The organism is Leucothrix mucor DSM 2157 (genome assembly GCF_000419525.1).
Lineage (GTDB): Bacteria > Pseudomonadota > Gammaproteobacteria > Thiotrichales > Thiotrichaceae > Leucothrix > Leucothrix mucor.
Genome location: NZ_ATTE01000001.1, coordinates 4130858 through 4592230 on the forward strand (window position 1 = coordinate 4130858; position 461373 = coordinate 4592230).

Genomic DNA, 461373 nt, shown 5'->3' on the forward strand with positions numbered 1-461373 from the left:
CAGCGATCAAGACAGCGCCGACGGACATCCGTTGCAGTAGAGGGTTTCTCAATGCTTATTCTGATTCTTCGATATTGAGTTTAATCGGACGTGAAGGAACGATTGTAGAGATGGCGTGTTTGTAAACCAATTGGCTTACCGCATTGCCTAGAAGAACAACAAATTGATCAAATGATTCAACGTGTCCTTGTAGTTTAATTCCATTTACCAAGTATATGGCAACTGGTATTCTTTCCTTTCGCAGCGCATTTAGGAAGGGCTCTTGTAGCATGTGTCCTTTAGACGACATGTTATTCTCCTTAATTCTTTTAGGTTGTGGTTATTGCTATATTTTATTTACGTTGCTTGCAACATTATGCCCAATCATCATAAAAGTCCTGATGTACTCATCAAGCGTCCTATTTACTACTATCAAGCATTTGCGCGTCCTCGCACACAAACGGATAATACCAGTATATGCATCTGAACTGAAAGTACATTTCGCCATAAGGCCGCTCTAGTCCGACAAAAAATCATCAATTTTAGCTTTAATCAATGATATGTCGTACTTGAGAGTATCAAACGATGAGATTCCTTTCTCAGACCGCAACCAAGTCAGCTGCCGCTTTGCCAGCTGTCTCGTCGCCACGATAGCACGATTCTGCATTTCGTTAAAGTCAGTATTCCCAGCCAAGTAATCCCACGCCTGACGGTATCCAACAGAGCGAATTGACGGTAGTTTTTCATGTAAGTCGCCCCGTTCATACAAGGCTTTCACTTCATCGAGGAAGCCGGCTTTTAACATCAGTTCAAAGCGCAATGCGGCGCGTTGTCTGAGCCATTCCCTATCTGATGGAATCAATGCCAGCTTAAGTACTCGATACTCCAGTGCATCGGCTTTGGCTTTATTATGATGCTCAGTTAACGTCAGGCCGGTTAATTGATGAACTTCTAAAGCGCGTTGTAGGCGCTGTGGATCATTTGGGTGGATACGGGCTGCAGCAACCGGATCAATAAGTGTCAGTCGATCATGTAGGGCTTGCCAGCCATGTGTTTCGGCTTCTTGGGTGAGTGCTGCGCGTATGTCAGGGTCGGCATCAGGCATGTCAGCTAAGCCATTTTCCAAAGCACGAAAATAGAGCATGGTGCCGCCAACCAAGACCGGAATCTTGCCCGCTTCGGTAATGGCTTTCATTTCAGCCAAAGCATCTCTTCTAAACTCGGCAACAGAGTAACTTTCTGAAGGGTCTAAAAAGCTAATCAAGCGATGAGGCGCTCGTTCCAGTGTGGCATCATCAGGCTTAGCGGTGCCGATATCCATGTCTTTGTAGATTTGGGCCGAGTCGACACCAATTAACTCAAAGGGGTAGTTGTCACAAAGGTCGATTGCTAAATCGGTTTTGCCCGATGCGGTAGGGCCCATAATAAAAATAGCCGGTGGCAAGGCTGACTTGTCTGATGGCATCTTATTGTCCCCGCATAAACAGTTTGTCCAGCTGGTCGAGACTGAGCTGGGTCCAGGTTGGGCGGCCATGGTTACACTGCCCGCTGCGCTCTGTGCGCTCCATATCCCGTAATAACGAATTCATTTCAGGAACAGTCAGGCGATGGTTGGCGCGAACTGAGCCGTGGCAGGCCATGGTCGATAAAATTTCGTTCATGGCTTGTTGAATGCGCTCACTGCTGCCGTGGGTGAGGAGGTCGGATAATACATCACGAACTAGGCTTTCCACGTCCGAGCTTTTCAGTAGGCTAGGCACTGCTCGAATGGTCAATTTTTCAGGCGATAAGCGATCCAGCGTAAAGCCTAGCTTCTGGAAAGTGCCGTTATGTATATCGGCGCAATCGGCTTCTTTTTTGCTGACTGAAATAGCCATTGGTACCAGCAAGGGCTGAGAGCGAATGCTATCTGCCGCCATGCTGCGTTTCAGGTATTCGTAAGTGATGCGCTCGTGTGCGGCGTGCATATCGACAATAATCAGTCCGTGAGCATTTTGCGACAGGATAAAAATACCGTGTAACTGCGCCACTGCAAAACCAAGAGGTGGTACTTCGCCCGTTTCAGCAGGATTGGTTTGTACCGGCATGGAGAAACGGTTATCAGGAGCTGCTCCGCTGCCAGGCAAAGTTGTTGCGGAATTTATATTGTAGCTCGCACTTTGAGGCTGCTGTGACTGCGCAGAATCGTTACTGACTTGCTCAGGGTTGCCATGCAAGCGTCGGTATAGATCAACTTGCTCGCGCACTGGAATATGCAGCGGCTGTTGCTCTGAGAGTGAGGAGTACTGAGTGGTCGCAGTCGCTAAGCTCTCAATGCTATTGGCTGGCGCCGGTTGGTCAGCAAGTTGGTCTTTAGGGCGTAGGTCGGCCAAGGTTTTATGTAGGCTTCGATATAAAAAGCCATGGACCAGGCTGGACTCTCTAAACCGAACTTCATGTTTAGTAGGGTGCGCATTTACATCCACTTTGGTCGGGTCAATTTCCAGAAATAGCACATAAGCGGGATGGCGGCCGTGATACAGCACATCCTGATACGCTTGGCGTACCGCATGAGTCACTACGCGATCTCGCACAATACGTTGGTTTACGTAAAAGTATTGTAGGTCTGCCTGAGAGCGCGAAAAAGTCGGCAAACCAATCCAGCCACTTAATCGCAAGCCAGCGCCTTCATGTTCCACGCGAATGGATTGCTCAGTAAAAGCAGGCCCACAAATTTCAGCAATGCGCCGTTCTGCCATTTCCAGAGTAGTTGCCGGACGCAAATTCAACACAGCTTTTTGATTGTGGCGTAGCGTAAAGCCCGTTTCAAAGCGGCTTAGTGCCATCTTCTTTACGACGTCTTCTAAGTGGCGAAACTCGGTGTTTTCCGTTTTTAGGAATTTACGGCGGGCAGGGACATTGAAGAACAAATCCCGGACATCAATGGTGGTACCCACTGTTTGTGCAGAAGGCTCCGGCTCATCAAAGATTTCCTGTCCGCTACCTTGGAGTTGCCATGCTTGGTCTGCGCTTTCATGTCTGGAGCTAACGGTCAGGCGGGAGATTGATGCGATACTCGGTAACGCTTCACCACGAAAACCGAAGGATAGAACGCTTTCGAGGTCATCGAGTGATGCAATTTTACTGGTGGCATGGCGGCTCAGCGCCAAAGCGAGATCATCTTTCTCAATTCCGCGACCATTATCCCGAACCCGAATACGTTTGACGCCACCTTGTTCGATATCAATATCAATCTGCGTTGCGCCAGCATCCAGCGCATTTTCTAATAACTCTTTAATGGCAGACGCGGGGCGCTCTACCACCTCACCGGCGGCGATTTGATTAATCAGGTGAGGCGGGAGCTGCTTGATAATCATAATTCGGAGATCAGGTTTCCTGTGTCAGTTGACGACTCAAATGTTGGCTTACGGCAATCCATGCGCCTAATAGGCCGAGTAGGCTACTACTAATCAGAATCACTAACGTAACCGATGCACCAAGCCCGGTAACAGAGTAAGCCCCACCATACAGTGCGGCCAAATTACCAACTGGCCGGATCAAAAACAGGAGCGCAGAATGCACAATTACTAAGCTTAGCACACCTCCAAATAAGCCATACCAAACACCCCCATACAAGAAGGGGCGTCGAATGTAGGCGGAGGTTGCACCAACCAGTTGTGAGACTTCAATCTCTTCCCGGCGATTCTCGATATTCAGGCGAATGGTATTACCGACGACCAAGAGCACCGTCATGCCAAGTAGCACGGCAACAACCAATACCACTCGCTCGGCAATATGCAAAATAGCCCGTAAGCGTTGCACCCACTCAATATCCATTTGCACAAAATCGACTTCCGGATAATTCTCCAGTCGACGTGCTAAATCCTCAAGATCTACGCCCGGATCACCAAATAAGTTCATGCGCGGCGTAACGACTAATACGTGTGGAAGTGGATTCTCTCCAACCGTATCAATCATTTCCTGAACACCAGAAATTTGCTGCATGCGCTTGAGGCCATCATCCTTGTTGATGAGTTTGACGTTCTCAATATCTTTAATCTCGGAAATCAGCTCGGCGCGATCCTGTGCTTGCTGTGCGGTGATATTCTGATTAATAAACACCGAGATGGTTGGCACTTCGCGCTTGTCATCCGTCAGTGTTTTCAGGTTATCCAGCAAAATATACAAGCCGGCAGGCAGGGATAATGCAATCGCAATCGCGGCCAGTGTAATCCAGGTCGAGAGGGTGTTTTGCCAGAGGTGTGCAAGGCTATAACGAAACGCCTGCTGATGCTGACTAAAGCGGCTGCGAAGCGGTGAGGTTGCCTGATTCGTGGAGTTGCTCATTGCGTGCTCACCTGCTTTTTATTTTCTGTAGGGAGATAATACGTTTGCCCATGCTTTCAATCAGCGGTTGATCGTGGCTGGCAATTAGTATCGTTGCGCCCAAATCATTAAACTGACGGAATGTTTGCATAATGTCGCTGGCAAGTCCCGGATCAAGGTTACCGGTTGGCTCATCGGCAAGAATTATGCTGGGCTTATTAACCACCGCACGCGCAATACCAACCCGCTGCTTTTCCCCGGCAGACAGCATCATCGGATAATCTAGCTCCTTAGCCATCAGATTCACTTTATCTAATGCAGCATGCACGCGGCGCGTAATATCCGCCTGACGCATACCCGAAATCATCAGCGGTAAGGCCACATTGTCAAAAATATTGCGATCAGAAAGCAGGTGGTGATCCTGAAAAATCACACCGATGCTACGCCGGTAGTTGGCAATCTGATTACGCTTAAGCTGTCCGATGTCGAAATTATCGACCAGTACTTTGCCGCGCGTTGGCCGATCCAGTAGCGCAATGAGTTTTAATAGTGTGCTCTTTCCCGCGCCGGAGTGTCCGGTCAGGAAGGCCATTTCACCCTTGTGTAATTTCAAATTGACGTTGTAGAGTGCAATCTGTCCTGTTGGGTATTTTTTACTTACATCCTGCAGTTCGATCATGCAACCTTGCCCATGGGTTCCCCGAATAATATTAATGAGTAGTGGGGTGTCAAAAAAAGTATTGCCGATTTTACGCGTTTTAAGTGATAAAACACAATCAGGTCGAGGGTTCAGCGTAGATAAATTAATGGACCAATGGTGATTTTATTGTGCACCACACACAAAAACGCCACTTTCCGGGGGAAAAGTGGCGCTTATGAAGTGAGAAAGAGCAGATATATTATTATTAGTATCCTGATATTATTTTTATTATTGATTTAATTTTGTTAGTTATTAGCCATCAGGTTCTTTTCTGTCTCGGGTCTAGCATCTATCCATGTTGTTATTATTATTGTGTTCCTAATTAGTAGGCTGCAATCGTCGTGCCAACTTTGTGATTTTCCTAAGTGCTTGTTTTATATGAGTGTTAGAATTATGCAGAGGCTGAAATGAAAAACGGCACTGTCAGATAGTGACAGTGCCGTGTGAATATGACACAAAAAATGACAATTTGGAGTGGTCAGTGTTTAAATCGCATCGAAAGATCAATGGCGTCAATGTTCTTGGTGATCTCACCAACTGAGATCAAATCAACGCCAGTCTCAGCAATCGCACGAACCGTATCTAGGTTAACGCCGCCAGAAGCTTCCAGTGGGATTTTCTTGGGGTTGTTCTCAACCGCTTGGCGCATCGTATCCAGATCAAACTCATCCAACATAATGATATCCGCGTCTGCCGCACAGGCTTCTTCAAACTCAGCCAGTGTTTCGGTTTCCACTTCAATTTTCACATTAGGGTGCAGTTTGCGGGCAGTTTCGATGGCTTTGGTAATCGAACCAGCCGCCATGATGTGATTCTCTTTAATCAGAATCATGTCATAAAGACCAACGCGATGATTCTTACCACCACCACAAGTCACCGCATATTTCTGTGCTAAACGAAAAGCAGGAAGTGTTTTGCGGGTATCCAGAATGCGCGCTTTGGTGTCAGCCAATAACTGAACGTAACGATTGGTCTGAGTTGCCGTGGCAGATAAAGTCTGCACGAAGTTAAGCGCAGCACGCTCGCCCGTTAATAAAGAGCGGGCAGGGCCGTGTAAGGAGCAAATAATGGCATCAGGAGGAACGTGATCGCCATCTTCAAAGTGCCATTCGACAATGACTTTTAAATCAACTTGCCTGAACACCTCATTAAACCAAGCACGTCCGGAAAGCACGGCCGCTTCCCGACAAATAACGGTGGCTTCTGCCATGGTATCTGCTGCAATGAGATCAGCAGTGAGATCACCGTCACCCACGTCTTCACGCAGTGCCAGTTGTACCATAAACGTTATATTGTCGGTCAGCGTCATGTCTAAACTCCTTGGGTTAGCCTGTATTACTGAGCAGCGCTGATCATATAGTCAACAGCGGCTTTAATGGTGTCTTCATCTAATGACGGGTTGCCGCCTTTAGCAGGCATTGCATTTAAACCGTTAATTGAAGAAGCATAAAGCGCTTCCTGACCTTTGGCGATACGTGGTGCCCAAGCGGCTTTATCACCTAGCTTTGGAGATCCCGCTGCACCAGTATCATGACAAACGAAGCAATTAGCCGCGTAGGTCTCAATACCTGCTGCGATATTAACGACCGGTGCTGCTTCTACTGCGCTGGTTACTTCAGGGGCTGCGGCTGCTGGTTCTGGAGCTGCTGCAGGCTCTAAGCCAAGGCCAGTGCCTTCAACCATATACAGAATGGCTGCACGAATCTCTTCATCCGTAATTGCAGGGTTGCCGCCACGAGCTGGCATTGCGCCTTTGCCATTGATCGCTGAGGTCACAAGTGCATCCAGACCAACTGCTGCACGTGGCTCCCAGTCAGCTTTGTCGTGAAGTTTTGGAGAGCCTAGTAGTCCCGTCGTGTGACAAGCAACGCATGCTTTGCCATAAACCTCTTCACCTGAAGGGCCTGCCACTGCTGCTACGACGGCAGGAGCTGCTTCCTGAGCCGCTACCGCCGCAACTTCAGTGCTAGCCGCAGGTGCTTCTGTCGCTGCTGCTGGAGCCGCTTCCGCGCTAGTTGCACCAGCGGGTGCGTCCATATCCAAGCCAGTGTCCTTAGTCATGTGTAGGATTGCAGAGCGAATTTCTGCATCGGTAACACTAGGATCACCACCACGGGCTGGCATTGAGCCTTTTCCGTTAATTGCTGAAGTGACCAACGCTGATAATCCAGCGGCTGCACGTGGTGCCCAAGCTACTTTGTCACCAAGAGTTGGTGAGCCCAGTAACCCAGTTGCGTGACAAGCTGCGCAAACTGCTGCATAAACTTGCTCACCAGAGCGCTCAACAGGAGCAAGCGTCTTATCGACAGCCGTTACACTGCCAACTGGCTCTAATACTTTAAGCATGGCTTGTTGGAAATAGGCATCTTTAGCCTGAGTGTCAACACTGTTACTTGAAATTGTATTGCCGAGGTTGTTCACCAGAGCAAAAACAGTTAGTGCCAAGATAACGGCACCAAAAATCAACAGGTACAGTGTTATAGGTTCTTTCTTCTGGGGCTGGTGGTCCATGGTTACTCCTGATGAATTTGCACCCGGTCACAGGAAGTGACAAGGCAACAAAAGCGGATCTGCCGAATAAATAGCGTGATTATAGGTTAAACCCCGACGCGTCTCCATACTAGAAGGGGGAATAAATAGCATAACGTCTATAAAGATTTACAGGGGATGAAAAAATTACATCAATCGCAACAAATTCTCGGTTAACATTGCACTATCAGGCAGACTTGGTAAAGTTGCGCCGGAATCGAGAATAGACTAAAGAGAGAAGTACGCCGTTATGGATTTTGTAGCAGGTCAGCGTTGGGTCAGTCATACCGAAGCGCAGTTAGGATTAGGTATTGTCTCATCGGTTGCCGACCGACTCATTACCGTGAGCTTTCCGGCAGTAGAAGAAGAGCGCTCTTATGCCGCTAAAAGTGCGCCACTTAGCCGGGTAATCTATAAAGTCGGTGATGAAATTGCCACGCAAGACGGCAAACAGCTGATTATAGAAGAAATATTAGAAAATAACGGCCTGCTAATCTACTTCGCCTCTGATACCGCTGGCGAGTCGCACATCGTTCCGGAATTGCAGTTGGATTGCTTTGTTCAGTTCACCTCTCCATTACAGCGTTTGTTTAGCAGCCAGCTAGATAGCGGTGATGTGTTCCAGCTACGCGTTAAAACACTCCATCAAAAACACCGATTGCAGCAATCTGGCGTCACCGGTTTACTCGGTTCGCGCACCAGTTTGCTGGCTCATCAAGTCTATATCGCCAATGAAGTGGCTCAGCGTTATGCGCCACGCGTACTGCTGGCCGACGAGGTTGGACTGGGAAAAACCATCGAAGCTGGTATGGTTATTCACCAACAATTGCAAACCGGACGCGCCAGTCGAGTCATTTTGGTGCTGCCGCCATCTTTAGTCCATCAGTGGTTGGTTGAAATGCGCCGCCGCTTTAATCTGAATTTCTCTATCTTTAATGAAGCGCGCTTAGTTGAAGATGATGAGGATGATCTGTTTGGTGGTGATCCTTTAGATATCGTCGTTCCAGATGTTAATCCGTTTGAGTCTGAGCAGTTAATCCTGTGCAGTCTGGACTTTTTGGCGCAGTCAGAACTTCGCCAACAACAAGTTCGGGATGCCGGTTTTGATCTGTTAGTTGTGGATGAAGCGCATCACCTAGAGTGGTCACCTGAGCAAGCCAGCGATGAATACCAATGTATTCAGGAGCTAGCTTCAGTAATCCCGGGCGTGTTATTGCTGACTGCAACGCCAGAGCAGTTGGGTATTGAAAGTCACTTTGCACGCCTGCGTTTGCTAGATCCATCTCGCTTCCATGACCTTGAAGCCTTCCGCAAAGAAGAAGCCGGTTATCAGGCTTTGAATGAAGTCGTGCAGCCTTTGCTGGCATTGCCTGCGGATACTGAGCTGAGTGCAGAGCAATTAGCGCCACTCAAATCCTATATTAATATTGATGCGGATCAGCCTGCACCATCAGTGTCTGGTTTGATTCGTCAATTGCTGGATCAGCACGGAACCGGTCGTGTGTTATTTCGTAATACGCGCGCTGCCATTCCTGATTTCCCAGTGCGTGAAGTGCATGGTTATCCGCTGCCAGCGCCATCGATTTATGGTGTTGAAGATTTGCAGGGTGTAGGTGGTCTGACACCAGAAGCTCAGTTCGATGAGTTGATTTGGTTAAGTAGTGACCCACGCGTTAAATGGCTGGAAGAGAAACTTAAAGCATTGCGCCCAGCTAAAGCGCTGGTGATTTGTGCGCATGCCGATACGGCTGTTGCTTTGGAAGGTTATCTGCAATTGCGTGCCGGTATTCGAAGTGCCGCTTTCTACGAAGGGCTGTCAGTGGTCGAGCGTGACCGTGCTGCGGCTTACTTCACTGATGAAGAAAATGGCGCACAAGTGCTAGTGTGTTCTGAAATCGGTAGTGAAGGTCGTAACTTCCAGTTTGCACAGCATTTGATTTTATTCGATCTGCCGCTCAATCCTGATTTGTTGGAGCAGCGTATTGGTCGACTGGATCGTATCGGCCAGAAAAATACCATTCAAATTCATGTGCCCTATTTGGAAGACAGCGCCCAAGCCGTGTTGTTCCAGTGGTATCAGGAAGGTCTGAACCAGTTCACCCAGAGCTGCGCGGTTGGTAAAGCAATTTACGAAGAATTTGAAACAGAGTTGCTGGAGCAGTTAGAGCAAGCTGATGACGCATTGCCCGATTTAATTGCTGATACCGCAAGCCACACCAATAAAATGCGTGAAATGCTGGAGCAGGGTCGCGACCGTTTGCTTGAGATTAATTCCTGTAACAAGACTGTCGCTGCTGAGCTAATTGCCAAAGTTGAAGAAGTGGAAGCACCGGAAATTCTGGACGTTTATTTGGATCAGTTCTTTGATTGCTTCAATATTGATCAGGAGTTCCACTCACAGCATGCGTTGATTTTACGACCTACTGAGCAAATGGTGAGCGAAGTATTCCCTGGCTTGAGTGATGGCGATATGACCGTCACCACTGACCGTGAATTCGCGCTAAGCCGTGAAGATATTGAATTCTTAAGCTGGGAACATCCACTGATCGAGAATGCGATCGACTCGATTATTAGTGGTGACTTGGGTAATGCGACCGTCGGCACTTTGCCGGTTAAAGGTCTACAGCCGGGCTCTTTGTTGCTGGAAGTGATCTACACGACGCGTTGTATTGCGCCGAAATCATTGCAGCTTGAAAGTAGTTTGCCACTGTCGCCAATGCGCTTGTTGCTGACGGCTAAAGGTAATGACTACGCTGACAAGATCTCTCATGAAATCATCAATGAGCGTTACGAGCGCGTAAAAAAGGCAACGGCTCAAGCCGGTATTGCGGCAATTCGTGCGGATATTGAGGCGATTGTTGAAAAAGCGGATGCGCTGGCACAGGCACGTTTACCGGCCCTAATTGAAGCGGCAACCAAAACTAACCGTGATCGTTTGGAGTCTGAAGCATCTCGTTTGCGGGCATTGCAGAAGGTGAACCCTGCGATTCGCGATGAAGAAATTGCCTACTTCACCGACCAAATTACACAAGCAGAGGAGCACCTTTCGCGGGCTACGTTAGAAATTCAGGCCGTGCGAGTGCTAATTACCACATGAATCAACAAACGCAGCAAGTCATCGAGCATCTGAAATCTATTCGTGTGCGCATGTATGAATTGCTGCGTGATTTGCCGGCGCGTCGGGCGTTAATCGAGGAGTATTTCGCGGTTGACTCGAGCACGGCAGCGTTGGAAGGCCGTTTTACAGCGGTTGATGCTGGTGGCGTTCCTGCTGAATGGGTGCTGGCTGAGAATGCCAACCCGGATTATCGGATGATTTATATTCACGGTGGCTCTTGGATTTCAGGTTCGGCAAAAGGCTATCGAGCCCTAGCATCGCGCATTTCTCGTGCAACGGGTTGTGCGGTGATGACGATTGATTACCGATTGGCTCCGGAACATCAGTTTCCGGCTGGCCTGCATGATTGCTGCGATACCTATTTGTGGATGCTGGAGAATGGTCCGAATGGCGCAAAAACTGCGGATAAAGCCATTATCTGTGGTGATTCTGCCGGCGGCAATTTAGCATTAAGTAGTGCGCTTCGCTTGCAGGATTTATCAAAGCGGATGCCGGAGGCGGTGATTGCGCTCTCTCCAGCAACAGATTTTACCGCCAGCAGTGACTCGATTAAAAGCCGTGCGGCAGTTGACCCGATTATTCATCCTGCGATTTTTGAAGCATTACAGGCGCTGTATTTGCCGCAAGGTCAGGATATCGAAGATAAGTATGTCTCGCCGTATTATGGTGACTACACGAATTTCCCGCCGCTATTACTACAGGTTGGTGATGCTGAGGTATTGCTGGATGAGTCAACGCGCTTGGCATGGCTGGCAGAGCAGCATGGCTGTGATGTGAGCTTGCAAATCTGGGATGAGATGCCACATGTATTTCAGGGCTTTGCGCCGTTTTTACCACAAGCCAACCAAGCCATTGATTGCATCGGTGATTTCGTAAAACAGCGCTTAGCCTGAAATAGTATTCGCTTAGCTAAAGCCTAAATAGATTACTTTAGGTTATCCAGTTGCTTGATGACGCTTTTCAAAGAGTCTTTTAACTGGCGACGTGCAGGCTCATCCAATTGGCTCAACACCGAATCTTCATGTTCCTTCGCAATAGTCAGCAAGTCATTCGAAAGCACCTTACCGGTGTCGGTCAGTGATGCTTTTTGCTCACCATCAAAGGCCAGATAACCTTTCTCGGCCATCCACTCCAGTAAATCACGTAGTCGGCCAACCGGCTGCAGCACTACCGGCACAATATCTTCAATGGCCATCGCGCCTTCCTGATCGCTCAGCATGGAAAGCACACGCCATTCCTCAGCGGTGATGCCATGCTCCTGCATGAACTTAGGATACAGCTGTGAGCCATAACGAGTGTGTACTTCGCGCATCAGGTACAACATAAAGTCGCCGGTAAAGCCTTCTGGCTCAACCGCAGGGCCATGCCGCATGGTTGATGGATGCTGACTTGGCACCGCATAAGCACCATGATGGAATACTAACGCCGAGCTGCTGGGGCTGTGCTTATAACTCAGTACTTCACCAACAATAATGGTGTGATCGCCGCCGTCGTAGGTTTTCCAGGTTCGGCATTCCAGTTGCGCTGCGCAACGTTCAAATAACGGGCAGCCAACCGTGCCATTACTGTATTCAATGTCTTTAAATTTATCCGTGCCGCGACTGGCAAAGCGATTCGACAGGTCAATCTGTTGATTACTAAGGATATTCACTGAGAAGTGCTCACTTTCGCGGAAGGCTTTTAAGCCGTGCGCTTCGTGGCCGATGCTCCAGAGAATCAGTGGCGGGTCGATTGATACAGAGTTAAAGCTGCTGGCTGTCATACCGACCGGGTCGCCATTTTCATCAACGGTCGTCATGACGGTGACGCCTGTAGGGAATTGGCCTAGGGCTCGGCGAAAATCTTTTGCATCAAACGCGTTTTGTGGCATTTAGCATAACCTCGTATCTGTGGTGCGGAAAGGGCCTCCGCAAGTCGCTATTCTTTAATTATATGGCATAAAGAAAGACTGTGACCAATACAAACAGACTTATTACGATTAAGGTTTTTTTAAACCAAGGGCGCAGCTCGCCGCCGGTCTCGGTTTGTTCGTGGCCACAGAGCGAGCAAAAGTATTGGATTTGGCGTGAGCGAAATAAGGTGGCGGGTGTTTCATTGAGCACTCGGGGTAGCATTTTCTTATAGCAACCGGTGCAGTTCATATGTTGGTGCATGCGCGCCTCAGAGTAATAGTGTGTTTCCTGATAGTAGCGGATGAGGCGGGTGCTGTAAGTAGTAGAAGGGAATTTTTGTTGGTTTTTATAGCTTATAACGAAAGTGGGGCGGGGCGTAAATGGCAGATAAAATCAAGGCCGGACAATCCGGCCTCAACCTTGGACACAAGCTGCTTGAGCTTCTGCTTTCCTTGTTGCCGTTCACCAGAACGACTTTTTTCATGAATGCCGCCTTTGCGCATAATGGGCGCCATGGCGACGGGATTGCGCGGCTTATGCCGCTTTGCTTTGGCCATAATAAACCTCCTTTAAGGTGTTAATTGGCTGGTTTAACCTTTCACGCAGACTACTTGCTTTAAGGTGTGAACCACCTCAACCAAGTCTGACTGATTAGCCATTACGGCATCGATATCTTTATAAGCGCCGGGGATTTCATCCATGACACCTTTGTCCTTTCGACATTCAACACCATCCGTTTGTTTCATCAAATCATCTGCATTAAACATTTTTTTCGCTTTGCTGCGACTCATTAAGCGGCCTGCACCGTGAGAGCAGGAGCAGAACGAAGTCTCATTACCCAGTCCGCGCACGATAAACGATTTCGCGCCCATGCTTCCCGGAATAATGCCTAACTCACCGTCATACCACCGAGTGTGCCAAGCTGTTTACCCCAAGCATGATGAAAGTGCTTCATCATTTTAGTGAGGCCGGGGTGCTTATCGATAATGGGCTTTAGCCCACTATCCATTTGCTTAAGCGTGGAGGCTTTAACTGCATTGTATTTATGCGAATCAAAACCTACCGGCACATTGCTTTCAATCGCGCTGCGCACTTGTCGTAGGCTATCGGGTAGCTGATGAGCTTTCAGCGATAAACGAATCGCATTCATGCCACAACCAATATCCACACCGACTGCAGCAGGAATGATGGCACCTTTAGTTGGTATCACCGAACCAACCGTGGCGCCAATCCCAACATGCACATCCGGCATGGCCGCAATGTGGCTATGAATAAATGGCAGCTGAGATAAAGCACCCAGCTGGTCGAGTGATCCACTATCGAACTCGTCGGTATAAATTTTTACCGGAACATTGCCCTTATTGAGCGTAAATTTAACAGGCATAACTGACCCTTATTTTCTTTTTATCCGGATACAAAAAAGCCCCGGAGACAGAGTCATCCGAGGCTTAATACATGCAACTACTGTTAGCGCATTGATTGCTGGATGACGGTATTTCGTCTCCCGGCAGTCAAGCGGGAGATCAGTTGATTGGATTGAGTCCTGATTGGTGCATGTATATATCTCCTGAATTGGGTGTGTAATCACGTTGAGCCAGTATCGGCTTCGGTCATTGTAGTGAAGCGTAAGTTAAAATCAAGCCTATCGATATAAGTAAGTTTGAACAGTGTTTAATTACCATTCCATATTGCTTGCAATGCGGCGACATAATCATGCGATAACAAGGTTAAATGATCGCTGCCGTAGTGCTTCGGCGCGACAGAGGAGTCAATAATAATTGGCATCGCGCCCAATGCTTGGATCTTATTGATCAGCGCTTGCATGTTTTGCTTGTAGGTCGCTGCTGATATCGATTGCCAGTAGTCATTGGTGCCGGTAATGATCCAAACGAAGTCTGCTGCATACGCTGTAACTTCACTATCAAAGGCATCCAGTAAGTTGGTGCTGGTTCTTCCGCCAACGCCCAGATTGGTTATTTGCGCATTACTGAGTCGCTCATCCAAGCGATCGCGAATGGTGCCATGGCTAAACCAACTATCACCAAACAACACATGCTTACCGAAGTTGAGGTTGCCATAGCCAATGCGTCGCACTGCGTAATCCGCTATTGCTTGAGAGCCTCGGTAGTTCGCATGCGAAGGGTCGTCATAGAAATTCCATGCTGACTCGCCGGCCCATACATTAGAGGTTAGTTCGGCATTGAGCGTAATTTGGTCATTATTAATCGCCTGAATTTGTGCAGTGTAGTACTGGTTATCACTGCCGCGATAGGTGATCAGCTGATTCTCTAATAAGCCCGTTGTGTTATCCAGAGTGATCGTCTTGCTGCCGGCGTAAGCATTGCTACTGACTTCAAGTGGTAAGTAGCCACCGGTCTCTTCCCAAATATGTGATTGCCCATAAAGTAACCCGTAGTGCATATCCACTTTATGCCAATCAGCTGTTTGCGGCGCTGTCACAACCGGTACGCTTGGCGTTGGCGTTGGCGTTGGCGTTGGCGTTGGCGTTGGCGTTGATGTGCTGGGTGAGGCCTGAGTGGTTGCCGTAACAGATACCGGAGTGCTAGTACCGGACGAGCTTGATGATGACGAACTACCGCAGCCTGATAGCGCCAGTAATGAGATCAAAATAATCGGGAGGGATAACAGTAATTTCATATTGAGGGGGCATTATTATTTAGTTATCGGGTTAGTGTATCAGCCAGCAAGTTTTCGATAAGTTTTGTGTATGGGTTTGCGTTGAGCGGGTTTATTTTCTCGATAAAGGGTGGGTTAATTAAATTTAATGTCAGCCATCAACTAATATATGTTGCGGCGCAGCATCTCCGTTGCTATATTAATTTCACTTGCTGCACTGCAGCACTAACTGATGATCAGTTAGTAAGAATTGTTTAATTTATATAGAGGCACCACGCCATGACACAAGTATTTGATTTTGAAAAAGCATTAGCTCCTTCTAAGGCAATGGCTGCATTAGCAATCGAGAAGACAGAGAGCCTGATGGCTTTGAACATGCAACTGATGAACAAGTACAGCGCGATGACTCTGGCGAATGCAAAAGCGGCTATGGAAATTAAAGACGCTGATGCAGCAAAAGAATATTTCACTAAGCAAGGCGATGTTGCTAAGAACCTGATGGATAGCTTGGTTGAAGACAGCAAAGCGGTTGCTAAGATCGGTAGTGAGTACACTGCTGAAGTTCAAAAGCTGGTTTCTAAAGCCGCTTAATTTTTGTTAGTTGACCGAGGGATATAGAAATGATGCAAGCATTTGATTTTGAAAAAGCAATGGCTCCTTCTAAGGCGCTGACCGCACTGTCAATCCAAAAGACAGAGAGCCTGATCGCTCTGAACACACAGCTGATGCATAAGTACAGCGCAATGAGCATTGCCAATGCAAAAGCGGCGATTGAGCTGAAAGACGCTGACGGCGTTAAAGCTTACTTCGAGAAGCAAGCTGATGTTGTTAAAGAAGTAATGGAAAGCTTGGCTGAAGATGGCAAAGCGATTGCAAAGATTGGCGAAGAGTACGCAACTGAAGTTAAGAAGCTAGTGACTGATGCAAGTCAGGAAGTCGTTGCTGCTACTAAAGAAGCGGTTGCTTCAAGTCAGGAAGCATTAGCTGCTCCGGCTGCAAAGCCAGTTGCTAAAGCGGCTCCAGCGAAGGCTGCACCTGCTGCTAAAGCTGCGACAACTAAGAAAGCTTCTTAAGTTTTAACTTAAGCGCTTATGAAAAAGGCTGCATTTATTGCAGCCCAGACTGCTGATAAACCCCAATACTTTTTTGGGGTTTATTGGTTTTTAAGGGTAATCGGCAACCTTATAGCTTTTCTCTCATCATTTAAAAATCAAGTCCGTCATTGCAACGAGAAGATCTACTGAGGGGCTCAGGCTCATCCCTTGCACTTTATCATCCAATAAATACGTTGAACTGAGCCTATTTTCCCATCAACGCAATCTTTTTCATATTTTTAGCCGCAGCAACCATTAAACATTGCGCCTGTACTTTACTTCGCCCTCTAAATTGAGCATAGCGATAACCATGAAGCTGCTTTGCATCCGCAAAACTACGCTCAACGGTCTCTTTTCTTCTGACATAAATAGCTTTTCCCTCGTTCGTTAAACGATGCTGATTGATGCGTTCTTTACTGTCCTCCCAGACATGGCGAGTGATTGTTTTGACATGATTGGCACTGCGTGTGCACTTTTCCCTGCTGGCACACGTAGCGCAATGACCTGGATCAGATTGGTAATGACGATAGCCTTCCCGACTGGTTGTTGCATACTCTAATACCTGACCCTCCGGACACGTGTAGTGGTTTTCTGATGCGTCATAGCGATACTCGCGCTTGTAAAAATACCCCTTTCTATGGGTTGGCCGACGGTAGCCTATGACAGCATAAATCTGACGAGCCTCTAAGCCTTTACAGATCGCTGCGGTGAAGTAGCCCGCGTCTAAACCAACGGATTCAATAGCAAAACCAAAGCGCTCTTTTTGCCTTTTCAAGCGATCCAGATAAGGAACGGCGTCATGCAATTACCTGCCGTTACATGCACATCGGTAATGATATTACAGCGACTGTCTACGCTACGATGATCCAGGTAAAAGAAGCCTTTTGGTTTGCCATCACGCACCATATAGCCACTATCAGCGTCTGTGGTGCTTTGCTTAATTTCTCGCTCAGCTGCTGACTTTTTGACGGCGGGTAAAGGCTTTTTCCCATGATGAATACGATCCTCCCTGACCGCTTCGTCTAAATCATCCAGGTAAGCTTGTCGTTCTTGTTGCACAAGGACTTTACAGTGCTTATTTTTATTCGCATTGGCTTTTAAATGAGTGGAGTCGGTATAGAGCATCCGGCCACTCACCATCCGCTTCTTCATGGCTTGTTCAACAATATTGTCGAAGATATTCTGGTACACATCAGACTCATTAAATCGGCGTATCCGGTTTTGACTCAATGTCGACGCATTCGGTACTTTGTCGGTCAGGCTTAAGCCTAAGAACCAACGGTAAGCAACATTAACTTGCACTTCACGAATCAGTTGGCGTTCACTGCGGACGCCAAATAAATAGCCGATAAAGAGTAGCTTGAACAGAAGTGTTGGATCTAATGCTGGGCGACCGTTGTCTTGGCAGTAAAGGTGTTTGACGAGAGGATGGATGAAGGTGAAATCGACGCTGGTATCGATCTTACGCAGTAAATGATCGGTGGGGACGAGTTGGTCTATGCAGACAAACTCGAGTTCAGATTGGGTTTGAGGTCGGTTTTTTAACATTCCCCATTATGAAAAAGCGCCAGCCAAATGGCTAGAGCTTTGTCAGCAGTCTGAGGCTGCATTTATTGCAGCCTTTTTTTATTCTTGTATAAATCGTTTGCGGGATATCTAGTAATTGTAACTTCGGTGGTTTTTTAAGTTGGGCGTTAATGGCAGTTGAGTGATGATAGGATAAGCGCGGCGCTTTCTCCAGTACTGCCATAGCTTCTGAAATATTTTTAGAGCTGGAATTAGGTTATCCGAAACCTGCCGCGATTGCCCGCCTCATAAAACGAGCTTTGAATCACGGTGGCCTTTGTATCCATATCTGCATACTTTTCGACATCATCAAGATAGGCTGTGATCAGGCTTTCGTAAATGCTCTTTGGGTATGCCAGATTTTTCGATTCAGCATAGTGCTGAGCCACTTCGAGCATTTTACCAATTTGATAGGACAATCTTCACCAACCCATCAATCTCGCTCATAATGTTTATGAGTCTCGGACTGTTTTTCCCCGCCTAAATAGCGAATAAGCTCATCCCCATTCAATAGAATCTGATATTTCCCTCGGTACCTCTACCCATTTTTCAAATGCTGGAACCGTTCTTTCATACCGGTACATTAACTTATGCGGACAATATGAATATGGCGGACACACACGAGTAAACGATTATGAAAAAAATATTCAAAGCCACGTTGTCCACCGTTGTTATGGCAAGCTCCATCGCCCTAGTACCAGTATCCGCTCAGGCGGCAGAAGTCTGCGCACAGGACATCTCCTATATTTCGGATAGAGGACAAGACAGTCGGGAGCGCTCACTCGCTGTGTTACAAGCTGGATTCAAAGCAGGCGCTGCCAAGGACTTTAAAGGGTTTATGGCTATCGCCTCCGATTCTTACGTCCAACATAGCCCTGATTTAGCGGATGGGTGGGAGCCGGTCTGGGGCTTATTGACTAATAGACCGGAAGGCTTCTCTTCAAAACTAAAACCTGGCTTGGTCCACATGGGTTCCTCGATAACGGCAGTTTTCTGATGATGTTTAGAGAAGTAAACCGTGGCGATGGAACGGGCCCTAGCAAAATTGTAGATTTGATGCGTTTTGATAGTGATGGAAAATATTCCGAGCATTGGGATATCCGCCAAGCACTCTCTGAAAAAACTGTATCGGGTCACTCTGAGACTGAGGCTCACTCTAAATTCACAGACAGCCCAGTTAACTACACGCAAAAAGAAGAAGAGGCGAACAAAAAAACGGTCACTAATTTTCTGAATATGGCTTTCAACGGTGGCGAAATAGATCAGGCACTGGAGAAGTATGTGCACGAAGATTATGTGCAGCATAACCCTTTGATTGCCGATGGAAAAACAGCGGTTTCGGCCGCTTTTGCCAGCGGTAAAATGCCTTCGTTTTGCTATGATATAAAATATGTCGTCGCTCAGAATGATCTTGTTGTGGCGTATTCAAAAGTGACTTCCGATCAAGGTATTTCTGCTGTCGTGGATATTTTACGGGTGCGTGACGGCAAGCTGGTTGAGCATTGGGATGTGGTTGAGTCGGTGCCTGCAGATGAGGATATGCCTCATACCAATGGTATGTTTTAACTAAATCAAACAGCTCCCTCTCTAATTGTGATTACAAAGAGAGGGTGTTTCTACACATTGTATTTACATAGCTTTACAGCCCAACCCATCGAAAACATTTGGCCAAACCGTCATAATTCACCTAACGATTAAATCTTTAGGTATTACGCGTCATGAGCCAATCATTATCAAAACCAACCATTGCCCTTCACTGGCTAACCGGCCTGTTGTTTATCGGTGTGTTAGGTCTGGGTCTTTATATCGAAGACCTCGCACGAAGCCCTGAAAAATTCGAGCTACTAGCCACTCATAAGTCCTTGGGTATTATTGTATTTGCCATTGCCGTTGTCAGATTACTCTGGCGCTTTAAAGAAGGCCCGATTAGTAGTATTGGCGTGATGCCTAAGTGGCAAGCAATCATGGCTAAAGGAATCCACTACCTGTTACTCATCGCCACCTTATCGATGCCGTTGTCTGGAATCATTATGACGATTGGTGGCGGTAGAGCGCTGGAGTTTTTTGGTATCCAATTACTGGCAGCTGGTGAGAAAATTGAGTGGATGTCTGGCCTAGGTCACTTTGTTCACGTGCAATCGGTTAACCTGATTATTCTGGCGCTGTTATTACACGTTGCTGGCGCGCTGAAGCATCAGTTCATCGACAAAGACGGCACACTAAGCCGTATGCTTGGTCGCAAGGTATAACAGCGGCGAGCAAATCGTTTAGGCTGAGATTCAATTCATGGCATGGTGTTTAACAGCATCATGCCATTTTTATTTGCCAGAGCCTTGAAAGATAATGAAAAAAACAATGCACAAGTCGTGCCTATCGCTATTAGCTTTGCTGTTCACAGTTACTGCGTGTAATGCTGATAGCACGAGTGAGCAGACTACCACAGCCCAACAAAACACTCAGGCTCAAACTGCTGACGGCAATTGGTACCGCCCCAGCGCCGGTATTAGCTGGCAATGGCAGTTATCCGACACGGTTAATACGAGCTATGATGTTGATCTCTATGACATTGACCTGTTCGACTCTTCCCCCGAATTAATCAAATCACTTCAGTCGCAAGGCCGCAAAGTCATCTGCTACTTCTCTGCGGGCTCTTATGAGCAATGGCGCGAGGATGCTAAAGACTTTCAAAGCTCAGAGTTGGGCAAGCCACTAGATGGCTGGGATGAGGAGCGCTGGTTGGATATCCGCTCGGCGAATGTCTCTGCCATCATGGCGCGTCGGATGGATTTAGCCGCTGAAAAAGGCTGCGATGGCGTAGAGCCTGATAATGTAGATGGCTACACAAATGAGTCTGGCTTTAAACTGAGCGCTGCCGATCAGCTAAGCTTCAATCGTCAATTAGCCAACGCGGCACATGAGCGAGGCTTATCGGTTGGCCTTAAAAATGATCTGGTCCAAGTGCCAGAGCTTGTGGCGCATTTTGACTTTGCTGTGAATGAGCAGTGCTTTGAATACTCCGAATGCGAGGCACTTAGCCCCTTTATTAAAGCCGGAAAGCCGGTGTTAAATGCAGAATATCAAACGCAATATGTAAACGATGCCGCTGCCAGAAAAGCCATGTGCCAGCAGGCCTCATCGCTAGGCCTTAGCAGTTTGGTATTACCGCCGGATTTGGATGATTCATTTCGTTTGAGCTGTTTATAGGCTAGGGATTTGACTGGCAGCCCCGTAGAAAATCAGCAGGGATGTTACAGTGTTATCACTTAGGTAAGGTATACTGCCCCCATTATCTTACCGCGTCCGGATACTCTTATGACTGATGAACTCGACTACTCGAACAACCCCTTACATGGCGTTGGTTTGAAGAGCATGCTGACCGAATTGGTCGACCATTACGGTTTTGAAATTCTATATGCCTACTTGAATATCAATTGTTTCAAAACCAATCCCAGTATTGCTTCCAGTGCCAAGTTCCTGAAAAAAACGGATTGGGCGCGTGAAAAAGTAGAATTGTTTTATCTCTATCAATTTAAAAATCTGCCTAAGGTTTCCTCTGAGCAATTTGCCTTGCCGCCCAGAGAGCGTATCGTTCCGTCGCATCAAAAGCCGCGCGAGCCTGCGGAGTTAAGTCTGGAAGATGCTGCCATCGTGAATGAAAAGCGTGCCAAGAAAGCCGCCGACCGCGATCAGAATACGGGCGCACGTCGTGGTTCCAGCCGAGCTTACAATGAGCAGCGTAATGCCGGCTTCACCAAGTCGCCTCGCAAGAGTGATCCTTGGTGGGATGACAAAAAATCGTCTTCAGATTCGCGCAAAGCCGCTGATCCTTGGGGAAACTGGAAAGGCGAGAAAGAATCTTCAAGAGATGCAGATGAGCCTGCTACCACCAAAACCAACGTTGATCCTTGGGGTAGCCGGAAAGAGGATAAGGCTTCTTCAAATGATGAAAGCGATGCGGTTGTGGCTAAAGCCAAAGTTGATCCTTGGGGCAGTCAGAAAGCGGATAAGGTTTCTTCCAATGACGAAAGTGACTCCACTGAGACTAAAACTAAAGTCGATCCATGGGGTAACTGGAAGGATAAATAATCCAGCCTTTTAGCCATACAACGCTCATGACTTAAGCGCAGGTCAAACCCGATCAGGAAATAACACATGCTCCAGATTTTAGAAATTGTACTGCCAGTATTTTTAGTGATTGGCAGCGGTTATCTGGCCGCATATTTTAAGCTTTTCAGCGCCGCTCAAGCCTCGGCACTCATGCGTTTTGCCACGCAGTTAGCGATTCCCTGTTTGCTGTTTATGGCAATTGTTCGTTTGGATTTGGGTAAGGAATTCAAGTTTGAGATTTTAGCGCCGTTTTATATTGGCGCGGTATGTAGCTTCGGCTTGGTCTGGCTGGGAGCAGGGCTTATCTTTAAGCATAATCCGGGTGTGCGGGTAGCCATTGGCTTTGCCGGTTTGTTTTCCAATTTGGTGTTAATTGGTCTGGCGATTATCGAGCTAGCCTATGGCGCTGCAGCCTTAAAAGTGGCGTTTGCTATTGTCGCGATGCATGCCCCATTTTGCTACATCCTCGGGATTACCGCGATGGAGTTCTCGCGGGCTGATGGTTTGGGCTTAGCCGAGACCCTGAGGCGAGTTTTCAAACAGGTATTTTCCAACACATTGATGCTTGGCATTATGTTGGGCTTTATTGTAAACCTCACGCATCTCCCTGTTCCCGGACCATTGGAAACCGCCTTAGATTTATTTGCCCGTGCGGCGTTGCCGGTAGCGCTATTTGGGTTGGGTGCAATGCTGATGAGTTACCGCTTGCGCTCAGGTTTAGGCGAGGTGGGAATGATCACAGTGGGCATGCTGATCGTGCATCCGCTGGTAGCATATGTAATCGGTCATTTTGTATTTAACCTGCCGCCAGAGCTGCTGAACCCAATCGTGGTGTTAGCCGCTATGCCACCGGGAATGAATGTGTATATCTTTGCGGAGATGTATAACCGCGCGCAGGGGATTGCAGCTTCCTCGGTGTTGGTATCGACGGTGCTATCCGTTGTCACCATTTCAATTTGGTTGGCGATTTTAGGGTAATTAACGAAAGTATTTAGCAGCCAGTGCAATCACTAAGATCACACTGGCTGCAGTTATGCAGTTATGCAGTTATGCAGTTATGCAGTTATGCAGTTATGCAGTTATGCAGTTATGCAGTTATGCAGTTATGCAGTTATGCACTACGCCAAACCTATACTTCGACCGCCGCTCTAGCATTCGATGAAGCCACCAACGCCTCAATCAACTGATGCACTTTTAACGACTCTCGCCCACTAGCTAATGGCTCGCGCTTTTCAATTAACGACTCTGCAAAATCCTTAATCATGGTGCCATGCCAGCTTGACCCAAATGCCATGGGGTTGGCTCCGCTGCCAGTGGCCGTATCTTCGCCAAACTCTTCACTGCGCCCATCGCGCCAGTTCAACTTGCATAATCCGCGAGTAATCTCCGCAACCGCATGATCAAAGTGCAGGGTGATTGACTCTGAGTTTCCGGGGAAGCTGGCCGTGGTTGCCATCAGCGAGCCAATCGCGCCATTTTTAAAAGTCAGGCCAGCGCTAACAAAATCTTCAGCTTCCATCTCATGAAAGGCGGAGGTGCGACACATGGCCTGCACTTCGCTCACTTCACCTGTCAGGCTAATCATCAAATCCAATACGTGAATGGCTTGTGTCATTAATACGCCGCCACCATCGCGGGCATAGGTGCCACGGCCAGGCTCGTCGTAATAGGCTTGATCACGCCACCAAGGGATGTACACATTCACCATGCCAAGCTTACCTAATTCGCCCGCTTGGATTTTTTGCCTGAGGGTGCTGGAGCTACCGCCAGCGCGATGCTGAAAAACAATACCCAGTGGCGTGTCGCGTGCTTCACACATCGAAACAATCACTTCAGCAGCGGCATAACTGCGCTCAATCGGCTTTTCCATCAGCATGGGTAAACCCGCTTCGGTAAAGGCTTCGACGATGGCTAAGCGGGCATTTGGTGGGGTGAGAATAATCGCAAAATCTAAGTCAGTATCTGCAGCAATCGCGTCAATCGAAGAATAAACCTCACAGCCGTAGCCACAGGTCTCTTCAACTTTATGGGTGTATGCCTGTGCTGCATCCTGATTGCGGGTGTAAACACCTTTGAGGTGGACGATATCTTGCAAATTAGCAATGGCTTGCAGATGAGTATCTGCGACCATGCCGAGTCCAATCAATACGGTGTTTAGTGGTTTGGTAGTGCCCATTCTATTCCTCCGAAGTACTTCGATTGCTGATTACACAGTTAAGTGACCTCGCACACTCTAAGCATTGAGAATAAATAGCGCTACCCTTTGGCTAAATTTCAAACGAAAAAAAAGCCGGCCCAACGCTGCTAAATGATTAGCAAACATCGGGCCGGCTTTTTCAGGAGAGGCTTTAAGCGGCCTTAGTTTCCTTTTCCTTTTCCTCAGCCGGTGCTGAGCTACGGATCATGTAGTCAAATGCGCCCAGTGCTGCAGTCGAACCAGCACCCATCGCGATGATGATCTGCTTAAACGGAACAGTCGTTGCATCACCAGCCGCAAATACGCCCGGTACATTGGTTTCGCCTTTGCTACCAATCACGATTTCACCGTGTTTGCTAAGCTCAACGCTGCCCTTCAGGAACTCTGTGTTAGGTACTAAACCAATCTGTACAAACACACCTCCCAGCTCAACCGTGTGAGACTCGTTGGTGTTGCGGTCGGTATACGTCAATCCGGAAACCTTCTCGCCGTTACCGTTAATTTCAGTCGTCATCGCGCTACTAATGATCGTGATATTCGGTAGAGACTCGGCTTTGCGAATCAGTACCGCATCGGCACGTAGCGTATCAGCAAACTCCAACACCGTGACATGTCCAACAATACCGGCCAAATCAATTGCCGCTTCGATACCGGAGTTACCGCCACCGATAACTGCAACGCGCTTGCCTTTAAACAACGGGCCATCGCAATGCGGGCAGTAAGCAACGCCTTTACCGAGGTATTCTTTTTCACCCGGTACGTTGATTTCTCTCCAACGTGCGCCGGTTGATAAGATCACTGAACGACTTTGTAAGGTTGCACCATTTTCCAGTTCAACAGAAATCAATCCACCGACTTGCTCTGCTGCAATCAACTTGCTGGCAGTTTGGTCGTTCATGATATCCACGTCGTATTCTTTAACATGCTCTTCTAAGTGAGCAACCAGCTTAGGACCTTCGGTTTTCTTCACTGAGATAAAGTTCTCAATGCCGACCGTATCCAATACCTGACCACCAAAACGTGAGGTCACGATACCGGTACGAATGCCTTTACGCGCGGCATAGATTGCAGAGGAAGCACCCGCAGGGCCACCACCGACGACTAATACATCGTATGGCTCTTTTTCATTTAACTTTGCAGCCTGGCGTTTTGCAGCGCCAGTATCAATCTTATTCACAATGCTTGCGAATGTGGTACGCCCTTGAGTGAACATTTCACCATTCAGGAATACCGTTGGTACCGCCATGACTTTGCGTGCTTCTGCTTCTTCAGTGAAGATGCTGCCGTCGATCATGACGTGTGTAATATTGGGGTTAATCACTGCCATTGAGTTCAATGCCTGCACCACGTCCGGGCAGTTTTGGCAGCTCAAGGAAATGAAGGTTTCAAATTTGAATTCGCCTTCCAAGTTGCGCACTTGCTCAATCAGCTCAGGCTCTACCTTCATCGGGTGGCCGCCACTGTGCAAAATGGCCAGAATCAGTGAGGTAAACTCATGACCCATGGGTACGCCAGCAAAACGAATTTGGCTGTCAGTACCAACACCTTGTACTTGTAGGGAAGGTGCGCGTTCTGTGCCGTTTTCGGCGGCAACTTCAAAGCTAATCTTTGGCGATAGTGCCGCCATGTCTCGTCCTAAAGTCTCTAACTCTTTAGACTTTGCGCTATCATCAGCAAAAACACGTAGCGTTACGTCACTCTTAAGGTTAGCAAACGTTTGTTTGAGCTGTTGTTGTATGTTTGTATCTAACATGATTCTTTTCCTAAGAATATCTTTGCTGGATAGTGCCTGCCGCAACAGCTAAGCGCTGCGGCAGGCGACTGACTCATTAACTTGGTTGGCTTAGATCTTGCCAACTAGGTCTAATGATGGAGCTAATGTTTCACCACCTGGCTGCCATGCAGCTGGGCAAACTTCGTCTGGGTGAGCAGCAATGTGCTGAGCAGCCTGTACTTTACGAACCAATTCTTTAGCAGAACGGCCAATGCCCAGATCATGAATTTCAGCGATTTTGATTTCGCCTTCTGGGTTGATTACGAAAGTACCACGCAGTGCCAGACCATCTTCTTCGATCATCACGTCAAAGTTACGAGTGATCTTGCCTGTTGGGTCACCGATCATTGGGTAAGTGATCTTGCCGATTGTCTCAGAAGAATCGTGCCATGCTTTGTGAGTGAAGTGAGTATCAGTCGATACTGAGTAAACTTCTACGCCCATTTCTTGCAGCTGTGGGTAAAAATCTGCAAGGTCGCCCAACTCTGTAGGACATACGAACGTGAAATCAGCAGGGTAGAAAAATACGATAGACCACTTGCCTTTCAGGTCTGCATCGCTAACGTCAACGAACTCGCCGTTGTGGTAAGCAGTTGCTGCGAAAGGAGCGATTTTTTGATTGATAATTGCCATGCTTCTAATTCCTGTAAGAGTTAATGGTAAAAGGTAAATCGTTTCAATGGAGAGCATACTAACGGCTCTTAACCAATAGATGAAATAATTTACAACTATCTTTGCGATTGTTTTCATCTATCGAAATCTTTATCATGGCAAGACCTTAATTTGGACGTGCGCGATGATTAAACTTCGAGATTTAGAATATTTGGATGCGATTGAGAAATTCAAGCATTTCGGCAAGGCGGCGGATGCCTGTCATGTCAGCCAGCCAACCCTCAGTGCGCAACTGCGAAAGCTCGAAGAGCAATTAAACCTGACCTTAGTGGAGCGCCATCCGCGCAATGTGATGCTAACTGCTGCCGGTGCTGCACTGGCAGACAAGGCGCGCAAGGTGCTGAATACCGCCAGAGAGTTTGAAGATACTGCCCGCACGCTGGCTGATCCTCTAGCCGGTGATTTACACATTGGTTTGATTCCTACGCTGGCACCATATCTGTTGCCGCACATCACCATGCCGATCGCCCAAGCCTTGCCTCATGTGCATCTGTACCTTTATGAGAAGCAAACCAAAATGCTGCTGCAAGATCTGGATAATGGCGAAATGGATGTGCTGATTTTGCCGTGGCTGGATGATGAGATGAAGCGCTTTGAGCGCTACAAGCTAATGGACGAGGCTTTGGTATTAGCCACGCCACCAAACCATCCACTTTGCGGCAAACCCAATATGCGCTTGTCTGACCTCAAAGATGAAACCATTTTAACGCTGGAAGACGGGCATTGTTTGCGGGACCAAGCGATGGGCTATTGCTTCACTGCCGGTGCCGATGAAGATAAGCGCTTTAAAGCCACCAGCTTGGAAACCTTACGCTATATGGTGGCCAGCGGCTCAGGGATTACCTTATTACCAAAGCTCTCGGTAATTAATCAGCCGGAGTCGCCAGTGATTCGGTATACCGAGTTTGTCGACCCGCAACCCACCCGCGAAATCGTGATCGTGATTCGCAGTAATTACCCAAGAATGGAAGCGGTACGCACCTTGGTTAGCACTATTCGCAAAGCAGTTGAGAACTTAGGTGCCGCAGAATAAGCATTGGCAAATCCACGCAGCGGCGTTCAATAACTCGGACTATACTCATCTTAAGAACGCATTATTTTGATTGCTTAAGGAGTCTTCCATGAATCGAGGAATTCGTTACGCCTGTTGTATCGCGATGCTGCTCGCCAGTGCCTTGCCTGCTCGTGCGACTGTTTCTGAGTATGCTGAGTTTTATGTGCCATATGCTCGCATCCAGAGTGACTATATTTGTTTAAGCCAGCAGTTGATGGAGGCTGAGTTTGGGATTCCGCTGGCCAGTATTTTGACGGGGGTGTTTTCAGAAACCCAAACCCTGCGGCAAAGCATTGGCGGCAGCAATACCTACCAGAACATCAATTTATTAGTCGATGGCAGCGCCAAAATCGCTCCGGTGCTGAACTTCGATCGTTATCATGATAATGGGATTTTTGATTATTCATTCACGCTTGATATGGCGGCGTTTAATACGCTCAATGGTGAGTCAGTAGAGGGCAGACAGAAAACGATAAATACGGCCAAGCTGGCGGTGATTGCGATTATCAAAACCGCTGAGAAAGTACATAAGCCCGGGAAGTTTCGGGTATGGCTGAGGTTTGAAAACTTGCCATCATCCAGTGACTTAAATGGTGAGCCTATCTTTGTAGGAAAAACCGATTGGCCCGGCTGGCCATTTACCGCAGGCAGCCCACTGTATAAAGCGTATGTTGCAGAGCTAATTGATAAAGACTGCTGAATCTTAAAAGGCTGGAGCGAGCCTGAGTTTAAGCTCGCTCCAGCACTTTCCCATATTGGCGCAATGAATCGCACTTCCGTGGTGCAGCTTATCAGAAAATAATCGAAACGCTGGTTAGCAACTCAAATCCACGTATCCCATATCCTCATGTTTTATAATGATATTCAGTGTTTACTTTCTATTTGGCACTGAATTTGCATTAAATTAACTATAAACATGCTGCCATCAACGGCGATGGACTTTGCATGTTGATCACTGCGCATTGCGGCGCAGACTAAAATTTGGGTAACGAAGCCCTGAACCTCGCGGTTAAACAACCGTGCGGCTCAGGGCTTTTTTGTTTTTTGCATCTATGCATTTATTTTCAAGGAGAAACGCCATGTCGTATTTGGAACCCTCAGAATTCGTCACCAAAATGGTCGACCAAGGTGAAGCCAAGGTCTACATGTCTACCAAAGATACTTTAATCCGAGCCTTTATGGCCGGCGCCATTCTCGCATTGGCAGCAGTTTTCGCGATTACGGTAGCCACTAAAACCGGTTCTGCATTGGCCGGAGCGATGTTATTCCCCGTCGGCTTTATTATGTTGTATCTCATGAAGTTTGATCTGCTAACCGGCGTGTTTACCTTAGTGCCATTGGCGTTGCTGGATAAGCGCCCGGGCGTTACGCCAAATCAGGTGCTGCGCAATTGGGGATTGGTGTTTGCCGGTAACTTTGCGGGCGCACTGACCGTGGCCTTTATGGTGTCTTTCATTCTAACGTATGGCTACAACACCGATGGTGGCGAGCTAGCGGCTAAGGTGAGCTCTATTGGTGAGTCGCGTACTTTAGGTTATGCAGCACATGGTGTGGATGGCTGGCTGACCATTTTCATTCGCGGTATGTTGTGTAACTGGATGGTATCCATGGGTGTGGTTGGCGCCATGGTTTCAACTTCGGCGACCGGCAAAATGGCGGCGATGTGGATGCCAATCATGCTGTTCTTCTACATGGGCTTTGAGCACTCCATTGTGAATATGTTCCTGTTCCCATTCTCTATGATCATGGGCGGCGAGTTCACGTTCATGCAGTACATTATTTGGAATGAGCTACCAACGGCGCTGGGTAACTTAGTCGGCGGTTTGGTGTTTGTTGGTCTGCCGTTGTACTACACACACGTTCGTACTAACCCTGAGCGTAAGCTGAAAAACAACGCAGCGTCAGTGGTTAAGCCATCTGCCACTGTGAATCCTTAACGCCTGATCAGGCGATTGTAATGCGTGCCGGCTTATTGCAAGTCGGTGCGCTGTTTGGGTGCTGTCTATGCGTAGTGAATTAAAAGTAGCCATCGGGCAGTATTCAGATCGCGGTGTAAAGCCGCTTAATCAAGACTTCCATGGCGTAGTTGAACCCACCGGCTCAGTACTGGATGTTAAAGGCATCACCATCGCGCTGGCTGATGGCATTAGCAGCAGCGAGGTCAGCCAAATTGCGAGTGAAACCGCGGTTTCCAGCTTCCTCAGTGATTACTACTCCACCTCAGAATCCTGGTCAGTAAAGAACTCCGTATTGCGGGTGTTACAAGCGACCAATTCCTGGCTATTTTCCCAAAATCGTAGCGGTGCTTATCGTCGTGACCTCGATAAGGGCTATGTCTGCACCTTTAGTGCTTTGGTGCTGAAATCGACTACCGTGCATATTTTTCATGTTGGCGACACGCGTATTTATCGGGTGGCGGGTAGCAGCCTTGAGCCGCTCACCGAAGATCATCGACTGTGGGTATCCAGCGAAAAAAGCCATCTAAGCCGCGCGCTGGGTATTCGCGATTATCTGGATATTGATTACCAATCGCTGCAGTTTGAAATCGGCGATGTCTTTGTATTGGCGACGGATGGCGTCTATGAGTTTGTTGCAGAATCCTTTGTTACGCTAACCATTCACCAATATCAGGATGACCTGAATCAGGCCGCAAAAATCATTGTTGAGGCTGCCATGGAGCAGGGCAGCGATGATAATTTAACAATCCAGATTGTGCGGGTTGATGAGTTGCCATTGCGCAATATGGATGAAGCTCAGAAGCAAGCGCAGCGCTTACCATTCCCGCCGGAGCTGCGCCCACGCATGACGTTTGATGGCTATAACATTCAGCGAATACTTCATGGTAGTAGCCGCAGCAAGGTGTATCTGGCGCAAGACATCGAAACGGACGAGACGGTTGTACTGAAAGTCCCAGCGGTCACCATGCAGGAAGATCCGGGATTTCTGGATAGCTTTGTGCTGGAAGAGTGGGTCGCTCGTAAGTTAGATAGTCCACATTTACTCAAAGCACCGAAACTCACACGCTCGCGTAACTATCTGTACTCTGTGATGGAATATGTGGATGGGCAAACGCTGGCGCAATGGATGATTGATAACCCCAAGCCGGATTTGGAAACGGTGCGCAATCTGGTGGGGCAAATTGCCAAGGGTTTGCAAGTCATGCATCGGCAGGAAATGTTGCATCAGGATTTACGCCCAGCCAATGTGTTGATTGACCAAAACGGAACCGTCAAGCTTATCGACTTTGGTTCGGCTTATGTGGCGGGCATGGTTGAAGCCGGTGCAGGGCCGGAGCACAGCACGTTTCCGGGGACGGTTCAGTACAGCGCGCCGGAGTACTTTGTTGGGGAGCCGGTCTCCTCTGCCTCTGACTTGTTTTCGCTAGGGGTGATTGCTCATCAGTTATTATCCGGAAAACTGCCTTATGGGGTTGGTGTAGCGAAATGCCAAAGCCGTAGCCAGCTGATCAAGCTCAGTTACAGCAGTGTGTTTGAAACGCGTAAAGAGATTCCGGCGTGGGTGGATGAGACGATAAAAAAGGCCGTGCATTTGGATGCCCAAAAGCGCTACTACGAGCTGTCTGAGTTTACTTATGACCTGAGGCACCCCAATAAAGCTTACACCGATAAAATGCAGGCACCGCTGATGGCGCGCGACCCGGTGCGTTTTTGGCAGGGCATCTCGCTGATCTTATTGTTGATATTGATCTATGTATTGGCAAAGCCGTATTTTTAATCATTCCCAAGCAAGAGGCATAGCCCGCTAAAACTCGCACGGCTTTGGTGCGAAAGACTTAGAAAAGGCTGCTTTAATGCATTGGGAGTTATTGTGTTAATTAACTTATCTACCTGTTTTTAAATTAGTTATTATTTTATATTCAAGGTTTGGCACTAACTTTGCATTAATTTATATATAGATTTTGCAGTCATCAACGGCGATGGCTTTGCATATTCCAGATGCGTATCGCTGCGCAACAATATAATTCGGGTAACGAAGCCCTGATCCAATCGGTTAAACAACCGTGCGGCTCAGGGCTTTTTTGTTTTTAGGAGATGAGCGTAATGCTTAAACAAAATTTAGTCCTGATTGGTAACGGCATGGCCGGTGTGCGCACGCTGGAAGAATTACTCAAGCTCGCGCCTGATCAATACAACATTACCGTGTTTGGTGAAGAGCCTTACGGAAACTACAACCGCATTATGCTATCGCCGGTATTGGCTAGCGAAAAGACGGTTGATGAGATTATGCTGAATGATGAGCAGTGGTATATCGATAACAATATCACGCTGCACAAAGGCAAAAAGGTCACTGAAATTCAGCGTGGACGCCAGCAAGTGGTGACCGCCGATGGCATTACCGTGCCATATGATCGTCTGATTATCGCTACGGGCTCGACGCCATTTATGCTGCCACTGCCCGGTGCCGATAAACAGGGCGTGATCGGCTTCCGCGATATCAAAGATGTAAATACCATGATGGAGGCGACTCAGAAATACAAAAAGGCCGTGGTTATTGGTGGTGGTTTGCTAGGACTTGAGGCAGCCAATGGTTTGATGAAGCAGGGCATGGAAGTCTCTGTGGTGCATTTGGGTGCGAACCTGATGGATCGCCAATTGGATGAGCCTGCCAGCGCCATGTTGCGAGCATCATTAGAAGAGCGCGGCATGAAGTTCCTGATGCAACACAGCAGTGCTGAAATCTTGGGTGGCGAGCGTGTTACCGGACTGCGCTTTAATGATGAGTCAGAAGTTGCAGCGGACTTACTAGTCATGGCCGTTGGTATCCGACCAAACTTTGAACTGGCTAAATCAGCGGGTTTGTATTGCGAGCGCGGTATCGTGGTGAATGACACCATGCAATCCTACGATCCAAAAATCTATGCGGTCGGTGAGTGTGTGCAGCATCGCGGGATTGCTTATGGTTTGGTTGCACCATTATGGGATCAGGCGAAGGTGTGTGCTAACCATTTAGCGCGCTTTGGTATTGCCCGCTATGAAGGCACCGTGACCTCGACTAAATTGAAAGTAACGGGTATTGAGTTGTTCTCTGCCGGTGACTTTGTGGGTAACGAGAATACCGAAGAAATCGTGTTTAAAGATGTCTCGGCCGGTATCTACAAAAAGATCGTGCTGGAAGATGAAAAGATCAAAGGCGCTGTGATGTACGGCGATACCGTGGATGGCAGCTGGTATTTCCAGATGATGAAAGATGGCACCGATGTGTCAGCCTTCCGCGATACCTTATTATTTGGACAGGCGCATTTGGGTGACTCTGGCCATAACCCGGATACTCGTGTTGCGGGTTTGCCGGACAATGCTGAGATTTGTGGTTGTAACGGTGTTTGTAAAAGCGACATCGTAAATTCAATCAATGAGCACAAACTGTTCACTTTGGATGAAGTGCGCGCACATACCAAAGCTTCTGCCTCCTGCGGTTCTTGTACTGGTCTGGTGGAGTCGCTGCTGTCACATACCGTAGGTGGTGACTATTCTGCGACGCCAAAGAGCAAGCCATTATGTGGTTGCACCGATGCGACGCATGATCAGATTCGTGAGGGCATTCGTGATGCTCAACTGACAACCATGCAAGCGGTTCGCGAAGAGTTCAAATGGCGCAATGCGGATGGCTGCTCCAGCTGTCGTCCGGCGCTTAACTATTACTTATTGTGTGAATTCCCAGAGACTTATCAGGATGATCCGCAGTCACGCTTTATTAATGAGCGTGCGCACGGAAATATCCAGAAAGATGGCACTTATTCTGTCGTTCCTCGTATGTTTGGCGGCATGTGTACCGCGCAGCAGTTGCGTGATATTGCCGACATTGCGGATAAATACAAAGTCCCTGAAATGAAAGTGACCGGTGGCCAACGTATTGATATGTTTGGTATTAAGAAAGAAGAACTGCCGCTGATGTGGAAAGACTTAAGTGACGCCGGTTTCGTCTCTGGCCATGCTTATGCGAAAGGCTTACGGACCGTTAAGACCTGTATCGGTGAGAAGTGGTGCCGCTTTGGAACACAAGATTCAAGTGGCCTTGGTATCAAGTTGGAAGAGCTGACCTGGGGCTCATGGATGCCGCACAAGTTTAAGATCGCCGTATCGGGTTGCCCACGTAACTGCGCAGAAGCCACGATTAAAGACTTCGGTGTGGTGTGCGTGGATTCTGGTTATGAATTACACGTTGCGGGTAACGGTGGTATCAAGGTTCGCGTCACTGATTTGCTCTGTAAGGTGCAAACGGAAGAGGACGTGCTCGAATACTGTGCGGCGTTCACCCAATTCTACCGCGAAGATGCCCACTACCTTGAGCGTACCGCGCCTTGGATTGAGCGAGTGGGTTTGGCCAAAGTGCAAAAAGTCCTCGAAGATAATGCGCAACGTGAAGCACTCGCAGCACGCTTTGTAATATCCCAGAAACCGGCACAAATTGACCCGTGGAAGCAGCGCGCACAAGGGGTTGAGGCCATTGAGTTCGCACCGATTAAGGTCAGTGCTTTAGGAGAATTAGTATGAGTCAGTGGGTAGAGATTGTCGCAGTCGATGCGATTCCGGTATTGGGTTCACGGGTAGTAAAAGTCGATTCTGGCACAGATATTGCTTTGTTTAGAGCTAAGGACGACACTGTTTTTGCGATACGGAATGCTTGCCCTCACAAGCAAGGCCCGCTATCCGAAGGCATTATGCACGGTACCTCGGTTACCTGTCCTTTACACAATTGGAAGATCGACCTTGCCAGTGGTTCCGCCTTTGCACCAGATGAAGGATGTACCAATGTGTTTCCAGTCAAAGTTGAAGGCGGCAAAGTCCACCTTCAGCTGGCTTCGGTAACAGAGAAGGTTGCGTGACGCCGATCGCGCCATCCGTTGTGTATAAGTAACTGCTGGGATTACCGATGTCTGAGACAAGCTTCGCTCCGATACGCACGACTTGCCCCTATTGTGGGGTCGGTTGTGGCGTAAAAATACAGCCTGAAACTGATGGTGGGTTTACGGTCAAGCCGGATAAATTACATCCGGCAAACTTGGGGCGGCTATGTTCGAAGGGTATGGCGCTGGCAGAAACGCTGGATCATCCGCAGCGCTTATTGCAGCCACAAATTGCTGATCAAGCGGTGAGCTGGGATCAGGCCACGACCGAAGTGGCGAGTCGCTTAAGTGCGATTACGGCAGAGCACGGGCCGGACTCGGTGGCGTTTTATGTCTCCGGGCAGTTACTGACTGAAGACTATTACGTTGCCAATAAGTTGATGAAGGGCTTTATTGGTTCGGCCAATATCGACACCAATTCACGGCTTTGTATGTCATCTGCTGTGGTGGCTCATAAGCGGGCATTTGGTGAAGACCTTGTGCCTTGCACGTATGAAGATCTTGAGCTGTGCGATTTGATCGTATTGGTCGGGAGTAATACAGCATGGTGCCATCCGGTGTTATATCAGCGGATGGTGCTGGCAAAGAAAAACAACCCATCACTCAAGGTGGTGTTAATTGATCCGCGACGTACGCAAACGGCGGATCTGGCAGATTTGCATTTACCCCTGAAGCCGGGCTCCGATGCATTTTTGTTAAATGGTCTGCTGACGTATCTGGCAGACAACGGGCACACAGCGGCTGCTTTTGTCGCGCAACATACCGAAAATTCGGACGGCGCAATTGAACATGCAAAAATAAGCGCGAACAATGTTGTGGCAGTTGCTGAGCAATGCGGCTTATCGGTTGAGGCAGTGAATGCATTTTATGCAATCTTTGCCTCGACCGAGAAAGTCGTATCGGTCTTTTCCCAGGGCATTAATCAATCCTCCAGCGGTGCAGACAAAGGCAATGCATTAATCAATTGCCACTTACTGACGGGCAGAATTGGACGCCCTGGGATGGGACCGTTTTCATTTACCGGACAACCCAATGCCATGGGCGGTCGGGAAGTCGGCGGGCTGGCCAATCAGCTGGCTGCGCACATGGATATTGAAAACCCTGAGCATCGCGAGTTGGTGCAGGAGTTCTGGCAATCCCCTAACATTCCACAGCAGCAGGGCTTAAAAGCCGTCGATTTATTCGAAGCGATTCATCAGGGTAAGGTGAAAGCGGTTTGGATTATGGCGACGAACCCAGCGGTGAGTTTGCCGGATACCAACCGCGTACGTGAAGCATTGGCTAAATGCGAGTGTGTGATCGTGTCGGACTGCGTCGCCAGTACGGATACGATGAAATACGCCGATATTCGTTTGCCTGCGCTAACGTGGGGCGAGCGTAATGGTACGGTGACTAATAGTGATCGGACAATCTCACGGCAGCGCCCCTTTATTCCGGCGGCTGGCGAATCAAAAGCGGACTGGCAAATCGTGACAGAAGTTGCTCATAAGATGGGCTTTGCTGAGTCATTTCCTTATAAAACCTCATTGGATGTGTTTCGTGAGCACGCCAGGTTGAGTGGCTATCGCAATGAAGGGCAGCGTTGCTTTGATATTTCGCCGCTGGCTGATTTATCCAGAGAAGCATTTGATGACTTGCAGCCATTGCAGTGGCCGCTTAAAGCTAAGTTAGCTTCTGGTACTGAGCATAGTGGTGCTGATCAAAAGGGTATGACTGATCTCGATTTAGGGTCTAATTACACTGGCACTAAGCGCTTATTTGAGGATGGATTGTTTTTTACACCGAACCGTAAAGCGCGGTTTATTAGTGTGGATGCCGCTATGCCGCAGTCGCAACCTTCCCAAGAATTCCCGTTGGTTCTCAATACGGGCCGCGTTCGTGATCATTGGCATACGCTAACCCGCACCGGTATTTCTGCACGTTTATCCCTGCATGTTCCCCAACCAGCCGTTGAGCTAAGCCCGCAGGATGCCGTACGACGTGGGATTAAAGACGGTGATTTACTGCGTGTGCATAATGAATATGGCGAGCTACGGCTACCGGCCAAAATTGATCAGGGACAACAGCAGGGCAGTGCCTTTGTACCGATTCACTGGAGTGAGCAATTTGGTGGTGCGGCAACGGTCTGTAATGTTATTCCGCCGCGGGTTGACCCATTCTCTGGTCAACCGGAATCCAAGCATGCTGCGGTAGCGATTGATCCGCTGCCAACGGTTTGGCATGGCTTTCTGATTTCACGGCGTCAGCTCAAGTTGAGCGCCGCAAGCTATTGGCATTGTCAGAAAGTTGAGGGTGCTTGGTATTACGATTTGGCAGGTGATCAGTTGCCGGAAGACTGGGCCAGAATGAGCCGTGGCATTTTGTGTGAAACCAGCGATGCCAACTGGATTGAGTACTTTGACTCTGCGCGCCAAACCTATCGTGCTGCGCGATTTGTCGGTGACCGCTTGGAGAGTTGTGTGTTTGTTGGGCCGCAAGTGGGTTTGTTGCCAGAAACGCAGTGGTTGAAGCAACTATTTACTCAGGATCAGCTAACGCCACAAGATCGCATGAGTTTGTTGTCGGGTAAGCCTTCTACGCCAATGCAAGATACTGGCAAGGTGGTTTGCTCCTGTTTTAATATCGGTGAAAAGACGATTCAGCAAGCAATAAAAGATCAGAACTTAACGAACGTTGAGGCGATTGGAAAATGCCTGAAAGCAGGCACTAATTGCGGTTCTTGTATTCCTGAATTGAAAGCTTATCTGTAATTTTTAAAGCCCGTTTCAGATCACTCTGACGGGCTTTTAGGCTAATCACAATGCTTAAAGTGGTATCTCGATAGATAATTAACGTATTAATTAGATAGTTTTTTGGTTTGCTAAACCAGAAGAATTCTCACTTGATAAACCCCTAAAATAAAAATAAGTCATTAAATAACAGTGTTTTAAATCTAGTCTATGGGGCTTGGTTTTAATGTTGGCACACGCTTTGCTATTCCATCTATGCACGATAATTATTAATAAGACCTAAGATGGAGGTCAGCATGAACAGCGCAGTCGCGAAGCAAACAATTAAAAAATGCTTTCAGACCTTAACCGACGAACAGTTGCAGCAGTACCATTTAACACACGATTATTTCACGGGGCGTCGCTTAAACGCGAACCAGTTACCGCGAATGTCGGAGAGTGATGTGGACGCTGCGATTCAGAAAAAACAACGGAATTTGAGTTGTTTGAATGAAGTGCTGTATCCGACCCCAACCTTAGGCAGTGTGCTAGGGGATGCATTGGCCGCATTGCAACGTAAGCCAGCCGTGGCTGAGTCTGCCGCGAGTCGGGCGTTTGAAAAGCCGTCAGATGATCTGTTAAACCGCGTGACCCGTTGGTTTGATCAGTATCAGGCTGAGGGTCTGGAGTCTTTGTTGTCCGCACAATCCCGCCAACTCACGGAGGCGAATATTGCGGTTATCAAACGTGCATTTTCCCGTAACACGATTCTGATTCAGAACGCCTGCATGTTGTCTGAATTCTGGATTCGTAGCCCTCAGGACTGGAACGCAGCTGGGGATGTAGATCTGTTTGAGCACCTGTTTGTGCAGTATGACGCGCCCGCATTTCTGAAAGTGTGTTGGTCTCAGGTGGTTGATGAAGAAAACATTCAGTGGCTGCTGTGCTTTGTGCTGTATGCACAAGGTGGAAGCCTGAAAGCTCTGGCGCATCACTTTGGCTGGACGCCGGTGAGTAGCAAACTGTGGCACCAATTGCCTGCGTGCCCGGCGAATATAGCACCGCTTCAGGCTGTGCTGTATGCCGAGTTTAAGCGCCTAGGTGGCTGGGATGAGGATTTCGCCTGCTTGATGGCGAATGAATCCTATGTCATTGATTTGCTGAAGCCGACGTCTGAGGCGGGCCGCGAGTTCTGGTATGACACTTGCCGCTGGACGATCAGCAAGCAGTTTGAATTGCTGCCTGAGCAGAATCGCAAGGTACTGTGGTGGGCGCGTCATTGCTTAACTGAAAGTGCGCGAGTCGGTGAGTTGTATTCCTTGCAAGGTCGTAGCTTAAGCAAAGTGCTGGAAAGCATTACAGTCTACGAACAGGCACAACGTCAGATCCAGCTGGCACGTGAGCGAATGGCAGAGCGTGCCCGTCAAGTGTCTATGGCACGAGAGGAAGAACGCGAGCGTTTGGGTGAAGCCTTCCGGATTGAAGAGGAAGCGCGTCAGGCACTGATGGCGCAGCAAAACCGAGGCTATGTTGACGACTATGAGGTGATCGATGCCCGCTGGAATTCTCACGGTTGGAATTGGACCACCATTGCACTACGTGACCAGTGGCGTTTTACTGAGCTGACGACTAGTCAGGCGCTTTATGATGAAGGCGAAGCGATGGGGCATTGTGTTGGTAGTTATTCACTGGATTGCCTGAACGGCGAGTCTGCTATTTTCTCTGTGTTGAAAGAGGGTGAGCGTGAAGTCACTCTTGAAGTCAATCCGCGCAATAAGGAGCTGGTTCAGATTCAGGGGCAATACAATAGTGACCCCTCCGGCGAGGCGGAGGCTGTTGTAAAGTCCTGGATGATGCGCGTGGTGAAGCGTTAGTCCGCCATAAAAAAGGGCCTGTAAAAAGGCCCTTTTCTTGTGCTGCAAATGCTGATGATTGCCGCCAGTACTTATTCAACTACAACCAAGTACTTATTTTTCTTACCCTTTTGTACCAGAATAAACTCGCCATTTAGCAAGTCAGCCTCTGTAATAATGCCATCCACAGTCACTTTCTCTTTATTAATGCTAATGCTGTTTTCGCTAAGGCTACGACGTGCTTCACCTTTAGAGGCCATAATGCCAGTCTCGGTGGACAAGAAGCTGACCAAGTCCAACTCACCCTCATGACCATCACGCTTCAAGGTATAAGTCGGTACACCTTCCAATACTTCCAGAAGCTCTGACTTATTAAGCGCCATTAAGTCTTCTTTGCTGCCTTTAAACAGTGCCTGAGAGGCTTTGACCGCTTGGTCATAAGCTTCTTGGCCATGAATCATTACTGTAATCGCTTCGGCTAGTTTCTGCTGTAAAGCACGCTGATGAGGTGCTTCACGATGTGCCGTAATCAGTGTATCAATCTCATCCAGTGGCAACAGCGTAAAGCGCTTGATAAACACTTCCGCATCGTCATCCGATGCATTCAACCAGAACTGGTAAAACTTGTAAGGGCTGGTTTTTGCGGGATCAAGCCAGATATTGCCGCCTTCACTTTTACCAAACTTGCTGCCATCTGATTTAGTAATCAGCGGGCAGGTAAAGGCAAATGCTTCACCGCCATCCATACGGCGGATTAACTCAGTACCTGCGGTGATGTTACCCCACTGATCGGAGCCACCCATTTGGATTTTAACGCCAGTGTTTTTGTACAGGTGGTAAAAGTCGTAGCCTTGGATCAGCTGGTAGGAGAATTCTGTAAACGACAGGCCACTTTCCAAGCGGCTTTTCACCGAATCTTTGGCCATCATGTAGTTTACGGTCAGGTGCTTGCCGACATTGCGCAGGAAGTCCAGCGCGCCCATGTCTTTAAACCAGTCGTAGTTATTTTCAAGGCGGGCAGGGTTGCCAGCGCATTCAAAGTCCAGCAGGTTTTGCAGTTGCTTGCGAACGCCCGCTTGGTTGTGGCGAAGGGTTTCCTCATCCAGCAAGTTACGCTCGGCGCTTTTGCCAGAAGGGTCGCCAATCATGCCAGTTGCGCCGCCGACTAGGGCAACGGGGGTGTGACCATACTTTTGCAGGAAAACGAGTAGCATCATGGTAGCCAAATTGCCGACGTGCATTGAGTCAGCAGTCGGGTCGACGCCCACATACGCAGCAACACTTTCTTTGGCTAATAATTCTTCAGTACCAGGCATAATGTCCTGGATCATGCCGCGCGCTCTTAACTCTTCGATCACATTCATGGTGTGCATTTACCTTGCGTTTTCATACGGATAACAGCGAACTTTGCCGCGAATCGATCCCGCTTTCAAGGGCGGAATCAAATTCTTGGCATAAATATTTTCCGAAAACGCCTAGGTGGCTGTTTTAACTATAGTTTCAGGCTGGCGCGTGAACTTTTTCTTTCTGTTTAGTTTCAACGTGTTTTGCATCGATCGCATTAGGGTTGATAGGGCCCTTTTTGTAGGACATGCACACACGATCGCGACCATTGTCTTTCGCCTTGTACAGCGCGCGATCAGCTAGATCAATGACTTCTAAGGTACGCAGCTTTTCGCTCACTTCGCACACACCAATACTGATGGTGATATGGCCTGCTTTGCCAAAGAAGTGGTTTTTGATTGCCATGCGAATGGATTCTGCAACTTCCAATGCTCTGCCATTGCCGGCATTTGGCAGCACGATCATGAATTCTTCACCACCCCAGCGTCCGACGATGTCACGAGCGCGGGATTCTTGCTTCAGTATTTCGGCGACTTCTTTAAGTACCGTATCACCGACCAAGTGGCCGTACTGATCATTAACCGTTTTGAAGTGATCGATATCCAGCAGCATGACGGCATAGGTATCGTTGTTTAGGCTGTAACTAGCACGCTGCGCATAAAGTGCTTTATCAAGTTTTGTTCGATTCCACAGGCTAGTTAGTTTGTCGGTCAGTGCTTGTTTACGGAGCTCTTCACGCTCTAGCATGATGCTGACAATCGTGGAGCACATCTTCAACAGGCGCTCATGGAAAGTCGTCGGTTTGCGGTGCTGAAAGGATGCCAGTGCAAAGGTACCAATGGCTTGGCCTTGGCGGTTATAAACCGGCACAGACCAGCATGAACAGACTCCCAAGTCGGCAGCCAAGTCCCTGATATTGCTCCAAGTTGGGTCGGTCGAGGTATCGTAAACATAAGTAGCGGCTTGTCGGTACACCGCTTGCGCACAAGAACCATTGCCTTCGCCTGGCTCAATGGCGACAAACTTGACTTGTGCTTCTACGGGCATACTTGGCGCATTGATCACATTCAGCGTGCCGTCATTCGGACTCTTTAACATAACGCTACCAATCGCGTTATCGACCATGGACTCACAGAGCTGGCAGACTTGATCCAGAATCTCGTTTTCTTTCTTATCTTGAGCGATTGAATTTAAAATCAGTTGTTGCAGGGCTAAAATAGATTCGAATTGATCGGCCGTTGTTGGGACTGTATCGACCATCACAGTATCGGGGCGTACGGGGCTGAATGTTTTATAGTTGTTCATTGGGGCGTACCTTTCTTATGTAGATCCTGACGGGGGATGAGGATCTTTCTTATTAGCGGCCTGAAGCTGATTGTTATAATTATTACCTGTCAGGAACAGCTCGATAATAGCCGGTAATCAGCTTCGTGACACCAGCTATCAGACGAGTGTGAACCTAATCCGCTAAACGGTACAGCTCATACAGCCACATCAAAAGCAACTTTGATTAATCGATGCACAAGCCTGGTTGAGCAACGCCTTTAAGCACTTCAGCCCAGCAGCCGAAGGGTTGGTTAGAGCTCTGACATTGCCCCGTTACTTGTTTACCCGGCTCACCAACACCGGTCAGGCAGCGTCTTTCGCATTCACTGCTATCGGTACAACTTTTTCCGGCATCGCCCGTTGGAATGGTGCAAGCCATAAAACCACCTAAGCCTACTTTGCCCCAAGTGCCACCTTGCTGTTTGCAGCTGGCTTCATCCTTAGGAGTAACGTTGGTCGAGTTATCGACGACCTTGATATCGATCTTTTTATTATCAACAGGGTCTGGTTTGCTGCCATTGCAGGCGACTAGCGCACTGGATAATACGATTAGAGTAACTAGCGCCATCAGTTGTGCTTTCATAATAATTCCTTGGGTTTATCGGCCGGTTTTCAGCTCCATTTAAAGTATAGGAGAGTTATCACCACTTTATTATGGTTTGGTCTCGCTGATGATTTTAGTCGGTTTTTTGACCACTAGATAGACCCCTAATACTGTCAACAGAATCGCGCCAATGGCAATCGGCGGCAGCGCTTCATCAAAGAGCAGCCAAGCTTCTACACACGCCACTAGCGGCACCAGATAGAAATAGCTGGCGACCTTGGAAGCTTCTCCTTCGCGAATCATGTACATGAGCAACAAAATCGCGCTAACCGATAGGCCCAGTACCAACCACGCTAGTGCCATGATGAGCTGTGTGCTCCAGATCACTTCGCGGGTTTCAAATCCCCAAGCCAATAGGCCCATCAGCACGCTGGTACTCACGTATTGCCAAAATGAGCCGGTCAGCAAGTCGACACCGCCGCCGAAGCGTTTCTGGTATAAGGTGCCAATCGAAATGGCAATCAGCGCCATAATGGCAAAGCCGATAGCCAGCGGCGTCATCTCAACATTCGCTTGCTGGCGCGTGCTGAGAATAACGGCAATCACACCGACCAAGCCCAAGGCCAGCCCCGTCCATTGCATAGCTCGCAAGCGCTCTCCCATCAGCTGCCAGCTCAGTAGGGCGGTTAGCACCGGCTGCACACCGACGATAATGGCAGCAATCCCCGCTGGCATGTCCAATTTAATCGCGGCAAAGATGCCACCGAGGTAGACGCCATGGATCAGTGCACCAGCGACCATTTGATGTCCGGCTAAGCGCAACGGCGGCCACTTGGCTTTAAAGATCAGGCATAGCAGCAAAAACACCGCGATGGTAAACACCATTCGAATAAACAATAAATAGAACGGTTCGATATACGGCAGCGCATATTTAGCGCCGATAAATCCGGTGCTCCACAGAAAAACAAATAGGATGGGGATCAAGCGAATTAGCTTGGAGTCGGCTGCTGGCATAAATAGCTCGTAATTTAGTGAGGGGAGGGAGCGGGAACGCGCTATCATACTCCGTTCGGATTATTGTCCCAGCCTGATTTATACCCGATAAGTTTCGTGCAGGAAATTCTTAAATGCCACATTGGATAGATAAACTCGCTACTCATTCGCCAGCTAGCCAAGCGGCGGTACTGGTTACCGTGACGGAGATTCGTGGCTCGACACCTCGTGAAGTCGGTACCACCATGCTGGTATTTGCTAATCAGTTTTTTGGCACGATCGGCGGCGGTAATCTGGAGTATCAAGCTCTGGAGATTGCCAGACAACAACTGGCGCAAAGTGAGCCGGATAAACAACAGCGTTTTCCACTGGCGGCACGCTTGGGTCAATGCTGCGGAGGTTGGGTGAGTTTGTCGTTTTCCACAGTGATGCCGGATGCGCTCTGGCAGTCACAGTTTCGTGAAACGATCTCCTTGGAAGAAGTGGGCTTTCCTGTGCTACTTTTTGGTGCAGGGCATGTCGGTCAGGCACTGGTTGATGTACTGCAAAACTTACCGTGTCGCGTGACTTGGATTGATTCACGGGAAACATTATTCCCAAAGCAAGTTCCTGCCAATGTGCAAATCATCTGCCACGATGCGCCGGAATCGGAGATTGAGACTGCACCAGATAATGCCCACTGCCTAATTATGACGCATAGCCACACACTGGATTTTGAGCTGGTACGGGCTGCATTGCCGCGCAAATTCCCCTATTTGGGCTTAATCGGCTCGCAAACTAAACGGCATAATTTTGAACAGCGACTGCGCCAACGGGGTGTTGATGAGGCGACGCTGGAAGGCCTGACCTGTCCGATTGGTGTTGCGGGTATCTCAGGTAAGCAACCTGAGGTGATCGCCATTTCAATTGCGGCACAATTATTGCAGTTACAATAATGCTGCAACGCAAGGTAAGATAACGGCATACTGTCGATTCACACAAGCATAAGAGGTGCACATGGAAGCTTATTTATGGGATTGGGCCAATTTATTAATGCGCTGGTTACATGTCATTGTGGGCATTGCCTGGATTGGTGCTTCGTTCTATTTTGTGATGTTGGATAACTCAATCCGACCTTCAAAAAAAGAGTCCGATAAAAAGCGGGGTGTGCATGGCGAGCTATGGGCCGTTCATGGCGGTGGCTTTTATCATAGCCAAAAATTTCTAACTGGTCCGAAAGACGAGCCGCTGAGTGAAAATCTGCATTGGTCATACTGGGAAGCTTACAGCACGTGGCTCTCGGGTATGGGGTTGATGCTTATTGTGTATTGGGTCGGTGCAAAAGCTTATCTGATTGATGTCAGCGTAATGGACCTGACGCCTACGCAGGCAATTAGCATTAGTATTGCCTTTATTGCTTTGTCATGGATTATTTATGATCAGCTATGTCGCCGTTTAGAAGGGCGCGATAATCTACTGGCTGCCGCGGTCTTTGTACTGATTCTGGCCTGCGACTATGTCCTATTCCAGATTTTCAGTGCACGAGCTGCTTACCTGCATGTCGGCGCAATTATGGGCACCATGATGGTCGCCAATGTGGCAATGCGTATCATTCCCGGTCAGCGGCGCATGGTAAAACAAATCCGCATGGGCGTTCCTGTCGATGGCCGTCCGGGCCTGATTGGTAAGCAGCGCTCCGTGCATAACACCTACTTCACCTTGCCAGTGCTGTTTATTATGATCAGCACGCATTACCCAATGACCTTTAGCCATGAAAAAGGCTGGTTGGTATTGGCGGTAATTATGATGGCGGGTGTATTTATTCGTCAGTTCTTTGTGCTGAAACATCAGGGTAAAAAGGTTTGGTTGTATCCGGTTTTGGGTGTGGCATTGCTGGGTTCCCTGATCGTGGCCTTATCGCCAAATATGTACAAATCCCCAATGGCTGATCAGCCGGTTGCTGCCGTTAGCGATGCAGATGCGCTCGCCATTGTGCAAACACGTTGCGCGATGTGCCATGCGGAAGTACCTAACTATCCGGGCTTCTATCAAGCACCAAAAGGCATCATCTTAGAAACGCAGGCGCAGCTTGAGCAACACGCCACCTTAATTGCCAGTACAGTAGCCAGCAAATACATGCCACTGGCGAATCTGAGTAAGATTACGGATGAAGAGCGCGCTCAAATTGCCAAATGGTTTGCTGACAGATAGTAAGGAAGGGATATTGATGACACGCTTAAACGCCGTTCGTGGCCCCATTCTGCACTTTATCGCTAATCCTTCGCAGTGTGCGGAGGATGTGGAATCCAGCTATCAGTATTTTAGTGATGGCATGCTGGTATTGGATAAGGGCCGTATCGCCGCTTGTGGTGAGGCGGGTAGCTTGCTGGCCAAGTATCAGCTGGAAGGCATTGAGCTGGAGATAGAAAGCTACCCAGATAAGTTGATTATGCCGGGCTTTATTGATACCCATACGCATTACCCACAGACGGATGTGATCGGTAGTTATGGTGCGCAGCTGCTGGACTGGCTGCAAACCTATACCTTCCCGATGGAGTTGCGCTTTGCCGATGCGGCGCTGGCCAATGAAGTCGCTAACTTCTTCTGCGATGAGCTACTGAGAAACGGCACGACCTCGGCGATGGTGTTTGCCACCGTACACCCGACTTCGGTGGATGCGATCTTCGAAGCCGCCAATGCGCGGAATATGAGGCTTATGGCGGGCAAGGTCATGATGGACCGCCATGCGCCCGCTGAGCTTTGCGATACCGCTGAAACAAGCTATGAACAAAGCCGTGAGCTGATTCTGAAGTGGCATGATAAAGACCGCTTAAGCTATGCCATCACGCCACGCTTTGCACCCACGTCAACTGAGCAGCAACTAGAAGCGGCAGGCAAATTATTTGCTGAGTTTGAGGGCGTTTACCTGCAGTCACATGTCGCTGAAAACCTGGATGAAGTGGCATGGGTGAAGGAATTGTTTCCTTGGAGCCGCAGCTATCTGGGCGTGTATGACCACTACGGTTTGCTGGGTGAGCGAGCAATTTACGCGCATTGCATTTATCTGGATCAGCAGGATCACCAGCGAATGGCTGAGACCGGCACGGCGATGTCATTTTGTCCCACCTCGAACTTGTTTTTAGGTAGCGGCTTATTTGATATGAATGCGGCACAGGCTGCTGGCATTCGAGTGGGAATGGCCACTGATGTTGGTGGCGGTACCAGCTTCAGTATGCTGCAAACCTTAAATGAAGCCTACAAAGTGTTACAGCTTAATGGCCAGAGCTTGTCGCCATTCCAAGCCTTTTACCAAGCCACCTTAGGCAGCGCAGAATCGCTTAGGATGGATGACAAAGTGGGTAACTTTGAAGTCGGCAAAGAGGCTGATTTTATCGTCATCGACTTGGCGGCAACGCCATTAATAAAGCGCCGCATGGAGCACGCTAACAATCTCAAAGAGCAATTATTTGCGCTGATGATGTTAGGTGACGATCGCAATATCGAAGCGGCTTATGTCATGGGTGAGTGCCGTTACCACCGTTAAGCCGGTTCATCAGGACTAATATCTTAGTTTACGACGAGCCGTAACCGCGCTCGTCGGCCCATTAAGATTAGACTCAGATATCTCGGCGTAGGCTTGTAATTAAATATTACTGGTCCCTTCGTCCCCTGTTTATGATTCGATCTTTTCGCCACATTCTACTGCTAATTTGCTGCTTGCTGACGGTAACGTCTGCGTTTGGGCAGGTATTGGAGCTGGATAAGCCGGTGAATACTGATCTCTTGTTTGCCAGTGAATATTACAGCGACACCACGGCTGAGGCTGATTTTGACACAGTCAAACAGTTACCAAACGATGAATGGCAGCAGTTTAGTCGGGAGCAACTTCGCTTGGGGTTTATTGATAACCCGATGTGGGTTCGCTCCAAACTCAGTATACAAGGTACCGAGGCACGTAAAATTGCGTTGAGCTTCCATAATGTGATGGACCATATGCAGTTAGAGGTTAGTGCAACGGGCGAGCCCGTGCAGCACTTCGCCTTTGGCAGAAGTACCCCGCCGCGGGATACTGATGGGAGTGCCCATCAGTATCAAAATCATGTTGAAGCCCTGTTTAAACCGGGCCTTGAGTATGATGTGATTGTGAGAATAGACAGCGATAACCCTGTCATTGGTGCTTACCGCGCAATTGAAATAGATACGCTAGCAGAGCATGCGCAGCGCGAAATGCAGTGGATGTTGCCGTTTTTAATCCTGTTTTTTCTCGTTTCCTTTTACAACGTTGTCATCTATATGACGACACGCCAAAGCGCATTTATCTTTCATATTGGTTATGTGTTATCGATTCTTGCCTACCTGATGAATGACTATGGCTATATTGAGCTGTGGACTGGGACGTATGATTTAGAGTTGATGCAGAAAGCGACCAACTTTAGTCTGTTGCTCGGTTTCTTCTCGATGTTGGCGTTCTTTAAAGCGATGGGCCATTATCAGGATGCCTCCATTTGGATAAGGCGAACTTATAACTTATTGTTTTTAAGTGGGTTATCGACATTAATGTTGATCCCATTTGTACCTTATCTGTACATGATTCGTTTCATTACCGTTCAGACTTTCTTTTCGATTGCTGTATTTATCGTCTTGGGAATTTATGCTTCCCGTAAGGCGAAGCACCGCAGTTTTGCAGATGATGCCCGCTCCATTACGCTGCGCATTCTGATGCTGATTTTTGCGCCGTCGATTACCATGCACATACTTAACCGGATGGGCTTCCTCGATGTTACTTGGTATACCGATTACATTCTGTTTATTTCTATTTTCCTTGAGATGATTCTGATTTCTGGTTTGCTGTTCTTAACTATTCGGATGAGTAATGAGGCATTCCAACGGGAGCGTTTAGTCGATAGCAATACGGGCTTGCCGAATGAGTTAGCGTTGGAGGCTTATTTCTCGAAAGCTAAGGATGTGAAACAACAGACTTTGGTGAAAATCTGGATTTCAGGTTTGGATCGTTTGGAAGTTGCATTCGGCCCAGCAGTGTATCGTGAGTTTATTAATGATGTAGCAACTAACTTGCGCCAAGAGTTGTCGGACAACTCAGACCTAATTCGTATCTCGCGCCGCAAACGTCATTTTCCCTTATTTCATAACGACAAAAATACCTTTACCGTTGTTTGTCAGTACTTGGATAACAAGAGCTTTGATCGCTTGCGCCACCAGCTCAACAGCGCGCTGGCCACCACGCATTACCTGCATAAGAGCAGTCTGGATTGCAATATTGTGGTGGGTGCTTATGAATATGATCGTAAGCAAACCAGCTATGAAATGGCGATGCAAAACAGCACGATGGCCTTGTCGTACAGCATCAAAAACAACCTCCCATTTAAGCTCTATGACCAGCAGATTGGCTTTAATCAGCAGCAGCATGCAACTTTGATGAGTCAATTTCAGCAGTCACTCAAAGATGATGAATTCTTTTTGTTGTGGCAGCCGCAGTACAATACTCAGACGAAAGAAATTCAGGGTGTGGAAGTGCTGGTGCGTTGGATGCACAAAGAATATGGCTTGATCGGGCCGGATTTGTTTATCCCGATGCTGGAAGAATCTAATCGCATTTGCGAGCTATCGCAGTGGGTGATTGGCCAGGTATTTGAGTTTATGCCGATGGTGCAGAATATTTATCCGGGGCTGGATGTCTCGATTAACTTATCAGCACGCGACTTACTGGAAGATGGCTTGATTCGCTTTCTTGATAGGAAAATTCAGAAACATTCTGATTTAGTGCAATTCATTACCTTGGAAATTACCGAAACCTTATTGATCCGGGATTATGACAAGGTGCAAAAGAGCATTGAGGCGTTGCAGAGCCGTGGTTTCCAGATTTCGATTGATGACTTTGGTTCTGGATATACCTCGTTTGCTTACCTGCAAAACTTCTCTGCGAATGAGTTAAAAATCGATAAAACCTACACCGATGGTTATCTCGAAAAAACATCTAATGCTGTGCTGAAAAGCATTATCTATATGGCGCAATTGCTGAATATGCGAATTGTGGTTGAAGGCGTGGAAGAACAGCAGCAGGTTGAGCTGTTTCGGGAGTTAGGCGTAGAGCGCTTGCAGGGTTGGTTGCTGGATAAGCCAATGACGTTAAGTACTTTGCTGAGTAAGTCAGGCTGATTTAGCTCCCGTGTGTGTAAAGCGCTACTACCATGCGCATGGTTGTTTTAAGCCTAATAAAAGAAACCCTTATATTTGGACGTAAGTACTTTGCTATTTAGGCCCAACAAGCTTTCAATCTGGCCGGCAGCCTTCATTATCCGGTATAAATCTAGGTTTTGGGTTGTTGTATCACTAGTCACAAATTGATTTAGGTAGCTTTGTGACTTTGGTTTAATGTCATTGCGCTGGCAAATTAGATAAGCCACTGACTCGGCTTCAATTTCTTGCTGAGCCTCTTTAAATCTTGAACGATCTGCACCGCTGAGTTTGTCCAGCCCTAAGTGACCAAGGTAAATGTGTGCCAGCTCATGACATAGTGTGCAAAACTGGACATTTGTTGGGTGGTTCTTGTTGATATCAATGCGATAGCTACAGACGGGGATTTTTTTACCGGGTTCAGTCTTGCACTCCAGTCGCTGGACAGAGCCTGCGCTATTATCTCCCGAGTCCATGAAGTTTAAAGCAATTTGTTTCTTGTCTAACTTTCTTGAGAACTGTTCAACGCTGTAAACCTCTTCAGTTCCTCCTACACGGAATGCAAATACCTCATCGGGTAAGTCCTCACCTTCTGTGTCTAGTAAATCATAGACCAAAGCGACTGGGCCAAAGGGCCAGAGAATAATGAGCGGACGAGCCTGAGGTTTTATGTCTCTATTAAACCGCTTATGCCAATCCTTAGCTGATGCTGCAAAGCGAAGTCCAGGTTTCTGGATTTGGAGGAGCATGGCATTAAAGGGTGCGAAGTTGCGCTGACGGCTGATGAATTTCAATAGCTCAAGGTAGTCTGTGCTATATCGGTAAAGACGTGACTCATCCAGTAATTGATCCAGTAAAGCGCGCTCGCTTAACTCGGATTGATCGAAAATATTTAGTTGTGGCTCACTGGTAAGAGGCATCATTTGTTGGGTTTATCCTTACTGATTTAGGTTTTTGCTGGCGATGTGCGAACTTCAAGCTGGTTGTGATTGCGTAGTATAAAGATTCGCCAAAAAAATACCATAACGGCAAATGGCATAGCTAAACTGTGCAGTTGAGGAGTAGCTGATCAGTGGTTATTATCTCATTCTTTAGACATTAAATTCCTTTTGTAGCGGTATAACGGCATACTCCTGCGAGATGATAATTTTAAAGCCCCGCAACTCAGCGAACATACAAACTAATGAAAAACAGCACCCAGCCAGAAACAGAAAATGTGGTAGAAGAAGCCCCGACAAATTACGCCATAGAAAAAATAACGCTCCCAGAGCTGAAAACATGGCTTTGGGGCAGTGCCGACATCATGCGAGGCACGGTAGACAGCAGTGACTTCAAAAACTACATCTTCGGTTTGATCTTTATCAAACGACTTTCTGATGTGTTCGATGAGCGAATACTCGCGCTGATGATTGAGGAAGGGTTAGATACTGCTGGCGCGATTGAGTTGATTCAAGCTGACAATCCTGAGCAATTTGTGCCGGAAGATGCCCGCTGGGCAAACTTGGTCAAAAAGACGGAAAACGTTGGCGAAAGTATCGACGAAGCATTTGCTGAAATTGAACGACAAAACCCTTCCCTAGAAAAAGTGCTCACCGCGATTCAGTTTGGCGACAAAGATAAGCTCAGCAATGAATTATTAATGCGCCTCCTGAGACACTTCAATAAGTACAAACTAGGCAATCAAAACCTCTACAAGGCTGACTTGCTCGGTGATGCTTACGAATACCTCATTGGAAAATTTGCCGATGATGCCGGTAAGAAAGGTGGGGAGTTCTATACGCCACATGAAGTTGTAGAGTTGATTGTCAAACTAATTGACCCACAGCCAGAGCAAGAAATCTATGACCCCACCAGTGGTTGTGGCGGTATGTTGGTTGAAGCGGCTCGACACATTCGTGAAAAATACAAGCCCAACGGAATGAAAATGGGTAAGCCAAACTGCAAGCTCTACGGACAAGAGAAAAACTTAGGGACGTGGGCGATTGCCAAGCTCAATATGTTTCTACATAACCTTGATGGCGATATAAAGCGCGGTGACACATTAGTTAACCCACTTCACAAAGATGGTGAAGGATTGCAAACCTTTGACCGTGTTATTGCCAACCCACCGTTCTCTATTAAAGAATGGTGGGAGCCTTTAGAGATTAACAAACAGACCCGCGTTGACAAGAAAACGGGCAAAGAAATAGATGTTGCGCCTAAGTACAACAAAGATCTAAAAGACAGATTTGGCCGCTTTGGTCTGGGTGTTGCGCCTCGCACAAAAGCTGATTTGGCCTTTGTTCAGCACATGGTTGCCTGTACAAAAGAAGACGGTTGTATCGGTGTTGTCGTTCCGCATGGTGTGCTGTTTCGCGAAGGTGATGAAGGGAAGATTCGAAAGGGCTTGCTTGTAGGTGATCAGAGCTTTGGTGGCGATATTGTAGAAGCCATTGTTAGTCTTCCAGTTGGATTGTTTTTTAATACAGGTATTGCTGCTGCAATTCTGATTATCAATAAATCCAAACCTGTCGCCCTCAAAAATAAGATCATCTTTGTTGACGCCTCTGCTGATTACGAAGATGGCAAAAACATGAATCGCCTACGTAATAGTGATATTGAAAGAATCACCGAAACATATACCACAGCCAAGCAAACCATGATTAACGCTGGCGAACAAACTCAAGACTCACTTGCAACGCTATTACAGCAAGTCGAAATTAAAAAGTACCTGCGGGTGGTTGAAATGAGTGAGATTGAGGAGAATGGTTTCAATCTGAATATTAGTCGATATATTGATACATCAGAGCCTGAGGAAATTGTAGACCTTTCACAAGTATTAGAAAAAATTCAGATAACAGATAAGAACCTTAAATCTGTTGATGAAAAGCTTAAGTTACATTTATCAACACTGGGTCTGTGATTCTGATATGAAAACTAACCACTCTTTTGGTAATTTACCTGCACAATTTTACGTTGCTAGTTTTAATGATATTTCAATAAAAATAGCTGATGGTACACATGCTACGCCAACTTATGTGGATGAGGGGGTTCCTTTCTACAGCGTCGAAAGTGTGGTCGCTAACAACTTTACAAACGTCAAATATATTTCTGAAGAACTGCATGAAACCCTTTGTAAACGAGTGAAGCCGCAAAAAGGTGATATTTTACTTACCCGAATTGGTTCTATATCAAAGACTAAGCTAATTGACTGGGATGTTGATGCGAGTATCTACGTAAGTTTATGCCTAATTCGACTTAACGATGATGTTAATAAAGAGTACGTGTATCAATATACAAAAAGTGATTACTTCCGACAGGAAATTGAAAAAAGAGCATTGCTTCACGCCACTCCAATGAAAATTAATCTTGGTGAAATTGGTAAAATACCAGTTCCACTACCTCATGAAAAAGAGGAGCAAGCGAGAATAGCCAAAATTCTGTCAGATGCGGATAAAAAAACTCAGCTAATCGAACGAAAAGTTTCTGAAGTCCAAGAGTTAAAAAAAGGACTAATGCAAAAACTTTTTTCTGAAGGTGTTGGGGAGCTTGATGATAAGGGAGGGTGGTTACCACATACTGAGTTTCAGGATTCAGTATATGGTTCAATTCCAGCGGTTTGGACAATTTTGAAGATAAATGAAGTTTTGTCATATGTGGATTACCGAGGCAAAACACCGCCAAAGGTTGAATCTGGGTTTTTTCTGGTCACTGCAAAAAATGTAAAAAGTGGTTATATCGATTACGAGTCTTCCAAAGAGTACATTCCAGAATCTTTGTATGATGAAGTCATGAGTCGGGGGACTCCTAAACTAGGTGATGTACTATTCACAACGGAAGCCCCTATGGGAAATGTTGCCTTGGTCGATAATCAAGATGTTGCTATCGCTCAACGTATTATCAAGTTTCGACCTAAGTCTTGGCGTCAGTTGAATAATATATATCTCAAATACTTTTTCCTATCTCCTGCGTTTAAAAAAGAGTTGGATTTTAATGGCACAGGAAGCACGGTAAAAGGAATCAAAGGCAAGCGGCTACACGTAATGAAGATTGCTATTCCTCCAATTAAAGAGCAAATAAAAATTGCCAGAATTTTGTTAACAGTTGATAAAAAAATCGACTTATTAAACCAGCAAAAAGCCGAAGCACAACAACTAAAAAAAGGCCTAATGCAAAAACTCCTGACCGGAGAATGGCGTGTTCCGCTGGATGACCAAGCGGCATAAACAGTAGTTCCATTATCAAGGATGTCAATGTGAGTAAGCAGAACGAATCTAAACAGCCAGAACTGAACGGTGTTGAGCGCCCTGCAATCGCGTGGTTGGAGCAATTGGGCTACGCTCATATTTCAGGTAGCCAAGTTGAGCAAGTGCATCGAACTGAGCCAGTGATTCTGGAAACGGTGTTGATTGACCGTTTGCATGCTTTGAATCCTTGGTTAGAGGAAGTGCCGAATGGTGCAGTCAAAGCCATTAAGCAGCTGCGCGATATTTGGTTTGAGCACAGTAATGACTTAATGCTAGCCAATCATGCATTTTGGAAAGATGTGTTGTTTCGTTCTAATCTGCAACAAAAAGACAAGCATGGCCAACCGCGCAGTATTCGCTTTATTGATTCATCGGGCGCGGCTAATAACCGTTTTCATGTGGTTGATCAGTATATCGGTAAGAATAATAACGGTGATGTGTTTAAGCCGGATTTACTGTTGTTTATTAACGGTATGCCGCTGGCTATCATCGAATGCAAAGCTAGTGCGGTCAAGCTAAGCAAAGGTATAGCTCAGCTTGATGGCTACCAAGGCACCTTTGAGCAACACTTCGCGTTTAATATGGTGTGTGTGGCGATTAACCGCAGTCAAGCCAAGTATGGCGCGTTAGCCGCCCCAGAGCAGTTTTACCTTACCTATAAGTTTGATCCGAATCGGCCTGATGAAAAAGTCATTCTGGATAAGCTGGCTGCACTATTAGGGAAGCCACCAACCGATCAGGATAAATTGCTGTGGGCACTGTTTGAACCCTCTCGTTTTGTTCGTTTCGTCTGTTTCTACCCGATGTTTGAGGTGGAAGATGGGCGCATGATTAAAAAGCTGCCGCGTTACCAGCAGTGGCGAGCAGTTGAGAAAACGTTGCTTCGCTTGCAAGGTAGCGGCACCACTTTGCAAGGTAAAAAGCGCGGTGGTGTGGTCTGGCATACTCAAGGTAGCGGTAAGTCACTGACCATGGCGCTACTAGCGCGCTTAATGCGGGTTGAGCTGTCCGGCTTTGATAACCCCAGCATTTTGGTACTCACCGACCGAACCGACCTTGACCGACAAATTCATAGTACCTTTACCAATGTGGGGCTTGAGACGACCAAAGCCGACTCTGTCGCGGGTCTTGAAATCATGCTGGGTAATGATTACGGCACCATCTTTACGTCGACTGTTCAAAAATTTCAGGAAAGCGATGGCAAGCAAATCAAAGCAGCCAATGAGTCGGAAAGTAGTGGCGAGGTTGATGAAACGGCTGTTTCTAAAACCCGTGTACGACGCGTGCTCAAGAAAGATGACAAAAACAATGATGAATGCTGGATCGTTAAACAGCACAATGACAACTTCAACCAACTAGACGCTAGTGGAAACTCTTTAAAGGCGAAGTGGGTTACGGTTAGTGAGGAAAAAGTTGACTTTAGAGTGCTGAGCACCAAACCAAACTTCTTCGTATTGGTCGATGAAGCACACCGCAGCCAGTACGGTTTTTTAGCTGCGTTTATGCGAGCCTCGTTACCCAATGCCAAGTTCATTGCGTTTACGGGTACGCCGCTATTTAAGGAAGACAAAAACACCTTGGGCGAGTTTGGCGGTAGTGAGTACATCGACACTTATCGTTTGGATGAAGCAGTTGCCGATCATGCGACTTTGCCAATCAAATACATGGAAGGCATGGCCGAATGGTCGAGTGATGGCAAGCTCAAAGAGGCCTTTGAAAAAGAGTTTGGTAAGGAGTCTTTAGCCAAGCAGAAAAAATTAAAACAAACCTTGCTGAAAAAACGCCGAGGAGCAAAGAGCCGCATTGAAGAAAATGCAAAGCACTTAGTCGAGCATTTTTTAGCGAGTGTGAGGCCTCGTGGTTTTAAAGCAATGTTGGTGTGTGATGGACGCGATATGGCAGTGCGTTATCAGGAGGTCTTTCGAGAGATCATGGCTGAGCGTAAAGAACAAGGTCTGCCGACCTTTGAAAGCCGTGTTGTGATTTCCTTGGGTAGCATTACGGATAAGCGTACTGGAATCAGCGAGCAGCAAGCGCATTATGATAGAGGCGCTAAAACTAAGCTTGAGACGATTGAAGAGCGTGTAAAGCGTGAGGTCAAAGCGGGTGAAGTACCGATTGCACTACCTACAGATGATATTCCGGGCTTTGTGAATGAGCGCTTCAAACTGCCTTATGGTGATGAGTCTCTAAATGTTTCTGAGGATGAGGCGAAGGTTAATAATGTCGGCTTAATTATCGTATCCGATATGTTGTTGACGGGCTGGGATGCTCCGATTGTTAGCACACTATATCTGGACAAGCCTCTGAAAGAGCACACCTTGTTGCAGGCGATTGCACGGGTCAATCGTACTCGCAAAGGAAAGAAAGCGGGCTATATTGTTGACTACTTTGGTGTCGTGGATTATCTCGATGAGGCGCTGAAAGTTTATGGTGGTGATGTACTTCCTGAGCAAGTTTGGTCTGATGTTGAGTCAGAGCTTCCCAAGCTAAAAGCTGCGCTTTCTAAAGTGCAAGATACGTTGCCTAAGAAGTATGACTTGCTTAAACAGCCAGAGCGTTACAAGGAGCAAGCGGATCTTCATTTAGACCCTGATACACGCTTAGATATTGTTGAGGACTTTCTTGTTGCACTAGCTGAGTTTAATGGGCGTCTGGATGTGGTGTTGCCTGATGAGCGCGGTGCTCCATACAAACCCTATTTCAAAGTTTTTAATGAGATCAAATTGGAGCTTAGGCACAAAATGCCTGATGCTGCTGATGCGGTTCGCATCACCGCCTCAGAGTCTGAGTTGTTGAAAACAATGCTGGATGAACACATTCAGTCGAGTGAAGTCACTAGTATTCTGGATCGTGAAGTGTCTATTTTGGATGCTGCGGATATGGATAAGTTGCGCAAGCAAAAGAGCGCTGGCAGTGCTGCGCTGGTGATGAAGAATAAGCTTAAACACACCATCAAAACAGGTAAGGGAAAAGATCCTGCGTTTTTTGGAGATCTGGAAGCTGAGCTGGAAAAACTCATTAGCGATGAGAGAAACGGTCGTATTGAGCAGGCGATATTTTTGGAACAATTGGAGCAATTCGCGCAGCGTATCCGGGATAAAGACGCCAAACCCTCAGCGATGGGATTGCAAACTGCAGTCGAGCAAGCGGTTTATAATTATTTGGTAAAAGAGGTTGATGAATCTGTTGCGCTGACATGGACGAAAAGTGTGTTTGAACATGCGGAAATAGCAGCAGTTGTTGCGTCTCCAATCTGGAAAAAACAGACAGATATACACAATGAAATTAAGAAAACGATTCGCTCTATCTTGCGTGGACTAAGTGGCTGGAATATGTCAGTTGCTCGTCAGCATTCAAATGAGATTTTCCAGATCATGTTGAATAACTAAAGCTAGGGTCAGAATTTAGCATGCCAGTTTTCCAGTACGGTACCACTTCGATTGAGTGGGTTTTTAAGTTAGATCGTAAGCTTGTTAATCATTACGTGACTGTTGAGCGAGGAGAGAAAGTAGTCCTAAAGGGGCCAGAGGTTCCACTTCAAGAGCAGGAGGAGTTGATTCGCTACCGTGCTCGTTGGATTAAGCAGCGATTAGCTGAGGTAAACCAGCCTTTAAAGGAAGAAATTGTAACGGGTAGTCGTGCGAAATACCGTGGACGATCCTACTACTGTGAAGTCCTTGAAGCTCCAGAGTTGGCGAACCCAGTTATTACTTTTAATCAGAGCCGGTTTAAGGTGCTTTCACCAGAAGGCCACTTTGTTAGCCGAAGCAATTTTATGAGTGCACTGGAGCGTTTTTATCATAGAAAAGCTGAAGAGAAGCTGGGTGCGCGTATAAAGTATTGGCAAAGGGAAACGGGGCTTGAGGCAACAGTGTTCAAAGTGAAGCGGTTCGAGTCGCGCTGGGCTAATTGTACGGAAAACCAGATACTGGAGTTTCATCCTCGCTGTATGGAGTTTGGTAATGCGGTCATGGATTACATTATTGTTCATGAGCTGTGCCACACGGTTGAGAAGAGTCACAACAAAGCTTTCTGGCAGTTGGTAGCGAAGTTTTGTCCTAACTGGAAAGAGCTTCATGCTGAGATTGAATTGTCTGGGATGGCTGTCTAGGCTGACAAGTAACAAGACAGAATCAACTATGATGCTATCAGAGGGTGCTGCTTGAAAGGTGTAAATGCACAAATCGTGGTCTTCGATGGCATCTGCAATTTCTGCAATAGCTCAGTGAACTTCATTATTGCCCGTGATCCTGAAGGCAAATTTTCTTTCGCGCCCATGCAAGGCGAAGCCGCCAAAATGTTGATGAAACAACACGGAATCGATAATCCAGATCTGGATACATTCCTGTTGATTAAAAACGGTAAGTTATACCAAAGAACGGATGCTGGGCTAGAAATTGCAAAAGACTTAACAGGTTACTGGAAATACTGTCGTGTATTTCTGATTCTGCCAGCACCGCTGCGAGATATTTTTTATCGGCTGCTTGCTAAAAACCGCTATCGAATCTTTGGAAAACGAGAGGTGTGTATGGTTCCGACGCCGGATGTTCGTGAGCGTTTCCTAAACTAAGAGGTTATCCTTCATCCAGGGCTCATAGATATAGGCCGAAGAGGGCTATAGTGCGCTCTTCGACTTGTGATCTGTTTTATCGAGACAAGGCCGATTAAACAAAATCCTGACGCATCGGTGTGAATGTGTCGATCAGTACGCCTGCTTTTACGCAACGGCAGCCGTGCATGATGTTGGGCACTTTGTACATGGTGTCACCTGTCTTAACGAGCTTGGTTTCATCACCAATAGTGAATTCAAACTCACCGGATAGCACATAAGTCAGCTGCTCATGCGGATGCTTATGCATCGCGGCAACGGCGCCATCTTCAAAGTGTACTTCCACAGACATCATATTGTCAGAATGCGCTAAAACCTTACGGCTAATACCGTCTCCTAAGTCTTCCAGCACTACATCTTCATTATGTACAAACATGTGATTTCTCCCTGTGATTTAGTCATTAGACATCGATAGACTAAATGATATAAACCTCTGCCCCTCGCGAGTCAATGACTTCATTGAAGCGTGGGGCAGCGTCAGACATTGTTCAAATTACTTCTTAAGCTTTAGGAAGTAATCGAAGATTTCCGGTACATTGCCATCGCCCATACCCGCGCCAAGTGCGGCCTGTAAGTTGGCTGATGTGCCTTCACCAATCTGTGTGCGCGTATCAAGATCCTTTGCCATTTCAAGGAAGTAGCCCAGATCTTTGTTCGCATTAGCGATTGAGAAGCCCAAATCGCTTACGCCATCAACTGCGTAGTTCTTACAGAACTGCATGAACGGAGAGCTTGATGGGCCAGTCGACATGATTTCAAACAACTGCTGGCGATCAACACCGGCTAAATCTGCCACTGCAAATGCCTGTGACATAGCACAAACTGTTGTCATGCCCATGAAGTTGTTGATCAGCTTCGTTGTGTGACCTGCACCCAAAGCGCCCAGATAGAATACGTTTTCACCTTGCTCTTCCAGTACTGGCTTAACCTTGTCGAAGGTTGCCTGATCGCCAGATGCCATGATGTTCAGTAGTCCGTCTTTCGCGTGCGCTGGAGTACGGCCCAAAGGTGCATCGATCATGCCAGCACCTTTTTCTGCCAGTGCTGCACCAATCTTGCGGGTAGAAGCTGGAATCGAGGTTCCGAAGTCGATTAAGACTGCGCCTTCTTTAATTCCCGCTAGAATACCGTCGTCAGCATAGACAATTTTTTCGACGACTTCAGAAGTGGTCAGGCAAAGCATCACGATATCACTTGCCGCTGCCAGTTCAGCAGGAGACTTGGCTTCAGTAGCACCGCCACGAGCAACGACTGCAGCAACGGCATCTTTATTAAGATCCATTACTTGTAGCTCATAGCCTTTGTTTTGCAGGTTGACGACCATGTTGTTGCCCATAAGGCCTAGGCCGATAAAGCCGATAACAGGTTTAGACATTTCTAACTCCTCAAGGTGTTGTGTTCCGATGTGTCGATACATAGTATAACATATTAGACTTAACTTCTAATATATTAGTTAAAGGCCGTCATAACATAGCGTTTGATCAGTGCTCTTAACTCATTATCGTCTGCCCCACTGAAGGAGGGCCATGCATCTTTCAGATAATAGGGCTAATTCGCCAACGCTCTAATGTAACAACATGGTATTGAAAATCTAGATCTGGATAGATTCCTTATTACTAAGGCAGTAAGTTATTTTCAAGTATGTTGTTCACCACTTTGCATTCGAGTTGTCGTATTCTTGTCTGCTACAAAGCACTGCATTCTGGAAAGCCTGAAAACAACTTGGTAAACGATCTCATGTCCACAAAGCTAATCACCCATGCCACCGTCCTAGTCACTATGGACGCCGACCGTCGTGAACTTGCCGATGGTGCGATCTTAATTCGTGACAATGTTATCGAGCTAGTGGATACCACGGTAGCGTTGGAGAAATACTGCACCGAGCAGGGCATCACGCCCGATGAAACTATTGATGCGACTGGCACGGTGATCATACCCGGCTTAATCAATTGCCATCACCACCTCTACCAAACACTCACCCGCACGGTCGGAACTGCGCAAGGCCTGTCACTATTTGATTGGCTAAAAACGCTGTACAAAATTTGGGGGAAAATGGATGGCGAGGCGGTGTATGTCAGTGCCAAAGTTGGCCTATCTGAGTTGCTGTTATCTGGCGCAACCACGGTTGCGGATCATCTCTATTTATTTCCCAATGGCGCGAAATTAGATGATGAGATTCGTGCGGCCAAAGAGCTTGGCGTTCGTTTTCATCCTACCCGTGGCAGTATGAGTTTGGGTGAAAGTCAGGGTGGATTGCCGCCGGATTCTGTTTGTCAGGATGAGGAGTCGATTTTAAAAGACTGCATTCGCGTGATCGATACCTTCCACGATGCTGAAAAGTATTCGATGTTACGCATTGGTTTAGCGCCATGTTCACCGTTCAGCGTAACTGGCGAGCTAATGCAGAAAACCGCTGATCTGGCGCGCCAATATCCTAAAGTAAACTTGCACACGCACCTTGCTGAAACCATTGATGAGGATCGTTTTTGTCTGGAGAAATTTGGCATGCGGCCGTTGGAATATATGGAGAGCGTCGGCTGGTTGGGTGATGATGTGTGGTTTGCGCATATGGTGCATCCGTCCAGTGATGAGATTGAGCAAATGGCTGAGACTCGCACCGGTATTTGCCATTGCCCTAGCAGTAATATGATCTTGGCCTCTGGTATTGCACCGGTGCGTGAAATGGTGGATGCGGGGATGAAGGTAGCTTTGGGTGTTGATGGCTCCGCGAGCAACGATGGCAATCATATGCTCGGTGAAGCGCGGCAAGCGATGTTATTACAGCGGGTTGGTTGGCCAGGGTTTGAGGCGAAAGCGGATCGTTTTTCAGCGCGGGAAGCACTGGAATTAGCAACGCTGGGTGGTGCACGAGTATTACGTCGTGAGGATGATATTGGTAGCTTGGAAGTGGGTAAAGCAGCTGATTTAGTGGCATTTCGGGTTGATGGCTTACATCATGCCGGCGGGCAAAGTGATCCGGTAGCCTCTTTAATGACTTGTGCGCCAGCGCCTGCTTGGTTGTCGATTATTAATGGTGACGTTGTAGTGCGCGATGGTGTGTTGCAGGGTGTTGATTTGCCGCCGTTAATCAAGCGACACAATGAGATTGCAGCCGGTATGTTGCAGGCGGATTAAACGTTTCGGTGGCTATGCTAAATACCTTTTAGGTATTGCTTAATGGCGCTGTAAAACTCGGGTAGTCGGCCATTTTTAATCGCCAATATATCGGTGATAAAACGCTCAGTATCAGCAGCTGAATGGTGGATACTTTCGGCTTCGGCTTCGGCTTCGGCTTCGGTTGGAGCACTGTTATTCAGCGAGCGCCAATCTGCCAGTTGCTGCTTTAGATTAATCAAACAAGACTGGCGACGCTCTACCAAAAAAGCACAATTCAGATTAAGCAGCGCGATAGTATGCGCTGCTTTTTCCTGCTCTTGCTCGGTCAGCTCGGCACTGGGCAATACCTGCCCGCTTTTATCGCAGTAATAAAAGTAACGTTCACAATCAGTTTGCAAGGGACTGATAAAGGCTTCTTCATCATATTGATTAAGCTTGTAATGCCCTCCAAAGCGCTCGGCATCTGGCAAGGTTCCTGCAAACACATCATCCATCGCGCACAGCACAATATTGCTAGGCTCAAAAGTCCGTGCCGGATAGCGACTTCTGGGTGCAATATGCTCCAAATGCGTGCCCATTTCCTTATCATCCAGCGATAACTCGGTATACGCACACAAGCCAAATTGCTGTCTATAACAAACTTTGCGCAGGTCTTTTTTATTAAACCGACGCCATGCTTTTTTCGCCGCGATATCCGTTTCAGGCGGATTGTGTCGTCGTCGCTGCAGGCGTTTACAGGGTGCAATTTGCTGAATATGCCGCATAACGAATGATGAGTCCTGAGCGCGCAAGGCAATAAGAAAGCGCTGAGCATATCGGGAATAAGCTAACTAGTCTAATAGCTATCAATTGTTGCTAAAAATGTACTAATTTTGTACTACCTATCTAAAAACGCACAACTTTATTAAACGATTGCTGTTATAAATAGTCCGACTTTCGATGAGTCATAATTAACAAAAGGAGATTGGAGATATGAATCAAAGGGATAGTTTGTTGAGCAAGTGCGGTGCAATGTTCCTATTTAGCATCAGCTTTGGGGTAGCCCAAGCGGCGCTGCCACCACAGTTTCAGAATGAGAAAGACCTTGGGGTGATGATGGAATACGTCAAAGCGCATCCTGAAGTTATGTCGGGGTTACATGCGATTGATCTGAATTATTTCACGGTGTACTACGGCGAGGGCTGCAGTGTGCTGTTTGAGCGTGAGAAAATCGAGCGTTCAGAAGGTTGGGTCGGCCCCGCAGCACCGCTGGTATTTAAAGCAAAGCAGTGCGAAGAAGAGGCTCAGACGGATTCTGGCTTTACTGAAATTAGCGATGACATGGGTGGTATTACCTCCCGTGATACCGAGGCTTGCGGGCCAGTGATTACTGAAGAAAGCTGCCAGTAGACCGCCTTCGTTTATTCAACACCGACTTCCACCAGACCACGAACAGAGTTACTCAAATAGACTCGATCGGCCTGCTTAAGGTCATCCAGCGTCAGGCTGCGTTGCTGAAGATTTAGCGTAGAATCGGCCAGTAGCGTTGCACGCATCACACCCGGTAACGCGCCATCTGATAACGGTGGCGTGTACCAGTTACCAGCTTGTTGAATAATTAGATTATGGCGGCTGGCTTCGGCGATATAGCCATGCTCATTTAAAAACAGCACATCATAAAACCCCTGTACTGCAGCTTCGTCGAAGGCTTGGTTGTAGAGCTTGCGATTGGTGGTTTTGTGTTGGCGGAATAAATTGCCCGCTTCAATGCGTTTATCGCTTAATGTAATGCGTGGAAGGTTGGCCGTATCATGACCAGCACCAGCACCAGCACCAGCACCAGCACCAGCACCAGCACCAGCACCAGCACCAGCACCAGCACCTATGGCAGTGGTCACACTTTCACTCATTTGTGATTGCGGCAGCACCTCATGACTAATACTCAGCTCACCCTCGGCATTCAGCAATACGCGTAACTTCAGATCATCACCAGCATCAACACTTCGAACATAATCAGTTAATAACTCACCCACCGGCTTACTTGGCAGCGGATAACCAAACTCAGCCGCACTCTGCGTTAAGCGCTCAATATGCTGATCCAGTCGCAATAACTGCTGAGTCGATGCATCATATCGCAGCGATTCAATCAGCTTAAACTGCTGATTGAGCCCAGTCACAAAGCGTGCCTTTAACTGACTCTCATGCCACTCATCTAACGGATTACTTTCATAAATAATGCCGCCACCAATGCCTAAAGTGCCGTGTTGGCTATCTTTCGGAAAGTGCAGCGTGCGAATGGGTACATTAAAGGTGAAATCATTCTCCGGTGTAATAAAGCCAATCGCGCCGGTATAAATATCGCGTGGCGTAGCTTCCAGCTCATGAATGATTTCCATGGTACGAATTTTCGGTGTGCCAGTAATCGAACCGCAGGGGAATAAACCTTTAACCACCTCAGCAAAGGGAATGCTTTGCTCAACCTGTCCCTCAATCGTAGAGATCATTTGATGCAGCGTTTTAAAGGTTTGAATCTCAAATAACTGACTGACTTTAACGCTGCCAGAGCTGGCCAGCCGACCAATATCATTGCGCATCAAATCCACGATCATGACATTTTCAGAGCGCTGCTTTTTATCTTCCGCCATGGCTTTAAGGATCGCTGCATCCTCAGCGTCATCCTTACCGCGCGGAGTCGTGCCTTTCATGGGTTTAGTAGATAAGCGTGTGCCTTGTTTGCGAATAAATAACTCTGGTGACAGTGAGAGTACGGAACGCTGCGGCAAATGCATCAGACAAGAAAACGCCACTTTTTGGCGCTCGCGCAGTGCCTGATACAAGCCATCAATACTGCCCTCTAAATCAAAGCCCACGCGGTAGGTATGATTCACCTGATAGGTATCGCCTGCGCTAATGTAGTCGAGAATACGCTCTAGCTTGGCAATGTACTCCGCTTCAGTTTCGGAGGCTTTCCAATTACGGATATAAGGTTCAGATTCCGGCAGTTGCTGTAGTGTTTCGGTGACTTCAGAAGGGGCTAAGCGTGTCGCCTTATCAAAGGCATAAAACTGCAATAAGGGGTTGTCGATGGTGTGTTGCTGGCGAAATGGTGCCAACTTGGCAGACAGCGCATAGCCTGCTTCATAGCTTAAATAACCTGCCAGATAATGGCCTTTCTCACGCTCCTCATCAATTGCCGCCAAGGCTGCGGGAAGCTCTTCGGCGTTTAAGGCAATAATTTCGCGAGCGGGCTGTGTAAATAACCAAGCCGCTTCATCGGTATTAGAAAGCAAAGTGTTTTCAAACAGAATGAATGGCCGCGCCTGCTGTAACGTGTCGGTCAGTTGAGTCATGAGTTCGTGCTTATGGTGAGGGCTTACAGGGTAAGTGACTACCCCAGCGGAAAGGTTAAATCCTCCCGTTATTGGCTGGGGCAGTCAAGCACGATTATCAGAAATGTTTATTCGAAAGTGATTTGCTTGGCTGGGTCGCTGTAAGGTCTAACAACTACAGTACCAGCCAGCTTATCGTGCCAGCCTTGTTTGCGCTTATCCCAGATTATCCAGAAGCAGCCCAGTCCAAAGATCAGGGTAGAAGGAATGTAAGCAAAGTAGCGGCCAATAAACTGTCCGATAGACGGCTTATTGCCGGTTTTAGCATCCACAATGGTTGCCTGGAATAGCATTTTTCCTGGTGTCGCAGACTTCAGTACCCAGAATGTTATCACTGCAATAATCGGTAATAAGTAGTTTATAAACATCGCAACGACACCACCTGCACCAGGGCCCGCTTCCGGGTCAAACGCGCTTGCGCCCATTAATATGTACAGTAACGGTAGGGTGATCAGTATTAATAAGATGGAGTCGATCAGCGAGGCCGCCACACGAATCCAAAACCCGACATATTGAAGGGGGTGTTGGTTGCCAGCGGTATGCAGGTCGGAGGTGGGAGCCTGATAAGGGTTATTTTCCATTATTATTTCCTGTGATGGGTTAAGTGATTAGTATTTTTCTTGGCCACTATTGTAAAGCGATTAAATGTGATATCAATTGCTATATGATGAACACATCGTCTTTTTAGTGTCTCATATTCATCGGGAGTATGGGTCTTTAATGTTAGGGTTGATTGGTAAGTGAAAATGGGGGTTACAAAATGAGACAACGTTTATTAGTGCTGACCGTTATTTTGGCAATTTCAGCAGACATCATGATGATGGCGTATGCCATGAGCTAAAGCCGGTTCTTGCTGGCTTATCCTACTTAAAAGCCTCGGGAGTCAATCATTCTCGGAGTTCTCTTCGCGCCAAATTCTTTCGAACTGCCTGAACTAAATAATTAATTTTAAAAGGCTATTTCCACACGCCTTATAATATCAGTAAATCATTATATAGTTATTGACTATAAATAAGTATTTGCTAATATACTCCTAATAATGCTGCGCTAAAACAGCAGCAACACACTTAGGAGTTACACACCATGCAAACCATTAGTATCGCCCAATCCCTGCTAGGAGGGAGCCTCATCGGTGTTGCCGCCGTATTAATGATGGCTACGCTGGGCAGGATTACCGGCGTCAGCGGCATTACCTCGGGCTTGCTCTCGTTAAATATTAGCGCCGATACCGTCTGGCGCTTAGCGTTTGTTATCGGCTTATTGGTCGGCCCATTTTTCTACTTGCTGGCTGGTGGCGAGTTGCCAGAGGTGGTGGTGGATAAGCGTTTACCTTACCTAATTGCCGGTGGCTTGCTGGTTGGCTTCGGGACGACTTTGGGCTCGGGCTGCGCGAGCGGCCATGGCGTGTGTGGTGTCTCAAGAATTTCACCACGCTCTTTAATCGCGACCGGTATCTTTATTGTGACCGGCATGATCACTGTATTTATCACTAGCTAAGGGAGCAGACTAATGAAAAAAGCATTATCAGCATTTATTTCAGGTGCCTTGTTCTCTATTGGCCTCACCATTTCTGGCATGACGAATCCTGCCAATGTGCGTGGCTTCTTAGATGTGGCGGGTGACTGGAATCCAAGTTTGTTTTTCGTACTCCTAGCAGCTGTTGTAGTGACGGGTGTTGGCTATCGTTTAGTTTGGAAGCGGCCCAAGCCATTGTTTGAGTCAATCTTTTCAGTACCCACTAGCCGCATTATTGATGCGCGCCTATTAATCGGCGCGGCTATCTTCGGCATCGGCTGGGGCTTGATCGGGCTATGTCCTGGGCCTGCATTGAGTAGTGTCGTTTCGGGTGAAAGTGCGATTTTTGTGTTTATTGCAGCAATGTTGGCTGGCATGCTATTACAACGTTCGGTATTGTCCTTTATTACCGCACGTACGCAGGGAGTGGCTTCAAAGTGAGCCACTTAAGCTAATCCTCTATTGATCGACCGCTATTCTTTAAGGCCACCTCATGAATTTACTGCACTACATTCCCGCCTGGGATTGGATCAAAGACTATAACCGTAAACTGTTCGCCGATGACGCCATGGCGGCAGTGATCGTAACGGTTATGCTCATTCCTCAAAGTCTGGCCTACGCGTTGTTGGCGGGCTTGCCGGCGCAGGTGGGTTTGTATGCGAGTATTTTCCCATTGCTGGGTTACGCCATTTTTGGCTCTAGTCGGGTGCTGGCGGTCGGGCCGGTGGCGGTGGTGTCATTGCTTACGGCCTCCAGTATTGGCGCAATCGCCGAAGCGGGTTCCATTGCTTATTTAGATGCGGCAATCGCTTTGGCCTTTTTATCCGGCATTTTTATGATGTTGCTGGGTGTGCTGCGGGCAGGCTTTGTGGCTAACTTCTTATCGCATTCAGTGATCTCAGGCTTTATTACCGCCTCGGGTATTTTGATTGCGACCAGCCAGCTTAAGCACTTAATGGGTGTGTCGGCCGATGGGCATAGTCTGCCGGGCTTGATCAGCAGCATATTTGCACATATTAGTGACGCCAATCTGTGGACCTTAGCGATTGGTGTCGCCGCCACTGCATTTTTATTCTGGGTACGTAAGCAATTAAAGCCACTTTTATCTAGGATGGGCTTGGGCAGTACGCTGGCGGATATTCTTGCTAAAGCCGGCCCTGTGGCGGCTATTTTAGTATCGATTCTGTTAGTGCGTGGCTTGTCATTAGATACTCAAGGTGTGTCGGTAGTGGGTGATATTCCTCAAGGATTACCGCCACTTGCATGGCCCGTGTTTGATCTGGAGTTATGGAAAGCCCTGCTGCCACCTGCCATTGTTATTAGCATTATCGGCTTTGTGGAGTCGGTTTCGGTGGCTCAAACTCTAGCGGCCAAGCGTCGTCAATCCATTGATCCTAACCGTGAATTACTGGGTTTAGGGGCGGCTAACATCGCCTCTGCAGTCGGTGGTGGTTATCCGGTTACGGGTGGTTTTTCCCGTTCAGTGGTCAACTTCGATGCGGGCGCGCGTACGCCAATGGCGGGTATTTTAACCGCTGGCGGTATCTTGCTAGCGACCTTATTGCTAACCCCATTATTCTTTTATTTGCCTAAAGCGGTACTGGCAGCAACCATCATTGTTGCGGTCGTTTCGCTCATCGATATTGAAACCATAAAACACACCTGGCGCTACAGTAAAACCGACTTTCTAGCGATGATGGCAACCATTTTAGTGGTACTGCTATTGGGGGTAGAAGCCGGTGTAATTGTGGGTGTGTCCGTATCGATTCTGACCTTGCTCTGGCAAACCAGCCGCCCGCACATTGCGGTAGTCGGGCAGGTGGGCAATACCGAACACTTCCGTAATTACTTGCGCCACGACGTGACTCAGCTAGAAAACGCGTTATTGGTGCGAGTGGATGAGCGCCTGTATTTTGCCAATACCCGCAACTTGGAACAGCGCCTGCTGCAAATGGCTAGTGAGCATAAACAGCTGGAAGATATTGTGTTGGTGTGTACCGCCGTAAATGACATTGATAGCAGCGCCGTGGAAACACTGGAGCGCATTAATGAGCTGCTTAATAGCATGAATATTAAATTCCACCTCGCCGAAGTGAAAGGCCCAGTGATGGATAAACTACAGCGTTCACACTTGTTAGATGCGCTAACAGGCCAAGTACATTTGAGTTTGTATCACGCCTATACGCAGCTAAAAAAGCCGGTGGTTGAGGCGTAAAAATTAACAGATTCGGGGTGCAATTCGCAGTAGACAGGGTGTTAAGATGGAGCGCTTTAACGCCCTTGGATGCTGGTCATGGATCATCTCAGTCGCTCCCTGCTAAACACCTATACCGCGCAGCCGCTTGATCGGGTTGCGCACCTTCGCAAAGACCCCGCTAAACTAGCGCAGCAATATGAGCATCCGCAAGCGCTGTTTCTGGTGCTGGATGGCCATAATGTAGTGATGCTGGGCGATCAGCCTTTGCAGCTAAACCAAGCGCAGTGGCAATCCCTAAAGCTAGACCATACACCGAGCCTATTGGGCTTGCGCCTCAGCGATAATATTCCTGTCTTTAAAGTCAATGTTCGCGAACTGCCTGGTGACTTGGCCGCTTTGGATATTGACCCAAGCTTATTAGAAAGTCATTCCTTGCGTGAAGTGACCCTTAAATTGGGCATGGAAACTGCCGCGATCTATTCTTACGCGCTGATTTTAAATCACTGGCATATCACTACCCGCCACTGCACGCGTTGCGGCACTTTATTGCGACAAGGTGAGGGCGGCAGTATTCAAAAGTGTGCTAATGGCAATTGCGAGCACATTGAATTCCCACGCATTAATCCCGCCGTCATTATGCGCGTCACCTGTGGCAATAAAATCTTATTAGCACGTCAAGCCACTTGGCCGGAGCATCGTTATTCAGTGCTGGCCGGTTTTGTGGAAATTGGCGAAACGCTGGAAAGCGCGGTACAACGGGAGGTCTTTGAAGAGGTTGGAATACAAATCGAGAATATTTGCTATCACTCCTCTCAGCCTTGGCCGTTCCCGAACTCGCTGATGCTGGGCTACAGTGCAGAAGCCAAAGACACCACGCTCGATCTGGAAGATGATGATATCGATCAGGCATTGTGGTTAAGTGCAGAGGAGCTGCGGGAGCAAATGATTGCTGGCACGGTGATGCCACCGCCGAACTTATCGATTTCCTACCGTTTAATTGATGATTGGTTTCAGGCCGAAAGCGGCGAAACACTGGAAACCTTTCAATCCAATCTGCCTTGGCACAGTCCGGCAGAAAAATAGAATAGCGTGTCCGCAACCTGATGGAGGTTCTGATGGAACTGCTCGTGTTTGATTTGGATGGAACCTTGCTAAATAGCAGGCAACAAATTACTGACTACACCCGCGATACCTTGAAGCTATTGCAGCAGCGCAATATCGCTTACACGGTGGCCACTGGGCGTACTTTGCATGCGGCGCGTGAATGTATGCGCGATACGCATTTCCCCTTGCTGCATGTGTATAACAATGGCGTGGTGATCTGGAATCCGCAATCGGCGGGTTATATGCACCATAACTTCCTAACGCCCGATGAGATTGAATCGGTGCTGGAAGCGTTTGCAACGCGTAGCCCATCGCCCTTTATTTTTACCGTTGAGCCGGATGGCAGTCATGCGGTGTACCATGCGCCGCCGCAAAATGAGCTGTGCCAGCAATATATCTCGCGCTTTGAAAACAGCGATACCATTACCACCAAGCCATTGGTTGCGCTGCACAGCAATGCACAGATTACTAATATCAATGCCTTGGGTGGTCAGGCGGAAATCGCTGGGATCTATGATCAGCTGACTCAGCAATCGCACTTGGTGGTCTATACCGGCGGCGATATGTATAAGCCGAATTTTCATTGGTTGGATATTCACCATAGCGCATCGAGCAAAGGTGGTGCGATCTCGGTACTGAAAGAATCATTGGGCTATGAGCGCGTGATTTGCTTTGGCGATAGCGATAATGACGAGAGCATGTTCCGCATGGCGGATGAGGCTTATGCACCGGCAAATGCCTTGGATGAGATTAAGGCGCTGTCAACTCAGGTCATTGGGCATCATGATGAGGATGGTATTGCGCGGTTCTTGCGGGAGTATTATAGCCTTTAGCTTGTACCAAGCTTCTTGGGCAACTAATAACTCTGCACTTGCTCAATACATTGTTTCAGATAATAAAAAAGGCCATTAGCAAATTACCGCTAATGGCCTTTTTTAATTAGTCAGACTTCGGTTTTACTCAACCGTCGTCAACCAACCGTGAGTATCTTCAACATCGCCCCACTGAATGGCATTCAGTTGGTTGCGAAGCTTTTCTGTCATTGGGCCAAGCGTGCCGCTGCCGACCGTGTACTCTTTATCGTGATAAATCATGGTGCCAACTGGCGCAAGTACGGCAGCTGTTCCAGAAAGTGCTGCTTCACAGCCTGGCTTCTGAATACGCTCTAATAGCTCAGCCACTGAAATTTCACGCTCACTGACTGTCATGCCATTTTCACGAGCAAGCGTCAGAATCGAGTCACGCGTTACGCCGTGTAGGAAAGACTCATCCAATGCCTTAGTGATGATCTCATTGCCATCAATCAGCAAGAAGTTCGCTGCGCCCGTTTCCTGAACATCGCCACCCGGGCAGAACAGAACTTGGTCCGCTTTGTACTTAGCGCGTGCTTCCATAATTGGGCGGAGGGCGCTGGCGTAGTTTCCGCCGCTTTTGATCATGCCATTGTGTGGTGCACAGCGCATGCCTTCATCATCAACCAATACTCGCAGAGCCGCCGCGCCGCCTGCAAAGTAGTCACCGACTGGTGACAGTAAAACGTACTGGCAAGACTCCAGAGAAGGTGCCGCCGCTTTACCTATAGTGAGTTCAGTACCGATATGCGTCGGGCGGATATACATAGAGCCCGGTGCATCAGGCACCTGATCTTTAAATTTAGCAACCACATCCACAATCATTTTTGCGGTCGTTGCTTCGTCAATCGCAGGCAGTGCCAACAAGCGCGCACTTTGTGCAAAGCGCTTCAGGTTCTGATCCATGCGGAAAATTTTAATTGAGCCGTCTTTTTGGCGGAATGCTTTGAGCCCTTCGAAACACGTGCTGGAATAGTGCAAAACATGGCTTCCAGGGTGCATCGGCAGGGAATCGCTAGAGACCATTTCTGGCTCGCTCCAGCTTGTTCCGTCAAACCAAGTGATTGCCATTTCAGGCATGAATACTGATCCAAATGCTGTTGCCATGCTGATGTCTTCGTTGTTAAGTGTTAGTGGTAGGTAAATATGCCACAGTCAATAGGCTGTCTCTAGCCCTTTTTTAGTGCAAATGGCCAATCTTTTTAGTGCGAATGGCTAATCTAACTAAATGGTCATCTTATTTTAGGAAGCAATAGGCAGCACAAAGCCCCCGCAACACAGCATCTACTGTATTGCAGGGGCCAATCCATCAGGATGGTGTCTAACTGATTAAGCGACTCAGTTGAGTGTCGTGTAATCCGGATGCGTCGCGATAAAGTGCTTAAGCACCAGTTTCAGCTTACCCGCCTGCTCCTGATCACCATCGCGCTCAGCATTGTGCATATTGTCGATAAGGATGCTGCGAATCTTAGGCACGCCATCCTCGGTATGCACCAGATACTCCGCCAACTCAGTAGCAATCGCATCGGGTAAATGTTCGTGTTCCGCAATCGCCTGAATCTCTTCTTCGGTGCAATCACACATGCCGATAATATCTTGAAGACCTAACATGATCTAACCTCCTGACATAAGAATGTCGGTTACCGCAATAAATGACTAGTCATCCTGACCAGTCTTTCCATACCTTGATGGTAGTACTTAAGCGGGCAGATTGGCTTGATGTAGGTCAACTGGAGTGGAATGATCTAAGGTTCTGGTCAGTCACTGAAGAATGGGTCACACTGGATGCGCGAGTCTGATGGCACAATAGCCCAGGAGGATGTATGCCGTACGATGCTTATGAAGTGATGCGTAGAGAGTTGTCAGGTTCAGAGAAACTGGTGTGGGCGGGAATGCCAAGGCAAGGCATCCGGTTTAAACCCAGCGATCGATTTATGATTCCATTTAGTATGGCCTGGGGTGGCTTTGCACTGTTTTGGGAGTATACCGCCGTGACCACATCTGGCTGGCAGGATACCTTTGACTATGTGTTTCCCTTATTTGGTTTGCCGTTTGTATTAATTGGGCTGCACTTAATGATCGGTCGATTCTTTTTCGATTCCAGACGGCGCGGCCGCACATTTTACGCGCTAACCAATCAGCGTGTTATCATCGCTTCCGGTCAACACAGTAAGACGGTAAAAAGTCTTGATTTAGATTCACTCGGTCAGATGGTTTACGTTGAACAATCCGACGGTAGTGGGTCGATCAGTTTCGGAAGTGGTGTGATTGAGCCTCTGTATTATGTGAATGAATCATCAAATACGATGAGGTCACGGCGTCCGCAGTTGCGCCCAACACAATTTGAGCTGATTGAGGATGTTAAGCAGGTCTATAACAAAATCAAACATCAGCAAAAAATGAATCAGCGGATTTCCGCCGGTTTCACCCGAGAGCGCGGGCATAAATCCGCCTAACGACTTTAGTCAGATCTTGTTAACCTATATGACATGGAACTTTTGGTTCTATTTTTTGCTCAATCTTGGAGGAAGGCAATGAAATTATCTACCCCTGTAACAATCGCACGTAAGTCCCTATTAGCCGGTACCGTCGCAATGACATTAGGCTTTGGTAGTGTGACAGCGAATGCTGCTGAATTTATCAATATCTTAACTGGCGGTACCTCGGGTGTTTATTACCCACTGGGTGTTGGCTTGTCAAAAATCTATGCGGACAATATGGAAGACGTCCGTACTCAGGTTCAATCTACCAAAGCATCCGTTGAAAACCTTAATCTGCTGCAAAAAGGCCGTGGTGAGCTAGCATTAGCACTGGGTGACTCAGTGAAAAATGCGTGGGAAGGTAATGAGGAAGTTGGTTTCCCTAAGAAGTTAGACAAGCTGCGCGGAATCGCTGCGGTATACCCTAACTTCATTCAAATCGTTGCTTCAAAAGAGTCTGGCATCAAGACATTTGCTGATCTGAAAGGCAAAAGCTTGTCTGTTGGTGCGGCCAAGTCGGGTACTGAGCTAAATGCTCGCACCATCTTTGGTGCTGCTGGCATGAGCTACGATGATCTTGGAAAGACAGAATACCTGCCATTCTCTGAGTCCGTTGAGCTGATCAAAAACCGTCAGCTGGATGCAACCTTGCAATCAGCCGGTTTAGGCGTTGCTTCTTTAAAAGATCTATCCACTTCTTTGCCAGTGACTTTGGTTGCGGTACCAGAAGATGTGGTTGAGAAGTTGGGCCCTCCATACATCAGTGCAGCGATTCCTGCGGGCACTTATGATGGTCAGGATGAAGATGTAACAACGGTTGCAGTTGTGAACTTCCTGGTAACTCACTCAGAAGTCTCTGACGAGACGGCTTACCAAATGACTAAATTGTTGTTTGAAAACTTGCCAGCTCTGGAAGCTGCTCACAAAGCAGCGGCATCTATTAAGTTAGAAAATGCATTGAAAGGCATGCCTGTACCGCTACACCCAGGTGCAGAGCGTTTCTACAAAGAAAAAGGTTTGCTGTAACACTTAAGCAAATTACGTAAAAAGGGGAGCAGTGCAAAGCTGCTCCCCTGTTTGGTCCGGTGTATATGCTGTTCAACTGAGGAGGCTTCATGCAGTCCAGCCAACCCACACAACCGACTGAAGAATCAGCGGTTTTCGTTCATTCCAATCCGCTAGAAAATGGATTTCCCCAGACGCTTGAAGGCCGCTTTCTATTTTGGTTAGCCGTGGCATTCTCGACGTTTCAGGTGTTAACTGCCGCGCATTTGGTGGATATGTCCAGCCAGATTTTGCGTGCAGTGCATGTCGGCTTTTTGATGATGCTGGTGTTTCCGCTAGTTACTGCAGCGGGTGATCGGTCCAAAGTAGTTAAGATCCTAGCTTGGGGCTTAGGTATCGTTGGTATGCTGGTTGCAGCCTATCAGTGGATTGAATACACGCCACTTTTGTTGCGCTCAGGTGATCCTTTACCGCGTGATATTGTGATTGGTGTGATTGCCTTGGCCAGTATTTTTCTGGCGACCTGGCTCACTATGGGGCCTGCGTTGCCAATTATTGCCGGCTTTTTTCTGGCGTATTGTTTATTTGGTGAATACCTGCCGTCGCCACTCAATCATCGCGGTTACGACTTCGAGCAAGTGATTGATCACATGGCATACGGCACCGAGGGCATTTACGGGATTCCGATTTTTGTTTCCTCGTCCTACATATTCTTATTCATCCTGTTTGGTTCCTTTTTGGAAAAAGCAGGAATGATCAATTTATTTACTGATGTATCCCTTGGCTTAGTGGGTCACAAGCGCGGCGGCCCTGCCAAAGTATCCGTGATTTCATCGGGTCTGATGGGGACTATTTCAGGCTCTGGTGTGGCGAACGTGGTTACCACCGGACAATTTACCATTCCTTTGATGAAGCGTTTTGGCTATCGCTCAGCATTTGCTGGTGGCGTAGAAGCTACCGCTTCCATGGGTGGTCAGTTAATGCCTCCGGTGATGGGTGCGGTTGCATTCATCATGGCGGAAACCTTGGGTGTGGAATATCACGAAGTGGTAAAAGCCGCCTTGGTTCCAGCTGTTTTATACTTTGCCTCAGCGTTCTGGATCGTGCATCTGGAAGCGGGTAAATATGGCCTTGAAGGTTTAAGTAAAGCAGAACTGCCATCTGCTTGGGATGCCTTGAGAAACCGCTGGTTCTTACTACTACCATTGATTGCATTGGTCTACTTACTGTTCTCTGGTTACACGCCATTGTATGCCGGTACTATTGGTTTAACGCTGACGGTATTGTTGATTCTGGGTGGCTCGATTGCGCTGGGTCTGCCAAAAGGGATGCTGCGCTATGTGTTCTGGATCGGGCTGGGTTTAATCGCCGCCTCCTTCTTTAAGCTGGGAATTTGGGTCGTGGTTGCTGCGATTTTGGCGTTAGTACTGTGGAATGCCTTCTCTCAAGGTGGTCGCAAAACACTGATTATTTGCCGCGACTCACTGGCTGAAGGTGCTAAAACGGCACTGCCAGTCGGTATTGCTTGCGCCATCGTGGGCATCGTTATCGGTACTATGACACTCACCGGTGCAGCGAATACCTTTGGCCAGTTTATCGTGGCAGTAGGTGACACCAGTTTATTCCTGTCATTAGTACTGACGATGATCACCTGTATTGTACTGGGTATGGGTATCCCAACCATTCCTAACTACATTATTACCGCTTCAATCGCTGGCCCTGCCTTATTGGCGTTGGGTGTTCCGTTGATTGTTAGTCACATGTTTGTATTCTATTTTGGAATCCTTGCAGACCTCACTCCGCCAGTGGCACTGGCCTGTTTTGCTGCCGCACCGATTGCCCGTGAAAATGGATTACGCATTTCCATGGAAGCGATCAAAGTGGCAGCAGCTGGTTTCGTTATCCCATTCATGGCGGTCTACTCCCCAGCGCTTATGTTGCAAGATGGCGGTCCATTGGCGGAGTCAATTGGCTTCCCGCTCGCTGTGGCTTACATCATTTTGAAAGCGACATTGGCGATTGGTTTGTGGGGCGCAGCGGTGGTTGGCTTCCTTGGTGGCAAGCTAAGCTGGCCTGAGCGCTTCCTTGGTATGGCTGCAGCCTTTACTTTGGTTGCTGCTCTACCGATGACTGATGAAATTGGCTTTGTACTGGTGGCAGCATTTGCCTACATTATCTGGCGCAAAAATAAATCAGGTGATGCAGATAAGCAGTCAGTGACGGCTTCATGAGTGTTTGCATTCTCAGTGCAGGAAAGGTGCTGACCCTTGCGGTGTCAGCCTTTTCTTTATCCTGGACGCATTCGGTTGAGAAAATTGACTGGCAAGAAGATTGGCAGTCAACGCCCGCTGGCTTAGTGATGACCATGGCACGGGTAAAAGGCTCGGGCGCTGGCATGGAGCCGGGTGACGATGCTGTGTTAAAAGATGGCTGGTGGCAGTGGACGCCGAGCTTAGGCCCGCAGCCGGAGTTACGGCTGGCGGCGTCTGGTGCAACCGGTTCTGGTTGGACGCTATGCACAGTGAATGGCTGTCAGGTGTTAGGCGAAGCCGCTTCTGAGCCTTTAGTCATCAAGCGTTGCGAGGCTGGAAGCGCTTCCGAATGAATGATTGGGCCGGTAGTTAGTAGTAACTACTGGCCCAATAACTTAAGCTATCTGGATCTAAGTAAAAACCGTTTTACGTTTTATTGTAGTTAAATAGTTACGTATCGGTAATGGAGGTCGATAGTTGTTTGCACTATTAGAGACATTAATACAGTCTAGACACCAATGGGTTGCCTCAGGGCCGCCTATACCTCGCTTTAGTAGGTTCGTCATACCTGCGCACTACGCTTCGCTTCACTCCCTTCGTTACCTCGATTCTTTAATCAATCCTTTCAAATTCTTTAACGGTCGTCGTTTTGCCAGCGACCTAACATCTACCTCTACTACTCAACTCAAGCCTGCGGCATTTTTTGCTCATCAAGGTTTATCAGGAGGACTCCACTAGCGCCAAACCAATCTTTTAAATCAATCTATTCTGTTCTATTGCTTATACTAAACAATAAAACTATATTAAAAATAGATAGTCTGCCCAACGCATGTTGCCAACTTTACTAATAATGGAATTCATATGAAACATACAAACAAACTGACCACTCTAGCCGCTTCTGCTGTAATCGCCAGTGCCATCGCCAGCCCCGTTATGGCTGCCGATGAAGTTAACGTTGGTTTTTTCCTTGAATGGGCGACTCCAAATCAGATAGCAAAAGTTGAGAAGGCATACGACGAGGCATTAGGTGTTACCGTGAACTGGACTAACTTTGATGCGGGAACGCAGATGACTGAAGCGATGTTGGCCGGTGATATCGATATTTCTTACAGCCAAGGTTTAGCGCCTTTTATTAATGCCGTTAATGCCAGTGCGCCGATTAAACTGGCAGCGATTGCGGTGCAATATCCAGCGAATGATTGTGTGGTTAGAAACGATGCGGGTATCGATATCAGCAATGCCAATGAGTTGGAAGGTAAGTCAGTGGCGGTGCCACTCGCCACCATGGCGGACTACAGCTTCCGCATGATGATGGCTGCACTGGACGTTGATATCAGCGAGATCAAAGTGGTTGATCAGGTGCCTGCCGATGCGGCAGTTTCGTTGGCAGATGGCAACGTCGTCATGGCTTGTGGTTACGGTGGTGACTCAATGTCCAAGATGAAGGAAGTCGGTAAGGTGTTGATGACCAATGAGCAGAAGGATGAAGCGGGCATTGTGAGCTTCGATGTTGTGTCTGTTACTGAAAAGTTTGCTCAGGAAAACCCTGACATGGTTCGTACCTTCTTGAAAGTAACTGATGAGGCCAATGCAGCATTTGCTAAGGATCAGTCCAAGATCGACGTGATTGCAAAAGACTCCGGTATGAGTGTTGAAGGTACCCAGAAGCAAATGGAAGACTTCATCTTCCCAAGTAATGCTGAGCAGCTTGAGAAGTACTTCAACAAAGGTGGTCTGGCTGATAAGGCAATTTCTGTCGTAGGTAACGCCTTTGCCACAGAAGAAAGACCAGCCTTGGAAGACTACAGTGTGGCCATTGATACTTCTTTCCTGAAGTAATCTAACACGCTATCTGAAGAACTGTTGGCCAGCGCGATGCTGGTCAACTTGATGGCTGACCACCAGCTATTTCGGGTATTAATCGCGATACCCAACAAGTGATTATCGTTCATTCTAAAGCCCGTGCATTGAGTGTATTGCAGGGATAACCACAGGTAAATTTCATGAGTGACCTCGTTGCCGATAATGTCAATATGGTGTTCACCACCAAAACCGGAGGCAGTGTACACGCACTAAAAGACGTCAGTTTTACGCTCAAGCAGGGTGAGCTGTTGTCGGTGTTAGGGCCATCGGGTTGTGGCAAAACGACCCTGCTAAATATTATTGCGGGCTTCAACCATCCTACGGGTGGCAGCTTTTCCTTAGGCGGTGTTGAGATTGACGGGCCGGGTGAAAATCGCGGCATGGTATTCCAACAGGGCGCATTGTTTGAATGGCTCACGGTTGCCGAAAACGTCAATTTTGGCCTGCGCATGAAAGGGGCCAATAAGAAAGAGACCGCTAAGAAAGTCGAGGAGTGGTTGGATATTGTTGGGCTGCAAGGCTTTGGCGACACACCAACCTATCAACTCTCCGGCGGTATGCAGCAGCGTGTTGCTTTAGCGCGTTGCCTGATTAATGACCCTGATCTGATTTTAATGGATGAGCCTCTGGGCGCACTGGATGCTTTGACGCGCGAGAAAATGCAGACGCTGGTGTTAAAGATTTGGAAAGAAACCGGCAAGACCATCATGATCATTACGCACTCGGTTGAAGAAGCCTTGTTGCTGGGTGAGCGCTTATTTGTGATGGCACCAAGGCCTGGCCGCTTACACAAAGAATATCGCCTACCGTTCGCCGAACAGGGACTGGAGCAAGACCCCAGAGAGATTAAGAACAGCCCTGAATTCACGAAAACCCGTGAAGAAATTCTGACCATGATTTGGGATATGGAAGAAGAAATCATGGGTAAAACTGACGCGGCTTAACTGCACTAATACGAGAGAATCAACATGCTTGTAGGGTTTCTTTTTATCGTTTTGATTGGCCTGTTAATCGGCTCAATCCTATACGGACGCCGACTCATCCGCACTGAGCGTAACGATGCGGTATTCGGTAATCCAAGTCGCGCACTGGGCGGCTGGCACTGGATTATCGCCGGGGTGTCCACTATTTTAATTGTTTGGCTGTATTTCTCATGGGATGCCGGGCGGGCTTTCTTTCCGCAAGCGGCGAATGAGTTATGTCAGGTAGCTAAACTCAACCGCACGGCTAACCCAATCCGCTCTGTGTTTCCGCTAGATGATCGCCTGTTAAAAAGCACCGAGCTGCTGGAGCGAGACTACGGTCAGATTGACCAGCTGGAAGTGCGTTTGGCTAACACTGAGTTCAATGATACCGATCGGGCTGAGCTAAAATCCATTGTTGACGAACTGCGCTCAACCTTGGCAGCACAAGCTGACCCATCGCTGGTGGATGGCAGTGTAGCCGGTAAGATTGATGGTATTGCTGAGCGTATTGATGCGCTGGCGGACGACTTGAAGTCTGAGGATTATCCGGGCCCTGCAGATCCTGCAGCAATGGCGAAAGCGCTGGCACAGCCAAAATGGGGTGAGACAAGCGTTGAAATTCCACCCTTAGCCATGACCGACCTTGGTCGTAAGTTTGATGCGGCCAGTAAAGAGATGGAGAAGATTTCATCCGACTTCATCAAGATCCGCAATGATGGTGAAGGCATTACTGGCAAACTTGAAGCACTGAAAGCCCGTTATTCCAGCTTTGAAGTAGACGAAACTGGCAGTGCGCAAGTGGTTGATGACCGGAAGGATTTTGTGAAGCAGATTGATAAAATCTACAAGCGAATTGATGACGGTAAAATCTTCCCCGCTGCCGTGACTCAAAAGGTTGAAAATGCACTGGTTAATCTGGATAACACGCAGTATGCGGTGCAAGGTTCATTGCGCTATGTGAATGCGTTGATGCTGCCGGGTGGCGATATTCTGGCGGGTAATCGGGCCTGTTCTGAGCAGGGATCTGGTCGCTGGCTGCCAAAGCCTTCGGACACGCTGGCGCGCTTTGTTCACATGTCGAATCCTGATGTGGGCTACAAAGGCATTCCGCTGTTATGGTATGAAATGAAACCGGTTGGCGAGGTGTTGGAATTCCTGATTCCAGACTGGATTGCGAACTTGGTTCCGGGTGAATATCCACGCCATGATGACAAGGGAAATGTGCTGAGTAACTTCAAAACTCAAGTCTATAACTTTGCCACGGGTAACTATCCTTCCATGTTGATTCCGGTGCCGATCGGGCATATCTGGGACTCCATGATGCGGGTGTTGGCGGGTCTGTTCTTCGGTATTTTACTGGGTGTGCCGCTGGGCTTGTATATGGGCTTGTCACGCTTTGCCAAAGGTTTCTTTGATCCTTTGATTGAGCTGTACCGACCGATTCCACCGCTGGCTTGGGCACCGCTGATTCTGACCATTTTCGGTATTCAGGATGACGGTAAAATCTTCCTGCTGTTTATGGTGGCGTTTGCGATCATGGTGATCTCGGCACGAACCGGTGCCTCCGGAACGCAGCTATCGAAAATCCATGCGGCGCACTCCTTAGGCGCGAGTAAAGGGCAGATCGTACGACGGGTTATTTTACCGAACTCACTGCCGGAGATTTTGACCGGTATTCGCATCGCGATTGGTGTGTGTTGGGGAACCTTGGTGGCCGCTGAAATGCTGGCGGGAACCACCGGTATTGGTTTCGTTGAGAACGTGGCGCGTAAGCAATCTGACTACGAGATTATCTGGATGACGATCTTGTTACTGGGTCTGTTAGGTCTGATGTTTGACCTGATTATGCGAGCCATTATTAACAAGACAATTCCATGGCGCGGTAAAGGCTAAGTTAGCCACTTGCTTGACCAAAGCCAGCTACAGAGGGATTTGTAGCTGGCTTTTTTATTAGAGGCTTAGTGATGATCTTCATAGCCTTTGATGTGTGGTTCAGCTTGCTTGGGCACCGTTTCACGTTCAATCATTCGCCTTACTTTGGGCGGCTCGGACCCGCGATGTAATTTATGCAAGGCATCGGATATTCCTGAGTCAGACATGGTGCGGCGTTGGTTATGACGCACATACTCAACCCACGTCGCCACATAGTATTTCTCTGTCCAGATATTAGGATGCTCCAAGTCGCGAAGCAGTGACCAGCGACGTGCGCCGTCACGAATCCGCATACGTCTTCTGGCTGACATGGCTTCAAGAAAAGCGGGGATATCTGACTCGCCGATATCGAAATCCACCGTGACCATAATTGGGCCTGTTCGCTGAGTGAGTTGCACGGCGAGGGTGGGTTCGATAAAGCGGTTAAGCGGCGTCAGATCAAGCCGCTCAAACTCGGGTAAGGGCAGCTTAAGCCCAATTAAAACACCAACTAGCAACGTCACCGCTGAGGCGAGCAAGGCGAACTGCAGGCCATACATCTCTGCAACCAAGCCCCAAACCCAACTACCTAACGCCATGCCACCAGCATTGCTCATCATGTAAAAAGACAGCGAACGACCAACCACCCAGCGGGGTGTGGAAAGTTGCAGCGATACATTAAGCAGTGCATTGGTAGTGACCCAGCAAGCGCCACACAACAGCAGGGCGAGCGCGGAGAAAAACATACCATAGCCAAACGATAATAGAATGATGCCGAGTGCCATTCCCGTAAAGGTGGAGCGCACGATGATTTCATTGCTAAATTTGGCACGTATTCTGGCATTGCTTAATGCACCACCGACAGCACCTAAGCCAAAAAATCCTAATAAAAAACCGTAAGTTGAGGCGCTACCGGCTAATAAGTCTTTGGCGATTAACGGCAGCAAGGCCAATACCGAAATACCCATAATGCCAAACAAGAAACCACGCAAAATAATGCGCAATAAATTGGGCGACAGGCTGACATAACGAAAGCCAGCAGTAGTTGCTTGCCTGAAGGGTTCGCGTGGTAACGCGGAAACAGCAGCGGGTCTCCGCCAGAATGTGAGCACTAAAATCAAGGCAATATAACTGACTGCATTAATGGCAAAAGCGGCCGCAGCACCAATGGTGACGATGATTACACCACCAAGGGCCGGACCAATACTGCGCATTAAGTTGAATGACATACCGTTAGCCATTACCGCTGCGGGCACTTGCTCGCGAGGAACAATATCGCCGACCGTGGCTTGCCAGGATGGGTTATGCAAGGCACCACCGCAGCCAATAAAAAAGGTGAAAATCAGCAATAACGAAGGCGTTAGAAAGTCAAAATAGGTGGCTAAGGTTAGACCCACAGAGACCACTAACATCAACGATTGCGCCGCCAGCATAATGCGTCGTCGGTCATAATTATCAGCAAGCACGCCGGATAATAGCGACAAAGTCATGATCGGCAGCATGGTCGAGGCGGTGACTAAGGCGACCATTTCTTTGGAGTCTGTCAGCGTGGTCATCACCCATCCGGCGGCGACGGCTTGGATCAAACCGCCGAGGTTGGAGAGCAATGTTGCCGACCAAAGTGCGCGAAATATGGGGTGACTAAATGGGGCGAGAGCACCAGTGGCAACGGCTGCGGTGGTGCTGGTTTTTGTTTGTGAAGTGTCAGTCTCGTTAGACATAAGTTCAGTTGACCGAGTTAAAGTGTGGCGATATCAGAAGCCAAAGTCTGATCATTTATACGCGATAATCCGCTCGTCACAATCATTAAATATTTCTAACATTGCGTATTGACTTCAATTGTCGCGAGTTATAAGTTAATAGCAGAGCTTTCGGTTTTTTACGAACGGCTTATTTTTTGCACGTGCCATGTAATCGATTACATTTATACATTACATAGCGTGTTAAAAATAAGCAAAAACTGTTGGCTTCACCATTTGGAGGAGAGAATAGTTTATGAGAACACTCAAAGGGCCTGCGTTATTTTTAGCACAGTTTGCCGGCGATGAAGCGCCGTTTAATTCACTTGAGAACATTGCAAAATGGGCGGGTGATTTAGGATTTAAAGGGGTGCAGATTCCCACTTGGGATGCGCGCTTGTTTGATCTGGATAAAGCCGCTACAGATCAATCCTACTGCGATGAAGTGGTCGCCACACTAGCCAAGCATGGCTTAGAAATCACCGAGCTCTCCACTCACTTACAAGGCCAACTGGTCGCGGTACATCCCGCCTATGACAAGATGTTTGATGGCTTTGCCCCTGAGCATGTGCACAATGATCCGGATGCGCGCCAAGCGTGGGCTGTTGATCAACTCATGAAATCTGCGCAAGCTTCAGCCAACTTCGGCCTGACTAATCACGTCACTTTTTCCGGCGCATTGCTTTGGCCTTATTTGTACCCGTGGCCTCAGCGCCCAGCGGGCTTGGTCGAGATGGGCTTTAAAGAATTAGCCGAACGCTGGCTGCCCATTTTGAATGAGTTTGATCGCTGCGGGGTGAATGTCTGTTACGAAATTCACCCCGGTGAAGACCTGCATGATGGCATCACCTTTGAGATGTTTTTAGAAGCCTGTGACAACCATCCTCGCGCTAATATTCTTTACGATCCTTCCCACTTTGTCTTGCAGCAATTGGACTACTTAGAGTTCATCGATCTGTATCACGACCGTATTAAAATGTTCCACGTTAAAGATGCTGAGTTTAATCCATCCGGTCGTCAAGGGGTTTACGGCGGTTACCAGAGCTGGGTTGATCGCGCAGGGCGGTTCCGTTCCTTGGGTGATGGGCAGGTTAATTTCAAAGCCATTTTCTCCAAACTCAGCCAGTACGATTTTGATGGTTGGGCGGTTATTGAGTGGGAGTGCTGCCTGAAGCATCCGGAAGCGGGCGCGCGTGAAGGCGTGAAGTTTGTGAATGAGCACATTATCGAAGTAACGGATAAGGCCTTCGATGATTTTGCCGATGCAGGCACAGATGATGTGGCCAATCGACAAATACTTGGACTGAAGTAAGGGAGCGCAGACATGGCAGATAAAATTCGTTTAGGGATGGTTGGTGGTGGCGAAGGTGCCTTTATTGGTGCAGTGCATCGCATTGCGGCGCGTATGGATGACCGCTATGAATTGGTCGCGGGTGCCTTATCGTCTGACCCAGAGCGCGCAGCCCGTTCGGCAGCGGATTTAGGGATTAGCAGTGAGCGCTCCTATGCCTCATTTAGTGAGATGGCGGTTGCTGAAAAGCAGAGAGACAATGGCATTGATGCGGTGTCCATTGTTACACCAAACCACATGCACTTTCCGGTCGCTAAAGCGTTTCTGGAGCAGGGGATTGCGGTTATTTCAGATAAGCCATTAACGGTGTCGTTGGATGAGGCCTTAGAGCTGGAAGCCTTGGTAAAACAAAGCGGCTGCTTTTTTGCCGTCACCCATAACTACACCGGTTACCCACTGGTTCGCCAAGCGCGGCACATGGTGAAAACCGGCGAGTTGGGTAATATCCGTTTGGTACACGTTGAGTACCTACAGGACTGGCTGACTAACAAAGAAGAAGAGGGGGGTAATAAGCAAGCCGAGTGGCGCACCGACCCTGCGCGCTCTGGCCCAGCTGGAAGCTTGGGTGATATTGGTACTCATGCTTTTAATCTGGCGCGCTTTATTTCCGGCTTAAAAGTTGAAGAAGTCTCTGCGGATTTAACCAGCTTTGTACCGGGCAGACAGGTCGACGATAACGTCAATGTTATGATGCGATTTGAAGGGCAGGCTAAAGGCATGCTGTGGTCTACTCAGGTCGCACCGGGTAATGAGAACAATCTGAAAATCCGCATTTATGGCGATAAGGGTGGTCTGGAATGGAATCAGGAAAACCCGAACCAGCTAATGTATTCGCCCTTTGGTGAGCCAACCCGAACCCTAACGCGTGGTGGTCATGGTTTGTGTGATGAAGCGCTCAGAGTAACGCGCGTTCCAGCCGGTCACCCTGAAGGTTATTTGGAAGGCTTTGCCAATGTGTATTCCGATATTGCGGATGCCTTATTGCATTGTAAAGCCGGCGCATCTCCCGAGTCGGTCATGCAGTTAATTCCGGATATTGGCGCGGGTGTCTCAGGTATGAAATTCATCAGTTCAGTGATTGCCTCCTCGCAAGAGAATGGCAAGTGGACCAAACTCAATGCATAACTGGCAAGCCGAGGTCTTTCGCTTATGATGTCTCCGATTATGCAGTTAAATAACATCATTAAAGAGTTTTCCGGTGTGCGCGTATTGCACCGGATTACGCTGGATGTGTTCCCCGGTGAAGTGCTGGGGGTATTGGGTGAAAATGGTGCGGGTAAGTCGACGCTGCTGAAAATTATGAGCGGCATTTACACTAAAACCAGCGGCGGTTTTATGCTGAACGGCAAGCCGGTGGAAATCCGCAATCCAGCGGATGCAAAAGCCCTCGGAATCGCCATGATTCCTCAAGAATTTAATCTGATTAGCTCACTGAATGTGTTTGAGAATATCTTTCTTGGTAGCGAAATGAAGTCAGGCTTTTTTCTTAATAAAAACTCGATGCGAGAGAAAACGCGTGAGTTGCTAAAAGAGCTAAAGACTGACCTCGATCCCAATGCCTTGATTGAAGATTTAACCGTCGCTCAAAAGCAAATGGTTGAGATCGCTAAAGCGCTGGTCAGCAATGCCAAAATTCTGATTATGGATGAGCCGACCACGGTACTCACCGAACATGAAGTACGCATTCTGTTTGAGCTGGTTGAGCGGTTAAAAGCGCGTGGTGTGACGATTTTATTTATCTCGCACAAGCTTAAAGAAGTGAAGCAGCTGTGTGATCGTTTGGCGATTTTGCGGGATGGTCATTTGATCAGCCTTGATGAAGTGGCTGAGTTGGATGAAGAGGATATGGCGCGCAAAATGGTTGGGCGCGAATTGAATCAGATTTATCCAAAGAAATCCGTGCCGCTTGAGCCGACTGTACTCAAAGTCAGCAACCTCTCAATTGATGGTTTGCTAAAAGATGTGAGCTTTGAGTTAAAGAAAGGTGAGGTATTAGGCTTTGCAGGTTTGGTGGGTGCAGGCCGTACCGAAACTGCCGAAGCGATTATGGGCTTACGCGAAAAAACTACCGGCACCATCGAAATGAATGGCAAGCCAGTGGTGATTGATAGTCCGGTTGAAGCGGTAAAAATGAAGCTGGCCTATCTTTCGGAAGACCGTCAGGGAAAGGGTTTAATTCTTAACTTTGATATCCCTAAAAACATCACACTCATCTCGCTGAAGTCGTACGTTAAAGGCCTGATTCGAAAATCCTTGGAGCGCAAACGGGTCGAGGAATTTGTGTCGCTATTCGATATCAAAGCGGCTTCGCTGGATACTCAATTGATTAATCTCAGTGGTGGTAATCAGCAAAAAGTCTATCTTTCAAAATGGATGGATACCCATCCGGAAATTCTGATCTTGGATGAGCCAACTCGCGGTATCGACGTGAATACTAAGAAGGATATCTATCATTTTATTCGCAAGCTGATTGACGATGGTTTATCGGTGATTGTGATTTCTTCAGAGCTGGAAGAGATTATTGGCCTGTCGAACCGTGTGATTGTCATGCGCTCCGGCGCGATTATGGGCGAGCTAACGGGCGATGATATTAACGAAGAAGAAATCATGTATCACGCCGCTGGCTTGAGAAAACAATCTGCTTAATACGATGCGTAAAAATTTACCCAGGATAACTAAATGAGTAATGAGAATGCTATGAGCCCGTCCACAGATTCTGGTGGGAGCGCACCAAAACAACGCCGAATAGATTGGTCGACTTATGCGCCGCTGATTGCCCTGGTCGTACTAGTCGCGATCTCGGCCATGGCCAGTGAACACTTTTTGGCGACCCGTAATATCACCAATGTGCTGAGACAAGTCTCGTACACCGGCATTATCGCATTGGGCATGACCTTTGTAATTATCGCAGGGGGTATCGACTTATCGGTTGGCTCGATGGTGGCGCTGATCGGGGTGCTCTCGGTCATGATATTAAATGCCGCTGGCGAAGGGTGGTTTGCTGTTGCGCTCTCGATCGGTGCCGCTGTAGCACTCGGCGCGTTGATGGGAGTAATTAATGGCGTGATTGTCACCCGAGGTAGGGTCACTGCCTTTATTGCGACGCTGGCGACCATGTCCATTTTCCGCTCGCTGACCTTATATATCAGTGATGCCGGTGAAGTGGTTTCCGAGAATCAGCAGTATCCGGAAGTCGGTGGAGGCTACTTTATGTCGGTTCCCAATCCGGTGTGGGTGTTCTTAATCCTCGCGGTGATTTTCCATGTTTTGCTCAATCACACAGCGTTTGGACGGCACGTTTGCGCAATCGGTTCTAATGCCACGGTGTCGGCGTATTCCGCGATTAAAGTGAAATGGATTTATTTCCTGACCTTTGTAATTACTGGCGCAACCGTGGGTATCTCGGCGGTCATGTTGTCATCCCGTTTGAACTCGGTAAGCCCAGGTGATGCAGGCTTGTTTTATGAGTTGGATGTTATCGCTGCCGTGGTGATTGGTGGCACCTCATTAGCGGGCGGCAAGGGCACCATTTGGGGCACTGTGATCGGCGTCATTATTCTGGGGATTATTAACAATATGCTGAACTTATTAGGGGTTTCGGCGTATCTGCAAGGCACGGTAAAAGGCCTTGTAATCTTGATCGCAGTGTTGGCGCAGTACAAGAAAGCGCGTTAACCAGCACTGCTGTATTCAAACCCGAATCGGTGTTGGCCCACACTGGCACAGCGCTGAGGTTGGGAAACGTGTTTTGTAAAAAACACTTCTATGGAAGTACCGGAGGAGAGTCAAAATGAAACGTAGTTTAAAAGCATTAATGTTCTGCTGTATCTTATTTGCCGTACCGTTATCAGGCATGGCCGCTGATAAATACAAGATTGGTGTTAGCGTACCATCTGCCGATCATGGCTGGACGGCAGGGTTATTGTGGTGGGCTAAAAAAGCCGCCGATGAATTATCGGCTAAAGATGATCAGCTAGAGTTTTTCGTAGTCGCGGCAAGCTCAGGCACTAAGCAAGTCGGCGATGTGGAAGATCTAATGATCAAAGGCATTAATGCCTTAGTGATCTTGCCGCATAACCCTGCAACGCTGCAAAAAGTCATCGAAGAAGCGTATGCCGAAGGTATCTACACGGTTGTGGTTGATCGTGAATTGGCTACCCCTGCGCAGAATGTATTTATCGCCGGTGATAATCCTGGTTTGGGTCGCGTTGGTGGTGAGTGGCTAGCCAAAGAAATGGACGGTAAAGGAAATGTAGTGGTACTGGAAGGGATGCAAATTCCTATTAATAAGCAACGAGTTGATGCCTTTAACGAAGTGATGGCGAAGCATTCTGATATCAAGATTCTGGACTCACAGCCAGCGGATTGGTCAACGCAGAAAGCCTTGGCAGTCATGGAAAACTTCCTGCAAAAGCACCCTAAGATTGATGCAGTTTGGTGTCAGGATGATGACATGCTGAAAGGCGTGCTACAGGCGATTAAAGAGTCTGGCCGTACCGATATCAAAACCGTATTGGGTGGTGCAGGCTCAAAAGATATCATCAAAATGGTGATTGATGAGGACCCTGTGGTACGTGCAACCGTGACGTACAGTCCTTCAATGATTGCCTCGGGTATTGCGCTGGCAGTGGCCGGTGTGAAAGATGAAATGCTGGGTAATCTTTACCATAAACCGACTCGCCTGATCTTGGGTGCTGAGTTGGTCGTGAAAGAAAATGCAAAGGATTTCTACTTTCCGGATGCAGCCTTCTAAGCTACTCTGCTCATGATGCGTAAGGCACTCATCGATTGAGTGCCTTACGGTAGCGACTGAAAACAAATCGAACCGGTTAAATAGCGCTTATTCGAGGCTATCATCACCTATCTGCTCGTTTCCGTCATTTAATTCATATAAAAGCAGAGTCTCCAATGGCTACCGTTAAAGATGTCGCCAGACTTGCAGGCGTATCCACCGCAACTGTATCGCGCGCGCTGGCGGCTCCCGATAAGGTTGCCGAAGCGACTCGTGTCAGAGTTGAGCGGGCTGCTGCCCAGGTTGGCTACTCGCCGAATGCCAATGCGCGTAGCTTGCGCACCAATGAATCTAAAACCATTGTCGTTATTATCCCTGATATCAGTAACTTATTCTTCACTGAAGTGATTAAGGGTGTTGAAGATATTGCACAGAAGTACGGCTACAAAGTATTAGTGGGCGACTTTAATCATGACCTCACCCGTGGCCAACGCTACCTTGAACTCATCAGCAGTCGCCAAGCTGATGGCGTGTTATTGCTCAGTGCTGAGTTACCCATTGAGTTGATTTTGGATGAGGAGGGCGAGTCGCGCTTTCCCATTGTAACGGCCTGTGAGTTTTATAAAGACTCAGGGATTCCTTCTGTGCGGGTTGATAATGAGTACAGTGTGCAGGCGGCAACTAAAAGCTTGCTGGAGATGGGGCATACTAAAATTGCCATGATTACTGGCCCGATGGAAAATCCATTGTGCTCGGACCGTTTGCGGGGCTTTGAGCGAGCGCTGGCTCAAACCAAAATTGTAACCCCCGCGCATTATGTGGTGAGTGGTGACTTCACGCTGGCATCCGGTTATAAGTTGGGTGGGCAGCTGCTGAGCTTAGACGATCGGCCGCAGGCTATTTTTTGCCATAATGATGAGATGGCAATTGGGGTGTTAAAAGTCGCGCGGGAAATGCAGATTAATGTGCCTAAAGCGCTCTCAGTTGTTGGCTTTGATAATACGGCATTTAGTGAGTATTGCAGTCCGGAGCTGACGACGATTCATCAACCGAGGCGATTGATTGGTGAAACGGCGATGAAGTTGCTGTTGGATATATTGGCGCAGCGTAAGCCCAATCCTGAAATGGTATTGCCAACGCAGTATTTAGTGCGTGGCAGTACGGCCTCTCCGCAGATTGAGTCATAAAATGGATTACTTAACCGATCCACGTGTCACCAATTCACAAGGCAATACCACTTCCTGAGCTTCCAAACTGGCATCATTCATATGCCGCAATAAAGCACTCACCGACTCCTGTACCATTTCACCAAATGGCTGCCGCACGGTACTCAGTTGATAGGCCCGAGTGCCCGCCAAGCCCATGTCATCCATGCCAATCACACCCACTTGGCTAGGAATGGCGAGGCCAAGCTCATAGCGCACCGCATCCATCCCACCACAGGCTAAAATATCATCCGCAAAAAACAGCGCATCTGGTGGATCACTACGGCCAAATAAACGGCAGGTTGCATCAAAGCCAGCATCATAGCTGTAGCGCCCGGCATCTATCACTTGCCAATGTTGGTGCCCCAACTCAACAAGCCGCGTAATAAAGCCGCGCTGTCGTTCGATGCTGGTTGAGGAGCCTTCCACGCCGCCGACAAAAGCAAATTTCTTATAACCTGCTTCTGACAAGCTATCTGCCGCCATACGCCCAGCCAGTACATTGTCGCAACACACCACAGTGACGGCATTATTCAGCGAACGTCGCGCAAATAACACCACCGGCGTGCCTTGTGAATGGCAGACATTCACCAGCTCAGCAGGTAGAGAGAATGAGGTCACAATCAAGCCATCCACATGGTATTCCATAACCAGCTCAACAGCTTCGCGAATATCCATATCCTCGCCAACATTGATCAGCAGGCTGTGATAGCCATTGCGCTGCAAGGTGCTGGTGAAGTCATTTAAGATGGATAAGTAAGCCGGATTCTCAAAGTCGGTGACTAAAATCCCGACCAAATTAGAGCGGGATTTTAGTCCACGCGCCAAGCGGTTTGGCTTATAGCCAAGCTCGGTCGCGGCTTTGAGTACCTTCTTGCGCATCGCTGGCGAACAGCTGGCTTCACTGTTAAATGCGCGGGACACGGCCGAAACGGAGACTCCGGCGTGTCCGGCAACGTCAACAATAGTGACATTATGAGAAGAAGGCTTGCTCGATGAATTCACGGCTGTTTTTGGCATTGAGTAATGGGTCGGCATCCAGAGTAGGGTCCATATCTTGTTCTACCGTGACCCAGCCGTCAAACTCAATTGCCTGCAAGGTTTGGCGAACGGCGGCGAAATCGACACAACCTTTACCCAACGGTGTGAAAATTCCTTGGCTGATGGCATTGTAAAAGTCGATGCCTTCAGTCACGGTTTTATGGTGAATGGCTGCATCAATATCTTTGAAATGTAGATATTTAACGCGGTCGGCATAGGTGCGAATCACTTCCGCAGGGTCCATGCCTGCATATTGGCAATGACCGGTGTCGATGCATAAGCTCACTAAGCTTTCATCCAAATCCTGCATGGCTTTATCTAGCTCGTCGCGATACTCGATATAGGTGCCGGTATGCGCGTGCAGGGTAGGCGTAATGCCATGATCCAGGCAAATGCGTGAGGCTTGGCGAATGGTTTCCATCATGCCATTCCAATCATCCTTGCCTAAGCGGGTAGCGGTTTCAATTTGGCCGGCCTGATCTGTTCTGGGCGAGACCACATGGTCAATTACCACCATATATTTAGCCCCCAGCGGCTGCAGAATCTCACAACTCTCGCGGGTAAACGCTAAGATTTCATCGCGTTTGCTAGTGTCGTGTAAGTGGTGAAATAGGGTGCCTGCCAACAGGCTTAAATCGCGCTGTTGTAATTCATCGCGCAGCTGGCTGGTATCTTTAGGCAGGAAGCCGAGTGGGCCAAGCTCGGTGGCGCTATAACCAGCATCCCGAATATCATCTAACACCTTTTGCCACGGTGGATTCGCTGGGCTGCCAGCAAACTCCACACCCCATGAGCAAGGCGCATTTGATAGGTGCAATTTCATTGATGATTCCTCGTGTGTAGTGTTCAGTAAGATCTCCAGTTGAAAACGTTATCAATATATTTTGCTAAAAACAATAAAATTAAGCATAAAAAGCATTTATTGATAATTTTATTGAAAACGTTTGCAAATCATTCTGAGATTATTTTATAGTTGAAGCTCATCTTACAAACAAACTGAATTAGCCATGGAAACAGTACGCCTTACCGTTGCGGAAGCGCTGGTTAAATATCTTGCTGCGCAAAAAATCCAGACTCAGGAATCCGTAGAGCCTTTATTTGGCTGTGCCTTTGCAATCTTCGGGCATGGAAATGTGCCTTGTTTAGGGCAGCAATTATTAAACCATCAAGATGTATTCCCAACGTGGCGTGGCCAAAACGAGCAGTCGATGGCACTAGCCGCGACTGCGTATGCTAAGGCGAATAAGCGCCAGCGCATTGGAATTGCCACCAGCTCGGTCGGGCCTGGCGCAGCCAATATGGTCACGGCAGCGGGCGTGGCGCACAGCAACCGTTTACCGCTGTTACTGTTATCCGGCGATACCTTCAGCACGCGCTTGCCTGATCCAGTATTGCAGCAAACCGAACATTTTCATAACCCATCCATTACCGTGAATGACTCTTTTAAGGCAGTCACGCGCTACTGGGATCGGATTACTTCGCCAGCCCAATTATTGCAAAGCCTACCGCAAGCAATTGCTACGATGTTAGACCCCGCTGATTGTGGCCCAGCCTTTATTGGTTTGCCGCAGGATGTTCAAGGTTATACCTTTGATTTCCCTGAGTGTTTCTTTGAAGAAAAGATTCATCGTATTCGTCGGCCTCAGCCTGAAATGGTTGATCTGGAAGCGGCTGCTGAGATTATTCGCGGGGCGAAGCAGCCCGTCATTATTACTGGTGGCGGCGTGTTTTACAGTCATGCGACCGCTGAGCTACAAGCCTTTGCTGAGCAGCACCAAATTCCTGTGGTTGAAACCATTGCCGGTCGCAGCTGTTTAACGTGGGATCATCCTTTAAATTGCGGCCCAATTGGCCCAACCGGTTCGGATAGCGCTAATGCGTTGGCTGCACAAGCTGATGTGGTGATTGCTATTGGCACCCGCTTGCAGGATTTTGTAACGGGTTCTTGGTCAGCGTTTCGCAATGAGGCGATGCAATTAATCAGCATTAATACCGGCCGCTTTGATGCCTACAAACACCGCGCATTACCTGTCATTGCCGATGCCAAAGCCAGTATTACACCACTGACTCAGCTATTGGGTGACTACCAAACCGATACCAGCTGGCAAGCCACTGCCAGCCAAGAGCGTTCAGCGTGGTTGGGCATTGTGGAGGCGCGTACTGCTGCAACCGATACGTCGCTGCCATCCTATGCGCAAATTATTGGTCAGGTGAATCAATTAGCGGCCGATAACGATCGTATCGTCACTGCGGCGGGTGGTTTGCCTGCTGAGTTAAATATGAACTGGCTGGCGCGCAGCCGAGGCAATTTTGATGTTGAGTTCGGCTTCTCCTGCATGGGTTACGAAGTCGCGGGAGGCTGGGGCGCGAGCATTGCTTGCCCGGATAATGATGTGATCGTATTAGTCGGTGATGGCTCCTATCTGATTATGAATTCCGATATTTACAGCTCGGTGCTGACTGGTCATAAAATGATTGTGATCGTTTGCGACAACGCCGGTTTTGCTGTGATTAATAAGCTGCAGAAAAACACCGGAAACGATGCCTTTAACAACCAACTCCGCGACTGCACAACAGTTCGCAAGCAAACCGAGCTGCCACGCGTAGATTTTGCTAAACATGCAGAAAGCTTAGGTGCACATTCTGAAAAAGTCGGTCACTTAAATGACTTCGCTGCAGCTTTTGAGCGCGCTAAAGCCGCCGACAGAACAGCGGTTATCGTCGTCGATATTGATGAAACCCAATGGTCGAGCGTGGATGCTTGGTGGGAAGTCGGTCTGCCGCAAGCCAGTGAAAAGCCCTCAGTACAAGCGGCCATGGCCTCCTGGGATGAAGGTCGTCAACACCAGCGTAAAGGGGTGTAACGATGAATACTTTTGCGCTTAATCAACAGCGCCCCTTAGATGTGATTTGCTTAGGGCGCGCTGGGGTCGATTTGTACGCCAGAGAGCCAAACCAGAGTTTCAATCAGGTCTCCGGATTTGAGCGCTTTGTCGGTGGTTCGCCTGCCAATATCGCCGCCGCACTAGCCAAGCAAGGCTCCAAAGTGGGCTTTATCAGCTGTGTATCGGATGATGGTTTAGGTGATTACGTTAGCGATTATCTAATTAGTTTAGGCATTGATGTTAGCGGCATTCAGGTCGATAGTAGCGGCACACGCACCAGTTTAGCGGTTACCGAAATGCGCCCAAACTGCCCTGAAGTGGTGATCTATCGCAACAATGCCGCCGACTTAGCTTTGCAGCCACAACACATTAATGAGGCTTATATTGCCTCGGCTAGTGTCTTGCTAGTTTCCGGTACCGCCTTATCTACCAGCCCATCGCGGGAAGCCACGTTGGTGGCAATGGATCATGCGCGTCGCCACGGGACGAAGGTTGTTTTAGATATCGACTATCGCGCCTATTCCTGGGAAAGCCCGGAAGCCTCAGCCATCTACTATAATATTGCAGCGGCACTCGCCGATGTGGTGATTGGCAACCGCGAAGAGTTTGATGTGCTGGAATACCTGTTCGACAAAGGTAATCAAGACGATGACAAAACCGCCGCGCGACTACTATCAGACACCACGCAATTAGTGATCATCAAATACGGCGAAAAGGGCTGTCGGGCATTTCAAAAAGAAGGCTCTGTGCAGCAGGCAATTTTCCCGGTTGAGGCTAAAAAACCATTCGGTGCCGGCGATGCGTTTGCTGGCAATTTAATACACGCATTATTAAATCAGTATTCCTTAAATGATGCTTTGGCAATGGGCGCAGCAGCGGCGGCAATCAATGTCTCCGGAGCCAGTTGCAGCGAAGCCATGCCAAGCACCAGCGAACTATTCGATTTTATGCAGACTTACGGCTATCAGCCGGTCAGAGAGGAACATCATGGGTAAACATATACCACCACACGATAATCAAAATCAGGCGATTATTGGCGAGAACGACGAAACCACGCCGCTGTGTTATTTCAATAATGTGCGCCTGAAAAAAGGCGAAGAATACCGTTACAGCTTGGCGGATTACGAGTCGACTGTAGTGCTGGCTGGCGGGACGTGTGACATCGTCGTTGATGGTGAGCAGTTCACTAACATTGGCCAGCGCGCAACCGTTTGGGATGGTAATCCGGCGGGTGTTTATGTGCCGGTTGGCAGTGAGGCGGTTGTAACTTGTGTCTCTGATCAGGCAGATATTCTGATTGCGGGTGGTCGTTACGATAAAAAGCTCACGCCATTTGAGATTAAACCTGAGGAAAGTGATCAGGTGCAATACGGCAGTGATGACACCAAAACGCACCGCAAAATTAAGCACATTCTTGGTCAGAAAAATGCGGACTTACGAGGCCGTTTACTGGTCAGTGAATTATTTACCGTGGGTGCAGGTGGCTGGTCTGGTTTCCCACCACATAAGCACGATGAAGAGCGCGATGACCCGAATGAGACGCGTTTTGAGGAAGTGTATCAATTCCGTTTTAATCCGGACTTTGGCTTTGGCGCGCAGTTCTTATATGAGCATGAAGATGATTGCGGGCCGGTGTATCACGTTAAAACAGGTAGCGTAATTGCGATTGATAAAGGCTATCACCCAAGCGTGGCTGCGCCGGGTTATGAGATGTACTACTTTACGGTGATTGTGGGTGAAAGTTCGAAGTCGCTGAAGCAGTATTTTGACCCGCATCATGAATATCAGGTGCATACGATTCCGGGCATTAAAGACATGATTGCCAAGTTTAAGTAGGTTTTTCTATGTTAGTGACATTGAATGAATTGTTGCCCGATGCGGCTAACTCAAAGTCGGCAGTAGCCTGTATAAATGTGTTTGGCTTTGAGGATGCACGAGCGATTTTGGATGCTGCAGAGTCGTTAAATCGTCCTGTTATATTGGCGACTAATAAAGACATGGTCGACTTATTAGGGGTGGAGTCGCTGGCTGGCATGTTGGTTCCAATGGCAAAGGCCAGTTCAGCAAAAATCTGCGTGCATCTCGATCATACTTATGATGAGTCAATTGTTTATCAGGCGATGAAATTTGGTTTTAGTTCAGTGATGTTCGATGGCTCGCAGCTGCCATTGGATGAAAATATTCGTCGTACGCAGCAGGTATCTGTTGTTGCTAAAGCCTTCGGAGTTTCGCTGGAAGGTGAGATTGGTTCGGTGCCTTATGAGGAAGGGCGGGATCATATTAAGTCGATTTACACCGAACCAGAGCAGGCGGCGCGTTATGCCAGTGAAAGTGGGATTGATGCGGTGGCCGTGGCGGTGGGTAATGTGCACCGATTAAAAACGCCGACGTGCAGCATTGAATATGATCGCTTGGCACAGATTGAACAGCTGGTTGAAATTCCATTAGTGATCCATGGTACCACCGGCATTCCGGAGGCTGACATTGTGCGCTTAAAGCAAACGCGGATTGCCAAGTTTAATGTCGGAACATCCTTGCGAATGGTCGTGGGTAATAACCTGCGCAAAGCGATGCTGGCAGAGCCGGAGCAGTTTGATCGCTCGTATTTTATGCGCAAGATCATGCCGGATATTCGGGCTGAGGCAACGCGGATTATTCAGTTACTTGCCTAATAAGGCTTGAGTGAAAGGAGGGAGTCATGTCGGTAGTTTCAAAGTTAGGTAGGCGGCTGCGGTTGGGCGTTATTGGTGGTGGAGTTGGATCATTTATCGGCCCGATTCATCGTGGCGCAGCAGTACTGCATGAGCAGTATGATGTAGTAGCTAGCGTGTTGTCATCCAATGCGGAGCGCTCGTTGGCCATGGGGCAGGAGCTTGGTATTCCAAGGTCTTATGGTTCGGCGGAAGCGCTATTCGCTGCTGAAAAAGGTCATCCTGAAAAGATTGATCTGCTGGCCATAATGACGCCGAATAACAGCCATTATGAGCTGTCTTGCAAAGCACTGGAGTGCGGTTTTGATGTGCTGTGTGAAAAACCGCTCACCAATGATTTGGCGCAAGCTGAAGACTTGGCAAAGCGCGTTGCCGAGAGCGATAGAGCATACTGCGTGGCATACGCTTATGCCGCTTACCCCATGGTACGCCAAGCGCGAGCCATGATGGCTAGTGGCGTGCTGGGCGAGTTGCGCATGGTGCAAAGTGAATATATCCAAGGGCATTTGGCTACCTTAAATCCTTCTGAGCAAGATGGTAGTAACTGGCATATGCATCCGGAGATCGCAGGGCCATCGCTCATTATGGGTGATATCGCCACCCACAGCTTCCATTTGGCTTCTTATGTCACAGGTCTTGAGCCGAGCGAGATCAGCGCGGATATCACGAACTTAGTACCGGGCCGCAGTGCGCATGATTATTGCGGGATTTTGTCGCGTTATAAAAACGGTGCGCGCGGCAGTTTTGTGGTGACTCAAGCCGCTGCTGGTGCGGTGCATGGCTTGCGAATTCGGGTGTATGGCAGCCTTGGAAGTCTGGAGTGGTTTCAGGAGCAGCCGGATGAATTATGGCATCGCCCACTGGACCAACCAGCACAGCTATTGATTCGGGGTGGGCCTGGATTATCGGCAGCAGCCAACCGGGCCACGCATGTCGCAATCGGCCATCCCGAAGGCTATATCGAAGCCTTTGCCAACTTATATCAAGATCTGGCGGATGTGATTAGCGCGCGGATATTGGGTGTTGAGCCCGACCCGTTGGCGCAGGATTTCCCAGATATTACAGACGGAGTACGTGGCGTCGCCTTTGTTGAGGCCAGTGTGCGTTCCAATCAAACCAATGCCAGCTGGCAAACACTTTAAAGAGAATACGCATGTTTAATGAAGAGAGACGATTAGCCGCGCCCATTCGTTGGGGCATGGTGGGTGGTGGACGTGGCAGCGAAATCGGCCATGCGCATCGGGCAGGTGCAGCGCGCGATGGCTTGTTTCAGCTAGTCGCCGGAGCCTTTGATTTGGACGTTGAACGTGGGCGTGAATTTGGTGTCAATTTGGGCGTGGATAGCGCGCGTTGTTATGCCAATTATCAAGCCATGTTTGAGGCAGAACCGCAGCGTGAGGATGGTATTCAGGCGGTCTCCATTGCCACGCCAAATGGCACCCATTTCGCCATTAGCAAAGCCGCATTAGAAGCTGGTTTACACGTCATTTGTGAAAAGCCACTGACCTTCACTGTTGCCGAATCAGAGCAGCTTAAGCAGCTAGCGCAGCAGAAAAACCGCGTGTTTGCCGTGATGTATGGCTACTCCGGATTCCCTATGTTGCATCAGGCTCGCGAGATGATTAAGCGCGGTGATTTAGGCGAGGTTCGCATTATCAATATGCAGTTCGCGCATGGCTTCCATAATACCGCAGTAGAGGAGCATAGCCCCGGCGCGAAATGGCGCATGAATCCTGAAATGTCTGGTCCGACTTATGTGCTGGGCGACTTGGGTACGCATACCTTCCACATGGCGCAAATGCTGACTGGATTGGAAGTGGATGAGTTGTGCTGTATGCGCCAGAGCTTTATTGCCAGCCGCTCGCCTTTGGAAGACAACGCCAATGTGATGATGAAGTTTAAAGGTGGTGCGGTGGGTACCTTATGGGCAAGTTCGGTGAATGCGGGCTCCATGCATCAACAAAAAATCCGCGTGATCGGTGAGAAAGCCAGTATTGAATGGTGGGATGAGCAGCCAAACCAACTGCGCTACGAAGTGCAGGGCCAGCCCGCGCAAGTCCTGGAGCGTGGCATGGGTTATTTGTATGGCGATGCCCCTGGTGTGTGTTCGCGCATTGGTGGCGGTCATGCCGAAGGCTTCTTTGAGTCTTGGGCGAACTTGTATCACCGCTATGCCTTGGCGATGGATGCGGCGAACCGGGATGACACTGAAGCACTGGCCGGCATCTGGTATCCAAGTGTGGATGATGGCACTCAGGGTGTGCGCTTGTTGGAGTGTTGCGTCGAATCTGCGGATAGTCACTCGAAGTGGGTGAAGTTCGACTGATTCGTGAAGTTTTGGACGTGAAAAATTTATAATTCGCCCAACTGTTTAAATAATTAATTTCAAAATAGTTGTTGACTTAGTCTGCGATGAGTATATAGTTCACCGCAGCTAGCAAGTTTGTTATATTTTTTGTGTTACCATTTCGTTGTGTCTCGTACCACGTCCTGTTTTTCATAAGTAATAGAATAGTTACACTTCCAAGCAAACGGTCTGTTCGCAGGCTTATCAAATCATTGAAATTATAGGATACATATGTCAAATACAACAACTGGAACCGTTAAGTGGTTCAACGAAGCTAAAGGTTTTGGTTTTATTCAGCAAGAGTCTGGCCCAGACGTTTTCGCTCACTTCCGTTCAATCACTGGTGACGGCTTCAAGACATTGGCTGAAGGCCAAAAAGTTGAATTCACAGTGACACAAGGTCAAAAAGGCCCACAAGCTGAGAACATCGTACCTTTATAAGTCCGATTATAAGTGAGCTGCTTCGGTAGCTACTTGATCTGATATAAAGTACTAAGAAGGCAAAACTTAACGGTTTTGCCTTTTTTATTGCCTGCAATTTGGTGATAAAACTGCTGGAATACCGCAAGCTCTATCAGCATCCAGCATCCAGCATCCAGCATCCAGCATCCAGCATCCAGCATCCAGCATCCAGCATCCAGCATCCAGCATCCAGCATCCAGCATCCAGCATCCAGCATCCAGCATCCAACTTCTAGTACTTGGTCTTATTTGGCAGTCTTAGCCAAAGCGTTGATCAACTCGTGGCTTAGTTAGCATCGGAATATAAGTAATCAAAAACAGCCCAAAGCCTGCAGCCCAGCACAATTGCGCTGTAATAATCAGACCATGATAAGCCGTAGCGGGGAACAATAACGGCAAGATCACCCGACACACTGCGCCAAGCCCGAGTAATACAAAGATGAATTTCAGTGCTTTTGGTGGGTCTTGTACATTGCGTCCGGTATGGCCTAGCGCAATTCGGCACATCATTCCGGCAGTAATTAGACCGATACCACCAGCAGCGAAGGCGTGCACGGCAATCCAGGGAGACAAACTGAGAGTCGTGGTTAGCGCATTGAGCCCAAAGCCCAGCACCATAAAGCCATAGCCAATATACAGTACCCAAAGCAAAGGCTTGCGCCAGATGCCATGATCGTACCAACCCCACAAACGAAAAGCGTGTAGTAGAAAGAGGATAGCCGCGAGTGATTCACTCACAGGGCGGTATTGCGTAAATACTTCAACCACTACAAAGATCAGAAATAAGAACAAGCTGCTCAAGTCTAGCCATTTGTGGTTAGTTAATTTGATCGGGGCATTGGCCACGCCGCGCTCAATAAAGAACGGAATCACCCGCCGGCCCATCATTAAAATTAAAGAAATGATCAGATATAGCCCACTGTATAAACCCCAATGAATCGCATAGGCCGGAAGAAAGCCGAGCATTGCCGCATAAAACAGGATATTGCTGGAGGCGATAAGCGCTAATTTGAACACAATTGGCATCTGCGTCCATTGCTTGGTTTGATAAATGGGGATGGCAATGGCGGTAATCAGCATCAAAATGAACAGTAAGTCGGTAAATGCACTGAGCGCTAAGGCAAAGGGCAAACCGCTAAATGGAAATAGTCGCGCACTGAGCCATAAGCCAGCCAATAGCATCAGGTGCCTGCCTTTGGGCATGGGTAAATTTGTCCAGTTGCCAACCGCTGTTAGCAAAAATCCTGCGATAACTGCGGTGCTGTAGCCAAATACCATTTCATGAGCATGCCAGAAAATAGCAGGCCACTCCGGCGATAGCCAAGGCTGACTGAAGCTGTAAATAGCCATCCACAGCAGCATTGAAAGCGCGCCGAAGCCAGCCGCGAGTAGGAAAAAAGGTCGAAACCCGAGATTAAAGAGAGCAAAAGGTTTAACCGTAACGGGTGTTTCAATCTGTAGCATGGTGGCTCCGCGCAGTATTTATAGGGAATGGCTTTGTTTGTTGATGGTGTTTCGTTAGATGGCAGTGCTAAGCTAGCATCATACACCCATCATGCAAATTAGCGCTGACGTGGGTCAAGCCTGAAGGTGAGCACTGAAAAAGGATACAGTATGCAATTTCTGAAAAATCCGCTGCGTGGCGTTGGTATCAAGCCGACGACTGAAATGAGTGATAAGCAGGTGAGTACGAATGCTGAAAAGGTTTTGTCCATTTTCAAGCACTGCCCGATGTCGCAGTCGACACCGTTGTTAGAGCTTTCTGAGCTGGGTGCCGAGTTGGGCGTGGCCGATTTATTTCTGAAAGATGAGCGCGAGCGCATGGGCTTGGGGAGCTTTAAAGCAACTGGCGCTGCCTATGTAATTGCTTTGGCGGCCAGCGAAAAGATTGAAAGCATGCCAGATCTTTCACTGGCAACGGTAAAGCCGGAACAGCTGAAACAAATTCTGAAAGGCAGTACGTATGTGTGTGCTAGTGCAGGTAACCATGGCTTGTCAGTCGCTGCAGGTGCGCGAATCTTTGGTGCAACTGCGGTCATTTATTTAAGCCAGACCGTGCCGGAGTCGTTCGCCGAGCGCTTACGTAGTTACGATGCGGAGGTGGTGCGCGCGGGTAATAATTACGAAGAAAGCATGGTGGCTGCCGCGAAACGTGCTGAGCAGATGGATTGGATACTGTTATCAGATTCCTCATGGCCGGGTTATACCGAAATTCCCACGCAGGTGATGGAAGGCTATTTGCTAATTGCCGCCGAAGTCGTTTCTCAGTTTGATGATGACCCCGCGCCGAGCCATATTTTTCTGCAAGCCGGAGTTGGTGGCATTGCCGCGGCTGCAACGGCCTATTTTCGCAGTAAGTGGGAGGATGAGTCGGTGATTGTAGTGGTCGAGCCGGAAGCCGCGCCCGCAATTATTGATAGTGTGAAAGCGGGCAAGCCGGTAATTAGCGAAGGGCCGGTTTCAAATATGGGGCGTTTGGATTGTAAAGAACCTTCACACATTGCTTTGGGTTGTCTATCTCGTGAGGCTGATTTTTTTGTCACGCTCAGTGATGAAGAAGCGTTGGAAGCGACGCAATGGTTAACCACTCAAGGTATTCATGCGACGCCATCGGCAACCGCTGGTCTGGCGGCCGTGTATCATAGTAAGTCGGGTGATACCTTTCGTGAGGCGATTGGTTTAACCGAGTCCAGTCGTGTGTTGGCGCTCATTACAGAACAAGCGTAAGCGTTTGTTATGAATGATTATTTGAGTCGATTTGAAGCAATGGTTATAGCGACGCGAGCGGTGTTACTGACTGCGGGCATAATGGAAGAAACAGTATGAGAAAAACCATTATTATTGGCCTGATCAGTGTTGGTATTTTGCTAACGGCAGTGTTCGGTGTGCGGGCGGTTAAGTCCTTTCTGCATATCCGGCATATAGAATCGGAAGTTGGTAGTTCGGTATCCTTGCACGGTTGGATGACAATTCCGTATGTTGCCAAGGCCTATCAAGTGCCGGTAGATTATCTGTTTGCAGCGCTAAAGGTTCCCCGTGATGATAATGAAGACGAGAGCTTGCACCATTTGAAAAATAATTATTTTAATGGCGATGCGGATGCCGTTAGCAACGCCATTCAGGCCGCTGTTAAAGACTATCAGTATCCTGACGACGCCAGCCCAGAGCAACCCTAATCATGGAATTTGAAACAACCGACCTCCTGCTGACAGGAATGCTGAACTATGGTGCACCGATTCTAGGATTGGTGTTGCTGTTAGGTGGCATGGGCATTCCACTACCGGGTACGCTCATGGTGTTGCTGGCTGGTGCATTTGTTCGACAAGGTTTGCTGGATGGTTTTAGCACCATGGGGATTGGTCTGGCCTGCGTAATTATCGGTGACTGCATTAGCTATGGTATGGGGTATTATGCGCGTAACTGGGTGAATCGCCACTTTGGACGGTCAAAATCTTGGCAAAGTGCTCAGGAAGCGTTTCAAAAACGAGGTGGGGTTGCCATTTATTTGACGCGATTTTTGATCACGCCATTAGCCGTTCCAACCAACTTAATTGCAGGCAGTACATACTATCCTTTCCGTCGTTTTCTAATGTATGACCTTGCCGGTGAGTTCACGTGGTTACTGTTATTTGGCAGCTTAGGCTATGCCTTCGGCACCCAATGGGATGCGATTAACAGCTGCATTCGTGACTCCAGCGGTTTAATGGCTGGCTTAGCATTAGTACTGGTGGGTATTTATTTCTTGAGGCGACATCATAATCATGCCAAATTAGTCAAAGCCTAGTAAAACAACAAGGGGGAGTAGTATGCAGGGATTCTCGAAAGATGAGTTTCGTCAGCGCTTGGATAAAGCACAATTTCTAATGCGCGAGCAGGGCATGGACCTAATGCTACTCACCTCGGAACCGGAGGTGCGTTACTTCTCTGGCTTCTTTACGCAGTTTTGGCTCAGTCCAACCCGTCCGTGGTTTTTGCTCATTCCTGATCGTGGCTATCCGGTTGCGGTTATTCCTGAGATTGGCGAAGTGGTTATGCGTAAGACTTGGGTTCGCGATATTCGCACCTGGTCATCCCCGCAGCCTGCAGATGAAGGCATTTCACTGCTTAGCGATACCATCAATGAAATGGTGGGTGGCAAGGCGGTGATTGGTTTAAGCAAAGGGCATGAGTCTGTCATTCGCATGCCATTAAATGATTTGGAATCGTTACGTACTCAATTGCCGGGTATGCGCTGGATGAATTGTACGCCCCTGATTCGCGAACTGCGCATGGAAAAGTCACCTGCCGAAGTCGCTAAAATCCGTCATATTTGCCAGATCGCGTCGGATACTTTTGATCAAGCTGCTAGTTTATTTGAAATTGGCCAGCCGTTGGATTCTGTATTCCGCGCCTTTAAAATTGCCATGTTGCAGCAGGGCGCGGATGATGTGCCGTATCTGGTTGGCGGTGCTGGCCAAGGTGGCTATGGCGATGTGATTTCGCCGCCCTCGCAAGTGCCGATTGAAGCGGGTGATATATTGATGTTAGATACCGGCTCAACTTACGAGGGTTATTATTGCGACTTTGATCGTAACTTTGCCTTTGGCCATGCTTCCGATATTGCCAAGCGCGCTTATCAAACCTTGTATCAAGCGACTGAAGCGGGTTTAGCCATAGCCAAGCCGGGAGCGACCTGTGCGCAAGTGTATCAGGCGATGCAGAGTGTGATTGAGCAAGCCGGTGGCGGTGCGGGTGGTGTTGGTCGCATGGGACATGGTCTGGGAATGCAGCTCACCGAATGGCCATCCAATATGGCAAGCGACCATACGGTCATCACGCCGAATATGGTGCTCACGCTGGAGCCCAGCATGGGCCTTGGCGATGGTAAAATGATGGTGCATGAGGAAAATATTCTGATTACCGAATATGGCCCTGAAATGCTGAGTCGACGCGCTGCGCCAGAGTTGCCCATTATCTGAGATTCGATTTGAATATATGATAAGCTTCTGCACACTTGTCACAACGAGATAACAATGACTATGAAGCGGTTGGCACACATAACAATACTAATGACTTTACTCACGGTGGCGGGCTGCTCCAGTGTGCCGACTCAAGCGCCGGTGGCTCCGGTAAAAGTGACGCCGCCCAAGCCGGTGAAAGCCATTGTGCCAGACAGGCCACCCGTACCTGCGGAATTGGTTGGGCGTTATAGCTTATTTGAAGGCTCCGAGAGTACCTTCGACATTCGACAAGAGGGCGGTAAGTTATTGGTGTATAGCGGGAAAAATGCTTCCGAGCTTACGCCGGTTAGTGCCACACGCTACACTTTGCCCGGTGGTCGACAGATCGACTTTCAGTATTCCAATGAAGGTAAATACGACCGCTTTAGTTTAGTACTTGATGGCCGCCCACAGCGCTTTATTCGTGATGACTCCTTGCTGCGCAGTCGCAAAGGGGTCACGCAACAAGCGGTGTACACTTGGCAGCTGGTGAATGATTTAAAGCTCGGTGACTACACGTATTCTCGTTTTATCAGCCCCTGGCGTGGCGTGGTGGATTACTCGGTTTACCTGCCGCCTAAATGGCAGCGACACACTAAAAACACCTATCCGCTGGTGATTTTCTTGCACGGCCAAACGGGTTGGGAGCACAGCTTCCCGCAAAGTGTGCCGGCGTCCCAGTTGAATGATTGGATCAACCGCGGATTGATTCCGCCCATGGTGATCGTGTCTTTACGTACGGGCCGCATTAACGGTCGCGAGGAAGAGCAGTGGTCATCGCCACGCAATGAAACCTTGCTGACCAGCGATAGTGGTAATGAGCTACGCGCCTTTTTACGTCGCGAGTTCCATGCGGGCATGACGGCACAAACAACGTCAATTCATGGTCACTCCCGTGGCGCACGTGGTGCGATTCATTATGCACTGAAATATCCACAGCAATTTTCCTCTGCAGTGGCTAATGCTTTCGTAAGTGATTACGCCTTGCCAGAAACCATGCAGCTTGCGGCGCAGAACCAAGACATGCTGCGCAAATCCGGCATTCCGCTGCGTATTTCAATTGGTGACCGGGATGAGTTTGAATTGAATTTAGGGCGTCAATCGTCTGCTGTGATTCATAAGCATCTGAACGACTTAGGTATTAAGCACCAATATCAAGTGTTTGCAGGCGTTGATCATGGCTTTGTGAATATCTGGAATGTGCGTCAAGCGAATGGCATGCCAAATGGTTTGGCCGAGTTACAGTTTCACGCCGGTGCCTGGAGCGCCGCCAAATAAAGAGATAACACGATGTTAGAGCCGAGCCTTGATGGCAAGAAACGTTGCTTTGGTGGCAAGCCCGGAAAAGAGGGCTATGCCGAGTACCATGATGTGGAATGGGGTATCCCTAAGCATGACGATCAGTTTCTATTTGAGATGCTTATATTGGAAGGCGCACAGGCTGGTTTAAGCTGGGAAACTATACTTAATAAGCGGGAAGGTTATCGAGCGGCGTTTCATAACTTTGATCCGGTGAAAGTGGCGGCGATGACGGATGAAGCGTTGCAAGAGCGCTTGCTGAATCCAAACATCGTGCGCAATAAGTTAAAGGTGTTCGCGGCACGTAAAAATGCCATTGCCTTTTTGAAGATTCAACAAGAATTTGGCAGCTTCGATGCGTACTTATGGGCGTATGTGGATGGCAAGCAGCAGTTGAATCATTGGGATGAGTTTGCGCAAGTACCAGTCTCTACACCAATTAGTGAAGCGCTATCCAAAGATCTTAAAAAGCGTGGAATGACTTTTGTTGGCCCCACGATTATGTATGCTTATATGCAATCAGTGGGGCTGGTAGATGACCATTTGACTGATTGCTGGCGTTACCATAAAGCCTGAATTGCTGAATTGCTGAATTGCTGAATTGCTGAATTGCTGAATTGCTGAATTGCTGAATTGCTGAATAACAGATAACGCCATATTTCTTTAGTCGGTTCACCCTAATAGGCTAAACCGACTTGATCGCGAGCCTCGGGTTAAACCGTTTCGCCCGCAGCCTCGTAAGTTTCAATCGTCCAGCTTTCTGCTTTTGCCGCATCCAGCCAATCTTGCATCTCTGGTATTGCCTGCATCGCTTCAGCCCACTTGCTAAAGGCTGGGGAAACTTCCAAACTATAGCCAACCACTCGCCACATTACGGGCGCATACATGGCATCCACAATACTGAACTGGCCACATAAGAAATCACCTTCCGGCTTTTCTGCACGCTCGAAGTGTTCCCAAATTTCAGCAAGGCGGTTGAGGTCTCCGGCCAAGGTCGCGGCAGCTTCTTCAGTGAGACGCTTTTGGCTACGGCAATTCATTGGGCAAGTGCCACGCAATGTTGCAAAGCCACTGTGCATTTCTGAGGCAGCACTGCGAGCCAGCGCCCGTAGGGCGGACTCTTCCGGCCACAATCCGCGATCCGGATATTGTTCAGCTAGGTATTCCATAATCGCCAAACTATCCCAGATCACATTATCCTGCACCACCAGCACGGGCACTTGTGCAGGAATCTGATAGCGCTGGCCAAGCTTATCCAAACTGTCGCTGTGATAAAAAGGCAATACGGTCTCTTCGAATGGAATGCCGGCAACTTGCATCATAATCCAAGGTCGCAGCGACCAAGACGAGTAATTTTTATACGCGATGTAAAGATGCATGATGAAACTCCTGATGCAAAAATGGCTGAACAGTCAAACGGAATCAAGCTCGCTTTTGGCTAAATTAATCCATGATTTATAGCGAGCACGGTAATGCTTGTCAGAGAGTTTAGCTGTTTTCATAATCCCTTCAAGTAATTCCTGTGTTTGCTGCGGTTTGCCCAACTCTTTTAACAGCATAGCGTAGCGATAAGTGGCCTCCGGGCCGGGGTAAGTTTCGTTCAGTACCTCCAGCTCTTTGAGTGCCAAGTCGTTGTTACCCAGCTTGACCAGCGTTTTAGCGTAGAGCAAATGCGCATCCACATTTTTGTACTGCGGGTTTTCTTTAATTAGCGTATCCAGCGTTTGCTTAGTCTCGGCATACTGCTCCAGACCGTACTCTGCCTGAGCGCGTGCATACAGCAGATCAGGGTCATTTTCATAAAGGCCGGTTAGGCACTTGTCGTACAGTGCTTTCGCTTCGGCGTACTCACCTTTTTCCAGATACTCCGCGGCTAAGCGTGAAGAGTTTTCCACGGTATCGACAACTTCAAAATTATTGCTGGCTTGTTTGAAGTCCCGATTGGGGTTAACTAGCTTTTCAAGGCCCTTCCTAGCCTGCCAGCCGGTCCGCGTCTGCATTAAGGAAGGTAGTATTTCGACGAAGAAATAGGCGATAGCGCCAATCGCGGGAAGCATAACGATCGCCCAGATCCACATCGTATTGCGGCCGGTTTTCATCACGTGAACAACCAGCGCGATTTGAACGATAATCGTGAGAATAAAAATAGGCATAGCACACCACCTTACAAGGCTTATTGATTATTTGAATTTTACGATAGCATATAGGAGGCTTTATTCTAAATTCTGCTGCTTTAAATATAGTTAATTATGAGCAAAAAAATAGGGGCCATAAGCCCCTGAAAGTTCCCCTATTAGGTACTGGTTACCTACTTGCGCCGACTGATTAACAGCAGTGGCAGTAGCAACCATAATAACCACGAAGTGCTGCCGCTGCCGCCATTCGGGTTATTGAGAATTACTGGATTTCGTACATCACCGGGGCGCGGAGCGTGAGCCGGAGGTGTCGTTCTAATGCGTGTATTGTGGTGGTACGGGTTGTTGTGCTTATTCGGTTTTATGGTTTGCACACTTGAGCCAGATGATTGGTGCTTTGCTTGCACCGTCGCAGTCCCGCACAAGCTGGCGATCAGCAGTATTACATAAAGCGCCTTATTGTGTGAGGTGAACATTCTAACTCCGAAATCGAACAACGTGATGCATGGGGACGTTATAAGGAGTGCGGCGGTGAGCGACCAGCGGTGTCAGGATTGGAGGTATCTTTTGGTGGGACAAAAGTAATCAAAGGAATGAACGGTAGTGGCGAGACAGTTGCATCGCTTACTGTTTGAGTGAATGATGCAATGCTATTGTAAAGAACCGCTTGTGACAGCTGAATAGCTTGTTTTAGGATCATCCTCTGTCTTGCCGGTATCAATCAGGAGCAGCAACATTTATGAGTCAGAATCTTCACAACAAATACCCTGCAATTTCCGATCTGGCGCGTAAAGCCAAGCGCCGCATTCCCCATTTTGCTTGGGAGTACTTAGATAGCGGGACTGGCTTAGAGGATTGCGTGCCTCGTAATCGTGCGGCTTTTTCCAATGTCATCTTAACGCCTCAGTTTATGCAGGGCGTATTTGAGCCTGATATCAGTACCTCCTTATTTGGTGTGGACTACGCTATGCCATTTGGTGTGGCTCCGGTTGGCCTGACAGGCTTAATGTGGCCGGGTGCGGAGAAAATTCTAGCTAAGGCCGCGGCCAAACACCGAATTCCCTACGGCTTAAGTACCGTTGCGACCGAAGCGCCTGAAACCATCGGGCCATTAACTAATGGCATGGGCTGGTTTCAACTCTACCCGCCACGCTTGCCCGAGCTGCGTCAGGATTTATTAAAGCGCGCCAAAGAGTCCGGCTTTACGACCTTAATGGTCACCGCCGATGTACCTACTGGTAGCTGCCGCGAGCGCCAAACACGTGCCGGTGTGACTGTGCCACCTAAAACGGGTTTGCGTACTATTTTCCATGCCGCAATGCGCCCGCATTGGACATTGGAAACTTTACGCTATGGTCAACCTGCGTTTCGTGGATTAGAAAAGTACATCGATGGTAAAGACATGCAAAATATGACCGCCTATATGGGTAAAGCATTAGGTGGTTCCTTGGATTGGGATTACCTAAAAGCCGTTCGGGAAGAGTGGGATGGCCCAATTCTACTAAAAGGCATTCTGGATGTGGAGCAGGCTAAGCAAGCGGCGGCGATGGGCTTGGATGGGGTAATTGTATCGAACCATGGCGGGCGTCAATGTGATGGCGTGCCAGCTTCATTAGATGTGCTGCCTGAAATCAAAGCGGCAGTTGGTGATGAGATCAAGGTGCTGTTTGATAGTGGCGTGCGCACGGGGTTAGATGTGATTCGTGCCATCGCGTTAGGCGCAGACTTTGTATTACTGGGGCGTCCGTTTATGTATGGTGTTGCGGCATTGGGCGAAGCTGGTGGTAATCATGCCATTGAGATTCTGCGCAATGATTTGAAAAACAATATGACGCAACTGGGTTGTCAGCGGCTTGATCAGCTAGCAGGCAGGCTGACTAAGGCGTCGCGCTAATAAAAAAAGGCAGCTCAAAAGAGCTGCCCAAAGCTATCCAGGAGGAGAGATCCTGTTACTACTTAAACGTTATTCCGCGTTGTGCTTACCACCGCGCTTGCCGCCACGGTTCTTACGCTTTTCCTGCATTTCTTTCAGTGTTGCGCGCTGTTCAGCGGTCAATACTGATTCAAACTGCTGACGCGCTTCGTTACGCTGGATAAATGCAGCACGGTCCAAGTTTGCTTTCTTGTCAGCCAGTGCGGCGACTTGGTTCTGGTAGTCTGCGCTGCTAGTATCCAAAGCTTGTGTTTCAGTACGCAGTTCTTTCATTTGTTCACGCAGTGTCTGGTGTTGCGTTCTTTGTGCTTCGCGGAATGACTTGATCTGCGCTTGCTGATCTTCAGTTAGGTTCAGCTTTTTAGCCATGCGCTTCATCATGTGTCCGCCACCGTGACGACCGCCGCGCTTACCGGCATGTTTGCCTTTGCCATCGTGGTGCTTAGAGTAGCCTTTACCGTCGCGAGTATCCGATGCATCGTTTGCATGAACGGCTGCTGCGCCTAAACCCAAAGTGCTTGCTAATAATGTTACTAAGATTGCCTTTTTCATTTTTAATTCCTGTTTGTTTTCTAAGTTGTGACGTGTTGTTCGTCGATGGGAGAATTATGTAACAGGTAAATGTTAGTTTGGGTAAGGGCAGCGTAAAGGTACTGTAAACGTGATTTTGTGTTTTTTATGGCTTCTGTTTATCAATAGAATTCCATGGGATTTGCCCAATAACCGGAGACCTAACTGATGACTAAGACAACCGCTGGGCTTCATTATCAGCCGTACTATTGCGAGGAAAATATCTGGCAGCTGTGTCAGAACCCGCAGTATGCAGACGGGCAAGTGTTATTTATTTCAGGCTATGGTGAGCACTTTGCCATGCTCTGCCAGCAGGGCGGGGAAGGTAAAGGGCACTTGGTTTGCTGGGATTATCATGTGGTGATGCTTCACGCTGGGAATATTCTCGATTTTAATAGCACGCTGCCTTTTTCAACTCCGTTTGAGGAGTACTTTGCCTGGTCATTTATTGATGAGCGTTTGCTGCCTGAAGACTTGATACCAATGTTTCGGGTGATCCCGGCGGGTAAATTTGTTGAGTCGTTTTTGTCAGATCGTAGGCATATGAAAACCGAGCAGGGTTGGAGTGCACCACCACCGCCTTGGCCGCTGATTAGTCGGTCGAGTAGTAATCTGAGTCGGTTTGCGGATATGTGGGATTTAGAATTTGGCGAGGTAATGAATCTGTCTGAGGTACTTGAGCGGTTTGGATGATTGTATAAAAAATGCAGCCCAAAAGAGCTGCCCCGATGGACTTACTTATCCCGCTCTCTGTAGAAGCGAGTGAACAGGGCTTTCCACGATTGAATATTGACGTATTCGTAAGTCTCACTGCTATAGCGACTACTACTTTCTGGCGGGTACATATAATTGGTAGTCATTGTTGAGGACAGCTCGCCTTGCTCGTCATAGCGGTATTCTTTAGATAAATATTCCTCGCCACCGTTAAAGTAGTGTTCGTTGGTGAGTTGGTCATTGTCGTTGTACGTCATTTTTGTTTTGTTCTGTGCGACGCCGCTATTACCTTCAATATAGGCGCTTCCGAGATAGTTACCTCGCTCATCAAATAAGGTCGAACTGGTATAGGTAGCCACACCCTCTGAGTCATATTCAGTAATCGTTTGCCCGCCAAACTCATCATGAAACACCACTGAAATGCTAGAGTCATCAAAGGCTGCGGAGTAAGTTGTCTCATTCCCTTGCTCATCATAAGTATAGGTATACAGGTAGTTTCGAACCTGTTCGGAGTCGCCAACTCGCTGATGAGTGAGCATTCTGCCTTCCGAATCGTAGGTGTAAGTGATGAGGTGGTTTTCTTCCGGCGAGGTCGTGCTTACCTGCTTGTTACTGAGTATTCGCCCTTCAGCGTCGTAGGTGATGCCCCAAGTGGTTTCCTGCTCGTAGCTACCGTCATTATTGTGGTCAAGGCGGCTTCTTATTTTGTTATCGTGGCTGTCGTAGTCTAGCACCGCCACTGAGTCAATAATGCCGTCGGCTTGCTCGGGAACGCCGTCGGCAAAGTTGTCATAGCTGATGGTGACTTGGTTACTAGCCGCATCAGTCATGGTAACCACGACGCTATCTGGCGTGCCATCAGCATTGAAATCGGACTCTGCCAATGTTTGCTTATTATTGTCGTCAAATTCATAACGATGAATGACGTCGATTACACCATCCAGGTTTTTATCTTCTTCAACTTTGGTTACGTTGCCTGCTGAGTCATGGGTATAGCGTTCGCTTTGGCCCTCAAAGATATTTTCCGCAGGTATGTGATATGACTGCTCGTAATAGTTGCCTCTTCCTTCGGTATCGTATTGTTTAATCGTCGTCTCAGACGACTCTAAGACACCGGTAGTATCGGAATAGCGCTCAGTGACTTCTTTGTAATAAGCGAGGCTGCCATCGGGATGATAGTTGATTTCATGAGTGGTGCGATATTCAAAAATACCATCGCCATTTAAGTCAGTTTGATTGAGTGTTTCATGGCCTTTGGCGTCATACGCCCACTCTTGTTGACGGTCCATCGTGCCATCATCACCGAAGTCGATATAGGTGCCGGTGAGCTTGCCATTGGCATCATACGCGTAGCGGGTAAACTCGACGTCCGCTTCAGAGCCGATAATTTGTTTATGTTCGCTTGTTATATTTCCGGCATCGTCAAAGGTGTAATTAAAGGCTAAATCGTCATGACCATCGTAAATGCCATCACTGTTGGTATCGATGAGTCGCTTCGATGTGGTGTAGATCTCTGGGGTCATGCCAATGCTGTCGTAAAATGCATCTAGCGCAACGCCGGGAAGCACAATGGTTGGCTTGCTTGGCCAGAGACCTTCAGAGGCTCCCTCGCTCAAGAGCTTGCTGTCTTCCAGCTGGCTTTTAAAGGCAACAATCTGTTTACCAATGATATCAATGGTTTTACCCTGAGCAATGCTCTCCAGCTGCGCAGGAACGGTGACGCCATTTGAAAAAATACCGTCCTCATCAATTGCCGTTAAAAATACGATGAGGTTGCTCATGCGTTCAAACAGGAAGGTTTTTGGGCTTCGATTAGACTGATAAGCAGTAGCTCTCAGTTTTGTTTGTACACCCTGAGTAATGGTCTCCGGCTCGGCAATTCCCATCATATCAAACAGGCTGATCTCCGCAGCGGCGGCAGATTGCCCCAGTGATATGTCACCAATAAAGAAGCTAACCAGCTCGCCTTCTTTATAGCTGAATGTACTGTCTGCACTTGTTTTGCCGGACTGTGATGGTGTTTGGTAGCTCAAGCCCTCTAGCGTCACACCAGAGATTTTTCCGGTTAATACAGCCGAGTCAGTGGCTGCCTTATCCGATGAACTGCCCGAGCCGCAGGCAACCAGACTGAGACTCAATAAAATTGGAAAAGATAAGCGCTTTGTAAATTTGTAACTTATTTTTTGTCTGCTGGTCATTGAATGGGTTCTTATTGGCTTAATGTTATTCGTTAATACTAAGCTATAAGCCACTCTATGACCAATTGAGTTAAGTGCTATTTGCTGGAAAGCGTGCGCCGACTCTATTCCCGACTCATCCGCATCAATACACAGGTGTTTTTTACCCAAATAAGTATTCGCATTGCCTAAGTGAATGCGATACTCACTCCACTGACCGGTGACATACACCGACTTATCATCAAAGGGCAGCCCAAGAGAGCTGCCCCAGTATTAACTAGTCGTGAGATGTTACTGAGTGTGCGGATTACTCAGCGTTGTGCTTACCACCGCGCTTGCTGATCTTCAGTCAGGTTCAGCTTTTTAGCCATGCGCTTCATCATGTGTCCGCCACCCTTACGACCGCCGCGGTGCTTGCCTGCGTGCTTGCCGCCTTCGTGCTTAGAGTAGCCTTGGCCGCCGCGGGTATCCGATGCATCGTTTGCATGAACTGCTGCTGCGCCTAAACCCAAAGTACTTGCTAATAATGTGACTAAGATTGCCTTTTTCATTGTAAGTAGCTGAATTTAAATATGTATATCCAGAAGTTTTATTTCTGGAATAAACCGAAAGTCCTTGGTGTTATAAGTAAATAAGCTGGCCTGGTTTGTCAAAGCTGATGCAGCAATTAGACTGTCAGGAATATCTAAAGTATGGCTCTTAGCAAACTCTCGCACCAACTTGAGCGCGCAATAAGAAATGCTTTCGTCCAGAGGAAAGTGCTCAAATTTTTCCAAAAAACGACCTAGCATTTTCACTTCCTGCTTGTCACGTGCACCATAAAACAACTCCATCGACGTAATTGTCGAGATAAACAGCGGCTCTTGCAGCTTGGAAAGCGTACTGATCGTCTCTGTATTATTTTTGAGTACTTCAATTAGAACATTGGTATCCAGGATGATCATTTCCAGGCCTTCTTTCTTAAGCTTTCCTGAGAGATGTCACGGTCTTCCCACATGCCCGCAAACTCATTAAAGTCAATAGGTTCTAACTTTGCCTGTTGACGAGATAGCTCTTTTTTTAACGTCTCCCGAATATAGGCGGAAACACTGATGTTTAATCTGGATGCTTGTTGTTTAATCGCTGAGAACAAGGGGTCATCGAAGTAAATCTGTGTCCTGTGCATGGTGTCACCTCAGTTTATAGTTTTATACATCACAATTGTACATCACCTATTAAGCTGCTGTCATTCATACCGTTATAAAATCAGCGAACCAACACACTAATCGGTACAGCAAACAGCCGCTCACCAAATGGCACAATGCTCTCCCCATCATAAAAAAGGCAGCCCGAAAGAGCTGCCCAAAATCTACAAGGAGGAGAGTTAACTAGCTTGGGGATTAACCCGCGTTGCGGTGGCCGCCACGCTTTTCGACACGGTTCTTACGTTTTTCCTGCATGTCTTTCAGCATGGTGCGTTGCTCAGCGGTCAATACCGATTCAAACTGTTGGCGCGCTTCGTTACGCTGGATAAATGAAGCACGATCCAGGTTCGCCTTCTTATCAGCCAGTGCCGCTACTTGGTTCTGGTAATCAGCGCTGCTGGTGTCCAGAGCCTGTGTTTCAGTGCGTAGCTCTTTCATTTGCTCACGCAGTGTTTGGTGTTGCGCTTTTTGCGCTTCGCGGAATGATTTGATCTGCGCTTGCTGATCTTCAGTCAGGTTTAGCTTTTCAGCCATGCGCTTCATCATGTGTCCGCCACCCTTGCGACCGCCGCGATGCTTACCGGCGTGCTTGCCGCCTTCGTGCTTAGAGTAGCCTTGGCCGCCGCGAGTATCCGATGCATCGTTTGCATGAACTGCTGCTGCGCCTAAACCCAAAGTACTTGCTAATAATGTGACTAAGATTGCCTTTTTCATTTTTAATTCTCGTTTGTTTTTAAGTTGTGACGTATTGTTCGTCGATGGGAGAATTATGTAATGGGTAACTGTTAATGTGGGTAAGGGCGGCGTAAAGGTACTGTAAACGGGTGTGGGGAAGTGTAAAGACGGCGGCTAATTGGAAAATCAAAATTAAAGTTTCACTGTTCGGCTTAAGGTATCAACACACTAATAGGTACAGCAAACAACCGCTCACCAAAAGGTACGATACTCTCGCCATCATAAAATACTACGCCCGCAGCAAACTGATCACCGATGGATTCTTTCAGTTTATTTAGCCCTTTAAAGTCGCTATTGGTGACTGTGGCAGCCGCTTTAATTTCGATGCCAGCGATTTTTAGTCCTTGCTCGATAATAATATCCACCTCCACTTTCTCTTTGTTGCGGAAGTGATAAAAGCTTAATTGCTGCTCATGCCAATCGGCGTACTTACGGAGCTCTTGATAAATAAATGTTTCTAGCAGTTGCCCAAGTAGCGCTCTGTCTTGCCAAAGCGTCTCACTGGTGACTCCGAGCAATGCACAAGCTAGCCCGGTATCAGCAATATGTAGTTTGGGTGTTTTAATCAGGCGGCTGAGCCTATTGCTATGCCAGGGCTGTAGCTGCTCGATTAAAAACACTTGCTGTAATAGCGTTAAGTACTCTCGAATCGTTGGCGCACTGAGTGCAAAGGGCGCGCCTAGGTTAGTTGCATTAAATAAACGAGATGTCTGCCCCGCAGCCATGTTCAATAAGCGAGGTAGCATTTCAAGATTTTGAATACGGGTTAAATCTTGTACGTCTCGCTGAACAATCGTCGTAATGTAGTCTCTGTACCAATTTGCACGACGTTTTTCTGTGGGTCTGGATAGTGCGGCTGGGTAGCCGCCTCTCACGATGGTGTCTGCCAGAGTCGACCCTAAACGACGATATTGACCGTTATTCGTTGCACGACCGAAGTCTGCAGCGAACAACTGACTTAAGAAATTAGGCTTTTGATTACTGATCTCAGCGCAAGAGAGCGGACGTAGATGAATGATTTCCATGCGACCTGCTAAAGAGTCAGCTAGCTTTGGTAGTAACAAAATATTGGCTGAGCCTGTCAGGATAAAGCGGCCCGCTTTACGGTTATTATCAACAGACGTCTTGATACTGGTAAATAGCTCGGGTACACGCTGTACCTCATCTAAAATAACGTACTCAGGTAAGCTGAGAATGAAGCCAATAGGATCGGCTAATGCAGCCTGTCGCTGTAAGTCATCATCAAATGAGATGTAGTGATAGCCAAGTGCTTCACCTAGCTGCAACGCTAAGGTTGTCTTGCCGCACTGGCGTGTTCCGTGAATAAGAATGACAGGGCTATCTTCTATCGCATCTTGAAGAATGCCTTTAGAAAAGCGGGGGTAGTACTGTGTTTGCGTTGTCATTTTTGGTCACCAAAGCTATGTAGAACTCTGACTAATTGTAAATTCAAGCCTGACTAATTGAAAGTTTCATTGCGACTAATTGAAAATAAAATTCCGTCTAATTGTAAATTTATAAAGACTTAAATAATTCACGAACAGCATCCAGTCATGACTTATCTTGAGAAAGTTGGGCGAATAGTCACGCTCATACGGCTGTTGTCAGTTCCTGATGATTTTGATCAAATGGGTCAGGATGAAATTGAGCAACTGTTTGGTGGTGGCTTATGAAGTTACAGCTCGATACACACATTTTGCTATGGGCAGCGGGAAGCCCTGAACAACTTTCGGAAGAGGCTTGCATGCTGCTCTCCGATCAGCAGAATTTTCACCACGCTTCATTATTATCCTAGTCCTCATGCCCGATGGACTGGTACTGAATTTTTGCTATGTCATTATTAAGTAAAGCATTTTCAGTAGTTGTAAACCGCGTTAAGCTGATTCTATTTATCATGCGCTAGCTCAGGCACACAGGTAACTGTGTTTATCAATTATTTAATTTCATCCAGCATAGCTTCTCTAAGAATGGCATTAATCCGAGTTTGATAGCCTTTGCCTTTGGACTTTAACCACTCTAAAACATCAGCGTCTAAGCGCACGGTGGTTGGTTTTTTAAGCGGACGATAGAGTGCAGGGTGTTCGGCTGCTTTATGCCAATGTTTAGTTTCATCCATTGGTGGAATGTCGCTGTAATCGATGTCTTTGTCTGACATTTCCGATAACGCTTTCATTTCTTCTTTCTGTTCGACAGTCAAGACTGGTGGGTTCTCAGGATCAAAATTGTGCCTGACGATACGCTCTTTCTTCTTTGGCATTGGCTTTTCTCGCTGAAATTATTCGGAGTGTGTCATCATAACCTCTTACGGTGTAGACAACGTACAGGGTATTAAATTCGGCTACTCCGATGGTAGCCCATCTATCTTCGTCCCATTCAAATCGCATGTACTTACTTTATTGTTAATACAATTATGTAAATACTATAGAGGTTAGATGGTATAACGCGTAACCCTTCACGGGGGGCTTACGCTGATATAGCGTGCTGACCTAAGGGTAGCCGTACGGTAATAGCCTCACCACACAGGCCTTGTTCACAGACTTTTCTCAATAGTCCATAAACGCCTAAGCCCAACCGCTTACAGGTTTCAGTCAGAGTCAGAATCACCGGACGGAACTGATCTCCTCTGGCAGACTGACTGAAGAAACTGGTTTTACGCCAGATCACATAAGGACGTATCGCACGTTCTGCTTCATTGTTGGTCATGGGAATCGCGCGATCCTGCAAAAACGTCCAGAGCATCGATTCATCCGCCAGCAGTCGTTTGCACTGATTGGCTGTTTTGCTGGCTTTTTTTAACGGGTCAGCGGGCGCGGTCTCACACCCCAGGCACAGTAGCGTATGGATCGCCTGTTTGAATCGTCGCATTCGTGTGTGGTAGCCAGCATCAGAATAGCCGCCCGATCGCCAACGATTACGACAGTGTACAATCAAGCGGGATAATCGCCAGAGTTGTTTCCCCAGCACCCCGGCCCGTCCCACACGTTCTGATATTTTCCGAAACTTACGGATAATATGCGCCCAGCAAAGCTGGCGCTTTTCGACCGGATAATCGTTGTAGCCGCCATGTTGGTCAGTGACCAGTATACCCTCAAAATTATCCAGTAAACCCTTCGCGGCACCTTTACCCCGAGAATGATGCGTTAGAAAGTAGACGACTTGCGAGGAACACAGCACCCAAAGCCAACGCTGCTCATTATTGCGGTAATGACTGGTTTCATCCGCATGAGCAACGGATAAATTCCGTACCGCCTGACCCACTTGCTGATACAGCGGCAGCAACCATCCCGTGACCGAGCGGGTGGCCTGGCTCACGGCACCGGTACTGAAGGCGAGTTGCCAGTGATCTTTCAGTAAGCGTTGAATGTTTGACACCGATAAGGCATAAGCGCCATTCATCAGCGTAATCCAGCTGACCAGTCCCGGCCCCATTTGCCCACAGGGAACCGTGTCTGGCAAGCGAGCCACCTGACGCTTGCGGCAACCCGGACAGATTGCCTCATAAAGACAATGTTCAGTGACTTGACTGCGAACCTCAGGCAGGTCAAAGACCTGATGTCGCTGATAAGGCTCCTGAGCGACATCACACACCGCACCACAGGTGCATTGAGTGCCTGGGTAGTAATGAACTTGCTCATCCGTCGCAGACAGCTCTACCCGAACGCGTTGATGACCCTGATGACCCGGCTGGGCTCCTTGCTTGCGAGGACTCTTAGGCTTCTTCTCGCGCTTAGCCCGTTGTTCCGGTGAATCCTGGGACGGTGGTCTGGAGGAGTTTCTGGAAGAACTCCCGCTGCCTGCGATGTCTTCCAGCTCAGCGACACGCTGTTCCAGTTGGGTCACTAAATCCAATAACTGACGATTGAGACGCTGCGACGCCGCCAGATCCGCGGGCAGTTGGTGATTGAAAAGCGCCTCAGTTAGTTTGTTCATTGTTTAATCATAACGAATTGTGGCCTAAATGCAACCCCGTGAAGGGTTACGTATAACGCAAGATAGGCTTAGAGCTCAACGCGGTAAAGGCAAGACTAAGCGAGGTTTGGAATTGCTTTCAAAAGCGATGGGAAATGAAAAATAATATGGTAGGGTGCTTTATTCTATTTGTATTCGGAAGGGCTAACGAAAAGCGATGTTAAATTTCATTAAAGCAAATATGCTATTGATAGTTGTGGGATGTATGTTACTGGCTGCTTATATTTACTCCGCTACCGCATAGGCAAAAAGAGCCTGCTTCTCATAAGAAAAGCAGGCTCTTTTGGTTGTTACTACGCAGTGACTGTAATGAGTGCGGGAAGGGGAAAATATTTTGTAAAGCAAGGTGTTTTGATTTAAAGATTCGACACCTTTATCAAAACGGGTAACTCTCCTCAGATCAAGCTGAAGTGTCAGATGAAGTCGGAACTAATACAACTAATACATTTAAACCTATTAATTTAAATTATGTTGAAATTTCATTCGTACCAGTCCTTAGGAATGAGGGCATAGTCTCCCCGCCACTTATTGTCGATTACTGCCTCTTGAAACCAATCTTCGTTAATATCTGCGTGGTCTGTAATTATGACTTGTAGTTCAGAGTTCAAAGACTTAACTATTTTGAATATCCAAAGGAAGATTGCCCGGACAACTTCTCGCTCATCATCTGCTTCAATCTCTGACAGATCACCAAGTCCTGAACTTGGATTAGGGAAGTAGCCAACTGAAGGTTGATCTAAAAATAAGAAATTCCCCACAGGCCTTGCTTGTTCTATAAACCATTTGGCTAAGGCAAAGTGTGTCACTAGGTTGTAGCCTAACCAGTTCTTTCCTCCACCAACATTGCTGAATGAAAGAGGTCCATCTGCTTTATCTATAACAACAGAAAGCTTTGTTGGATCTAGTCTAACTAATCCATCGCTATGTTCTAGTTTTAGGTCGCGAGCCCACTCAGTCATGTCATCGGCAATACAGTTGAGTTTTGAGTTTAGTCGCTCTTTTAGCGTTGCTGGATCAAGCTCGGTAGATAGCTTTTTTATTTCTTCATCTAAAAGTGCTATCTGATTAGTGTAGCCTCGCTCATCTTTGTTCCAGCTACTATCTTTCATGAATAGTGAGCACTGACCGGCAACCTTCGCACGTGAAATGTCTTCCTTGGCCTTTTTAAGCAATTCGGTATCAGCATCGCGTAATTTTTTTAACGAAGCCCCAACCTTTTTTTGCTCAGAAATAAGCTTTACCCTTTCTGTCTCTAAATCTTTTAGGTAGTTGGTAACATCAGGTTTTGTTCTATTAATGTTGGTTAATTTCGATTCTAATTCACTGAGTGCATTATGAATCGAAACATCAATTTTTGATTCCCCCACATGTTGTGTTTCGCAAATGGGGCAGTTCTCTGTTGTTTGGGTTTTTTCGAGCAGGCGAATAGACCTGAGTCTAAATGACTGAGTTTCGACTGCTCTATAGTAGCCAGATTCTGCATCGCGATAGCTTTTTGCTTCTCTTATTCTTGCTAGGAGGATTGCCTTCTCTTTAGATAAACGGTCATACTCTTTTTCTAGCTTTAGTATAGGATCGTTGTCGTTGTCGTTGTCGTTGTCGTTGTCGTTGTCGTTGTCGTTTGGTGCTTCTACCTCCTCTTGGTTTTCGAAATATGGCCATCGAGATAATTTTTCCAACTCTACAAGTAGTGTTTTTTCATCAGGAATTAAATCTTTGGTTGTAGATAATCCAACACTAACTGCTTCAGCTAAAATACCGTGACCTATTGCTAAAGCCTTATTTTTTGAAGACGTAAGCTCTTTTTTCTGGCGGACTAAGATGGCTTTCGCTCTTTTAACTGAAGCTAGCTTTTGGATATCATCTAGGTAGTTATCGTCGGCAGCGCCAATAAAGTACGGCAACGTATCCTTGATGATTTTCGTTACGTTAGGTCTTGTTTGATGATGAAATAAAATATCATTATTTGCTATTTCAGTCTGGCTTTGAAATAAGTAGTATTTAGACTTATCAAAGCTAGTTTTGACTTCCACCCCCTCAGGTGGTTTCGGCGTTACTAGTTTGTATGTTAAATAATCAACGATGCTATCAATGTTATGAGTATTTGTTAGCTCATGTGTTTCGGGTAGCTTTACCTTGTGTCCGGTTAACATATATGCGGCAGAATTGGATTTTATGCCATCTAGCGGAGCTGCCCTAGCTATAAAAACTTGGCAGTCGGATAGCTGTAGTAATACAGAGTACCAACTAACAGTTTCAGGGATTCGCCCAGCCTTAATCGTACATTCGCTATCACCCAAGCAGTAGCCAATAATGTCTATTAGAGACGTTTTTCCCTTGTTCGATGCCCCAGTGATAATATTGACAGATCCAAGCTTGAAATCAATTTCCCGCCTCTTCCTGTTTTTGCCATATAAACAAATAGTTTGAATTTGCATCATCATGGTCGTATTCCTAGTTGGGCATAAACACTTTCAACAGCAGCGGCTTGAGAGAACCAACGACCAAGTAAACCAGCAGACAGGTAGCTTCTATTAAACCTTATGTCGTTACGGACATAATCTGGCCTCTTTGGGAGAGTTGAGCTGTCAGATAAGTGAAAGTACCCCATATCATCAAGCACTAGCATTTCTCTTTGCAGCAAGAAGGCAATAGATGAGTTCACGATATCAGCGTAAGCAAACACAGATTCAGGAAACCCCGATAGCTCACCTTCATATTGCTTTGCCCATGAAGAAATTGATGGGCTTATATTTTTTGGTAATATCTCTAGGTACCTGACAGATATTGATAATGGGGCTACTAGGTAAATCAGTCCGCAATGCATGCCTGATTGGCTTTTATCCTGATACTCTCGAACGGACTGATATAGTAGAGTTCCAACGTAAGCAGGGTTATTTAGATTAAGCTCTTCTTGTGAAAACTGTTTTCCCATGAAAATCATGCTGCGTCGTCCTCTTCTTGAGCCTTCAAATAATCAAGGTAATTGAAGTGCCAGCCGATTTTTTGATCGTCAGAAAGCATGTGATAACTTCCTTTCGCCACGTATTCCTCTATAAAGTCTCTCCTAATAGGCAATGTGCCTTCAGATCGACACTTTTTATAAAGTTGATACGCTGCTCTGAGTTTTTCTTCTTCAGTATTGTGAGGTTCAAGCATCTCAACTTCTTCTCTAAACTCAGCCCATTTTCTGATCAAGCGGCGGTCATATTTCCCTAGTTCTCCGGGGTTGAGAAGCCCATCCGCTGCCCATTTGTCTCTTTGCTTAAAAGACTGAAAATAATCAATTATTGCACTCTTGATAAATATATTCGGTAGGTTAATAAGTCGTAATTGCTGTACAAATTTTCTGTTGTCTTTATTTATGTTAATTGCTTTTGGAAGGTTGTCAGCAAACTCTGCGGGTAAATTGTCATCTCTATATTCAGGTCTGAAGCTATCAATGAGAGCCTGCACTTCACCCAAGTTGATTACGCCTGTTGGATTCTTTTGCAGGGAGGAAGTGCATAGCTCATTCCACTTTCCATTCAATCTCTCTGCGAAGGGTGTGGCTTTGTTACGAGCTACATATTGACGGCAATAGCGGGATATTTTTTGGTTTATTTCATCAATATCTTCTGACTGTCCAATCATGTAAACAGAATCAATAAAAATATTTAGTTGGGCTGGTGATAGTGATTGAAACGCCTCATAGGCTTCTTTGTTCGTTTTATTGGATGTTTCTGTAGAAATTTCTTGTAGCAGTTTAAGAGCTTCAGCGGGATCTCGGTCTTTAGTATCACTTAGATAGCTTGCGACACTGACCTGTGAGTAAGATTGAGTTGTGATTAATCTAAATACTGTTTTTCCAAGTTTAGCGTCACCATCGTTAATCAATTTGACCCAAACTCTAAACGTGCTCCAAATGTCTGAACTTCGATCAGTTAGATTCTCTACTGCATCTTCCGACTCTATTAAGTCGTGCCCCTTAATTTGGTTAACAAACGACACAGAGCCATTTTGGTCAAATGCGATGTCATCCAACTTTTCTAGAGAAATATTATGCTCATCAGGGTCATCTATCTTGGTGAGCATTTCCAAACACATATACAGTGCATATTGCACTTGATATATGTAGCCAAGCATTGATGCAGATGCGTTGGGGTTATAGTTTTGTTTGCTGCTCATAGTGGGGGATGGGTTAGTAGCTGAGTAAACATAATACATTTTAGCCAAAGAATTTCATAGTGACAGGCGCATTATTGCTATATTCTAGATTTTCATGTCACTGAGCTAGTCTTATAAAGGAGCTCCTTAAAGCACTAAGTTAGTTTACGACTCAGTTCCCTCGTCAATCTCCAATAACACACCCTGCAACCTTTCCTGATACTCCCTAGGACTTTCCCACAACCCCCGCTGCACCGCCTCCAACAACCGCTCAGCCATCTCCTCCAACGCCGCCGGATTATGCTCCTCCAAAAACGCCCGATTCTCTTCATCAAACACCAGCGCATCACTGACCGCCTCATACTGATAATCCGCAATCAAGTTCGTTGTAGCATCATAAGCAAACAGATAGTCCACGCTAGCCGCCATTTCAAACGCACCTTTATACCCATGCTCACGCATGCCTTCGATCCACTTTGGATTCAGCAGTCGCGAACGAATCACCCGATTCAGCTCTTCTTTTAGCGTGCGAATTTTCGGCCGCTCAGGATCAGAATGATCAGAGTGATACACCGCTGGCGCGTGCCCACTCAAGCTAGTCACCGCATTGGTCATGCCGCCTTGAAACTGGTAATAGTCGTCGGAGTCCAGCAAGTCATGTTCGCGGTTATCTTGGTTTTGCACCACGGCTTCGAGCTGTCCGAGACGGTTGGCAAAGGCATCGCGCGCCTCCACGCCATCGCCCGCCGTATTGCCGTAGGCGTAGCCGCCCCAGTTGAGGTAGGCTTCGGCTAAGTCGTCGCGGGTTTCCCAGCAGCGTTCGTCGATCAAGCCTTGCAGTCCCGCGCCATAGGCTCCGGGTTTGCTGCCAAATACACGGTAGCTGGCTTGGCGATTGGCCTCATCGGCGCTCATTCCGTCAGTGATTAGCGTGCTGGTTTGCTGTTCGATGTGGGCGCGAATGGTGTTAATTTCCAGCACTTCGTCGTAGTTGGCGAGTGCCTGAATCGCGGCGTCGTAGAGTTTCATCACATTGGGAAAGGCATCGCGGAAGAAGCCCGATACCCGTAAGGTCACGTCAACGCGCGGTCGTCCCAGTAGCTGGTTGGAGAGGATTTCAAAGTCGATCACGCGGTGTGAGCCTTCTGCCCAAACAGGTTTGATGCCCATGAGTGCAAAGGCTTGCGCGATGTCGTCGCCGCCGGTGCGCATGGTGGCGGTTCCCCACACCGAGAGGCCGAGTTGGCGCGGGTAGTCGCCGTGTTCCTGCAAGTGTCGTTCGATGAGTGCTTGCGCGGAGAGTTGGCCGATGGCCCATGCCGCAGGTGAAGGAATGGAGCGGTTATCGACCGAGAAAAAGTTGCGACCTGTGGGCAGTGTGTCGAGGCGCCCACGGGTCGGTGCGCCGCTTGGCCCTGGTTCGATAAATTGCCCACCGAGTCCGTGGATAATCGCTTGTATTTCCTGCTCTGCACTAGTGTTTAGCGCCTGCATCAGCACCTGACGCGTGTAATCGAATAAGGCCGCCGTTTGTGGAAAGTCGGGAGATAAGCCTGCCAACGTGGGGCGTTCCAGCACGTAGTCCTGCACCCAGTCTTTGGCTAATAACTCCAGCCGTTCGCGGGTATCACCATGAGTACGCCACGGGCGTTCGGTTTGTTGTTTGAGTAGCTCCGGCTGAGCGTCCGTCCACTTCGTTGCGCTGTCTTCCGAAGGGTCGTAAGGTATCCCAAAGTCGGCAGCGATGGCGTGTAAAATACCTTGGCTGTGCGCGGATTTTCCGCGCGGTAGTCGCAACAATGCCACCAGTGTATCGGCTAATTTATCAGTGTCTGGCAGCGCGCCGAGTATGTGTAATCCATGGCGAATCTGTGCTTCTTTAATATCGCAGAGGTAGGTGTCGAGCGCATCTAATACCGCCTCGTCATCGCCATCCACGCCGGGTAATTCTTGCAGCACATTGGTGGTTTCAACTTGTTCTAATATTTTCTCACGTAGCCATGTCTCACGGCGCACGTCCATTCCCATCGCTTGATAATATTCGTCAACAAGGCCTTCCAGTTGGGCGAGTTCGCCATAGGTTTCGGCGCGAGTCATTGGTGGCATTAAGTGGTCGATAATAACGGCTTGGGTGCGACGTTTTGCCTGTGCGCCTTCGCCGGGGTCATTGACGATAAACGGGTAGAAGTGTGGCATTGGACCCAGCGCAACGTCTGGCCAGCATTGTTCTGACATCGCCACGCCTTTGCCGGGGAGCCATTCGAGGTTGCCGTGTTTGCCGACGTGAATAATGGCATCGACTTGGTAGGTGTGACGCAGCCAGAAATAGTAGGCGAGGTAGCTGTGTGGCGGCACCAAATCAGGGTCGTGGTAATTGGCTTGTAAGTCCATATTAAAGCCACGCGCCGGTTGGATGCCGATAAAGGTTTCACCCAAGCGAATGCCCGCCAGCATAATGCGACCTTGGCGATGTTTGGGATCATTTTCCGGTGGCCCCCAACGCTCCCAAACGGCTTTTTGATTGGCCTCAGGCAGTTGCTGGAAGTGCTGCATGTACTCCTCTATCGCTAAACTTTGCCAGCAAGGGAGCGTGTGCAGGGTGTTGGGGTTATTGGTGACAGCGCCGAGTAATTCATTGATGAGCGCGGTGCCATCCTCGGGAATATTGGTGACGGGGTAGCCTGCTTGCTGCATCGCTTGCAATAGGTTGATGGTAGAGGCGGGTGTGTCTAAGCCCACGCCATTACCGATTCGCCCGTCTTTGGTGGGGTAGTTGGCGAGGATCAGCGCGATGCGTTTTTGTGGATTGGGCTTGAGCGTGAGGCGCAGGTAATTGCGAGATAGCTGGGCGATAAAGTCGGCACGTTCACGGTGCAGTTGGTAGCTGATCACAGAGATTTGTGCGCGTTCGCTCCAGCGGCTTTCGGCTTTAAAGCTAATGGCGCGCGTGATGATGCGGCCATCCATTTCGGGTAGCACGACTTGCATGGCGATGTCGCGGCTGCGTAGGCCTTGGGTGTAGCTTTCCCAGTCGTCTTGCGTGCTGCCGGATAGGATGAGTTGCAGTACCGGAATGTTGCGGGCGAAGGGTGACTGGAAATGTGTTGGCTCGGCGCTAAGGTCGGGGCTGGCGACGGTGTTGCTGGCGAAGCCGGTGGTGTTGAGGATCAGCTTGGCATCGGACTGTTCGATGAGTGCGTTGACTAGCGTGATGGATTCCGGGTCTTTGAGTGAAGCGACGGCGATGGGGAGTGGGTGTAGGCCGTGGGCTTCGAGGCGCTCGATGAGTTGGTCGAACATTCGGGTGTTGCCGCTTTGTAGGTGGCTGCGGTAGAAGAGCACGACGCAGACATTGGTGGCGATGAATGAATCAGGCGCGTTAGAATTTGATGCAGTTGATGCAGTTGATGCAGTTGATGCAGTTGATGCAGTTGATGCAGTTGATGCAGTTGATGCAGTTGATGCATTGGAGTTTGTAGGTGCGGTGCTGCCGTTATTTTTCCAGCGGGTTTTCCATTCGCTAAAGCTGGCTTGTGCGTATTTCGAATTAGGCAGATACAGCATGCAGCGGGGTAATGATTGTGGCTCTTGCCAAACCGCATCATGCCCTAAACATTCCGCACCCAAGTATCGAAACAACTGCTGACTATTAGCAAAGCCACCTTCACGTAAATACCGCCAGACGCGATGTACGCCGTCGGAATCTAATGAGCTGAGTGCATCCAATTCTGGATCAACGCTGTCATCACCGGATACGACAATAAGGTGTCTGGGGCGATTTGGGCGTGCAGCTTTGAGCCACTCTTCTAGCATCTCCGCACCGTATTGCCAGTAGCTGCTGCCACCTAGTAATGACACGACGATGACTTGCGCTTTATCCAGCACTTTATCGCGGTATAAATCAAAAGCGGCCGGTTTGAGCAGTTGCATCCAGTTGGCTAAACGCACCTCGGGGAAGTCGGCAGGTAGGGCTTCGACGGCTTGGGCGAGGGCGGCTAGGCTGCTGTCTGCAGCAGATAGCACCACGATGGGGGCTGGTGTTTGTTCTAGGTCGATGATGCCTTCTTCATCGACGAATCCGCCGGGTTGTGCTTTTAGCAGGTGCATGGGTGTTTTTCGTGCCGGAAAATAAGAGCTGAGAGTATAACAATAGGTTGAGTAAATTGCGGTTTCTTGGGTGATTACGTCGGTTAATATTATCGGGATGTCACAATTTCCTGATACCCTATTACACATTGATGATATTCATTGGTTATTCTTAACTAAGGAACAGGCGCATTAAAAGCGCTATAATCATCCGTATAAAAAAGGGGTTAGCGGCGGAGCCAATGCACCATCACCAATGCTAACCATATTGACCATTCCCTCCGAGAGCTGAGAATAGACGATTATGAGTAAATTTCGATCTGGCGTGTTATATGGCCAAGAATTAATGGATTTGTATGCAGATGCTAAAGAAAATGGCTACGCTTTACCCGGTGTAAACGCCGTTGGCACCAGCACGGTTAATGGCATCATGGAGGCCGCTGCTAAAGTGCAGTCGCCGGTTATCGTTCAGCTATCTTTTGGTGGTGGACATTTCTATGCGGGTAAAAGCTTAAGCAACGATAATATGAAAGCGGCCGCAGCTGGTTGTATTTCCGCGGCAATGCACGTGCATCAGGTTGCAGAGTTATATGGCGTGCCAGTTGTACTGCACACGGACCATTGCTCATTGGAAAACATCGTTTGGATTGATCACCTGCTTGATTTCCAAGAAGAATACTACGCGAAAAATGGCAAGCCGCTGTTCAGTTCTCACATGTTGGATCTGTCTGAAGAGACGCTGGAAGAAAACGTTGAGATCTGCGAGCGTTATCTGACCCGCATGAGTAAAATCGAAATCGGTTTGGAAATCGAGCTCGGCATTACCGGTGGTGAAGAAGATGGTGTTGATAACTCCAATGTGGATATCAGCAAGCTCTATACGCACCCGACTGAAGTATATTATGCCTACGAAAAGCTGAGCAAAATCAGCAAAAACGTATCCATCGCAGCAGCATTTGGAAACGTGCATGGCGTGTATCGCCCAGGCAATGTGAAGCTATCCGTTGGTATTTTGGAAAACTCGCAGCATTACGTTGAAGAGCAGATTGGCGCACCGGGCACTAAGCCTGTGAGCTTTGTATTCCACGGTGGCTCCGGCTCCTCTCCAGAAGATATCGCCAAATCGATCGACTACGGCGTGATCAAAATGAACTTGGATACGGATATGCAGTGGGCCTTTAACTGCGGTGTTCGCGATTACTACGCGAAGTATAAGGACTACGTTGCTGAGCAAATTGGTAATCCTGAAGGCGATGATCTTCCAAACAAAAAATACTACGACCCACGCAAAGTATTGCGCGCTGGTGAAGAGTATTTTGTGAAGCGCCTTGAGCGTTCATTTGCTGACCTGAATTGTATCGGTCGCAATAAGTAAGCTGCTTGAGTGTTAAAGCCCGCTGTTTCCTGAGATGGGAATGGCGGGCTTTTTTGTATCTGAAAACCACAGCTTGTTGCTGTCGATAACTACGCTATATACACTTTTGATAAGTGATAAGCACAGTCATCCCTATCTGTTTTATACTGTGTCACATCCAAAATTATGAGAGCAGCCTATGAATTCGTCATCATCCGCCAGCGCTAGAAGTGCCAAATACGCTGAAAACCAGCACAAGCTGCAAGGGCTGGAGCGGCTGGCATGGCTACTTGATAGTTCGATCAGAATTCCCGGCACCAATCGCACCATTGGCCTCGATGGCATTATTGGTTTGTTCCCCGGCATTGGCGATGTTGCAGCAGGTTTGATCTCCGGTTACATCATCATTAAAGCACTGTTAATGGGCCTGCCGATTTTCGTGATCGCGCGCATGGTGTTGAATATGGTCATCGAAGGGGTGATCGGGGTCATTCCGATAGTGGGTGATATTTTTGATTTTATCTTCAAATCTAATCGCAGAAATGTACGCTTGATGCAGGAGTATTTGCAGAATCCAGAGGACACAACCGAGCGCAGCTTTATGTCGGTGATTGTGTTTTTGATGGCGTTGTTTTTTATTATGCTGCTGACGATTTGGGCGATATTTAAAATGCTGGGTTTTGTGATTGGGTTGTTTTGAGTCTCGCTGTCAACGAAGAGGGTTGGGCATTTTTTCCTAACAACGTTTAATAGCGGTCTGTAGTGGTCAAAACGCCCGTACCTCGAATGCTAGGAAGGGCGTATTGATCAAGGTTGTTATTTAACGCCTAATAACTCGACATCAAAGAGCAGCGTCGCATTGGGTGGAATAGAGTCGCCCGCACCGCGCGTACCGTAGCCCATCGATGACGGGATGATCAGTGTACGCTTACCACCCACTTTCATTCCTTCAAAGCCATTGTCCCAGCCCTTAATCACTCGGCCCGCGCCCAGTGGGAATACAAATGGCTTGCCGCGATCGACAGAGCTATCGAATTGCTTACCTTTGTTGTCGGTAGCACCTGCGTCAAATAACCAGCCGGTGTAATGCACGGTGACGGTTTGCCCAGCTTGAGCAGTTGCACCCGTTCCCACAACAGAGTCCAGCCTTTGGAAGCCAGCATTTTCCTGAGACATGCTTGGAGCCGCTGTTTCCGTAGGCTTGCTGTCATGGCTGCTGTTACCGCCACAAGCGGCTAAAAATAGGGATACCGATAGAGTGCTTGTCGCCAAAAGCAGTGTTTTGAATGTCATAAAATTCGCCCTTAAGTAATTTTTATCAATGATAATAGAGTGGGGCGATATTATGCCCTGATTCGTTACGTTAGGATGCAGTAATTGATGCATCAGACGCTGCAGCCATTTTGCCAGTGCCGGTATCTTTTAATTGTATAATGAATCCACCGCCTGTAATACGCGCACCTTTAAATGATTACTTTTTTTCAGATCTGGGTTCAGTAAGAAACGCACTAAAATCAGATACGTGTCGAGATCAAAATCAACAGGCTCATCCTCCGTCGGATCATTTGCCTTCGTCAAATCCGTCGTTTGAGATTCGGCAAAGCGAAAGCCCAATTCATATAACTCGTCTTGGCTGCGCACGGCACGGATATAGCGCCACTCATTCAACAAATGCCATGCGGTGTTATCTTCGCCTTCGCCACGCTCCTCTAGCAAAATAGCACTCGGCCATGGCCACACCCGATAACGCAGCTCCTTCATCGCAATCGCCACCCGCTCGTTATAAACATCCGGGGTTTCCTGCTGGCAGCACGGGCCAAGGCAACGCTTGAGTTGATAGCCAAAACAGGCCGTGCGTTGAGCAGGTTTTTCGCTAGGCTGTAAGCCGCATAGCTTTTGGCAAAGAAAGTAATGTATTGCCAGTTTTTCCAGTCGTTCGATGGCTTTATTGCGAGTTCGGAAGAGTCCAAATTGGCCAGAGAGTTGAGCGTTATCTGCGGTCTCCTTTACCATCACAATGCGCATGCAGTCATAGCCCAATTCATCGCGCGTGAGTTGGAATTGATAGAGCTGTGTGACCTTCTTTAATCGGCGATTGAAGTAGGGATTGAGCGCTTTGATTTCACGACTTTCCAGTAGCTGTGCGCCCAAATCGGTGGGTGTTTTTTTGAAATCAATGTGCGCAATCTTGCCGCTCATTTGCAAGTCTTTCGAGTTACTATGATCGGAGTTGAAATGGCTCATCACGCGGTCGCGGATATTCACAGACTTACCCACATACAGCAGCTGGCCTTGCGTATCATAAAAATAATACACGCCCGGCGTGCGGGGTAGCTTGTCGATTTCCGCAGCATCAAGGTGCATGGGCAGTGCAGGGCGCTTCAATAAACTGGCGCAGACCGCTCCGATTTCTTGGTCGTCATAGAGCTGGCCGGCTTTTAGAAACAGCTTCCAGATGACTTCCGCATCATCCATCGCGCGGTGGCGGTTTTCGACAGCAAACTCAAAGCGCTTAATAATTTCACTCAGCCCATGCCGTTTAAATTGCGGAAACAGCTTGCGGCTGACTTTGACTGAGCACAGCGGTTTTGTGCTGTATTTAATGCCGACGCGATTAAACTCATTTTTTAAAAAGCCATAATCAAACCGTGCATTGTGGGCAACTAGTACACGGCCTTGCAGCTTTTCATACAGCTCTTCAGCGATAGACGCAAATAGGGGCGCGTTGTTCAGCGAGCCGGGACTAATCCCAGTGAGGCTTTGAATAAATGGTGGGATTTGGATTTCAGGATCAACGAGCGTATTCCAGCGTTCAACGATTTTACCGTGCTCTACGATCAACAAACCAACCTCGATAATGCGGTGGAACGTAACTTTACCGCCGGTTGTTTCAAGGTCTAACAGCACCATCTGCTCAGGAAATCCTTCGGAAAGTACTTTGCGCGGTGCTTGCTCGCGTGGTTGAATCCAGTCTAGTTGATCAGTCATGAATAGGCGTTGCCCTTAACCTCAAGTATTGCCTATTGTGTACTGTTTTTTGTTCGATTTATAGAAACCCGCCAAAATGCGGTGGAGCTAAGCGGCTTGATCCTAAACCGCTTGCCGCAAAGCGAGTTTAAAATATACCCAAATAGGAAGCTGCTATGAAACAAAACCTTATCCACGTCGCCCTAGTCGTTAAAGACTACGATGAAGCAATCGACTTCTACGTTAATAAACTAAAGTTTGAATTAATCGAAGACAGCTACCAACCGGAGCAAGATAAGCGCTGGGTTGTCGTTGCACCACCAAATTCCAGCGGTGCCACATTGCTATTAGCCAAAGCCTCAAAACCAGAGCAGCAGGATTTCGTGGGTAATCAAACTGGTGGTCGCGTATTCTTATTTTTGAGTACCGATGATATTCAGCGTGACTATGAGCACATGAAGTCGGTCGGTGTGAAGTTTATCCGCGAACCAACTACTCAAGAGTATGGCTCGGTTGCAGTCTTTGAAGATTTATATGGCAACCGCTGGGATTTATTGCAGCTAAGCCCAAATCACCCAATGGTTGCTAGAACAGCCTGATAATTGCTTAACTCAGCTGGCATCCCAAGGGTTTAATAACGTGGTGCCAGTATCAACAAAGTCTTTCACATTACGCGTCACGATAGTCATATTATGAACCTTGCCGGTTGCCGCAATCATCGCATCCCTTTCGGAGCGTCTGTCAGGCACATGCAAACCAGCACAGCAGCGTGTAACCTTGGTGTCAAAGACAAGGGTGCGATCAGCAAATGCAGGTAGTACGTTACTCTCCAACCAATACCGCAGCATGGCACCTTGAGCAGTGTCTTTTCGCTCAATGGCTAATATGCCCATTTCCAATTCTAGTAGGGTGATGACTGAAATATACAGTTGGCTGGTTGGTATTCCTGAGGCCCAAGCGACCACATTAGGATTGGCCTTACCCGTACTTGCTTTGCGCAATTCTGAAATGACATTCGTATCTAACAAATACATCAGGATAGGTCCGCCACTTCAAACAGCTTGCCCGGGAGCTTTGGCGGTTCGAAATCAATATCGTCGGCATTTGGCATGGCGAGTAAGTCAACAATGCTTTGCAGGTTTCCAGTCATGCGCTGGTACTCCTCAATGCTTAGAAGCACGTGAGCAGGTCTGCCTCTGTCAGTGATAAAAACAGGGCCGTTGATGGCTGCCTTTTTTGCACCGCTGGCATCTTGGTTAAATTCGCGACTTGTTAAATGAGTGATCATTCGTTTAACCTCCTGAGTTAATGTAGATATGTTACTACTTTAATTCAGGAGGTATCAACTATTACCGCTAAACCCTAAGCCGCCAAATAAGAATCCATACCCTTCATGGCTTTCAAAATGCGCGCTTCAAGGTCTGGTACGGCAGATGCTTTCAGCACATCCAGCTCAATGAGTGCCTGAGTCCATGCTTTGACCTTTGGGAAGCCATTAAACAAATCGGGGATATAGTGACGCTTAACAATTTCCAAACGCTGCAGCAATGGCGCGAACGAGAAGTCGATTAAGCTCAGCTCATCACCGGCATAAAACGGCGCTGCGGCAATGCTGCTTTCCAGTGTTGCCATCTGGCTTTTAAGCGCGGAGAGGTGCTTGTTTAAATGCGCTTCGTCTTTCGCTGCCATCGTCATCCACTGGCTGCCAAGCATCGCAGAGCCAAATTCCATCATGGCGCGGTGACGGGCTTTTTCCAGCGGATCAGCGGGATGGCGGTTACTATCCGCAACTTCATTCAGGTATTCCAGAATCACGTGCGACTCGAACAATACGGTGTCATCCACCTGCATGACCGGTACTTTGCCCAGCGGCGATAGCGCTAAAAACCACTCCGGCGGATTGGCCAGATCAATGTACTCGACTTCGTATTCGCGGCCCAGTTGTTCTAGCAACATCACAGAGCGTTGCACATAAGGGCAGATCGGAAAGCTAATTAGTTTGATACTCATGGTATCTCCTGATTCTTAAATGGCAATGCAGCGCGCAGCCCTGATTATAAGGATGCGCGCTGCAATTGTAGATTGCTTAGTGGCGATTACTTCGTCGCTACCAGAATCTTACGTACAATATCCAAAGTCAGATCACCGGTTTCAGACAAGGCAGTCAAACCCATCTTTTCCATATTGCCTACGATCTTATCGATACCGGCGTCATCAATGCCATAATGCGTCAGGTTAGTGACGATGCCCAACGAGTTGAAGAAGGCTTCAGTCTTGTCGATGGCTTGATCGATTTTCTCATCGTCAGTACCGTCAGTGATATCCCAAACGCGCTCTGCAAATTGCAGCAATTTCGCGTGCTTCTGCGCTTTACGCTCACGCATTACGTTAGCCAGAATAATCGCCAGCGTGCGGCCGTGTGCAATGCCGTACTGTGCGGTCATTTCATGACCGATCATGTGTGTTGACCAATCCTGCGGCATACCCGCGCCGATTGTGCCATTCAACGCCATGGTTGCCGACCAGATGAAGTTCTTACGCGCATCCATATCATCGTTGTCAGCCAGTGTCACCGGGCCATCTTCGATCAGTGTCTTCAGTACGCCTTCAGCCAATCTATCTTGTACTTTGGCGTTGACTGGGTAAGTCAGGTATTGCTCGATCACGTGAACGAATGCATCCGCGACACCATTAGCGATTTGCTCTTTTGGCAGCGTCTTCGTCAGGTCTGGATCAAGGACTGAGAACTTTGGAAATGCCAACGGTGACATAAACGGGTATTTCTGGCCGTTATAAGTAATCACGCCACCCATATTCATTTCAGAACCAGTCGCTGGCAGTGTGGCTACGCAGCCTAATGGCAATGCATCGGTTGCAGGAACCGGCGCGAAACCGTGGAACAGCATGTTTTGATATTCGCCAGACTCATCTTTAGCTGCCAGCGCGATAAACTTGGTGCCATCCATGACCGAACCACCACCAACGGCGAGCAGGTAGTCGACGTTTTCTGCTTTAGCGATATTGGCCGCTTTAGCCAATGTCTCGAAGCGTGGGTTTGGCTCAATGCCGCCAAACTCGATTAGAGTACGACCTTCTAGTGCATCGCGTACTTTGCCGATGGTGCCATATTTTTTAGCACTTTCACCGCCATAAGTGATCATCACTTTGGCGTCTTCAGGAACCAGAACATCCAGCTCTGCGAGGCGGTCTTGTCCAAATACGATATGAGTCGGGTTGTAGAAATCAAAATCCAGCATGTTGTCGTCCTTACTATGAAGTCATTATGTATGTGTGCACTATAGTTCTATAATGAAGATATTTGTATACATAAAATGCCTTTTATCATGCACAATCGTTCGGGTTTCGGTTTTTTAGCTGTGTTTAAAGTGCGTCTTGTTGGCGGGCAGGGTAAACTTATTCGATACAGTTATAACGGTGCTTACCATGTCCGAGCCAATCACACAGTTAAACCAGATGATATCCCGCTATGCCACAGAAGATGGCTTCACTTCCTCATTTATCAAGGGCGTGGGCGTGTTTCGTTCGTCACAAACCCATGAAAAAACGCCGGCATTTTACGAGCCATTTATTTGTTTAGTCGGGCAGGGTGCCAAGCGCTGCCATGTGGGTGATTGCTCACTGACTTATGAAGCGGGCGATTTCTTTATTAACTTCTTGCCGATGCCGGTGAGTACTGAGGTGGTCACGGCTGACCCCGAGATGCCATTACTATCAGCGGCGTTGGAAATTAATTTAGTGCGCCTAGCGGACATGGTGCTGCGCATTGAGCGGCTGGAAGGTGCCAAGCCTGAGAGTAAATGTGCCCCATGCTCTTGTTTGATGATTGGTAAAGCGGAAGATCAGCTGGTGGGTTTGTTTATCAAACTGCTGGAGGTGGGTGGCAATAAGTTGGATGCCGAGATTTTAGGTGAGCAGATCGTTGATGAAATTTACTATCGCATGCTGACCAGTGAGCACGGCTATGCGCTGCGTATGTTGCTGAACCAGTATGGCGGCATTCAACCGATCTCGCGGGTGGTGAATTACATCCACGATAATATGGGCAACCCGATTCAAATTCAGGAATTGGCTGAGCTGGCGAATATGAGCAAAACGACTTTCTTTAACTCGTTTAAACAGCTAATGCATGTGCCGCCGATGCAATACATCAAGTCGAGTAAATTGCAGAAAGCGCAAGTGCTGTTAAAGCAGGGTATGACGGCGAATGAGGCCAGTTTTAAAGTGGGCTATAACAGCTTTTCGCAGTTTAGTCGGGAGTATAAGCGCTTCTTTGGCTTCCCTCCGTCGCAAACGCGGTGTGCCGCTTGAGTGGGGTTGTGGTCGCTTGAATGGAATTAAGGCCGCTTATTGATCAATTCTGTAGTCTGGAATAGCAAAAGCGGTGGCGTCCGCGACCAACAAATTAGCAAGCATAGCGCACTGGTTTTAGAGTGTTTTCAGGAAGGCGACTAGGTCCTTAACTTCCTGCTCACCCAGCCCCAATGGCATCAATATCGCCTCACCATCCACGTGTAGGCGATCCATATCAATATTGGAATAATGATCAACCACTGCTTCGAGCGTTGCCAGCGAGCCATTGTGCATATACGGCGCGGTGTTGGTGACATTGCGCAAGCTCGGCACTCGAAATACCCCAAAGTTAGCGTGCAGGTGTGCGACCTTTCTAACCGCCCATGCGCCGCTTTTATCAGGATCATCCGTGTAGTTTCCATCAAGCGTGAAGGGTGATTTCTTGAGGTCGATAATGCCTTGATGGCGTCCGCTATCGACCACGCCTGGGCGAATAAAGTAAGGCACGGCGGCATCGTGAAATTCACCATTAGAAAATAGCGCACCGGAATGACAAAAGTGGCAACGACCGCGACCCACAAATAGGGATAGCCCGCGTTGCGCCGAGGCGGGGTAGTTGGCTGCAGTTTTCCAATCTTGTTTAGCAACCGCATCGCGAAAGTGGTCGAAGGTAGTTTTCTCAGTGACTAAGATTTCTTGAAAAGCAGCCAAGGCTTTGCCGATATTGACCAGAATCAGTTCATCGCTTTGGGTCTTTGCATCGCCAAATAGTCTGTCATAGCTTTCGGCAAACGCTGGGTTTATGGCAACCGAACGAACGTGCTCCAATGGTAAATTCATTTCAATGTCGCGGCCAATTGGGCGAATGGATTGCGCCCATAAATTATCATTACGCCCATCCCAGCCAAACCAGCGATTGAACCTTACATTCAGCAGCGTTTGCGTGTTTCTATCTAATTTGTGCGTACCTGCGCTGATAGTGGGGTCGCTTGCAAAGGCTTGGTCTGGCGCATGGCATGAAGCACAGCTGGTATCTTGATTGCCAGAGAGCATGGGGCTGAAAAACAACTGCTTACCCAACTCAATCGCCAGAGGGTTGCCTGAAACGCGGTTACTGGGATCGGGTTTAAGCTCAGGCGGCCATGGCCCATGTGCAACGACGCTGGCCAATGTTTCAGGCGTTAGTAACAGTCCGGCACTTTGCGGTGACTTATCATCGGTAGCGGTATCATTTGATGAGCCATCAGCCGCCACCGCACTATTAAATAGAGTGCAGCCTAGGAGAAGGGCGATGGCTCTTTTCATCATTTAACGGTCAGGCTCTGCGTATAGTGGGTGGCCTTATCGCCCCAATATCCTGAAATACTGATTTCCCAAATCCCCGGCATATGAAACACAAAATCTTGAATTTCATAATGATCGGAGCCTTTAGTGTGGGCAATGGTTGGGGTGTAATTCATACCATGTTTGTGGGCGGGCATGGTGGCGGTGGCAGTCACCCGATCAGGCGGCAGCTGGCCCGCTTTTGCAAGTTCGCTAGAGCCGATGATTAATTTGAAAGAAAAAGGCTGCCCAAGTTTAATCGTATCCGGTTTCAAATCAATGATGGCGCGGCTGGTATCTGGTTGTGAGGATTTTAAGGTCACCCAGCCTTTAGATAGATCGCAACTGTGATTTACGAAGGCGTAAGCATCCAGCGCAATGCACCAGATCACAAAGATAGCGGACAATAATATTCTATTTCTCATTGTGACTACTCAGCATGGTGACGGCATTTTCATAGCCGATTTTCTTAGCGATAGCCGGCGGCAAATCCTTCAGCCAATTGCGCGTGTAATCAGCATGTGTGCCAATGTAATACCAACGCTCGGGTGCAAAGGTATCGGTGCCAACCATAAAGCGATCTGGAAATTCTTCAAACGCCGCACGCCACTCTGCCGGCACTTTACCATTGCTGGCTTGGTCGTTTCTAAAGGCTAAATCGCTCCACAAGTTTTTGTGCTTTCTTAAGGTGGCGGCAATTTCATCTGGCCGTTCAAAGCCGGAGTGCGCCCAGAGTACGCGCGCTTGTGGGAATGATTTGAAAATCCGGTCAATGGCATCGGCATCTGAATGCGCGTGGAGTAGCAGGTCGTATTGCTTGGCTAAGGCTAACATGCGCTGTAAGACTGGCGTTTCAATATCCGCGCCATAAGCATGAAACTCGCCCAGTGCTTTGTATTGGTATTTAGCCAGCCGTGCTTCAACATAATCGATCACGGTTGGGTCGTGCATCCAAGTGCTAATTTCACCGCGCTTGCGATAGGGGCGCAGAGCAGGAACGACGATATCAGGCGCTTGCTGATAAATTTTCTGAGTACCATCGTCATCTGAGCTGGAGATCAATGCCTTGGTGAGACCAGCTTTACGCAATATTTCAGCTGCCTGAGCCGGAGGCACTTGGATCACCGCATCATGGCTGTAGTGAATGTGAGCATCGAATAGCGGCGTGCTTTCGGCAAAGCTGGCACACGGGAGCAGGCCGAGCAGAAGGAGGATGGTGTATTTCATGTGAGGTGGCCTATAGTTACGATCGTTATACGCCTAGTTTAGCTGATTCTTTGAATGAAATTGTGTAGTTAGCGCGGATTTAACGAATTTTGACGGTTGTCCGATTCAGTGGTGATTATGTCCGTTAGGCCAAGTGCCTGAGTCTATAATGAAACTCGTCAATTCAGACTTAGGTAATGGTTTATGCCGAAATTCACGTCCTCATCCGCAGGCCCCGTCACCGCTTCGGCCTTGTCCTCGGGCGCACCAATTAATATCGCGGTGATTGCTTACGATGGCGCGAATGCGGTTGATGTATTCGGGCCATTGCAGGTATTTTCCAGCGCTAATTATGTATTGAACAAAATGCATCCAGATATGGGTGTTGCCTATCAAACTCAGCTGATTAGTTTGTTCGAGCAGCAGATCAGTCTGGATACCCAAACGCGTGTATTAGCCGATGGCATGATTGGCGAACTTAGCCAGAGTGCTCCGGATACCTTGCTCATTGCGGGTGGCAAACGTGCGCCTGAAGTGGCTTCGCAAGCCGAAATTATTAACGCGCTACAATCACCCATTCAACAGATCAGACGCGTGGCTTCGGTATGCAGCGGGGCATTTATTCTGGCGGCCACCGGTGTGCTGGAAAATCGACAAGCCACCACGCATTGGGATCGTTATGCAGAATTCACTGCGCGCTTCCCCAATGTTCAGCTCAATATCGATGCGTTGTTTACGCAGGATGACAAATTCTATTGCTCAGCAGGCGTGACCTCGGGAATCGATTTGGCGCTGCATTTGGTGCAAGAAGATTATGGCCGTCGTGCCGCCTTAGAAACCTCTCGCGAAATGGTCGCTTTCTACCATCGCCCCGGTGGGCAGAATCAGTTTTCCAGCGTGGATGGCATGATGCCTGCAACCACTGAATCACTGGTTAAAGTGCAGGAGTGGATCAATCAACACTTGAATCAAACACTCGAAGTCTCACAATTGGCAGAGCTGGCGGCGATGAGTGTGCGCAACTTCTCTCGTAAATTCACCCATGAAACGGGCTTGTCACCTTCACGATATATCGCCAAAGTTCGCTTGAATAAAGCACGGCTGATGCTGGAAGAAAGTAGTACTTCAATCAGCCGCATTGCCAGCCTATGTGGCTATCAAAACAGTGAAATATTACGCCGCCTATTTATTCGGGAATTGAATGTTTCGCCCTCCGAATACCGCAAACGCTTTCACGTAAAGCCTTAAACTCATAGGAAATACTATGCCGACTAAAATTATTGCACTAGCCGTTGCGCAAAGCTGTTATTGGTTCGCGGTGCTGATTGGCGTTAGCCTATCGGCCATTATTGGCGTCAAGCTTGCGCCGCATCCATCACTGGCAACGCTGCCATTTGGACTGGTGAGCTTGGGCGCGCTGCTCAGTACTTACCAGCTCTCCATCTTTATGCAACAGCGTGGTCGTCGCTTAGGACTACGATTAGGGGCTTTGGCAGGAACCAGTTCGGCATTGCTGTGTATGGCATCAATCTATTTTGAGAGCTTCTATGTATTCTGCTTAGCCAGTTTACTGATGGGGATTTATCAAGCCTCATCCGTATTCTATCGACTCGCGGCGATGGATGAAGCACCAGAAGATAAGAAAGGCAGTGTAATGGGCTGGGTGCTGTCGGGGAGTTTACTGGCAGCAATATTAGGTCCAAGCCTGGCGAAAGTGGCGAACCAATGGTTTAGTGATCCTGAATACCTTGGCGCGTATTTATTCGTTGGAATCTTTGCATCGATTGCCTTTTTATTGCTCGGCAAGCTCAGTAATCCGGTGGTGAATAAGTCTGCATCGGCAGTCACTACCCGTCATTTTTTAAAGCACTCCGGTTACCGCATGGGCGTGTTAAACACCGCCTTCGGACAATTTATTATGATGCTGATGATGGTCGTCACGCCGCTAGCCATGCACTCGCATCACTACACAACCGACCAAGGGATTTCAGTCATTGGCTGGCATATTATCGGGATGTTTTTGCCTTCATTTGTCAGTGGCAAGCTGATCGACCGCTTTGGTTCTGGAGCGATTGCCATGGCGGGTCTGGCGGTGTTTGCATTCAGTGCGTTAGCGGCTATTTCAGGAATGGTGTTGCTTAACTATTACGTCAGTTTATTCCTGCTGGGGGTTGGGTGGAACCTCCTCTATATGTCCGGCACCGGTCAATATTCTGCGGCAATTGAGGAGGCTGAAAAAGGTAAAGGGCAGGGCATTGCGGAGCTGATTGTTGCATTCTCCAGTATTGTTGCGGTGATTGGCGGCGGAGTGTTGATTAATTGGTTTGACTGGCAACAGCTGAATTATGGCGTGCTGGTGTTGCTGGCTGTTATGGGTGTTTTGAATTGGATGGTGCGAAGAAAGTAACAAAAAGGCCCGACAATTGTCGGGCCAAATACTACACAGGGGGCTGTGCACACAGGGTAAAACTCATTAAATCTCTATTATTTTGCTATTCCAAGGTCTGCCTGTCTCTCAAGATAGGTCGATAAGCCTGCTTCTAACTCCATGGCATTGGCCAAGTCTTTCAGAAAAGCACGACCACTATCATGCTTACCACTAATGGCAAAGTATGCCGCTAAGTACACTTCCGACTTATGCTTATCCAGCGTTACTAGCTGAGTAATTTCCGCCAGCGTAATGTCGCGAGTCATCAGCTCATTAATAAAGTCATTCTCAACCACATTAAAGCCAAGCTGATCAGCCGCTTTCAAGAGTTGAGCTTGCTCAGTGGTATCTATCATGCCGTCTGCTTTAGAGGCCGCAACCATGGTGGTCATCAGCACCGTGGTCATAAAGCTTTCACCGTAGTTTTCACGGTTATCTACAAACTGTGGCAGCGGGCTGGACTGTGTAATGTCATGGCCAGTGATTGGTGTAACCGTTTGTAGCTCGGCGTGGTTTTGCCAGTTTTCATTCGCCTTGTAAGCCAGTGCGCCCATCACCGCCGCGCTGTTGTACTGAACAACCGTTTTCGCTAGTTCTCGCGTGGCTTTGTTGTTCATAAATAAGGTCATTAAACGATCGATATTCGCGTTGTGGCTCGCATCTTCAAAAGAGACTGAGTGTGTACGATCGGCGAGGCTAAGTTTTCCGAACTGATTGTTATTGTCTGAATAACCAGAGCCAGCATGTGAGTTTTGAATGTTCATAATAATTCTACCTCTATCGATGATTTATCGGCTTGGGTCTTACATACAATCACTTGATTGGATGAGCCCATAATAGGGAAGAATTTCTAAAGATAAAATTCGGATGTTTTTTATATTTAGTTCGAAAAAATCTACAATATAGGTGGCGCAGTGCTTGGGGTATTTCATGGATAGCGACGGGCTACATTTGAATAATGACCCGTCAATAAGGCGGTACTGATAACTGTTTTATGGAGTTAGTTGTCTTTGGATAGTAGCGCTTCTGCGGCATGCAGCACGGCATCGGTGGCTGGGTGCTTAAATTTACGCTCCGGTAAAATGCCGTAGTAGCGGTCTGAAACCGCATCAATCCGACCAATCACCGCGACATCAAACTGTTCCAGAATGTCATGCTCGACCGCGGATGACACACAGAAGATGCCACGCCCCGCCTGACCAAAAAACTTCAGCAGTGCGCTGTCATCCACTTCGGCGACCACATTCGGGGTGATTTGCGATTGTGAGAACCAGGAAATCAGGTTTTGATACAAGGCAGAGTTACGGCTTGGCATTAAAAACGGCGCTTTATGTAAGGACTGCGGGAAGTCCGCTTGGTAAGCCTCGCTATCATCTTTGCGGATAAAAAACGTCACGCCAGATTGCCCCAGATAATGATTCACCGCTCGCACGCTCACGCCCACCGGCAATGGCTGATCGGAGATAATCAAGTCCAACTTATTGATCGATAAGTCGGCCAGCAGGCTCGGCAAGCCACCTTCATGGCACTCCAAAACAAAGCGATTCTCCAAATCAAAGCAGCCATTGAGGATTTCATACACCATCACTTTGGGGATGACATCCACAATGCCCACATTGAAGTTGGCGACCTTGCCAACATCCTGGGTGGCTAAGGTGCGCGATAACTCATTGCCGAGATTAAAAATATCATCGGCATAGCGCAGAGTGACTTGCCCAAGGCTATTGGGCTCCAGCCGTTTACCTTCGCGTTTAAAGAGCGGCGCACCGATATAGCTTTCAAAGGTGGAGATCTGACCACTCACAGTTTGAGGCGTCACATTCATAAGCTCTGCGGCGCGGGTCACGCTACCTTCTTTGGCAACCGCGTAAAAATATTGAAGGTGATGAAAGTTCAGTTGCTTCATATCTAGCCTCAAACAGTGGAGTGGTTAATGGCATCATTGTTGATGCGTTGCTATGGCGGGCTGCCGTCCGTTTTTCGCGGTTCGAAGTACATAATACCCCAGAATGCCGGATAAGAATGAGCCCGCCAGAATCGCCAGTTTATCGGCATACAGATAGATTTGCGTGTCATTGTAAGCCAGTGAGTCGATAAATAAGCTCATAGTGAAACCAACGCCGGTGAGTATCGATACGCCATACAGCTGACGCCAGTCACTGCCTTCCGGTAGCTTGGCCATGCCCAGTTTAATCGCCAACCAACTAAAGCCAAACACACCTAACTGCTTACCAACGAAGAGCCCCAGCATGATTCCCAAGGGGACGGGCGTGAACATTTCATCCATCGAAATGCCGCGTAAATCGACGCCCGCATTCACAAAGGCAAACATCGGCAGAATCAAAAACGCTACCCAGTAATGCAAGCCGTACTCCATTTCTTTACTCATGGAGAAGGTGCTGCCATCTTTATTTTTACAGTTAAGCGGAATCATAAACGCCAAGGCAACACCGGCTAAAGTGGCATGCACGCCTGACTTCAATACGCTCACCCACAACACGATACCCAGTAGAATATAAGCCGCCCGACTGGTCACGCCCATGCGATTCATCACAAACAAACCGACTAGTGAAGCCGAGGCAATGGTGATCGATGCGGTGGATAGCTCAACGGTGTAAAACAGCGCAATAATCACAATGGCACCAAGGTCATCGATGATCGCCAAGGCTAATAAAAACACTTTTAAGGAGACCGGTACCCGCTTTCCGAGTAGGGATAATATGCCTAGTGCAAAGGCAATATCGGTTGCAGTGGGAATCGCCCAGCCTTTCATGGCGAAGGAGTTGCCTTGGTTAAAGGCGATAAATACCAATGCTGGCACTAACATCCCACCCACGGCTGCGGCACCGGGGAGTGCCACTTGGCTAAGGGTAGAGAGGTGGCCTTCCATTACCTCGCGCTTAACTTCCAAACCAATTAGGAAAAAGAAGATCGCCATAAGGCCGTCATTGACCCACAGTAACAGTGGCTTAGCGATTTGTAGCTCGCCAAAACGCACTTCTACCGGTGTATGGAGAAAGCTGTCATACCAGGACGATAGCGCGCTGTTTTGTAGGATCAGGGCTAAAATGGTGATAAAAATCAGCAGGATTCCTGCAGATGATTCTCGTTTTAGGAATGATTCAATGGTCGTGATCATGCGCTTAAAGCTCCCGATAAAATCGAAATTTAGTAATAGATTAAATTGATGATATGGGTTTCTATCTGTAATTATATTCGATATTAATTGTTTTATGGTTCGGTTTTTGCGAATTACATTCGCACGCTTTGTCAGATATAAGCTGATCTAAGGCTATATTTATCAGTTTTTACAAAGATAACTAAGTATCAATGAGCCGCCATTGTATAAGCGTGAATCTTTATGGCGTATGTGTATGCCTGCTCTGAGGTATAATGGTCTTTTTTACCTTTTCAGTTCATTGTGGCGCGCGATAAAATCGCCTGAACTGAGTTAACTTAAGTCGTTTAAAAATATGCAGAATGGAACATCTACTGGTACCGAAACCACTTCTCTGACGAATCAAACGTATCAGCGTATTTACGACATGATTATTCAGGGCGACTTGGAGCCGGGTAATAAACTTAAGATTGAGGAGTTGCGCCGCGTACTCGGTACCGGTGCCAGCCCTGTTCGTGAAGCATTAAGCCTGCTGACCTCAGATCACTTGGTCGAACGGATCGATCAGCGTGGCTTTCGGGTGTCGCATATTAGTGTGGATGGCTTTACCGAGTTGTTAAAAACGCGCTGCTGGTTGGAAGAGCGTGCCTTAAGAGAGTCGATGGCGGCTCAGGATATGGAATGGGAAGAGCGTTTGGTGCTGGTGCATCACCGCCTGAAACGTGAGCCTAGAGTACTGCCAGACTCTGACAAGCCTAACCCTGCCTGGGAAAGTCGCCATAAAGAATTCCACATGACGCTGTTATCAGCTTGCGGCTCATCCATTCTAATGAAAATCTGCGATCGCCTGTACGATCAAAATATCCGTTATCGCAATGCGGCGAAAACCATGGCGTATCCTACGCGTGATGTGACCTCTGAACATGATGCGATTCTCCAGCATGTCATGGACCACGAGCCTGATCTGGCGGTGAAGGAATTGATTTCGCATTACACAACCACCGGCGAATTCTTATCGATGAAGCTGCGGCAAACCATGTCTCCCTAAAGTTTTGAATTTGTAAATTCTAGGGAGCAAAAATCGGCCGAAATAAAATATCGATATTTTTATCATTGACAAAAATAAAACGATTATTTAGTCTGTAGCCACAATATTTGTGAAGCTACGGCGAGATAATTATGAGAATAGTGTCATTTTTGCAGGATGGAAAACAGCGAATCGGTTGCCCGAAAGGCGACCAGATTATTAACCTTTCAATAGCTGACCCTGAGCTTCCAACTGATCTCCTCAGTTTGCTGGAAGCTGGCCCAAGCGCCATGGAGCGGGCTAAGCAAGCCGCCGCCAATGCGGGCAGCGATACCTTAGTTGCCAGTGCGGATATCACCTACTTACCCCTGATTACCCGCTCGCCGAAGGTGATTTGTATCGGCCGCAACTACGCCGCTCATGCTAAAGAAGGTGGCGTTGAGCCGCCAACTTATCCAGAAATCTTCTACCGTGGAAACACTTCACTGATTGGCCACAATCAACCGATCCTACGCCCTGAGTGCTCCGATAAATTGGACTACGAAGCAGAGCTGGTCGCGATTATCGGAAAACGTGCCCGCCACGTATCTCTTGAAAATGCGCTGGATTACGTTGCAGGGTATTCCATCTTTAACGATGCCACCTTGCGTGACTATCAGCGTAAAAGCTCGCAATGGACGATCGGTAAAAACTTCGATGATACCGGCGCATTCGGGCCGGAATTCGTGACTGCCGATGAGTTACCCGCTGGCGCGCATGGCTTAAATATCCAAACCCGTTTAAATGGTCAGGTGATGCAGGATGCCAACACCCGTGACTTTATCTTCCCGATTGACGATCTGGTGGTGAAGCTGAGTGAGTGCATGACGCTGGAACCTGGCGACGTCATTGTGACCGGTACACCTGCTGGTGTTGGTTATGCGCGCAACCCACCAGTGTTTATGAAAGCGGGGGATTTGTGTGAAGTTGAGATAGAAGGTATTGGGGTATTGAGTAATCCGGTCCAAGATGAAGCGCGTTAATTAGCGGTACCATTTTACGAACAGGGGTGAGGATTTTGACTATGAAAAATATTGCGATCGCAGTCGCGGCTGGAATTCCGATTCTAAGCATTCTTTGGGCGTTAGATATCCCCCTGTTGCTGAATATGGAAGTGGCACGCATCCAGTTTTTGGCGGTGTTGTTTGGCTTGGCCGTGGCATTGGTGTTTCTATCAGGATTTGATAAAGCCAGCCCACGGGCACGGGTTATCAATCTGGTGGCGGCAGCGGGCTCATTAGTGGTCTTTAGTTGGGTCGGGCTTGAGTATCAGCGCTTCTTAGATGACTTTGCCTACCTGACGACTGAGATGAAAGTCCTCGGTGCCATTACGGTATTGCTAACCTTAGAAGCCATTCGGCGCACCACGGGTTGGATTCTGTTGTGCTTGGTGATGTTCTTTTTAGTTTATGCCTTATTTGGCGACTCGGTGCCTGCGCCATTAACCGGTACCAGCGTCACCAGTCAGGAGTTAGCGGTTTACTTAGCCTTTGACCCGAATGCCTTGCTCGGCACGCCACTCAGCGTGGTGGCCACCATCGTTATTGTGTTTATCTTCTTCGGTAAAATCCTGGTGAAAACCGGTTGCGGTGAGTTCTTTATTGATCTTGCAATGGCGGGCATGGGTAAGAAGCGAGGCGGTGCAGCGAAAATCTCAATTGTTGGCTCGGCGCTGTTTGGTTCCATTTCCGGTAGTGCGGTTTCCAATGTGGTGACTACCGGTGTTATGACCATTCCTCTAATGAAGCGCTCCGGTTATAGCGGCACACAAGCTGGCGCGATTGAAGCGATTGCCTCAACCGGTGGTCAGCTGATGCCGCCGATCATGGGAGCTGCGGCCTTCTTAATGGCGCAGTCGCTGGAAATTCCATACTCCGAAGTCATTATGGCGGCGCTAATTCCAGCCTTGCTGTACTACATCTCAGTATTTATTCAGGTTGATTTGGTTGCAGCTCGCGATGATATCTCTGCCGCTGAAAGTGAGTACCGCCCGGTATCGCAAGTACTGCGCGAAGGCTGGCACTTCATTCTTCCCTTCGCAATTCTGTTGTATGCCATGTTTGCTTTAAATAGCTCAGCAGCGATGGCAGCACTTTACGGCACGGCAGCGATTGTGATTGGTGGCTTTATTCGTAGCTATCGGGGTCACAAACTGAGCCTGAGTAGCCTATTTGAATCACTGCCAGAAACCGGCAAATCAGTGGTTGAGTTGATCATGATTGTGGGTGGCGCAGGTCTGGTGATCGGCTTACTCAATATCTCATCCGGCGGCTTTGCCTTAACGCTGGCTCTGGTACAGCTGGGTAGCAGCAGTCTGGCGATTCTATTAATGGTCTCGGCAGGGGTGTGTATTTTGCTGGGCATGGGGATGCCAACTTCGGGCGTGTATGTGTTGTTGGCGGCATTGGTTGCGCCTTCATTGATTGAGACGGGTATTGATCCAATGGCGGCTCACATGTTCATTCTGTACTTCGGGATGATGTCGATGATCACGCCACCGATCGCGCTGGCAGCCTTTGCTGCCGCGACCATTAGTGAAGAGCCGCCCATGAAAACCGGTTTAGAGGCCATGCGCCTTGGTTGGGTTGCCTATGTGGTGCCCATGTTATTTGTGTTCGCTCCTGCCTTAATTATGCGTGGAACGGCATTGGAAATATTCATTGCCTTTGCGGTAACCGTGGCCGGGGTGTACTTCATCTCAGTCGCCATCGTTGGTTATTTTAAAAGCAAAGTCAGTACGTGGATTCGCTGGTCATTATTGATCGCTGGTGCCTTCGCCATGATGCCGGAGCAGCTGCTACAGCTAGGCTATTTGCCTGCCTTTGCCGCCGTCATTGCAGGTATTGGATTGCTGTTTATGATGAGGCGCCCAGCCGCGCCAATCATGAGCACGTAGTCCATTAATGATCTAATACAGGCTGCGACAGCGCAGCAAATTACAGGAGAAAATCATGAACAAGCTAAGCAGAATATCAGCCGCCATCGCCTTAGGGTTTGGCTTAAGCGCTCAGGCGTTGGCGGAGACTTACACCGTTGGCACCAACCCTCAGGGCTCCTTGTTCTATTCTATGGGAACCGCGCTCTCTAAAGTGATGGTGAATAAAACTGGTAAGCAATATCGGGTCTCACCGTATGCCGGTTCCTCAACCTTTATTCCAATGCTCAATGCGGGCCGCTTAGCGTTTGGCTTTGCCAATGGCGGCGAGGCGACCTTTGCGCATCAGGGGATTGGTAACTTTGCAAAACGTGCCAATGAAAACCTACGCTTAGTGGGCGTTGCGATTGCCACACAAACCTCCTTTGCAGTCCCGACGGAATCCACCGCTCAAACGGTTGAAGATCTGAGAGGGCTACGCTTGCCATCGGGTTATAACTCGGGTCGTACCTTTTTCTATTATTCCAATGCGGCTTTAGCTTCTGGCGGCATGACGAGTGACGATACTAAGAAAGTGCCCATGCCAAACTTCGTTAAAGCTATCAATGCTTTAGGTGAAGATCGTGTGGATGCGGCTTTGGTGCCAATGAATGCCGGTGTGGGTAAAAAGGCCATGGCGACAATGAGTGATGGCTGGCGTTATATTTCAGTGAATGACACACCCGAAGCTAAAAAAGCGGTGGAAAGAAGCTTGCCTTCAGCGCGTATTGTGAGTGTGTCGCCCAGCGAAAGCCGAACCGGTGTCGTGGCTGATCCAACCAAAATGATTGAAGTGGATTTCTACTTATTAAGTGGTGCGCATGTGGCCGATGAGGTGGTCTACGAAATGGTGATGTCGATGGTGGAGCATAAAGACGAATTAGGGAATGCCTTTGCCGCGTACAAGCGTTTTGATCCTAAGAAGATGGTTCAACCTAATGCCGTGCCTTACCACCCTGGTGCGATTAAAGCGTATAAAGAAATGGGGATTTGGCCTGAGTAAGCAGCCTGACCTTTAAAGCCGTAAGTTACCGCTAAAAAAGCCGGACTGTGATTAAGTAGTCCGGCTTTTTGTTATGTGCTGTTTAGTAGTGAGCCGGCGATTAAAGGCCCGCGTCTTTCCAGTTATCGACTGGCTCATCGGGGTAGGGTATTAGCTTGGCGGCTTTAACCGCTTCGATCGCTGCAAACTCATCCTTATCCGAGGCATCGCCACTAATGCCGACTCCGCCAATCACTGTGCCATTGTCATCGCAAATCAATACGCCACCCGGAACCGGTACAAAGCGACCTTGCGAGGTTGCGGCCAATGCCGCTTGAAACGAAGGGCGGTCAGCCAGCCGATTGCGAATCGTGCGGCTGGAGATCCCCATGCCCAATGCGCCCCACGCCTTACCCATTGCAATATCGCCACGCATAATGCCTGAGCCATCTTCGCGTTTAAAGGCCAGCAAGTGGCCGCCGGTATCGAGTACGGCGACGGTCAGCGGCAACAAGCCATGCTCACGCCCGAGTCGTAATGCGTGATCGACAATCGCCGCTGCTGCGTCTAAGGGCAGTGCAACGTTCAGATGTTTAACGTAGTAGTCAGACATTGATAAACCTCTCTCATCAGTTTCATAGGATTCAAGTTGCGCTTGGCGAGAGTATATCGCGATCGCAATAAACGATTATATTAAAAAAATTATAAAATAATCGATATTTAATTGTTATGAATGTTAAATATGTATAATATGGAAAGCATATCGGTAACTAAAGAGCGATTACAGCATGTTCCAGTTTATTGACAGCAGAAAAGGATTCCTCGGCGACCTCCTAACCACAGTGACGGATATCGGGAGAAATCTTGATGCGGTTATTAAGCAGCAAGAAAAACCGCTACTGGAGCAATGTACGGCCTTACTCTCTAAGCAAGGTGAAGCCACCGGACTGGCACAAGCGCAACAGGCATTACGCCATTATGCGCAGCTGAGCAGTGAAGAGAAATGCACTTTCTTTTATCATCTCCTCGAAAACTTTGGTGTCGATAAAGCCGCTTTAGATATTGCGATTGCCGACTGGCAAACCAATAAAACCGAATCCTCCGCGCGTACCTTGCACTTTGCCTGCGAGCCAATGAGTCAAAACTTATTGCGTCGCTTAAACCAAGCACCCAATGGCACCTTAGCTTTGGTGAATATGCGGGCAGACCTGATTGGACTGATTCCTAAAAATCCTGCGCTCAAAGCTTTGGATAATGACTTTTCACATCTGTTTGGTTCTTGGTTTAATCGTGGATTTCTTAAGCTGGAATTGATGGATTGGAGTACGCCAGCGGAAGTGTTGGAGAAGGTCATCGCCTATGAAGCGGTTCATGAAATCACTAGCTGGGAAGATTTGCGCCAACGGGCTGCTGCGCCAGATCGCCGTTTATATGGCTATTTCCATCCCGCGCTAGGTACTGAGCCATTAATCTTTGTGGAAGTGGCGCTGACGGATCATATCCCCGGTGCGATTTCGCCCATCCTTGCTAAGCAGCGTGAACAGCTACCGCCAGAAGAGGCGACTACGGCGGTGTTCTATTCGATTTCAAACTGCCAAAAAGGCTTGAAGGGGATTTCATTTGGTAACTTCCTGATCAAGCAAGTGGTTGAAAGCTTGCGCCATGAATTTCCCAATCTGGAAACCTTTATCACGCTATCGCCAGTACCCGGATTTAGACGTTGGGCCAAGCAGCAGTTGGAAAAGCCGGATGCGGTCACCACTCCCCAGCACATTGAATTAATTAAAGAGCTGGAGAATGCACCAGACCGCGAAGCCTTATGGGAGCTGACCAAAGACAACAAAGCGCTCAAGCACTTGGCGGCCACCTACTTGCTGAGCGCCCGCTCGCCTAGAGGCGGAGCGACTGATCCTGTATCCCGCTTTCATCTTGGAAATGGTGCGCGACTCGAAGATATCCACCTGCACGGCGACACTTCTGAGAACGGAATGAATAATGCCTGGGGCTTTATGGTGAACTACCAATACCAGATTAAGAGTATCGAGAAAAACCACGAAGCCTACATCAATAATGACGAAATCATCGCCTCTCCGAAAGTGATGAGCCTTCTGAAAACACGTTAAAAGGAACCAAGACAATGTACGAAAACAACTTTCTAGCCAATCACTTACGTTCCGCTTCTGTCGGCCGCGAAGACCAGCCTTTCGCCGAAACGATTGAGGGTAGCGTGGTTTCTTATGCGGACTTCTTTAAAGGCGCAGAGCAGTTTGCCAGTGTGTTATTGAGCAAGGGCGTTAAGCCGAATGATCGCGTTGCGGTGCAGGTTGATAAGTCGATTGAAGTACTACAGCTGTATGTGGGAACGGTATTGGCAGGCGGCGTGTTTTTACCATTGAACACAGCCTATACCACCAGCGAGATTGCTTACTTTTTGGGTGATGCCACGCCGACGGTATTTGTCTGTCGAGGTGAAAACCGCGAGGCATTAGCCGCCGTTGCAAAAGAAGCGGGTGTGAGTGCATTAGAAACATTAAACGTCGATGGCTCTGGCAGTTTATCCGATGCCGCAAAACAGCAAACGGATTCATTCACAGCAGTTGCTCGTGACGAAGATGATCTGGCGGCAATTCTGTATACCTCGGGCACCACTGGCCGTTCAAAAGGTGCAATGCTTTCACATAAAAACCTGTGGAGTAATGCCGACACGCTCAGAGAATATTGGCATTTTAACAATGATGATGTGCTGATTCATGCGCTGCCCATTTTCCACACGCACGGTTTGTTTGTGGCAATCAATGTCACGCTGGCGGCAGGCTCATCGCTGATCTTTATGACGGGCTTTGATATCAATGCGATTATGAACTCCATGACCAAAGCAACGGTGCTGATGGGCGTGCCGACCTTTTATGTGCGCTTGCTGGGTCATCCGGATTTATCAGCCGATAGTGTTAAAAACATGCGCTTATTCGTATCCGGCTCTGCGCCATTACTCTCTGAAACGCATATGCAATGGTCAGAAAAAACCGGTACGGCGATTCTTGAGCGCTATGGCATGACCGAAACCAATATGAATACCTCAAACCCATATGAGGGTGATCGTCGCCCCGGCACGGTAGGCTATCCACTGCCGGGTGTTGAAGTGCGCATTACCGATGAAAAAACCGAAGCGCTACTTCCAGCCGGCGAGATTGGGTCAATCGAAGTGCGTGGCCCCAATGTGTTTCAGGGCTATTGGAAAATGCCGGAGAAAACTCGCGAAGAGCTGCGCGAGAATGGCTTTTTCCTGACCGGTGACTTGGGCATGATTGATGCGCAAGGTTATGTCTCGATTATTGGTCGCTCCAAGGATTTGATCATCACCGGCGGATACAATGTGTATCCAAAAGAAATCGAAATCCTGATCGATGATATTGAAGGGGTGGAAGAGTCTGCGGTGATTGGTTTGCCACATCCTGATTTTGGCGAAGCGGTGACTGCGGTGATTGTGCGCCAACCCAATAGCACGATTAGCGAAGATGAGATCAAGCAGTTGTTGAATACCGATCTGGCTAAATACAAGCAACCTAAACAGCTGTTCTTTGTGGATGAGTTGCCCCGAAATGCGATGGGCAAAGTGCAGAAAAAAACACTGCGGGAAACCTATGAGCAGCGCGCCTCTTAATCTGAAAATTTAACAAATCGCGGCTTACATCGCGTAATAAGAAGCACTACCATATCCCGATGGACATTCTTATACGCGAATATGGCCGGATCATCTGGCAAAAGCGCTGGGCTGCGCTCATGGTATTCATCGGGATTACCGGTGGCATTGGCTTAGACATTCTGGCACCACTGATTTACAAGAACATTGCTAACGGATTGGCGCAGCCGTTTTCGCCTGAAATTCGGGCCATGCTGATTGAAAATTTGATGTGGCTGGGGGCGATCTTTGGCTCAGTTTGGGTGAGTTGGCGCTTGGTGGAATTTGGGATGATTCCGTTGGAAGCTGGTGGCCTGAATATTCTCGATAAGCGCTGTTTTGAGGTGTTACTCAAGCAGCGCTATACCTTCTTTGAAAGCAACTTTTCTGGCAGTTTGGTCAAGCAGGCTAACCGCTTTGTACGGGCCTATGAAACGATTGTCGATTGGATGATCTTTCAGCTATTCAGTAACTTACTCTCTATTACGCTAGCCTTTGTGATCTTCTGGTATCAGCAACCGGAGTTTGCCTGGTACTTCCTGATCTGGGCGGTCATCTTTATCACTTGGAGCGTGAGCTTCTCAATCTGGAAGTTGAAATTTGATGAGCGGGTTGCGGTGTGGGACTCCAAACTCGGTGGCGCGTACTCTGACAGCATCAGCAATATCTTCATCGTTAAAAGCTTCGCACTGGAAAATGAAGAGCGAGAACACGTTGGCGAACTGGCGGATGAGATCTTCCGCAAACGCCGCATCGCTTGGATTTTGATGTTTATCTCGTTTGCGGTTCAGGGCATTCTGGCCTTTACCATTGAGCTAATTCTGATCTATTTGATGATTGGAAAATGGGAAGAAGGCAGTTTTGAGATCGGTGTATTTGTCTTGTTTCAGGCAATTCTGATTAAACTGATCCATGGCCTATGGGACTTTGGACGTAACTTCCGGCACTTCTTTACCGCCATTGCCGATGCCAGTGAAATGGCTGAAGTGTTTCGCCAAACTGAGCTGGAAGATGATAAGCCCGGTACGGCGGCCTATCCGGTTAGCGAAGGGCGCATTCAGTTTAATAACCTCAACTTCAATTACGCGGGTGCTGCAGGGCAAGCGACGGGCTTATTTGAGAACTTTAATCTGGACATTAAAGCCGGTGAAAAGATTGCACTGGTGGGGCATTCCGGCTCCGGGAAAACATCGCTGACCAAATTGCTGTTCCGGTTTATTAATCCACAAAGCGGCACCATTAGCATTGATGGGCATGACTTGCAGGGCTTTACGCTGGAGTCATTGCGCTCGCAAGTTTCGCTCATTCCACAACAGCCTGAGCTGTTTCACCGTAGCATTCGCGATAATATTTTACTGGGTAAAAACGTCAGTGAAGAAGCGCTGCGAGCCGTGGTTGAAAAGGCCGGGGCATTGGAGTTTATCGAGGCGATGCCGGATAAATTCGACACGTTAGTCGGTGAGCGCGGGGTGAAATTATCTGGTGGTGAAAAGCAGCGGGTGGCGATTGCCCGAGCCTTTTTAGATGACGCCAAAGTGGTGGTGTTGGATGAGGCGACTAGCGCGCTGGACTCGATTACTGAGCAGGAAATTCAACGGGCGCTGTTTAAATTAATTGAGGATAAAACTGCAATTGTGATTGCTCATCGCTTGGCGACTATTTTGCGTATGGATCGGATTATTGTATTGGATCATGGTGAGATTATTGAGCAAGGTACGCATGATGAGTTGCTGCAAAAGCAAGGCCGTTATTATCAGATGTGGCAACATCAAAGCGGTGATTTTTTTGGAGATTAAGACAATTTTAGGTACGAGCTCTTGCAGGCATTTTATATCCTGCAAGGCTTTAGGGCTTTAGGGCTTTAGGGCTTTAGGGCTTTAGGGCTTTAGGGCTTTAGGGCTTTAGGGCTTTAGGGCTTTAGGGCTTTAGGGCTTTAGGGCTTTAGGGCTTTAGGGCTTTAGGTGACTAGGGCGACTTCGGAATCTCTCCAAACGCCTTAACCACTTGTTCCATGACAAGCTCACTATCCGCACGTAGTCGGTAATCTTCTGACTGGTCAATCCACTGAACCACGCCATGCTCATCGACTAATAACGAGGTGGGAATGGCAATGGAACGGCGCTCCATTGAGGTTGGAAAGGGTAGGCCAAGCATGCTTTTTATCGTACTCGAAACACCCGCTAAGGCCTGAATATGTTCAATGCCATATTGGCGAATGACTTTTAATTCGGGGTCAGAAAGTAGCTTTAGGCTTAAGCCATCACGCTTTCGATGTGCTTTAGCATCGTCTATTTGATCAGAAGAAAGCGCGATAATTTTAATGCCGTACTTGGCTAACTCCGGTTGGATATCTTCTAGCATACCCAGCTCAACAGAGCAGTAGGGGCACCATGAGCCGCGATAGAATTTAATTAATAAGCGCTTACCATCAAGCTTATGACTGTTAAATGGCTTGCCTTCAAAAGTGGTTGTTTCAAAGGGCAGGATTTTGTCGCTGACTTTAACGGTCATCAAACCCATTGGTTTGCACTTCTGCGCGCGCATATACAGCATTTTGAAGCTCAATAGCAGGGTGATGATTGAGATAACGGACACCATCAGAGCATAAAAAATGGGGCCGGAAATTACCAGAAATAGAGAGTACAGGGCCAGCGCGATAGCGACCGCAAGTGAGCCGGTCAGCCCGACGGGAACCACCGGCGTTCTGTCCCGTTTAACTTTGAGCATGTAAACCACAATGCCACTTATGCAAACGACTAAGCCGGATAATGCAAATCCTAGCGCCGTAATAATCATTTTTATTGCCTGAAAATAGCCCAAGTAAAAGATGTTATACCAAATAAACTCAGTGGCGATTGAAGTTTCGGATATTAGATGTAGTGGTTGAGCTTGTGATATTGAGAGTGATGTGTCTAAGCTAGAGTAATTTTCTAAGCGATTAGGAGTGGCAATGTACTTCGACTATTTCGCAGCGTATTGCTAAATAGTCTTGACAATTCCGCAATGCACTGCGAAATTGTCAATTATGAAAAGAATTCAAGAAGCACTAGTAAAGAAAGATTTAGCTCGTAAAATGGTCTTCCTGACGGGCCCAAGGCAAGTTGGGAAAACTAGTCTTGCCAAAGCCATTGCCAAAGATTACAAATCCTCGGTATATCTGAACTACGATAGCTTGGATGATCGAAGAATAATTAATGACTCCGCTTGGCTTCCCTCGACTCAGCTTCTCATTCTTGACGAGTTGCATAAAATGCCAGAGTGGAAAAACTACCTTAAAGGCTTGTATGATACTAAGCCTGAACACCTACAGATATTAGTAACCGGAAGCGCTAGGCTCGAAACTTTTCGTCAGAGTGGCGACTCGCTGGCGGGACGCTTTTTCAGGCACCGATTAAATCCCTTATCCCTTGCTGAAATTCCTGATGCTGATGAGCACTCTCTTGAGCTATTACTTGAGCGGGGAGGCTTCCCAGAGCCGTATTTAGCGGAAAACCTCGAAGACTCAAAGCGTTGGCGTTTACAGTATATCGATGGTCTGATCCGTACCGATATTCTTGATTTTGAGCAGGTTCACGACTTTCGGGCTATTCAACTAACCCTTGAGTTACTGCAAACTCGAGTAGGGTCACCGCTTTCCTATTCGAGCCTAGCGAGGGATGTTGGCGTTTCACCGAATACCATCAAGCGTTACATTGAAATTTTTGAAGCGCTTTACATCATATTCAGAGTAACGCCGTACCACCGTAATATTGCCCGTTCTCTGCAAAAAGACGCGAAGATTTACTTCTTTGATAACGGCATGGTGAAAGGCGATAACGGTATTAAGTTTGAGAACCTCGTTGCGATCAGTTTACTGAAACACCTGAATGCGATCGAAGACTATCAGGGCAAGCGCACCGCTTTAAGAATGTTGCGAACTAAAGAGCAAAAAGAAATCGACTTTGTGCTGGTCGTCGATGATGAGCCGGTGCAGATGCTTGAAATTAAATTGTCCGACCCCTCAGTGAGTCCTTCACTACGCTACTTCCATGAGAAATATAAGATTCCAGCGGTGCAGCTCGTCAAAAATCTACGGCATGAGCGCTTGGATGGTGGTATAGAAGTACGGCGTGCGTTTGATTACTTAGAGCAGTTAGAGCTGTAACGTATCTGCCCTTAACTGCCCAACACACTCCGCAAAAACTCCTGAGTCCGCGCTTTCTTAGGGTTCGAGAAAATCATTTCCGGTGGACCTTCTTCCAGAATTTCACCCTTATCCAAAAAGCACACCTTATCCGCCAATTCCCGCGCAAAGCTCATCTCATGAGTCGCCAGTACCATGGTCATGCCTTCGCGATGCAGCTGCCGTAATACATCCAGCACTTCAGCCACTAACTCAGGATCAAGCGCTGAGGTTATCTCGTCAAACAGCATCATTTTCGGCTTCATGGCGAGCGCCCGAATCACCGCTACGCGTTGCTGCTGACCACCGGATAATTGATCTGGATAGTTATCCATGCGATCACTCAAGCCGAAGCGTTTGAACAGCTCTTCAACTTCCGGCTGCAACTCTGCGCGACTGCGTTTGTGAATGCGGCGGGGTGCCAGCATGACATTCTCAATCGCCGTCATATGTGGGAATAGGTTATAGCTTTGAAACACAATACCAATTTGCTGGCGAATCGGCTGCGGGTCTAAACCCGGTACGGAAATATCATTGCCATCCAGCAAAATTTCGCCATCGTCGATATCTTCCAGCAGATTCATACAGCGCAGCAGGGTCGATTTACCCGAGCCGGATGCGCCGATCAGGCAGACCATTTCGCCATCGTTAATGGTGAGATTAATGCCCGAGCACACTTTGCGCTCGCCGAAGCTTTTGTGAATATTGATCAGTTGTAACTTGCTCATAACGCTTAACTTCGTGCTTGCTGTTGCTTAGCCATTAAACGATCGGCAAAGCGGGTGGCGGGAATGGTGACGATCAGGAAGATGACCGCAGCGGCAACATAGGGCGTGAAATTGGCATACAGCGATTTATACACACCGGCCTGACGCAGAATTTCGACCGGCCCAATAAATGACAGCAGCGCCACGTCCTTTTGCAGGGCGATAAACATATTCATATTGGCCGGCACCACGCGGCGAATCGCTTGCGGCAACACCACAAAGCGCATGGTATCGCTGGGGGATAAACCTAAGGATTCGGCGGCGGCCCGCTGCGAGCTATGCACTGACTCAATACCTGAGCGGAAAATCTCGGCCACGTAGGCCGAATAGGTGAGAATCAGCGCTAGCGAGCCCCAAATATAAGGGCTGTTCCATGGGCGCGGCAAGCCAAGCCCCGGCACACCAAAGCCAATCAGATAAACGATTAGCACTACCGGAATTCCGCGCAACACATCGGTATACACCGCTCCAAATAAACGCAGCGGGTAGAGCGCCGGTGAGCGTGCATCGCGACACAGTGCAATGAGCAACCCGAGAATGGCAATTAGCGGCGCGCACCACAGAAAGATCATCACATCCAACATAAACGCTTCGAGTAATGTCGGGAAGGTTTTAATGAAAATCTCAGCGTTAAAAAAGCTCTTTTTAACCGCTTCCCAGCCTGGCGCTAGTGGGACCAGAAAATAGCACAGCGCCACCACTGCCATCGTACTAATGACGGCAATGATGGTGCTGCGTTGTTGCACACGTTTCGCGTGCGCCTGTCTTAAGGTTAGCATAGGTCTATTTGATTAGAGGAACACTGGTTGTTTGCTGCAGCCACTCAGCTTCGATGCTGGCCAATTTGCCATCGGCGATCATGGCTTCCAGCGCTTCGTTTACACAGTTTTTCAGCGGATTGCCTTCTGCGAATAACATGCCGAACTGGTCTGGATTTTCGCTGCGCTCTGCCGGGAATTGGCCAAGTACCACGCCGTCATCCAATACCGCTGCACCTAAATAAAGTGCGGTCGGTAAGTCGAATAATGCGGCATCGATTTGATTCGCTTTCATTGCTGCAACCACGTCATTATTGTCGTTGTATAACAGTGGTTTGTCGCTAGGCTCGATTAACGTGTTAATCATTGGTAGGCCAGTCGTGGCAGCACTCGCGCCCCACAGTAAACCTTTTAATGATTCCAGTTCTGGCTTAGCGCCTTTTTCTTGGATTGGCTTGCGAGTCAGTACGGCCATTGCGGCAGAGTAGTAAGGGATGGAGAAATCGACGACTTTTTCGCGGTCTTCAGTGATTGAGAACTGCTGTAAGTTGAAGTCAAAATTCTTGTCGCCAGGCTGGATAGAGGCATCGAAAGAGGCCGTGGTCCATTCTACTTTATCTTTATCAAAACCCATGCGTGCAGCTACTTCGTAAGCCACGGCAGACTCAAAGCCTTTTCCTGTCGTTGGGTCGTTATCGATCATCCAAGGGAAGTAGGATGGGTTGCCAGTAGCAATGGTTAATACGCCATCTTTCAGGGTGTTACCTGCGGCGCAACTGTCGGCCGCAAAGGCTGAACCAGTGCTTAGGGCCAGGCCTAGACAAACGGCTGCGGTGCTAATTGATGATTTTAAGAACATGTGAGACTCCGAGGCTGTAGAGAACGGGATATCGTTACCGATATGGTGAAGCTTGTCCAGAAGATTGAGCTGCTCCACAAAGGCCACTTACTCCTTTTAGATAGATTGAGTTCGATGTTTGCGAACCACCCGAAACGTAATATTAATCCGATCCTGCCCGAGTGTCGGATGATAGTCCGCCTTAATTGGCAGCACACCATGAAAGCACAATCGCGATACGCCACCCCAAACCACCACATCACCATGCGCTAGCGGGACTTTGACCGTCTTATCCGAACGCTGCATTCCGCCAAATAAAAACATGGCTGGCACGCCCAGTGAAACCGATACAATCGGCGCACTCAAATCCTGCTCATGCCGATCCTGATGCAATGACATTTTCGAGCCAGGTGCATAGCGGTTAATCATACAGCTATCTGGATGAAATTCAGAATACCCAGCCTCACGCGCAGCCTGCTGCCCAATTTCCCGAAGTACCGCTGGCATCTCTGGCCAGTCTCTGCCGGTTTGCGGATCTTGTCTTGCATAGCGATAACCTTGCGGGCCGCTCACCCAGCCTAAATCCCCACAACACGTAATCGCTGCGGACATTGTATAGCCGCCCGGCGTTTGAATATGCCGGAAGGGCGACTGCTCTGTGACTGTCTCAATCGCTGCAATAATCTCAGGCGCTTGAGCCACCGCATATTGGCGTAGGATTAGCGCATCCTCAGCAATCGTTTCAGTCCAGGTTTCGCCATTATGGCTAAGGTCAAATAAGTCTCCATTCATGGTTCTGTTGTAACGCATTTTATGAATAAGCGCCATTCTACAAGTAAGATGTTGTGGTCATTGTTGGCTGAGCTTGCCTGCTAATGTTGCACTGCACACTGTTTGCTCTCATACTGCTTCGTGATTATTGACCAAGGGATTATGGCTTGAATCATTCTGCAACTTTCGCCATGATTCGAGCTCAAAACCTCCCCTATTTACGACTAAAGCCACGGAGCTTGAAAGATAATGATGATTTCCAAACGTTCGTTTGTTAAACGTGTGTTGTTAAGTGTAATAGCTGGTAGCTTGCTGGGTGCTGCAACGGTACAGGCAGATGAGCCAAGAACTTTATTCTTCTCTGCGATTCCTGATCAGGATGAGTCTCGTTTAATGGAGCGTTTTGGCAAAGTTGCCGATTATCTGACTGAGCGTTTAGGCGTTCCGGTTAAATACGTTCCAGTAAAATCGTATGCAGCCGCAGTGACTAGTTTCCGTAATGATCAGCTGCAACTGGCATGGTTCGGTGGTTTATCTGGCGTGCAAGCGCGCATGGTAACGCCAGGTTCTCAAGCCATTGCACAAGGTGCTGAAGACCCGGTTTTCTACTCTTACCTTATCGCTCATAGCAGCACCGGCCTGAAAGCCTCTGATGATTTCCCAAAAGAAATCGCCGGTAAGACCTTTACCTTTGGGTCTAAAGGATCTACTTCTGGCCGTTTGATGCCTGAGTACTACATCCGTAAAAACTTAGATGAAAGCCCGGATGATGCATTTAAAAGCGTTGGTTTCAGTGGTAACCATTCCCGCACGATCGAGCTAGTTGAAAGCGGTGCGTATGAAGTGGGCGCGGTGAACTATCAAGTGTGGGACACCATGCTGGCTGAAGATAAAATCGATACCGATCAAGTGTCTGTTATCTGGAAAACACCAGCATACCCTGATTACCAGTGGACTATCCGTGGTGATGTAGATGCGAGCTGGGGTGAAGGCTTCTCTGAAAAAGTGAAAACGGCACTGCTTGAAATGGATGCGCCAGAGTTACTGGAAGCGTTCCCACGTAGCAAGTTCATCAGCGCGAGCAATGAAGACTACCTGCCGATTGAAGAAACAGCGAAGGCGATTGGCCTGCTGGACGAGTAATCAACGATGAGTGCTTCGGTATTGCTGGATTTGGTCAACGCCGAAGCGCGTTATCAGGATAAGCTCGCGTTAAGCGGCATCAATTTGCGACTGTATCGGGGCCAGAAAGTGGCCTTGGTCGGTCGCAGTGGTTCCGGTAAATCGACCCTATTGCGGCTGATTTACGAGAAATTACCCGATAATACGGCGCTAGTGCCTCAGGATGAGGGCTTGGTGCAAACGTTGTCGGTGTATCACAATGTGTATATGGGGCGGCTGAGCCAGCACGCTGCTTTATATAATCTCGCCAACTTGGTTAAGCCATTTAAGTCACACGTTGCTGAAGTGCGCGATGTGCTTGAGCGAGTGCAGCTGACAGATAAATGCTTTGAACCGGTTGGTCAGTTATCTGGTGGTCAACGTCAGCGTACTGCGATTGCCCGTAGCTTGTATCAAGGCGGGGAATTGCTACTGGCCGATGAGCCCGTCTCGGCAGTCGATGAGCAACAATCCCGACGCATTCTGGAAGCGCTGTGTGATGACTTTCCTTCGGTCATTATGGCACTGCATGATACGACCTTGGCAGTGGCCTATTGCGACCGAGTGATTGGTCTGCAAGATGGCAAAATCATTCTGGATCAAGCCAGCAATGAGCTGAGTGCGGCCGACCTGTCGCAACTGTATGACGACTAAACCCCTATTTAAACACTCCGCGCGCTGGCACGTCAGTTGGTTATTCGTGTTGGTCGCTTTGGTGTGCGTGGCATTTGCCGATTTGAGTGTGACTACGCTGAACCCTTGGGGCGAGCTTGGGCGCTTTTTTGCGGGTTTATTCCCGCCATCATTTGAGGGTGTGGAAGCGCTGGGTAAAGCCTTACTGCAAACCATCGCCTTTGCCGTCTTAGGTGTTGGGCTGGGGAGCGTGGTTGGCTTTTTAGTCTCACTGATTTTTCATTGGCGTTGGGTTCGGGTGTTGTGCGCCTTGCTGCGTGCAGTGCATGAGCTGTTCTGGGCGCTGATTTTCCTGCAAATATTTGGTCTGCATCCACTAACCGGTTTGCTAGCGATCGGCATTCCGTATATGGCGACCTTCGCCAAGGTGTATGCGGAGATTTTGGAAGAGGGCGACCGCAGTGCTTTCGATGCGCTGAGCCGTCAAACGGGTTGGGTATCAGCCTTTTTCTATGCACGCCTGCCGGACCTGTGGGCGCATTTTAAAACCTATACCTCCTACCGATTAGAATGTGGCTTGCGCTCTAGTGCCGTACTTGGCTTTGTCGGCTTGCCAACCTTAGGCTATGCGCTGAGCACCGCCTTTATGGAAGGGCAATATGCGCAAGTTTGGGCCTTGTTACTGCTGTTCTATGCACTGATTGCCAGTATCCGTTATTGGGTGCGGCTTGCGTTGCTGCCGATTTATGTGTTGATCGCGCCGTTTGTGATTAGCAATGATCACCACATTTCCATGGCTAATGTAACGCGCTTTTTTACTCAAGATATTATCCCGTCGCCCATTTTAAAAGGCGACTCGTTGGGCGATTTATGGAACTGGTTTGCCGACCTGTTTATGACGCAAGCCTTACCCGGCCTGATCAATACCATCGTACTTAGCCAGATTGCACTGGTGGCAACCGGCTTACTGACATTGCTGTTTTTCCCAATGATCTCCGAGCAATTTTTTAACCGCTTCGGGCGCGGAATTGGTCATCTGTTTTTAGTGATGGTGCGCTCAACGCCGGAATACATTCTGGCCTTTATGCTGCTGCTATTGTGGGGCCCATCCATGCTGCCAGCGATTGTGGCATTGGCACTGCACAATGCTGGCATTATCGGGCATTTAGTTGGCCGCTACAGTAATCATTTGAGCGTGCGGCAGGATGTGTCGAGTGGCTTAAACCGCTATAGCTATGAAGTACTGCCGCGCGTGTATGGGCAGTTTCTGGCGTTTCTGTTTTATCGCTGGGAGATTATCTTCCGTGAAACCGCAATTCTTGGAATGCTGGGTGTGGCGACGTTGGGTTTCTATATTGATAGTGCGATTTCAGAGATTCGGCTAGATCGGGCGATGGTGCTGATTCTGATTACAGCCTTGCTGAATGTGGCGGTGGATTCGTTATCGCGGTATATACGGTCGCGGTTGCGGTTGAATAGTTCGGTGGATATTCGATAGCTTGAAAGGTTTAGTGAAAAATCCGCTGCCTCTAGAGGGATTGGTCATGAAGAAGCAACCCACTCCCGCCAATACTCCACCAAATAATGCGGCAAGTTAACCAGTTCATAGCTACTACTCTGAACCAACGACACTGCCTGCCGATCAGGCAATATATTAAAAAAAGCACACTGCAACAGGTCTGACTTCCGTGGTTTTACCGACTTGTCTGGCTCCCCGAATAGTGAGCAGCTTTCGTGAGCCTCGTTGGAACCAATTTTCCATATATTTTATATGCTTGCGACTCTTACGATGTAAAAGTTATAGGGTGTTTTGTGGCGTTTTTTGTAAAATCTATAGGGTGTTTGTGCTGAGTGGTGCTAATAAAGCCCCAAATGAGCCTGCTGTAGATACGGATAACGATGCGTCGACGTCTGACGCAATTTTGAGGCAGGGTATTAATCGTCTGAAGTGTGCCCCATGTGAGTCATCCGGAAAACCAAGCATTTTCCAATATTTATGTGTAAACTCAAATCCTAAATTTTAGGTTTACAGGCATTCCAGATGGCAAGAATAAGAACCCCAAAGCCCTTCGAAGTATTATTAGCAGACTCCGATCTGGCACAGATCACGCCGCTTTTAGGCAAATACGGCGCGACCAATCAAGATGGTCGATACCTGCATTGGGATAAATTCATCTGGCGGGTTGATAAAGGTGTCGATCCGACAACGGCTTGGCTGGCGACCAAAATTGCCAGAAAGGCGATCACCAAATTCATCCCTGAGCTGACCGCTTATAAAGACGCCGAAACCTTCAGTTATTGCATTCCGGATTCCCTGTACGCACAGCTTCACCATATCGATAAAATTACTGGTGGCGGTCATGCCATTGGCGATGCGCCGTTTATTACCTCCGGTGAGAAAGGTCGTTACCTCGTTAAAAGCCTGATGATGGAAGAGGCGATTACTTCATCCCAGCTCGAAGGCGCATCCACCACGCGCAAAGTGGCTAAGGAAATGCTGGAGACCAACCGGCCACCGTCTGATAAGTCGGAGCAGATGATTTACAACAACTATCTGCTGCTGAAAAAAGCCGGTGAGCGGCGCGATGAAGAGTTGTCGATTGAGTTGATTTTAGAGCTGCATGCCATCGCCACTTACAACGCGATTGAGAATGAAGCGGTGCCCGGCGAGTTTCGGGTAGATGACGATATCACGGTTAAAAACCTATACAACGAAGTGGCGCATGAACCGCCCTCGCACGAAACGACTCAGGATCGGCTGGAGTCATTGTGCCGCTTTGCGAATGAAGATAATGACGGCCTGCACAGCAACCAGTTTATGCACCCATTGGTAAAGGCGATTGTGCTGCACTTTATGATTGGCTTTATTCACCCCTTTGGCGATGGTAACGGGCGGACGGCCAGAGCTTTGTTTTACTGGTTTATGCTGCGCTCGGGCTATTGGCTGTTTGAATACGTGTCGATTAGTAAGCTGATTCAGGAAAAGCGCAGCGATTACGATACGGCGTATATTTACAGCGAAACCGATGAGTTTGATCTGACGTATTTTATCTACAATCAGGTGGGCGTTGTCACTAAAGCGGTGGATGCCTTGCATGCGCATATCGACCGTAAAAAGCGTGAGTTTTATGAGTTTATGGAGTGGATTGAAAACAGTCCGGTCTCCAAGGTGTTAAAGCAGGGGCAGCTGGAAGTGCTGAAGGATGCGGTGAAGCATCCCGGTAAGATTTTCACCCCAAAGCAGTTGAGTATCGACTTTGATATTAATGAAAATACCGCGCGCTCTTACCTCAATAAATTGGTGGATGAAGACTTGTTGATGGCGACCAAAAGCAAAAAAGGCAAGGGCATACTGTATGTCGCCCCTGCCGATTTGCGTACGCGCTTAAAGCTTTAAAGCGAACTTAACTCAGCGCATTTGTTTGGCGATTAAGGCGCTGAGTTTATACAGCACTTCGCTCTGTGCTTGCACATAGGCATTGTAATCTTTGCCTTTCACCGGCTGTGTGAGCGTGGTGTTTTCGATGCGAATTTCTTCACGGCCTTTCATTAAGCGCCAGCGAGCTTTCAGCGTGACTATGCCGCCAAGTTCGCCATCTAGTTGGTCAATATCGATGCGCACATGGTAGTTTGGCTTAAAGGCAAATTTCCAAGGGTAGGGCTCGATATTTTCGGTGCCCAGCAAGCCAGAGAAATTATCAGTTAGCGTGCGGCTGAGGTCTTCTTGCAGCAAACCACCCCATTGATGCTGCTCCGCCATGGCAATTTCAGTGTCCGATTTGCGGGTAATAATCTGTGGTCTGCGCAGCAAGCGAGACATGCCAATCGGGCCGACGCCTACGCGTAAATTCGGATTAGCCACCGTACGATTAGTCACTGCACCCAAAGCTACCGGCGTTAGCGAATAAAAGCGTGTGCCGCCCAAACCGCCACCATCAGTTGTGCTACAAGCGCTCAACAATAAGCTCAGTGCCAAGGTCGAACCAATCACGCTCGTACGCTTTAGATTATTGAAATATCCCATGATTACTTCCCTAAAATCAGTGAGTTTGGTTTGCGCTGCAAGGTATCGGCCAGTACTGAGAACGAGTTAGCGGCTTCGCTTAAGTCATTAATCAGCTGCTGGAAGCGGTACTGCATTGCGGAGTCTTCACTCAAAGTTGCGTTAATGCCGCGCTCTACTGTGTTGGTGGCTTTGTTGATACTGCCCAAGGTGTGGCTGGTATCTTTTTGTAAGGCGACGGCCGATTTGCCAATATTCTGCATCATCACGCGGGCATCAATCAGTGCTGTGCTCACGTCTTTTTGTAAGGTGGCCGCATTGCCCGTGAGTGAGGTTGCCGCTTTGCCCGCGCTTTGCATCATGACTCGCGCATCAATCATCGCGCGGCTGGCATCTTTTTCCAATATGCCAGTGGATTTGGTGAGCTGGTTAGCCAGTCTGCGAATATCGACCAAGGCCACGCTAATGTCTTTTTGCAGCGTGCCAGCGGTGCCTGTTAATGCCGTTGCCGCTTTGCCAGCGCTCTGCATCATCACGCGGGCATCAATCATGGTTTTACTGGCATCACCCAGCGTAGTTTGCAGTGTTTTGGCGGTGTTGCTGGCTTCTTTTAGCAGCGTCATCACTTCACCAGAAACCCCACGGCGCGCCAGTTCAGCCGTAATGGTGTCGATGCTTTTGGTGGTTGAAGCCAAGTTACCGAGGATGTTTTTAACATCTTTGGATTCCATCAGTGCGGTAGCGCTACGAATCGCCGTATTCAGTTCTTTGGTGATTTCTGTTGGATCAAATTCGGTGATTGAGCCCGCCGCTTTGGTGGTTGGGAAAATCACTGGGAATCCGCTATCCAATCTCGCGAGCGTGATATGGTCAGCTTCATCTGGCTTCATGATCAGTGCAATAAACTTGGCACCGGTGATCAGGCTTTCCTGACGGATTTGTGCGCGTAGGCCTTTTTCTACCAAACCTTGCAGAAGCTTTTCAGATTCGATGCGGCTGCCGGTCGGCGAGAGCTGGTCGGTATACAAAGAAACGTCGAGCTTAGTGCGAATGCTAAAGTCGTCAGGACTCTGGGATAGCGATATTTTCTCAACTTGCCCCAATTTTATGCCTTGGAATTTAATGGGTGCGCCAATTCTCAATCCTTGCAGTGTGTCGCCAAAGTACAGGCTATAGAGCAGCTTGTTGTCATTAATGGTGTCTTCGCGAGCCAGCTTGAAGTTGTCATATAGCTTGAAAGCGGTTTTGCCATTCACCGGATATCCTGCACGATGAAAGTCCGTGCTGAATGAGATCCCGCCGATAAGTAATGAAGTCAGTGATTCTAATCGAGCTGTTACGCCCACGGTCGAGATATCCAGCTCAAAGCCACTGGAGTTCCAAAAGCGCGAGTTGGTGCGAATTTTTTCGTGATACGGTGCGAAGATAAATACGTTTACGTCAATTTTTTCGCTATCAGGATTGAGCTTGTAGCCCGTGACTTCTCCAACTTTGATCTGTCGATAATGCACCGGAGAGCCGATATCCAACGAGCCTAAGCGCTCGGTCGTGAGCACAAACGACTGCCCATCTTCATTAATGCTGATGTTCGGTGCTTCGGAGAGGCCATCATAGTAATAGAGCGCTTTACCCGGTGGGCCAGGCTCCATGCCGATGTTAACGCCAGAGAGTAAGGTTTGTAGTCCGCTAATGCCGCGCAATGTAACCCGAGGTTTTACAATCCAGAACTGGGTGTCCGGCCCGAGGTTTGCTTCCATGTCATTATAGATTTCGACCGTGGCGCGCACTTCTTTAAGGTCGGGCGATAAGCCCACTTTACGCACAATGCCGACTTCCACATCTTTATAGCGGATGATGGTTTTACGTGGCTCGATACCGGCGGCTTTATCAAAGCTAATGACCACCATGGTGCCGCGTTCGGTATAATATTTATACGCTAGCCAGCCACCAATTAATGCAGCAATTAAGGGAATCAACCAGATTAGCGAGAAGCGAGGTTTAGCCATTACCTGCGCGGTTGGTACAGAATTATTACTCATTTTCTTGCCCCTCAAAGGCATCCCAGATCAAACGGGGATCAAAGCTGTGGGCGGCAAACATGGTTAGAATGACAACGGCGGCAAACGACAATGCACCCAAGCCCGGGGTGACAGTGGCGGCATTACCAAATTGGACTAATGCCACTAAAATACCGATTACAAAAATATCGATCATACTCCAGCGCCCGATAAACTCCGTAATCCGATATAACTGAGTACGTTGGCGAGCCCGCCAACGGATTCGAAGTTGAACACTAATTAACAAACCAAGCAGGGTGAGCAGCTTGGCAATGGGAATAAAAATACTGGCCACAAAGATCAGTAGCGCTAAGGGCCACATACCACCATTCATTAAGCTGATCACGCCCGACATAATATTTTCAGGTGTGCCATCGCCCCAGTAAACCACCGTCATAATCGGCAGCAGGTTCGCGGGGATGTACAGAATAATGGCGGCAATCACCATTGCCCACGTGCGGTTTAGGCTGTCCGGAATACGCGAATGAATTACTGAGCCGCAAACCACACAATGCAGCTCCTGATCATCACTCAGAGTCTCTGGTGGTTTATTTAAACTGTGGCAAAAATGACACGATACCAAACCGGCCTGCCGTGCGGTGGTCATAGGCGCGCCCGAAATTCATCCCAGACATCGTCCGGATTTAGCGTCAGGCTGAGCGTGGTCAGTGTGATAATTAGCAAAATAAAGGCGTACAGCGAGATTCCTGTCACTACTTCAGCGACATCCACCAGTTTGACGGCAGCGACAATTAAGGCCAGCAGAAACACTTCCAGCATCCCCCAAGCATCGGTACTGCGCAAAAAGCGAAATAGCGGTGCGATATTGGGCGTGATGCGTTTAATGCGAATCATGGTGAGTACATAAATCGTCCCGGACAGACTCATCAACGGAAACAAAATAGTAGTGAATAACATCAGCAGTGCCAGAAACGGCATCTCGGCATTCAGCAGCGCCAAAGTCGCGGAAAATAGGGTACCGTGCTGTGAAATCCCCAATGCTTTCAATGAGATCAGCGGGAACATGTTGGCGATGACAAACAGAATCAAACCGGTAATAGCGAAGGCTAAACTGCGGTCTAGCGAGTTGCTATGGCAACGCTTAAGCAAAGCGCCGCAGCGTATGCAGCGGGCCACTTCACCGTGTTTAAGTGTGGGGATGTCTTGCAGCAGGTCGCACTCATGGCAAGCCCGCGCCGTCTGGTAGTCCAGTTCCCCTAATATCTCTCGCGTCATGTTTGTCTGTTGATCATAAGTGTGTGTTTTTTGCAACAGTCTAGCACAACGCGAATCTAAAGCGAGATTACCTGCTAAATGGTGTTTTTATACACTATCCGCGATGGTGGCTGATGCCGAGTTTCTCAAAGCGGGCATCCAAGGCATAGCTTGCGCCTAATAATGCGGGCTGTTTTGCCTGAATAATATAAATAGGAATGGCGCTCAGGTAGTCAGTAAAGCGGCCCTTGTGATTAAAGGAATCACGGAAGCCGGACTTCACAAAATACTCGCCAAGCTTTGGCACAATGCCGCCGCCGATATACACACCGCCAGTACTGCCTAAAGTGATTGCCAGATTACCTGCGACTACGCCCATCCAATGACAGAACAGCTGCATTAATTCCATACACTGCGAGCAGCTTTCATTGATGGCGCGCTCGGTAATCTCTGCGGGTGTGAGGCCAAGGTCTGGCGTGCCATCCAGCAAGCAGATAATTTGATAAGCTTCTTCAATACCCGTACCCGATAACAGACGTTCGGCAGACATGTGGCCATAGCGATTGTTAAATTCATCAAAGATCGCCAGCTCGCGAGCAGTAGTTGCGCCAACGGTCACGTGCCCGCCTTCGCCTTGAAGGGGATACAAACCTGCTGCAGAGCGAATCAAACCAGAAACGCCTAAGCCTGTGCCAGCACCCAGCAGTGCAATTGCGCCATCAGGGTTCGCTTTGCCGCCGCCAAGTTGCTGTAAGTCATCGGCTTGTAACAAAGGAATGGATAAGGCTAGACCGGTAAAGTCATTCACTACTTTTAAATGGTGTAGCTGAAAGTGCTCAGCGACTTCTTCGATGCTAAAGCCCCAGTCACGATTAGTCAGCTGGACACGGTCGCCGGTTACGGGTGTGGCCACCGCAATCGAGAGCTGAGTAAATTGGGCAGCAGGCACCAGCGATAAATAGTGCTCGATACAATCAATCAAGCCAGAAAAATCGCCAACTGACAATGTATGAATGTGTTCGGGAATTGCGCCGGTACTTGCTATCGACGCCAAACGGATATTAGTACCACCAAGGTCTGCCACGATGGCAGTTGTATTCTTTTTCATGTCCAGTCCTGATTTGCCACAACGGGTTCTGTATTGAGCTGATTCTACGGGAAAACGGGCGTAATGGGTAATCCGCTATCGGCGGCTTCTTAGTTTCATTTGTTGCAAGGCGAGGCCGCTTAAAATCAATCCCAGTCCCCATAGTGTAGAACTTAAAATGGGTTCTTGCAGCATTACGCTAATAATCACCAAGGACAGCAGGGGAGAGATGAAAATCAGGTTAGCGATACTGGCCGTACTGTTAGTGAGGCGCATGGCCGTGAGCCAGAAGATGAAGCTTAATCCCATTTCAAACACACCGACATAAACGGCTCCGGCGACACCCTGCCAAGGCACCGCAGTAAGTTGTCCGGTCATCGCGCAGTAAAGCAGAGTGAGTGGCAGTGCAAAGCTGAAGTTTAAAAACAAATTCGAGATCGCATCGCCAGTCTGGCGGGTATTTAAAATCCAGTACAGCGCCCAGATTACTGTGCTAACCAGAGCAAGAATAACGCCTTTTAAATTGCCAAAGTTAAGGCCGAAGACATCGCCACGCGTGGCAATCACCAACACGCCGCTGTAGCACACTAAGGCTGCTACCGCTTCCATCGGCTTTAGCTTATGGCCAAGCATAGGGATCGCCAGCAAGGTCATGGTGAGCGCCCAAGTGTAGTTTAGGATTTGCGCTTCTTGTGCCGGCAGTAAGTCGTAAGCTTGAAATAAAATCAGGTAATACAGCAGGGGATTTAATGCGCCAAACAATAACGATTGTTTATATGTATGGCGAGCGCCTTGCAGGGTGCTTTTTAGGCGCTTCTTCCAGAGCAGGACCAGCAGTAAAAATATCCAAGAGCTCAGGCTGGCATACAGCAGTAATTGCGCAGGGCTTAAGTACTCAAGGCTGAGTTTGAATGCGGTGGCAACGGTGGACCAGCATAATACTGCGGCAAGGCCAAATGCATAGGCACGTCCCTGATTTTTGACTTGAGTGGTCACGAGGATTCCTGATGTTTAAATAGTGGCTTCGGGGTCGCTGAAGTGTATCTGCAGTGTAGAGCCATCAACAAGTAATGCCCAGTGCAGTTTGCTTCAAGTTTCAGCCGCGGGCTGATTATAATGACTTTTGCAAATTGCCCAATGAAATTCTGCCATCAGTTGGTGAAAAGTTTCCAGATAGGCAGTGTTTTAACAGAGTACTTTGTGCATTACTATCCACCAATACACTTCAATTAACACAGGCCGAACCATGAGCACCGATCAAGAAATCCAGCAGATTTTAAAGGATACCAAAACCATTGCCGTGGTCGGCATCTCTCACAAACCTCACCGCGCGAGTTATCAGGTGGCGAAGTTTCTGATTGAAAAGGGCTATACCGTGATTCCGGTCAACCCAAAGTATGAAGAAGTACTCGGCCAGGCCTGTTATGCCAAGCTGGAAGATATTCCGGTAGACGTGGATATGGTGGATTGCTTCCGCCGCTCCGAAGAAATTGTCCCGATTGCCGAGTCAGCGATTCGCATTGGTGCGAAAGTATTGTGGATGCAGTTAGGCGTTGAGAATGATGATGCCGCTGAAATGGCAAAATCTGCGGGCATGCAAGTCGTGGTGAATCGCTGCCCGAAGATTGATTATCGCGGTTAAGCGCTAAGCCGGTCACCAATACGAATTACCGCATCCACCAGTATGTCCATATCGGATTCTTGGGTGCGGTGGTTGGTAATATTGACCCGAATCGCCAGCTCGCCATGGAGTAGGGTCGTGGAAGGCACTGCGACACCGGTTTCCTGTAGCTCAAACACAATTTCTTCATTCAACTCGTTCATATCAGTTGTGTCAGAGCGATAGCGGAAGCAATTAATATTCAAAGGCACAGGGGCGAGAGACTCCAATTTTGGCTCCGCTTCCACACGCTTGGCTAAATAACGTGCCAGCTCAATATTGCGGTCAATCGAAGCGCCCAGCGCATCGGTGCCATGTTCGGCTAGATGCGCCCAGATCTTTAATGCATGAAAACCACGGCTGAGTTCCGGGCCATAATCCACGGCCCAAAAATCGCCGCCAGCCAAGCCACGTGATTTACTGTTGAGGTATTCCGCGCGATCGGAGAATGATTTGCGATGTGCCTGCTCATCTTTAAACAATACGCAGCCTGCGGAGTAATTCACCTGTAGCCATTTGTGGAAATCAAAGGCGAGTGAATCAGCGCGTGCCACGCCGGTTAAGCGGTCTTTCGCATATTTACTTAAGCGAGCGGTTGCGCCAAATGCGCCATCGACGTGAAACCAGAGGTTTTCAGTCTCAGCAATATCGGCAATCCCTTCCAAGTCATCAATCGCGCCCATATTAACAGCACCAGCGGTACCCACTACGCAGAAGGGTTGCAGGCCATCGGTGCGGTCAGTATTAATTTGCTGTTGGAGCGCGGTAAGGTCCATTTCGAAGTCTTGGTTACAGGGCACTACTCGCAGCTGCTCTGAACCAATTCCTAGCATATCAAAGGCACGCTTTACGCAGGAATGTGCTTGTGCCGAGGTGTAGCCAATCAAATGGCTATTCGCAATACCCGTTTTCGAAACGCCTTCCAGTGCTTGGTCACGCGCCACTTTTAGCGCAATGATGGTGGCGAGAGAGGTGCCGGAAACCACTAGGCCAGAGGCTGCCTCGCCAAAGCCCATCATGTCAGCACACCAGCGAATCACCTGACGCTCGACTACGGGCGCAATATGGTCGCGGCCACCGGCATTGACATTCATCGAGGCGGCGATAATTTCCGCTAGTACGCCGCTGGGCGCGCCCGCACCATGTACCCAGCCAAAAAAGCGTGGATGCGTATTGCCAACCCCATAAGGCATGATTTGAGTGAGTAAGGACTCGGTGTCGGAGCCTTCTCTCGGTATCTCCCGATTAAATTCCTCCCGAAGTGTATCGGGTAGTGGATTCCAGACGCGTCCTTCGCTGGCTGTCAGCATTTTATCCAGACTGGCATCCAGCAAACGGTGGGCTTGTGCCCGAAAAGCGTCCCAGTCTTTCGGGTCGAGATCACCTTGGCTCATAGTTTGTCCTTATCTAGGGTTGGCAATTGGTTGGTAATCGCGGGATGGGGTTAAGCCGGTAAGCTTAGCTTAATGGCGGTCGACAACTTTCCAACTAACTCATCAATTTGCGCAGGCTCTATAATGAAAGGCGGTGCCAGTAATACATGGTCGCCGTTTTCACCGTCGATAGTGCCGCTCATAGGGTAGCAAATCAAGCCTTCTGCAAAAGCCGCTGATTTTATCTTTTTAGCCAGCTGATGACGCGTTTCAAACGGTGTTTTGGTGTCACGATCAGCCACTAATTCAATGCCTTGGAATAAGCCACGTCCGCGAATGTCACCAATGTGTGGGTGGTCGCCAAATTCAGCTCGTAGGGCTTTATCTAATAGCGCACCCATCTCATTCACGCGTGCGATTAAATTGCGATCGAGCAAGCTATTGAGTACAGCTAAGCTAGCGGCGCAGGCAGTGGCATGTCCCATATACGTATGGCCGTGCTGGAAGAAGCCTGAGCCATTTTCGATTGCACTGTAAATCGTGTCAGTACACATCATTGCACCAATGGGTTGATAACCTGCACCTAAGCCTTTGGCAACGGTGACGATATCGGGTGAAATGCCATCTTGTTCGCAGGCAAATAAACTACCGGTACGACCCATGCCGCACATGACTTCATCCAGAATCAGCAGGACGCCGTATTGATCGCAAATTTCACGAATGCGTTTGAAGTAGCCTTCAACAGCAGGTACGGCACCGGCGGTTGCGCCAACCACCGGTTCTGCTAAAAAGGCGACGACGGTATCTGGCCCTAAGCGCAGTAATTCTTGCTCTAACTCATTTGCCACACGCTGACCGTATTCAAAACTGGTTTCATCGCTGCGTTGATCGCGGTAAGCATAGCAAGGGGAGATGTGAGTGGTATCAATCATCATCGGTTTGAATGGCTTACGACGCCATTCGTTACCACCGGTTGCCAGCGCCCCGAGTGTATTGCCGTGATAGCTTTGACGCCTGGCAATTAATTTGGTGCGTTGTGGTTGACCAATTTCCAGAAAATACTGACGGGCTAATTTGATGGCTGCTTCAACGGCTTCGGAGCCGCCAGACACAAAGTAAACCCGATCAATGCCGGCCGGTGCGTTTTCAATCAGTAAATCAGCCAGTACTTCCGCAGGTTCTGAGGTGAAAAAGCCCGTGTGAGCAAATGGCATGGCATCGATTTGTGCGTGAATGGCCGCTTTTACCGCAGGGTCACTATGCCCTAAACACGACACCGCCGCTCCGCCTGAACCATCCAGATAGCGCTTACCATTAGCATCAATCAAATAGCATCCGTCACCCGCTACCGCAGTGGGAAGTGCGGATTTAGTGTGACGTGGAAAAACGTGGTTCATGGGGTATCTGCCTGAAAAAAGGAGTTATAAAGTATTCATAATACGTTCATTTCATCTTTTGACAAGCATTGTGACAAGTGTAACAATCGATTAAGATTTATCAAGGAATCTGGACTGAGCACCGTCACACCTCCTGATCTTGCAGGCGTTAATTTTAGGGTATAGTGACTACGCGTGATCCCGCAATTAGGATCATTTATAAAAAAAATAATCAGTTTCACTGGGTTTACACCAGAATCATTTTATCGTTTTTTGAAGGAGAGAAAAGAACCTATGATTAAGTTTAAGCATTTGGTAATGGGCGGTGCATTGGCGTTGACTGTCGGCGCAACAGCTCAAGCAGCTGATCAGCAATTTATTTCAATCGGAACCGGTGGCGTAACCGGCGTTTACTACCCAACAGGTGGTGCAATCTGCCGTTTGGTAAACAAGGGTCGTAAAGAGCACGGTATTCGTTGTTCTGCAGAGTCAACGGGTGGTTCAGTTTATAACATCAACACTATTCGCTCTGGTGAGTTGGAGTTCGGTGTTGCTCAGTCAGATTGGCAGTACCATGCATACAATGGTACTTCAAAGTTTGAAGAAGCGGGTAAGTTCGACAAGCTACGTGCTATGTTCTCTGTTCACCCAGAGCCGTTCACATTGGTTGTTCGTGCAGATAGCGGTATCAAGACATTTCAAGACCTGAAGGGCAAGCGTGTAAACGTGGGTAACCCAGGTTCTGGCCAGCGTGCGACCACTGAAGTTGCAATGGAAGCATTTGGCATGAAGATGGATGACCTGTCTTTGGCTGCTGAGCTGAAAGGTTCAGAAATGTCTCAAGCAATTTGTGATAACAAGATCGATGCAATGATCTATACAATCGGTCATCCTGCAGCAGCAATCACTGAAGCGACTAATACCTGTGATGTGAAGCTGATCAACGTTAGCGGTCCTGAGATCGATAAGCTGGTTGCTGATAACCCGTTCTATCGCGTTGCGACTATCCCAGGTGGCATGTACAAGGGCACAGATGAAGAAATCACTACCTTTGGTGTTGGTGCAACCTTCGTAAGCTCTAGCGATGTACCAGAAGAGATTGGTTACATTGTTGCTAAAGCGGTATTCGATAACATCGATGACTTCAGAAAGTTACACCCTGCGTTTGCTAACCTGAAAGAAAGCGAGATGATCAAAGACGGTCTGTCTGCTCCAATTCATGATGGCGCGATGAAGTACTACAAAGAGCGCAAGTGGGTTGAATGATCCCAGCTCTAGTTTGACATAAGGTACACCAAATACAGCCCGTTACGGGCTGTATTTGTTTCAAAATCAGTATCATGTTTTAACAGGGAGTTGTTTATGTCTACACAAGACGAGCGGTCAGCCGTTGAGGCAATAGACCATAGTCAGCCCGACTTGGCGGCCTTTGAAGCGGCCGACAGTGGTGGGCGCAAAGCGACCGGTGTGGCTGGCACCGTCGTGGTGGTTATGGCCTTTATTTGGTCGTTGTTTCAGTTATATATTTCCTCAAGTGTGCCGTATTGGGTCACTGAAAACTTTGGCTTTAATGCCGTTTTTAATAGTTCTGAAAGTCGGGTTATTCACTTGGCTTTTGCCATGGCGTTGACCATGCTCTCTTATCCGTTATTCAAAAATAGCCCCAAAGACCGCGTGCCGGTGTATGACTGGGTATTGGCGGCGATTGGAGCATCCACCTGTTTTTACCTGATCTTCTTTAAGCTGGATATCGCTACACGTGCAGGTTTGCCAACCACCGCTGATTTGATTATGTCGGCGGTTGGTTTAATTGCGTTGGCGATTGCGGTGTATCGCGCATTGGGTCTGCCAATGCTGATTGTGGCAGGTGTATTCGTATTCTACGTATTCTTTGGTCATCTGAGCTGGATGCCTGAAGCAGTGCAGTGGAAGGGCGCGTCATTCGGTAAAGCGATGTGGCATTACTGGATGCAAGGGGAAGGGGTGTTTGGTGTTGCCCTAAGTGTTTCCGCTTCGATGATCTTCCTGTTTGTATTGTTTGGTGCGTTGCTGGAACGAGCGGGTGCAGGTAACTACTTTATCAAGTTGGCCTTTGGTCTGTTAGGTCACCTACGTGGTGGTCCGGCTAAAGCGGCAGTTATCGCCTCTGCCTTAAGTGGTATCTACTCTGGCTCGTCAATTGCTAACGTAGTCACCACCGGTACGTTCACCATTCCATTGATGAAGCGTACTGGCTTTAGTGCTGAAAAGGCGGGTGCGGTAGAGGTTGCCTCATCCACCAATGGACAGCTGACGCCACCAGTTATGGGTGCAGCCGCCTTCCTGATTTCAGAATTCACCGGTATTAGCTATCCGGAAATCATTAAGCACGCCATGTTACCGGCGTTGATTTCTTATATTGCACTGGTTTATATCGTGCATTTGGAAGCGCTTAAGCTGAACTTGCGAGGTATGGAGCGTCCACCAAGCCACTTGAATGCGATGCAGAAAATGATCGGCTTCCTGTTTGGCTTTATCAGCTTTATGTTGATGGGTGCCATTGTGTACTGGGGCTTGGGCTGGATCAAAGTAGCTTATCCTGGCATGACCATTTGGGGTGCTGCAGGAATCTTCCTAGTCGTATATTTGGTTCTGATTGCGCTGGCTGCAAAACGTCCTGATCTGGAAGTTGATGATCCAAATGCTGAACTGATCACCTTGCCAAAACCGGGTGAGGTGGCCATGACCGGCTTGTACTTTGTACTGCCAATCATTGTATTGCTGTGGTGCATTTTGATCGAGCGTCTATCACCATCGCTGTCGGCTTTCTGGGCCAGTGTGGCAATGATCTTCGTGGTACTGACTCAGCACATGCTGAAGTCATTCTTCCGCGGCAAGATTGCCATTGTTAGCGACCTTTGGTTAGGTCTGTGTGACTTCTGGGAAGGTATGGTCTCCGGCGCACGCAGTATGATGCCAATCGGTGTTGCAACTGCAGTTGCCGGTATCATTATCGGAACAGTCTCGCTAACGGGTGCTCATCAGGTCGTGGGTGAATTCGTTGAATTCCTATCCGGCGGTAATTTGATTCTGATGCTGTTCTTAGTGGCAGTGATGAGTCTGATTCTGGGTATGGGTCTGCCAACAACGGCTAACTACATTGTTGTGTCATCGCTGATGGCGCCAGTAATCGTTACCGTGGGCGCACAATCTGGACTGGTCGTGCCATTAGTGGCCGTTCACATGTTCGTGTTCTACTTCGGTATTTTGGCGGATGATACGCCTCCGGTTGGTTTGGCAGCATTTGCGGCCTCAGCGATTTCGGGTGGAGATCCAATCAAGACTGGTTTGCAGGGCTTTGCCTACGATATCCGGACCGCGCTGTTGCCGTTCCTGTTTATCTTCAATACCGAGCTACTGTTGATCGATGTGACCTGGTACAAAGCGATCTTTGTGTTCATTGTCGGTACGGTGGCGATGCTGTTATTCGCCGCTGCGACTCAGGGTTACTTCATGGCTAAAAGCCGGATTTGGGAGACTGTGGCACTGGTGCTGATTGCCTTTACCTTATTCCGTCCGGGCTACTGGTTGGATCAGGTTGATCCGCCGTACCTTGAAAAAGATGGTACTCAGGTGGTTCAACTTGCCGAAGCCAATGGGGTTGGTAAGCCGCTTCGTATGGAGATCACCGGACCTGATTTTGATGATGTCGATAAAATGACACAAATCACCATCATGGCTAACTTAGGTGCCGAGGGCGATGGCCTTGCTAAGTTGAGTGGTGCGGGCCTCACGGTCATGGAAGAAGATGGCATCGCAAAACTGGATGAGCCGATGGCTGGAACGCCATTCTTTAATACGCTTCAGATGTTTGATTTTTACGCGGATGAGCCGGTTAAGGTTAATCGCGTTGATATCCCTGCTGAGCGTATCGCTAAGGAAGTGTTCTATTTCCCCGCATTGCTATTGCTAGCTCTGGTGGTGTTTTTCCAGCGACGTAGACAGACTCAGCCTGCATTTTGGGGTAAGTAATCCCTTAAGTTAAATGGCTGAATAAGCCCCGATCGTCTGAGTGCTTTAGCGCAGGTGGTCGGGGCTTTTTTGTGCCCTCAAATTTAGCGGCTTATGGCTTAATCCCTTATTTTTAATGTACTTAGATTGATATAGTGACCGATTATATTTCTTCAATGCCTATAAATGTGCTAGTTTTTATGCAAAGATGAACGGGCACTTATAAGTTTTTTTGATGAATTCACAGGGGTGATTTGAAGCATGATTCATCAATTAAATAACCACTTTAATCACCTTAGATAAGTCAGCGCGATGGATAATAATAAATGGCCGCTCGCTAAAATTACCTTTATTGCACTACTGTGTTTGCAGGTTGTAACGGTGGGTCTAATTCTCTTAATTAGTCATCTCTGGAATGAAGAAGCGTTCCTGAAACACGTCCGTGTGCTTATGGATTCTGTTGCTAACCAGTCGAATCAAAGTGTTGAGGGCCTACTAGACCCCGCTGAAAGAGCGCTTGAGCTAGCACAGTTTGTGGTTAAGTCTGGCGTGATTACTCCGGAGAAAGCTGGAAATCTTGAGCCTTATCTACTCAGTGTCCTTAAAAATAACCCTAATCTTTCCAGCCTGAATTTTGGCTGGAATAATGGCGATTTGTTGGCAGTAAGCCGCTTGGGTGGGTGGAATGATCCTCCATTCACGAGTCAGTTTATTACGGCATCTGCAACGCCAGAAGAGGGTAACCGTACCACCACCTCTCGGCAGGACTCATTTGAGACCATTAGCCAAACAACCGATGGAGTTGTTTACGATGTGCGAGATGAGGCGTGGTTCAAAAATGCCAAAGAGGGCAAGTGGGAATGGACGCCCCCTTCATACAACTTGCCAAAACCTAGAGTGACTGTTTCGGCCCCAATTTTTGCTCCCTCGGGTGACAAGCTGGGTGTATTGGCCGTGAGTATTTCGATTGATAACCTTTCCGATAATTTAAACAGAAATGATTTAAGCCCGAATAGCTCAGCCTTAGTTGCGAATGATGAAAACCATTTGATCTCACATTCTGACCGTGAAGTGGGTCTGGCTGATGAGAATGATATGTCGCGCTTTGAGATAGCGGGCTTCGGTGATGATGGCATTGTCTATGCGCTAAAAGCGTTGTATGCCAATGGCGACAAGTTCGTTTCAAAAGAAATTCGGCGGGTGACTTATGACTTTCATGGGGAAACCTATCATGCTGTATTTCACTCCTATACCAAGTCTGGTTTGGATTGGACTGTGGTTATTATGGCGCCGGAAAGTGACTTTATTCACGGTATTCGTAGTGCTCAAAATCGGCAGATTTTAATTGTGGTTTCCTTAAGCTTTTTGATTACCCTAATTGCATTTATGGTTGCGTTGAGGTTTTTAAAGCCAGTGGACGAACTTCAGGAGAGCATCCTAAGAAACCAGCTGACAGGGCTTTATAACCGACGTGCTTTGGATACTTTAGGCAATGGCATGATACTGGAGGCGCGTCGTAAAGAGTTATCGGTATCCGTGGCGATGATTGATATTGATCGCTTTAAGCGCATTAATGATACCTACGGCCATCCGGTGGGCGATGAAGTCTTGGTTACCATTAGCCAGCGCATGCAAAACGTATTGAAGAAGACTGATATTTTAGTGCGCTATGGTGGTGAAGAGTTTGCGTTGATGATGGTTGGCGCTAACTTAAGTGAGGCCCGCCAAATTTGTGAGCGCATTCGGGTGGCGGTTGCGGCTGATCCGGTATTGACCGAAGCCGGCGCGATACAGGTTAGTGTGAGTATTGGTGTGCAGGAAATTCCGGAGTTTGAAGAAGAGTTTGCCTCATCTTTAAGTTTGGCGGATCAGGCTTTGTTTGTGGCAAAACGATCGGGCCGTAACCAAGTGTGTGACCCTTCTGATTTAGATCGTCCGGAGCCTACTAAAGCAAGTGCTTCTAAGCCGGTCAGTGCTTAGTCTTCGATCGGCACCAATTTACGTTTTACCAGCCCTAATCTACCCGTCTTAACCGCATTGCGCCGGATTCCACGATAGGGGGCAATGTAGTACAAATCCCCGTTTTCGCCAACCTGATGGCTCGGTACGCCGACTGAAGCCGCCAACTTGCCATGTGCTCGTAAGTGCGCGGGCTCACCGTGTACCGGAATGGCCATATCCGGCTTAACCCAGCGGTACATATTCTTAAGCTCATCAATCGCAGGATGCCCCGAGGCATGAATTGGTTGCTCAGTGCTCTCTTGTGTGACCACGGTCACCTGCATGGCTTCTAAGCGGTCAATCAGCTCCTGAATAGCTTCTTCATTGCCCGGAATCGCGCGCGAGCTAAAAATAACGGTATCGCCAGGTTCCAGCGCTAAATCAAAGAAATTGTCATGACTTAAGCGGTAGAGCGCCGTGCGTGGTTCGCCCTGACTACCCGTAGCAACCGCCAATACGGTTTGCTTCGGCAAATAGCACAGGTAGTTGGCATCAACCAGATTACTTTGCTGACTCCAGACCTGAGAGGCCTTGGCTGCCGAGGCCATATTAATCATTGAGCGGCCGAGTAAAGCAAAGTGCCGGTCACATTCCCCAGCAATATCATATAGCGTTTTAAGGCGAGCCAAGTTACTACCAAAGCAAGTAACAACCACGCGACCCGGCGCATTTTCAATAATACTTTTAAGGCCATCATGCAGTGAGGCTTCAGAGATTGAATGACCTGCGACATTGGCGGTTGTCGAGTCGCAAATCATGGCATTCATGCCTTCCTCGCCGAGTGCCTGATAGTGCTCGGCTTGGTAACCATTACCAATCACCGGAGCAGGATCTAACTTCCAGTCGGCAGTATGAAAAATCTTGGCAACCGGTGTGCGGATGGCGAGCGCAAAAGCATCTGGAATGGAATGCGTTAGAGGCACCCATTGCACATCAAACTTGCCGATTTGATGGCGTATTTCAGGATCAACCACATGAATCGGAACTTTGCGATGCAGGCCGACCTCCTGCAATTTACGAGTGAGGATCTCAGCCGTAAAGCGCGTGGTATAGATCGGGCATTTCAGTATTTCCCATAGATACGGCACCGCGCCGACATGATCTTCATGAGCGTGGGTAATAATCAGCGCAACTAAGGATTCGCGGCGAGAGGCAATAAATTCAGGGTCAGCCATTTGCACTGGTGGGGCAGAAGCGGGAAGGCCGAGTGCTTTTTCTTCTTCAGTTGGTTTGGCAAAGGTAATGCCACAATCAACCATCAGCCATTGGCCGTCATGGCCATAGAGATTCATATTCATGCCGATTTCGCCCGTTCCACCAAGGGGTAAAAACCAAAAATCGGATGCTTCAGGAATCATATCGGCTCTATTAATCGTTATTTTAAGGGGGCTTATGGTAGCGCAGAATCGGTTGTCTCTGATAATTAAATAGTGAAAAGATAGACAGTTCGTCACCCTGCGTTAAATAATGCTAGGCAAAATAACTGAATATTTACCGTCTTTTATCGGAGAGCTCCATGAAATCATCCTTACTGGTTCTGTGTAGTACCTTAGTACTCGCCAGTTGCTCCACACCTACACCTCATTACAAGTCAATCGCAGAGCTAAAAGCGGCGGGCCATTATGGCAGGGTACACCACTGGAAAGAGCATAATAAAAAACCACACGACATAACTGTAAAAATGCCGGCGAATGCCTCGATTATCGTGTCAGATTTTCACAGTCGCATTGGTGCTAATGGATTACCGCGTGGTGGTGGACATCGGGGCATGGACATCTATCATGACACGGGTACGCCCATTATTGCGGCGGCTGACGGCGTCGTGAAGAAGGCCGAAACGGGCAGCTGCTGGGGGCCAACAGTATTGATTTACCATGGCAAGACTGAGGCAGGTAAACCACTTTATGGTCTATATGCTCATATGCAAAATATCTCGGTAAAAGTCGGACAGAAAGTGAAGCGTGGCGAGCAAATCGCAGAAATGGGACCAGACATTTTCAATAGCTGTGGCGGTGGAATGCACCATCTGCATTTTCAGGCATCGCACGATCCGGACGGCATTCCAATCGGTTGGGGCTGGTCCTACTTTGTGGGTGATGGCTGGAATGCGCCGAACCCTCACAAATTCTGGGCAAATGGCCCCGGGCAGGTAACCTGCTATGAGCCAGGTCGTAAATATAAAGATGGTACATTTACTTTCCCACTGCGCTGCGATGGCGGGAACCAGAAAAAACCGGTGTTGTTAACTAAACTGAGCAAGCCTGCAGCGCAACCAGAAGCGGCTGAAAAGGTTGCTACCAAGTCAAACTAAGCCTGTCCCCTTGTTTTTTTGAATGGCTATTCAATAAAAACCCGATTAGTATATTTGGCACTCTCTAGAAGACACAGTAAAGGAAGTCCCGTGGTTAAAGTACAGCAGTTTTATATCAATGGAGCATGGGTTAACCCAGCTCAGGAAAACACCCCATTTGCCGTGATCAACCCAGCAACTGAGCAGTCAGTGGCTGATTTGGCAATGGGCGGCAGTGCCGATGTCGATGCAGCGGTTGCGGCGGCGAAGGCTGCGTTTCCAGCGTATTCACAAAGCTCGGTCGACGAGCGTGTGACGTTGTTGGAAAACCTGTTGGCCGTTTACCGCCGTCGTTTCAATGAAATGGCAGAGTTGATGACGCTGGAAATGGGCGCACCGGTTGATTACAGCCGTGAAGTGCAGACTGCTGCCGGTGAAGGCCATATTGAGCAAGCGATTAAGGTGCTTAAGTCTTTCGAATTTGAAAAGCGTATGGAAGATGATTGCACGGTCGCCAAAGAAGCCATTGGTGTGTGTAGTTTGATTACGCCTTGGAACTGGCCCATTAATCAGGTTGTGATTAAAGTGGCTCCGGCGCTGGCGGCGGGTTGCACCATGGTCTTAAAGCCGAGCGAACTGTCTCCGTTATCCGCACTGTTGTTTGCTGAAATGATTGATGAAGCAGGCTACCCCGCTGGCGTGTTCAACCTGTTAAATGGTGATGGGCCAAACGTTGGAGCACCACTATCAACGCATCCGGATGTGGACTGCGTATCGTTCACAGGTTCAACGCGTGCCGGTGTGTTGATTGCCGCTGCTGCAGCGCCATCTGTTAAGCGAGTTAGCCAAGAGTTGGGCGGCAAGTCACCCAACGTGATTTTGCCAGGTGCTGATTTGAAAGCGGCGGTTGAGCATGGTGTTGATTTCTGTTTCGGTAATGTTGGCCAGTCCTGTGATGCGCCATCACGCATGTTAGTGCATCGCGATCAGTATGAAGAAGCGGTGAGCATTGCTAAAGCCTTTGCGGAGTCGGTTAAAGTGGGCAACCCACTGGAGCATGGCGATCACATGGGGCCGGTGATCAGCGAAGTGCAATTCGACAAAATCCAAGCGCTGATTCAGGTTGGCATTGACGAAGGTGCGCGTCTGGTTATCGGTGGCGTTGGCAAGCCAGCAGGCTTTGAGACCGGCTACTATGTGAAGCCTACGGTATTTGCGGATGTGAATAATCAAATGGTAATCGCGCGTGATGAAATCTTCGGCCCGGTACTGGCGATGATTCCTTACGACACGGTTGATGAAGCGATTGAGATTGCCAATGACACGGTGTATGGCTTAGCGGCTTGTGTGTCTGGCGGTGATCGCGAGCAGATTGATTATGTGGTTCGCCGCTTACGGGCGGGTAGCGTTAGCGTCAATGGTCATTATCAGGGCTATGCGTCACCATTTGGTGGTTACAAGCAGTCTGGAAATGGTCGCGAGGGTGGTATTTACGGGCTTGAGGAATTCCTCGAAACCAAAACCATCGCTTGGCTGGAAGACTAAAACGGCTTGATCAAATTTAATCAGCCGTGACATAAGGGGAATGCAGCGCCAGTTTTAGCGCGCTGCTTTCTCCGGATATTTATGTGATAAGGAGGTGCTGGCTTTAGATAATTTCTGAGTCAGCGCTTCTTCCTGAGTCATCGCAACCGCAATGGCTAAGATATCTAAAATCACCAACTGCGATATTCGCGACTTAATCGGCGCGTAATAATCGCTATCTTCCTGCACATCCAGTGCTAAAACGATATCCGACATTTCTGCGAGTGGCGAATGACTGGCAGTAATCGCGATAGTGGTTACGCCTGCGGCTTTGGCCAAGGTCACACTCTGCAATAAATCATCCGAAGCACCCGAGCGACTAATTGTCACGACCACCGCGCCTGGTTCTAATAGCGCTGCAGAGACATTGTGAATGTAAGGATCGCTATAGGAAACCACCGGCGTTCCGAGTCGGAAAAACTTCTGCTGCGCATCCGCAGCGACAATGCCTGAGCCACCCTGACCATAGAATTCAATCCGCGTCGCATCCTTTAAAGCAGCCGCTGCGTGCTCTAAGGCAACGGCATCCAACTTGTTACGAGTTTCACTTAAACTAGCCATCGCGCCATCAATAATTTTATGTCCGACCTTTAATGGCGAGTCATTCGGTGTAATATCAACGAGTAAGTGCTTGTGTTCTTTGGGGAGTGTTTGCGCCAGCTTGAGCTTAAAGTCTTTATAACCGTTAAAGCCCATCGAGCGGCAAAAACGAATAACCGTTGGTTCGCTAACGCCAATGTCACTGGATAATTGTGCTATGTGCTGATCAATTGTGAGGTTGGGATTTTGCAGTACGTATTCTGCTACCCGGCGCTCTGCTTTGCTTAGATCAGGTAATGCGAGTTCAATATGGGTCAACATAATGATGGTTGCTCTATCAGTAGCCAGTGATGGTTTTTAAGTAATTAAATTACAAAAATAACGCCTTGAAGGGTGCTAAGCGGTATCAGTGCGCTTGTGTTAGTTAGTTTATGTAGTTAAACTACATAATAAATACATTATGCAGGGGAGTCAAACATCATGACAACGCTAAATCCAGTGGTCAAAAAAGTAACTGACCGAATTCGTAGTCGCAGTGCAGAATCCCGCGGCCGTTATCTTGAACGGATGGAGCAGGCAAGCCATCACACCGGTCGTCATGGCTTGGGTTGTACTAACCTAGCTCATGGGCTGGCCGCCGCGCCAGCGGGCGACAAAATCATACTCCGACAGGAGCGTCCGGCCAACCTTGGTATCGTGACTTCTTATAACGACATGCTGTCGGCCCACGCGCCGTATGGCCGTTATCCCGACTTTATTAAAGAAGCTGCCCGTAAAATTGGCGCGGTTGCACAGGTTGCAGGTGCCACTCCGGCTATGTGCGATGGTGTCACACAGGGTGAGCCTGGCATGGAGCTGTCACTATTCAGTCGCGACCTAATCGCGATGAGTGCCGGAATTGCCTTATCTCACAACGTATTTGATGGCGCGATGTACCTTGGTATCTGCGATAAAATCGTACCGGGCTTATTGATTGGCGCACTGCGCTTTGGTCATCTGCCAGCGATTTTTGTGCCTTCTGGCCCAATGGCTACCGGCATCAGCAATAGCGATAAAGCGAAGGTTCGCCAGCTGTATGCAGAAGGCAAAGCCGGTCGCGAAGAGTTGCTGGAATCTGAGCTAGCTGCGTATCACAGTGAAGGAACTTGTACTTTCTACGGTACCGCCAACAGTAACCAAATGCTGATGGAAATCATGGGATTACACGTTCCGGGTTCGGCCTTTGTACCACCACACGGCAGCTTGCGCGATGACTTAACCAATCGTGCAGTTGAGCAGTTGTTAGCCATGACGAAAAGTCGCGGTAACTACAAGCCATTGAGTGATATTATAGACGAGCGCGCGGTTGTAAACGGCATGATCGGTTTGATGGCAACGGGTGGTTCAACTAACCACACCATCCACTTGGTCGCGATTGCACGCGCTGCGGGTATTTTAATCGACTGGAATGACTTCAGCGAGCTGTCAGCGGTTGTGCCATTGATTGCTAAAGTGTACCCGAATGGTCAGGCTGACATTAACCAATTCCATGCCGCTGGTGGCGTGGGTGCGGTGATTCGTGAATTGCTGCGCGTTGGTTTGTTGCATGAAGATGTAGAGACCGTTAGCGGCCACGGCTTGAGCGCTTATGCTCAGGAGCCTTACCTGAATGAAGGTAAGCTGGAGTGGCGTGATTCGCCAGCGCCGGGTGATGCACTGGAGATTTTATCCACGGTTGAAGCGCCGTTCCGCGCTGAAGGTGGTATCAAATTGCTGGAAGGCAATTTGGGCCGTGCGGTAACTAAGATCTCTGCTGTGAGTGAGGATAAGTGGCTGATTGAAGCACCTTGCCGAATCTTCGATACCCAAGAAGATGCACAGGCTGCGTTTAAAGCCGGTGAGTTGGATAAAGATGTCATTGTTGTGGTGCGCTTCCAAGGGCCAAAAGCCAATGGTATGCCTGAGCTACACAAGTTGATGCCGATGTTGGGTGTACTGCAAGACCGTGGACATCGTGTTGCCTTAGTCACTGATGGACGCTTGTCTGGCGCTTCCGGTAAAGTACCGACGGCGATTCACCTGACACCAGAGTGTAAAGCGGGTGGTGAGTTGTCTAAATTGTTGGATGGTGACGTAGTTCGCTTAGACTGCGAACACGGAACTGTATCAGCCTTAGTTGATGCAGACATCTGGGCCGAGCGTCCTTCACATACTACGCCGTCAGTCGACTCTGGCTATGGCATGGGACGTGAACTGTTCTCTGCCTTCCGCCACAGTGTTGGCGATGCAGAGCAGGGCGCCTGCACTTTTGATGCAGACTAATCGCTGATTTAACATGCTAAGCTAAATCGCAGCCTCCATATTGGGGGCTGTGTTCACACGCTAATTATTGAGGAAACGGATATAATGAAAACTGATGTATTTGCTGCACTGGGTAATAATCCTGTCATACCAGTATTGGTTGTTGAAGATGTTGAGCATGCAGTTCCAATGGCGAAAGCACTGGTCGCTGGTGGTTTAACGGCATTGGAAGTCACTCTGCGTACTAAGTCAGCACTATCCGTCATCGAGCGCATTGCTAACGAAGTGCCAGAGGCAATCATTGGCGTGGGCACGGTGGTTCGCCCTGAGCAGTTTGAGCAAGTGAAAGCAGCGGGTGCTAAGTTTGTGGTTAGCCCAGGCTTAACACCAACGTTGGCCCAAGCGGCACGTGATTCTGAGATGCCTTTCCTGCCAGGCGCTGTAACGGCTTCTGAGATTATTGCGGCGATGGAACTTGGTATTTTTGATCTGAAATTTTTCCCTGCCGGCACTTCAGGCGGAGCGGCTGCGTTAAAAGGTTTCTCAACCGTATTCTCTGACGTACGCTTTTGCCCAACCGGCGGCGTAAAGCCAGATAATATGGCAGACTATTTATCGCTGCCAAACGTTGCGACAGTGGGCGGCACATGGCTGGTTACAGCTGACTTGCTGAACAATGGCAACTGGGATGAAATTACCCGTTTGGCTGCACAAGCTAAAGCACAGGCTGAGGCTATCTTAGCGGCGTAAAGGCTTCAATCAATAGGGAAAGTGTATGATTAAGACGGCGGTTATTGGTCACGGATTTTCGGCAAAAACGTTTCATCTGCCATTTCTGACGATTCTTGCTGATTTTCAAATCAGCGCGATTAGCTCTAGTCAGGGCGATGCGGTGGCGGTTAACTATCCGGATGCAACGGTCTACCCGACTGCTGAAGACTTAATCCTAAATAGTGACGCGGAGCTGGTGATTATTACCTCACCCAATGTCACACACTTCCCCTTGGCAAAACTGGCACTCCAGCAGCAAAAACACGTGCTGCTGGAGAAGCCATTTGTGACTACCGTGGCAGAAGGCGAAGAACTCATTGCGCTGGCCGAGCAGCAAGATCGCTTGCTGACGGTGTATCAAAACCGCCGTTGGGACTCTGACTTTCTGACGCTAAAAATGCTGATCGAATCCGGAAAACTGGGTGAGATTCGTTATTTCTCCTCACACTTTGATCGCTTCCGGCCTAACAAGCGAGACCGCTGGCGAGAACTGCCGGGTGCTGGAACGGGCATCTGGTATGACCTTGGGCCACATTTAGTGGATCAGACTTTGTGTTTATTTGGTATGCCGCAGTCTTTAACCGGCCGCTGCTTAGCCATGCGTGAAGGCTGTGAAGTGGTCGATTATTTTGATGTGACCTTGCACTACCCTGATAAGGAAGTTTCACTGCACTCTGGGCCATTTACGCCTGAACCCAATCCTCGCTTTACCTTGCAAGGCACTGCTGGAAGTTTTTTGAAATACGGGCTTGATCCGCAAGAGCCGCGCTTAATTGATGGTGTGTTACCCGTGAAAGACAGCTGGGCTGCAGAGACTAAAGCGCAATATGGTACGCATTATACGGAAGATGCTAAAACAGTGATTCCTTCGGTATTAGGCGGCTATCAGCACTTTTTTATAGCCTTGGCTAAAGCGATTCGTGGCGAAGGGGCAAACCCCGTACCCGCGACTGAAGCGCTGCAAGGGATAAAAATTATTGAGGCTGCTTTGCAAAGTAGTGAACAAGGGCGGCGCATCGACCTTTGAGGCAGTAAGCTACTCAGTACTCAAGTGATTAGCGGATGCTTATTCAATATTTGCCGGTGAGCGCTGCAATTGCGTTTTTCAGGGTACTTGACCAATTAGCCCGTCACCACGCAGAATCTCGATTCTCTTGTTTAAATGACGCCCGCCATGAGCACTGTAACGCCGATCACCCAATTAAAACCTGCAGATACCCGTGCTGAGTGGAAGCAATCCTTAGCCAATTTATTGCGTGATCCCGATGAGTTATGCGATTTGCTGCACCTGCAGGGTGACGATAGAAAAGCGGTTCATGACGCTTGTGAGAGCTTCGCCTTACGCATACCCCGCCCCTATCTGGCGCGTATTAAGCCCAACGATTTGAATGACCCTTTATTGCTGCAAGCCTTGCCGCAAGCTGCTGAGCTGATTGAAACGCCGGGCTATGTCACTGATCCCTTAGAAGAAGTGGAATTTACCCCCGCACCTGGCTTGCTGCATAAATATCAGGGGCGCGTGTTACTGGTATTGAATGGCAGCTGTGCGATTAATTGCCGCTACTGCTTTCGTCGGCACTTCCCGTATCAAGAGCATCAGATTGGCGCGGAACATTGGCAGCAAATTCGCGACTACATCGCCGCTGATCCCAGTATCAATGAAGTGATTTTAAGTGGTGGTGACCCCATGACGTCAAATGATCGCGTGCTGGCCAAGCGTTGCGCTGATCTGGCGGCGATTGAACATGTACAAACCCTGCGAATTCATACCCGCTTGCCGATTGTTATTCCTTCGCGAATTAACGAAGAATGCCTCAGTTGGATGCGGGAAACACGCCTGAAATTGGTGATGGTAATTCATGCAAACCATGCGCAAGAGTTTGATGAGTCGGTACGTGACGCGCTGGCAAGCCTTGCTAACGCGGGTGTGCTGCTGCTCAATCAAAGCGTATTGCTTCGTGGGGTGAATGATAGCGTTGGGGCACTGGAAGCCTTGAGCCGACGACTATTGGCTTGTGGCGTGTTGCCGTATTACCTGCATTTACCCGATGCCGTGCAGGGCACCGCGCACTTTGATGTGAGCGAGAGCCGCGCGCGTGAATTACGCGATGAACTGCAGGCTAAGGTGGCAGGATATTTAGTGCCGAAGTTTGTGCGGGAACTGCCGCATGGCGAGAGCAAAACGGTATTAAGTGAAGTATCGGGTATTGATTGAGTTAGTGTTGACCAGCGTCGACACTCAGCTCAAGCTTTTGCCTGAGCGCAAACAACTAAAAAGAATTCGGTGAGCCTATGACTAGCTACATTAAAAAATTAAACGATAAAGGCCTGATCAACGACATTCCTGATCATTTGGAATCGGGCGTGCAATACGAAGTCATTATGGGCTCGATGGCTTATGGGGTCAGCAATGACAGCTCCGATATGGATATTTATGGCTTCACCATTCCGCCAAAAGAGTTTGTATTCCCGCAACTTCGCGGTGAAATACCGGGATTTGACGACTTTTCACTGAATTTTGAGCAATACCAGAAACACCATATTATGGATGCCTCGGCGCTTGGCGGCAAAGGTCGGGAGTATGATCTCACCATCTTTTCTATTGTGAAATTCTTCCGACTGCTGATGGATAATAATCCGAATATTGTCGATAGCTTATTTGTACCCGAGCGTTGCGTGCTGCACTCCACGGCGGTTGGTGACATGGTGCGTGCGCAGCGTAGCTTGTTTTTACATAAGGGTTGCTGGGCGAAATTTAAGGGCTATGCCTATGGCCAAATGCATAAAATTCGCACCAAAAATCCGGAAGGTAAACGCAAAGCTTTGGTGGATGAGTTTGGCTATGACGTGAAGTTTGCCTACCATGTGGTGCGGTTGCTGGGTGAGGTTGAGCAGCTGCTGGTGATTCATGATATGGACCTGACGCGCAATGCAGAGCAGCTGAAATCGATACGTCGGGGTGAATGGCCGCTGCAAAAACTGGAGAGTTACTTTGCGCGTAAAGAGGCGGACTTGGAGGGTGTTTATATCACCAGCTCATTGCCGGATAAGCCTAATGTGGCGGCGATCAGGAATTTGCTGATGCAGTGTTTGGAGCAGCATTTTGGCTCGTTGAGTGAAGTGGTTAGCCGGACTAGTCATGCGGATTTGGCGTTGCAGGAGATTCAGGCGGTTATTCGGAAGTATGAGGGGGGATTTTCTACTTAATCATCCAGCGGCGCATCAAAATCGTCACTCATTTCGATTTGGCCTCGGTTTAGCCCTGCGACACGTGCTTTTGCTTGCTTGGGTAGCTTCAATTCAAAAGGAATTGCTTTATGCATTTCCACCTGTTTCAGGAACATGGTGATAGCTTGGGCTGTAGTGATGCCCAAGTCGCTGAAGATAGCGTCAGTTTCTGCTTTTAGGGCAGGGTCAATTCTCATGGTAATAACAGTTGATTTGCTCATGTGTAGATCTCCGTGAGTTGTATTCAGGTCGAATTAGATCGAAAGCAGCAATGTAAATCAGTTTTCTAGAAGTACTAGCCCTTTAAATTAGCCTAAATAAGCCTCTTTAAAATGCCGACGGCACAGCGATACATAGCGATCATTACCACCAATCTCAACCTGCGAACCTTCCTGAATTGCATCGCCATGTTCATCAACGCGCACCACCATCGTGGCCTTAGTGCCGCAGTGACAAATGGTCTTTAGTTCTTCAAGCGTATCGGCCCAAGCCAGCAGCCACTTACTTCCGGGGAATAATTGCCCCTGAAAATCGGTGCGAATGCCATAACACAGCACCGGAATACTCAGCTGGTCACAGACATCAGTTAGTTGCCAAACCTGCTCCTTACTCAAAAACTGAGCTTCATCTACCAGCACGCAATGAATAGGCGTACTAAAATGATGATCCGCCACCATCTCAAACAAGTTATCACCTTCATGAAACAGCGATGCTTCTTGCGACAGCCCGATTCGCGAGGTGACTTTGCCACGCTCAAAACGATCATCAAACGCTGCCGTTAGCAATAAGGTATCCATGCCACGCTCGCGATAGTTAAAGCTGGATTGCAGCAAGGTCGTCGATTTACCTGCGTTCATGGTGGAGTAGTAGAAATAGAGTTTGGCCATGTTGTTTACGTATCGGTAGAATTGTTGAATTATTTATTCTGGCTTAGTCGGCGCAGTTCCAAGAGACTCCAGCCAGCTGAGCCATTCGTGAAAGTTGGGACACGCTTCTCGTATGCGTTGAACGCCAATGCTGTCAGCAATAATTGGCCCGTGTTCAACCTTACAGTATTGTTTACCAAAGATTGCTTCTAAGCGCTTTGAGGGGGCTGTTTCTTTGCTGTTATTTATTGCTTCGGGATTGTCAAATTCATCGCGAATCATCTGGAGTTGCTGATGCTTCTCATCATTCCAGGCATCCTGAACCCATTCAAACTCATTCACATCTGTGAATAACAGCCCTTCAAATTCATACATCTGCACATAAGGTCTGAATTGCTGTGTTATATCTTGATTCTTAAATAGTGCTTGTACTGCTGTAAGTATTTCACTTTCCAGCGCTTCACGACTTGTTGCGTTATTGTTTTTAAATCCGTAGAAGTCTACAAAGGTTGTTATGTATTGGACGCTTTTTATGCTTCCGCGAACGAAGCGGGCAATTCGCTGCGTGGATACATTGCCGCCTAATAGCTCCGCATAAATATAAATACTTGATGTTTGTAGTAGTGGCGCTAAACATTCATCAACGAAGGCTTTTTCTGTTTGCCCTTCGCAAAGGATGCAAACCCGAATCATGGTTGCCCTCCAAGCACATTGCTTAGCCACAATTCCGATACAGAAAAATCATCGTCTAGCCAGTCTTGATATTGTTCTTTATTGAGTTTGCGTAAGCGAGTTGCGCCACCTTCCTGATCAGCGACAACAAGATTATCCAGCTCAAAACAGTTCACCATAAACGGGGACTGGGTGGCGAGAATGATTTGATGCCGTTCAGCGACTCGCTCGATCATCGCAGCAACCAAAGTAATTGCACTGGGGTGTAAGCCTAGTTCTGGCTCATCCAATAAGATTACATCCGGCAGCATATCGCTGGGTAAATTCAGTAGCGTGATTAAGGAGAAAAGTCGCAGGGAACCATCGGATGTCAGGTGTGCCCCCATCACTTTATCACCCTGCTTATGTCGCCAGCGCAGCATGACTTTTCCATGCTGTGGCTCCAGAACAAAGCGATCGAACGTTGGCAGTAAGCGGCTTATTTGTTTTTCAATCAGCTTTAGGCGCTTGGGTTCGTTTTCGGATAGGTTTAACAAAATAGGAGCTAGGTTGCCGCCATCTGAGTTTAGGAGGATATTATTGCTGGTATCTTGCAGCTTTTTTATGGCAGCATGTTTGGAAGTATCATGAAATTGATAAACTCGGCAGCCATCCAGAAAATTTGAGACAAACAGAACCTCATGTTTTTCTGGATAAGGAAGATCATCCTCTGAGTCGCTAGCGCGTTTGCTGTTTTTTAGCCGATACCTTTCGTTTTGTATATAAAGTGTGTCCGGGCTGGCGACATGCATGCCGAAATCGTAGATACAGATTTCGTCACTATCATATGCTGCGATGGTTACAGAGCCACGAATTTCATTGCTGACACGCGCACCCATGAATAGCTGATCATCAGCACCACCTTCGCGAATTACCCATTCGCCAAGGTCACCCCCTCGTTTAACCCAAGTGATTAAGTCAAAGAAACGGATAAAATTGGATTTTCCCGCACCATTTGCACCTATCAGCACTGTGAGAGGAGATAGGTCGACTTTTACATCCTTGAGGTTGCGAAATCCTGAGATTTCAATATGACTGAGGTAACGCTGAACCTCTGCTTCTGACTTCATTGAATGCTACCGTTGTATACACGAACGCTTAGACCCAATTGTAGCAGAATTAATCCTGACAAATACTCCCTCGAGAGCTTTCAATGGAAGCCTGAAAAACCTTCTGGCGACACTCATAGCTTTTAGTCCTGGAAGTTTTTTGTCGAGAAGTTATCTTAACCTTTCCACTAGGCAACACTCCTCATACTGAAAGAGTAGGACGCAACCCTCCTGACCACCAAGCTAAGTATTGAATAACGATAGATTGTTATTATCTATAATTGGCAGTAGGAGGTTTGCCTGACTTGAGCTCCTCGTCTGAACTAGTTACGAACCGGCTTACCCGCATCCAACATGCTATTAATCCGCTCACGCGTTCCGGCAGTTGCCGCCAACCTCAAGAACGAACTACGCTCCGCATCAAACAGATCCTGCTCCGTACACAGCGTACCGGCTGCAACTTCACCACCGGTTACAATCCGCGCCATTTCCGTTCCAACGACCACATCATGCGGCGTAAACATGCCTTTTGCATGATGATCCTTCAGCCACTTCACCATCTCATGGAGTACCGCTTCACCTGGCATCGACAGCGTAGGGCGATCAAAGCCTAGCTGGCCGTCACTGTTCCCCGCAACCGCCTGATCAATGGCTTCAAACGCTTTGCCATACAAACGATCGCGATTCATTTCAAAGCGATCATTCGGGCGTAGCATGGCTAGTTTCTGCGCCAAAATCGGTGAGCTGGCAATCCGGCCATAGCCCAAGCTCATAAACGCTTTCCATGAGGCTTTGGTAATGTCATCGCCGCAACCGAGCTGATCAATCCAGCGATACAGGGTTTCTTTACAGCCACCGCCGCCCGGTACTACACCGACCAACGATTCCACTAAGCCCATTACGGAATTGGAGTGGCAAATCACTTGCTTGGAATGCAGCACCACTTCAAAGCCACCACCCAGCGACATGCCTGAAGGCGCAGTAACAACGGGGAAATCAGCCGTTGCCATGCTATGTACGGTTTGCTGGAAGTGGGCGAGGAAAGCATCCAAGCCATCCATATCTTCCTTGCGGAAAAACTCGCGCACACCATTCAAATTCACACCACAGGAAAAGTGCTGAGCGTCGTTATGAATGATCAGACCACGTAAGCCTTGTGCCGGAACTTGCGCAATGGCATCGGCTAGCAATTCCATGGAGTCAGCATCTAAGGCATTGGCTTTGCTGTGAAATTCGACCAGCGCGACATCATCAATGTTGTACCAACTGGCAACGGCATTTTCGTTAACTGGCTTGAGTGTCTGGCGTTTTTCAGTAAAGCGCACCACGCCTTCAGGTCGGGTGATGGCTTTCCAGACTTTGCCCGCTTGCAGGGCTTGAAGCTCGGCCTGGTCATTAGCGTTAGGGGTGCTAGCAGTTGCATCGTCAGTAGCATTGTCTGGTGAACTTACCCGATAAAAACTAGAACCTGCTGCTTCACGTAAAAATGCCGGTACTTCAATACCATCCGCATCCAAGCGCGCAATGAAGTTATCCACGCCAATGGCATCGATCATTTCAAACGGGCCTTGAATCCAGTTATAACCCAGTTTCATGGCATCATCGACGGGTACCGGATCATCCCCAACTTCAGGAATCAGCGAGGCGGCATAGGTGAGGGTGCGCGATAGCACGCGCCATGCAAACTGTCCGTATAAGCCATCATCTTCCAGTAAAAGGTGCAAACCTTCCGCCTCAGCACGCTCAGCTAATGGCAGCGTTAAGCGTGGCGATTCAATGTATTCACCGCTGGCAAAGTCCAGCACATAACGTGTGTTGGTGGCTTCATCGGTGCGGTAAAACCCTTTGCCTTGCTTATTACCGGTTTGGCCATTAGCGATCATTTCGCTCATTAGTGGCACAACGGCCGCTTCAGCATGGAAAGCATCGCCATCAGGCAGAATATTCACCAAGCTCTGTACCACATCCGACATCAAATCAATGCCGATCAGGTCATACAGGCCAAACACACCGGTCTTTGGAATCCCCATTGGGCGGCCAAATAAGGCATCTGCCTCAGCGGGCTTTAGGCCCAAATCCAATGCCGCATGCAGCGCACATTGAATGGCATACACACCCACGCGATTACCCAAAAAGCCCGGTGTATCGGCACAGTTCACCACGCCTTTACCGAGATTCTGCTCGCAGAAGGCATCCAGCACATCAATCACTGCCGGATCGGTATGTTCGCCGCGTACCAATTCCAGCAGGCGCATAAAGCGCACAGGATTAAAGAAGTGCGTAATGGCAAAACGCTTCTGAAACGCTTCTGGCATATCCTCAACCAGCAATTTGATGGGAATCGTTGAGGTATTGGAGGTGATAATCGCCTGATCGTGGCAAGTGTCATTTAGCCTTTGATAGAGTGCTTTCTTAATATCTAAGCGCTCAACCACAGCCTCGGCGACCCAATCGGAATCGGCCAGCTGGTGAAAATCATCCCGAATATTGCCAAGGTGGATATTGGCTTCAGCCGCTTCACTCATTAGGCCCGGTGAATCGGGATCACGCAGGCGTTGTAAACCGCGCTCTGCCACGGCATTTACACTTAAAGGATTGCCTTCGGCATCGGTGCCGTCATCGGTTGGCAGGTCTAATAGCCAAACCTCAACGCCCGCATTGGCCACTTGTCCGGCAATGCCTGCACCCATGGTGCCAGCGCCAATTACAGCGACTTTTTTGATTTCCATCGTCATATCTTGTTCACTCATAAAATTCGTTGGTGAGTTTTACGCGCGGATAAAATCCCGTAATGCCCGCAGGCACTCTTTTGGCGCTTCAACTGGCAGCATGTGGCCGTATTCCGGTAGCACAGTGACTTTGGCATCTAATATTTTTGCCAATGCCTGACCCGCTTTTAAGGGCGTCATTTTGTCTTTGCCAGCCAAAATCAGACAGCTCGGAATATCCAATGCCGCTGCGGCTTCATCGCCACCGCTGTAGTTGGCGCAGGCTTTTAAGTCGGTGGCTAGTGGATTGCCTGACATAATTTGTCGGCCAATTGCGATAGGCTGCATGCCGGGAACCGCGCTAATGCCGTACTGCGCCGCAGGGCCAAAACCCCATTGCAGCATCATATCGGCTGCTTTAGCCGCGGACTTTTCAGCCGTTTCAACTAACGCAGGGTTGACCGGAATGGCTGCTGCCGTGCCGATACCGCTTAGGCTAGTGACCTTCTCAGGTGTTTGCTTAGCCAGTTCCAACGCGGTTAAAAAGCCTTGTGAATGACCAACGACATGTGCGCTTGAAACGCCGGCTGCATCCATAAAATCAGACAGCCATGCGCCCATCGCTTCAATGCTTTCCAATGGCTCGCCTTCGGATAAGCTATGCCCCGGAAAGTCTGGCGCTAATACGGAGAAGCCGTGGAAGGCAAACCAGCGTGTCTGCAAGGCCCATGCGCGGTGGTCCATGCCGCTGCCGTGTAAAAATAGTACGGTTGGCAGTGTGTTATCAAACGGCTTGCCGCCAGTCGCTGCGTAGGTCTGAATGCCGTTAACTTGTAAGTCCATTAGCCTGCCTCCGCCACACGTTGCGCTGCCCTGAGAGCACCGGCAAAGTCTGCTTTAATGTCTTTAATATCCTCGATACCGACGGATACGCGGATCATGTCTTCGCTAATGCCAGCCGCTTCCATTTGTTCCGTGCTCAAGCGGGAGTGGGTGGTGCTACCGGGGTGTAATACCAAGGTGCGCGAATCGCCGACATTGGCTAAGTTGGAGCCAAGCTGTAGCGCATTGATAAAGGCTGCACCGGCCGGGCGACCGCCTTTTACCCCAAAGCACAGCATGGAGCCAGCACCTTTCGGGAATAGCCGCTTCGCTACGTCATTAGTTGGATTAGTTGCTAAATCCGGATGGTTGACCCAGGACACCGCGTCCTGCTCGACTAGCCAATTCATTAGCTCATGCGCGTTTTCAACATGTTGGCGCATGCGCAGATTCAGGGTTTCGATACCTTGCAGCAGCAAAAAGGCACTGTGCGGGCTCATGGCTGCGCCTAAATCACGCATGGATTCTGCACGCATACGCATGGCTAATGCCGAAGGGCCGAACTCTTCCCAGAATTTAATCCCGTGAAATGGAGCATAAGGCTCTGTCAGTTCAGGGAAGCGACCGCTCTTCTTCCAGTCAAAGTTTCCGCCATCAACCACAACGCCACCTACTGCAACACCGTGTCCACCCATCCATTTAGTGGCTGAATGAACGACTACATTTACGCCATGCTCAATCGGGCGGCATAGGCTAGGGGTTGCGAAGGTTGCATCAATCACGACCGGTAAGCCATGTGCATGGGCTGTGCCACAAATCGCGTCAAGATCAGCGACTTCCAAACCGGGGTTTCCGATGGATTCGCAGAACACCATTTTAGTGTTGTCTTGAATCGCTGCGGCAACTGCATCCTGATCGTTAATGGCAACAAAGGTGCAATCAATGCCGAGGCGTTTCAGGGTATGGCGCAGCAGGGTGGCGGTGGAGCCGTAAATCTGTGCGGAGGAAACGATATGATCACCCGCCGAACACAGGGTGATAAAGGTCATATACAGCGCGCTCATGCCCGATGCGGTACAAATCGCACCGCTGCCGCCTTCTAAAGCGGCAATCCGCTGCTCCAGAACGGCGACGGTTGGGTTGGTGATGCGGCTATAAATATGCCCACCTTGCTCAACATTGAACAGCGATGAGGCTTCATCGACATCATCGAATACATAAGAGGTGGTTTGGTAGATGGGGACAGCCCGCGAGCCATGGTCACTTTCTGGCTGGTAGCCAGTGTGCAGGGCGATAGTGTCGGGTTGTAAATAAGATGAACGGCTCATGCGTTAATTTCCATTTTTTGCTTGTCGGCGGCAAGGATTATTAGACCGCTTGTTTAGCAATGTCAAAAAGAAATTTGGCAAGCGTTTGTAAAATCGCCCGAGGCGCTGTTTTGTTTGCGCTGAGACCTGCTATCTGTAATTCAGAGCCATTAACGGTCGTGCTGCGGGCAATTAAATCAAGCTTGAATAATCCTGTGTTAATCAGCCGTTAAGGCTGCAGATGCGCAATAATCAGGAATAACAGCATGGTTTTATCAGTTCAATACTTGCGAGGTTTGGCGGCGTTTATGGTGCTGCTGGAGCATGTCGGCTTAAAGAGTTCGCAATATTCTGGCAATGTGTTGTCCAGCTGGCATGTCGGTGGCGCGGGTGTGGATTTATTTTTCCTGATTTCCGGCTTTATTATGTGCCACACCACGGCTGAGAAGCATCAAACGGCGGGCGCATCCCGTCAATTTTTCTGGCGTCGAATTACCCGCATTATTCCCCTTTATTGGCTGGTCACTTGTTTGGCCTTAATCGTTTATCTGATTATGCCGGGGCAGGTAAATAGTACCAGCGGTGGCACTGACTTAATCGCCTCCTACTTTCTATTACCTTCAGAGCAGTCTTATCTGGTCGCTAATGGCTGGACGCTGCGTTATGAGTTTCTGTTTTATGCCATCTTTATGTTGGGCCTGTGGTTTAGTCGAGGTCTTGGCAATGTAGTAGTGATCGGCTTGTTAGTCTTCGCTGCGGGGTTTGGTTTCTGGCAGCCACAAAGCGGCGTATGGGCGAAGTTTGTCACTGACCAGCTATTGCTGGAATTTGCCTGCGGTATGCTGCTGTATCACTACGCGCAATATGCAACGCGCTTGCCGATGATGCTATTAATGTCGATGGTGGGCGTTGGTCTTGGCGCGTTACTGGCTGTCAACCAAGGTGTCCAAACGGGAATTCGAGTGGTTGATTTTGGCTTGCCGATGTTACTGATTATGGGTGGTGCGTTAGGTTTGGAACAAGAACTACAGCAACGCCCGATCAACTTCCTGAAAAGTTTGGGTGATTCCTCCTACGCGATGTACCTCATTCATCCGTTTGCTTTAGCGGGCGGCGCGATGGTGTTGGGCAAGTTAGGCTTAAGCCATGTGCTTGGCGGTTGGTTATTTGTATCAGTGTTATTAGTAGGCTCTGTGGTTGCTGGTTATTTACTATATCAGTTTGTGGAAAAGCCAATGACGCGCTTCCTGCATAAGCGCCCGGTGGCAACGGATTTAAAGCAGCAAAACGCCTGACTATATCTGCGAGCTGTACCACTAATTGGCCATAAGTCTAAGAGGCAGCAATAATAATGCTACCGCTGCGCGGGTCAATTTGAATTTGCTTAAGCATTGCTCTAAGGTTGCGGTAATTATAAAAATTACACAACTTCTGAGAACTCACCGTGACCCAATCCGCCCAAGAACTCATACAGCGCGCATCGTCCCAGCTTAATAAAGTTATTCTGGGCAAACCCAATCAAGTTCGCTTGGCATTAACCGCATTATTGGCGGGTGGTCATTTGCTGCTGGAAGACTTGCCCGGGATGGGTAAAACCACGCTGGCACATGGCTTGGCCAATGTCTTTGGTTTGCAATACAAGCGGGTGCAGTTCACTAGTGATTTATTACCGGCGGATGTGATTGGTGCGACGGTATTTGATGCCAAGCAAGGCCAGTTTAATTTCCGACCCGGCCCCATTTTTAGCCAGATATTTTTAGCCGACGAATTAAACCGTGCCACGCCGCGTGCGCAGAGTGCGTTGCTGGAAGCGATGGAAGAGCGTCAGGTCAGTATTGATGGTGAAAGCCATATGCTACCGAAGCCGTTTTTCGTGATTGCCACTCAGAACCCGCAAAGTCAGTCCGGTACCTTCCCATTGCCAGAGTCGCAACTTGATCGCTTTTTGCTTCGGGTCTCATTGGGCTATCCTGATCCGGCGGCAGAGCGTGAATTGCTACAAGGCCGCCATGGCCGTGGCTCACTCGGTGCGATGATTAGTTGCATTAGCCAAGAGCAATTGGAACAAATTCAGGCGCAAGTTCCACGCATTAAAATGACCGATGCTTTGCTGGATTACGTGCAGCGCTTAGTCGCGCAAACCCGCGAACGCGATTTATGTTTATTAGGCTTGTCGCCACGTGGCGCATTGGCCTTAGTGCATAGCGCACAAAGTTGGGCACTGATTCAAGGTCGTGATCATGTTCTGCCTGAAGATGTGCAGGCGGTGTTTGTTGCCGTGGCAGGGCATCGCTTGGTGGGTCGCAAAGAAACCCAAGGTGATCAGTTGGCCAGACACATTCTCAATCAGGTCGACGTGGTCGGGGGAGTGCGTGTTTAACTTCAAGCAATGGGCAGATCGGCGTTTGCCCAAGGCCAAGCAAGTTACCTTGTCGCAGAAGAAAATCTTCATTGTGCCGAGCAAGGTCAGCCTCGCGCTCATTGTTATGATTGTGGTGCTGTTTTTGCTGGGCATCAACTTTCAAAACTCATTGGTGTATGGCGTTTGCTTCTGGCTGATTGCCTTACTGGTGATCAATATCCTGTACACCTACCGTAACCTTGCGGGCTTAACGATTAAAGCCATCGCTGCCGAACCCTGCTTTGCGGGTGAAAAAATGGTATTAGAGCTGGAAGTCTCTCGTCCCTTTAAGCAGCGCAAAAGTGCGATCTACTTTGGCTGGAAAAACGAAGACTTGGTTGAGCTGAATTTGCAGGAGCAACAATCCACCCGCATTAAACTCTCCCACACCACTCAAAAGCGCGGCCGTTTTATGCCACCACGCATTGATGTATTTACCCGTTTTCCAACTGGCTTAAATACTGCGTGGTCCTACGTTACGATGGATATTGAAGCGGTGGTTTACCCCGAACCCATTGAGCAGCCACGCCATAACAAAGCCCAAAATAGCGGCGATGAAACGGAGGATGGCGTAGAAATTTCCGGCGGTACCAGCGACTTTGCAGGCATTCGGGATTATCAGGCAGGGGACTCGCCCAAGCACATTCACTGGGGGCAATATGCCAAAACCGGTGAGTTATACACCAAGTCCTTTGTGGATTATGAAAGCCACGAGTCTTGGTTAGATTGGGATGCCTTGAATATTTCCGGCATTGAGCCGCGCTTATCGCATTTATCCGCGATGGTGCTGGCCTTTGATGCTGATCAAAAACAATTTGGATTAAAAATTCCCGGAACGCTGATTCAGCCCGGAAGCGGTGCCACGCACAAAACCCGCTGTCTCACGGCCTTAGCGCTTTATGGTTTGCCAGAACAGGATGCGACCGATGCTGGATAAAGATTATCAGTTGTCACGACAGGTGACTTATCGGGGAATGATTTGGCTATTGGCGGCGCAATTAGTGGTCATGCTGCCATTCGCATTTTATCTGCCCATTTGGTTGATTCCGGTGATGTTGGCGTCGACGTATTGGCGGATTCGCGTGATTAAAGGGCATTCTGCGCAGCCGGGCTTAACCACGCGTATGCTGGTGGTGGCACTTGGTGGATTAGGCGTGTTAATCAGTGGCATGCCCTTGGTGTCGCTGGATGCCATGGTGTCATTTTTGCTATTGGGATTTGCCTTTAAATCGCTGGAAGTGATTAGCCAGCGCGATGCGTTAGTTGTGATTTTTATTGGCTATTTCTTAGTTGCAATCCAGTTTCTATTTAATCAGTCGATTCTCGCTGGCGCTTATGGCGTGCTATCGATGATTGTGTTGACCGGTGCGCTAATCGCCAATCAACAATCCCCTGCGCAACAGCTTAGCCAAAACGCTACTCGCTCCAGTTTGAAAATGGCCAGCTTTATGCTGATTCAATGCCTGCCGCTGATGATTTTGGTGTTTGTATTTATGCCGCGCTTTTCGCCGTTATGGGCGATTCCAAGTTTTGATACCCAAGCAAAAACCGGCATGACTGATCGCATGTCACCGGGCGATATTGCGGATTTAAGTAAGTCAGATGAGTTGGCATTTCGGGTGAGCTTTAAAGGCCGCAAGCCAACTTCGGATGAAATGTACTGGCGCGGCTTGGTGTTAAACAATTTTGATGGCAAAACTTGGCAGCAGTTTGATGAGCAATATGACAGCCGTGAATTACGACTTAGGCTCTCGTACAGCCAACCTTGGCAGCTATCGCAGGTTGAGATTACCGGCGAGCCAATCGAATATGAAACACTGTATGAGAAAACCGGTCGGCCATGGCTGTTTAGCCTAACCCCAACGGTCGCTGCGGAAGGTGATTTGCGTTTATTCGGCGATTATCGGGCCATGGCTAATAGCGATATTCAAGCGCCATTGCTGGTAAAAGCCGTCGCTTATCCGGATGCGAAGCGTGATCTTGAGTTAACCAAAAATGCCCGCCGCGCTGCTTTGCAATTACCGCCAACTGGCGATCCACGAACGCGTGCATTAGCTCGTGAACTGCGTGATTCGGTCAGTACCGAACAAGAATATGTGGAGTTGGTTTCAAAGCGCTTCACTGATCAAGCCTACTTTTACACGTTACGCCCAACACTTTTAGGCGATACCGACACTATCGATAAGTTCCTATTCGATACTATGCGTGGTTTTTGCTCGCACTATGCCGGCAGCTTTGTCTTTATGATGCGCGCAGTCGGAATTCCGGCACGAGTTGTAGTCGGTTATCTCGGCGGCAAATGGAATCAAAATGGTGACTACCTTTCAGTCCATCAGTTTGATGCCCATGCCTGGACTGAAGTCTGGCTGGAAGGCGAGGGCTGGAGACGGGTTGACCCAACCGCAATGGTGGCACCTAGTCGCGTTGAAGGTGGCTTAGAAGCCGCGTTGGAATACGAAGGCTCGTTTTTAGAAGATAAATTATTCTCCGCTCACAAGATGAAGTGGCTGGATGGCATCCGTCAAAAACTGGACTCCATACAGTACGGCTGGCGACGTTGGGTGCTGGGCTACGATGGCGAATCGCAGGCTAATTTACTGAAATCGATTTTGGATAAAATGTCGTCAGTACCTTTGGCGGTGCTGGTGGGTGGATTATTTGCCGGTATTTTCCTGCTGTGGTTTGTACTGCTAGGCATGATGAATCGGCGCAATTACGAAGCCTATGAGCATCAGCTCTACCGCAAGTTTTGCGCGCGACTAGCCAAGCTCGGCATTTCACGTGAAACGCAGCAAACCCCATCGGAGTTCTCCGCTCTGGCTAGTGAAAAATTACCAGAAAAAGCCGAAGCGATACAAGCGTTTACCGCCTGCTATCAGCAGCTGTGCTATGTGCCGCGTGGCACCGGTAAATCGGATCAAACGGTCCGTGAAATGAAGCGCTTGTTACGAGTTTTGGGTGCCTGATCAGGGTGGCTCATACCTTGTTTTCCGTGATAAATACGTTGAATGACTGATTAGTATTATTTATTTGAATAATATTTAATACGAATGACTTGCCCTCTGGTATTTTGTGGGAATTACCCCGTATACTGAAATGCAGTCAACTGATTGTCAGTCATTCAACTGTAACAATCGCCTGATACTGTCTCCCGTCACTTAACGTTCCAACAGCTATTTCACGGAGATTCCAAATGTTTAGACCCCAGAAGACATTACTATCCCTAACGATTGCAACAGCACTGTTTTCAACAGTTGCATCGGCTGCGGATCTTGCTGAGCTAGAAGCAGCGGCTAAGAAAGAAGGTATGTTAACGACCATTGCGCTGCCACACAGCTGGTGTGGATACGACGGTGTAATCGCCGGATTCAAAGCAAAATATCCAGACATTGAAGTCAACGAACTAAACCCTGATGCAGGCTCTGCTGATGAGTTGGAAGCTATTCGCGCAAACAAAGATAACAAAGGCCCTCAAGCGCCAGACGTGATTGATGTCGGCTTCTCATTTGGTCCTGCGGCTAAAGAAGAAAACTTGCTGATGCCTTACAAGGTATCAACCTGGGATACGATTCCGGATAACGTGAAAGATGCGGACGGCTACTGGTATGGCGACTACTACGGCGTACTGTCGTTTGCGGTAAACAAAGATATTATTGATGAGTCGCCTCAGGATTGGGCGGACTTGTTAAAGCCTGAATTTGCCAATAGCGTTGCCCTGGCGGGTGATCCTCGTGCGTCTAACCAAGCGATTCTGGGCGTGTATGCGGCTGGTTTGTCAGCCGGTGCAGAGGGTGGTACAGCAGTCGGTGAAGCGGGCGTAGACTTCTTCGCAAAAATGAATAAATCCGGCAACTTTGTCCCCGTCATTGGTAAGACAGGCACCATCGCGCAGGGCGCAACGCCGATCGTTGTACAGTGGGATTACAATGCACTGTCGGGCCGCGATACGCTGAAAGGCAATCCTCCGGTTGATGTTGTGGTACCAAAATCCGGCGTTGTTGCGGGTGTGTATGTACAAGCAATCAGCGCTTATGCGCCACATCCAAATGCGGCTAAGTTGTGGATGGAGTACCTGTACTCCGATGAAGGCCAGTTGGCATGGTTGAAAGGTTATTGTCACCCAATCCGTTTCAACAATCTGGCAGCGGATAACAAAATTCCTCAGGAATTAATGGATGCATTGCCACCAGCGGCTGCTTATGAAAAAGCCGTATTCCCATCCCTTGAAGACCAAGCTGCGGCGAAAGACGTGATTGGCGCGAAGTGGGATTCCACCGTTGGAGCGAACGTTCAGTAAATGAGTAATACGATCACGGCATCCCAGCCAATAAAACGCAGACGGATATCGCTGGCTTGGCTGGGTGTCGTGCCGTTTCTGATTTTTGCTTTTATGTTCATGTTGTTACCGACATTGAACATTGTGTTTGGCGCATTTCAGAATCCGGCAGGGGAGTTTACCCTCGACAACCTGCGCAACCTCTTTGAACCCTCAATCATGGCTTCCTACTGGATCAGTATCCGGATTAGTGTCGCCTCAGCCTTTTTGGGCTGCGTGATTGGTTTCTTGATTGCGCTGGCCGTCGTTTTAGGTGGCTTACCCGCTTGGATTCGCTCGCCAATTATGACGTTTTCGGGTGTGGCCTCAAACTTTGCCGGTGTTCCGCTGGCCTTTGCGTTTCTGGCAACACTGGGTCGTTTGGGCTTGGTTACGGTTTTGTTGAAGGACTGGTTCGGCATCAATATCTACGCCATGGGCTTTAATCTCTTAAGCTTTTGGGGATTAACGCTGACCTATCTGTTTTTTCAGATACCGCTCATGATTTTGATTATTACGCCGGCACTGGACAGTTTGAAAAAGGAATGGAAAGAAGCCGCCTCCATTCTCGGTGCCAGCAATGCGCAATACTGGCGGATGGTGGCATTACCCATTCTCTGGCCTTCGCTGCTTGGTACTTTTGCACTGTTATTTGCCAATGCCTTTGGCGCGGTGGCCACCGCTTATGCACTGACTGGCAGCTCAATGTCGATTGTGCCGATTTTACTATTTGCGCAAATCCGTGGTGACGTACTGCAAGACCCACACTTAGGCTACGCATTAGCCTTCGGTATGATCATGATTACCGGCGTCGCTAATCTCATTTACATCTGGATGCGGTCGCGCAGTGAGCGGTGGATGAAGTGATGCGGCAAAAGTTTTGGTCATGGCTGGCGTTAGGCTTAGGCATTCTCTATTTTGGTTTACCGCTGCTGGGCACGCTGGAGTTTTCCCTGCGCATGCGCCGTGGCGAATACAGTCTGGATGCCTACTGGGTCATCCTCAGCGATCCACGTTTTCAGGCGACTTTTAGTTATTCGGTGATGATGGCGCTGGCAACCATTTTGATGGGTGTGCTGCTAGTCGTGCCGACGGCTTACTGGGTGCGTTTGAAGCTGCCGCGCTGGCGTCCGGTGATTGAATTCATTACGCTACTGCCATTGGTTATTCCGCCGATCGTTGTCGTGTTTGGTTATATCCGGCTCTATAACACCTCCTCGATACTGCCGCTAACAGGCAGTGCAATAGGGACCGATTTGTTGATGATGTTCGGCTACACCGTGTTGGCATTGCCGTATATGTATCGCGCGGTAGACACCGGTTTGCGCAGTATTGATGTGGGCACGCTAACCGAAGCCGCCGAGAGTTTAGGCGCTAGCAAGTTCACCATTATGCGCAAAATCATTTTGCCAAATGTATTGGTGGCGGTGCTGTCCGGAGCCTTCCTGACCTTTGCCATCGTGATCGGTGAATTTGTATTGGCAGCGCTGTTAAACCGTCCGGCATTCGGACCATTTATGCAATTAATCGGCGCAAACCGTGCCTATGAACCTGCAGCATTGGCCGTGATTGCCTTTGCCATTACCTGGCTCTGCATGGGGCTGATTCAATTAGTGACACGTTTTCAGAAACACACACAACCAGAGCGCTAGTGAGTATGGGATTTCTTGAAATTAAGGGCCTGCAAAAGGATTTTGGTGATAACCGAGTCGTCGATGACTTCAATTTGGATGTCACGCGTGGTGAGTTCATCTCGTTCTTAGGCCCCAGTGGTTGTGGTAAAACGACCGTACTGCGCATGATTGCCGGATTTGAAACGCCTACGCAGGGCCAAATTCATATCGACGGGCAAGACGTGGTCAACCTGAAACCGAATCAGCGCAATATCGGCATGGTGTTTCAGTCTTACGCACTGTTTCCAAATATGACCGTAGCGCAGAACGTGGCCTTTGGTCTAAAGGTTGCCGGCAAAAGTAAAGCTGAAACCAATGAGACGGTTGCTGAAATGCTGGCAATGATTCGTTTGGAAGAGCTGGGTTCTCGTTATCCTTATCAGTTATCGGGTGGACAGCAGCAGCGGATTGCCTTGGCGCGTGCGCTGGCGGTAAAGCCTAAGCTGTTGTTATTGGATGAGCCGCTCTCCGCTCTGGATGCCAAAATTCGGGTATCGCTGCGTGAAGAGATTCGCTCAATTCAGCAAAAGCTGGGCATCACCACGATTTTCGTCACCCACGATCAGGAAGAGGCATTGTCGATGTCTGACCGGATTGTGGTGGTTAATGCCGGAAAGGCTGATCAAACCGGTACGCCGTTTGAGATTTATAATAAGCCTAGTACTCGCTTTGTGGCCTCTTTTGTGGGAACCATTAATGTGCTGACTGGCACCGTGAGCGATGCGGCCAAAGGCGTGGTTGAGCTTAATGGCGAAGTGTTGTCGCTTGGTCAAAACTTAGCTAACCATAGCAATGGCGATAGCATTTCACTGGCGTTACGGCCGGAAGTGGTGTCTTTAGGCGCTGCGCCCAATAAGCCGATACAGCTGAAAGGGATTGTGCAGCAAGTAGGGTTCTTGGGGTCGGTTATTCGTGTGCAGATCGCGATTGGCGATAATCTGTTATCGCTGGATAGTTTCAATCAGCCATCCGTGCCACCGCCAGTGGTTGGTGAGCAGGCTACGGTTTCGTTTGCGGCTGATGATTTGCTGGCTTTAGAAGGCGAATAGCTTTCTGCTAGGTGTTCTCAGCTATTCAAGACTTGGGCGCAGGTCATCTGGCCCATTGGAGTTTTCAGCATTAAGTGATAGCGACGGTGTATACGTTTAGCTATCAAGAGTAGTGGCGAGTGTTTGTGAAGGTTTACACCAAACACATCAATAAAGTCTCAGCCGGTACCTTAACCGGTTGTTTAATCGCAAAACAGTCCGCCTCAACATACGGCATATCCAGCCCCACCTGAAATGCATATTCCGCGCCGGTTTTCTCCTGAAACCATTGCAAATGCTTACTCAATGCTGCCTTTCCTGAGCTTTTTACCTCAATCAACATCCAGGGTTTATTATTTTTGCTAACTAGGAAGTCGACTTCTTTCTGATCTTTGGTTCTTAAATAGTGAAGCTGATAATCACCCCAGCCACTGTCCGTCCACCAATGAACCGCTTTGAGCAAATGGCTGGCAATCAGATTTTCATTACGCGCGCCAATATCTTGCACCTGAGACCAATCCCAAAGATACACTTTAGGCTCTTTACGCAAAGCAGTAGTGATATTTTCAAACCAAGGACGCACCCGAAAGGCGTAATAAAAGCTTTCCAATAGCGTCATCCAGCGCCTAACCGTATCCACACTAACACTCAATTGCTTTGCTAGGGTACTGTAGCGGATTACCTGTCCTGACTGATCACGGAGTAGGCTGGCCAAGACATCCAGCTGTGCAATGTCCTGCACCTGATTCATGTCCCGAATATCTTCGTAAATAAGCTGTTGCTGGCGTAATTGCTGCCAGCGGTTATAGAAACGCGTATCAGCTTTTACAAACGGCTCGGGAAATCCGCCAAATTTAAGCAGTTGCTCCAAGGCTTGGCTATCTGGTTTTTGTGGCATCTGCAATAAGACATCCCGGTCAAAGTCCGCACTCACCTCGCGCAAGCTTAGTGGGTGCATACGATAGTGAAAATATCGACCCATAAGGCTATCGCCACCTTTGCGAAAGGTATCCATTCTGGCGCTTTCGGTCACCAATATCGCCAGCTCTTTTTCATAAACATCGAAAAAGCCTTTCAGATAGTTTTTCCAGTCCTTAAATTTATGCAGCTCATCAAAAGCGACCAAACTGCGTTCACTACGCAACTCCTGAAGTCCCAGCTGATTGATTAATTCGGAGTCGATCGTATTGCTCACACTCTCTAAAATCCATTGGCGGTGTTGACGGTTATCCCAGTTGAAATAATGCCCTTTGGCGTCTGTAATGGTATGCGCGAGCGTTGTTTTGCCAACTTGTCTGGGGCCAGACACAAATAGCATTTGTCGCTGCTCCAGCAAATCGGTTTTTATGGTGTCGGTATAGAAGCGATGCATAATTTTGACCAGTTGTTTCTAATTATTTTACGACGAATCGTAAAAAAAGAAAGATTATTTTACGATGCGTCGTAAGTTAGTCAAAAAATCCTGTGAGATATAAGCATCCAGTTAATACCTCATGCGAAAGGATTATCTCGATAAAACTCCTGAAACTCGTCAATGATCAGGACAAAGTGCTGCGTTTTAGCCATTTCCATCAAGAGCTTGAATACATCCCGACACAACGGCGATCAGTGATTACCGTCATCTTGCCACTTTGCTTTGACTGCTTGATAATTGACTGAATTTACTTAAATTCTTGCTGGCGACCGTAGAGTTTCATTATAGTAATACAGGTTATCGTAATGGCTATTACTATAATTTGAGGCAGAGCAGACTTCACAAATCATCTTGTCAAAACCGTTATGTTTTGATATGAATAGCGACTATGACTTCACCTATCGATACAGCCCCAACACCCAAGCCCCTTAACTACCACTTAAAGGGCCGTTTCTGGATTGCCAGTCCGGAAGGCACTTTTCTGGGCACTGGTCGCGTACTCCTACTAGAAAAAATCCAAGAGTTCGGCTCGATCAGCGGCGCAGCGCGTTCAATGAAAATGTCTTACCGCCAAGCATGGCAGCTAGTGCAATCAATGAACGAGCACAGCAATGAGCCATTGGTCAGCAGCTCAACCGGCGGCAAAGGTGGGGGTGGTGCTTCGCTAACCAAAACCGGTGAACAAGCCATTCTGCTGTTCCGCGATGTCGAGCGCGATATGTACAATTACATGGAGAAGCGTTCTGCTTCGATCAGCTTATGACATTTATTTATCAAGCGTTATGTTTTCAAATGAATAGCCGATTTCGAGTCGTGGCTCTGGTTGTTTTAAGTATGTGCGGGAGTGTACTACCTGCCTCCCAAGTGCTAGCCGATGAAGTCATGGTTGCAGTCGCTTCTAACTTTATTAAGCCAATGCAAACCATCGCTAAAGATTTTGAGGCGCAAACGGGCCACGCGGTTAAAGTATCCTATGGTTCTTCCGGTAAGCTGTTGGCACAGATTAGCCACGGTGCGCCGTTTGATTTATTTCTCTCTGCCGATACCGATAAGGTCACAAGGTTGATCAAGAGCGACTTAGCGATTTCTGGCACTGAATTTGTCTATGCGCAAGGGCGCTTAGTACTGTGGTCAAATACGGCTGGCTTGATTGATGGCGATAGCCAAATCCTAAAACACGGTGATTTCAAATACATCGCACTGGCCGATCCAAAATTGGCACCGTATGGCGAAGCGGCTCGTGAAACGCTGGAAACATTGGCCTTGTACAAGCAGCTAAAGCCACGCTTTGTGCAGGGCGAGAATATCTCGCAAACCTATCAATTTGTGCAAACCGGCAATGCACAATTGGGCTTTGTAGCGTTATCGCAAGTGACCAATCCCGATGGCAGCGAGCAGGGCTCTGGTTGGTTAGTGCCAACGGCTTTGCATCAGCCAATCAATCAAAGTGCGGTGTTATTAAAGCGCGGACAAGATAACCCAGCCGCCACCGCCTTATTGGCTTTTCTACGGAAAAATCAAACCCAGATGATCATCCAATCCTTTGGCTATGACACTACCGCGCCGATTTCACCCAAAGCTTATGCTTTCGCCCGCTGACATCAGTGCCCTATGGTTAACCTTCAAGGTTGCCAGTGTCACCACCCTTATTTTGCTGTTGCTCGGTACGCCATTGGCTTGGTGGCTGAGTATTACACGTTCGCGCTGGAAAGCCTTATGCAGCGCGTTAATCGCGATGCCCTTAGTTTTGCCGCCGACCGTTTTGGGGTTCTATCTACTGATTTTAATGGGGCCGCAAGGTGCGTTGGGCCAATTTACCGAAGCACTAGGTTTGGGCACCTTGCCATTCACCTTTAGCGGTTTAGTGGTGGCCTCCTGTATTTATTCCATGCCGTTTGTGGTGCAGCCGTTACAAAATGCCTTTGAAAACATTGGCCCAAGGCCGCTAGAAGTGGCGGCCACATTACGAGCTAGTCCTTTGGATGCCTTTTTCAGCGTGGCCATCCCGCTAGCTAAGCCCGGCTTTCTTACCGCGAGTATTTTGGGCTTTGCGCATACAGTCGGCGAGTTTGGGGTGGTGCTCATGATTGGTGGCAATATTCCGGATAAAACTCGTTTGGTCTCGGTGCAGTTATATAACCACGTTGAAGCGCTGGAGTACGGACAAGCGCACTCGCTGGCTGCCATTTTATTGGGCTTTTCATTTTTGGTATTGCTGATTATGTATACCATCATTAAGTCGCCGGTTCGGGTGCAACACGCCTGATGGGTAGCGATATTGAGCTACGTCTTCGGTTAAAACTGGATACCTTCACGCTGGACTTTGATCAGTGCTTAGCTGCTCGCGGTGTGACCGCTATTTTTGGGCATTCCGGCTGTGGGAAAAGTACTTTGCTGCGTTGTATTGCAGGCTTGGAGCGACCTGAAACAGCCTATATAAATATCACGGGTGAATGCTGGGAAGACACCATCAAAGCATTCCGCTTACCAACCCATCGCCGTTCAATTGGTTATGTGTTTCAGGAGGCGAGCTTATTCCCGCATTTAACCGTTTTGAAAAACCTGCAATTCGGTCAGCAGCGTTCGGGCGCTGCCAAAACATCAGATCAGCTCACGCAAGCCATTGAGTTGTTAGGTATTGAAAGTCTGATTGAGCGTAAGCCGGAGCGCTTATCCGGTGGCGAACGTCAGCGGGTAGCGATTGCTCGCGCCTTGGCAGTTTGTCCAAAGCTGCTATTAATGGATGAGCCATTGGCTGCTTTGGATATGCGTCGTAAACGCGAAATCCTGCCGTTTTTAGAGCAAGTGCATCGCGAGCTGAATATTCCAGTGCTGTATGTCACGCATTCTCCAGCCGAAGTGTGGCGCATGGCAGATCATTTGATCGTGATGGAAGAGGGTAAGGTGATTGCCAATGGTCCGCTTGATGAAACGGCGCATCATTTGATTGATGAAGAGACATTGCTGGGCGACTCTAATGCCTAAGCCTGGGCTGCGGGGGATCAGTAAGGGATAACGATTAAAGTCTATCGTTAATAATGTGTCAGTCTACTGATTGTCTCACCTCACCGCTGTATACTACGCCCACGGAATATTCTAATTAATCCCGAGGGAGAGAGCGATGAGAAAAGAGTCAATCTGCGTACACGAAGGTTATGAAACGGACCCCGTCACAAAGTCTTGTGCGGTCCCCATTTACCAAACCGTAGCCTATGAATTTGATAACGCACAACACGGTGCGGATTTATTCGATTTAGCGGTGCCAGGTAACATCTACACCCGCATTATGAATCCAACTTGGGATGTGCTGGAAAAGCGGGTTGCAGCATTGGAAGGCGGTATTGCGGCATTGGCGGTGGCTTCCGGAAGTGCGGCGATTAACTACGCACTGCTGACCGTGGCTGAGGCTGGCGATAACATCATTAGCACCCCACAGTTATACGGCGGTACTTACACTTTGTTGGCACACATGCTGCCAAAGCAAGGCATCGAAGTGCGCTTTGCAGAGAGCGATCAAGCGGCGGATATTGAAAAGCTGATTGATGAAAACACCAAAGCGGTCTACTGCGAAACCATCGGTAATCCAGCCGGTAATATCGTTGATATCGCTCCCATTGCTGAGGCGGCACATCGCCATGGCGTTCCATTGATTGTTGATAATACCGTGGCAACTCCAGCGCTGTTAAATCCAATTGAGCATGGCGCAGATATCGTTGTGCACTCGCTGACTAAGTACATGGGTGGCCACGGCACGACCTTGGGCGGCATTATTGTTGATTCCGGTAAATTCCCATGGGCAGAGCACAAGGAACGTTTCCCTGTGTTTAGCCAGCCAGAAGCGGCGTATCATGGTGTGGTGTATAACGATACCTTCGGCCCTGCGGCATTTATTGCGCGCGCGCGAACGGTGCCATTGCGTAATACCGGTTCAGCACTGTCACCACTGAGTGCGTTCCTGTTGTTACAAGGCATTGAAACGCTGCCACTGAGAATGGAGCGTCATTGTGACAATGCGCTGGCGGTGGCGAAATTCCTGCAAGCGCATGAGGAAGTGGAGTGGGTTAACTTCGCTGGTTTGGAAGGCGATAAGTATTACGACCTCGCGCAGAAATACCTAAACGGTAAGCCATCTTCTTTGCTGACCTTTGGTATTAAAGGTGGCTATGAAGCCGGTGTTCGTTTTTACGATGCACTGAAAATGGTTAAGCGCTTGGTAAATATCGGTGATACTAAAACACTGGCTTGCCATCCGGCTTCTACCACTCACCGTCAAATGAGTGAGCAAGAGCAAAAAACTGCGGGCGTTTCTCCGGAAATGTTGCGTCTGTGTGTGGGTATCGAGCATATTGATGACATCATTGCGGATCTGACTCAAGCCTTTGAGTCCGTGTAAAGCTCTGGGTTATTCAGTAAATTGAGTTGGCGGTGTTATAATAAGGCCTGAGCGCGATGCCTGACATCGCCAACTCATTGTGAGTATGGATTCAATCAACCTAATTTAAGGAAGAAGATTATGCCTACTACGAGCAAAGCTGTACAAACGGCTGAAGAGTTAAGAGAGGAATTTGAAGCACTTCGCAATGAAGTGACTGAAGTATTAAGCATGCTCAAAGAGCAGGGCAAAGAAGGCGCAGAGAAGATCACAGACAAGGTTGAAGCTGAGCTGGAAGACTACAAAGAAAAAGCGCGCGAAGGTCTGGAAGCAGCCTATGAAAAGGGCGGCGAAGGCATGGATGAGATCGGTGATCGCATTCGCAAAAATCCAATCGGAAGTTTATTGGTGGCGTTCGGTGTCGGCTATGTGATTTCTAAAATGCTGGATAAGCGTTAATTACTCCCCTTGAAAGTACTTACTGAAACGGTAATCAGCTTATTTGATTTGGCCGAAGCCGAAGGGCGTCTGCTAAAGCAAAAAGCGGTACAAACCATTGGGGTTGGCTTGCTGATGCTGGTCGCGGCCATCTTGTTTTTGATCGCGCTCGGCTTGCTGCTGGCGGCGTTGTACTTTGCCTTAGTCAATGTACTCACGCCAGCGTCGTCGTACTTAATTGTTGCCATTATTGCAGTACTGATGGCGGGAGGTATGTTGTGGTTGGCAATGCGCCTAAACCGAAAACCGTAGACGAGGCGAAAGCCCGCCTGCGTGCAGTGACGACTCAATCGCCGGATTATATCCAGTTCATTCGCCAGCATCCGGTTGGAAGTGCCGGTGCGGCGTTTGCGGCCGGTATATTGCTGCGAAAGCTCGGCAAATTCGGGCTGCCTCCCAGCTTGTTTAGTGTGGGCCTCAAGCTGCTCTCCAAGCTATAAGCACGCCACTAATTGACACTAATCAATGATTCAAACAGTGAGCTGATCACATAATCAGTCATCACTGTTTGAATTTTTTCATTGAATGGAGTCACTTATGAAAACCTTATCCGCGATTATGCTCGGGCTTTTACTGAGTATTTGTACGCCGCTGTATGCTTCTCCAACCATCGACTTTTCCCACTTTGTGAATGGCACTGAAGGCGTGTTGCTGGAAGTCACCAATATGGATGAGAGCGACTCGCTGAATGTTCGTGATGCACCAAACGCCAGAGCCAACATTCGCTATAAAATTCCCTTTGGCAGCGCCGATGTAATGAGCTACGACCCTGATATTGCAAGCCATGTGGGTAAGAGTCATTGGATTGGCATCCGCCTGAGTGTGGAAGATGGCTTCGTCATGGGCTATGTGAATGCGCGCTATCTGAAGTTTGCAGCGCTATACGACACCGCCGTTACTCGTGTATTGGATGTTCGCTTTCCGTACTTTTTGGAGCAGGGTGATCCGGCTGATGATTGGCTGCGAATCTATAAAAATGTGAGCGCCAACTATTACAGTGGTTGCGATATGCGCGATGAGCCAACAATACGACAAGAGCTGCCGCTATTTGATATCCAGTTTAAAGTGTACGAGACCTTAAAAGCAGCACTCTTGGATACGATCGAGTACAAGCCTGAAAATGCCTTGCGCTATTACGATGAAGCCAGCAATTGGTTTCACAATACGGGCAATAGCGCTTTTCAGGCAATTGATGAGTTTGACTGGCAGGGTTATCGCTATACGGTTGGCGCTGAGGGCTGTGGCATCCATCTTGATTACTATCAACGTGGTGGCAAGATACTGGTGATGAAGCATCCTTTTGATACCAATCCGCGCAGGTCTGCGGATGGCGAGCCATTACCAAAGACATGGACTCCTGAAGACATTCGCTTGCTAACCTCAACGATCTTAGAGGATGTGCAGCTCTAGTGAGCTAGGCAGGCGACTTGGCATGGTTCTTGTTTATAACGTTATAGATACGTTAGAACTATACCCCACAAAAACCGTGTGCAGGAGACGCCATGCAAGACCCCGACTATGCGACTCTGCCCGAACTGTTAGCTCAGCTGGCAGAGCCCTTATCGCAAAAGTTAAGCGGCAGCTTCTTCATCGCAACCGATGATAATACCTCCTGCCGCTTTGGTATTGTCGAGGGTGAAATTACGCATTGCAGTTATCGCCGCTATCATGGGCTTGCTGCACTAAAGAAGTTACAAGCTGGAATTCGTGGAAAAAGCGCATTTTCTGAAAATAAAACAACCTTCTTTGCGGTGCGAGATCAGGTACAACATAGGGAGGCTGTCTGGCTGCTTGATATTCGGATTCCTGAAATTGCGGAGCCGGAAGCTGAAGCACTAGATCCTTCAGCGGATGACTCCGATGTCACAATCCGCATCTATCGCGGGCAAGTAATTACCGAACCCAAGGCAGAATCTGCGCAAAGCTCGGAGTCGGCCAAAAAGCCAGTTCGCATGTACCGTGGCCAACGATTGGATGATTAATTGAACAAAGAGTGCACAGCAGTAGTGCGGATACGCCCACATCTGATGCGGCTTATTCTGCTTGTGCTATGCTGTGAGCAAATAATTGTCGGAGTACAATCATGAGTTCACTGGATACCTTACAAAAACAATTAGAGCCGCTCAAAGACAGTGGCCATGCGCCTGTCCACCTATGGCACCCGGAGCATCATGGCAAGGTTGATATCGTGATTCATCATGATGGCAGCTGGACGCATGAGGGTGGCCCGATTAAGCGTGAAGCACTGGTTCGTTTGTTTGCTAGCGTGCTGTGGTATGAAAATGGCGAGCATTATCTCAAGACGCCTGCTGAGCAGATGCAGATTATGGTTGAGACAACGCCGTTTTTGATTACGCAGATGACTGTGCAAGCGAAGGGAACACCAGAGCAGACGATTGTATTCACTACCAGCTATAACGACACCGTGGTGCTTGGGCCGGAGCATGATTTATGGCTAGATAAAACCGTAGTAATAGGCCAGGAAGTACCGTTGGTCGGGGTGCGATATGAAATGTGCGCCCGTTTGGTGCGTAGCGTCTACTTGGAACTGGTTGAGTTGGGTGAGTTGGTTTCAGACAATCAGCATGAGTATTTACGCCTGATGAGCGCGGGGAAGGTATTTCAGTTGCCAATTGCATGAACAGGCGTTAAGTTTCGCTAAATCAGCGTTAATTGGCTATAAAGCTTGTTCAGCTTCGTTCATAAATCATTAAGATGCTGTTCAATAAGAGATGCTTAATATAGCCCACATCAACGGCATGGTGGCCGTTACGAATTAAGACTATACCCCCGTCGCTAAGGATGGCACGAGCAAGACATCGCTCAAGAATGGAAGAGGGCTCAGGCCCTCTATTCGTTTTAACCCGCTTGTTTCACAACCTCAGTCATCAACATATATCCACCGCCTCGAATCGTTTTGAATAAGGGGTGTTGGGCTTCTTCGACCAGAATTTTTTTGCGCAGCTGACCGACGCGTACATCGATCGTACGATCAAATGGCGCGGCATCCCGGCCTCGGGTTTGTTGCAATAAATAATCCCGACTCAGTACCGTTTGTGGGTGCTTCATAAACACTAGTAACAGATCTAATTCAGCCGGTGACAGATCGATCAGGGCTTGCTCAGCATTGTGCAGCTCGCGCACTTTGCTATCCAGTGAATAACCGGCAAAGTGATAACTGCACGTATCCGGTTCGGGCTTGGTTTTTAGCTTCCCTAAACGCCGGAGTACCGCGTTGGAGCGGGCCATTAATTCACTCATATCAAACGGCTTTGGCACATAGTCATCTGCGCCGCCATTTAAGCCAGTGAGTCGATCATTCAGCTCGTTATGCGCAGTGAGCATAATCACGCCGGCTTCATAGTCGCGCTTAATTTCATCCAGCAGGGTAAAGCCGTCTTTTCCGGGTAGGTTGACGTCTAGAAATACGATATCGATTTCGTGCAACTGTAAAATTTGGTGCAGCTCATCGCCGGAGCCTGCGCAATGCACTTGCGCGCCATGGCGCTGAAAATAGCGTTTAATCAGGGATTGGATCGCGACTTCATCATCCACGATCACGATTTGACTGGGGGTATCAGGCATGTTCGGGCTTCAGTATTGCTTTTAGCTTGTTAGCCAGCTCATTTTGCTGGAAGGGCTTACGCAGCAAGTGCTTTTCGTCGAGACTGGACTCCAGTTGTTCGCTGTATCCGGTCATGCAGAGCACTTTGGTCTTTGGATACTGTTGTTTGACTCGCGCGTAAAGGTCTAAACCACTGGTCGAACCTGGCATTACAATGTCGGTAAGCACCAGTTCGTAATCAGGGTTTTGTGAAAGCTGATCCAGTGCGAAATCACCGTTTTCAGCTAAGTCCACAGTGTAGCCCATTTTAGACAAGGTGCGGTGAACAAACTGACGGACCCCTTCGTCATCTTCCACCAATAAAATACGGGCATGTTGCTGTTTGGGTAGAGTGGCCTTCGGCTTCTTTAAGTGAGGGCCGGATGCCTTGGCATCAATCGGAAAAATCAGGCGAATTGTGGTGCCTTCACCCTCTCGGGAGCGGATATCAATGCCGCCGCCGGATTGCTTCACAAAGCCATACACCATACTCAAACCAAGGCCAGTCCCTACGCCGGAGGGTTTGGTGGTATAGAATGGCTCAAAGGCGCGGCTGACAGTTTCATCCGACATGCCTTCGCCTTCATCCGACACGCTAAGCATAATGTAGTGGCCGGTTGGCAGGTCGCTAAAGGTAATGTGGTGCGCGGGCTTTATGTAGTGCTGGGTACGAATGGTGAGTTTGCCGCCTTTAGGCATCGAGTCACGCGCGTTAAGGGTGAGATTGAGCAGGCAGGTTTCCAGCTGATTTTTATCAACCAAAGCGGGCGCTAAACCTGTGGCTAGCCTACGTTTGACCTGCACGGTTTCGCCGAGAGTGCGCTGTAGTAGCACGCTGAACTCTTCAACCAGCGCATTGATATTGGTGGATTCAGGTTTCAATGACTGACGCCGTGAAAAGGTCAGTAAGCGTTGAATTAACTCACCACCACGCTTGGCGGCTTGCTGGCAAGATTGAATCACCTCGCGCATTTCTTCGGTATCTAAACTGTCATCTTCAATGAAGTTGAGATTGCCTAGGATAATGGTCAGCAGATTATTAAAGTCGTGTGCAATACCACCAGTTAAACGCCCCAACGCTTGCATTTTTTGAGATTCGACTAGCTCGCGTTGGGTTTGTTTATGTTCGGTGAGGTCTTGGCCTAAAAAGAAGTAGCCAAGCATTTTGCCGCTTTTATCAAAGTGTGGGATGAAGGAAATCGACACATCCAAAGGAGAGCGGCCTTTGCGGCGAATCACGTATTCGCTGGAGACTTCAGTGCCTTGCAGCACGGTGGCAATGTCATGTTCCATTTTTGCCAGATTGCGCTCTTCGACCAACTCAAAAATCGAGCTACCGATCAGTTGCTCGCGATCTAGCCCAAACCACTCGCGGTGCATATTGTTGATGAATTGGTAGCAGTTGTTTTTATCGACATAGGCGATGAGTGCCGGAACGGCATCGGCGATTTGGCGAATCCATAATTCACTCTTGTGTAGGGCTTCGGCTGTCTTGCGATGGGCTTCGCTTTCGCGGCGATATTCTGCGGTGCGTTTTTTAACACGCTTCTCAAGTCTGGCCTCAGCCTGACGCTGTTCGGTGACATCGGTGTAGGTCGTTACGAAGCCGCCGTTATTCTGCATGGGATTGCCGCGCACTTCGATAATGGTGCCATCAGGTCGAATGCGGTCAAAGACATGGGGCTCAAAGGTTTCGGCTAAGCGAACGCGCTCGGCGACTAATTTATCGATATCGCCCTCGCCATACTCGCCACGTTGCGCATTGAAGCGGAAGATTTCACCGATGTGTTGATCGGTCACCATTAGTGTTTCCGGGACTTCCAAGAGCTCTATCATGCGCTGGTTGCAGGCAATGAGTCGCAAATTTTGATCAAATACTGAGATGCCCTGATCCAGATAGTTGAGGGCATCTAGCGTCCAAGCGCTGCGCTGTTCGAGAGTATTTGGTGGCTTCATTAAATGAGTATTGCTGTTTTTTAGGAACTTGGGGAGTGGTTTTGACGCGCTTTTACCGTGCCTTTACAAAATTTTGTGGGTCGCTGGGCGCCCGTTCTCCGCATTAACATCACTTCACCGACTCGCTTTGCTCGTAAGGACTGCGTGATGTTAATGCGGAGAACGGGCTGGTTTGGTGCGAGTTTTGGGTGGTGGTGGTGGTGGTGGTGGTGGTGGTGGTGGTGGTGGTGGTGGTGGTGGGATAGCAAGGGCGTTAGGTTGATGGGGTGATGGGTTGATGGGTTGATGGGTTGATGGGGTGATGGGGTGATGGGGTGATGGGGTGATGTGGAGATGTGGAGATGTGGAGATGTGGAGATGTGGAGATGTGGAGATGTGGAGATGTGATTTGGGTGTTTTTTACGGCTGGAGGTAACTAATCAGCTTGATCGGGAGGTAAAGTTGTTATTATGGCTTTCGGGCTGTGTGAATGGCCTTAATAAGGTTGCTCTTGGAGTGACCTGCGTACTTTTAGGAGCTTCATGTGAAAATCGTTTCATTGGATCCGGATACTGCGTTTGAGCAAGCGATCAACTCGTTTAATGATGCGAAGAGGCTGGTGGTGGTTGGCTCGCAGCAGAGTATCGAGCAGCTGCAAGAGCAGATGGAGGATATGAGTGAGGGTGAGGATGACATCATTGAAAATGCGATGGATATCGAGCTTGAGGATTGGTTTGAGGATCAGAAGCAGGAGTTGATTAATGGCTTTGAAGATGATGATTTTGATCTTAGCGGGATTGTGGGTGAGTGGCCGGGTGAGGCTGACCTGAAGTCAGATTTTACGTTGGCATTTGATATGTTGTCGGGCGAGGTTGTCGATGATTTATGTGGGTTGAAAATCAAGACGGATGCTTCGTGGAAAATCCCTGCTTATCTGTGCTACGGCGGTTGGAATGCGTGTCCGGAGCCTGAGTTGCAGTGCGCTATTTGGAAGTACTGGGAAGAGAAGTATGGCGCTAAAATTGTCGGAATTAGTGGTGATGTAATAGAGGCTTATGTGTCCAGACCGCCGGAAACGGAAGAGGACGCAATGGAGCTGGCATGGGAGCAATATTTGTACTGTGCTGATATTGTTGATCAGGGCTGCGAGACCATTTCAAATTTGGGGGCGGGTTTAATCAATCATGATAAATGGTATTTCTGGTGGGATTGAATTTGGGAGTCTGAGCTTGAAGGCTGCTGGGGGTTTGCCAATTTCAGACAGAGGTGTATGATAAAAAACATCAAGATAAAGGCTTTTAAAGCGCTGCCTTGAAATTAACTCGGGTTTTAACCAACCCGTCTTTTTCTCAAATCAGTTACTAAGGAGCTTTTCATGACTGATAATACGAATTCAAACCACCAACCTGGCCTATCGACTCTCAGCATTTGGGGAGGCGAGCAGGAGCACGAACTTTACGAGCGTTCGACTCAGGTTCCGGTAGTTCACAGTGTTTCCTTTGCTTATAAAGATATCGATACTTGGCATGCAGTGGCGTTGGAAAAAGAGCCTGGTCACATCTATTCGCGTAATACAAACCCGACTGTGCGTGCCTTTGAAGATAAGGTGAAAGAGCTGGAAGGCGCTGAGGCGGCGACGAGTTTTTCTAGTGGTATGGCGGCGATCAGCAATATCTTCGGGACTTTTTTACGCCCTGGCGATCGCGTGGTTTCGATCAAAGATAGCTACGGTGGAACCAACAAAATATTCACCTCGTTTTTGCCGCCTTTAAATATTGATGTGACCTTATGCGACACGATTGAGTACGAAGAGATTGAGGCAGAGATTGCCAAAGGCTGCACCATGTTGTACCTGGAAACGCCGACCAATCCAACCGTAAAAATCATTGATATCAAGCGACTAGCTGCAGCGGCGAAGAAAGTTGGCGCTTTGGTCGTGGTTGATAACACTTTCGCGACGCCAATTAATCAGAACCCTTTAAAGCTTGGTGCGGACTTGGTGTTGCACTCGGCGTCTAAATATTTGGGTGGTCATGCGGATGCTTTGGGCGGCGTGGCGTGCGGTAATAAAGACCTGATCAAAATGGTGTATCACTACCGTGAAATCAACGGTGCAACACTGGCTCCGATGGATGCCTATAGCTTTATTCGTGGCATGAAAACCTTGAGCTTGCGGGTTGAGCGCCAAAACCAAAGTGCGATGAAAATTGCGACGTGGTTGCAGAGCCATCCAGCGGTTGAGCAGGTGAATTATCCAGGACTGGAGACGCATCCGCATCACGATGTGGCGAAGGCGCAAATGAAGGGTTATGGCGGCATGCTGAGCTTTTCAGTCAAGGGTGGACTAGATGCAATTAAGGTCTTTTTGCCGAAGCTGAAATACGCGCACATGGCGGCGAATCTGGGTTGTGTAGAAACCGTTGTTGGCCCTCCGGTCACGACTAGTCACGTTGAATGTACGCCAGAAGAGCGTGCGGCAGCAGGAATTCCTGAAGGCTTGGTGCGTTACTCAACCGGTATCGAAGATGTTGAAGATTTGATTGCTGATTTGGATCAAGCGCTGAGCTATTTGTAAGCGTTTCGCTGGCTGACTCAGCATCTACAATTGATAAGCTGATGTTGAAATTTTAAGGTTTCAATATCAGCTGATGGTGTGCATGGTAATCTCATGAATATGCACGCAACTTGGCGCGAATGTCAGGTTGCTTTAAGGCACCATTTTTTAATTGATAGCGTTGGGTGATGATATGAGACATGAGGAAATACCGGAAGACCATTCCGATCCGTTACTGAGTTTTTTGCACCGCTGTATTCGGCTTGCGATCAGGGTGTTGGCTGTTTTAATGGTGTTGGTGATCTTTTGGAGTATCGCCGATGTTGTTTATGTTCTGTACATGAGGCTGAGCTCTCCGCCGTACTTCTTGCTCGATATTTCCGATATTTTACAAACCTTTGGCGCCTTTATGTTGGTGCTGATTGCGGTTGAAATATTTACCAATATACGGCTGTATTTGGGCTCGAATATTCTGCCGGTTGAGTTGGTTATTGGAACGGCACTTATGGCCGTGGCGCGGAAGGTGATTGTGTTGGATCTTAAGACGGTGACTTCTGAGCAGATCTTTGGCATTGCCTTGGTGACGTTTGCCTTGGGAATTTCGTTCTGGCTAGTAAGGCACAGCAACAAAGAGCATGGCGGAGAAGAACATCATTGATTGATCGCCAGTCCCCGTATTAACTGCACTACGCCGACTCGCTGCGCTCGTAAGGACTGCGTGAAGTTAATGCTGGGGCTTGCTTGTGCGGTGGTTGCCGGAAGGGTATTCGGCACTTCGTCGATTCGCTGCGCTCGTAAGGACTTTGTGAAGTTAATACGGGGGCTGGCTTGTTCGGTGGTGGGCGGTGGTTGGTTTGAGAGAGGTGAGGGCGTGATTAGTTGTAATCAGTATGACTATATTGAGATAGCGTGTATGCACCGTTATCCGATTATATTGACGATGAAGTCTGGGGAGAGTTTGGCGTGTGTTGCGTTGGATACTCAGCTTGATGAGGCGAAGCAAGAGTGTATTAGGGTGAATGCAGAGGGGGCTGAGCGCTTGGTGGTGTTGGATGAGATTGCTGAGTTGGAAGTATCTATTGAAAACCCACACTTTAAGCATGTATCGTTTGGGTAAGCTGCGGAAACTTTGATTGCGCTAGTTCCCAGTATTAACTGCACTGCGCCGACTTGCTTTGCTCGTGAGGACTTCGTGAAGTTAATACTGGGAACTAGCTTTTATGGTGGTTTTTGGTGTGATTATTTTATTCTAAATTTAAGTAGGGTCAGGGGTCTTAAAGTATGGATATGAGAATTAAAGTTGATGATTTAGCGGATGGAAAAGTGATTGCAATGCTGGAGGCGCATCATGCCGAGATGCATTTGTATTCGCCGCCGGAGAGTATTCATGCGCTTGATAAGTCTAAGTTTAAAGATCCGTCGCTAACTTTCTGGAGTGCTTGGGATGGCGAGGCGTTGGTGGGGTGTGGAGCGCTTAAGCAGCTGTCGGATAAGCATGGCGAAGTGAAGTCGATGCGCACGGCTAAAGGGTATTTGAGACAAGGTGTTGCAGATCATGTGTTGCAGGCGATTTTGGAAGAAGCAAAGCAGCGCGGTTATAAAAAGCTGAGCCTTGAAACGGGCGTGAATGATGCCTTTGGACCGTCGTTGGAGTTATACAAGAAGCACGGATTTGAGGAGTGCGGGCCATTTGGGTGTTATGTGCTTGATCCGCATAGTCAGTTTTATTCTGTTGCGTTGGATGGATGAGCTTTGTGGCGCGCTCGTTCCCGGTATTAACTGCACTCCGCCGACTCGCGTTGCTCGTAAGGACTGCGTGAAGTTAATACCGGGAATGAGCTTGTTTGGTGGTGATGGAGGGATATGACTGCTTACTTGCTAACTTGGAATCCTAAGAATTGGTCTGAGGAACGGTTCGATCAGCTCTATGCTGATTATAAGTTAGATAAAGTGCTTAGATGGAGCTGTGGCTCAACGAAGAAAATTGTTGTTGGAGATGATTTTTACCTGCTCAAGCAAGGCAAAGGTGCTACTGGGGTTATTGGTTCGGGCACGGTGATGTCATCCCCTTACAGCGCAGCGCATTATGAGAGTGATAAGGCTGAGGTGGGTAAAATGGCATTGTATGTGAATGTAAAATTTGAATACTTGTCAGACCCGAGTGCTGCCATTCCGATTCGTCGCGACGAGCTAAATTCTCCTGAGCTGGCTTGCTCAATCTGGAGCGCTCAAGGCTCTGGTAAGACTATCCCAGATACGATTGAAGCGAAGCTTGCTGAGTTATGGCATTCACGAGTTGAGCTAAAAGCATTTACCTATCCTGAAGAAGTCGACTCCGTTATTGAAGGGGCAAAAACTACGGTCACCGTCAACGCCTATGAGCGAAACCCAGAAGCTCGCAAACGGTGTTTAGGTCAATGGGGTTATCATTGTGCAGTCTGTAGTTTCCATTTTGAGCTTTGCTACGTACTAATCGGCAAACAATATATCCATGTTCACCACTTAAAGCCGATCGCATCGATTGGCGAAGAATATGAAATAGACCCCGTGAATGACCTGCGGCCAGTATGTCCAAATTGCCACGCCATGCTACACCGAGAAAGTCCTCCGCTATCAATTGAGGAGCTAAAATCTCTAATAGTTCGTTATAACAACAACTTAAAACACACCCAAAACCAAATCAAAAACCCCATCTAACCGCACAGCTACCACCGCACTACAAGCCAGTCTTCGGTATTAACTTCACGCAGTCCTTACGAGCGCAGCGAGTCGGCGGAGTGCAGTTAATACCGAAGACTGGCAACCTACCACCCGACTTTTACCGCGCGTTTACAAAACCCGCTTGGACACTTCCGCACTCTTCCGTTTAGGATAGCATTCAGAGGAAGTTAATCTTAGAGGCGGAGTTTAGTGGCAAATCAAACTGATACTTTTCCCAAGTTACTGATTGAGAATGCGGAGCGTTTCAAAAACAAAGCCGCCATTCGAGAGAAGGACTATGGGATCTGGCAATCCTGGACCTGGTCGCAGATGCGGGATGAGATATTCGCACTGGCTAACGGTATGGCTGCCTTAGGCTTTAAACGCGGTGATAAGCTGGCCATTGTTGGCCGCAATCGTCCACGTTTATACTGGGGAATGTGTGCAGCGCAGTGCTTAGGCGGGATTCCGGTTCCGGTCTATCAAGACTCCGTTGCAGACGAGATGCAGTATGTTTTGAATCATTCCGAAGTGAACTTTGTACTCGCGGAAGATCAGGAACAAGTTGATAAGATGCTGGAGATTCACGATAGCTGTCCAGCCATGCAACACGTCATCTACGACGACCCTCGCGGCATGCGGGATTACGAATCAGAACACCTCCACGACTTTGCCGAAGTCCAAAAACAAGGCCGCGAATACGCCAAGCAGCACCCCGATTTCCTACTACAAGAAATCAATCAAGGCACTGGCGCAGATATCGGTATCTTCCTGTATACCTCAGGCACCACCGGTAAGCCGAAAGGCGTGGTGATGACCAATGACAATATTCTTATTACTGCCCGTAACAGTGTCGAATTCGACAACCTGACTGCCGATGAGGAGATCGTTTCGTATCTTCCAATGGCATGGGTTGGCGATCATATTTTCTCCTATGCCCAAGCTTATGTGACCGGTTTTTGTGTGAACTGTCCTGAAAGCGAGGCAACCATCGCGACCGATTTACGGGAAATCGGTCCGACCTATTACTTTGCACCGCCGCGTGTTTTTGAAAACATTCTCACTACCGTCACCATTCGTATGATGGATGCCGGAACGCTGAAGCGGGTGATGTTTAACTACTTTATGGAAGTCGCCAAAAAAACCGGCGTGGCAATGCTGGACGGTAAAGAAGTCTCCCGCAAAGAGAGGTTCATGTACTGGCTGGACAATATTTTGGTCTATGCCCCACTGAAGAACACCATGGGCTTTAGCCGGATTCGTTTGGCGTATACTGCGGGTGAAGCGATTGGCCCTGAAATCTTCGATTTCTTCCGCTCTTTAGGTATCAATATCAAACAGTTGTACGGCCAAACGGAAGCGGCGGTCTTTATTACCATGCAGCCGGATGGCGAGATTTTTGCCGATACTGTGGGCGTTCCGGCGCCGGGCGTCGAAGTGAAAGTGAATGAAAATGGGGAAGTGATGTATCGCGGCCCTGGTGTATTCCACAGCTACTACAAAAACGAAGAATCGACTCGCGAAACCAAAGATGCCGAAGGCTTCGTGTATACCGGTGATGCCGGTTACTTTGCAGATAATGGTCACTTAAAAATCATTGATCGCGCGAAAGACGTGGGTAAGTTCAACGATGGCAGCATGTTCGCGCCGAAGTATATCGAGAACAAACTCAAATTCTTCCCACATATCAAAGAAGTGGTGGCGATTGGCGATGGCAAAGATCATTGCACCGCCTTTATTAATATCGACTTGGAAGCGGTGGGTAACTGGGCGGAGCGCAATAATGTGCCGTATGCCAGTTATCAGGAGTTGGCGCAGGATGAGCGCGTTTACCAAATGATGCTGGAAAGTATCGAACAGGTAAATAAAGACCTATCAACCGACAGCCTGATGTCTAAATCACAGGTTCATCGCTTCTTGATTTTGCACAAAGAACTCGATCCGGATGATGGCGAGTTAACGCGTACCGGTAAAGTGCGCCGTCGTATCGTGAATGAGAAATACGCTGTGCTGATCGAAGCACTCTATAACGGCGCGAAGGAATGCTTCATCAAAACCGAGGTGGCGTTTGAAGATGGCCGCAAAGGCTCGATTGAAGCGACCTTGAAAATCAGTGATGCCAAGACCTTCGAACCCGCTCCGCAGGAGGCAAAGTCATGAGTGACGATAAGAGAACTGGCGAGACTTTGCTGGAAGTTAAGAACATTTCATTGTCATTTGGTGGTGTTAAGGCGCTGACCGACATCAGTTTCGATATTAAAGAAGGTGAGATTCGCGCGATTATCGGCCCGAACGGTGCGGGCAAAAGCTCGATGCTGAACGTGATTAGTGGCTTTTACACGCCGCAAGAAGGCGAGGTTTGGTTCCGTGGCGAAAAGCGCGGCAATATGAAGCCTTATCAAGTCGCCCGCCAAGGGGTGGCGCGCACCTTCCAAAACATTGCATTGTTTAAAGGCATGTCTACCTTGGACAACCTAATGACTGGCCGCATTACCCAGATGAATACCAATATGTTTTGGCAGGCGATCTGGAAAGGGCCAGCCGAACGCGAGGAGATGGAACATCGCGAGCGCGTTGAGCACATCATCGACTTCTTGGGTATTCAGGCGATTCGTAAAACACCGGTTGGGCGCTTGCCTTACGGAATGCAAAAGCGCGTTGAGCTAGGTCGTGCACTGGCTGCCGAGGCCAAATTACTGCTGCTGGATGAGCCAATGGCGGGGATGAATCTGGAAGAAAAAGAGGACATGAGCCGCTTTATTCTGGATGTGAACGATGAGTTTGGCACGACGGTTACCTTGATCGAGCATGATATCGGCGTGGTCATGGATCTGTCAGATCGCGTAGTGGTGTTGGATTATGGCTGCAAGCTGGCCGATGGCGTACCGGAAGACGTGCGCAATAATCAAGCGGTTATCGATGCCTATCTGGGAGTAAGTCATGACTAATTTCAATGATCGAAGCAACCATCAACTGGTTCAGCAGAGGGGGAACGTATGAGTCCGTTTATTCTTAATGCGCTGGAGGTCATTCTCAACGGCCTGATGGCGGGTGTGATGTACTCACTGGTGGCTTTGGGCTTTGTACTGATTTACAAAGCATCCGGTATTTTTAACTACTCGCAGGGTGTAATGGCCTTGTTTGCAGCCTTGACGTTGGTGGGTTTTCAAACCGGACAGATTCCGTTTTCGCATCTGATTAATGCCATCTTTGGCACCAATCTGCATCATTGGGGGAGTGGTATGAATACCTTCCTCGCAATATTGGCAACCATGGCGGTAATGGTTCTGTTTGCCTGGCTGTTGGAGCGGATTGTACTGAAACACATGGTCAATCAGGCACCGATTATTCTGTTTATGACCACCATCGGTTTAGCCTACTTCATGGAAGGTTTTGGCGACCTGATGTGGGGCGCAGACATTAAAACACTGGATGTGGGACTGCCTTCTGGTGGCTCGCGCTGGCTAGAAGATGCAACCATTGGCTGGGCCGCTGAAGGCACTGAATATTATGGCATGTATATTGATGTGCTGGATGTGTGGGCGGCGGGTATCTCTATTTTGCTGGTTATCGCACTGACTTTATTCTCGCAATACACCAAGACTGGCCGCGCACTTCGTGCAGTAGCTGATGACCATCAGGCGGCATTAACCGTCGGTATTTCATTGCGCACGATTTGGATTATCGTCTGGTCGCTAGCAGGCTTTGTGGCACTGGTCGCCGGTATTATGTGGGGCTCTAAATCAGGTGTTCAGTTCTCCTTATCCTTGATTGCTTTGAAGGCTTTACCGGTATTGATACTGGGCGGATTTACCTCGATTCCCGGTGCCATTATTGGTGGCTTGATTATCGGCGTGGGTGAGAAGTTATTTGAATTCACTGTCGGTGCCATGATCGGTGGCGCGACTGAAAACTGGTTCGCTTATGTACTGGCCTTGGCCTTCCTGATGTTCAGACCACAAGGTCTGTTCGGCGAAAAGATTATAGAGAGGGTTTAACGAATGTTTTATAGAGAAGCAGGTGATTTTAAAACCTCCTACGCCAAGGATCAGCAGTCGTTCCCGATTAAACTAGACCGCTACTGGGTTTGGGGTGTACTGGCCTTTGCCTTTTTAGTGGTGCCGTTTTTCATCAATGACTACTGGGAAAAGTCGGTATTACTACCGTTCCTGGTTTGGTCAATGGCAGCGCTGGGATTGAATATTCTGACCGGCTATTGCGGACAAGTAAGTTTAGGAACCGGTGGTTTTATGGCCGTCGGTGCATACTCCTGCTACAAGCTGATGGTGGCTTTTCCGGGGATGAATATCTTCATCGTGGTAATTCTGGCAGGCTTGATTACTGCGGTAGTGGGGATTGCGTTTGGCTTGCCCAGCTTACGGATCAAGGGATTCTATCTGGCGGTTGCCACACTGGCCTCCCAGTTCTTCCTGATCTGGATGTTTAACAAGATTCCATGGTTTTACAACTACTCAGCGTCCGGCATGATTACCTCGCCTGAGCGGATGATCTTCGGTGTACCCATTACCGGTGCCGCAGCGCCATCTTGGGCCACTTACTTATTCTGTTTAACGCTGGTGACCATCTTTGCTTTTGTTGCCAGAAACCTGACGCGAGGCCGCATTGGTCGCTCATGGATGGCAATCCGTGACATGGACATCGCTGCAGAAATCATCGGTGTACCACCATTACGTGCTAAGTTATCTGCATTTGCGGTAAGTTCGTTCTATATCGGTATGTCTGGTGCGATGCTGTTTGGTGTTTACTTAGGCTCAGCAGAGCCGACCGAAGCGTTCGGTATTGATAAGTCATTCTTAGTATTATTCATGGTTATTGTCGGTGGTCTCGGCAGTATCCTAGGTTCTTTCTTAGGCGCGGCATTCTTGATTTTGGTGCCAGTATTAATGAAGAACATCATGGTTGGTGGCTTCGGTTGGCCAGCTGATTTGGCGGCACACCTTGAGTTGTTATTCATTGGTGCGTTGATCATGTTTTTCTTAATCGTCGAACCACACGGGTTAGCCCAGTTGTGGCGCATGACAAAAGAGAAGCTCCGCCTCTGGCCATTCCCGCACTAACCACCGGTCAGAGAAGCGGCCTACGGCTTTAGCATAAACGCTTCGCCTCCTTCGTCGGAAGGCGCTTATTCTGCTAAAGCCGCAGACCGCTAGATTGATAATGTGCCAGTACATCGGCAATAAATGTGTTATTTGGAGGAAGTAAAATGAAGGTTAAGTTTAAATCATTAAGCGCTGCAGTCGTCGCAGCAACGATCATGGCAACTGCAATGCCAGCAATGGCAGATCTGACATTCCCAATGTTGAGCTACCGTACCGGTCCATACGGCCCGAATGGAACTGAGTTTGCTGACGGATATGCCGATTACTTCACATTGCTGAATGAGCGCGATGGCGGCATCGGTGGCGTAAAAACTGAAACGCCTGAGTGTGAAACTGCATACAACACGCAAAAAGGTGTGGAGTGCTACGAGTCGACTAAAGGTGATGGCGCCTTGACTTATCAGCCACTTTCAACCGGTATTACCTACCAGCTTATTCCTAAAGTGACTGAGGACGATATCCCAATGCACTCAATGGGTTACGGACGGACCTCGGCATCTAACGGTAAAGTATTCAGTCACGTATTTAACTACCCTGCAAACTACTGGGATGGCGCGTCAGTTATCGTTAAGCACATCTCCGATCAGGAAAAGGGGGACCTCAAGGGTAAGAAAATTGCGTTGGTATATCACAACTCTGCATTCGGAAAAGAGCCGATTCGTACCTTGGAAGAACTATCCAAGCAGCACGGCTACAAGCTGAGCTTATTACCGATCGATCATCCGGGTCAGGAACAGAAATCACAATGGTTGCAAATTCGTCGTGAGCGCCCTGACTACGTCATCATGTATGGCTGGGGTGTAATGAACCAAGTGGCGATTAAAGAAGCTGGAAACATCCGCTTCCCAATGGATAAGTTTATTGGCATCTGGTGGTCCGGTTCAGAAAATGACGTATTGCCAGCAGGCGATGCAGCTAATGGCTACAAAGCGGTTACCTTCCACGGTGTGGGCGATGATTACCCGGTATTTGACGACATCAAAAAGTACGTAAAAGACGCCGGTAAAGCAGCTGGTGGTGGTGGCAATATTGGTACTGCCGTATACAACCGTGGCCTGTACGCCGCAATGCTCGCAGCCGAAGCCGCAGCCAACGCGCAGAAGATGTTCAATACCAAAGAAATCACCAGCAGCCAAATGCGCGAAGGTATGGAGTCTTTGAAAATCGACAACGCACGCATGGAAGAGCTTGGCCTGAAAGGCTTTGGTCCTGAAATCAGCGTAACTTGCGAAAACCACGGTGGCCCTGGTCTGGGCGCGATTCAGCAGTGGGATGCTAAAGCGAAGAAGTGGAGCTTAATCACCGACTTCGTAGCGTCTGATCGCTCAGTGATTGATCCATTAATTGCTGAAGATTCTGCGGCATTCGCTAAAGAAAACAACATCACCGAGCGTGACTGTAAGTCATAAAAGGTAAGCAGTGTTGAAGCGCTGGGTGGCTCAGTCCATAGGACCACCCAGCGCTACTCCATCACCCTTGACTCGAAGCCTGGAATCAGCAGCTTAATAATTAACTAAAACCGAGCCTTCCGACGCAGGAGGCGAAGCGATTTTAGTTAATTATTAAGATGCAACCCACAAGAGCCAAAACTCAATTTGATGACGGAAAACTATGTCGACAGAAAATACAATTCTCAGCATTAAGAACATCGAAGTGATCTACGATCACGTGATTCTAGTGCTCAAAGGGGTATCACTGGACGTCCCCAAAGGCGGCATTGTGGCCTTATTGGGCGCGAATGGCGCAGGCAAAACGACGACCATTAAGTCCATTTCGAATATCTTAAGAACCGAACGCGGCGAAGTCACCAAAGGCTCCATCAGCTTTGAAGGTGAGCGTATCGAAAACCTGTCACCCACCGAGCTGGTCAAAAAGGGTGTGGTACAGGTGATGGAAGGCCGCCATTGTTTTGAACATTTAACCGTTGAAGAAAATTTGCTAACTGGCGCTTACACCCGCAAAGATGGTCGCAAAGCGGTAATGGATGATCTGGAGAAGGTTTACAACTACTTCCCACGCCTTCGCGAGCGCCGCAAAAGTCAGGCAGGTTATACCTCCGGTGGTGAGCAGCAAATGGTTGCCGTGGGCCGTGCCTTAATGGCCAAGCCAAAACTGATCTTGCTGGATGAGCCATCCATGGGATTAGCGCCACAGCTGGTAGAAGAAATCTTCGAAATCGTTAAAGCGCTGAATGAGAAAGAGGGTGTGACCTTCTTACTGGCGGAACAAAATGCTTCCGTCGCACTGCGCTACGCCACTTACGGATACATTCTGGAAAATGGCCGGGTGGTGATGGATGGCGAAGCTAAAGCGCTGGCCGATAATGAAGATGTTAAAGAGTTTTATCTTGGCTTAAGTGGTGGCGACAAGAAGAGCTTCCGTGATGTGAAGCACTACCGTCGTCGTAAACGCTGGTTAGCTTAAGGGGGTCTCATTATGTCTGAATTTTATGATGTGCTGGAAACGCGCAGCCAAGATGAGCGCGGATCAGATCATTTGGCCGCATTAAAGCAACAGTTACAGCATGCTAAAGCCAATGCTCCAGCCTACGCTGAAATCTTGGCAACGTTTGATGTGAGCGCGGTGAATGAGTTTGCAGACTTGCAGGCTTATCCGATCACACGCAAATCCGAATTAATTTCAAAGCAAGCGGGCATGCGTCCGTTTGGTGGGCTGACTGCGATTGATGATGGTCAGCTGCGGTATATTTTCTCATCGCCCGGCCCAATTTATGAGCCACAGACACGCCGTGATGATTACTGGCGCTTTGCCCGAGCTTTGTTTGCGGCAGGCTTTAGAAAAGGCGATGTTGTGCATAACACCTTTTCGTATCATCTGACGCCAGCAGGTTCGATGATGGATAGCGGTTGTCATGCGCTAGGTTGCGTAGTGATTGCAGCGGGTGTTGGCCAAACCGAGTTACAAATCCAGACGATTGCTGATTTAAAGCCGAATGCTTATGTGGGTACGCCATCCTTTTTACGAATTTTGCTGGAAAAAGCGGATGAGTTAGGCACAGATGTTAGTAGTATCAAAAAAGCACTAGTGTCTGGTGAAGCCTTTCCACCCTCTACCCGAGCCTTTTTTGAAGCGCGTGGAATTAAAGCCTCACAATGTTATGCCACGGCGGATTTGGGTTTGATTGCTTATGAGTCGACTGCTGACTCTGGCTTGATTCTGGATGAAGGCGTACATGTTGAAATTGTACGACCTGGTACCGGCGAAGTTGTTGCTGATGGCGAAGTCGGTGAAATTGTTGTCACCACATTTAACCCCGACTACCCACTGCTGCGCTTTGCCACGGGTGATTTATCCGCTGTTTTAGTGGGCGATAGCCCTTGTGGGCGTACTAATCGCCGGATTAAAGGTTGGATGGGGCGTGCTGATCAAACCGCAAAAGTGCGCGGTATGTTTATTCATCCGGAGCAGGTTGATCAGGTGGCTAAGCGTCATCCTGAAATCAAGCGTGCTAAGTTGGTGATTGAGTGGATTGATGAAAGTGATCAGATGTCACTGCATTGCGAAGTGGCTGCAGCCTCTGTTGAGCTTGAGCAGGCCGTTGCCAGTAGCGTTCGCGAACTGTGTAAAATTCGCGGCACGGTTAAACTGGTTGAGCTTGGTTCTTTAGCCAATGACGGGCTAGTGATTGCTGACGAGCGTAAATACGATTAACGCATCAGGCGGTGGATAGCCGGAATCACGATATCCACCGCGCTGCCTTCGGCGGGCACATAGCGCGGGTAGATTGGGTTATTGCGGTCATCCACAATATCGGTCCACGCGACAGTGCTATCAATAAACGCCTGCACACCTTCTGGTCCAAACCATTGGTGATAACCAAATAATACGGTTTCAACATACGACCAGAGAATTGGCTTGGCCGCTTGCGCCAGTTCGCCACCTTCCAATACATACATTTGCACATCATCGGGCTTGCTCTGAATCATCAGCTTAGGTGAGGCCTCGGCCATCCATTCGTGAGCATTGAGTGGGCGGCGTGTATAGCCGACTTCACGAGCATCTAATTCAATCCAGTTGTCATTGGGCACTTGTGCCATTAAGCCCTGAATCTGCGAGTTGGTATCTGGAATCACACTTAAAAAGGCATGCTCATAGCACTCATCATTCGCCCAGGCGCGTTTCCAGCCTTTAACGCTGGCAGGAGTAACGGGATCGTAGCGGTGGGTGCCAGTGTTTACCAGTGAACCAAATCCAAAAAAACAGGCCATGAGAATCCTTCTATTAAGCGGCTAAGTGGAGAGGGTTATAACAAAAAAGCCGCAACCAATCCATGGTCGCGGCTTTCTTCTTGCCAGTGAGGGCGAGTGGTTAATCGGGGCGAGCGATTAACGACAAGCTCTATATTGGAAGTTGTAACGGTACAATGTTCGAGTCTTCAGATCGACAGAGTCCACCATGTTGAGTGCTTCACGTCCACGTTGAGTACGAACCGTGGCAGCAGTCTTTGAGCGAAGTACCACGTCAGCACCACAAGGAGACCATACGTTAGCGAATACGCCTAAACGATCGCGGATCAGGTAGTCTTGTGAACGTGCGCCATTCCAGGTTTTAGTCAGGCTTGGGCCAGTTCGTCCTGCGAAGAAATAATCGCGGGTAAAGGTCGCTTTAGCGCCGCGTGGCAGGTCAGTAAATCCACGGTAATCCGCATCAATCAATGAAACACTTACGCCGCTTGGTACTTTCAAACCGAATGCGATATCACACTTCTTACGGTCAAAGGTACGTTGGCCACGGCCACCGGCTTCTGCGATGTACTGATCAAACATAACTGAAACGCTTTTCTTGTCTGCAGCCAGTACGACGCTTGCAGAACCTGCTGGACAACCGTTACCGGCGTAACCAACATTTTGAATGCGAACCTGGCCAATATTTGGGGCTGCTACTGCGGCTTGTGAAACGGCTAGTATCAGGGCTGAAGTGGCTAATAATGTTTTGCTATGCTTAATCATGATAAGTATCCCTCGAATCAGTTAATGTAGTGGTGTTCCCTTTTTAAAGCAGAGCAATCATTTTTATTGATTTAAAAGTCATTACTCTTATCTTAGTAAGCGCAAATTTCCGATAAAAGAGCTCATTAATTTTAAATTAATTGTTAAATAAATAAGTGACGGTTGAAAATATAAAAAAAGCCGCAGGAATTAATCCCTGCGGCTTGCTATATCAGTGAAACGAGTGGTTAATCGGGTTGAGCGATTAACGACAAGCTCTATATTGGAAGTTATAACGGTACAATGTGCGAGTCTTCAGATCGACAGAGTCCACCATGTTGAGTGCTTCACGTCCACGTTGTGTACGAACCGTTGCTGCAGTCTTTGAGCGAAGTACCACGTCGGCACCACAAGGAGACCATACGTTAGCAAATACACCTAAACGATCGCGGATCAGGTAGTCTTGTGAGCGTGCGCCATTCCAGGTTTTAGTCAGGCTTGGACCAGTTCGTCCTGCGAAGAAATAATCGCGGGTAAAGGTTGCTTTAGCGCCGCGTGGCAGGTCAGTAAAGCCACGGTAGTCTGCATCAATCAATGAAACACTCACACCGCTTGGCACTTTCAAACCGAATGCGATATCACACTTCTTACGGTCAAATGTACGTTGGCCACGGCCACCGGCTTCTGCGATGTACTGATCAAACATAACCGAGACGCTTTTCTTGTCAGCAGCCAGTACCACGCTGGCAGAACCTGCTGGACAACCGTTACCGGCGTAACCAACGTTTTGAATTCTTATCTGACCAAGATTTGGGGCTGCTACTGCGGCTTGTGAAACGGCTAGTATCAGGGCTGAAGTGGCTAATAATGTTTTGCTATGCTTAATCATGATAAGTATCCCTCTAATCAAGTAGTTTATTGAGTGTTGTTTCTTGATTGAAACAGAGAGCAATCATTTTTGAATGTTTTAAAAATCATTGCTCTTATCTTAGTAAGCGCAAATATCAGATAAAAAGGGTCATTAAATTTCAATTAATTTTTAAATAGGCCATTTAATAATTTCAGGCATAAAAAAAGCCGCACAGAATTAATCTTTGCGGCCAGTTTCTCCCCGAATTAATTCGGATATTATAAGCTTAGCGGCAAGAGCGGTAAGCAAAGTTATAACGGAATACCGTTTTAGTACGTAAGTCGATTGAGTCGACCATCATTAGGGCTTCATTGCCGCGTTGAGTCCGTACCGTGGCGGCTGTCTTTGAGCGCAAAATCACATCAGCACCACAAGGCGACCAAACGTTAGCCATGACACCCAGGCGATCTTTAATTAAGAAGTCATCGCTTCGGCTGCCGTTCCAGCGTGAGTTCAGGCTTGGACCTGTTTGTCCTGCGAAGAAATAATCACGGGTAAAGGTGGCTTGAGCACCACGAGGCAGGTCGGTAAAGCCACGATAGTCTGCATCGATCAGTGAAACACTTAGGCCGCTTGGTATTTTTAAGCCGAAGGCAACGTCACACTTTTTACGGTCGAAGGTACGTTGGCCAGGGCCACCGGCTTCTGCAATGTACTCATCAAACAGTACTGATACGCTCTGCTTATCGGGGGAGATAACAACCGATGCAGAGCCAGCAGGACAACCGTTACCGGCATAACCTACGTTCTGAATTCTGACATCGCTGGTACCGGCTGCAAACGTCGCCTGAGAAGCCAACAATAATGCTGAAGTGGCAAGAATTGTTTTAGTATGCTTAATCATGATAAGTATCCCTCTAATCCAAATTAAAAAAACGTGACACCAAGACCTGGTGGTTAGAGCGAGTAACTAAACTGTATTGCTGCTCTTACTTATATATAGCGCATTCTCTTACGAAAAAGGCTCAAAAATAAAATTACTTTGTTTACAGGCATAAAAAAGCCACAAACAATTTAATATTTGTGGCTTTTTAAAGCGTTAGCTATTTGGCGTATCGCTTAGCGACAAGCACGGTAAGCAAAGTTATAACGGAATACGGTGTTAGTTTTCAGGTCGGCAGAGTCAACCATCATCAGTGCTTCGTTACCACGTTGTGTACGAACTGTTGCTGCAGTCTTAGAGCGAAGTACGACATCAGCGCCACAAGCAGACCAAACGTTAGCCATTACACCCATGCGATCTTTGATCAGGAAGTCGTTACTTTGTGAACCTCTCCAAGTCTTTTTCAGGCTTGGACCACGAGCACCAGCGAAGAAGTAATCACGAGTAAAGGTTGCTTGAGCACGGCGTGGCAGGTCAGTAAAGCCACGGTAGTCAGCGTCAATCATTGAAACACTAATGCCGTTTGGAATTTTTAGTCCGAAAGCGATATCACACTTTTTACGGTCAAAAGTACGTTGGCCTGGGCCACCGGCTTCAGCGATGTAATCATCAAACAATACTGAGACACTTTTCTTATCTGGCGACAGTACGACTGATGCAGAACCTGCAGGACAACCGTTACCGGCATAACCAACACCTTCAATGGTAACGCCACCCGTATTAACATTTGCAAAAGCAGATTGAGATGCAACAACGAGTAATGCGGCAGTTGCTAATAATGTTTTAGTTTGCTTGATCATGAGAGTATCCCCGAATAAAAATGTGATTTAATAATTAATTTAAATGCTGCTTTAAAAGCTAATTGCTTGATTGTAATTAACAGTCAGTTTTTAATGCGCTTACCCTATAAGGCGCAAATAATTTAAAAAGGGGCTCACAAAAATATAAAATTATTTAAAAAGGTTTGAAGACGTAAATGCGGCAGCGATAGCGCCAAGCCCACCAGTAGGTTTGCCAGTACCTCAGCGCTACTATATAAAGAGTGCTAGCAGCCCAAATGATTGGACGACCTAAGGAGTGGGGATGAAGTTTGTACACATAAGTGATTTGCACATTGGTGAGCACGCAACCCGTAACCAGCTAGCGGTTAAGCTGGTGGATAAAATTCTGAAGCGCTATGCCTCGCAGCGAGAGAAGCCATTACTGCTGATTACCGGTGACTTTGTGCACGATGGTCAGCAGTATCAATATCAGCTGGCGGAGAAGGTTCTGTTTCGACTGCACAATGCAGGCTTCCCTATATTGATGTGTCCCGGGAATCATGACTATGGCAAGACAGGGTTATCGGATGATTACAACTCCCGTAAGCTGTATAACGAGTTTGCCCTGAAGCTCACAACCCGCAAATCTGACTCGCATCCCGGCGCTCAGAATGTTCATAACGGTCAGTGGAATTACCCACTGGTGAATCGCTTTGATGATTACTACTTTATAGGACTGGATACCATGCAGGGCGTATTTAGTCTGAGTTGGTACGCTAGGTTATGGCAAAGCTTTACCGCTGCCGGTTGGCTAGGCGCCTCACAGTTAACTGAGTTGGATGCTGCGATTAAGCAGGTTCGCCAAAAGTCGCCGAGCGCCACTATCATTCTCTATATGCACCATCACCCCTTTCAGTTTAGCTTTCGCTTTCGGGCAATGCAGTTACACGACCGTAATCGCCTGCACAGCATGATAGCCAATAAGGTAGATATTTTACTATTTGGGCATAACCATGTAGAGAAGCGCTTAGATCAGGAACAGCGTAAGCATGGGATTGATGTGGTTCAGGTGTTTGGTACCAGTACTCACAGTTCTGGTGTGCCGTTTTATGAGGTCGATGCTAAAACCAAGCGGCTACAGCGGTTTTAAAGGGTGGGATTTAGCTAGTCACCGGCTCTTTTAACATTGAGACCTGGTTCTTACCATTACGCTTGGACTCGTAGCAGGCTTTATCCGCACGAGTGAGTACGGTGCGGCTACTTTCATTAGTATTGAAGGTCGTAACTCCGATACTCACGCCAAGCTCTGCCTTGAGGTATTTACGAGAGCCTTTAATCAGTCCATTAATCTTTAGCAGGATAACCCGCATTAGCTTATTGGCTTGCTCTAAGGTCTGATTGCGAATTAACAGCAGGAATTCATCCCCACCCAAGCGGCATAGCTCATCGTTATCACTGATGTTATGGCGCAGCAGGTCGGCGATATCAATCAGGAACTGATCACCCGATAAATGCCCGCAGCTGTCATTCAGCTTCTTAAAGTTATCAATATCCAGAAAACACAGCACGCGTTTCTCAGATATGCCAAAGGGCTTTTCCAGTAGCGGCATAAAGCCTGAGCGATTCAGCAAATGAGTCAGCGGATCATGCGCAGCTTTATAGGCGAGCTTCTCTTGATAACGCGTGTCGCGCCAGACGAAAATGGCAATGCGCTTGTGGTCATCAATCACCGGTGTGGTTTTCAAATCAGCTGAGATTGTGCTGCCATCTTTAGCAATTAAAGAAACGGCTAAGCTGTGAATCGGGTGATTATTGGATAGCTCAACAATGGCTTCGGCCAACACTTTTTTGTGTGCCTTGCCATGAAACTTAAACAAGTGCTGTCCGGTGAGCTCGCCTTCATCATAATCCAGCGCACTTTCCAGTGTTTGGTTGGCTTCCAGAATACGGCCGGTTTCGAGACTGACAGACGCCAGCAAATCAGGCGAGTATTGAAACAGCGCCTTATAATAGGAGTTGGACGAGCTAATGGCATCTTCCGTGCGCTTGGCATCCGAGATATCGTGCGCGCTAACCACGATGCCGGTGATCTCATCTGATTTGTTGTAGTAGGGCACGTACAAGCAGTCCATGTGCATCGCAGACTGCGTTCCCGGATTATAAATCTTAGTCTGAAAGCGATTTTTTTCTCCGGACTTGAAGGTTTCATCCAGCTTTTGGACAATGCGAGGGGCTTTGTCGCCCTGTATCTCCCAAACGGTTTTGCCAATGATATCTTGTTCTTTGAGCTGAAAATGTCTCAGATACGAGTTATTGACGATCACATAACGATATTGCCTATCCACCAAAGACATCATTTCCTGTGATGAGGAGATAATGCGTTGGTAAACCCCAAGCTCATTGTCTTTTTGCAGCTGCTTTTGGTTGTCGATAAAAAACAGGTAGATCAGAAAATCATCTTCAGAACGGCGGCTGATCTGCAGTTGGCAATCAATTCGCTGGTTATTGATGTCTTTAAGCCCGACTTTCAATGTTAGGGAGCTGTTGTACTTAATATCTTTGAGCGCTTTGGCCAGTTGGATAAAGGTACATTCATGCATGAATTGGAAGATGCTGCGGTTTAATACCTGATCGGAGGCATAACCGGTGCGCTTCAGAAACCGTGGATTATGGTAGCTAATCAGGCCCGTGCTGCTATCAATACAGATCGTCATGACCGGCGAAATCGCCTGAATAGTTTGGGGGAGTGCGCGCATTAGGCTGGCCCCTGTACTTCGTAAATGGTGATTTGGTGTTTACCATGGCGTTTGGATTCATAGCAGGCATTGTCGGCACGCTGTAACACCACCCGACGCGACTCATTCTGGCTGTAGGGTGTTATCCCAATACTCACGCCTAAACCGCTATCGCTGTATTGCTGGTTGGCATCCACGCAGTTCTGAATGGCATCGCTGAGCGCTTGCATGATGTCATGGCTTTCTTCAATGGAGTGTTGGTGCAGCATAGCGACAAACTCATCGCCACCGAGTCGACCGACCACATAAGCAGACAAGTGCTGACTCATGAGTGCTGCCAGCTCGATTAAGAAGTTATCACCAAGCAGGTGGCCATAGGTATCATTCAGCGTTTTAAAGTTATCGACATCAAAGTAGCAGAGAATGCGGGTATCCGCCTGACGGAATCCTTTTTCATATTGCTCCATAAAGCCGGCACGATTTAATAGCTTGGTTAATTGGTCGTGAGAGGCGTCATGGGCGAGTTGTTTTTGTTTGCGGGTATCGCGCCATACAAAGATTGCGATATTGCGCTTCAGGTCCACCATCGGTGTGGTTCTTAAGCTTGAGGAGATTAACGCGCCACTCTTATGGCACAAGCAAAGCTCCAGATCGGAGATTGAGTCCTGCTCGCTGAGTAGAGCAATGGCCTCTGCCAGCGTCTCCTTACAAGGGCCTGCGTGGTAGCGGAAGATTGAGCTGCCGCACACCTCATCGGCACGATAGCCAAGCACGCGGGCGAACATGGCGTTGCTTTCAATAATGTCGCCGCTGTCTAAATTGACGGAAGCCAACATATCCGGCGAATATTGAAATAGCATCTTGTAGTGATTGTGCGACGACGCCATTTTCTGCTCTGCCGTGACTTGCTCAGTGATGTTTCGTGCGCCGATAACGACACCATCAATTTTGCCGTTTTCATCGTAATAAGGTGAGTAAGTGCACTCCAGAAAAATTGAATAGCCTACTTTGCGGTTACAGAGCAATTGCTGTCGAGTGACTTTACCCTCATCCAGCACTTGTTGAATCAGCGGGATCATACTCTCGGCATGCTGAGGGTGAACTTCCTGCACAGGGCGATGCAAAATCTCAGACTCGTGAATTCTCAGGCCTTGCAAAAAGGCTTGATTGATCATGCGGTACTTAAGGTCACGATCGAGCAGGGCAATCCATTCACTGGTCGAAGAGAATATTGTCTGGAATACTTCCAGATTATTATCCCGCACGTGTTGCTCGCGGGTATCTTCTAAAAATAATAAGAGCTGCTGTGCATTATCGGGGTTGATATAGCTGTAAAGCTGCGTTTGAAATGCGTGCTGGTGTTTATCGATAAACCCAATTTGCGCCTCTTGAGTAGGCGTGTGCTGGCTTGCGCTTAATAGCTGAGCGAGTGGGATATAGCTTTCGTCATCGACAAAGTCATAGATGGTCGCATCCTCAAGCATGTCTGGGTTGGCAACCAGATTCTCAATGAAGCGTGTGTTTTGGTAGTTGAGTTTGCCCGACTTTAAATCAATGCCGACCACCATCACAGGCGTAATTTCCTGAAGTGCCGAGTAGATATCGTCAAGTTTAAGCGTGGCTTGCATCATTAAGAAGGGCACATTCTTTTAGTAATTATCGGGCCAGCCTAGCAAGCGGCTAATGAATCAAAGATTAACTACTGGTAAGTATTTAACTCATTTTCTTATTCGCCTTGCTGCGTTGCGTGAACTTCACTAATACCGGCAGTGCCAGAAAGATCAGAATGATTCTAATGGTGTGATGAAAGCCGACAAACGCCACATCAAAACCAAACACTAAGGCCAGTAAGGTGACCTCATACAAACCACCGGGAATAAAGGCCAGTAGCATTTTGATACTGTCGATACCGGCAAAGTGCGCCAAGCCAAAGGCACATGCCCCATAAATGGCAATGATCAGAAAGGCCGTAAACAGCGCATCGAAGAAGTAGGAAGATAGCTCCCGAAAGCTAACCTCAGATAGCCTAGCCCCAACTGCGCCACCAATCGTGACTTGAGCCAGAATCACAAACTCCAGAATTCTGGGGATTTCGATTAGCCCGCTAATGTGTCCGATTGCACTCAATAGCAAAGGGCCAAGTAGATGAGGGAGAGGCAGGCGAATCCATTTGCCAATGTAGTAGCCGCCTAGCGCCAAGCCGAAAAACTCAATCAAGGTTAGCGGCGGCAGCTCGAAAATACTGGGGATTTGATTGGTAGCTACATAAGAGTTAGCCACACCTTCGCTGCCTTGGCTGATCGCCAATACCAAGGGCACCAAGCAGAACACACTGACCACTCTTAATAAGTGACAAAACACCACGAAATAATCTTTTTCCACCAAGTCGCGGCTTATGGCAATCACTTCGGCTTGTCCACCGGGTAGGCTGCACAGCAAGGACAGCATGGGATCGTAGCCACGCAGTTTGCGTAAGTACAGATAACCGCCGGAGGTCGCTAACACGGTGGCCAACAGCATCGCCAGTACGCTAGTCGTCCAAACGCTGGCATTGTGAATGATGTCGGGGTTAAAGGTGGCACCGATTAAAACACTTAAGCCCAATACGACGGTGATATGAAACCAGCGCGGCACCTGAGGTTTGGGTATCGGGCCGCGAGCCAGTTTTCCAAAGGCCCAGACGCCCAGCAGGCTGCCAAGTAAATAAGGGGCGGGTATATGGAGCTTGGTTAGCAACCATCCGCAAAGCATCGCGACGGCCAAGGTGAGGCCCAGACGTAATAGAGTGTTTGTCATTTCAGCAGAGTAGCCCTGTAAGCTGTCAGGATTCTGTCACGTTACTCATATCGTTTAGTGGCAGCGTAATTGTCACGCAGGTGCCGATGGTATCTGATTGTATGGTGAGTTGTCCCTGATGATTATTGATGATCGACTGAGCAATTGCCAGCCCTAAGCCACAACCATCGCTAGTGTCTTGCTGAGCTCGCGTAAAGCGCTCGAAAATATGTGGCATAAACGACTCCGGAATTCCCGCACCCCGGTCTCTGACTTTAATCGTCACCGTGGTTCTGCCTCGTTTGATGTGGGTGGTAATAGGTCCACCATTGGCACTGCCGTATCGCAGTGCATTATCCAGCAGGTTTTCCAATACCTCACCAAACAGGATTGGATTGCCTTTGACGAGGACAGGCCCTTCCTCGCCGGTCATCTCAATGGCAATGCCTGCGTCATAACTTTTGCGGGCAAATTGTGCTAATACTTCACGGCTGCATTCAACGACATCAAATGATTCAAATCCGCTTTGTGGGGAGCCACCTGAAATGCGCTGTACGGATAATAGTTGGTGAGTCAGGCGGGCGGTATGCCTAACCGCATTGGCCACGTCGACCACGCGCTCATGCAAGGCTTCCGGGTCGCGTACTTTCTCAGCGGCTTCAGCTTGGCTAAGAATGCCTGCAATTGGGTTGCGTAGTTGGTGAGCGGCATTAGCGATAAAAGCATCTTTTTCAGCAAAGGAATTACGTAGGCGACTAAACAGTCCATTCATGGACTGCACCAAACTGAAGACTTCTTTTGGCACCGCGCGCTGGATATCACTAATGTCTTGTGGAGAGCGCTTGTTAATGGCTTCCTCCAAATCGGTCAGTGGTTTCAATCCATATTTAACGCCAAACCAAACCACCAGAGCGGTCGCAATAGTCAGTAGGGTCAGCAAGGTAAGCGCATAAGCGGCGAGCGATAAGCCCAGATAGCGACGTTGCTCAATGGTTTGCCACACACTCACTCTCACCCAACCCTCATAGGGCGTGGTGGAGATAAATTCCCGAAAAGTGACCGCTCGCACAGGGTCGCCATTATAGGTCTGGTTATAGAAAAATGGTTCGTTGGTGATTTTAAAGCTGTCAGATTTCGGTCTGGGTGGATTGCTGTAGCCGGTATTGAGCTGGCCGTTCTCACTATTAACATGATAAAAAATTTGATCACCCAGTACTTCGGTGAGGGTTTCCAGTAAGCGCTCGGTTAGTAGGTCACCTTCACTTAATAGCACGTCTCTGACAATCACATGAGCGATCGAGTTGAGCGCTTTATCGTAAATGGCCTTAGCGGTTTCCTGCGCTTCGTAATAACGGATCGCGGTCAGAATCAGTACAAATATCATCAGAGGAATAATGATGACTTTGAGTAGTCGTGTCCGTAGTGACGGGGTGCTGAGTTTCACGCAGTTGTTTCCGCTTCCAACATGTAGCCAATGCCACGTGCAGTACGAATCGCAATACCGCAGCCTTTTAAATGTCGGCGTAAACGGGAAACCTGTAGCTCGACCGCATTCATTTCCACATCTGCGCCCACTCCGTAGAGCGTATCGGCTAGCGATGATTTGGAAATAAACTGGCCTTGTCGCTCTAATAGGGTTTCAAACAGCACTAACTCACGACGCGATAAATCAATCTCTTCCTGAGTATCGCTATAAAACAGGCGTCTGGCGCGGCGGCTTAAGGTGAGTTTTCCAATGGTTTCGTGATCTGGCGCGAGTTCTGGTCGGCGTCTTGATAAGGCACGAATTCGCGCTTCCAGCTCGGCCATTGCGAAGGGTTTGATTAGGTAATCGTCGGCACCGGCATCCAATCCTTTAACGCGATCCGGCGTTTCGCTGTTGGCGGTCAGCATAATAACGGGAAAGGTTTGCTTACGTTGGCGCAGCCTGCGGGTGAGGGTGATGCCATCCATTCCGGGTAGGTTAATATCGATAATGGCAATATCAGCCCCTTCAAACTCAAGATAGCGGTCTGCTGCTGCACCATCAGTAAACATTTCTATCGAATGGCCATCATCCTGCAAGGCTTTACGAATACCTGAGGCAAGCATCACATTGTCTTCGATTAATACGATTCTCAAGAAAATTTTCTCCCAACAGCTTTCTGACAGCTTCGCTAGATATCATGTAACACATAAGTCGGATAAGCAAACCGCAAAATGAGTTTATTTGGCTGTAGTTATTATTCCTGAGGAGGAAATTATGAAACAAGTGAATTTTGTTCGTCGTACCTTATTGAAAGCTGTGTTAGGTGCAATGGCTCTGGGCAGCGTCTCCGTATCAATGGCGGAAGTTAACTTTGAAGGCAAAATTATCGACTTCGTTATTCCGTTCTCTGAAGGCGGCGGATCTGATAAATGGGCGCGCTTCTATGCCCCATTACTGGCTGAGCAACTGCCAGGTAAGCCAACGGTTGTTGTTAAGAATATGCCAGGTGCCGGCTCTACTAAAGGCGCAAACTGGTTTGCATCCCGTGCAAAAAATGATGGTCTAACCATTCTTGGAACCTCCGGTTCTACTCAATTCCCATACCTGTTAGACGATCGACGTGTGAAGTTTGACTACGCAGACTGGAAAGTGGTGTTGGCTTCTTCAACGGGTGGTGTTGCGTATCTGCCAGCTGATCTGGCGGCAAAGTGGGAAAAAGACCCTAAGTCCATTTTAGATACTAACTTTATCTTCGGTTCTCAGGGCGCGACCCGTCTTGATCTGATTCCGCTGCTGGCATGGTCTATGTTGGGCATGAAGGTTGATCCTGTGTTTGGTATCAAAGGCCGTGGCGATGGTCGTCTGATGTTTGAGCGTGGTGAAGCGAATATCGATTATCAAACCTCCAGTGCTTTCTTATCAAAAGTGAGCCCATTGGTTGAAGAGGGCAAAGCCTTCCCAATCATGACTTGGGGCGCATTGAATGTGAAAGGCGAGATCGTTCGTGATCCTACATTCCCTGATGTTCCAACCTTCAAAGAAGTGTATACGCAGATCAAAGGTGAAGAGCCATCTGGTGAAGCTTGGGATGCATGGAAAGCATTTTTCGTAGCGGGTTTCCCTGCTCAAAAGATGGTTTTCCTGCCAAAAGATACCGACCAGGAAATCGTTGATGCTTATGCGGCTGCGTTTAAAGCCGTTATCGGCCAGCCTGACTTCAGAAAGAAGTCTGAGCAATTGCTAGGCGTATATGAGCAAGCCACTGGCGATGATGCCAGAGAGTTCAAAAAACAGGGGACTGAAGTGACCCCTGAAACTAAGGCATGGATTAAGTCTTGGTTGAAAGAGCGTTACGGCATCAAGTTATAAGCTAACGATGCCTTGTTAATCTGCAGCGGCTATCTCGGCCGCTGCATTCTGAATCCTGCTTCTCAGGTAAAATCACATGGATATTTTAGGGACTGCATTGCCAGCCCTGTCGGAGGCGTTCGCGCTCATTTTCACATTTGAGCAGATCGGCTGGCTGATGGTTGGCGTATTACTGGGTTTATCAGTTGGAGTATTTCCGGGGCTTGGCGGCATCGCCGGTCTGAGTTTAGTACTTCCTTTTATTTACGGTATGGAGCCGGTTTCTGGCTTGGCGATGATGGTTGGTTTGGTGGCGGTCATTCCCACCTCCGATACCTTTGCCTCCGTACTCATGGGGATACCGGGGTCGTCGGCCTCTCAGGCAACCGTTCTGGATGGCTTTCCACTGGCCAAAAAAGGTGAAGCAGCCCGCGCATTAGCCGCAGCCTTTACCTCATCCTTATTTGGTGGTTTGTTCGGTGCCTTTGTACTGACCTTCTTTGTCGTAATCGCTCGTCCTATTGTGTTGGCCTTTGGTTTGCCAGAGCTGTTGATGCTGACTTTGCTCGGCTTCTCGATGGTCGGTGTATTGGCGGGTAGCAGCTTGTTAAAAGGTATCGTCGCCACTTGTTTGGGTGTGCTGGTTGGTACCATTGGTGAAGCGCCAGCTCAAGGCTCTTCGCGCTTGGATTTCGGTAGCTGGTACATGATGGATGGCCTGCAGTTGGTCATTATCGGTCTGGGTATTTTTGCGATCCCTGAGATTGTTTCTCTGCTGCGTCAAGATCGTGCGATCTCTAAAGATGCCACATTGGGTGCCGGCTGGACTGAAGGCATGAAAGACTGGTGGCGCAATCGCTGGCTCTCCATTCGTTGTTCTACCATCGGCGTGATTGTCGGGGTGGTACCAGGGCTGGGTGGCTCGGTGGTTGACTGGATTGCATACGGTCATACGATGCAAACGGCGAAGGATAAATCACAGTTTGGTAAAGGTGATATTCGCGGTGTTATCGGACCTGAAAGCTCAAATAATGCCAAAGAAGGGGGTGGATTAGTCCCAACCTTGCTATTTGGTATTCCGGGTTCTGGCTCTATGGCTGTATTTATCGGCGGTATGATCCTGCTGGGTTACGATGCTGGCCCGCAAATGGTGACGAATGACCTACCAATTACCTATACGGTTGTTTGGTCTCTTGCGCTAGCCAATGTATTTGGTGCCGGTTTGTGTTTGTTAATGTCCGGCGGAATCGCCAAATTAACGACGATTCGCTTCCCGTTACTGGTTCCGTTCTTATTCATGATGATTACCTTCGCGGCGTTCCAGTCTCGTCAAACCCTTTGGGATTTGGTGGCATTGGTCGCGATCGGTTTACTGGGTATCTTCATGCGCCGCTTTGATTGGCCACGTCCTGCTTTCTTGATTGGTTTTGTACTCGCGAGTCAGGCAGAGGTGTATACCTATCAGGCGTTCCAGATTGCGAGCTCTAAATTTAGTCGTGAAATGGGCGATGGTCTTGAATATATTTTCTCGCCGATTGTACTTGTTTTAGCCGTGATTACGGTGGCATCTGTTTGGTTGGGAGCGCGTCAGTCTAAAGCGATCCGCCCACCAGAAACTCACCATGAGTGGAATAAGAAGCCGGCTGTTTGGTTTGCTGCATTTATCTCCGTATTCCTGATTGCCTCATTGGTTGATTCAATGATGGTGAGCGTCACGATTGATAAGGTGTTCCCTTTGACGGTTGCCTGCCTTGCGATCTTTGCAATGGGCTTACTACTGATCAAAATGCGCCGCAGTCCTGCCACTAACAATCTGTTCTTTGATGTTGAGGTGGGTGGTGAAGAAGCGGAAGCGCCGCATGGCTTGTGGAAGACACTGGCATGGTTCCTGTCACTGCTCGGTTTAACCGCGCTGTTCGGATTCATTATTGCGATTACTTTGTTCTTCATTAGCTTCCTGAGAATCCGTGGCGGAGCTACCTGGATGCGTACCATGACACTAACCGTATGTGGTGTTGGCTTCCTGATCTTTGTCGCTTACATGCTAAACCGTGACTTCCCACCTGGCTTATTGCAGGAAATGGTTGAGTTACCTTGGCCGTTACGAGGAATATAACTATGTCTGCACAAGTCGCAATTCCTTGTTTATTGATGCGTGGCGGTACCTCTAAAGGGCCGTATTTCAACCGCCATCATTTGCCGGAAGACCTTGATCAATTGGCGAAGGTGTTAATTGCCGCTGTTGGCTCCGGTCATGCCTTAAATATTGACGGCATCGGTGGTGGTGCAGCGGTCACCACGAAGGTGGTGATGGTGTCACCTTCGCAAGATGAATGGGCCGATGTTGACTACTTTTTCGCGCAAGTGAATGTGGTTGAGCAACGCGTCGATTTTTCTCCCACCTGTGGCAATATGCTGGCAGGTGTGGGGCCAGCCGCTATCAGTATGGGCATGGTGACAGCAAAGCCCGGTGTCACTGAGGTTAAAATTCGCTCGGTGAATACCGGTGCCTTGGTCGAAGCCATTGTGCAAACACCAAAGCTGCCAGTGCCTTCTGTGGAATACTCCGGTACGGCTCGTATTGATGGCGTGCCGGGAACAGCAGCACCGATTCTGCTGAAGTTTATGGGTGTGGTTGGTTCTAAAACGGGTGCCTTATTCCCAACCGGTAACGCCAAAGAGCAGATCAATGAGGTGGATGTCACTTTGATTGATGTGGCCGTACCCATGATGATTGTGCGAGCACAAGACCTTGGTTTAAGTGGTCATGAAACAGCCGCTGAAATTGATGCCATGACTGAGCTCACTGCGCGGATGGAAGCTATGCGCATCGAAGCTGGACAGCGCATGGGGCTTGGCGATGTGACTGAAAAAGTCGTGCCTAAAATGGCCATAGTGGCCAGCCCGGCTAATGGTGGCAATATTGCAGCACGTTACTTTATGCCGTGGAGTTGTCATCCATCCATGGCAGTGACGGGCGGTATCTGTATTGCCAGTTGCACCTTGGCACCGGGTACTGTGGCTGAAGGGCTTGAATCGTTAAATGCTGAAAACCCAGGCCATGTAGTGATTGAGCACCCGATGGGCCAGATGGACGTAATCGCTGATTACTCCGTTACTGAGGGTGTGTTTGAACTCAACAGTGCTGGCATTTTGCGTACTGCGCGTTTGCTGATGCGTGGTGAGATTATGATTCCCGCAGCTGTTTGGGAATAATGTTTTAACCCTGGTAGGCGCTCTATGGCGTTCTACCGGGGGCTTTTTAAAATCCCGCCGTAAAATCCTCATACTCTAAACCCCTGATGGCTAGCTGCGCGGATTAATGTTAAAAATTAACAACTTAATTTTGGTATGGAGGGCGTATGAAAGTTGCAGTATTGGATGATTATCAGGATGTGGTTCGCAAGCTGGAGTGTTTCAGTGAGTTGGCCGATCACGAAGTGACGGTGTTCACCACGCCACCTCAATCGCAAGATGAATTGGTTGAGCGCCTGAAGCCCTTTGAAGCCTTAGCGCTTATTCGCGAACGTACCATTATTGATAACGCGCTGTTGGCCCAATTACCTAATCTCAAACTGATCAGCCAGACCGGTAAAATCAGTAATCATCTTGATTTAGACGCCTGTACCGCACACGGCGTATCCGTCGCCGAAGGCCGCGGCTCACCGGTCGCACCCGCCGAATTGTGCTGGGCCTTAATCATGGCATCCAGCCGACACATTGTTCCTTATGCAGAAAACTTCCAGCAAAACCGCTGGCAGCATTCCGGCCCATTGGGTTTGGGACGCGCGCTAAATGGGCTGACGCTGGGTATCTGGGGCTATGGCAAGATTGGTCAGCGCATTGCGCAATACGGCAAAGCCTTTGGCATGAATATACTGGTTTGGGGGCGTGAGCCTTCTCGCGAGAAAGCGATGAGTGATGGCTTTCAGGCGGCAGAATCTAAGCAGGCATTCTTTGCAAACTCGGATGTGCTATCGCTACACCTGCGCTTAAATGATGCTACCCGAGCTTGTGTCACTGCGGATGACCTTGCCCAAATGAAGCGTGATGCCTTAATCGTGAATACCAGCCGAGCAGAGCTGATTGAGTCGGGCGCATTGCTAGCGGCGCTAGAAGCAAAGAGACCGGGCTTTGCTGCACTGGATGTATTTGAAAATGAACCGGCTTATTTATCTAACGAGCCATTATTGGGTTTGCCGAATGTATTGGCGACGCCACATTTGGGTTATGTAGAGCAGGGTGGTTACCAGCTGTATTTTAGTATTGCTTTTGATAATGTGGTGAAGTTTGCCGAAGGTAAGCCGGAGAATTTGGCTAACTAAAGTAGTGTTAGCAGTTAGCAGTTAGCAGTTAGCAGTTAGCAGTTAGCATCATTGCGGTCTTGTATCGAGGTCGTAATGACGCGCCGCTAATAAACCATCATTGCCACTGATTTAGTAAATTATAAAATGACTCCGCAGCGGTGGTCAGGGTATGACCTGAGCGCCGCACGCTACCGATAACACGCGTTACCGCTGGGCCCACTAGTGGCTTTGCAATGACCCGCTCTGGTATTTGGCGCGGAATAGCAGAGGAAGGCAGTATCGAAACACCTACCGCTGACTCGGCCAATCCTAATAAAGTCGCTGAATGCCGAACCTGATAAGTCCACTCCAGCGCCACCTCACTTTGCGATAAGGCATTATCAATCAGCATGCGGTTGCCAGTACCTTTCCAGGGAATGGCAATTGCCTGATCATGTAGATCAGCCCAGCTGATTTCAGTTTGTTGGCTGAGCGGGTTATCCGGATGCATGGCTAGCACAAAGTGATCATCCAGCAAGTGCTGAAACTCCAGCCCCGGCTCCTGCGCACCCATAAAACTAATCCCAAAATCAGCCTCGCCCTCGGCGACTGCATCCACCACGTCATTAGCAAATAAATCCATTATTCGAATGCGTGAAGTGAAACCTGCTTCCCTAAACTGCTTGATCAGCTGCGGCAACATGGCATGGGTTGCAGTTTGAATAGTGGCAATTGTAATAATGGTATTGCGATGATGTTGCAGCTGCGACTGCTCATCGCTCACGGCATAAATGGCTTCTTCGGCATTATCTAAAATGGCTTTGGCGCGATCACGAAACAGCCGTGCTGCCAGCGTTAATTTGAGTGAGCGGGTAGTGCGCTCAAATAAGGTTACCCCCAAACTTTCTTCCAGCTTTTGAATGCGTCGGGTCACGGCAGATTGTGAAAGGTGCAGCGACTCGGCAGCCCGCTGAAAAGAGCCTAATTCAGCCACGGCCAGAAAGGTGGATAGGTCGGTGAAATCGAAATTTATGCGCATACTGCAATAATAGTTAGAAATTCGGCATTTAACAAATAAATCATAACTCGCTACAGTGGACGCATCTCAAAACAGGCCAATGCCTGATCGACTCTCTTGCGAAGTGATGCTTATGAAACAATCGGTTAAACAGTCAGATATCGTCATTCTCGGTGGTGGAAACGCGGCGCTTTGCGCAGCCATTACCGCGGCTGAAGCCGGTGCTAAGGTACTGATACTGGAAGGCGCACCGAAAGCCTATCGTGGTGGTAATTCACGCCATACCCGCAACTTTCGTTGTATGCACAAAAAGCCGATGTCGGTGTTGGTTGATGATTATCAGCCGGAAGAATACTACGAAGATTTATTAAAAGTGACCAAGGGCAAGACTGATCCTGAGTTGGCGCAAATGGCCATTAATGCTTCTGAAGAATGCCTACCTTGGATGGAAGCGCATGGAGTGCACTTTCAACCATCACTTTCTGGAACGCTATCGTTGGCGCGCACCAATGCCTTTTTTAGTGGCGGTGGCAAGGCGCTGATCAATGCCTATTACCGCACCGCGATTGGCTTAGGTGTTGAGGTTTTATATGAAGCACAAGTCACGCATTTAAGCTTGGAAGGTAAGCGTGTTACGGCAGTTGAGTTCACCTATGAAGGCGAGAAGCACACGCTAAACCCAAAAGCCGTGATTGCGGCATCTGGCGGCTTTCAGGCAGATACGGATTGGTTGGCCGAAGCATGGGGGCCAGCGGCTAAAAATTTCCTGATTCGCGGCACACCTTATAACCGTGGCGTCGTATTAAAGGATTTGTTGGATCAGGGGATTCAGTCGGTCGGCGATCCAACGCAATGCCATGCGGTGGCCATTGATGGCCGTGCGCCAAAATTTGATGGCGGCATCGTGACGCGTTTGGATTGCGTGCCATTTTCCATCGTCGTGAACAAGCACGCACAGCGCTTTTATGATGAAGGTGAAGATGTTTGGCCCAAGCGTTATGCCATCTGGGGGCGCTTAGTGGCCGCGCAGCCGGATCAAATTGGTTATGTGGTCATTGATGCCAAGTCGCTGAATTTGTTTATGCCCTCGGTATTCCCTCCGATTAAAGCCGATAGCATTCCTGAGTTAGCTGAGAAAATGGGGCTACCCGCGGATGCGTTGCAAAAAACGGTTGATGAGTTTAATGCAGCCTGCACTGAAGGGGATTTTCACCCCACGGAGCTAGATGGCTTAAGCACGAATAACCTGACGCCACCTAAAACCAACTGGGCGCGACCAATTACCGAAGCGCCATTTTACGGCTACAGCCTGCGAACCGGCGTAACGTTTACGTATCTGGGTTTAAAAGTGGATAAAACCGCGCAGGTTCAAGGGCCGGAAGGCGCTGTTGAAAATCTATGGGCCGCCGGTGAAGTAATGGCGGGTTCGATTTTAGGTCAGGGCTATTTAGCCGGTTTTGGTATGACAATTGGTACCGTTTTCGGTCGTATCGCAGGAAAAGAGGCAGCACAGTATGCAAATCAATAATCTTATCGAAGAAGCTAAGCGTCAGGTCGACATTTGTAATGCTTGCCGCTATTGCGAGAGTTTTTGCTCGGTATTTCCGGCGATTAGCCGCGAGCGTCAATTTGCTGATGGCGATATTACTCAACTCGCGAATCTCTGTCATAACTGCCGTGGCTGCTACTACGCTTGCCAATACACCGAGCCACATGAGTTTAAAATCAACATCCCTAAAGTACTCGCCGAAGTCCGTCAGGAAAGCTGGCAGGAAAATGCAGTGCCAGCGATTGCCGCCAAAACCTTTCACAAAAGCGGCGCGATGATGTCACTGGCTGTGATTGCAGGTTTGGCATTTATTCTGTTTATGTTTCAGCTGGCAGCGGGTGATGGTACAGGCGAAGGCTTTTATGGTGTATTGCCGCATAACGCCATGATCGCAGTATTTATTCCGGCGTTTTTCTTCCCGCTAATCAGTATTGCCATCAGCCTGCATCGCTACTGGAAAAAGATTGGTGGGCAGCGCCTGAAGTTATCACACTTTGCAACGGCACTCGGCTCAGTCGCCAAGCTTAAAGACTTATCTGGCGGGCATGGCGAAGGCTGTAACTTTGAGGATGAAGACCGCTTTAGTAATGCGCGTCGCTGGTCGCATCAGGCCATTATGTATGGCTTCCTGTTGTGCTTTGCCTCAACCAGTATTGCCACGTTGATGCATTATTTCTTTAATATGCCAGCACCATATCCGCTGTTCTCATTGCCAAAGCTGTTTGGAATTACTGGTGGTGTCATGCTGAGCTTGGGTACTTTGAGCATGGCGCGCTTAAAGCTAAAAGCGGATAGAAACTTGGGTGATGCCCATGTCTGGGGTGGTGAAATGGGCTTTGTGCTGCTGTTATTCTTTGTTAGCACGACCGGCTTGGCTCTGTATATCTTCGGTTCAACTGGCGCAATGCCTACTTTGCTGGCGATCCATTTGGCCTCGGTATTAGCCTTCTTCCTACTCACGCCATTCTCAAAAATGATCCACGGTTTTTACCGCATGGCATCATTGCTTCGGGATGCGCAACTAAAAGCCTGATTGCTACACACATACAAAACCGCTGGTGCAGAGTCTGCCCGGCGGTTTTTTGCATTACGCTTGTCAGACGTCCACGCTTTTTACATCCTCACTCCATCATTCCTGCACATTTTAGGGTTTTAATAACAGCCTCATAATAACAACGCAGGAATCGCTCATATGAAAACCGCTAACAAATTAATTTTAGGTACTGTTCTTTTAACGCTGGCTGGCATGGCATCTGCTCAACGCCCAGGACCAGGCGGCCCACCAAAGGAAGCAGTGGAAGCGTGTTCAGGTAAAGCAGTCGCGGCTTCATGTACAATGACGACACCTCGTGGCGACGAAGTAAGCGGTCAGTGTATCGAAACACCTGATGACCAAATGGCATGTTTACCAGAAGGTCACGATCCTAAAAGCGGCGGACGCCCACCAAAACAAGGCGAATAAGATTGCGCAGTAAGACTGCAATCGTCGCATCAAGGGACAGTAAGTTTGAGTAAAATACGTTTATCGATATCTCACAAATTGATGCTGGCATTCCTGGGGCTAACCTTGGTGGTACTTGTTGCCACACTGGGGTTGGCCCGTTGGAGTTTCGAGCATGGCTTTCGTGACTATGTGAACGCTCTGGAGCAAACCCGGCTCGCGCAGGCGAGTGAGGATATTGCCCAGCTGTACATCAATAATAATAAGCAGTGGGATGGCATTGATAAGCGCCAGCTACAAAATCTGACCAATAATATTCCCTTCGACTTTGATGATCCCGAATCTCCCGTGTTATCAGGCCTTCCTTCATCTTCAGAGCCGCCATCACCATCGTTTGGACGACCACCGCCGCCACGAGGTGGAATGCGCCCAGAGGGAATACCGCCAAAAGGGATGTCTCTAGAGGGAATGCCGCCACAAGGAATGCTCCCGCCAGAGGGTTTTGCACCCCTCGAACTGGAAGGTCAGTCACGACCCAGAGGGCGACCCGCCGGAAAACCATCACCGCCAACTGCCGTGTTTGAGTTAGATGGTTCGCTAGTTGTCGGTCCCACTTTCAGAGGCGCGGATGAGGAGTTAATGGTGGTGCCGATTGAGGTCGACGGTCAGCAGATTGGTACGGTGAAAAGCGAGCCGAAACGTCGCTTCAATTCACCGATCGAAACGGCCTTTGCCCGCCAGCAAGTCTGGACTAGTGGGTTTATAGGCCTTGCCTCTTTATTGCTGGCTGCAGCCGTTTCATGGTGGCTAACTCAGTTGCTGCTATCGCCGGTTCGCCGCATGATTCAGGGTATTAACCGGCTTTCAAAAGGTGACTACAGTCAGCCACTGACATCTGAAGGCCGTCATGATGAATTCGGTCAGCTAGTGGTTGATATCAATCACTTGACCAAAATGCTGGAGAAAAACCAAACTTCCAGACGACGCTGGATTGCCGATATTTCACATGAACTGCGCACGCCAATGGCGATCCTAACCGGTGAAATTGAAGCACTTAAAGATGGTATTCGCCCCTTTGATAAGCAGCAATTACAGTCTCTGGATCAGGAAATTCAACGGTTGCGGCATTTAACCGATGACTTGTATCAGCTATCCGTTTCAGATATTGGTGGGCTGCGCTATGAGTTTGCAGATATCGACCTGCGTGATTCTATCGATGAGGCCATTGGTGGCTGTCGCCTCAGTGCCGCAGAACAGGGTTTAGAGCTTGTCTTTGAGTCTGCTTCCTCACAAATTATCAGTGCGGATGCCAACCGTATTAACCAGTTATTGCTAAATTTGATACGCAACTCAATGGCCTATACCGATGCTCCGGGTCGCATTCAATTAGCGCTTGAGCGTGAAGACGATAATGCGGTACTCACCATTTGCGATACGCCGCCCGGTTGCCGCAAAGCGGAGTGCGAGCAGTTATTTGAGCCTTTGTACCGACAGGATCTATCGCGCAGTCGCCGCAGTGCCGGAGCCGGTTTGGGCTTGGCCATCTGCCGTAATATTGTAGAAGCACACCGCGGCACGATTAGCGCCTCGCCATCCTCACTTGGAGGGCTTAAAATAAGCATTCTATTGCCACTAGCGGAAACTCAAGCATGAGCAAAGCACACATTGTAATTGTCGAAGACGAAGCAAAAATCGCACAGATTTTGGTGGATTACCTCAAGAATGATGACTTTGAAACCACGGTTGTTGATAGTGGTGGTCAGGCTGTGGAAATCATTCAACGTATCGCACCCGATCTGGTCTTGCTGGATTTAATGCTGCCAGAAAAAGATGGCATGACGATTTGCCGTGAAGTGCGCCAGTTCTCCAGTGTGCCGATTATGATGCTCACCGCTAAGGTCGATGAAATTGATCGTTTAATGGGCTTGGAGTTTGGGGCCGATGATTATGTGTGTAAGCCATTTTTACCGCGCGAGGTGGTGGCGCGGGTAAAAGCTATTTTACGTCGGGTGCAAATGCCAGCGGCTGCGGTAGAAGCGGATACCTCACGCTTAAGCTATCGCAGTATTACATTGCAGCCAGAGCGTTATTTATGCCTGATTGCTGATGAGCGAGTGGAGTTGACGCCGGTAGAGTTTCGCTTGCTGCAAACTATGATTGCGCAGCCGGGCAGGGTGTTTTCGCGGGAAAATCTGATGCGTGCCAGCTATCCGGATCGCCGTGTGGTCAGCGATCGTACGGTGGATAGTCATGTGAAAAATCTGCGTAAAAAGGTGAATGCCGTAGTGGGCGATGAGGATTTAATTCACTCAATTTATGGGGTGGGTTACAAGCTGGAGTAGTCAGTTACGCTGTGGATAAAACCGTGCATAACTGACTAACAACTGATGAATAACTAATTTAGCGGTTAAACGCTTAAGTTTCAAAATAGCGCTTACGCTTTACCGTAGCGCGCTTCACCTTGACGTCGGAATTCACTTGGCGTCATTGCCTTAATTTCCATAAAGCGGCGATTAAAGTTAGCCACATTATTAAAGCCAACATTATAGCAAATGGTGCTGACATACTGGTCAGTTTCCATCAGTAGCTGGCAGGCGCGGTTAATGCGCATGCGATTCACAAAGTCAGTAAAGGTATTGCCGGTGGCGCGTCGGAAGTAGCGTGAAAAGCGGCTTTCATTCATGCCAATACGATCGGCAATCTCGCTCATAGTGAAAGGTGATGCGTAGTTTTCAGTAATGTAATCAACAATCTCGCTGAGTTGCTTTAGCGAAGCGTCATCATCAAAACTTTGCAGCTGTACATTCGACAGCAGATTGAAATCACGATGGCTAGAGAGTACAGACAGCAGCTTTAGAAATTCACCGAAGCGCTCCAGTCCGGAGGTGTTCATGATCTTTTCCATGCTCTCATTGGCAATATCGCTAATACCAATAAACTCAATGCCGTGTTTTGCCCGCTCAAGTAGCGGCAGGGTTTCTTTCAACTCAGGTAGCCACTCGCTGGCCTTGCGTAAAGGCTCATCGGTAAATTGAAGCACGCGATCACGTAGACCAACGCCTGCTTCGGGAATATCAGTGGAAATCCAGTTATGGGGGAGGCGGGGGCCGGTAAGGACCAGGTTGCCCGGCTCAAAGCGGCCAATGTAATCACCAACAAAGGCTTTGCCGCTAGTGGCACAAATCAAATGAAGTTCGTACTCTTCATGATAATGCCAGCGAATCAGAGGGTTTGGGGCGCCATGCTCCAGACAACGAATATAACCAAAGGAACCTTCAGGTTCGTACCCAAGGTCAGGCTTTCGTTGAAAGTCGCGTTCCATAACCGGAACACGCGATGCTTTGCTGTGTGGATTAATTGTCGCCATTTTTCCTCCTATGGCATGACACTACGACCATCGACATCCAATGTCAGGGCAGTAATCTATACCTGTTTTCATTAGTAAGGGACTCGGCGGCGCAGTATAGCATTATACCAATAACGCCGCCGTGCCCTACAAACTAATCACTTCATTTGATAAACGCTTGAACTCGCTTATCTGCACCACGTAACGCTTCAGTCAGCGCCTCGTTACCAGCCAGTTGGCCAAATAACAGTGGCTCAGCAGCAAACGCCAGAATAGTGTCTTCAGCTTCACTAATACGCTGTGCACTAGCTGGGTCCATCGCTTGGTCTTGGTAGGTGTATGCCAGTTCGCCGCGTTGCTGGCGCTTTAAAAACTCCAGGAACAACGCAGGTAACATCGCCACTGAATCCACGCTACGGCCACCACTGAGTGCTTCTTCCAAAGTCGGCAGAATAAAGCCCGGAATTTTGGAATAGCCATCCATGACCACACGCTGATTAGTATCCTGAATATTCGGGTTACTAAAGCGATCCAGTACCACATCGCGGTACTTAGCCAAGTCGAGCGGGTACGGGTTTTGTGTCGCCGTCAGGCATGGAATCACATCATCGGTTACATAGTCGTAAGCCAATTGACGGATATCCGGATCTTGCGTGCCTTCGTGGATATACAAATAACCGCGCAGTGTGCCAGCCCAAGCGATACAGCTGTGCGTAGCGTTTAGCAGCCGGATCTTTGCCTCTTCATACGGCATCACATCCTCAACCATTTCTACGCCTGCATTTTCCCAAGCAGGGCGACCAGCAATGAACTCATCTTCGATGACCCATTGGATGAAGTCTTCACCCATCAATGCCGCTGCATCGTCAACGCCGGTTGCGGCTAATACACGCTCGCGAACATCGGCTGTTGGACGAGGCGTAATGCGGTCAACCATGGAGCTTGGTGCGCTCGTGTTTGTCTTAACCCACTCCAGCAGCTCAGTCTCACCACGCAGTTGTAAAAACTGCTCAAGACCGTGTGAGAAGCGATGACCATTACTGCGCAAGTTATCGCAGTTAAGGAGTGTCACCGGGCCTGCTTTACTGTCCATACGAGCGGCTAGCAAAGCGGCTACTGCACCGTAAATCGTGCAGCGAGTGTCACCGGCCAGGTCTGTTTTCAGGTCAGCATAGCTGGGGTCCAGCTGGTGATGCTCATCCTGATAATAGCCTGCTTCAGTCACGGTAAAAGAGATGATGCGGGTTGCCGGATTACTGGCAACCTCGATCAAACCTGTCAGCTCAGCATCGTAGTCGATAATCGATTGGATCGATGTAATCTTCTGATACTTACGCTCACCGGCAGGGCTCACTGTTTCCAGTGTATAAGCGCCGCCTTGTGCCTTGAGTGCATCCATCGTGCTTTGCATATCAGGGCGCAGATTGCCGCCCACGATATGCCAGCTCTTGTCGCCACTGTCATGCAGGTTTTGCATGTAAACGGCTTGATGCGCACGGTGAAACGAACCGAGACCCAGATGTAACTGAATCAATCCGTTTGCGTCGTTTGTCATGCTGCTTCTCCTTGGGCATCGTGCTTCAGGATTTCGCCTTTGTCATCAAAGTAATGCATGTGGTCGGTGTCCCAAGTAAAGGCAGCCACATCACCAATTTTCAGATCAGTACGCGTGTATTGACGCACGATTACAGCCGCTTCAGTCGCGAGACCTAAGTTGATGTGAATCAGTGTTTCGTTACCCAGTGACTCCACCAGCTCAACGTTACCTTTAAGCGGGCTGTCGTTGATCGGGCACAGTGTTAAATGCTCTGGACGAACGCCAACTTCGGTAGCGCCTTTCGGTGCACCAGGCATCAACTTAGCAGGCAGCAGGTTCATCTGCGGCATACCAATAAACTGAGCCACAAAGCGGTTCGCTGGAGCGTCATATAACTCTAGTGGCGTACCAACTTGCTCGATCACGCCGTCTTTCAGTACCACAACGCGGTCAGCCAAAGTCATTGCCTCAACCTGATCGTGTGTTACGTAGATGGTCGTTGCACCCAACTCACGGTGAAGTGCCGCAATCTCAACACGAGTTTGGCCACGTAAGGCCGCATCCAAGTTAGACAGAGGCTCATCGAACAGGAATACCTTCGGTGAACGCACAATGGCACGACCGATCGCAACACGCTGGCGTTGTCCACCAGACAGCTCTTTCGGAGTACGCTTCAGGTACTTAGTCAAATCCAACTTATCCGCAGCGCGCTCAACTTTTTCCTTGATGACCGCTGGATCTACTTTGGCTATACGTAAGGCAAAGGACATATTGTCTTCTACCGTCATGTGTGGGTACAAAGCGTAGGACTGGAATACCATCGCCAAGTCACGCTGTGATGGTGGTGTGGTTGTGATGTCTTTGCCATCCAGTACCAACTCACCGCCATTGATCACTTCCAAACCAGCGATCATGCGCAATAGCGTGGATTTACCGCAGCCTGAAGGCCCAACAAATACAACAAACTCACCTGCTTCAATCTCCAGGTCTACACCTTTGATTGCGTGCAGTTTGCCGTAATACTTATCTACTTTATTTAATGATAAAAATGCCATTTTAAAAAACCTTTATTTGACTGCGCCGAATGTTAAACCCTGAACTAATTGCTTCTGGCTGAACCAGCCGAAGATTACAATCGGGGCGATAGCTAGTACGGATACTGCTGATAATTTAGACCAGAATAAGCCTTCCGGACTGGAGTAAGACGCGACCAGTGAGGCCAACGTTCCGGCATTTGCCGCGGTCAGGTTGAGTACCCAGAAGGCCTCGTTCCATGACAGTACCAGACACAACAGACCGGTTGAGGCCATACCACCCATTGCTAATGGCAGCAGTACGAGGCGGAATTCGCTCCATAGGCCGGCACCATCCATGCGGGAGGCTTCTAAGATCTCATACGGAATATCTTTAAAGTTGGAGTACAGCATCCAAACCATGATCGGTAAGTTCATCAGCGTGAATATCACCACCAGTGCGATGACATTATCCAACAGTCCCAGCTTCTGACAGATCAGGTAGATTGGAATCAACGCACCAACCGCAGGCATCATCTTAGTGGACAGCATCCACATCAAAATGTCTTTAGTGCGGCGGGTCGGGCTGAAAGCCATACTGTAAGCAGCAGGCACCGCTAGCATCAGACCAAGAATGGTCGAGCCAACACTGGTGATTACTGAGTTCCAGGCAAAGCTAAAGTAGTCGCTACGCTCTTGCACCGTGGTGTAGTTTTCTAACGTAGGCTCAAACACCCACAAACTCGGCACGGCAATCGCTTGTAGCTCGGTCTTAAACGAGGTGACGATCATAAATAAGATCGGGAAAAAGATCAGTAGGGCGATAGCGTAAGATGCCACCGTCCGGATGATCATGGCCAAATTCCAGTTATATAAACCGGTTCTAACGGGTTTTTTGGTACTCATCATCATTAATCCAGGTTTTTGCCGACGATGCGGATTAAGAAAATCGCAACGATATTGGCGAGAACAATGGCGAATAACGCGCCTGCGGATGCTGATCCCACGTCAAAGTTCAACAAGGCTTCAGTAAAGATCAAGAAGGCTAAGTTGGTACTTTGGGTGCCGGGGCCACCAGCGGTGGTGGTATAGATCTCTGCAAATATACTGAGCAGGAAGATCACCTCAATCATGACCACAACGGTCATTGAGCGTGCCATGTGAGGCACATACAAATAACGCAGTTTTTGCAGGTAGGTTGCACCGTCGAGACTGGAGGCTTCTAGCTGCTCACGGTCCATCGACTGTAGGGAGGTGATGAAGATCAGGCAGGCAAACGGAAGCCACTGCCAACTCACCATGATAATGATGGAGAGTAGGGGGAGATCCTGTAGCCAATTCACGGGTTCGAGCCCAAAGAACATCCAGACTTGAGCCAGTACCCCGTATATAGGGTTCATCATCATGTGCTTCCATAACAAGGCGTTAACGGTCGGCATCACGAAGAAAGGTGAAATAAGCAGGATTCGGACGAAGCTCTGGCCCGGGAACGGGTCATTGATCAATAGCGCAATGGCTAGTCCAAAAATAACAGTAATGGCAACGACACTACCGAGTAATACGACGGTGTTGAGTACCGCGGCACTAAAGGCCGGATTGGTAACGAAAAACTCATAGTTTTGCCAGCCGACGAAACCGGTTCGGTCGGGCTGCATAAGGTTGTAGCGGATTAGGGAAAAATAAATAGTCATTCCCAGAGGGATAATCATCCACATTAGCAATGTAATCACTGCCGGGGACATGAGTAGCCGTGGGATAAAGCGATTAGCTTGAGCTTGTGTGCGCATCTCGTTGTACCATCTGCTTAAGTTTAAAGAGACTTCTGGGTCGTGGGGGGCGGGCGTATATTCAGAACGGGGGTCGCTGAGTGAAATGCATAAATGCTCCCTGCCAAAACCGTGAGGTTTGCAACAGGGAGCAGTTTAATCACATCAGTTCTTCACGCTCAGAGGACGAGCCTCCGACTGGAAGCTTGAATGGATCAATAGTAGCCAGCGCGACGCATTTCACGATCAGCTGCTGCTTGTGCTGCTGCTAATGCTTCTTTTACTGTCTTATCGCCGGATAGTGCTGCTGCCATTTGCTGACCAACAACGGTACCGATTGCCTGGAACTCAGGAATGGCTGCGAACTGAACACCAGTGTAAGGTGACTTTTCGAATGTGCTGTCATTTGGGTTAGCACTGAAGATTGCTGCTAGTTCAGCATCTGCAAAGTTAGCAGCCGCTTTGAACTCAGGAATCTGGTAAGTCGATGCACGGCTACCTGTTGGTACAGAACCCCAACCGTTAGTCTCACCAATCAGCTTGATGTACTCTTTAGACGTTGCCCACTCAATGAACTTAGTCGCTTCTGGAACTTTAGCCGAAGAAGCTGGTACTGCTAGAGCCCAAGCCCATAGCCAGTTAGCGCCACGTGCAGTCTTCTGTACAGGAGCCTGTGCGTAAGCGATTGTGTCAGCTACTTTAGATTGCTTAGGATCAGATACGAAAGAAGCCGCGATAGTTGCATCAATCCATGCACCACACTTACCTTCGTTGATCAGCGCCAGAATCTCGTTGAAGCTGTTAGAAGCTGATCCTGGAGGACCGTACTTGTTCATCAGGTCAACATAGAATGTAACCGCTGCTTCCCACTCAGGAGAATCCAGCTGTGGCTTCCAGTTTTCGTCAAACCAGCGAGCGCCGTAGGTGTTTGCAAGAGTAGACAGGAAAGCCATGTTATCGCCCCAGCCTGCTTTACCACGCAGACAGATACCGTAGATACCTTCGTCTGGGTTGTGCATAGCGGCAACAGCTTGCTCCATATCAGCCCAAGTTGGCTTAGCTGGAAGTGTAATACCTGCTTTGTCAGTCAGGTCTTTACGGTACATAGTCATTGAGCTTTCGCCGTAGAACGGTGCAGCGTACATCTTGCCTTCGTGAGACAGACCGTTACGGATAGCAGGGAAAATATCGTTGGCGTCATACGCTTCACTAGTTACTAGTGGCGCTAACCAGCCTTTCTTACCCCAGATAGGAGTCTCGTACATACCGATAGTCATGATATCGAACTGACCACCTTTGGTCGCGATATCTGTAGTGACACGTGAACGTAGAACGTTCTCTTCCATGGTCACCCATTTAACTTTGATATCGGGGTTGGCTTCTTCGAACACTTTTGTGTGTTTTTGCATTTCGACCATGTGGCCGTTATTCAGTGTTGCGATAACCAATTCTGTTTCTGCGTGTGTAAGACTTGTCGCAGTAATCAATAAGCTGCCCGCGATCGCGGTAACCAAACGATTAAGTTTCATGCTGTTTCCTCCAATGAATTAAACTACCCGATGAGAGTAATACTCTAATGTTTACAAAGAGCATCTATCGCCCCATCTGGTATAATACAGTAGCACTATAGCCACTTGAGGCCTAATACGCTGCTGCAAAAGCATAATACTTTTCTGAGGGGGCGTTGACTTAATTTCGAATTACACTGCTTTAGGTTTTTAATTTGGCCTATTTAGTCCTGATTTCTTTGTTTTATAAAAATGGCGCTATTATGGCCTATAGCGATGTGTCAAGGTAACATGGGGCCTCGTTAAATAAGACAGGAGCGTTTTCATGAAAGGAAACCCGACGATTAACCCGTTGCTGAATAAAGTACTCCGCAGTCAGCTCACGGCAATCAACCAGTATTTTTTGCATGCACGCATGTGTGGTAACTGGGGACTGGAAGGTCTGAATAAGCATGAATACAAGCGTTCAATTAAAGCCATGAAGCAGGCGGATGAATTGATCGAACGTATTCTATTTTTAGAAGGACTGCCCAATCTGCAAGACTTAGGCAAGTTGTACATCGGTGAAGATGTGCCTGAAATTATCGAAAACGATATGCGCCTGGCCACTGAAGTGGTGGCTGAAATTCGTGGTGCCATTGCAGAGTGCGAACAAACTCAGGACTATGTTTCTCGTGACTTACTACAAGAGTTACTGGAAGAAGAAGAAGAGCAGATTGACTGGTTGGAAGTACAGCAGTGGGCCATTGAGAACGCAGGCTTGCCGAACTACCTGCAATCCATGATGGGCGAATAAGGAGAATACGAATGAAAGGTAACAAACGTGTCGTTGACACACTAAAGACATTACTGGCCGGTGAATTAGCCGCTAGCGATCAATACTTTATCCACTCACGCATGTGCGATGACTGGGGCTTAACCAAGCTGTTTGATCATTATGAGCATGAGCGCGTAGAAGAGCATGACCATGCTGATGCGATTATTAAGCGTGTTCTCTTCTTAGAAGGCGTGCCTGATCTAAGCAAACAAGATGATTTGAATGTTGGCCAGGATGTGCCACAAATGTTTGAAAATGACTTGGCTTTGGAGTATCACGTCCGTGATGCACTAAAAGCAGCGATTCAGGTCTGTGAAGAAGAGCAAGACTATGTGACGCGTGAAATGCTACGCCAGCAATTATCTGATACGGAAGAAGATCACGCACATTTTCTGGAAAAGCAATTGGGCTTAATCAGCAAAATTGGCTTGCAAAACTACCTGCAAACACAAATGTAAGACCCTTGAAACACTCTGTCTAGGCACCGAGGTTTTGACGTTAAACGTTAACAAAGCCTTCAGCACACCCAAACAGAGCTTGTTTTTACAGCCTATCCAGACTAATAGCGGGATAAGTAATCGGTCCAGGCGGATGACTGCTGATTCTGTGGTCCGCGCTGATCGGCCATGACCATGATTTCGTGGCCAGCCTTATCCAGAACGCTAAGGCTGCTGATCAGGCCATCGGCTGATGGCTTGCGAATGCGCCAGACCTCACCAATTTCTGCAGTACGCAGGTGCAAGTTAAAGCCGGGGTCTAACACGTTAAACCATGGTCCTGTCCGCAGTAGGCGTTTGATCACTCCGCTGAAGGATTGAACTGCGCCATGATTCATTCCAAATAATATAAGCGGATGTTGATCTTCAGCCAGTGTCGTTAGCAGGTTTTCCACCGTCTCGGTGGGGAGTTGCTTGGCGTAATCTTCCCCTAGCGCCGGATAGATCAGTTGTCGTTGACCACCGAGTTGGCGAATCAATTGATTGGCCTCGTGCACATTTACCATGCTGGCCCAAGATCGACGTAGGATGGTGTGATCAATTGCCTCAGCCGTGACACTTTCCGGAGGCTTTGGCGCAGGGTGTCGGGCGATTTGTAAGAAGGGCTGAGAGGCATAACGGAAGTTATCGATCAGGGTTTGGTAAGCCTGATGATTACTCTTTTCCGTCAGATAAATTTTGTGCACCGCTTCGCCATAGAGGTCGAAAAACTGCAAACTGAGTCGCTGATTCTCATTTACAGCATAGGCATGATGCCATTGTTTTAAAAAATAACGGGTATCTAAGCCGGGACGCAGAAAAATAGCCACATCGCCCTTAAGTTTAAGGTTGGCAAAAATGTTGGTACTTTCATGCACCATTGATGCACTACGTGTAAGCGCCATGACTTCGCCTAACTCTATAAATGAAGCCATCAAAGCAGGCCATTCCGGACGCAGTGGTGTACAGCTAATACCGCTACCGGTGGCCACTAATTCCAATTCGCTAACGCCTAACTGAGCCGCCGCATCTCTGATCCGAACTTTGGGGTTGGCGCTGCGAAAGGCTTGCCACAGGCCAGCAAGGCCATGGTTGCTATCAGGGTTGTTTGTCATCTGATTCATCTCCGTTGCTATGCCGCAGTATGGGCATCAAATAGGGGTTTATGAGCGATTACCAGTGGGCGGCTGGTTTGTCTGGGGTGGCTAACGACATCCACATTGACCTGAAACACTTCGTGAATGGCGTGGGGTGATAGCACATCACTGGGATTGCCATACAGTGATAGCTCGCCAGCCTCTAACACGGCTATCCGGTCGGCATATAACGCTGCCAGATTAAGATCGTGCAATACCGCCAGTACGCCAATATTCCAACTGCTTGCCAAATGCTGGGTTAAACCCAATACGTGGTGTTGATGGGATAAATCCAGCGCGGAAGTTGGCTCATCCAGCAGCAAGTAACGCGGCGTCTCGCAGCCAGGGTTCCAAAGCTGCGCCAATACCCGTGCCAGTTGAACGCGCTGTTGCTCGCCGCCGGAGAGGGTGGTGAATAGCCGCCCCTCCAAGTGGTGAACTTGCGCAGTCTCCATGGCTTGCTGAGTTGCTTCGTTATTTTGCTTGGCGCTGTGCGAATAGCGGTAGGGTGTGCGGCCCATCGAGACCACTTCCTCTACTCTAAACGGGAATCCTAATCGGGAATGCTGCGGCAAGATGGCGCGTGTTTTAGCCTGCTCTCGCATTGACCAATACTTGAGTGCTTGGCGATTGAGGTTAACTTGTCCACTACTGGGTTGTAGCTCGCCGCTTAAAATTTTCAGCAGGCTACTTTTACCCGCACCATTGGGGCCGGCAATGGCCAGTACTTCTCCGGCCATTACACCCAGTGAAATATCTTTCAAAATCGTTTTGTCGCCTACGCTCAGCGAAATATTGTCAGCTTGCAGCATTAGAAACCTCGGGTTCGGTAGCGGCCTAACAGCCATAGGAAAAAGGGGCCGCCCAATGCCGCAGTGATAATGCCAATGGGCAATTCGGCGGGAGTGACTAAGGTGCGGGCTAGCAGGTCAGCCGCGAGTAATAAACTGGCTCCCAGCAAAGCGGAGGCGGGGAGTAATAAGCGATGATCCGGCCCCAGTATTAGCCGCAATAAATGAGGCACTACCAGCCCCACAAAACCAATGACTCCGGTGAGCGCAACCGTAGAGCCAACCACTAGCGCCACCAGCACAATCAAGCCCTGTTTAATGCGCTCCAGATTAAAGCCCAAGTGACCGGCTTCGGCTTCGCCCAGTAAAATGGCATTTAAGGCATGAGCGAAAAAAGGCAGAATAAACAAGGGGATGAGTATGAGGGGCGCAACGGCCAGTACTTGCACCCACGTTACGCCACCTAAGCTGCCCATCGCCCAAAAGGTGAGGGTGCGGAGCTGCGCGTCATCCGCCATATAGGTGAGTAAACCGGTAGCCGCGCCCATTAGCGCATTAATGGCCACGCCAGCGAGTAACATGGTGGCCACATCGGTGCGGCCTTCCACATTGGCGAGTCGGTACACCAGTAAGGTGACTAATAAACTGCCGATAAAGGCCGCAACCGGCAGGGTGTAATAGCCTAGTGCCTCACTCAGGCCTTGCAGCAGAGTACTACCCAATACAATCACACTAACGGCGGCTAAGGCGGCTCCGCTGGAAACCCCAATCAAACCGGGGTCGGCCAGCGGATTGCGAAATAATCCCTGAATGGTTGCGCCACTCATAGCCAAAGCGCTGCCCACCAACACGCCAAGCACAATACGAGGCGCACGGATATCGAGCAGTACCGCAGCATGGCCAGCGTCATAATCTGGTAAACCAGAGATACCGGCAGCTTGAGCAAGAATACCCAGTACTTCCAGTGGCGGAATACCGACTGCGCCAACGGCTAATGAGCAAAGAATGAGTACTGCCAGCAATCCCGTCAGGCTGACAAACACCCAACGGGGAGACAAGTTACGAGTCATACCAGTCCTTACTCTGTTTGCAGTAATTGTTGTAACTCAGCAACCGCCTGAGGCAAGCGAGGGCCAAAGCCCAGCAAATCCAAACCCGACATGGCGAGAATGCGTTTGTGCTTACCCGCAGGGGTCAGAGCAATACCGGGCAACTCGACGACCTGATCGATGCCGCCGATCGTGTCGATGGCATCTTGCGTGAGTAAAATCGCATCGGGCTGTGCAGCAACCATGGCTTCAGTGCTAATGGCTTTGTAGCCTTGGTGCGTCTCAGCAAAGGCATTGATGCCACCGGCTAAACGGATCATTTCATCCGCAGCGGTTTGCTGGCCTGCAGCTTTGGGTGAGCCTTGTCCCATACTCATTAAAAACACGACCTTAGAGGGCTTCATCCCAGCTTGTGACTGTTGTACGGCTTTCAGATCGGCCAGTAATTTATTGGCCATTGCCTCGCCTTGAGCGGATTTTCCGATGGCATTGGCAACGCCTCGAATCTTTTGTGCAACGCCGTCTGCCGAATGCCCAGCCGGTAGCTCGACCAGTTTCACGCCGGTGGCTTTAATCTGCTCCAAGACAGTTTTAGGGCCTGCTTCTGAGGTCATTAAAATCACATCGGGGCGCAGGGATAACACACCTTCTGCCGAGAGTCGTCGCTGGTAGCCGACTTGTGGCAATTGTGTTGCGACTTCAGGAAATAGGCTGGTGGTATCGACGCCCACTAAGGAGTCCGCCGAGTCTAGCGCATAGACAATTTCGGTTAATGCACCACCCACACTGATAATGCGAGGTGGCGTATCGGCCGCAACAGCAGGCCGAATGCAGAGCAGGCAAAGTAGCGCTGCAGTTAATCCGTGTTTCATTCTGTGTTCCTTAATCGGTCGTCTGTGTATCAGGGGTTTTAGTACGGCGATGGCCCGCTTCATTGCGCAAGCGAATCGTCTGTAAACCTTCACCGTTCAGGCTATAGGCTTGTGCAAAACCGCTCACATACGAGGCGGACTCTGGCTCTAAGCGAAACAGATGAAAGTCCGTTAGATTACGCATCATGCGCATGAAATTACCGAACTGCGCTTCCATTTGGTCGAATACCTCATCAAAAGCATCGCCATCACGCGCTACTTCGCTAGCTACACAGCGCAGCGTTAAACGACGTCTGGCGAATAGGTATTTGGCGTCGGCTTCATTTTCAATAAATAGCACGCTACAGCGCTCGTTATGCAGTAAATTGCCGGTATGTGCGGCTAACTCGCTGAGATAAACGTAGTAGCTACCTTGATGTTTGATATAGGGCGCATAGCTGGCTTCTGGCTCGCTATCGGCATTACAGCTGGCGATTAATAAGCTGCGAAACTCACGGTCAAAGGCATGACATTCGCTGAGTACTTCATCCAGATTGCGGGCGGCTGGAGTGAGGGCTTGCATGGAGTTGCTCATAATTTAGAAGTCCAGAGTTAAGCCGACGCGCACGCTACGTGCTGCTTCGGAGTTAATACGATCATCAGCCGTGAGCAAACGAGCCGTTTCCCACTCCCAATATTGCTTATCGGCGATGTTGAAGATGCCGGCATCGAGCCGTAGGTTTTTGCTAATTTGTTGGTATGCGGTGATATCGACCACGCCATAGCCTGCGGATAAGAAGTTATCGTCACCGGATACATCGGAGTCTTTTTTACCAGAGGCGGCTCTGACTAATAGCTCGGTACCCCAGCGCTTGCTTTTGGCGTCGTAGCCAATGCCCAGTGTTCCTTGCAGTGGAGAGACTGAATTGAGTGGCTCGCTTTCGCCATTTTCTTTAACCGTACCCTTGGCATAAGCTAAAGCACCGCGCACTTGTACCGTATCGCTGAGGCGCACACGGCCTTTGGCCTCGACCCCTTTGATGGTCACGCCACTGAGGTTTTGGTTTTGGAAAATACCGTAAGGGTAGTTATCGGTTGGACCGAGATTCACGCTTTCAATAAAGTTTTCATAGTCGTTGTGAAAGGCGCTTAGCTCCAGATTAACCTTATCGTTTTCAAAGCGATAACCCAGCTCAAAGCTATCCACGCTTTCTGGTTTTAAGTCGGGGTTAGACTTTCCGGCATACGCGCCAAAGCGATCAAAGTTCTCATACAGCTGGTTCATATCCGGCGCTTTATAGCCTTGGGCAAATTGGCCGAATACGCTGTGATTGTCATTGAAATCATAGGTTGCGCCGAGCTTGGCTGAGAGCTGTTCGCCTGTGTTTTTTTCCGGATCAGCATCGTATGGGTTACTGGCAAGGTAGTCCGCGTCCGGTTTGGGGTCGATGCTGTAACGGTCGAAACGCAAACCAGGAGTCACGCGCCAGCCGCTTTCGCCCAGCGTGATTTGATCTTGCAGATACACCGAAATGGATTCACTTTCAGAGAGCGGCATACCGCGGCCAATACCGCTGGTGCTGCTGTCTCGCCATTGTTCAAACTCCGTGCTGTCCAGCGAGCCACCGTAGCTCAAATTGTGGACGGTCGCGGTTGTGGCAATGGCCTTTTTGAAGTCTAGTTTGAGTGACTTACTGGTTTCGCGATAATCCGAATCATAGCTGGCTGACTCACCTTGGCTTGGATAAGTAGCCAGTTGATCAGTGGTTGATTTTTGCCAATCCAGTTTAGTCGTCATGCTGTCATAAGCGGCGGTTGGTTTGGCATTGCCGAACTCAACACTGACCCGGCTGCGACGTTTTTCATCCTCAAAGCGAGTATCCGGCGTGGCATTGCTTAGGGCATTAATGCTTTCTTCATTTTTCAGGCGTTCAGCCATCAGTTTGATGTATTGGGCATCGTTGATTTGATACTTCAGCTTGCCCATCACATTGAGGTCTTGGCTATCTTTCGGGTCGGCTTCACTGCCAGAGTCGCCTTTATTTTTGATTTCCTCGCCTTTGCGAGAGCTGATAACCGCCATGGTTTCCAGCTTGCCTTGACGATTTGCCAGCGTGAGGGACTGTCCCCAGCTTTTATCCGCGCTGTCATAATAGGTACGTGTGCTGCCTGCTGAGCCGTCTTTATCGTCTTTTAAAATATCGGCAGGGTCTTTAGTGATGTAAGACACCACGCCACCCAGTGCATCGCTGCCATACAGTGACGAGGCAGGCCCTGGAATGACTTCAACTTGCTTGATGGTATTGAGATCAACCGCGTGGCGGCTGGAGCCCAAAAAGCCAAAGGTTAGTTCTTTAGGCTGGCGAACACCATCGACTTGAGTCAGCACGCGGTTACCGGTAATGCCGCGAATATTAATCGCACCAGAGCCACGGTTTTGCGCGCCACTCACGGTTACGCCGGGGGTAAATTGAAACAAATCATCCACGGAATCGGCGACCATCGCCTGAATATCGAGATCCTGAATCAGCATCATCGAGCTATCCACATCCCCTAAGCGTTGTTCGTCTTTACTGGCGCTAACCACGACATTATCAAATGAAAAAACAGGCTCTTCAGCCTGCGCGCTGCCAACGCTTAAAAACAATACTGCCGGGGAGAGCAGTGAGAGTGACAGAAAATTATGTCTGAACATGGGGTTATCTCTTGGGGGAATTTTAATGGCTTAGTTGAGGCTTTGGCTGGGCGCTGTCCGCCAGGTCATCTCATCCATGCGGTTGGAGGAGCGATCTTCGCAAGTGCAGTAAGCACTCTGGTGATGACGAACAATGATGGTTTCCCAATCCTGAAGTAGGCTGCTGTAGGAGTCATGGGCAGCATTGGACAGTTGGACTTCAGGCTGCTCCAGCAAAATACTAAAGTGTTGATGGATGCTTTTAGCGGTGGTCAGCGTTTGGCAAGTGAGCTCATCTGCGCCGCGCAGTAGCGCATAACGGGTAAGAAGGTAAGCAGTCGCGGCCAGAATTGTGTGTACGTCGGTGTTGTTTTCAGAATTATTCATCATGTCTTCCCAAGCGTAATTTGAGTGTGGGAATTATGGTAGTGATAATCATTCTCGTTTGCAAATAAAAACTATTCTCATTTAAATAATTAATAAATGAGTGAAAATTAGTCTATTTGGAGCGTGTTTGAATTGAATAAATTAGGGGAAAAGAGGGAGCGTAGCGCATATCAGATACATGCGCCGCCGCGGTCTAACAGGGGAAAATAGGAGTCTTAAGTGGCTTTTTTATCAGTAACTTGGCTGCAATGGAATGCCTAAACCAAAATCCAGACCGGATTGGTTTTTAGCTTTATCAATCTCTTCAATGACATGCGGTTTACAGCGCCCGCAGCAAGTGCCTGCTTTAAGCGTGCATTGTATGGCTTCCAAAGAGTCATGGCCTTCTTTTACAGCTTTTCGAATGGCTTTATCCGTCACGGAATGGCAGATACAAATATACATTAGCTCACCTTAATAATAATGATTCCTATTTGTGTCTCGATCGTATCCTGCCATTCCGCTAATTGCAAGTGATTCTTATTCAGCGGTTTAAACTCTTCGCTAAAGCCTTACAATGTGGACGAATTTATTTAGCGCCAACCGGCCAAATCTAACAGCCTAACCGCTTGTGGGTTGTATTTTCCCAGCACCGATAAATTTACCGCATCGCTTTTAAAGCGGCCCCAAGCCTGAATGCGTGGGTCAGGAGCCACCCCAGGCTTTACCGGAAACTCGCCATTCACCGTCGCATACCACTGCTGTGCAATATCCTGTAGCAGGTAGTTAAGCAGGCGCACGGCATTCTCTTTGTGCTTTGCCGAAGCCGTTACACCCGCGCCGCTGATATTGATATGCGTGCCACGATCGCGCTGATTCGCCCAGAAAATACCCACACGATTAGCTGCGGCCTTTTGTGTGGTATCGCCGCCAAATAGCATTTGTGCATAGTAATAGTTATTGGCAATTGCCACGTCGCAACGCCCTGAAGCCACGGCGCTGATTTGGTCTTTATCGCCACCCACTGGGTTTCTGGAGAAGTTAGCCACCAAACCTTTCGCCCATTGCTGCGCGCGCGCTTCACCGACACTGGCAATCATCGACGCGGTAAGTGATTGGTTGTAAATACTATTGGAGGAAGTCACGCAAACCCGGCCTTTCCACTGTGGCGCGGTAAGGGCTTCGTAAGTGGATAATTGCTGTGGATTAACCCGATCTTTGGAGTAAAAAATAGTCCGTGCCCGATAGGTTAAGCCAAACCAGGTATTGCCGGGATCACGAAGGTTAGCCGGAATGTTTTTGATCAAACCCGGTGATTGCACGGCTTGCAGCAAGCCCATTGATTTGGCGCGATACAAGCGACCCGCATCGGCTGTTAGCAGAATATCCGCAGGGCTGTTGCGGCCTTCACTTTGCAGGCGTTTTAGCAAAACATCATCGCTGGCGGTGATCAAATTTACGCGAATGCCAGTGTCTTTGCTAAAGGCATCCAGCAGTGGCTTGATAAGCTGTGATTGGCGCGAGGAATACACATTCACCTCGTTGGCAAATGCGCTCTGGCAGACTAATACTGCGATTAAAAAGAGTGACTTGGAGATAAACTTAGGCATAACAGGCTCTGTTTTAAGATTAAGTTACTAAGGATTTCAGGTATCGGCCCAGCGGCGAATCAGATTGTGGTAAACCCCTGTCAGGCGCACCACATCAGGATCAGCCAAGCTTTGCTGAGCGGCGATCGATTGAATGCTCTGGTCCATTTGGTACAACATATTGCGCGAGGCATCGTCCCGCACCATGCTTTGTATCCAGAAAAAAGCACTGACCCGTTTGCCGCGCGTGACCGGATTTACATGGTGATAGCTGGTGCCGGGGTAGAGCACCATATCGCCCGCCGCAAACTTGATTGATTGCTCGCCGTAAGTGTCTTCGATGACCAGCTCGCCGCCGTCATACTCATCAGGCTCACTAAAAAATAAAGTCGCGGATAAGTCAGTACGCACACGGACAATGCTGTTGGGCACTATGCGAATCGCATTATCGATATGAGTGCCGAAGTGGCCGCCATTTTGATAGCTATTAAACAGCGGTGGGAAAATTTTGGCGGGCAGGGCCGCAGAGATAAATTGATTATTGTGTGACAGGGCATCGATGATCATATCGCCGATGATTCTAGCGGTTTCGGAGTCCTGCGGGAGTTGGCTATTGTGTTTAACCGAAGCCGACTGTTGGCCTGCGGTGACTTTGCCATCAACCCAGCTGGCCGCTTCGAGCGCGGCGCGGCCTTGTTGGACTTGTTCGGGCGTTAATACATTGGGTAGGTGGAGCAGCATTGGGTTTGGCCTCATGCAAAAAAGTGCCCATTACCGGTGGTCTTTAGTAGGGGCTAAATAAACCGGTAATGGGCAAGGACGAACTAGCGATTAAAAGTCGTAAGTGAAGCTCACGCTACCGGTACGACCGGGTGCGACATACACAAACGGGCTGCCGCTGCGGTAAAATGCTTCGTAGATGGTTTCATCCGTGGCATTGTTTAAATTGGCTTGCAGGCTCAGGTTTTTATTCACCTTAAAATCAGCCATTAGGTCTAAGCGGTTGTTGGCTTCCAGCGTGTTGCCCGTGGTTGCAGCAAAGGTTCCGCCTTTAATTTCACCGGTATGCGTGAGCGTCGCACCCATTGAGAAGCGTGGTGTGACGGCATATTTAGCTTGGATAAAGGCGCTCTTGCTGGCCACGTTTGCCAGCTCTAAACCGATCGTATCCGCATCGGCAGACTCTGTTACTTCGGTATCCAGGTAAGTCGCGCCACCGCTTAAGGTCAGCTTAGGTGTCGCGTTACCACTTAAGGTAATCTCAGCCCCTTTAACCCGTGCGCCACCGGTTTGTGTGATCTCGGTATCGCCACGTGGGCCAGTTTCTTCCAGCTTGTTCGACTTATCCGTTTGGAAGATCGCCGCAGTTAGTGCTAAATGGTTATTAGCAAGATCCCACTTGGTACCAATCTCATAGCTTTTATTACGCTCTGGCTTGGTGAACTCCGAAGAGTCAGCGGTCAAGCCGCCATAGGCGGCAGCGCTGGCATCCAGTAACTCACCCGGTACATTGGAAGAGGTGCTAACCGAGGCGTAGATGCTGCCATTAGGACGTGGCTTATAGGTGAAACCTAAGTGTCCGTTTAAGAAGTCAGTATCCAGCTCACCATAGGTCGCGTCATCGTATTCATTGGCGATGGTGTCTTTGCTGATGTCGTAGGTGTCGTAGCGAACGCCGCCAGATACCTGAAACTTATCGTTAAATTTCACGGTATCCATCATGTACAGGGCCGCGGTATCGACAATCGCAATATTACCGTTGGTGCCACGGCTCAATGTACCGCCGCCGGCTAGGTAGTTATCGGGGTCTTCTACACTTTGTGATAAACCGTCGGTTACACCGCTGATAACCAAGCCATCATTGCTGACTTCTTCGCGGCTGGCTTCAATACCGATCGCAATCGTATGTTCTTGATTTCCAATATGTCGCTCATGTGTGAGCTGGGAGTTAAGTCCTTTAAATTTATTGGTATACGCCGCTCTTTTCGGGCTGGTTAAGCTGATCACGCCATTACGTGCTTCTGGCGCCGTTACCGCATAATCATTGGTGGTTTCACCAATACGTACTTTGTTGACCAATGAGGTTTGGTTAGAGAAGCGAGTGCTGAACGTTGCGGTGAAAATATCCGCTCCCGTTTCCTGGAAGTCACGGTAAGCAAGGCCGTACCAGTTAGAACCTACGTCCGCTGGCTTGCCGGTTTCAGAATCCCATGGAATACCAAAATCAGGCAGTGAATCCGTTCTTAAGTGGTAGTAATCCAGCAAGATATCAGTGCTTTCTGTCGCTTTGATGTCGGCAGATAATGCCGCACCTTGGCGCTCGTCGTACACTTCGTCACGGCCGGAAACCGTGGAGTCTTGTACCATCAAATTGGCACGTACTTTAACGCGATCGTTGAGTACTTTGTTAGCGTCCAGCAATAGGCGCTGATCATACTCACCCAGCGTGCCGGTGATTCTTGCGAAATCGGTATCTTGTGGCTTTTTGCTCACGCTGTTAACTGCGCCACCGGTGGTTCCACGGCCCGCAAATGTAGAGCTGGCACCTTTAGCAATTTCAACTTGCTCGGTGTTAAACACTTCACGATTGGCTGAGCCAGGGTCACGCATGCCATCCATAAACACATCGCCGCGGGCTTCAAAGCCACGAATAATAAAGCGGTCGCCGTAAGCGTTTCCGCCTTCACCGGTTCCTAGCGTAATACCCGGTTGAGTACGCATGAGTTCTTTCAGTGCGGTAATGCCTTCATCCGCCATTTGCTCTTTACCGACAATGCTGATGCTCTTGGCTGTATCCAATAATGGCTGGGTGAATTTGGCATTGCCAGACACATCGATTTTGTAAGGCGCATCGGGGTCTGCATTGGGGTTACTGGCGGCTGGCTGTACCGACTCGTTGACGGTAACTGTTTCCAGCGTGGTGACGTCTGCTGCATGAGCAACGGATAAACTTGCCACTGTTACTAAGGCAACAGAGGTTAATTGTAGGGTGCTGCCACGCTGAAAAAGGCAAGGCTCAGATTTGCTATAACTCACTGGTGTAGGCTCCAAGGTAGAGAGGGAGCATCTGTGGCTATAAGTGGCTATATGATGCGGGGGTTTAATTTTTTGCGAATGCTAATCGTTTTTATTTGCATTAACAAGCGGTAATTTAAACTTTTTAAAAATGGCCGCTGAATGGCCTTTGTGGATTGCAAATAATAATGCGATTGATTATCATTTGCAAAATATTCCTAGCCATTCAATTCCCTCATTGATAGCCCGGCCCTTACGACAAAAACAGATGGACACGTATGGACTTGATGGCATTTCTGACTCAGTACCTTGATCACATGGTATTAGGTATTTTGGGCTTCATGAGTTTTCTGATGCTGGCTTTCAGCATTGAACGCTACTTCTTCTTTCGGCGCGTCAAGCTCGCTGAATTCAAACACATCGAACTGCTGGAATCGGAGCTAACCCGTAACCTCACGGTGATTTCCAGTGTTGCTGCAAATGCGCCGTATATTGGTCTGTTAGGTACTGTTATTGGTATTTTGCTGACATTTAATGCAATGGGAACCGATGGCAATATGGATGTGAATAGCATTATGGTTGGCTTGGCGATGGCGCTAAAAGCTACAGCGGCTGGGCTGATGGTCGCGATTCCTGCCATTCTGTTTTACAACGGTTTGATGCGTAAAGTTGATGTACTGGTGGCGCATTGGCGTGCCGCGCAGGCAGCGTAACGGAGCGGCCGTATGAAACGTTTCGATCAGATTAATATGATTCCCTTTATCGATATTATGCTGGTGTTGTTAGCGATTGTGCTGACCACGGCCAGCTTTGTTTCTAAGGGTTTAATCGAAGTGAGCTTGCCAAAAGCGGGTACCGTGAGCGAGGCACCTAAAGATCAGGAGCCGCTGGAAATCGCCATTAATGCAGAAAACCAACTGCACTTTGGCGCGGAGCACATTGAGTTTGATGCGCTTAAAGCCAAGCTGGCGGATATTCCCATTGAGCAGTTAATTGTATTGCGGATTGATAAAGCGGCCGTGTTTGAACACTTCATTGCCTTGATCGATACGCTCAAAGCGCAAAGCTTTAACAATATTTCAATTCAAGCAGAGCAGGACTCTCGAAAATGAAGCGCCACGCAGGATTTCTCTGGTCGGGGCTAATTCATGGTGCATTGGTGTGGATGTGTTTGCCTTTATTGGCGGCGAAACCGGAGCCGGTTGAACCGGTCGTTATGATGCCGCTGGAGTTGGCGCAGTTTGCCGCGTCAAGCCCTGAGCCTGTGGCAGAACCCGCGCCGGAAGCAGAGCCCGTTACTGAAGCGGTTGCAGAGGAAGAGCCAGCGCCGGAGCCAGAACCGATTCCCGAGCCTGCGCCAGAGCCAACTCCTGCGCCCGTTCCCGAACCAATCCCTGCGCAAGAGCCTGAGCCGGAACCAGCTCCCAAGCCAGAGCCAATCCCAGAACCTACTTCTGAGCCAGAACCTGTTCCGGAACCAGAGCCAGAGCCCATTCCTGAACCGGCTCCAAAGCCCGAACCAAAGCCAGCGCCTGTTGTAAAGCAAGTTGACCAAGCGGAAGTGAAAGCTGAGATTGCTCGTCGTAAAGCGCAGCAGGAGAAAAAGCGTCGGGATGAAGCCTTAATTGCTAAGCGTCGTGCCGAGTGGGAGGAAAAACAACGTGAGCTAAAAGCCCAGCAGCTAGCCGCTCAACGCCGCGCCGAGTGGGAAGCTAAGCAGCGCGAGCAGGAAGCGATTAAACAACACGAAGCTCAGCAACGCCGCAAGCAATGGGAAGCTCAGCAGGCTCGTTTAAAACAGCAAAAACTGGTCGAGCAACGCCGTGCCGAATGGGAGGCTAAGCAGCGCCAACTGCGGGAAAAGCAATTAGCAGATCAGCGTCGTGCAGAGTGGGAAGCCAAGCAAAAGCAGAAACAAGCAGAGCAGTTAGCAGAGCAGCGTAAAGCGCAAGCCGAAGCCAAGCGACGTGAGCAGCAAGCTCAACAATTAGCCAATAAACGCCGTGCCGAATGGGAAGCCCAGCAACGCCAAAAGCAAGCGCAGGCAGAGGCTCAACGCCAAGCCGCACAAGGGCGTCAGCGCCAATTAGCGGCACAGGCCCAAGCGCGCCAAGTGGCTGCCGCAAAAGCAAGTGCACGCTCTGGAACTAGCAGTGATTCGGGGCCGCCATTAATCACTAATCCCGGTTATCAGTCACGCACGCCACTGCGTTATCCGCGATTGGCAAGGGCGCGTGGGATTGAAGGGACAGCGGTTATTCGTGCCAATGTTCGAACCGATGGCCGTGTGAGTAGTGCGGTGGTGTATCGCTCTTCAGGCAATAATTCACTGGATAATGCGGCGTTGTCAGCGGTAAAACAGTGGGTGTTTCAACCAGCAAAACGCGATGGGCAAACACTGGCATCCATTGTTCAGGTGCCAGTGCAGTTTCGCTTAAATTAGTCGGTCGTTGCTGCCTTGATTAGTATCGTATAAAAATGTAAATTGATGTTTTGATGCTACTAGTGAGGACATCAATATGCGAACCACTTTAACCATCGACGATGCGTTAGCTGAAGCGCTGAAAAACAAAGCTCATGAGTCAGGCAAGCCATTCAAGCAAATTGTTAACGAAACACTGTTAAATGGTCTGGCTAATACCTCTCAGCGCGAGTCAGCTCCTTATCGGCTTACAACTGTGAGTATGGGCAAGGCTGCTGCAGGAGTTAACTTAGACAAAGCGCTTGAGCTTGCGGATGAGTTAGAAGATATGGCTATCAAAGCGAAACTTGAGTTGCGTAAATGATTCTGGTTGATGCGAATTTATTGATCTATGCAATCAATGAGGATGCGCCTTATCACCTTGAGGCGAAAGCATGGTGGGAGGCGGCTCTATCCGGTAATAAAGTGGTTGGCATCCCTTGGGTCGTCACTTTAGCTTTTCTGCGAATCACGACCAATGCTCGTATTTTTCCAACACCTTTGTCTGCTGATCAGGCTATTGCGTATATCGATGAGTGGCTTGATCATCCGGTGACTAAGTTAGTGTCTCCGGGAGAGCAGCATTGGTACATCTTGAGAAACCTGTTGCTGAGTTCCGGTATGGCAGGCAATTTAACAACGGATGCGCACATTGCTGCACTGGCGATTGAGCAAGGGTATGCAGTTTATTCCGCGGATAATGACTTTAAGCGGTTTGCAGGGATTCGCCACATTAACCCATTAGTTTCCGCAAGCTCCAAACGAGTGCATGAATCTGTAGGGGATTACAAGGTAAATACCTGATTAGCCAGAACTAACCACCAAGGATGGAAGAGGAATTAATGGACGCACTCAACGTATTTTTAAACGATATTAACGCCGCTTGGGCGACCGGTAACACACTGGTAAAAACCTTGCTGGCAATTGTCACCACCATGCTGGTGTTCTACCTATTACGCTATGTCGTCGTGCGTAAGCTCGAAAAGCTCACCGCGCTAACCGACAACGATTTTGACGATCGCTTTGTGCATTTCCTACGTCAATTCCTGTGGCTAGCCGTACTGTTTATGGGGCTGGTCTGGGTACTGCAAATCAATGGCATCAAAGTCGGGCCGGTATTGGCGGGCGCGGGTATTTTCGGTATTGCCATTGGCTTGGCGGCTAAAGAAACGCTGGCTGATATTCTGGCGGGTATTTTCCTGATTGCAGATCGCCCAATCCGCATAGGCGATCGGATTATGATTGATAAAATTGGCAAGCACTGGGGTGGCTGGGGCGATGTGATTGATATTGGTTTGCGACGCACCACCATTCGCAATACCGATGGCGTTATTGTGAATTATCCAAATGCCGTACTGGCCTCTTCTACCGTCAAAAACTTCTCGATGGACCCGCAGCCGATGCGAGTGCGCATTCGCTTTCAAACGGACTTTAGTGCCGACCCTGTACAAGTCAAAGCCGTTACCTTAAAAATGATCGATCAGGTCGATGGCATTATTCCCGGCAGTGGCACGGTGGTGATTCGCTCGATCTGGGATGATGAGCAGGGGCATATGTTATCGGGCGTTTTATATGAGGCGCGTTATCGGCTTGAAGATGTAAAGCGACGCACGGTAATTCGATCTGAAGTGTTGGAGCGTTTGATCAGTGCATTTAAGGCCGAGGAAATTCCGATGGCGGCGGTACCGATCCGCAAAGTATAAGGATTAAGCAAACTTTCCAGCCGTAAATAAGGGCTATTTTTTGATTAAATTGGCTGGCGAAAGTTTAAGAGCTTATTGCGTATTGCCTATGGTTTATATGAAGTATAGGATATAACGGTGTCAAGCCATTCAGGTATCAGTCAGATACTTCCTCTTGAATGGTAGCAAGTCTTAAAAAGTTCCCTAATAAAAGTTCCAAACGACGGAGAGATTCATCCATGAATAGACGTAATATGATTAAAACTGCATTGGCGAGTGCAGCGACAGTATCACTTGGTTCAACAGTTACGACTGCTGTTGCCGCCGATAAAGTTCGTCTGCGTATGCAGTCATACTGGGGTAAAGAAGCCAAAGGTATCTTTGAAGAATTTACCGATAACGTAAAAGTGGCTAGCGATGGCGTATTCAACATTCGTCGTTATGAAGGTGGCTCGATTGTACCGGATGCTGACATGATGTCTGCTGTGTCTAAAGGCACATTGGATATGGCAGAAGGTTACGGCGGATACTGGCCTGGTAAGGTGAATATCGCGGGTATCGAAGCGGGCTTGCCTGGCGCATGGACAACCTTCGAAGAAGCGATGCACATCTTCCACGAAATGGGCTTGATTGACTTGGTTCGTGAAGACTACGCAGAGCATAACATTCACTATTTAGGCCCCATGTTTGGTGGTGACTATGACTTGCTGACTAAAGAGCCGGTTACTAGCCTTGAAGACATGAAGAAGATGAAGATCCGTGCGACACCTTCTATTTCTAAGGTATTGCAGGAACTGGACATCCCAACAGTATTCCTACCAGGTTCTGAGTTGTACGTTGGTTTGAGCACGGGTGTTATCGATGGTTGTATCTACGGCGGTCCGCTGGAATACAAGTCCATGAAGTTGTATGAAGCAGCACCTCACTACACTCGCCTGAACATGGTTAACCCAGGTTACACAGACTGCGTATTAATCAATAAGGATAAGTGGGATTCTTTCACTGATGCTCAACGCAAAATCATTGAAATGGCTTATGCAAACCACGCAGCCTCTATGCATGCTTGGATCTACGCGGGTAACAAGTCAGCGAGTGAAGGCGGATTGTTTAAGTTTAGCTCACTAAACGCTGAAGACTCTGCCAAGTTGCAGCAAGCATCTCAGGTTGTTTGGGCTGAAGAAGCTAAAAAATCTGAACGCAACCAGAAAGCGATCGACATCCTAGCAGCGGCAGCCAAAGGACGTGCGTAATGAATTGGATATCTCGTTTTCTTAAAATACAGGACGGGATATCCGAATTCCTTGGCAAGGCTATCTCTTGGTTAGTCCTTGTCATGATTGGGGTACTTGTGTACGAAATTTTCGCTCGGTATGTGTTTAACAGCCCTACCGAGTGGGCCCATGAAACCACCACAATGCTCTACGGCACCTTCTGTGTGCTGGCGGGCGTTTATACTCACAAGCATTACGGACATGTTCGAAGTGAAGTGGTTTATCATTTATTTTCCCTTCGCGGACGCGCATTTCTCGATGTGATCACCGGCACCTTCGGGCTGGTGATTTTCGGTATTTTCTTTGTGGTAGTTGTGGAATTCGCCGCGGACTCTTGGGCAGCTGGAGAACGATCCTCCAAAAGCACCTGGGCTCCTATTATCTATCCTTTCAAGACTGTATTACCCATTGCTGTTGCCCTGTTGTGGTTACAGAGTCTTGCCAATCTAATCAGAGATTTCTGTATCGCATTTAATCTGGCCCCGCCGGAACTGATCGGTGAAAGAGAAGAGAACTCTCTATTTGATGATGCTCACTAACACTCAGGAGAGAAATTTATGGGTTCCGATCCGTTAATCGTTACGTTGGGCATGTTTGGTTCGATGTTGTTTTTGTTGATCCTGGGCGCACCATTGGCTTGGGCTTTGTTATCTGTCGGAGTGGTGTTTGCTTACGCTCTGTGGGGAGCGGGTGGTTTAGAGCTATTGGCTATTAGCTCATTCGCATCAATGGATAACTTTCTGCTAGTTGCCTTACCCATGTTTATCTTCATGGGGCTTATGCTTCAACGCTCAGGCATCACCGATAATCTGTTTGATATGATTAACAAGGTGATGGGGCAGATCCCCGGCGGCTTGGGCATGGGAACGGTCATCATCTGTGCACTGATCGCTGCCATGGCGGGTGTGTCGGGTGCTGCAACCGTGAGTTTGGGTATTATTGCCTTACCCTCGATGCTTAAGCGAGGGTATGACAAGAAGCTCGTCACCGGTACCATTATGGCTGGTGGTGCCTTAGGCTTCCTGATACCCCCCAGTGTGTTGATGATCTTGTATGCCTTCTTATCCAAAGACTCCGTGGGTAAGTTGTTTGCAGCCGGATTAATGCCAGGCTTGATGCTGGCAGGTATTTATATCCTGTATATCTACATTCGCTGCAAAATCAATCCATCACTCGCCCCTGCGTTACCTGCTGATGAGCAAGTTGACTGGAAAGGTAAAATTGTCTCGTTAAAGGCGTTGATTCTACCGGGGTTACTAATCGGTACGGTGTTGACCTTCATCATTACCGGAGTGACCACACCGTCAGAAGCTTCTGCCGTGGGTGCCGCTGGTTCCATTGTCTGTGCTGCGATTTATCGGACGCTGAACTGGAGCGTCGTTAAAGACGTGCTGATGGATACCACCAAGCTAATGGGAATGCTGATTTGGATTACCATTGCTGCGGTATTCTTTAGCCGGGTTTACATGGGCCTTGGTGCAGACATGGTGCTGGAAGAGTTCATTGAAGACATGGATATGTCACCGTATATGGTGATCCTGTTCATGCTGCTTTGCTACTTTATCCTTGGTATGTTCCTGGATGATTTTGCGATCGTCTTTATCACTGTTCCATTATTTGTGCCGATTGTGGAGGGATTAGGCTTTGATACGATTTGGTTTGCGGTACTGTTTATTATCAGTATGCAATCCGCGTATTTGACCCCGCCCTTTGGCTATAATCTATTCTATATGCGATCGGTGGCGCCGCCGGAGATCACGATTTACGATCTCTATAAAGCGGCGGTACCGTTTATTATTCTACAGATTATCGGTTTGGCACTGGTTGTGGCCTTCCCGCAAATTGCCTTGTGGTTGCCGGAGTATATCTACGGCCCATTGTAGATATATTGGCATTGAGTCGATGAAATGGTCACCCTTGCGGTGGCCATTTTTTTGCCTTGAATATTATTCTGCGTCAGCTGGGATGACTTGATTGCGTCCCAGCTCTTTGCCTTTATACAGTGCTTTATCTGCACGCTGAATGGTGTCTTCAAAGTTTGAATTAGTGCTGTAGGAGGCGACACCTAACGTGAGGGTAACGTGGTGTTCCACGTCATCATAAATAATGGGCTTGTTGGCAATAGTCTCTCGTATGGTTTCCGCTACAGAAATGCCTTGCTCGATATTGGTTTTTGGGAGCAGCACTAAAAACTCCTCACCGCCCCAGCGAGCCACAATATCGGTTCCACGTAAGCTGCTTTTTATCAGCCCACTGACTTGCACCAGCACTGCATCGCCATGGTCGTGACCATAGGTGTCATTGATTTGTTTGAAGTAATCCAGATCGGCCATAATGAGTGTCGTCGCGATATTGTTGGCTTCCAACTCTTTGTCATTTAACTTCACTTGATCAAACATTGAGCGGCGATTATTTAAGCCGGTCAAGAAGTCTAACTGGCTGGTTTCTTCAGCTTCTTTTCTGCGGCGAATTAAGGAAATACCCCGCGCATAGGCGAGGTAACCCATATAGTGAGTCACGATGGTCAGATACATGAATGGACCAAGAAACTCGATGAGATCTGCATTCAAAGCCATGTGTTGACCGCGTAACAGGCCCACCACCATCGCGCAAACAAAGGCAAGCGCTAGGCCCTGAACCACTTGCTTCATACCCCGTAAGGCGTAGTTTGCTGCTGAGTTAGCAATTAAGTAGGGCAAGAAAACCGCAGGGGTAAAGCAAAGAAATGAGATCATCGCGCCTTGCAGTGCCATGTCGATTTGCATGTGCCTGATTTCAGTTTCGCGCTCTTCATTTCGTATATATCTCAAAAATGCGAGGTGCGGATAGATCAGGCAAATGGCGATAGCACTGATGCTCCACACATCAAGAGCACCCATTTTTGATTGGGATAAGTAGATACTGATGGCGAATAATATAAAGCCGAACACCCTTAAGGGGTAGATCGATCGACCGATTCTCTCAATGCTATGTGTGCGATTATTGCTCATTTTTATGATTGCATGGGGTTGGTATATTTTTAATAGTAGCGATTAGTGTTGTTTTATTAAGCTATAGTTCATTAAAAATATTATATAGACTAAGCATTAATCCAGCCTTAAAGTTGATGAATGGCACTTTAATAGAGCATGAACGGGCATCCATTCATGCTTTTATGGCTTAAGAGTCGCACCCTGGAGCAGGTTTTGCACCTTTGGACTTCAGGTAGGCGATAAGACCACTGCTGCCAGTGCGTTCGGCTACATTCAGAGGGTAACTGCAGGGGCCTAACCCAATGCCGACTTCAACATTTAGCTTGGCACCGGCTTCAACCAGTAATTTCACCATGGCCAAATTTTTATGGTTGATTGCAAAATACAGTGGGCTGAAATCCCTCATCAGGTTTGGATCGCCACCGGCGTCCATCATCATTCGAACGGCGCGGAAGTCGTTCTTATTGGCTGCGAGTAATAAGGGAAACGCTTGAAAGCTATAGCCTTCACCACCGTAATTCGGGTCAAAACCTTTGCGTAGCAGCATGGCGAGCATGCGGTAATTAATGGTCGGGTCTTCGATCATTCGACTGAGCGCATTGCCGCCGCCATTGGTTGTGACCTGAGGGCTTGCACCTTGATCTAACAGATACTCGGCGACCTTTTCCGCCTGTAAATCTACTGCATGAAGCAAAATAGCACCGTTATTAAAGCCTTCCTCGTGGTGGATGCTAACTCCGTGGGCGTGCATGACTTTGACAGCAACTACATCATCCTTTTTAGTGGCTTGTAGCATTTGATCAAACAAGCGATCCCAGACCATGGGAATATCGGGGAGTGTTTTCCAGTCGAGTTTTTTAAGATCCGTGCCACAGGTTTTTAAGGCTGCATTGCGGGCATTATTTTCATTACTGGCAATGCTATCGCGCACAGTCATACACCAGGCTTTCTGGCCTTCGTACAGGGGTGACCAGCGCAGGCCTGTTTGTTTGCAATTATTAGCGACATTCGCCATTTGTTGTTTAATTGAAGTCTGTGCGTAGTTATCGCAGAAGCGTGCATCGGCGGCTTGTAGGCTGCTAACGCTGAGGCTAAGTAGTAGTGCTGTGAGGATTTTTGTTCTCATGTGTCCATCCTTGGAGGTGATTGAAAAATTTGAATAACGCGATAATCTCTTATCTTAAGGAGTCGGCTTATAGCGATAATATTTCACTATTTAGCTTAGTATAGTACTCAGTGCTCGGTTTGCTGCAGTCTTATGGCTGGGGCTTGAGTTGAGCGTGATAGAATTAAAAATACATAATTCGGGGTAGGGAACGATGCAAACGATAAAGCAAGAATCACTCACCGTTGCAGAAGCTAATCAAGCGCTTGGCGTTAAGTTTGAACCGGGCCTGTGGGCGCTGATTGTTAAGATGTTGAATTACACCGGCCTCACATTTGACGCTAAACAAAATACGGTTAATTTTGAAGGCTTTATCCCGTTTACTGAGCTGGCGAAAGAGTGGGTAGTTGGTATGCAGGATGGTACTTACGATGTGCAAACCTGCCAAAGCTGTGGGGCGTATTTTGATATCAATACGGCCGATGGGATTTATGGCAAGCCGGATGCCTTTGAGGAGTTTGTGTGCATGCCTTGCGCGGAGACAATGACGGCTAAAGCGTATTATCAGCGGTTTGTTGAGCGGTCGGTTTGATTGACAAATTCGAAGGCGAAATACCTTCGAATTTGTTGTGAGCTTGCTTCTAAACGAGTCCAGCTTTTAATGATAGCTCAGCTGGCAAACAGACATCTTGCCTTGGATGGTCGTGCGCCAATGGCCAGTCCATTTAGCATGTTTTTGCTTGGCTAGTGTTGGACATTTCCTCTGTGCGTCAGCTTGGCTCCAAATTGGACCGGCATTCACATCCTGAATACGATAATCCATACCGCAAACCGACATTTTGCCTTGAACCGTCGTGCGCCACTGACCGTTCCACTTTCCTTTAGTCCTTGCGGCTATCGCGCTGCATTTGGTTTGAGCATCAGCCTGATTCCAGATTGGCCCTGCATTCACATCATAGACGAGTGCCTGTAAGCCACACACCGACATCTTATTCGGAACAGTTGTTCGCCATTGTCCATTCCAGCGAGACTGATGTCGTCGCGCCAATGCAGGGCATTTATTTTCGGCATCAGCTTGGTTCCATATTGGACCCGCTTCAACATCTTTAGCCGATGCCTCTCCCAGCCCGATAGCGGCGATTAATAAAACGGCAAGCGCAGGAACTTTAGTCATTGAAACTACCGATCCGGCAAATATTTTTTTAGTTAGATGAAACATAACAATACTCCTTAGTGGCTTATATCCCGCCGGATGAATGCCTAGGGTGAAGGTTTCTCCTTTACCGACGAGTGAAGATGACCGTATTTGTCATGTGATTCACTTTATTAGCGTGCAGAAAACAAATCATGATGCATTTGTACTATATTTTAAAAATATCGTTGTTTATTCGATTGATAATAATCACAAAAACCGATCAATATTACGATTAATCAAAGGTGTTTATGATGCAAGATGATAGCTTGATTAAGAAAATGGCACGGTCGATAGAGCACGCGACAGAGAATATAAACGACTATGACGAGTTCTTACGGTCGTGGCAAAGCTTGGTTGCCAATAACGATAGCCAAGTTGAATGGGAGCAGGCAGACTGTCGAAAGATTGAGCAGTTTGCAGTATCTGCATTACTGCGTCTGGCCGAGGAAAATGATCAGGATCAAGTTGGGTTTATATCTAATCCGTTACTTAACTCAATGGGTAGCAGTGCCTTAATTGTTGATGCAAAAGGTTGCGTTTTAGCCGCTAACCTTCACGCGACAAGCCTCTACAGCATCAGTCGGGGTGTGGACATAAACACCTTGGGCTTTCGGCTTGAAACGGGTCAATCACTAACCGCCAAGATTTTTCAGTTTGTTAATCAAGAAGAAGCCAGTGAGAATTTAACCTTGCTACAGGTTTTCACAGATGCTGAGGCAATGGTTCCATTAGTCATTGTTCGTTCGGAACAGAGCGGTGCACCTCAGGCGCTATTAATCATTATGGATACGCCCTGTAGTGATGAAATGCTAAATTTATTCTCGGTTAAATTCGGACTGACAGACGCTGAAAGTGGTGTTGTGAGATTGTTTGTCAGTGGGATGTCGCTAAAGAAAATTGCTCAGATCAGAGAGCGTTCCTACACCACGATCAGAAACCAATTTCAGACAATACTGGAGAAAACGGCTTGTCCAACTCAGGTTGAATTGCTTCGACTTTTATTAAGTGTTTCCTACCTTATTTCATTTGCCGTTAGTGTTTCATCAGAAGAAGCCCAAGGTGCTAGTAAAAAGGTTGTAGTTAAAAGGCCTCAGCAACGCAGTGTTGAGGTTAATGTGTATGGAGACCCAGATGGCAGCCCCATTGTTGTTCTGCCTAGCCTGTTTGGTATTCCTGCAACGCAAGAAATAGAGCAAATACTGGTGGCTCGATCGATACGGCTCATTGGTATCTGGCGGCCCGGGTTTGCTGAGACTACGGATGTTTTACCCGGCGATAATCTTTATCAATGTTTGGCTGAAGATATTAGTGCCGTGCTTGATCAGCAGGGAATTGCTTCCTGCCCAGTCGTGGGGCGTGCCTCAGCTGCGCGATCTATGTTTAACCTGGCTAATCTAATTCCTGAGCGAATAACCCAAGTCTGTATCGTTAACTCTCTTGTGCCAATACAATATATATCGAAGAAAGATAAGGTTTCCAGATGGGCATCAGCTTTAATCTCCGCGAGTAAAATTTCTCCATCATTTGCGGCATTGATTCTCAAAACGGGGAAAAATCTAATGATGCGTAATGGTGCGAAACACTTTATCGAGAATATGTATCGTTCTTCTGCGGCTGATGAGTCTGCGGTTAAAAATCATGAGGTTGCTACGAGTATTTATAAGGGCACTATCAGATGCGCTGAACAAGGTTTCAGTGCTGCCGCGCGCGACATGATTGAGGGCTTTGAAGATTGGTCAGCGGAGGTTGGCGAACCGACAATACCGATAAAACTGCTTCAGGGCTGTGGTGATCCTCAAGTACCGATCGAAGCTTCACGCGCTTTTGCGGAGGATTACCCTGAAATCATTGAACTGGTTGAGTTTGCAGAGGGTGGCGGGCTGTTAAATTACACTCACTTCCAAGAGATCATGAATGTTGTATTTGAACGCACGAGTGCCTAGTTCAAAACAAATACTACCATTTAGTTACTTGGTGTTTGCCGGTGTTTAAAAAAGTTATACTAGCCCAAAGGATAACTCCCACAGGCACACTATGAAATTCCAAGGCACCAACGAATACATCGCGACTGACGACCTGCAAATTGCTGTCAATGCAGCCATCAGCTTACAGCGGCCATTGTTGATTAAAGGCGAGCCCGGCACCGGTAAAACCATGCTGGCAGAGCAGGTTGCTGACTCCCTAGGTAAGCGCTTAGTCCAATGGCATATCAAATCGACCACCAAAGCGCAGCAGGGTTTATACGAGTACGATGCGGTGTCGCGCCTGCGGGATTCTCAGTTAGCAACAGGCGATGTGGATGTTAGCAATATCGGTAATTACATTCGCCAAGGTAAGCTTTGGGAAGCCTTCGCCGCTGATGAGCAAGTGGTATTGTTAATTGATGAAATCGACAAAGCGGATATCGAATTCCCCAATGACTTGCTGCAAGAGTTGGATAAAATGGAGTTCTTTGTTTATGAAACGGGCGAGACGATAAAGGCCAAGCACCGACCAATTATCATCATTACCAGTAATAATGAAAAAGAGCTGCCAGATGCATTTTTACGTCGCTGCTTCTTTCACTTTATCAACTTCCCTGACCGCGACACCATGCGTGAAATCATCGCGGTGCATTACCCTGAAATTCAGAAGAATTTGGTGAATGAAGCGCTGGAAGTGTTCTTTGAATTACGCACCGTGCCTGGTTTGAAAAAGCGTCCGTCCACCAGTGAATTAATCGACTGGTTGAAGCTGTTGATGTCGGATGATATTCCGGAAGATGTGTTGAGCAATCGCGATCAAAGCAAAGCCATTCCGCCGTTATATGGCGCGCTGCTGAAGAATGAGCAGGATGTGTCTTTGCTGGAGCGTCTAGCCTTTATGCACCGTCGTGAAAAGCGTTAAGCCATGTTGACCAATCTGTTTTACACGCTCAAAGCGCATGGGGTTCCGGTATCGATTCGCGAGCATCTGGATTTGCTGGCGGCGCTGGATGCTAATCTGGTAATCGCGGATACTGAGGAGTTTTACTACCTCGCGCGTATTCTACTGGTCAAAGATGAAAAGCATTTTGACAAGTACGACAAAGGCTTTCAGGCGTTTATGAATGGGCTGGAGTCGCTGGAAGGCTTGGTCGAAGCGCTGATTCCGGATGATTGGCTGCGCAATGAATTCGTTAAGCAACTGAGCGATGAAGAGAAGGCTAAAATCAAAAGCCTTGGCGGCTTAGATGAGCTGATTAAGCAATTCAGAGAGCGTCTTGAAGAGCAGAAAGAACGCCATCAAGGTGGTAATAAATGGGTTGGCACCGGCGGCACGTCACCATTTGGACATAGCGGCTATAATCCTGCAGGGATTCGTGTTGGTGGGCCGGGGCGTAATCGCAGTGCGGTTAAAGTTTGGGAGAAGCGCGAGTTTAAAAATCTGGATGACTCTGTTGAACTTAGCCCACGAAACCTGAAAGTGGCGCTGCGGCGTTTGCGCAAATTTGCCCGACAGGGTGCAGCGGATAAGTTGGACCTACCGGGCACCATTCGCAGTACAGCGAATAACGCCGGATTGCTGGATATCAAAATGGAGCCGGAGCGTCACAACGCAGTAAAAGTACTGCTGTTTTTTGATGTGGGCGGCTCAATGGATGATTATATCCGGCTGTGTGAAACGCTGTTTTCAGCGGCGCGTACTGAGTTTAAGCATCTGGAGTATTTCTACTTTCATAACTTCATTTACGATGCGGTATGGAAAGACAACCGTCGCCGGCATGACGAGCGCATACCAATGCTCGATATTCTGAATAAGTACAGCAAAGACTATAAGGTGATTTTTGTTGGGGATGCTTCCATGGCACCGTGGGAAATTACCTATCGTGGCGGCAGTGTGGAGCATAATAATCCGGAGCCCGGCGAAGTTTCAATGCAGCGGCTAATGCGCAGCTTTGAGAAAATTGTGTGGATTAATCCGACCGAGCGCGAGTATTGGGATTACACACAATCCATCGGCATGATCCGCAAAATCGTGGATGACAGAATGTATCCGTTGACCGCAAAAGGACTGGAAGAGGCAATGACGGAGTTAAGCCGATAATTGAGATAGGTCTTATCCCGTTTATAACTCAAAAGTGCTATATTAAATTCAGAAGAGTTACATTGAGGTTGTTATGAATGTAGTGTTAAAACAAAGTCTTATCGAAGCGCTTGAGCCTTTGGGTAACAACGCAGCAGCATTTTTTCTGGCGGCGAGTCTCTATCACGCACACAAAGTTAGTTTTGCCGCAGCGGCTGCGATGGCTGATTTAAATTTTGATGAGTTTGCTTATCGATTGCGAGAACACTTCGACTCCGGGTTTCGGGTTGAGCACTCTGTTGTCGAAGAGGACTTGTTGCTGGTGGATCGTTTAGCGAAGCACTCATAATGAGAGTAGCGTCTAGTGCGAGCCCTTTAATCTTTTTATCTAAACTTGAAGCAGTAGATTTATTAAGTCATTGTTTCTCATCCGTGACTATTCCTGAAGCTGTCAAAGCTGAAGTTGGCCCTATTTATTTACCAGAGTCGATTGACGTGACGGCTGTTTCTGAGTTTGGAGAGCACTTCGTGGCTGGGGCTTTGGGAGTGTTACATCAAGGCGAACTAGAAGCGATGATTTTGGCGCAAGAGCTAAAAGCGGATCTAATTTTGTTAGATGATTTGCGGGCTCGTCAAAAGGCAACCCGTATGGGATTAACGGTGATGGGAACGCTAGGTGTATTACAACTGGCTCACAGAAAGCAACTTATCACGCAGCAAGAGTTTCGGCAGTATCTTGATGATTTGGTTAATAAGCATGGAATGTGGCTATCTGAAAAGATGCTGAAAACGCTAAAGAATTTGGATTGATTCGTAACATAGAAAAATAAGCTTTGTCGCCATCTATAAAGTCTTACAAGAAGCAATGACGGAGTTAAGCCGCTAACGCTATAAATAAATCGGTGCCATCCGCCGCCAGTAATACCCACGATGCGCCCGATCTTCCCATTCATGAAAGCGATGCTGAATGCCTTTGTTGTTCAGTATCTGACTCAAGCGATGATTGTTTTCCAAAAACGGGTCTTCTTTGCCAATGACCAGCGTGATATCCATATCTCGCAACTGCCGTAACTGCGTTTCATCAGCTAAATTAGGCAAAAAATGAGTTGGCGTGTGGTAGTAGATATTGTCATCGTAGTGACCACTGAATAAATCAACGAAGTTTTCCGTTTCCAAGGTTAAGTCGTAACGTCCTGAAAACGCGACCAGTTTTTGAAACAGATGCGGATGGCGAAAAGCAATATTCACCGCATGGTAAGCACCCAAACTGCAGCCATGCGAAATGGTGCAGGAGTCTGGATTCTTCTCCTCCATAAACGGAAAGACTTCTTTCAGGATGTATTGCTCAAAGCAAATATGATGTTGAATACGATCTGCGGGATGCTTCCAAAAGCAGTAGACTGAGTCATGGTCGACGCTATCCACGCAATATAACTGTAGCTCACCCGCTTCAATTCTGGGGGTCAGTTGATCAACAATACGCAGGGTTTCGTATTCGTAAAAGCGACCGTCGCGAGTAGGGAACACCAGCACTTTTGCACCGGCATGTCCGAATACTAATAGCTCCATCATGCGCTCAAGATTAGCGCTGTACCAACGGTGATATTCCCGTTGCATGGGCTTGTTCTCCTTCGCTAAAGGTGTGAAAAAAATTCGTCCAGTTCTTTAATCAGCGCCTGCTCTTCACGGGCTTCATTGGGGTAATCAAAATGCCCAGCTTCCAGTATCGTCAATGATTTTTCTTCGGGCAATGCGTTATAAATAGCGAACTGGCCGGGTGGCGCGACGGCGGGGTCGAATAGGGCGGCAGCTATATGCATCGGTTGCTTGATAAATTGGGCAGCGCTGGCCGCATCATAATACTGCAAGGTTTCAAGCGCGTTTCCGTGTTGCAGCTGATAGTGTTGAACTGCTTCACCACTGCCAATCGTTTTTAAACCTAAGCGCAACGGGTTATCGCCGAACGTTGGCACATTTAAATGCGCTCGCTGAATGCGCTCATCCCATGCTACGGCCATGGCTCCAATGCCGCCGCCAAAGCTAATTCCCGCATAGCCAATATGGCCCTTGGTGGGCGGAAATAATATCTGCATGGCTGAGACCGCCATCCACACATCCTCAACACAACCACCGAGAATGTAGCGCTTAGGTTTATCAATATCGTGAAGCACATGGTAAGCCGGATTGGTAGAGATACCGGGCTTTTGGCTGCGCGATAAACCCCGAAAGCAGGGGAACATCAAGGCTGCTCCGGGCTGTTTCAGTGTGTAATCCGGCTCATCGCGCCCACCGTAACCATGGCCAATCACAATCCCTTTGGTAACCGGCTCATCCTGCGGAATTAACACCCATCCCCGAATCACAAAACTATCGGTAGAAAAGTAGCGCAGACTATAAATTTCATAGCCATCTTGGGAGGCTCCGGTGTGGCGAATGCGCGGGTGTGGGTGTAGTGCGGTGGCGCGCTGATAGCGCTCTTGCCAGAACCAGGCAAAATCTGAGGGGGCAGCGGGCGAGCGGATCGCCAGAAGATCATCTTTGGTATAGCCGTAGCTTGGGTCAAAGTCATAGGAATGAGCAAAAGCAGTCATACGGTTCCCTTGGGTGGCTTTGTACTTATTATACGTAAAGGGTCTGAATAGGGAATACAGGAGGGAAAATCCGCTGAAATAAGCAGTTTTCGTGTTAAGTCTTTGGTTTTTTGGCTGTTTTTTCTAAATTAGCATGACTATTTAATAAATTACAGTAGAATAACAGTTCAATTATCTAAAATTGCTGATCTTTGTTAAATGCACAATAAGGATGCTTATGCGTTTATATATTGCAGAGAAAAAAGAAACAGCGATGTCCATCTCGGTTGCACTGGGCGGGCCATCGGTGCCAGACGGTATCTGCTTCGATCTTGGCGATGAGCAGGTGGTTTGGTTGTCCGGCCATTTACTACGACTGCGTAAACCCGAAGAGCATAACGAAGCCTATCAGCAATGGTCGCTGGATTATCTGCCGATGGATTGGCCAATCAGTTATATCCCGCAAGATAACCACCGCGAGCATCTGGCCGATATTATTGCTTTAGCGCGCTCTGCTGATGAGTTGGTGAATGCCGGTGAGCCCGACCCCGAAGGTCAGCGCTTAGTCGATGAAGTGATTGAATATGCCGGTTTAGATAAGCCGGTTATGCGCATACTCATTAACGATAATAACCCCGCTGCAATCCTTCGCGCATCACTGAGTATGCGCAGCAATAACCACTATCGGGGCATGTCGTTGTCAGCCTTGGCGCGTGCGGTCTGTGATCAGCATTATGGCTTTAATCTAACTCGGGCTTACACCTTACTGGCGCGCAAACAGGGTTATGTGGGGGTGTTATCCGTTGGTCGCGTGCAAACGCCAATTCTCGGGCTGATTGTTGCGCGCGATAAAGCGCATGATGAGTACCGCTCGCATAGTTATCAAATCATCCAAGCCACTATTGAGGTGCAGGGGAAAAAGGTCAATGCTTACTACCAAGTAAAAGCTGGTGATTTGCTTGACCCCTCACAGCATCTAATTGATGAGTTTTTTGCGAATCAGCTGGTTTCAGAGATTAGCAATGCGCCGGTAAAAATTGAATCGGTGACTATTCAAGAGCAAAAAATAGCGCCACCGTTGCCGCATAGTTTGCTGAGTTTACAGGCTGAAGCGGCTGGGAAATATGGCTATTCACCCCGACAAGTGCTGGAGGCCACACAGCGACTTCGCGATGTATTTAAAGCGGTGACCTATAACCGAAGTGACTGCCGCTACCTGAGTGCTGACCGCTATCGGGAAGCAACCGTATTGATTGAAAAACTCAAAGCCAGCATTCCGGAAGCGGCATTGTGCGATAGCCACCGCAAGAGTGAGGTGTTTAACTCCGATAAAGTCGGCGCGCATCATGCGATTATCCCAACGGGGAGCGTTCCGGATCTGAGTAAACTGAGCGAGCAGGAGCAGCGGATTTATCGTTTGATTACTTTGGCTTATCTGGCGCAGTTTTATCCCGAAGAGCGGGTGCGTGTGAGCAAGGTGTTATTTAGCATCGCAGGGCACAGTTTTGAAGCGGTCGGTAAGGTGAATGTTGACCGTGGCTGGCGAGCGATTATGGATGGCGATAAGGGGACTGATGCGCTGGAGTCTATTGCGCCAGATAATCTGGAATCCATTACTCATTTTGATCGCGGCAAGTTGCTGAGCGCTAAGGTTATTAATAAACAAACGCTTCCACCCAATCACTACACCATGAAAACGCTGCTGCTGGATTTAACACGCGTCACTGATTACGTGACCGACCCAGCCATTAAACGCCTATTGCTTGAGCAAGCCGCGAATACGCCAGAGGAGTCAGGAGGGATCGGCACGCCCGGTACTCGTCATGGGCATATCGAAACCTTATTTTCCCGCGCCTATATCGAGGAGCGCGATGGTCAGGTAGTAAGTACCAGTATTGGTCGCGAGTTTCATGACGCCCTGCCAGCCTTTGCGGTAAAGCCGGATTTAACTGCACTATGGCATGAAAAACAGCGACTTATTGAGTCTGGTGAAATGGATTATCAGGCGCTGATTGATGAGGTGGATGCGATTATCGCTGATGAAATTGCGCGGGTAAAAGTGCAGGGTTTGAATTTGCATGTCAGCACAGTGACTTGTCCGGTATGTAATCAAGGGCATTTAAAGCTGCGACAAAACCAGCAAAAAGTACCGTTTTGGGGTTGCTCAAGGTATCCGACCTGTAAAGCGACCTTCTCCGATGTTAAAGGCAAACCTTTGCTGGAAGAGCCTAAAGCCGTGGTTTCACCGGAGCATCATTGTCCCAATTGCGATGCAGGTTTAATTCGCAGACCTGCTAAAAAAGAGGGTGTGTTTTGGTGGGGTTGCAGCCAATACCCAACTTGCGATTATCGGGCATTTGACCGTGATGGCTCACCAGAGGCAGCAGTAAAACCACTTAACAATTAGCGGCAACCTCTTCCAGCGCGCTTTTATAGCGCCTTCTCTGGCTGGCATCTAATGAATCCACCGGATGAAAGATGCGTTCAATATTCTGAATGCTATTACGGATGCATTGCTTCTTAGCGTCCTCTTCTCTCTGCGCCTGACGCTGTTTTTGTTCTCGTTTTAAAGCGTCATTTTGCTGATTATTGGCAAGCTGCTTCAGTGTTGCCTGATACTTTTGCTTGGCTTTCAGGTAGTCCGTTTGCAGCTGGCTGGCATTGGCGTCGTTATTACAATCGGCTTTACAGGCCGCTTCTTGCAGTGCGCACACTTTCAATCCGCCGTCACTATTGTAATTGCCAAACTTAAGTCCGGCGCGACAAGTCATCGCCTTTGTTTCACAGGGTAAATCACATTGAGTGTTTGAAGATTTGCTGGGAGAAGCAGTCTGATCCGGAATAATCACTTTCTGTGTAGCTGCTTTGTGGGCAACGCCACTGCAAGGTGCTGCTTGATAAGCAACCGTATCTCCACTAGTGCATTTGTAGATTTTCGCCTGAGCACCGGAGGAGAGAATTAGCATTGTTATTAGAATAATGAGCTGTCGCATAGTCGCTTATGGAAGGTAGCCAGAAGAGAGTAATAGTATCGGCGAATGGCCGTTATAGCGTCCAGCTTCTTGCGATAACAGGTGATTCGATGGCGTGCTAAAAATGCCATCAATATAGGTGGTTAATAAATAAGCAAGTTGCAATGCAGTTAGCCACAGCAGGGGATCGAGGGGTTATCTGTTAAGTATTAACATAGTTATCCACATGTTCTGTGGGTAACTTTTGAATGTCCTAAAATTAACGAAAATTTAATATGTGTATAAATAGCGCATACATTGTATTAATTGGGTATTATAGGCTTAGAGTTCGGCTGATGTGGCGGAATGGTTATAATGGGCTCACTATTCTGCCTTCGCGGAGGTATCATCATGATGATTGGGCTTATCATATTGATATATAAATAAAAAAACATCTAACCGACATGTAAATGAGTCTTAATTAAGGTTAAGAGCCGGGCGATTAAGAGATATGTATGTTCATTACTTCCTTGATAAGAATCTAAAAGTAATAAAAAGTAGTGGTGACTTGCGCGGAGGTGGACATCCTCCGATGCTGCCTCTTGGCTACAATATTCATGAGATAGTCCCCGAGCTTGCCAATGAAATTGAGACTCTGATTAGCAATAATGATGTTTTTTCCTGCGTATTTTCGAATGAGACTCCGATGTATAACTTGGGTTTCTTCGAGCAGCTAATTGATGGCAATCGAGCCTTCTATAAAGTCTGGCAACTGACCAACTCACACGAAGAGGGGGTTGCTTATCTGCTGGAGTATTCCACACATCCGGATGTATTCACCTTGGATGAGTTGGATACCAATGTCATTGAGAATATTGAGATCACGCGTTTCCGTGACATCATCAAGCTCTCCTCAATGGGCGTGCTGCAAGTCGATGAGCAATGGCGAACGTTATACGCTAGTAAAACCTGGAGCGACTTAACCGGATACAGTCTCACCGAAGTCGCGGGTCGGGAGTGGACGCAGATTATCTATCCTGAGGATAAAAATAACTTTCTGGAAATGCTGTATCAGCACGCCAAGATGGAGAAAAACTCCGAGCAAGATGTGCGGGTTACCATGGCAAATGGAGGCTATAAATGGTTTAACATCCACTATCGCATTAGCTATGACGAATATCATGAGTGCAAGACCATCATTCTGATCTTTTTAGACGTACACAATAAGCGCAAAAGTCAGGAACATTTACAGGAAATTGCGACCACCGATTTGCTAACTGGCTTGGGTAACCGTTACGCCTTTCAGGAAGAGCTAGAAAAATACATTCGGCAGTTACACACCAACCAATCATTTTATCTGATGTTTATCGATCTGGATGGGTTCAAATCGGTGAATGATGCTTACGGCCACATGATTGGGGATAAGCTGCTAAAGGAAACCGCAAAGCGTATCTCCGGCTTAACTAAGCCCGCAGGCTTTGTGGCGCGGCTAGGCGGGGATGAGTTTGCGGTGATTCGCCCGCAATCTAATTTTCCGGGGATCAATGAGTTTGCAGCCAATTTGTTGACTGAAATTGCCAAACCCTATTCCTTGGTTGAGCGCGCTCAGGAGTCTTATATCTCCGCGAGTGTTGGCATTATTAGCGTCAAGCCAGGCGACATTAGCTATGCCGAAACCTTATCGGCGGTAAGAGTGACCGAGAAGAGCAGTGAGCTTTTACGTGAGGCCGATGCGGCGATGTATCACGCAAAAGAGATGGGTAAGAATACCTTTATGTTTTACTCCGGCTCAACTGATCAAAAAGCCATTGTTAAGCAGCACCTGAGTGATGGTTTACACCGGGCATTAGATTCGGGTGAATTCCGACTGCATTATCAGCCTCAATGGAATATCAATACCAATAGCTTATATGGCTATGAAGCCTTAATCCGTTGGAAGCAGGATAAGGTAGAAGTTGGGCCGGATGTGTTTATCCCATTGGTTGAGAGTAACGGCTTGATGAGCCGTTTAGGAAAGTGGGTGTTTGAGCATGCCTTGCTTGAGCATGCCGAGCTGATTTCGATGTCTCAGATAGTCCCTCAATTGTCGGTTAATTTCTCACCGATGCAGTTTCGCGATCATAAATTATACGAATACATCGAAAAAACACTCGGTAACTTTAATATCCCGCCAGAGAGTGTCACTATCGAAGTCACAGAGAGTTTGTTGATCTCTGATCACCTACAGGTTAAACAGCAGCTTACACGTCTTAAAGATATGGGTTTGAAAATTGCATTGGACGATTTTGGTACCGGTTATTCCAGTTTGTCGAATTTGCATAAATTTCCGATTGATATCATTAAAGTTGATCGGAGTTTCACGATTAATTTGCAAAACTACGAAACCCAGCAAATTGTAAGGGCGATCATTCAGTTGAGTAATGTATTGAATAAAACAATATTGTTTGAAGGGATCGAAACGGAGCAACAGCTCGATTTCCTAAAAAGTGAGGGAGTAGACCTCATTCAGGGGTGGCTAATTTCAAAAGCCATGTCCTTTAACCAATTGACGCGCTTTGTCGAGCAGCAGGAGGCTAAGAGTCATGTCTTTAATCGATGAGCCTAAGACGTTTAATCCACTACAGCCGGAGTGGGGAGTTGAGGAAGAAGATAAGTCGCCTGAGTCGTTGAAAAGCATTGTTGCGATCGGTGCCTCAGCCGGAGGCCTTGAAGCTTTACAGCGCTGGTTTGATAGCGTGCCTAATGATACCGGGGCGGCCTTTGTTGTTATCCAGCATTTATCCCCTGATTACAAAAGCATTATGGATAAGCTTTTGGAGCGCCATACATCGATGCCAACCAAGGTGGTTGATGCCTCAATGCTGGTTGAGCCTAATCACATCTACTTGATTGCGCCGGGTAAAGAAATGACGCTGGAAGGCAGTCATATTGTCCCCATTGCCCGCAACACTAATACGCGATTACACCTGCCCATCAATCATTTTTTCCGAAGCATTGCTCATAATATGCGCTTTAAAAGTATCGGCGTTATTTTGTCCGGTACCGGCAGTGACGGCTGCTTAGGGATTAAGGCGATTCACGAAAGTGGCGGATTAGTGCTGGTGCAAAGTCCGGACGACAGCCAATTTAACGGCATGCCGGTGAATGCGATTGCTACCGGCGTGGTTGACTTGGTGGCTTCGATTGAAGAGTTAACCGTAACGGTCGTTAACTTCCTGAAAAATCCAGGCTTTTCGGGTGGTACCTTAATGAGCGGCATGCATAATTCTGCCGTTCAGGAAATTTGTTGGTTGCTATTAGAAGAGACAGGCATTGATTTCTCGGTTTATAAGTTATCAACCTTCTCGCGCCGTCTTGAAAATAGAATGAATATCAATCAGCTGTCATCGCTGGGTGATTACCTGGAGCTGTTAAAAGACAAAACAGGTGGAGAGTTAAAGAGACTACAGCAGGATTTATTTATCGGCGTGACGGAATTCTTCCGCGATGGCGCTTCTTATGACTCTTTAAGAAAAGAAGTCTTGGAAAAACTCATCAAGGAGAAGCCCGAAAGTGAGCCTTTGCGCATCTGGTGTATTGGTTGCTCAACGGGTGAAGAAGCCTACTCAATTGCGATGATTTGTCACGATTTGATGGAGCAAACAGGCAAAGTGCATGATGTCAAAATCTTTGCGACTGATGCGGATATGCGTGCCCTAAATAAAGCCATGAAAGGGGTTTATCCTGAGAGTATTTCGACTGAGGTGCCTGAGGCGTTCTTGAGCAATCACTTTATGAGGGAAACGCCAACCATTTACCGGATTAGAAAGCATATCCGGAATATGGTGGTGTTTGCTAAGCATGATATTTTAAAAGATCCGCCATTTTCCAGTACGGACTTAGTGACTTGCCGTAATCTGTTGATTTACTTCCAAACGGCCGGCCAGCAAAAAGCGTTTAATGCGATTCGTTTCTCACTGAATCACAATGGGTATTTATTTCTGGGTAAGGCAGAAACGCCGTCTCATCCGGATAATGTTTTTGAGTGTGTGGATTATCGGGCAAAGATTTATCAGAAAGTATCTGCCCAGAATGAGAAAATCTTGCTGACCAGGCAAAATGAAAAGCAACCACCACAAGAGGTAAAGCCTCGTGAGTTATTGACTCATACGGGGGATTACGAAAAGAAAAGTGCCGCGGGTAATAAAGCGATTCTGCTATCCCATGTGGCTGAGTTGTTATTTGATCGTTTCCTTGCGGCTACCGTGATTGTGGATTGTAATCTGGAAGTGATTCACTCTTATGGTGACTTGAGTGAGTGGATGCTTCCTCATCGCCCCGGAAGAACCCAGAATAAGGTCAGTGATTTATTCACCTCCTCGACGGCAAGCTACCTGATGTCGGCGCTAAACCAGAGTATCAAAACCAAAAAAGAGGTGATTTTCAATCATCTCTCTGGGAATCGTGAAGTCGATGCGCTTGAGTATTCTATTCATGTCATTCCGTTCCATCATTATAGTAATCCGACGAATGAGTCTGACTTACTGCATGTCATTACCTTGTCGCATCATGAGCCTTCATCCACGCTATTCATTGAGTCAGATGCCTTGGTTAGTGAGGGCAGTAGTGTCAAGATGCCTGCGGATGAGGCAACCAAGAAGCGACTGGAATACCTTGAAGATGAAGTTAAAAACCTGAGGGATCGCTTAAGAACTTCTCAAGCCCAACTCACCAGCGCCAGTGAACAACTGCAAACCTCTAATGAGGAGCTAATGGCATCCAATGAAGAACTGCAAGGCACTAATGAAGAGTTGCAGGCGGTTAATGAGGAGCTCTACACCTTGAACTCTGAGTATCAGCAAAAGATTAATGAGTTGATGGTGGCGACCAACGATATTGATAACTTCATGAAATCAACCGGTATTGCGGCGATCTTCTTGGATAAAGCGTATCGTATCCGCCGTTACACGTCGCCATTTAGCGACTACATCAATATCTTGCCCGTGGATGTGAATCGCTCCTTCCTGGATTTAAAACTGCCGTTTGCCTTTGATAGCCTTGAGCACCATTTGGAACAGTGTGCATTAACCGGTGAAGTGCATTCGCGTCGGGTACATTTGCCGGATGAGCGCGTGGCGTTGTTTAAAATAGTCCCTTATTTAAACTCGTACCGTCAGATTGACGGGGTTGTATTGATGATTGATGAGGTGAAAGAACTCACCACCGCGATGCGTGATATTGAAATCATTCGTTATGAGAGCGATCAGCTTTACCTCATGAGTCAGGCCATTAGTTGGAATTATGATGTTGATTTAAAACAACTTCAGTTCTCTCATAGCTTTAATGGTAAGCAAATATTAGTGGTCGATAAGCCAGATTTGAATAGTCTCTTTGAAGTCATCACGCCCGATTATCGCGATGAGTTTATTGCAAAATTAAAAGCGATATTGGTCGACGGCAAGGAGTATCAGTTTGAGCATACTATTCAGCTAGCAGATCAAAGTGTTCATCATATTCAATCAAAGGTCTTTAGCCATTGCGATAGAAGCGGTCGGGTTTTGAAGCTATTTGGTTTGATGAAAGACTTGAGTGCGCGCAAGCAATTAGAAGATCAAACCCGATATTTGGAAGCTAAGTTTAATACGCTCTTCAATAGCATTCCTATTCCACTGACGATTGTGAATGAGCAGGGTGAGTATGTGTATGCTAATCCGGCTAGCGAGCACTTGTTTGGTTACACACAGGAAGAAATTACCAAGCTGCACTATCGGGACCTTATTCATCCCGATGATTTAGATGTGAGTAGCGAGACCTTTGTTAAGGCAAAACAGTCGAGTCAGGCCGGGAGTATAACCACCAATAGGCGCTATGTGACTAAGGATGGTACGTCGATCCAAACGCACGTGAAAAGCTTTACTCTGCCAAACCACGATTCTTATCGGGATGGCTTTGGGGTATCGATGATACTGCCATTCAGTGAGCTTTTAGATATTCCCTGGAAGGAAGAAGCGGTCGCGATTAAAAGCGCGGCGCTACTTCAACCCAAGGAAGAGTAACCGTTACATGGTTGAGGCCAGCCACTTGGCTATGGTCTCAGCCGTTTCCTCGGGATGCTCCTGAGGAAATAAATGCCCGCCTTTTAGCTCCCGATACTCCATATTCATTTGTTTAGATAAGCGCTTTGCGCAGGGCATGCTGGCGAATTCGCTTTGCTCGCCGGTTAGGTATAAGCCGGGCATTTGCAGCGGCTTACGGTAACGCCATAAGTCATCTGGTGCGGTACGAAACAGTGACAACTCTGTTTCCAAGTCGATAGCTAAATTAACCGAGCCATCTTCATTTTCCCGCAAGCCATGAGCGATATACGCTTCAAACGAGGCTTCGGTAAAGTCTTTAAACAAGCGCTTTGGTCGTAGGTTCTCATAGGCATGTTGGCGGGATTCAAACTGAGTCCGACGCTTTTTACTGGCACCGGCTGGCGTAAAGCGATCGCTGAAATTCAAGCGTTTAGAAAGCCACCAAATACTGTTTTGCCAGCCATTGATAATCGGGGGATCTAGCAAAATTAAGTGGCTATAAATAGTTGGGCGTTTATGGGCTAACAAGTAAGACAGCAAGCCCCCCGCCGAATGCCCAATGCCAATGACTGGTTCTTGGTGGCGGCTATGAATTTCTTGTTCTAGCTCTTGCACCAAGTGCGGCCAGTTATTACTAACCGGAAACTTCGGGTTGTGGCCAACTTTTTCAATGTAGTCGAGCTGGTGTCCGTGGCTTTTTAGCGCCTCGAAAAAGGGGGCATAGCAGGGGCTTGGAAAGCCATTGGCGTGAGCAAAAAAGAAGGTACTCATAAACAGACGACCGTTTTGAAATCAGTCGTCTAGAATAGTGAGCTTGCTGCACTGCGTCAACAGCGGGAAAGCTGGTTTCATTGGCAGGATATAAGAACAAGTATTATGCCGTGGGGATCAATGCCCACCATACATTCCCATTTCCCGAATCCGCACATGGTTTACCCAAGCACCGGTACCTTTGCCTAAGCACATATTGTATTCGGTGCCATCGGCCATTTGTGCCAGTACGTTATAACCCATGCCGGGCTCGTGATTGAGGCTAACGATACGAACTTCATCCGGTTGGACTTGGGTCAGAATGATTTTTTCCTGAGAGGAGGCGTTGCCATGCTCGATAGTGATCAGCGGAATGGTTTCCGGGCGCATGTTGTGAAACTCAACAAACAGAGGTCTGCCGGGATAACTACTTTTCCAAAGGCTATGAGTAGCGAATGCTCCCACAGAAAGGGAAGCAAGGATAATAAACAGCAAGCTGCGGCGACTTAACGTCATGGGGTTTTCCCGATTTACGATGATGACAGAGAGTATGTGAGACTCTGCCATCGCAGTCTTTGCGATAGCGCAATTTATCAGGAAAATATTAGCGGGGTTGGATGAGCCTCAGACCTCAAGACTCGGAAGCAGGCATGGCAGCGTTGTCATTTACTGACGAATTTAATACGACAGCGTTGTCATTAGTTGACGACTCAAGTTTAGCCAATGTAGCGCTGTTAGCGAGTTGGTCTAGTAGCATTGCAAATAGGGCAGAACGACGTGGCTGTGCTTGCTCGGAGTAATCAAGCGTATAACCTTGTGATGAGTTGATCAGGCTTTCTTTGCTCAACGTTTCAGCAAATGCACCTTGGCTCAACATTGCGGATGCTAATACTGCAGACGAAACTAACAGGGTCTTGTTGTTCATAGTGTGACACTCACTTTTAATTGTAGGGCATGCCAGATGGGGGGATTGGCATTTTTCTTTCGAGTACCCCTGCATTATAGGGGTACTCGTCACGCTGTGTACTTCTTTCAGATAAGTGGCGGCTGGCTTACAGACTCGTGATGAGCTTTATTGCGTCCTGATGGCCTGCTGCTGCGGCCTGTTCAGCCCAGAACTTAGCACTGTGATCATTGCTTGCTTTATCTAAGAGAATTAATGATAACTGGTACTGAGCATCCGGCTGACCTTGTTTCGCAGCCCGTAAATACCAGTGCTCGGCTTTGCTTAGATCGACGCCAACTTTATCTTCATAGCCAGACTGGTACAGCTGTCCAAGTAGCAGTTGTGAGTTACGCAAGCCGGAATGTGCTGCACGGCCAATTAGGTCTAATGCTTTTGGAGTATTCGCGGCAATTTCTTCGCCCAATAAGTATTTGATGCCTAGGTTCTGCTGGGCATTGGCATTACCTAATCGGGCTGCAGACTCATACCAGCGTACGGCCAGATCCAGATTAGCAGCAGTACCGTCACCTTTTTCATGCATTAAAGCCAAATTAAACTGCGCACCAGCGACGCCTTTTTGGGCGGCCTTATTGAATAAGTTGAATGCGGTTGTTGGGTTTCGCACAACATTCTGACCCTTCAAATAGTGCATGCCGAGCATAAATTGTGCCTTGCCATGGCCTTTATCTGCAGCGCTACCCAGCCAGTAGATCGACTTATCAAGTTGTGGCGCAACATCACGCAGCGTGCTTTCCATTAGCGTGGCTAAAACATATTGCGCTTCAATATCACCTTGTTTCGCTACGACTTCCATCAACTCACGTGATTGCTGAAGATCACTAAAGGGAACGAGTTCGTTGTTTAGCATTAAAGCCAGGTTGAAATGGGCGTTGCGATGTCCATGACGGATCGCAGCCTCATAATAGGCTTTAGCCTGAGCGTAGTTTTGCTTTACGCCAAGGCCGGCTTCGTAGAGTGAGCCCATCTCAAAGGCCGCGCTCGGGTTACCGAGATCAGCCGCTTCTTTAAGTAAGCGCATACCTTCAACCAGATTATTCTGACTGATTAAGGTGTGGCCTTGTTCAAAGGATGCTGCAGCGCTTAGCGTGCTTTGAGCGGTGGATGGAGAATGGGTGTCAGCGATCAGATTAGCCGATGCACAAAAGGCTAGGCCTAATATTACTGCACGGGTAACATTCAAAACAGAAGTGGTCATGAAACAGGCCTTATGTTTATTTTTTTAATTGAAATGTGAACTAAATCTACAAGAGTTGTTGTGGGGTGTAAATTAAATCCAGACAAAGTGGCCTTTTGTCGGTTTTTTTAATCACCTTGTCTGGCAATGAATGCTGCAACCGGCCGTCCGTCATCCAGTATTTCAACTTCATCCAATAATATCTCTGCGCCGCTAAATATCTCGGCTAACTCGCCCTCTTTAAGCAAGAAATTAGGATTACGCGGCCGCCCGACAGCAGTCAGTTCACAACCCACCATAAACGTTTGATAAATAATAATGCCGCCGGGCTTTAAGACGCGCTTGATAAAAGGAAACAGTGGGCGGTGTAAATAGCGTGCCACACAAATCAAATCCACGCTGTTATCGGCAAACTCAGTTAGTGGGTCAGAGCCGGTTTCAAGGTTAAGTTGTCGCGTATCAATCTCGACCTTGCAGTATTTGGCTAGCGTGGCAACCCGCTCCAATGAGTCGGCGGATTGATCAATCCCCGTCATCTGCCAGCCTTGCGTGGCGAGGTAGGTAAGATCACGTCCAGCCCCGCAGGCAATATCCAAACCAATGCCCAGCACTATGCCACATTTCGGCACAATCTCATTTACAAAACGCTGTAATAGCGGCGCAGGCTGCCATAGTTGGCGCGATTCACAGCCGGTTTCCAGTGTGCCTTCAGCGGCTAATTGCTGCTGTAGTGCAGCGCTCCACACAGTATGGTCAGTCACGGTATGTCCTCTATCGATTAGGTAATGGGTGGCTTGCTCGATGTCATCCGGGGTGCCACATAAATGGATCGCGACATGGCGTTTAGGTAGCTCATGCATGCGCTGAAATAAGCTGTCAGCTGGAATCGAACACGCATCGGCAATGTGGCCATCGGCGTATTCTTGCTCGCTGCGACAATCAATTAATACTGCAGAATCGTGCTCAGTAATTTTAGGGTGATCTGACATGGTGGTTCCGGCAACGCAGTTAATTTATGATGATAGCCTACTTTATTTGTAACAATACTATGTGCATTTTGTTTATTGCTAAAAATAGCCATCCGGACTATCCCTTGATTATCGCAGCTAATCGCGATGAATATTTTGCACGACCAACCGAAGCACCGCATTGGTGGCCGGAAGACCCGCAGCTGTTTGCGGGTAAAGATGTGCAAGCCGGTGGCACGTGGATGGGGCATAACCGCCAACAACGTATAGCTGCAATCACTAATCTGCGCCGACCTGATTTAATGCAGGCCGGCGCCAGAAGTCGCGGTGAATTAGTGACTCGGTTTCTGGCGCTACAAACCGATACCACGGCTGAGGCAATCGAAGAGTTCAGTGAGTTTCTGATTGCCCAAAGCGAGCACTACAACCCATTTAATTTGTTGTATGGCGATGCGGAAAGGCTAATGGTGTTTAACAGTGTGAGCAGAAAACCGCAGCGGCTTAACGATGGCATTCACAGCATTAGTAATGGCATGTTAGATGAGCAATGGCCGAAGATGCAGCGCGGCGTTAATGCCTTAGGCGCTTATGTGAGAACCATGCAGACACTGGAGTCGGAGCAGTTAATGGCCTTGCTGCAGGATCAGACTTTAGCGGCGGAGAATGAGTTGCCGGATACGGGGATTCCGAAGCCTTTTGAGCAAGTCTTGTCTTCGATCTTTATCCCACCTAGCGAGCTGACGGGGGGATTGTATGGCACGCGTTCTTCTTCGGTGCTATGGCAAGGAAAGCAGCAGGATGCGCAGCTTGAAATGGTCAGTTGCAGCTATGCACCATAGGCTTTTTACCTAGCTACCGACGGCAATTATGACCTAACAGTCCTGACTCAATAGGCAAGCTTAAAGCCTTTGCACATAAGGCACTTGCTCATGATTACAGGCATAAAAAAAGGCACGGAATACACCGTGCCTCTCTTATCGTGATTAAGGTGCAATCACTTATTTAAAGCGACGAATCTCACCAGACTTCAAACGTGCGAAGTAAGATTGTGCTTCAGTTTTAACAACATCCAACAGCAAGTAACAACCGATGATGTTAGCGATCGACATAGCGAAGATAGCCGCATCAGAGAAGTCAATTACGGGGCCTAAGCCCATTGCTGAACCGATGACTACGAAGATGCAGAAAATCAGTTTGAACAGCATGTCAGAGAACTTGTTCTCACCGAACAGGTAAGTCCATGCTTTACTTCCGTAGTACGACCAAGAAATCATCGTAGAGAAAGCAAACAAGACAACGGCAATAACCAACACATACTTAAACCAAGGCATTGCACTTTCAAACGCTGCAGAAGTCAGCGCTACACCGCCCAGATTGTCAGGGTTAGTGTGCAGGCCAGTGATAACGATAACCAAAGCTGTCATAGTACAGATGATTACTGTATCGATGAATGGCTCCAGTAAACTTACCAGACCTTCAGTCATTGGCTCTTTAGTCCGTACCGCAGAGTGAGCAATGGCAGCAGAACCAACACCGGCTTCGTTCGAGAACGTTGCACGCTTAAAGCCCTGAATCATTACACCAATCACACCACCAACAACACCGGCGCCGGTGAATGCGCCATCAATGATCAAACCAAATGCCGCAGGAACCGCGCTCAGGTTCATCAGGATAACAATCAAAGCCGCACCCAGATAGATAACCGCCATACTTGGAACGATCTTCTCAGTCACTTTCGCGATTGATTTGATACCACCAATGATAACCACACCAACCAGTACTGCGAAGATTACACCAATCACCCAGCGATTCTGGCCGATCCAAGTCTCTTCACCACCCAGTACGTTAACGATTTGTAGCGCAGCCTGGTTAGACTGGAACATGTTACCGCCACCCAGTGAGCCCAAAATACAGCACACTGCGAAGAAGACTGCGAGGAACTTACCAATGCCTGGCATACCTTTAGCCGCCAAACCACGGCTCAAAGAGTACATTGGACCACCAGAGATCGTGCCATCGGCATTTTCTCTACGGTATTTAACCGCCAGCGTACATTCTACAAACTTAGACGCCATCCCCAGGAAACCTACCAGGATCATCCAGAAGGTTGCACCCGGACCACCAATAGAAATAGCCACCGCAACACCGGCGATGTTACCCAGCCCAACCGTACCAGACAGTGCAGTCGTCAGTGCCTGAAAGTGAGAAACCTCACCCGCATCATTTGGATCAGAGTACTTACCGCTCACCAATGCAATTGCGTGACCAAAGCCGCGCAGCTGAATGAAGCCGAAGTAAATAGTAAAGATAGTTGCCGCAATGGCTAACCAAGCCACGATCAATGGAAACTTAGCTTCCCCGATTGGCACAGAGTAGAAAATGAAATTAACGAAGATGTTTGTATAAGGTGCAACATTTTGTTCGATAAATGCATCAATTCCAGTCGCTTCAGCCGCTTGCGCAGTGAATGAAATTGACCACATCAAAAGAATCATTAGGCTCGATTTAAGAGCATTCATAGACTTTCTCCGAGGGGATTAAGGGACGACGGTAACCGGTACAGGACTAACCTGAACCAATGCGCCAGGAACAGTTCCGAACAAGCGATCCGTGAAGCTATCATCACCGGTACGGCCGATAATGATCTGGTTGGCTTGTTCATCTGTGGCGATCTTGCAGAGGGATTTTGCGATGTTACCGTACTGGATGATGCCCTTGGCTTGAATCCCTTGTTGGGCGAGCTTCTCGGTAACGGGGGTGATGAGGTGTTCTTCAGCACGGCTAAGCTCTTCCTGGCGACGCTTGTGGCGCTGGGCGATTTCGTCCTGACTCAGGAAAGAGTAAGGGGACCACTCAATAATGTGGGCGACGAGAATAGTTGCTTGGCTGGCCTTAGCTAGCTCAACAGCATGATCCAATGCACGTTGTGCACCTTCACTTCCGTCAACAGCTACCAGTAGTGTTTGACTCATGACTTTTCTCCTTGGTATGGGTCGGATTCAGGAAAGATGAACCCAAGTTAATATTCTAAGTAAATAGCATAAGTCTATTTTCCTTGTTTTTTTGAAATAACAGGCGAATTTCCTTTTAAAATTGCAAATTCAGTAGAATGTCGCGAACTAACGCAGAACCTGTATTTTCGTTAATGATTTGTGGCTGGCTTGTTTAGTTTCAATGCAGTGTTTCGATTAAGCTATAATACCGGCACCATTAATAAGGAAACTATCCGACATGAGTACAAAAAAAGCGTTGCATAGCCGTAGCGAGTCAAAATGTGAGCTATGTGGGGCCAGTGATGACCTGAATGTGTACAACATACCACCCACGTCTGCCGACACGGTGGATGACAGTATTTTGGCCTGTGCAACCTGCACAGGACAGATTGAAGACCCTGAGACGATCGACGTACACCACTGGCGTTGTCTGAATGACAGCATGTGGAGCCAGATTCCTGCGGTACAAGTGGTCGCATGGCGCATGCTGAAACTGTTGGGCAGCAAAGGTGAAGCATGGGCGCAGGACGCGCTAGACATGATGTATCTGGATGATGAGACCAAAGCCTGGGCCCAAGCACTTGAGCCAGTGGCTAGCGATGAAGATGCAGTAGTTCACCTTGATAGTAACGGCGCAGTACTGGCGACCGGCGACACGGTGACGCTCATCAAAGATCTGGACGTAAAAGGCACCAGCTTTGTAGCCAAGCGTGGTACAGCAGTACGTGGTATTGCTCTAGTCGATTCCAACCCTGAGCACATCGAAGGGCGTGTCAATGGCACACGTATCGTAATATTGACGAAGTTTGTCAAAAAAGCAGTATAATTTTTGTTTGCCTAAAATCCCCGAGGAAGTATTCATGAAAGTGCTAATACCAGCCATCGCGCTGTTCATTTCGTCCCTTTCAATCTCCGCTCAAGCCACTGAATACTTCCTCGGGGTTGTACCGCAGCAAAGCCCGGTAACCTTGTTTAAAGCGTGGAAGCCAGTCACTGACTACCTAAGCGAGACAACAGGTCTGAAAGTTGGCCTAAAGACAGAGAAATCGATCGCTGAATTTGAAAAAGTGCTATACGACGGCGGTTACGATATTTCCTATATGAACCCCTTTCACTACACCTTGGCCAATGAGCGCCAGAACTACCAAGCGGTGGCGCGGGCAAAAAAAACCTTAAAAGGCATTATGGTGATGCAAAAGGGTGGCGACTTTAAGGCGTTGGTGACCGACCCGAAAACAATGTTCCTGTTTCCATCTCCCAACGCATTTGCCGCGACCTTAATTGTAAAATACGAACTACTCACCGAGTTTGGCGTTGACCTCAATAAAAGTAAAAACTTCAAATACGTCAACTCGCACGACTCGGTTTATAAGGGTGTAGCACGAGGCATTGGTCAGCTTGGTGGTGGTATCCAACGGACTTTCAATAACTTTTCCAGTGCGCGTGATAAGGATAAGTTAGTTGAGGTTTACGAGACCAAAGCCTACCCCAGTCACCCCTTTGCCGTTAAATCGACCATGCCAGAAGCGGATCGCGAAAAACTGGTTGCGGCCTTATTCGCCATGCCTGCTGAGCTGAGTGAGCGCCTGAGTATGAAGGAAATCATCGCAACCGACGATGCGGAGTTTGATGTAATTCGTGAATTAGCGAGTAAATTAGACACAGTCAACAGGGACTGATTGCATGTCTTTTCGCTATAAATTCGTACTGGCCTTTATTCTGATAGAAGCGTTTTTCATTCTGTTGATGGTGGTGTTTAACACGCACTCCTTGAAGACGACCTCTGAAACGTTGGTGATGCAGAAAATTGATGCGGCCAGCGAAATCTTTATCGAAATTGTTAAAAATCCAATACTGGTCAATGATCTGGCGACATTGGATGATGCCTCCTCCAACTTCACCGCGATTAGCAATATTGCCGAAGTGCATGTGATTGGCAGTGGTGGTGAGCTGTTATCAGAGAGCTATAACGAGTCACCGATTTTAAGCGGGAAGGACATTCGCGCTGCCTTTGAAGCGCAAATGGAAGGCCCTAAGTTTATCTCGGGCGCTGAGTTTGAAGCAGGTGGTCGGCAATTTTATGGCTACAGCAAAGCGATTACGATTGATGACGAAACGATTGGCGAAATCCGCTTTATTTATGATGTGTCGGATAGCATTCAGACGCTGAATGAAAACACCGGCTTTACCTATGTATTGGCAGTGTTCGCGTTGCTTATCAGCACTGCGATTGCGATTATGCTCGGTTTCAGAATTACCCGACAGCTTAAATCACTGACTCATACTGCCAATGAAATAGCCAATGACAACCCCGTGGTCGTACCCGATTACAAGCGCAATGGCGATGAGATTGACGAGCTCTACAGCGCCATGAAAACCATGCAGCGCAATATCGTCGAGCGTACCCAAGAAATGACCGCTGCGCGCAGTCGGGCGCAAGTGGCGAGTAAGGCAAAGTCTGAGTTTCTAGCAGTCATGAGCCATGAAATTCGCACGCCGTTAAATGGCATGATTGGCTCGTTAAACTTGATGGATAAAAAGAAGCTGACGCCGGAAGACTCCGAGCATTTGGCGACCGTGCGACAATCCTCTGCGCTACTAGTGACCATCATTAACGATATTCTGGATTACTCCAAAATCGAAGCAGGCAAGTTTTCGCTGGATCAGCATGTGATTGATCTGGAGCAATTGGCCACCGAAGTAGGGCAGTTTTATCAGCCGATTATGGCAGAGAAAGGTCTGCTGATGGATGTTCAACTGAACAATATTAGCAATCGTTATGTGAAAGGTGATGCGATTCGTATTAAGCAAATCCTCAATAACTACCTGAATAATGCACTGAAATTTACCTCGCAAGGCTATATCCATTTGCAGCTGGAGCAGACCGGCGAGAGTGACTACATTTTCCGGGTGATCGATACTGGCATCGGCATTAACCCCAGCGATATTCAAAACCTGTTTAAAGACTTCTCGCAAGTCAACACAGGTGCGACCCGTAGCTTCGGTGGTACCGGATTGGGCTTAGCCATTTCCAAGCGTTTGGCTGTGATAATGGGCGGTAATGTGGGCGTTGAGAGCGAGTTTGGCAAAGGCTCCTGTTTTTGGGCAAGCTTAAAACTAGAGCCAGAAACGCAGGCTGCGCATAAACTACAGAACCAGTCACAGGAAACCAACGATGAAAATGTGCTGGAAGGCGTAACCGCTAAAGTGCTGTTGGTTGAGGATAATAAAGTCAATCAGATGGTGGCGCGTAAGTTGCTGGAAAAGCGCAACTGTATCGTAACGATTGCCAATAACGGCGTGGAAGCGCTGGATGCTTTGCAGGTGGATGAGTTCGATATTGTACTAATGGATTGCCAAATGCCGATTATGGATGGCTTTGAAGCCACTCGCCAAATACGCGCCTCGGGCAATCCTGTTCCGGTGATTGCGTTGACAGCCAATGCGCAAACCTCCGACCGCGACGCCTGTCTGGAAGCCGGTATGAATGACTTCCTGAGCAAGCCATTTGACCCGCGCGTGCTGTATCAGATTATCAGCCGATACAGCAAGAAAGACTAAACTTGCTGGCTGTTAGCGCGTTTTACGCACCAGTCCTTCAATCGCCAGCACATAGCCATCCACCCCAAAACCCACCACAATACCCGCAGCTGCCGGTGAAATATAAGAGTGATGACGAAATGCCTCGCGCGCATGCACATTGGAAATATGCACTTCAATCACCGGCACTTCAGCGCCTTTAATGGCATCGTGTAATGCGACTGAGGTGTGTGTATATGCACCGGCATTGAACACCACACCCAGTACCTCACCCGCTGCCACACCGCGACCGGCTTCGTGAATCGCATCAATCAATACGCCTTCGTGATTGCTTTGCAGGCAGTTGATCTCCACACCCAGCCGCTTGCCGGCTTCCATGCAGAGCGCTTCCACATCAGCCAGCGTATTGTGGCCGTATTGCGCCGGCTCGCGTTGGCCCAGTAAGTTGAGATTAGGGCCGTTTAATATCAAAATTGAGGGCATGGCTGATTCCTTAGGAAGTGGTAAGTCGATGCCGAATAATAGCAGGACGGCCCGCTAACTACATAGAATGGAAGCCGATAAGATTGCCTTCGGTGTCATTCACCAAAACAATGGAACCGAACTCACCGATAGCCATTTTTTCTTTAAAAATACTGCCGCCATTTGCCACTGCGCGCTCAGCCACTTCGCCACACTCTTCCGTTTGAAAGTAAACAATGGTGCCTACACCATTTTTAAGTGGGGGAATGCCTTCCATTTTGACCAGTGCGCCGGACGCGCCGTGATCGTCGATATTCGATGGAAAGGCCCACATTTCAATTGGGTTATCGGTGTCGGTTGGGTCAGCCAGGGAGCTAAGCTCTACCTGTAATACGGTTTCGTAAAAGGTTTTGGCACGGGGCATATCCTGTACGTAGATTTCAAACCAGACGATTGGGTTTTGCATGATTGTTTCCTCTTGTTATCCAGCACCAGCATGTCGCTAGTGTCGGTTGTTTTTGGCATATTTATTCAAAAATCCTGCGACCTCTGCCACTGTTCGGGTAACGGGCTCTGTAACCACCTCCGCAATCACAAACACACAATCCCCCATTTTAATCAACGAGGGCACATGCCGCGTAAGAATCACCCCATCACGCGGTGCAAAATACTCAAATGGTTTTTCCCCAGTGCGCTCAGTGCTATGCACCCGGGCCAGTAGGTCACCTTTTTTCACGTGATCGCCTAAATTCACAAATGGATCGACCAAGCCGTTATGCTGAGCCAATAGATACGACTCTCCTGCATTCATATCCAGCTCGATACTGCCGTCAGGACTTTCAATGGACTCGCCATTTAGAATGCCAGCATGAATCAAAAAATTATCCACGCCGCGTTTGGCGATCGCAATAGAATTTGGGCTGGTGGTGCCGGAGCCGCCCAGCTCAGTCGAAACAAACACCTTGCCCATGCTTTCCACTTGGTGGTCATACATGCCGCCGGTATCTTCTACCAGCTTGATAAAATAGGGCGCTGAAAAAGCCCGAGCCGCTGCCGCACAGCGAGCTTCCTGTTCCCTATCGGGTAAGGAGTGATAAGCCGCAAATGGCAGGAAGTCGAGGGTTTTACCACCGGAATGAATGTCTAATACATAGTCCGCTATAGGCAGCAGGGTATTGCTAAAGTAGTCCGCAATTTGCTGAGTCACACTGCCATCGGCGCGGCCGGGGAAAATGCGATTCATATTTAAATTATCAATTGGCGATACCCGCGTAGCACTTAAAAAGGCGGGATAATTCATTGCCGGAATCACAATCACACGCCCATTAAACTGCTCAATATCTTGTCGCAGTGCAAAGTTATACAGCGCCACCGGCCCTTCGTATTCATCGCCGTGATTGGCGCCGGTAATTAGCGCAGTGGGGCCATTACCCCGTTTAAACTGCACAATGGGAATCATAATCGCGCCCCAGGCCGAGTCATTGCGCGAGTAGGGGAGTTTTAAAAAGCCGTGTTGAATGCCATCTTGTTCAAAGTCGATGCTGGCGGAGATGGGGTTCTTGCGCATAGGCTTCCTTATTTAACGAGCAGTTTACGGGGGACATTTGAGAGGCATTCGCCGCCTTGTGGGGTAATGGTCAGGCTTTCGGTCATTTCAAAGCCCCAGTCTTCAAACCAGATGCCCGGCATAAAGTGGAAGCACATGCCTTCCTGCAATACGGTGGTGTCGTGGTTGCGCCAGCTCATGGTGCGCTCGCCCCAGTCCGGCGGGTAGCTCATGCCAATGGAATAGCCGCAGCGGTTGTCTTTTTCATAGCCATATTTGCGCAGCAGGTCGAAGAAGGTTTTGGCCACTTCGCCGCAGGTATTGCCGGGTTTGCACTGCTCTAGTGTGACTTCGATACCTTCGAGAATCACTTTTTCAATGTCGCGGTATTTGGCTGGCGGCTCGCCAAAATACAAGGTGCGCGACACAGGGCAATGATAGCGGGCGTGGGCACCAGCCAGTTCTAAAAACATGCCATCGTTGCTGTCCAGTCGTGAGCCATCCCAAGTCATATGGCAGGCGGAGGCTTCATCGCCCATGCCCATGAGTGGGACAATGGCGGTGTAGTCGCCGTAGAATTCAGGTGTGCCAGTGGTGCCAGCGTGCAGAATTTCCGCGGCTAATTCGTTTTTGCGCATGCCGGGTTTGGCGACGTCCATAATCCGCTGGTAAACACTTTCGATAACTTTACCTGCACCGCGCATATAGGCAATTTCTTGTTCGGATTTAATGGCGCGTTGCCAGTTAACTAGTACGGTGGCATCGCTAAAAGTGGCATCAGGCAGCGTGCGGTAAAGTGATTCCAAAGCGCGACCTGAGAAGTAGTAATTATCTTTTTCTAAGCCGATGGTGCCGTTGTGTAGTTTGCGCTGTTTGAGGATATCAGCGAGGTATTCCATGGGGTGAATATCGGGGGATTGCACATAGTCATCGGGGTAGGAAACGACGTCAGCATGGGGCAGGTCGGTGGTTAAGTAGGCGGTGGCGGCATCAATGCCTCGACCATACCAAAACAGTTCGCCTTGCGAGCCGATCACCACACATTGGTGCACATAAAACGACCAGCCATCAAAGCCGGTGAGCCAGCACATATTCGATGGGTCGGAAACGATCAGCAGATCCAGACCTTTGGCGAGCATGGCTTCACGGGTACCTTGCTGGCGGGCGGCATACTCAGTTGCGGAAAAGCGGCGACGGCTTTCTTTCATGGCAATGCTCCTGATAGTGGAATATTGAGAATTACACGCTTTTTAAAGTGGCTGCAAGTGAAACTCAGAGGTACTCATTAAAAATCCCTCTCAATGTGATCGGTCGCCAGCGGATGGGTTTGACGCAGTGGCAAGCGCACCGATAAGGTAGAGTGAACGGCTTACCAACTTCAATTGAATACTGCGGGCAATGACTCCATGACCTCTCTGGCAATCCTCCTGATCGGCTTTTCCCTGTTTAGCGCTTTGATATTAGCGGTGACTCACTTCGGTGCTGGCCAGTATCAGGATCAGCCGCTTTCAAAGTGCATGGGATTACTGTTACTGCTGGCGCTGAGTGGTTTGCAGCTTGCGCATTTTTTCTGGCTGTATTTCGATCAGCAATGGGTGGCTAGTCTGCCGTATCGCATGGTGTTGTTTATGATTGCGCCGGCCTTTTTCTTGTTTAGCCAGCCTTTGCTGAGGCCGCGTGCTGATTCGGGGTTGCGTTATGCACAGCTTGGGCATTTTGTGCCGATGTTGATTGCTGCCTTTTTACCATCCAAGCTAGCGTTACCATTAGCCTTTATTGTGGGTGCGGGCTACTTATTATGGCTGGCGCAGAGCCTTTGGAGTTTGCGGACAGAGCGCTCGGGGTTTCGTCTGGAAATGGGGTTGCTGGGTACGGTATTTGCGATTGCGCTTGGGGTGTCAGTGCTGGGTCTGGCGCAGGCGAGTTTGCCGGATAAGTTATTCTTCAGTCTCTACGCCAGCGCCATCGGGCTAGCCTTTTTGCTGGTGCAAATTGCGCTAAATGTGCGTCCACAGCTATCGGCTGAAGTGCAGGAAACCGCATTGGCTAGTGCGGCGTATACCAGCTCTACATTGGCCAATGTGGATAGCGATGCGGTGCTAAATCGCTTAACGGTTTTGATGCAAACCGAGAAGTTGTACATAGAGCCAGACCTAACTTTGCCACTACTAGCTGAGCGACTTGAGCTACGTCCGCATCAGTTATCCGAGTTAATCAACACCCAGCTGGGCAAGGGATTTTCTCGCTATTTACGTGAGCAACGGGTCGCTGCAGCGGCCGTTATGCTATGCGCTGAGCCATCCGCTTCAGTGTTGTCGGTTGGGATGAGTGTAGGCTTTAGCTCGCAATCCAATTTCTATCAGGCATTTCGTGAAATCGAAGGCATGACGCCGGGTCAATACCGCAAACTTCATTCCTAAATGATCTTTCTGGAGTGTTTAATTGCTCCTGTTTGATCAAAGCGGAAGTCTGCACTTCGGCGCGTATTCAAACTCAAGGCTCACTTTCCCCATAAGGAGCCTGATATGAATATCTTGTTGACCGGAGCCAGTGGCTTTCTCGGTCGCAATCTTGCCACTGCGTTACTCGTGGCTGGTCATCAAGTAACCCCCATTTCTCGTACGCACGGGATTGATTTTAAACAACAGCTCTCAGCTGCAAGCTGGCTGCCATTGTTAGAAGAAGTCGATGCTGTCATTAATTGTGTCGGGATTATTGGCGAACGTGGCATGCAGCGATTTCAAACCCTGCACAGCGATGCACCCATTGCCTTATTTCAAGCCTGTGCCATGGCGGGCGTAAATCGCGTCATACAGATTTCAGCGTTAGGGGCGGATGAAGCCGCATTCTCCCGCTATCACCTTAGCAAGTTGGCCGCCGATAATGCTCTGCGCCGCCTTGATCTGGATTGGTTTGTGTTAAGACCTGCGATTGTTATCGGGCAGGGTGGGGCGAGTACGCAGTGGCTTAGGCGTATGGCTGCTTTACCCGTTATTCCGGTGATCGGCGAAGGGCAGCAACGTTTGCAATTGGTCCTGCTGCAAGAGGTAGTTGCCACGGTATTAACGTGTTTGAACGCCAGCATAGCCAAACAAACGCTGGATGTCGTGGGGCCTGAAACCCTGATTGTTGCCGAATGCTTGCAAGCTATGCGCTGTGCCCAAGGGCTGGGTCGCGGCAAGCTCTGGCACTGTCCGCCAACATTAGCGATGAGCTTGGCAAGGATTGGGCGCTTTACTAGTCCGATGCTCTCGCCGGAGAATCTGCGCATGTTGCAGGCTGGATACCACGCTGATCATCGACCTCTGGAGCAATTTCTGGGTCGTGAATTACAGGCGGTCAGCTCGCAGCTAAACGAGCCCAGTTTGGCACTGCAGGAGAATCTCTCATGACTTATATGACATTAAAAACATTGCATATTCTCAGTATGGTGCTGTTATTCGGTACGGGCCTTGGCAGTGCGTTTTACAAATGGATGGCCGATCGTAGTGGAAATGTGCAGCACATCGCCGTGACTAATAAACACGTCGTGTTGGCCGATTGGCTGTTCACGACTCCTACTGTGATTTTCCAACCAATCAGCGGTTTATGGATGGTGTATTTAGCTGGTTTATCGTTAACAACGCCATGGATATGGATCAGTTTAACGCTGTATATGTTGGCAGGTGCGTGCTGGTTGCCAGTGGTGTATTTGCAGATTCGAATGCGACAGCTTTCAACGCTTGCGGCGAAACAAAACACCGCATTGCCTGAGGCATATTGGCGCATGGCGCGTTGGTGGTTTTGCTTGGGCGTGCCGGCCTTTATTGCCATGGTGTTAGTCGTTGTGCTTATGGTGTTTAAACACATTCCGGGAGCCGCTTTCTGATGAAGCATCCAATGAAAAGCTTGATGCAGCAAGCGCTGGGAAGTGATTGGGATACATTGCCATCAGCGTTAAAGGCGCATTACCGCGCTGGGCCGATGCGCGAAACGGGGCTGATGGATATTGAATATCCCCGATTCATGCAACCGGTATTGAGTGTGCTGCGATGTTATGGGGCTTTGCTAAATCGTCGAGGTAAACAGCTGCCAACGGTCGTGGAAAAGCACGTGGTCGGTGAATGCCAAAACTGGCTGCGTACAATTCACTTTCCAGATGGTCGACAGATTCGGTTTAAAAGCTTTTTGATAGCCGGTGGTGGTAATCAACTAATTGAATTTGTGAATCTGCTATTGGGTTTGAAAATGTCGGTGCGAGTGGAAGGTGATCGGCTGCATTATGATGGCATTTGTTTTGTGCTGAAGCTTGGCAATATCATGTTGTCGATACCAGAATGGTTAGCGCTGGGACATACTACGATCGTTGAGGAAGCCGTGGATGAGTCGCAGTTTCGGATGGATTTCAGGCTGACGCATCCGCTGTTCGGGCAGGTATTTCGTTACGCTGGCACCTTCGATACGCGGGAGAGTGCAGTTTGAGCGCTATTAATGTAGCGGCTGAGGAATATCGTATCCTCAGTCGCCATCGCTAGGATGAACCACTGGCTCATCGTATTTAATTCAGGCGTGACGCTTATTTCTTATGATAGTCGAAATGCTCGTCGTAGCGTGCAATGTAGTCTTTGTCTGCCAGTGGCAAGTGACAGCTACGGCATGCTGCAAAGTCTTTAGTAGCTGGTGTTTTACCATCGGCCAGATAGGCCGAATAAATCCAATCGCCATTATCGATGGTTCCGGCAGGCTGCTTGCTACCCCAGCCTTTGCCTTTTTCCATAATGAATATTTTCGAGAGTTTGCCTTTGACTAAATTGCCTTTAGCATCCATGCGAGGTTTACCGTCAGCTGGCTTCTGAGCCTCGTAAAGCTCCATCACTGAAATGGTGCCTGAAGGGAAATCATCGCCACGCTTCGACATCATACCAGCCTGATTAATATACAGCTCGCGCACCTGAGGTACGGATACTTTATCAACCGTGGCGACAAATTTGGGCCAGTTTTTATAGTCAGAAGGCGTTGCCGTGCTGCCATCAACCATGGCTTGTTTGGCCATCTCGCCATTATTCATATAGCCGGTCTTGGCGTCTTCCGAGCCGCTATAGGAGCAGGCGGCGATTCCTGCGCTGAGAATTAAAACACCGGTGGTTGCGATACTAGCCTTCAGTCTTTTGTGCTGCTTATTCATAATCCTCTCCTGTTATTAGCGACATGTGCTTGAGCTTACGCAGGCTTCGCTTTAACCGGATTCAACTATTATGAAAAAAAGTGCTCCTTAACTCTTAATGGCATATCGGCTAAGAAACATCAGCACGGTATCTTTAGCCACTTGCTCACAAAGCTCGTTATCTGGCGCTGGCACATCACGAATTAATTGCGGCCAAAAGGCAGTGGCTTTAATCAGCCCATAAAACTGCGAGGCGGCATAGTCCACATTCACTGCTTCCAAGCGCTTATCAGCAATCGCAGCGGCAATCCAGGCATGTAAACCTTGCTCTTGCTCCACAAATTTCGCCATAGCTTTCGCGGTCAGTTCCGGTGAATGCACACACTCTGCCAACATCACCCGTGCCAAATCTCGGTAGCGGTCGGTGGCTAATAATTCCAGTTCGGCATGCGCATGTTTCATCAGTTGCTCTTCCAAACTCTGGCTAGAGTCATAAGGCACATCCACCACCTTTTTGCTCAGGCTGAAGATCTGTTTTGCAATCTCCTGAAACAGTAACTCTTTGCTTTCAAAATGATTATAGACCGTACGCTTGGATACTTTGGCCACTGCTGAAATGCTATCCATACTCGCTGACTGAAAGCCCTTGCGCTTAAATTCCTGAATCGCGGCTCCAATAATAGCTTCGCGTTTTTGTTCACTCACGCTCTTTTTAACTGACATCGTTAGGCTCTCGAAAAATTATTCCTTTATTTTACACTAAGCAGTGTACTTTTATAAATTAAATAATTACACTACACCGTATAGTTTACTTTTAGAGTTTGAGCATGTTGATTGACACGTCACCCTAGTGGCGCGAATTAATGACACAAGGAAACAATTATGAATAAAGTTGCACTAGTAACCGGCGCTTCAAGCGGATTAGGCATGCACGTTGCAGTAATGCTGGCAAAACAGGGTTATACAACTTACGCGACCATGCGCAATACGGCGAAACAGGATGCGCTACTAGCCTTAGCGGCTGAGCAATCGGTCTCGCTACAGGTTAAGACCTTAGACGTACAAAGCAGCGCCAGTGTGAATACCTGCGTTGATGAAATCATGGCAGAGTCTGGCCGACTGGATTTGCTGGTTAATAATGCCGGAGCGGGTTTTATCAAAACCACCGAGCAAGCCAGCGAAGAAGAAGTGGAATGGGTGTTGGATGTAAATTTCAAAGGCATCGTGCGTTGTACTAAAGCGGTATTGCCGATTATGCGCAAGCAGCTTAGTGGCCATATTATCAATATTTCATCAGTAGGTGGCTTGGTTGGCCAGCCATTTAATGAGCTGTATTGTGCTGCAAAATTTGCGGTAGAGGGTTACACCGAGTCGTTGGCAACGTATGTGCAGCCTAACTTTAATATCAACTTTACTACGGTTGAACCAGGTGGCATTCGCTCTGAGTTTGCCAATAGTGTGTTGAGCCAGTTAGCCGAGACGGGTGGATTGCCAACGGATGAATATCTACCGATTTTCAACGCCTATGTCGCAGCGGCGCAAGCGCGTTCTACCGAAGACGATGCCGGTGGTGTGTACCAAACCTCTGAAGAAGTGGCGCAAGTTGTTATTGATTGTGCAGCAATGGAAAAGCCACCACTACGCACGCGGACTTCGGAGTGGGGTGAGCAATTCTGTCACTACAAAACAGCCAGCGATCCAAGCGGTGAGTTAATTGTCAAAGCTACTTATGAATCATCATTTGGTTAATTGAGGATGATGGCCTAAGCTTGCCAGTGCCAGTGCCAGTGCCAGTGCCAGTGCCAGTGCCAGTGCCAGTGCCAGTGCCATTACTTTAGCCGGAAGCCCTACTAAACAGTGCAGGGCTTCCGGCTATTTGTGTTGAAGCGTTTTAGACTAAGCCGTGGTCAGCCAATGACAAGCATAAGGCTTGAGTTTCAGCTCGCCGTTTTCCTGAGTCAGTGGATACGTGCTCAACAGGTCAATCCACTGATCCACATCCGAACCCAATAGTGCGCGTAAAAATGCGCCGTTAACCGTGCGGAATGTCTTGGTGAAGTTATACAGCGCCACAATCTTCTGACCATTTTCACCCACTCGCATAATGCCAAGTAAATGATCATCCAGATCTAACACCAACTGCTCGGCATCAGGGTGGAATGCAGGCTGATCACGGCGGACCTTAATACGTCGGGAGTACTCATTCATCAAGATTGAGGTGCTACTTTCTGGCACTTCCAATAGCGCCGATAGCTCATCCATATCCCACTGATGGCGATTGATTGCCCGCGTCATACCGGTAACTTCCACCCGTTTATGATCATTTGGCGTGCCTAATAAGGAGTGCAGATAAATCCCCGGAACACCGCGTAACGACAAGGCCACGGTTTGTGACAATAAGAACCGCGCAACCTGCCAAGGCGCTGACTGATGGCCGGGATTCCGGAAGGAGTCATAGTAGGTCACGTTGATCTCGTACGGTACGTCTTTACCTTCGGTATTGCGGCGGGTCGAGACATAAGCACCACCGGCGCGCATATCATCCAGCAACTGCTTTAACACGTCATCTGGCAGCAAACCTTCCAGCGGGCGTACACCAATGCCATCGTGCGAGGCGGTAAAGTTGAAGTATGTACAGCCCTCTGGTGGTGGCGTTAAATTCTTCAACCAGTCATATAAATATTCGGTATTGCCACTGTGAATCGCGTGCAGCAGCAGCGGCGGCAAGCTGAACTGATACACCATCTGCGCTTCATCGCCATCACCAAAGTAGCTGATGTTTTCTTCATGCGGCACATTGGTTTCCGTCAGCAAAATAGCGCCAGGGCACACCGCTTCCACAATATCTCGCATGAGTTTTACCACTTCATGCGTTTGCGGTAAATGTAGGCAATTAGTGCCTTCTTCCTTCCATAAGAAGGCAATCGCGTCTAAACGCGTGATGCGTGATCCTTGCGTGAGATAAAACAGCAGGATATCCAGCATCTCCAGCAACACTTTAGGATTGCGGTAGTTTAAATCCACCTGATCGGCGCTGAAGGTAGTCCATACATGGCGTAAACCATCATGGGTCGGGATTTCAGTGAGCAGCGGTGTACTCCGCGGACGAACCACTTTTGACCAGTCACCATCGGGGTCTTCATAGATAAAGAAGTCCTGATAGGGCTCGCGGTCACCACGGAAATCAGCAAAGTAGAGGCTCACGCGAGAGCAGTGGTTGAGTACAAAGTCGAACATCAGTTCGAAGTTATCCCCCAACTTATTCACATCCTCCCAGCTGCCTAAATCGGAGCGAATCGAGCGGTAATCCGCCACGGAAAAGCCATCATCGGAGGTGTAAGGGAAGATTGGTAACAAGTGAATAACGCTGAATAAATCCGTCAGCCAGTCATCAGCAAAAGTTTTTAAGCAGCGCAGGGCGTACTTTTCATCTTTTTGTTTAATGCTGTCGCCGTAGCTGATGAGGACCACATCTTTTTCATCCCAGCTGGGCTTGAAGTGGGTTTTTGCCAGTGCATCGTGGTAGTGCTCAAGGCGTTGTTTCAGGCTGTTAAGGAGTTCGTCTGACTGCTCTTTGGTGTAGAGCATGTTGAGTCGGTTACGGATGCGTTTCTGTACTGCCGGTGTTAGGTCGGTCACGTAGAGGCTCCTGATTTTTGAATTTTTGGCGAGGATAAAATTGCCTATCTAAGATATTACCTGTTTTTTATAGTGTCGAAAACGGTTTCGGTTGTATTGGTGTTAGTTTTGATGAGGAGAGTACTTGCTTGTCGGAAATTTCACCCTGTGGGGTGATGCTTCGCAAACTGTTTGGGCTTATTATTCACGAGCAGTAACATGCCATTTAGGTCAAACAATAAGCATATTTGGCGATTGGTATTGATTTTGTAGAAAAATTACAAATATACTGCACAAAATCGGTGCGCTGGGGCTTGACCACAGGTGGTACGAACGAAAGTTGTTCATACATTAATTACTTGGTTAACGGCGCACTTCAAAATAACGGGACGGCTACAGTAGGCTTAAATTATACCTTATGAATGGCTTCTAAGGTTGCTACCAAATACTGTATCTGCACCGATTCTAAGGGGATGTCATTCGCAGGCTAACGACTCAGCGGCTGCTTCTTCTTATTAAAACTTAAAATACTTTCGGGTTGAAAATATACATGGACGATAAAGCGCACACTATTCTCAGTGGGGTGATCGCCAGTCATGGTGAGCAACTAACGACTAGCACAGCCTTTTGCAAAGTCTATCTGACTGGCTATCTTGCTGATTATCCTAATGAGAAAACACTTCTTCTCGCGCTCAAAGACCTTGAGCTACCCGCCGCTTTATCCGCTTACGTCAAAGCCGAAATCACCGAAACAGCCTTGTTTGACTGCGTTAACCAGCTCTCTGCCAGCTGGGAAGGGACGCCGGATGACCTTGCTTGGGGCGTAGATGCCTGGGCCGCTGCCATCGGCATTAGCGGTGCGATGCGTTGCAAGGTTCGGGAACAATGCTTTCCTATTATGCCAATGCCGCAACCCATTGTTATCGAAGTGCCGGTGCCTGTTGCTGCACGTAAATCCCGATTGGGTTTTGGAGCACGATTGATGACCAACGTCGCGGGCGTCTTTGGTTTAATGATGCTACAAGTGTTCGGCAGTAGCTCACCATCCTCTTCCGTTGTCCCGCCAATGCCTGCCGTACCGCAAGCGGTTGCTACGATAGCACCTAAAGCAGAGCCTGTGCTGCCAAAGGTTGAACGTACCGAACCTGTTCTGGCCGGCGTTATTCCGGTAGAAGTCCCACCTCAAACCACGATTGACATTCCTTTGCTGGATTCCAGCATTGAAATCGTAAAATTGGCCCAACCATCACCCGTTCAGATAGACAAGCCTAAGCCAATATCAATTGGCGTGATATCAAGCCCGTTAAGCCCTAAAGAGTATGAAATAAAATCACAGCGACTGCTTGCCGAAACGGAATCGTTTTTAAAGTATGGCAATTAGATTCGTTAACTAAGTATCCGGACTCATTCTAATAAACAATCCGGATACTACTTCACCCCCCCACCCCCGTTCAGAGGATACCCCCCTATGCTCAAACTGAAGCTGATGGCATTGTTTTGCCTGTTGATTTCATCCACCGCTTTCGCCAACCCAATAGGAATGCCAACCGGCAGTACTGGCGGCACTTATTACCCGATGGGTTTAGACATCGCAAAGTTATCAGCCAAGAACGGTGTGGAGGTTCAAGTAAAAAACTCCTTGGGGTCGCTAGACAACATTCGCCGCATGGCGAGCTCTGAGAATGCCGGGCTTTCCTTGGTGCAATCAGATGTGATCGAGTTTCTCAATAGCCAACCAAGCCGCATCAATAATTCGGTATTAAAAAATCTGAGGCTAGTGTTTCCTTTGTATAACGAAGAGGTGCACTTGCTTGCCAAGAGTGGCATTAATTCGGTTGCCGATCTGGCGAATAAGCGGGTAGCGGTGGGTAAAATTGGTAGCGGTACCTTTGTCACATCAAGCAATATACTGAATAAATTAGGGATCAATGTTATTCAACTGCCAGACCTATCGCCTAAAGACGCTTATCAGGGCTTATTGCTGGGTAAGGTCGATGCCGTATTTTTTGTGGGCGGTAAGCCAATTTCCTACATCAATGGCTTACTGGAAATGAAGCTGGATGAGGCACTGAGTAAATATGCTAAAGACATTCATCTGGTGCCGCTGGATGATCCTCGTTTGTATGACTCCTACGCCAAAGCCAGTATTGCACCGGATGACTATAAATCCAGTGATGGCACAGCGAGCCTGACGACTGTGGATGTTCCCACGGTGGCAGTTAAAGCCGTGATGGTTAGCTATAATTTTGCCAAGGATAAAAACTCATCCTACCATCGGTACCGCTGTGAGCAGGTTGATCAGATCAATACGATCGTTAGAGAAAATCTGCAGACATTGAGAGTGGGCGGCAGTAATGGCACTCAATATCACCCAAAATGGGCTGATGTGGATTTAGACCAGCCTGTCGACTTAGCCAAAAGCGCCTGCATTAAAGGCATTGGTGGCGATGTTGATGAAGCCAAGGAAATTGCCTGTTACTTGCAGACAGGTAGCCGCTGCGAGTAGGCTCTAAGTTTTGAGGTGGAATCTCACTCATGAATCAGCGAGATTTCATCGCGTCACTAAGTAAAGCTCAACGCCTATATTTTGCAGAAAAATCCAATCGGGCAGGGTTAAAGCGTCTGGCACAGCAGTGGTCCCTCATTGTTGTGCTGATGATCTTGGTGTTACAGGTCACGCCGTTACTGCTGAAGTTGGCACTGATGCTGCCATTGGGAATCCTGCTAGTATTTCAATTCACCTTGCTGCACGAAACCAGCCACCGCACGCCATTTAAAAGCCGTTGTTTGAATGATGTTGTTGGCCATATTTGCGGATTTATCTTACTACTACTACCGCCAGAATGGTTCCGATTGTTTCATATGGAACATCACCGCCACACCAATAATCCCGAAGCTGATCCTGAGTTAGCTGGCGCTAAGCCGCAAAACCGTCGCCAATATCTGTGGCATATTACCGGCTTGCCAGTGTGGTGGGGCTCAATTAAAACACTCTGGCAGAATGCCTTTGCTATGATTGATGCCGCTTATATTCCAGAGGGAAAAGCCGCAGCTATTCGGCGGGAAGCGCGTATTTATGTAGGCCTGTATGCACTGGCAATTGCGCTGATCTTGCTAGGCAATACCGCACTGCTAATGCTTTGGGTGATTCCTGTACTGCTTGGTCAGCCCTTTTTACGGCTGTATTTGCTGGCGGAGCATGCCGGTTGCCCCCATAGCAAAAACTTATTTGAAAATACGCGCACGACTTATACCAATGGGCTGGTGCGGTGGTTGGCGTGGAATATGCCTTATCATGCAGAGCACCATATTTATCCTGCGGTGCCGTTTTTCAAACTGCCGGAAGTGCATGAGCTGATTGAGTCGGATCTGCTTGTGACGTCACGTGGGTATGCATGGTTTAATCGGGAGTATTGGAAGAGCACCCAATAAAAAATCAGTACTTCACCGCTAAAAATACTACTAATCTTTTATTTTTTGGCTAATATTTGAACTAAAAATAAGCTCATCTTCACTTAAAGGTCAAATGTCTAATCAATTAACGTTACTATTTTCAAAGCCGCCAAAAGTTGAAGTGAAGAACTTCCGTAAATACATCGTTATATTAATAACTTGTATCGTCGGCACGCTTGGTCATATTGGTTTTGCGACGTTATTTTGGTTTTTCCAAGTCGATATACTCTTTAGCTTCAATCTGTTTGGTGCTGTCTTGTGGGTCTGTATCGGCATCATTAATTACCAAGCTAAGCACGCTCAGGCGATCTTTCTGATCTGCTTAGAGTTATTGTTAATCATTACGTTGACCATTTCGCTGCTCGGGTTGGATTTCGGGTTTCAGTTGTACTTCTGGCCGGTTGCCTGTCTGGCGGTCATCAATCCAAGCCTTAAGAAACTGCATGCATCTTTGATAGGCTTCGGCTTTATCATTGCCATTGTGCTCTTAAAGTACTTTTTTGATGGTGTGCAGAGTGATAGTCCACTCGTGGAATACGCCAGTACGATATACATGTTTAACGCTATTATTGCCGGTATTCCCTTAGTGATTGGTATCGCCAGCATTCGTGAAATCAATGAATCTCAGGAGAAAGTACTGACCGAGCTTGCGACGATTGATGAGTTAACCGGTCTTTATAATCGCCGCTATATCAATAGCTACTTACGTCGATACTATAAAGCGAATGCTGGCAACGACAGTGCTCATCATTGCGTGGTGTTAGGTGATATCGACCATTTCAAACGCATCAATGATAACTTCGGGCATGATGTGGGGGATACGGTGTTGCAGGTTATTTCCGCACGACTAAAAAGCTCATTTAGAAAAGTGGATATTGTCTGTCGCTGGGGAGGCGAAGAGTTTCTGATCGTGCTACACGAGGCAGATGCTCAGAAAGCCTACCGCATCGTTGATAGAATACGGCAGGAAATCGCTGGAAGTATTGAAGTTGATGAATCCAACACCTTGACGGTCACCATGAGCTTTGGCATCGCCTCGACCATGGAATGTGAGGGTAGCGAGCAGCTGATTAAACTGGCCGATGAAAATTTATATCAGGCAAAAAATAATGGCAGAAATTGCGTCATTGTAAATCCGGTGACGGATGATATTGCCAAGGTGGTTTGCCCCGAACCAGCCGGATTAAAATCAGCTTGAATCAAGCTTACTGGCTTTCAACCAAGCGCTTAACTAACTCTGGAAAGCGAGCGTCATCCACATTGGCAAAGGCAAAACGCAGGTATTGTTCCTGATCTTCACCAAAGAACTCGCCTGGCAAGCACAATACGTCAAACTCTTCGACTAAGCGCCGTGCCACGGTTTTGGAATCCACCTCAAACGGGTGCTTCACATAGGCAAAGTAAGCGCCAACGCTTAACAGTTTGTATTTCAAATCAGGGGCTTCAAAAGCCAGTTTTAAAGCCTCTCCACGCTTAGCCATCGCCAGATACTTTTCCCGCTTCCACTCCTGTAAATGTTGCAAGCCATAGGTTGCGGCAAGTTGGCCATGATGCGGCGCGCAGATAATCGCGCAGTCCTGAACTTTAGCAATTTGTTGGCGTAAAGATTGCGAGCAAACAATGGCACCCACGCGCTGCCCGGTCAGTGCAAAGACTTTGGAAAAGCTGTAAAGGTGAATAAAAGTCTCTGACCAATCGGCATGTTGAAACAGGTGATGTGGTGGCTTATCCAGATCAATAAAGTCGCGATAGGTTTCATCAACCAGTAAGGCCAGATTGTGCTCGCGGGCTTGTTGATAAAACTGTTCAATGCACTCAGGGCTGTAGGTTGCACCGGTTGGGTTATTGGGCGAAACCAGTACAATGGCTTTCGTGCGCGGGGTTACCAGCTTGGCCACTTCCTCAGGGTCAGGAATTGCCGTGTCGGTGTTCAGGCTCAGATAGCGGGGCGTAATGCCGCGAATGCTCAACCACATTTGATGATTAAAATAACAGGGCAAGGCAACGATCACCTCATCGCCCGTTTCACACAGCGCATCAATCACTGCGCAAAAAGCTTGATTGCAGCCGGCGGTGATTAGCATGTCGTCGGGAGTCACGGTGGCTTGGTAGCGCTGATTAATATCCCCCGCTAAAGCATTGCGTAAGGGCGCGATACCTTCGATGGATGTATAACCTGCGCCTTCACCTTGGCTAATGGCCGCACCTAAATAGTCACGTAAAGACTGAGCCGGTAGATAAGCTGGCACCGCTTGGCACATATCGATTAACGAAGGCGAGTCCGGATTTTTAAGCCATGACCAGACTTCTGCAATGGGCGCTGAGGAGCATTGGGTAACGTGAGGATTGAGAATCATGAGTTTCTCCGGTTTTGATCCAATAAAAGGCGATGCGCTTAGGTATAATTGACGCTCAGATAGTGACCTCAGACTACCAGCGATAAGTGACGACTACCAAGTTAAATTGTGGTCACTGGTTCGCGCAGGTAATGACGATTAAGGTTGCTATGAGCGCACACCAACAGCAGAGAATACTATGATCACTTGGCCAGCCATTATTAAATTCGTCGGAGATGAGGAGCTAAGCTTTATCAGCTCTCAGGAAGACTGGGAAAGCGATGCGGATTTAAATCGCTACCATTATGATCAGGCCGATTTATTGATCGATACCACCGGCGCAATTTATAGCCTGACTCCGCGCGATAATGGCGTGGTGATACCCAAAGTAACGGGTGAAATTATTGGCCTGCCAACACTCACTAATCTGGTTCGGGCGCATGCGTCAGAGCTAGGGAATTGCTGTGTCTCTAAGTTAGGGTTTTACTCGATTGCTGAGGCAGTGGTGTCAGTTAAAGACTTCAATGATCTTAGTTAGCATGCGCCACTAACCCTCTTGTTCATTAAAATACGATAGTTATTCTTGCCGGATTTTTTGACCTGATACATTAGCTCATCCGCTTTGAGCCGTAAGTCCCTAGGGCTGGTCGCACTGCAAGGGTAGCTTGCCGCACCGATACTAACGCCAATCTTTAGTTGAGTTTTGTTATAAAATAAGGGTTCGCTGATGACGTTGATTAAGCGTTGGCAAAGGCTCTCCAGATCCGATAAGGAGCAGACCCTTTCTACGATCACTAAAAACTCATCGCCGCCCACACGACAGGCGATATCACCTGACCTGACAACCAATAAAATGCGCTCTGCAACCTGCTTTAAAACCACATCACCCGCTTCATGGCCATAGGCATCATTGACAGCCTTGAAGCCATCCAGATCTAAAAATAACAAGGCCGACTTGTGGTTTTGCTGTACGGCAAGTTTCAGTGCAGCTTCCAGGCGATTATCGGCTAAGCGCAGCGAGGGTAGCCCGGTTAATGCATCATGATTTGCCAGGTGCTCAATCTGCTCTTTTTGCGATTCAATGGTTCTTTTTTGAGTCTCCAGCTTCATTAGTAAACGAATAATCTGATCTTGTAAAAAATGAATGCTCACCCCGAGTATTAAAAAGAACGCGGCGTAGGCAGCAAACCGGCCAATCCAAGCTGAGGGCCATGTGACATAGTTGATGTCATTAGCTGAAAGCGTCCGACCTGCATATAAGTACTCATAAAGAGCCACTCCAAATATGGCTGTAGCAATCAGGGTCACCACCGCTGTAGAGCGTTTATCGAGGTAGAACAGAGACAGGATTACGCAGAATAGGGCCGCAACTTCGCCCATGCCGGATAAGCCCAGGCTGATAAACTCAGAAGTGGAAAGTGTCAGGCCGATGATTAGATAACTATAAATTGTTGTTTTGTAAGAGAGTTTATTTCTTAAGGCAAAGGTAACCATTGCCAGAGAAAAAACACAAAACTGTAGGACATAGATATCTTGCCAATCAGTATCGGTTAAGCGGTATAAAAACGCAGAGAACAGAAAAATAGCCGAGACCATCACATAGTTTGTTAGCTTACTCAAAGCACGTGTTCTTAGATCCTCCACCTGCTCTTGTACATTGTTTAATTGGTTTGCTGGCATTCAATGTCCAAAGTTTAGAGTCAGTAGAATTTTTATACATTATAGTAGCATTATCTTGATCGCTAAAGAGATTAGCCGTAGACATTTAGCGATTAAATAGGCCTCTGTTATTGCACGAATATTGGATTTATTAAGTGAAGTTATGCTACTTTGCGCCACCTTCAGTTGGTTTGACTGAGTGGTTATAAAACTGCAATCAACTGATAGGATCAAGATGATCAATCCCTCCCTAAGTCACCATGAATTTGGCGACGCCAACGATACGCTATTTGCGCGTATTGCCAGCGATCTTCGCGAAAAAGGCTATAGTATTAACCCTGCCGCGCTGCCTGAAACCTTGGGCGAAAAGCTGTATCAACACCTTGGCAGCATGGAACAAGAGAAGTTTGATCAGGCCGGTATCGGTCGTGACCGCCAGCTGATGCAAAACACCTTTGTGCGCCGTGATGAAATTTGCTGGATTACCGGCGAGTCGGATGCGGGCCGTGCGTGGTTGGATTGGACCAATGACATGCAGGTGTTTTTAAACCGCCAGCTGTTTCTGGGGCTATTTTCGTTTGAAAGTCACTTTTCCCATTACGCAGCGGGCGACTTCTACAAACGCCATGTCGATGCCTTTAAAGGCCAGGATAATCGCGTCTTGTCAGTCGTGGTGTATCTTAATCATAACTGGGCACCGGAGAATGGTGGCGAGTTAGTGCTGTTTAAAGATAAAGACGACATGGAAGGCGTTAAAGTGACCCCAGGCTTTGGCACGGTACTGGTGTTCCTCAGCGAAGAATTCCCACATGAAGTGCGCCCGACCAATCGCGATCGGTATTCGATCGCAGGCTGGTTCCGTTTGAATACTTCGACAACCGATCGCGTTGATCCGCCAAGCTAATCGTGGCGATTAATACATGCGGTGCTTAAATAGCCAGCCGGAAAAAATCAGGCTCACGACCCCGATAATCAGCATGGGCCAATATTGGTCCATCAGCAGTTCGTAGCTGTTTCCTTCCAAAAATACACCACGCACAATAATCAGGAAATAGCGCAGTGGGTTGATATAAGTAATCCACTGCACCACCTCCGGCATATTGGCGATAGGGGTGGCAAAGCCTGAGAAAATAACCGCAGGTACTAAAAATAAGAAAGCACCTAAAATGGCTTGCTGCTGAGTGACTGCAATCGAGGAGATCATGAGCCCGATGCCGGTGGCCGATAGCAGGAACAGTACCAGCCCAAAGTAAAGCGCGCCAAGATCGCCGCGCAGTGGCACTTCAAAGATCTGCACAATCACGATTAGAATGGCTGTGGCTTCAACCACGCCCACCACAATCCCGGGAATGGCTTTACCGATCAGGATTTCCACTGGCCGCATGGGCGTGACTAATAGTTGATCAAAGGTTCCCGCTTCTCGCTCGCGCGCTACCGACAATGACGTCACCAGTAAGGTCACTACCAACACCAATAAGCCCAATATCCCCGGAATAATAAACCAGCGAGATTGCAGATTTTCGTTATACCAATTGCGAATACTTAAACCCACTTGCAAGCCAGATTGGCCGTGCAGGGTGTTCCATTCATTGTTAAAGGCAAGCGTAATGCTGCTGAGGTAGTTCATGGCGATCATCGCCGTATTGGAATTTCTCCCATCAAAGATCGCCTGAATAGTGCCGGTTTTGCCAAGCAATAAATCATCGCTAAAGCTGGGCTCGATATTAAGCACGGCCAGCACTTCGCGGTTATCAATCAGCGGCGCGATCTCGCTATCGTGAGTCAGGTAATGGGTAATCTCAAAGTTATTCGAGCCGTCAAACTGGCTAATAAAAGCACGGGATGCGCCACCCTGATCCTGATTATAAATCGCAATCGGAATGTTATTGAGGTCGAACGTGGCGGCAAAACCAAACACCAGCATTTGAATAATGGGTGGGCTGATGAGAATAAAGCGGCTGCTACGATCCCGAAACAGAGCCAGAAATTCTTTCTTTGCCAGTGCGATAATGTGGGCGATATTCATTGGCGAATCACTCCAGCCGTTTGTGAAAACTGCGCGACACCAGTACGGTGAAAAACAGCAACATGGCGAGTAAGGAAAGCAGGTTAATAATCACGACTTGTGAGACATCACCGGCTAAAAACAGGGTTTGCATCAGCGAAACAAAATAACGCGAGGGCACCAAGTAGGTCACGGCCTGCACAACGACTGGCATCGAGTTGATATCAAACAAAAAACCCGAGAGCAAAAAAGCTGGCAGGAAGGTGACGATAATCGCCATTTGCCCAGCCACAAACTGGTTCTTTGCGATAATCGAAATCAACAGGCCAATCATCAGAGAGACCATCATAAACAAGGCAGAGGCTAAGGTGAGTAGCCAGAATGAACCGCGTAATGGCACATCAAATTGAAAGTGCGCCAGCGTGACGCTCAGTAGCATACTACCCATGCCTAGAATAAAGTAGGGGATCAATTTACCCGCCAGCATTTCACTCATGCGCAGTGGCGTAACCATGAGCGCTTCCATGGTGCCGCGCTCCCATTCGCGAGCCACCACCATGGCGGTGAGCAGCGAGCCGATAATCGTCATAATTACGGCAATAACGCCCGGCACTAAAAACAGTCGACTGGATAACGCGGAGTTAAACCAAACCCGCTGCTCAATACCAACCGGCTGACTAACGCTGATTTTTTTAAGCTCGGCAAAGTGCGTCAGCCACGCCAGCCAAACGCCTTGAATATAACCGCCGGTAATATTGGCTTGGTTGGAGTCCACGCCATTCACGATGATATTCACTGGCGCGCTTAAACCAGCCTGCAAGTCGGCCGAGAAGTTATTGCGCATCCACACAATGCCATCAATTTGCCGTTCGCGGATCGCTTGCTCAGCTTCCTGAATTGAATTAAAGGTGATGGGATCAAAGTATTCGGAGCGCGCAAAAGAGCCGGTGAGCGATTGGGTAATGATGTCGGGTCGCTCTGCCACTACGCCAATGGGAATGTGCTTAGCATCCAGCGAGACGCCATAGCCAAAGATATACAGCAGCACGACGGGCAAAATAAACGCGATCGCAATACTGGAAGGGTCGCGCACAATTTGCCAGATTTCTTTGCGGATCATGCCCCGCAAGCGCATTGTGGATTCGCCGCTCATGCTGTTGCCTCCCGTGCTTTTTGGGCGTCGTGATTCACTAAATGGATAAAGGCATCTTCCATGCTGGGATCGGGTTGTGCCTCGCTGCGTGCCAGGTTTTTCATATCCAGCGGGGTGCCAGCGGCCAGAATTTTACCGGCTTCCATAATCACCAAATGATCACAGTAATTGGCTTCATCCATAAAATGGGTGGTAACCAAAATGGTAACGCCGGTTTCAGCTAAATGGTTGGTACGCTCCCAAAACTCCCTTCGAGCCAGAGGATCAACGCCAGAGGTTGGCTCATCCAAAAATAAAATATCCGGCTCATGCATCAGCGCTGCAGCAAATGACATGCGCTGTTTGTAGCCGAGTGGCAGTTCGCCCGCATTGGCGCTTTGATAATCTGCCAGTTCAAAAGTATCCAAGGCCCATTGAATGCGCTGCTTTTGATGTTTGCCGCGCAAGCCGTAAGCGCTGGAGAAAAACTTCAGGTTCTGCCGGACGGATAAATTGGTATACAGGGAAAACTTCTGCGCCATATACCCAATGCGTTGACGGGCACTGGCAGCGGCCACGCGTAAATCTAATCCCGTCACTAATACCTTACCGCTACTGACCGGCAGCAGGCCGCAGAGCATACGAAAGGCCGTGGATTTACCCGCGCCATTGGCCCCCAGTAAGCCAAAAATCTCACCCCGCTTGGCGCTAAAATTAATGTCATTCACTGCAATGAAGTCGCCAAAGCGGCGCGTCAGGTGTTCCACGTCGATCACAATGTCATCGGCGGAGCCACCAACCGCATTGGCTGCGCTTGCCTCTTGTGGTGGCAGCGTGAGTTTCACTTTTAAGTTGGCAATAAAGGCATCTTCAAAATGAGGCTCTACTTGCGCGATAGTGGCTGTCTGCTCGGTGCCTTCTGTCACTTCAGGTGGGAGTTTAATCTCGCTGGCCGTAGTGATTTTATCCATTACTACCCGTACGCCTTCGCCTTCAATTAGTGCATCCAGTACCTCTGGTACGCGGCTTAGGCGTTGCTGCAAGCTACGGTGCGAGATGCCATCGGCTTCAATATGAAATACACGGCCCTCCAGTGGCTTGCTTAAATCCTTGGGTGTGCCCTGCATTAGCAGCTTGCCTTCGTGTAATAACACAATGTCGTTACAACGCTCAGCCTCGTCCATATAGGCGGTGCTAACCAGTACGCTCATGCCTAATTCGTTGACTTGGTTGTAAATAATCGCCCAAAGTTCACGACGAGAAACCGGGTCAACCCCAACGGTTGGCTCATCCAGCAGTAATAACTTAGGTGCGCGCAGTAGGGCGCAAGCCAGCCCCAGTTTTTGCTTCATGCCGCCCGAGAGTTTGCCTGCCAGGCGCGTAACAAATGGGCTCATGCCCGTCATTTGCATTAGCTCATCGTAGCGGGCTTTGCGCTGATCATAAGGGATATGTTGCAGGTCGGCGTAGAGATCGAGATTTTCCTGTACGGTTAAATCTTCATATAAACCAAAGCGCTGCGGCATATAGCCCAGCTGGGATTGCACGGCGAGGGGATCATTATTCACATCAATGCCCATGGCTTCGATGTGCCCGCTATCGGGGATTAGCAGGCCTGCAATCAGCCGCATCAGCGTGGTTTTGCCCGCGCCATCTGGCCCGATCAAGCCCGTCACCTCGCCGGGTTTGATCTCAAAGCTGACCTGATCTAAGGCGGTTATCTGGCGGGCTTTGCTGTCAAATAGCTTGGTCACCGCATCCAGCCGGAGAATGGCATCGCTCATTATGACTGTCCGCAGTGCTTAGTGCCTTTTTTCTGCGAGGCCGGTGGCTGGCTAATATCAATGCGCACCGTGGCTGGCATCCCCAGTCGTAATTCATCAGCAGGGTTACAGGCAAAAATGCGGGCGGAATACACCAGTTTAGTGCGTAACTCGGTGGTTTGAACGGTTTTCGGTGTGAACTCAGAGGTTGGTGAAATATAGCCAACCCAGCCCTCGTAAACTTTATCAGGAAAGCTGTCGGTATAAATCTTTGCGGGGCTACCCAGTGCCACTTTGCCAAGCGCTGGCTCAGGGATGTAGGCGCGTACCCAAATCGGGTCCATCACGGCCAGTGTCATCGCGGGAGTTGAGGGAAAGGCCATGCTGCCTTCTTCTAAAATTCGATTGCGAATCACGCCATCATTGGGCGCGAAGAGTTTGGCATTTTCCAGTTGTTGATTCACCAGCGAAACATTCGCCTGATAGCTTCTAAGCAAAGACTCTGCCGCTGCAATATCTTCTTTGCGGTTGCCACTTTGCATTAAAATTAAAGCATGTCGAACGGCTTCTGCTTGGGCCTTGGTGGATTCTGACAGTGCGTGTGCTTTATCTAAATCATCCGGCGTTACCATGCGTTTTCTGGCGAGTGGAATCAGTCGCTGATAGCTGCTGGCGGCGACGGAAGCTTGCGCTTGTGCGGCATGGTACTCGGCGCGTAATTTTTCGATTTCTTCGCTGCGAGCACCGGCTTTTAACTTATGCACGGTTTGCGTTTGGCCTTCGACTTGCGCTTCGGCTTCAATTAATTGCGCGTTGAGCACTTCATTGTGTAAATAAGCCAGCAGTTGGCCTTTCTTCACATGCTCGCCTTCTTCGACCAAAATCTTGGCAATGTGCTCGCTGCTGTTAAAGGCTAGCTGCGTTTCACGAATATCGATATTGCCGTAGAGCAGTAATTCATTCTCATTTTCATCCTGCGCACGACCCAATAATTTATCGAATGAATGGTTTAGTTCTGGAATGATGTCAGCGGCGGCAACCGGAGGTGTCTGATTTTGATAGTAGTAATATGTAGAACCACCGCCCACTAATAGGAGAATGAGCAGGATAATCAATTTTTTCATAGGTACTTCTCCGTAGTGTCAGGTATGCCGGAGTCGATGATTCAGTGTGATTGGGTTGGGTGTTGCTGCTGAGTCGGCATGAGATGATTGTCGCATTGCTAGGGCAAAGCGCTTTGACATGGCTCAAGCTTTGAAGGTGTTTTGGCGATTAAAAATAAACCGATAGTATAGATTTTTACAATAATATCGTAAAAAATAAGCCGGCTCCTATCCTTGCATGCGAGGGAGTAGTTGCAAAAAACAATAGAACCGGCTCAATCAAATTTTGGGATATTCTCCCTTGTTGTTATTAATCAGCAAGCCACCGATGCTCTTTTCTTAGAGCATTTATGCCGATACACATTCGGGAGTGCATCGCAGTTTCTGCCGTATCGGGTGTTCTACGTGAGCGCGCGATTCTTTGGATTCAACTATTTTGCATTTTTTGTTAAATGGTTGCGAAGCTCCACTAAGTCTTCACGCATTTGAACCACTTTGGGTAGATCAAGGCCGCAACTAGCCCCTGCACTGCGGTTGACTTCAAGTGCTTGCGTGCGCATTGCCAAGCCCGCTTCGGTTAGGCGAATATCTAAGGTGCGTTCATTTTCTGGGTTGCGGGTACGTTTTAACAGGCCCATGCCTTCCATGCGTTTTAGCACGGGGGTCAGTGCGCCAGAGTCAATGTGTAGCTGTTCGCCGATTGCTTTGAGCGCGATGCCATCATTCTGCCAGAGCACCAACATCACCAGATATTGAGGGTAGGTGAGGCCTAAGTTATCCAGCAGCGGCTTATAGGTTTTAGTCATCGCCAGCGACGCCGAGTACAGGGCAAAACACAGCTGCTGGTCTAGGTGTAAAGCCGTTAGGCCATCCTGTTCCAAAGGGGCGCAGTCCTTATTTTGCTCGGTCGATTTAGTCATGGCGTGGTTCCTGTCAAATAATAAAAGCCCGGCGCACTGACTTCCGACAGTGCCCAGGCTATTGTAACGAATTGAGTGGGGGAAACACTCGCTTCATTTTAGCTCACTTATAAAACGAATAAGCGAACGTCTACATTGCCGCGTGTTGCATTGGAGTATGGGCATACAACATGTGCTTTCTCAGCCAGTGCCAGTGCATCTTCTTTGCTCATGCCGGGGAAGTTTACGTGCAGCTCGATATCCAGATTAAAACCAACTTCGACTGGACCAATACCCACTTTAGCCGTGACTTGTGCTTCTGGCGATAGCGCGATTTTATCTTGTGAAGCAACCAGCTTAGCGGCGCTTAAGAAACAAGCAGAGTAGCCAGCCGCAAACAATTGCTCAGGGTTAGTGGCTTCACCACCGGCGCCGCCCAATGCTTTCGGGGTCGCTAATTTCACATCCAAAATGCCATCGGAAGAGGTTGCACGGCCATCACGACCGGCTGTTGTAGTGGCTTCTGCAGTATATAAAACGTTCATGGTAACTCCTTGTGCGAAAATAGTTATCGCGATAATTATAATGTTCAAAAAAACGAGTGATAGTCACCCGTTTATTAATTTGATTGCTGCTGTCATCAGCGTGGGAATTATAGTATTGCAATAATAGTTATCGCGCAATGTGTTTTTGCTATTCTAACAAAAACGTCATCAAAGTATGGCTGACCTTCCAGAGCATGCCTTTAGAAATTTCGCTCATACTAGGCTAAAGCCTTCGGCCTGTTTGACTACAGCAAGCAGCAATTACTTCTGTGCCGCTTCCAGCGCATCTAGCTCGGCACGCATTTTCTCCGCTTCTGCGGTGAGTGTGGCATAGGTGCGGATATCGCCATTGCGCTGTGACTGCATCGCTTGCTCAAGTTTCGCGTTGTAGGCTTTACGGAGTTTTTTAGCGGGGTCGGATTTGAAAATTGAAAACATGGGTCGTTACCTAAAAATGATTTACTTAGTTATATCGGCAAGCCAGACAGAAGTACAAAGCCCATACAATATGCGCAGCAAGTGATATCTAATGCTATCTATCGACAAGGTGGGGTGTAAAAGTGGGCAATAACTTGTAATCTGAGGGACTATTCAATGCGAGCAGGAGAGAGTGATGAGTGACGATTTTTTCCAACACAAAGCAGCCGTTTACGAACAAGATGAGCGCCGTGTGGCGAATGTACACACGATTGCTGGCTCCATTATCAAGCGCATTGCGCTAAAGCCGACTATGCAGTTGATGGACTTTGGCTCGGGCACTGGGCTGCTGTTAGGCCAGATTGCCTCGCATGTGGCGAAGATCACGGCAGTGGATATTTCCAAGTCGATGAATCAGCAGTTGCGCGACAAAAAGGATAGCTTGGCTTGTGAAGTTGAAGTGCTTGAAATGGATTTGTGCACCACCGATCTGGATCGCAAATTCGACGGCATTATCTCTTCGATGACTATGCATCACGTGGAAGATGTACCCGCCATGTTTGAGAAGTTTCGAACTTTGCTAAAGCCCGGTGGCTTTATTGCGATTGCCGATCTGGAAACCGAAGATGGTAGCTTTCACACGGAAGATACCGGCGTATTTCATAACGGCTTTGATGGACAGGCACTAGTCGATTTTGCAACGGATGCAGGTTTCAAGCAGGCTGAAGTAGCGTTGGCCAGCACCGTACATAAGCCACAAGGCGAATATCCGGTGCTGTTACTGACGGCGACAATAGACTAACTGTATGCTTAGTTCAGGCTGATAACCGACTCGCGCTCAACCACTTCGCCATGTAGCGCGAGCGGATAGGTTTCAGGCTTAGCCGTTTTATCCAGTTGAGCAATCAAGCGTTTAGCGGCTAAGCGACCCATCTCATGGTAGGGGAGGGTAAACGTTGTCAGTGGCGGGTTAGAAGCGCTGACTTGAACTAAGTCATCATCGAAACCCATAACAGAGATGTCCTCAGGTACGCGAATGCCATGACCTTGCAGTGCACGGCAGCCTTGTACTGCCATCAAGTCGTTACCAAAGCAGATGGCTGTCGGGCGTTCCTCTTGCTGTAACAATTTTTCGATTTCAGCTTCAAGTGTGCTAATTTGTTCACAGTCGACCACTATAAGGCCGGGGACTACCGTGACTGAGTTTCTATCCAGTCCATAAGCATCGACGGCCTGTAGAAACCCTTGGTTGCGCTGTCTGCCAGCCTCGATTTCATCCGGGAAGCCAACATAAGCGAGCTTAGTGTGGCCTTTAGCAATTAGGTATTCTGTTGCCAAGTATTGGCTTCGACGGTCATCAGGAGCTACGGCAGGGGCGTCGTCATCGGATGAGGCATTAACCAGCCAGAGTGGCACCCTAACCGAAGTGTCAGTTGCTAGTTTTCTGTTGTAATCAATAACATGAATAATGCCTTCAACGCGGTAAGATTCTAATATTTCTACAAGACTATCGACCTTGTCAGACTTTGGGTCAGTATCCAAAATCAGCAATGTCTTACCGGCTGCTCGGCATTCCTGCTGAATGCCTTTAACGATGTGAATGGATGACAGGCCGTTATGGGCAACCTTACCGGGAATGGTTGATAGTGCTGTGCTGATCAGACCAATCAGGCCCGACTTATTGGAGCGCATTAGGCGAGCGCCTTGGTGGGGGCGATATTTTAGTTTATCAATCGCCTGCAGTACCCGCTCACGGGTAGTATCTCTGACGCGTGGTTCGTTGTTTACTACGCGTGACACTGTTTTTATTGAGACTTTAGCCAGTTCGGCAACATCGTGAATTGTAGTCACTTTTGATCCTTCGTTTACCCTGCTAAAAATCAATTAGCAGGTTATTTTTTCTGGCTTATTTCAATAGCCCCAGCACTGTTGAGGAAGCCGCTGTGTTAGCAGTTTCGCGATATGCCTCATGGTTGGCTTCAATTAAGTCCAGTTTGTATAGGTAGTTCACCATCATGCCAGCTGATTCACGAAGCCCTTTTTCAGAGGTATCCGCCAGCCAGTTGATGCGTTCTAAGCGTGCGCCGTTATTCAAATGAAAATTAGCGACCGGGTCGAGTGCGCGTTGTCGTTGTTTTGTTTGTACCAAATATTGAGCCGTGAGCCTCATTAAAGGCTTCTTAAGGGCTTCGGCCAGTTCAGCATCCTGATGCCAATCCGCTTTGTCCAATGTCTCTTGTAAGGTAGTAAAACGTTTAAATTGACGCAGACTTTGTCGTTCTTTGGCATTCAATATATCTGTTTCAGATAAGGTCTTAAGCCATCGCAATAAGCCCGGAATCGGCGATAAAGTGGAGAATGTTTTTATATTAGGCAACTCAGCTTTAAGATCTGATACTACACGTTTTATAAGGAAATCGCCAAACCCGACGCCAGCCAGCCCGTTTTGGGCATTGGTAATGCTGTAGAAAATAGCGGTATTGGCGTCATACGGGTTCATCAGCGGGGCTGATTCATCCAGTAACTCGTGAATATTGTCGGTCAGATCTTTAACTAAGGCGACCTGCACAAAAATGACCGGCTCATCCGGCATTCTTGGGTGAAAAAAGGCAAAGCAGCGACGGTCTGGTTGCAGGCGATTTTTTAAATCACTCCAGGAGCGAATTGCATGTACCGCTTCATAGTCGATCAGCTTTTCTAAGATGGAAGCGGGAGAGGACCAGGAGATGCGTACCAAATCCAAAAAGCCCACATCAAACCATGAGCGCAGCAGATCTTTTAAGCTTTTGTCTAGCTCGCGCAAACAAGGGTCATCTTTATTGGCCAGTCGCCGCAAATCCGAACGCATATCCACCAGAAATTTAACACCACTGGGGAGTGAGTTAAATTGAGTCAACAGTTCCAAACCCGCAGGGCGTAGCGCATTGCGCATTTGCTGATGGAGTTTGGCTAAGCTCTCGCCGTCTGGTGGCGATAAAATCAGCGCCGCCAGTTCATTAACGCGCTGGTTATCAACTCCAAAGTCCTGAGCTAGTAGCGTTAAAAAGCGCAAGCGACCGATGTCATTCAGATCAAGATAAGCCTCTCCTAACTTGGCCGCACGAGCGCGGGCGGAGACGTTACCGCCTTTGCCTTCCAAGCAGTCATTCATTTGCTGGCGCAGTGGAGCGATATCCGCTTCGGGCAAATCAGGATGCAGCTTGGGCGCATCCGACTTTAGGATATTAACTTGCTCCCACGCTGAGCGAAGGTTGAATAATGTGCGGTCAAAAATGTTAGGAGATTGCTGTGTAGTCATACTGTTTAGTGTTCGATACCAATAATGCGACGTAGCTCGTCAATCACTTGTTGGCCTGCGCCAGATTCCAAGCTGTCTTCGGTGAGTGTATTCAGGCGGGTTACGCCATCCACGCTGCCACGTGCTGAGATGTATTTGAGAATTTCTAAGGTATCGACCTTGCTTAGCAGGTCTTCCTCGCTCCAGTAACTCAGCCACGCGATTAAACCGTGTGCTGCCCAGTTGGATACATCAGCAACCAATAACTCGTCACAGGTCGTCACAGAGGCGGTTATAGATAGGGCTTGTAGCGCTTCCAAGACATTACCCATGCCGATTTCATTACCGCCATCGCCAATTGCAATGGTTGGGCACTCGGCTTCGGTGATGAAGTAGTCAAAACAGGCGCAGCGCTTGCTAATGTTTTCGCCGCGCATATTGGCATAAAAGCCACCAGCTGACAGACCTGGACGCTCAATCGAAATCACCAACTCAGGTTTTAGTTTAGCCAAAGCCTCAACCGCTTCCTGCTTACCTTTGCTCAGATCACCAACGCTGATTTCATAGACTTCATAATCGTCGTTGATCACGCTGGCTAATGGGTTACCACACACAATAATTGGACGTGCGCCCAAATGCTTAAAGGTGTCGTACATGGCAATCGCACCGACCGGGCCATCGGTTTCAAAAGTGTCATCCACCGGAAAGCCTGTGCCAATCAAAATTGTGCCACGGCAGTTAAAAATCTTCTCCGCAGCCCGTTGGTAGTAGCCGGGTTTCAGGGCTTTTTGCAGATGCTTCATGCCCCGCAGGTCGCGCGCGACCATGAGGTCTTCGATTTGCTGCGAAATACGAGCGATAGTTTCTGGCGAGTCCTGGCGATTACTCATAGATGATTTCCTTGTTGATCGTGCAATGGGGTCGTGGTTTAGCTAATCGCTTGCGGCTGGGTACGCTTAAAGCGACTGTGCGCCAGATGTAGCAAATTGTGTGCGTCATCAATGCTGATGGCTTCGAAACGAATCTTGGTGCCAGCGAGACGCTGCGTTAACTTGGGTATGTCTAATGATAGCACAGAGCCTATTTTCGGATAGCCGCCGATCGTTTGTCGGTCATTGAGTAATACAATGGGCTGTCCATCAGGCGGAACCTGAATCGCACCAAAGCAAATGCCTTCGGAGAGAATGCCGTTAATGTCGGCTTTAATTTCCGGCCCAGTCAGGCGAAAGCCCATGCGGTCGCATTTGTCGCTCAGGGTGAATTCCTGATTGAAAAATCGGAATTGCTGCTCCTGATCAAAATGCTGTTGCTGATAGCCAAGCACTACGCGCAGCGTAATATCGCCGCTGTAATTAGGGCGAGCAGCGACGGGTAGCGACCAGTTTTGCGCAGCGCTTTGAGCCTTGCAGGGTAAGATATTGCCTGCTTTGAGCGCTTCACCGTTTAAACCACCCAGCTTTTCACGGGCCACGGTGGCAGTGCTGCCAAACATGGGCTCAACCTGAAAACCACCCGCCACAGCAAGGTAGCTTCGAGTCGCTTGTTGGGCAAAGCCAATATCAATTTTATCGCCGACTTTAATGGCATAACTGCGCCAGCTTTCCTGCGGTTTTTTATTGATCATGAAGGGTGAGTCGCCACCGGCGACGGCAATCTGGGTATCCACTTGGGCCACCAAGCTTAGGCCGCCAATACTGACTTCCAACGCACAGCTGCCTGCTTCGTTATTACATAAGCGGTTAGCCCAATCGAAGGAAAGTTTATCCAGCGGGCCACCGGTAGTGAGGCCGATATTGTGCTGCCCAAAGCGACCGGCATCTTGCAATAAGCTGAGAATGCCCGGCTGTACTACTTCAAAACCTTGTGCCGTCATGCCATGCCCTCCAGTTCACCACCGAGCGCCAGAAACTCATCCCGGCTAATTCCTTTAAAACGTACTTCATCGCCCACACTAACGGGCATGGTTGGGGTGGCATCCGGATCAAACATGCGCGTCGGGCACAGGCCAATCAGGTTCCAGCCGCCGGGTGACACATTCGGGTAAATCGCGGTTTGACGATCCGCAATACCGACTGCGCCACGCGGCACTTTCAAACGCGGAGTGCTTAAACGTGGTGTGGCAATGCGCTCATCCACTTGCCCTAAAAAGGCAAAGCCCGGTGCAAAGCCAATGGCATACACGCGGTAGGTGAGGCTTTGGTGCAGCGCAATCACTTCTTCAATACTCAAGCCTGAGCGCTCACTGATTAGTGCCAGCTCGGGGCCGGACTCTTCACTGTAGTAAACCGGTAGCTCGACCACGGTACTGCTGTGTTCGGCGCTATCGGCTTGCTGCTCGCTCATGTCGCCTAGCTGCTCACGAATCACTTTGCGCACGCTTAAATGATCGCACTTTAGCGGATCAAATATCAGCAACAGTGATGCGTAGGAGGTAACCTGATCAATCAGCTTATCGCCCAATGCAGCTGCCAGCTTGCGCGAGGCTAATTGCACGTTCGCGGATATTTCAGGGGCGGTCGTGTCCCCGAAATAGAGGATTAAGGAGTTCTCGCCTGCAACGTCTATTCTCATGCCAGTAACAATGCCTTGATGTCTGCGATGGCTTGTACGCCGGCATCGTTATCGCCGTGTACGCATAAAGTGTCTGCCAGTAGCGGCAAAGTGTGACCACTCACAGTGGTTACTGTGCCGTGGTCAACCAGCTGACGCACTTGATCCATCATTTTTTCACGGGTATGCACTGCGCCGGGCTTAGTGCGTGAGAGCAGTTTGCCGTCGTCATCGTAACAACGGTCAGCAAATGCTTCAAAATGCAGTTGCAGTTCAAACTGCGAGGCTTCCTGAAGGTGTTGTTTATGTTCAGGAGTCGCTTGTAGCATAAGTGCCGGACGGGAGTTGTGCTCAGCAACGGCTTCCATAATTGCTGAGCGCACAGTCTGCTTAGCCATCATGTCGTTGTACAGCGCGCCGTGTGGCTTCACATAGTCTAATGTCATGCCTAAGTTTAGCGCCATGCCTTCCAGTGCGGAGATTTGGTACTGCACATAGGAAATGATTTCTTCGCTGCTGCACAGCATCGAGCGGCGGCCAAAGCCGTTTAGGTCTGGGTAAGCCGGGTGCGCGCCAATGCTCACGCCATTTTCTTTCGCCAGCTTTAGCGTACGACGCATAATCATCGGGTCGCCAGCGTGGTAGCCGCAGGCAATATTGGCTTGGTTGATGTGCGGCATAACCGACTCATCCATGCCCATTTTCCAGGAGCCGAAGCTCTCGCCCAAGTCACAATTGAGTTTAATCGTCATAATCTTATCCTTACATCACGGCCAGTTTGCTGTTCGGAATATCCGTTACCAGCATGCAGCCGGGGCTGTGGGTAATACAGAACGGTGGTTTTGCTTGTTCCAGTGCCACTTGTGGGGTTACACCGCAAGCCCAGAACACCGGTAATTCGTTTTCGTGAATGGTGACGGGGTCGCCAAAGTCAGTCACGTTAATATCGTCGATACCAATCAGTGATGGATCGCCCAAATGCACTGGCGCACCGTGTACGGATGGGAAGCGGGTACAAATCTGGGTTGCACGAATTGCATCAGCAGCCAAGAAAGGACGCATACTCACCACCATCGTGCCACTAAAGCGACCGGCGCTTTGGCAAGGGATATTGGTGCGGTACATGGGTACATTGCGCTGTTCAGTGATATTACGCACTTCCAGGCCATCAGCCAGTAGGGCTTCTTCAAAAGAGAAGGAGCAGCCCAGCATGAAGGTCACTAAGTCATCGCGCCAATACTCTTTGATATCGGTGACTTCTTTCGTGAATTCGCCATTTTCAAACAGCTTGTAGCTTGGCAAGTCACTGCGCACATCCAAATTAGCAGCCAGTGCGGGGATTTCCCAGCTACCGGCATCGGCCATTCCTAATACCGGACATGGCTTCGGGTTTTTGGTGCAGAACTGCAAAAACTCGGCAGCCCAGTCTTTGGGGAGAATAACCATATTGCACTGAACGAATCCGGCGCAATATCCGGAGGTGTTGCCACTGTGCTCGCCACTGCGAATACGTTGGCGGAGTTGGGCTGGCGTCATTGAATTACTCATAAGATAAACACGGCATCAGTTGTCAGGAGTGCAATCGATTGTAGGGGATATTTTTTTATTTTCATATATAAGCACAAGAAATCTTACTTTAGTGTTTTACTTTCTTTGGTCAGTGCTTTAAATAGTGGGTTAAATGCACTCGGGATTTTTTCATGACAAACACGAAGCCTACCGCGATTACTGAACTCCTTCTGGCCGACGCCCAATTGGCGGTGCTTGGCGGATGCCTGCCGACCACGGCGCTAACAGCACTGGCCGCTGAGCTGGATACTGTCGGCTATGCCGCCCTGCAAGTAATGACGCCGACACTGTATCGACTGTGTCTGGATACGTTGGGTGAAAGCCCGTGGCAACGCATGGAAAGCCTAAAGCAAGCGGCCCCGAAAACGCGCTTGTTAGCCACCTTGAGTGTGACGCAGTTATTCGGTACGGAATTGGTCGATTCAACCGTGCGTGAAGCCTGTATCGATCAGTTATCCGAAGCCGGTATTGGCATCTTGCGCTGGACCGATGTGACGGTAGACCCTGAGCTAACCAAAGAAGCGGTTGCCTTCACTCAAGAGCAAGGAATGAAAGCGCAGTTATCATTGCGCTGGAATGCCAGAATGAACAACGCGGTGGCCGATGTGTGCAAACAAGCCGCAGCGGTAGAAGAGGTGACCGCTGATGCCCTAGTGATTAGTGACACCTCCGGCAATCTCTCGCCAGCGCGCTTAACACGATTGGTTGAGCAGTTAAAAGCCACTTCCCATTTGCCACTACAGTTGCACATGAGTGAAGCCACTGGTATTGCCTCAGCCAGTGCATTAGCCGCATTGGAAGCTGGTTTAGCCGGTGTTGATATGGCCTTATCTGCTTTCTCTATGGGCTACAGCTTCCCACCCACCGAAACGTTAGTTGCGACTCTGGCAGAGTCCAAACTGGATACCGGTTTGAGCCTAACGAAACTAGAAGCGATTGCCGGTAATGCTCGCGCACTGCGCCTAAAATACGCCGCAAAAGATACGGCTTCTCCGGGTTTAGATGTGCGCTTACTCAAGCATCACCTACCGGCTTATACACTGCGCGATCTGGAAGAAAGTTTAGAAAATGAGCAGGCCAGTGAGCTGTTTGAAGATGCTTTAGCGCATATTAATACTGTAAGACTAGCAGCTGGTGAGCCGGTCATGACCGAATCGGTCAGTCAGGTTTTGGTTAAGCAGACGGTGTTGAATGTGCTATGTGATTCGCCATTTCAAAGTCTGACGAGTGACTATCAGCAGTTGTTGAAAAATAATTTACGACTTTCTGAAAAAAATATTTCGGACTTGACCGAAAGAGTTGCTGAGTCCTTGATCGATGAGAATAAGACGGTTAAGTCGCTGGAAGATTACGCAACAGCGCTAACTCAGTGGAGTTCAGCCGATATTGCTACCAAAGCCGGTGACTCAAAAAGTACGTTAATGGATTATGTGTTTTATCCAAAAGAAACGCTGAAATTGCTGCAACAACAGGATGTTAGCGATGCAGTTGCGGCAAAATTAGAGAGTGCTGGCGTTGAGGCGAGTGATGCTGAGGTGTATACCGTTAGCGTCGATGGAAAAGCCTATGTGGTGAGCGTTGATTCTAATGGTCAGGTGAATGGAATTGTACCGCCCGCTCAAAATTGAGTGAAATATTAACAAAACTCATGACTGCAGATTAAATCTTACGATGGCCCTTTTCGCATTTGTTTGCGCCTAAGTAGGTAACAGGGAACGCAAAACGATACTTTTAACAAGCTTGCGTTCTCTGGTGATCTATAAAAGAGGACGTATGTCATGAGAAAAGGATTACTCTATTTACTGCCGATAATGGCTCTTACTCAGATAGGTGCATCAATGCCTGATTTACGGGCAGATCATCATCCGATTCACAAAGAAACAATTACAGAGGAAGGTCGCAAGGAAGCGCCTACCGATGCTATTGGAAAAGGACCCCGTCGGATTGCCGGCCGCAATGGCTTTGGTCATCGCGATAATCTGGAAATACCCAGAGCGGGCCGCAACGTGACGCGTATGCCGGGAGGCAGGGTGCTCATTCCTCGTAATTAAACAGCAACACTAGAACGAAAAAAGCCCCGTGAGTGATCACGGGGCTTTTTTATGTCGAATCAGCTGGCTTGTTTAGTAGCCCATGCTTTCCAGTGCGTCGTAAGTCTTAACCACTTTCATGGCTTTTTGCGCCACGGTTTCCGTTGTGTAGCCCGGCTGGTAGAGATAACTCTTCATACCAAAGCCTACGCAGCCCGCTTTGCGGTAAATCGCCATATTGGAGCTTGTGACGCCACCAACGGCATATAACTGAATATGTTCTGGCAGGATGCCACGAATCGCGGCCACACCGGTTGCACCCAACACGCTGGCTGGGAATAGGTTGATCGTCGTGGTGCCTTCTGCAATCGCATTAAAACACTCAGTGGGACTAAAGCAGCCGGGGAATGAGTGCATACCCAGGTCTAGCGTTTGCTTAATCACTTTGCGATCGAAAAACGGTGAAAAGATAAAGCGCCCACCAAGATTTGCCACTTCATAGGGCTGATCTTGCTGTAACACCATGCCGGCACCGATAATGGCGCGCTCGCCAAAATGCTCAACCATGCGTTGAATGTTCTGTAGCGGGTTATCACCATTCATGGATACTTCGAGTAAGGTGATGCCATTGTCGACCAGTGCATCGGCGACATCCAGCATTTGGTCGGCTGGGATTCCGTGCAGTATTCCTAGTATTTTTCTATGCTTCATACTCTCTCCCCGTTGGCTTCAAATCGTGTTGTTCAAACCACTGTACACCGTACAGCGTGATAAGCAAACGACCGCCATGGATTAATGGTTTAGTTGGTTTATTCATATTCGCCAGTTTGCAAGGCCTGATATCCCTCAGCGTAGTACTGCATGAGAGGCAAGGTTTGCAAGTGATTGGCTTTTAATTCTAACGGTGGTAAATCGGCTGGATGCTCCAAAGTAAATTGCCATGCACTCTCGGTGATATAGCGCGTTCCTTCCGGAATCTTCCGTTGCTTTTCAAAGGGTGTATTGGAGGCCATTACATAGCCCCAAGGGCCAAACGAGGGCACATTGCTATACACCGCACTGGCATTTTCAAACACTTTATCCAATGTGCTGGCGATACACCAGAAGGCATTGCGCTCAAGCCACGGGCTGGAGGCTTGCGTAATCATTACTCCGCCCACGCTCAAGCGACGTGCGATTTTGCGATAAAATTCAACCGTGTAAAGTCGTGCAATGTCGGCGGTATCCGGGTCTGGCAGATCGATGATGATCACATCAAACAGATCGCCATCACGTTCCAGCCAGCGCCAGGCATCGTCATTATTCACCACAACTTTGGGGTTGTGTAGCGCATCTTTATTCAAATCGCGCAGCTTGTGTAAATCACGACCAAGGTCAGTTACAGCAGCGTCTAAGTCAACCAGTTGAATCTGTTTTAAGCTGGGATAACGTAGTAATTCGCGCGCAGCTAAGCCATCACCACCACCAATAATCAAGGCGCGTTCCAGCGTGCGACTGTGGCTGGCCGGTAGGTGAATCAGCGCTTCGTGATAGCGGTATTCATCCTGACTGGAAAACTGCAGGCTACCATTTAAAAACAAGCGTAGATCATTACCACGCTCCGTCATAACCACTTTTTGGTAGGGTGACTGAGTGCTGAAAATAACCGGATCTTGATATAAAGCACGCTCTAAAATTTGCGTAAAGCTCGGCGTGAAATAGGTGCCCAATACCAATAATGCGGCGGCAACTAGTCCGCCACTGAGCCATAAGCTCGCTTGCTTTAGATGCTTGCGGAAGTGCCATAGCACAACCAGCGCCACCAGCAAATTCACCGCGCCAATAGCAAATGCGGTTAGCAGGTGACCAAGGTAGGGCAGCAAAATAAAGGGGAATAGCAGTGAGGCCGCCAGCGCGCCAACATAGTCGGTTGCCAGTACGTCGCTAAGGCCTTGGCGAATGCCGCGCCCTCGTTCGATCACACGGGTCAGTAGCGGAATTTCCATTCCTACTAAGGTGCTGATTGTGGCAATTACTACCAGCATCGCGGGGTAGTAGTACTGCGTCCAAGCGTAAGCGGCATACAACAGCACCGCGGACAAGCCGCCGACCAAACCCAGCGCGATTTCTATTTTAACAAAGGTGTCGAGCAGGTCTTCGCGCACATACTGCGCCAACCACGAGCCGACGCCCATAAAAAACAAAAATAGCCCGATGGTAATGGAGTAGTGAACCACTCCGGAGCCTAACAAGTAAGTCGACAGGCTGCTGATTAATAGCTCATAAATGAGGCTGCAGCCTGCAATGATAAAAATCGACACCAAGAGTAGGCGTTGATCATCCTGAGTGGGCGTGGCTTCCGTGTGTGCTTCAGCCAGCTCAGGGGGTGTGGAATTAGCCAATGACTGCGCTCGCGATAATGATACAAACACCTAAAATCATGCTGCCAGCCAAAATCGCCAGTGCGCGGTTGCCTTTATGTGCGACTTCATCCGCTAGGTTGCCAGGGGTCAGCCAATCGACCACTTTAAAGCCGATAGTAGCCATCAAAATACCAATTAATGAGTAGATGACGGTGGCGACAATGCCCGCGCCTAAGCCTGCGGCAGAGACATCAACGGCCATTGCCGGAGTAGATAGCAGAATCAGAACAGGTGCCAGAATGCGTGAATTCATGGTGTTTCTCCAAGTGCAAATAGGGTTATTGAGCGTTGTTTGAATAGGTTAAATAAACTTACTTTCCGGCAGACGGGCCGCCACCGGACCAGCTGCGCGAGCCGACGTAGAGTATACGCCCGCTGGAATCGCGTTGCTTAGTGACTTTTGCCTCGCCCATGCCTTGCCATGAGGCCCACAAGGGGAGGACGACTAAGGCCGAGCAGAGGACGAGCACTAAGATTAAAGCTAATTTACTCATGCGTAGGTCACTCCGGTTTCGCGGCGAATCACTTTATGGCGTCTGCGTAGCATAAAGAGCCCTAATAGTATGGCGGCTAAACCTCCAAGAACGACTGGCGTGAGTGACGAGGCATTGCGAACGATTTTGCCGTTAAGGCTAATGGTATTCCAGCTGGTGAAGGTTTCCGGTACCAGCGAGAGCTGATAATTATTGCCGGCAGGGATCATGATTTTGGGTGAATTGCCGCTTTGGTCTTCAGTCCAGTTGCCATCGCTATCGCGACCGCTCTCCCGCCACATGGATAGGGGGACTTCTGCGACCACGGCTTTGTCAGTATCACGAATCACGATATTGCCATCAAAGTTGCCATCTCGCCGCTCAATCTGTGAGTTCACATTAAACTGCATCAGGCTATCATTATCGAGCGTCAGGCTGCCCAGTGGAATCGGTTTATTTAGCATGGCTTGGGTAATTTGAGTGGGCGGAATGGTCATGACCGTTTTCTCAAAAAACTGCAACAAGCCATAACTCAGTGCCAGAATTAAGGCGCTAGCAAATGCCGCTTTGGTCGCCAGTTTAGCGCGCTTGATACGGGCCATAATATCCGCTTTGTCAAAGCCTTCCAGCAGTTCCATCGGATCAATCGGTTCTGATTTAAAGGCTTCGATTTCGCGTTTATTGCCTTGCTCATCCAGCAAGATTTCCATGCTCCAATTATCGCGCTCGTAGCTGGTGACTTGTTCGTCTTCCAGCGGATAATAGGATAGCTCGCCGACCGTATTGGTGAGAGACCAATGACCGACTTCATAACTGGTGTCGCCCTCCGGAATGCCGCTGGTAATGGTGACTTTACGCGACCAGCTGTAGCCGCTTTTATCCTGCACAATCCAGGCAATTTCGCGCGCTTCGTTCAGTACCCACCAAGTGATGTAGCTCCAGGGCGTTCGCTCCCAAGCGTGCTCCTCGTCGTCCCACTCCTCGACCATGCCAGAGTAAGTCTGACAGCCGATCACCTGCCATACATCGCCATTTAATTTAAACTGTTCGTGCAGCTTAAATAGAGGATTGCGCGGGGCTTCAGCTTTGTAAGCCGGTGGTTGTTGGTTGTCGCCGGTACGGGTTCCGCAGGATTCGCAGACCATCATGATCGAATTCGGGTTGTACTGGCGCATGGGAAAGCCGCAGTTTTTGCAGTTAATTACGCGAATCGGTTCAAATTCTGTCATGAGGTCTCCCAGCGAACGGAGCGGATATCAAAGACTTCCGCTTGTGAGACTGAGGCGCTATCGCCTTCTATTTCCAGCGAATATTCCTCGCCATCGGCAACGCCATCCATATAGGTGACTTTCGCGGCAACATCGAACTCGACGGGTAGCAGGCCTTCGCGCCCGACAATATCGGCTTGGAATTTTTCAGTGATAAACAGAGAAGGGCCGTTTGGCAGTGGCAGCATTTGGCCAACGCCGACATTGTTACCGCCACCGGGTAGCGTAATTTCATCGCCCAGACCATGACGGTAATACACGCCATCATCTTCCTCGACCCAGAAACCGTCGCCATGGCTGCTTTCTACCCACCACTCATCCCAGCTGCCTAAGCCATATTGAAAGCGTAAGCGACCTTGCACGGTATAGTGCGTGCCATCCGGTGCTGAGCCTTGCAGTCCAACGCGTAAATAGGTTGGTGCGTCTAGTGGTGATTTTTGCCCATCTTCAGCTTGCCAGAGTTGGTTGCTGAGTCGTAGCCATGAGCCACAAAACGGGCAATCGATGCTTCGGATAAGTGGAGATACTCCCGCTATGGCGCCGCCACAGTTAGGGCAGTTCAGAGTTGCCATGGTCTGATCCTGTCATTTTTATATACACACATCATAGCGCAGCTACCGAACAGATGCGATTCGGATTTACAGTTTACTGTCCTAAGCTGGGGTAGGCTTCTCGCGTGACTCCAGGTTAGGCAAAGCCAGATTTAGAGCGGTGAGTGCCGCGCCATTTAAAGAGGCTTCGCTACCCATGACCGGTGTGGAAATCACAGGCTGACGACGGGCGCTTTGCAGTAAAATTTCCAGCCTTGGGCGCAGCCGTTGAAATAGCTTATCGGAGCGGAAGTCGATTAATACTTCATCCAAATCCAGCACGCTATTGAGCAGATTGATGGCATCGCAAATATGTTCGCAATATAAATCAACCACTTCCAGCACTTGTGGATTACGTTGGTCGATATAGTCAGCCAGAATATCCAGTGCCTGACGGGGATGGCCGAGGCTTTCTAGTAGATCGGCCAAGCTGCCATCAGTACTCAGTAAGTGCTCGAATGAAGTGCTACTGGGGGCACGCCTATTAATATGTAGCTGCCCGATTTCACCCGCCCAACCGCCACTACCACTGAGGATTTTTCCTTGTAGCGCAAAGCCAGAACCCACACCGGAGTAAAGATAGAGATAGGCAAAGGAGAGCTCGCGCAGACGAGGCTGCTGATACAGCTCTGAAGTCGCAGCCAGATTGACGTCATTCTGAAAGCTCACCGGATAGCGGGTGAGTTTACGCACGGCTTCAATAAACTCCGCGCCTTCGATGCAAGGCAGCTTAGGTGCCATCGGAATGGTGTCATTTTCTACCACGCCCGGAATGGCAATGGTTAGGCCAACAATGCGATCAGCATCTGGCGTGACTTTCTCCAAACGTTTAATGGCCGTTTTAACGCTTTTAATTAGCGCGTCTAAATCTTGATGTGGGGTGACTTGTAGATCGGGCAGTGCCGTGGAGTGACCGGTGTAATCGGCCCAAGCCATGCCTAATTCGGTAGAGTCTTTAGTTGGGCGTAGCACAATGCCTAGCGAGTAGGCTGCTGTTGGATTGAGTGAAAGTAAAGAGATCGGGCGACCTTGGCGGCCATCGCGAGTGGTGGCTTCAGACTCTTGCAATAAGCCATCTTCAAGTAAGTCATTGACCAGTGATGACACGGCAGCGCCGGATAAGGAAAGCGCAGGCCCGAGTGCAGAGCGTGAGTTCGGCCCTTCGTGACGGATATAAGCTAATGCCGCTCGCCGGTTTAGGTTGCGAATTCTCGTTGGTCCGCTGGACGGTGGTCGTTTGCTCATTGCTTCCTCGCTCCATGGTAGCGCCTCAATATAACCCAGTTATTCAAAAAGTTGTCAAAATCTGAGTTGAATTTATTTAGTTTACAAAGTTAATTATTATATTTACTTCGCAAAGTTAATAATATAGAGTTTACAAAATCTGCAGCACTTTAAGCGTTGTCGGATCATTTTTTGACTGGAGGAGATTAAGATGAAATTTTCAAAATTAGGTTTAAGCATTGGCTTAGCATTAGGTGTTTCAATGGCCGCACAAGCAGCCGACGTTGAAGTACTGCACTACTGGACATCCGGTGGCGAAGCAAAATCAGTTGCCGAACTTAAAACCATGATGGAAGCCAAAGGCCACACATGGAAAGACTTCGCAGTTGCTGGTGGCGGTGGAGAAAGCGCCATGACCGTACTGAAGTCTCGCGTAGTATCCGGAAACCCTCCGGCCGCTGCTCAAATCAAAGGTCCTAGTATTCAGGAATGGGGTGATGAAGGCGTTTTAGCCGATCTAAACCCTGTTGCTACCGCAGAAGAGTGGGACAAATTACTACCAACCGTTGTTTCCGATGTCATGAAATATGACGGTAAATACGTTGCCGTTCCGGTCAACGTTCACCGCGTAAACTGGATGTGGGCAAACCCTGAAGTATTCGAAAAAGCAGGCGCAACCGTTCCTAAGACATGGGATGAGTTCTTCGTTGCTGCCGATAAAATCAAAGCCGCTGGCATGACAGCTGTAGCTCATGGCGGACAGCCTTGGCAGGATGCAACCACTTTTGAATCAGTAGTACTCGGTGTTGCTGGTGCAGATTTTTATCGCGATGCATTTGTAAAGCTAAACCCTGAAGCGCTTAACAGCAAAACCATGGTTGATGCGCTGAACACCTTCCGCAAAATCAAAAGCTACACCGATGAAGGTGCTCCTGGTCGTGATTGGAACTTGGCAACGGCCATGGTGATCAAAGGCGAAGCAGGCATGCAGTTCATGGGTGACTGGGCGAAAGGCGAATTCACAGCGGCTGGCAAAGTACCGGGCAAAGATTACATCTGCGCAGCGGCACCTGGCACGGCGGATGACTTCACCTTTAACATCGACAGCTTCGTGATGTTCGATCTGGATAACAAGGACTTACAGAAGGGCCAAAATGATCTGGCTAGCACCGTGTTAAGCCCTGAGTTCCAAGAGATCTTCAACTTGAACAAAGGCTCGATTCCAGCCCGTTTAAATCTGCCAATGGATAAGTTTGATGACTGCGCAAAGCTGTCATCTGCTGACTTCGTTCGCACGGCGGATTCCAATACTTTAGTGCCTAGTATGGCGCATGGTATGTCTACGTTCTCAGCGCAGCAAGGCGCTATCTACGACACCGTTACTGAGTTCTACAACAACGACGACGTAACGGCTGAAGCTGCTGCAGAAAAGATGGCTAAAGCGGTCGCTGCTGCCACAGAGTAATCGGCTACACCTCGTGTTACCGGGGCTCGGCTATTGCTAGCTGAGCCCCGGCTCTCTTTAGACTCCGCCTTTCAGGAGGGTTCGTTTATCATGAGCGCATCCAGTACTCCCCGTGCCTCAATGGGGACATTTTTACCAAAATTAGTAGTGGCACCGACCTTTGTCGCCGCACTGATTTTTATCTACGGCTTTGTGCTGTGGAATGCCTGGCTCTCTTTCAGTTCCTCGCGCATGTTGCCGAAGTATGACTGGGCCGGTTTTACTCAATACGAAAAACTCTTTGCCAATGATCGCTGGTGGGTTGCCGCTGAAAATCTATTGATCTTCGGTGTGTTATTCATCGTAATTTGCTTGGTACTCGGTTTGTTTCTGGCCATTTTTCTGGACCAAAAAATCCGCGCAGAAGGGGCTATTCGTACCATTTACCTCTACCCCATGGCGCTGTCATTTATCGTCACCGGTACTGCTTGGAAATGGATTCTGAATCCGGATTTGGGTATTCAGCGCATGGTGCGGGAGATGGGCTTTGAGAACTTCTCCTTCGACTGGCTAGTGAATACCGATATGGCGATTTACACCGTGGTCATCGCTGGTGTTTGGCAGTCTTCGGGCTTTGTGATGGCTTTGTGCTTAGCCGGTCTGCGTGGCGTTGATGAAAACATCATTAAAGCGGCTCGGGTGGATGGCGCAAGCATGCCACTGATTTATCGCAAGATTATTATTCCGGGATTGCGCCCTGTGTTTTTCAGCGCATTGATTGTACTGACGCACATTGCCATCAAGAGCTTCGACTTAATCGTTGCGCTAACAGGCGGTGGGCCAGGTTATGCCACCGACGTACCAGCCACCTTTATGTACACCTATGCCTTTACTCGTGGGCAGATTGGTCTGGGTTCGGCGGCTTCGATGATGATGTTAATGGCTGTGGTCGCGATCATCGTCCCTTATCTGTACTCGGAATTACGGGAGCGCAATAATGAGCATTAATCGGTTTTTGATTTATGGCCTGCTGGGCTTTGCGGCGCTGTTTTATCTGTTGCCACTGGCAGTCATGCTGATTACGTCCTTAAAAGATCTGGATGAAATTCGTAACGGCACACTGCTATCGCTGCCACAGTCGCTGAACTTTGAAGCTTGGGGTAAGGCTTGGGGATCGGCTTGTACTGGCGTGAGTTGTGATGGCTTAAAAGGCTACTTCTGGAACTCCGTTTTGATCGTGGTGCCAGCCGTTGCAGTCTCTACCATCTTAGGTGCGCTGAATGGTTATGTGCTGACTAAGTGGAAGTTTCGCGGCAGCAACCTGTTCTTCGGTATGTTGCTGATCGGCACCATGATTCCTTTTCAGGTGATCTTGCTGCCAATGGCGCGCACTTTAGGCTTTCTGGGATTGGCAGGTTCAACCTCCGGTTTGATTCTGGTGCACATTGTTTACGGTCTGGCATTTACCACGCTGTTCTTCCGCAACTATTACATCAGCATTCCAAGTGAACTGGTGAATGCGGCGCGGATTGATGGTGCAGGCTTCTGGTTGATTTTCTTCCGGATCATTCTGCCGGTGTCCATCCCGATTTTGGTGGTGTCAATCATCTGGCAGTTTACTCAGATCTGGAATGACTTCCTGTTTGGTGTGGTGTACTCCGCCGGTGGTGATCAGCCGATTACCGTGGCGCTAAACAACTTGGTTAACACCAGCACCGGCATCAAAGAATATAACGTCGATATGGCGGCTGCGATTATCGCGGCACTCCCCACACTATTTGTGTATGTCGTCGCCGGTAAATATTTTGTGCGCGGTCTTACTGCGGGCGCAGTCAAAGGTTAAGGAACTATCATGCAAGCTTTAAAAATACAGAACGTTGAGAAAACCTTTGGCAGCATCAAAGTGCTAAAGGGCATTAATCTTGAAATCGAGCCAGGTCAGTTTTTGATTCTGGTGGGGCCATCGGGCTGCGGTAAGTCGACGCTGCTGAATATGATTGCCGGTCTGGAATCAGTCAGTAATGGCACGATTACCATCGGTGATCGGGATGTGACGCATCTTGACCCTAAAGATCGGGATATCGCGATGGTGTTCCAATCCTACGCGCTGTACCCGAATATGACGGTACGCCAGAATATTTCGTTCGGTCTGGAAATCCAGAAAATGCCGAAGCCAGAGCGTGATGAGATTGTCGATAAAGTCTCTAAAATGCTGCAAATCGAACCGTTGTTGGAGCGTAAGCCTAAGCAGTTATCGGGTGGACAGCGCCAGCGTGTGGCCATGGGACGTGCTTTGGCGCGTGATCCTTCAATCTACTTATTTGATGAGCCGCTATCTAACCTCGATGCTAAGCTGCGTGTTGAAATGCGTAGTGAGATCAAAGAGTTGCACCAGCGGATGGGCACGACCATTGTGTATGTAACCCACGATCAGATTGAAGCGATGACGTTGGGCGATGTGATTGCGGTCATGAAAGACGGTGAAATCCAGCAATTTGGTACACCACAGGATATTTACGATAATCCATCCAGCCAGTTTATTGCAGGCTTTATGGGTAGCCCTTCCATGAACTTTGTTCCTTGTCAGTTGGAGCAGGGTGCTCAGGGCTTAATGCTGACACTGGAAAGCGGCGGCGTGGCGCATCAATTACCGGTGGATAAGTCGCTGGCAAAATTAGCGGATTGGACCGGTAAAAAGGTCGTGTTGGGTATTCGCCCGGAGCAGGTCACGCAAGTGAGTGAAGACAAGCCAGACACCATGACCATCCCTTGTGCAGTTGAGATTGTTGAGCCAACCGGGCCGGATACTTTGGTTACGATTCGCTTAAATGGTGTGAAAACGGTTTGCCGTGTACATCCGACTGCCAGAAGTGTGGCGGGTGAGATGATGCCTCTGCAGTTTGATATGTCCAAAGCGGTGTTTTTCGACCCTGAGACTGAGCTGCGTATCTACTGAGCAACCGAGGCATTTACTGATGAACAAACGAGTCACAATGGAGCCTCTTGCTGGTTTTGGCCCTCAGCGTTTGATTGCTGATATTGGCGGAACGAATGCGCGCTTTGCCTTGTTGTCTGTTGATGGCACGATTACTCAGCATGCCACGCTGGCTTGTGCGGATTACCCTGATATTGTATCTGCGGTGGGCGCGTATTTATTGCAAGCGGGTCGTCCGGTGATTGATGAGGGAGCCTTTGCAATTGCCAACCCGATTACCGGCGACCGTGTGCAGATGACTAATCATCATTGGGCATTTTCGATTGAGGAAAGCCGTCGGGCATTGGGTTTGAAGCGGCTGATTTTCAAGAATGACTTCACCGCCTTGGCGATGTCGATTCCTGCTTTACCGAGTGAAGAGCTAAAGCAAGTCGGCGGCACACTGGGTGATAAAGGCAATGCGCTAGCAGTGATCGGCCCTGGTACTGGTTTGGGTGTGTCAGGCTTGGTGCGTTCGGGTCACCATTGGATACCATTGGAAGGTGAGGGTGGCCACGTTACGGTGAGCCCTGCTAACGGCCGTGAATGTGCCATTCTACAGCGCTGCTGGACGTGGTATGACCATGTTTCAGCAGAGCGTTTGGTCTCGGGTATGGGCTTACAAAACCTGTACCGTGCTATCTGTAGTCTGGAAGGTTTTGCGGCTGAGGCGTTATCACCTGCTGAGATTTCTGAACGGGCATTGGCTGCTAACGACCCGTATTGCGAGGAAGCGTTAGCCATATTCTGTGCCTTGCTAGGCTCTGTTTCGGGTAATTTGGTGCTTACGCTGGGAGCTTTTGGTGGCGTGTATATTGGCGGTGGCATTGTGCCGAAGCTGGGTGACTACTTTGCCGCATCGGCCTTCCGCAAGCGCTTTGAAGCTAAAGGGCGTTTCCGTGCGCATTTAAGCGAAGTGCCCGCCTTTGTGATTCATGCTGAAAAGCCAGCCTTGCTTGGAATTGCCCAAGCCTTTGAGCTGACTGCTTGACTTTGAGTAGTATTAGCGCCAGTTTACGCAGAAATTGGTAAGCGTGGGCTAGTACATTGAATCATAACAACTCTGAAAAAGGCGCATTGCGCCGTCATGCGGATGGTCGGCAATACGCGGGAACGCATTTATTTATCGACCTATGGGGTGCGCGCAATACCGACAACAAAGAGGCTATTCGGGCGGCTATTTTACAAGCGGTGAAAGATAGCGGCTCAACGCTGCTGAAGCTGGAGTTATCCGATTTTGGTGAGCATGCCGGAATCACTGCCTTTGCAATTCTGGCCGAGTCGCATATTTGTGTGAATACGTGGTTTGAAGAGCGCATGGTGGCGATTGATGTCTTCTTTTGTGCAGGCTTAGATCCTTACTTGTGCTTGCCAGCGTTGCAGGAAGTGTTTCAACCAGAGCGCACGCAGGTAAGCGAGCATAAGCGACTGTTAGCATTGCCGCTTACGCATGAAGAGAGCTTGCTTTAGTCAGGGGCTTTGGCGGTTGAGTCTCGCACCTTTAGCCAGGGTTTGATTGGCTCGGGGGGCTCAAGTGGGGCTTTTTGGATTAAAGCGATCAAGGTATTGGCTGCAAGCTGCCCCAAGGCCCGGCGCGGTTGGTGGACGGTAGTGAGCGCTGGAATGTAATACTCGGCAACATTTAAATCATCGTAGCCGACCACAGAAACATCTTGAGGTACGCGAATGTTCAAATGGTTGAGTGTGGAAATAAAGCCGAATGCGATCTCATCACCTGCGCAGAAAATGGCCGTAGGGCGCTCTGTTTCTGGTAGGGCAAACCATGCCATCGCTGCTTTTTTTCCGGAGGCTAGGGTAAATGGCCCTTCTGCAAACCAGGCTTGATCGGGGGCGCAGTTCAGAAGACTTAGCGCTTGACGAAAACTGTCATAGCGGAGTTTTCCGGGCACATGAAACAAGGGGCCGGCAACGTGGCCGAAGCGCCGATGACCAAGCTCGAACAAATGGTTGACGGCAAGGCTCACACCATAAGCGTCGTCGATGCGAACGACAGGGTAGTCATCGTCCGGATTCCACTCTCCGGCAAACACCACCGGCGGGCCACCGGGCCCCAAGTTCAGCGCTTTGAGTGACATCAGGCCGTCCATAATGATCACGCCATCTACCTTATTTTGGCTGAAATAACTGCGTGCTCTGAGTGGCGACATAGAGGCTTTTTGGGTATCTGCAATCAGTACGCTGATATTTTTTTCGGCGCAGATTTTTTCGATACCTTCAACCACATTGGAGAATACGGAGTTGCCGATGTTGGGGACTAAAATCACAATCGTGTCGGTTTGTTGACGGCGTAGATTGCTGGCGGCTTGATTTAGGGTGTAGCCCGTTTTTTCTACCGCTTTCATCACCAGATTTCTGGTTTTGGCGGAGACCTTTTCGGGTTGTGACAGTGCGCGGCTAACGGTTGCAGGAGAGACGTTGGCGAGTGCAGCAATATCCTGCACGGTGACTGCTTTATTTCTGGATTTTTTCATTAAGGCCATGTTGCCGTATTTTTCAGGGCTGTACTGTAACAAACATATTGACAATCAAACAAGGCGCTCTTAGTATTTATGAAATCGATTTCATTTAAAATGAAATCGATTTCATAAAGCGTAAAGCAGTGGCTTATCAATCGTTTATATTTACGTCTTAGTGAAGTAAGCATTTTTCAGGAGGAAACAATGAATCTTACCCAAAGGGGGCAGCAGCTATGATTTGCTATCCCACAAAACTCACCCCTATCTTATTATCCACTTTGTTGCTAGCCGGTTGTCCTTTGGACTCCGACAAAAAAAGTAATGACACAACTGCCGCCAGTGATGCGGCGGTGAATGGTAGTTCTCTTGGCTATTTTGCAGAATGGCCAAACGCGCAAAGCAAGGTCGCCGTCGATGCGGATATTGAGACTGAGGTCGCCAGTATTCTTGCCCAAATGACGCTGGAAGAAAAAGTCGGCCAGATGATTCAGCCGAATTTGGATCAGGTTACTCCGGCAGAAGCCAAAGAATACAAACTTGGGTCTTTGCTAAACGGTGGTGGCTCGTGGCCCGGCAATGATAAACATGCCAGCGCTCAGGCTTGGGCGGAAACTGCCGATACCTTTTGGACTGCTTTGGATGAGGCGTACCAAGATCGCGGTTTTAAAGTGCCGTTTATGTGGGCAACCGATGCGGTACATGGCCACAACAATGTTTTTGGAGCAACCGTATTCCCGCATAATATCGGTCTGGGTGCCGCCAATGATCCGGATATGATTTACCGGATTGGTCAGGCGACGGCTAAAGAAGTTGCCGCAACCGGACTGGATTGGACATTTGCACCGACCGTTGCTGCACCTCGTGATTATCGCTGGGGGCGGGTTTATGAAGGTTACTCAGAAGATCCGGAAATCATTTTTAGCTATGCCGGTAAAATGGTTGAAGGTTTGCAAGGTGGCAGTGCAGGCCTGAAAACAGATACTCACGTTATCTCCAATGTGAAGCATTGGGTCGGTGATGGCGGTACCAATAAAGGGGTCGATCGCGGTGTAAATGCGTATTCAGAAGAGTATCTGATGAATATTCATGCGGCAGGATATTTCTCTGGTTTGAATGCGGGGGCTCAAGTGGTGATGAGTTCTTTCAACTCATGGGATGATGAAGCCAATTACGATCAGACTAATACCGGGGAATATAACAAGAAAGTCCACGGGAGCAAATATCTGATCACCGATGTGCTTAAAGGCAAGCTTGGATTTGACGGATTAGTCGTCACTGACTGGAACGGCCAAGGTGAAATCAACGGCTGTACGGCCTCTGATTGTCCTGCTGCGGTGAATGCCGGTAATGACATTTTCATGGTAACAGCGCGTACCGATTGGAAGCCGTTTTATCATAATGTGATTGCTCAAGTGACTGATGGCACGATTCCAGAGTCACGCATTGACGATGCTGTTACGCGTATTTTACGCGTAAAAATGCGTGCAGGTTTGTGGGATAAGCCAAAGCCTTCAGCACGGTCGTTGGCGGGTAATCAGAGCGTATTAGGTTCTGCTGAGCATCGTGAGCTGGCTCGTGAGTCTGTGCGTAAATCATTGGTACTATTGAAAAATAAAGACAATGTATTGCCGCTTGCTGTGACTCAGAAAGTGTATCTGGCAGGTAGTGCGATAGATAATCTTCAAAAGCAAACCGGTGGTTGGTCGTTAACGTGGCAGGGGACTGAAAACACCTTGGCAGACTTCCCCGGAGCTAGCACGCTAAAAATGGCACTAACTGCACAGATTGGGGCTGACAATATCATTGAAGACATCAATGATGCGGATGCAGATACCGTTGCGATCGTTGCGATTGGTGAAGACCCTTATGCCGAGTTTGTGGGTGACATTAAAGACCACCAAACCATTGGTTTTGCAAAGCTTAAAACTGCCTACGCTGCTGATTTAGCGAAGGTAAAAGAGATGCAGGCGATGGGAATGAAAGTCGTCACTATTTTCTTCTCTGGCCGTCCGATGTATGTGAATGAGGAGATTAATAACTCCGATGCCTTTATCGCTAGCTGGTTGCCGGGTACTGAAGCGGGTGGTATTACCGATGTGCTGTATCAGGTTGATGGCGCTGACTTTAGCGGACGTTTATCTTACAGCTGGCCAAATACCCTTTGCTCAACGTCAATCAATCGCGTTCCTACTCAAATTGAGAACTACATGACGCCGGAGTCTGAGCAAGACATTAGCGGCGAACATGCACCGTTGTTTGCCTATGGCTACGGGCTTTCTTATGGCGATACCAGTTCAGCAGATCTGGATGATCTGGTATTGGATAGCCGTGACTACGGTTGTGGCCAGTCTGCACCAGAAACTGGCTTAGCGACAACGCCAATGGAAGTGTACGGCAAAGCTTCAGGTGGCGAGTTTGTGCTGCGTGTTTCAGGCGCTGATAATGGCTGGGTGGGAATTCCGGTTTCAGGACAGGAATACACTGATCAAGGTAGCGTTTCTACCAGCCCAATTAACTATCAGGGCCAATACGATGCGGTGAATGTGACCTTTACTGGTAGCAATCTGGCACAGATCTATGCTCAGTATGATGATGAGCAAGGGCAGGATCAGTATGGCTATCTGAATGCAGAGTCGACATTGCAGTTTGATATCAAAGTCTATCAACAACCGACATCTAATCTCATGTTAGCGCAGCATTGTGTGCACCCTTGTCTGGCAGAAGTGAAGTTAAACGACTTCTTACCGGCAGTCTCTACAGACTGGACGACCATGAAAGTGCCATTAGCCTGCTTTGCAGAGAATGGCATGGATTATCAGAATCTGAACACCGCATTCCTGCTGTTTACGGGTGGTGAGGCGCAGTTTGATTTGGGTAATATCAGAATGGTGCCTAAGAGTGTTGATCCTGCAGATGATGCCTTAACGTGTGAAGAGTTAGCCGGTGTCGAAGCACCAGCACTGGATGAAGCGGTTTCCAATATCTTTGGCAATGCCACCTGGAGTGCTGAGGTAACAACCTATACCGCACAAACCGGAGGCGATTGGAGTCCTTCAGAAGGTTATCTCACGACTACGCTAAGCGGTGAAGGTACGGCTACTGAAGTGAATGTGGTTTATAGCTCGGATAAACCAGAGAGCGATAAAGGCCTTGTGCTGGTGACAGGTGGTCCACAGAACCTGTCTAACTATCTGGCAGCCGGAACATTACAGTTTGATCTCTATGTTGAAAGTTATGCCAGCAATACTGATGGCATGGTGATTAAGATGGAAGCTTCCAGTAGTGCCGGCCCGGATTACTTCATCGGCACGCCTGCTGAGTTGCCTGCTGGCCAGTGGCATAGTGTTAGCGTCGCTATTGCTGACCTTGGGCTTACAGACATCATCACAGATATTGCCAAGCCGTTTGCAATACTGCCAGCTTGGGGCAACCCACAAGGCGGGGTAAGCTTTACCTTCAAGAATGTGAGGATTGTAAAAGAGGAAACGACCGCAGAGCCTAGTGCCGCAGCGGATGTTGTGAAAGCTGCGTTCAGGGCCGATATGGCTTCCGGACTCACTGTGGTTGAAGCTCAGGCCTTGAACAAAGTGACTTTGTCATTAAGCTCAACGGCTTATGAGGGTAGCAGCTCCATGTTGTTTTCTCATAATGGTGAGCAGGACTGGGGCGGATTTTACAGCGTCTTCAGCCCTCAGCTAAACAGTGGCAGCGCCACAAACCTTGTATTTGCTGTGTCTGGTGTGCCAGCGGCCGTGAAGTACTTTGGTGTGAAGCTTGAGGATGATGTACCTGAAAATGCGAAGCAGCTGAATCTGTTGGCCTATACGCCGGTAGTGTCTGGTGGCTGGAGTGTTTACAGCATTCCGCTGGCTGATTTTGCGCCGGTAAATCTTGCGGCAATCAAAGCGGTAGGCTTTTGGAATCCGTACAGTGGTACCGGTAATGGGGATGGAACGGGCGAATACATTGCCTCGAACATCCTGATCGATGATATTCACTTTGAATAAACGCTGAGTGAGCTCGACAAAAACCACCGCCTAAAAACGGTGGTTTTTTTATAGCCCAAGATTATCCACAGATGCCAAATGTTTGAGGTTTTTATTATGACAAACGCTTATTTCGTAGGAGTGACAGTGTTATTTCTGGTGCTGACAGGATGTGGTGGCGGATCAACTGATAATGGCACTGATATACCTGAGATGGAGCCAGTCCGGCTTATATCAGATATCGGCTACCAGACCCCAACAGCCTACAGAGGCATGACACTAGTGTGGGCAGACGAGTTTGAAAGCAATTCGCTCGATCTGACAAGCTGGTCCTATGATGTTGGCGATGGTTGTCCAAGCTTGTGCGGTTGGGGTAATAATGAACTGGAGTACTACACCGCCTCGTCTAACAACTCCTATCAAACCGAAGGCAAGCTCGTGATTGAGGCAAAGCCAGAAGTGATCGCCAGTTCACACTACACATCCGCCAAGTTACTGACACGAGGCAAGCAGCAATTTAAATATGGGCGCATTGATATTCGCGCAAAACTGCCAGAGGGGCAGGGTATCTGGCCTGCAGTCTGGATGTTACCTGTCGATAATGTTTACGGTGGATGGCCAAGCAGTGGTGAGATTGATATCGCAGAGCTAGTCGGCCATGAGCCAGCAAAGATACATGGCACGATTCATTTTGGCCCATCGCTTGGCTATAGCCAAAGTCGCAGTGGCTATCACACGTTAACTGAGGGAAGTTTTGCGGATGAGTTTCATGTGTTCAGTATTATCTGGCAAGAGGATGAAATTCAGTGGTTGGTTGATGATATTGAATATCACGCGATTTCCCGTGGGGATGTCGGCACCAATATTTATCCGTTTAATCAGGAGTTTTATTTGATTATGAATTCGGCCGTGGGTGGAAATTGGCCGGGTGCGCCGGGTGATGAAACAGTGTTTCCGCAATCCATGATGATTGATTATGTTCGGGTGTTTCAATGAGAGGCGTGAAACTAGATTGACTGCCAATCTTACCGCCGCAGATTAGTAATTCGTGCAAATGCGCAGGTATTGAGTCGCTCAAAGGATGATGGGGAGGTTCACACACCCCACCATCCTAATGCTCAATAAGCCTTACCATTATTTAGATTCAGACTGGTAGTCCTTCACATAACGTACGGCCTTTGCCTCTGTTTTGTACCCCGACAAGTTAACGCCGTTATATGTACCGATACTCCAGGCTCTGTTTGAAAAATCGTTAGTAATGGTACCTCTCGGACTGTTGAACGTTGGGCCACTAAGGTCGAGGCGCTTCATCACGGTCGATGTCCAGTAATTCCAGTTCCCCAAATTTGGGAATACTGTGATGTTCAGTGCAGGTCCGCTACAACGGTATTCCGCAAGGCTGGCCAGTTCCTTCAGGTTAGGTAAGCGCCATCCTTCAGGGGCGGACTCCAGGGCATCTTTCCAGTTCTTTGCCATGACACTAAAGTCGCATTGGCTGGTCGTTTTATTCCAGACTTGCCCAAGCGGGCACCGTTGCCAAACCAGATTCGTGCGCTTATCAATGGCCACGACATCATCCAAAACAAAGCGTTCCGTCGGGGCGTGTTGGTACAGCTGTGGGTGACAGATTTGTGCCGCGGCTAAACTTCCGGAGAATAAGGTAATGGCAAGTCCCGAGAAGCGTGTGATTGATCGTTTCATAATGCTTATTCTCCAAGTTGTGAGGTGTTAACCAGACGGGTCGGGTACCCGTCAGATCGTGAGCTATTGAGGATTTGACCACGACTGAAGTTGACGGCCATCACAGTGTAGTTGGTCGCAGTTGGGTTGGCCGTTAGTGACAAGGTCGCATAGCCCTGAATGCCGGAAGTCGCAGTGATCACGGTATCAGGGAAGAAGGTGCCGTCGATATGTGCCGTAAAGCTTTTGTCGTAGTTCACTAGTGACAAAAGTTCATTCACATCCGGCAAGCGCCAGTTGTTCAGTCCACACAGGCCTTGTCCATTCACGCGGTTAACAAAGGCTTCTGTACTGCAATAGGTGCTAGGTTGGGATTCTGAATTTCCATGACAATCTGCGGGGCGGAAAGTGCTGCCTACCGTGACTTGCTCGATACCACCGTTAATCGATGGATCGGTGCTGTACCAAAAGTATTTATCATCCGCACTGTGCAGGCCGGCATTGCCTGTGCCTCGTCCCAATCCTTGTTTTGACTCCCAGATAAGTCCGGTGTGGTTGTCTTTAACACATGACCAGCTAGCGGCGGTGGCTGGCAAGTTATTGCCACTGGCATCTAGTTTGGTAAAGCTGAAACCGGCTTCGCCATCACTGTAATCAGGGGAGGTGGCGTCCCGACCCAGCGTGGCATCTTGTCCGGTTGGGATGTTATCGCCATCGCTATCAGTGGTAGCAGTACAGTCGCCCAAAGCATTGTCATGATTTGCTTCGTGACTGAACTGTTGGCCGGTGTAGTCTCCACAGGTGGTCAAACCGGTATCGTTAAGCGGGATACGCGCAACGCTCAGGCTGCGGCTCACATCAACAGTCACTTTGCTGCTGTTAGTGCGTCCCCAGGCATCTTCAAACACATACCAGAGCTCATCGCTGCCGGTGTAGTTATAGCGTGGCGTGTAGACCAGCTTGTCGCCATTAATTACAACGCTGCCCCACTTAGTAGAGCTTTCATTGACGCTTTTAAGCGATAAGCCTTCGCCGACATCATTGGCTAGCACATTGACCACCACGGGTGTGTTCACAAAGGTCGACTCACTATCCAAATTTGCCTGTGGCCATGCTTCCGGTGGCGCTGAATAATCTACGGTTAGTGTCACTTTAGCTGAGTTAGTCCGTCCCCAGTTATCCGTTAACACGTACCAAAACGTATCGGTATAAGGCCACTCGGAAGCCGGCTTTAAACTTTTATAACTCAATGATTGCTGATCTTCGTTGATCTTAACCATACCGCCATTGGAGGTGTACTCATTCACCGATGTTACGCGCAAACCGACGCCATCATCATTCAACAGCACATTGCCTAATAAGCCAAAGCTATCCGAGGATGCTAAGCGCAATGGGTAAGAATCTGCCTTGGCTGTTGGCCATGCCTCCGGGCGCTCCTCGACATCGTTGTTGGCCGTGACATATACCGTCACTTTTGCCGCATTCTTACGCCCCTGATTATCCTCAAAGGTATACCAGAAGTAATCGTTCCCCATGAACCCCGCTTTGGGAGTGTAAGTGAGTGATTGCTTATCAGGGTCGAGAACAGCGCGCCCACCTTCAACGGTCCAGTCATTAACATGAACCAAGGTGAGGCCGTCACCCGTGTCATTGGACAATACATAAACGGTCTTAGCAACATCGGTTGTTGTCGCTGCATTATCTGTTAATGCCTGCGGCCAACCATCGGCGTATACAGCGGGCGACAGCGCCCCAAGTAGCGAAAGGCTCAGCAGCCTTTGTGTGAAATTCATCAGTGATATCCCTATCTTTGTTTTAAAGATGATGCCTTGTACGGTCACACTGTAGGGGGCTGATGAAATTGCACTGAGTGGCTAGGGATTAAAGGTCTGAATTTATGGATGGTTGGAGAGGGGTTTGTTGCTTATATGGAAGTGATGATGCCTTTAGTCTCTCGTTGAAGTAGAGTATTCACTGACTCTCTGCTTTATGTCCTCTGCCTTCGGTAAGCTCCTTCATGGCAGCAACGGATGTGTCATTAGGTTGACGGGTACGCAGCTCAAATGGAATTCCGCCATAATTAATGACGGCCTTGGCAAATAATTTAATCGCTTGTGACGTACTTAAGCCCATCTCATCACAAATATGTGTGAATGCAATTTTTGTATCGTGATCGATACGAGTACTTAGCATTTCATTTCTCATTTCAAACCTCTTTATGCTGTATTTGTAATACATAGTTATACAAACATAGTACAAGTGAAGCTCTAATCAAACAAGTTACGATTATTTGCATATTCTTGAGCGATTGCATAACCAGTTAGTTTCATCTGAAAAAGTACTAAAATAAAATCATGTAGATGATATATTACATTGTAAACATATAACTACGAGGTTATGCCATGAGTCAAACAGTATCAATTCGTCTAAGTGAAGAAGTGATTGCGAGTCTGGATAAACTGGCGAAAATCACCGATCGTTCAAAGTCCTGGTTAATGGGGCATGCGATTGAACAATACGTTGAGCACGAGGCGTGGCAGATAGAAGCGATTGAATCCACCTTGTCTAAAGTTCAGCAGGGAGAGGCAAAGTTTGCCGCGCATGATGAGGTGAGAGAGTGGCTATTGAGCTGGGGAACTGAGGATGAAATGGAGCCACCTGTATGCAAGTAAGGTGGGAGTCTGATGCTATTCAGGATTTAACAGACTTGCGTCAATATATTTGGCAAGAAAATCCAGAGGCTGCAAATAACGTCGCAAGAAAGATCGTTGAGAAAGTGGACCTGCTACAGGATCATCCCTTGCTTGGAAAAGCGGGCCGTATTTACAAAACTCGTGAGCTGGTGGTGAGTGGGACGCCCTATACTGTAGTTTATCTGCCCGAATCAGAGTGTGTTTCAATTCTGCGGATTTTTCATCAGGCAATGTCTTGGCCTGCATCGGTTTAGGGTTGTATTGGTAAGCTTGCTATGTAAATTAACCACTCACTGGTCAATTTTACACTACGGAGTGGTCAAATTACATTGAATAAGATTCGATGTTCGCAGGCGTTGGTCTCATTCATTGAAGCGTTATCGCCTAGTTATTTTCAATAAACTTAAACGCCGCCTCCTGCGCAATCTTCGCAGCCACCTCCGGCAGCGTCCCTTTCGACTCCGCAATAAACGAAGCCGTAAACTCCAATTCCAGCGGCACCCAGCCCGGATCAAAGCTAGCAATACGCCCTTCCTTAACAAGCCGTTCGCCAAGGGCCTCAGGCATTAAGCCAACCCCAATCCCCGTAGCCACCATATCAAAGCCCGCCGATAGCGAGTTAGTCGGAAAAATCTTCGCCTTACTACCATAGCGCGTTTGTAATTCCTGATTAAGTTCGCGGTAGGGTCGGGAGGTTCGGTGATAAGAAATGATCGGTGTTTTACTCAAATCCGGATCAATCATATCCAGCGGTTTATACCAAGCCAAACGAAATGGCGGCAACGGGAAATTATCAACGCTGTACTCTGAAACTGGCCCCATTAAAATCACCAAATCAAAGGCGCGTTCCAGCAATCCTTGGCGAAGGTTCACAGATAAGTCGACGCTGATTTCTATATTTAAATTCGGATAAGTGCGGCTAAGTCGCTTTAAAAACTCCGGAAACCACGTTTGAGCGACGGTTTCTGCCACACCTATTCTCAGTAAGGATGACTTACTTTCAGCGGGTACCACCTCTGCTTTTATATGCTCCAGCGCCACGGCAATTTGCTCGGCATGGCCGCGTAAAATTATCCCTTGTTTGGTCAGCGTGACACCTTTAGTGCCTCGGCTGAACAGTTTTACGCCTAGGTCACTTTCCAATCCTGAAATGCGCGCGGAGATGGCAGGCTGTGAAATGTGCATTTGTTGGGCGGCACGGCGTACGCCACCCAAGCGGGCAACCTGTAAAAACGTGAGAATCTGTTCCAGAGTCATAGCGTCCTGCTTATATTTATTGGTTCAAAGTGATCAGCTAAAGTTATCACTTTGGCTCTAAAATGGCGACTTGTTTAAATAACTGTATTTGATATAAGGTTAGTGAACCAATATGAGGAGACCGACATGAAAAAAGTATTAACGACTCTTGGTGCATCTGCACTTTTGTTAAACGCTGTCGCAGCAACCGGAGCAGAAGAGCTTTCTGTGGTTGGTAGTTGGAGTGGGTTGCCGCTGCACAAGCAGTACGAAGCGCCGTTCTGGACAGAGAAAGTTGGTAAGGCGACGGATGGAGAAATCACTGCAAAACTCACCACTCATGATCAAATGGGAATTGGCGGCGGCGATGTGTATCGCATGCTGGGTGATGGCGTATTTGATGTTGGAATGACGGTGGCTGACTATGCTGTGTCTGACAGCGTTGCACTGGAGTCTTTAGATGTGCCGCTACTGGCAATGGATGCGGGAACTGCGAAAAAGATGGTCGAGGCAGCACGCCCGATGGTCGATGAAATCTACGCAACAGTATTCAACTCTAAAGTATTAGGTATCGCACCTTATCCACCACAGATCGTGTTCTGTAATGCTGAAATCAAATCACTGGCTGATTTAAAGGGCAAGAAAATCCGTGCTTCTGGCCGTATGACGGCGAAATTGCTGGATGCACTGGGTGCTGAAAGTGTGAACGTGAGCTTTGGTGAAGTCTCTGGGGCATTGCAGCGTGGCGTTGTGGATTGCGCGGTCACTGGCGCAGGCTCTGGCTACAGCGCTGGTTGGTGGGAAGTGAGTACGCACTTGTTGCCAATTCCTCTAGGCGGTTGGGACCCGGTAGTCACGGCTGTGAATATGGATAAGTGGAACTCACTGTCTGCAACCGCACAGGAAAAACTGCAAGCGGCAGTGACTACTGAGTTAGAAGCTCCAGCTTGGGAATCTGCACAGGGCGCATTGCAAAATGACATTGCGTGTTTGACCGGTAAAGGTGAGTGTAGCTCTGGCGAATCTCGCAGCATGACATTGGTTGAGGCGAGCGAAGCCGATACGCAAATGGCACGCGATGTACTGGTTAAAGAAGTACTACCGGATTGGGCTGAGCGTGCCGGTGGCGATTGGGCTAAGCGCTGGAATGAGAGCGTCGGTAAAGTCGTTGACGTAGAAATCGCTCAATAAGGAGTTTGAAAATGATGAGGATTATTGATTTTCTCAGGCGGATAAACAGTGGTGTAGCGCTACTGGCAGGCTTATCGCTACTGGCTTGTGTGGCTTTAATCCTCGTCGAGATTGTGGTGCGCCAATTGGGAATGCCACTTGGCGGCACCGATGAGATATCCGGTTATGTGATGGCCATTACCACCAGCTGGGGTGTGGCTTACGCCTTAACCGAAAAGGCCCACGTGCGGATTGATTTGCTGCGGGCTAAATGTGTTCCGGCCGGTAGAGCATTGCTCGATTGTGTGGCGATTCTGGCTTTGGCGGGCACTGCAATTGTCGTGGCTTGGCGGGGTTGGTCGGTGTTATCCAAAACACTGGCGACCGGCGCTAAAGCCAATACTGCATTGGAAACCCCATTGTGGATTCCACAATTATTCTGGTGGTCTGGTTGGGTTTGGTTTGCCGTATCCGCCGTATTGATTGCCGTCGCGTCGTTGATGTTGCTAATCCAACGTCGTTACGATGATGTGAATGAAATTGCCGGCATGGGTGATGAGTTATGATTAAGTTTACTACCTTCGGCTTGCTGTTTTTTCTGGCCTTATCGATTCCGGTGGGGATTGTTTTATTCTTATTAGCCTTTGGTATCGACGCCTTCTTTAGCCCGTTTCCGCTCATGCGGGGATTGGGGCAGGTGGTTTGGTCCTCGTCTAATAGTGCGACCTTAATCGCGATTCCGTTTTTCGTTTTACTCGGTGAAATTCTGGTGCGCTGTGGTGTTGCCACTCGTACGTATTCAGCGCTAAACAAGTGGGTGTCGTGGTTACCTGGTGGTTTGATTCACGCCAATATTGCCACGGCGACTTTGTTTTCAGCGACATCTGGTTCATCAGTAGCAACCGCTGCGACGGTTGCCACAGTGGCGATGCCACAAGCTGAAAAGCTGAAATACGATCCGCGTTTATTCTCCGGTGCCATTGCCGCCGGTGGAACCTTGGGGATTCTGATCCCACCATCAATCAATCTAATTGTGTATGGCTTCCTGACCGAAAGCTCCATTCCACAGCTGTTTTTAGCGGGACTATTGCCCGGTATTTTAATGGCGCTGGGCTTTATGTTAGTGACGGTGATTTTGTGCGTCATCAAACCATCACTCGGTGGGCCTCGCCAGCAATATAGCTTGGGTGAGAAGCTTGGAAGCCTTAGCGACTTATTGCCAATCTTAGGGTTATTTGGGGTGATTGTCGGCTCTATTTATGCCGGTTGGGCAACGCCGACTGAAGCCGCTGCTGTGGGTGTCGCGATGGCGTTGGCGATTGCCGCTCAACAGCGTGCGCTAAATATTGAGCTGTTATTACTCTCGCTACGCGGGGCCATCCGTACTTCGGCGATGGTGATGTTAGTGGTTGTCGGTGCTTATGTACTGAACTATGTACTGACCGCAGCCGGTGTGAGTCGAGCGCTGCAGACTTTATTACGTGGCTTGGATATGAGCCCGCTGGCGACTCTGTTCGTGATTATTCTGATTTATATCGTACTCGGTTTCTTTATCGAGACGTTGTCATTAATGGTGGCAACCATTCCAATCATCGTGCCAATTATTGTCGACTTAGGTTATGACAAGATCTGGTTCGGCGTGCTGATGATTATTCTGGTTGAAATGGCACTGATTACGCCACCCGTTGGATTGAATTTATACGTTGTACAGTCCGCCCGAAAATCGGGCAAATTCTCAGATGTGATGGTGGGCTGTATTCCTTATGCGCTGGTGATGTTGTTTATGGTTGCCATGCTGATCGTGGTGCCAAAACTGGCGCTCTACTTGCCTTCTACTTTGTAAAGTATCAATTATTTAAAGGATTATTTTATGCAATTCAACACACCAACAGGTGCCATTGAGTTTGTTGCGCAACAGCTGACTGTTGCAGGTTGGACGGGTCGAAGCCGTGAGGCGGTTGATCATCATATTCAAGAGCTGGCGGATATTGGCATTGCACCGCCATCCAGCGTGCCTTTGTACTACCGTTGCAGCACGCAATTGCTCACCCAAGATGCGGAGATTGCCATGTTAGGCCCTGATACGTCGGGTGAAGCTGAGCCATTATTAGTACGTGCTAACGGCAAAACATGGCTAGGACTGGCTTCCGATCAAACTGACCGGGCTTTAGAAGCGCATTCGGTGGCACACTCCAAACAAGTTTGCCCTAAGCCCGTTGCCGATACCTTGTGGGATTTTGATGAGATCAGTGATCACCTGGATCAAATCGAATTAGCCTCTTGGATTTTTGAAGAGGGCGAGTGGAAGCAGTACCAAAAAGGCTCTTTAGCGATGATTTTACCGCTGTCTGAGTTATTAGCCGGTAGTGGTTTAGCAGAGGGCGGCGCGATGTTATGCGGCACCTTGCCAGCAATCGGTGGTGTGCGCCCAGCAGCTCAATTCAAAATGGCGATGCATGATCCGGTCACGGGTGAGACGATTGAAGCCCAATACACGACTCAAACATTACCGGTTGTTTCCTGATTTAAAGAGGATTAGTTGATGGATACCAAGCAGAATTGGTCTGTTGAGAATGCAGCGCAGCGCCTGGATGCCAGTCTGAATCGCTTATCTGAAAGCTCACCAGCGACAGATCATATATTTTCAAGCGTATTTAGTGAGCGGGTGAAGCAGGATTTGGTCGCACTTTATGATCAAACCGAGACGCCATTGAGCGGTGCATTAGTCAGTGTAAAAGCATTGTTGGATGTGGACGGTGAAGTCACGCACGCCGGTACTCGCTTTTTAGCCGATGGTGCACCAACTGCTGAAGATGCGCCAGCGGTCGCTAATTTACGCAAAGCCGGTGCGCTATTGCTGGGTCATACTAATATGTCTGAACTGGCCTATTCTGGCTTGGGGGTAAATCCTCACTATGGCACCGCAGATAATCCATTAGCGCCGGGCCATGTGCCCGGTGGCTCAACCAGTGGTGGTGCAGTTTCGGTGGCGACTGGTTTAGCAGATATTGCGGTTGGTAGTGATACCGGTGGTTCTTTGCGTATTCCAGCGGCTTTTTGTGGCATTACGGGGTTTAAACCGACGCAATCAACTGTTTCCCGTAAGGGCGCAGAGCCTTTATCCGATTCATTAGATAGCCTTGGCCCGATGGCAAATAATGTGGCGGCTTGTGCGCAAGCTTGGCAGATCATGGCAGACTTGTCGGATGAGGACTTATTTCAGCAAGTTCCGAGTACGCCATTGGCTTTTCAAGTCTCGCGAAACTTTGGTTTTGATAGCTTAGATGCCGAAGTTGCGGAAGGTTTTGAAGCCTTGCTAATGGCATTATCCGGCGCTGGCATGGCGATTACCGACGAGCCATTAGCCTTTTTGGATAGCTACGCACAGATTGCACCGTGGCAATTAACTTCGGTGGAGTGTCGTGCGCACTTTGAAACCGCCTTTCAAAACCAATCAGAGCTGTTTGATCCTCGTGTTCATAGCCGTATGGCACGTGCGGATGAGCTATCGGCGGTGCAATATCGCCAGATGCTTAATTTAAGAACGCAGTTTGCCGAGGCGATGAGTGAAGGTTTAGCCGGTCGTGTGTTATTGCTGCCAACCGTTGCGATCTTGCCGCCAACCTTGGCGAGCTTAGATGACGATGCGACGTTTACGCAGATGAATCTAATGGCACTACGCAATACATCACTGGCAAATATCGGAGATGGGTGCAGCTTGGCAATCCCTTATCAATATAAAGGCGTGACCTTGAGTGCAATGCTGGTAGCGGTAGGTGGTGCGGATGTGAGCCTGCTGGCTGCGGGACGGGAGTTAGAGCGTCAGATTGCTCTGTTGGGGCTGTCGCTTAAATAGCGCTAAATTCTCTTGTTACAAAAACCAAATAGGGCCGCAAGTGTGCGGCCCTATCATGGGGACGTTCTGTTTAACCACACTAATTAGTGCTGAGAGTTAGACAAAGATCCTGCTGGTGCATCGCTCATTACATCGGAAGAGCTAGGAACAACGCCGCAACCAGTTAGTACAGCACCTAAAAATGCAGCGCTAAGGATAGTTGTTACAGTTTTCTTGATGTTTAAAGTAGTCATTTTAATTTACCTTATTTGTTTAATGTGAGGCTTCTTACCTCGAATTTTTTACTCAGAGCTCGCTAACTAACAATAATTAGTGCTGTGAGTTAGACAAAGAACCAGCTGGTGCATCGCTCATTACATCTGAAGAGCTAGGCACAACGCCACAACCTGTTAATACCGCACCCAAGAACGCAGCGCTAAGAACGATTGATACCGCTTTTTTGATGTTGAAAGTGTTCATGTTTAATTACCCTTATGTTTCGTTTTAAATGAAGCTTTATTGCTTCTTAGTTTGTTGCAACGCTTTGAAAATTAAAGTGTTGTCTTAGTGCTGTGAGTTAGACAAAGAACCTGCTGGTGCATCGCTCATTACGTCTGAAGAGCTAGGCACAACGCCACAACCTGTTAATACCGCACCTAGGAAAGCAGCGCTAAGAACGATTGATACCGCTTTTTTGATGTTGAAAGTGTTCATGTTTAATTACCCTTATGTTTCGTTTTAAATGAAGCTTTATTGCTTCTTAGTTTGTTGCAACGCTTTGAAAATTAAAGTGTTGTCTTAGTGCTGTGAGTTAGACAAAGAACCTGCTGGTGCATCGCTCATTACGTCTGAAGAGCTAGGCACAACGCCACAACCTGTTAATACCGCACCTAGGAAAGCAGCGCTAAGAACGATTGATACAGTCTTTTTGATGTTGAAAGTGTTCATGTTAATTACCCTTGTATTTAATTTACTGTGAAGCTTTATTGCTTCTTATTTATTACTAAGCTTTAAAAATTAAAGCGTTAGATTAGTGCTGTGAGTTAGACAAAGAGCCAGCAGGCGCATCGCTCATTACATCAGCAGAAGTTGGTGCAACGCCACAACCAGTCAATACTGCGCCTAGGAAAGCTACGCTAAGAAGAAGTGCTACTGATTTTTTAATGTTGAAAGTGTTCATGTTAATTACCCTTTAATATTCGGTTAAAGCTTATTTGCTTTGTAGTTAATAACGTTTGGATCAAACTTTAAGATGCAAATTATTAATAAATATTTTAATTATTTCAAATTTATTTGTATTAAGTTTCCTTAATGGATTCTATTTAAATAGATTTGAAAAATTATCGTTTCTATCACTCATTACGCATCATTTTGTCATCTGGATTCAATTTCAATGAAGATGAATTTTATTTAATCTATGTCCGTTTTTTCATTAACTATCGTTTATTATTTAAATCAGTTGAACTGATCTATTAGTGCTGTGAGTTAGACAGAGAGCCAGCTGCTGGTGCATCGCTCATTACATCTGAAGAGCTAGGAACGACGCCACAACCAGTCAGTACAGCACCCAGGAACGCAGCGCTAAGAATTGTTGTTACTGTCTTTTTAATGTTTAAAGTGTTCATGTTTAATTACCCTTATCAATTTATATAAAGCAATATTGCTTTGTTGTTTTATATTACGGTGTCGCCGTAAATCGAGATGCGCATTATGAAACTTTTATTTATTTGCGCAATCCCATTTTAGGCACCTTTTCTTAACTGGTCAGGTACTAAAGCTCACCCAAATTTTACCGATAATAGACGGGCGGTCTATTGCTCTGATTTTTGATCAAGATTCAAGGCTGAAAAGATTACTCATTATTTAGAGCTGTCTTGTTTTTACCTTAGTGAAGTCTTGTAATCTCCAATAGAATTACGGTTAGTTAACTTATCAACAAATGCCTTTATGTATGCGGAGACATGTATTACGCCCGCATACAATGAGTGGTTGCACTTAAGGGTGAATTATTTTTTTAATTACCGATGTTTAACTAAAAAAAGTAGGGTTTTACAGAAGTGCGCTGCTTAAACTTGGCTAAATATTACACTCAGTGTCATTCTGACTGTCACAATTCTGTAATCTGACGCTGCTAGACTGCGCCACCATGAAATACAAACCACGGAAAATCACATGATTCGTAAACTATTGTCAGCTTGTTCGGTTGTTGCTTTGATTGCTGCAGCGCCAGCGATGGCTGAAATGAATTTTAATCGCATCGCATCATTTGCTACGCCAACCAATATGGCTGAGGGCGAAGACCAACAGCGTGAAACCTCCGCAGAAATTATTGCGGCCAGCGCGGATGGGATGACACTGGTTTACACCGATAGCCCGTTAAAATCGATTGGCTTGATTGATATCAAAGACCCTAAAGCGCCAAAGCCACTGGGTAATGTTGCTTTGGATGGCGAGCCCACTTCGGTGACTATTATCGGTAATGCGGCATTTGTGGCCGTTAATACCTCCGAGAGCTATACCAAGCCATCGGGCCTGTTAAAGGTGATTGATCTCACTAGCAAGGTTGAGCTGGCGCGTTGTGACCTTGGCGGCCAGCCAGATTCCATTGCGGCCTCTAAAGACGGTGAGTTTGTCGTGGTTGCCATTGAGAATGAGCGCGATGAAGACTTAAATGATGGTGAACTGCCACAGCTGCCTGCGGGTAACTTGGTGAAATTCACGGTGAGTGACGGGAAAGTCAGCTGCGGCTCCAAGCAAGTGATTGATGTGAGTGGCTTGGCTAAGGTCGCTCCGACAGACCCAGAGCCAGAGTTTGTCTCTATTAATAGCTTGGGCGAGACTGTACTGACCTTGCAGGAAAACAATCATCTGGTGATTCTGGATAAAGTAGGCAAGGTGATTAACCACTTCTCTGCGGGCAGCATGGATCTAGATGGCATCGATATTGAAAAAGACGGCGCACTGACCTTTACCAATTCGCAAAAAGGCCGCTTACGTGAGCCAGATGCAGTTAAATGGCTGAACGACACACAGTTTGTAATTGCCAATGAAGGTGACTACCAAGGTGGTTCTCGCGGTTGGTCTATCTTTAATAAGGATGGCACGCTGGTTTATGACAGTGGTGCGAGCTTTGAACACGCCGTGGTGCAAATCGGGCATTACCCTGAAAAGCGTTCCGGCAAAAAAGGCATTGAGCCTGAGTCGGTTGAAACCGCGACCTTTGATGGTACGCCAATGGCCTTTATCGGTGCTGAGCGTGCATCGGTAGTGGGTGTTTATGATGTCAGCGATGCAGCGAAGCCCGTGCTGAAGCAATTACTGCCCTCTGGTATTGCCCCTGAAGGCATTGTGGCCATTCCCTCGCGCAAGCTGTTAATTACCGCGAATGAGGCGGATTTGGTGGAAGATGGCGGTGTTCGTGCCCATGTGATGGTGTATGAATATCAGGATGCACCGGCTAATTACCCGCAAATCACTTCAGCAGGCGCTGATGAGCTGATTGGATGGGGTGCGATCTCTGGCATGGTGGCCGACGAGAAGCAGCCTGGTAAGTTGTTTATGGTGAATGACAGCTTCTATAGTGGCCAGCCAACGGTATTTGTGGTGGATGCCACGCAAAAGCCTGCCCGTATTACTCAAGCGATACCGGTGACCCGTGACGGCAAGCCTGCTGAAAAGCTGGATATGGAAGGCATTACGCTGGATGGGCTGGGCGGCCTGTGGATTGCCTCTGAAGGTAATACCGATAAGAAAATCCCGCATGCGCTGTACCAGTTAAATGCATTGGGCGAGATTGTGAAAGAAGTCAGCTTGCCAGAAGCGCTATTGAAGCATGAAAAGCGTTTCGGCTTTGAGGGCATTACCCGCATTGGTGATACTTTATGGATGGCTGTGCAGCGTGAGTGGAAAGATGATCCGGTCAATCACGTGAAGTTATTGGCGTACAACACAAAGACAGAAGAGTGGGGCGCGGTGCATTATCCGAAAGCGGAGCCTGCTAAAGGCTGGACGGGCTTATCGGAGATCGTTGCCTATGGTGACACTGTTTATGTAGTCGAGCGCGATAATCAAATTGGCGATGCAGCAGTGACTAAGGCAATTTACAAAATAGCGCTTTCAGAAATGAAGCCTGCCAAGCTCGGTACTCAGCTGCCGATTGTGAAGAAAACACTGGTGCGTGACCTGATTCCAGATCTGAAATCATTTAATGGTTATGTACAAGACAAAGTAGAAGGCCTGGCGGTTGATGCCAACGGTGAAATGTTTATCTCAACCGATAACGATGGTGTGGATGACCACTCCGGTGAAACCTTCTTCTGGTCAGTTGGTAAAATCTAATTTAGAAAATAAGCGAGGGAACTAGCGGGTAGTTTCGCCGACAAGCCTGCTCTTTAAAGGCCCTGCAAACACTTCTCTAGAGGTGGATGCAGGGCCTTTTTCTATTTGAGCGTTCGTGCCATCGCTTAGTCGTGGGAATGGATTTCCAGCAGTACCGAGCCGCGAGCGCCTTGCTCGACGGCTTGATGCGCTTCAACGATTTCTTCTAGTGGGAACATCTGTGTAATGCGATGCTTCAACGCCTGCTGCTCTAGTAGACGAGTGATGTCAGTAATGGCTAAGTCTTTCGCTTCCTGCGGCATGCTGTACACAATAACCGGATGCAGCGAAATGTTCTTAAACATCAGATCATAAAACGGCAGGGTCGGTGTTGGGTTTTGCATCGAGGCATAAGCGGAAATTGCAGAGTTATCTGCCATCGCGGGCAAATACAGTGGCAGGTTGGTGCCAAAGGCGACATCCACGACCAAGTCCAGTTTTGCGCCACCTAAGTGCTTAATAATGTCTTCAGCGATGTTCTCATCGTGATAATCCAGTACCAATGCAGCGCCTAATTGCGTGATCTCTTCAGCATCATCGCTTGAGCCAACGGTCGCAATAACCGTTGCACTCATTGCCACCGCTATTTGCACGGCATAATAGCCAACGCGACCTTGTGCGCCAGTGATCAATACAGTCTGACCGGCAATATCGCCATGAATACTTAGGCAGCGGTGGGCGGTCATCGCAGGAATACCTAAGCAGGCACCAGCGGATAACTCACAAATTTCCGGTAATTTTACCGCTTGGTTATCTGGCAGGTTAATCAGCTCCGCGGCGGTACCCCAATTGCGGTTATGTTGGGCTTCATACATCCACACATTTTGGCCAATGCGTTCTTCCGACACACCTTCGCCAACGGCCACGATGACACCAGAGCCATCGCTGTGCGGAATGACAAACTCCCCCGGAAAGTCGCCACGCTGTCCCGCGCGCTTTTTAACATCAGATGGATTGATTCCGGAGTACTGAACTAGTACTTCAACTTCGCCAGCAGCCGGCTGAGCAATTTCATGAGTTTGTACAGTTAGTACATCACGAGCCGAACCAAAGGCGTTATAAGATGCAGCAATCATAGAAATACCCGATTCCAAAACAAACGACAATTATCTCACAGAGTCGTTTGTTTTGGGTGGTTTCGGTACTTATATATATAGGGTATGGAGTGGGGCTGCGGACTAGGCCGCGAGACTTCCGCTTAACTCTTTGCATTTATTAGCAAAATTGACCAGCAAGCTGCGGCTGTGCGGTGTTTCGGTGCAACTTGCACTTAATGCCACCGGATCACCATTATGATGGGTGATTTCATCGGCAATGCGTTCGATATAATACTGCGTAATTGCCTGATCAAATTCCGGATGAAATTGCACTGCCCACATCGTGTCCCCAATGCGGTAAGCTTCATTCGGCTCAAAATCATTCTTAGCCAGTAACACGGCATCGGCAGGTAGGCGAGTAACGGTTTGTGAATGGCCGACATTGGCGCTAAAGCTTGGTGGCAATTGGCCAAGTAATGCGTCTTGCTGTCCGGCTTCCGTTAAATGAACCGACACACTGCCGGCTTCAGGGCCTTTGGGATGAAAACTCACTTCACCACCAAAGGCTTTAGCCATTAACTGATGCCCATAGCACACCGCCAATACGGGCTTACTACACTCACGCATTTCCTGAATATAAGGCAATAAGCGCTCACTCCAAGGCTCGCAATCGGTCACCATGCTATGGGAGCCGGTGAGGATGATGCCGGAGAAGGCTGTCAAATCCGGCAATGGTTGCTCACCGCGAGCATCGTAAACTGTAAGATCGACGCTGCCAGCTGGCAGGCAGTTCGCCATCATTGTTTCGAAATCGCCGCAGCGAGCTTTCAATTCCGGAAACGTATCACCGGTTTTAATCAGTAAAATGGGTGTCATAGTCGAGCCTGAGTCGTTAGTGCTTGGCAGTGTCGCCGGCGATTTTATCCATCAGCGCGAAGAATACACCGGAAATTACAAAGGCCATGTGGATAATCACTTTCCACATCATGGTAGTGGATTGCGCATCGGTCATTTCAGCCGGAATATTCATAAAGGTTTTCAGCAAGTCGATGGCCGAAATAGCCACAATCGCGCCGATGACTTTTAGCTTCAAGCCGGAAAAATCAACTTTACCCATCCAGGATGGGCGGTCTTCATGAGCAGCCACATTGATTTTAGACACAAAAATCTCATAACCACTGAAGATAATCATCAGCAGCAAGCTACCGACCAGCGACATATCGACCAGCGCCAGAATACCGATCACCATATCCGCCTCAGAGGTGGTAAACACATGAGTGATCAAGTGCCAGAATTCTTGTACAAACTTGATAAATAATAGAATAATACTAAGTACTAGGCCCAGATAAAAAGGGGCTAGTAGCCAGCGGCTCTTAAAAATGATGGTTTCTATGTGAGTCTCTAGCTTTGCAAACATGGTGGATCCTTTATTTTTAATGCTGATTAAGTAAGGTGGAGATTAGGGATTTCGTCACATTTTCGTTTATGCTGCGCCCGACTACCACTAACTTATTATAAAGTTGTCAGACTATGAATACAGATGTGTTTACGATTACCAACATCATAGTGGGGATTACTTGCTTGATTTCCATAGTGTTGATGAATAATCAGCGTGGCAAAACGCAATTAATTTTCCATCCGGTGACAATCCGGCAGCAGAACCAGTGGTACCGGTTTTTAAGTGCGGGCTTTATCCATGCGGATGGCATGCATTTGCTGGTGAATATGCTGGTGCTGTGGTCTTTCGGGAATGCGCTGGAGACTTGTCTATACCCGAGTTTCTTGGGTGAGCATACCGGCCTTAAATTCCTGGCACTCTACTTTGGCGGCATTATCGTCTCCTCAATTCCAAGCTATCTGCGCCACCAGACGGATTCACGTTATGCAGCGCTGGGAGCTTCCGGTGGAGTATCTGCCGTGGTGTTTGCAGTGATCTTATTTGCACCGTGGCAAAATCTGTATCTCTATGGTTTGATTGCGATTCCACAGATTTTAGCGGGTGTCGGCTACTTGGTTTACTCGTGGTACAAAGATAAAAAAGCGAATGACAATATTGGCCACATGGCGCACTTGACGGGTGCAGTCTGGGGCTTTGTGTTTACTGGATTGATGAATCCTAGTTTGTTTGCACGCTTTGTTCAAAAAACGCTTGAAGGCCCAAGCTGGCTGTAATTGTGTTACCTATACATTAATACTAACTAATAAGGTTGGATTTCATAATGCCTGATGCTCACGCGATTGCCGTCTTGGTGTTGACGCTTTTTGCTCTTACGCTATTTACCCGCGATAAAATTCCCCTGCAAACCTCCGCATTGGTGGTGCTCTGTTTGCTGGCCATCGGCTTTGTTATTTTCCCTTATGAATACTTTAATAAGGCATTGAATAAAGTCGTTGAAGTGAATCCGGTTGATTTTTTCCACGGATTTGGACACGAAGCACTGATTGCGGTGTGCGCACTAATGATTGTCGGGAACGGCCTTGTGCGAACGGGTTCTCTGGAGCCAATCGGTAATGTGCTCTCAAATATGTGGAAGCTCAGTCCGTCGATCTCTTTGTTGATGACGCTACTGATTTCAGCAGGTTTAAGCGCCTTCATTAATAACACCCCGATCGTCGTGCTACTGATTCCGATACTGGTGAGTGTGGCGCTCAGTACCAAATCCAATCCTTCGGCTTTATTAATGCCAATGGGTTTTGCCAGTTTGATTGGTGGTATGAGTACCACTATTGGTACCTCGACCAATCTGCTGGTAGTGAGTGTGGCGAATGACCTTGGCTTGCCAACCATGGGCGTATTCGACTTTGCACTGCCAGCGCTGATTTGTTCAGTGGTTGGTATTGCCTTTCTATGGTTGGTTGCACCAAAAATGCTGCCACAGCGTGATTTGCCGTTAAGTGATACTAATAACCGTGTATTTACCGCTCATTTGTTAATTAGGGAAGGCAGTAGCGCGATTGGTAAAACGCTGGGTGACTTAGCAAAAGCCACTAATGACGACCTGAGTGTGGTTAAAATTCGTCGGACGAACTCAGTGGTGATGCCGCTGCCGGATGTGGTGATTCGTGAAGGGGATAAGCTGCTTGTGCATGACACCCCAGAGAAGCTTAAAGAGTTTGAAAAAGAAATTGATGCGGTGCTGTATGCCAAAGATCAGCGGGTTGATGACGACAATCCGTTAAATGATGAAGACCAGATTGTGATCGAAATCATTGTGGATCAGCGCTCGCCGCTGCTGGGTAAAACCTTGCAGTCCACCCATTTTATTGAAACCTATAAAATGATTGCGCTGGCGGTACATCGCGGCGGTGATCAAATCCGCTCGATGCCGGGTGGTTTGGGTAATTTTCCTTTACAGCTGGGTGATATCTTATTGGCGCAAGGTAAGCGCGAAGATATCGATAACCTGAAGTCACGGCATGAGTTTTTGATATTGGACAGCCTGATGGAAGTGCCCTTATCGCAAAAAGCACCAATTGCCTTAATGATTATGTTTGGGGTGATCTTCTTTGCGGCAGTTGGCTTGGTGCCGATTGCGGTGAGCGCCGTGATTGGTGTGCTGGCAATGCTGCTGACCTCCTGCCTGAACTGGCAAGATGTGGGTAAAGCGCTGAATATTCCGGTGATTATGATCGTAGTATCCAGTTTGGCCCTAGGCGAGGCGATGACCGTTACTGGCGCGAGTGAGTTTGTGGCCAATAGCTTTGTGGCGGTAACCAATGGCGCGCCACCACCGGTGATTCTAAGTGGTTTGATCCTGTTGATGGCAATCTTCACCAACGTGGTTTCTAATAACGCCGCAGCGGTGATAGGAACGCCGATTGCTGTGAGTATTGCCACTACGCTGAACTTGAATCCGGAGCCCTTTGTACTGGCCGTATTGTTTGGTGCGAATATGAGCTATGCCACACCGATGGCGTATAAAACCAACTTACTGATTATGAGTGCGGGTAATTACACTTTTAAAGACTTCCTGCGTGTGGGTTTGCCGCTAATGTTTATTATGTGGTTGTCTTACAGTATCGTTTTGCCATTGCTGTATACCCTTTAATAAACACTTTTAAGTGAAGTAGGCCGCTGATGTTACCGATATCAGCGGCCTTTTGTTTTCTGGGGGTAGGCTCTGAATAAACCGCTTCGGTGATTAGTCGGTTTCCTGATCTTCCTGATACTGCGTAAGGCTCTCTAATAGCTGATCGCAGTTCTGTTTAATCGCGGCGAGTTGAGCGTAATCCATACCCGTTTGGCATTGCATCTGTTGTGGCACACTGGCCGCTAATTCACGCAGCTTCAGGCCTTGCTCCGTCACGCAGATATTACGTACCCGCTCATCATTTATGCAGCGAGTTCGGGTAATCAGCCCCTTGGCATCCAGTCGCTTTAGTAGTGGTGTGAGTGTGCCGGAATCCAGACTTAGCTTCTCGCCAATTTCCTTAACTGTGACTTGCTCATGCTCCCACAGCACCATCATCACAATGTACTGCAAATAGGTTAAATCCAGCGCGCTAAGTAGCGGGCGATAGGAGCGTATTAACGCATTGGAAAGCCGGTAAATGGAAAAGCACAGTTGCTTGTCTACCTGTAAACAGCTGGGGTACGCATCGTTCATGGTTCAAATCATCCTAAATACATTGCGCACAATTCACTTGACGCTCACGGCGATTGGACGTTAAGATTTTGTGCAATTAGATTGTGCACGATCTAAATAAATTCATCAAGAACCATGATCAGCATGCGAGGCTTGCAAGCCACAGGGTTTGCCCTAGTTGAAAAGCCTGCGCCTTTCAGTGGTTACTTAGATGTCCTTATTCGAACCAACGCAAATATTGAGAAACACTATGTCACAAGCTAACGCTACAAATCGTCAAATTCAATTGGCTGCACGTCCTCATGGCGCACCGGTAGACACTGATTTTAAACTGGCAGAAAGCGCGATCCCTGAGATTAAAGACGGGCAGGTGTTACTGCGGACTGTTTATTTATCACTCGACCCTTACATGCGTGGCCGTATGAGTGCGGCAAAATCTTACGCGGCATCGCTGGAGATTGGAGAGACCATTCTGGGTGGTACCGTGGCTCGCGTTGAAGCATCAAACAATGCTGACTTTAAAGTAGGCGACTGGGTGTTGTCATTTAACGGCTGGCAGGATTATGCCGTGTCCGACGGAGAAGGTTTAACCAAGTTGGGCGATAACCCTGAGCAGCCATCTTATGCGCTAGGCATTATGGGTATGCCAGGCTTTACGGCGTATATGGGTTTGCTAGATATCGGTAAGCCAAAAGCCGGTGAGACTTTAGTGGTTGCTGCGGCAACTGGCCCCGTCGGCGCAACCGTTGGCCAGATCGGTAAGATTAAAGGCTGTCATGTGGTTGGTGTAGCCGGTGGTGCTGAGAAGTGTAAGCACGCGGTTGAAGTCTTGGGCTTTGATGCCTGCATTGACCATAAAGCGGATGACTTTGCTGAGCAGCTCGCAGCAGCTTGCCCGAATGGCATTGATATCTACTTTGAAAACGTCGGCGGTAAGGTATTTGATGGCGTGATGCCATTGCTAAATACCGGCGCTAGAATTCCATTGTGCGGCATGATTTCACAATACAATGCGACAGGCCCTCAAGACGGCCCTGATCGTTTGTCACAGTTAATAGGCATGATCTTGGTGAAGCGCATCACGGTTCGTGGCTTCATTATTTTTGATGACTACGCCAGTGAATATCCGAAGTTTGCTAAAGACATGAGCACTTGGTTGGCCGAAGGGAAAATCCAATACCGCGAGCAAATCGTTGATGGCTTGGAAAATGCACCTGAAGCGTTTATCGGACTACTGGAAGGTAAAAACTTTGGCAAGTTAGTCGTGCGCGTTGGCCAAGACGAGCTGGCTTAATTCTAAATAATACGGAGTCATCCATGATTGTTTTACACCATCTAAATAAGTCACGCTCTAAGCGCATTATCTGGCTGCTGGAAGCGCTTGGCGTTGAGTATGAGGTTCGTGCTTACCAGCGCGATGCAAAGAGCTCCCTGGCCCCGCCAGAGCTGCGCGCAGTTCATGCTTTAGGCAAAGCGCCCGTGCTGGAAGACAATGGCAAAGCCATTATTGAGTCTGGTGCAATTTGCGAATATCTGATTGGTAAATATGCCCCAGAGCGCTTGGCTCCGGCTACCGATAGCGATGATTACATCGACTATTTACAGTGGATGCACTACGCGGAAAGCTCCTGCATTTTGCCATTGCTAATGCGCATGTATATTAAAATGGACGGTTGCGAAACCAACTTCTTAGCAGGCTATGTGCAGCAGGAAGTTGAGGACGTGATCAACTACTTTAACGATGCGCTGGAAGGTAAAACGTATCTGGTCGGCGAGCGCTTAAGTGGTGCAGATATCATGATGTCGTTTATTGTGGATATTCTGGAACGCAGTGGCGAGTTGACTGCTTACCCTAATATCGAACGCTATGGCAAAACGCTGGCAACACATGAGGCGTTTCAGGCGGCTGAGCAGAAAGAAAAAGCATTGGACGAGTCAGCGAGTTAAGTTGATGAGCTAGTCTGAACACAGCCACTGGTGAAGGTTTGCCAGTGGCTTTTTTGTATCCGATTAGTGCTTCAGCAAAGAATAAACCACATTCCCTGATGACTTAGCACGCCTGCAATTAATCGCCTGCTGACAGCTTTCCTCAAGCTCGCGGCTCATATTCTCGCAGCAACGAATCAACAATAAATGTTTAACTAACTCCTGCTGAGTATGCGGATGGCTATCATAAAATTCCCCAAGACAAATATCCCCACGCTCGACGGCTTGGTTGAGTTCGCTTTGTGAGAATTTGGCGACGATCTGGCTATTAGATTTGTTGACGACTTGCACATAAGGGTTTGGACGGTCCAACCATGCATCTATATAAAAGGCCATAAGCTAACTCCAGTCAGTATAAAAAAAGACCTGGCTGATATCCGTTGAGTGAAGACTGATATTGGCTTGGTAACAAGGCTACTTTAATTGAACTAATAAGCTAATTTTAATTATTAGCGCTCAGGGGATAGAAGGCCACGGAGCACAGTGTGAACACTTAAACCTGAAACGTGGGATTAGTATAATGATTATTTTCTTAAATGCAAATGATTATCATTAACTTATTTTTTATCTGACGAATGTCGGATGAGAAAACGAACGTAGCGACAAAAAAGGGGATAAGCAAACCTCACTTATCCCCTGATATCTATCACTCAATATTAATCCGCGTTCCGCTGGAGTACGCATTAAACTCCGGTGCATAAATACTCTGCACCGTCGCAGGTCCGACTCTAAACTTACCCGCAGTTGTCGCTCTTAAGCGATATTTAAAGGCGTACTTACCAGTTGGCAGCCACTCAAAGAAGTAGTTCGCGCCGCTATCACGCACTTCCTGATAATAGCCAGCACCACCATCCCAGCGATAACCGGAGATAGACTCCATCGGTTCAAAGCCAGCCCCACGCGGTGCACGTAAATGCACATACTCTGCGGCGTGCTTGGTACTTAGCGAGAGCTGTACTTCCAGCTCATCACCCACGGCAACGGTTGCGCCTTCGGCTAATGGTTTAAGTACCCATTCGCCATTTTCCTGTACCCGTTTAAACAGCGTACGAGATACCTTAAAGAAGTCGCCTTGTGCATCTTCGGGCAGTGTTTCGGTCGAGAAGTGCCACGTGGCCGAGGCAAACATCAGCGCCTTAGTCTCATTGGTAAATGAGATCGACGCCATGTCTGGCGTAATGGCATTGCCTTCAACCACGATCTGATTGTTCGCGCCGGTATATTCATCCGGCTTGAATACGCGCTGCTCTTTGACGTGATCACCTATATTAATCGACACGCGTTCCTCTTCGCCGAGTTGTCCTTCCTGCTTGAGGTAATGCACCAGTGAGTAAATACTCTCGGCAGTGGCACGGGTTGACTTCCAATGGTTTAGCTGCTTGTTGAGCATCAGCCATTGCACCATGCCATGACGGCGCTCATCTTGCGGATTAAGCTCCATCATTGCGCGCAGAATAAAGGCATGGGTGTCGATGCGATCGTTGTACCACAACCATGAGCGAGACTGCTCCGGCCAGTAAGTACCCAAGTCATCATCGGTTTTAGCCGTGTTCATAACGCTATCAAACACCAACCGCGCATCACCTTCCCGACCTGCACGGTGCAGGCTGAGCGCCAGCTGGGCTTTAGACATCGGTGCCAGTTTCAGCCAGCTATCCAAGGCTAACTGCAATATCTCAGCTTGCTCTTTATCGCTGAATACGCCACCGGTCCAACTGCTATCAGGATAAGCTGACAGCACATAGCTCAGTGCTGTGAGGCTGTAAACATCCAACTCCGCAGGTTTTTGAGTGAGCAGGGTGTCGAGGTAGTATTGATGAATATACTGCCAAGCGCCTTGCACCACAGGCTTCGGAATTTCAACACCAAACTCCAATGCTTTTGAAAAGCCCTGCAATAAATACAGCGTCATATACGGCGATGCCTGGCCACCTTCCCACCAAGGGAATGCGCCCGATGGCAGCTGTGCTTTCAGTAGTTTTTCGATAGAGCGTTTTTGTTGGCTGGCTGCTACTTCAGGATCAAGAATATTTAACAAGGCATCGCTGTCAGTTGCCCCGCCGCGAGCATTATCAAGCCATGGCGTTTCTTCCAGTAACATCTTGCGATTTGGGTCTTGATCAACGGCTTCCCAGTTTTCAAACTGACTATCGCGCTCTGAAAGCTTCTTCGCCATCGCTGCTAACAAAGGCTGGCCCTCAAAGGTTTTAGTGATAATTGAAGTGGATAAGAAGCGGTTAAAGGTCTGCTCGGTACACTCGTAAGGGTAGTCATTCAAGTACGGCAGCGCCTTTAGCGTTGAGTAGAATAACTGTCCATCAACGGTAACCACTAACTTGTCGTTGATTCGGGTGGTATCGCTGTCATCAGCCAGCTGGCTAAACTCGAGCTTACGCTCGGAATTACCTTTGAGTGCGGCAAAACGGCTCTGGGTTAAATGCAAACGACTCGGCAATACCGGCAGTGGGCGTTGCTCGCCATCGGCAAAGTTCTCAATCCCATTGTAAGCCGTAGCTTTGGCGCGAACGGCGACAATACCCAAATCATTTGGCGTGGAGAGTGTGTAACTCACATTGCTACTTTCTCCGGCCTTTACATTAAATGGCTGAGCCCAGATTTGTAGATTGAAATCATCGTTAATCACTTCGCCGCTGGCGGTGTCGATAATATCGAAACTCAACTGTCCGGAAAGTGGTTTGTCGCCCGCATTGTTAATCACGACTTCAATTTTGGCCTCATCGCCAGCCCGTAAGAAGCGGGGCAGGTAAGGGCGAACCATTAGTTCCTTACTGGTACGTGAGAAGGCGGTTGCGGTTCCTCCACGCAGATCTTTAGTCAGCGCAGAAGCCCAGACTTTCCACTGCGTTAATGACTCAGGCACTTCAAATTCAAAAGCCACTGAGCCATCTGCTTCCAGTACCAAGTTTGGTTTGAAAAAGGCCGTTTCATTGAAGTTTGTTCTGACAGTCGCTTCAATGCCGCTGGCTAAATCGGCTTCAGGCATCGGAGGAGTCTCTGCCGGTGCTTCATCAGCAGAGGCTTCGCCAGAGTATGCCACTGCGACACCTCGACGACTGGGAGCAGGGGCTGCCTTAGCCATCATCATCGGAGCAACGGCATAAGCTAGCTCCATGCGCGGTGGTGACAGTACGCCCTCTAACAGGTTGAGCGTGATATCAACCGATGATGGGAAATAGTTCGAAGATCGTAGGCTTTTAAGTTCAGCAGCATAGCTCACCCCCAAACTATTGCTGCGTGAAATTGAAGTACCTCTGGCGCGATAAAGATTGTTCACCGTTGGAGGGCTGTGTGGTGCTAAAAACTCCAAGCTGCGATCAAACATTGAGGCTAATACTTCCACAGCACCACTTTCCAGTGGTTGGCCATCAGCATCTTCTACCGTCACTCGCCAGGTTTCTTGTTGGCCAGGGCGCAGCTTGTCGCGGAAGGTTGAGAATGCCACATTCAGCTGCTTATTGGTCCAAGGCACATTCACAAATTGCTCTTGGCGAATCAGCTGATAATCCTTCAGCATACTGAGTACAAAGGTCAGGCCGCCGCGATAGGCTTCCTCAACCGGAAACTCGCGGGTTTTAATGCCATCGTTTTGCACGGTGCGGCTCAACAGCTCATTACCGTGATACACCTCTAATACAAAGGGCGCATCGGCAAAGCCAGAGCCCGCTAGCAGGCTAACAGAGTCACCCACTTCAACATTCGTTTGCTTGGCGCGCAAAATAGTCGGTGTTGTCAGGGGTGTTTGAGCAGCAGAGGCGACAATAAAGTCGCTAGTGGTGGTATACGCTTTGCCAAATTTATCCGTCGTGCTGTATTGCAGGCGGTAGTGGCCTGCTTGCTTAGCCGTGAGCGATAGATTGGCAATGCCTTCTTCATTGTGTTGCAGGTTGCCACTCGATACGGTGTCACCGACCTCAAACAACTCACTGCTCAGCGCGTTATTGCTGTCATCCCAGCGGGCTTTTAACAAGTCACCGGGTGTCGCGTATTGGTAAGCATCTGGTTCAGGTAGTGCGGCATCTTGGTCTGCCGGCATTAAGACTTGCTCCGGCTCAATCAGGCGCAGCAGCTTCCACTCTGCATCGCCAGCGCGACCATTGCCATCTGGGTCTTGGCGGCTGATGTTAATAGAGAAAGGCTCGTTGACCATCGCAAACTCAGCATCAGGCGTAATTTGGGCTGAAATTGCGATACTAGCCAAATTGAAGGTACGGCTTGCGGTGCGGGTTTCACCACCAGCATCGGTGATATCGGCAGTTACTGTGAATGCATAAGTGCCGATTTGATCTTTCTCTGCTTCCGCAACGGCTGGATTAAACTCGACGGTAAATAGGCCGTCTTTATCAAGCTCTGTTGTACCGCTGGCAATAGTTTCAGCGCGAGTTGGTGGAATGTAGCCGCCTCGGGAGTACCTTGGGTAGCCAACAAATTGTGCCTCCCGCTTTACCTGCCAGCTCACTTTGCCAGTGCTCACAGCGCCGCCAAAGTAATACTGCGCACTACCGGTTACGGTGGCAGGTGTATTTAAGCGAAGCTCTGTTTCAGGGTCGTTAAACTCAGCTTTAAAGGTCGGGCGTTTATAGGCTTCAACCCGAATGGATTGGTTACTGCCCCAGCTGGAGCGCATATACCAGTTACCCAGCAATAAGCCCTCTTTTGCGGTGAACTCACCAGAAGCTGAGCCAAATTCATTGGTTGTTACGTCCAGTTTTTCAACAATCTCTCCGTTTACATCCAGCAGCTCGACCGTGCCTTTCGTATTTGGCAGCACCTGATATTGACTGGTTTCAGCGCTACCTTGATAAGCGACGATTTTCCAGAGAATCTTTTGGGAAGGGCGATAAATAGCACGATCAGTAAATAACAGAGCACTAGTCGGCGTGGCGGCTTCCCGATAGGCGTTGTTGTAGATATTATTAACAATGGCAACATCGCTATCGTGAATCACGCGTAAGGAAAATGAATCTCTTTCCTTGAGCGTAAAGTTAGCCAAGCCATCATTGCCCGTCTTCGTCTCAAGCACTTTAATCGATGGATCGCTGTTTTGATTTTGCCAGACTTCTACGGTTGCGCCGGGGAGTAGTTGACCGGTTTCACCTAAATAGGCAGCCAGCTGCACATCGCCCTTGTTGAGCTTAACCTCTGCCACCAAGTTGCTCAGGTTCACCTCGACCGAGCTAATAAGGGACTCCTCTAAAGTAAGCGAGAAATCTGGTGTGTTAGAGGCCGCAACCAGCCAATACCCGTGTTGGGTAATTTCAGGGGTGATAAAGGTTTTATGGGGGCGGTAGTTGGTGGTGGCTGGCAAGCCGCTTTGCCACGTTGCATCCGCTGGCGTTTGGCTGTCTAACAAGCCTCTTAATTCATTAGGGTTATTATAGCGGCTACGTTTAATAACCTGATCAGCGTCTAACTTCCAGGCGCGAAAATAGACCACATCCAGATTGCTGTGCGTCAGCTCGATAGAGCGCTTACCCAAGCCATCATTTTGCATACCCAGCATTCTAAGTGTAGGTAGTTGAATATTATCAGCGATGCTTTGGCAGGCGAGGGTGATGTCATCTTTTGGTAATTGATTGAGGCAGGGCTCCAACGCCGCAAGGCTTCGAATTAAGGAGTCCGGCTCATCTTGTTGGCTTAGAATAAGGCCAATGGTGTAAGGCAGTCGTTTAGCCCAAGGTAAAGGTTCGCCGCGCGCTTGTTCCTGCTGGTCACGCTCACGCAATGCGCTAACAATAACTTCAGCTGAGTCTCCATGTTGTGAATACACTAAGTCGATTTTAGTGAGAAACGCTTCCAGTGCCGCCTCGGTTTGTTGCTTGGCGCTAAACTCATCTTCTAAGCCATTGAGTAGGCTGATAGCGCGCTTTAAAGGATGTTGAGTCTCATCGCTTGGCTCAACAGTGTCGGCGTAAGGTCTGGCTAATAGCGCTTCTGCTGAAAAGCCTTTCGCTTGATTGCTGTGAGTAGGGCTCCATAAGCTGGTATTTTTCAGAGAGTTCACCCAAAGATATACCACTGTATCGTGAATGCTGCCGCGTACTCGCTCCGGGTAGCCGGTGTCATTAAAGTAGCTATCAAGGTTTTCCAGAGGTAATTTGCCGAATGAGTTGACCGACTCGTAGCGACCTTCTGACAGCGTATAAGCTGCTGTAAATGCTTGATTTTGATCATCAAGCAACTGCGCCATGGTCTTCTGCTCCAGGCTCAGTGGCTTACTTGATTCGATGGTTTCACGATTGCGAATCTGCCAGCTGTTCTGGCTGATATAGCCTTCAAACAGCGCGGCATAGTGCAGATTAATCAGTAACTGGGAATCCTTATCCTCAGGCCACGGCTTTTCGGCTAATAGCGCCAAACCCTTTTCGGCACCATTGCCAGCTTGCGCAGCGGCGGCCATTAACAAGGCTTCTCGCCAGGTTTTGTTATCTTGCTCTTCAATTGCTTGATTCAGAATGTCATCTAACTTGACTGAAACATCCTGATATTTACCGGCTTTGATTAGAGAGTCCAATGCTTGCCAGTCTGGAGTGGCCGCACTGGCGGTCACCGAAACGACACTAAGCATCACGAGTGATAGGAAGCGTTTAACGAGGTAAGACATGTAAGTGATCCCGCAGAGTATTTTTATTGATGAGAATGTTTAAAAACTTCTCGCTTAAATCTGTTAATACTAATTTTGAAGACTATTTTTAGTGTAGTTCAGTCCTGAGCGCTTTAAAAGTCAAAGCCATATTAAATTTTTGTGAAGGTGAGCGAAGTCTTAGAAAGATAAATTTAAGCAACTTAAATCAATAAACTACTTTAGTTGATTAAAATAAATACAAATAAATTGAACTAATTGCTTAAATAGTGTTCTATAGGGTTGTGACAGGTTAAGCGTGGGTTCATTTTCTGAGTGGGGCAGAGAATGGTAGAACGTGAGTCTTGTAGAGGAGAATGACGATGGCAATACGAAAGATCAGAGCAAATCGGGCGACTCGTGAGGGCGAGTACGTGGTTATCGAAACGTATTCAAAGCGTTGGATGTACGTCATGTCGGGTGCTGCAATGGGCGTGCTGGCAGGTACTCTAATATTGGATGATTACTCATCCTTTGTCTCGCTGCTGGCCGGTTCGATGGTTGGAACCTTTTACGGTGGTGAGGGTGATACGCGCTATGTTCCGTTTGCGGATGTAGTCGAGATTAAGAAGTACCCATTCCGTCGGGTGACGGTGGTATTAGATGATGAGCGGGTTAAAAGGCGCGGCGGTGGTTTGCCACCACGCCCAAAAGACTCATAGCTTGTCGCGTAAGGAGTAATAAGTCATTGCCAGCACAAGTAGTGGCAGGCGCATGACTTCTCCGCCAGGAAACGGGTAAGTGCGCAGGTCGGCCATGGTGTCGAACTGCGCCAACTTTCCACCAATCATATCGGCCATGATTTTACCGGCAAAGGTCGCCATTGCCACGCCATGACCCGAGTAACCGCTGGCAGACAGCACATTCTCAGAAAGCTTGGCAAAGTAGGGCATACGGCTAACCGTAATCGCCAATGTGCCACCCCAGCCATAATCAATCGGTGTCTGCGCGAGCTGCGGATACACTTCCAGCATATGACCGCGTACAAAGTTTTTAATATCCGCCGGAAACTGAAAACTGTAATTCTCACCGCCACCAAATAACAAACGTCGGTCGGCACTTAAGCGAAAGTAATTCACTACAAAGCGCGAATCGGCAACCGCATGATTTTCCCGCAATAACTCCAGTGCCAGCGCTTCCGGCAATGGAGCAGTGGACACCATGTAATTGTTAATCGGCATCACGCGCGAGGCGACTTTGCGGTTTAACTTATCCAGATAGCCATTACAGGCAAGCAGCACATGCGTTGCTTTAATCGTGCCGTTTTCCAGCGTAACTGTTACCGGCTTATCACCGGAATACTCCAGTACTGGCGACTCTTCATAAATAATCGCACCGGCTTCATGTGCCGCTTTGGCGAGTCCTAAGGCAAAGTTTAGTGGATGCAAATGCGCTGCTTCTTTATCCAGTGTGCCGCCAAAGTACGACTCAGAGCCAACTAAGCGGCGAATCTCTGCCTGATCAAGATACTCAATCGCATCGTAATCGTATTCATTTTGCAGCTTTGTAGCATAGGCTTGGGAATGTTTGAGGTTACGCTCCCGATGATCCGCATGAATAATACCGGGCGTGAGATCGCAATCGATCTTGTGCTGCTTAATCAGCTTTTTGCACAGCTGATTGGCCGCCAAGCCAATATCCCATAACTCGCGGGCATGGTCTTTGCCGTATTGCGACTCTAAAGTGCTTTGGTCGCAGCGCTGATCGGTGGCGACTTGCCCACCGTTACGCCCCGACGCGCCCCAGCCAACCCGATGCGCATCCAGCAAAATAACGGAAAAGCCCGCTTTGGCTAAATGCAGCGCCGAGGATAAGCCCGTATAGCCCGCACCAATAACACAGACATCCGCGGTTTCCTCGCCAGACTGACGAGGAAACTTAGGGATAGCATTGGCCGTCGCATGATAATAAGAATCAGGATATTCACCGGCTTTGTCATTACTGTAGAGAAAGCCTTGCTTACCAATGGCTGCCATTATAAATATCCGGCCTCTTTCGCAGCAGCATAAGTGCTGTCCAATACTTCACGAGCCTTAGTAATCAACTCATCCGCCTCTTCATGGCTAAGTACCAGTGGTGGTGAGATAATCATGCTGTCGCCCACATGGCGCATAATCAGGCCATTGGCAAAGCTGATCTCGCGACACATTAATCCAACCGTGCCTTTCTTAACTTCAAATGGCGCGCGAGTGGCTTTATCTGGGGTTAACTCCAGCGCGCCCATTAAACCAATCATACGCGCTTCACCCACTAAAGGATGCTCGCCCAAGGCTAGCCATTTCTCTTGCAGGTAAGGCCCAATATCGCTTTTAACCCGCTCAACGATATGCTCTTTTTGCATAATATCCAGCACCGCTAAGGCCGCCGCGCAAGTGACCGGATGACCTGAATACGTGTAGCCATGTTGCAACTCGCCACCTTCGTTAATCAGCCCTTCGGCAACCCGATCGCTAATCATTACGCCACCGATTGGCAAATAGCCGGAGCTAAGTGCTTTAGCGATGCAAATAAAGTCAGGTTTGATATTAAAGGTTTCGCTGGCAAACCATTCGCCGGTACGCCCAAAGCCTGTGATCACTTCATCAGCGACTAGCAGAATTTCATACTTATCACAGATGCGTTGGATTTCAGGCCAGTAGCTCGCTGGTGGAATAATCACACCACCTGCACCTTGTACTGGTTCTGCAATAAAAGCGGCAACCCGCTCAACACCCAACTCCAGAATTTTCGCTTCAAGCTCCTGAGCTCGTGCTAAACCAAATTCTTCCGGTGGTTGATCACCACCTTCGCCATACCAATAAGGCTGGTTGATGTGCACGATATTCGGAATCGGCAAATCGCCTTGCTCATGCATATACGTCATGCCGCCTAAGCTGGCGCCGGCAACGGTTGAGCCGTGGTAGGCATTTTTGCGAGAGATAATCACCTTCTTATCTGGCTTGCCGAGGCTCGCCCAATAGTGGCGAACCATCCGTAGCATGGTGTCATTCGACTCCGAGCCGGAGCCGGTAAAGAAGGTATGATTAATATGAGCCGGAGCCAATTCCGCTAGCTTTTTCGAGAGCGCCACAACCGGTGGGTGTGTTGTCTGGAAGAAGGTATTGTAAAATGGCAATTCACGCATTTGCGCCGCAGCCGCATCGGCCACTTCATCGCGCCCGTAGCCAATGGCCATGCACCATAAGCCGGCCATGCCATCCAGCAGTTTATTGCCTTCAGAATCCCAAACATACACGCCTTTACCTTTGGTAATCACGCGTGCGCCTTTTTCATTCAGCGATTTAGCGTCACTGAACGGGTGCAAGTGGTGGGCAGCATCCTGACTTTGAGCGATTGCCGTATTTGTTTCTGGTGGATTGTGTGTCATAAATACCTCGGGTCGCAGCGTTGGCAGTATTAAACAGTGAGTAGTAAGTGCTCGCGTTCCCACGGGCTAACTACCATCATATATTCATTAAATTCGTGTTCTTTCAAAGCTTTGTAAACATCGCAGAATGGGCGACCGAGTAACTCTTTCAGCTCATCGCACTCATCAAAATCAATCAGTGATTCCAGCAAACCACGCGGTAAGCCATAGTCCGCGCTGTGCGCATCGCCATTAAACTCTTCACGGCACTGGGTTTGGTTGATCATGCCGAGGTAGCCGGTGGCCAAGCTGGCCGCAATCGCGAGATACGGATTGGTATCCATACCGGCAATCCGGTTCTCAACGCGGCGCGCTTCCGGTGGGCTGTTGGGTACGCGTAAGCCTGCTGAACGATTATCGCGCGACCATTCCAGATTGATTGGCGCAGAGTCGCCCGGCATCAGGCGGCGATAAGAGTTTACATACGGCGCAAGCAAGCAAGTCGCTGCGCCTAAATATTTCTGCTGGCCACCAATAAAGTAGTCAAACAGCTCCGTGCTGCTGCCATCGGGATTGCTGAAAATATTCTCGCCAGTGGTCGCATCCAACACACTTTGGTGAATGTGCATGGCGCTGCCGGGGTGGTTCTTCATCGGCTTAGCCATAAACGTTGCGTAGCAGTCGTGGCGCATGGCGGCTTCACGGATCAAACGCTTAAATACAAACACCTGATCAGCGAGTTCCATGGGGTCGCCGTGGGCCATATTGACTTCAAGCTGAGCAGGGCCACCCTCCTGAATCAGGGTGTCGATTTCCATGCCTTGCGCTTCGGCGAACTTATAGATGTCTTCGATGATCGGCTCGTACTCATCAATCGCCATCATTGAGTAAGACTGGCGGCCCACACTTTGGCGACCAGAGCGTCCAACAGGCGGTTCCAGTGGCTGATCAGGATCGGTGTTGCGTTCGGTTAAATAGAATTCAATTTCCGGTGCGATAACCGGCTTCCAGTTGCGTTCGGCATAGGCATCTAAAATGCGCTTTAGCACATAGCGCGGCGCACAAGGTACTGGGCGATCATCCTGAAAATACAGATCGTGGATTACCATTAAACTCGGCGAACGGGCCCAAGGCAGCGAGCGCACCGTGCTTAAATCCGGGACTAATTTAATATCGACTTCCGTCATGTATTCTTTGGAATCAAACTCCAGATACGCACCAGTAATGCTTTGGAAGAAGATGCTGTAAGGCAGGAAGGTCGGGTTCAGCGCGCTGAACTTGCTGGCGGGCATTAGCTTGCCACGGGCTACCCCGTGGATGTCGGCAATGGTGCATTCCACCTCATCAATCCGGTGGGTGGAGATGAGTTGCCTGAGTGCTTTTATTGAGTCAGGTTGATTGCTGATCATAGAGTACTGCTTCGACATAAAGGGCCGTTGGTTGGGAAAAATTAGTGATCACATTCTGGTTTGAGGTTTGGCCAAAGTCAAGGGCAGCATCCGGCCAGTGGCTAAAAGTTGAACCTTGGATAAAGCATTTTCTATTTTTGTGATCACATTTATTGACTTGAAAAATTCTTTATGCAAAATTAATAACTGGGTTTTTCACGACTAAATTTTTGGAGCGAGTTGACACTATGAGCATGAAAAAAGCATTGGTAATGGCAGTTTCTACGGCGATCTTCTCAATGGGAGCGACGCTGTCCGGAACGGCATTAGCAGACGATGAAAAGGTAGTGAACGTTTACAACTGGTCCGATTATATTGATGAAAGTGTATTGGCCGATTTCACCAAAGAGACCGGCATTAAAGTCAATTATGACGTGTTTGATACCAACGAATTATTAGAAACCAAATTGCTGACAGGCGCGTCGGGATACGATGTTGTAGTGCCTAGCGCTAACTTTATGTACCGCCAAATTAAAGCCGGCGCGTTTATGGAATTGGACAAAAGCAAACTGCCAAATTACAAAAACACCTGGCCAATGATCAATGAGCGCACTGCCGCTTATGACCCTGAAAATAAGCATTCCTTTACCTACATGTGGGGCACCACCGGTATTGGTTACGTTGAAGAAAAAATTAAAGAAATCATGCCAGATGCGCCAGTTAACTCTTGGGATATGATTTTCAAACCTGAAGTGGCAGCGAAGTTTGCTGATTGCGGTATTCACTGGTTAGATGCGCCAACCGAGTTGGTCCCAGCTGCACTGCATTATTTAGGTTTACCACCGGCTGATTTCAGCAAAGAAAACCTTGAGAAAGCCGAAGAGCTAATTGCTAAAGTGCGCCCATACATTCAGAAATTCCACTCTTCTGAGTACATCGGTGGCTTGGCGAATGGCGACATCTGTTTAGCAGTGGGTTACTCGGGCGATATTCTGCAAGCGCGTGACCGTGCGGTCGAAGCTAAAAACGGCAACACCGTGGTTTACACCATTCCAAAAGAAGGCGCACAAATGTGGTTTGACCAGATGGCGATCACCTCAGATTCTAATAATGTTGAAGAAGCCTATACCTTCATGAATTACATCTTACGCCCTGAAGTGGCGGCTAAAGCCAGTAATTTTGTGAGCTATGCCAATGGTAACTTGGCGTCTCAGGAGTTTTTAGATGAGTCTGTATTTAAAGACACGGCTGTTTACCCAGATGAAGAGACACTGAAAGGCTTGTTCGCAGTACTTGCGCCAGATCCAAAACAGCAGCGCTTGCTAAACCGCAGCTGGACTCGCATTAAGAGCGGTCAATAAGGTTAATCATGGCTGTTAATACTAACGGAAACAAAGTATTTGAGCCGTGGAATGATCCCCAAAAAACGCCGTTAATCCGATTTGAAGGAGTAACGAAGCGCTACGGGGATTTTACCGCGATTGATAATTTAACCTTAGATATCTACGAGAAAGAGTTTTATGCCCTGCTCGGGCCATCGGGCTGTGGTAAGACAACGCTATTGCGTTTGCTGGCGGGGTTTGAAACACCCACCGAAGGCCGTATTTTGCTGGGCGGTAAGGATTTATCTAAAGTCCCGCCTAATCAGCGCCCAGTTAACATGATGTTCCAGTCGTACGCTTTATTTCCACACATGAGCGTCGAAAAGAACATCGGTTTTGGTTTAAAGCAGGAAGGTCGCAGCAAAGCAGAAATTGCCGATCGCGTGGCAGAAATGCTGAAACTGGTCCAGCTGACTGAGTTTGCCAAGCGCAAGCCGCATCAGCTATCCGGTGGTCAGCGTCAGCGGGTGGCCTTAGCGCGCTCACTGGCTAAAAATCCAAAGCTATTATTGTTAGATGAGCCACTGGGCGCATTGGATAAAAAGCTGCGCGAACGCACTCAGTTCGAGCTGATGAATCTGCAAGAGTCCTTAGGCGTAACCTTTATGATCGTAACCCACGATCAGGAAGAGGCCATGACTGTCGCTAGTCGGATTGCGATTATGGATAAGGGCATCGCAGTGCAGGTGGATACGCCCGCCGCCATTTACGAAGCCCCGAACTCCCGCTATATCGCCGACTTTATTGGGGATGTGAACTTCATTGAAACCACCCTCAGCAGTCGCGAAGGTGATCAGCTACAAGTGGCGTCCACCTTTAAGACGAAGTTTAGTCTGGAAAGTGATATTCAGGCCGAGATTGGTAGCACGTTATGGCTCGCCATTCGCCCTGAGAAAATCGCTATCAGCAAGCAACAGCCGACCGACAAAGACAACATTGTACAAGGTGAAGTCATTGATATTGCCTACTCGGGCGATACCTCGACCTACCACGTAAAAATTGCCGACGGCACCATTGTTAAAACACTGCAAGCCAACCAACGACGCTTAAGTAATCGCGAGATTACCTGGGAAGATAAGGTATGGCTATCCTGGACCAATACTGCCGCCATCGCGTTGGCCAAGTGAGGGCATCATGAAAGCAGACTTTAATTGGGGGCGCTTTTTTCTCATCGGCATCCCTTTACTCTGGTTGCTGCTGTTTTTCTTAACGCCTTTTTTAATCGTACTTAAAATCTCCCTGTCGGATATGGCCACCGCCATGCCGCCATACGCACCGGCTTATGAAGCGGGCAGTGGGTTACTGGGAATTTGGGCGATGATTCAGGCGATGGACTTTGAGAACTTCATCTGGCTGCTCGACGACAATATCTATTGGCTGTCTTACTTATCCAGTTTGAAAATAGCCTTCTTCTCGACCATCTTCACGTTGCTGCTGGGCTACCCCATTGCTTATGGCTTGGCGCGCTCACCGGAAAAGTGGCGGGGCTTCTTAGTCTTGTTAGTCATTTTGCCATTTTGGACCAGCTTCCTAATCCGCGTGTATGCCTGGATTGGTATCTTAAAAAGCGAAGGCTTCCTTAACCACTTCCTGCTGTGGCTGGGCGTGATTGATGACCCGCTGGCGCTGATTAATACCAACTTCGCGGTGTACATCGGCATCGTGTACTCCTATTTGCCGTTTATGGTGTTGCCACTGTATGCCGCCTTGGAAAAAATGGATGACTCCTTAGTCGAAGCGGCGTTGGATCTTGGAACGACACGCATCGGTGCCTTCTGGCAGGTGACATTCCCATTGTCGATGGCGGGCGTGATTGCCGGTTGTTTCCTTGTGTTTATTCCAGCGATGGGTGAATTCGTGATACCGGATCTGCTCGGTGGCTCTGAAACGCTCATGATTGGTAAAACGCTGTGGGGCGAGTTCTTCTCCAACCGTGACTGGCCGGTGGCCTCTGCGGTAGCGATCGTATTACTGCTGTTATTAGTGGTTCCGATATTGTTATTCCAACGCCAGCAAGAAAAGGCACAGGAGGCGGCATCATGAATGCGAATCGTTTTACTTGGTTTAATGCCACCACGCTCACCTTCGGTTTTGTTTTTTTATATTTACCGATTTTATTATTGATCGTTTACAGTTTTAACGACTCTAAGCTAGTGACTGTGTGGGGTGGCTTTTCAACCCGCTGGTACGTCAGCCTGTTTCAAAACGAGTCGTTTATGAGTGCGGCATGGGTCACATTAAAAGTGGCTCTGCTGAGCGCCACCTTAGCCACCATCATGGGTACGCTAGCTGCGCTAGTGTTAACCCGTGCCGGGCGGTTTCGTGGGCGCATGTTGTTTTCCGGAATGATTTACTCGCCACTGGTCATGCCAGAGGTGATTACCGGTCTGTCTTTATTGCTGTTATTTGTGGCGATTGGATTGGATCGGGGTTTTTGGACAATAACGATCGCTCACGTCACATTTTCGATGTGTTATGTAGCAGTAGTGGTATCATCTCGCTTAATCAGTTTCGACCGATCATTGGAAGAAGCAGCGCGTGATTTAGGCTGCTCTTCGGTCGGTGCATTCCTGCAAGTAACCCTGCCAATTATTATGCCGGCAGTGGTTGCAGCATGGCTGTTAGCCTTTACCTTATCGCTCGATGATTTGGTGATCGCATCTTTCACATCAGGCCCCGGTGCTACCACCTTGCCGATGAAGATTTACAGCCAGGTGCGTTTAGGATTGAAACCTGAAATTAACGCCTTATCAACGCTGCTGATCGTAGCAGTCTCGGTGGGTGTGATCAGTGCCTCATTGATTGCCAAGCGCGCGGAGAAAATTCGCGAGCGGGCCAATGCGGACTGACAAGCGTTAGAACAAAGTCGTGTGTTATCTGGCGGACAGCTGCGTTGTGCAGGCTGTTCGCCCGGTGATATCAAATGTGGTATCACCTATTTACTTAGCAAAGGCAAATCATGCAACAAGAAATAAAAGCATTCATATCAGCTAACCCAGATGTAAAAGAAGTTGATTTGATCATTATGGACATTCCGGGCAACTTTTACGGAAAGCGCTATGCGATTACAGACCTAGAGAAATTGGCTGTTAATGGTCTGAAATTCCCACGCGGTATGCCGCTAATGTCGGTACAAGGGCACGCGATTGATGCGCTTGGCCACGGCATTGACGATGGCGATCCGGATGCTTCGATTGAATTAGTACCAGGTAGTTTACGTCGTGTTGGCTGGGAGTCGGAGCCACGCGCACAAGTGATGGTGACCTACACGCAGGGTGAGGAAGACTCTCCATTTTGGGAGCCACGCACCATCCTGAAAAAAGTGTTAAGCCGTTTCGAAAGCAGCGGTTACCGCCCGGTTGTGGCGTTTGAATTAGAATTCTATTTGTTTGACTTAAAGCGTACCAATGACGGTTTAGTACAAGCGCCATTGGGCCAGTTAACCGGCCAGCGCGATACTTACGCGGTTATGGGTATTGATCGTTTGGCAGACTTTGGTAAGTGCCTGAGCGACATTTCCCGTACCTGTGCAGAGCAGGGCGTGGATATTGGTCCGGCATCCGCTGAGGTGGGTTTGGGTCAGTATGAAATCAACTTAGTGCATAACAGCGACGTGATGGAAGCGGCTGATCAATGTGCGATGTTCCGCCGTATCGTTAAAGGCGTTGCGCTAAAGCACGGCTTCCAAGCTAGCTTTATGGCTAAGCCATACATTGATGACGCCGGTAACGGCCTGCATTTGCACGTGAGTGTGTACGACGACGCGGGTGAAAACTTGCTGGCAGCGAATGACGATAAGAAACTGCTGCATGCAGTGGCTGGCGTACTGAAGCTAATGCCAGAGTCGCTGTCTATCTTCGCACCGAACGTGAATGCATTCCGCCGCTTAAAGCCAGGTAATAACGTGCCAATCGGCCCGACTTGGGGCTATGAGAACCGCTCAGTTGCGGTGCGCATTCCAGAGTCTGAAGCTAAAGATCGCCGTATCGAATACCGCGTTGGTGGTGCTGATGGCAACCCATACTTAACGCTGGCAACTTTATTGGCTGGCATGCATAACGGTATGGAAAAAGAGTTAGACCCCGGCGCCCCGACTGAAGAGTTGAGTGAAGATTCTTTCGGCTTGCCGACTGACTTGCTGGATGCGTTATACGTCACTGAAGAGTCCGAGGTATTAAAGGAGTATCTTGGCAGCGAATTCGTCGGCGTGTATTGTGCCCAAAAGCGCAGTGAATTTAACGCGTACGAAGCAGCAATTTCAGCGAGGGAATACGATTGGTACCTGTAAATAGCATTTCAAATTATGGCAATGTGTTCAGCTATATGGGGCAGAACTTAAGCCGTGATTTAAACGAAGCCGACGTGTTTATCGTCGGCATTCCATACGACATGGCTACGACAGGCCGCGCCGGTACTCGTGGTGGCCCAATGGCTATCCGCCAAGCTAGCGCGCACATTCGCTGGGAAGAAAACCGTTGGCCGTGGGACTTCTGCGCCTTTGAAAAGATGCGGGTTGCCGACTATGGCGATCTGGAGCCTTTCACCGGTAATCAGCAGTCATTGCTGGATGAAGTCGAAGAGCACGTTGGCGCCTTGGTGGATGCAGGTAAAACTGTACTGGGCTTTGGTGGCGATCACTTTGTGACTTTGCCGCTGATGCGCGCGCACGCTAAAAAGCATGGCAAGATGGCGATGATCCATTTTGACGCGCACACAGACACCTACAGCGAGCCGGGCAGCGAGTTTAACCATGGCAGCATGTTCCACTTTGCACCGCTGGAAGGCCTGATTGATCCGGCCAAAAGCGTGCAGATCGGCATTCGTACCGAGTACACCGTGAAAGATCACCCGTTTACCGTGATCGACGCGGCGGACGCCAATGACCGCAGTGCCGCTAGTATTGTCGAACAAATCAAAAGTATTGTCGGCGACACGCCAACGTACCTGACATTTGATATCGACTGCTTGGACCCTGCGTATGCACCTGGCACTGGAACACCGGTACCGGGCGGATTGACGAGTGATAAGGCGCTGAAGATCATTCGTGGATTGGTGGGCGTTAATTTGGTCGGAATGGATGTGGTAGAAGTTTCCCCACCGTATGACCATGCAGACATCACCGCACTAGCAGGAGCCACGCTGGCGCTGGAAATGTTGTATGTATTGGCGGCAGGAAAGTAACAACTTTCTATCTCATTTTTGAAATAAATACTGTATGATACCGCCCTTCATACAGTATGCACCCGTAGCTCAGCTGGATAGAGTGTTGCCCTCCGAAGGCAAAGGTCGCGCGTTCGAATCGCGCCGGGTGCGCCATTTATTTAAACAATTTAGATGGCTTTTAATACTCCAATAGCTAAGTCCTGTAGAACCTAAGTTGTAGCCCAAAACTAAAATCAATATCGATCTTGTCAGCCAAGCATGATTGGTCTTCAATGACTTATTTGGGGAATAGCAGCTCAGGGTACTCTAGTTGAGCAAAGTAACGATAGAACTATTAATGGATCTAACTGTATGAAATCAAAAATAAATTCAATTTTTCTAGTTTCACTGATGGTTGGAATGATCGGTTTTTCTATCGGGGGGATGAGCTCAACAGCAGCTACGAGTATTAGTTGGTTTTTCTTTTCAGCAGTGGCTTCTTTTTCTGGCATTTTAATAGCGGCAAGCATTGAAAGCTTGGGTAAAACCAGACTTCAGGAAGCACAAAGAATTAGCAGTGCATTGGTTTTTATTGAGGCTTTTCAAGCAACATACGAATCTACCTTAGAACAGAGTCCACTCACTCAAACCGAAAATGAGTTTACCCATGATAATTGATGCTCTGGTTGAAAAGTTAAGTAAGCCAGTTGACTTAGCCCTATTCTTTATTACTTACTCATTTGTGTTTCTAGGCGATACTTTCTATTTTCAGTCAGAGCCAAAGTCAGAGGTTATTGCAGGAGTTTCTGCGATTGGTATTTTAGGACTAAAGCAACTTGCTGTCTTTGTTTGTACCTGGTTTAAACCTCCAATAAATAAGAAGTTAGCTAATGCTAAGGAATGCTTCACCGACAAGAGCAAAGGTACAACAGTACAGGCACGGAGAAAGATTGAATCTATCGAGGTGCTTCTGAAAAAAGAGCTAATTGATGCTGAAGATGCTAACCAAAGACTGCAGGCGATACTTGTAGCAAGCTTCGATAGCATATCGATTGCTAAGAAAGTAGAGGAGGACTTAAAAGGTGAAGATAGTACCGACGAAATTAATGCCCCTGCGAAAAAAGCTAGCTCAGGGCGGACAAGACCCACTAGGAGGATAGTCCCCCCTAAGGAATATAGAACTGGGCAGTCAAAGGCAGGGGATACTCACCAAAATTAATCAGCTTCTTTAGGGTTACTCAGAGAGCCCTCAGCCTCAACAGCCACCACATTGCGCGTTAGCTTGCTAAACTCCACACCAATCAAATAAATCGGCTGATTCAGCGCTTTAAATTTATCGGCGTAAGCTTTGTCTTTTATCTGCTGCAGCGCTTCACCGTTTGCTTCGCGCTCGACCACTTTAAATTCAAAAATATAAACCTGCTGATTAAATTTAAGCGTCATATCAATGCGGCCTAAGTTGGTGGCATCCTCCACCGTCACATCCAGCCCAAGTGATGCAAAGTAGGAGTAAAACACCGAGGCGTAGAAGCCCTCATAGGCTTGAATATGGTTGTTGTTATACCAGTGATGCGGGATGCTGGAATAGAAGCTATGGAACAATTTTTCTAAGCCATCAAAATCATTCGTCAGCAGTAATTGGCGCAACTGCATACGCTGCCGAACTTGTGCACCGCCATCTTGTACCAAGTGCTTTAGCAGGCTGTTGTTTAGGCTTTGATACACCTCGCGGTTGGGGTAGCCGAGGGTATAAAAGTAATTCCCATCCAGCAGTTCGCGCTTTTTAATGGTCAGGTAGCCGGTTTGAAACATCAGTGCTTCAATTGCCATTTCATCCACATCAAAGCTGGATAGCAGCTCCTCATCGCTGCTTAGCTGGCCCAGTAGTGGCGTGTGAATGTGCCGCTTGGCCAACACATTCACTAAAAACGTGGGTGTGCCAGTTTCAAACCAGTAGTTTTTGAACTCCCGACGCTCAAATAGCAGCAAGATATCAAACGGGTTGTAGACGCCTTTTCCTAGCCAGTTGTAACCGTTGTACCAGTCACGAATTTCCTGACGGTCGAATCCATCCAGCTCAGGTGCAAACACGGTATCAATATCGTGATCGGTATAGCCGCATAAGGTTGAATAGCGTTGATCTAGCGTGATGTCATTTAGATTATTTAAGCCCGAAAACAGACTCACTTTAGAAAACTTACTCACCCCAGTTAGAAAGCTGAAGCGGATATGCGCGTCATAATCCTTAATCGTGCCATAGAATCCACGCAAAAAATCGCGGTTGGCTTTGGCAACGTCCGGATAATCAAGCGCATCAAGAATGGGTTTATCGTACTCATCGATCAGTATGACAACGGGTTTAGCATGTTGCTCTTTCAGGTGACGGATCAGCTCTGAAAACCGGCCTCCAGCATGGCTAAAGGTTGGTGTAAGCCCAGCGTCCCGCTCCATATAGGTTAGCTGCTCATCTAATGAGTTCGCCAAGCTTTGTTCGGTCGTGAAGGTTTGACGACCAAAGCTAAAGCGTATCACTGGATAGCTCACAGACCAGTCCCATTGCGGATACGCCGCCAGCCCATCGAATAAGGGCTTATTTCCCTCAAACAATTCTTTCAGCGTATCGAGAAACAGGCTTTTACCGAAGCGGCGTGGACGGGATAGGAAGTAGTGTTTACCGTCTTGTATCAGCTGCAATGCCAGAGGCGTTTTGTCCACGTAGTAGTGGTTATCTTCGCGAATCTCTTTGAAGGTCTGAATGCCAATGGGGAGTTTTTTGCGCTGAGACATGGCTACGGCTTTTGAATGAGTTAACTATGAGTGTACTTGGATTCAGGGAGGCTCGCTAGTTTGGTGGGTACTCAGCCAGTTCTCTTAGGCACTACTTACAAGCTTGTGAGTGTTGTTAATTTGAGTAGTAGGGATTATCATAATTTAGGCTGTTAATTTAACATATTTGTATTTTAAACCTCCTTTATGGTTTGAAATTAATGGTCAACGCTGTCTATCAAATACTTCAGGGAAAAGAGCAATCATGGATGCTTGCAGTAACGATATGTTGTGTGGCTTTTTGGAGCAGTTTCTAGGAGGGTCATCTATCAACCTAATTGAGGTTGTTATTTATTTTACCCTAAGCTTTGGCTTCTACACATTGGGCTCCTACTCAGGTCGAGTTAACGAGGAGAGCTTCATCAACGGCATTATGTATTACATCAATATTCAGGCATTTAACTCGGCGAATATTCCCCAGAACATCGATGAAAACTCCCAGAGACATGTGATTGAAGCTAAGTCTCGTTTAGCTAAGAAAATCATGCCACGCGTGCCTCACTAGTGGCTAGCTTTAGTGCGAAAATATCGGTTGTTGGTTTGCTGATTATTGGTTTCTACCTAATCTTTTGCAGCCCAGGCTTTCTCTCTGGTAAGGGAGGGCTTTCATATGTGCAAGCTGGGAATATTAATATTAGTCGTTCGACAGTGAGTATCTATCAGGAAGCAAGTCCAATTATTACTCGTTATGACGGCCAGCGGCCTCCTTGCAAGAAGCGTTATCGTGTTTTGCAAGGTGATACGCAATGGTCGATCGCGGAACGCTTCGCAACTCAAGCAGATAAACATCAGTGGATCAGGAGTATGAGGTGGGTTTCTGGTAAGCAGATTGGTGACACTCGGCTAGCAATCGGTGAGCTGCTTTGTGTGGGGTGGTGATTATGAAAGTGGCGTATATTTTCATAAAAGGAGACGGTCACATTGAACTAAAGGCATAGTGACGCCTTCAAATAAAGTATATACTTAATATATATTATCAAAGGAGGTGCACCATGCAAACAGCACGTATTTTTCAAAACGGTGCCAGTCAAGCCGTCAGAATACCCAAAGAGTTTCGCTTTGAGGGCAAGGTCGTTGAAATCAAAAAAATAGGCAATAACTTAATTCTACGGCCTATTCCAGACTCGTGGGACAGCCTGTTTAATAGTCTGGACAAGTTTACGGATGACTTCATGCCAGAAGGTAGAGAGCAGCCGGAGCAGCAAGCTGAGCGTGAGGCATTTGACTAATGGTTATGCTGGATACAAACATCTGCATTTACATCATTAAGCGCAAACCTGCGAGTGTTCTAGAGCATTTTGAAGCGTTCCAACCGCGAGATATTTTAGTGTCATCTGTTACAACATCAGAGTTGTATCATGGCGTGCATAAAAGCGAGCGCTTTCGGGAAAATGAGGAGGCACTGAATGAGTTTTTGCTTCCATTAAATGTTGTGGATTACGATGAGTCTGCATCGTATATCTATGGTGAGATTCGTGCTGACCTTGAGCGCAGAGGGTGCGTAATCGGGCCATTAGATTTGATGATTGCGGCTCATGCTTTGAATTTAGGAATGCCGTTAATTACCAACAACGTGCGTGAATTCGAACGCGTTCCCGGCCTGATTGTTGAGAACTGGGTGAGCTAACAAAAATGGCTCACAACCTTAAAGACTGCCAGCCATAACCCCAATCAAAAAACGTAAATCCTAAGGCAACACCTCAATCTTCACATTCGTAAAATCAATCCCATTATCCGGGGTGTTTTTCTTCTTTGAAGAGCCAAATGTTTTGCTGTTGACATGAAACGCCAACATACCAAAGTTATTAGTGGCGCTACCGTTATCCGTTACGCCAAAGGTGCTCAGTACCTTACCCGCCTGACTCAGTGAGCCGGAGATTGCCACGCCTGCAGCGACTTTTTGAACAGTCATAACACCGGTATAGGTTTGGCCAGGTGCAAACTGGTAGGCACTCCCACCGCCACCAAGGTGCTTGTAACCCTTCGTTGTCCCTAACAAGCGGCCTTGCGTGTCCTGCTTATGCTTGCGAATATCAATGTTCGCTTTAGCTGCATCTTTGAGGTTTACGTCAAAGTCGATCATATAGCCGGGTAGGCCATCATAGTTTACGTTCGGCTTTTTCGATGAGGCGGATAAGTCACCCTCTAGCGCAGCGCGGCCTGCTTTGTCATACAAGCCAACACGGAAAGCCGAGTCGCGGTTAGTGCCGAGGGTTCTAGGCGTTGTAAAGGTGAAGGTTGCTTTTAGAGTCCGGCCATCAGCCAGTGTTTGAGGCGCAAAGGTTGCGCGTATGCCACGCCCCGAGCCACCAGAAACCAAGCCCAAAGAGCCTTTGCTCACTTCAATCGCACCGGATGTGGTGGTGGACCACCAGTTAGTATCTTGTGCGTCTGCGCCATTGTTTCGGCCACCATCAGTAAAACTATCATTCACGACAACGCTTGCCGCCATTACGTTGCTGGCCATAAGACCTGCAACGGCTACTAAAGAAATCAGTCGTTTCATATTTCTCTCCAATCAGAGTACTTGTTATTGAGTTTTGTATTACTGCGCAGGTGAGTGCGAGTAATCTAACTTATAAAAAATCACCCGATCAAAGTCCGTTTCTGGCTCTGGGCTGGTGTTGTTTTGAGAATAAGCGCCCGCTTTGAAGAACATAAATTCGTCTTCAACACTAAAGCCACTGTCGCGCATATCAAAGGGCTCCGCGCTAACTACGGTGCCGTCATCGCGAGTAATATCGACGTGCAACATTGGAATGGTTTTATCGCCTTCCTGTTTGCCTTTGACTTCAATCCGGTAGCTGAAGACTTCATCAAGGGCGATACCGTCAGCAGGGTTTTCGGTGCGGTCGCTGCGCTTTCCGATAATCTCAACCCAAGTTTCTTTGCCAGTGGCAGGCTCGTGAGCAAAGTAGATCGAGCCGAATTTATTGCCCGGCAGTTTGCGGTAATACAGGCGAATTGGTTCATCATCTTTTGCGTGGATCTGCCCAATAATGACGCGACCAACTTGGTAGGCTTTACCTTGTCTAGTGACTTGATTAACCGACAGGGTCGCATTCAAAACACCATCTACGCCGCCCGCTTTTTCCTGTGCCGACTTGGGCGCTGAGGAGAATACCCAGTTGTTTGCATTTGGGTAGCCGCCATCAATCCGCGTGTCAATATCGTAGTTGCCTCGGCGAAGCATGCCGCGTAGTTCTGTGCGGGTGTACTTGGTGTTTTTAGAGGTTTTGGCACCCGCTGGCGTTGAGCGAAACACCATTCCACCGGTTGCAGGATCGGTATAAAAGTAGCGTGGATCAGTCCAGCCAGCGGCGAGTTCATTCTCGTAAACGCTGTCCGATTTACCGTCGCCATCATCGTCCGCTGGCGTGGTCACATACCAGCCGAGTAGGTCGAAGTTTTTACCGGGAGGTTGGTCAGTGTGTAGTCCAAACAGACCTTTGCCTTTGCGCGCGGTAACGACCGCTTTCTCTGGTTTTTCAACCGGAGTCCCGCAGCCTGAAGCCACGACTTCAACCATGCTGTTCCAGCTATTGCTTTCGTTGCCGTTAGCGATCACTTTTACGTACTGTGCTTTCAGGTCATCAAACTCATAAGGCTCAAGTGCCAGCGTTTCACCACCGGATTGGCGCTCAGGAACGATGGTGGTATAGGCTTTGTTATCCAATGATGCGGCAATGGAAAAGTCAGATTTACGGCTGTCGCCTTTATGCCAGGCAATGCTGAATGACTTGAGTGTTTGCTGTGCGCCCAAATCGAAAACAACGGATTTTGGTGCGCCTTGGGATTCATTTGACCAGCGAGAGTCTGGATCAAGGTTGCCATCAATTAGGTTTTCCGGACCATGCGTTTCTTCATACAACCCATCATCCGTTGCGGAAATGATAGTCAGTGGTTCGTTACCTTCACAGGCGGTATTTGCAGAGACAGAGCTGGCACACAAAAGCAGTGCAGACAGGGCTGTCATACTAAGATGATTCATTAATTTCCTCCAAGAAAAATGCCATAGGTTTGTAAAATTAGTTTTACAAGTCACAAACATATGTTTTACAAATTTAGCATATAATTTTGAAAACTAACATACTAGAAATTATCATCGCTGCAGCGGGGTGAATTGCTCACCAAGAAATATCCAGCCTGAATTTTCCGAAAATTTGCTTATCAAACAACGAAGAAATAACGAACCTTGAAACAGGTACGGCATGCCAGACGCGAGAGTGCGCTGGCAAGTTGATGCTGAGTAGGTTTGAGGCCTGAAGCGAGGCAGGGCTTGCCTCTCAGGCCATTTTTAGTTAACCAGAAAAGTAGTAATTGTAATCAGCGCATTGCTTAATTACGTCATTAAAATACTGCGTATCTTCATAGTCACGTATCTTTTTGAAGTTCTCCCCAAGGCCCTTTTTCTTGGCAAATTGGGTCGATTCCGGATAGCTTGTATCGTCGCCATGTGGCCAATATTTATTAAATTCAGACCCATTTTCAGCCTGTTTAATGTATAGCTCGTTTTTCTCGATTTTGGCCAATGCGTACAGCGCTTTTACCTTTAATTCCCGATCGGTTGTTTGCTGTACTACGCGCTCATAATGCTCACGCGCTTTGCTAAAATCGGTCACGCCTTTTTTCCAGGAGACGGTCGAGCGATACGTTCTAATCAGGTTGGGGGAGTTTCCGAACCACGTCATATTGTAGTAGGCGGTTGCCAGTAAGAACTGGGCCTGTGCATCGCTTGGATCGCTGTTGGCTTGCTTCTCCAGTGCCTGCATGGTTTCAATCACTTGCAGCAGCGTGCGGGCTTTGGAAGGAACCCGATTATTACCGCTGCGTCCGGTGGTGAATGGATTGTAAGTGGTTTTAAATAACTTGTGATCGGCCGCTTCGGCAGCAGTTTTAGCTTGGTCGAATTTGCCTGCAGCGAGGTACTTTCTGGCAATCAATTCATTAGGATCAGTCGTTGGTGTAAAGGCTTTGGTCTCAAAGTCGATCTCGCCGAATGCTTTGACAAAGTCAGCCGCCATTTTTTGCTCTAAACGGTTGGGAGACTTTTTGGTTTGCAGGGTTTGCAGCTCTTTGATTTCCTCAGCTGTAATGCCATCCAGCACAATATCCCCACGCTGCTTGGCGAGGTAGGCTTTACCGGGTTGATTGGCGCTCACATACAGCGGCTCCAGCTTGGCGTAGGTGTAAGTCATAATGTCCTGAGTGCGGCGCTTGTAGGGATTATTGTACTCGTCCTCCCAGATATCGCTGCTGATGGATTTCTCCAGTTTTTCAGCGGCCACCAAGTCATTAGCGATAACGGTTTCACTCGCGGGGTCAATCGCCTCCAGATTTTCCAGATACACCAAGTGCTGTAGCGGCTTCACATAAGGCACGCGTAAATCATCAGGGTAGGCGGCAAGGAAAGTGCTCACATCCGCCACCGTAATGGCTTCCCCTGAGAGCTGTTTTAAGTAGACCGCAGCATAGTCGGTGAGGAATAGATCTTTGCGCTTTTTATCCTGTTTAACTTGGTCGATGAACTGGCTGAATCTAGCAAGATATTGGGTACGACGGTCGCGCAGTTTCTGTTTGGCCGCTTCCGTTTTGGCATCTTCATAGGCTTTTAGGTCATCAATCAAAACGTCTTTATTAATGCCACGAGAAGACTGCAGCCATGGCTGATCCGGGCCACCGGGAACATGGTCGGCAAACTGCACAAATTCCAATTCACGAAACAGCATCGCATCAAACCAATCGGAATCGGGAGCCAGCGCATAAACGGCTTTGAGCTCTTCCTGTGTATTGGCATTCACTCGCAAGGCGCGCACAAAATGCATCAGAGCGCGTTCATCATCATTTTTGCACAGCGCCATTAAAGAGGCCCATTCCTCATCTGTTTTAATGCTGAAATTAAGCTGGGCCTGAAGTTTTTTAGTCTCGGTTTCCGCAAAGCGGGTGGCAAATTGGTAGGCTGATTCCGCTCGCTTGCCGCTACGTTGCAGCGCTCCGGCGTATAGCAGGCCGGTCCAGATGGCGACTTCTTTATTCGGTTGTTGAATGTCGGCGCTTAGGCGCTCGTAGGTGCTAATGGCTTCCGGATATTGTCCGGTGTAATGCAAAATACGCACTAATAAATACGCATAACGCTGGCGTAAAAAGGCATCCTTTTCAGTTTCCAGCTGCTGGTTTATTTCGCCGATGAGTGTGTTGCCAAGCTTTAGGTTTTCAGCGCGTTGCTGTTTTAGCTCTTCTTTACTTAGCCAGCGTGAGTCGCCTTGGTCGGCAATGGGTTCTTGCTTTACTACCACGCTGAGATAGGCCTTTACCGCATCGGATTGGCTGGCCAGTTTGTCTGCGTTTCGGTCATACACAATGGCTCTGGCATCTTCCGGTGACACTTTCAGGTAGTCGGCCCACGCTTTGAGGTTATAGGTTTCGGTGGCGTTCGATTCATCGTATTCATCACTGCTGTAAGAGCCGGGAAAATAACTGTAACGCCGCACAAAGTGCGCTTTAACTAACTCGCCATAGAGAATATCAAGGCTTTTGGAATAGTAGAAATATTCCGGCTCATCCCAGCCGCAGGAGGAGACCGCCGTGGTAAACAAAAAACTGGCCATTAAGGTGCTTTTAAATAGCTGTTTAAGGGATTTCATTTCGGCTGGCTCCTTGGAGAAAATTCGGTCGCGATGGTGGCAAGCTCATTCGGAGAAAAGCGTGCGGCTTCGCGGAGGGTATAAAAAATAATTTCATCGGGGTGCATGACGGCGCTCAGTTGCTCGGCAGCGGTATGCAAGGCGTCGAGATCGACCGTATCCACCTGCAACTCATCGTCGGGGTAGAGGTAATATTCCTGCCAATAATGCCCTTGGGTGACTTTGTAATGATTGGTTTTCAGGCGTTCGGTTTTCGCCGCATTCACCTCGGCGCTATTGGCTAATTGCACCAACTTACCTTGGCGAATCACCCGCGTTTGCTGGTACAGCGGCAGCGCAAGATCAAGCGGCAGCGGGTAGTTTTCAAAGTTGTGCAGGTAGCGTTGGCCTTCTTCGGTATCGAGAATGTAATTGTTAATCTCAGGGTCTGTAATATCGCTCATGTTGTAATACATCAGCGCCGCTCGCGCCACCGGTGGCACGCCCGTGCGTTTGGCATATTTCACCTGATGCAGGCGTAAGGTCACGCTGATGTGTGGGTAGTCCACTTTCAGGCGCTCAAGGAATTTGAAATAGACGTCGCGGGTTTGGCCGGTCCAATCGCAATCCACCTGTAAGTGCGTATAGGTTTGCGGCGGAATGTGGGTGAGAATCTGCGCGTGAATAGCGTCCCGCGAGCCAAGCTTCAGCGCATTATTATCAATATACACAACCGGCGTGACGGCTACTGAGGGCGGTGTGCGGATGCTCGTTGGATTGACCGATAGCTGTTGGTTGCGATAACCAATATCCAGCAGCTTGAGGTAAAGCTGTTTGGGTGCGTAGCGTTGCAGGCTGGCAGGGTCGTCGGTGTAGCTATTGGTCCAGTGGTAATAGCTGATTTTGGCGGGCGCGTTGGTGGCTTTTATGGCATTGGCGGGTTGCCAGTAAAGCGCTGCCATGCCGGCAAGTAGCAGGGTGAGAGCTATGGAAGTCTGGCGAAATGATCGTGAATTCAATGCGTTGGGCATGGTTCCATCCGGTTGCTAGCCTCGTGCGGTGGTTTGAGTGTTTTTAAACCAATGTGCTTAGTCAGTAGTATAGGATGTTATTGGAGATTAGTGGGGGTGAGTGTGGTTTTATGCTGTGTATTTGGCTTATTGTGATTTGTGGGTGGATTCCGTATAGTTCTGTTATTAAATTAGCCAATATTGTAAATTCTAATGCTGATCAATAGGTTGGGTGTATGCGGAGAGGCTATGTTGTTTGGACTACACGGAAGGCTATGTTGAATAATTTCCGTATAGCATACTGTTATACAAAAAAGGATTTCTCGTGTCATCAGAATTATCTCAAGAGCTATATGCTCTTTATAAAAAATATGAATCAGATCTATACGAATTTGGAGAGAGGTCCAACGAGATAGTTCATGGCCCTTTCCTTATATCGCCAAACGATAAATTCTCTACTTCAAAAGTCAGAGTTGTATTTATAGGCCAAGAAACTAACGGCTGGAGTTGTAAAAAAGACATCTCAAATCAAATGGAAACGTACTCAAAGTTTAATCTTGGGGAAAAGTATGTTTCAAGCCCATTTTGGAATGTGATTAGGAAGTTTGAAAAATCTATTATTGGAGAGACGCACTCATCATCATGGTTAAATATTAATCGATATGACGAAAATAGCAAAAAGCCATCCAATGAAAATAGAGAGCTATTATCTGGTTTAGATACATTGCTTTTATCAGAGCTTAAAATTTTAAAGCCCGATGTCACCATATTTTTAACTGGTCATAGTTATGATAGTAGAATCATTCCTCTGCTCAGCGCTCAAAAGACAAGCATAGGTGAATTCGATCAAAAGCAAGTATGTGAAATGATAACAAACTCTATAGGTGGTCGGGTATTTAGAACCTATCACCCAAATTATTTAAGGCGCTCTGGCCTTGAGAGCAGAGTAATTTCAGAAATTTGCTCTCAAGTAAATGTATAACAAGGCAATTAAAAATCGCCCACAAAAACACGCGGGCTGGACTCGCTCCGCTCGCCTTTTATTGCGGCGTTATATTTTTTAGGAGGCATTATATGTTCGGTTGGTTGTTCAGTCTATTCACCTGGCTAACTGAGTTATGGGGAAAAGTCCCAGAACCCGTTAAAGAAAAAATTATTTATATGATCGTCGAAACACTTGATATGATATTTAGAGAGTTTTTCCGTTCAAAGAAAAAAGGGCAGGAAACAAATAATGAGTAATTTTAGAGATTTTGTGAAATCCAGAACAGGGCAAAAAATGATTAGCTCTTCTTCAGCTCAAGGTTTAACTACTCAAATAAGCGGAACTTTGGCTACTACGGGGTTAAGTATATCTAGCAATGATAGAGAAAAATTTTCATCTGAAGTTGTACAAGTCGCTAATAGTGACGAAGTTCTAACTGAGTTAAGCGAATCAATTGGTGATCCAAAAGAAAATGAAAGCGAAGATGAATTTGTTGAGCGTGCGAAATCTACTCTCGCAAAGATATTGAAAAATAAGTTAATAAAATAAATATAACAAGCCACTGCACTCGGAAATTTTACTCGCTTGGCTCCCAAAATTCCGGTGAGTGGGGCGTTATACGAAAGGAAGATAATGAGTATTGAGCAAGAATTTTCTGAATACCAGGATATCTGGGACGATTGTAATCTTGGCTATGTCATTTGTGAGAACAAGTCAGGGCTATCTGGCCTTCCAGCTATAAACGAAATTATTTCAAAAAAATGCTAGATTCAATTCCTACAAGAGTGGCATCAGCCAGCGTATTGAAAATGAGGCGCAAAGGCTTTTTTTTGAAATGACCAACGAAGCTATTTCTATGTCATATGGAGATCACAGGCAACTCTCGGATGATGAATTATACAGACTATTTTATTCGTTTATCAGATCTGTTGGTGATGGTGAGTTCTTTACCAACTTTTCTGATGACGGCTGGTTTTCATTAACGAAGCATACTCGTGATAGTTTGTTTTGTTTAGTTGGTAAAGAAAAAATTGGTATGTGGTTTAGCTATGATGACGAGTAATTGTATAACAAGGCTTTGCAGTCCGGCAGCGCAGGCGGTGTCGAATTGTGTGCATGGTCGTACCGCCCATTTTTACACACAATACGCCCCACATGCACTGCGGTAGAAAGCGGCGTTGGATGCTCCATTATGAATAAACTAAGATGGATATCACTTCCCATAGCATGCATTCTAGTATGGTATACAACCCTAATTCTGGGCATGTTAATCATAAATTTTTCGATTTATTTCTGTCCGAAAGATCAGATGATTTCTGGCATGTGTATGGCTTCATGGTGGGATAGTGTTGAAGCAATTATTTTTTGTTTCAGCACCGGATTATCAGCAGCCTTAATTGTAACAACAGCATTTTTTATTGCTCCTGTTGGCAGGGTTCTTGTTGCTTGGCTTACATTGGGTATTGGCAGTATGGTTGCGCTCTATCTGGCTTTCCAGTTATCTGCCTGGGATATGTTTGCCTCAGCAGTCTGCGCTGGTTTACTGGTTACATTTTTACTCACACGATCTCGCTTTGCACAACAAGGTATCCAACAAAAAAATTGAGAATATAGGACAAAATGGAAACCAACCCGTATAAGCCTCCTACGGCTTCCTTAGCTGTTGATAGTGCTCCAAATGATGAGCTGAACACGCGTGAACTTTATAATAAAGTGCTGATTTTTAGAGGTCGGATGGGGCGAATCCGGTATCTTTATACAACTGTGGCGGGGTTAGTCATGGCGCTGATAATGATTATGTTTTGGGGTAGATTATCCCCATTTCTGATGGTGCCAGCGACTATTTATTATGGCGTTAAAGTACCTTGGGTTTTTGCGGCCTCTTCAGTCAGAAGAGTGCAAGATTTAGGTAAGCCAGCAGTCTGGGCTTGGTTTGCCTTGCTACCGCCTATGTTCATCTGGTTGGCCATTGCGCCAAGTGAAGATAAGCCAAACAGCCATGGTAAGCAGGTTTTTAAACCCACCAAATGGGAATATACAGGGGTAGTTTCCTCATTATTTCTGGCAGGCATATTTCTATTAGTCTTTGCGTATTAGTGCTCACAGCGCATCGGTGGTTGCGCTTGGGTTTGAGCGGGTGCTGTGGAAAGCCTGCTAACCCACCGCCACATTCGCCTTATCCGAATCAATTCGTCCATCCACCAATTCAATAATCCGGTCACAACGCTGCGCCAATCTCGGGTCATGCGTCACAATCAAAAAGCTAGTTCCACTGTCTTTATTCACGCGGCGCAGCAGTTCAAATATCGTATTGGCCGATTCGGTATCGAGGTTCCCCGTTGGCTCATCAGCCAGTACCAGCGCAGGCTGCATGACCAATGCGCGAGCAATAGCCACACGTTGCTGCTGACCACCGGATAAGTCATTACTCATGTTCTTACCGACTTTGCTTAGTCCCACTTGCTCAATCAGCTCTGCTGCGCGTTGTTTCATGGCGTCATCCGGTCGGCCACGGGCCGCGAGTAGTGGCAACATCACATTTTCCAGCGCCGTAAATTCTGGGAGTAAGTTGTGAAACTGAAACACAAAGCCGATGGATTTGGCGCGTAACTTGGTGAGGTCGCTATCCTCCAACTGAGTGGTGGCTTGGCCGGTCACATACAGCTCGCCGCTGGTGGGTTTGTCGAGCAGCCCGATCTGGTTGAGCAGGGTACTTTTACCCGAGCCGGAAGGGCCGATCAGTGCCACAAATTCGCCTCGCTTAATGGTCAAATCGATGCCGTGCAGCACTTCCACTTCCGAGGGCATGCCGATGTTATAGGCTTTGCGGATTTCCTGCAGTTGCAGGGTAATTGCATTTGACTCAGCCACGAATCGCCACCGCCGGGTCTAGTCGCGCCGCTTGCAGCGCGGGGAATAGGGCCGCCATGGTGCCGACCAGCGTGGCTCCAATGGCCGCATACACAAACAGCATCGGGTCAAAGGTAATCGGGAATAATTGGGTGCCATCGGGGTTAATCGCGATATTGCGCCACAGGGTTAAAAACAGCCAACCGAAGCCCGCGCCTAACACCGAACCGATCAAACCCGTCAGCGCGCCTTGCAGTAAAAACAGCCGTAAAATTTGCTGCCGTGTGGTGCCGGTTGCCCGCAAAATGCCAATCGCTTTAGATTTCTGCACCACGGATACCACCAACACGCTGGCAATGCCTAATGCCGCTGTTAACCCGACAAAAAAGCGAATCACATTATTCGACATGGATTGGGCTTCCAGCGCGCTAAAAAACTGCGAGTTGCTGGCAATCCAGCTATCAACCTTTAAGCCGGTTTGCGCCTTGATCGTTTGCGCGACGGTCTCGGCGGTAAAGGGCGCATCCAGGTTTAGCTCAACACTCGTGACACCACCCGATAAGTTGAGCAGGCTTTGTGCGGTACGCAGTGCGATAAACACGGAGCGTGAATTTGCCCCACTATTACCAAAGTCGAAAATCCCGCGAATGCTTAGGGTTGCGGTGCCACCGGAGGCGGTTTGTAAGTTGAGTTTATCGCCAGTCCATACGCCTAAGTCTTTGGCTAAATCGCTGCCAACCAGTATGTCTGTTCCGCTGATATTGGGACTGCCTGAGATGATTTTACTGCTAAGCGCGATGAGTTTGAGGTAAGTATCCGGCTCGATGCCGGTCAGGCTCACAGCTTTATTGGCTTCGCCGCGAACGATAAAACCTGCGCCTGATACCACTGGCGCAACTACGGTAACCCCTTTCATTTTGCCGACTTGTGTCATCACCTTTTGCCATTGATCAACCGACTGCAAACGTTGTGCGCGGGGTTGTATTATCGTGGCGAGTTTTCCATCGCCCGCTTGGTGTAAAGGGCGGGAGACTTCCTTAGGTGGCAGAATCACGATCTGCGCCTGAAAGTCCAACGTGCGGCGAAACAAGTTATCTTGCAGGCCGCCAATTAAAGCCGAGATAAACACAATCACCGACACGCCAAGCGCAACACCCGACATAATCAGCAAGGTTTGCATGCGTGCTTCACGCATAAAGCGAATCGCCAAAATCCACTCAAACGGCAATAGCGGGTTCATGGCTGCACAGTCACTCGCACCAGCTGATCTGCTTTGATCAGCGCCAAACTCGCCAGAATCACGGGTTCTCCTTCTTTGAGTCCGCTTAAGATCTCCACGTTTTCATCACCACGTAAACCCAGTGTAACGGCTTGGCGAACCGTGTGTTTCTTGCGCACCACCAGCACCCATGGCTCATCGCTGCTGGCATCGTGCAATGCGCCAGTAGGAATCACTAAGGCTTCAGCTTTTTTAGCGGTTTCAATATCGACCGAGACCGTCATGTCCTGCCGTAAATAATCCGGTGGCTGCTTAACGCGTAATTTCACATCGACTGCACCACGCGTAGCATCCACGCCGGGGTTAATGTAGCTGACTTCGGCATCAAAGCGTTGCTTAGGAAAGGCATCGGCAGAGCTGAGCGCCAGTTGTCCTAGCGCCAGTTTGGCGAGATTGCGTTCGTCGATTTGCACTTCAATAAGCGTATTGCCTTCGGCTGCCAGCACCATTAAGGTTTTGCCGGTGGTGGCAATGTCACCCGGCTCAATGCTGCGGCTAATCAGCGTGCCATCGGCGGGTGCGAGAATGGCGTCTTGCGTCAACTTGATCTCTGCTAATTTTTGACTGGCACGAGCTTGTTCCAGTGAGCTGATCAGGAGCTGGGCATCACTGCCGTTGGATTGATTACTTTGCACTTGCAAACGCGCGGCTGCCAACCTGCTATTGGCCACATCGTAATTGTGTTGGGCTGTGTCCAGTTCGTTATTGCTGACGTAATTTTTGCTGTTCAGGCTGCGAATACGGATAAATTGCTGGCGGGCCTGTTCGACATCAGCCTCTATCTGGCGCAAGTTTTCTTCAGCAGTAGGCAGTAGCACTCTCTGTTGCTGCTTTAGTTTGACCTCCGCCAGTGTTACGGCCGCTGTGGCTTGTGCGAGGCTGGCGCGGTCGATTTTGTCATCAAGTTGGATGAGTAATTGGCCGCGTTTGACTTGCTGACCTTCCTTCACTGGGATCGCAGTGACTCGCCCCGTCACTTCAGACGCCACCGCGATGCGCTGAGGCCAGGTTACCCGGCCGCTTGCGACGATCGTTTGGCGCAGTTCACCTTTGGTTACGGCATAGGCATCAACGGGTGTACCCCAAATTGCGTTACGGGCAAAGTAGGCCGCGATGAATAAGACTAGCAGGATGGCCGCAGTGATTTTTAACCAACGAAGCAAACCCCGAAAGAATCTGGAGATTAGGGGAGTGCTTGGTTTTGCCGATTCTTTGTTTAGTGTTTTGGTCACTGTTATCATCATCTGCAAATAGGATTTTGGAATCCTATTTATAGCGCCCTTTCGGCGCTGAGCAATTGATATAAATCACTTCAGCGACGAAAGCCTTTTCAGGTGTTGAATTTGTCCGAAGCCTTTTCAACGGAAGCGCTAAACGATTTCCATGCCGTGTCAACGCCACCTTTTAGCACGCTAATCAGCAGGAAGCCGTCACTTAATCGGCGCAGAATACAGCTCTACTTTGGCATTTTTGATTTGGTAGCCCGCAGTCGCCAGCTTGGTATCCACTTTTTCGACGGTGATTTCACCTGTCACCCAAACCGGCAAGTAGGTATCTTCCAACGCAACACTGGTACCAGCGCCGGGTGTGACCATCACCGTTTGATGGGCCGGTGGCGGTGGTGAGTGAATGCAGCTGCCATAGTAAGGCACCAGCAAGAAATCGCCGACCATTTCACCACTAGTATCCAGCGGCGCAACGTAACCGGGAATGCGAATCTTCTTGCCACTGAGCGCTTGATTGGCTCCGGCATTATTAAACTCGCCCATGACTTGTTTGTAGAGCTCGCGTTCCTCTGGGGAGCCTTCCTTGGCTTCCTGAATACGTGCCTGATAACGGGCCAAGATCTTGCTGGGTTGAAACCCTTCCGGAACCAAGTCATCCCACATCATATCCTGATAAGCCGCCTCTGCCTCATTGGATTGGGCCGCCGCTTTAGAGTCCGCTTTAACCACATCGGCAATATCAGTGCCCAGCGCAGGGGCTCCTTCAGGAATGGGGTCGGCATCCTTGCTCGCCTCAAAGGGTTTAGTGGGCGTGTAGTTTTCATCCGCGACCACAACATTGCTGGATTGAGCTTTGCTAGTCGCAGGCTCATCTGTTCCGCCACAGGCTGTCAGCAACAAACATGGAATAATTAAGGTGTTAATTTTCATAAGCTTTTTCATGGTCATATCTTAACGGTTAGGCCGTCTTGCAGCGTGCGGCGATAGGCAATTAACGCCGGTAGTGTGCTAAAAATAACGGCTAATACGGTGACCAGCAGCAGCATTAATCCATCACTCCAGCCCGGTATCCATGTGTTGAGGTGCAAGCCATATTCGGCAATTACCCACGGCTGGGCAAACTGCACGCCAGCAAATACCAAGGCGCATCCCAGCAGACAACCCATCACCACGATAAATAGGGCCTCCAGCAAAAATAGCATGAAAATGTAGCGTGGATAAGCCCCGACCGCCCGTAATATGGCCATTTCCCTGCGTCGTTCATTGAGGGTTGAAAGCAAAGTTGTGAGCATGCCGAGTAATCCGGCGATGAGTACAAAAATAGTGATAATACGTAGCACGATTTCAAATTGCCCAATGGCTTGCCAGAGCTCAGCCAACGCGACGCCCGGCACCGCAGCTAACAGCGGTTCCTGCTTGTATTGATTGATCTCACGTTGCAGGCGGAAGGTAGCAGAGCGGCTTTTGAGTCCTGCCAAAAAGGCGGTAATGGTCTCAGGCTCCAGATTCATACGGGCGGCTTTTTCGGCTGAAATGTTAAAGCCGGGAACAGGCGCGCCAGATTGCCAATCGAGGTGAATGGCTTCAATGCCTTCCAGTGAAACATGCACGGTGCGATCGATCGGGGTACCGGTGGGTTTGAGAATGCCAACCACGGAAAAGGGTTTGTTTTTGTGCTCGGAAAAACTGGCTCCGTTTGCGCCATGTGCCAGAATGATCTGGGTGCCGAGTGTGTAGCCCAGTCGTTTAGCGACCTCTGCACCCAATACCGCATCATACACGCCCTCGAAAGGTTTGCCCTGAGCAAAGCTTAAGGGTTGCTGGTAGGCGTAACGGTAATGCTTAAAGTAATCCTGATTGGTGCCCAGTACGCGGTAGCCTTTGTGCGAATCGCCGAGTGATAGCGGAATGGTCCAGGCAATCTGATCGTGCTTCACATAATGCTGATAAGTATCCCAGCCAATATTGTTGGTGGCGTTACCAATGCGGAACACGCTGTAGAGCAATAATTGCACCTGCCCACTGCGCGCTCCCACCACCAAATCGGTGCCTGAGATGGTGTTCATAAAGCTGCTTTTGGCTTCTTTGCGGATGTATTCCACGCCCAGCAATAAGCTTACGCTAATGGCAATGGAGATTAGGGTTAGCAATACGCTAATGCGTCGGTTCCAGAGGCTGCGCCAAGTGAGTTTGAGTAGAATCATAAGGCGGTATTTATCTCACTAAGCTCAATGACGCGCGGAAAATGACTGGCGATGTGCGGGTCATGACTGACAAAAATAATGGTGCTGTGTTGAGCTTCGGCCTGCGTGAATAGCAGGTCAATAAAGCGGTCGCGAGTGCTAGTATCTAGCGCTGAGGTTGGCTCATCGGCAATAATAATTTCTGGTTGGCCGATTAATGCGCGTGCTACGGCAACACGTTGTTGCTGGCCGACACTCAGCTCGGTGACCATCTTACTGCGTAGCGATTCATCCAGCTGTAAATGATCTAGCAGTTGAGTCGCTGCCTGTTGCGGGTCTCCGGCTTTGTCGCGGCGGCGTTTGGAAAAGCTGCAGGGCAGCGTGATGTTTTCCACCATCGACAAATAGGGGAGTAAGTTGAACTGCTGGAAAATCACGCCCATGTGATCGGCCCGAAAACGGTCGCGCTTGCTGGAGGAGGCGCTATGCAAATCCTCCTCCAGTAAGCGAATACTGCCATCGGTGGGGGTGAGAATACCTGCCAGTAGATTCAGCAGCGTGGTTTTCCCACTGCCGCTTTCACCGCGCAAAAACACATGCTCACCCTGAGCAATGGTCAGCTCAGGGATATTGAGAATGTCTTTCGACTGACCTTTCCAGCGATAGCGCAATTGCGCAAGTTCAACAATATTCATTGGCTAAGCAGTACGATTCCATCGTTGTTTAGTTCTAAGTGGCCGGCTTGGCTGGTGCTAATCCAATCAACATCGACATCTTCGAAGCCTTTTGGAAAAGCAGAGAATAAGCGGACATCGACTTGGGTTAGTTTTGCTGGGTTTTCGCAGCTGAAGTTCCAGGTGACATCCACGTCGTTGTGAGCGCTTTCGGCATGATCTGACTCATGATCATCGTGCTTCTCATCTGCGTGATCGTCATGGTGCTCATCGTGATCAGCGTGTTTTTCATCGCTATGGTCATCATGGTCGTTATGCTTATCATCGTCATGATGCTCATCATGGGCTTCATGTGCGTCGTGGTGTGCATCATGCTCGCCATCACCGTGCTTTTCTTTGCTATGGGCATCAACCTGAGCGGACTCGATATCCACTGATGCTAACGTGCAAGCGGCAGAGGAGTCAGCAATCAGCAGCGTATCACCGGCTTTGAGCTTATTCACGGCTTGATGGATTGTTTTATGATCGGCCTCATCGGAAGCCAAATGCTCAAATCCAAAGATATTCGCAGCAGGGGACTCCAGTGTAATTTCCATGCCAGCATCCGTCGTGGCGATGGTTAAGCGAGCAGCGCCATGTTCATGCGCAGCGTGCTCTGTGTGGCCAGTATGGCTTTCTGCCATGGCAGAGTTACACAGCAATAATGAGGACAACGCAGAGGTGGCCAGTGTGGTTTTGATCGATGCGGCAGATAGCTTCATGATGACATTTGAGGTAGTTAGACGTCAGGCCATTATATTTAAATGCAACAATGTTGCAAAACTTAATTGTTTAATTTTATTTATGGGTTGTGCAGCTCACACATTGGCCCTGCAAACTCAGGTCGGTTTCTTCCAGCTGAAAATCTTTTGGCAGGTTAGTCATTGGCGTGGCATTGACGCCTTCTAAGCAATAGATTTGCTCGCACTTTTTACAATGAAAATGGGCGTGTGGCTGGCTTTCAGGCTCAGCAACGGCGCTAAAAAACCAGGCACGGTTCACACTGGCAATGCGATGTGCAATGCCTTGTTCAACCAGCCAGTCCAGCGTGCGGTAGAGCGTAACCCGATCCAGCGATAAGCCACGTTCTTTAGCGAGCGCTTCAATGGTGTGGTGGTTTAGTGCGGTTGGCGCAGACAACAGAATATTCAGGACGTGCTCCCGTGCAGGCGTGGATCGTCCGGAAGCTTGACTGAGTAGCTTAGTAACGCTCTGTTTAATCTCGTCTGGGGTCATCGATTAGTTTCGGTAGTCATGTTTAGGTAAATTGTAACATAGTTGCATTTTACCTTGCCAAGCCTCGTATCGGTTCGGTTTTAAGATTGCGGGGTTACGTGTGTATGAGTGTGCGCGCCATGGGAGCCATCAGTGTGGGAGTGTGCGACATGATCAATCATCACTGGCACAATATAAACCTGCCCATGGCGTACGCCCGGCTGGCTAATAGTGCTTTCTGCAAAGGCTGAAACCTCTTTCACTTTACCGCGCAATACCACCGTTTCCATGCAGTTATCATGATCTAAATGCACGTGTAAGGTCGAGATGCTTAAGTCGTGAGATTGGTGCTGCGACTCGGCCAAGCGACGCGATAAATCCCGTTCATGGTGATTGTAGATGTAGGTTAGGGTGCCGACACAATCGGCGTTATCGTCTCTCATCAAGCTGTCTTGGTCGAGCTTGTTTCGAATCAAGTCCCGCACAGCTTCCGAGCGATTTTTATAGCCACGCTCCTGAATAAAATGATCAAAACGCGCGCCTAACTTGTCTTCCAGAGAAATTGTAAATCGCATAGCTGATGGCTCTTTTCGGGCGAAATAGAAAGCCACATGATACCCGACATTGGGTGCTAAGATTACAGTTCATACATTTTTGTAAATCCTCTTAACTTCTGCGGTTAAGTATGAAAAAATAAATTTTTATCATACTTTAAAGGGATGTAAACGTGATCAAATCTAACAACAAAGTGTTTATGGCGACAGCGGCTGGTTTGGTTTGTCTGTTATTAGCAGGACAAGCAGCGGCACACGGTATCTATGCGAAAGAGCGTCATGATGAAGTTGTGATTATTTATGGCCACGGGCCAACCGATGAAAAGTATGAGCACAAAGATTTGTTAGAGCTCAAGGGCTATGGCAAGGATAGCGCAGCGCTGAAAGTCGATTACAGCAGCAAAAATGGTTACATCACGCTAGCACCTTCGGAAGATCTTAAAGCGGTTAGTGGCGTATTTGATAACGGTTACTGGAGTGAGCAAGCTGATGGCGAGTGGGTTAAAAAGTCTAAAGATCAGGTAGAGGGTGCCAAGCAGGGCGGCCGCTATATGAAATATAACACCACCATTCTCAAGCCATTGGGCGGAGCGCCTAAAGCAACTGGCGCACTATTGGAAATCGTACCAATGGTTGATCCGCTAACATTGAAGCAGGGCGATAAGCTGGAAGTACAAGTGCTATCCAATGGCGAGCCAGTACCCAATATCGAGCTAGCTGCTGAGATCACTACTAACCGCATGCACAATGTTGTGAAAACTGACCGTAACGGTAAAGCGACCATTACCATCCGCAATGATGGCTTGAATGTACTGGGGACTGAAACAGAAACCAAGCTAGAAGATACGACTAAAGCCGACAAGTCTGTCAATTTCGCAACGTTGGCATTCACGTATCCTTTAGGTGCTGATGAGTGATGAATCGTTATTTTAGTCATTTATGGACTTGTGCTGTGCAGCTGGCGATTGCTGGTGCTTTAGGATTAGTCAGCCTGTCAGCAGTGGCGCATCCGGGTCATGGTAAGAGCTTTGGCACGGCGGAAGAGCCTAATGCATTGCTGTGGGTTTGGCTGGCAGTGCTGGGCGTTGCGATGCTGGCGGGTGTTTGGCGCTTGTATATGGTGCTGATTGGCAGCAAGCGCCAAGCGAAGTCCGACTCGGAATAAGTTCGTTTAAAAGTAGGTTACTCCAGGGCGGTTTATGCCTTGGGGTAGTTTTGCTTGTGGTTTGATAGCGCCACTTTAGTAGTTCAGCGTGTACTCACATCGACTTGTTAAAATCGGATACCCCCGATCTATTAACGAGTCTTTCTGATTATGATGAAGCATCAATCTGGTTCCGTACTCCTTGTCGCGCTAGGCTTTACCTTAGTGATTTCAATTATGGTTGTTTCCGCGGTTCAGCGGGCAGGCCTTCAACAGAAAATGACCGCGAATCTAAAAGATAAAGAGCTCTCTTTTCAGGCGGCTGAGTCGGCGCTGAAACAGGGTGAAGCATTTCTGGCTACGTCCTCTGAAGTTGCGTTGTTTGGAAAGTTTGACGATACACAAGGGCTGTATACTTTTGACAAGCAACGTGAGTTTACGACTAAAGAGAGTTGGCAGTCGCTAAGTACGCGTGAAGCGGATAAGCCGCATCAGGTAGCCAGCAAGCCGGTTTATATTGTCGAAGAGCTGCCAGAGATTCCTGAGATGGGCGATAGCCTGGAAATCCCAAGACCGGTCAGCAGTGCGTATTACCGTATTACTGCACAGTCAAATGGTGGAACGGAGCAGGCAAACACTGTGTTACAAGTCATGTATAAGAAATAACTCGGCGATTAATTATCTGATCAATAACTCGGGTTGCTAGCCAAATCAATAACCGATATTTCTATTTCTCAGTGAGATGGTTGAGCTGTAAACGCGTCGTAAGTGGCGATCGCCTTTAGCCATTTTTAACTGTGCGCCATTAAACGTCACGGTCTGACTTTCGGGTAACACGAAGTTATTCTTTGAGCGAAGCAGTAAGCTGATTTTCACACTCACCACGTTTTGCCAATCGGCGATGGCATCCCCGCTAACATAATAGTTGGGCGAGTTATTGCCCGTCGTATCCTCTCCAAATAAAACCTGTAGATTTTCCACATAGCTTAAGACTTCTTCCGGAGCCTCCGGCTTTGCGTCAGCTCCCAACCGCGCCATGTACAGCGTGGGTACGCCACTGGCAGCCGCATTTGGTTTGCTAACAAAAAAGATGGCTTGTTGGAGTTTGCTGACTTCCGTTGTTGGAATATTGAGATCATTAAAGGTGTGAGCAATATTCCCCGGTGTGTTGCAGCTATCCGCGGCAATATCGGCAGCAGTATCCTGACCATTACAGGCAGGGCTATCCGTAGTTTCGCAGCTGCAAGCCTGAGCAAAAGTCACCGTCTTGCAGTCATTAACAATGACAACATCACCTTGTTTCAAATCCAGCTCAGTGAAATTGAGAATGCCATTATTTACACTATCTAAGGCACTGCTGACGCCTTTTGTGTACCAGACTTTTAAAATATCAGAATGGGTAACGGACGAAATATCTTTATCAATCACCGCGCCACCAGAAGATGACCATTGGCCATTCGCCGCACTTAAAACCGGTGCATCCGCATCAGTGGTATACGCTTCGCCGTAGTCGCTATTTGCCGCTTCCCAGCCCTCAATGGCTTGCCATGGAGTAAAGCTTGGTTCATTGAAATCTAATAAGGAAACGGTGTTGATTTGCTGACTGGTCTTGCAACCAAAGCCACCGGCTCGCTGCACAATGGAATTGATTACCGATAAACCAAATCGGGCATTTTCCTGAAGCTCAGCCTCGGCACTCAATAGTCGTTTGGATGAGTAGGTGGACATGACGATTTGCGTCGCATAAACCATTGCGAAGGAACCAATCAGCATTGCGATCAGTAGCTCTAGCAAGCCAAGTCCTTGCTGATTTTTGAGGGTTGTCTGCGTCTTTATCATGCAATGGCCAAGTTCGATTAGTGGTTAAAAATTTGAAGTGATGACGGTTTTGACGATCTCATCATCCATTGATCGCCACCAGACTTTAACGGCGTAGCTGTCGCCTATCCCATCGCAAGCCGCGCTCGTTTGACTGCCGTCGTCGGGTGTTGAGTCGATGCAAACCACGGCTGAGCCTTGCGGTAATGAGCGGATGCCACTATTTGGATGGTCGCCTGTCCATTGGTACATATCGCTTTGCGCCATATCACTCGGGTCGCAACCGGTGATAGTGAAACAGTCTGCGTGGTAAGTCGCGGTGGGCAAGTGGTATTGTCGGGCTTGGGTGCCGGCAGGGTTGGCGCGCATTCGCTCGCTCATATCATGTGCCAGTAAAATAGCCTGTGTATTTAAATACGCGTTATGGCTGAACTGTTGAGCTTTGACTTGCAGCCCTGCAGCGCCAAGTGCGCCCAGAGAGATCACGATAATAGTGACCATTACCTCGATTAGGGTGAAGCCCGTTTGGTGAGAGAATTTATTCATTGCAGCCGGTTACCTGATCATCGTCCCGCGCTTCGCGGAAGCGGCCAAAGTTCGAGACTTTAATTGCGATAAGCTTGTCATTTGATTCTGAACTGCTGCAAAACAGAAAAGTGGTTTTGTAGCCGTCGGCAAGGCCTTGGTTGTCAAATGTAATGTGGCTTAGGGAGGTGTTAACGCTAAGGCTGCCAGCCATACTTTCTCGGGTACTAACGACTTTTTCCGCAGGCTCAATCAATCCGTTTCGATTGGCATCCATGAATACCATCCACCCATTATTCCAGTTGTTTTTAGAGGAACTGCATTGGGTATTACTGGCGTTACTGCCACAAATGGTCGCCCAGCTTCCGGCGGTTATCGCACTGCTGCGTGCCAAATTCAGGGCCGAGATGAGCTCTTCACGACTGGCATCTTTTTTGTTCTTATTGATTAAGCCCACTAAGCTTGGAATGGTTATTGCCGCAGCAATTCCAATGATGCAAATGGTGGTGAGCAGCTCAACAAGCGTGAATCCATTTATGTTTTTAGTATTCGTTGGCTTCATGTTTGAAACGTTCTTATTTCAGCGGTTAAACCACATTAATTATTTTCCTTAGAGTATTCGCAATAAGCCAGATGGCAGCTGAATCGTCGATGAGCTATTAAGGTAAGATACAGCAAGGCTAACTTAGGCTGATTTATAATTATAAAAATAAGCGTTAGCTCGACAGCAAATTTAGACCTGAAAAACGTGTTTATGGACGAACATAAGAATTAACGGCGCCTGTTCCCGACAACGGCAGCCCCTTAAACACTACCTCGGCATCGGCATGAAAATAATAAAGCGCATTAACTCTGAATCTCCTATCCATTCTGTATTTTCTGTGAGTGCGGTTTTATGCCTGAGCTTGATAACACTGATCGCCACCCAGTCAGCGCAAGCAGCAACGGCGATCAATGAGTCGGAACTGAGTTGTACCAATCTTGGTGGCGTGCTCGGGCCAAACCTGATTCCCAATGGCTCCTTTCCCTCTGCCGGAGATCTCAGCACGAATATTTATGGCGCCACTACGGCTTATGACTACCTCTTTGACCCTAGTTATTCAGATGGTTGGCCAAACGATGGCGGCTGGGAGCCAGACAATGGAAGATACTTAATTACCTCACGCACCGGGCCAGTAAGCTACGGAGCTTCAGCAGGCGGTATCTGGCATGATTTGACGGGCGTCGGCGCGAGCCTAGACCCTTATGACCGGTTTATGGTGATCAATGGGCACTTGCAAGCCGGTGTTGTGTTTGAAATGCCAGTCTCGGTTTCTGCGGATAAAAGTTACGAATTCTCAGCTTACTTTTCGAATCTGGTTTCCAGTACGGTCAGAGATTTTATTGAGCCCAATCTCGCGTTTGAGTATTCGGATGATAACGGTGCCACTTGGTCGGATGTGGTCTCCACAGGGAATATCCCCTACACCACAACACCCACTTGGGAGCAGCGCGTCGGCTATGTCACCGCGGGTGCAACCGGTACGATGTTGATTCGTTTCCGCTCGGTGACACCCGGCGGTAGCGGAAACGATTTTGCGATTGATGGCTTATCCTTTCAGGAATGTGAAATTCCGTTTGATTACTCCGATGCGCCCGCTGGCGGCTCAACTGCACCCGATGGCTCTGGCATTACGACCTATGGCGAAGCCATGCACACGATTGTATCTGGCCTCCAACTTGGCGCAGCAATCGATGAAGATTTAGTATCCATTGCCAGCGCTAATGCGGATGGCGATGGCGCGGATGATGATGGCGTTACGTTTCCTGAGTTAGAGGTTGAAAAGGATGCCAGCATCTCGGTAGCGGTCAACCAGCTAGCGGCGAATGATGGCTATCTGCAAGCGTGGATCGACTGGAATGGTGATGGTGATTTTGCCGCCAATGAGCAAGTCGCGAGTAACTTACAATCGTCGGTAGCGGGCGCTAGCACTATTGATATTGCGGTCACGGTTCCCGCTGATGCCACGATCAACCCGACGTTTGCCCGTTTTCGCTGGTCGAGCAGCCCTGACCTAGACACCAATGGCACCGCGATGGGCGGTGAAGTTGAAGATTATATGTTGGTGATTAAAGGGGATGAGTCAACCGCAGCGTGTGTGATTGATGATATTGCCACACGCCAATACAGTAGTGCTTCTCCCTCTGCCAGCTCGCGTTTCTTAAGTGACAGCACTTATGTTTACGAAGCCATTTTCGACAGTAACGATTGGTCTGGACAAATACTGGCTTACAACCTGACAACAGAGCAGGGCAAAGGCGGTGTGAAAGCGGTCGTGTGGGATTCCAATCGAACGGTTAGAGCGGGCAGTCGTTCGCTGTATACCTATAACCCAACGGCTGAATCGGTACGCGGCTCGCCGTTAGATTGGGACAGTTTAAATGATCAGCAAAAAAGCTGGTTTGCCAGAAATGATGGTGCGCTCATGGGGCAAGCCCGTGTGAACTGGTTGCAGGGTGTTCCGGATACCACTGCGCCGGGTAATAGCTTGCGCGCGAGAAGCGTTCTAATGGGCGATATTATCAACTCCAGCTTAACTCTCCGAGACCCAATAACGAATTACGGATACAAGTTACTGCCGGGTGTTGAAGGTACGAGCTACGCCTCATTTTTAGCCGATAAAATTAAAAGCAGTGCCAGTTTATTATTCGGGACGAATGATGGAATGTTCCATGCCTTAGACCCTAAAACCGGTGAAGAGCTATTTGCTTATGTTCCTAATGAGGTCATCAAGCGCTTACCGGATATCAGCAGCCCACTGTATGGCTGCGATGAAGCGGACTGCCTGAAGCACGAATATATGGTTGATGGTGTCTCCACACTTGGGGATGCCTATCTTTCGGGAGGCTGGCGCACTGTATTGCTTGGTACTTTAGGTTTGGGTGGGCAAGGCCTGTTTGCGCTGGATGTGAGCGAGCCGGAAAACTTCTCTGAAACCGATATCCTTTGGGAAATATCCTCCAGCCAAGCGCCGGATAATGAGGCGACTTTTAGCCAGCACCTTGGTTACACACAGCCATCTGCCAGCATCGTAAGAATTAAAAATGGCAAATGGGTCGCCGTGGTCGCAAATGGCTACGACAGCAAAAGCAAGCAAGCGGTGTTGTTTGTCATTGATATGGAAACTGGCGCGCTAATCAAATCATTCAATACTTTGAGTGGCTCTGAGGCTGCGCCTAATGGCTTATCCACACCCACCGTGGTCGATATGGATGGCGATTTTATTGCTGATCGGGTTTATGCCGGAGACATGCTTGGAAACCTCTGGTCGATAGATGTTAGCAGCGAAGACACGGCGGAATGGAAATTTTCCTACGGCAATAATGCAGCACCTGAGCCATTCTTTCGTACCTGTAGCGATAATAGCTGTACTGATCCGCAAGCCATTACGGCGGCACCTCAGGTGGGTAAAAATCAAGTCAGTGGTTTGATGGTGTATATCGGGACGGGTCGCTACTTCGATATTGCAGATGGCAGCCTTGAGTTTCCAGGCTTCGACAGTTTTTATGGCGTACAAGATAATGGCGTGACCGTTAAGCGCAGCGAGTTAGTTAAACAGGAAATCTTGGCTGATGTGGCGGTTACCAGCGATCTCAAGTCGCGAATCACTAGTGATAATAGCGTGGATTACACCAATGATCGGGGTTGGTCTCTGGACCTGCTAACGCCACCAGCGGCGCGTGCCAATGGCGAACGAGTTATTAGCAAAGCGATCTTGCGCGGCGGTCGAATTATCTTTACCACGCTCACCCCGACGGTTGGCCGTTGCGATTTAGGTGGCACTAGCTGGATTATGGAAATTGATGCTGAGGATGGTTCACGATTGTCTGTTGTCACCTTTGATGTCAACGATGATATGGCGTTTACCGAAGCAGATAACAGCACGTATCAGGATGACCCAACGGTTGTTAGCGGGTTGCAGCAGGTCTCTTTGGGGCTGGTTAGAAGCGCGCCGGTGATTATGCATCACACCACTCGCTCAGAAGGTAAGTATGTTTCGGGGTCTGAAACCGGCGTCGGTATGTTCAGAGAGTCCAACTCCAAGTTTAGTGGTCGCATGTCATGGACAAGCATTAGCAACTAATCCGGCCTTTACAATGCAATCTCCTTAATGAGAAGCTCTAGTCAGAGGCATCATCTCATTCTATGAATTTCAACTTTTGGAGTAAGCATGACGTTAATTGAAGGATTAACGGCCTCTATGCCGGTATTGGCTGTTCTGCTATTTTTAGTCATTCTCCGAATGCCTGCCACGCGGGCGATGCCATTGGCGCTGCTAATTACGGCAGTAATGGCTTGGCTAGTTTGGAAAGTTCCTACTCAATACATTGTTGCCTCAGTTATCGAGGGCTGGGTGATTGCTTTCGGGATTACCATTATCGTGTTCGGTGCGATTGTGTTGTTGCGTACGCTGCAAGCCAGCGGGGCGATTGATGTGATTCGGGCCGGCTTCACCCGCGTATCGCCAGACCGGCGAGTTCAGGCGATTATCATTGCATGGTTATTTGGTTCGTTTTTAGAAGGTGCATCGGGCTTTGGTACGCCTGCGGCTATTGCTGCGCCGCTGTTAGTGGCGCTGGGGTTTCCTCCTCTGGCGGCTGTTGTTATCGCTTTAATTGCAGATAGCTCCGCAGTCTCGTTTGGCGCAGTTGGTACGCCGGTTTTAGTTGGCATTACCCAAGGTTTAGATCAGCCAACGGTTGAGTTTGTGCGGGAAATCGCAATTCGTGCAGTCAGTATTGATATCTTTGTCGCCAGCTTTTTGCCACTGGTAATGATCTGTATGCTCACACGGTTTTTTGGCGAACGACGCTCCTTACTGGATGGACTAAAACTATTCCCGTTTGCGCTGTTTGGTGGCTTGGCATTTACATTGCCTGCGTACGCCGTCGCGGTTTTACTTGGGCCTGAGTTTCCATCGATATTTGGGGGCATTATTGGCTTAGCTATTGTAATTTTCGCGGTGAAAATTGGCTTCCTGCAACCTAAGCAAGCATGGGACTTTGGCGACCAGACAGAAGAAAATGGTGCTGGTGCTGGTGCTGGTGCTGGGTCGCTTGCGTTAAGTGCTGCTTCCGAGCCCGACTCAGCCACGTTAAATACTAACTCTCTCTCAAAGCCCAAAATGGGATTACTAATGGCATGGCTGCCATACCTATTAGTCGCCGCTTTCCTAATTATCACCCGCGTTGATTTTTTACCGTTTAAATCATTGTTTACCCAAGTCACCGTCGGCTTGCGTGATATATTCAACACAGGAATAAGCGCTGCGATTCAGCCATTATATTTGCCCGGCACGTTATTTGCGGTGGTGGCACTCATCACGGCGGTATTACACAAGCTACCTGCGGCCAAAGCTCTCGGAGTTTGGAAAGCGTCGAGCTTATCGCTACTACCAACTGTAATTGCCTTAGGCGCATCCTTACCAATGGTGCGAATTTTTATTAATTCCAGCGTGAATTCGGCTGATTTAACCGCCATGCCGCTGGAGTTAGCTAATCTTGCCGTTCAAACCTTCGACACTACATGGCCGATTATGTCGCCATTTGTGGGTGCATTGGGGAGCTTTATTGCGGGTTCGGCGACGTTTTCGAATATGATGTTTGCGACCTTGCAACAAAGTGCAGCCATGCAAACCGGCAACAGCCCAACCACTATTCTGGCATTGCAAATGCTGGGCGCAAATGCAGGCAATATGATCTGCGTAGTGAATGTGGTAGCCGCCGCATCAGTGGTTAATTTGGTGGGCAAAGAAGGCCAGATCATCCGGTTGACCTTAGCCCCGATGCTCTTTTATGTATTGGGTTGTGGCTTAGTGGCGACCTTGTTTTTTCTCTGATTTAAATAATTCACTGCAACGATAGCAATGGGGATAAAGAATGAAAATTGCGGTATTTTCCAGTAAGCCTTACGACGAAGAGTACCTGAGCCAGTGCGCCGATAATGACCTGGAGCTGCGCTTTTATGAGCACAAGCTTGATCATAAAACGGCGGTCATTAGCAAAGGTTTCGAGGTGGTCTGTTGTTTTGTCAATGACGACCTCTCCGAGCGAACCATCAATGAGCTGGCCGACAACGGCGTTAAGCTCATCGCCATGCGCTGCGCAGGCTACAACAATGTCGATTTAGAAACCGCTGAGAAGCGTGGCATTAAAGTCTGCCGCGTACCAGAATATTCCCCTCATGCGATTGCCGAACACGCTTTGGCGCTACTGCTTACGCTAAACCGGAACATTCACCGCGCCTATAACCGTGTGCGGGAAAATGATTATTCGTTAAACGGCTTGCTGGGTTTTGATTTGTACCAGAAGAAAGTCGGCGTTATTGGAACCGGTAAAATTGGCGCAACCTTTTGCAAAATCATGCAAGGCTTAGGTTGCGAAGTGATTGCTTACGACCCACATCCCAATAACGATGTGAAAGACCTCGGGATTCAATACGTGAGTCTGGAAAAAATCTGGGCAGAGTCCGATATTATCTCGCTGCATTGCCCGCTGTTACCGGCGACTCGCCACATCATCAACAGCAACTCCATTTATCAAATGAAGCAGGGCGTGGCGCTCATTAACACCAGCCGTGGTGCATTGATTGATACCCGCGAGATTATTGGAGCGTTGAAAACCGGCCGCATCGGCTATTTGGGCTTGGATGTGTATGAGGAAGAGGCGAATTTATTCTTTGAAGATAAGTCGAATCTGCTACTGCAAGACGATATTTTTGCCCGCCTGCAAACCTTCCCGAATGTGTTGATTACCGGGCATCAGGGCTTTTTCACCAAGGAAGCGCTAAGCGCGATTAGCGCGGTCACCTTGGGAAATATCCGAAATTTTGCCGATGATAACCTAGATAAGATGCATTTAGTGACTAGCTAATGGAATCTGACTCATCGCATGTTCGCTGATGGCGGTAATCGTCAATGAAGGATTAACCCCAGGGTTTGCCGAAATCATTGAGCCATCGCACACCAACATATTGCAGTAACCAAACACGCGATTATCACGATCAATCACGCCTTGGCTGTCATCTTTGCCCATCACTGCGCCACCTAAAATATGCGCAGTGCCGGGCACACCTTTCAGCGATTCATGCAACAAACTCGTCGCAACGCCATTCACTTCTTCCTCATACTGCTTAGCCAGTTTATTGGCAACCGGAAGGTGGGCTGTAGGCGCTTCATCGCCTGCAGTAACTTCAGTTTTAATGCCACCAAACAAGCCACGTTTGAATTGCAGCGTGCTATCCAAATGCTGCATAAACAATAAAACTGTGGTGCGTTTAGCCCAGTCATCAACCGTGTGCAGCTTAAAGCCTTTTTTCGGGTTTTTAAGATAATAACCAATTAATATCCCAAGTCGCTTAACCAGCGATTTTCCGGGAATCGACACTCTAGGTACCATCAACAACCGCCAAAATCCCGAGCCAGCGCTATAGCGACACACTTCCAAATGCGAGTCATCATCTGGATGCAGAATCGAGCCAATCGCCAAGCCTTTGCTGTAATCCGCCTCTTTATCCAAGCTAGTCACGGAGATCAGGCTTTCATTATTCGTGCGTATTTGCTTACCAAGTTGGTTAGATAAGCGGGGCAGGGAACCAGTGGCTTTTAACTTTTGCAACAGCGGTACTGTGCCCATAACGCCCGCTGAAAAGATCACGCCCTTAGCCGTAATGGTGGTGGTTTTGGAAAATAGTTTAGTGCTCGATTTCACACTAATCACATAGCCTTGCGAGCCGAGTCGATCATTCGCTGCGGATTTCTCAGGCAGCGGCTTTACATCAATCACCTTAGTTTCTGCTTTAATCTCCGCGCCGAGCTGCTGCGCCAAGTGCAGATAGTTTTTATCCAGCGTATTTTTAGCATTATGGCGACAACCCGTCATACACGCACCACAGTGAATGCAGCCGGTGCGGTCAGGGCCTTTGCCATCAAAATAAGGGTCTTTCACCGTTTCGCCGGGTTGTCCAAAGTACACCGCGACCTTGGTGTGATGAAATTCGTGTTGTTTGTTATTGCGGGCAGCGACCTTTTGCAAGGCTAAATCGGCCGCGTGCAGGCTTGGGTTTTCATTGGTGCCCAGCATTTTATAAGCGGTTTCATAGTGCGGTGCTAAAGTCGTTTCCCAATCATTGAGCTTGGCCCAACTGCCGCTTTCAAAAAACGGTGTTTTAGGAATGGGCAAGGTAGAGGCATACACCAAGGAGCCGCCGCCCACGCCCACGCCGGAAAGCGCATTAACATGTTTTAGAAAGCTAAGTTGCATAATCCCCGTCAGGCGTAACTTGGGCATCCACAGCCAGCGCTTTAAGTCCCAGTTGGATTTGGCAAAGTCATCGCCGTGATACCACTTTCCCTGCTCAATCACCGCGACTTTGTAACCTTTTTCGGCTAATCGCAAAGCGCTAACCGAGCCACCAAAACCACTACCAACGATCACGTAGTCATAATCTAAAGGGTTGTTATTATTATCGTTATTCATTGTTTACGCCTATCGGTTGGTGCTTATGGCTTGCAGAGTGCTGCGATTTTATCAAGTAACGCCTGAGGTACGTCGACGCCTTCGGCTTCGTGTTTGGCGCGTAAATTGTGGCGTCGTTCACCGGGAATACGCACGTCATTATCTTCAGTCATCGCGCTAAACATCGACTCCATGTGGGCCAGGTAATCACTGCTATAAAAGTCCGGATTAAACGCGATAATGCTTTGGCCAACATTCGGTGGGCCATCTTCATTATTGCTAAATAGTGGCGTTTCATAAGAGCAATTACCACCAGTGAGTGCGCCACCCATCAAGTCTACAATCAATCCCAATCCAAAACCTTTTGGCCCGCCGACTGGCAACTGTGCGCCCTTCAATGCAGCGGCGGCATCGGTGGTTGGGTTGCCATTAGCATCAATCGCATGGCCAAGCTCAATCGGCTCGCCTTCGCTGGCGGCTTTAACGATATTCACGCGCGCCGTGGAGGCGGTCGCCATGTCGATCACCAGCGGTTCGGCGTTCTCACGAGGCGAGCCAAAGGCAAAAGGGTTGGTGCCAAAAAACGGTACTTTACCGCCATGTGCGGCCACGGCTTTGGAGGAGTTGGCAAACATCAGCGACATTAAACCGCGCTGCGCCAAGCGGCGAACAAACCAGCCCAACACGCCCGCAGAATAGGAGTGATTAATGGCCAACATACCAATGCCTTGCTCGCGGGTAGTGACGATCAGGCGCTCTTCCGCATGCATATACGCCGTGTGGCAAAAGCCATGATGAGCATTAACGATGGTGGCTGCTGCAGACTCTTTCACAATTTCCGGAATCGCATTGCCATCCACTTTGCCGCAGCGTAAGTGGTTGAGGTATAAGTGAATATAGCCCAAGCCCACATTGCGAATGCCTTCTGCTTCGGCGTCCATCAACTCTTGCGCCACCACGCCAGCTTGTAATTCACTGGCACCGCATTGGCGTAGCGCGTCGTAACTAAGATCGTGGATTTGCTTTAGGCTAAGCCGGGTCATTGTCATGCAGAGTCCTCCAGTGAATGGTCAGCTCAGTGTAAAGGCTTGGCTGGCTTTGTACAATCATCGGGCCAGGGCGGTTTTCAATCTTGCATTTTGGCGCGCTTGGTCTACACTAAGTAACACTAACTGTCACTTAGTGTAGACCCATGCAACCAATATCAACGCTAAAACAAGCACTGGCCGAATTGCCTGAAACGCCAAGCGGACTCTTTTTCACGCTTAGCGATTTACGGCCGATTTTGCCGGAGCTCTCAACGGATGCCTTTAAGGCATTACTATCCCGTGCGGCAAAATCGCAGCTGCTAAAGCGTGTCTGTCGTGGCATTTATACCGTGCCTAAGCGCAGTCGGGTCGATGGTTATGAGTTGTATCAAATCGCCGCGCGGTTACGAGCGCATGAGTTTAACTACATTAGTTTGGAATCCGTGTTGAGTGATGCAGGCGTTATCTCACAAATTCCGATGCAGTGGGTCACGATTATGTCATCGGGTCGCAGCCAAGTGATTGAGTGTGAAGGCTTCGGGCGCATTGAATTCATACATACTAAAAAGAAGCCCGAGCAACTCACCGATCAATTAACGTATGACGCGCCATGTCACCTATGGCGAGCCAATGTTGCTTTGGCGATAGAGGACATGAAAGTCACGCGCAGAGATCTCGATTTAATAGACTGGAGCGTAGCCAATGAGCTTATTTGATGAGCTAGTGGATGAAGCCATTCAGCACAATACCGCTTTTGCGCCACTGCGTGTGGTGGTCGAAAAAGAGTTGCTGCATCACGATATTATCCGTGAAATGAGTCGGGCAGGGTTGTTATCACAGCTCACCTTTATGGGCGGGACGTGCCTGCGCGCTTGCTATGGCTCCAACCGTTTAAGTGAAGACTTGGATTTTACCGGTGGGGTCGGTTTCAATAAGGCAACATTGGAAAGCATGGCGGATGTGCTAATCAAGCAGCTGAAAACCAAATACGGCTTACAGATTGATGTCACCGAGCCCACGCGTGAAACCGGCAATGTCGATACGTGGAAGCTAAAGGTCATTACCCGACCACAACGCCGGTCGGTGCCCACGCAACGTATCAATATCGACATTTGCTCAGTGCCTAGTTACAGCCGTCATCCCTCGCTATTACAAAACCATTATGGCGTGGATATGGGCACGGGTAGCTTGCTGCTGCAAATTGAAAGCCTTGAGGAAATCTTTGCCGATAAAATTGTGGCCTTTGCATTGCGCCCCAATCGGATTAAAAACCGCGACCTCTGGGATATTGCATGGCTGATGCAGCAAGGGGTAAAGCTGCCGATTGATCTGGTCATGAAAAAGCATATTGACCACCAGCAGACGCGTGAACAGTTTATGCAGAAGCTGGGTGCGCGCAGAGAAGAGTTACTCACTGCTGCGGGTTTGGAGACTGCTTTCGCTAATGAAATGAGCCGCTTTCTGCCGCCTGAAATCGCTAAAAACACCGTCGAGGCCGAGGGCTTTTTTAGCTACGTCCAGCAAACCGTTGGCAATGCCTGTCAGTCGGTACTGAGTTCGGAGAATCAGGGCTTTCGAATGTAGTTGCTTGAACTTACACTCCCTGAGCCTTATATTCCTTACTCCTTAAATCGACGGTCATCCTATGTCCTCCATCATCTCCATCGTCGACTTGTGTAAGACCTACGACTCAGGGCATCAAGCGCTTAAATCAGTCAATCTTGAAATTAAAAAGGGTGAAATCCTAGCCTTACTCGGCCCTAATGGCGCGGGTAAAACAACTCTGATTTCAACCATTTGCGGCTTAGTCTCGCCCACCTCTGGCACTGTGACCGTCGATGGCCACGACATTATCAAAGATTTCCGCCACACTCGTTCCTGCATTGGTTTAGTGCCGCAAGAGTTATCGCTTGGCGCATTCGATAAAGTCTGGGATACAGTCTCGTTTAGCCGTGGACTGTTTGGTAAAAAGCCAAACCCAGCCTACATCGAACAGCTGCTGAAAGACCTAACGCTGTGGGATAAAAAAGACAGCGAGCTAATGCGGCTATCCGGTGGTATGAAGCGCCGTGTGCTGATTGCCAAAGCCCTGTCGCATGAGCCAAGCGTGTTATTCCTCGATGAGCCAACGGCGGGTGTCGATGTTGAGCTGCGTAAAGACATGTGGAAGATCGTGGACAAGCTACGCGACTCTGGTGTGACCATTATCCTCACCACGCACTACATCGAAGAAGCCGAAGAAATTGCCGATCGGGTTGGCGTTATCACCAATGGCGAGCTGCTGCTAATCGAAGACAAAGACACGCTCATGCGCAAGCTCGGCGAAAAGCAGATGACTATCGAGCTGCGTGAACCCATCAATGCTATTCCAGAGAATATGAGCGAGTACAATCTGGCGCTGTCTGCCGATGGCACGGCGATCACCTACACCTACGACACCCACGCAGAGCAAACGGGCATCACCGCCTTACTGCAAGCGCTGAACGATGCGGGCCTCTCACTTAAAGATTTAAAGACCACGCAAAGCTCGTTAGAAGATATTTTCGTTAAATTGGTCGGGGATGCGGCATGAACTATCAAGCCATAAAAGTAATTTACAACAATGAAATGATGCGAGCCTGGAACACCTTGTTGCAGAGTATTGCCTCGCCGGTGATTTCGACCTGCTTGTATTTCGTCGTGTTTGGAGGTGCCATTGGCGGGCGCATTCAGGAAGTGGATGGCGTGCCGTATGGCTCGTTTATCGTCCCCGGTTTGGTGATGTTGTCTTTGCTCACGCAGAGTATTTCCAATGCCTCTTTTGGTATCTTCTTTCCGAAGTTTACCGGCACCATTTACGAAGTCATGTCCGCGCCGATTTCATTCATAGAAATACTGATTGGCTATGTCGGTGCGGCAGCTACCAAGTCGCTGATTATCGGTGTGATTATCTTGGTCACGGCCAGCTTCTTTGTCGATCTGCAGATACAACATCCGGTTTGGATGGTGGCTTTCCTGCTGCTGACTTGCGTCTCTTTTAGCTTGTTCGGGTTTATTATCGGCTTGTGGGCGACCAACTTTGAAAAGCTGCAACTCATCCCGCTATTGGTGATTACGCCGCTGGTGTTCTTGGGTGGAAGTTTTTACTCCGTCAGCATGTTGCCACCGGCTTGGCAGACTGTGACCTTGTTCAACCCCGTGTTGTACCTGATCAGTGGCTTCCGCTGGAGCTTCTTCGGCGTAAGTGACGTTAGCGTTGGCATGAGCTTATTTATGATCATGTTGTTTTTAGGGATCTGTATGGCGATCGTGGCGTGGATGTTTAAAACCGGATATCGCCTGAAGCAGTAAAAACTACTTGATTCACACTATTGCGGGTTCATAATCGGAAATCAGGAATCTGTTTCCACCCCCAATTTAGTGAGATGTGTATGTTGACCCCAGAGCAGGTGCAAACCTTTAACGAACAAGGTTTTGTGGTATTGCCAAGCGTTGCCGACGCCGAGACGATCGAGTTAATGCGTGAAACCACGTTTGCGCAACTGAAATCACGCGAGCAGCCGCTTGAGCTGGAGTCTGCCGTTAACTACCCCGGTGCCCCTGAAACTAAGGACGCACCGGGTGGTGACACCGCCCGCCGCCTACTCATGGCCTACGATCGCGCTCCCGTGTTTCGCGACTGGGCGCATCACGAATTCATCACCCAAAATATCCAACAATTGCTGCAAAGCAACGAGCTGTGGTTTACCCCAAACCACCACAACACCGTAATGACCAAGCACCCGAAATACAGTAGCGACACGCTCTGGCATCGGGATACGCGCTACTGGCATTACTCGGATAATCGCCTGATTAATGCATGGACCGCACTCGGCTCAGAGCACCAATTAAACGGCGGCATGAAGGTCATCCCCGGTTCGCACCTATGGCATGTCGATGATCAGGGACTGGACGATTTACAGTTTTTGAAGCTCGACTATGAAGGCAATCAGGCAATGCTGGAAAAGGCGATTTATGTGAACCTCAACCCTGGCGATGTGCTGCTGTTTAGCCCGTTTATATTCCACGCCGCTGACCGCTGCCAGATTGACGAGCTGAAGTGCTCACTGGTGTTTACTTATCATGGCGAAGAGACTGTGCCGGTGAGTAATACTAAGTCTAGTCGGTTGCCTGAGGTGCGGGTTATTTGAGGTTGGTTTTTAGGAGGTGGTTCACATGAAAAGTGAGCCATCTTATACTATTGGTTAAAGCGTTAGCATTACTAGGAAAGAGCATTGGATTGGAAACACATAAAATTATTCTTAATTGTTGTTAGTGGAATTTTAATAGCTTCACTTAGCTTTGTGCTGGGGATTAGTTTTGGAGTGTCTTATGAGTATGATTCATTATTGACAGTTTTAATTCCGTTTCTAGGTGTCCTCGGGAATTGGGTTGCTGGCTTAGGTGCCCTAGCTGCCGTATTCACTGCACTTTGGCTTGCAGACCAGCAAAGAAAAAGAGATGCGGAAGATCTTAATATCGTTTTTAGTGTTTATATTTCAACAATAAATCCAGAGCCCTACTTAGCCGTTATTGTTACTTGCAAGGGAAGTAAACCGAGTAGGCTAAATTCCATTACTATACACTCTGGCAACTCGAAAATGGCACTGGCGATTTCACAGCTTGATAACACAGGCAATCAGTTACCAATACTATTATCATATGGACAACAAGCCACTTGCATTTTAAAAAGAGGAACTAGCACTAGTATTAATGATTTTGTCAAAAATAACTGTTCTGGGTTGTACCAAAATCTATATCTTTCTATAAATACGTCAACAATGAGCTTCAAAACTCCGTTCGATGCTAAGGTTATAGAGTACTTAGAGGAAAAAAGTGCGACCCAAAAAAGGTGATCAAATAATAGCACAACAAAAATACTGTACTTAGCGTCGCTGGCGCTCATCTTTTACTGATGTATTAGTAAGCATAGGTCTCACGTCACTATATTCTTTACTAGGTAGCCGAATTCCCGCTGTCTTATTTCGTGCAAAGCATCCTCTGTAGAAACGCCGCCAGAGGCTATAGATTTGGGGTTTTCTAATGACCTCAACAACTTTTCTTTAAGTCTCTGACGCTCAATAGTCTCTACTTTGTCAGTATTTGCTTGTTCCATACCTGTTTCTGCAATACTCATGATAGTGAACTCATTTCGATAATATCAACTTCGAACAATCCCAGACTCGACCTTTTACAAACTCTTTCACACATGAGCTGTTACCACCTTTAATGTGAATTACGTAGCAGTAAACACATCGAGTCTAGGGAGAGGTCGGCAGTAAAATATGGAGTCAGGTACTGGATACTCTGGATAAAGGTATCAGATATTCGGTACTATAAGTTACTAATAGGGCAAGATTTGATCTTGCTAGCTATACGCTGTTTGCGTACACTTAATTAATGAAAAGTGTATTCGTTGAATCAACCATCTTTGAGAAGTATCGTGAGGAATATCTCAGCGATGAAGAGTTTAGCTTTTTTCAGGCCGAGCTTATGTCAAACCCAAAACAGGGTGACGTGATTCAAGGCACAAATGGTTTGCGGAAGATTCGAGTCGCAAGCAAAGGTAAGGGGAAGCGCGGTGGTTCCCGAGTTATCTACTACTTCCTCGATGAACGGAGACGGTTCTACTTGCTTACCATTTATGGCAAGAACGAAATGTCTGATTTAACCGCAGATCAAAAGAAACAGTTAAAGGCTTTTATGGAGGCATGGCACAATGAGCAATCGTGATCTATTTGCAGAATTAAGTTCAGCACTTGTTGAAGCTAAAGAGCACTCTGAGGGTAAGCTTACTCTCAAGACTCATCAAATCAACGACGTAAGTGAGCTTAATATCTCACCAAATGAAATTCTGACTATTCGTGAGCAGTTTAATATGTCGCGAGGTGTATTTGCGCGCCTGCTGCATACCTCTGCGCGAACGCTGGAGAACTGGGAACAAGGGCGTAGCGCCCCTAATGGACAAGCAATTACGCTGTTAAAGCTTGTTCAACGTCACCCGGAAACGCTGACGCATATTGCTGAGTTATAACTAAGTACTGAAGGATAAAGCTAACTCCGAATAATCCCATCCTCAGCTTTTTCAATATGCTGCAAACTCTCCCGCACATGGCGTACATGCGCCGTTGCCGCTCGGTGCGCCCATTGTGGTTGGCGGCTTAATATCGCGTTATAAATCTGGTGGTGGTGTTTATCCATCTGGCTTTTAAATTCTTCGCGATGGCTTAGGTTGCTAACCGCAGCTTCTACCGATTGCAGCATCATGCTTTTCAGGCTATTCAATACATGAATCAGCACGGCATTGTGCGAGGCATTGGCAATGGCCCGATGAAACGCATGATCAAGGTGTGCGTTGGTTAGCGCATCGGCTTCTTCCATGGCTTCAAAGGCTTTGGTGATCTGGTAGAAATCCTGCTTGGTTCCTCGCTCGGCGGCCAGTTGCGCGGCGTGGCCTTCCATTTGTTCTCGCACTTCCATTAAGTCATACAGCGTGCGGGAGTGGTCGTGAAACAAGTGCATTAGGGCGCTTTCATTGGGCACTTCAGGAATGATGCCGGAAACAAAGGAGCCCTTGCCGTGAAAGGTGTCGATTATTCCGCGTCCGTGTAGTTCTTTTAAGGCTTCACGAATCAAGGTACGCGACACGCCAAGGCGTTCTGTGAGCTGCCGTTCGGAGGGTATTTTATGGCCGGGTTTGTAGTCACCTTCCAGAATCAATTGTTCCAGACGGTGTGCAACGCCATAGGCGACGGGGGCTGATCTGTTCTCCAATTGCATTTCCTCCACTGGTATGACCAGTTGGCCATAGGATTTCACTATCCTAGCAGATTGACCATTTGAGCCAATATTTATTTGGCGTTTCAGGCAGATACGGCAATCCGGGAGATCAAAAACTGGTAGTACCAGTTGATAGAGTGTTGGACGAGTCGGCGATTTTCAGTGAATGATAGGCTTAGCAGTGACTGTCCGGTGGCAGATAGGATAAGCCCGTGAGGGCTCGGTCAGGGTGCTGTGCTTGTTTCTTACATGCAGTTTGGAGGAGTACTTACATGATTGAAAAGAAGAATTTATTAGCCGGTGCACGCCGTGGATTTCTAAAGGGCGCAGCCACGTTGGGGATTGCAACCGTGGCGGCAATGAGTGTCTCAACGGGCGCGATGGCTAAAGCACAAACCTGGAAAATCCAATCCACTTGGGATGCGGGAACCGTGGGTTACACCTTGTTTGAGGAGTGGTGTAACAGTATGGAAGAGAAGACCGGCGGCGAGCTGGCCTTTAAAGCATTCCCTGCAAAATCGGTTGCTGCCGATAATAACGCGCTTTTCGACGCGGTCCGCAATGGCGTACTGCAAGGCATGAATCCATTTACGCTGTACTGGTCGGGTAAAATCCCTGCCTCAGTGTTCTTATCGTCTTATCCTGGCGGGCCAGATCAGCCGCATCAGTGGGATACCATGTTCTACTCTTTGGGCATGTTGGAAAAGACGCGCGAAATCTACAAGAAGTTCGGCCTGTTTTATGTCGGCCCAATTCATCACGATGCCAATATCATTCACTCCAAGCGCCCCGTTAATACTTTGGCCGATCTTAAGGGCATGAAAGTGCGCCTGCCGGGTGGCATGGTGGCGGAAGTGTTCCAGAAGTTTGGTGTGTCTACAGTTGCGATGCCGGGGTCTGATATTTTCCCAGCGCTGGAAAAAGGCACGATTGATGCAGCCGATTACGTTGGCCCTGCGGTGAACTACGAGCTGGGTTTTGCTCAGGTGACTGACAATATTCTGTTTGGTCCTCCGGGTGTGATGTCGATCTATCAGCCAGTGGATTTGATGGATTTAACCGTGAGCTTACGTGCTTGGAGCAAAGTCTCTGAGAAGGTGCAGAAGATTGTTGAAGCGGAAGTGCGCAACTACTCGCAAACGCATTATTTAGCGATTCAAAAGCGTAACTTTGAAGCGATGGTGAAGTTTAAAGAAGCTGGCAGCAAAGTGTCACGTTTAAGCACGGCTGATTTTGATGAGTTCCGTCGTGCAGCCATCCCGGTTTGGTACAAATGGGCAGGTAAAGATGCGGCAGCCAAAGAGATTTTCGAGCTGCAGTTGGAGTATATGAAAAACGACCTGGTGGGTTACATCACCGATAAAGATATTGAAGGTATGAGTTACTAAGCCTCAGTTCTGAAGCGCTGAACACGCGGGTAGGGCGCTCTGCCTTACCCGTTATTCCCACATATAAGGAGGTCGAAAGCATGTCTGATTTGGAAGGATTTGGTTTTGTCATGCCGCACTGGTTTTACTGGGGCTGGCTGGCAGTAATGCCGTTAATTATGATGGGCTTAGACCATCTGATGTCACGCAATAAACCCAAGGTTGAAGACGATAAATTACCCCCCGAGATTAAAGAATTATTAGAAGGTGAAGACCCTAACGCTAAATACGGCTCCCTTGGCAATGGCTTTACCCGCGTGTTTGACTGGATCAGCGAGAAGACCGGTGTATTTGTGGCTTTCTGGACAGTGAATGCAGTGTGTTTTTATTTCTTCGAAGTGGTCATGCGTTATCTGTTTAATATGCCGACCATTTGGGTGCATGAAGCGTCCTATTTGTTATTGGGGATGCAGTATTTATTAGCCGGTAGCTTTGCCTTGCTACATGGCGCGCACGTTCGGGTCGATGTGGTTTACAACTTGCTACCCCCGCGCGGCCGTATCGGGATGGATATTTTTACCTCGATGTTTTTCTTTATTTTTGCCTTCGCACTCACGTTGACCTCATGGTTGTTTTTTACCGACTCTTACGGCATGAGCGAGACCACGGTCGAAACCTGGGGCATTCAGTACTGGCCGGTTAAGGGCATGATGTTATTTGGCTCCATGCTGTTGTTAATGGCTGGTGTATCAAAATTTATTAAGGATATTCAATTGTTTATCCGTATGGGACGAGGAGAGACATCATGAGCAATGCCGCTTCTGCAGCGACTAAGTCAACCAGTCTGCTGGGTTCCGTTATCGGACGCTTAGGGACGACGCTAATGGTCACGGCCACGCTGGCGCTAGCCTTTGTGATCTGTATTGAAACGATTAATATTCTGTTTTACGACAACTGGGGCGATGAGTATTTTCTGTTTCGCTCGGCGGGTATTTTGCAAAATGTGGATATCGGCCCCTTAACCTATCTCATGTTCGGCTCACTGTTGGTGGCGCTGATGATGGGCTTGCCGCTGGCCTTTGTGACCGGTGGCTTGGGTGTTGTGTTCATCTATTTGGTGGGCGATGCGGCGATGTTGAACATCATTCCGGGTCGTATTTTCCCGATGATGACCAACTCCGATTTGGCCGCCATTCCGCTGTTTATCTTTATGGCCTCGATGTTGGAGCGCGCCGGACTGATCGAGCAAATGTTCACGGTGGTTTACAAGTGGATGGGCGGCTTAAACGGCGGCTTGGCCATGGCGACGATCTTGGCCTCAACCATCCTTGCAGCGATGGTGGGTGTAATCGGTGCCGCAGTAGTCACGATGGGTATTATCGCGCTGCCTGCGATGCTGAAACGTGGTTATGATCCTAAAATTGCGCTGGGCTCGATTATGGCCGGTGGTACTTTGGGTATCCTGATTCCGCCATCCATTCTTGCGATTTTGTATGCGGTGGTTGCGCAGCAGTCGGTGGGTGAGTTGTATCTTGGCTCGATTATTCCGGGCTTTATGTTATCTGGTATGTATATCGCTTATGTGCTGATCCGTACCAAAATCAATCCTAAGTTAGGCCCACCAGTGCCACCGGAAGAGCGTATTTCATTCCGTGAAAAGCTGTTGCTGTTACGAGCCTTGATTGCACCGCTATTTTTAGTGTTCTTGGTACTGGGCTTATTGTTTGGTGGTATTGCAACGCCAGTTGAAGCCGCGGGTATTGGTTCGTTTGGTGCCATGATTGTGGCGGGCTTACACGGCTCATTCTCGATTGATGCACTTAAAGAAGCCTCAGTGACTACTGCCAAAGCCTCGGCCATGGTGTTGTGGATTATGTTTGGTGCCTCGGTATTTGTTGGCTTCTACATTCTGCAAGGTGGTCAGGACTTTATTACGCAGTCGATTTTAGGCACTGGCTTATCGCCATACGGCATCTTATTCCTGCTGATGTTCTTATTGGTGATTTTGGGTATGTTCCTGGATTGGGTGGGTATTTTGCTGTTGGCAGTACCGATCTTTATCCCGATTGTGCAGAGCCTGACGTTTGATGGTCTGTTCGGTTTACCGGGGGTTGCTGCGGACGATGTGGTGCTCTGGTTTGGTGTGCTGTACTTGGTGAATATGCAGATGTCGTTCCTGAGTCCGCCCTTTGGTTATGCGCTGTTTTATATCCGAGGCGTGTGCCCGCCAGAAATTTCAATGGGAACCATTTTTAAGTCAGCACTGGTATTCTTATTCCTTCAGGCAGTGGGCTTAGCGGCGTGTATTTTGTTCCCCGGAATCGTGACGTGGTTACCTAATCTGGTGTACGGCTAACAGCCTGTTATTATCTAAATTCTTAATCCTTAAATTAGTCTGCAAATAGCAGGAGGTCATGTATGTTGTCCATCAATCGCTTAGATCAGCAAGATTCACAATTATTACTCGAAGGTGCACGGGCTAAGGCGCGTGAAATCGGTGTTCCCATGTGTATAGCAGTCACCGATGAGTCGGGTACCTTGCTGGCGTTTGAGCGCATGGATGGTGCCAAAGTGACTAGCGTGACTATTGCGCAAAATAAGGCGTTTACGGCGGCCGGTGCGCGTAAAGCCACCAGTGCGATTAATGAGGCCTGTGTACCTGGCAGTTTAGTCTTCGGGATTCATACCTCTTTTGAAGGGCGTTTTTGCGTTGTGGGTGGCGGCTTGCCGGTGTTGATCGACGGTGAAGTCGTCGGCGCAATTGGTGCCAGTACCGGCACACCACAGCAGGATGAAGAATGTGCGCAAGCGGGTATCGATCACTTTATGAGTGCCAGAAGTGCGTCGTAAGCAAGTGGCGTAAAACAGGATAGTGCAAGAGGAGGAGAGATCAATGTCGGAGTTTAAAAGAGTAGACAAAGCGCAGTTAGCGCAGCAGTTTCGGGAGTTTATCGATCCGGAGTATGTGATTTCGGATGATGAAACCCTGAAGCCGTATGAGTGCGATGCTTTGTCGATGTATTGCGAAATGCCGATGTTGGTCGTGCTTCCGGAAACGGTGGATCAGGTGCAGGGGGTGATGCAGATCTGCCATGCACAACAAATTCCGGTCGTGGCGCGTGGAGCTGGAACCAGCCTGTGCGCCGGTGCCATGCCGCATCCCGATGGCGTGGTGTTATCGCTGGCGAAATTCAGCGAGATTATTGAAATTGATACCGAAGCGCGTACCGCCAGAGTGCAACCGGGTGTGCGCAATCAGGCGATTAGCGAAGCGGCTTCGGAGTTTGGGTTGTATTACGGGCCAGATCCATCCTCACAAATTGCCTGCACCATTGGTGGCAATGTGGCGGAAAACTCAGGCGGGGTGCATTGCCTGAAGTATGGCCTTACGGTTCACAATATTCTGAAAGTGGAAATGCTGACGGTGGAAGGCGAGCACGTCACCATCGGCTCCGAAGGTTTGGATAGCTGCGGCATGGATTTGCTGGCGCTGATTACTGGCTCGGAAGGGCTGTTAGGCGTGGTTACCGAAGTCACCATTAAATTACTCCCCACCCCAGAAAAAGCGCAAGTCATTATGGCGGCCTTTGCCAATGTGCAGGATGCCGGTGATGCGGTGGGTGGCATTATTGGAAAAGGCATTATTCCGGCTGGTTTGGAAATGATGGATAGCCACGCGATTGTGGCGGCAGAAGGCTTTGCCAAAGCGGGTTATCCCATTGAGGCGAAAGCGCTGCTGCTGTGTGAAGTGGATGGTACAGCGGAAGAGGTGGATGAGCATATTGAAGCGACGCAAGCGCTGTTTCGCGAGTATGGTGCGACCACCATTCGCGTGTCTCAAAGTGAAGCGGAGCGGGCGTTGCTATGGAAAGGGCGCAAGTCTGCCTTTCCGGCGGTTGGGCGAATTTCACCGGATTATTACTGCATGGATGGCACGATTCCACGCGGCCAGTTGGCGCATGTGCTGACTGAAATTGATAATATGTCGGCCTTTTATGATTTGCGTGTAGCGAATGTGTTTCATGCCGGTGATGGCAATTTGCATCCACTGATTTTGTTTGATGCCAATCAGCCGGGGCAGTTTGAAAAGACCGAAACCTTTGGCGGCAAGATTCTGGAGTTATGCATTGAAGTTGGCGGCACGATTACCGGCGAGCATGGCGTAGGCATTGAGAAAATCAGGCAAATGCCAATGCAGTTTAACGATCAGGAGTTGGCACAGTTTCATACGGTGAAAGAGGCGTTTGACCCTTTGGGCACGCTCAATCCGGGTAAGGGGATTCCGCTATTGAAGCATTGTCAGGAATATCGCAGCTTAAGTGGTGGCAGTGAGCATAGCCATCATCCGGCACAGCCACATTCTCACTCTCATGAACATGGTTTAGCAGGAGCACAACATGGCTGATATCAGCAAGCAATTAGAAGCCGGAGTGCTCGCGGCTTATGAAGCTGGGCAGGCGCTGAATATTGTTGGCGGCGGCAGTAAAGGATTTTTAGGGCGTGAGACTGCTGAGCGGGCGGAGCATCAAGTATTAAACCTCTCGGAGCATAGCGGGATTGTGAGTTATCAGCCGGGGGAGTTGGTATTGACCGCACGCGCTGGCACCACGCTAAACGAGATTGAAGCGGCATTGGATGAGCAAGGCCAGATGCTGGCGTTTGAACCGCCACACTTTGGCGAGACCGATACCATTGGCGGCACCTTGGCTTGTAACCTCTCAGGGCCAGCACGGCCTTGGGGCGGCTCGGTACGCGACCATGTATTGGGTATTCGCCTGATTAATGGCATGGGTGAGCACCTGCGCTTTGGTGGGCAAGTGATGAAAAATGTGGCGGGTTACGATGTGTCGCGTTTGCAAGCGGGGGCCATGGGAAGTTTAGGGGTGATCACTGAGATTAGCTTAAAAGTGATGCCTAAACCCGCGCACACGGTCACTTTAACGCAAGTGATTAGTGCGGATGAGGCGATTACACTAATGAATAAGCGCGCTGGTGTGGCCAAGCCATTGACGGCAGCGTGTTGGGTTGATGGTGTGTTGTATTTGCGCTTAGCCGGCGCACGTGCGGCCGTTGAAGCCACGCAAACTCAGTGGGGCGGTGAGGTGTTGGAAGAGGCTGATACCTTCTGGAGCAAGCTTCGAGATCAGCAACATGCCTTTTTCTCTGGCGATGAGCCACTCTGGCGTTTTTCGGTGAAGCCGACTGCAGCACTGGCGGAGTTAGAAGGTGATCAATTATTGGATTGGGGCGGCGCACAGCGCTGGTATCGCGGTGAGGGGCGTCTGGGCATGATGCAGCTGATCGCGACGGAAGCCGGGGGGCAGGTTTCTTTATTCCGTGGTGGCGATCGTAGTGGTGAGGTGGCTCATACACAGCCGGAAGTATTACAACGCATTCAAATACAACTTAAGCAACGCTTTGACCCGAAAGGGATTTTTAACCCTGGCCGCGTATATGGCTGGCTGTAACCGGAGGTTCTGTTATGCAAACGAATCTTATCGCTAAATTTCAACAGTCGGCACAGGGGCAGGAAGCGGAATCGATTTTGCGCAGCTGTGTGCATTGCGGATTTTGCACGGCGACTTGCCCGACTTATCAGGAATTACATGATGAGCGCGATGGCCCACGGGGGCGCATTTACCTGATCAAACAGATTTTGGAAGGCGCTGAAATTACCGAGAAAACGCAGACGCATTTGGATCGCTGTTTGAGTTGTCGAAGCTGTGAAACAACTTGTCCTTCCGGGGTTAAATACGGGCGCTTGGTGGATATTGGGCGCAGCTTGGTGGAAGACGCTGTGCCACGTCCGGCAAAAGATCGCTTAATGCGTTGGAGTTTGCGCAAAGTGCTGCCACATGCGCATTTGTTTGGGCCATTGTTGAAAGTCGGGCAGGCGGTTCGGCCACTAACGACTGGTGCGCTGAAGGCGAAGATTCCGCTCAAACAAGTCTCATCACCCTGGCCTGCGAGTAGCCATAATCGGGTGATGTTGGTGTTAGCCGGTTGTGCGCAACCTTCAGCGGCGCCTAATACCAATGCCGCTGCCGCGCGGGTGTTGGATAAGTTAGGCATAACTTTGGTTGAAGCGCCTAAAGCGGGCTGCTGTGGTGCGGTGAGTTATCACTTATCGGCACACGACGAAGGTTTAGACTTTATGCGCCGTAATATCGATGCGTGGTGGCCAGCGATTGAGGCGGGCGCGGAAGCCTTGGTAATGACGGCCTCTGGTTGTGGCGCAATGGTTTCTGAGTATGCCTACTTACTGCGCGATGACCCCGCTTATGCTGAAAAAGCCAAGCGAGTCAGCGAGTTATGCAAAGACTTATCCCAGATTTTATTGGGTGAAGATTTAAGTACTTTAGAATTAGCTAAGCGCGATGAGAAAGTAGCATTTCACTGCCCCTGCACCTTGCAACATGCGCTGCAATTAAATGGCATCGTTGAGCAAGTATTGGAAAAAGCCGGCGTTAATTTATCCAAAACCAAAGACAAACATTTGTGTTGTGGTTCAGCCGGAACCTATTCGATTTTACAGCCAAAACTCAGCAAATCTTTGCTGGATAACAAACTCAAAGCCTTGATGTTGGATGCGCCCACGCGTATCGTTACAGCCAATATTGGTTGCCAACTGCATCTCGGAACGAAGTCAACAGTGCCGGTGCAGCATTGGATTGAATTACTCGAATAGCATGAGACTTTTCCATGAAAATTGTTGTCGCACCGGACTCGTTTAAAGAAAGTTTATCCGCCGAAGGCGTTGCTCAGGCAATTGGCCGTGGTTTTCAGGAAATATTTCCCAACGCCGAGTTGGTGTTAGTGCCGGTTGCCGATGGTGGCGAAGGCACGACGGACTCTTTAGTGGCAGCAACCGGTGGCCAGCGCTTTACGCAATTGGCGACTGGTCCGTTAGGTGAGCAAGTTGAAGCCTTTTGGGGTCAACTCGGTGATGGTATTACAGCGGTGGTTGAAACCGCTGCAGCCTCTGGTTTGGACTTAATTACCCCACAACAACGTGATCCACTGGCGGCCACAACACGTGGCACTGGTGAGCTGATTTTGGCGGCGCTGGATCGCGGTGCAAAACACATTATTGTTGGCTTAGGCGGTAGTGCGACCAATGATGGTGGCGCGGGTATGCTGCAAGCACTAGGCGTTAAACTGCTGGATGCGCAAGGTAATGATATTGCTGCTGGCGGCGCTGGCTTAGCGCAACTGCACAGCATCGACCTGAGCCAAATGGACACGCGGCTGGCGGACGTAAAATTTGATGTCGCTTGCGATGTTGATAACCCATTAATTGGTGACAATGGCGCGTCTGCCATATTCGGCCCACAAAAGGGTGCAACGCCTGAGTTGGTGGCTGAGTTAGATAAAAACCTCGCACACTTCGCTGAAGTTGTTTTAGCGGCTACTGGCAAAGATATTGTGAATATTCCCGGTGCGGGCGCGGCGGGTGGTTTAGGTGCGGCGTTCTTAGGTTTCTTAGATGCAACCCTGAAAAGCGGTATCGATATTGTGTTGGATGCGGTGTCGTTTGAGGAGAAAATACAAGGTGCCTCGCTAGTGATTACCGGCGAAGGGCGTATCGATAGCCAAACCGTTCGTGGTAAAACGCCAGTGGGTGTGAGTAAGCGCGCCAAAGCGGCGGGTAATATTCCGGTGATTGCCTTAGCTGGCTCGGTAGCGGCTGATGCGCACGTGGTTCATGAGCACGGGATTGATGCAATTTTTAGTGTGGTACCGGGAGTGGTAACGCTGGAAACGGCCTTAGCCGAGGCGGATGCTAATTTGTGTCGTACCGCGCGAAATGTGGCGATGAGCCTAAAGCTGGGTGGGATGACTGCCTGAGTGATGCGATCGCTCCGGCAGTCGGGCAGAATTTACGACAGTAGTCGTATCAGCGTCTGCGCGTGATTCGCTGCTTCGATACCGCGTTCGGTTAAATAACCACCGTCAACTTGGTCGGTTAAGCCTTTTTCAAACAATCGGGCGGCGGCTGCAACTAATTCTTGCGGGGCTTCATGGGAATGAACTTTGATGCCGGTCGCTGCAGACTCTAGATTGAACTGTGTCAGTAGCTTAACTTCTTCCAGCTGATCGTGTATTGGCATAATTTTCTCCTGCTCCTAATTGGTCGGATTGTCTTGCGACAATGGCTCCATCATAGCTGAAAGCTGCTGATGAATCAGTTGAAATGTTGGGTTTAAAATTACAGCATTTTCAGGATGCGATCAGGTGACCAATGTTTTGATCAAACCAATGCCGGAAATCAGTATGAGCGCGACCAACACCATGCGCCGCAATTTGGCCTCCGGTAAATAATTGAACAGGCGCGTGCCGTAGTGAATCCCCACAAACATCACTGGAATAGCGACCAGTGAGGTATAGAAAATCTCTTTGGAATACACGTCACTTAGTATTGCACCGGCCATAAATGCGGCTTCGCTGATGAAGAAGTAAATCACCATGGTGGCGCGGATTCTACTCACGGTAATCCCAGAGCCTGTCAGGAATAAGGCAATTAATACGCCACCGATGGCGGCTAATCCATTAAACAAACCGGCCAAGCTGCCGACGATAACTAAGCGGATGGCGGATGGCTCGGGTTTAAAGCGAAATTGGATCAGGCTGAGTACGCAAATGACGGAGAGGTAGCTAGCGATCAACAGTTGCAGCAGGTCGGGATTAATAATCGAAAGCAGGTAAACCCCAAACATTGAGGCGAATGTGGTGCCGGCCGCTAGTGGGATGAGTAAGCGATATTGAATGTCGGTTTTGACATTGCGCATCATCATTAGGCTGGCCACGACTTCCAGCACTACCGTCATGGTCACAACGGATACCGGTGGCAGCCAAAAGCTGGTACTGGCGACTAAAAGGGCTGAAAAACCAAAGCCAATTGCCCCGCGCACAATGGACGCCATCAGAATGATCAGCAGTAAAATGATGAGCTCTAAGGGGGAGGATATAAACAGCTGGTCGAGCAAGCTATTAAGCAATGACACGGTGGTGCTCCGGCAAGGGGTTGGGAGCAGCTATGGTATGCCGTGCTTGGGTGAAAAGACTATGAGAAATCGAATCTGTACCCATCAAAAAGGGTGCTGTGGTAGCACCCTTTAGGATCAAACATTGAAGCGTGTTGCAGGCTAAACTGTTTGTTAGCTTTAGCTGTTAGCTGTTAGCTGTTAGCTTTGGCTACGCTTGTATCGGCTACTTCAGGCTCTACTGCAGTAGTTTCCGCTTCATCTTCCGTTTTGGCATTTTTACCCAGCAGGGTAGGACGCTCAATAAAGAAGTACAGTACCAGTCCAATGACTACCGCAAAGATAGTTGATTTTGGATCGGGCATTGCCAGTGTTACCGCAACGATACCCGCCACACCACGCTCCACCGAGGTTTTAAGCTGCTCCATACCGACCATAATACAAATGTAAGCAGTCAGGATTAGCGTTAGCGATAAAGCAATGGGCAGTACAGGTTTAAACAGGGTTACCAGTGGCAAGATAAACAGTGCGATTAAACCGGTAATCCAGAAGGTACCGCCACCACTGTAAATCGAGTCCATAGACTTACGGCCGATCGCATAACGCTCAGCAACGGTCGCGTGTGCAGCAGTCCAAAGTGGACCCGCCAGACCAGGCCAAGGGGCAAAGAATGAATGGACTAAGTTACGAATACCAGTCACCAAGTGAACGCGGTCGATACTCATATCGATCTTCTCATCGGTACGCAGGTGATCGATACGCTTAACCAAGGTAAAGCCGATAACAATGTCACCAAAAGCAATGACGTAGGCAATAATGGCGGTTGGAATCGCAATCAGGTACACATCCCAGTTCGGGAAGCCGACGTTAAATACTAAGTACTCAGAGAGCAGCGGGAAGTTTGGCTGGGTAATACCCCATTCGATGCTAGGCAGCGGGTATTCGCCAACAGCCCAACCGATCAGCATCGCCAATACCATACCCGGAACCATGCCGAAGTTGGCAATTTTGCGGGCAATCGGATGGTTTTCGGTGAGGTTCTTAAACGATAGTGAGAACAGTATGTAGGCTGAGATAACTGCACCTAAAATCAATGAGATTGGCGTGCCACCAATACGGCCACCGACTTTTAGCTCCCCCATAAGTGCGGCAATACCGGCACCAATAATAATGCCTGATTTCAAGGAGTTGGGAATGATCTCAACCAGCTTGGAGCCAAGCCGCGTGACCCCGAGAATAAAGAAGATAATCGCCACCTCAATCTGCAAGGCAAATAAGGCTTGTATGGCATCGGGGCCGGGCTCAAAGCCATTGAGATACACCAGCACAACCGGAATCGCGGGCGTAATCCAACCTGGAACCAACGGTACACCCAGCAGCGCGGGCAAGGTATACAGCAAGCCTGCTACAAAGGTAAAGGCCAGTGCGGCTTCATAAGGAATGCCAAGCGTGCGCTCTAGCAGGGGAATCATCGCCAGACCGACGACAAACATAATGGTGCCTTGAATCATTTCCGCGGCTTCCCAGCGGTAATGAATAAACGGCAGTCGAACATGGAACGGCCCGAGCGGCCAATAAGGCTGCTGCTCGCCTTCCTTGCGTTTAATTAGTTGCATTTCCTACTCTCCTCAAAAGTTATAGCGCTTATGCTGGTGCATAAGTTGTTAACGGCGGCAGAGTACGCGAAGAGTTTTGCCAAAAGATTGCGGGATTGTAACGGAATGTAATCTCAGCCAGAGAACCACCTGAATAGGAGGAATTTTGCTGCATCAATGATAGGATGATAACTATGGCTGTTGTGGCAAAGTAATTGACCTAACCTGACCTCTAATAATGATTTTAAAAAAAATACTATTACCAATCATTCTGCTGATTCTCGCGTATGGCTTTTGGATTAGCCCTGCGTTTAAAGAGATTGCGGCGGGTGTGGCGATTTTCTTATTCGGCATGTTGTTTCTGGAGGAGGGCTTTAAAGCGTTCACCGGTGGCATGTTGGAGCGCATCCTCGCTAAAAGCACCAATACCACTTTAAAAAGCCTGAGTTTCGGGATGGTGTCGACTACGCTCATGCAGTCCAGCTCCTTAGTCTCTGTGGTGACGATTTCATTTTTAAGTGCGGGCTTGATTAGTCTGGTGGCAGGTATCGGGATTATTTTCGGGGCTAATATAGGCACCACAACCGGCGCGTGGCTGGTGGCTAGCTTTGGCTTAAAGGTGGATATCTCAGCTTATGCCATGCCCATGCTGGTGTTTGGTATCGTGCTGAATTTCCAAAAGTCGCGCTACGCCAAAGGGATTGGCTCGGTGCTGGCAGGCTTGGGCTTTTTATTCCTCGGCATTCACTACATGAAGGAAGGCTTTGAGGTCTTTAAAGGGCATTTTGATCTCTCGGCGCTGAGTGTTGATGGCTATGCCGGTTTGTTTTTATTTGCAGGGATTGGCGCGCTAGCGACTGTGGTGATGCAATCCAGCCACGCCACCATGGTGCTGATTTTAACCGCTTTAGCCTCATCTCAAATCACCTATGACAATGCGTTGGCGCTGGCCATTGGTGCGAATGTCGGCACCACCATTACGGCATTAATCAGTGCCATCGGCGCAAATGTGGAAGGTCGGCGGCTGGCAGGTGCGCATTTACTGTTTAATGTGATTACTGGCCTGATCGCAATTGCTGGCTTGCAGCAGTTTATGCAAGCGGTGGATTGGTTGAGCTTGCAAGTCGGTATCGCCGCCGATAACTACACCCAAAAGCTAGCCATGTTCCACACGCTGTTTAATCTCACTGGCGTACTGGTGATGACGCCGTTTATTAAGCAATTAGCTGCCGCGCTGGTTCGTTATTTACCGGCTCGTACCAAAGCGCTTACCGCGCCGAAATTCCTGAATTCATCGGTGATAGATTTTCCGGAAACCATGCTGACGGCGGTTAAAAATGAAACCTGGCACTTGCTGGATTCAGCCTTTGAGATTATTGCCCATGGTATTAATTTACGGCAGCATCAAATTCTGGGGAATGAAGAATTAGGTTCTGTGATTGCTAAAGACCGCGAGCTGATTATTTTTGATCTCGATGAGGTGTATGAGAACAAAGTTAAAACCTTATACGCCGCCATTATTGAGTTTACTGCCAAGGCGAATGCGCATAGTATGCCTGAAAAATATTCAGGGGAGTTGCTGAAACTGAGTATGGCGGCCTCGGATGTCGTTGAAAGTGTGAAAGATATTAAGCACTTACGGAAAAATACCAATCGCTTTATGCTCTCTCATAATTCTGTCATACAAGGTGAGTACAATCAGCTTCGGTTGAGAATTGCGACGATTCTCCGCCAGATTTACCGGGCCAGGGATATGGCCGACGATGCCCTGTCGGTATTGGAATTGGAT

The 461373-nt window shown here is 48.5% G+C and carries 438 protein-coding genes and 1 tRNA gene (1 of these 439 running past the window's edge); 234 read left to right on the top strand and 205 right to left on the bottom strand.

The genetic code is table 11. From position 1 onward, the window contains the following. Positions 1-55: 55 nt before the first annotated feature. From hfq to LEUMU_RS28285, 7 genes are all read right to left on the bottom strand, one after another. Complete coding sequence (gene hfq / locus LEUMU_RS0118790) at positions 56-289, bottom strand: RNA chaperone Hfq (protein ID WP_026744930.1); 234 nt, start codon at positions 287-289, stop codon at positions 56-58. 207 nt (positions 290-496) lie between these two features. Further along, positions 497-1444 carry a tRNA (adenosine(37)-N6)-dimethylallyltransferase MiaA gene (miaA, locus tag LEUMU_RS0118795; RefSeq protein ID WP_022953850.1) on the bottom strand — a complete coding sequence of 316 codons (948 nt, stop codon included), beginning with the start codon at positions 1442-1444 and terminating at the stop codon, positions 497-499. A gap of 1 nt (position 1445) precedes the next feature. Beyond that, the gene (gene mutL, locus LEUMU_RS0118800) at positions 1446-3335 is read right to left on the bottom strand and encodes a DNA mismatch repair endonuclease MutL (RefSeq protein WP_022953851.1); all 1890 of its coding nucleotides are present in this window, start codon (positions 3333-3335) and stop codon (positions 1446-1448) included. 10 nt (positions 3336-3345) lie between these two features. Beyond that, positions 3346-4305: a permease-like cell division protein FtsX gene (gene ftsX, locus LEUMU_RS0118805; protein WP_022953852.1), complete on the bottom strand. Its 960-nt coding sequence runs from the start codon at positions 4303-4305 to the stop codon at positions 3346-3348. Positions 4306-4312: 7 nt separating this feature from the next. Further along, a complete protein-coding gene (gene ftsE / locus LEUMU_RS0118810; protein ID WP_022953853.1) occupies positions 4313-4963 on the bottom strand; it encodes a cell division ATP-binding protein FtsE in 651 nt (216 codons plus the stop codon). Positions 4964-5462: 499 nt separating this feature from the next. Beyond that, positions 5463-6293 carry a carboxylating nicotinate-nucleotide diphosphorylase gene (gene nadC / locus LEUMU_RS0118815; RefSeq protein WP_022953854.1) on the bottom strand — a complete coding sequence of 277 codons (831 nt, stop codon included), beginning with the start codon at positions 6291-6293 and terminating at the stop codon, positions 5463-5465. Positions 6294-6319: 26 nt separating this feature from the next. Further along, entirely contained in the window at positions 6320-7495 is a 1176-nt protein-coding gene (locus tag LEUMU_RS28285) for a c-type cytochrome (protein WP_022953855.1), read from the bottom strand. Positions 7496-7763: 268 nt separating this feature from the next. On the opposite strand from LEUMU_RS28285, the gene rapA reads away from it, so the two are divergent. Together rapA and LEUMU_RS26830 are read left to right on the top strand one after the other, a co-directional pair. After that, the gene (rapA, locus tag LEUMU_RS0118825; protein WP_022953856.1) at positions 7764-10610 is read left to right on the top strand and encodes an RNA polymerase-associated protein RapA; all 2847 of its coding nucleotides are present in this window, start codon (positions 7764-7766) and stop codon (positions 10608-10610) included. Beyond that, positions 10607-11524 (top strand): alpha/beta hydrolase, encoded by a 918-nt coding sequence (locus tag LEUMU_RS26830; RefSeq protein WP_022953857.1) that lies wholly within the window; start codon positions 10607-10609, stop codon positions 11522-11524. Before rapA ends, LEUMU_RS26830 begins: the two co-directional genes overlap by 4 nt. Positions 11525-11556: 32 nt before the next feature. Here LEUMU_RS26830 and LEUMU_RS0118835 read toward each other — a convergent pair whose 3' ends face one another. The 6 genes from LEUMU_RS0118835 to LEUMU_RS0118850 all read right to left on the bottom strand — a co-directional run bounded on the left by LEUMU_RS0118835 (position 11557) and on the right by LEUMU_RS0118850 (position 15181). Next, positions 11557-12501, bottom strand: coding sequence for a flavin reductase (locus tag LEUMU_RS0118835; protein ID WP_022953858.1), 945 nt, complete (start codon positions 12499-12501; stop codon positions 11557-11559). A gap of 58 nt (positions 12502-12559) precedes the next feature. After that, the gene (locus tag LEUMU_RS28835; protein WP_157474394.1) at positions 12560-12784 is read right to left on the bottom strand and encodes a hypothetical protein; all 225 of its coding nucleotides are present in this window, start codon (positions 12782-12784) and stop codon (positions 12560-12562) included. A 92-nt stretch (positions 12785-12876) separates the two neighbouring features. Further along, entirely contained in the window at positions 12877-13080 is a 204-nt protein-coding gene (locus LEUMU_RS0118840; RefSeq protein ID WP_022953859.1) for a hypothetical protein, read from the bottom strand. Positions 13081-13113: 33 nt separating this feature from the next. Next, positions 13114-13395, bottom strand: a complete 282-nt coding sequence (locus LEUMU_RS29440; protein ID WP_051156069.1) for an RtcB family protein — start codon at positions 13393-13395, stop codon at positions 13114-13116. Between the two features lie 17 nt (positions 13396-13412). Continuing rightward, positions 13413-13907 carry an RtcB family protein gene (locus LEUMU_RS29445; protein WP_051156070.1) on the bottom strand — a complete coding sequence of 165 codons (495 nt, stop codon included), beginning with the start codon at positions 13905-13907 and terminating at the stop codon, positions 13413-13415. Positions 13908-14194: 287 nt separating this feature from the next. Then, a complete protein-coding gene (locus LEUMU_RS0118850) occupies positions 14195-15181 on the bottom strand; it encodes an SGNH/GDSL hydrolase family protein (RefSeq protein WP_022953860.1) in 987 nt (328 codons plus the stop codon). Positions 15182-15439: 258 nt separating this feature from the next. On the opposite strand from LEUMU_RS0118850, the gene LEUMU_RS0118855 reads away from it, so the two are divergent. Both LEUMU_RS0118855 and LEUMU_RS0118860 read left to right on the top strand, forming a co-directional pair. Continuing rightward, positions 15440-15751 (top strand): phasin family protein, encoded by a 312-nt coding sequence (locus LEUMU_RS0118855; RefSeq protein ID WP_022953861.1) that lies wholly within the window; start codon positions 15440-15442, stop codon positions 15749-15751. Positions 15752-15780: 29 nt separating this feature from the next. Next, complete coding sequence (locus LEUMU_RS0118860; protein ID WP_022953862.1) at positions 15781-16233, top strand: phasin family protein; 453 nt, start codon at positions 15781-15783, stop codon at positions 16231-16233. 226 nt (positions 16234-16459) lie between these two features. Here the strand turns inward: LEUMU_RS0118860 and LEUMU_RS26840 are convergent. After that, positions 16460-17802, bottom strand: a protein-coding gene (locus LEUMU_RS26840; RefSeq protein WP_245570708.1) for an IS1182 family transposase whose coding sequence is annotated in 2 segments (ribosomal slippage) — positions 16460-17061 and positions 17061-17802 — 1344 coding nt in all. Because the reading frame shifts where the segments join, the coding sequence is not laid out codon by codon here. 230 nt (positions 17803-18032) lie between these two features. After that, complete coding sequence (locus LEUMU_RS0118870; RefSeq protein ID WP_022953863.1) at positions 18033-18239, bottom strand: hypothetical protein; 207 nt, start codon at positions 18237-18239, stop codon at positions 18033-18035. A gap of 215 nt (positions 18240-18454) precedes the next feature. On the opposite strand from LEUMU_RS0118870, the gene LEUMU_RS0118875 reads away from it, so the two are divergent. From LEUMU_RS0118875 to LEUMU_RS0118900, 6 genes are all read left to right on the top strand, one after another. After that, positions 18455-18817, top strand: coding sequence for a hypothetical protein (locus LEUMU_RS0118875; protein ID WP_022953864.1), 363 nt, complete (start codon positions 18455-18457; stop codon positions 18815-18817). Next, entirely contained in the window at positions 18817-19386 is a 570-nt protein-coding gene (locus LEUMU_RS26845; RefSeq protein ID WP_022953865.1) for a nuclear transport factor 2 family protein, read from the top strand. Before LEUMU_RS0118875 ends, LEUMU_RS26845 begins: the two co-directional genes overlap by 1 nt. 152 nt (positions 19387-19538) lie before the next feature. Continuing rightward, a complete protein-coding gene (locus LEUMU_RS0118885) occupies positions 19539-20069 on the top strand; it encodes a cytochrome b (protein ID WP_022953866.1) in 531 nt (176 codons plus the stop codon). A gap of 106 nt (positions 20070-20175) precedes the next feature. Continuing rightward, on the top strand, positions 20176-21024 hold the full coding sequence (locus tag LEUMU_RS0118890) for an endo alpha-1,4 polygalactosaminidase (RefSeq protein ID WP_022953867.1): 849 nt from the start codon (positions 20176-20178) through the stop codon (positions 21022-21024). A gap of 108 nt (positions 21025-21132) precedes the next feature. Continuing rightward, positions 21133-21906 carry a VF530 family DNA-binding protein gene (locus tag LEUMU_RS29385; protein ID WP_022953868.1) on the top strand — a complete coding sequence of 258 codons (774 nt, stop codon included), beginning with the start codon at positions 21133-21135 and terminating at the stop codon, positions 21904-21906. Positions 21907-21972: 66 nt separating this feature from the next. Then, on the top strand, positions 21973-22905 hold the full coding sequence (locus LEUMU_RS0118900; protein ID WP_022953869.1) for an AEC family transporter: 933 nt from the start codon (positions 21973-21975) through the stop codon (positions 22903-22905). Between the two features lie 151 nt (positions 22906-23056). On the opposite strand, the gene LEUMU_RS0118905 is transcribed toward LEUMU_RS0118900, so the two are convergent. From LEUMU_RS0118905 to ahpC, 3 genes are all read right to left on the bottom strand, one after another. Further along, a complete protein-coding gene (locus LEUMU_RS0118905; protein WP_022953870.1) occupies positions 23057-24103 on the bottom strand; it encodes a Gfo/Idh/MocA family protein in 1047 nt (348 codons plus the stop codon). A 172-nt stretch (positions 24104-24275) separates the two neighbouring features. Continuing rightward, a complete protein-coding gene (ahpF, locus tag LEUMU_RS0118910; protein ID WP_022953871.1) occupies positions 24276-25877 on the bottom strand; it encodes an alkyl hydroperoxide reductase subunit F in 1602 nt (533 codons plus the stop codon). 90 nt (positions 25878-25967) lie between these two features. Next, positions 25968-26531 carry an alkyl hydroperoxide reductase subunit C gene (ahpC, locus tag LEUMU_RS0118915; protein WP_022953872.1) on the bottom strand — a complete coding sequence of 188 codons (564 nt, stop codon included), beginning with the start codon at positions 26529-26531 and terminating at the stop codon, positions 25968-25970. A gap of 163 nt (positions 26532-26694) precedes the next feature. Between ahpC and oxyR the strand changes: the two genes are divergently transcribed. The 8 genes from oxyR to LEUMU_RS0118955 all read left to right on the top strand — a co-directional run bounded on the left by oxyR (position 26695) and on the right by LEUMU_RS0118955 (position 39071). Beyond that, entirely contained in the window at positions 26695-27603 is a 909-nt protein-coding gene (gene oxyR / locus LEUMU_RS26855; protein ID WP_022953873.1) for a DNA-binding transcriptional regulator OxyR, read from the top strand. A gap of 88 nt (positions 27604-27691) precedes the next feature. Continuing rightward, positions 27692-28324, top strand: coding sequence for a hypothetical protein (locus LEUMU_RS0118925; protein WP_022953874.1), 633 nt, complete (start codon positions 27692-27694; stop codon positions 28322-28324). 379 nt (positions 28325-28703) lie between these two features. Next, a complete protein-coding gene (locus LEUMU_RS26860; RefSeq protein ID WP_022953875.1) occupies positions 28704-29561 on the top strand; it encodes a formate/nitrite transporter family protein in 858 nt (285 codons plus the stop codon). Between the two features lie 67 nt (positions 29562-29628). Then, a complete protein-coding gene (locus tag LEUMU_RS0118935) occupies positions 29629-31359 on the top strand; it encodes a bifunctional protein-serine/threonine kinase/phosphatase (RefSeq protein WP_022953876.1) in 1731 nt (576 codons plus the stop codon). 326 nt (positions 31360-31685) lie between these two features. Next, positions 31686-34136, top strand: coding sequence for a nitrite reductase large subunit NirB (gene nirB, locus LEUMU_RS0118940; protein WP_022953877.1), 2451 nt, complete (start codon positions 31686-31688; stop codon positions 34134-34136). Then, complete coding sequence (gene nirD, locus LEUMU_RS0118945; RefSeq protein WP_022953878.1) at positions 34133-34468, top strand: nitrite reductase small subunit NirD; 336 nt, start codon at positions 34133-34135, stop codon at positions 34466-34468. Before nirB ends, nirD begins: the two co-directional genes overlap by 4 nt. Positions 34469-34515: 47 nt before the next feature. Then, positions 34516-37239, top strand: a complete 2724-nt coding sequence (locus tag LEUMU_RS0118950; protein ID WP_022953879.1) for a nitrate reductase — start codon at positions 34516-34518, stop codon at positions 37237-37239. Positions 37240-37514: 275 nt separating this feature from the next. Continuing rightward, on the top strand, positions 37515-39071 hold the full coding sequence (locus LEUMU_RS0118955) for a PcfJ domain-containing protein (protein WP_022953880.1): 1557 nt from the start codon (positions 37515-37517) through the stop codon (positions 39069-39071). A 71-nt stretch (positions 39072-39142) separates the two neighbouring features. Here the strand turns inward: LEUMU_RS0118955 and tyrS are convergent, their stop codons facing one another. The 4 genes from tyrS to LEUMU_RS0118975 form a co-directional block, all read right to left on the bottom strand. Next, positions 39143-40414 (bottom strand): tyrosine--tRNA ligase, encoded by a 1272-nt coding sequence (gene tyrS / locus LEUMU_RS0118960; RefSeq protein WP_022953881.1) that lies wholly within the window; start codon positions 40412-40414, stop codon positions 39143-39145. 136 nt (positions 40415-40550) lie between these two features. Then, a complete protein-coding gene (locus tag LEUMU_RS0118965) occupies positions 40551-41699 on the bottom strand; it encodes a sensor domain-containing diguanylate cyclase (RefSeq protein ID WP_022953882.1) in 1149 nt (382 codons plus the stop codon). Between the two features lie 205 nt (positions 41700-41904). Beyond that, a complete protein-coding gene (locus LEUMU_RS28300; protein ID WP_022953883.1) occupies positions 41905-42303 on the bottom strand; it encodes a hypothetical protein in 399 nt (132 codons plus the stop codon). Positions 42304-42372: 69 nt separating this feature from the next. Beyond that, a complete protein-coding gene (locus LEUMU_RS0118975; RefSeq protein WP_022953884.1) occupies positions 42373-43278 on the bottom strand; it encodes a DMT family transporter in 906 nt (301 codons plus the stop codon). A 113-nt stretch (positions 43279-43391) separates the two neighbouring features. On the opposite strand from LEUMU_RS0118975, the gene xdhC reads away from it, so the two are divergent. From xdhC to LEUMU_RS0118995, 4 genes are all read left to right on the top strand, one after another. Next, positions 43392-44192: a xanthine dehydrogenase accessory protein XdhC gene (gene xdhC, locus LEUMU_RS26870; protein ID WP_022953885.1), complete on the top strand. Its 801-nt coding sequence runs from the start codon at positions 43392-43394 to the stop codon at positions 44190-44192. A 61-nt stretch (positions 44193-44253) separates the two neighbouring features. Beyond that, positions 44254-45447: a urate hydroxylase PuuD gene (locus LEUMU_RS0118985; RefSeq protein ID WP_022953886.1), complete on the top strand. Its 1194-nt coding sequence runs from the start codon at positions 44254-44256 to the stop codon at positions 45445-45447. A 16-nt stretch (positions 45448-45463) separates the two neighbouring features. Continuing rightward, a complete protein-coding gene (guaD, locus tag LEUMU_RS0118990) occupies positions 45464-46780 on the top strand; it encodes a guanine deaminase (protein WP_022953887.1) in 1317 nt (438 codons plus the stop codon). A gap of 131 nt (positions 46781-46911) precedes the next feature. Next, positions 46912-49413, top strand: coding sequence for an EAL domain-containing protein (locus LEUMU_RS0118995; protein WP_022953888.1), 2502 nt, complete (start codon positions 46912-46914; stop codon positions 49411-49413). A gap of 53 nt (positions 49414-49466) precedes the next feature. Here LEUMU_RS0118995 and LEUMU_RS0119000 read toward each other — a convergent pair whose 3' ends face one another. Further along, a complete protein-coding gene (locus LEUMU_RS0119000; RefSeq protein WP_022953889.1) occupies positions 49467-50354 on the bottom strand; it encodes an ImmA/IrrE family metallo-endopeptidase in 888 nt (295 codons plus the stop codon). A 260-nt stretch (positions 50355-50614) separates the two neighbouring features. Between LEUMU_RS0119000 and LEUMU_RS0119005 the strand changes: the two genes are divergently transcribed. Genes LEUMU_RS0119005 through LEUMU_RS0119025 form a run of 5 tightly spaced genes read left to right on the top strand, consistent with a single transcriptional unit; the run spans position 50615 to position 58230 of the window. After that, positions 50615-52333 carry a type I restriction-modification system subunit M gene (locus tag LEUMU_RS0119005; RefSeq protein WP_022953890.1) on the top strand — a complete coding sequence of 573 codons (1719 nt, stop codon included), beginning with the start codon at positions 50615-50617 and terminating at the stop codon, positions 52331-52333. 7 nt (positions 52334-52340) lie between these two features. Beyond that, a complete protein-coding gene (locus tag LEUMU_RS28305; RefSeq protein ID WP_169446460.1) occupies positions 52341-53636 on the top strand; it encodes a restriction endonuclease subunit S in 1296 nt (431 codons plus the stop codon). Between the two features lie 29 nt (positions 53637-53665). Next, positions 53666-57049 carry a type I restriction endonuclease subunit R gene (locus tag LEUMU_RS0119015; protein ID WP_022953892.1) on the top strand — a complete coding sequence of 1128 codons (3384 nt, stop codon included), beginning with the start codon at positions 53666-53668 and terminating at the stop codon, positions 57047-57049. Positions 57050-57069: 20 nt separating this feature from the next. After that, positions 57070-57771: a YgjP family zinc-dependent metalloprotease gene (locus LEUMU_RS0119020; RefSeq protein WP_022953893.1), complete on the top strand. Its 702-nt coding sequence runs from the start codon at positions 57070-57072 to the stop codon at positions 57769-57771. A 51-nt stretch (positions 57772-57822) separates the two neighbouring features. Then, positions 57823-58230, top strand: a complete 408-nt coding sequence (locus tag LEUMU_RS0119025; RefSeq protein ID WP_022953894.1) for a thiol-disulfide oxidoreductase DCC family protein — start codon at positions 57823-57825, stop codon at positions 58228-58230. A gap of 94 nt (positions 58231-58324) precedes the next feature. Here the strand turns inward: LEUMU_RS0119025 and LEUMU_RS0119030 are convergent, their stop codons facing one another. Together LEUMU_RS0119030 and LEUMU_RS0119035 are read right to left on the bottom strand one after the other, a co-directional pair. Next, positions 58325-58645: a cupin domain-containing protein gene (locus LEUMU_RS0119030; RefSeq protein WP_022953895.1), complete on the bottom strand. Its 321-nt coding sequence runs from the start codon at positions 58643-58645 to the stop codon at positions 58325-58327. Between the two features lie 117 nt (positions 58646-58762). Continuing rightward, the gene (locus LEUMU_RS0119035) at positions 58763-59686 is read right to left on the bottom strand and encodes an NAD(P)-dependent oxidoreductase (RefSeq protein ID WP_084708140.1); all 924 of its coding nucleotides are present in this window, start codon (positions 59684-59686) and stop codon (positions 58763-58765) included. 320 nt (positions 59687-60006) lie between these two features. On the opposite strand from LEUMU_RS0119035, the gene LEUMU_RS0119040 reads away from it, so the two are divergent. Beyond that, on the top strand, positions 60007-61404 hold the full coding sequence (locus LEUMU_RS0119040) for an 8-oxoguanine deaminase (RefSeq protein ID WP_022953897.1): 1398 nt from the start codon (positions 60007-60009) through the stop codon (positions 61402-61404). Positions 61405-61421: 17 nt separating this feature from the next. Here LEUMU_RS0119040 and LEUMU_RS0119045 read toward each other — a convergent pair whose 3' ends face one another. Continuing rightward, the gene (locus LEUMU_RS0119045) at positions 61422-62150 is read right to left on the bottom strand and encodes a retron system putative HNH endonuclease (protein ID WP_022953898.1); all 729 of its coding nucleotides are present in this window, start codon (positions 62148-62150) and stop codon (positions 61422-61424) included. A gap of 208 nt (positions 62151-62358) precedes the next feature. Here LEUMU_RS0119045 and LEUMU_RS29085 point away from each other — a divergent pair, with 208 nt between their 5' ends. Continuing rightward, positions 62359-62775 (top strand): ssr3402 family protein, encoded by a 417-nt coding sequence (locus tag LEUMU_RS29085; RefSeq protein WP_022953899.1) that lies wholly within the window; start codon positions 62359-62361, stop codon positions 62773-62775. Positions 62776-62786: 11 nt separating this feature from the next. On the opposite strand, the gene pabB is transcribed toward LEUMU_RS29085, so the two are convergent. Together pabB and LEUMU_RS0119060 are read right to left on the bottom strand one after the other, a co-directional pair. Continuing rightward, a complete protein-coding gene (gene pabB, locus LEUMU_RS26885) occupies positions 62787-64715 on the bottom strand; it encodes an aminodeoxychorismate synthase component I (RefSeq protein ID WP_022953900.1) in 1929 nt (642 codons plus the stop codon). Between the two features lie 107 nt (positions 64716-64822). Next, positions 64823-65335 carry an RDD family protein gene (locus LEUMU_RS0119060; protein ID WP_022953901.1) on the bottom strand — a complete coding sequence of 171 codons (513 nt, stop codon included), beginning with the start codon at positions 65333-65335 and terminating at the stop codon, positions 64823-64825. Between the two features lie 502 nt (positions 65336-65837). On the opposite strand from LEUMU_RS0119060, the gene LEUMU_RS0119065 reads away from it, so the two are divergent. The 5 genes from LEUMU_RS0119065 (at position 65838) to LEUMU_RS0119085 (ending at position 70403) form a co-directional block, all read left to right on the top strand. Continuing rightward, positions 65838-66251, top strand: coding sequence for a YeeE/YedE family protein (locus LEUMU_RS0119065; protein WP_022953902.1), 414 nt, complete (start codon positions 65838-65840; stop codon positions 66249-66251). A 12-nt stretch (positions 66252-66263) separates the two neighbouring features. Beyond that, on the top strand, positions 66264-66710 hold the full coding sequence (locus LEUMU_RS26890; protein WP_022953903.1) for a DUF6691 family protein: 447 nt from the start codon (positions 66264-66266) through the stop codon (positions 66708-66710). Positions 66711-66762: 52 nt separating this feature from the next. Beyond that, on the top strand, positions 66763-68484 hold the full coding sequence (locus tag LEUMU_RS0119075; RefSeq protein WP_022953904.1) for a SulP family inorganic anion transporter: 1722 nt from the start codon (positions 66763-66765) through the stop codon (positions 68482-68484). A 78-nt stretch (positions 68485-68562) separates the two neighbouring features. Beyond that, positions 68563-69549, top strand: coding sequence for an NAD(+) diphosphatase (gene nudC, locus LEUMU_RS26895; RefSeq protein ID WP_051156072.1), 987 nt, complete (start codon positions 68563-68565; stop codon positions 69547-69549). Positions 69550-69581: 32 nt separating this feature from the next. Next, positions 69582-70403, top strand: coding sequence for an HAD family hydrolase (locus LEUMU_RS0119085; protein ID WP_022953906.1), 822 nt, complete (start codon positions 69582-69584; stop codon positions 70401-70403). A gap of 123 nt (positions 70404-70526) precedes the next feature. Here LEUMU_RS0119085 and LEUMU_RS0119090 read toward each other — a convergent pair whose 3' ends face one another. Then, entirely contained in the window at positions 70527-71528 is a 1002-nt protein-coding gene (locus tag LEUMU_RS0119090) for a branched-chain amino acid aminotransferase (protein ID WP_022953907.1), read from the bottom strand. A gap of 231 nt (positions 71529-71759) precedes the next feature. Further along, a complete protein-coding gene (locus tag LEUMU_RS0119095) occupies positions 71760-72032 on the bottom strand; it encodes a hypothetical protein (protein WP_022953908.1) in 273 nt (90 codons plus the stop codon). 41 nt (positions 72033-72073) lie between these two features. Between LEUMU_RS0119095 and LEUMU_RS28840 the strand changes: the two genes are divergently transcribed. The 8 genes from LEUMU_RS28840 to LEUMU_RS0119130 all read left to right on the top strand — a co-directional run bounded on the left by LEUMU_RS28840 (position 72074) and on the right by LEUMU_RS0119130 (position 80879). Next, positions 72074-72220: a hypothetical protein gene (locus LEUMU_RS28840; RefSeq protein ID WP_157474398.1), complete on the top strand. Its 147-nt coding sequence runs from the start codon at positions 72074-72076 to the stop codon at positions 72218-72220. A gap of 24 nt (positions 72221-72244) precedes the next feature. Continuing rightward, positions 72245-72877 (top strand): hypothetical protein, encoded by a 633-nt coding sequence (locus LEUMU_RS28310; protein ID WP_022953909.1) that lies wholly within the window; start codon positions 72245-72247, stop codon positions 72875-72877. A gap of 78 nt (positions 72878-72955) precedes the next feature. Further along, a complete protein-coding gene (locus LEUMU_RS0119105; RefSeq protein WP_022953910.1) occupies positions 72956-73927 on the top strand; it encodes a TAXI family TRAP transporter solute-binding subunit in 972 nt (323 codons plus the stop codon). A gap of 89 nt (positions 73928-74016) precedes the next feature. Next, the gene (locus LEUMU_RS26905) at positions 74017-76137 is read left to right on the top strand and encodes a TRAP transporter permease (RefSeq protein ID WP_022953911.1); all 2121 of its coding nucleotides are present in this window, start codon (positions 74017-74019) and stop codon (positions 76135-76137) included. Further along, positions 76134-76511: a DUF1850 domain-containing protein gene (locus LEUMU_RS0119115; protein ID WP_022953912.1), complete on the top strand. Its 378-nt coding sequence runs from the start codon at positions 76134-76136 to the stop codon at positions 76509-76511. Before LEUMU_RS26905 ends, LEUMU_RS0119115 begins: the two co-directional genes overlap by 4 nt. A gap of 508 nt (positions 76512-77019) precedes the next feature. Next, entirely contained in the window at positions 77020-77997 is a 978-nt protein-coding gene (locus LEUMU_RS0119120) for a taurine ABC transporter substrate-binding protein (RefSeq protein ID WP_022953913.1), read from the top strand. 164 nt (positions 77998-78161) lie between these two features. Further along, the gene (locus LEUMU_RS0119125) at positions 78162-78965 is read left to right on the top strand and encodes an ABC transporter ATP-binding protein (protein ID WP_022953914.1); all 804 of its coding nucleotides are present in this window, start codon (positions 78162-78164) and stop codon (positions 78963-78965) included. 24 nt (positions 78966-78989) lie between these two features. Beyond that, a complete protein-coding gene (locus tag LEUMU_RS0119130; protein WP_022953915.1) occupies positions 78990-80879 on the top strand; it encodes an ABC transporter permease in 1890 nt (629 codons plus the stop codon). A gap of 65 nt (positions 80880-80944) precedes the next feature. On the opposite strand, the gene LEUMU_RS26910 is transcribed toward LEUMU_RS0119130, so the two are convergent. Next, the gene (locus LEUMU_RS26910) at positions 80945-82618 is read right to left on the bottom strand and encodes an MFS transporter (protein WP_022953916.1); all 1674 of its coding nucleotides are present in this window, start codon (positions 82616-82618) and stop codon (positions 80945-80947) included. A 274-nt stretch (positions 82619-82892) separates the two neighbouring features. Here LEUMU_RS26910 and LEUMU_RS0119140 point away from each other — a divergent pair, with 274 nt between their 5' ends. From LEUMU_RS0119140 to LEUMU_RS0119165, 6 genes are all read left to right on the top strand, one after another. Beyond that, on the top strand, positions 82893-83948 hold the full coding sequence (locus LEUMU_RS0119140; RefSeq protein WP_022953917.1) for a sugar phosphate isomerase/epimerase family protein: 1056 nt from the start codon (positions 82893-82895) through the stop codon (positions 83946-83948). Positions 83949-83960: 12 nt separating this feature from the next. Then, on the top strand, positions 83961-85112 hold the full coding sequence (locus tag LEUMU_RS0119145) for a Gfo/Idh/MocA family protein (protein WP_022953918.1): 1152 nt from the start codon (positions 83961-83963) through the stop codon (positions 85110-85112). 24 nt (positions 85113-85136) lie between these two features. Beyond that, positions 85137-86633, top strand: coding sequence for a sugar ABC transporter ATP-binding protein (locus LEUMU_RS0119150; protein WP_040503996.1), 1497 nt, complete (start codon positions 85137-85139; stop codon positions 86631-86633). 33 nt (positions 86634-86666) lie between these two features. Next, on the top strand, positions 86667-87662 hold the full coding sequence (locus LEUMU_RS0119155) for an ABC transporter permease (RefSeq protein WP_022953920.1): 996 nt from the start codon (positions 86667-86669) through the stop codon (positions 87660-87662). Between the two features lie 115 nt (positions 87663-87777). Next, positions 87778-88740, top strand: coding sequence for an ABC transporter substrate-binding protein (locus tag LEUMU_RS0119160; protein WP_022953921.1), 963 nt, complete (start codon positions 87778-87780; stop codon positions 88738-88740). 155 nt (positions 88741-88895) lie between these two features. Beyond that, a complete protein-coding gene (locus LEUMU_RS0119165) occupies positions 88896-89906 on the top strand; it encodes a LacI family DNA-binding transcriptional regulator (RefSeq protein WP_022953922.1) in 1011 nt (336 codons plus the stop codon). A gap of 6 nt (positions 89907-89912) precedes the next feature. On the opposite strand, the gene LEUMU_RS0119170 is transcribed toward LEUMU_RS0119165, so the two are convergent. Next, entirely contained in the window at positions 89913-90962 is a 1050-nt protein-coding gene (locus tag LEUMU_RS0119170; protein ID WP_211223043.1) for a LacI family DNA-binding transcriptional regulator, read from the bottom strand. Continuing rightward, positions 90898-91788, bottom strand: coding sequence for a TIM barrel protein (locus LEUMU_RS0119175; protein ID WP_022953924.1), 891 nt, complete (start codon positions 91786-91788; stop codon positions 90898-90900). The genes LEUMU_RS0119170 and LEUMU_RS0119175 overlap by 65 nt, the downstream gene beginning before the upstream one ends. A 184-nt stretch (positions 91789-91972) precedes the next feature. Between LEUMU_RS0119175 and iolD the strand changes: the two genes are divergently transcribed. From iolD to LEUMU_RS0119210, 7 genes are all read left to right on the top strand, one after another. After that, complete coding sequence (gene iolD, locus LEUMU_RS0119180) at positions 91973-93829, top strand: 3D-(3,5/4)-trihydroxycyclohexane-1,2-dione acylhydrolase (decyclizing) (protein WP_022953925.1); 1857 nt, start codon at positions 91973-91975, stop codon at positions 93827-93829. A 2-nt stretch (positions 93830-93831) separates the two neighbouring features. Beyond that, the gene (gene iolC / locus LEUMU_RS0119185) at positions 93832-94845 is read left to right on the top strand and encodes a 5-dehydro-2-deoxygluconokinase (protein WP_022953926.1); all 1014 of its coding nucleotides are present in this window, start codon (positions 93832-93834) and stop codon (positions 94843-94845) included. Then, positions 94838-95686, top strand: coding sequence for a 5-deoxy-glucuronate isomerase (locus LEUMU_RS0119190; RefSeq protein ID WP_022953927.1), 849 nt, complete (start codon positions 94838-94840; stop codon positions 95684-95686). Before iolC ends, LEUMU_RS0119190 begins: the two co-directional genes overlap by 8 nt. Before the next feature lie 8 nt (positions 95687-95694). After that, positions 95695-96522: a class II fructose-bisphosphate aldolase gene (locus tag LEUMU_RS0119195; RefSeq protein ID WP_022953928.1), complete on the top strand. Its 828-nt coding sequence runs from the start codon at positions 95695-95697 to the stop codon at positions 96520-96522. Between the two features lie 26 nt (positions 96523-96548). Continuing rightward, positions 96549-97703 (top strand): Gfo/Idh/MocA family protein, encoded by a 1155-nt coding sequence (locus LEUMU_RS0119200; RefSeq protein WP_022953929.1) that lies wholly within the window; start codon positions 96549-96551, stop codon positions 97701-97703. An 11-nt stretch (positions 97704-97714) separates the two neighbouring features. Further along, a complete protein-coding gene (locus LEUMU_RS0119205) occupies positions 97715-98887 on the top strand; it encodes a Gfo/Idh/MocA family protein (protein WP_022953930.1) in 1173 nt (390 codons plus the stop codon). Between the two features lie 252 nt (positions 98888-99139). After that, positions 99140-99349, top strand: coding sequence for a cold-shock protein (locus LEUMU_RS0119210; protein ID WP_026744942.1), 210 nt, complete (start codon positions 99140-99142; stop codon positions 99347-99349). Positions 99350-99378: 29 nt separating this feature from the next. Here the strand turns inward: LEUMU_RS0119210 and LEUMU_RS28845 are convergent, their stop codons facing one another. Both LEUMU_RS28845 and LEUMU_RS0119220 read right to left on the bottom strand, forming a co-directional pair. Next, positions 99379-99594: a hypothetical protein gene (locus LEUMU_RS28845; protein WP_157474400.1), complete on the bottom strand. Its 216-nt coding sequence runs from the start codon at positions 99592-99594 to the stop codon at positions 99379-99381. A gap of 33 nt (positions 99595-99627) precedes the next feature. Further along, the gene (locus LEUMU_RS0119220; RefSeq protein WP_022953931.1) at positions 99628-100833 is read right to left on the bottom strand and encodes an NnrS family protein; all 1206 of its coding nucleotides are present in this window, start codon (positions 100831-100833) and stop codon (positions 99628-99630) included. A gap of 150 nt (positions 100834-100983) precedes the next feature. Between LEUMU_RS0119220 and LEUMU_RS0119225 the strand changes: the two genes are divergently transcribed. The 6 genes from LEUMU_RS0119225 to LEUMU_RS0119250 all read left to right on the top strand — a co-directional run bounded on the left by LEUMU_RS0119225 (position 100984) and on the right by LEUMU_RS0119250 (position 106223). Beyond that, entirely contained in the window at positions 100984-102096 is a 1113-nt protein-coding gene (locus tag LEUMU_RS0119225) for a diaminopropionate ammonia-lyase (protein ID WP_022953932.1), read from the top strand. A 95-nt stretch (positions 102097-102191) separates the two neighbouring features. Further along, positions 102192-102545 carry a hypothetical protein gene (locus LEUMU_RS0119230; protein WP_022953933.1) on the top strand — a complete coding sequence of 118 codons (354 nt, stop codon included), beginning with the start codon at positions 102192-102194 and terminating at the stop codon, positions 102543-102545. A gap of 2 nt (positions 102546-102547) precedes the next feature. Further along, positions 102548-103153: a DedA family protein gene (locus LEUMU_RS0119235; RefSeq protein ID WP_022953934.1), complete on the top strand. Its 606-nt coding sequence runs from the start codon at positions 102548-102550 to the stop codon at positions 103151-103153. 22 nt (positions 103154-103175) lie between these two features. Beyond that, the gene (locus LEUMU_RS0119240; protein WP_022953935.1) at positions 103176-104327 is read left to right on the top strand and encodes a M24 family metallopeptidase; all 1152 of its coding nucleotides are present in this window, start codon (positions 103176-103178) and stop codon (positions 104325-104327) included. A gap of 54 nt (positions 104328-104381) precedes the next feature. Continuing rightward, on the top strand, positions 104382-105626 hold the full coding sequence (locus tag LEUMU_RS0119245; RefSeq protein WP_084708142.1) for an alpha/beta hydrolase: 1245 nt from the start codon (positions 104382-104384) through the stop codon (positions 105624-105626). 12 nt (positions 105627-105638) lie between these two features. Beyond that, the gene (locus LEUMU_RS0119250; RefSeq protein ID WP_022953937.1) at positions 105639-106223 is read left to right on the top strand and encodes a DNA-3-methyladenine glycosylase I; all 585 of its coding nucleotides are present in this window, start codon (positions 105639-105641) and stop codon (positions 106221-106223) included. Positions 106224-106360: 137 nt separating this feature from the next. On the opposite strand, the gene LEUMU_RS0119255 is transcribed toward LEUMU_RS0119250, so the two are convergent. The 3 genes from LEUMU_RS0119255 to LEUMU_RS0119265 all read right to left on the bottom strand — a co-directional run bounded on the left by LEUMU_RS0119255 (position 106361) and on the right by LEUMU_RS0119265 (position 108258). Continuing rightward, positions 106361-107026 (bottom strand): glutathione S-transferase family protein, encoded by a 666-nt coding sequence (locus LEUMU_RS0119255; RefSeq protein WP_022953938.1) that lies wholly within the window; start codon positions 107024-107026, stop codon positions 106361-106363. Positions 107027-107059: 33 nt separating this feature from the next. After that, positions 107060-107800 (bottom strand): tetratricopeptide repeat protein, encoded by a 741-nt coding sequence (locus LEUMU_RS0119260; protein WP_022953939.1) that lies wholly within the window; start codon positions 107798-107800, stop codon positions 107060-107062. 155 nt (positions 107801-107955) lie between these two features. Further along, the gene (locus LEUMU_RS0119265) at positions 107956-108258 is read right to left on the bottom strand and encodes a GlyGly-CTERM sorting domain-containing protein (RefSeq protein ID WP_022953940.1); all 303 of its coding nucleotides are present in this window, start codon (positions 108256-108258) and stop codon (positions 107956-107958) included. A gap of 263 nt (positions 108259-108521) precedes the next feature. Between LEUMU_RS0119265 and LEUMU_RS0119275 the strand changes: the two genes are divergently transcribed. Beyond that, the gene (locus tag LEUMU_RS0119275) at positions 108522-109676 is read left to right on the top strand and encodes an alpha-hydroxy acid oxidase (protein WP_022953942.1); all 1155 of its coding nucleotides are present in this window, start codon (positions 108522-108524) and stop codon (positions 109674-109676) included. Positions 109677-109745: 69 nt separating this feature from the next. Here the strand turns inward: LEUMU_RS0119275 and LEUMU_RS0119280 are convergent, their stop codons facing one another. Continuing rightward, positions 109746-110267, bottom strand: coding sequence for a Spy/CpxP family protein refolding chaperone (locus LEUMU_RS0119280; protein WP_022953943.1), 522 nt, complete (start codon positions 110265-110267; stop codon positions 109746-109748). A gap of 186 nt (positions 110268-110453) precedes the next feature. Between LEUMU_RS0119280 and LEUMU_RS0119285 the strand changes: the two genes are divergently transcribed. Next, entirely contained in the window at positions 110454-110978 is a 525-nt protein-coding gene (locus LEUMU_RS0119285) for a protein N-terminal glutamine amidohydrolase (RefSeq protein ID WP_022953944.1), read from the top strand. 41 nt (positions 110979-111019) lie between these two features. On the opposite strand, the gene LEUMU_RS0119290 is transcribed toward LEUMU_RS0119285, so the two are convergent. The 13 genes from LEUMU_RS0119290 to cobN all read right to left on the bottom strand — a co-directional run bounded on the left by LEUMU_RS0119290 (position 111020) and on the right by cobN (position 127317). Continuing rightward, positions 111020-113197, bottom strand: a complete 2178-nt coding sequence (locus LEUMU_RS0119290; RefSeq protein ID WP_157474402.1) for an RHS repeat domain-containing protein — start codon at positions 113195-113197, stop codon at positions 111020-111022. A 302-nt stretch (positions 113198-113499) separates the two neighbouring features. Then, positions 113500-113727: a hypothetical protein gene (locus LEUMU_RS0119295; protein WP_022953946.1), complete on the bottom strand. Its 228-nt coding sequence runs from the start codon at positions 113725-113727 to the stop codon at positions 113500-113502. A 15-nt stretch (positions 113728-113742) separates the two neighbouring features. Continuing rightward, the gene (locus LEUMU_RS0119300; RefSeq protein WP_022953947.1) at positions 113743-114120 is read right to left on the bottom strand and encodes a type II toxin-antitoxin system VapC family toxin; all 378 of its coding nucleotides are present in this window, start codon (positions 114118-114120) and stop codon (positions 113743-113745) included. Beyond that, positions 114117-114341: a hypothetical protein gene (locus tag LEUMU_RS0119305; protein WP_022953948.1), complete on the bottom strand. Its 225-nt coding sequence runs from the start codon at positions 114339-114341 to the stop codon at positions 114117-114119. Before LEUMU_RS0119305 ends, LEUMU_RS0119300 begins: the two co-directional genes overlap by 4 nt. 214 nt (positions 114342-114555) lie before the next feature. Next, positions 114556-115074 carry a Spy/CpxP family protein refolding chaperone gene (locus LEUMU_RS0119310; RefSeq protein WP_022953949.1) on the bottom strand — a complete coding sequence of 173 codons (519 nt, stop codon included), beginning with the start codon at positions 115072-115074 and terminating at the stop codon, positions 114556-114558. 173 nt (positions 115075-115247) lie between these two features. Continuing rightward, a complete protein-coding gene (locus LEUMU_RS0119315) occupies positions 115248-116501 on the bottom strand; it encodes an ATP-binding protein (RefSeq protein ID WP_022953950.1) in 1254 nt (417 codons plus the stop codon). Between the two features lie 527 nt (positions 116502-117028). After that, entirely contained in the window at positions 117029-117352 is a 324-nt protein-coding gene (locus tag LEUMU_RS0119325; RefSeq protein WP_022953952.1) for a BrnA antitoxin family protein, read from the bottom strand. Further along, positions 117312-117479, bottom strand: a complete 168-nt coding sequence (locus tag LEUMU_RS28640; RefSeq protein WP_084708143.1) for a BrnT family toxin — start codon at positions 117477-117479, stop codon at positions 117312-117314. Before LEUMU_RS28640 ends, LEUMU_RS0119325 begins: the two co-directional genes overlap by 41 nt. Positions 117480-117558: 79 nt before the next feature. Continuing rightward, positions 117559-119025, bottom strand: a complete 1467-nt coding sequence (gene tnpC / locus LEUMU_RS26915; RefSeq protein WP_022953953.1) for an IS66 family transposase — start codon at positions 119023-119025, stop codon at positions 117559-117561. A gap of 518 nt (positions 119026-119543) precedes the next feature. Next, positions 119544-121508: a DUF3732 domain-containing protein gene (locus tag LEUMU_RS0119335; RefSeq protein ID WP_022953954.1), complete on the bottom strand. Its 1965-nt coding sequence runs from the start codon at positions 121506-121508 to the stop codon at positions 119544-119546. Continuing rightward, positions 121505-122008, bottom strand: a complete 504-nt coding sequence (locus tag LEUMU_RS0119340) for a three component ABC system middle component (protein WP_022953955.1) — start codon at positions 122006-122008, stop codon at positions 121505-121507. Before LEUMU_RS0119340 ends, LEUMU_RS0119335 begins: the two co-directional genes overlap by 4 nt. Beyond that, a complete protein-coding gene (locus tag LEUMU_RS0119345; RefSeq protein WP_342664676.1) occupies positions 122005-123270 on the bottom strand; it encodes an ABC-three component system protein in 1266 nt (421 codons plus the stop codon). The genes LEUMU_RS0119340 and LEUMU_RS0119345 overlap by 4 nt, the downstream gene beginning before the upstream one ends. Positions 123271-123375: 105 nt before the next feature. Next, a complete protein-coding gene (gene cobN / locus LEUMU_RS0119350; protein WP_022953957.1) occupies positions 123376-127317 on the bottom strand; it encodes a cobaltochelatase subunit CobN in 3942 nt (1313 codons plus the stop codon). A 283-nt stretch (positions 127318-127600) separates the two neighbouring features. On the opposite strand from cobN, the gene fbaA reads away from it, so the two are divergent. After that, positions 127601-128671, top strand: a complete 1071-nt coding sequence (gene fbaA, locus LEUMU_RS0119355; protein ID WP_022953958.1) for a class II fructose-bisphosphate aldolase — start codon at positions 127601-127603, stop codon at positions 128669-128671. Positions 128672-128849: 178 nt separating this feature from the next. After that, positions 128850-129350: a DUF4112 domain-containing protein gene (locus LEUMU_RS0119360; protein WP_022953959.1), complete on the top strand. Its 501-nt coding sequence runs from the start codon at positions 128850-128852 to the stop codon at positions 129348-129350. 116 nt (positions 129351-129466) lie between these two features. On the opposite strand, the gene LEUMU_RS0119365 is transcribed toward LEUMU_RS0119360, so the two are convergent. After that, on the bottom strand, positions 129467-129943 hold the full coding sequence (locus LEUMU_RS0119365) for an FKBP-type peptidyl-prolyl cis-trans isomerase (protein WP_022953960.1): 477 nt from the start codon (positions 129941-129943) through the stop codon (positions 129467-129469). 129 nt (positions 129944-130072) lie between these two features. Continuing rightward, positions 130073-131638, bottom strand: coding sequence for an exonuclease domain-containing protein (locus tag LEUMU_RS0119370; protein ID WP_022953961.1), 1566 nt, complete (start codon positions 131636-131638; stop codon positions 130073-130075). A gap of 155 nt (positions 131639-131793) precedes the next feature. Here LEUMU_RS0119370 and LEUMU_RS0119375 point away from each other — a divergent pair, with 155 nt between their 5' ends. After that, positions 131794-132216 (top strand): VOC family protein, encoded by a 423-nt coding sequence (locus LEUMU_RS0119375; RefSeq protein ID WP_022953962.1) that lies wholly within the window; start codon positions 131794-131796, stop codon positions 132214-132216. Between the two features lie 12 nt (positions 132217-132228). On the opposite strand, the gene LEUMU_RS0119380 is transcribed toward LEUMU_RS0119375, so the two are convergent. From LEUMU_RS0119380 to LEUMU_RS0119395, 4 genes are all read right to left on the bottom strand, one after another. After that, the gene (locus LEUMU_RS0119380; protein WP_022953963.1) at positions 132229-132651 is read right to left on the bottom strand and encodes a type II toxin-antitoxin system VapC family toxin; all 423 of its coding nucleotides are present in this window, start codon (positions 132649-132651) and stop codon (positions 132229-132231) included. Beyond that, entirely contained in the window at positions 132651-132905 is a 255-nt protein-coding gene (locus LEUMU_RS0119385) for a type II toxin-antitoxin system Phd/YefM family antitoxin (protein WP_022953964.1), read from the bottom strand. Before LEUMU_RS0119385 ends, LEUMU_RS0119380 begins: the two co-directional genes overlap by 1 nt. 74 nt (positions 132906-132979) lie before the next feature. Continuing rightward, on the bottom strand, positions 132980-133627 hold the full coding sequence (locus LEUMU_RS0119390; RefSeq protein WP_022953965.1) for a glutathione S-transferase family protein: 648 nt from the start codon (positions 133625-133627) through the stop codon (positions 132980-132982). Positions 133628-133713: 86 nt separating this feature from the next. Then, positions 133714-134874 (bottom strand): iron-containing alcohol dehydrogenase, encoded by a 1161-nt coding sequence (locus LEUMU_RS0119395; protein ID WP_022953966.1) that lies wholly within the window; start codon positions 134872-134874, stop codon positions 133714-133716. Between the two features lie 187 nt (positions 134875-135061). Here LEUMU_RS0119395 and LEUMU_RS0119400 point away from each other — a divergent pair, with 187 nt between their 5' ends. Then, on the top strand, positions 135062-135946 hold the full coding sequence (locus LEUMU_RS0119400; protein WP_022953967.1) for an AraC family transcriptional regulator: 885 nt from the start codon (positions 135062-135064) through the stop codon (positions 135944-135946). 117 nt (positions 135947-136063) lie between these two features. On the opposite strand, the gene LEUMU_RS0119405 is transcribed toward LEUMU_RS0119400, so the two are convergent. Genes LEUMU_RS0119405 through LEUMU_RS0119415 form a run of 3 tightly spaced genes read right to left on the bottom strand, consistent with a single transcriptional unit; the run spans position 136064 to position 138478 of the window. Beyond that, positions 136064-137236, bottom strand: coding sequence for a cytochrome-c peroxidase (locus tag LEUMU_RS0119405; protein WP_022953968.1), 1173 nt, complete (start codon positions 137234-137236; stop codon positions 136064-136066). Further along, on the bottom strand, positions 137233-137676 hold the full coding sequence (locus tag LEUMU_RS0119410; RefSeq protein WP_022953969.1) for a FixH family protein: 444 nt from the start codon (positions 137674-137676) through the stop codon (positions 137233-137235). The genes LEUMU_RS0119405 and LEUMU_RS0119410 overlap by 4 nt, the downstream gene beginning before the upstream one ends. After that, positions 137666-138478: an amidohydrolase family protein gene (locus LEUMU_RS0119415; protein ID WP_022953970.1), complete on the bottom strand. Its 813-nt coding sequence runs from the start codon at positions 138476-138478 to the stop codon at positions 137666-137668. The genes LEUMU_RS0119410 and LEUMU_RS0119415 overlap by 11 nt, the downstream gene beginning before the upstream one ends. A gap of 183 nt (positions 138479-138661) precedes the next feature. On the opposite strand from LEUMU_RS0119415, the gene LEUMU_RS0119420 reads away from it, so the two are divergent. Next, positions 138662-139705 (top strand): GlxA family transcriptional regulator, encoded by a 1044-nt coding sequence (locus tag LEUMU_RS0119420; RefSeq protein WP_022953971.1) that lies wholly within the window; start codon positions 138662-138664, stop codon positions 139703-139705. Positions 139706-139721: 16 nt separating this feature from the next. Next, the gene (locus LEUMU_RS0119425; RefSeq protein ID WP_022953972.1) at positions 139722-140864 is read left to right on the top strand and encodes an MFS transporter; all 1143 of its coding nucleotides are present in this window, start codon (positions 139722-139724) and stop codon (positions 140862-140864) included. A gap of 77 nt (positions 140865-140941) precedes the next feature. Here LEUMU_RS0119425 and LEUMU_RS0119430 read toward each other — a convergent pair whose 3' ends face one another. The 3 genes from LEUMU_RS0119430 to nhaA all read right to left on the bottom strand — a co-directional run bounded on the left by LEUMU_RS0119430 (position 140942) and on the right by nhaA (position 144024). Then, the gene (locus LEUMU_RS0119430) at positions 140942-141649 is read right to left on the bottom strand and encodes a DUF533 domain-containing protein (protein WP_022953973.1); all 708 of its coding nucleotides are present in this window, start codon (positions 141647-141649) and stop codon (positions 140942-140944) included. A 236-nt stretch (positions 141650-141885) separates the two neighbouring features. After that, positions 141886-142791, bottom strand: a complete 906-nt coding sequence (nhaR, locus tag LEUMU_RS0119435) for a transcriptional activator NhaR (RefSeq protein ID WP_022953974.1) — start codon at positions 142789-142791, stop codon at positions 141886-141888. 33 nt (positions 142792-142824) lie between these two features. Further along, the gene (gene nhaA, locus LEUMU_RS26920) at positions 142825-144024 is read right to left on the bottom strand and encodes a Na+/H+ antiporter NhaA (RefSeq protein ID WP_022953975.1); all 1200 of its coding nucleotides are present in this window, start codon (positions 144022-144024) and stop codon (positions 142825-142827) included. A 334-nt stretch (positions 144025-144358) separates the two neighbouring features. On the opposite strand from nhaA, the gene LEUMU_RS26925 reads away from it, so the two are divergent. The 4 genes from LEUMU_RS26925 to LEUMU_RS0119460 all read left to right on the top strand — a co-directional run bounded on the left by LEUMU_RS26925 (position 144359) and on the right by LEUMU_RS0119460 (position 148986). Then, positions 144359-145051, top strand: a complete 693-nt coding sequence (locus LEUMU_RS26925; protein WP_022953976.1) for a GntR family transcriptional regulator — start codon at positions 144359-144361, stop codon at positions 145049-145051. 131 nt (positions 145052-145182) lie between these two features. Then, positions 145183-146052, top strand: coding sequence for a fumarylacetoacetate hydrolase family protein (locus LEUMU_RS0119450; RefSeq protein ID WP_026744951.1), 870 nt, complete (start codon positions 145183-145185; stop codon positions 146050-146052). 41 nt (positions 146053-146093) lie between these two features. Further along, a complete protein-coding gene (locus LEUMU_RS26930) occupies positions 146094-147965 on the top strand; it encodes a TRAP transporter permease (protein ID WP_051156073.1) in 1872 nt (623 codons plus the stop codon). Between the two features lie 55 nt (positions 147966-148020). After that, positions 148021-148986, top strand: a complete 966-nt coding sequence (locus tag LEUMU_RS0119460; protein ID WP_022953977.1) for a TAXI family TRAP transporter solute-binding subunit — start codon at positions 148021-148023, stop codon at positions 148984-148986. Positions 148987-149086: 100 nt separating this feature from the next. Here LEUMU_RS0119460 and LEUMU_RS26935 read toward each other — a convergent pair whose 3' ends face one another. After that, entirely contained in the window at positions 149087-149578 is a 492-nt protein-coding gene (locus LEUMU_RS26935) for a GlcG/HbpS family heme-binding protein (protein ID WP_022953978.1), read from the bottom strand. Positions 149579-149753: 175 nt separating this feature from the next. Here LEUMU_RS26935 and LEUMU_RS0119470 point away from each other — a divergent pair, with 175 nt between their 5' ends. The 3 genes from LEUMU_RS0119470 to LEUMU_RS0119480 are packed head-to-tail and all read left to right on the top strand — an operon-like array spanning position 149754 to position 154440. Next, entirely contained in the window at positions 149754-151088 is a 1335-nt protein-coding gene (locus tag LEUMU_RS0119470) for a malonyl-CoA decarboxylase (RefSeq protein ID WP_022953979.1), read from the top strand. Positions 151089-151102: 14 nt separating this feature from the next. Continuing rightward, complete coding sequence (locus tag LEUMU_RS0119475; protein ID WP_022953980.1) at positions 151103-152626, top strand: malonate--CoA ligase; 1524 nt, start codon at positions 151103-151105, stop codon at positions 152624-152626. 59 nt (positions 152627-152685) lie between these two features. Beyond that, a complete protein-coding gene (locus LEUMU_RS0119480; protein ID WP_022953981.1) occupies positions 152686-154440 on the top strand; it encodes an ABC transporter ATP-binding protein in 1755 nt (584 codons plus the stop codon). Between the two features lie 169 nt (positions 154441-154609). On the opposite strand, the gene LEUMU_RS0119485 is transcribed toward LEUMU_RS0119480, so the two are convergent. Next, positions 154610-155440 carry a peroxiredoxin family protein gene (locus LEUMU_RS0119485; protein WP_022953982.1) on the bottom strand — a complete coding sequence of 277 codons (831 nt, stop codon included), beginning with the start codon at positions 155438-155440 and terminating at the stop codon, positions 154610-154612. 229 nt (positions 155441-155669) lie between these two features. Between LEUMU_RS0119485 and LEUMU_RS0119490 the strand changes: the two genes are divergently transcribed. Beyond that, entirely contained in the window at positions 155670-156788 is a 1119-nt protein-coding gene (locus tag LEUMU_RS0119490) for an ATP-binding protein (RefSeq protein WP_022953983.1), read from the top strand. Positions 156789-156799: 11 nt separating this feature from the next. Here the strand turns inward: LEUMU_RS0119490 and LEUMU_RS0119495 are convergent, their stop codons facing one another. The 4 genes from LEUMU_RS0119495 to alkB all read right to left on the bottom strand — a co-directional run bounded on the left by LEUMU_RS0119495 (position 156800) and on the right by alkB (position 159979). After that, complete coding sequence (locus LEUMU_RS0119495) at positions 156800-157534, bottom strand: amino acid ABC transporter ATP-binding protein (RefSeq protein WP_022953984.1); 735 nt, start codon at positions 157532-157534, stop codon at positions 156800-156802. 5 nt (positions 157535-157539) lie between these two features. Next, positions 157540-158319, bottom strand: coding sequence for an amino acid ABC transporter permease (locus LEUMU_RS0119500; RefSeq protein WP_211223044.1), 780 nt, complete (start codon positions 158317-158319; stop codon positions 157540-157542). A 37-nt stretch (positions 158320-158356) separates the two neighbouring features. After that, on the bottom strand, positions 158357-159190 hold the full coding sequence (locus tag LEUMU_RS0119505) for an ABC transporter substrate-binding protein (protein WP_022953986.1): 834 nt from the start codon (positions 159188-159190) through the stop codon (positions 158357-158359). A gap of 96 nt (positions 159191-159286) precedes the next feature. Further along, positions 159287-159979, bottom strand: coding sequence for a DNA oxidative demethylase AlkB (alkB, locus tag LEUMU_RS0119510; protein ID WP_026744954.1), 693 nt, complete (start codon positions 159977-159979; stop codon positions 159287-159289). A 210-nt stretch (positions 159980-160189) separates the two neighbouring features. On the opposite strand from alkB, the gene LEUMU_RS0119515 reads away from it, so the two are divergent. The 4 genes from LEUMU_RS0119515 (at position 160190) to LEUMU_RS0119530 (ending at position 165131) form a co-directional block, all read left to right on the top strand. Then, positions 160190-161083, top strand: a complete 894-nt coding sequence (locus LEUMU_RS0119515) for a putative selenate ABC transporter substrate-binding protein (RefSeq protein WP_022953988.1) — start codon at positions 160190-160192, stop codon at positions 161081-161083. 6 nt (positions 161084-161089) lie between these two features. After that, entirely contained in the window at positions 161090-161755 is a 666-nt protein-coding gene (locus LEUMU_RS0119520) for an ATP-binding cassette domain-containing protein (protein WP_022953989.1), read from the top strand. Further along, entirely contained in the window at positions 161745-163232 is a 1488-nt protein-coding gene (locus LEUMU_RS0119525) for a PhnE/PtxC family ABC transporter permease (protein WP_022953990.1), read from the top strand. Before LEUMU_RS0119520 ends, LEUMU_RS0119525 begins: the two co-directional genes overlap by 11 nt. Positions 163233-163775: 543 nt before the next feature. Continuing rightward, positions 163776-165131: a Fic family protein gene (locus LEUMU_RS0119530; protein ID WP_022953991.1), complete on the top strand. Its 1356-nt coding sequence runs from the start codon at positions 163776-163778 to the stop codon at positions 165129-165131. 12 nt (positions 165132-165143) lie between these two features. Here LEUMU_RS0119530 and LEUMU_RS0119535 read toward each other — a convergent pair whose 3' ends face one another. From LEUMU_RS0119535 to LEUMU_RS0119560, 6 genes are all read right to left on the bottom strand, one after another. After that, positions 165144-165758, bottom strand: a complete 615-nt coding sequence (locus LEUMU_RS0119535) for a PqiC family protein (protein ID WP_022953992.1) — start codon at positions 165756-165758, stop codon at positions 165144-165146. A 2-nt stretch (positions 165759-165760) separates the two neighbouring features. Next, a complete protein-coding gene (locus LEUMU_RS28315; RefSeq protein WP_022953993.1) occupies positions 165761-167776 on the bottom strand; it encodes a PqiB family protein in 2016 nt (671 codons plus the stop codon). After that, positions 167769-168401 carry a paraquat-inducible protein A gene (locus LEUMU_RS0119545; RefSeq protein WP_040503997.1) on the bottom strand — a complete coding sequence of 211 codons (633 nt, stop codon included), beginning with the start codon at positions 168399-168401 and terminating at the stop codon, positions 167769-167771. The genes LEUMU_RS28315 and LEUMU_RS0119545 overlap by 8 nt, the downstream gene beginning before the upstream one ends. Continuing rightward, positions 168398-169030, bottom strand: coding sequence for a paraquat-inducible protein A (locus LEUMU_RS0119550; protein ID WP_051156074.1), 633 nt, complete (start codon positions 169028-169030; stop codon positions 168398-168400). Before LEUMU_RS0119550 ends, LEUMU_RS0119545 begins: the two co-directional genes overlap by 4 nt. Positions 169031-169124: 94 nt before the next feature. Beyond that, positions 169125-170117, bottom strand: a complete 993-nt coding sequence (glk, locus tag LEUMU_RS0119555) for a glucokinase (protein ID WP_022953994.1) — start codon at positions 170115-170117, stop codon at positions 169125-169127. 75 nt (positions 170118-170192) lie between these two features. Continuing rightward, positions 170193-171092: a DMT family transporter gene (locus LEUMU_RS0119560; protein ID WP_022953995.1), complete on the bottom strand. Its 900-nt coding sequence runs from the start codon at positions 171090-171092 to the stop codon at positions 170193-170195. A gap of 250 nt (positions 171093-171342) precedes the next feature. Between LEUMU_RS0119560 and LEUMU_RS0119565 the strand changes: the two genes are divergently transcribed. Beyond that, positions 171343-171738, top strand: a complete 396-nt coding sequence (locus LEUMU_RS0119565) for a CoA-binding protein (protein ID WP_022953996.1) — start codon at positions 171343-171345, stop codon at positions 171736-171738. On the opposite strand, the gene LEUMU_RS0119570 is transcribed toward LEUMU_RS0119565, so the two are convergent. Together LEUMU_RS0119570 and LEUMU_RS0119575 are read right to left on the bottom strand one after the other, a co-directional pair. Continuing rightward, positions 171735-173150, bottom strand: a complete 1416-nt coding sequence (locus LEUMU_RS0119570; RefSeq protein WP_022953997.1) for a pyridoxal phosphate-dependent decarboxylase family protein — start codon at positions 173148-173150, stop codon at positions 171735-171737. The two genes, LEUMU_RS0119565 and LEUMU_RS0119570, sit on opposite strands and share 4 nt — an antisense overlap. 50 nt (positions 173151-173200) lie before the next feature. After that, entirely contained in the window at positions 173201-174526 is a 1326-nt protein-coding gene (locus tag LEUMU_RS0119575) for an aspartate aminotransferase family protein (protein WP_022953998.1), read from the bottom strand. 273 nt (positions 174527-174799) lie between these two features. On the opposite strand from LEUMU_RS0119575, the gene LEUMU_RS0119580 reads away from it, so the two are divergent. The 3 genes from LEUMU_RS0119580 (at position 174800) to LEUMU_RS28320 (ending at position 180475) form a co-directional block, all read left to right on the top strand. Beyond that, positions 174800-175771: a TAXI family TRAP transporter solute-binding subunit gene (locus LEUMU_RS0119580; RefSeq protein WP_022953999.1), complete on the top strand. Its 972-nt coding sequence runs from the start codon at positions 174800-174802 to the stop codon at positions 175769-175771. 96 nt (positions 175772-175867) lie between these two features. Continuing rightward, positions 175868-178516: a TRAP transporter permease gene (locus tag LEUMU_RS0119585; RefSeq protein ID WP_022954000.1), complete on the top strand. Its 2649-nt coding sequence runs from the start codon at positions 175868-175870 to the stop codon at positions 178514-178516. A 291-nt stretch (positions 178517-178807) separates the two neighbouring features. After that, positions 178808-180475 carry a sensor domain-containing diguanylate cyclase gene (locus tag LEUMU_RS28320; protein WP_022954001.1) on the top strand — a complete coding sequence of 556 codons (1668 nt, stop codon included), beginning with the start codon at positions 178808-178810 and terminating at the stop codon, positions 180473-180475. Here LEUMU_RS28320 and LEUMU_RS0119595 read toward each other — a convergent pair. Beyond that, a complete protein-coding gene (locus tag LEUMU_RS0119595; RefSeq protein WP_022954002.1) occupies positions 180472-181854 on the bottom strand; it encodes a ribonuclease J in 1383 nt (460 codons plus the stop codon). The two genes, LEUMU_RS28320 and LEUMU_RS0119595, sit on opposite strands and share 4 nt — an antisense overlap. A gap of 158 nt (positions 181855-182012) precedes the next feature. Here LEUMU_RS0119595 and LEUMU_RS0119600 point away from each other — a divergent pair, with 158 nt between their 5' ends. Together LEUMU_RS0119600 and LEUMU_RS0119605 are read left to right on the top strand one after the other, a co-directional pair. Further along, positions 182013-182807 carry a M23 family metallopeptidase gene (locus LEUMU_RS0119600; RefSeq protein WP_022954003.1) on the top strand — a complete coding sequence of 265 codons (795 nt, stop codon included), beginning with the start codon at positions 182013-182015 and terminating at the stop codon, positions 182805-182807. Positions 182808-182897: 90 nt separating this feature from the next. Next, on the top strand, positions 182898-184331 hold the full coding sequence (locus LEUMU_RS0119605; RefSeq protein ID WP_022954004.1) for an aldehyde dehydrogenase family protein: 1434 nt from the start codon (positions 182898-182900) through the stop codon (positions 184329-184331). 54 nt (positions 184332-184385) lie between these two features. Here the strand turns inward: LEUMU_RS0119605 and LEUMU_RS0119610 are convergent, their stop codons facing one another. Then, positions 184386-185231 carry a MurR/RpiR family transcriptional regulator gene (locus tag LEUMU_RS0119610; RefSeq protein WP_022954005.1) on the bottom strand — a complete coding sequence of 282 codons (846 nt, stop codon included), beginning with the start codon at positions 185229-185231 and terminating at the stop codon, positions 184386-184388. Between the two features lie 159 nt (positions 185232-185390). On the opposite strand from LEUMU_RS0119610, the gene edd reads away from it, so the two are divergent. The 5 genes from edd to LEUMU_RS0119635 all read left to right on the top strand — a co-directional run bounded on the left by edd (position 185391) and on the right by LEUMU_RS0119635 (position 191168). Further along, entirely contained in the window at positions 185391-187211 is a 1821-nt protein-coding gene (gene edd / locus LEUMU_RS0119615) for a phosphogluconate dehydratase (protein ID WP_022954006.1), read from the top strand. An 84-nt stretch (positions 187212-187295) separates the two neighbouring features. After that, complete coding sequence (gene eda / locus LEUMU_RS0119620; protein ID WP_022954007.1) at positions 187296-187940, top strand: bifunctional 4-hydroxy-2-oxoglutarate aldolase/2-dehydro-3-deoxy-phosphogluconate aldolase; 645 nt, start codon at positions 187296-187298, stop codon at positions 187938-187940. A 25-nt stretch (positions 187941-187965) separates the two neighbouring features. Beyond that, a complete protein-coding gene (locus LEUMU_RS0119625) occupies positions 187966-188988 on the top strand; it encodes an oxidoreductase (RefSeq protein ID WP_022954008.1) in 1023 nt (340 codons plus the stop codon). 147 nt (positions 188989-189135) lie between these two features. After that, a complete protein-coding gene (gene epmB / locus LEUMU_RS0119630) occupies positions 189136-190176 on the top strand; it encodes an EF-P beta-lysylation protein EpmB (protein WP_022954009.1) in 1041 nt (346 codons plus the stop codon). 77 nt (positions 190177-190253) lie between these two features. Beyond that, the gene (locus LEUMU_RS0119635) at positions 190254-191168 is read left to right on the top strand and encodes a nucleotidyltransferase domain-containing protein (protein ID WP_022954010.1); all 915 of its coding nucleotides are present in this window, start codon (positions 190254-190256) and stop codon (positions 191166-191168) included. Here LEUMU_RS0119635 and LEUMU_RS26950 read toward each other — a convergent pair. The 7 genes from LEUMU_RS26950 to LEUMU_RS0119670 form a co-directional block, all read right to left on the bottom strand. Beyond that, complete coding sequence (locus LEUMU_RS26950; RefSeq protein ID WP_022954011.1) at positions 191165-191410, bottom strand: type II toxin-antitoxin system RelB/DinJ family antitoxin; 246 nt, start codon at positions 191408-191410, stop codon at positions 191165-191167. The genes LEUMU_RS0119635 and LEUMU_RS26950 overlap by 4 nt on opposite strands. Before the next feature lie 87 nt (positions 191411-191497). Continuing rightward, entirely contained in the window at positions 191498-192076 is a 579-nt protein-coding gene (locus LEUMU_RS0119645) for a thymidine kinase (RefSeq protein WP_022954012.1), read from the bottom strand. Positions 192077-192109: 33 nt separating this feature from the next. Beyond that, on the bottom strand, positions 192110-192748 hold the full coding sequence (locus LEUMU_RS26955; protein ID WP_022954013.1) for a DUF4276 family protein: 639 nt from the start codon (positions 192746-192748) through the stop codon (positions 192110-192112). Further along, positions 192745-193836: an AAA family ATPase gene (locus tag LEUMU_RS0119655; protein WP_022954014.1), complete on the bottom strand. Its 1092-nt coding sequence runs from the start codon at positions 193834-193836 to the stop codon at positions 192745-192747. Before LEUMU_RS0119655 ends, LEUMU_RS26955 begins: the two co-directional genes overlap by 4 nt. Positions 193837-194138: 302 nt before the next feature. After that, positions 194139-196565 carry a 3-hydroxyacyl-CoA dehydrogenase/enoyl-CoA hydratase family protein gene (locus LEUMU_RS0119660; RefSeq protein WP_022954015.1) on the bottom strand — a complete coding sequence of 809 codons (2427 nt, stop codon included), beginning with the start codon at positions 196563-196565 and terminating at the stop codon, positions 194139-194141. A gap of 18 nt (positions 196566-196583) precedes the next feature. Continuing rightward, positions 196584-197366, bottom strand: coding sequence for an alpha/beta fold hydrolase (locus LEUMU_RS0119665; protein WP_022954016.1), 783 nt, complete (start codon positions 197364-197366; stop codon positions 196584-196586). Beyond that, positions 197366-198673: an O-acetylhomoserine aminocarboxypropyltransferase/cysteine synthase family protein gene (locus LEUMU_RS0119670; RefSeq protein WP_022954017.1), complete on the bottom strand. Its 1308-nt coding sequence runs from the start codon at positions 198671-198673 to the stop codon at positions 197366-197368. Before LEUMU_RS0119670 ends, LEUMU_RS0119665 begins: the two co-directional genes overlap by 1 nt. 245 nt (positions 198674-198918) lie before the next feature. Between LEUMU_RS0119670 and LEUMU_RS0119675 the strand changes: the two genes are divergently transcribed. From LEUMU_RS0119675 to LEUMU_RS0119710, 8 genes are all read left to right on the top strand, one after another. Beyond that, the gene (locus LEUMU_RS0119675) at positions 198919-199947 is read left to right on the top strand and encodes an acyltransferase family protein (protein WP_022954018.1); all 1029 of its coding nucleotides are present in this window, start codon (positions 198919-198921) and stop codon (positions 199945-199947) included. A 149-nt stretch (positions 199948-200096) separates the two neighbouring features. Then, a complete protein-coding gene (locus LEUMU_RS0119680; RefSeq protein ID WP_022954019.1) occupies positions 200097-201032 on the top strand; it encodes an AAA family ATPase in 936 nt (311 codons plus the stop codon). Then, positions 201025-201990: a DUF58 domain-containing protein gene (locus LEUMU_RS0119685; protein ID WP_022954020.1), complete on the top strand. Its 966-nt coding sequence runs from the start codon at positions 201025-201027 to the stop codon at positions 201988-201990. Before LEUMU_RS0119680 ends, LEUMU_RS0119685 begins: the two co-directional genes overlap by 8 nt. Next, a complete protein-coding gene (locus tag LEUMU_RS0119690; RefSeq protein ID WP_022954021.1) occupies positions 201980-204019 on the top strand; it encodes a transglutaminase TgpA family protein in 2040 nt (679 codons plus the stop codon). Before LEUMU_RS0119685 ends, LEUMU_RS0119690 begins: the two co-directional genes overlap by 11 nt. Before the next feature lie 227 nt (positions 204020-204246). Next, a complete protein-coding gene (locus tag LEUMU_RS0119695; protein WP_022954022.1) occupies positions 204247-205350 on the top strand; it encodes an ABC transporter substrate-binding protein in 1104 nt (367 codons plus the stop codon). After that, positions 205351-206235, top strand: coding sequence for an ABC transporter permease (locus LEUMU_RS0119700; RefSeq protein WP_022954023.1), 885 nt, complete (start codon positions 205351-205353; stop codon positions 206233-206235). Beyond that, positions 206235-207020, top strand: coding sequence for an ABC transporter permease (locus LEUMU_RS0119705; RefSeq protein WP_022954024.1), 786 nt, complete (start codon positions 206235-206237; stop codon positions 207018-207020). The genes LEUMU_RS0119700 and LEUMU_RS0119705 overlap by 1 nt, the downstream gene beginning before the upstream one ends. Before the next feature lie 5 nt (positions 207021-207025). Then, positions 207026-208090 carry an ABC transporter ATP-binding protein gene (locus tag LEUMU_RS0119710; RefSeq protein ID WP_022954025.1) on the top strand — a complete coding sequence of 355 codons (1065 nt, stop codon included), beginning with the start codon at positions 207026-207028 and terminating at the stop codon, positions 208088-208090. A 133-nt stretch (positions 208091-208223) separates the two neighbouring features. On the opposite strand, the gene LEUMU_RS0119715 is transcribed toward LEUMU_RS0119710, so the two are convergent. Then, positions 208224-209441, bottom strand: a complete 1218-nt coding sequence (locus LEUMU_RS0119715) for an ATP-binding protein (RefSeq protein WP_022954026.1) — start codon at positions 209439-209441, stop codon at positions 208224-208226. 430 nt (positions 209442-209871) lie between these two features. On the opposite strand from LEUMU_RS0119715, the gene LEUMU_RS0119720 reads away from it, so the two are divergent. From LEUMU_RS0119720 to LEUMU_RS0119775, 11 genes are all read left to right on the top strand, one after another. After that, positions 209872-210246 (top strand): winged helix-turn-helix domain-containing protein, encoded by a 375-nt coding sequence (locus LEUMU_RS0119720; protein ID WP_022954027.1) that lies wholly within the window; start codon positions 209872-209874, stop codon positions 210244-210246. A 29-nt stretch (positions 210247-210275) separates the two neighbouring features. Then, on the top strand, positions 210276-211082 hold the full coding sequence (gene modA, locus LEUMU_RS26960; protein WP_051156151.1) for a molybdate ABC transporter substrate-binding protein: 807 nt from the start codon (positions 210276-210278) through the stop codon (positions 211080-211082). Continuing rightward, positions 211066-211749, top strand: coding sequence for a molybdate ABC transporter permease subunit (gene modB, locus LEUMU_RS0119730; RefSeq protein WP_022954029.1), 684 nt, complete (start codon positions 211066-211068; stop codon positions 211747-211749). Before modA ends, modB begins: the two co-directional genes overlap by 17 nt. Next, positions 211749-212468, top strand: a complete 720-nt coding sequence (modC, locus tag LEUMU_RS26965) for a molybdenum ABC transporter ATP-binding protein (RefSeq protein ID WP_051156075.1) — start codon at positions 211749-211751, stop codon at positions 212466-212468. The genes modB and modC overlap by 1 nt, the downstream gene beginning before the upstream one ends. A gap of 136 nt (positions 212469-212604) precedes the next feature. Further along, positions 212605-213876, top strand: coding sequence for an O-acetylhomoserine aminocarboxypropyltransferase/cysteine synthase family protein (locus LEUMU_RS0119740; protein ID WP_022954030.1), 1272 nt, complete (start codon positions 212605-212607; stop codon positions 213874-213876). A gap of 120 nt (positions 213877-213996) precedes the next feature. Continuing rightward, positions 213997-214314 carry an ElaB/YgaM/YqjD family protein gene (locus LEUMU_RS0119745; RefSeq protein ID WP_022954031.1) on the top strand — a complete coding sequence of 106 codons (318 nt, stop codon included), beginning with the start codon at positions 213997-213999 and terminating at the stop codon, positions 214312-214314. Positions 214315-214323: 9 nt separating this feature from the next. Continuing rightward, positions 214324-214605, top strand: coding sequence for a phage holin family protein (locus tag LEUMU_RS0119750; RefSeq protein WP_026744965.1), 282 nt, complete (start codon positions 214324-214326; stop codon positions 214603-214605). Beyond that, positions 214572-214793, top strand: a complete 222-nt coding sequence (locus LEUMU_RS0119755; RefSeq protein ID WP_026744966.1) for a hypothetical protein — start codon at positions 214572-214574, stop codon at positions 214791-214793. The genes LEUMU_RS0119750 and LEUMU_RS0119755 overlap by 34 nt, the downstream gene beginning before the upstream one ends. A gap of 97 nt (positions 214794-214890) precedes the next feature. Next, a complete protein-coding gene (locus LEUMU_RS0119765; RefSeq protein ID WP_022954033.1) occupies positions 214891-215763 on the top strand; it encodes an SH3 domain-containing protein in 873 nt (290 codons plus the stop codon). Positions 215764-215855: 92 nt separating this feature from the next. Further along, positions 215856-216335: a hypothetical protein gene (locus tag LEUMU_RS0119770; RefSeq protein ID WP_022954034.1), complete on the top strand. Its 480-nt coding sequence runs from the start codon at positions 215856-215858 to the stop codon at positions 216333-216335. A gap of 101 nt (positions 216336-216436) precedes the next feature. Then, positions 216437-216994, top strand: a complete 558-nt coding sequence (locus tag LEUMU_RS0119775; protein ID WP_022954035.1) for a DUF1285 domain-containing protein — start codon at positions 216437-216439, stop codon at positions 216992-216994. Positions 216995-217212: 218 nt separating this feature from the next. On the opposite strand, the gene LEUMU_RS0119780 is transcribed toward LEUMU_RS0119775, so the two are convergent. Next, on the bottom strand, positions 217213-217938 hold the full coding sequence (locus LEUMU_RS0119780) for a response regulator transcription factor (RefSeq protein ID WP_022954036.1): 726 nt from the start codon (positions 217936-217938) through the stop codon (positions 217213-217215). Further along, positions 217931-219913: a PAS-domain containing protein gene (locus LEUMU_RS0119785; RefSeq protein WP_022954037.1), complete on the bottom strand. Its 1983-nt coding sequence runs from the start codon at positions 219911-219913 to the stop codon at positions 217931-217933. The genes LEUMU_RS0119780 and LEUMU_RS0119785 overlap by 8 nt, the downstream gene beginning before the upstream one ends. Positions 219914-220436: 523 nt before the next feature. Between LEUMU_RS0119785 and LEUMU_RS28325 the strand changes: the two genes are divergently transcribed. The 13 genes from LEUMU_RS28325 to LEUMU_RS0119855 all read left to right on the top strand — a co-directional run bounded on the left by LEUMU_RS28325 (position 220437) and on the right by LEUMU_RS0119855 (position 233938). Then, positions 220437-221105: a DUF4253 domain-containing protein gene (locus LEUMU_RS28325; protein ID WP_022954039.1), complete on the top strand. Its 669-nt coding sequence runs from the start codon at positions 220437-220439 to the stop codon at positions 221103-221105. Positions 221106-221267: 162 nt separating this feature from the next. Then, on the top strand, positions 221268-222467 hold the full coding sequence (locus tag LEUMU_RS0119800) for a cystathionine gamma-synthase family protein (protein ID WP_022954040.1): 1200 nt from the start codon (positions 221268-221270) through the stop codon (positions 222465-222467). 172 nt (positions 222468-222639) lie between these two features. Next, on the top strand, positions 222640-223104 hold the full coding sequence (locus LEUMU_RS0119805; RefSeq protein WP_022954041.1) for a phosphate-starvation-inducible PsiE family protein: 465 nt from the start codon (positions 222640-222642) through the stop codon (positions 223102-223104). A 69-nt stretch (positions 223105-223173) separates the two neighbouring features. Beyond that, the gene (locus tag LEUMU_RS29090) at positions 223174-223563 is read left to right on the top strand and encodes a Rho-binding antiterminator (RefSeq protein WP_022954042.1); all 390 of its coding nucleotides are present in this window, start codon (positions 223174-223176) and stop codon (positions 223561-223563) included. A 164-nt stretch (positions 223564-223727) separates the two neighbouring features. Next, entirely contained in the window at positions 223728-224195 is a 468-nt protein-coding gene (locus tag LEUMU_RS0119815; RefSeq protein ID WP_022954043.1) for a GNAT family N-acetyltransferase, read from the top strand. Positions 224196-224309: 114 nt separating this feature from the next. Continuing rightward, on the top strand, positions 224310-225143 hold the full coding sequence (locus LEUMU_RS26975) for an HNH endonuclease (protein WP_022954044.1): 834 nt from the start codon (positions 224310-224312) through the stop codon (positions 225141-225143). 213 nt (positions 225144-225356) lie between these two features. After that, complete coding sequence (locus LEUMU_RS26980) at positions 225357-227306, top strand: AMP-binding protein (protein ID WP_022954045.1); 1950 nt, start codon at positions 225357-225359, stop codon at positions 227304-227306. Then, a complete protein-coding gene (locus LEUMU_RS0119830) occupies positions 227303-228094 on the top strand; it encodes an ABC transporter ATP-binding protein (protein ID WP_022954046.1) in 792 nt (263 codons plus the stop codon). Before LEUMU_RS26980 ends, LEUMU_RS0119830 begins: the two co-directional genes overlap by 4 nt. Before the next feature lie 48 nt (positions 228095-228142). Next, the gene (locus LEUMU_RS0119835) at positions 228143-229144 is read left to right on the top strand and encodes a branched-chain amino acid ABC transporter permease (RefSeq protein ID WP_022954047.1); all 1002 of its coding nucleotides are present in this window, start codon (positions 228143-228145) and stop codon (positions 229142-229144) included. Positions 229145-229147: 3 nt separating this feature from the next. Further along, positions 229148-230224: a branched-chain amino acid ABC transporter permease gene (locus LEUMU_RS0119840; protein WP_022954048.1), complete on the top strand. Its 1077-nt coding sequence runs from the start codon at positions 229148-229150 to the stop codon at positions 230222-230224. Positions 230225-230370: 146 nt separating this feature from the next. Further along, positions 230371-231675, top strand: a complete 1305-nt coding sequence (locus tag LEUMU_RS0119845; protein ID WP_022954049.1) for an ABC transporter substrate-binding protein — start codon at positions 230371-230373, stop codon at positions 231673-231675. A 202-nt stretch (positions 231676-231877) separates the two neighbouring features. Beyond that, positions 231878-232690 carry an ABC transporter ATP-binding protein gene (locus tag LEUMU_RS0119850; RefSeq protein ID WP_022954050.1) on the top strand — a complete coding sequence of 271 codons (813 nt, stop codon included), beginning with the start codon at positions 231878-231880 and terminating at the stop codon, positions 232688-232690. A 12-nt stretch (positions 232691-232702) separates the two neighbouring features. Next, complete coding sequence (locus tag LEUMU_RS0119855; protein WP_022954051.1) at positions 232703-233938, top strand: phenylacetate--CoA ligase family protein; 1236 nt, start codon at positions 232703-232705, stop codon at positions 233936-233938. On the opposite strand, the gene LEUMU_RS0119860 is transcribed toward LEUMU_RS0119855, so the two are convergent. The 5 genes from LEUMU_RS0119860 to LEUMU_RS0119880 all read right to left on the bottom strand — a co-directional run bounded on the left by LEUMU_RS0119860 (position 233935) and on the right by LEUMU_RS0119880 (position 237808). Further along, positions 233935-234495 (bottom strand): gamma-glutamylcyclotransferase, encoded by a 561-nt coding sequence (locus LEUMU_RS0119860; protein ID WP_022954052.1) that lies wholly within the window; start codon positions 234493-234495, stop codon positions 233935-233937. The genes LEUMU_RS0119855 and LEUMU_RS0119860 overlap by 4 nt on opposite strands. 117 nt (positions 234496-234612) lie before the next feature. Continuing rightward, positions 234613-235236, bottom strand: coding sequence for a DUF4360 domain-containing protein (locus LEUMU_RS0119865; protein WP_022954053.1), 624 nt, complete (start codon positions 235234-235236; stop codon positions 234613-234615). Positions 235237-235480: 244 nt separating this feature from the next. Next, the gene (locus tag LEUMU_RS0119870) at positions 235481-236104 is read right to left on the bottom strand and encodes a DUF4360 domain-containing protein (protein WP_022954054.1); all 624 of its coding nucleotides are present in this window, start codon (positions 236102-236104) and stop codon (positions 235481-235483) included. A gap of 247 nt (positions 236105-236351) precedes the next feature. Then, positions 236352-236969 carry a DUF4360 domain-containing protein gene (locus LEUMU_RS0119875; protein WP_022954055.1) on the bottom strand — a complete coding sequence of 206 codons (618 nt, stop codon included), beginning with the start codon at positions 236967-236969 and terminating at the stop codon, positions 236352-236354. Positions 236970-237184: 215 nt separating this feature from the next. Next, positions 237185-237808: a DUF4360 domain-containing protein gene (locus LEUMU_RS0119880; RefSeq protein WP_022954056.1), complete on the bottom strand. Its 624-nt coding sequence runs from the start codon at positions 237806-237808 to the stop codon at positions 237185-237187. 283 nt (positions 237809-238091) lie between these two features. Between LEUMU_RS0119880 and LEUMU_RS0119885 the strand changes: the two genes are divergently transcribed. After that, on the top strand, positions 238092-238919 hold the full coding sequence (locus tag LEUMU_RS0119885) for a metallophosphoesterase family protein (RefSeq protein WP_022954057.1): 828 nt from the start codon (positions 238092-238094) through the stop codon (positions 238917-238919). A gap of 10 nt (positions 238920-238929) precedes the next feature. Here the strand turns inward: LEUMU_RS0119885 and LEUMU_RS0119890 are convergent, their stop codons facing one another. The 5 genes from LEUMU_RS0119890 to LEUMU_RS0119910 form a co-directional block, all read right to left on the bottom strand. Then, entirely contained in the window at positions 238930-240525 is a 1596-nt protein-coding gene (locus LEUMU_RS0119890) for a diguanylate cyclase domain-containing protein (protein ID WP_022954058.1), read from the bottom strand. Further along, a complete protein-coding gene (locus LEUMU_RS0119895) occupies positions 240525-242135 on the bottom strand; it encodes a sensor domain-containing diguanylate cyclase (protein WP_022954059.1) in 1611 nt (536 codons plus the stop codon). The genes LEUMU_RS0119890 and LEUMU_RS0119895 overlap by 1 nt, the downstream gene beginning before the upstream one ends. Positions 242136-242217: 82 nt before the next feature. Next, positions 242218-243300 (bottom strand): AbrB family transcriptional regulator, encoded by a 1083-nt coding sequence (locus tag LEUMU_RS0119900; RefSeq protein WP_022954060.1) that lies wholly within the window; start codon positions 243298-243300, stop codon positions 242218-242220. Between the two features lie 25 nt (positions 243301-243325). Then, the gene (locus tag LEUMU_RS0119905) at positions 243326-244723 is read right to left on the bottom strand and encodes a sensor histidine kinase (RefSeq protein WP_022954061.1); all 1398 of its coding nucleotides are present in this window, start codon (positions 244721-244723) and stop codon (positions 243326-243328) included. Next, the gene (locus LEUMU_RS0119910; protein ID WP_022954062.1) at positions 244720-245400 is read right to left on the bottom strand and encodes a response regulator transcription factor; all 681 of its coding nucleotides are present in this window, start codon (positions 245398-245400) and stop codon (positions 244720-244722) included. Before LEUMU_RS0119910 ends, LEUMU_RS0119905 begins: the two co-directional genes overlap by 4 nt. Before the next feature lie 121 nt (positions 245401-245521). Between LEUMU_RS0119910 and LEUMU_RS0119915 the strand changes: the two genes are divergently transcribed. From LEUMU_RS0119915 to LEUMU_RS0119930, 4 genes are all read left to right on the top strand, one after another. After that, positions 245522-246616: a Bug family tripartite tricarboxylate transporter substrate binding protein gene (locus LEUMU_RS0119915; RefSeq protein ID WP_022954063.1), complete on the top strand. Its 1095-nt coding sequence runs from the start codon at positions 245522-245524 to the stop codon at positions 246614-246616. A 76-nt stretch (positions 246617-246692) separates the two neighbouring features. Then, on the top strand, positions 246693-248711 hold the full coding sequence (locus LEUMU_RS0119920; protein ID WP_022954064.1) for a tripartite tricarboxylate transporter permease: 2019 nt from the start codon (positions 246693-246695) through the stop codon (positions 248709-248711). A gap of 2 nt (positions 248712-248713) precedes the next feature. Next, positions 248714-249811: a 4-oxalomesaconate tautomerase gene (locus tag LEUMU_RS0119925; RefSeq protein WP_022954065.1), complete on the top strand. Its 1098-nt coding sequence runs from the start codon at positions 248714-248716 to the stop codon at positions 249809-249811. Positions 249812-249957: 146 nt separating this feature from the next. Continuing rightward, entirely contained in the window at positions 249958-250920 is a 963-nt protein-coding gene (locus tag LEUMU_RS0119930) for a D-2-hydroxyacid dehydrogenase family protein (protein ID WP_022954066.1), read from the top strand. Positions 250921-251017: 97 nt separating this feature from the next. On the opposite strand, the gene LEUMU_RS0119935 is transcribed toward LEUMU_RS0119930, so the two are convergent. Continuing rightward, positions 251018-251920, bottom strand: coding sequence for a LysR family transcriptional regulator (locus LEUMU_RS0119935; protein WP_022954067.1), 903 nt, complete (start codon positions 251918-251920; stop codon positions 251018-251020). A 112-nt stretch (positions 251921-252032) separates the two neighbouring features. On the opposite strand from LEUMU_RS0119935, the gene tcuA reads away from it, so the two are divergent. From tcuA to LEUMU_RS0119960, 5 genes are all read left to right on the top strand, one after another. Next, the gene (gene tcuA, locus LEUMU_RS0119940) at positions 252033-253427 is read left to right on the top strand and encodes an FAD-dependent tricarballylate dehydrogenase TcuA (RefSeq protein ID WP_022954068.1); all 1395 of its coding nucleotides are present in this window, start codon (positions 252033-252035) and stop codon (positions 253425-253427) included. Then, positions 253414-254481, top strand: a complete 1068-nt coding sequence (gene tcuB / locus LEUMU_RS0119945; protein ID WP_022954069.1) for a tricarballylate utilization 4Fe-4S protein TcuB — start codon at positions 253414-253416, stop codon at positions 254479-254481. The genes tcuA and tcuB overlap by 14 nt, the downstream gene beginning before the upstream one ends. 159 nt (positions 254482-254640) lie before the next feature. Beyond that, positions 254641-254910, top strand: a complete 270-nt coding sequence (locus LEUMU_RS26985; RefSeq protein WP_022954070.1) for a hypothetical protein — start codon at positions 254641-254643, stop codon at positions 254908-254910. Between the two features lie 45 nt (positions 254911-254955). Next, the gene (locus tag LEUMU_RS26990) at positions 254956-256542 is read left to right on the top strand and encodes an ATP-binding protein (RefSeq protein WP_157474406.1); all 1587 of its coding nucleotides are present in this window, start codon (positions 254956-254958) and stop codon (positions 256540-256542) included. Continuing rightward, complete coding sequence (locus LEUMU_RS0119960; RefSeq protein WP_022954072.1) at positions 256539-257231, top strand: response regulator; 693 nt, start codon at positions 256539-256541, stop codon at positions 257229-257231. Before LEUMU_RS26990 ends, LEUMU_RS0119960 begins: the two co-directional genes overlap by 4 nt. A 92-nt stretch (positions 257232-257323) precedes the next feature. On the opposite strand, the gene LEUMU_RS0119965 is transcribed toward LEUMU_RS0119960, so the two are convergent. The 6 genes from LEUMU_RS0119965 to LEUMU_RS0119990 all read right to left on the bottom strand — a co-directional run bounded on the left by LEUMU_RS0119965 (position 257324) and on the right by LEUMU_RS0119990 (position 264080). Further along, the gene (locus LEUMU_RS0119965; RefSeq protein WP_022954073.1) at positions 257324-258256 is read right to left on the bottom strand and encodes an AraC family transcriptional regulator; all 933 of its coding nucleotides are present in this window, start codon (positions 258254-258256) and stop codon (positions 257324-257326) included. A gap of 142 nt (positions 258257-258398) precedes the next feature. Further along, positions 258399-259790: a D-arabinitol 4-dehydrogenase gene (gene dalD / locus LEUMU_RS0119970; RefSeq protein WP_022954074.1), complete on the bottom strand. Its 1392-nt coding sequence runs from the start codon at positions 259788-259790 to the stop codon at positions 258399-258401. Then, positions 259787-260827, bottom strand: a complete 1041-nt coding sequence (locus LEUMU_RS0119975) for an ABC transporter ATP-binding protein (protein WP_022954075.1) — start codon at positions 260825-260827, stop codon at positions 259787-259789. The genes dalD and LEUMU_RS0119975 overlap by 4 nt, the downstream gene beginning before the upstream one ends. A gap of 12 nt (positions 260828-260839) precedes the next feature. Continuing rightward, positions 260840-261691: a carbohydrate ABC transporter permease gene (locus tag LEUMU_RS0119980; protein WP_051156152.1), complete on the bottom strand. Its 852-nt coding sequence runs from the start codon at positions 261689-261691 to the stop codon at positions 260840-260842. Between the two features lie 5 nt (positions 261692-261696). After that, a complete protein-coding gene (locus LEUMU_RS0119985) occupies positions 261697-262572 on the bottom strand; it encodes a carbohydrate ABC transporter permease (protein ID WP_022954077.1) in 876 nt (291 codons plus the stop codon). A gap of 194 nt (positions 262573-262766) precedes the next feature. Next, a complete protein-coding gene (locus LEUMU_RS0119990; protein WP_022954078.1) occupies positions 262767-264080 on the bottom strand; it encodes an ABC transporter substrate-binding protein in 1314 nt (437 codons plus the stop codon). A gap of 304 nt (positions 264081-264384) precedes the next feature. On the opposite strand from LEUMU_RS0119990, the gene bfr (LEUMU_RS0119995) reads away from it, so the two are divergent. Both bfr (LEUMU_RS0119995) and bfr (LEUMU_RS0120000) read left to right on the top strand, forming a co-directional pair. After that, on the top strand, positions 264385-264855 hold the full coding sequence (bfr, locus tag LEUMU_RS0119995; protein WP_022954079.1) for a bacterioferritin: 471 nt from the start codon (positions 264385-264387) through the stop codon (positions 264853-264855). Between the two features lie 11 nt (positions 264856-264866). Beyond that, positions 264867-265334 (top strand): bacterioferritin, encoded by a 468-nt coding sequence (bfr, locus tag LEUMU_RS0120000; protein WP_022954080.1) that lies wholly within the window; start codon positions 264867-264869, stop codon positions 265332-265334. 101 nt (positions 265335-265435) lie between these two features. On the opposite strand, the gene LEUMU_RS26995 is transcribed toward bfr (LEUMU_RS0120000), so the two are convergent. The 11 genes from LEUMU_RS26995 to LEUMU_RS27005 all read right to left on the bottom strand — a co-directional run bounded on the left by LEUMU_RS26995 (position 265436) and on the right by LEUMU_RS27005 (position 276844). After that, positions 265436-266467 (bottom strand): hemin-degrading factor, encoded by a 1032-nt coding sequence (locus tag LEUMU_RS26995; protein ID WP_022954081.1) that lies wholly within the window; start codon positions 266465-266467, stop codon positions 265436-265438. 17 nt (positions 266468-266484) lie between these two features. Continuing rightward, positions 266485-267300 (bottom strand): heme ABC transporter ATP-binding protein, encoded by an 816-nt coding sequence (locus LEUMU_RS0120010; protein ID WP_022954082.1) that lies wholly within the window; start codon positions 267298-267300, stop codon positions 266485-266487. Further along, positions 267300-268349 carry a FecCD family ABC transporter permease gene (locus tag LEUMU_RS27000; RefSeq protein WP_022954083.1) on the bottom strand — a complete coding sequence of 350 codons (1050 nt, stop codon included), beginning with the start codon at positions 268347-268349 and terminating at the stop codon, positions 267300-267302. The genes LEUMU_RS0120010 and LEUMU_RS27000 overlap by 1 nt, the downstream gene beginning before the upstream one ends. A gap of 8 nt (positions 268350-268357) precedes the next feature. After that, positions 268358-269200 carry a heme/hemin ABC transporter substrate-binding protein gene (locus LEUMU_RS0120020; protein ID WP_022954084.1) on the bottom strand — a complete coding sequence of 281 codons (843 nt, stop codon included), beginning with the start codon at positions 269198-269200 and terminating at the stop codon, positions 268358-268360. A 10-nt stretch (positions 269201-269210) separates the two neighbouring features. After that, a complete protein-coding gene (locus tag LEUMU_RS0120025) occupies positions 269211-269774 on the bottom strand; it encodes a HugZ family pyridoxamine 5'-phosphate oxidase (protein ID WP_211223046.1) in 564 nt (187 codons plus the stop codon). Positions 269775-269777: 3 nt separating this feature from the next. After that, positions 269778-271874: a TonB-dependent hemoglobin/transferrin/lactoferrin family receptor gene (locus tag LEUMU_RS0120030; protein ID WP_022954086.1), complete on the bottom strand. Its 2097-nt coding sequence runs from the start codon at positions 271872-271874 to the stop codon at positions 269778-269780. A 30-nt stretch (positions 271875-271904) separates the two neighbouring features. After that, positions 271905-272243 (bottom strand): hypothetical protein, encoded by a 339-nt coding sequence (locus LEUMU_RS0120035; RefSeq protein WP_157474407.1) that lies wholly within the window; start codon positions 272241-272243, stop codon positions 271905-271907. 228 nt (positions 272244-272471) lie between these two features. Continuing rightward, positions 272472-272684, bottom strand: coding sequence for a (2Fe-2S)-binding protein (locus tag LEUMU_RS0120040; protein ID WP_022954088.1), 213 nt, complete (start codon positions 272682-272684; stop codon positions 272472-272474). Positions 272685-272812: 128 nt separating this feature from the next. Next, positions 272813-273829 (bottom strand): Fe(3+) ABC transporter substrate-binding protein, encoded by a 1017-nt coding sequence (locus tag LEUMU_RS0120045; RefSeq protein WP_022954089.1) that lies wholly within the window; start codon positions 273827-273829, stop codon positions 272813-272815. 36 nt (positions 273830-273865) lie between these two features. Next, complete coding sequence (locus tag LEUMU_RS0120050) at positions 273866-274549, bottom strand: Fe2+-dependent dioxygenase (RefSeq protein WP_022954090.1); 684 nt, start codon at positions 274547-274549, stop codon at positions 273866-273868. Positions 274550-274639: 90 nt separating this feature from the next. Continuing rightward, positions 274640-276844, bottom strand: coding sequence for a TonB-dependent receptor (locus LEUMU_RS27005; RefSeq protein ID WP_022954091.1), 2205 nt, complete (start codon positions 276842-276844; stop codon positions 274640-274642). Positions 276845-277101: 257 nt separating this feature from the next. On the opposite strand from LEUMU_RS27005, the gene exbB reads away from it, so the two are divergent. From exbB to LEUMU_RS0120100, 9 genes are all read left to right on the top strand, one after another. Continuing rightward, positions 277102-277536, top strand: coding sequence for a TonB-system energizer ExbB (gene exbB, locus LEUMU_RS0120060; protein WP_022954092.1), 435 nt, complete (start codon positions 277102-277104; stop codon positions 277534-277536). Between the two features lie 12 nt (positions 277537-277548). Continuing rightward, the gene (locus LEUMU_RS0120065) at positions 277549-277935 is read left to right on the top strand and encodes a biopolymer transporter ExbD (RefSeq protein ID WP_022954093.1); all 387 of its coding nucleotides are present in this window, start codon (positions 277549-277551) and stop codon (positions 277933-277935) included. Further along, on the top strand, positions 277932-279266 hold the full coding sequence (locus tag LEUMU_RS28330; RefSeq protein ID WP_022954094.1) for an energy transducer TonB: 1335 nt from the start codon (positions 277932-277934) through the stop codon (positions 279264-279266). Before LEUMU_RS0120065 ends, LEUMU_RS28330 begins: the two co-directional genes overlap by 4 nt. Positions 279267-279342: 76 nt before the next feature. Next, positions 279343-279609: a hypothetical protein gene (locus tag LEUMU_RS0120075; RefSeq protein ID WP_022954095.1), complete on the top strand. Its 267-nt coding sequence runs from the start codon at positions 279343-279345 to the stop codon at positions 279607-279609. Next, a complete protein-coding gene (locus tag LEUMU_RS27015) occupies positions 279606-280088 on the top strand; it encodes a type II toxin-antitoxin system VapC family toxin (protein WP_022954096.1) in 483 nt (160 codons plus the stop codon). Before LEUMU_RS0120075 ends, LEUMU_RS27015 begins: the two co-directional genes overlap by 4 nt. A 38-nt stretch (positions 280089-280126) precedes the next feature. Then, on the top strand, positions 280127-280987 hold the full coding sequence (locus LEUMU_RS28335; protein WP_022954097.1) for a mechanosensitive ion channel family protein: 861 nt from the start codon (positions 280127-280129) through the stop codon (positions 280985-280987). A 218-nt stretch (positions 280988-281205) separates the two neighbouring features. Then, positions 281206-282216, top strand: coding sequence for a TRAP transporter substrate-binding protein DctP (dctP, locus tag LEUMU_RS0120090; RefSeq protein WP_022954098.1), 1011 nt, complete (start codon positions 281206-281208; stop codon positions 282214-282216). Continuing rightward, positions 282216-282776, top strand: coding sequence for a TRAP transporter small permease subunit (locus LEUMU_RS0120095; protein WP_022954099.1), 561 nt, complete (start codon positions 282216-282218; stop codon positions 282774-282776). Before dctP (LEUMU_RS0120090) ends, LEUMU_RS0120095 begins: the two co-directional genes overlap by 1 nt. 18 nt (positions 282777-282794) lie before the next feature. Then, entirely contained in the window at positions 282795-284120 is a 1326-nt protein-coding gene (locus LEUMU_RS0120100) for a TRAP transporter large permease (protein ID WP_022954100.1), read from the top strand. A gap of 63 nt (positions 284121-284183) precedes the next feature. On the opposite strand, the gene LEUMU_RS28340 is transcribed toward LEUMU_RS0120100, so the two are convergent. Together LEUMU_RS28340 and LEUMU_RS0120110 are read right to left on the bottom strand one after the other, a co-directional pair. Beyond that, on the bottom strand, positions 284184-285227 hold the full coding sequence (locus LEUMU_RS28340) for a sensor domain-containing diguanylate cyclase (protein ID WP_051156076.1): 1044 nt from the start codon (positions 285225-285227) through the stop codon (positions 284184-284186). A gap of 169 nt (positions 285228-285396) precedes the next feature. Next, positions 285397-286335, bottom strand: a complete 939-nt coding sequence (locus LEUMU_RS0120110) for an ankyrin repeat domain-containing protein (protein WP_022954102.1) — start codon at positions 286333-286335, stop codon at positions 285397-285399. Between the two features lie 193 nt (positions 286336-286528). On the opposite strand from LEUMU_RS0120110, the gene LEUMU_RS0120115 reads away from it, so the two are divergent. Beyond that, on the top strand, positions 286529-286906 hold the full coding sequence (locus LEUMU_RS0120115) for a hypothetical protein (RefSeq protein WP_022954103.1): 378 nt from the start codon (positions 286529-286531) through the stop codon (positions 286904-286906). A gap of 66 nt (positions 286907-286972) precedes the next feature. On the opposite strand, the gene LEUMU_RS28345 is transcribed toward LEUMU_RS0120115, so the two are convergent. Next, positions 286973-287533 (bottom strand): mannan-binding lectin, encoded by a 561-nt coding sequence (locus tag LEUMU_RS28345; RefSeq protein ID WP_022954104.1) that lies wholly within the window; start codon positions 287531-287533, stop codon positions 286973-286975. Between the two features lie 224 nt (positions 287534-287757). Between LEUMU_RS28345 and LEUMU_RS0120130 the strand changes: the two genes are divergently transcribed. The 5 genes from LEUMU_RS0120130 (at position 287758) to LEUMU_RS0120150 (ending at position 292363) form a co-directional block, all read left to right on the top strand. Next, entirely contained in the window at positions 287758-289452 is a 1695-nt protein-coding gene (locus LEUMU_RS0120130) for a bifunctional helix-turn-helix transcriptional regulator/alpha/beta hydrolase (RefSeq protein WP_157474409.1), read from the top strand. 91 nt (positions 289453-289543) lie between these two features. Then, positions 289544-290395 (top strand): AAA family ATPase, encoded by an 852-nt coding sequence (locus LEUMU_RS0120135; protein ID WP_022954107.1) that lies wholly within the window; start codon positions 289544-289546, stop codon positions 290393-290395. Between the two features lie 3 nt (positions 290396-290398). Next, on the top strand, positions 290399-291574 hold the full coding sequence (locus tag LEUMU_RS0120140; protein ID WP_022954108.1) for a vWA domain-containing protein: 1176 nt from the start codon (positions 290399-290401) through the stop codon (positions 291572-291574). A gap of 73 nt (positions 291575-291647) precedes the next feature. After that, positions 291648-291902 (top strand): hypothetical protein, encoded by a 255-nt coding sequence (locus tag LEUMU_RS0120145; protein ID WP_022954109.1) that lies wholly within the window; start codon positions 291648-291650, stop codon positions 291900-291902. Next, entirely contained in the window at positions 291902-292363 is a 462-nt protein-coding gene (locus LEUMU_RS0120150; protein WP_022954110.1) for a PIN domain-containing protein, read from the top strand. Before LEUMU_RS0120145 ends, LEUMU_RS0120150 begins: the two co-directional genes overlap by 1 nt. Positions 292364-292441: 78 nt before the next feature. Here the strand turns inward: LEUMU_RS0120150 and LEUMU_RS0120155 are convergent, their stop codons facing one another. Together LEUMU_RS0120155 and LEUMU_RS0120160 are read right to left on the bottom strand one after the other, a co-directional pair. Beyond that, complete coding sequence (locus LEUMU_RS0120155; protein WP_022954111.1) at positions 292442-293170, bottom strand: esterase family protein; 729 nt, start codon at positions 293168-293170, stop codon at positions 292442-292444. Positions 293171-293187: 17 nt separating this feature from the next. After that, positions 293188-294144, bottom strand: a complete 957-nt coding sequence (locus LEUMU_RS0120160; RefSeq protein ID WP_022954112.1) for an acetylxylan esterase — start codon at positions 294142-294144, stop codon at positions 293188-293190. A gap of 217 nt (positions 294145-294361) precedes the next feature. On the opposite strand from LEUMU_RS0120160, the gene LEUMU_RS27035 reads away from it, so the two are divergent. Next, positions 294362-296530, top strand: coding sequence for a DNA topoisomerase (locus LEUMU_RS27035; RefSeq protein ID WP_022954113.1), 2169 nt, complete (start codon positions 294362-294364; stop codon positions 296528-296530). Here the strand turns inward: LEUMU_RS27035 and LEUMU_RS0120170 are convergent. Further along, entirely contained in the window at positions 296520-297116 is a 597-nt protein-coding gene (locus LEUMU_RS0120170) for a hypothetical protein (RefSeq protein ID WP_157474411.1), read from the bottom strand. The genes LEUMU_RS27035 and LEUMU_RS0120170 overlap by 11 nt on opposite strands. Before the next feature lie 469 nt (positions 297117-297585). Here LEUMU_RS0120170 and LEUMU_RS0120175 point away from each other — a divergent pair, with 469 nt between their 5' ends. Beyond that, complete coding sequence (locus LEUMU_RS0120175) at positions 297586-299673, top strand: EAL domain-containing protein (RefSeq protein ID WP_084708148.1); 2088 nt, start codon at positions 297586-297588, stop codon at positions 299671-299673. Next, positions 299657-303109: a CheR family methyltransferase gene (locus LEUMU_RS27040; protein WP_022954116.1), complete on the top strand. Its 3453-nt coding sequence runs from the start codon at positions 299657-299659 to the stop codon at positions 303107-303109. Before LEUMU_RS0120175 ends, LEUMU_RS27040 begins: the two co-directional genes overlap by 17 nt. A gap of 3 nt (positions 303110-303112) precedes the next feature. On the opposite strand, the gene LEUMU_RS27045 is transcribed toward LEUMU_RS27040, so the two are convergent. From LEUMU_RS27045 to LEUMU_RS27055, 5 genes are all read right to left on the bottom strand, one after another. After that, positions 303113-303901: an alpha/beta fold hydrolase gene (locus LEUMU_RS27045; RefSeq protein ID WP_022954117.1), complete on the bottom strand. Its 789-nt coding sequence runs from the start codon at positions 303899-303901 to the stop codon at positions 303113-303115. Positions 303902-304018: 117 nt separating this feature from the next. Beyond that, a complete protein-coding gene (locus LEUMU_RS27050) occupies positions 304019-304396 on the bottom strand; it encodes a hypothetical protein (RefSeq protein WP_026744980.1) in 378 nt (125 codons plus the stop codon). Positions 304397-304511: 115 nt separating this feature from the next. Beyond that, positions 304512-304805 (bottom strand): hypothetical protein, encoded by a 294-nt coding sequence (locus LEUMU_RS0120195; protein ID WP_022954119.1) that lies wholly within the window; start codon positions 304803-304805, stop codon positions 304512-304514. Positions 304806-304932: 127 nt separating this feature from the next. Beyond that, positions 304933-306042, bottom strand: a complete 1110-nt coding sequence (locus LEUMU_RS0120200; protein WP_022954120.1) for an SEL1-like repeat protein — start codon at positions 306040-306042, stop codon at positions 304933-304935. A 107-nt stretch (positions 306043-306149) separates the two neighbouring features. Continuing rightward, complete coding sequence (locus LEUMU_RS27055) at positions 306150-307010, bottom strand: methyltransferase domain-containing protein (RefSeq protein WP_022954121.1); 861 nt, start codon at positions 307008-307010, stop codon at positions 306150-306152. A gap of 26 nt (positions 307011-307036) precedes the next feature. Here LEUMU_RS27055 and LEUMU_RS27060 point away from each other — a divergent pair, with 26 nt between their 5' ends. Continuing rightward, the gene (locus LEUMU_RS27060; protein ID WP_022954122.1) at positions 307037-307828 is read left to right on the top strand and encodes an NRDE family protein; all 792 of its coding nucleotides are present in this window, start codon (positions 307037-307039) and stop codon (positions 307826-307828) included. Between the two features lie 159 nt (positions 307829-307987). Here the strand turns inward: LEUMU_RS27060 and LEUMU_RS0120215 are convergent, their stop codons facing one another. Continuing rightward, positions 307988-309508, bottom strand: a complete 1521-nt coding sequence (locus LEUMU_RS0120215) for an alanine/glycine:cation symporter family protein (RefSeq protein WP_022954123.1) — start codon at positions 309506-309508, stop codon at positions 307988-307990. Positions 309509-309526: 18 nt separating this feature from the next. After that, positions 309527-309961 carry a universal stress protein gene (locus LEUMU_RS0120220; RefSeq protein WP_022954124.1) on the bottom strand — a complete coding sequence of 145 codons (435 nt, stop codon included), beginning with the start codon at positions 309959-309961 and terminating at the stop codon, positions 309527-309529. Between the two features lie 259 nt (positions 309962-310220). Here LEUMU_RS0120220 and LEUMU_RS0120225 point away from each other — a divergent pair, with 259 nt between their 5' ends. From LEUMU_RS0120225 to LEUMU_RS27065, 3 genes are read left to right on the top strand one after another with little or no spacing between them, the layout of a single operon-like run. Continuing rightward, positions 310221-310808: a PhnA domain-containing protein gene (locus LEUMU_RS0120225; RefSeq protein ID WP_022954125.1), complete on the top strand. Its 588-nt coding sequence runs from the start codon at positions 310221-310223 to the stop codon at positions 310806-310808. A gap of 34 nt (positions 310809-310842) precedes the next feature. Further along, on the top strand, positions 310843-311661 hold the full coding sequence (locus tag LEUMU_RS0120230; RefSeq protein WP_022954126.1) for a phosphate/phosphite/phosphonate ABC transporter substrate-binding protein: 819 nt from the start codon (positions 310843-310845) through the stop codon (positions 311659-311661). Between the two features lie 4 nt (positions 311662-311665). Continuing rightward, positions 311666-313543, top strand: coding sequence for a response regulator (locus LEUMU_RS27065; RefSeq protein ID WP_022954127.1), 1878 nt, complete (start codon positions 311666-311668; stop codon positions 313541-313543). A 12-nt stretch (positions 313544-313555) separates the two neighbouring features. On the opposite strand, the gene aroQ is transcribed toward LEUMU_RS27065, so the two are convergent. From aroQ to LEUMU_RS0120255, 4 genes are read right to left on the bottom strand one after another with little or no spacing between them, the layout of a single operon-like run. Continuing rightward, a complete protein-coding gene (gene aroQ, locus LEUMU_RS0120240) occupies positions 313556-314005 on the bottom strand; it encodes a type II 3-dehydroquinate dehydratase (RefSeq protein WP_022954128.1) in 450 nt (149 codons plus the stop codon). A 58-nt stretch (positions 314006-314063) separates the two neighbouring features. Further along, on the bottom strand, positions 314064-314450 hold the full coding sequence (locus LEUMU_RS0120245) for a VOC family protein (protein WP_022954129.1): 387 nt from the start codon (positions 314448-314450) through the stop codon (positions 314064-314066). Between the two features lie 36 nt (positions 314451-314486). Continuing rightward, positions 314487-315551: a N(2)-acetyl-L-2,4-diaminobutanoate deacetylase DoeB gene (gene doeB, locus LEUMU_RS27070; protein WP_022954130.1), complete on the bottom strand. Its 1065-nt coding sequence runs from the start codon at positions 315549-315551 to the stop codon at positions 314487-314489. A gap of 8 nt (positions 315552-315559) precedes the next feature. Then, positions 315560-316738: a M24 family metallopeptidase gene (locus LEUMU_RS0120255; RefSeq protein ID WP_022954131.1), complete on the bottom strand. Its 1179-nt coding sequence runs from the start codon at positions 316736-316738 to the stop codon at positions 315560-315562. 198 nt (positions 316739-316936) lie between these two features. Here LEUMU_RS0120255 and LEUMU_RS0120260 point away from each other — a divergent pair, with 198 nt between their 5' ends. From LEUMU_RS0120260 to LEUMU_RS0120275, 4 genes are all read left to right on the top strand, one after another. Then, positions 316937-317950: a helix-turn-helix transcriptional regulator gene (locus LEUMU_RS0120260; RefSeq protein WP_022954132.1), complete on the top strand. Its 1014-nt coding sequence runs from the start codon at positions 316937-316939 to the stop codon at positions 317948-317950. Between the two features lie 105 nt (positions 317951-318055). Continuing rightward, positions 318056-318922, top strand: coding sequence for an NAD-dependent epimerase/dehydratase family protein (locus tag LEUMU_RS27075; protein ID WP_022954133.1), 867 nt, complete (start codon positions 318056-318058; stop codon positions 318920-318922). Continuing rightward, entirely contained in the window at positions 318919-319398 is a 480-nt protein-coding gene (locus LEUMU_RS0120270) for a DUF2269 family protein (protein WP_022954134.1), read from the top strand. Before LEUMU_RS27075 ends, LEUMU_RS0120270 begins: the two co-directional genes overlap by 4 nt. Beyond that, on the top strand, positions 319398-319991 hold the full coding sequence (locus tag LEUMU_RS0120275) for a DUF4166 domain-containing protein (RefSeq protein WP_022954135.1): 594 nt from the start codon (positions 319398-319400) through the stop codon (positions 319989-319991). The genes LEUMU_RS0120270 and LEUMU_RS0120275 overlap by 1 nt, the downstream gene beginning before the upstream one ends. Positions 319992-320085: 94 nt before the next feature. Here the strand turns inward: LEUMU_RS0120275 and LEUMU_RS27080 are convergent, their stop codons facing one another. Both LEUMU_RS27080 and LEUMU_RS0120285 read right to left on the bottom strand, forming a co-directional pair. After that, positions 320086-320694, bottom strand: coding sequence for a cytochrome P460 family protein (locus tag LEUMU_RS27080; RefSeq protein WP_051156077.1), 609 nt, complete (start codon positions 320692-320694; stop codon positions 320086-320088). Positions 320695-320781: 87 nt separating this feature from the next. Next, on the bottom strand, positions 320782-321396 hold the full coding sequence (locus LEUMU_RS0120285; RefSeq protein ID WP_022954136.1) for a TetR/AcrR family transcriptional regulator: 615 nt from the start codon (positions 321394-321396) through the stop codon (positions 320782-320784). Between the two features lie 159 nt (positions 321397-321555). Here LEUMU_RS0120285 and LEUMU_RS0120290 point away from each other — a divergent pair, with 159 nt between their 5' ends. Beyond that, positions 321556-322422, top strand: coding sequence for an SDR family oxidoreductase (locus tag LEUMU_RS0120290; protein ID WP_022954137.1), 867 nt, complete (start codon positions 321556-321558; stop codon positions 322420-322422). A 147-nt stretch (positions 322423-322569) separates the two neighbouring features. On the opposite strand, the gene LEUMU_RS27085 is transcribed toward LEUMU_RS0120290, so the two are convergent. Continuing rightward, complete coding sequence (locus LEUMU_RS27085; protein ID WP_022954139.1) at positions 322570-324312, bottom strand: sugar phosphorylase; 1743 nt, start codon at positions 324310-324312, stop codon at positions 322570-322572. Between the two features lie 529 nt (positions 324313-324841). Between LEUMU_RS27085 and LEUMU_RS0120305 the strand changes: the two genes are divergently transcribed. The 4 genes from LEUMU_RS0120305 to LEUMU_RS0120320 all read left to right on the top strand — a co-directional run bounded on the left by LEUMU_RS0120305 (position 324842) and on the right by LEUMU_RS0120320 (position 328942). Beyond that, positions 324842-325672, top strand: a complete 831-nt coding sequence (locus tag LEUMU_RS0120305; protein ID WP_022954140.1) for a hypothetical protein — start codon at positions 324842-324844, stop codon at positions 325670-325672. Between the two features lie 87 nt (positions 325673-325759). Then, positions 325760-326797, top strand: a complete 1038-nt coding sequence (locus tag LEUMU_RS0120310) for a TAXI family TRAP transporter solute-binding subunit (protein WP_022954141.1) — start codon at positions 325760-325762, stop codon at positions 326795-326797. 29 nt (positions 326798-326826) lie between these two features. After that, the gene (locus LEUMU_RS0120315) at positions 326827-327723 is read left to right on the top strand and encodes a fatty acid desaturase (protein ID WP_022954142.1); all 897 of its coding nucleotides are present in this window, start codon (positions 326827-326829) and stop codon (positions 327721-327723) included. A 94-nt stretch (positions 327724-327817) separates the two neighbouring features. After that, positions 327818-328942: a GGDEF domain-containing protein gene (locus LEUMU_RS0120320; RefSeq protein ID WP_022954143.1), complete on the top strand. Its 1125-nt coding sequence runs from the start codon at positions 327818-327820 to the stop codon at positions 328940-328942. Positions 328943-328949: 7 nt separating this feature from the next. Here the strand turns inward: LEUMU_RS0120320 and LEUMU_RS0120325 are convergent, their stop codons facing one another. Further along, positions 328950-330101, bottom strand: a complete 1152-nt coding sequence (locus LEUMU_RS0120325) for an aminotransferase (RefSeq protein ID WP_022954144.1) — start codon at positions 330099-330101, stop codon at positions 328950-328952. Positions 330102-330279: 178 nt separating this feature from the next. Between LEUMU_RS0120325 and LEUMU_RS0120330 the strand changes: the two genes are divergently transcribed. Continuing rightward, entirely contained in the window at positions 330280-330618 is a 339-nt protein-coding gene (locus LEUMU_RS0120330; protein ID WP_022954145.1) for a DUF4144 family protein, read from the top strand. On the opposite strand, the gene LEUMU_RS28350 is transcribed toward LEUMU_RS0120330, so the two are convergent. Then, entirely contained in the window at positions 330615-331760 is a 1146-nt protein-coding gene (locus tag LEUMU_RS28350; RefSeq protein ID WP_022954146.1) for a GGDEF domain-containing protein, read from the bottom strand. The two genes, LEUMU_RS0120330 and LEUMU_RS28350, sit on opposite strands and share 4 nt — an antisense overlap. Positions 331761-331974: 214 nt before the next feature. Between LEUMU_RS28350 and LEUMU_RS0120340 the strand changes: the two genes are divergently transcribed. Further along, a complete protein-coding gene (locus tag LEUMU_RS0120340) occupies positions 331975-332643 on the top strand; it encodes a 2OG-Fe(II) oxygenase (protein WP_022954147.1) in 669 nt (222 codons plus the stop codon). A 9-nt stretch (positions 332644-332652) separates the two neighbouring features. Here LEUMU_RS0120340 and LEUMU_RS0120345 read toward each other — a convergent pair whose 3' ends face one another. The 7 genes from LEUMU_RS0120345 to LEUMU_RS28850 all read right to left on the bottom strand — a co-directional run bounded on the left by LEUMU_RS0120345 (position 332653) and on the right by LEUMU_RS28850 (position 339624). After that, on the bottom strand, positions 332653-333765 hold the full coding sequence (locus LEUMU_RS0120345; RefSeq protein ID WP_022954148.1) for an ABC transporter permease: 1113 nt from the start codon (positions 333763-333765) through the stop codon (positions 332653-332655). Between the two features lie 7 nt (positions 333766-333772). Then, entirely contained in the window at positions 333773-334897 is a 1125-nt protein-coding gene (locus LEUMU_RS0120350) for an ABC transporter permease (protein WP_022954149.1), read from the bottom strand. Then, positions 334894-336660, bottom strand: a complete 1767-nt coding sequence (locus tag LEUMU_RS0120355; protein WP_022954150.1) for an ATP-binding cassette domain-containing protein — start codon at positions 336658-336660, stop codon at positions 334894-334896. The genes LEUMU_RS0120350 and LEUMU_RS0120355 overlap by 4 nt, the downstream gene beginning before the upstream one ends. Beyond that, positions 336660-337763 carry an HlyD family secretion protein gene (locus LEUMU_RS0120360; RefSeq protein ID WP_022954151.1) on the bottom strand — a complete coding sequence of 368 codons (1104 nt, stop codon included), beginning with the start codon at positions 337761-337763 and terminating at the stop codon, positions 336660-336662. The genes LEUMU_RS0120355 and LEUMU_RS0120360 overlap by 1 nt, the downstream gene beginning before the upstream one ends. Positions 337764-338173: 410 nt before the next feature. Next, the gene (locus tag LEUMU_RS0120365; RefSeq protein ID WP_022954152.1) at positions 338174-338662 is read right to left on the bottom strand and encodes a MarR family winged helix-turn-helix transcriptional regulator; all 489 of its coding nucleotides are present in this window, start codon (positions 338660-338662) and stop codon (positions 338174-338176) included. Between the two features lie 107 nt (positions 338663-338769). Then, on the bottom strand, positions 338770-339186 hold the full coding sequence (locus LEUMU_RS0120370) for an organic hydroperoxide resistance protein (protein ID WP_022954153.1): 417 nt from the start codon (positions 339184-339186) through the stop codon (positions 338770-338772). 261 nt (positions 339187-339447) lie between these two features. Continuing rightward, a complete protein-coding gene (locus LEUMU_RS28850) occupies positions 339448-339624 on the bottom strand; it encodes a DUF6435 family protein (RefSeq protein ID WP_022954154.1) in 177 nt (58 codons plus the stop codon). 175 nt (positions 339625-339799) lie between these two features. On the opposite strand from LEUMU_RS28850, the gene LEUMU_RS0120380 reads away from it, so the two are divergent. Beyond that, entirely contained in the window at positions 339800-340405 is a 606-nt protein-coding gene (locus LEUMU_RS0120380) for a class I SAM-dependent methyltransferase (RefSeq protein WP_022954155.1), read from the top strand. An 8-nt stretch (positions 340406-340413) separates the two neighbouring features. Here LEUMU_RS0120380 and LEUMU_RS0120385 read toward each other — a convergent pair whose 3' ends face one another. From LEUMU_RS0120385 to LEUMU_RS0120415, 7 genes are read right to left on the bottom strand one after another with little or no spacing between them, the layout of a single operon-like run. Then, complete coding sequence (locus tag LEUMU_RS0120385; RefSeq protein ID WP_022954156.1) at positions 340414-341454, bottom strand: LacI family DNA-binding transcriptional regulator; 1041 nt, start codon at positions 341452-341454, stop codon at positions 340414-340416. Between the two features lie 55 nt (positions 341455-341509). Beyond that, on the bottom strand, positions 341510-342901 hold the full coding sequence (locus tag LEUMU_RS27095; RefSeq protein WP_022954157.1) for a malonyl-CoA decarboxylase: 1392 nt from the start codon (positions 342899-342901) through the stop codon (positions 341510-341512). Between the two features lie 5 nt (positions 342902-342906). Then, positions 342907-343770 (bottom strand): glutamate cyclase domain-containing protein, encoded by an 864-nt coding sequence (locus tag LEUMU_RS0120395; protein ID WP_022954158.1) that lies wholly within the window; start codon positions 343768-343770, stop codon positions 342907-342909. A gap of 38 nt (positions 343771-343808) precedes the next feature. Next, on the bottom strand, positions 343809-344753 hold the full coding sequence (locus LEUMU_RS0120400) for a 5-oxoprolinase subunit C family protein (protein WP_022954159.1): 945 nt from the start codon (positions 344751-344753) through the stop codon (positions 343809-343811). Next, a complete protein-coding gene (pxpB, locus tag LEUMU_RS0120405) occupies positions 344750-345451 on the bottom strand; it encodes a 5-oxoprolinase subunit PxpB (protein WP_022954160.1) in 702 nt (233 codons plus the stop codon). Before pxpB ends, LEUMU_RS0120400 begins: the two co-directional genes overlap by 4 nt. After that, on the bottom strand, positions 345448-346182 hold the full coding sequence (locus LEUMU_RS0120410) for a 5-oxoprolinase subunit PxpA (RefSeq protein ID WP_022954161.1): 735 nt from the start codon (positions 346180-346182) through the stop codon (positions 345448-345450). The genes pxpB and LEUMU_RS0120410 overlap by 4 nt, the downstream gene beginning before the upstream one ends. Before the next feature lie 10 nt (positions 346183-346192). Further along, positions 346193-346978: a putative hydro-lyase gene (locus LEUMU_RS0120415; protein WP_026744985.1), complete on the bottom strand. Its 786-nt coding sequence runs from the start codon at positions 346976-346978 to the stop codon at positions 346193-346195. Between the two features lie 152 nt (positions 346979-347130). On the opposite strand from LEUMU_RS0120415, the gene LEUMU_RS0120420 reads away from it, so the two are divergent. Together LEUMU_RS0120420 and LEUMU_RS0120425 are read left to right on the top strand one after the other, a co-directional pair. Beyond that, complete coding sequence (locus tag LEUMU_RS0120420; RefSeq protein WP_022954163.1) at positions 347131-348627, top strand: acetyl-CoA carboxylase biotin carboxylase subunit family protein; 1497 nt, start codon at positions 347131-347133, stop codon at positions 348625-348627. A gap of 210 nt (positions 348628-348837) precedes the next feature. Further along, positions 348838-349050 carry a hypothetical protein gene (locus LEUMU_RS0120425; protein ID WP_022954164.1) on the top strand — a complete coding sequence of 71 codons (213 nt, stop codon included), beginning with the start codon at positions 348838-348840 and terminating at the stop codon, positions 349048-349050. Between the two features lie 72 nt (positions 349051-349122). On the opposite strand, the gene LEUMU_RS0120430 is transcribed toward LEUMU_RS0120425, so the two are convergent. The 7 genes from LEUMU_RS0120430 to LEUMU_RS0120460 all read right to left on the bottom strand — a co-directional run bounded on the left by LEUMU_RS0120430 (position 349123) and on the right by LEUMU_RS0120460 (position 355007). Beyond that, on the bottom strand, positions 349123-349740 hold the full coding sequence (locus tag LEUMU_RS0120430) for a 2-dehydro-3-deoxy-6-phosphogalactonate aldolase (RefSeq protein WP_022954165.1): 618 nt from the start codon (positions 349738-349740) through the stop codon (positions 349123-349125). A 98-nt stretch (positions 349741-349838) separates the two neighbouring features. Next, on the bottom strand, positions 349839-351440 hold the full coding sequence (locus LEUMU_RS27100) for a polyamine aminopropyltransferase (RefSeq protein WP_084708150.1): 1602 nt from the start codon (positions 351438-351440) through the stop codon (positions 349839-349841). Beyond that, positions 351403-351684: a DUF350 domain-containing protein gene (locus LEUMU_RS0120440; protein WP_022954167.1), complete on the bottom strand. Its 282-nt coding sequence runs from the start codon at positions 351682-351684 to the stop codon at positions 351403-351405. Before LEUMU_RS0120440 ends, LEUMU_RS27100 begins: the two co-directional genes overlap by 38 nt. Before the next feature lie 58 nt (positions 351685-351742). Next, complete coding sequence (locus tag LEUMU_RS0120445) at positions 351743-351925, bottom strand: hypothetical protein (protein WP_022954168.1); 183 nt, start codon at positions 351923-351925, stop codon at positions 351743-351745. Further along, positions 351922-353133, bottom strand: coding sequence for a hypothetical protein (locus LEUMU_RS0120450; protein ID WP_022954169.1), 1212 nt, complete (start codon positions 353131-353133; stop codon positions 351922-351924). The genes LEUMU_RS0120445 and LEUMU_RS0120450 overlap by 4 nt, the downstream gene beginning before the upstream one ends. Beyond that, positions 353130-353744 carry a hypothetical protein gene (locus LEUMU_RS0120455; RefSeq protein ID WP_022954170.1) on the bottom strand — a complete coding sequence of 205 codons (615 nt, stop codon included), beginning with the start codon at positions 353742-353744 and terminating at the stop codon, positions 353130-353132. Before LEUMU_RS0120455 ends, LEUMU_RS0120450 begins: the two co-directional genes overlap by 4 nt. A gap of 81 nt (positions 353745-353825) precedes the next feature. Next, positions 353826-355007, bottom strand: a complete 1182-nt coding sequence (locus tag LEUMU_RS0120460) for an ROK family transcriptional regulator (RefSeq protein WP_022954171.1) — start codon at positions 355005-355007, stop codon at positions 353826-353828. Between the two features lie 190 nt (positions 355008-355197). On the opposite strand from LEUMU_RS0120460, the gene LEUMU_RS0120465 reads away from it, so the two are divergent. The 6 genes from LEUMU_RS0120465 (at position 355198) to speD (ending at position 360874) form a co-directional block, all read left to right on the top strand. Further along, positions 355198-356451 (top strand): ABC transporter substrate-binding protein, encoded by a 1254-nt coding sequence (locus LEUMU_RS0120465; RefSeq protein ID WP_022954172.1) that lies wholly within the window; start codon positions 355198-355200, stop codon positions 356449-356451. 90 nt (positions 356452-356541) lie between these two features. Then, positions 356542-357438 carry a carbohydrate ABC transporter permease gene (locus LEUMU_RS0120470; RefSeq protein WP_022954173.1) on the top strand — a complete coding sequence of 299 codons (897 nt, stop codon included), beginning with the start codon at positions 356542-356544 and terminating at the stop codon, positions 357436-357438. After that, positions 357428-358273, top strand: coding sequence for a carbohydrate ABC transporter permease (locus LEUMU_RS0120475; protein WP_022954174.1), 846 nt, complete (start codon positions 357428-357430; stop codon positions 358271-358273). Before LEUMU_RS0120470 ends, LEUMU_RS0120475 begins: the two co-directional genes overlap by 11 nt. Before the next feature lie 9 nt (positions 358274-358282). Next, the gene (locus LEUMU_RS0120480) at positions 358283-359386 is read left to right on the top strand and encodes an ABC transporter ATP-binding protein (RefSeq protein ID WP_022954175.1); all 1104 of its coding nucleotides are present in this window, start codon (positions 358283-358285) and stop codon (positions 359384-359386) included. A gap of 19 nt (positions 359387-359405) precedes the next feature. Continuing rightward, positions 359406-360395: a glucokinase gene (locus LEUMU_RS0120485; RefSeq protein ID WP_211223047.1), complete on the top strand. Its 990-nt coding sequence runs from the start codon at positions 359406-359408 to the stop codon at positions 360393-360395. Between the two features lie 56 nt (positions 360396-360451). Further along, complete coding sequence (speD, locus tag LEUMU_RS28355) at positions 360452-360874, top strand: adenosylmethionine decarboxylase (protein WP_022954177.1); 423 nt, start codon at positions 360452-360454, stop codon at positions 360872-360874. Here the strand turns inward: speD and LEUMU_RS0120495 are convergent. Next, a complete protein-coding gene (locus tag LEUMU_RS0120495) occupies positions 360871-361896 on the bottom strand; it encodes a LacI family DNA-binding transcriptional regulator (protein ID WP_040504630.1) in 1026 nt (341 codons plus the stop codon). The genes speD and LEUMU_RS0120495 overlap by 4 nt on opposite strands. 218 nt (positions 361897-362114) lie before the next feature. On the opposite strand from LEUMU_RS0120495, the gene LEUMU_RS27110 reads away from it, so the two are divergent. Both LEUMU_RS27110 and LEUMU_RS27115 read left to right on the top strand, forming a co-directional pair. Then, a complete protein-coding gene (locus tag LEUMU_RS27110) occupies positions 362115-365888 on the top strand; it encodes a glycoside hydrolase family 3 protein (protein ID WP_022954179.1) in 3774 nt (1257 codons plus the stop codon). A gap of 96 nt (positions 365889-365984) precedes the next feature. Beyond that, positions 365985-366863, top strand: coding sequence for a glycoside hydrolase family 16 protein (locus LEUMU_RS27115; RefSeq protein WP_169446462.1), 879 nt, complete (start codon positions 365985-365987; stop codon positions 366861-366863). A 138-nt stretch (positions 366864-367001) separates the two neighbouring features. Here LEUMU_RS27115 and LEUMU_RS27120 read toward each other — a convergent pair whose 3' ends face one another. The 3 genes from LEUMU_RS27120 to LEUMU_RS27130 form a co-directional block, all read right to left on the bottom strand. Next, on the bottom strand, positions 367002-367568 hold the full coding sequence (locus LEUMU_RS27120; RefSeq protein ID WP_022954181.1) for an Lcl C-terminal domain-containing protein: 567 nt from the start codon (positions 367566-367568) through the stop codon (positions 367002-367004). 5 nt (positions 367569-367573) lie between these two features. Next, positions 367574-369340, bottom strand: coding sequence for an Ig-like domain-containing protein (locus LEUMU_RS28360; RefSeq protein ID WP_022954182.1), 1767 nt, complete (start codon positions 369338-369340; stop codon positions 367574-367576). A 178-nt stretch (positions 369341-369518) separates the two neighbouring features. Continuing rightward, positions 369519-369752, bottom strand: a complete 234-nt coding sequence (locus LEUMU_RS27130; RefSeq protein WP_211223048.1) for a type II toxin-antitoxin system RelB/DinJ family antitoxin — start codon at positions 369750-369752, stop codon at positions 369519-369521. 197 nt (positions 369753-369949) lie between these two features. Between LEUMU_RS27130 and LEUMU_RS27135 the strand changes: the two genes are divergently transcribed. Then, a complete protein-coding gene (locus LEUMU_RS27135; protein WP_022954183.1) occupies positions 369950-370219 on the top strand; it encodes a CopG family ribbon-helix-helix protein in 270 nt (89 codons plus the stop codon). After that, complete coding sequence (locus LEUMU_RS0120530; protein ID WP_022954184.1) at positions 370210-370494, top strand: type II toxin-antitoxin system RelE/ParE family toxin; 285 nt, start codon at positions 370210-370212, stop codon at positions 370492-370494. Before LEUMU_RS27135 ends, LEUMU_RS0120530 begins: the two co-directional genes overlap by 10 nt. 130 nt (positions 370495-370624) lie before the next feature. Here the strand turns inward: LEUMU_RS0120530 and LEUMU_RS0120535 are convergent, their stop codons facing one another. Then, positions 370625-371497 carry a LysR family transcriptional regulator gene (locus tag LEUMU_RS0120535; RefSeq protein ID WP_022954185.1) on the bottom strand — a complete coding sequence of 291 codons (873 nt, stop codon included), beginning with the start codon at positions 371495-371497 and terminating at the stop codon, positions 370625-370627. A 126-nt stretch (positions 371498-371623) separates the two neighbouring features. On the opposite strand from LEUMU_RS0120535, the gene LEUMU_RS0120540 reads away from it, so the two are divergent. The 5 genes from LEUMU_RS0120540 to LEUMU_RS27140 are packed head-to-tail and all read left to right on the top strand — an operon-like array spanning position 371624 to position 376502. Next, positions 371624-372667 (top strand): TRAP transporter substrate-binding protein, encoded by a 1044-nt coding sequence (locus tag LEUMU_RS0120540; protein WP_022954186.1) that lies wholly within the window; start codon positions 371624-371626, stop codon positions 372665-372667. A gap of 11 nt (positions 372668-372678) precedes the next feature. After that, the gene (locus LEUMU_RS0120545; RefSeq protein WP_022954187.1) at positions 372679-373212 is read left to right on the top strand and encodes a TRAP transporter small permease subunit; all 534 of its coding nucleotides are present in this window, start codon (positions 372679-372681) and stop codon (positions 373210-373212) included. Next, positions 373209-374489, top strand: coding sequence for a TRAP transporter large permease (locus LEUMU_RS0120550; protein WP_022954188.1), 1281 nt, complete (start codon positions 373209-373211; stop codon positions 374487-374489). Before LEUMU_RS0120545 ends, LEUMU_RS0120550 begins: the two co-directional genes overlap by 4 nt. A gap of 27 nt (positions 374490-374516) precedes the next feature. Further along, the gene (locus LEUMU_RS0120555) at positions 374517-375170 is read left to right on the top strand and encodes a DUF2848 domain-containing protein (RefSeq protein ID WP_022954189.1); all 654 of its coding nucleotides are present in this window, start codon (positions 374517-374519) and stop codon (positions 375168-375170) included. A gap of 18 nt (positions 375171-375188) precedes the next feature. Continuing rightward, positions 375189-376502: an amidase family protein gene (locus tag LEUMU_RS27140; RefSeq protein ID WP_022954190.1), complete on the top strand. Its 1314-nt coding sequence runs from the start codon at positions 375189-375191 to the stop codon at positions 376500-376502. A gap of 83 nt (positions 376503-376585) precedes the next feature. On the opposite strand, the gene LEUMU_RS28855 is transcribed toward LEUMU_RS27140, so the two are convergent. From LEUMU_RS28855 to LEUMU_RS28880, 6 genes are all read right to left on the bottom strand, one after another. Then, the gene (locus LEUMU_RS28855) at positions 376586-376735 is read right to left on the bottom strand and encodes a hypothetical protein (RefSeq protein WP_157474413.1); all 150 of its coding nucleotides are present in this window, start codon (positions 376733-376735) and stop codon (positions 376586-376588) included. A 76-nt stretch (positions 376736-376811) separates the two neighbouring features. Beyond that, positions 376812-376961 carry a hypothetical protein gene (locus tag LEUMU_RS28860; protein WP_022954191.1) on the bottom strand — a complete coding sequence of 50 codons (150 nt, stop codon included), beginning with the start codon at positions 376959-376961 and terminating at the stop codon, positions 376812-376814. Between the two features lie 84 nt (positions 376962-377045). Beyond that, positions 377046-377195: a hypothetical protein gene (locus tag LEUMU_RS28865; protein ID WP_022954191.1), complete on the bottom strand. Its 150-nt coding sequence runs from the start codon at positions 377193-377195 to the stop codon at positions 377046-377048. A gap of 84 nt (positions 377196-377279) precedes the next feature. Next, positions 377280-377429: a hypothetical protein gene (locus LEUMU_RS28870; protein WP_157474415.1), complete on the bottom strand. Its 150-nt coding sequence runs from the start codon at positions 377427-377429 to the stop codon at positions 377280-377282. 82 nt (positions 377430-377511) lie between these two features. Beyond that, positions 377512-377661 (bottom strand): hypothetical protein, encoded by a 150-nt coding sequence (locus LEUMU_RS28875; RefSeq protein WP_157474417.1) that lies wholly within the window; start codon positions 377659-377661, stop codon positions 377512-377514. Positions 377662-377953: 292 nt separating this feature from the next. After that, positions 377954-378106, bottom strand: coding sequence for a hypothetical protein (locus tag LEUMU_RS28880; RefSeq protein ID WP_157474419.1), 153 nt, complete (start codon positions 378104-378106; stop codon positions 377954-377956). Positions 378107-378653: 547 nt separating this feature from the next. Here LEUMU_RS28880 and LEUMU_RS0120575 point away from each other — a divergent pair. After that, positions 378654-380819, top strand: a complete 2166-nt coding sequence (locus LEUMU_RS0120575; protein ID WP_022954193.1) for an esterase-like activity of phytase family protein — start codon at positions 378654-378656, stop codon at positions 380817-380819. A gap of 125 nt (positions 380820-380944) precedes the next feature. Here the strand turns inward: LEUMU_RS0120575 and LEUMU_RS0120580 are convergent, their stop codons facing one another. The 3 genes from LEUMU_RS0120580 to LEUMU_RS0120590 form a co-directional block, all read right to left on the bottom strand. Further along, positions 380945-381934: an NADPH:quinone reductase gene (locus tag LEUMU_RS0120580; protein ID WP_022954194.1), complete on the bottom strand. Its 990-nt coding sequence runs from the start codon at positions 381932-381934 to the stop codon at positions 380945-380947. 102 nt (positions 381935-382036) lie between these two features. After that, on the bottom strand, positions 382037-382771 hold the full coding sequence (locus LEUMU_RS0120585) for a glutamine amidotransferase (protein WP_022954195.1): 735 nt from the start codon (positions 382769-382771) through the stop codon (positions 382037-382039). A 16-nt stretch (positions 382772-382787) separates the two neighbouring features. Further along, positions 382788-383312, bottom strand: a complete 525-nt coding sequence (locus tag LEUMU_RS0120590) for a TIGR00645 family protein (protein WP_022954196.1) — start codon at positions 383310-383312, stop codon at positions 382788-382790. 164 nt (positions 383313-383476) lie between these two features. On the opposite strand from LEUMU_RS0120590, the gene LEUMU_RS0120595 reads away from it, so the two are divergent. Together LEUMU_RS0120595 and LEUMU_RS0120600 are read left to right on the top strand one after the other, a co-directional pair. Beyond that, complete coding sequence (locus tag LEUMU_RS0120595) at positions 383477-384067, top strand: rhomboid family intramembrane serine protease (protein WP_169446472.1); 591 nt, start codon at positions 383477-383479, stop codon at positions 384065-384067. Positions 384068-384114: 47 nt separating this feature from the next. Beyond that, positions 384115-385944, top strand: coding sequence for an SLC13 family permease (locus LEUMU_RS0120600; protein ID WP_022954198.1), 1830 nt, complete (start codon positions 384115-384117; stop codon positions 385942-385944). Between the two features lie 93 nt (positions 385945-386037). On the opposite strand, the gene ohrR is transcribed toward LEUMU_RS0120600, so the two are convergent. Continuing rightward, entirely contained in the window at positions 386038-386502 is a 465-nt protein-coding gene (gene ohrR, locus LEUMU_RS0120605) for a transcriptional regulator OhrR (protein ID WP_022954199.1), read from the bottom strand. Positions 386503-386731: 229 nt separating this feature from the next. Here ohrR and LEUMU_RS0120610 point away from each other — a divergent pair, with 229 nt between their 5' ends. Together LEUMU_RS0120610 and LEUMU_RS0120615 are read left to right on the top strand one after the other, a co-directional pair. Beyond that, the gene (locus LEUMU_RS0120610) at positions 386732-387775 is read left to right on the top strand and encodes an NADP-dependent oxidoreductase (protein ID WP_022954200.1); all 1044 of its coding nucleotides are present in this window, start codon (positions 386732-386734) and stop codon (positions 387773-387775) included. Between the two features lie 23 nt (positions 387776-387798). Next, a complete protein-coding gene (locus LEUMU_RS0120615; RefSeq protein ID WP_022954201.1) occupies positions 387799-388428 on the top strand; it encodes a glutathione S-transferase family protein in 630 nt (209 codons plus the stop codon). Between the two features lie 63 nt (positions 388429-388491). Here LEUMU_RS0120615 and LEUMU_RS0120620 read toward each other — a convergent pair whose 3' ends face one another. Next, a complete protein-coding gene (locus LEUMU_RS0120620; RefSeq protein WP_022954202.1) occupies positions 388492-388803 on the bottom strand; it encodes a hypothetical protein in 312 nt (103 codons plus the stop codon). Positions 388804-389113: 310 nt separating this feature from the next. Further along, positions 389114-395089, bottom strand: coding sequence for an alpha-2-macroglobulin family protein (locus LEUMU_RS0120625; RefSeq protein ID WP_022954203.1), 5976 nt, complete (start codon positions 395087-395089; stop codon positions 389114-389116). Positions 395090-395430: 341 nt separating this feature from the next. Here LEUMU_RS0120625 and LEUMU_RS0120630 point away from each other — a divergent pair, with 341 nt between their 5' ends. Then, positions 395431-395769 (top strand): hypothetical protein, encoded by a 339-nt coding sequence (locus LEUMU_RS0120630; RefSeq protein WP_022954204.1) that lies wholly within the window; start codon positions 395431-395433, stop codon positions 395767-395769. Here the strand turns inward: LEUMU_RS0120630 and LEUMU_RS0120635 are convergent. From LEUMU_RS0120635 to LEUMU_RS0120645, 3 genes are read right to left on the bottom strand one after another with little or no spacing between them, the layout of a single operon-like run. Further along, positions 395764-397083 carry an NAD(P)/FAD-dependent oxidoreductase gene (locus LEUMU_RS0120635; protein WP_022954205.1) on the bottom strand — a complete coding sequence of 440 codons (1320 nt, stop codon included), beginning with the start codon at positions 397081-397083 and terminating at the stop codon, positions 395764-395766. The genes LEUMU_RS0120630 and LEUMU_RS0120635 overlap by 6 nt on opposite strands. Then, the gene (locus tag LEUMU_RS0120640) at positions 397083-398474 is read right to left on the bottom strand and encodes an aspartate aminotransferase family protein (protein WP_022954206.1); all 1392 of its coding nucleotides are present in this window, start codon (positions 398472-398474) and stop codon (positions 397083-397085) included. Before LEUMU_RS0120640 ends, LEUMU_RS0120635 begins: the two co-directional genes overlap by 1 nt. A 29-nt stretch (positions 398475-398503) precedes the next feature. Continuing rightward, complete coding sequence (locus LEUMU_RS0120645) at positions 398504-399862, bottom strand: glutamine synthetase family protein (RefSeq protein WP_022954207.1); 1359 nt, start codon at positions 399860-399862, stop codon at positions 398504-398506. 227 nt (positions 399863-400089) lie between these two features. On the opposite strand from LEUMU_RS0120645, the gene LEUMU_RS0120650 reads away from it, so the two are divergent. The 9 genes from LEUMU_RS0120650 (at position 400090) to LEUMU_RS0120690 (ending at position 407584) form a co-directional block, all read left to right on the top strand. After that, on the top strand, positions 400090-401202 hold the full coding sequence (locus tag LEUMU_RS0120650; protein ID WP_022954208.1) for a polyamine ABC transporter substrate-binding protein: 1113 nt from the start codon (positions 400090-400092) through the stop codon (positions 401200-401202). 8 nt (positions 401203-401210) lie between these two features. Continuing rightward, complete coding sequence (locus LEUMU_RS0120655) at positions 401211-402350, top strand: ABC transporter ATP-binding protein (RefSeq protein WP_022954209.1); 1140 nt, start codon at positions 401211-401213, stop codon at positions 402348-402350. A gap of 7 nt (positions 402351-402357) precedes the next feature. Further along, the gene (locus tag LEUMU_RS0120660) at positions 402358-403266 is read left to right on the top strand and encodes an ABC transporter permease subunit (protein ID WP_022954210.1); all 909 of its coding nucleotides are present in this window, start codon (positions 402358-402360) and stop codon (positions 403264-403266) included. Next, positions 403263-404072 (top strand): ABC transporter permease, encoded by an 810-nt coding sequence (locus LEUMU_RS0120665; protein WP_022954211.1) that lies wholly within the window; start codon positions 403263-403265, stop codon positions 404070-404072. Before LEUMU_RS0120660 ends, LEUMU_RS0120665 begins: the two co-directional genes overlap by 4 nt. A gap of 110 nt (positions 404073-404182) precedes the next feature. Beyond that, positions 404183-405511, top strand: a complete 1329-nt coding sequence (locus tag LEUMU_RS0120670; RefSeq protein ID WP_022954212.1) for a glutamine synthetase family protein — start codon at positions 404183-404185, stop codon at positions 405509-405511. Then, positions 405499-406404: an agmatinase gene (gene speB, locus LEUMU_RS0120675; RefSeq protein WP_022954213.1), complete on the top strand. Its 906-nt coding sequence runs from the start codon at positions 405499-405501 to the stop codon at positions 406402-406404. Before LEUMU_RS0120670 ends, speB begins: the two co-directional genes overlap by 13 nt. Positions 406405-406462: 58 nt before the next feature. Further along, positions 406463-406539, top strand: a tRNA-Arg gene (locus LEUMU_RS0120680). Positions 406540-406737: 198 nt separating this feature from the next. Beyond that, positions 406738-407043 carry a hypothetical protein gene (locus LEUMU_RS0120685; RefSeq protein WP_022954214.1) on the top strand — a complete coding sequence of 102 codons (306 nt, stop codon included), beginning with the start codon at positions 406738-406740 and terminating at the stop codon, positions 407041-407043. Further along, on the top strand, positions 407033-407584 hold the full coding sequence (locus LEUMU_RS0120690) for a TFIIS N-terminal domain-containing protein (RefSeq protein ID WP_022954215.1): 552 nt from the start codon (positions 407033-407035) through the stop codon (positions 407582-407584). The genes LEUMU_RS0120685 and LEUMU_RS0120690 overlap by 11 nt, the downstream gene beginning before the upstream one ends. Here the strand turns inward: LEUMU_RS0120690 and LEUMU_RS0120695 are convergent. After that, a complete protein-coding gene (locus LEUMU_RS0120695) occupies positions 407581-409152 on the bottom strand; it encodes an ATP-binding protein (protein ID WP_022954216.1) in 1572 nt (523 codons plus the stop codon). The two genes, LEUMU_RS0120690 and LEUMU_RS0120695, sit on opposite strands and share 4 nt — an antisense overlap. A 244-nt stretch (positions 409153-409396) precedes the next feature. On the opposite strand from LEUMU_RS0120695, the gene LEUMU_RS0120700 reads away from it, so the two are divergent. From LEUMU_RS0120700 to vapC, 3 genes are all read left to right on the top strand, one after another. Further along, positions 409397-409696 carry a hypothetical protein gene (locus LEUMU_RS0120700; protein WP_022954217.1) on the top strand — a complete coding sequence of 100 codons (300 nt, stop codon included), beginning with the start codon at positions 409397-409399 and terminating at the stop codon, positions 409694-409696. A 487-nt stretch (positions 409697-410183) separates the two neighbouring features. Beyond that, on the top strand, positions 410184-410420 hold the full coding sequence (gene vapB / locus LEUMU_RS0120710) for a type II toxin-antitoxin system antitoxin VapB (RefSeq protein ID WP_022954219.1): 237 nt from the start codon (positions 410184-410186) through the stop codon (positions 410418-410420). Between the two features lie 5 nt (positions 410421-410425). Further along, on the top strand, positions 410426-410818 hold the full coding sequence (vapC, locus tag LEUMU_RS0120715) for a type II toxin-antitoxin system tRNA(fMet)-specific endonuclease VapC (protein WP_245570710.1): 393 nt from the start codon (positions 410426-410428) through the stop codon (positions 410816-410818). Between the two features lie 60 nt (positions 410819-410878). Here vapC and LEUMU_RS0120720 read toward each other — a convergent pair whose 3' ends face one another. The 4 genes from LEUMU_RS0120720 to LEUMU_RS0120735 all read right to left on the bottom strand — a co-directional run bounded on the left by LEUMU_RS0120720 (position 410879) and on the right by LEUMU_RS0120735 (position 416845). Then, entirely contained in the window at positions 410879-411697 is an 819-nt protein-coding gene (locus LEUMU_RS0120720) for a hypothetical protein (protein WP_022954221.1), read from the bottom strand. A 39-nt stretch (positions 411698-411736) separates the two neighbouring features. Further along, positions 411737-413182, bottom strand: a complete 1446-nt coding sequence (locus LEUMU_RS27145; RefSeq protein WP_022954222.1) for a polysaccharide lyase family 7 protein — start codon at positions 413180-413182, stop codon at positions 411737-411739. Between the two features lie 310 nt (positions 413183-413492). Continuing rightward, entirely contained in the window at positions 413493-415835 is a 2343-nt protein-coding gene (locus tag LEUMU_RS29255; protein WP_022954223.1) for a hypothetical protein, read from the bottom strand. Beyond that, complete coding sequence (locus LEUMU_RS0120735; RefSeq protein ID WP_022954224.1) at positions 415832-416845, bottom strand: hypothetical protein; 1014 nt, start codon at positions 416843-416845, stop codon at positions 415832-415834. The genes LEUMU_RS29255 and LEUMU_RS0120735 overlap by 4 nt, the downstream gene beginning before the upstream one ends. Before the next feature lie 304 nt (positions 416846-417149). Here LEUMU_RS0120735 and LEUMU_RS27150 point away from each other — a divergent pair, with 304 nt between their 5' ends. The 6 genes from LEUMU_RS27150 (at position 417150) to LEUMU_RS0120770 (ending at position 419906) form a co-directional block, all read left to right on the top strand. Continuing rightward, complete coding sequence (locus LEUMU_RS27150; protein WP_022954225.1) at positions 417150-417806, top strand: hypothetical protein; 657 nt, start codon at positions 417150-417152, stop codon at positions 417804-417806. 92 nt (positions 417807-417898) lie between these two features. Continuing rightward, positions 417899-418066 (top strand): hypothetical protein, encoded by a 168-nt coding sequence (locus LEUMU_RS28890; RefSeq protein ID WP_022954226.1) that lies wholly within the window; start codon positions 417899-417901, stop codon positions 418064-418066. Beyond that, a complete protein-coding gene (locus tag LEUMU_RS28365) occupies positions 418059-418358 on the top strand; it encodes a hypothetical protein (protein WP_022954227.1) in 300 nt (99 codons plus the stop codon). Before LEUMU_RS28890 ends, LEUMU_RS28365 begins: the two co-directional genes overlap by 8 nt. Before the next feature lie 286 nt (positions 418359-418644). Beyond that, on the top strand, positions 418645-418872 hold the full coding sequence (locus tag LEUMU_RS0120760; RefSeq protein WP_022954229.1) for a hypothetical protein: 228 nt from the start codon (positions 418645-418647) through the stop codon (positions 418870-418872). A 129-nt stretch (positions 418873-419001) separates the two neighbouring features. Beyond that, positions 419002-419415 carry a hypothetical protein gene (locus tag LEUMU_RS0120765; protein ID WP_157474421.1) on the top strand — a complete coding sequence of 138 codons (414 nt, stop codon included), beginning with the start codon at positions 419002-419004 and terminating at the stop codon, positions 419413-419415. 14 nt (positions 419416-419429) lie between these two features. Then, positions 419430-419906, top strand: coding sequence for a DUF805 domain-containing protein (locus LEUMU_RS0120770; RefSeq protein WP_022954231.1), 477 nt, complete (start codon positions 419430-419432; stop codon positions 419904-419906). Positions 419907-419963: 57 nt separating this feature from the next. Here LEUMU_RS0120770 and LEUMU_RS0120775 read toward each other — a convergent pair whose 3' ends face one another. The 9 genes from LEUMU_RS0120775 to nikR form a co-directional block, all read right to left on the bottom strand. After that, a complete protein-coding gene (locus LEUMU_RS0120775) occupies positions 419964-420680 on the bottom strand; it encodes an ABC transporter ATP-binding protein (RefSeq protein WP_022954232.1) in 717 nt (238 codons plus the stop codon). Next, positions 420673-421899, bottom strand: coding sequence for an ABC transporter permease (locus tag LEUMU_RS0120780; RefSeq protein WP_022954233.1), 1227 nt, complete (start codon positions 421897-421899; stop codon positions 420673-420675). The genes LEUMU_RS0120775 and LEUMU_RS0120780 overlap by 8 nt, the downstream gene beginning before the upstream one ends. Next, positions 421896-423170 (bottom strand): efflux RND transporter periplasmic adaptor subunit, encoded by a 1275-nt coding sequence (locus LEUMU_RS27160; RefSeq protein WP_169446479.1) that lies wholly within the window; start codon positions 423168-423170, stop codon positions 421896-421898. Before LEUMU_RS27160 ends, LEUMU_RS0120780 begins: the two co-directional genes overlap by 4 nt. Positions 423171-423368: 198 nt before the next feature. Continuing rightward, positions 423369-424094: a DUF3299 domain-containing protein gene (locus LEUMU_RS27165; RefSeq protein ID WP_022954235.1), complete on the bottom strand. Its 726-nt coding sequence runs from the start codon at positions 424092-424094 to the stop codon at positions 423369-423371. A gap of 14 nt (positions 424095-424108) precedes the next feature. Beyond that, on the bottom strand, positions 424109-425368 hold the full coding sequence (locus LEUMU_RS0120795) for an ABC transporter permease (RefSeq protein ID WP_022954236.1): 1260 nt from the start codon (positions 425366-425368) through the stop codon (positions 424109-424111). After that, positions 425365-426042 carry an ABC transporter ATP-binding protein gene (locus tag LEUMU_RS0120800; RefSeq protein WP_022954237.1) on the bottom strand — a complete coding sequence of 226 codons (678 nt, stop codon included), beginning with the start codon at positions 426040-426042 and terminating at the stop codon, positions 425365-425367. The genes LEUMU_RS0120795 and LEUMU_RS0120800 overlap by 4 nt, the downstream gene beginning before the upstream one ends. Beyond that, positions 426039-426782 (bottom strand): ZrgA family zinc uptake protein, encoded by a 744-nt coding sequence (locus LEUMU_RS27170; RefSeq protein WP_022954238.1) that lies wholly within the window; start codon positions 426780-426782, stop codon positions 426039-426041. The genes LEUMU_RS0120800 and LEUMU_RS27170 overlap by 4 nt, the downstream gene beginning before the upstream one ends. 76 nt (positions 426783-426858) lie before the next feature. Further along, the gene (locus tag LEUMU_RS0120810) at positions 426859-427296 is read right to left on the bottom strand and encodes a Fur family transcriptional regulator (protein WP_022954239.1); all 438 of its coding nucleotides are present in this window, start codon (positions 427294-427296) and stop codon (positions 426859-426861) included. Positions 427297-427376: 80 nt separating this feature from the next. Next, positions 427377-427886 (bottom strand): nickel-responsive transcriptional regulator NikR, encoded by a 510-nt coding sequence (gene nikR, locus LEUMU_RS0120815; protein ID WP_281169938.1) that lies wholly within the window; start codon positions 427884-427886, stop codon positions 427377-427379. 116 nt (positions 427887-428002) lie between these two features. Between nikR and LEUMU_RS0120820 the strand changes: the two genes are divergently transcribed. The 3 genes from LEUMU_RS0120820 to LEUMU_RS0120830 all read left to right on the top strand — a co-directional run bounded on the left by LEUMU_RS0120820 (position 428003) and on the right by LEUMU_RS0120830 (position 429639). Further along, positions 428003-428746, top strand: coding sequence for a DUF4198 domain-containing protein (locus LEUMU_RS0120820; protein WP_022954241.1), 744 nt, complete (start codon positions 428003-428005; stop codon positions 428744-428746). After that, the gene (locus LEUMU_RS0120825) at positions 428746-428994 is read left to right on the top strand and encodes a hypothetical protein (protein WP_022954242.1); all 249 of its coding nucleotides are present in this window, start codon (positions 428746-428748) and stop codon (positions 428992-428994) included. Before LEUMU_RS0120820 ends, LEUMU_RS0120825 begins: the two co-directional genes overlap by 1 nt. Positions 428995-429144: 150 nt before the next feature. Beyond that, a complete protein-coding gene (locus LEUMU_RS0120830) occupies positions 429145-429639 on the top strand; it encodes a pilus assembly PilX family protein (RefSeq protein ID WP_022954243.1) in 495 nt (164 codons plus the stop codon). A 45-nt stretch (positions 429640-429684) separates the two neighbouring features. On the opposite strand, the gene LEUMU_RS28370 is transcribed toward LEUMU_RS0120830, so the two are convergent. The 3 genes from LEUMU_RS28370 to LEUMU_RS28650 are packed head-to-tail and all read right to left on the bottom strand — an operon-like array spanning position 429685 to position 431878. Continuing rightward, positions 429685-430812, bottom strand: coding sequence for a PilW family protein (locus LEUMU_RS28370; RefSeq protein ID WP_022954244.1), 1128 nt, complete (start codon positions 430810-430812; stop codon positions 429685-429687). Between the two features lie 24 nt (positions 430813-430836). Continuing rightward, the gene (gene pilV / locus LEUMU_RS27180) at positions 430837-431337 is read right to left on the bottom strand and encodes a type IV pilus modification protein PilV (RefSeq protein ID WP_022954245.1); all 501 of its coding nucleotides are present in this window, start codon (positions 431335-431337) and stop codon (positions 430837-430839) included. After that, a complete protein-coding gene (locus tag LEUMU_RS28650; RefSeq protein WP_084708154.1) occupies positions 431330-431878 on the bottom strand; it encodes a GspH/FimT family pseudopilin in 549 nt (182 codons plus the stop codon). The genes pilV and LEUMU_RS28650 overlap by 8 nt, the downstream gene beginning before the upstream one ends. Positions 431879-432143: 265 nt before the next feature. On the opposite strand from LEUMU_RS28650, the gene LEUMU_RS0120855 reads away from it, so the two are divergent. The 3 genes from LEUMU_RS0120855 (at position 432144) to LEUMU_RS0120865 (ending at position 438228) form a co-directional block, all read left to right on the top strand. Then, on the top strand, positions 432144-435440 hold the full coding sequence (locus LEUMU_RS0120855) for a pilus assembly protein (RefSeq protein WP_022954248.1): 3297 nt from the start codon (positions 432144-432146) through the stop codon (positions 435438-435440). An 87-nt stretch (positions 435441-435527) separates the two neighbouring features. Continuing rightward, positions 435528-437195 carry an L-lactate permease gene (locus LEUMU_RS0120860; protein ID WP_022954249.1) on the top strand — a complete coding sequence of 556 codons (1668 nt, stop codon included), beginning with the start codon at positions 435528-435530 and terminating at the stop codon, positions 437193-437195. A gap of 40 nt (positions 437196-437235) precedes the next feature. Continuing rightward, positions 437236-438228 (top strand): 2-hydroxyacid dehydrogenase, encoded by a 993-nt coding sequence (locus LEUMU_RS0120865; protein WP_022954250.1) that lies wholly within the window; start codon positions 437236-437238, stop codon positions 438226-438228. Here LEUMU_RS0120865 and LEUMU_RS0120870 read toward each other — a convergent pair. Continuing rightward, positions 438214-439833 (bottom strand): GMC oxidoreductase, encoded by a 1620-nt coding sequence (locus LEUMU_RS0120870; protein WP_022954251.1) that lies wholly within the window; start codon positions 439831-439833, stop codon positions 438214-438216. The genes LEUMU_RS0120865 and LEUMU_RS0120870 overlap by 15 nt on opposite strands. Positions 439834-439856: 23 nt before the next feature. Then, a complete protein-coding gene (locus tag LEUMU_RS0120875; protein WP_022954252.1) occupies positions 439857-440861 on the bottom strand; it encodes an Ldh family oxidoreductase in 1005 nt (334 codons plus the stop codon). A gap of 143 nt (positions 440862-441004) precedes the next feature. Between LEUMU_RS0120875 and abiEi the strand changes: the two genes are divergently transcribed. From abiEi to LEUMU_RS0120905, 6 genes are all read left to right on the top strand, one after another. Next, complete coding sequence (gene abiEi, locus LEUMU_RS0120880) at positions 441005-441556, top strand: type IV toxin-antitoxin system AbiEi family antitoxin (RefSeq protein WP_022954253.1); 552 nt, start codon at positions 441005-441007, stop codon at positions 441554-441556. Continuing rightward, the gene (locus LEUMU_RS0120885) at positions 441543-442424 is read left to right on the top strand and encodes a nucleotidyl transferase AbiEii/AbiGii toxin family protein (protein WP_022954254.1); all 882 of its coding nucleotides are present in this window, start codon (positions 441543-441545) and stop codon (positions 442422-442424) included. The genes abiEi and LEUMU_RS0120885 overlap by 14 nt, the downstream gene beginning before the upstream one ends. 61 nt (positions 442425-442485) lie before the next feature. Continuing rightward, positions 442486-443412 (top strand): ABC transporter ATP-binding protein, encoded by a 927-nt coding sequence (locus tag LEUMU_RS0120890; RefSeq protein ID WP_022954255.1) that lies wholly within the window; start codon positions 442486-442488, stop codon positions 443410-443412. Further along, complete coding sequence (locus LEUMU_RS0120895) at positions 443409-444170, top strand: ABC transporter permease (RefSeq protein ID WP_022954256.1); 762 nt, start codon at positions 443409-443411, stop codon at positions 444168-444170. Before LEUMU_RS0120890 ends, LEUMU_RS0120895 begins: the two co-directional genes overlap by 4 nt. A gap of 80 nt (positions 444171-444250) precedes the next feature. Continuing rightward, positions 444251-445009, top strand: a complete 759-nt coding sequence (locus LEUMU_RS0120900) for a phytanoyl-CoA dioxygenase family protein (RefSeq protein WP_022954257.1) — start codon at positions 444251-444253, stop codon at positions 445007-445009. An 84-nt stretch (positions 445010-445093) separates the two neighbouring features. Then, complete coding sequence (locus LEUMU_RS0120905; protein WP_022954258.1) at positions 445094-445714, top strand: hypothetical protein; 621 nt, start codon at positions 445094-445096, stop codon at positions 445712-445714. 80 nt (positions 445715-445794) lie between these two features. Here the strand turns inward: LEUMU_RS0120905 and LEUMU_RS0120910 are convergent, their stop codons facing one another. Continuing rightward, a complete protein-coding gene (locus tag LEUMU_RS0120910; protein ID WP_022954259.1) occupies positions 445795-445995 on the bottom strand; it encodes a hypothetical protein in 201 nt (66 codons plus the stop codon). A 263-nt stretch (positions 445996-446258) separates the two neighbouring features. Here LEUMU_RS0120910 and LEUMU_RS0120915 point away from each other — a divergent pair, with 263 nt between their 5' ends. Together LEUMU_RS0120915 and LEUMU_RS0120920 are read left to right on the top strand one after the other, a co-directional pair. Beyond that, positions 446259-446591, top strand: coding sequence for a type II toxin-antitoxin system RelE/ParE family toxin (locus LEUMU_RS0120915; protein WP_022954260.1), 333 nt, complete (start codon positions 446259-446261; stop codon positions 446589-446591). Next, complete coding sequence (locus LEUMU_RS0120920; protein WP_022954261.1) at positions 446578-446892, top strand: helix-turn-helix domain-containing protein; 315 nt, start codon at positions 446578-446580, stop codon at positions 446890-446892. The genes LEUMU_RS0120915 and LEUMU_RS0120920 overlap by 14 nt, the downstream gene beginning before the upstream one ends. 20 nt (positions 446893-446912) lie before the next feature. Here the strand turns inward: LEUMU_RS0120920 and LEUMU_RS0120925 are convergent, their stop codons facing one another. Continuing rightward, positions 446913-447632, bottom strand: coding sequence for an FCD domain-containing protein (locus tag LEUMU_RS0120925; protein WP_026744998.1), 720 nt, complete (start codon positions 447630-447632; stop codon positions 446913-446915). 278 nt (positions 447633-447910) lie between these two features. On the opposite strand from LEUMU_RS0120925, the gene dctP (LEUMU_RS0120930) reads away from it, so the two are divergent. The 8 genes from dctP (LEUMU_RS0120930) to LEUMU_RS0120965 all read left to right on the top strand — a co-directional run bounded on the left by dctP (LEUMU_RS0120930) (position 447911) and on the right by LEUMU_RS0120965 (position 456853). Beyond that, complete coding sequence (gene dctP, locus LEUMU_RS0120930; RefSeq protein ID WP_022954263.1) at positions 447911-449026, top strand: TRAP transporter substrate-binding protein DctP; 1116 nt, start codon at positions 447911-447913, stop codon at positions 449024-449026. Between the two features lie 80 nt (positions 449027-449106). Beyond that, the gene (locus tag LEUMU_RS0120935; RefSeq protein WP_022954264.1) at positions 449107-449814 is read left to right on the top strand and encodes a TRAP transporter small permease subunit; all 708 of its coding nucleotides are present in this window, start codon (positions 449107-449109) and stop codon (positions 449812-449814) included. Next, a complete protein-coding gene (locus LEUMU_RS0120940; RefSeq protein WP_022954265.1) occupies positions 449811-451361 on the top strand; it encodes a TRAP transporter large permease in 1551 nt (516 codons plus the stop codon). The genes LEUMU_RS0120935 and LEUMU_RS0120940 overlap by 4 nt, the downstream gene beginning before the upstream one ends. A 62-nt stretch (positions 451362-451423) precedes the next feature. Then, entirely contained in the window at positions 451424-451855 is a 432-nt protein-coding gene (locus LEUMU_RS0120945) for a GlcG/HbpS family heme-binding protein (RefSeq protein WP_022954266.1), read from the top strand. A gap of 43 nt (positions 451856-451898) precedes the next feature. Next, positions 451899-453410 (top strand): FAD-linked oxidase C-terminal domain-containing protein, encoded by a 1512-nt coding sequence (locus tag LEUMU_RS27185; RefSeq protein ID WP_022954267.1) that lies wholly within the window; start codon positions 451899-451901, stop codon positions 453408-453410. Continuing rightward, positions 453403-454473, top strand: a complete 1071-nt coding sequence (glcE, locus tag LEUMU_RS0120955) for a glycolate oxidase subunit GlcE (protein ID WP_022954268.1) — start codon at positions 453403-453405, stop codon at positions 454471-454473. Before LEUMU_RS27185 ends, glcE begins: the two co-directional genes overlap by 8 nt. Before the next feature lie 14 nt (positions 454474-454487). Next, entirely contained in the window at positions 454488-455693 is a 1206-nt protein-coding gene (gene glcF, locus LEUMU_RS0120960) for a glycolate oxidase subunit GlcF (protein WP_022954269.1), read from the top strand. A gap of 14 nt (positions 455694-455707) precedes the next feature. After that, complete coding sequence (locus tag LEUMU_RS0120965) at positions 455708-456853, top strand: glycerate kinase (RefSeq protein WP_022954270.1); 1146 nt, start codon at positions 455708-455710, stop codon at positions 456851-456853. 32 nt (positions 456854-456885) lie between these two features. Here the strand turns inward: LEUMU_RS0120965 and LEUMU_RS0120970 are convergent, their stop codons facing one another. From LEUMU_RS0120970 to LEUMU_RS0120980, 3 genes are all read right to left on the bottom strand, one after another. Next, positions 456886-457116: a TIGR02647 family protein gene (locus LEUMU_RS0120970; protein ID WP_022954271.1), complete on the bottom strand. Its 231-nt coding sequence runs from the start codon at positions 457114-457116 to the stop codon at positions 456886-456888. Positions 457117-457236: 120 nt separating this feature from the next. After that, positions 457237-458010 carry a sulfite exporter TauE/SafE family protein gene (locus tag LEUMU_RS0120975; RefSeq protein WP_022954272.1) on the bottom strand — a complete coding sequence of 258 codons (774 nt, stop codon included), beginning with the start codon at positions 458008-458010 and terminating at the stop codon, positions 457237-457239. Between the two features lie 173 nt (positions 458011-458183). Then, a complete protein-coding gene (locus LEUMU_RS0120980; RefSeq protein ID WP_022954273.1) occupies positions 458184-459605 on the bottom strand; it encodes a solute carrier family 23 protein in 1422 nt (473 codons plus the stop codon). A 217-nt stretch (positions 459606-459822) separates the two neighbouring features. Here LEUMU_RS0120980 and LEUMU_RS0120985 point away from each other — a divergent pair, with 217 nt between their 5' ends. Beyond that, on the top strand, positions 459823-461373 hold the 5' portion of the coding sequence (locus LEUMU_RS0120985) for a Na/Pi cotransporter family protein (RefSeq protein WP_022954274.1). 261 nt of this gene lie beyond the right edge of the window; 1551 of the gene's 1812 nt are visible here — the first part of the coding sequence; the start codon lies at positions 459823-459825; its stop codon lies off the right edge, out of view.

Excerpts from the sequence above, each read along its gene's own strand:
- LEUMU_RS0120895 (WP_022954256.1), top strand. The coding sequence starts at position 443,409 with ATGAACTATCAAGCCATAAAAGTAATTTACAACAATGAAATGATGCGA.
- LEUMU_RS0119975 (WP_022954075.1), bottom strand. The coding sequence starts at position 260,827 with ATGGCATTTTTATCATTAAATAAAGTAGATAAGTATTACGGCAAACTG.
- LEUMU_RS0120400 (WP_022954159.1), bottom strand. The coding sequence starts at position 344,753 with ATGACGGCACAAGGTTTTGAAGTAGTACAGCCGGGCATTCTCAGCTTA.
- mutL (WP_022953851.1), bottom strand. The coding sequence starts at position 3,335 with ATGATTATCAAGCAGCTCCCGCCTCACCTGATTAATCAAATCGCCGCC.
- LEUMU_RS27130 (WP_211223048.1), bottom strand. The coding sequence starts at position 369,752 with ATGAGAAATGAAATGCTAAGTACTCGTATCGATCACGATACAAAAATT.
- LEUMU_RS0119005 (WP_022953890.1), top strand. The coding sequence starts at position 50,615 with ATGAAAAACAGCACCCAGCCAGAAACAGAAAATGTGGTAGAAGAAGCC.
- LEUMU_RS0118975 (WP_022953884.1), bottom strand. The coding sequence starts at position 43,278 with ATGCCAGCAGCCGACTCCAAGCTAATTCGCTTGATCCCCATCCTATTT.
- LEUMU_RS0119655 (WP_022954014.1), bottom strand. The coding sequence starts at position 193,836 with ATGAAGTCAGAAGCAGAGGTTCAGCGTTACCTCAGTCATATTGAAATC.
- LEUMU_RS0119145 (WP_022953918.1), top strand. The coding sequence starts at position 83,961 with ATGGCAGATAAAATTCGTTTAGGGATGGTTGGTGGTGGCGAAGGTGCC.
- LEUMU_RS0119815 (WP_022954043.1), top strand. The coding sequence starts at position 223,728 with ATGGATATGAGAATTAAAGTTGATGATTTAGCGGATGGAAAAGTGATT.
- LEUMU_RS0119285 (WP_022953944.1), top strand. The coding sequence starts at position 110,454 with ATGACTAAGACAACCGCTGGGCTTCATTATCAGCCGTACTATTGCGAG.
- LEUMU_RS0120475 (WP_022954174.1), top strand. The coding sequence starts at position 357,428 with ATGAGCATTAATCGGTTTTTGATTTATGGCCTGCTGGGCTTTGCGGCG.
- LEUMU_RS0120215 (WP_022954123.1), bottom strand. The coding sequence starts at position 309,508 with ATGAATGCTCTTAAATCGAGCCTAATGATTCTTTTGATGTGGTCAATT.
- LEUMU_RS0120585 (WP_022954195.1), bottom strand. The coding sequence starts at position 382,771 with ATGACACCCATTTTACTGATTAAAACCGGTGATACGTTTCCGGAATTG.
- LEUMU_RS0119535 (WP_022953992.1), bottom strand. The coding sequence starts at position 165,758 with ATGGGATATTTCAATAATCTAAAGCGTACGAGCGTGATTGGTTCGACC.
- LEUMU_RS0120670 (WP_022954212.1), top strand. The coding sequence starts at position 404,183 with ATGCAACAAGAAATAAAAGCATTCATATCAGCTAACCCAGATGTAAAA.
- LEUMU_RS0120535 (WP_022954185.1), bottom strand. The coding sequence starts at position 371,497 with ATGACTCTGGAACAGATTCTCACGTTTTTACAGGTTGCCCGCTTGGGT.
- dctP (WP_022954098.1), top strand. The coding sequence starts at position 281,206 with ATGAATAGACGTAATATGATTAAAACTGCATTGGCGAGTGCAGCGACA.
- pilV (WP_022954245.1), bottom strand. The coding sequence starts at position 431,337 with ATGAATAAATTCTCTCACCAAACGGGCTTCACCCTAATCGAGGTAATG.
- LEUMU_RS0119105 (WP_022953910.1), top strand. The coding sequence starts at position 72,956 with ATGAAATTATCTACCCCTGTAACAATCGCACGTAAGTCCCTATTAGCC.
- LEUMU_RS0119850 (WP_022954050.1), top strand. The coding sequence starts at position 231,878 with ATGTCGACAGAAAATACAATTCTCAGCATTAAGAACATCGAAGTGATC.
- LEUMU_RS28890 (WP_022954226.1), top strand. The coding sequence starts at position 417,899 with ATGTTCGGTTGGTTGTTCAGTCTATTCACCTGGCTAACTGAGTTATGG.
- LEUMU_RS0119470 (WP_022953979.1), top strand. The coding sequence starts at position 149,754 with ATGTTCCAGTTTATTGACAGCAGAAAAGGATTCCTCGGCGACCTCCTA.
- LEUMU_RS0119870 (WP_022954054.1), bottom strand. The coding sequence starts at position 236,104 with ATGATTAAGCATAGCAAAACATTATTAGCCACTTCAGCCCTGATACTA.
- LEUMU_RS0118890 (WP_022953867.1), top strand. The coding sequence starts at position 20,176 with ATGCACAAGTCGTGCCTATCGCTATTAGCTTTGCTGTTCACAGTTACT.
- LEUMU_RS0119525 (WP_022953990.1), top strand. The coding sequence starts at position 161,745 with ATGACGACTAAACCCCTATTTAAACACTCCGCGCGCTGGCACGTCAGT.
- LEUMU_RS28845 (WP_157474400.1), bottom strand. The coding sequence starts at position 99,594 with ATGCTGGATGCTGGATGCTGGATGCTGGATGCTGGATGCTGGATGCTG.
- LEUMU_RS27135 (WP_022954183.1), top strand. The coding sequence starts at position 369,950 with ATGAGTCAAACAGTATCAATTCGTCTAAGTGAAGAAGTGATTGCGAGT.
- LEUMU_RS0118850 (WP_022953860.1), bottom strand. The coding sequence starts at position 15,181 with ATGAAATTACTGTTATCCCTCCCGATTATTTTGATCTCATTACTGGCG.
- LEUMU_RS0119705 (WP_022954024.1), top strand. The coding sequence starts at position 206,235 with ATGCGGCAAAAGTTTTGGTCATGGCTGGCGTTAGGCTTAGGCATTCTC.
- LEUMU_RS0120795 (WP_022954236.1), bottom strand. The coding sequence starts at position 425,368 with ATGATTCTACTCAAACTCACTTGGCGCAGCCTCTGGAACCGACGCATT.
- LEUMU_RS0119205 (WP_022953930.1), top strand. The coding sequence starts at position 97,715 with ATGTTTAATGAAGAGAGACGATTAGCCGCGCCCATTCGTTGGGGCATG.
- LEUMU_RS0120910 (WP_022954259.1), bottom strand. The coding sequence starts at position 445,995 with ATGAGTATTGCAGAAACAGGTATGGAACAAGCAAATACTGACAAAGTA.
- LEUMU_RS0120365 (WP_022954152.1), bottom strand. The coding sequence starts at position 338,662 with ATGACTAAATCGACCGAGCAAAATAAGGACTGCGCCCCTTTGGAACAG.
- LEUMU_RS0119610 (WP_022954005.1), bottom strand. The coding sequence starts at position 185,231 with ATGTTGACCCATATTGAACTCGCATTACCTGATCTAAGCAAAGCAGAG.
- hfq (WP_026744930.1), bottom strand. The coding sequence starts at position 289 with ATGTCGTCTAAAGGACACATGCTACAAGAGCCCTTCCTAAATGCGCTG.
- LEUMU_RS28345 (WP_022954104.1), bottom strand. The coding sequence starts at position 287,533 with ATGTTTCATCTAACTAAAAAAATATTTGCCGGATCGGTAGTTTCAATG.
- LEUMU_RS0119460 (WP_022953977.1), top strand. The coding sequence starts at position 148,021 with ATGAACAAGCTAAGCAGAATATCAGCCGCCATCGCCTTAGGGTTTGGC.
- LEUMU_RS0119830 (WP_022954046.1), top strand. The coding sequence starts at position 227,303 with ATGAGTGACGATAAGAGAACTGGCGAGACTTTGCTGGAAGTTAAGAAC.
- LEUMU_RS0119895 (WP_022954059.1), bottom strand. The coding sequence starts at position 242,135 with ATGATGCAAGCCACGCTTAAACTTGACGATATCTACTCGGCACTTCAG.
- tcuA (WP_022954068.1), top strand. The coding sequence starts at position 252,033 with ATGAAACAATCGGTTAAACAGTCAGATATCGTCATTCTCGGTGGTGGA.
- ohrR (WP_022954199.1), bottom strand. The coding sequence starts at position 386,502 with ATGAACGATGCGTACCCCAGCTGTTTACAGGTAGACAAGCAACTGTGC.
- LEUMU_RS0119595 (WP_022954002.1), bottom strand. The coding sequence starts at position 181,854 with ATGATTCCTGAAGCATCCGATTTTTGGTTTTTACCCCTTGGTGGAACG.
- LEUMU_RS0119665 (WP_022954016.1), bottom strand. The coding sequence starts at position 197,366 with ATGGACTTACAAGTTAACGGCATTCAGACCTACGCAGCGACTGGCGGC.
- LEUMU_RS0118965 (WP_022953882.1), bottom strand. The coding sequence starts at position 41,699 with ATGAACAACTATAAAACATTCAGCCCCGTACGCCCCGATACTGTGATG.
- LEUMU_RS0120315 (WP_022954142.1), top strand. The coding sequence starts at position 326,827 with ATGAATCAGCGAGATTTCATCGCGTCACTAAGTAAAGCTCAACGCCTA.
- rapA (WP_022953856.1), top strand. The coding sequence starts at position 7,764 with ATGGATTTTGTAGCAGGTCAGCGTTGGGTCAGTCATACCGAAGCGCAG.
- LEUMU_RS0119855 (WP_022954051.1), top strand. The coding sequence starts at position 232,703 with ATGTCTGAATTTTATGATGTGCTGGAAACGCGCAGCCAAGATGAGCGC.
- LEUMU_RS0119545 (WP_040503997.1), bottom strand. The coding sequence starts at position 168,401 with ATGACCACCGCACGGCAGGCCGGTTTGGTATCGTGTCATTTTTGCCAC.
- epmB (WP_022954009.1), top strand. The coding sequence starts at position 189,136 with ATGAGCACTGTAACGCCGATCACCCAATTAAAACCTGCAGATACCCGT.
- pxpB (WP_022954160.1), bottom strand. The coding sequence starts at position 345,451 with ATGAGAATAGACGTTGCAGGCGAGAACTCCTTAATCCTCTATTTCGGG.
- LEUMU_RS29445 (WP_051156070.1), bottom strand. The coding sequence starts at position 13,907 with ATGCCTGTTAAATTTACGCTCAATAAGGGCAATGTTCCGGTAAAAATT.
- LEUMU_RS0119315 (WP_022953950.1), bottom strand. The coding sequence starts at position 116,501 with ATGACAACGCAAACACAGTACTACCCCCGCTTTTCTAAAGGCATTCTT.
- LEUMU_RS27040 (WP_022954116.1), top strand. The coding sequence starts at position 299,657 with ATGTCTTTAATCGATGAGCCTAAGACGTTTAATCCACTACAGCCGGAG.
- LEUMU_RS0119570 (WP_022953997.1), bottom strand. The coding sequence starts at position 173,150 with ATGAGCCAAGGTGATCTCGACCCGAAAGACTGGGACGCTTTTCGGGCA.
- bfr (WP_022954080.1), top strand. The coding sequence starts at position 264,867 with ATGAAAGGTAACAAACGTGTCGTTGACACACTAAAGACATTACTGGCC.
- LEUMU_RS0119495 (WP_022953984.1), bottom strand. The coding sequence starts at position 157,534 with ATGAGCAAGTTACAACTGATCAATATTCACAAAAGCTTCGGCGAGCGC.
- LEUMU_RS0119490 (WP_022953983.1), top strand. The coding sequence starts at position 155,670 with ATGAAAAGAATTCAAGAAGCACTAGTAAAGAAAGATTTAGCTCGTAAA.
- LEUMU_RS0119335 (WP_022953954.1), bottom strand. The coding sequence starts at position 121,508 with ATGATGATGCAAATTCAAACTATTTGTTTATATGGCAAAAACAGGAAG.
- LEUMU_RS0120155 (WP_022954111.1), bottom strand. The coding sequence starts at position 293,170 with ATGCAACGGGAATATCACCGTTGGTACAGCGCTAATCTTGAGCGCATG.
- LEUMU_RS0118950 (WP_022953879.1), top strand. The coding sequence starts at position 34,516 with ATGTCTGAGACAAGCTTCGCTCCGATACGCACGACTTGCCCCTATTGT.
- LEUMU_RS0119085 (WP_022953906.1), top strand. The coding sequence starts at position 69,582 with ATGGAACTGCTCGTGTTTGATTTGGATGGAACCTTGCTAAATAGCAGG.
- LEUMU_RS0119965 (WP_022954073.1), bottom strand. The coding sequence starts at position 258,256 with ATGGCGACAATTAATCCACACAGCAAAGCATCGCGTGTTCCGGTTATG.
- LEUMU_RS0119405 (WP_022953968.1), bottom strand. The coding sequence starts at position 137,236 with ATGATGAAAAGAGCCATCGCCCTTCTCCTAGGCTGCACTCTATTTAAT.
- LEUMU_RS0119865 (WP_022954053.1), bottom strand. The coding sequence starts at position 235,236 with ATGATTAAGCATAGCAAAACATTATTAGCCACTTCAGCCCTGATACTA.
- LEUMU_RS0120720 (WP_022954221.1), bottom strand. The coding sequence starts at position 411,697 with ATGAAACGACTGATTTCTTTAGTAGCCGTTGCAGGTCTTATGGCCAGC.
- LEUMU_RS0120765 (WP_157474421.1), top strand. The coding sequence starts at position 419,002 with ATGAATAAACTAAGATGGATATCACTTCCCATAGCATGCATTCTAGTA.
- LEUMU_RS0119305 (WP_022953948.1), bottom strand. The coding sequence starts at position 114,341 with ATGCACAGGACACAGATTTACTTCGATGACCCCTTGTTCTCAGCGATT.
- LEUMU_RS0120395 (WP_022954158.1), bottom strand. The coding sequence starts at position 343,770 with ATGAGTAATCGCCAGGACTCGCCAGAAACTATCGCTCGTATTTCGCAG.
- LEUMU_RS28865 (WP_022954191.1), bottom strand. The coding sequence starts at position 377,195 with ATGAACACTTTCAACATCAAAAAAGCGGTATCAATCGTTCTTAGCGCT.
- LEUMU_RS0119585 (WP_022954000.1), top strand. The coding sequence starts at position 175,868 with ATGTCTACACAAGACGAGCGGTCAGCCGTTGAGGCAATAGACCATAGT.
- LEUMU_RS26890 (WP_022953903.1), top strand. The coding sequence starts at position 66,264 with ATGAAAAAAGCATTATCAGCATTTATTTCAGGTGCCTTGTTCTCTATT.
- LEUMU_RS0118840 (WP_022953859.1), bottom strand. The coding sequence starts at position 13,080 with ATGGCCAAAGCAAAGCGGCATAAGCCGCGCAATCCCGTCGCCATGGCG.
- LEUMU_RS0119240 (WP_022953935.1), top strand. The coding sequence starts at position 103,176 with ATGCAGGGATTCTCGAAAGATGAGTTTCGTCAGCGCTTGGATAAAGCA.
- LEUMU_RS28840 (WP_157474398.1), top strand. The coding sequence starts at position 72,074 with ATGACTAGTCATCCTGACCAGTCTTTCCATACCTTGATGGTAGTACTT.
- LEUMU_RS0119720 (WP_022954027.1), top strand. The coding sequence starts at position 209,872 with ATGACTTCACCTATCGATACAGCCCCAACACCCAAGCCCCTTAACTAC.
- LEUMU_RS0119780 (WP_022954036.1), bottom strand. The coding sequence starts at position 217,938 with ATGCCTGATACCCCCAGTCAAATCGTGATCGTGGATGATGAAGTCGCG.
- LEUMU_RS0120410 (WP_022954161.1), bottom strand. The coding sequence starts at position 346,182 with ATGACGATTAAACTCAATTGTGACTTGGGCGAGAGCTTCGGCTCCTGG.
- LEUMU_RS0119670 (WP_022954017.1), bottom strand. The coding sequence starts at position 198,673 with ATGAGCCGTTCATCTTATTTACAACCCGACACTATCGCCCTGCACACT.
- LEUMU_RS0120630 (WP_022954204.1), top strand. The coding sequence starts at position 395,431 with ATGGCAATACGAAAGATCAGAGCAAATCGGGCGACTCGTGAGGGCGAG.
- LEUMU_RS27000 (WP_022954083.1), bottom strand. The coding sequence starts at position 268,349 with ATGACTCGTAACTTGTCTCCCCGTTGGGTGTTTGTCAGCCTGACGGGA.
- LEUMU_RS0120380 (WP_022954155.1), top strand. The coding sequence starts at position 339,800 with ATGAGTGACGATTTTTTCCAACACAAAGCAGCCGTTTACGAACAAGAT.
- LEUMU_RS28285 (WP_022953855.1), bottom strand. The coding sequence starts at position 7,495 with ATGGACCACCAGCCCCAGAAGAAAGAACCTATAACACTGTACCTGTTG.
- LEUMU_RS28650 (WP_084708154.1), bottom strand. The coding sequence starts at position 431,878 with ATGAAGCCAACGAATACTAAAAACATAAATGGATTCACGCTTGTTGAG.
- LEUMU_RS29440 (WP_051156069.1), bottom strand. The coding sequence starts at position 13,395 with ATGGGCGCGAAATCGTTTATCGTGCGCGGACTGGGTAATGAGACTTCG.
- LEUMU_RS0119115 (WP_022953912.1), top strand. The coding sequence starts at position 76,134 with ATGAGTGTTTGCATTCTCAGTGCAGGAAAGGTGCTGACCCTTGCGGTG.
- tnpC (WP_022953953.1), bottom strand. The coding sequence starts at position 119,025 with ATGAACAAACTAACTGAGGCGCTTTTCAATCACCAACTGCCCGCGGAT.
- LEUMU_RS0120470 (WP_022954173.1), top strand. The coding sequence starts at position 356,542 with ATGAGCGCATCCAGTACTCCCCGTGCCTCAATGGGGACATTTTTACCA.
- LEUMU_RS27050 (WP_026744980.1), bottom strand. The coding sequence starts at position 304,396 with ATGACGTTAAGTCGCCGCAGCTTGCTGTTTATTATCCTTGCTTCCCTT.
- modA (WP_051156151.1), top strand. The coding sequence starts at position 210,276 with ATGAATAGCCGATTTCGAGTCGTGGCTCTGGTTGTTTTAAGTATGTGC.
- ftsE (WP_022953853.1), bottom strand. The coding sequence starts at position 4,963 with ATGATCGAACTGCAGGATGTAAGTAAAAAATACCCAACAGGACAGATT.
- LEUMU_RS0119550 (WP_051156074.1), bottom strand. The coding sequence starts at position 169,030 with ATGACGCGAGAGATATTAGGGGAACTGGACTACCAGACGGCGCGGGCT.
- LEUMU_RS0120810 (WP_022954239.1), bottom strand. The coding sequence starts at position 427,296 with ATGACCCCAGACGAGATTAAACAGAGCGTTACTAAGCTACTCAGTCAA.
- LEUMU_RS0120600 (WP_022954198.1), top strand. The coding sequence starts at position 384,115 with ATGCCTGATGCTCACGCGATTGCCGTCTTGGTGTTGACGCTTTTTGCT.
- LEUMU_RS0120690 (WP_022954215.1), top strand. The coding sequence starts at position 407,033 with ATGATAATTGATGCTCTGGTTGAAAAGTTAAGTAAGCCAGTTGACTTA.
- LEUMU_RS0119395 (WP_022953966.1), bottom strand. The coding sequence starts at position 134,874 with ATGCTGGATTTTGATTTCTACAACCCGACTCATATCGTATTTGGACAA.
- LEUMU_RS0119275 (WP_022953942.1), top strand. The coding sequence starts at position 108,522 with ATGAGTCAGAATCTTCACAACAAATACCCTGCAATTTCCGATCTGGCG.
- LEUMU_RS0119775 (WP_022954035.1), top strand. The coding sequence starts at position 216,437 with ATGAGTTCACTGGATACCTTACAAAAACAATTAGAGCCGCTCAAAGAC.
- LEUMU_RS0119150 (WP_040503996.1), top strand. The coding sequence starts at position 85,137 with ATGATGTCTCCGATTATGCAGTTAAATAACATCATTAAAGAGTTTTCC.
- LEUMU_RS0119690 (WP_022954021.1), top strand. The coding sequence starts at position 201,980 with ATGCTGGATAAAGATTATCAGTTGTCACGACAGGTGACTTATCGGGGA.
- LEUMU_RS0119260 (WP_022953939.1), bottom strand. The coding sequence starts at position 107,800 with ATGCCTATTTTTATTCTCACGATTATCGTTCAAATCGCGCTGGTTGTT.
- vapC (WP_245570710.1), top strand. The coding sequence starts at position 410,426 with ATGCTGGATACAAACATCTGCATTTACATCATTAAGCGCAAACCTGCG.
- LEUMU_RS0120135 (WP_022954107.1), top strand. The coding sequence starts at position 289,544 with ATGAAATTCCAAGGCACCAACGAATACATCGCGACTGACGACCTGCAA.
- LEUMU_RS0120495 (WP_040504630.1), bottom strand. The coding sequence starts at position 361,896 with ATGAAAAAATCCAGAAATAAAGCAGTCACCGTGCAGGATATTGCTGCA.
- LEUMU_RS28340 (WP_051156076.1), bottom strand. The coding sequence starts at position 285,227 with ATGAGCAATAATCGCACACATAGCATTGAGAGAATCGGTCGATCGATC.
- LEUMU_RS0119985 (WP_022954077.1), bottom strand. The coding sequence starts at position 262,572 with ATGCGCACACAAGCTCAAGCTAATCGCTTTATCCCACGGCTACTCATG.
- LEUMU_RS0120530 (WP_022954184.1), top strand. The coding sequence starts at position 370,210 with ATGCAAGTAAGGTGGGAGTCTGATGCTATTCAGGATTTAACAGACTTG.
- LEUMU_RS0119745 (WP_022954031.1), top strand. The coding sequence starts at position 213,997 with ATGCCTACTACGAGCAAAGCTGTACAAACGGCTGAAGAGTTAAGAGAG.
- LEUMU_RS27060 (WP_022954122.1), top strand. The coding sequence starts at position 307,037 with ATGATGATAGCCTACTTTATTTGTAACAATACTATGTGCATTTTGTTT.
- LEUMU_RS0119295 (WP_022953946.1), bottom strand. The coding sequence starts at position 113,727 with ATGAAAAAGGCAATCTTAGTCACATTATTAGCAAGTACTTTGGGTTTA.
- LEUMU_RS0119390 (WP_022953965.1), bottom strand. The coding sequence starts at position 133,627 with ATGAGTATCAAACTAATTAGCTTTCCGATCTGCCCTTATGTGCAACGC.
- LEUMU_RS0120970 (WP_022954271.1), bottom strand. The coding sequence starts at position 457,116 with ATGCCAATACACGATCAGCTGGAAGAAGTTAAGCTACTGACACAGTTC.
- xdhC (WP_022953885.1), top strand. The coding sequence starts at position 43,392 with ATGCCACATTGGATAGATAAACTCGCTACTCATTCGCCAGCTAGCCAA.
- LEUMU_RS26950 (WP_022954011.1), bottom strand. The coding sequence starts at position 191,410 with ATGAGCAAATCAACTGTTATTACCATGAGAATTGACCCTGCCCTAAAA.
- LEUMU_RS0119280 (WP_022953943.1), bottom strand. The coding sequence starts at position 110,267 with ATGAAAAAGGCAATCTTAGTAACATTATTAGCAAGCACTTTGGGTTTA.
- LEUMU_RS0119170 (WP_211223043.1), bottom strand. The coding sequence starts at position 90,962 with ATGCCGACCCATTACTCAATGCCAAAAACAGCCGTGAATTCATCGAGC.
- LEUMU_RS26975 (WP_022954044.1), top strand. The coding sequence starts at position 224,310 with ATGACTGCTTACTTGCTAACTTGGAATCCTAAGAATTGGTCTGAGGAA.
- eda (WP_022954007.1), top strand. The coding sequence starts at position 187,296 with ATGAAAACTGATGTATTTGCTGCACTGGGTAATAATCCTGTCATACCA.
- LEUMU_RS0120655 (WP_022954209.1), top strand. The coding sequence starts at position 401,211 with ATGGCTGTTAATACTAACGGAAACAAAGTATTTGAGCCGTGGAATGAT.
- LEUMU_RS0119265 (WP_022953940.1), bottom strand. The coding sequence starts at position 108,258 with ATGTTCACCTCACACAATAAGGCGCTTTATGTAATACTGCTGATCGCC.
- LEUMU_RS0119360 (WP_022953959.1), top strand. The coding sequence starts at position 128,850 with ATGAATTCGTCATCATCCGCCAGCGCTAGAAGTGCCAAATACGCTGAA.
- LEUMU_RS0120340 (WP_022954147.1), top strand. The coding sequence starts at position 331,975 with ATGATCAATCCCTCCCTAAGTCACCATGAATTTGGCGACGCCAACGAT.
- LEUMU_RS28870 (WP_157474415.1), bottom strand. The coding sequence starts at position 377,429 with ATGAACACTTTCAACATCAAAAAGACTGTATCAATCGTTCTTAGCGCT.
- LEUMU_RS0120735 (WP_022954224.1), bottom strand. The coding sequence starts at position 416,845 with ATGCCCAACGCATTGAATTCACGATCATTTCGCCAGACTTCCATAGCT.
- LEUMU_RS28855 (WP_157474413.1), bottom strand. The coding sequence starts at position 376,735 with ATGACTACTTTAAACATCAAGAAAACTGTAACAACTATCCTTAGCGCT.
- LEUMU_RS0119160 (WP_022953921.1), top strand. The coding sequence starts at position 87,778 with ATGAAACGTAGTTTAAAAGCATTAATGTTCTGCTGTATCTTATTTGCC.
- LEUMU_RS0119960 (WP_022954072.1), top strand. The coding sequence starts at position 256,539 with ATGAGCAAAGCACACATTGTAATTGTCGAAGACGAAGCAAAAATCGCA.
- LEUMU_RS0120020 (WP_022954084.1), bottom strand. The coding sequence starts at position 269,200 with ATGAAACACGGATTAACTGCAGCGCTACTTTGCCTGCTCTGCATTCGG.
- LEUMU_RS0120305 (WP_022954140.1), top strand. The coding sequence starts at position 324,842 with ATGGACGATAAAGCGCACACTATTCTCAGTGGGGTGATCGCCAGTCAT.
- LEUMU_RS0120665 (WP_022954211.1), top strand. The coding sequence starts at position 403,263 with ATGAATGCGAATCGTTTTACTTGGTTTAATGCCACCACGCTCACCTTC.
- LEUMU_RS26860 (WP_022953875.1), top strand. The coding sequence starts at position 28,704 with ATGTCGTATTTGGAACCCTCAGAATTCGTCACCAAAATGGTCGACCAA.
- LEUMU_RS0120310 (WP_022954141.1), top strand. The coding sequence starts at position 325,760 with ATGCTCAAACTGAAGCTGATGGCATTGTTTTGCCTGTTGATTTCATCC.
- LEUMU_RS0119230 (WP_022953933.1), top strand. The coding sequence starts at position 102,192 with ATGAGAAAAACCATTATTATTGGCCTGATCAGTGTTGGTATTTTGCTA.
- LEUMU_RS0120330 (WP_022954145.1), top strand. The coding sequence starts at position 330,280 with ATGATCACTTGGCCAGCCATTATTAAATTCGTCGGAGATGAGGAGCTA.
- LEUMU_RS0119130 (WP_022953915.1), top strand. The coding sequence starts at position 78,990 with ATGCTTGTAGGGTTTCTTTTTATCGTTTTGATTGGCCTGTTAATCGGC.
- LEUMU_RS0120980 (WP_022954273.1), bottom strand. The coding sequence starts at position 459,605 with ATGCAACTAATTAAACGCAAGGAAGGCGAGCAGCAGCCTTATTGGCCG.
- LEUMU_RS0118835 (WP_022953858.1), bottom strand. The coding sequence starts at position 12,501 with ATGCCACAAAACGCGTTTGATGCAAAAGATTTTCGCCGAGCCCTAGGC.
- LEUMU_RS0120445 (WP_022954168.1), bottom strand. The coding sequence starts at position 351,925 with ATGAGTAAATTAGCTTTAATCTTAGTGCTCGTCCTCTGCTCGGCCTTA.
- glcF (WP_022954269.1), top strand. The coding sequence starts at position 454,488 with ATGCAAACGAATCTTATCGCTAAATTTCAACAGTCGGCACAGGGGCAG.
- LEUMU_RS0120275 (WP_022954135.1), top strand. The coding sequence starts at position 319,398 with ATGAAGCATCCAATGAAAAGCTTGATGCAGCAAGCGCTGGGAAGTGAT.
- LEUMU_RS0119345 (WP_342664676.1), bottom strand. The coding sequence starts at position 123,270 with ATGTATTATGTTTACTCAGCTACTAACCCATCCCCCACTATGAGCAGC.
- LEUMU_RS0119860 (WP_022954052.1), bottom strand. The coding sequence starts at position 234,495 with ATGGCCTGTTTTTTTGGATTTGGTTCACTGGTAAACACTGGCACCCAC.
- LEUMU_RS0119235 (WP_022953934.1), top strand. The coding sequence starts at position 102,548 with ATGGAATTTGAAACAACCGACCTCCTGCTGACAGGAATGCTGAACTAT.
- LEUMU_RS0120890 (WP_022954255.1), top strand. The coding sequence starts at position 442,486 with ATGTCCTCCATCATCTCCATCGTCGACTTGTGTAAGACCTACGACTCA.
- nirB (WP_022953877.1), top strand. The coding sequence starts at position 31,686 with ATGCTTAAACAAAATTTAGTCCTGATTGGTAACGGCATGGCCGGTGTG.
- LEUMU_RS0118955 (WP_022953880.1), top strand. The coding sequence starts at position 37,515 with ATGAACAGCGCAGTCGCGAAGCAAACAATTAAAAAATGCTTTCAGACC.
- LEUMU_RS0120945 (WP_022954266.1), top strand. The coding sequence starts at position 451,424 with ATGTTGTCCATCAATCGCTTAGATCAGCAAGATTCACAATTATTACTC.
- LEUMU_RS0119255 (WP_022953938.1), bottom strand. The coding sequence starts at position 107,026 with ATGCATCTTTACATCGCGTATAAAAATTACTCGTCTTGGTCGCTGCGA.
- LEUMU_RS0120915 (WP_022954260.1), top strand. The coding sequence starts at position 446,259 with ATGAAAAGTGTATTCGTTGAATCAACCATCTTTGAGAAGTATCGTGAG.
- LEUMU_RS0120450 (WP_022954169.1), bottom strand. The coding sequence starts at position 353,133 with ATGACAGAATTTGAACCGATTCGCGTAATTAACTGCAAAAACTGCGGC.
- LEUMU_RS0119450 (WP_026744951.1), top strand. The coding sequence starts at position 145,183 with ATGAGAATAGTGTCATTTTTGCAGGATGGAAAACAGCGAATCGGTTGC.
- LEUMU_RS0118885 (WP_022953866.1), top strand. The coding sequence starts at position 19,539 with ATGAGCCAATCATTATCAAAACCAACCATTGCCCTTCACTGGCTAACC.
- LEUMU_RS0120350 (WP_022954149.1), bottom strand. The coding sequence starts at position 334,897 with ATGAGCGGCGAATCCACAATGCGCTTGCGGGGCATGATCCGCAAAGAA.
- LEUMU_RS28300 (WP_022953883.1), bottom strand. The coding sequence starts at position 42,303 with ATGAAAGCACAACTGATGGCGCTAGTTACTCTAATCGTATTATCCAGT.
- LEUMU_RS0120160 (WP_022954112.1), bottom strand. The coding sequence starts at position 294,144 with ATGACTGCTTTTGCTCATTCCTATGACTTTGACCCAAGCTACGGCTAT.
- LEUMU_RS0119660 (WP_022954015.1), bottom strand. The coding sequence starts at position 196,565 with ATGAGTGAACAAGATATGACGATGGAAATCAAAAAAGTCGCTGTAATT.
- pabB (WP_022953900.1), bottom strand. The coding sequence starts at position 64,715 with ATGACTCAACTGACCGACACGTTACAGCAGGCGCGGCCATTCATTCTG.
- LEUMU_RS0120230 (WP_022954126.1), top strand. The coding sequence starts at position 310,843 with ATGAAAGTGCTAATACCAGCCATCGCGCTGTTCATTTCGTCCCTTTCA.
- LEUMU_RS0119120 (WP_022953913.1), top strand. The coding sequence starts at position 77,020 with ATGAAACATACAAACAAACTGACCACTCTAGCCGCTTCTGCTGTAATC.
- LEUMU_RS0119675 (WP_022954018.1), top strand. The coding sequence starts at position 198,919 with ATGGTTTTATCAGTTCAATACTTGCGAGGTTTGGCGGCGTTTATGGTG.
- LEUMU_RS27185 (WP_022954267.1), top strand. The coding sequence starts at position 451,899 with ATGTCGGAGTTTAAAAGAGTAGACAAAGCGCAGTTAGCGCAGCAGTTT.
- LEUMU_RS0120355 (WP_022954150.1), bottom strand. The coding sequence starts at position 336,660 with ATGAGCGATGCCATTCTCCGGCTGGATGCGGTGACCAAGCTATTTGAC.
- LEUMU_RS0119340 (WP_022953955.1), bottom strand. The coding sequence starts at position 122,008 with ATGATTTTCATGGGAAAACAGTTTTCACAAGAAGAGCTTAATCTAAAT.
- LEUMU_RS26830 (WP_022953857.1), top strand. The coding sequence starts at position 10,607 with ATGAATCAACAAACGCAGCAAGTCATCGAGCATCTGAAATCTATTCGT.
- LEUMU_RS0120270 (WP_022954134.1), top strand. The coding sequence starts at position 318,919 with ATGACTTATATGACATTAAAAACATTGCATATTCTCAGTATGGTGCTG.
- oxyR (WP_022953873.1), top strand. The coding sequence starts at position 26,695 with ATGATTAAACTTCGAGATTTAGAATATTTGGATGCGATTGAGAAATTC.
- LEUMU_RS0119425 (WP_022953972.1), top strand. The coding sequence starts at position 139,722 with ATGCCGACTAAAATTATTGCACTAGCCGTTGCGCAAAGCTGTTATTGG.
- LEUMU_RS0120065 (WP_022954093.1), top strand. The coding sequence starts at position 277,549 with ATGAAACGTTTCGATCAGATTAATATGATTCCCTTTATCGATATTATG.
- LEUMU_RS0119200 (WP_022953929.1), top strand. The coding sequence starts at position 96,549 with ATGTCGGTAGTTTCAAAGTTAGGTAGGCGGCTGCGGTTGGGCGTTATT.
- LEUMU_RS0119600 (WP_022954003.1), top strand. The coding sequence starts at position 182,013 with ATGAAATCATCCTTACTGGTTCTGTGTAGTACCTTAGTACTCGCCAGT.
- vapB (WP_022954219.1), top strand. The coding sequence starts at position 410,184 with ATGCAAACAGCACGTATTTTTCAAAACGGTGCCAGTCAAGCCGTCAGA.
- LEUMU_RS0119580 (WP_022953999.1), top strand. The coding sequence starts at position 174,800 with ATGATTAAGTTTAAGCATTTGGTAATGGGCGGTGCATTGGCGTTGACT.
- edd (WP_022954006.1), top strand. The coding sequence starts at position 185,391 with ATGACAACGCTAAATCCAGTGGTCAAAAAAGTAACTGACCGAATTCGT.
- LEUMU_RS0120825 (WP_022954242.1), top strand. The coding sequence starts at position 428,746 with ATGAATCGTTATTTTAGTCATTTATGGACTTGTGCTGTGCAGCTGGCG.
- LEUMU_RS0120645 (WP_022954207.1), bottom strand. The coding sequence starts at position 399,862 with ATGATCAGCAATCAACCTGACTCAATAAAAGCACTCAGGCAACTCATC.
- LEUMU_RS29090 (WP_022954042.1), top strand. The coding sequence starts at position 223,174 with ATGCTGGGGCTTGCTTGTGCGGTGGTTGCCGGAAGGGTATTCGGCACT.
- dctP (WP_022954263.1), top strand. The coding sequence starts at position 447,911 with ATGATTGAAAAGAAGAATTTATTAGCCGGTGCACGCCGTGGATTTCTA.
- LEUMU_RS0120420 (WP_022954163.1), top strand. The coding sequence starts at position 347,131 with ATGACAAACACGAAGCCTACCGCGATTACTGAACTCCTTCTGGCCGAC.
- LEUMU_RS0119040 (WP_022953897.1), top strand. The coding sequence starts at position 60,007 with ATGTCCACAAAGCTAATCACCCATGCCACCGTCCTAGTCACTATGGAC.
- modB (WP_022954029.1), top strand. The coding sequence starts at position 211,066 with ATGCTTTCGCCCGCTGACATCAGTGCCCTATGGTTAACCTTCAAGGTT.
- fbaA (WP_022953958.1), top strand. The coding sequence starts at position 127,601 with ATGAGTAAATTTCGATCTGGCGTGTTATATGGCCAAGAATTAATGGAT.
- LEUMU_RS27145 (WP_022954222.1), bottom strand. The coding sequence starts at position 413,182 with ATGAATCATCTTAGTATGACAGCCCTGTCTGCACTGCTTTTGTGTGCC.
- LEUMU_RS0120940 (WP_022954265.1), top strand. The coding sequence starts at position 449,811 with ATGAGCAATGCCGCTTCTGCAGCGACTAAGTCAACCAGTCTGCTGGGT.
- LEUMU_RS28850 (WP_022954154.1), bottom strand. The coding sequence starts at position 339,624 with ATGTTTTCAATTTTCAAATCCGACCCCGCTAAAAAACTCCGTAAAGCC.
- LEUMU_RS29255 (WP_022954223.1), bottom strand. The coding sequence starts at position 415,835 with ATGAAATCCCTTAAACAGCTATTTAAAAGCACCTTAATGGCCAGTTTT.
- LEUMU_RS0119095 (WP_022953908.1), bottom strand. The coding sequence starts at position 72,032 with ATGTTAGGTCTTCAAGATATTATCGGCATGTGTGATTGCACCGAAGAA.
- LEUMU_RS0120685 (WP_022954214.1), top strand. The coding sequence starts at position 406,738 with ATGAAATCAAAAATAAATTCAATTTTTCTAGTTTCACTGATGGTTGGA.
- LEUMU_RS28880 (WP_157474419.1), bottom strand. The coding sequence starts at position 378,106 with ATGAACACTTTAAACATTAAAAAGACAGTAACAACAATTCTTAGCGCT.
- LEUMU_RS0119380 (WP_022953963.1), bottom strand. The coding sequence starts at position 132,651 with ATGTATTTGTTAGATACGAATGTCATTTCAGAATTGCGCAAAGCAAGT.
- miaA (WP_022953850.1), bottom strand. The coding sequence starts at position 1,444 with ATGCCATCAGACAAGTCAGCCTTGCCACCGGCTATTTTTATTATGGGC.
- LEUMU_RS0119915 (WP_022954063.1), top strand. The coding sequence starts at position 245,522 with ATGAAACAAGTGAATTTTGTTCGTCGTACCTTATTGAAAGCTGTGTTA.
- nirD (WP_022953878.1), top strand. The coding sequence starts at position 34,133 with ATGAGTCAGTGGGTAGAGATTGTCGCAGTCGATGCGATTCCGGTATTG.
- LEUMU_RS0120695 (WP_022954216.1), bottom strand. The coding sequence starts at position 409,152 with ATGTCTCAGCGCAAAAAACTCCCCATTGGCATTCAGACCTTCAAAGAG.
- LEUMU_RS29085 (WP_022953899.1), top strand. The coding sequence starts at position 62,359 with ATGAATCAAAGGGATAGTTTGTTGAGCAAGTGCGGTGCAATGTTCCTA.
- LEUMU_RS27095 (WP_022954157.1), bottom strand. The coding sequence starts at position 342,901 with ATGACTACACAGCAATCTCCTAACATTTTTGACCGCACATTATTCAAC.
- LEUMU_RS0120615 (WP_022954201.1), top strand. The coding sequence starts at position 387,799 with ATGATTGTTTTACACCATCTAAATAAGTCACGCTCTAAGCGCATTATC.
- glk (WP_022953994.1), bottom strand. The coding sequence starts at position 170,117 with ATGAAAAAGAATACAACTGCCATCGTGGCAGACCTTGGTGGTACTAAT.
- LEUMU_RS0120610 (WP_022954200.1), top strand. The coding sequence starts at position 386,732 with ATGTCACAAGCTAACGCTACAAATCGTCAAATTCAATTGGCTGCACGT.
- LEUMU_RS26925 (WP_022953976.1), top strand. The coding sequence starts at position 144,359 with ATGCAGAATGGAACATCTACTGGTACCGAAACCACTTCTCTGACGAAT.
- aroQ (WP_022954128.1), bottom strand. The coding sequence starts at position 314,005 with ATGCCCTCAATTTTGATATTAAACGGCCCTAATCTCAACTTACTGGGC.
- LEUMU_RS26910 (WP_022953916.1), bottom strand. The coding sequence starts at position 82,618 with ATGTCTAACGAGACTGACACTTCACAAACAAAAACCAGCACCACCGCA.
- LEUMU_RS0119480 (WP_022953981.1), top strand. The coding sequence starts at position 152,686 with ATGGACATTCTTATACGCGAATATGGCCGGATCATCTGGCAAAAGCGC.
- LEUMU_RS0119210 (WP_026744942.1), top strand. The coding sequence starts at position 99,140 with ATGTCAAATACAACAACTGGAACCGTTAAGTGGTTCAACGAAGCTAAA.
- LEUMU_RS0120800 (WP_022954237.1), bottom strand. The coding sequence starts at position 426,042 with ATGAATATTGTTGAACTTGCGCAATTGCGCTATCGCTGGAAAGGTCAG.
- tcuB (WP_022954069.1), top strand. The coding sequence starts at position 253,414 with ATGCAAATCAATAATCTTATCGAAGAAGCTAAGCGTCAGGTCGACATT.
- LEUMU_RS28310 (WP_022953909.1), top strand. The coding sequence starts at position 72,245 with ATGCCGTACGATGCTTATGAAGTGATGCGTAGAGAGTTGTCAGGTTCA.
- LEUMU_RS0119370 (WP_022953961.1), bottom strand. The coding sequence starts at position 131,638 with ATGACTGATCAACTAGACTGGATTCAACCACGCGAGCAAGCACCGCGC.
- LEUMU_RS0119000 (WP_022953889.1), bottom strand. The coding sequence starts at position 50,354 with ATGATGCCTCTTACCAGTGAGCCACAACTAAATATTTTCGATCAATCC.
- LEUMU_RS0119715 (WP_022954026.1), bottom strand. The coding sequence starts at position 209,441 with ATGCATCGCTTCTATACCGACACCATAAAAACCGATTTGCTGGAGCAG.
- LEUMU_RS0120920 (WP_022954261.1), top strand. The coding sequence starts at position 446,578 with ATGAGCAATCGTGATCTATTTGCAGAATTAAGTTCAGCACTTGTTGAA.
- LEUMU_RS0120575 (WP_022954193.1), top strand. The coding sequence starts at position 378,654 with ATGATTCGTAAACTATTGTCAGCTTGTTCGGTTGTTGCTTTGATTGCT.
- LEUMU_RS0119430 (WP_022953973.1), bottom strand. The coding sequence starts at position 141,649 with ATGAACATTCAAAACTCACATGCTGGCTCTGGTTATTCAGACAATAAC.
- LEUMU_RS28335 (WP_022954097.1), top strand. The coding sequence starts at position 280,127 with ATGGACGCACTCAACGTATTTTTAAACGATATTAACGCCGCTTGGGCG.
- LEUMU_RS0119245 (WP_084708142.1), top strand. The coding sequence starts at position 104,382 with ATGACTATGAAGCGGTTGGCACACATAACAATACTAATGACTTTACTC.
- LEUMU_RS0120030 (WP_022954086.1), bottom strand. The coding sequence starts at position 271,874 with ATGTTCAGACATAATTTTCTGTCACTCTCACTGCTCTCCCCGGCAGTA.
- doeB (WP_022954130.1), bottom strand. The coding sequence starts at position 315,551 with ATGCGCAAGAACCCCATCTCCGCCAGCATCGACTTTGAACAAGATGGC.
- LEUMU_RS0119190 (WP_022953927.1), top strand. The coding sequence starts at position 94,838 with ATGGGTAAACATATACCACCACACGATAATCAAAATCAGGCGATTATT.
- LEUMU_RS0118905 (WP_022953870.1), bottom strand. The coding sequence starts at position 24,103 with ATGGGCACTACCAAACCACTAAACACCGTATTGATTGGACTCGGCATG.
- LEUMU_RS0118985 (WP_022953886.1), top strand. The coding sequence starts at position 44,254 with ATGGAAGCTTATTTATGGGATTGGGCCAATTTATTAATGCGCTGGTTA.
- LEUMU_RS0120075 (WP_022954095.1), top strand. The coding sequence starts at position 279,343 with ATGCGAACCACTTTAACCATCGACGATGCGTTAGCTGAAGCGCTGAAA.
- LEUMU_RS0120145 (WP_022954109.1), top strand. The coding sequence starts at position 291,648 with ATGAATGTAGTGTTAAAACAAAGTCTTATCGAAGCGCTTGAGCCTTTG.
- LEUMU_RS29385 (WP_022953868.1), top strand. The coding sequence starts at position 21,133 with ATGACTGATGAACTCGACTACTCGAACAACCCCTTACATGGCGTTGGT.
- LEUMU_RS0120025 (WP_211223046.1), bottom strand. The coding sequence starts at position 269,774 with ATGAGCAACTCCATGCAAGCCCTCACTCCAGCCGCCCGCAATCTGGAT.
- LEUMU_RS0119930 (WP_022954066.1), top strand. The coding sequence starts at position 249,958 with ATGAAAGTTGCAGTATTGGATGATTATCAGGATGTGGTTCGCAAGCTG.
- LEUMU_RS0119090 (WP_022953907.1), bottom strand. The coding sequence starts at position 71,528 with ATGGCAACAGCATTTGGATCAGTATTCATGCCTGAAATGGCAATCACT.
- LEUMU_RS0119625 (WP_022954008.1), top strand. The coding sequence starts at position 187,966 with ATGATTAAGACGGCGGTTATTGGTCACGGATTTTCGGCAAAAACGTTT.
- LEUMU_RS26985 (WP_022954070.1), top strand. The coding sequence starts at position 254,641 with ATGAAAACCGCTAACAAATTAATTTTAGGTACTGTTCTTTTAACGCTG.
- LEUMU_RS27170 (WP_022954238.1), bottom strand. The coding sequence starts at position 426,782 with ATGAAGCTATCTGCCGCATCGATCAAAACCACACTGGCCACCTCTGCG.
- LEUMU_RS0120115 (WP_022954103.1), top strand. The coding sequence starts at position 286,529 with ATGCAAACGATAAAGCAAGAATCACTCACCGTTGCAGAAGCTAATCAA.
- LEUMU_RS0120225 (WP_022954125.1), top strand. The coding sequence starts at position 310,221 with ATGAGTACAAAAAAAGCGTTGCATAGCCGTAGCGAGTCAAAATGTGAG.
- LEUMU_RS0120095 (WP_022954099.1), top strand. The coding sequence starts at position 282,216 with ATGAATTGGATATCTCGTTTTCTTAAAATACAGGACGGGATATCCGAA.
- LEUMU_RS0120860 (WP_022954249.1), top strand. The coding sequence starts at position 435,528 with ATGACGTTAATTGAAGGATTAACGGCCTCTATGCCGGTATTGGCTGTT.
- ahpC (WP_022953872.1), bottom strand. The coding sequence starts at position 26,531 with ATGGCAATTATCAATCAAAAAATCGCTCCTTTCGCAGCAACTGCTTAC.
- LEUMU_RS0119020 (WP_022953893.1), top strand. The coding sequence starts at position 57,070 with ATGCCAGTTTTCCAGTACGGTACCACTTCGATTGAGTGGGTTTTTAAG.
- LEUMU_RS0119325 (WP_022953952.1), bottom strand. The coding sequence starts at position 117,352 with ATGCCAAAGAAGAAAGAGCGTATCGTCAGGCACAATTTTGATCCTGAG.
- LEUMU_RS26905 (WP_022953911.1), top strand. The coding sequence starts at position 74,017 with ATGCAGTCCAGCCAACCCACACAACCGACTGAAGAATCAGCGGTTTTC.
- LEUMU_RS0120640 (WP_022954206.1), bottom strand. The coding sequence starts at position 398,474 with ATGACACACAATCCACCAGAAACAAATACGGCAATCGCTCAAAGTCAG.
- LEUMU_RS28305 (WP_169446460.1), top strand. The coding sequence starts at position 52,341 with ATGAAAACTAACCACTCTTTTGGTAATTTACCTGCACAATTTTACGTT.
- LEUMU_RS0119880 (WP_022954056.1), bottom strand. The coding sequence starts at position 237,808 with ATGATCAAGCAAACTAAAACATTATTAGCAACTGCCGCATTACTCGTT.
- LEUMU_RS0120935 (WP_022954264.1), top strand. The coding sequence starts at position 449,107 with ATGTCTGATTTGGAAGGATTTGGTTTTGTCATGCCGCACTGGTTTTAC.
- LEUMU_RS0120320 (WP_022954143.1), top strand. The coding sequence starts at position 327,818 with ATGTCTAATCAATTAACGTTACTATTTTCAAAGCCGCCAAAAGTTGAA.
- LEUMU_RS0119065 (WP_022953902.1), top strand. The coding sequence starts at position 65,838 with ATGCAAACCATTAGTATCGCCCAATCCCTGCTAGGAGGGAGCCTCATC.
- LEUMU_RS0119645 (WP_022954012.1), bottom strand. The coding sequence starts at position 192,076 with ATGGCCAAACTCTATTTCTACTACTCCACCATGAACGCAGGTAAATCG.
- LEUMU_RS0120460 (WP_022954171.1), bottom strand. The coding sequence starts at position 355,007 with ATGAGCAAACGACCACCGTCCAGCGGACCAACGAGAATTCGCAACCTA.
- LEUMU_RS0119225 (WP_022953932.1), top strand. The coding sequence starts at position 100,984 with ATGCAATTTCTGAAAAATCCGCTGCGTGGCGTTGGTATCAAGCCGACG.
- dalD (WP_022954074.1), bottom strand. The coding sequence starts at position 259,790 with ATGACAAACGACGCAAACGGATTGATTCAGTTACATCTGGGTCTCGGT.
- LEUMU_RS0120045 (WP_022954089.1), bottom strand. The coding sequence starts at position 273,829 with ATGCCTAAGTTTATCTCCAAGTCACTCTTTTTAATCGCAGTATTAGTC.
- LEUMU_RS26995 (WP_022954081.1), bottom strand. The coding sequence starts at position 266,467 with ATGACAAACAACCCTGATAGCAACCATGGCCTTGCTGGCCTGTGGCAA.
- nudC (WP_051156072.1), top strand. The coding sequence starts at position 68,563 with ATGGATCATCTCAGTCGCTCCCTGCTAAACACCTATACCGCGCAGCCG.
- LEUMU_RS0120200 (WP_022954120.1), bottom strand. The coding sequence starts at position 306,042 with ATGACCACTTCTGTTTTGAATGTTACCCGTGCAGTAATATTAGGCCTA.
- LEUMU_RS0120625 (WP_022954203.1), bottom strand. The coding sequence starts at position 395,089 with ATGTCTTACCTCGTTAAACGCTTCCTATCACTCGTGATGCTTAGTGTC.
- LEUMU_RS0120110 (WP_022954102.1), bottom strand. The coding sequence starts at position 286,335 with ATGAGAACAAAAATCCTCACAGCACTACTACTTAGCCTCAGCGTTAGC.
- LEUMU_RS0119220 (WP_022953931.1), bottom strand. The coding sequence starts at position 100,833 with ATGCTACAGATTGAAACACCCGTTACGGTTAAACCTTTTGCTCTCTTT.
- LEUMU_RS0119485 (WP_022953982.1), bottom strand. The coding sequence starts at position 155,440 with ATGATTATTACGGCGCTAGGATTTGCATTATCCGGCTTAGTCGTTTGC.
- LEUMU_RS0120635 (WP_022954205.1), bottom strand. The coding sequence starts at position 397,083 with ATGGCAGCCATTGGTAAGCAAGGCTTTCTCTACAGTAATGACAAAGCC.
- LEUMU_RS27165 (WP_022954235.1), bottom strand. The coding sequence starts at position 424,094 with ATGAAAATTAACACCTTAATTATTCCATGTTTGTTGCTGACAGCCTGT.
- LEUMU_RS0119415 (WP_022953970.1), bottom strand. The coding sequence starts at position 138,478 with ATGAAATACACCATCCTCCTTCTGCTCGGCCTGCTCCCGTGTGCCAGC.
- LEUMU_RS27035 (WP_022954113.1), top strand. The coding sequence starts at position 294,362 with ATGCGTTTATATATTGCAGAGAAAAAAGAAACAGCGATGTCCATCTCG.
- LEUMU_RS0119835 (WP_022954047.1), top strand. The coding sequence starts at position 228,143 with ATGAGTCCGTTTATTCTTAATGCGCTGGAGGTCATTCTCAACGGCCTG.
- LEUMU_RS0120430 (WP_022954165.1), bottom strand. The coding sequence starts at position 349,740 with ATGAAGCATAGAAAAATACTAGGAATACTGCACGGAATCCCAGCCGAC.
- LEUMU_RS27110 (WP_022954179.1), top strand. The coding sequence starts at position 362,115 with ATGATTTGCTATCCCACAAAACTCACCCCTATCTTATTATCCACTTTG.
- LEUMU_RS0119165 (WP_022953922.1), top strand. The coding sequence starts at position 88,896 with ATGGCTACCGTTAAAGATGTCGCCAGACTTGCAGGCGTATCCACCGCA.
- LEUMU_RS0119800 (WP_022954040.1), top strand. The coding sequence starts at position 221,268 with ATGACTGATAATACGAATTCAAACCACCAACCTGGCCTATCGACTCTC.
- LEUMU_RS0119890 (WP_022954058.1), bottom strand. The coding sequence starts at position 240,525 with ATGCGCGCACTCCCCCAAACTATTCAGGCGATTTCGCCGGTCATGACG.
- LEUMU_RS27075 (WP_022954133.1), top strand. The coding sequence starts at position 318,056 with ATGAATATCTTGTTGACCGGAGCCAGTGGCTTTCTCGGTCGCAATCTT.
- LEUMU_RS0120220 (WP_022954124.1), bottom strand. The coding sequence starts at position 309,961 with ATGAGTCAAACACTACTGGTAGCTGTTGACGGAAGTGAAGGTGCACAA.
- LEUMU_RS0119635 (WP_022954010.1), top strand. The coding sequence starts at position 190,254 with ATGACTAGCTACATTAAAAAATTAAACGATAAAGGCCTGATCAACGAC.
- bfr (WP_022954079.1), top strand. The coding sequence starts at position 264,385 with ATGAAAGGAAACCCGACGATTAACCCGTTGCTGAATAAAGTACTCCGC.
- LEUMU_RS28320 (WP_022954001.1), top strand. The coding sequence starts at position 178,808 with ATGGATAATAATAAATGGCCGCTCGCTAAAATTACCTTTATTGCACTA.
- guaD (WP_022953887.1), top strand. The coding sequence starts at position 45,464 with ATGACACGCTTAAACGCCGTTCGTGGCCCCATTCTGCACTTTATCGCT.
- LEUMU_RS0120550 (WP_022954188.1), top strand. The coding sequence starts at position 373,209 with ATGATTAAGTTTACTACCTTCGGCTTGCTGTTTTTTCTGGCCTTATCG.
- LEUMU_RS0120245 (WP_022954129.1), bottom strand. The coding sequence starts at position 314,450 with ATGCAAAACCCAATCGTCTGGTTTGAAATCTACGTACAGGATATGCCC.
- glcE (WP_022954268.1), top strand. The coding sequence starts at position 453,403 with ATGGCTGATATCAGCAAGCAATTAGAAGCCGGAGTGCTCGCGGCTTAT.
- LEUMU_RS0119045 (WP_022953898.1), bottom strand. The coding sequence starts at position 62,150 with ATGCGGCATATTCAGCAAATTGCACCCTGTAAACGCCTGCAGCGACGA.
- LEUMU_RS0119475 (WP_022953980.1), top strand. The coding sequence starts at position 151,103 with ATGTACGAAAACAACTTTCTAGCCAATCACTTACGTTCCGCTTCTGTC.
- LEUMU_RS0119770 (WP_022954034.1), top strand. The coding sequence starts at position 215,856 with ATGCAAGACCCCGACTATGCGACTCTGCCCGAACTGTTAGCTCAGCTG.
- LEUMU_RS0120360 (WP_022954151.1), bottom strand. The coding sequence starts at position 337,763 with ATGAAAAAATTGATTATCCTGCTCATTCTCCTATTAGTGGGCGGTGGT.
- LEUMU_RS0120650 (WP_022954208.1), top strand. The coding sequence starts at position 400,090 with ATGAGCATGAAAAAAGCATTGGTAATGGCAGTTTCTACGGCGATCTTC.
- LEUMU_RS26930 (WP_051156073.1), top strand. The coding sequence starts at position 146,094 with ATGAAAAATATTGCGATCGCAGTCGCGGCTGGAATTCCGATTCTAAGC.
- LEUMU_RS0119875 (WP_022954055.1), bottom strand. The coding sequence starts at position 236,969 with ATGATTAAGCATACTAAAACAATTCTTGCCACTTCAGCATTATTGTTG.
- LEUMU_RS0119740 (WP_022954030.1), top strand. The coding sequence starts at position 212,605 with ATGAGAAAAGAGTCAATCTGCGTACACGAAGGTTATGAAACGGACCCC.
- LEUMU_RS0119175 (WP_022953924.1), bottom strand. The coding sequence starts at position 91,788 with ATGAAATTGCACCTATCAAATGCGCCTTGCTCATGGGGTGTGGAGTTT.
- LEUMU_RS26845 (WP_022953865.1), top strand. The coding sequence starts at position 18,817 with ATGATGTTTAGAGAAGTAAACCGTGGCGATGGAACGGGCCCTAGCAAA.
- LEUMU_RS0119840 (WP_022954048.1), top strand. The coding sequence starts at position 229,148 with ATGTTTTATAGAGAAGCAGGTGATTTTAAAACCTCCTACGCCAAGGAT.
- LEUMU_RS28350 (WP_022954146.1), bottom strand. The coding sequence starts at position 331,760 with ATGCCAGCAAACCAATTAAACAATGTACAAGAGCAGGTGGAGGATCTA.
- LEUMU_RS27055 (WP_022954121.1), bottom strand. The coding sequence starts at position 307,010 with ATGTCAGATCACCCTAAAATTACTGAGCACGATTCTGCAGTATTAATT.
- LEUMU_RS0120100 (WP_022954100.1), top strand. The coding sequence starts at position 282,795 with ATGGGTTCCGATCCGTTAATCGTTACGTTGGGCATGTTTGGTTCGATG.
- iolC (WP_022953926.1), top strand. The coding sequence starts at position 93,832 with ATGAATACTTTTGCGCTTAATCAACAGCGCCCCTTAGATGTGATTTGC.
- LEUMU_RS0119515 (WP_022953988.1), top strand. The coding sequence starts at position 160,190 with ATGATGATTTCCAAACGTTCGTTTGTTAAACGTGTGTTGTTAAGTGTA.
- LEUMU_RS0120465 (WP_022954172.1), top strand. The coding sequence starts at position 355,198 with ATGAAATTTTCAAAATTAGGTTTAAGCATTGGCTTAGCATTAGGTGTT.
- LEUMU_RS27015 (WP_022954096.1), top strand. The coding sequence starts at position 279,606 with ATGATTCTGGTTGATGCGAATTTATTGATCTATGCAATCAATGAGGAT.
- LEUMU_RS0119410 (WP_022953969.1), bottom strand. The coding sequence starts at position 137,676 with ATGAGAAATAGAATATTATTGTCCGCTATCTTTGTGATCTGGTGCATT.
- exbB (WP_022954092.1), top strand. The coding sequence starts at position 277,102 with ATGGACTTGATGGCATTTCTGACTCAGTACCTTGATCACATGGTATTA.
- LEUMU_RS0119785 (WP_022954037.1), bottom strand. The coding sequence starts at position 219,913 with ATGAAGCCACCAAATACTCTCGAACAGCGCAGCGCTTGGACGCTAGAT.
- LEUMU_RS0120345 (WP_022954148.1), bottom strand. The coding sequence starts at position 333,765 with ATGAATATCGCCCACATTATCGCACTGGCAAAGAAAGAATTTCTGGCT.
- LEUMU_RS28365 (WP_022954227.1), top strand. The coding sequence starts at position 418,059 with ATGAGTAATTTTAGAGATTTTGTGAAATCCAGAACAGGGCAAAAAATG.
- LEUMU_RS0120580 (WP_022954194.1), bottom strand. The coding sequence starts at position 381,934 with ATGATTGCTGCATCTTATAACGCCTTTGGTTCGGCTCGTGATGTACTA.
- LEUMU_RS0120855 (WP_022954248.1), top strand. The coding sequence starts at position 432,144 with ATGAAAATAATAAAGCGCATTAACTCTGAATCTCCTATCCATTCTGTA.
- LEUMU_RS0120040 (WP_022954088.1), bottom strand. The coding sequence starts at position 272,684 with ATGTATATTTGTATCTGCCATTCCGTGACGGATAAAGCCATTCGAAAA.
- LEUMU_RS0120325 (WP_022954144.1), bottom strand. The coding sequence starts at position 330,101 with ATGATTCTCAATCCTCACGTTACCCAATGCTCCTCAGCGCCCATTGCA.
- LEUMU_RS0120285 (WP_022954136.1), bottom strand. The coding sequence starts at position 321,396 with ATGTCAGTTAAAAAGAGCGTGAGTGAACAAAAACGCGAAGCTATTATT.
- abiEi (WP_022954253.1), top strand. The coding sequence starts at position 441,005 with ATGCAACCAATATCAACGCTAAAACAAGCACTGGCCGAATTGCCTGAA.
- modC (WP_051156075.1), top strand. The coding sequence starts at position 211,749 with ATGGGTAGCGATATTGAGCTACGTCTTCGGTTAAAACTGGATACCTTC.
- LEUMU_RS0120290 (WP_022954137.1), top strand. The coding sequence starts at position 321,556 with ATGAATAAAGTTGCACTAGTAACCGGCGCTTCAAGCGGATTAGGCATG.
- LEUMU_RS0119575 (WP_022953998.1), bottom strand. The coding sequence starts at position 174,526 with ATGAACCACGTTTTTCCACGTCACACTAAATCCGCACTTCCCACTGCG.
- cobN (WP_022953957.1), bottom strand. The coding sequence starts at position 127,317 with ATGCACCTGCTAAAAGCACAACCCGGCGGATTCGTCGATGAAGAAGGC.
- LEUMU_RS0120195 (WP_022954119.1), bottom strand. The coding sequence starts at position 304,805 with ATGAACAACAAGACCCTGTTAGTTTCGTCTGCAGTATTAGCATCCGCA.
- LEUMU_RS27080 (WP_051156077.1), bottom strand. The coding sequence starts at position 320,694 with ATGAATAAGCAGCACAAAAGACTGAAGGCTAGTATCGCAACCACCGGT.
- LEUMU_RS28875 (WP_157474417.1), bottom strand. The coding sequence starts at position 377,661 with ATGAACACTTTCAACATTAAAAAATCAGTAGCACTTCTTCTTAGCGTA.
- LEUMU_RS27140 (WP_022954190.1), top strand. The coding sequence starts at position 375,189 with ATGGATACCAAGCAGAATTGGTCTGTTGAGAATGCAGCGCAGCGCCTG.
- LEUMU_RS0119935 (WP_022954067.1), bottom strand. The coding sequence starts at position 251,920 with ATGCGCATAAATTTCGATTTCACCGACCTATCCACCTTTCTGGCCGTG.
- nadC (WP_022953854.1), bottom strand. The coding sequence starts at position 6,293 with ATGACGCTGACCGACAATATAACGTTTATGGTACAACTGGCACTGCGT.
- LEUMU_RS0118875 (WP_022953864.1), top strand. The coding sequence starts at position 18,455 with ATGAAAAAAATATTCAAAGCCACGTTGTCCACCGTTGTTATGGCAAGC.
- LEUMU_RS0120590 (WP_022954196.1), bottom strand. The coding sequence starts at position 383,312 with ATGTTTGCAAAGCTAGAGACTCACATAGAAACCATCATTTTTAAGAGC.
- LEUMU_RS0120540 (WP_022954186.1), top strand. The coding sequence starts at position 371,624 with ATGAAAAAAGTATTAACGACTCTTGGTGCATCTGCACTTTTGTTAAAC.
- LEUMU_RS0119805 (WP_022954041.1), top strand. The coding sequence starts at position 222,640 with ATGAGACATGAGGAAATACCGGAAGACCATTCCGATCCGTTACTGAGT.
- LEUMU_RS0120255 (WP_022954131.1), bottom strand. The coding sequence starts at position 316,738 with ATGAAAGAAAGCCGTCGCCGCTTTTCCGCAACTGAGTATGCCGCCCGC.
- LEUMU_RS0120770 (WP_022954231.1), top strand. The coding sequence starts at position 419,430 with ATGGAAACCAACCCGTATAAGCCTCCTACGGCTTCCTTAGCTGTTGAT.
- LEUMU_RS28360 (WP_022954182.1), bottom strand. The coding sequence starts at position 369,340 with ATGAATTTCACACAAAGGCTGCTGAGCCTTTCGCTACTTGGGGCGCTG.
- LEUMU_RS0119075 (WP_022953904.1), top strand. The coding sequence starts at position 66,763 with ATGAATTTACTGCACTACATTCCCGCCTGGGATTGGATCAAAGACTAT.
- LEUMU_RS27115 (WP_169446462.1), top strand. The coding sequence starts at position 365,985 with ATGACAAACGCTTATTTCGTAGGAGTGACAGTGTTATTTCTGGTGCTG.
- LEUMU_RS0119155 (WP_022953920.1), top strand. The coding sequence starts at position 86,667 with ATGAGTAATGAGAATGCTATGAGCCCGTCCACAGATTCTGGTGGGAGC.
- LEUMU_RS0119060 (WP_022953901.1), bottom strand. The coding sequence starts at position 65,335 with ATGGAAAATAACCCTTATCAGGCTCCCACCTCCGACCTGCATACCGCT.
- LEUMU_RS27045 (WP_022954117.1), bottom strand. The coding sequence starts at position 303,901 with ATGAGTACCTTCTTTTTTGCTCACGCCAATGGCTTTCCAAGCCCCTGC.
- LEUMU_RS0119375 (WP_022953962.1), top strand. The coding sequence starts at position 131,794 with ATGAAACAAAACCTTATCCACGTCGCCCTAGTCGTTAAAGACTACGAT.
- LEUMU_RS0119565 (WP_022953996.1), top strand. The coding sequence starts at position 171,343 with ATGAGCACCGATCAAGAAATCCAGCAGATTTTAAAGGATACCAAAACC.
- LEUMU_RS0119505 (WP_022953986.1), bottom strand. The coding sequence starts at position 159,190 with ATGTTCTTAAAATCATCAATTAGCACCGCAGCCGTTTGTCTAGGCCTG.
- LEUMU_RS0119920 (WP_022954064.1), top strand. The coding sequence starts at position 246,693 with ATGGATATTTTAGGGACTGCATTGCCAGCCCTGTCGGAGGCGTTCGCG.
- LEUMU_RS0119290 (WP_157474402.1), bottom strand. The coding sequence starts at position 113,197 with ATGACCAGCAGACAAAAAATAAGTTACAAATTTACAAAGCGCTTATCT.
- LEUMU_RS0119990 (WP_022954078.1), bottom strand. The coding sequence starts at position 264,080 with ATGAAACTTAATCGTTTGGTTACCGCGATCGCGGGCAGCTTATTGATT.
- LEUMU_RS0120480 (WP_022954175.1), top strand. The coding sequence starts at position 358,283 with ATGCAAGCTTTAAAAATACAGAACGTTGAGAAAACCTTTGGCAGCATC.
- LEUMU_RS27120 (WP_022954181.1), bottom strand. The coding sequence starts at position 367,568 with ATGAAACGATCAATCACACGCTTCTCGGGACTTGCCATTACCTTATTC.
- LEUMU_RS0120010 (WP_022954082.1), bottom strand. The coding sequence starts at position 267,300 with ATGCTGCAAGCTGACAATATTTCGCTGAGCGTAGGCGACAAAACGATT.
- LEUMU_RS0120260 (WP_022954132.1), top strand. The coding sequence starts at position 316,937 with ATGACCTCTCTGGCAATCCTCCTGATCGGCTTTTCCCTGTTTAGCGCT.
- LEUMU_RS0119530 (WP_022953991.1), top strand. The coding sequence starts at position 163,776 with ATGGCAAGAATAAGAACCCCAAAGCCCTTCGAAGTATTATTAGCAGAC.
- LEUMU_RS28640 (WP_084708143.1), bottom strand. The coding sequence starts at position 117,479 with ATGCGATTTGAATGGGACGAAGATAGATGGGCTACCATCGGAGTAGCC.
- LEUMU_RS0119125 (WP_022953914.1), top strand. The coding sequence starts at position 78,162 with ATGAGTGACCTCGTTGCCGATAATGTCAATATGGTGTTCACCACCAAA.
- LEUMU_RS0118935 (WP_022953876.1), top strand. The coding sequence starts at position 29,629 with ATGCGTAGTGAATTAAAAGTAGCCATCGGGCAGTATTCAGATCGCGGT.
- tyrS (WP_022953881.1), bottom strand. The coding sequence starts at position 40,414 with ATGAATGTGATCGAAGAGTTAAGAGCGCGCGGCATGATCCAGGACATT.
- LEUMU_RS0119695 (WP_022954022.1), top strand. The coding sequence starts at position 204,247 with ATGTTTAGACCCCAGAAGACATTACTATCCCTAACGATTGCAACAGCA.
- LEUMU_RS28860 (WP_022954191.1), bottom strand. The coding sequence starts at position 376,961 with ATGAACACTTTCAACATCAAAAAAGCGGTATCAATCGTTCTTAGCGCT.
- LEUMU_RS0120175 (WP_084708148.1), top strand. The coding sequence starts at position 297,586 with ATGTATGTTCATTACTTCCTTGATAAGAATCTAAAAGTAATAAAAAGT.
- LEUMU_RS0120875 (WP_022954252.1), bottom strand. The coding sequence starts at position 440,861 with ATGACAATGACCCGGCTTAGCCTAAAGCAAATCCACGATCTTAGTTAC.
- LEUMU_RS0120170 (WP_157474411.1), bottom strand. The coding sequence starts at position 297,116 with ATGCGACAGCTCATTATTCTAATAACAATGCTAATTCTCTCCTCCGGT.
- LEUMU_RS0120370 (WP_022954153.1), bottom strand. The coding sequence starts at position 339,186 with ATGAACGTTTTATATACTGCAGAAGCCACTACAACAGCCGGTCGTGAT.
- LEUMU_RS0120865 (WP_022954250.1), top strand. The coding sequence starts at position 437,236 with ATGAAAATTGCGGTATTTTCCAGTAAGCCTTACGACGAAGAGTACCTG.
- LEUMU_RS28315 (WP_022953993.1), bottom strand. The coding sequence starts at position 167,776 with ATGAGTAATAATTCTGTACCAACCGCGCAGGTAATGGCTAAACCTCGC.
- LEUMU_RS0120440 (WP_022954167.1), bottom strand. The coding sequence starts at position 351,684 with ATGAATTCACGCATTCTGGCACCTGTTCTGATTCTGCTATCTACTCCG.
- LEUMU_RS0119385 (WP_022953964.1), bottom strand. The coding sequence starts at position 132,905 with ATGATCACTCATTTAACAAGTCGCGAATTTAACCAAGATGCCAGCGGT.
- LEUMU_RS0118900 (WP_022953869.1), top strand. The coding sequence starts at position 21,973 with ATGCTCCAGATTTTAGAAATTGTACTGCCAGTATTTTTAGTGATTGGC.
- LEUMU_RS0118855 (WP_022953861.1), top strand. The coding sequence starts at position 15,440 with ATGACACAAGTATTTGATTTTGAAAAAGCATTAGCTCCTTCTAAGGCA.
- LEUMU_RS0119925 (WP_022954065.1), top strand. The coding sequence starts at position 248,714 with ATGTCTGCACAAGTCGCAATTCCTTGTTTATTGATGCGTGGCGGTACC.
- LEUMU_RS26955 (WP_022954013.1), bottom strand. The coding sequence starts at position 192,748 with ATGATTCGGGTTTGCATCCTTTGCGAAGGGCAAACAGAAAAAGCCTTC.
- LEUMU_RS0119980 (WP_051156152.1), bottom strand. The coding sequence starts at position 261,691 with ATGAGTACCAAAAAACCCGTTAGAACCGGTTTATATAACTGGAATTTG.
- LEUMU_RS0120900 (WP_022954257.1), top strand. The coding sequence starts at position 444,251 with ATGTTGACCCCAGAGCAGGTGCAAACCTTTAACGAACAAGGTTTTGTG.
- LEUMU_RS0119400 (WP_022953967.1), top strand. The coding sequence starts at position 135,062 with ATGTCCGAGCCAATCACACAGTTAAACCAGATGATATCCCGCTATGCC.
- LEUMU_RS0118995 (WP_022953888.1), top strand. The coding sequence starts at position 46,912 with ATGATTCGATCTTTTCGCCACATTCTACTGCTAATTTGCTGCTTGCTG.
- LEUMU_RS0119250 (WP_022953937.1), top strand. The coding sequence starts at position 105,639 with ATGTTAGAGCCGAGCCTTGATGGCAAGAAACGTTGCTTTGGTGGCAAG.
- LEUMU_RS0119140 (WP_022953917.1), top strand. The coding sequence starts at position 82,893 with ATGAGAACACTCAAAGGGCCTGCGTTATTTTTAGCACAGTTTGCCGGC.
- LEUMU_RS0120035 (WP_157474407.1), bottom strand. The coding sequence starts at position 272,243 with ATGATGAATAATTCTGAAAACAACACCGACGTACACACAATTCTGGCC.
- LEUMU_RS0120150 (WP_022954110.1), top strand. The coding sequence starts at position 291,902 with ATGAGAGTAGCGTCTAGTGCGAGCCCTTTAATCTTTTTATCTAAACTT.
- nhaA (WP_022953975.1), bottom strand. The coding sequence starts at position 144,024 with ATGATCACGACCATTGAATCATTCCTAAAACGAGAATCATCTGCAGGA.
- LEUMU_RS0120760 (WP_022954229.1), top strand. The coding sequence starts at position 418,645 with ATGACCAACGAAGCTATTTCTATGTCATATGGAGATCACAGGCAACTC.
- LEUMU_RS0120885 (WP_022954254.1), top strand. The coding sequence starts at position 441,543 with ATGAGCTTATTTGATGAGCTAGTGGATGAAGCCATTCAGCACAATACC.
- LEUMU_RS0119710 (WP_022954025.1), top strand. The coding sequence starts at position 207,026 with ATGGGATTTCTTGAAATTAAGGGCCTGCAAAAGGATTTTGGTGATAAC.
- LEUMU_RS0118860 (WP_022953862.1), top strand. The coding sequence starts at position 15,781 with ATGATGCAAGCATTTGATTTTGAAAAAGCAATGGCTCCTTCTAAGGCG.
- LEUMU_RS0120425 (WP_022954164.1), top strand. The coding sequence starts at position 348,838 with ATGCCTGATTTACGGGCAGATCATCATCCGATTCACAAAGAAACAATT.
- alkB (WP_026744954.1), bottom strand. The coding sequence starts at position 159,979 with ATGCGTTACAACAGAACCATGAATGGAGACTTATTTGACCTTAGCCAT.
- LEUMU_RS26935 (WP_022953978.1), bottom strand. The coding sequence starts at position 149,578 with ATGTCTGACTACTACGTTAAACATCTGAACGTTGCACTGCCCTTAGAC.
- ftsX (WP_022953852.1), bottom strand. The coding sequence starts at position 4,305 with ATGAGCAACTCCACGAATCAGGCAACCTCACCGCTTCGCAGCCGCTTT.
- LEUMU_RS0120415 (WP_026744985.1), bottom strand. The coding sequence starts at position 346,978 with ATGAGTAATTCAATGACGCCAGCCCAACTCCGCCAACGTATTCGCAGT.
- LEUMU_RS27065 (WP_022954127.1), top strand. The coding sequence starts at position 311,666 with ATGTCTTTTCGCTATAAATTCGTACTGGCCTTTATTCTGATAGAAGCG.
- LEUMU_RS0120870 (WP_022954251.1), bottom strand. The coding sequence starts at position 439,833 with ATGAATAACGATAATAATAACAACCCTTTAGATTATGACTACGTGATC.
- LEUMU_RS0120555 (WP_022954189.1), top strand. The coding sequence starts at position 374,517 with ATGCAATTCAACACACCAACAGGTGCCATTGAGTTTGTTGCGCAACAG.
- LEUMU_RS0119365 (WP_022953960.1), bottom strand. The coding sequence starts at position 129,943 with ATGACATTCAAAACACTGCTTTTGGCGACAAGCACTCTATCGGTATCC.
- LEUMU_RS28330 (WP_022954094.1), top strand. The coding sequence starts at position 277,932 with ATGAAGCGCCACGCAGGATTTCTCTGGTCGGGGCTAATTCATGGTGCA.
- LEUMU_RS28835 (WP_157474394.1), bottom strand. The coding sequence starts at position 12,784 with ATGCACCAACATATGAACTGCACCGGTTGCTATAAGAAAATGCTACCC.
- LEUMU_RS0120050 (WP_022954090.1), bottom strand. The coding sequence starts at position 274,549 with ATGCTGCTCCACCTACCCAATGTATTAACGCCCGAACAAGTCCAACAA.
- LEUMU_RS0120455 (WP_022954170.1), bottom strand. The coding sequence starts at position 353,744 with ATGGCAACTCTGAACTGCCCTAACTGTGGCGGCGCCATAGCGGGAGTA.
- LEUMU_RS0119310 (WP_022953949.1), bottom strand. The coding sequence starts at position 115,074 with ATGAAAAAGGCAATCTTAGTCACATTATTAGCAAGTACTTTGGGTTTA.
- LEUMU_RS0118925 (WP_022953874.1), top strand. The coding sequence starts at position 27,692 with ATGAATCGAGGAATTCGTTACGCCTGTTGTATCGCGATGCTGCTCGCC.
- LEUMU_RS0120965 (WP_022954270.1), top strand. The coding sequence starts at position 455,708 with ATGAAAATTGTTGTCGCACCGGACTCGTTTAAAGAAAGTTTATCCGCC.
- LEUMU_RS0119700 (WP_022954023.1), top strand. The coding sequence starts at position 205,351 with ATGAGTAATACGATCACGGCATCCCAGCCAATAAAACGCAGACGGATA.
- LEUMU_RS0119845 (WP_022954049.1), top strand. The coding sequence starts at position 230,371 with ATGAAGGTTAAGTTTAAATCATTAAGCGCTGCAGTCGTCGCAGCAACG.
- LEUMU_RS0119520 (WP_022953989.1), top strand. The coding sequence starts at position 161,090 with ATGAGTGCTTCGGTATTGCTGGATTTGGTCAACGCCGAAGCGCGTTAT.
- LEUMU_RS0119195 (WP_022953928.1), top strand. The coding sequence starts at position 95,695 with ATGTTAGTGACATTGAATGAATTGTTGCCCGATGCGGCTAACTCAAAG.
- LEUMU_RS0120130 (WP_157474409.1), top strand. The coding sequence starts at position 287,758 with ATGATGCAAGATGATAGCTTGATTAAGAAAATGGCACGGTCGATAGAG.
- LEUMU_RS0119035 (WP_084708140.1), bottom strand. The coding sequence starts at position 59,686 with ATGTATCGACACATCGGAACACAACACCTTGAGGAGTTAGAAATGTCT.
- nhaR (WP_022953974.1), bottom strand. The coding sequence starts at position 142,791 with ATGAAGCAACTGAACTTTCATCACCTTCAATATTTTTACGCGGTTGCC.
- LEUMU_RS0120780 (WP_022954233.1), bottom strand. The coding sequence starts at position 421,899 with ATGAACCCGCTATTGCCGTTTGAGTGGATTTTGGCGATTCGCTTTATG.
- LEUMU_RS0119765 (WP_022954033.1), top strand. The coding sequence starts at position 214,891 with ATGAAAACCTTATCCGCGATTATGCTCGGGCTTTTACTGAGTATTTGT.
- LEUMU_RS0119420 (WP_022953971.1), top strand. The coding sequence starts at position 138,662 with ATGCCGAAATTCACGTCCTCATCCGCAGGCCCCGTCACCGCTTCGGCC.
- iolD (WP_022953925.1), top strand. The coding sequence starts at position 91,973 with ATGGAAACAGTACGCCTTACCGTTGCGGAAGCGCTGGTTAAATATCTT.
- LEUMU_RS0119885 (WP_022954057.1), top strand. The coding sequence starts at position 238,092 with ATGAAGTTTGTACACATAAGTGATTTGCACATTGGTGAGCACGCAACC.
- LEUMU_RS0120830 (WP_022954243.1), top strand. The coding sequence starts at position 429,145 with ATGATGAAGCATCAATCTGGTTCCGTACTCCTTGTCGCGCTAGGCTTT.
- LEUMU_RS0119900 (WP_022954060.1), bottom strand. The coding sequence starts at position 243,300 with ATGACAAACACTCTATTACGTCTGGGCCTCACCTTGGCCGTCGCGATG.
- LEUMU_RS0120700 (WP_022954217.1), top strand. The coding sequence starts at position 409,397 with ATGGATGCTTGCAGTAACGATATGTTGTGTGGCTTTTTGGAGCAGTTT.
- LEUMU_RS0120620 (WP_022954202.1), bottom strand. The coding sequence starts at position 388,803 with ATGGCCTTTTATATAGATGCATGGTTGGACCGTCCAAACCCTTATGTG.
- LEUMU_RS0120140 (WP_022954108.1), top strand. The coding sequence starts at position 290,399 with ATGTTGACCAATCTGTTTTACACGCTCAAAGCGCATGGGGTTCCGGTA.
- LEUMU_RS0120485 (WP_211223047.1), top strand. The coding sequence starts at position 359,406 with ATGAACAAACGAGTCACAATGGAGCCTCTTGCTGGTTTTGGCCCTCAG.
- ahpF (WP_022953871.1), bottom strand. The coding sequence starts at position 25,877 with ATGTTAGATACAAACATACAACAACAGCTCAAACAAACGTTTGCTAAC.
- LEUMU_RS0120545 (WP_022954187.1), top strand. The coding sequence starts at position 372,679 with ATGATGAGGATTATTGATTTTCTCAGGCGGATAAACAGTGGTGTAGCG.
- LEUMU_RS28370 (WP_022954244.1), bottom strand. The coding sequence starts at position 430,812 with ATGATAAAGACGCAGACAACCCTCAAAAATCAGCAAGGACTTGGCTTG.
- LEUMU_RS0119300 (WP_022953947.1), bottom strand. The coding sequence starts at position 114,120 with ATGATCATCCTGGATACCAATGTTCTAATTGAAGTACTCAAAAATAAT.
- LEUMU_RS0120660 (WP_022954210.1), top strand. The coding sequence starts at position 402,358 with ATGAAAGCAGACTTTAATTGGGGGCGCTTTTTTCTCATCGGCATCCCT.
- LEUMU_RS0119030 (WP_022953895.1), bottom strand. The coding sequence starts at position 58,645 with ATGTTTGTACATAATGAAGATGTAGTGCTGGAAGACTTAGGAGACGGT.